At 70.7% G+C, this 461,373-nt stretch carries 364 protein-coding genes, 3 tRNA genes, 1 other RNA gene and 2 pseudogenes (2 of these 370 running past the window's edge); 173 read left to right on the top strand and 197 right to left on the bottom strand.

Annotation, left to right across the window (positions count from 1 at the left end):
• On the bottom strand, positions 1-1,071 hold the 5' portion of the coding sequence (locus WMF12_RS33245; RefSeq protein WP_437851881.1) for a hypothetical protein. 390 nt of this gene lie to the left of the window's left edge; the window shows 1,071 of its 1,461 coding nt (coding positions 1-1,071); it begins with the start codon at positions 1,069-1,071; the stop codon falls past the left edge of the window.
• 604 nt (positions 1,072-1,675) lie between these two features.
• On the bottom strand, positions 1,676-4,228 hold the full coding sequence (locus WMF12_RS33240) for an alpha/beta fold hydrolase (RefSeq protein ID WP_437851879.1): 2,553 nt from the start codon (positions 4,226-4,228) through the stop codon (positions 1,676-1,678).
• A 233-nt stretch (positions 4,229-4,461) separates the two neighbouring features.
• Between WMF12_RS33240 and WMF12_RS33235 the strand changes: the two genes are divergently transcribed.
• The gene (locus tag WMF12_RS33235; protein ID WP_437324296.1) at positions 4,462-4,794 is read left to right on the top strand and encodes a transcriptional regulator; all 333 of its coding nucleotides are present in this window, start codon (positions 4,462-4,464) and stop codon (positions 4,792-4,794) included.
• A gap of 22 nt (positions 4,795-4,816) precedes the next feature.
• Here WMF12_RS33235 and WMF12_RS33230 read toward each other — a convergent pair whose 3' ends face one another.
• On the bottom strand, positions 4,817-5,806 hold the full coding sequence (locus WMF12_RS33230; RefSeq protein ID WP_437851877.1) for a hypothetical protein: 990 nt from the start codon (positions 5,804-5,806) through the stop codon (positions 4,817-4,819).
• Positions 5,807-6,140: 334 nt separating this feature from the next.
• On the opposite strand from WMF12_RS33230, the gene WMF12_RS33225 reads away from it, so the two are divergent.
• The 3 genes from WMF12_RS33225 (at position 6,141) to WMF12_RS33215 (ending at position 8,502) form a co-directional block, all read left to right on the top strand.
• Complete coding sequence (locus WMF12_RS33225) at positions 6,141-6,752, top strand: hypothetical protein (protein ID WP_437851875.1); 612 nt, start codon at positions 6,141-6,143, stop codon at positions 6,750-6,752.
• Between the two features lie 4 nt (positions 6,753-6,756).
• Positions 6,757-6,888, top strand: coding sequence for a hypothetical protein (locus WMF12_RS33220; RefSeq protein ID WP_437851873.1), 132 nt, complete (start codon positions 6,757-6,759; stop codon positions 6,886-6,888).
• A 180-nt stretch (positions 6,889-7,068) separates the two neighbouring features.
• Positions 7,069-8,502: a cytochrome P450 gene (locus WMF12_RS33215; protein ID WP_437851870.1), complete on the top strand. Its 1,434-nt coding sequence runs from the start codon at positions 7,069-7,071 to the stop codon at positions 8,500-8,502.
• A 54-nt stretch (positions 8,503-8,556) separates the two neighbouring features.
• Here WMF12_RS33215 and WMF12_RS33210 read toward each other — a convergent pair whose 3' ends face one another.
• From WMF12_RS33210 to WMF12_RS33185, 6 genes are all read right to left on the bottom strand, one after another.
• Positions 8,557-9,888 (bottom strand): cytochrome P450, encoded by a 1,332-nt coding sequence (locus tag WMF12_RS33210; protein WP_437851868.1) that lies wholly within the window; start codon positions 9,886-9,888, stop codon positions 8,557-8,559.
• A 124-nt stretch (positions 9,889-10,012) separates the two neighbouring features.
• Entirely contained in the window at positions 10,013-10,327 is a 315-nt protein-coding gene (locus WMF12_RS33205; protein ID WP_437851866.1) for a Nif11-like leader peptide family RiPP precursor, read from the bottom strand.
• 462 nt (positions 10,328-10,789) lie between these two features.
• Entirely contained in the window at positions 10,790-12,289 is a 1,500-nt protein-coding gene (locus WMF12_RS33200; protein WP_437851864.1) for a phytase, read from the bottom strand.
• Between the two features lie 225 nt (positions 12,290-12,514).
• Positions 12,515-13,069: an SRPBCC family protein gene (locus WMF12_RS33195; protein WP_437851862.1), complete on the bottom strand. Its 555-nt coding sequence runs from the start codon at positions 13,067-13,069 to the stop codon at positions 12,515-12,517.
• Complete coding sequence (locus WMF12_RS33190; protein WP_437851860.1) at positions 13,066-13,416, bottom strand: ArsR/SmtB family transcription factor; 351 nt, start codon at positions 13,414-13,416, stop codon at positions 13,066-13,068. Before WMF12_RS33190 ends, WMF12_RS33195 begins: the two co-directional genes overlap by 4 nt.
• A 21-nt stretch (positions 13,417-13,437) precedes the next feature.
• Positions 13,438-13,917 carry a VOC family protein gene (locus tag WMF12_RS33185; RefSeq protein WP_437851858.1) on the bottom strand — a complete coding sequence of 160 codons (480 nt, stop codon included), beginning with the start codon at positions 13,915-13,917 and terminating at the stop codon, positions 13,438-13,440.
• 161 nt (positions 13,918-14,078) lie between these two features.
• Here WMF12_RS33185 and WMF12_RS33180 point away from each other — a divergent pair, with 161 nt between their 5' ends.
• The 3 genes from WMF12_RS33180 (at position 14,079) to WMF12_RS33170 (ending at position 16,897) form a co-directional block, all read left to right on the top strand.
• Positions 14,079-14,399 carry a hypothetical protein gene (locus WMF12_RS33180; protein ID WP_437851856.1) on the top strand — a complete coding sequence of 107 codons (321 nt, stop codon included), beginning with the start codon at positions 14,079-14,081 and terminating at the stop codon, positions 14,397-14,399.
• Between the two features lie 230 nt (positions 14,400-14,629).
• The gene (locus WMF12_RS33175; protein WP_012239035.1) at positions 14,630-15,961 is read left to right on the top strand and encodes an aminotransferase family protein; all 1,332 of its coding nucleotides are present in this window, start codon (positions 14,630-14,632) and stop codon (positions 15,959-15,961) included.
• Between the two features lie 108 nt (positions 15,962-16,069).
• Positions 16,070-16,897 carry a Uma2 family endonuclease gene (locus WMF12_RS33170; protein ID WP_437851854.1) on the top strand — a complete coding sequence of 276 codons (828 nt, stop codon included), beginning with the start codon at positions 16,070-16,072 and terminating at the stop codon, positions 16,895-16,897.
• A gap of 116 nt (positions 16,898-17,013) precedes the next feature.
• Here WMF12_RS33170 and WMF12_RS33165 read toward each other — a convergent pair whose 3' ends face one another.
• The 6 genes from WMF12_RS33165 to WMF12_RS33140 all read right to left on the bottom strand — a co-directional run bounded on the left by WMF12_RS33165 (position 17,014) and on the right by WMF12_RS33140 (position 24,144).
• On the bottom strand, positions 17,014-18,297 hold the full coding sequence (locus WMF12_RS33165) for an RNA polymerase sigma factor (protein ID WP_437851852.1): 1,284 nt from the start codon (positions 18,295-18,297) through the stop codon (positions 17,014-17,016).
• Positions 18,298-18,350: 53 nt separating this feature from the next.
• On the bottom strand, positions 18,351-18,776 hold the full coding sequence (locus WMF12_RS33160) for a YciI family protein (protein ID WP_437851850.1): 426 nt from the start codon (positions 18,774-18,776) through the stop codon (positions 18,351-18,353).
• A 199-nt stretch (positions 18,777-18,975) separates the two neighbouring features.
• Positions 18,976-19,914 (bottom strand): tetratricopeptide repeat protein, encoded by a 939-nt coding sequence (locus WMF12_RS33155; RefSeq protein WP_437851848.1) that lies wholly within the window; start codon positions 19,912-19,914, stop codon positions 18,976-18,978.
• Positions 19,915-19,973: 59 nt separating this feature from the next.
• Positions 19,974-21,566, bottom strand: a complete 1,593-nt coding sequence (locus WMF12_RS33150; RefSeq protein ID WP_437851845.1) for a serine/threonine-protein kinase — start codon at positions 21,564-21,566, stop codon at positions 19,974-19,976.
• A 143-nt stretch (positions 21,567-21,709) separates the two neighbouring features.
• Positions 21,710-22,402, bottom strand: a complete 693-nt coding sequence (locus WMF12_RS33145) for a VTT domain-containing protein (RefSeq protein ID WP_012239029.1) — start codon at positions 22,400-22,402, stop codon at positions 21,710-21,712.
• A gap of 215 nt (positions 22,403-22,617) precedes the next feature.
• Entirely contained in the window at positions 22,618-24,144 is a 1,527-nt protein-coding gene (locus WMF12_RS33140; protein ID WP_437740672.1) for a deoxyribodipyrimidine photolyase, read from the bottom strand.
• A 333-nt stretch (positions 24,145-24,477) separates the two neighbouring features.
• Here WMF12_RS33140 and WMF12_RS33135 point away from each other — a divergent pair, with 333 nt between their 5' ends.
• The 3 genes from WMF12_RS33135 (at position 24,478) to WMF12_RS33125 (ending at position 28,737) form a co-directional block, all read left to right on the top strand.
• Positions 24,478-25,677, top strand: coding sequence for a hypothetical protein (locus WMF12_RS33135; RefSeq protein WP_437740671.1), 1,200 nt, complete (start codon positions 24,478-24,480; stop codon positions 25,675-25,677).
• Positions 25,674-26,432: a ferritin-like domain-containing protein gene (locus WMF12_RS33130; RefSeq protein ID WP_437851843.1), complete on the top strand. Its 759-nt coding sequence runs from the start codon at positions 25,674-25,676 to the stop codon at positions 26,430-26,432. Before WMF12_RS33135 ends, WMF12_RS33130 begins: the two co-directional genes overlap by 4 nt.
• A 166-nt stretch (positions 26,433-26,598) precedes the next feature.
• A complete protein-coding gene (locus tag WMF12_RS33125; protein WP_437851841.1) occupies positions 26,599-28,737 on the top strand; it encodes a S9 family peptidase in 2,139 nt (712 codons plus the stop codon).
• Positions 28,738-28,858: 121 nt separating this feature from the next.
• Here the strand turns inward: WMF12_RS33125 and WMF12_RS33120 are convergent, their stop codons facing one another.
• Both WMF12_RS33120 and WMF12_RS33115 read right to left on the bottom strand, forming a co-directional pair.
• Positions 28,859-29,326 carry a response regulator gene (locus WMF12_RS33120; RefSeq protein ID WP_437740668.1) on the bottom strand — a complete coding sequence of 156 codons (468 nt, stop codon included), beginning with the start codon at positions 29,324-29,326 and terminating at the stop codon, positions 28,859-28,861.
• A gap of 170 nt (positions 29,327-29,496) precedes the next feature.
• A complete protein-coding gene (locus WMF12_RS33115) occupies positions 29,497-30,282 on the bottom strand; it encodes a TerC family protein (protein ID WP_437851839.1) in 786 nt (261 codons plus the stop codon).
• A 439-nt stretch (positions 30,283-30,721) separates the two neighbouring features.
• Between WMF12_RS33115 and WMF12_RS33110 the strand changes: the two genes are divergently transcribed.
• Both WMF12_RS33110 and WMF12_RS33105 read left to right on the top strand, forming a co-directional pair.
• Entirely contained in the window at positions 30,722-32,863 is a 2,142-nt protein-coding gene (locus tag WMF12_RS33110; RefSeq protein ID WP_437851837.1) for a hypothetical protein, read from the top strand.
• Between the two features lie 76 nt (positions 32,864-32,939).
• Positions 32,940-33,320, top strand: coding sequence for an STAS/SEC14 domain-containing protein (locus WMF12_RS33105; RefSeq protein ID WP_272095325.1), 381 nt, complete (start codon positions 32,940-32,942; stop codon positions 33,318-33,320).
• A gap of 57 nt (positions 33,321-33,377) precedes the next feature.
• Here the strand turns inward: WMF12_RS33105 and WMF12_RS33100 are convergent, their stop codons facing one another.
• Together WMF12_RS33100 and WMF12_RS33095 are read right to left on the bottom strand one after the other, a co-directional pair.
• Complete coding sequence (locus WMF12_RS33100) at positions 33,378-35,684, bottom strand: Rv1355c family protein (RefSeq protein WP_437851835.1); 2,307 nt, start codon at positions 35,682-35,684, stop codon at positions 33,378-33,380.
• Between the two features lie 84 nt (positions 35,685-35,768).
• Positions 35,769-36,197 (bottom strand): hypothetical protein, encoded by a 429-nt coding sequence (locus WMF12_RS33095; protein ID WP_437740664.1) that lies wholly within the window; start codon positions 36,195-36,197, stop codon positions 35,769-35,771.
• A 649-nt stretch (positions 36,198-36,846) separates the two neighbouring features.
• On the opposite strand from WMF12_RS33095, the gene WMF12_RS33090 reads away from it, so the two are divergent.
• The 5 genes from WMF12_RS33090 (at position 36,847) to preA (ending at position 43,605) form a co-directional block, all read left to right on the top strand.
• Positions 36,847-38,295, top strand: coding sequence for a CoA-acylating methylmalonate-semialdehyde dehydrogenase (locus WMF12_RS33090; protein ID WP_437851833.1), 1,449 nt, complete (start codon positions 36,847-36,849; stop codon positions 38,293-38,295).
• Positions 38,295-39,167: a nitrilase-related carbon-nitrogen hydrolase gene (locus tag WMF12_RS33085; RefSeq protein WP_437740662.1), complete on the top strand. Its 873-nt coding sequence runs from the start codon at positions 38,295-38,297 to the stop codon at positions 39,165-39,167. Before WMF12_RS33090 ends, WMF12_RS33085 begins: the two co-directional genes overlap by 1 nt.
• A 192-nt stretch (positions 39,168-39,359) precedes the next feature.
• Positions 39,360-40,763: a dihydropyrimidinase gene (hydA, locus tag WMF12_RS33080; protein WP_437851831.1), complete on the top strand. Its 1,404-nt coding sequence runs from the start codon at positions 39,360-39,362 to the stop codon at positions 40,761-40,763.
• 40 nt (positions 40,764-40,803) lie between these two features.
• Entirely contained in the window at positions 40,804-42,213 is a 1,410-nt protein-coding gene (locus WMF12_RS33075; RefSeq protein ID WP_437851829.1) for an FAD-dependent oxidoreductase, read from the top strand.
• Positions 42,214-42,216: 3 nt separating this feature from the next.
• A complete protein-coding gene (gene preA / locus WMF12_RS33070) occupies positions 42,217-43,605 on the top strand; it encodes an NAD-dependent dihydropyrimidine dehydrogenase subunit PreA (RefSeq protein ID WP_437740659.1) in 1,389 nt (462 codons plus the stop codon).
• Between the two features lie 67 nt (positions 43,606-43,672).
• Here preA and WMF12_RS33065 read toward each other — a convergent pair whose 3' ends face one another.
• A complete protein-coding gene (locus tag WMF12_RS33065; protein ID WP_437851827.1) occupies positions 43,673-46,636 on the bottom strand; it encodes a DNRLRE domain-containing protein in 2,964 nt (987 codons plus the stop codon).
• Positions 46,637-47,206: 570 nt separating this feature from the next.
• Between WMF12_RS33065 and WMF12_RS33060 the strand changes: the two genes are divergently transcribed.
• Positions 47,207-47,641 carry a hypothetical protein gene (locus WMF12_RS33060; RefSeq protein WP_437740658.1) on the top strand — a complete coding sequence of 145 codons (435 nt, stop codon included), beginning with the start codon at positions 47,207-47,209 and terminating at the stop codon, positions 47,639-47,641.
• 21 nt (positions 47,642-47,662) lie between these two features.
• On the opposite strand, the gene WMF12_RS33055 is transcribed toward WMF12_RS33060, so the two are convergent.
• Complete coding sequence (locus tag WMF12_RS33055; protein WP_437851825.1) at positions 47,663-48,886, bottom strand: hydroxymethylglutaryl-CoA synthase family protein; 1,224 nt, start codon at positions 48,884-48,886, stop codon at positions 47,663-47,665.
• A 394-nt stretch (positions 48,887-49,280) separates the two neighbouring features.
• Between WMF12_RS33055 and WMF12_RS33050 the strand changes: the two genes are divergently transcribed.
• On the top strand, positions 49,281-50,576 hold the full coding sequence (locus tag WMF12_RS33050; RefSeq protein WP_437851822.1) for a hypothetical protein: 1,296 nt from the start codon (positions 49,281-49,283) through the stop codon (positions 50,574-50,576).
• 136 nt (positions 50,577-50,712) lie between these two features.
• Here the strand turns inward: WMF12_RS33050 and WMF12_RS33045 are convergent, their stop codons facing one another.
• The 4 genes from WMF12_RS33045 to WMF12_RS33030 form a co-directional block, all read right to left on the bottom strand.
• Entirely contained in the window at positions 50,713-52,293 is a 1,581-nt protein-coding gene (locus tag WMF12_RS33045) for an SUMF1/EgtB/PvdO family nonheme iron enzyme (protein ID WP_437851819.1), read from the bottom strand.
• Positions 52,294-52,469: 176 nt separating this feature from the next.
• Positions 52,470-56,393, bottom strand: a complete 3,924-nt coding sequence (locus tag WMF12_RS33040; RefSeq protein ID WP_437851817.1) for a serine/threonine-protein kinase — start codon at positions 56,391-56,393, stop codon at positions 52,470-52,472.
• 227 nt (positions 56,394-56,620) lie between these two features.
• Positions 56,621-60,400, bottom strand: a complete 3,780-nt coding sequence (hrpA, locus tag WMF12_RS33035; protein WP_437851815.1) for an ATP-dependent RNA helicase HrpA — start codon at positions 60,398-60,400, stop codon at positions 56,621-56,623.
• 261 nt (positions 60,401-60,661) lie between these two features.
• Positions 60,662-62,470: a glycoside hydrolase family 28 protein gene (locus WMF12_RS33030; RefSeq protein WP_437851813.1), complete on the bottom strand. Its 1,809-nt coding sequence runs from the start codon at positions 62,468-62,470 to the stop codon at positions 60,662-60,664.
• A gap of 621 nt (positions 62,471-63,091) precedes the next feature.
• Here WMF12_RS33030 and WMF12_RS33025 point away from each other — a divergent pair.
• The 5 genes from WMF12_RS33025 to WMF12_RS33005 all read left to right on the top strand — a co-directional run bounded on the left by WMF12_RS33025 (position 63,092) and on the right by WMF12_RS33005 (position 69,355).
• The gene (locus WMF12_RS33025; RefSeq protein ID WP_437851811.1) at positions 63,092-63,913 is read left to right on the top strand and encodes an SDR family oxidoreductase; all 822 of its coding nucleotides are present in this window, start codon (positions 63,092-63,094) and stop codon (positions 63,911-63,913) included.
• Between the two features lie 56 nt (positions 63,914-63,969).
• Positions 63,970-64,959, top strand: coding sequence for an AraC family transcriptional regulator ligand-binding domain-containing protein (locus tag WMF12_RS33020; RefSeq protein ID WP_437873914.1), 990 nt, complete (start codon positions 63,970-63,972; stop codon positions 64,957-64,959).
• Positions 64,960-65,471: 512 nt separating this feature from the next.
• Positions 65,472-66,005, top strand: coding sequence for a hypothetical protein (locus tag WMF12_RS33015; RefSeq protein ID WP_437851809.1), 534 nt, complete (start codon positions 65,472-65,474; stop codon positions 66,003-66,005).
• A 1,071-nt stretch (positions 66,006-67,076) separates the two neighbouring features.
• Entirely contained in the window at positions 67,077-67,556 is a 480-nt protein-coding gene (locus WMF12_RS33010; protein WP_437851807.1) for a hypothetical protein, read from the top strand.
• A 446-nt stretch (positions 67,557-68,002) separates the two neighbouring features.
• On the top strand, positions 68,003-69,355 hold the full coding sequence (locus WMF12_RS33005; protein ID WP_437851805.1) for an ISNCY family transposase: 1,353 nt from the start codon (positions 68,003-68,005) through the stop codon (positions 69,353-69,355).
• A 198-nt stretch (positions 69,356-69,553) separates the two neighbouring features.
• On the opposite strand, the gene WMF12_RS33000 is transcribed toward WMF12_RS33005, so the two are convergent.
• From WMF12_RS33000 to WMF12_RS32960, 9 genes are all read right to left on the bottom strand, one after another.
• Complete coding sequence (locus WMF12_RS33000) at positions 69,554-69,832, bottom strand: hypothetical protein (protein ID WP_437851803.1); 279 nt, start codon at positions 69,830-69,832, stop codon at positions 69,554-69,556.
• Positions 69,833-70,154: 322 nt separating this feature from the next.
• Positions 70,155-70,472, bottom strand: coding sequence for an SRPBCC family protein (locus WMF12_RS32995; RefSeq protein ID WP_437851801.1), 318 nt, complete (start codon positions 70,470-70,472; stop codon positions 70,155-70,157).
• Between the two features lie 44 nt (positions 70,473-70,516).
• Positions 70,517-71,179 (bottom strand): alpha/beta hydrolase, encoded by a 663-nt coding sequence (locus WMF12_RS32990; protein ID WP_437851799.1) that lies wholly within the window; start codon positions 71,177-71,179, stop codon positions 70,517-70,519.
• Between the two features lie 327 nt (positions 71,180-71,506).
• Positions 71,507-73,327, bottom strand: coding sequence for a hydrogenase maturation protein (locus WMF12_RS32985; RefSeq protein ID WP_437851796.1), 1,821 nt, complete (start codon positions 73,325-73,327; stop codon positions 71,507-71,509).
• A gap of 103 nt (positions 73,328-73,430) precedes the next feature.
• The gene (locus tag WMF12_RS32980) at positions 73,431-74,447 is read right to left on the bottom strand and encodes a GlxA family transcriptional regulator (RefSeq protein WP_437851794.1); all 1,017 of its coding nucleotides are present in this window, start codon (positions 74,445-74,447) and stop codon (positions 73,431-73,433) included.
• Positions 74,448-74,952: 505 nt separating this feature from the next.
• Positions 74,953-77,154: a hypothetical protein gene (locus tag WMF12_RS32975; RefSeq protein ID WP_437851792.1), complete on the bottom strand. Its 2,202-nt coding sequence runs from the start codon at positions 77,152-77,154 to the stop codon at positions 74,953-74,955.
• A 386-nt stretch (positions 77,155-77,540) separates the two neighbouring features.
• A complete protein-coding gene (locus WMF12_RS32970; RefSeq protein ID WP_437851790.1) occupies positions 77,541-77,783 on the bottom strand; it encodes a type II toxin-antitoxin system RelE family toxin in 243 nt (80 codons plus the stop codon).
• On the bottom strand, positions 77,780-78,037 hold the full coding sequence (locus WMF12_RS32965; RefSeq protein WP_437851788.1) for a hypothetical protein: 258 nt from the start codon (positions 78,035-78,037) through the stop codon (positions 77,780-77,782). The genes WMF12_RS32970 and WMF12_RS32965 overlap by 4 nt, the downstream gene beginning before the upstream one ends.
• A gap of 421 nt (positions 78,038-78,458) precedes the next feature.
• Entirely contained in the window at positions 78,459-79,472 is a 1,014-nt protein-coding gene (locus WMF12_RS32960; protein ID WP_437851786.1) for an alpha/beta hydrolase family protein, read from the bottom strand.
• 1,048 nt (positions 79,473-80,520) lie between these two features.
• Between WMF12_RS32960 and WMF12_RS32955 the strand changes: the two genes are divergently transcribed.
• Positions 80,521-81,276 carry a hypothetical protein gene (locus WMF12_RS32955; protein WP_437851784.1) on the top strand — a complete coding sequence of 252 codons (756 nt, stop codon included), beginning with the start codon at positions 80,521-80,523 and terminating at the stop codon, positions 81,274-81,276.
• A 220-nt stretch (positions 81,277-81,496) separates the two neighbouring features.
• Here WMF12_RS32955 and WMF12_RS32950 read toward each other — a convergent pair whose 3' ends face one another.
• On the bottom strand, positions 81,497-81,670 hold the full coding sequence (locus WMF12_RS32950) for a hypothetical protein (protein WP_437851783.1): 174 nt from the start codon (positions 81,668-81,670) through the stop codon (positions 81,497-81,499).
• A gap of 122 nt (positions 81,671-81,792) precedes the next feature.
• On the opposite strand from WMF12_RS32950, the gene WMF12_RS32945 reads away from it, so the two are divergent.
• The 3 genes from WMF12_RS32945 to WMF12_RS32935 all read left to right on the top strand — a co-directional run bounded on the left by WMF12_RS32945 (position 81,793) and on the right by WMF12_RS32935 (position 84,167).
• Entirely contained in the window at positions 81,793-82,365 is a 573-nt protein-coding gene (locus WMF12_RS32945) for a CAP domain-containing protein (protein ID WP_437851781.1), read from the top strand.
• 705 nt (positions 82,366-83,070) lie between these two features.
• Positions 83,071-83,670, top strand: a complete 600-nt coding sequence (locus tag WMF12_RS32940; protein ID WP_437851780.1) for a hypothetical protein — start codon at positions 83,071-83,073, stop codon at positions 83,668-83,670.
• Between the two features lie 161 nt (positions 83,671-83,831).
• A complete protein-coding gene (locus tag WMF12_RS32935) occupies positions 83,832-84,167 on the top strand; it encodes a hypothetical protein (RefSeq protein ID WP_437851778.1) in 336 nt (111 codons plus the stop codon).
• Between the two features lie 270 nt (positions 84,168-84,437).
• Here the strand turns inward: WMF12_RS32935 and WMF12_RS32930 are convergent, their stop codons facing one another.
• From WMF12_RS32930 to WMF12_RS32910, 5 genes are all read right to left on the bottom strand, one after another.
• Positions 84,438-84,884, bottom strand: coding sequence for a hypothetical protein (locus tag WMF12_RS32930; RefSeq protein ID WP_437851776.1), 447 nt, complete (start codon positions 84,882-84,884; stop codon positions 84,438-84,440).
• A gap of 82 nt (positions 84,885-84,966) precedes the next feature.
• Positions 84,967-86,031 carry a DUF1835 domain-containing protein gene (locus WMF12_RS32925; RefSeq protein WP_437851775.1) on the bottom strand — a complete coding sequence of 355 codons (1,065 nt, stop codon included), beginning with the start codon at positions 86,029-86,031 and terminating at the stop codon, positions 84,967-84,969.
• Between the two features lie 977 nt (positions 86,032-87,008).
• A complete protein-coding gene (locus tag WMF12_RS32920) occupies positions 87,009-87,686 on the bottom strand; it encodes a hypothetical protein (RefSeq protein WP_437851772.1) in 678 nt (225 codons plus the stop codon).
• Positions 87,683-88,618: a PEGA domain-containing protein gene (locus tag WMF12_RS32915; protein WP_437851770.1), complete on the bottom strand. Its 936-nt coding sequence runs from the start codon at positions 88,616-88,618 to the stop codon at positions 87,683-87,685. The genes WMF12_RS32920 and WMF12_RS32915 overlap by 4 nt, the downstream gene beginning before the upstream one ends.
• A gap of 14 nt (positions 88,619-88,632) precedes the next feature.
• Entirely contained in the window at positions 88,633-90,168 is a 1,536-nt protein-coding gene (locus tag WMF12_RS32910) for a serine/threonine-protein kinase (protein WP_437851767.1), read from the bottom strand.
• Between the two features lie 341 nt (positions 90,169-90,509).
• Here WMF12_RS32910 and WMF12_RS32905 point away from each other — a divergent pair, with 341 nt between their 5' ends.
• From WMF12_RS32905 to WMF12_RS32880, 6 genes are all read left to right on the top strand, one after another.
• On the top strand, positions 90,510-91,160 hold the full coding sequence (locus WMF12_RS32905) for an Isoquinoline 1-oxidoreductase subunit (RefSeq protein ID WP_437740625.1): 651 nt from the start codon (positions 90,510-90,512) through the stop codon (positions 91,158-91,160).
• The gene (locus tag WMF12_RS32900; protein ID WP_437851765.1) at positions 91,157-91,615 is read left to right on the top strand and encodes a (2Fe-2S)-binding protein; all 459 of its coding nucleotides are present in this window, start codon (positions 91,157-91,159) and stop codon (positions 91,613-91,615) included. Before WMF12_RS32905 ends, WMF12_RS32900 begins: the two co-directional genes overlap by 4 nt.
• Before the next feature lie 2 nt (positions 91,616-91,617).
• Positions 91,618-93,888, top strand: a complete 2,271-nt coding sequence (locus tag WMF12_RS32895; RefSeq protein ID WP_437851763.1) for a molybdopterin cofactor-binding domain-containing protein — start codon at positions 91,618-91,620, stop codon at positions 93,886-93,888.
• 163 nt (positions 93,889-94,051) lie between these two features.
• Positions 94,052-94,744, top strand: a complete 693-nt coding sequence (locus tag WMF12_RS32890) for a DUF969 domain-containing protein (protein WP_437851761.1) — start codon at positions 94,052-94,054, stop codon at positions 94,742-94,744.
• Complete coding sequence (locus WMF12_RS32885) at positions 94,741-95,697, top strand: DUF979 domain-containing protein (protein WP_437851759.1); 957 nt, start codon at positions 94,741-94,743, stop codon at positions 95,695-95,697. Before WMF12_RS32890 ends, WMF12_RS32885 begins: the two co-directional genes overlap by 4 nt.
• 12 nt (positions 95,698-95,709) lie before the next feature.
• On the top strand, positions 95,710-96,729 hold the full coding sequence (locus tag WMF12_RS32880) for a DUF2891 domain-containing protein (RefSeq protein ID WP_437851757.1): 1,020 nt from the start codon (positions 95,710-95,712) through the stop codon (positions 96,727-96,729).
• 59 nt (positions 96,730-96,788) lie between these two features.
• Here WMF12_RS32880 and WMF12_RS32875 read toward each other — a convergent pair.
• Both WMF12_RS32875 and WMF12_RS32870 read right to left on the bottom strand, forming a co-directional pair.
• Positions 96,789-96,863, bottom strand: a tRNA-Gly gene (locus WMF12_RS32875).
• A 246-nt stretch (positions 96,864-97,109) separates the two neighbouring features.
• Positions 97,110-98,744 (bottom strand): sigma 54-interacting transcriptional regulator, encoded by a 1,635-nt coding sequence (locus WMF12_RS32870; protein ID WP_437851755.1) that lies wholly within the window; start codon positions 98,742-98,744, stop codon positions 97,110-97,112.
• 151 nt (positions 98,745-98,895) lie between these two features.
• Here WMF12_RS32870 and WMF12_RS32865 point away from each other — a divergent pair, with 151 nt between their 5' ends.
• From WMF12_RS32865 to WMF12_RS32850, 4 genes are all read left to right on the top strand, one after another.
• The gene (locus WMF12_RS32865) at positions 98,896-100,068 is read left to right on the top strand and encodes a cytochrome P450 (protein WP_437851753.1); all 1,173 of its coding nucleotides are present in this window, start codon (positions 98,896-98,898) and stop codon (positions 100,066-100,068) included.
• Positions 100,069-100,283: 215 nt separating this feature from the next.
• Complete coding sequence (locus tag WMF12_RS32860) at positions 100,284-101,528, top strand: hypothetical protein (RefSeq protein ID WP_437851751.1); 1,245 nt, start codon at positions 100,284-100,286, stop codon at positions 101,526-101,528.
• 368 nt (positions 101,529-101,896) lie between these two features.
• Positions 101,897-102,910 (top strand): STAS domain-containing protein, encoded by a 1,014-nt coding sequence (locus WMF12_RS32855; RefSeq protein ID WP_437851749.1) that lies wholly within the window; start codon positions 101,897-101,899, stop codon positions 102,908-102,910.
• Positions 102,911-102,985: 75 nt separating this feature from the next.
• Positions 102,986-103,774: an ATP-grasp domain-containing protein gene (locus WMF12_RS32850; RefSeq protein ID WP_437851747.1), complete on the top strand. Its 789-nt coding sequence runs from the start codon at positions 102,986-102,988 to the stop codon at positions 103,772-103,774.
• Positions 103,775-103,910: 136 nt separating this feature from the next.
• On the opposite strand, the gene WMF12_RS32845 is transcribed toward WMF12_RS32850, so the two are convergent.
• Both WMF12_RS32845 and WMF12_RS32840 read right to left on the bottom strand, forming a co-directional pair.
• Positions 103,911-104,822, bottom strand: a complete 912-nt coding sequence (locus WMF12_RS32845; RefSeq protein ID WP_437851745.1) for a peptidase dimerization domain-containing protein — start codon at positions 104,820-104,822, stop codon at positions 103,911-103,913.
• Between the two features lie 242 nt (positions 104,823-105,064).
• Positions 105,065-105,922, bottom strand: coding sequence for a TIR domain-containing protein (locus WMF12_RS32840; protein WP_437851743.1), 858 nt, complete (start codon positions 105,920-105,922; stop codon positions 105,065-105,067).
• An 891-nt stretch (positions 105,923-106,813) separates the two neighbouring features.
• Between WMF12_RS32840 and WMF12_RS32835 the strand changes: the two genes are divergently transcribed.
• On the top strand, positions 106,814-107,185 hold the full coding sequence (locus WMF12_RS32835; protein WP_437851742.1) for a 6-pyruvoyl trahydropterin synthase family protein: 372 nt from the start codon (positions 106,814-106,816) through the stop codon (positions 107,183-107,185).
• 218 nt (positions 107,186-107,403) lie between these two features.
• Here WMF12_RS32835 and WMF12_RS32830 read toward each other — a convergent pair whose 3' ends face one another.
• The 6 genes from WMF12_RS32830 to WMF12_RS32805 form a co-directional block, all read right to left on the bottom strand.
• Positions 107,404-109,821 (bottom strand): ATP-binding cassette domain-containing protein, encoded by a 2,418-nt coding sequence (locus WMF12_RS32830; protein WP_437851740.1) that lies wholly within the window; start codon positions 109,819-109,821, stop codon positions 107,404-107,406.
• Between the two features lie 8 nt (positions 109,822-109,829).
• Complete coding sequence (locus WMF12_RS32825; RefSeq protein ID WP_437851738.1) at positions 109,830-110,249, bottom strand: DoxX family protein; 420 nt, start codon at positions 110,247-110,249, stop codon at positions 109,830-109,832.
• Entirely contained in the window at positions 110,246-110,686 is a 441-nt protein-coding gene (locus WMF12_RS32820; RefSeq protein WP_437851736.1) for an SRPBCC family protein, read from the bottom strand. Before WMF12_RS32820 ends, WMF12_RS32825 begins: the two co-directional genes overlap by 4 nt.
• On the bottom strand, positions 110,683-111,012 hold the full coding sequence (locus WMF12_RS32815; RefSeq protein ID WP_437740608.1) for an ArsR/SmtB family transcription factor: 330 nt from the start codon (positions 111,010-111,012) through the stop codon (positions 110,683-110,685). The genes WMF12_RS32820 and WMF12_RS32815 overlap by 4 nt, the downstream gene beginning before the upstream one ends.
• A gap of 166 nt (positions 111,013-111,178) precedes the next feature.
• On the bottom strand, positions 111,179-111,580 hold the full coding sequence (locus tag WMF12_RS32810) for a VOC family protein (protein WP_437851734.1): 402 nt from the start codon (positions 111,578-111,580) through the stop codon (positions 111,179-111,181).
• 312 nt (positions 111,581-111,892) lie between these two features.
• Complete coding sequence (locus WMF12_RS32805) at positions 111,893-113,146, bottom strand: serine hydrolase domain-containing protein (RefSeq protein ID WP_437851732.1); 1,254 nt, start codon at positions 113,144-113,146, stop codon at positions 111,893-111,895.
• A gap of 232 nt (positions 113,147-113,378) precedes the next feature.
• Between WMF12_RS32805 and WMF12_RS32800 the strand changes: the two genes are divergently transcribed.
• The 4 genes from WMF12_RS32800 (at position 113,379) to WMF12_RS32785 (ending at position 116,671) form a co-directional block, all read left to right on the top strand.
• Positions 113,379-114,032 carry a glutathione S-transferase family protein gene (locus WMF12_RS32800; protein ID WP_437851730.1) on the top strand — a complete coding sequence of 218 codons (654 nt, stop codon included), beginning with the start codon at positions 113,379-113,381 and terminating at the stop codon, positions 114,030-114,032.
• 158 nt (positions 114,033-114,190) lie between these two features.
• A complete protein-coding gene (locus WMF12_RS32795; RefSeq protein ID WP_437851728.1) occupies positions 114,191-114,817 on the top strand; it encodes an acyl-CoA-like ligand-binding transcription factor in 627 nt (208 codons plus the stop codon).
• Positions 114,818-115,226: 409 nt separating this feature from the next.
• The gene (locus WMF12_RS32790) at positions 115,227-116,057 is read left to right on the top strand and encodes an SDR family oxidoreductase (RefSeq protein ID WP_437851726.1); all 831 of its coding nucleotides are present in this window, start codon (positions 115,227-115,229) and stop codon (positions 116,055-116,057) included.
• A gap of 209 nt (positions 116,058-116,266) precedes the next feature.
• Positions 116,267-116,671: a RidA family protein gene (locus WMF12_RS32785; protein ID WP_437851725.1), complete on the top strand. Its 405-nt coding sequence runs from the start codon at positions 116,267-116,269 to the stop codon at positions 116,669-116,671.
• Positions 116,672-116,888: 217 nt separating this feature from the next.
• Here WMF12_RS32785 and WMF12_RS32780 read toward each other — a convergent pair whose 3' ends face one another.
• The 3 genes from WMF12_RS32780 to WMF12_RS32770 form a co-directional block, all read right to left on the bottom strand.
• Positions 116,889-117,767, bottom strand: a complete 879-nt coding sequence (locus WMF12_RS32780) for a hypothetical protein (protein WP_437851723.1) — start codon at positions 117,765-117,767, stop codon at positions 116,889-116,891.
• Positions 117,768-118,025: 258 nt separating this feature from the next.
• A complete protein-coding gene (locus WMF12_RS32775; RefSeq protein WP_437851721.1) occupies positions 118,026-118,340 on the bottom strand; it encodes a DUF3817 domain-containing protein in 315 nt (104 codons plus the stop codon).
• Positions 118,337-118,705 carry a hypothetical protein gene (locus WMF12_RS32770; protein ID WP_272095241.1) on the bottom strand — a complete coding sequence of 123 codons (369 nt, stop codon included), beginning with the start codon at positions 118,703-118,705 and terminating at the stop codon, positions 118,337-118,339. Before WMF12_RS32770 ends, WMF12_RS32775 begins: the two co-directional genes overlap by 4 nt.
• A gap of 302 nt (positions 118,706-119,007) precedes the next feature.
• Between WMF12_RS32770 and WMF12_RS32765 the strand changes: the two genes are divergently transcribed.
• From WMF12_RS32765 to WMF12_RS32735, 7 genes are all read left to right on the top strand, one after another.
• Positions 119,008-120,000 carry a GlxA family transcriptional regulator gene (locus WMF12_RS32765; RefSeq protein ID WP_437851719.1) on the top strand — a complete coding sequence of 331 codons (993 nt, stop codon included), beginning with the start codon at positions 119,008-119,010 and terminating at the stop codon, positions 119,998-120,000.
• 53 nt (positions 120,001-120,053) lie between these two features.
• Positions 120,054-120,521: a hypothetical protein gene (locus WMF12_RS32760; RefSeq protein ID WP_437851717.1), complete on the top strand. Its 468-nt coding sequence runs from the start codon at positions 120,054-120,056 to the stop codon at positions 120,519-120,521.
• 2 nt (positions 120,522-120,523) lie between these two features.
• On the top strand, positions 120,524-121,579 hold the full coding sequence (locus tag WMF12_RS32755) for a DUF1835 domain-containing protein (protein WP_437851715.1): 1,056 nt from the start codon (positions 120,524-120,526) through the stop codon (positions 121,577-121,579).
• Between the two features lie 100 nt (positions 121,580-121,679).
• Entirely contained in the window at positions 121,680-122,192 is a 513-nt protein-coding gene (locus WMF12_RS32750) for a hypothetical protein (protein ID WP_437851713.1), read from the top strand.
• Positions 122,193-123,211: 1,019 nt separating this feature from the next.
• A complete protein-coding gene (ltrA, locus tag WMF12_RS32745; protein WP_437851711.1) occupies positions 123,212-124,519 on the top strand; it encodes a group II intron reverse transcriptase/maturase in 1,308 nt (435 codons plus the stop codon).
• Positions 124,520-124,899: 380 nt separating this feature from the next.
• On the top strand, positions 124,900-125,325 hold the full coding sequence (locus WMF12_RS32740; RefSeq protein ID WP_437851709.1) for a transposase: 426 nt from the start codon (positions 124,900-124,902) through the stop codon (positions 125,323-125,325).
• An 86-nt stretch (positions 125,326-125,411) separates the two neighbouring features.
• On the top strand, positions 125,412-125,993 hold the full coding sequence (locus WMF12_RS32735) for a hypothetical protein (RefSeq protein WP_437851707.1): 582 nt from the start codon (positions 125,412-125,414) through the stop codon (positions 125,991-125,993).
• A 1,572-nt stretch (positions 125,994-127,565) separates the two neighbouring features.
• Here the strand turns inward: WMF12_RS32735 and istB are convergent.
• Together istB and istA are read right to left on the bottom strand one after the other, a co-directional pair.
• Complete coding sequence (gene istB, locus WMF12_RS32730) at positions 127,566-128,309, bottom strand: IS21-like element helper ATPase IstB (RefSeq protein ID WP_437851705.1); 744 nt, start codon at positions 128,307-128,309, stop codon at positions 127,566-127,568.
• An 11-nt stretch (positions 128,310-128,320) separates the two neighbouring features.
• The gene (istA, locus tag WMF12_RS32725; protein ID WP_437851704.1) at positions 128,321-129,856 is read right to left on the bottom strand and encodes an IS21 family transposase; all 1,536 of its coding nucleotides are present in this window, start codon (positions 129,854-129,856) and stop codon (positions 128,321-128,323) included.
• A 234-nt stretch (positions 129,857-130,090) separates the two neighbouring features.
• Here istA and WMF12_RS32720 point away from each other — a divergent pair, with 234 nt between their 5' ends.
• The 4 genes and pseudogenes from WMF12_RS32720 to WMF12_RS32705 form a co-directional block, all read left to right on the top strand.
• Entirely contained in the window at positions 130,091-130,258 is a 168-nt protein-coding gene (locus WMF12_RS32720; protein WP_437873975.1) for a hypothetical protein, read from the top strand.
• A 2-nt stretch (positions 130,259-130,260) separates the two neighbouring features.
• Entirely contained in the window at positions 130,261-131,097 is an 837-nt protein-coding gene (locus WMF12_RS32715; RefSeq protein WP_437851702.1) for an ExeA family protein, read from the top strand.
• A 14-nt stretch (positions 131,098-131,111) separates the two neighbouring features.
• Complete coding sequence (locus WMF12_RS32710; protein WP_437851699.1) at positions 131,112-131,393, top strand: hypothetical protein; 282 nt, start codon at positions 131,112-131,114, stop codon at positions 131,391-131,393.
• Positions 131,394-131,583: 190 nt separating this feature from the next.
• Positions 131,584-132,339: pseudogene (locus WMF12_RS32705) on the top strand (IS3 family transposase); the annotation flags it as partial.
• A gap of 5 nt (positions 132,340-132,344) precedes the next feature.
• Here the strand turns inward: WMF12_RS32705 and WMF12_RS32700 are convergent.
• Positions 132,345-132,692, bottom strand: a complete 348-nt coding sequence (locus WMF12_RS32700) for a hypothetical protein (protein ID WP_437851697.1) — start codon at positions 132,690-132,692, stop codon at positions 132,345-132,347.
• 109 nt (positions 132,693-132,801) lie between these two features.
• Between WMF12_RS32700 and WMF12_RS32695 the strand changes: the two genes are divergently transcribed.
• Entirely contained in the window at positions 132,802-133,146 is a 345-nt protein-coding gene (locus tag WMF12_RS32695; RefSeq protein ID WP_437851696.1) for a hypothetical protein, read from the top strand.
• Positions 133,147-133,592: 446 nt separating this feature from the next.
• Positions 133,593-133,715, top strand: a complete 123-nt coding sequence (locus WMF12_RS32690; RefSeq protein ID WP_437851694.1) for a hypothetical protein — start codon at positions 133,593-133,595, stop codon at positions 133,713-133,715.
• A gap of 7 nt (positions 133,716-133,722) precedes the next feature.
• Here WMF12_RS32690 and WMF12_RS32685 read toward each other — a convergent pair whose 3' ends face one another.
• The 3 genes from WMF12_RS32685 to ssrA all read right to left on the bottom strand — a co-directional run bounded on the left by WMF12_RS32685 (position 133,723) and on the right by ssrA (position 137,561).
• Positions 133,723-134,907, bottom strand: a complete 1,185-nt coding sequence (locus WMF12_RS32685) for a hypothetical protein (RefSeq protein ID WP_437851692.1) — start codon at positions 134,905-134,907, stop codon at positions 133,723-133,725.
• A 232-nt stretch (positions 134,908-135,139) separates the two neighbouring features.
• Positions 135,140-136,780, bottom strand: a complete 1,641-nt coding sequence (locus WMF12_RS32680) for a hypothetical protein (RefSeq protein ID WP_437851690.1) — start codon at positions 136,778-136,780, stop codon at positions 135,140-135,142.
• 436 nt (positions 136,781-137,216) lie between these two features.
• Positions 137,217-137,561: a transfer-messenger RNA gene (gene ssrA / locus WMF12_RS32675) on the bottom strand.
• A gap of 426 nt (positions 137,562-137,987) precedes the next feature.
• On the opposite strand from ssrA, the gene WMF12_RS32670 reads away from it, so the two are divergent.
• Positions 137,988-138,278, top strand: coding sequence for an oxidative damage protection protein (locus WMF12_RS32670; protein ID WP_272095228.1), 291 nt, complete (start codon positions 137,988-137,990; stop codon positions 138,276-138,278).
• A 91-nt stretch (positions 138,279-138,369) separates the two neighbouring features.
• Here the strand turns inward: WMF12_RS32670 and WMF12_RS32665 are convergent, their stop codons facing one another.
• On the bottom strand, positions 138,370-139,050 hold the full coding sequence (locus WMF12_RS32665) for a hypothetical protein (protein ID WP_437851688.1): 681 nt from the start codon (positions 139,048-139,050) through the stop codon (positions 138,370-138,372).
• Between the two features lie 454 nt (positions 139,051-139,504).
• Between WMF12_RS32665 and WMF12_RS32660 the strand changes: the two genes are divergently transcribed.
• Together WMF12_RS32660 and WMF12_RS32655 are read left to right on the top strand one after the other, a co-directional pair.
• Positions 139,505-140,569 (top strand): esterase/lipase family protein, encoded by a 1,065-nt coding sequence (locus WMF12_RS32660; protein WP_437851685.1) that lies wholly within the window; start codon positions 139,505-139,507, stop codon positions 140,567-140,569.
• Positions 140,570-140,675: 106 nt separating this feature from the next.
• Entirely contained in the window at positions 140,676-142,451 is a 1,776-nt protein-coding gene (locus tag WMF12_RS32655; protein WP_437851683.1) for a hypothetical protein, read from the top strand.
• 31 nt (positions 142,452-142,482) lie between these two features.
• Here the strand turns inward: WMF12_RS32655 and WMF12_RS32650 are convergent, their stop codons facing one another.
• On the bottom strand, positions 142,483-143,724 hold the full coding sequence (locus tag WMF12_RS32650) for a BamA/TamA family outer membrane protein (protein WP_437851682.1): 1,242 nt from the start codon (positions 143,722-143,724) through the stop codon (positions 142,483-142,485).
• Positions 143,725-144,223: 499 nt separating this feature from the next.
• Here WMF12_RS32650 and WMF12_RS32645 point away from each other — a divergent pair, with 499 nt between their 5' ends.
• Positions 144,224-145,834 (top strand): NTP/NDP exchange transporter, encoded by a 1,611-nt coding sequence (locus tag WMF12_RS32645; RefSeq protein ID WP_437851680.1) that lies wholly within the window; start codon positions 144,224-144,226, stop codon positions 145,832-145,834.
• 2 nt (positions 145,835-145,836) lie between these two features.
• Here WMF12_RS32645 and WMF12_RS32640 read toward each other — a convergent pair whose 3' ends face one another.
• The 5 genes from WMF12_RS32640 to WMF12_RS32620 all read right to left on the bottom strand — a co-directional run bounded on the left by WMF12_RS32640 (position 145,837) and on the right by WMF12_RS32620 (position 151,357).
• Entirely contained in the window at positions 145,837-147,423 is a 1,587-nt protein-coding gene (locus WMF12_RS32640) for a GDSL-type esterase/lipase family protein (RefSeq protein ID WP_437851678.1), read from the bottom strand.
• A gap of 34 nt (positions 147,424-147,457) precedes the next feature.
• Positions 147,458-148,963 carry an FHA domain-containing protein gene (locus tag WMF12_RS32635; protein ID WP_437851675.1) on the bottom strand — a complete coding sequence of 502 codons (1,506 nt, stop codon included), beginning with the start codon at positions 148,961-148,963 and terminating at the stop codon, positions 147,458-147,460.
• A 307-nt stretch (positions 148,964-149,270) separates the two neighbouring features.
• Positions 149,271-149,957 carry a TIGR00266 family protein gene (locus WMF12_RS32630; protein WP_437543515.1) on the bottom strand — a complete coding sequence of 229 codons (687 nt, stop codon included), beginning with the start codon at positions 149,955-149,957 and terminating at the stop codon, positions 149,271-149,273.
• Positions 149,958-149,972: 15 nt separating this feature from the next.
• Positions 149,973-150,641 carry a TIGR00266 family protein gene (locus WMF12_RS32625; RefSeq protein WP_437740562.1) on the bottom strand — a complete coding sequence of 223 codons (669 nt, stop codon included), beginning with the start codon at positions 150,639-150,641 and terminating at the stop codon, positions 149,973-149,975.
• Positions 150,642-150,661: 20 nt separating this feature from the next.
• Positions 150,662-151,357 (bottom strand): TIGR00266 family protein, encoded by a 696-nt coding sequence (locus tag WMF12_RS32620; protein ID WP_437851673.1) that lies wholly within the window; start codon positions 151,355-151,357, stop codon positions 150,662-150,664.
• 159 nt (positions 151,358-151,516) lie between these two features.
• Here WMF12_RS32620 and WMF12_RS32615 point away from each other — a divergent pair, with 159 nt between their 5' ends.
• A complete protein-coding gene (locus WMF12_RS32615; RefSeq protein WP_437851671.1) occupies positions 151,517-154,084 on the top strand; it encodes a protein kinase domain-containing protein in 2,568 nt (855 codons plus the stop codon).
• A gap of 83 nt (positions 154,085-154,167) precedes the next feature.
• On the opposite strand, the gene WMF12_RS32610 is transcribed toward WMF12_RS32615, so the two are convergent.
• The 3 genes from WMF12_RS32610 to WMF12_RS32600 all read right to left on the bottom strand — a co-directional run bounded on the left by WMF12_RS32610 (position 154,168) and on the right by WMF12_RS32600 (position 157,796).
• Positions 154,168-154,689 carry a hypothetical protein gene (locus WMF12_RS32610; protein ID WP_437740559.1) on the bottom strand — a complete coding sequence of 174 codons (522 nt, stop codon included), beginning with the start codon at positions 154,687-154,689 and terminating at the stop codon, positions 154,168-154,170.
• Between the two features lie 9 nt (positions 154,690-154,698).
• Complete coding sequence (locus WMF12_RS32605; RefSeq protein WP_437851669.1) at positions 154,699-156,579, bottom strand: AarF/UbiB family protein; 1,881 nt, start codon at positions 156,577-156,579, stop codon at positions 154,699-154,701.
• A gap of 74 nt (positions 156,580-156,653) precedes the next feature.
• Positions 156,654-157,796: a serine hydrolase domain-containing protein gene (locus WMF12_RS32600; RefSeq protein ID WP_437851667.1), complete on the bottom strand. Its 1,143-nt coding sequence runs from the start codon at positions 157,794-157,796 to the stop codon at positions 156,654-156,656.
• 152 nt (positions 157,797-157,948) lie between these two features.
• Between WMF12_RS32600 and WMF12_RS32595 the strand changes: the two genes are divergently transcribed.
• The 6 genes from WMF12_RS32595 (at position 157,949) to WMF12_RS32570 (ending at position 167,127) form a co-directional block, all read left to right on the top strand.
• Positions 157,949-158,824 carry a protein-L-isoaspartate O-methyltransferase family protein gene (locus WMF12_RS32595; protein WP_437851665.1) on the top strand — a complete coding sequence of 292 codons (876 nt, stop codon included), beginning with the start codon at positions 157,949-157,951 and terminating at the stop codon, positions 158,822-158,824.
• A gap of 564 nt (positions 158,825-159,388) precedes the next feature.
• Positions 159,389-160,606, top strand: coding sequence for a type II secretion system F family protein (locus tag WMF12_RS32590; protein ID WP_437740555.1), 1,218 nt, complete (start codon positions 159,389-159,391; stop codon positions 160,604-160,606).
• Entirely contained in the window at positions 160,606-162,090 is a 1,485-nt protein-coding gene (locus tag WMF12_RS32585; protein ID WP_437851662.1) for a sensor histidine kinase, read from the top strand. The genes WMF12_RS32590 and WMF12_RS32585 overlap by 1 nt, the downstream gene beginning before the upstream one ends.
• A 353-nt stretch (positions 162,091-162,443) precedes the next feature.
• Positions 162,444-163,049, top strand: a complete 606-nt coding sequence (locus WMF12_RS32580) for an MlaC/ttg2D family ABC transporter substrate-binding protein (RefSeq protein ID WP_437851660.1) — start codon at positions 162,444-162,446, stop codon at positions 163,047-163,049.
• A 78-nt stretch (positions 163,050-163,127) separates the two neighbouring features.
• Positions 163,128-165,671 (top strand): tetratricopeptide repeat protein, encoded by a 2,544-nt coding sequence (locus WMF12_RS32575; protein WP_437851659.1) that lies wholly within the window; start codon positions 163,128-163,130, stop codon positions 165,669-165,671.
• Positions 165,672-165,846: 175 nt separating this feature from the next.
• Positions 165,847-167,127 (top strand): aspartate kinase, encoded by a 1,281-nt coding sequence (locus tag WMF12_RS32570; RefSeq protein WP_437740551.1) that lies wholly within the window; start codon positions 165,847-165,849, stop codon positions 167,125-167,127.
• 30 nt (positions 167,128-167,157) lie between these two features.
• Here the strand turns inward: WMF12_RS32570 and WMF12_RS32565 are convergent, their stop codons facing one another.
• A complete protein-coding gene (locus WMF12_RS32565) occupies positions 167,158-168,858 on the bottom strand; it encodes a hypothetical protein (protein WP_437851657.1) in 1,701 nt (566 codons plus the stop codon).
• A 369-nt stretch (positions 168,859-169,227) separates the two neighbouring features.
• Here WMF12_RS32565 and WMF12_RS32560 point away from each other — a divergent pair, with 369 nt between their 5' ends.
• The 4 genes from WMF12_RS32560 to WMF12_RS32545 all read left to right on the top strand — a co-directional run bounded on the left by WMF12_RS32560 (position 169,228) and on the right by WMF12_RS32545 (position 171,487).
• A complete protein-coding gene (locus tag WMF12_RS32560; protein WP_437740549.1) occupies positions 169,228-169,566 on the top strand; it encodes a DUF4911 domain-containing protein in 339 nt (112 codons plus the stop codon).
• Positions 169,567-169,573: 7 nt separating this feature from the next.
• Positions 169,574-170,296: a hypothetical protein gene (locus tag WMF12_RS32555; protein WP_437740548.1), complete on the top strand. Its 723-nt coding sequence runs from the start codon at positions 169,574-169,576 to the stop codon at positions 170,294-170,296.
• Positions 170,293-170,856, top strand: coding sequence for a TlpA family protein disulfide reductase (locus tag WMF12_RS32550; RefSeq protein WP_437851655.1), 564 nt, complete (start codon positions 170,293-170,295; stop codon positions 170,854-170,856). Before WMF12_RS32555 ends, WMF12_RS32550 begins: the two co-directional genes overlap by 4 nt.
• 244 nt (positions 170,857-171,100) lie before the next feature.
• The gene (locus tag WMF12_RS32545; RefSeq protein WP_437873913.1) at positions 171,101-171,487 is read left to right on the top strand and encodes a VOC family protein; all 387 of its coding nucleotides are present in this window, start codon (positions 171,101-171,103) and stop codon (positions 171,485-171,487) included.
• 85 nt (positions 171,488-171,572) lie between these two features.
• Here WMF12_RS32545 and WMF12_RS32540 read toward each other — a convergent pair whose 3' ends face one another.
• The 4 genes from WMF12_RS32540 to WMF12_RS32525 all read right to left on the bottom strand — a co-directional run bounded on the left by WMF12_RS32540 (position 171,573) and on the right by WMF12_RS32525 (position 179,580).
• On the bottom strand, positions 171,573-172,415 hold the full coding sequence (locus WMF12_RS32540; RefSeq protein WP_437851654.1) for an SHOCT domain-containing protein: 843 nt from the start codon (positions 172,413-172,415) through the stop codon (positions 171,573-171,575).
• Positions 172,416-172,514: 99 nt separating this feature from the next.
• Positions 172,515-173,792: an aminotransferase class I/II-fold pyridoxal phosphate-dependent enzyme gene (locus WMF12_RS32535; RefSeq protein WP_437740540.1), complete on the bottom strand. Its 1,278-nt coding sequence runs from the start codon at positions 173,790-173,792 to the stop codon at positions 172,515-172,517.
• A gap of 152 nt (positions 173,793-173,944) precedes the next feature.
• A complete protein-coding gene (locus WMF12_RS32530; RefSeq protein WP_437851651.1) occupies positions 173,945-175,900 on the bottom strand; it encodes a 2-hydroxyglutaryl-CoA dehydratase in 1,956 nt (651 codons plus the stop codon).
• 71 nt (positions 175,901-175,971) lie between these two features.
• A complete protein-coding gene (locus tag WMF12_RS32525) occupies positions 175,972-179,580 on the bottom strand; it encodes a BadF/BadG/BcrA/BcrD ATPase family protein (RefSeq protein ID WP_437851649.1) in 3,609 nt (1,202 codons plus the stop codon).
• A 364-nt stretch (positions 179,581-179,944) separates the two neighbouring features.
• Here WMF12_RS32525 and WMF12_RS32520 point away from each other — a divergent pair, with 364 nt between their 5' ends.
• Complete coding sequence (locus WMF12_RS32520) at positions 179,945-180,652, top strand: TetR/AcrR family transcriptional regulator (RefSeq protein ID WP_437851647.1); 708 nt, start codon at positions 179,945-179,947, stop codon at positions 180,650-180,652.
• A gap of 53 nt (positions 180,653-180,705) precedes the next feature.
• Here the strand turns inward: WMF12_RS32520 and WMF12_RS32515 are convergent, their stop codons facing one another.
• A complete protein-coding gene (locus WMF12_RS32515) occupies positions 180,706-181,434 on the bottom strand; it encodes a glutamine amidotransferase (protein ID WP_437851645.1) in 729 nt (242 codons plus the stop codon).
• Positions 181,435-181,514: 80 nt separating this feature from the next.
• Between WMF12_RS32515 and WMF12_RS32510 the strand changes: the two genes are divergently transcribed.
• Positions 181,515-182,162: a YkgJ family cysteine cluster protein gene (locus tag WMF12_RS32510; RefSeq protein WP_437851643.1), complete on the top strand. Its 648-nt coding sequence runs from the start codon at positions 181,515-181,517 to the stop codon at positions 182,160-182,162.
• A gap of 69 nt (positions 182,163-182,231) precedes the next feature.
• Here WMF12_RS32510 and WMF12_RS32505 read toward each other — a convergent pair whose 3' ends face one another.
• Together WMF12_RS32505 and WMF12_RS32500 are read right to left on the bottom strand one after the other, a co-directional pair.
• Positions 182,232-182,597 carry a hypothetical protein gene (locus WMF12_RS32505; protein ID WP_437851641.1) on the bottom strand — a complete coding sequence of 122 codons (366 nt, stop codon included), beginning with the start codon at positions 182,595-182,597 and terminating at the stop codon, positions 182,232-182,234.
• A gap of 128 nt (positions 182,598-182,725) precedes the next feature.
• Positions 182,726-183,571: a hypothetical protein gene (locus WMF12_RS32500; protein ID WP_437851639.1), complete on the bottom strand. Its 846-nt coding sequence runs from the start codon at positions 183,569-183,571 to the stop codon at positions 182,726-182,728.
• 93 nt (positions 183,572-183,664) lie between these two features.
• Between WMF12_RS32500 and WMF12_RS32495 the strand changes: the two genes are divergently transcribed.
• On the top strand, positions 183,665-183,922 hold the full coding sequence (locus WMF12_RS32495) for a hypothetical protein (RefSeq protein WP_437873912.1): 258 nt from the start codon (positions 183,665-183,667) through the stop codon (positions 183,920-183,922).
• Between the two features lie 462 nt (positions 183,923-184,384).
• Here the strand turns inward: WMF12_RS32495 and WMF12_RS32490 are convergent, their stop codons facing one another.
• Positions 184,385-184,717: a hypothetical protein gene (locus WMF12_RS32490; RefSeq protein WP_437851637.1), complete on the bottom strand. Its 333-nt coding sequence runs from the start codon at positions 184,715-184,717 to the stop codon at positions 184,385-184,387.
• An 84-nt stretch (positions 184,718-184,801) separates the two neighbouring features.
• Between WMF12_RS32490 and WMF12_RS32485 the strand changes: the two genes are divergently transcribed.
• Positions 184,802-185,467 carry a hypothetical protein gene (locus tag WMF12_RS32485; protein WP_437851635.1) on the top strand — a complete coding sequence of 222 codons (666 nt, stop codon included), beginning with the start codon at positions 184,802-184,804 and terminating at the stop codon, positions 185,465-185,467.
• 206 nt (positions 185,468-185,673) lie between these two features.
• Here the strand turns inward: WMF12_RS32485 and WMF12_RS32480 are convergent, their stop codons facing one another.
• The 3 genes from WMF12_RS32480 to WMF12_RS32470 all read right to left on the bottom strand — a co-directional run bounded on the left by WMF12_RS32480 (position 185,674) and on the right by WMF12_RS32470 (position 191,679).
• On the bottom strand, positions 185,674-186,111 hold the full coding sequence (locus WMF12_RS32480; RefSeq protein WP_437851633.1) for a hypothetical protein: 438 nt from the start codon (positions 186,109-186,111) through the stop codon (positions 185,674-185,676).
• Positions 186,111-187,748, bottom strand: a complete 1,638-nt coding sequence (locus tag WMF12_RS32475; RefSeq protein ID WP_437851631.1) for a S1C family serine protease — start codon at positions 187,746-187,748, stop codon at positions 186,111-186,113. The genes WMF12_RS32480 and WMF12_RS32475 overlap by 1 nt, the downstream gene beginning before the upstream one ends.
• Positions 187,749-188,253: 505 nt before the next feature.
• Positions 188,254-191,679: a Kelch repeat-containing protein gene (locus tag WMF12_RS32470; protein WP_437851629.1), complete on the bottom strand. Its 3,426-nt coding sequence runs from the start codon at positions 191,677-191,679 to the stop codon at positions 188,254-188,256.
• 722 nt (positions 191,680-192,401) lie between these two features.
• Between WMF12_RS32470 and WMF12_RS32465 the strand changes: the two genes are divergently transcribed.
• A complete protein-coding gene (locus WMF12_RS32465) occupies positions 192,402-193,841 on the top strand; it encodes a family 43 glycosylhydrolase (RefSeq protein ID WP_437851626.1) in 1,440 nt (479 codons plus the stop codon).
• Positions 193,842-193,874: 33 nt separating this feature from the next.
• Here the strand turns inward: WMF12_RS32465 and WMF12_RS32460 are convergent, their stop codons facing one another.
• Together WMF12_RS32460 and WMF12_RS32455 are read right to left on the bottom strand one after the other, a co-directional pair.
• On the bottom strand, positions 193,875-194,834 hold the full coding sequence (locus tag WMF12_RS32460; RefSeq protein WP_437851624.1) for a helix-turn-helix domain-containing protein: 960 nt from the start codon (positions 194,832-194,834) through the stop codon (positions 193,875-193,877).
• 13 nt (positions 194,835-194,847) lie between these two features.
• On the bottom strand, positions 194,848-195,816 hold the full coding sequence (locus tag WMF12_RS32455) for an NAD(P)-dependent alcohol dehydrogenase (protein ID WP_437748058.1): 969 nt from the start codon (positions 195,814-195,816) through the stop codon (positions 194,848-194,850).
• 620 nt (positions 195,817-196,436) lie between these two features.
• Between WMF12_RS32455 and ltrA (WMF12_RS32450) the strand changes: the two genes are divergently transcribed.
• Positions 196,437-198,128, top strand: a complete 1,692-nt coding sequence (gene ltrA / locus WMF12_RS32450) for a group II intron reverse transcriptase/maturase (protein WP_437851622.1) — start codon at positions 196,437-196,439, stop codon at positions 198,126-198,128.
• Between the two features lie 107 nt (positions 198,129-198,235).
• Here ltrA (WMF12_RS32450) and WMF12_RS32445 read toward each other — a convergent pair whose 3' ends face one another.
• Positions 198,236-199,318 (bottom strand): hypothetical protein, encoded by a 1,083-nt coding sequence (locus WMF12_RS32445; RefSeq protein WP_437851620.1) that lies wholly within the window; start codon positions 199,316-199,318, stop codon positions 198,236-198,238.
• A 513-nt stretch (positions 199,319-199,831) separates the two neighbouring features.
• Between WMF12_RS32445 and WMF12_RS32440 the strand changes: the two genes are divergently transcribed.
• The 4 genes from WMF12_RS32440 to WMF12_RS32425 all read left to right on the top strand — a co-directional run bounded on the left by WMF12_RS32440 (position 199,832) and on the right by WMF12_RS32425 (position 203,930).
• Positions 199,832-201,193, top strand: coding sequence for a thrombospondin type 3 repeat-containing protein (locus WMF12_RS32440; protein WP_437851618.1), 1,362 nt, complete (start codon positions 199,832-199,834; stop codon positions 201,191-201,193).
• 259 nt (positions 201,194-201,452) lie between these two features.
• Entirely contained in the window at positions 201,453-201,773 is a 321-nt protein-coding gene (locus WMF12_RS32435; RefSeq protein ID WP_437851616.1) for a hypothetical protein, read from the top strand.
• A gap of 165 nt (positions 201,774-201,938) precedes the next feature.
• The gene (locus WMF12_RS32430) at positions 201,939-202,358 is read left to right on the top strand and encodes a hypothetical protein (protein ID WP_437851615.1); all 420 of its coding nucleotides are present in this window, start codon (positions 201,939-201,941) and stop codon (positions 202,356-202,358) included.
• Positions 202,359-202,784: 426 nt separating this feature from the next.
• Positions 202,785-203,930 (top strand): hypothetical protein, encoded by a 1,146-nt coding sequence (locus WMF12_RS32425; protein ID WP_437851613.1) that lies wholly within the window; start codon positions 202,785-202,787, stop codon positions 203,928-203,930.
• 480 nt (positions 203,931-204,410) lie between these two features.
• On the opposite strand, the gene WMF12_RS32420 is transcribed toward WMF12_RS32425, so the two are convergent.
• Complete coding sequence (locus tag WMF12_RS32420) at positions 204,411-206,912, bottom strand: SUMF1/EgtB/PvdO family nonheme iron enzyme (RefSeq protein ID WP_437851610.1); 2,502 nt, start codon at positions 206,910-206,912, stop codon at positions 204,411-204,413.
• Positions 206,913-207,119: 207 nt separating this feature from the next.
• Between WMF12_RS32420 and WMF12_RS32415 the strand changes: the two genes are divergently transcribed.
• From WMF12_RS32415 to WMF12_RS32405, 3 genes are all read left to right on the top strand, one after another.
• Entirely contained in the window at positions 207,120-207,677 is a 558-nt protein-coding gene (locus tag WMF12_RS32415; RefSeq protein WP_437543413.1) for a DJ-1 family glyoxalase III, read from the top strand.
• Between the two features lie 82 nt (positions 207,678-207,759).
• On the top strand, positions 207,760-208,563 hold the full coding sequence (locus WMF12_RS32410) for an SDR family NAD(P)-dependent oxidoreductase (protein ID WP_437851608.1): 804 nt from the start codon (positions 207,760-207,762) through the stop codon (positions 208,561-208,563).
• Positions 208,564-208,795: 232 nt separating this feature from the next.
• Entirely contained in the window at positions 208,796-210,559 is a 1,764-nt protein-coding gene (locus WMF12_RS32405) for a carbon starvation CstA family protein (RefSeq protein ID WP_437851606.1), read from the top strand.
• A gap of 3 nt (positions 210,560-210,562) precedes the next feature.
• Here WMF12_RS32405 and WMF12_RS32400 read toward each other — a convergent pair whose 3' ends face one another.
• On the bottom strand, positions 210,563-211,612 hold the full coding sequence (locus tag WMF12_RS32400; protein WP_437851604.1) for a Glu/Leu/Phe/Val dehydrogenase dimerization domain-containing protein: 1,050 nt from the start codon (positions 211,610-211,612) through the stop codon (positions 210,563-210,565).
• A 172-nt stretch (positions 211,613-211,784) separates the two neighbouring features.
• On the opposite strand from WMF12_RS32400, the gene WMF12_RS32395 reads away from it, so the two are divergent.
• Both WMF12_RS32395 and WMF12_RS32390 read left to right on the top strand, forming a co-directional pair.
• The gene (locus tag WMF12_RS32395) at positions 211,785-213,314 is read left to right on the top strand and encodes an AlkA N-terminal domain-containing protein (RefSeq protein ID WP_437851602.1); all 1,530 of its coding nucleotides are present in this window, start codon (positions 211,785-211,787) and stop codon (positions 213,312-213,314) included.
• Entirely contained in the window at positions 213,295-213,822 is a 528-nt protein-coding gene (locus WMF12_RS32390; RefSeq protein ID WP_437851600.1) for a methylated-DNA--[protein]-cysteine S-methyltransferase, read from the top strand. Before WMF12_RS32395 ends, WMF12_RS32390 begins: the two co-directional genes overlap by 20 nt.
• On the opposite strand, the gene WMF12_RS32385 is transcribed toward WMF12_RS32390, so the two are convergent.
• The 4 genes from WMF12_RS32385 to WMF12_RS32370 form a co-directional block, all read right to left on the bottom strand.
• On the bottom strand, positions 213,787-215,103 hold the full coding sequence (locus WMF12_RS32385) for a hypothetical protein (RefSeq protein WP_437851598.1): 1,317 nt from the start codon (positions 215,101-215,103) through the stop codon (positions 213,787-213,789). The genes WMF12_RS32390 and WMF12_RS32385 overlap by 36 nt on opposite strands.
• A gap of 90 nt (positions 215,104-215,193) precedes the next feature.
• Positions 215,194-215,913, bottom strand: a complete 720-nt coding sequence (locus WMF12_RS32380; protein ID WP_437851596.1) for a TlpA family protein disulfide reductase — start codon at positions 215,911-215,913, stop codon at positions 215,194-215,196.
• Complete coding sequence (locus WMF12_RS32375; RefSeq protein WP_437740508.1) at positions 215,910-216,608, bottom strand: hypothetical protein; 699 nt, start codon at positions 216,606-216,608, stop codon at positions 215,910-215,912. Before WMF12_RS32375 ends, WMF12_RS32380 begins: the two co-directional genes overlap by 4 nt.
• A gap of 7 nt (positions 216,609-216,615) precedes the next feature.
• Positions 216,616-217,962, bottom strand: a complete 1,347-nt coding sequence (locus tag WMF12_RS32370; protein WP_437851594.1) for a vitamin K epoxide reductase family protein — start codon at positions 217,960-217,962, stop codon at positions 216,616-216,618.
• A gap of 274 nt (positions 217,963-218,236) precedes the next feature.
• On the opposite strand from WMF12_RS32370, the gene WMF12_RS32365 reads away from it, so the two are divergent.
• The 3 genes from WMF12_RS32365 to ygfZ all read left to right on the top strand — a co-directional run bounded on the left by WMF12_RS32365 (position 218,237) and on the right by ygfZ (position 220,538).
• Entirely contained in the window at positions 218,237-218,815 is a 579-nt protein-coding gene (locus WMF12_RS32365; RefSeq protein WP_437851592.1) for a hypothetical protein, read from the top strand.
• Between the two features lie 33 nt (positions 218,816-218,848).
• The gene (locus WMF12_RS32360; RefSeq protein ID WP_437740505.1) at positions 218,849-219,478 is read left to right on the top strand and encodes a hypothetical protein; all 630 of its coding nucleotides are present in this window, start codon (positions 218,849-218,851) and stop codon (positions 219,476-219,478) included.
• A gap of 61 nt (positions 219,479-219,539) precedes the next feature.
• A complete protein-coding gene (ygfZ, locus tag WMF12_RS32355) occupies positions 219,540-220,538 on the top strand; it encodes a CAF17-like 4Fe-4S cluster assembly/insertion protein YgfZ (RefSeq protein WP_437851590.1) in 999 nt (332 codons plus the stop codon).
• A 52-nt stretch (positions 220,539-220,590) separates the two neighbouring features.
• On the opposite strand, the gene WMF12_RS32350 is transcribed toward ygfZ, so the two are convergent.
• The 3 genes from WMF12_RS32350 to uppS form a co-directional block, all read right to left on the bottom strand.
• Positions 220,591-221,877, bottom strand: coding sequence for a Glu/Leu/Phe/Val family dehydrogenase (locus WMF12_RS32350; RefSeq protein WP_437851588.1), 1,287 nt, complete (start codon positions 221,875-221,877; stop codon positions 220,591-220,593).
• Positions 221,878-222,158: 281 nt separating this feature from the next.
• Positions 222,159-222,980: a phosphatidate cytidylyltransferase gene (locus WMF12_RS32345; protein WP_437851586.1), complete on the bottom strand. Its 822-nt coding sequence runs from the start codon at positions 222,978-222,980 to the stop codon at positions 222,159-222,161.
• A gap of 2 nt (positions 222,981-222,982) precedes the next feature.
• The gene (uppS, locus tag WMF12_RS32340; protein ID WP_437740501.1) at positions 222,983-223,834 is read right to left on the bottom strand and encodes a polyprenyl diphosphate synthase; all 852 of its coding nucleotides are present in this window, start codon (positions 223,832-223,834) and stop codon (positions 222,983-222,985) included.
• A gap of 58 nt (positions 223,835-223,892) precedes the next feature.
• Here uppS and WMF12_RS32335 point away from each other — a divergent pair, with 58 nt between their 5' ends.
• The gene (locus tag WMF12_RS32335; RefSeq protein ID WP_437851583.1) at positions 223,893-225,275 is read left to right on the top strand and encodes a 3-keto-5-aminohexanoate cleavage protein; all 1,383 of its coding nucleotides are present in this window, start codon (positions 223,893-223,895) and stop codon (positions 225,273-225,275) included.
• Entirely contained in the window at positions 225,272-228,010 is a 2,739-nt protein-coding gene (locus WMF12_RS32330; RefSeq protein WP_437851581.1) for a hypothetical protein, read from the top strand. The genes WMF12_RS32335 and WMF12_RS32330 overlap by 4 nt, the downstream gene beginning before the upstream one ends.
• A gap of 13 nt (positions 228,011-228,023) precedes the next feature.
• Here WMF12_RS32330 and WMF12_RS32325 read toward each other — a convergent pair whose 3' ends face one another.
• Together WMF12_RS32325 and WMF12_RS32320 are read right to left on the bottom strand one after the other, a co-directional pair.
• The gene (locus WMF12_RS32325; RefSeq protein WP_437851579.1) at positions 228,024-228,761 is read right to left on the bottom strand and encodes a sigma-70 family RNA polymerase sigma factor; all 738 of its coding nucleotides are present in this window, start codon (positions 228,759-228,761) and stop codon (positions 228,024-228,026) included.
• 380 nt (positions 228,762-229,141) lie between these two features.
• Entirely contained in the window at positions 229,142-230,314 is a 1,173-nt protein-coding gene (locus WMF12_RS32320) for a DUF882 domain-containing protein (protein ID WP_437851578.1), read from the bottom strand.
• A 294-nt stretch (positions 230,315-230,608) separates the two neighbouring features.
• Between WMF12_RS32320 and pilM the strand changes: the two genes are divergently transcribed.
• From pilM to WMF12_RS32295, 5 genes are all read left to right on the top strand, one after another.
• The gene (gene pilM, locus WMF12_RS32315) at positions 230,609-231,670 is read left to right on the top strand and encodes a type IV pilus assembly protein PilM (RefSeq protein WP_012238809.1); all 1,062 of its coding nucleotides are present in this window, start codon (positions 230,609-230,611) and stop codon (positions 231,668-231,670) included.
• Positions 231,667-232,311 carry a PilN domain-containing protein gene (locus tag WMF12_RS32310; protein ID WP_437709480.1) on the top strand — a complete coding sequence of 215 codons (645 nt, stop codon included), beginning with the start codon at positions 231,667-231,669 and terminating at the stop codon, positions 232,309-232,311. Before pilM ends, WMF12_RS32310 begins: the two co-directional genes overlap by 4 nt.
• The gene (locus tag WMF12_RS32305; RefSeq protein ID WP_437740496.1) at positions 232,311-232,949 is read left to right on the top strand and encodes a type 4a pilus biogenesis protein PilO; all 639 of its coding nucleotides are present in this window, start codon (positions 232,311-232,313) and stop codon (positions 232,947-232,949) included. The genes WMF12_RS32310 and WMF12_RS32305 overlap by 1 nt, the downstream gene beginning before the upstream one ends.
• Positions 232,946-233,599, top strand: coding sequence for a pilus assembly protein PilP (locus tag WMF12_RS32300; RefSeq protein ID WP_437851576.1), 654 nt, complete (start codon positions 232,946-232,948; stop codon positions 233,597-233,599). Before WMF12_RS32305 ends, WMF12_RS32300 begins: the two co-directional genes overlap by 4 nt.
• 154 nt (positions 233,600-233,753) lie before the next feature.
• Positions 233,754-236,012 (top strand): type IV pilus secretin PilQ, encoded by a 2,259-nt coding sequence (locus WMF12_RS32295; RefSeq protein ID WP_437851574.1) that lies wholly within the window; start codon positions 233,754-233,756, stop codon positions 236,010-236,012.
• A 39-nt stretch (positions 236,013-236,051) separates the two neighbouring features.
• On the opposite strand, the gene WMF12_RS32290 is transcribed toward WMF12_RS32295, so the two are convergent.
• Positions 236,052-236,990, bottom strand: coding sequence for a LysR family transcriptional regulator (locus tag WMF12_RS32290; RefSeq protein WP_437851572.1), 939 nt, complete (start codon positions 236,988-236,990; stop codon positions 236,052-236,054).
• Positions 236,991-237,170: 180 nt separating this feature from the next.
• On the opposite strand from WMF12_RS32290, the gene WMF12_RS32285 reads away from it, so the two are divergent.
• The 4 genes from WMF12_RS32285 to WMF12_RS32270 all read left to right on the top strand — a co-directional run bounded on the left by WMF12_RS32285 (position 237,171) and on the right by WMF12_RS32270 (position 243,164).
• On the top strand, positions 237,171-238,508 hold the full coding sequence (locus WMF12_RS32285; RefSeq protein ID WP_437740491.1) for a wax ester/triacylglycerol synthase domain-containing protein: 1,338 nt from the start codon (positions 237,171-237,173) through the stop codon (positions 238,506-238,508).
• A gap of 11 nt (positions 238,509-238,519) precedes the next feature.
• Complete coding sequence (locus WMF12_RS32280; protein ID WP_437851570.1) at positions 238,520-240,349, top strand: NAD(P)/FAD-dependent oxidoreductase; 1,830 nt, start codon at positions 238,520-238,522, stop codon at positions 240,347-240,349.
• 185 nt (positions 240,350-240,534) lie between these two features.
• Complete coding sequence (locus WMF12_RS32275) at positions 240,535-241,185, top strand: hypothetical protein (protein ID WP_437851568.1); 651 nt, start codon at positions 240,535-240,537, stop codon at positions 241,183-241,185.
• Between the two features lie 386 nt (positions 241,186-241,571).
• Entirely contained in the window at positions 241,572-243,164 is a 1,593-nt protein-coding gene (locus WMF12_RS32270) for a peptide chain release factor 3 (RefSeq protein WP_437740488.1), read from the top strand.
• A 42-nt stretch (positions 243,165-243,206) separates the two neighbouring features.
• Here the strand turns inward: WMF12_RS32270 and WMF12_RS32265 are convergent, their stop codons facing one another.
• The 5 genes from WMF12_RS32265 to WMF12_RS32245 form a co-directional block, all read right to left on the bottom strand.
• Positions 243,207-245,063, bottom strand: coding sequence for a DUF885 domain-containing protein (locus tag WMF12_RS32265; RefSeq protein WP_437851566.1), 1,857 nt, complete (start codon positions 245,061-245,063; stop codon positions 243,207-243,209).
• 58 nt (positions 245,064-245,121) lie between these two features.
• A complete protein-coding gene (locus WMF12_RS32260; RefSeq protein WP_437851565.1) occupies positions 245,122-246,315 on the bottom strand; it encodes a hypothetical protein in 1,194 nt (397 codons plus the stop codon).
• Positions 246,316-246,382: 67 nt separating this feature from the next.
• Positions 246,383-247,033, bottom strand: a complete 651-nt coding sequence (locus WMF12_RS32255; protein ID WP_437851562.1) for a DNA-3-methyladenine glycosylase — start codon at positions 247,031-247,033, stop codon at positions 246,383-246,385.
• A gap of 14 nt (positions 247,034-247,047) precedes the next feature.
• Positions 247,048-247,521: a peroxiredoxin gene (locus WMF12_RS32250; RefSeq protein WP_437543356.1), complete on the bottom strand. Its 474-nt coding sequence runs from the start codon at positions 247,519-247,521 to the stop codon at positions 247,048-247,050.
• A gap of 152 nt (positions 247,522-247,673) precedes the next feature.
• A complete protein-coding gene (locus WMF12_RS32245) occupies positions 247,674-249,158 on the bottom strand; it encodes a sigma-54-dependent transcriptional regulator (protein ID WP_437851560.1) in 1,485 nt (494 codons plus the stop codon).
• 398 nt (positions 249,159-249,556) lie between these two features.
• On the opposite strand from WMF12_RS32245, the gene frr reads away from it, so the two are divergent.
• Positions 249,557-250,114, top strand: coding sequence for a ribosome recycling factor (gene frr / locus WMF12_RS32240; protein ID WP_437543352.1), 558 nt, complete (start codon positions 249,557-249,559; stop codon positions 250,112-250,114).
• Positions 250,115-250,707: 593 nt separating this feature from the next.
• Positions 250,708-251,571: a Stp1/IreP family PP2C-type Ser/Thr phosphatase gene (locus tag WMF12_RS32235; RefSeq protein WP_275935412.1), complete on the top strand. Its 864-nt coding sequence runs from the start codon at positions 250,708-250,710 to the stop codon at positions 251,569-251,571.
• Between the two features lie 72 nt (positions 251,572-251,643).
• Here WMF12_RS32235 and WMF12_RS32230 read toward each other — a convergent pair whose 3' ends face one another.
• The 4 genes from WMF12_RS32230 to WMF12_RS32215 form a co-directional block, all read right to left on the bottom strand.
• Positions 251,644-252,204 (bottom strand): hypothetical protein, encoded by a 561-nt coding sequence (locus tag WMF12_RS32230; RefSeq protein WP_437851558.1) that lies wholly within the window; start codon positions 252,202-252,204, stop codon positions 251,644-251,646.
• 105 nt (positions 252,205-252,309) lie between these two features.
• Positions 252,310-253,500: a cystathionine gamma-synthase gene (locus tag WMF12_RS32225; RefSeq protein WP_437851556.1), complete on the bottom strand. Its 1,191-nt coding sequence runs from the start codon at positions 253,498-253,500 to the stop codon at positions 252,310-252,312.
• Positions 253,501-253,562: 62 nt separating this feature from the next.
• On the bottom strand, positions 253,563-254,447 hold the full coding sequence (locus tag WMF12_RS32220; protein ID WP_437851554.1) for a protein kinase domain-containing protein: 885 nt from the start codon (positions 254,445-254,447) through the stop codon (positions 253,563-253,565).
• Positions 254,448-254,466: 19 nt separating this feature from the next.
• The gene (locus WMF12_RS32215) at positions 254,467-255,378 is read right to left on the bottom strand and encodes a hypothetical protein (RefSeq protein ID WP_437851552.1); all 912 of its coding nucleotides are present in this window, start codon (positions 255,376-255,378) and stop codon (positions 254,467-254,469) included.
• A 165-nt stretch (positions 255,379-255,543) separates the two neighbouring features.
• On the opposite strand from WMF12_RS32215, the gene WMF12_RS32210 reads away from it, so the two are divergent.
• Positions 255,544-256,209, top strand: a complete 666-nt coding sequence (locus WMF12_RS32210; RefSeq protein ID WP_437740480.1) for a hypothetical protein — start codon at positions 255,544-255,546, stop codon at positions 256,207-256,209.
• Between the two features lie 17 nt (positions 256,210-256,226).
• Here WMF12_RS32210 and WMF12_RS32205 read toward each other — a convergent pair whose 3' ends face one another.
• Both WMF12_RS32205 and WMF12_RS32200 read right to left on the bottom strand, forming a co-directional pair.
• Complete coding sequence (locus WMF12_RS32205; protein WP_437851551.1) at positions 256,227-256,661, bottom strand: YqaA family protein; 435 nt, start codon at positions 256,659-256,661, stop codon at positions 256,227-256,229.
• 155 nt (positions 256,662-256,816) lie between these two features.
• Complete coding sequence (locus WMF12_RS32200) at positions 256,817-257,320, bottom strand: response regulator (protein ID WP_437851549.1); 504 nt, start codon at positions 257,318-257,320, stop codon at positions 256,817-256,819.
• A gap of 356 nt (positions 257,321-257,676) precedes the next feature.
• Here WMF12_RS32200 and WMF12_RS32195 point away from each other — a divergent pair, with 356 nt between their 5' ends.
• The gene (locus WMF12_RS32195) at positions 257,677-257,958 is read left to right on the top strand and encodes a hypothetical protein (protein ID WP_437709444.1); all 282 of its coding nucleotides are present in this window, start codon (positions 257,677-257,679) and stop codon (positions 257,956-257,958) included.
• A 78-nt stretch (positions 257,959-258,036) separates the two neighbouring features.
• Here WMF12_RS32195 and WMF12_RS32190 read toward each other — a convergent pair whose 3' ends face one another.
• From WMF12_RS32190 to WMF12_RS32180, 3 genes are all read right to left on the bottom strand, one after another.
• Positions 258,037-259,419, bottom strand: a complete 1,383-nt coding sequence (locus tag WMF12_RS32190; protein WP_437851547.1) for a hypothetical protein — start codon at positions 259,417-259,419, stop codon at positions 258,037-258,039.
• A gap of 660 nt (positions 259,420-260,079) precedes the next feature.
• Positions 260,080-260,155 (bottom strand) — tRNA-His (locus WMF12_RS32185).
• Between the two features lie 283 nt (positions 260,156-260,438).
• On the bottom strand, positions 260,439-261,539 hold the full coding sequence (locus WMF12_RS32180) for a histone deacetylase family protein (protein WP_437740476.1): 1,101 nt from the start codon (positions 261,537-261,539) through the stop codon (positions 260,439-260,441).
• Positions 261,540-261,620: 81 nt separating this feature from the next.
• Here WMF12_RS32180 and WMF12_RS32175 point away from each other — a divergent pair, with 81 nt between their 5' ends.
• Positions 261,621-263,069 (top strand): MXAN_5187 C-terminal domain-containing protein, encoded by a 1,449-nt coding sequence (locus WMF12_RS32175; RefSeq protein WP_437740475.1) that lies wholly within the window; start codon positions 261,621-261,623, stop codon positions 263,067-263,069.
• A gap of 86 nt (positions 263,070-263,155) precedes the next feature.
• On the opposite strand, the gene WMF12_RS32170 is transcribed toward WMF12_RS32175, so the two are convergent.
• Positions 263,156-264,256: a hypothetical protein gene (locus WMF12_RS32170; RefSeq protein WP_437851545.1), complete on the bottom strand. Its 1,101-nt coding sequence runs from the start codon at positions 264,254-264,256 to the stop codon at positions 263,156-263,158.
• Between the two features lie 129 nt (positions 264,257-264,385).
• On the opposite strand from WMF12_RS32170, the gene WMF12_RS32165 reads away from it, so the two are divergent.
• The 6 genes from WMF12_RS32165 to WMF12_RS32140 all read left to right on the top strand — a co-directional run bounded on the left by WMF12_RS32165 (position 264,386) and on the right by WMF12_RS32140 (position 272,565).
• The gene (locus tag WMF12_RS32165) at positions 264,386-265,369 is read left to right on the top strand and encodes a hypothetical protein (RefSeq protein ID WP_437851543.1); all 984 of its coding nucleotides are present in this window, start codon (positions 264,386-264,388) and stop codon (positions 265,367-265,369) included.
• Between the two features lie 121 nt (positions 265,370-265,490).
• Positions 265,491-267,821 carry a transglycosylase SLT domain-containing protein gene (locus tag WMF12_RS32160; protein ID WP_437851541.1) on the top strand — a complete coding sequence of 777 codons (2,331 nt, stop codon included), beginning with the start codon at positions 265,491-265,493 and terminating at the stop codon, positions 267,819-267,821.
• Between the two features lie 122 nt (positions 267,822-267,943).
• Positions 267,944-269,260, top strand: a complete 1,317-nt coding sequence (locus tag WMF12_RS32155) for a hypothetical protein (RefSeq protein WP_437851539.1) — start codon at positions 267,944-267,946, stop codon at positions 269,258-269,260.
• Positions 269,261-269,452: 192 nt separating this feature from the next.
• The gene (locus WMF12_RS32150; protein ID WP_437851537.1) at positions 269,453-270,151 is read left to right on the top strand and encodes a DUF4230 domain-containing protein; all 699 of its coding nucleotides are present in this window, start codon (positions 269,453-269,455) and stop codon (positions 270,149-270,151) included.
• Positions 270,152-270,496: 345 nt separating this feature from the next.
• The gene (locus WMF12_RS32145) at positions 270,497-270,682 is read left to right on the top strand and encodes a hypothetical protein (RefSeq protein ID WP_437851535.1); all 186 of its coding nucleotides are present in this window, start codon (positions 270,497-270,499) and stop codon (positions 270,680-270,682) included.
• Between the two features lie 330 nt (positions 270,683-271,012).
• Positions 271,013-272,565 (top strand): IS3 family transposase gene (locus tag WMF12_RS32140; protein ID WP_437851533.1). Its coding sequence is split into 2 segments (ribosomal slippage): positions 271,013-271,490 and positions 271,490-272,565, totalling 1,554 coding nucleotides; the frame shifts between segments, so codons are not numbered across the junction.
• A 418-nt stretch (positions 272,566-272,983) separates the two neighbouring features.
• Here the strand turns inward: WMF12_RS32140 and WMF12_RS32135 are convergent.
• On the bottom strand, positions 272,984-273,601 hold the full coding sequence (locus WMF12_RS32135) for an ImmA/IrrE family metallo-endopeptidase (RefSeq protein ID WP_437851531.1): 618 nt from the start codon (positions 273,599-273,601) through the stop codon (positions 272,984-272,986).
• On the bottom strand, positions 273,601-274,005 hold the full coding sequence (locus WMF12_RS32130) for a helix-turn-helix domain-containing protein (RefSeq protein ID WP_437851529.1): 405 nt from the start codon (positions 274,003-274,005) through the stop codon (positions 273,601-273,603). The genes WMF12_RS32135 and WMF12_RS32130 overlap by 1 nt, the downstream gene beginning before the upstream one ends.
• A 384-nt stretch (positions 274,006-274,389) precedes the next feature.
• Between WMF12_RS32130 and WMF12_RS32125 the strand changes: the two genes are divergently transcribed.
• The 3 genes from WMF12_RS32125 to WMF12_RS32115 are packed head-to-tail and all read left to right on the top strand — an operon-like array spanning position 274,390 to position 276,336.
• Positions 274,390-274,668, top strand: a complete 279-nt coding sequence (locus WMF12_RS32125) for a multiubiquitin domain-containing protein (protein ID WP_437851527.1) — start codon at positions 274,390-274,392, stop codon at positions 274,666-274,668.
• A complete protein-coding gene (locus WMF12_RS32120) occupies positions 274,643-275,821 on the top strand; it encodes a ThiF family adenylyltransferase (RefSeq protein WP_437851525.1) in 1,179 nt (392 codons plus the stop codon). Before WMF12_RS32125 ends, WMF12_RS32120 begins: the two co-directional genes overlap by 26 nt.
• On the top strand, positions 275,818-276,336 hold the full coding sequence (locus WMF12_RS32115; RefSeq protein ID WP_437851523.1) for a DUF6527 family protein: 519 nt from the start codon (positions 275,818-275,820) through the stop codon (positions 276,334-276,336). Before WMF12_RS32120 ends, WMF12_RS32115 begins: the two co-directional genes overlap by 4 nt.
• A gap of 93 nt (positions 276,337-276,429) precedes the next feature.
• Here WMF12_RS32115 and WMF12_RS32110 read toward each other — a convergent pair whose 3' ends face one another.
• The 4 genes from WMF12_RS32110 to WMF12_RS32095 all read right to left on the bottom strand — a co-directional run bounded on the left by WMF12_RS32110 (position 276,430) and on the right by WMF12_RS32095 (position 279,751).
• Positions 276,430-276,792 (bottom strand): hypothetical protein, encoded by a 363-nt coding sequence (locus WMF12_RS32110; protein ID WP_437851521.1) that lies wholly within the window; start codon positions 276,790-276,792, stop codon positions 276,430-276,432.
• 145 nt (positions 276,793-276,937) lie between these two features.
• Complete coding sequence (locus WMF12_RS32105; RefSeq protein ID WP_437873911.1) at positions 276,938-277,501, bottom strand: sigma-70 family RNA polymerase sigma factor; 564 nt, start codon at positions 277,499-277,501, stop codon at positions 276,938-276,940.
• Between the two features lie 156 nt (positions 277,502-277,657).
• Positions 277,658-278,560, bottom strand: a complete 903-nt coding sequence (locus tag WMF12_RS32100; protein WP_437851519.1) for a helix-turn-helix transcriptional regulator — start codon at positions 278,558-278,560, stop codon at positions 277,658-277,660.
• A 117-nt stretch (positions 278,561-278,677) separates the two neighbouring features.
• On the bottom strand, positions 278,678-279,751 hold the full coding sequence (locus WMF12_RS32095; RefSeq protein ID WP_437851517.1) for an RNA polymerase sigma factor: 1,074 nt from the start codon (positions 279,749-279,751) through the stop codon (positions 278,678-278,680).
• Between the two features lie 342 nt (positions 279,752-280,093).
• Between WMF12_RS32095 and WMF12_RS32090 the strand changes: the two genes are divergently transcribed.
• From WMF12_RS32090 to WMF12_RS32075, 4 genes are all read left to right on the top strand, one after another.
• On the top strand, positions 280,094-281,086 hold the full coding sequence (locus tag WMF12_RS32090; protein ID WP_437851515.1) for a tetratricopeptide repeat protein: 993 nt from the start codon (positions 280,094-280,096) through the stop codon (positions 281,084-281,086).
• Between the two features lie 59 nt (positions 281,087-281,145).
• The gene (locus tag WMF12_RS32085; protein ID WP_437851513.1) at positions 281,146-282,738 is read left to right on the top strand and encodes a hypothetical protein; all 1,593 of its coding nucleotides are present in this window, start codon (positions 281,146-281,148) and stop codon (positions 282,736-282,738) included.
• A gap of 225 nt (positions 282,739-282,963) precedes the next feature.
• Positions 282,964-284,322, top strand: a complete 1,359-nt coding sequence (locus tag WMF12_RS32080; RefSeq protein WP_437851511.1) for a hypothetical protein — start codon at positions 282,964-282,966, stop codon at positions 284,320-284,322.
• A 266-nt stretch (positions 284,323-284,588) separates the two neighbouring features.
• Complete coding sequence (locus tag WMF12_RS32075) at positions 284,589-285,572, top strand: hypothetical protein (protein ID WP_437851509.1); 984 nt, start codon at positions 284,589-284,591, stop codon at positions 285,570-285,572.
• Between the two features lie 158 nt (positions 285,573-285,730).
• Here the strand turns inward: WMF12_RS32075 and WMF12_RS32070 are convergent, their stop codons facing one another.
• From WMF12_RS32070 to WMF12_RS32040, 7 genes are all read right to left on the bottom strand, one after another.
• Positions 285,731-287,056 carry a PAAR domain-containing protein gene (locus WMF12_RS32070; RefSeq protein ID WP_437851508.1) on the bottom strand — a complete coding sequence of 442 codons (1,326 nt, stop codon included), beginning with the start codon at positions 287,054-287,056 and terminating at the stop codon, positions 285,731-285,733.
• Positions 287,057-287,101: 45 nt separating this feature from the next.
• The gene (locus tag WMF12_RS32065) at positions 287,102-288,694 is read right to left on the bottom strand and encodes a PGRS family protein (RefSeq protein WP_437851506.1); all 1,593 of its coding nucleotides are present in this window, start codon (positions 288,692-288,694) and stop codon (positions 287,102-287,104) included.
• A gap of 49 nt (positions 288,695-288,743) precedes the next feature.
• Positions 288,744-289,817: a PEGA domain-containing protein gene (locus WMF12_RS32060; RefSeq protein ID WP_437851504.1), complete on the bottom strand. Its 1,074-nt coding sequence runs from the start codon at positions 289,815-289,817 to the stop codon at positions 288,744-288,746.
• A gap of 3 nt (positions 289,818-289,820) precedes the next feature.
• Positions 289,821-290,498 (bottom strand): hypothetical protein, encoded by a 678-nt coding sequence (locus WMF12_RS32055; RefSeq protein WP_437851502.1) that lies wholly within the window; start codon positions 290,496-290,498, stop codon positions 289,821-289,823.
• A 15-nt stretch (positions 290,499-290,513) separates the two neighbouring features.
• Positions 290,514-292,586: a protein kinase domain-containing protein gene (locus WMF12_RS32050; RefSeq protein WP_437851500.1), complete on the bottom strand. Its 2,073-nt coding sequence runs from the start codon at positions 292,584-292,586 to the stop codon at positions 290,514-290,516.
• Positions 292,587-294,662: 2,076 nt separating this feature from the next.
• On the bottom strand, positions 294,663-296,204 hold the full coding sequence (locus WMF12_RS32045; protein ID WP_437851498.1) for an AAA family ATPase: 1,542 nt from the start codon (positions 296,202-296,204) through the stop codon (positions 294,663-294,665).
• A gap of 708 nt (positions 296,205-296,912) precedes the next feature.
• Positions 296,913-297,464, bottom strand: coding sequence for a sigma-70 family RNA polymerase sigma factor (locus WMF12_RS32040; protein WP_437851496.1), 552 nt, complete (start codon positions 297,462-297,464; stop codon positions 296,913-296,915).
• Positions 297,465-297,905: 441 nt separating this feature from the next.
• Here WMF12_RS32040 and WMF12_RS32035 point away from each other — a divergent pair, with 441 nt between their 5' ends.
• Positions 297,906-299,216 (top strand): hypothetical protein, encoded by a 1,311-nt coding sequence (locus WMF12_RS32035; RefSeq protein ID WP_437851494.1) that lies wholly within the window; start codon positions 297,906-297,908, stop codon positions 299,214-299,216.
• Between the two features lie 74 nt (positions 299,217-299,290).
• Here the strand turns inward: WMF12_RS32035 and WMF12_RS32030 are convergent, their stop codons facing one another.
• The gene (locus WMF12_RS32030; protein ID WP_437851493.1) at positions 299,291-299,734 is read right to left on the bottom strand and encodes a DcrB-related protein; all 444 of its coding nucleotides are present in this window, start codon (positions 299,732-299,734) and stop codon (positions 299,291-299,293) included.
• Positions 299,735-299,901: 167 nt separating this feature from the next.
• Here WMF12_RS32030 and tnpA point away from each other — a divergent pair, with 167 nt between their 5' ends.
• From tnpA to tnpC, 3 genes are read left to right on the top strand one after another with little or no spacing between them, the layout of a single operon-like run.
• A complete protein-coding gene (tnpA, locus tag WMF12_RS32025) occupies positions 299,902-300,213 on the top strand; it encodes an IS66 family insertion sequence element accessory protein TnpA (protein ID WP_437851491.1) in 312 nt (103 codons plus the stop codon).
• 11 nt (positions 300,214-300,224) lie between these two features.
• Complete coding sequence (gene tnpB, locus WMF12_RS32020; protein WP_437851489.1) at positions 300,225-300,566, top strand: IS66 family insertion sequence element accessory protein TnpB; 342 nt, start codon at positions 300,225-300,227, stop codon at positions 300,564-300,566.
• 50 nt (positions 300,567-300,616) lie between these two features.
• Positions 300,617-302,509 (top strand): IS66 family transposase, encoded by a 1,893-nt coding sequence (gene tnpC, locus WMF12_RS32015; RefSeq protein WP_437851487.1) that lies wholly within the window; start codon positions 300,617-300,619, stop codon positions 302,507-302,509.
• 132 nt (positions 302,510-302,641) lie between these two features.
• Here tnpC and WMF12_RS32010 read toward each other — a convergent pair whose 3' ends face one another.
• Positions 302,642-305,104, bottom strand: coding sequence for a type VI secretion system Vgr family protein (locus WMF12_RS32010; RefSeq protein WP_437851485.1), 2,463 nt, complete (start codon positions 305,102-305,104; stop codon positions 302,642-302,644).
• Positions 305,105-305,556: 452 nt separating this feature from the next.
• Between WMF12_RS32010 and WMF12_RS32005 the strand changes: the two genes are divergently transcribed.
• Positions 305,557-305,955: a hypothetical protein gene (locus WMF12_RS32005; protein ID WP_437851483.1), complete on the top strand. Its 399-nt coding sequence runs from the start codon at positions 305,557-305,559 to the stop codon at positions 305,953-305,955.
• Between the two features lie 203 nt (positions 305,956-306,158).
• Here the strand turns inward: WMF12_RS32005 and WMF12_RS32000 are convergent, their stop codons facing one another.
• Entirely contained in the window at positions 306,159-306,767 is a 609-nt protein-coding gene (locus tag WMF12_RS32000; RefSeq protein ID WP_437851481.1) for a hypothetical protein, read from the bottom strand.
• Between the two features lie 825 nt (positions 306,768-307,592).
• Between WMF12_RS32000 and WMF12_RS31995 the strand changes: the two genes are divergently transcribed.
• From WMF12_RS31995 to WMF12_RS31980, 4 genes and pseudogenes are all read left to right on the top strand, one after another.
• The gene (locus WMF12_RS31995) at positions 307,593-310,736 is read left to right on the top strand and encodes a metallophosphoesterase (RefSeq protein WP_437851479.1); all 3,144 of its coding nucleotides are present in this window, start codon (positions 307,593-307,595) and stop codon (positions 310,734-310,736) included.
• Between the two features lie 160 nt (positions 310,737-310,896).
• A pseudogene (locus WMF12_RS31990) lies at positions 310,897-312,426 on the top strand (tyrosine-type recombinase/integrase); the annotation flags it as partial.
• 205 nt (positions 312,427-312,631) lie between these two features.
• Positions 312,632-312,714, top strand: a tRNA-Leu gene (locus WMF12_RS31985).
• A gap of 431 nt (positions 312,715-313,145) precedes the next feature.
• A complete protein-coding gene (locus tag WMF12_RS31980) occupies positions 313,146-313,346 on the top strand; it encodes a hypothetical protein (RefSeq protein ID WP_044966207.1) in 201 nt (66 codons plus the stop codon).
• A 235-nt stretch (positions 313,347-313,581) separates the two neighbouring features.
• Here the strand turns inward: WMF12_RS31980 and WMF12_RS31975 are convergent, their stop codons facing one another.
• Complete coding sequence (locus tag WMF12_RS31975) at positions 313,582-313,929, bottom strand: hypothetical protein (protein WP_231864341.1); 348 nt, start codon at positions 313,927-313,929, stop codon at positions 313,582-313,584.
• A 107-nt stretch (positions 313,930-314,036) separates the two neighbouring features.
• Entirely contained in the window at positions 314,037-315,581 is a 1,545-nt protein-coding gene (gene hutH, locus WMF12_RS31970; protein WP_437851477.1) for a histidine ammonia-lyase, read from the bottom strand.
• Positions 315,582-315,809: 228 nt separating this feature from the next.
• Here hutH and WMF12_RS31965 point away from each other — a divergent pair, with 228 nt between their 5' ends.
• Both WMF12_RS31965 and WMF12_RS31960 read left to right on the top strand, forming a co-directional pair.
• Positions 315,810-317,525 (top strand): hypothetical protein, encoded by a 1,716-nt coding sequence (locus WMF12_RS31965; RefSeq protein WP_437851475.1) that lies wholly within the window; start codon positions 315,810-315,812, stop codon positions 317,523-317,525.
• 143 nt (positions 317,526-317,668) lie between these two features.
• Positions 317,669-318,658 (top strand): D-cysteine desulfhydrase family protein, encoded by a 990-nt coding sequence (locus WMF12_RS31960; protein ID WP_437851473.1) that lies wholly within the window; start codon positions 317,669-317,671, stop codon positions 318,656-318,658.
• Positions 318,659-318,673: 15 nt separating this feature from the next.
• On the opposite strand, the gene WMF12_RS31955 is transcribed toward WMF12_RS31960, so the two are convergent.
• Complete coding sequence (locus WMF12_RS31955; RefSeq protein WP_437851471.1) at positions 318,674-319,450, bottom strand: NTP transferase domain-containing protein; 777 nt, start codon at positions 319,448-319,450, stop codon at positions 318,674-318,676.
• A 170-nt stretch (positions 319,451-319,620) separates the two neighbouring features.
• Here WMF12_RS31955 and WMF12_RS31950 point away from each other — a divergent pair, with 170 nt between their 5' ends.
• The gene (locus tag WMF12_RS31950; RefSeq protein WP_437851469.1) at positions 319,621-320,394 is read left to right on the top strand and encodes an acyl-CoA desaturase; all 774 of its coding nucleotides are present in this window, start codon (positions 319,621-319,623) and stop codon (positions 320,392-320,394) included.
• 82 nt (positions 320,395-320,476) lie between these two features.
• On the opposite strand, the gene WMF12_RS31945 is transcribed toward WMF12_RS31950, so the two are convergent.
• Positions 320,477-321,571 (bottom strand): hypothetical protein, encoded by a 1,095-nt coding sequence (locus tag WMF12_RS31945; RefSeq protein ID WP_437851467.1) that lies wholly within the window; start codon positions 321,569-321,571, stop codon positions 320,477-320,479.
• A gap of 128 nt (positions 321,572-321,699) precedes the next feature.
• On the opposite strand from WMF12_RS31945, the gene WMF12_RS31940 reads away from it, so the two are divergent.
• Positions 321,700-322,617, top strand: coding sequence for a TIGR01777 family oxidoreductase (locus tag WMF12_RS31940; RefSeq protein WP_437740445.1), 918 nt, complete (start codon positions 321,700-321,702; stop codon positions 322,615-322,617).
• 591 nt (positions 322,618-323,208) lie between these two features.
• On the opposite strand, the gene WMF12_RS31935 is transcribed toward WMF12_RS31940, so the two are convergent.
• The gene (locus WMF12_RS31935) at positions 323,209-325,065 is read right to left on the bottom strand and encodes a HEAT repeat domain-containing protein (protein ID WP_437851465.1); all 1,857 of its coding nucleotides are present in this window, start codon (positions 325,063-325,065) and stop codon (positions 323,209-323,211) included.
• Between the two features lie 378 nt (positions 325,066-325,443).
• Here WMF12_RS31935 and WMF12_RS31930 point away from each other — a divergent pair, with 378 nt between their 5' ends.
• The gene (locus tag WMF12_RS31930) at positions 325,444-326,679 is read left to right on the top strand and encodes a glycosyl hydrolase family 18 protein (protein ID WP_437851463.1); all 1,236 of its coding nucleotides are present in this window, start codon (positions 325,444-325,446) and stop codon (positions 326,677-326,679) included.
• A gap of 208 nt (positions 326,680-326,887) precedes the next feature.
• Positions 326,888-327,475, top strand: coding sequence for a thioredoxin family protein (locus tag WMF12_RS31925; protein WP_437851461.1), 588 nt, complete (start codon positions 326,888-326,890; stop codon positions 327,473-327,475).
• 240 nt (positions 327,476-327,715) lie between these two features.
• Here WMF12_RS31925 and WMF12_RS31920 read toward each other — a convergent pair whose 3' ends face one another.
• Complete coding sequence (locus tag WMF12_RS31920; RefSeq protein WP_437851459.1) at positions 327,716-329,215, bottom strand: hypothetical protein; 1,500 nt, start codon at positions 329,213-329,215, stop codon at positions 327,716-327,718.
• Positions 329,216-329,217: 2 nt separating this feature from the next.
• The gene (locus WMF12_RS31915) at positions 329,218-331,419 is read right to left on the bottom strand and encodes an SUMF1/EgtB/PvdO family nonheme iron enzyme (protein ID WP_437851457.1); all 2,202 of its coding nucleotides are present in this window, start codon (positions 331,417-331,419) and stop codon (positions 329,218-329,220) included.
• Between the two features lie 488 nt (positions 331,420-331,907).
• On the opposite strand from WMF12_RS31915, the gene WMF12_RS31910 reads away from it, so the two are divergent.
• Complete coding sequence (locus tag WMF12_RS31910; RefSeq protein ID WP_437851455.1) at positions 331,908-333,332, top strand: porin; 1,425 nt, start codon at positions 331,908-331,910, stop codon at positions 333,330-333,332.
• A 189-nt stretch (positions 333,333-333,521) separates the two neighbouring features.
• Here WMF12_RS31910 and WMF12_RS31905 read toward each other — a convergent pair whose 3' ends face one another.
• A complete protein-coding gene (locus tag WMF12_RS31905) occupies positions 333,522-335,729 on the bottom strand; it encodes a metallophosphoesterase (RefSeq protein ID WP_437851453.1) in 2,208 nt (735 codons plus the stop codon).
• A 256-nt stretch (positions 335,730-335,985) separates the two neighbouring features.
• Between WMF12_RS31905 and WMF12_RS31900 the strand changes: the two genes are divergently transcribed.
• The 3 genes from WMF12_RS31900 to WMF12_RS31890 all read left to right on the top strand — a co-directional run bounded on the left by WMF12_RS31900 (position 335,986) and on the right by WMF12_RS31890 (position 339,052).
• Positions 335,986-336,885 carry a peptidyl-prolyl cis-trans isomerase gene (locus WMF12_RS31900; protein WP_437851451.1) on the top strand — a complete coding sequence of 300 codons (900 nt, stop codon included), beginning with the start codon at positions 335,986-335,988 and terminating at the stop codon, positions 336,883-336,885.
• Positions 336,882-337,880 (top strand): HupE/UreJ family protein, encoded by a 999-nt coding sequence (locus tag WMF12_RS31895; protein ID WP_437851449.1) that lies wholly within the window; start codon positions 336,882-336,884, stop codon positions 337,878-337,880. The genes WMF12_RS31900 and WMF12_RS31895 overlap by 4 nt, the downstream gene beginning before the upstream one ends.
• A 146-nt stretch (positions 337,881-338,026) precedes the next feature.
• Positions 338,027-339,052: an SMP-30/gluconolactonase/LRE family protein gene (locus WMF12_RS31890; protein ID WP_437851447.1), complete on the top strand. Its 1,026-nt coding sequence runs from the start codon at positions 338,027-338,029 to the stop codon at positions 339,050-339,052.
• 93 nt (positions 339,053-339,145) lie between these two features.
• On the opposite strand, the gene WMF12_RS31885 is transcribed toward WMF12_RS31890, so the two are convergent.
• The 5 genes from WMF12_RS31885 to WMF12_RS31865 all read right to left on the bottom strand — a co-directional run bounded on the left by WMF12_RS31885 (position 339,146) and on the right by WMF12_RS31865 (position 342,395).
• Positions 339,146-340,096 carry a DUF1731 domain-containing protein gene (locus WMF12_RS31885; protein WP_437851446.1) on the bottom strand — a complete coding sequence of 317 codons (951 nt, stop codon included), beginning with the start codon at positions 340,094-340,096 and terminating at the stop codon, positions 339,146-339,148.
• A gap of 181 nt (positions 340,097-340,277) precedes the next feature.
• Positions 340,278-341,039: a tRNA(His) guanylyltransferase Thg1 family protein gene (locus WMF12_RS31880; protein ID WP_437851444.1), complete on the bottom strand. Its 762-nt coding sequence runs from the start codon at positions 341,037-341,039 to the stop codon at positions 340,278-340,280.
• Complete coding sequence (locus WMF12_RS31875; protein ID WP_437851442.1) at positions 341,029-341,505, bottom strand: AAA family ATPase; 477 nt, start codon at positions 341,503-341,505, stop codon at positions 341,029-341,031. Before WMF12_RS31875 ends, WMF12_RS31880 begins: the two co-directional genes overlap by 11 nt.
• 12 nt (positions 341,506-341,517) lie before the next feature.
• Positions 341,518-342,021: an SRPBCC family protein gene (locus WMF12_RS31870; RefSeq protein WP_437851440.1), complete on the bottom strand. Its 504-nt coding sequence runs from the start codon at positions 342,019-342,021 to the stop codon at positions 341,518-341,520.
• Positions 342,018-342,395: an ArsR/SmtB family transcription factor gene (locus WMF12_RS31865; protein WP_437740430.1), complete on the bottom strand. Its 378-nt coding sequence runs from the start codon at positions 342,393-342,395 to the stop codon at positions 342,018-342,020. Before WMF12_RS31865 ends, WMF12_RS31870 begins: the two co-directional genes overlap by 4 nt.
• Before the next feature lie 259 nt (positions 342,396-342,654).
• On the opposite strand from WMF12_RS31865, the gene WMF12_RS31860 reads away from it, so the two are divergent.
• Positions 342,655-343,113, top strand: coding sequence for a VOC family protein (locus tag WMF12_RS31860; protein ID WP_437740429.1), 459 nt, complete (start codon positions 342,655-342,657; stop codon positions 343,111-343,113).
• Between the two features lie 98 nt (positions 343,114-343,211).
• Entirely contained in the window at positions 343,212-343,931 is a 720-nt protein-coding gene (gene rsmG / locus WMF12_RS31855) for a 16S rRNA (guanine(527)-N(7))-methyltransferase RsmG (RefSeq protein WP_437851438.1), read from the top strand.
• A gap of 521 nt (positions 343,932-344,452) precedes the next feature.
• Here the strand turns inward: rsmG and WMF12_RS31850 are convergent.
• Positions 344,453-344,584: a hypothetical protein gene (locus WMF12_RS31850; RefSeq protein ID WP_437851436.1), complete on the bottom strand. Its 132-nt coding sequence runs from the start codon at positions 344,582-344,584 to the stop codon at positions 344,453-344,455.
• Positions 344,585-345,048: 464 nt separating this feature from the next.
• Here WMF12_RS31850 and WMF12_RS31845 point away from each other — a divergent pair, with 464 nt between their 5' ends.
• Positions 345,049-346,224 (top strand): small-conductance mechanosensitive channel, encoded by a 1,176-nt coding sequence (locus WMF12_RS31845; RefSeq protein ID WP_437851434.1) that lies wholly within the window; start codon positions 345,049-345,051, stop codon positions 346,222-346,224.
• Here WMF12_RS31845 and WMF12_RS31840 read toward each other — a convergent pair.
• The 7 genes from WMF12_RS31840 to WMF12_RS31810 form a co-directional block, all read right to left on the bottom strand.
• Positions 346,191-347,477 (bottom strand): lactonase family protein, encoded by a 1,287-nt coding sequence (locus WMF12_RS31840; protein WP_437851432.1) that lies wholly within the window; start codon positions 347,475-347,477, stop codon positions 346,191-346,193. The genes WMF12_RS31845 and WMF12_RS31840 overlap by 34 nt on opposite strands.
• A 154-nt stretch (positions 347,478-347,631) precedes the next feature.
• Positions 347,632-348,312, bottom strand: a complete 681-nt coding sequence (locus WMF12_RS31835; protein ID WP_437851429.1) for an NrsF family protein — start codon at positions 348,310-348,312, stop codon at positions 347,632-347,634.
• Entirely contained in the window at positions 348,302-348,943 is a 642-nt protein-coding gene (locus WMF12_RS31830) for an RNA polymerase sigma factor (RefSeq protein WP_437851427.1), read from the bottom strand. Before WMF12_RS31830 ends, WMF12_RS31835 begins: the two co-directional genes overlap by 11 nt.
• A gap of 38 nt (positions 348,944-348,981) precedes the next feature.
• Positions 348,982-349,971 carry an HvfC/BufC N-terminal domain-containing protein gene (locus WMF12_RS31825; RefSeq protein WP_437851425.1) on the bottom strand — a complete coding sequence of 330 codons (990 nt, stop codon included), beginning with the start codon at positions 349,969-349,971 and terminating at the stop codon, positions 348,982-348,984.
• Positions 349,968-350,849: a DUF692 domain-containing protein gene (locus tag WMF12_RS31820; RefSeq protein ID WP_437851423.1), complete on the bottom strand. Its 882-nt coding sequence runs from the start codon at positions 350,847-350,849 to the stop codon at positions 349,968-349,970. The genes WMF12_RS31825 and WMF12_RS31820 overlap by 4 nt, the downstream gene beginning before the upstream one ends.
• A 31-nt stretch (positions 350,850-350,880) precedes the next feature.
• On the bottom strand, positions 350,881-351,300 hold the full coding sequence (locus WMF12_RS31815) for a hypothetical protein (protein WP_437851422.1): 420 nt from the start codon (positions 351,298-351,300) through the stop codon (positions 350,881-350,883).
• Between the two features lie 186 nt (positions 351,301-351,486).
• The gene (locus tag WMF12_RS31810) at positions 351,487-352,326 is read right to left on the bottom strand and encodes a hypothetical protein (RefSeq protein ID WP_437851420.1); all 840 of its coding nucleotides are present in this window, start codon (positions 352,324-352,326) and stop codon (positions 351,487-351,489) included.
• 364 nt (positions 352,327-352,690) lie between these two features.
• Between WMF12_RS31810 and WMF12_RS31805 the strand changes: the two genes are divergently transcribed.
• Together WMF12_RS31805 and WMF12_RS31800 are read left to right on the top strand one after the other, a co-directional pair.
• Positions 352,691-353,326, top strand: coding sequence for a hypothetical protein (locus tag WMF12_RS31805; RefSeq protein WP_437851419.1), 636 nt, complete (start codon positions 352,691-352,693; stop codon positions 353,324-353,326).
• Positions 353,327-353,490: 164 nt separating this feature from the next.
• On the top strand, positions 353,491-353,874 hold the full coding sequence (locus WMF12_RS31800; RefSeq protein WP_437851417.1) for a hypothetical protein: 384 nt from the start codon (positions 353,491-353,493) through the stop codon (positions 353,872-353,874).
• A 122-nt stretch (positions 353,875-353,996) separates the two neighbouring features.
• Here the strand turns inward: WMF12_RS31800 and WMF12_RS31795 are convergent, their stop codons facing one another.
• From WMF12_RS31795 to abc-f, 3 genes are all read right to left on the bottom strand, one after another.
• Positions 353,997-354,254: a hypothetical protein gene (locus tag WMF12_RS31795; protein ID WP_437740417.1), complete on the bottom strand. Its 258-nt coding sequence runs from the start codon at positions 354,252-354,254 to the stop codon at positions 353,997-353,999.
• A gap of 92 nt (positions 354,255-354,346) precedes the next feature.
• Positions 354,347-356,917 carry an ATP-binding protein gene (locus WMF12_RS31790; protein ID WP_437851415.1) on the bottom strand — a complete coding sequence of 857 codons (2,571 nt, stop codon included), beginning with the start codon at positions 356,915-356,917 and terminating at the stop codon, positions 354,347-354,349.
• Between the two features lie 135 nt (positions 356,918-357,052).
• Positions 357,053-358,675, bottom strand: coding sequence for a ribosomal protection-like ABC-F family protein (gene abc-f / locus WMF12_RS31785; protein WP_437740415.1), 1,623 nt, complete (start codon positions 358,673-358,675; stop codon positions 357,053-357,055).
• Between the two features lie 270 nt (positions 358,676-358,945).
• Between abc-f and WMF12_RS31780 the strand changes: the two genes are divergently transcribed.
• Entirely contained in the window at positions 358,946-359,302 is a 357-nt protein-coding gene (locus WMF12_RS31780) for a Spx/MgsR family RNA polymerase-binding regulatory protein (RefSeq protein WP_044966189.1), read from the top strand.
• Between the two features lie 3 nt (positions 359,303-359,305).
• Here the strand turns inward: WMF12_RS31780 and WMF12_RS31775 are convergent, their stop codons facing one another.
• From WMF12_RS31775 to WMF12_RS31760, 4 genes are all read right to left on the bottom strand, one after another.
• Positions 359,306-360,025, bottom strand: a complete 720-nt coding sequence (locus WMF12_RS31775) for a hypothetical protein (protein ID WP_437851413.1) — start codon at positions 360,023-360,025, stop codon at positions 359,306-359,308.
• Positions 360,026-360,253: 228 nt separating this feature from the next.
• Complete coding sequence (locus WMF12_RS31770; protein ID WP_437851411.1) at positions 360,254-361,333, bottom strand: hypothetical protein; 1,080 nt, start codon at positions 361,331-361,333, stop codon at positions 360,254-360,256.
• A 96-nt stretch (positions 361,334-361,429) separates the two neighbouring features.
• Positions 361,430-362,923, bottom strand: coding sequence for a serine/threonine protein kinase (locus WMF12_RS31765; RefSeq protein WP_437851408.1), 1,494 nt, complete (start codon positions 362,921-362,923; stop codon positions 361,430-361,432).
• A 390-nt stretch (positions 362,924-363,313) separates the two neighbouring features.
• Entirely contained in the window at positions 363,314-365,365 is a 2,052-nt protein-coding gene (locus WMF12_RS31760) for a hypothetical protein (protein ID WP_437851406.1), read from the bottom strand.
• A gap of 218 nt (positions 365,366-365,583) precedes the next feature.
• On the opposite strand from WMF12_RS31760, the gene gndA reads away from it, so the two are divergent.
• On the top strand, positions 365,584-367,116 hold the full coding sequence (gndA, locus tag WMF12_RS31755) for an NADP-dependent phosphogluconate dehydrogenase (RefSeq protein ID WP_012238664.1): 1,533 nt from the start codon (positions 365,584-365,586) through the stop codon (positions 367,114-367,116).
• A gap of 236 nt (positions 367,117-367,352) precedes the next feature.
• Here the strand turns inward: gndA and WMF12_RS31750 are convergent, their stop codons facing one another.
• Complete coding sequence (locus WMF12_RS31750; protein WP_437851404.1) at positions 367,353-372,620, bottom strand: AAA family ATPase; 5,268 nt, start codon at positions 372,618-372,620, stop codon at positions 367,353-367,355.
• Between the two features lie 162 nt (positions 372,621-372,782).
• Between WMF12_RS31750 and WMF12_RS31745 the strand changes: the two genes are divergently transcribed.
• Both WMF12_RS31745 and WMF12_RS31740 read left to right on the top strand, forming a co-directional pair.
• Positions 372,783-372,983 carry a hypothetical protein gene (locus WMF12_RS31745; protein WP_437851402.1) on the top strand — a complete coding sequence of 67 codons (201 nt, stop codon included), beginning with the start codon at positions 372,783-372,785 and terminating at the stop codon, positions 372,981-372,983.
• Between the two features lie 234 nt (positions 372,984-373,217).
• Complete coding sequence (locus WMF12_RS31740; protein WP_437851400.1) at positions 373,218-373,421, top strand: hypothetical protein; 204 nt, start codon at positions 373,218-373,220, stop codon at positions 373,419-373,421.
• 590 nt (positions 373,422-374,011) lie between these two features.
• Here the strand turns inward: WMF12_RS31740 and WMF12_RS31735 are convergent.
• The 3 genes from WMF12_RS31735 to WMF12_RS31725 form a co-directional block, all read right to left on the bottom strand.
• Positions 374,012-374,500 (bottom strand): hypothetical protein, encoded by a 489-nt coding sequence (locus WMF12_RS31735; RefSeq protein ID WP_437851398.1) that lies wholly within the window; start codon positions 374,498-374,500, stop codon positions 374,012-374,014.
• Positions 374,501-374,876: 376 nt separating this feature from the next.
• On the bottom strand, positions 374,877-376,019 hold the full coding sequence (locus tag WMF12_RS31730; protein WP_437851397.1) for a hypothetical protein: 1,143 nt from the start codon (positions 376,017-376,019) through the stop codon (positions 374,877-374,879).
• A 136-nt stretch (positions 376,020-376,155) separates the two neighbouring features.
• On the bottom strand, positions 376,156-377,334 hold the full coding sequence (locus WMF12_RS31725) for a hypothetical protein (RefSeq protein WP_437851395.1): 1,179 nt from the start codon (positions 377,332-377,334) through the stop codon (positions 376,156-376,158).
• Between the two features lie 126 nt (positions 377,335-377,460).
• Here WMF12_RS31725 and WMF12_RS31720 point away from each other — a divergent pair, with 126 nt between their 5' ends.
• Complete coding sequence (locus tag WMF12_RS31720) at positions 377,461-378,123, top strand: hypothetical protein (RefSeq protein ID WP_437851393.1); 663 nt, start codon at positions 377,461-377,463, stop codon at positions 378,121-378,123.
• 275 nt (positions 378,124-378,398) lie between these two features.
• Here WMF12_RS31720 and WMF12_RS31715 read toward each other — a convergent pair whose 3' ends face one another.
• Positions 378,399-379,013 (bottom strand): hypothetical protein, encoded by a 615-nt coding sequence (locus tag WMF12_RS31715; RefSeq protein WP_437740398.1) that lies wholly within the window; start codon positions 379,011-379,013, stop codon positions 378,399-378,401.
• A 100-nt stretch (positions 379,014-379,113) separates the two neighbouring features.
• The gene (locus tag WMF12_RS31710; protein ID WP_437851391.1) at positions 379,114-381,615 is read right to left on the bottom strand and encodes a M1 family aminopeptidase; all 2,502 of its coding nucleotides are present in this window, start codon (positions 381,613-381,615) and stop codon (positions 379,114-379,116) included.
• A 499-nt stretch (positions 381,616-382,114) separates the two neighbouring features.
• Here WMF12_RS31710 and WMF12_RS31705 point away from each other — a divergent pair, with 499 nt between their 5' ends.
• The gene (locus tag WMF12_RS31705) at positions 382,115-383,377 is read left to right on the top strand and encodes a hypothetical protein (RefSeq protein WP_437851389.1); all 1,263 of its coding nucleotides are present in this window, start codon (positions 382,115-382,117) and stop codon (positions 383,375-383,377) included.
• 20 nt (positions 383,378-383,397) lie between these two features.
• Positions 383,398-384,864 carry an OmpA family protein gene (locus tag WMF12_RS31700; RefSeq protein WP_437851387.1) on the top strand — a complete coding sequence of 489 codons (1,467 nt, stop codon included), beginning with the start codon at positions 383,398-383,400 and terminating at the stop codon, positions 384,862-384,864.
• Between the two features lie 109 nt (positions 384,865-384,973).
• On the opposite strand, the gene WMF12_RS31695 is transcribed toward WMF12_RS31700, so the two are convergent.
• The 5 genes from WMF12_RS31695 to WMF12_RS31675 form a co-directional block, all read right to left on the bottom strand.
• Positions 384,974-386,011 carry a hypothetical protein gene (locus tag WMF12_RS31695; protein ID WP_437851385.1) on the bottom strand — a complete coding sequence of 346 codons (1,038 nt, stop codon included), beginning with the start codon at positions 386,009-386,011 and terminating at the stop codon, positions 384,974-384,976.
• Complete coding sequence (locus WMF12_RS31690) at positions 385,989-387,509, bottom strand: protein kinase domain-containing protein (RefSeq protein WP_437851383.1); 1,521 nt, start codon at positions 387,507-387,509, stop codon at positions 385,989-385,991. Before WMF12_RS31690 ends, WMF12_RS31695 begins: the two co-directional genes overlap by 23 nt.
• Before the next feature lie 189 nt (positions 387,510-387,698).
• Positions 387,699-388,736 (bottom strand): TOMM precursor leader peptide-binding protein, encoded by a 1,038-nt coding sequence (locus WMF12_RS31685; RefSeq protein ID WP_437851381.1) that lies wholly within the window; start codon positions 388,734-388,736, stop codon positions 387,699-387,701.
• 31 nt (positions 388,737-388,767) lie between these two features.
• Positions 388,768-389,541, bottom strand: a complete 774-nt coding sequence (locus WMF12_RS31680; protein ID WP_437851379.1) for a SagB/ThcOx family dehydrogenase — start codon at positions 389,539-389,541, stop codon at positions 388,768-388,770.
• Between the two features lie 11 nt (positions 389,542-389,552).
• A complete protein-coding gene (locus WMF12_RS31675) occupies positions 389,553-391,700 on the bottom strand; it encodes a TOMM precursor leader peptide-binding protein (RefSeq protein WP_437851377.1) in 2,148 nt (715 codons plus the stop codon).
• Between the two features lie 1,218 nt (positions 391,701-392,918).
• Here WMF12_RS31675 and WMF12_RS31670 point away from each other — a divergent pair.
• Complete coding sequence (locus tag WMF12_RS31670) at positions 392,919-394,682, top strand: amidohydrolase family protein (protein ID WP_437851375.1); 1,764 nt, start codon at positions 392,919-392,921, stop codon at positions 394,680-394,682.
• Between the two features lie 42 nt (positions 394,683-394,724).
• Here WMF12_RS31670 and WMF12_RS31665 read toward each other — a convergent pair whose 3' ends face one another.
• Complete coding sequence (locus tag WMF12_RS31665) at positions 394,725-395,813, bottom strand: serine/threonine-protein kinase (RefSeq protein WP_437851373.1); 1,089 nt, start codon at positions 395,811-395,813, stop codon at positions 394,725-394,727.
• A gap of 847 nt (positions 395,814-396,660) precedes the next feature.
• Between WMF12_RS31665 and WMF12_RS31660 the strand changes: the two genes are divergently transcribed.
• The 3 genes from WMF12_RS31660 to WMF12_RS31650 all read left to right on the top strand — a co-directional run bounded on the left by WMF12_RS31660 (position 396,661) and on the right by WMF12_RS31650 (position 400,116).
• Positions 396,661-397,950, top strand: a complete 1,290-nt coding sequence (locus WMF12_RS31660; RefSeq protein WP_437851371.1) for a hypothetical protein — start codon at positions 396,661-396,663, stop codon at positions 397,948-397,950.
• A gap of 186 nt (positions 397,951-398,136) precedes the next feature.
• The gene (locus WMF12_RS31655; RefSeq protein ID WP_437324003.1) at positions 398,137-398,772 is read left to right on the top strand and encodes an MBL fold metallo-hydrolase; all 636 of its coding nucleotides are present in this window, start codon (positions 398,137-398,139) and stop codon (positions 398,770-398,772) included.
• 225 nt (positions 398,773-398,997) lie between these two features.
• The gene (locus WMF12_RS31650; RefSeq protein WP_437740386.1) at positions 398,998-400,116 is read left to right on the top strand and encodes a branched-chain amino acid aminotransferase; all 1,119 of its coding nucleotides are present in this window, start codon (positions 398,998-399,000) and stop codon (positions 400,114-400,116) included.
• 135 nt (positions 400,117-400,251) lie between these two features.
• Here WMF12_RS31650 and WMF12_RS31645 read toward each other — a convergent pair whose 3' ends face one another.
• The 7 genes from WMF12_RS31645 to WMF12_RS31615 all read right to left on the bottom strand — a co-directional run bounded on the left by WMF12_RS31645 (position 400,252) and on the right by WMF12_RS31615 (position 408,427).
• Positions 400,252-401,646 (bottom strand): sigma-54-dependent transcriptional regulator, encoded by a 1,395-nt coding sequence (locus WMF12_RS31645; RefSeq protein WP_437740385.1) that lies wholly within the window; start codon positions 401,644-401,646, stop codon positions 400,252-400,254.
• Between the two features lie 182 nt (positions 401,647-401,828).
• Positions 401,829-402,269 (bottom strand): response regulator, encoded by a 441-nt coding sequence (locus tag WMF12_RS31640; RefSeq protein WP_437851369.1) that lies wholly within the window; start codon positions 402,267-402,269, stop codon positions 401,829-401,831.
• Positions 402,270-402,340: 71 nt separating this feature from the next.
• Positions 402,341-403,942: a protoglobin domain-containing protein gene (locus tag WMF12_RS31635; RefSeq protein WP_437851367.1), complete on the bottom strand. Its 1,602-nt coding sequence runs from the start codon at positions 403,940-403,942 to the stop codon at positions 402,341-402,343.
• A 14-nt stretch (positions 403,943-403,956) separates the two neighbouring features.
• Positions 403,957-404,487: an adenylyl-sulfate kinase gene (locus tag WMF12_RS31630; RefSeq protein WP_437851365.1), complete on the bottom strand. Its 531-nt coding sequence runs from the start codon at positions 404,485-404,487 to the stop codon at positions 403,957-403,959.
• A complete protein-coding gene (locus WMF12_RS31625) occupies positions 404,484-405,599 on the bottom strand; it encodes a phosphotransferase family protein (protein ID WP_437851363.1) in 1,116 nt (371 codons plus the stop codon). The genes WMF12_RS31630 and WMF12_RS31625 overlap by 4 nt, the downstream gene beginning before the upstream one ends.
• Before the next feature lie 309 nt (positions 405,600-405,908).
• Positions 405,909-407,000: a D-xylose ABC transporter substrate-binding protein gene (gene xylF, locus WMF12_RS31620; RefSeq protein WP_437851361.1), complete on the bottom strand. Its 1,092-nt coding sequence runs from the start codon at positions 406,998-407,000 to the stop codon at positions 405,909-405,911.
• 77 nt (positions 407,001-407,077) lie between these two features.
• Positions 407,078-408,427: a glycoside hydrolase 5 family protein gene (locus WMF12_RS31615; RefSeq protein WP_437851359.1), complete on the bottom strand. Its 1,350-nt coding sequence runs from the start codon at positions 408,425-408,427 to the stop codon at positions 407,078-407,080.
• A 679-nt stretch (positions 408,428-409,106) separates the two neighbouring features.
• Here WMF12_RS31615 and WMF12_RS31610 point away from each other — a divergent pair.
• Positions 409,107-410,234, top strand: coding sequence for a sterol desaturase family protein (locus tag WMF12_RS31610; protein WP_437851357.1), 1,128 nt, complete (start codon positions 409,107-409,109; stop codon positions 410,232-410,234).
• On the opposite strand, the gene WMF12_RS31605 is transcribed toward WMF12_RS31610, so the two are convergent.
• Positions 410,181-414,125, bottom strand: a complete 3,945-nt coding sequence (locus WMF12_RS31605; RefSeq protein WP_437851355.1) for a serine/threonine-protein kinase — start codon at positions 414,123-414,125, stop codon at positions 410,181-410,183. The genes WMF12_RS31610 and WMF12_RS31605 overlap by 54 nt on opposite strands.
• A gap of 1,504 nt (positions 414,126-415,629) precedes the next feature.
• On the opposite strand from WMF12_RS31605, the gene WMF12_RS31600 reads away from it, so the two are divergent.
• The 6 genes from WMF12_RS31600 (at position 415,630) to WMF12_RS31575 (ending at position 422,856) form a co-directional block, all read left to right on the top strand.
• On the top strand, positions 415,630-417,126 hold the full coding sequence (locus tag WMF12_RS31600; protein WP_437851353.1) for an amidase: 1,497 nt from the start codon (positions 415,630-415,632) through the stop codon (positions 417,124-417,126).
• 198 nt (positions 417,127-417,324) lie between these two features.
• Positions 417,325-418,020, top strand: coding sequence for a hypothetical protein (locus tag WMF12_RS31595; RefSeq protein WP_437851351.1), 696 nt, complete (start codon positions 417,325-417,327; stop codon positions 418,018-418,020).
• 258 nt (positions 418,021-418,278) lie between these two features.
• Positions 418,279-419,940 (top strand): MYXO-CTERM sorting domain-containing protein, encoded by a 1,662-nt coding sequence (locus tag WMF12_RS31590; RefSeq protein WP_437851349.1) that lies wholly within the window; start codon positions 418,279-418,281, stop codon positions 419,938-419,940.
• A gap of 195 nt (positions 419,941-420,135) precedes the next feature.
• Positions 420,136-421,257, top strand: a complete 1,122-nt coding sequence (locus WMF12_RS31585) for an ADP-ribosylglycohydrolase family protein (protein WP_437851347.1) — start codon at positions 420,136-420,138, stop codon at positions 421,255-421,257.
• A gap of 156 nt (positions 421,258-421,413) precedes the next feature.
• Positions 421,414-422,265: a helix-turn-helix domain-containing protein gene (locus WMF12_RS31580; protein WP_437851345.1), complete on the top strand. Its 852-nt coding sequence runs from the start codon at positions 421,414-421,416 to the stop codon at positions 422,263-422,265.
• Positions 422,266-422,361: 96 nt separating this feature from the next.
• Complete coding sequence (locus tag WMF12_RS31575) at positions 422,362-422,856, top strand: VOC family protein (RefSeq protein ID WP_437851344.1); 495 nt, start codon at positions 422,362-422,364, stop codon at positions 422,854-422,856.
• A 51-nt stretch (positions 422,857-422,907) separates the two neighbouring features.
• Here WMF12_RS31575 and WMF12_RS31570 read toward each other — a convergent pair whose 3' ends face one another.
• Positions 422,908-423,450 (bottom strand): response regulator, encoded by a 543-nt coding sequence (locus tag WMF12_RS31570; protein ID WP_437873910.1) that lies wholly within the window; start codon positions 423,448-423,450, stop codon positions 422,908-422,910.
• 1,200 nt (positions 423,451-424,650) lie between these two features.
• Between WMF12_RS31570 and WMF12_RS31565 the strand changes: the two genes are divergently transcribed.
• The 3 genes from WMF12_RS31565 to WMF12_RS31555 all read left to right on the top strand — a co-directional run bounded on the left by WMF12_RS31565 (position 424,651) and on the right by WMF12_RS31555 (position 426,648).
• Positions 424,651-425,574 (top strand): undecaprenyl-diphosphate phosphatase, encoded by a 924-nt coding sequence (locus tag WMF12_RS31565; RefSeq protein ID WP_437851342.1) that lies wholly within the window; start codon positions 424,651-424,653, stop codon positions 425,572-425,574.
• A 370-nt stretch (positions 425,575-425,944) separates the two neighbouring features.
• Positions 425,945-426,352: an RNA recognition motif domain-containing protein gene (locus tag WMF12_RS31560; protein WP_437740369.1), complete on the top strand. Its 408-nt coding sequence runs from the start codon at positions 425,945-425,947 to the stop codon at positions 426,350-426,352.
• 110 nt (positions 426,353-426,462) lie between these two features.
• Positions 426,463-426,648, top strand: coding sequence for a hypothetical protein (locus WMF12_RS31555; protein ID WP_437851340.1), 186 nt, complete (start codon positions 426,463-426,465; stop codon positions 426,646-426,648).
• A gap of 82 nt (positions 426,649-426,730) precedes the next feature.
• On the opposite strand, the gene WMF12_RS31550 is transcribed toward WMF12_RS31555, so the two are convergent.
• On the bottom strand, positions 426,731-427,132 hold the full coding sequence (locus tag WMF12_RS31550; RefSeq protein WP_437851338.1) for a hypothetical protein: 402 nt from the start codon (positions 427,130-427,132) through the stop codon (positions 426,731-426,733).
• A gap of 337 nt (positions 427,133-427,469) precedes the next feature.
• On the opposite strand from WMF12_RS31550, the gene WMF12_RS31545 reads away from it, so the two are divergent.
• From WMF12_RS31545 to WMF12_RS31530, 4 genes are all read left to right on the top strand, one after another.
• The gene (locus WMF12_RS31545; RefSeq protein WP_437851336.1) at positions 427,470-428,543 is read left to right on the top strand and encodes a DUF72 domain-containing protein; all 1,074 of its coding nucleotides are present in this window, start codon (positions 427,470-427,472) and stop codon (positions 428,541-428,543) included.
• Positions 428,544-428,720: 177 nt separating this feature from the next.
• Positions 428,721-431,903 carry a hypothetical protein gene (locus WMF12_RS31540; RefSeq protein ID WP_437851334.1) on the top strand — a complete coding sequence of 1,061 codons (3,183 nt, stop codon included), beginning with the start codon at positions 428,721-428,723 and terminating at the stop codon, positions 431,901-431,903.
• 69 nt (positions 431,904-431,972) lie between these two features.
• Positions 431,973-433,076, top strand: coding sequence for a deoxyhypusine synthase family protein (locus WMF12_RS31535; RefSeq protein WP_437851332.1), 1,104 nt, complete (start codon positions 431,973-431,975; stop codon positions 433,074-433,076).
• Between the two features lie 25 nt (positions 433,077-433,101).
• On the top strand, positions 433,102-433,677 hold the full coding sequence (locus tag WMF12_RS31530; RefSeq protein WP_437851330.1) for a hypothetical protein: 576 nt from the start codon (positions 433,102-433,104) through the stop codon (positions 433,675-433,677).
• A 26-nt stretch (positions 433,678-433,703) separates the two neighbouring features.
• Here WMF12_RS31530 and WMF12_RS31525 read toward each other — a convergent pair whose 3' ends face one another.
• The 4 genes from WMF12_RS31525 to WMF12_RS31510 are packed head-to-tail and all read right to left on the bottom strand — an operon-like array spanning position 433,704 to position 437,690.
• Positions 433,704-434,864 (bottom strand): homogentisate 1,2-dioxygenase, encoded by a 1,161-nt coding sequence (locus tag WMF12_RS31525; RefSeq protein WP_437851328.1) that lies wholly within the window; start codon positions 434,862-434,864, stop codon positions 433,704-433,706.
• A complete protein-coding gene (locus WMF12_RS31520) occupies positions 434,864-436,012 on the bottom strand; it encodes a 4-hydroxyphenylpyruvate dioxygenase family protein (protein ID WP_437851326.1) in 1,149 nt (382 codons plus the stop codon). Before WMF12_RS31520 ends, WMF12_RS31525 begins: the two co-directional genes overlap by 1 nt.
• 38 nt (positions 436,013-436,050) lie before the next feature.
• The gene (maiA, locus tag WMF12_RS31515) at positions 436,051-436,716 is read right to left on the bottom strand and encodes a maleylacetoacetate isomerase (RefSeq protein WP_437851324.1); all 666 of its coding nucleotides are present in this window, start codon (positions 436,714-436,716) and stop codon (positions 436,051-436,053) included.
• A complete protein-coding gene (locus tag WMF12_RS31510) occupies positions 436,713-437,690 on the bottom strand; it encodes a fumarylacetoacetate hydrolase family protein (protein ID WP_437851322.1) in 978 nt (325 codons plus the stop codon). Before WMF12_RS31510 ends, maiA begins: the two co-directional genes overlap by 4 nt.
• Before the next feature lie 190 nt (positions 437,691-437,880).
• Between WMF12_RS31510 and WMF12_RS31505 the strand changes: the two genes are divergently transcribed.
• A complete protein-coding gene (locus tag WMF12_RS31505; protein ID WP_437851320.1) occupies positions 437,881-440,292 on the top strand; it encodes a substrate-binding domain-containing protein in 2,412 nt (803 codons plus the stop codon).
• A 42-nt stretch (positions 440,293-440,334) separates the two neighbouring features.
• On the opposite strand, the gene WMF12_RS31500 is transcribed toward WMF12_RS31505, so the two are convergent.
• The 3 genes from WMF12_RS31500 to WMF12_RS31490 form a co-directional block, all read right to left on the bottom strand.
• The gene (locus WMF12_RS31500) at positions 440,335-440,688 is read right to left on the bottom strand and encodes a DUF1801 domain-containing protein (RefSeq protein WP_437740357.1); all 354 of its coding nucleotides are present in this window, start codon (positions 440,686-440,688) and stop codon (positions 440,335-440,337) included.
• A 142-nt stretch (positions 440,689-440,830) separates the two neighbouring features.
• Positions 440,831-441,613 (bottom strand): dienelactone hydrolase family protein, encoded by a 783-nt coding sequence (locus tag WMF12_RS31495; RefSeq protein WP_437851318.1) that lies wholly within the window; start codon positions 441,611-441,613, stop codon positions 440,831-440,833.
• A gap of 123 nt (positions 441,614-441,736) precedes the next feature.
• On the bottom strand, positions 441,737-443,143 hold the full coding sequence (locus WMF12_RS31490) for an NAD-dependent succinate-semialdehyde dehydrogenase (RefSeq protein ID WP_437851315.1): 1,407 nt from the start codon (positions 443,141-443,143) through the stop codon (positions 441,737-441,739).
• A 256-nt stretch (positions 443,144-443,399) separates the two neighbouring features.
• On the opposite strand from WMF12_RS31490, the gene WMF12_RS31485 reads away from it, so the two are divergent.
• Both WMF12_RS31485 and WMF12_RS31480 read left to right on the top strand, forming a co-directional pair.
• Positions 443,400-444,404: a hypothetical protein gene (locus WMF12_RS31485; protein WP_437851313.1), complete on the top strand. Its 1,005-nt coding sequence runs from the start codon at positions 443,400-443,402 to the stop codon at positions 444,402-444,404.
• On the top strand, positions 444,401-445,150 hold the full coding sequence (locus WMF12_RS31480; protein ID WP_437851311.1) for a metallophosphoesterase family protein: 750 nt from the start codon (positions 444,401-444,403) through the stop codon (positions 445,148-445,150). The genes WMF12_RS31485 and WMF12_RS31480 overlap by 4 nt, the downstream gene beginning before the upstream one ends.
• Before the next feature lie 27 nt (positions 445,151-445,177).
• Here the strand turns inward: WMF12_RS31480 and WMF12_RS31475 are convergent, their stop codons facing one another.
• Entirely contained in the window at positions 445,178-445,999 is an 822-nt protein-coding gene (locus tag WMF12_RS31475; protein ID WP_437851309.1) for an alpha/beta hydrolase, read from the bottom strand.
• Between the two features lie 128 nt (positions 446,000-446,127).
• Positions 446,128-446,943, bottom strand: a complete 816-nt coding sequence (locus WMF12_RS31470) for a metallophosphoesterase family protein (protein ID WP_437851308.1) — start codon at positions 446,941-446,943, stop codon at positions 446,128-446,130.
• A 211-nt stretch (positions 446,944-447,154) separates the two neighbouring features.
• Between WMF12_RS31470 and WMF12_RS31465 the strand changes: the two genes are divergently transcribed.
• Positions 447,155-447,658: a hypothetical protein gene (locus WMF12_RS31465; RefSeq protein ID WP_437851306.1), complete on the top strand. Its 504-nt coding sequence runs from the start codon at positions 447,155-447,157 to the stop codon at positions 447,656-447,658.
• 143 nt (positions 447,659-447,801) lie between these two features.
• Here WMF12_RS31465 and WMF12_RS31460 read toward each other — a convergent pair whose 3' ends face one another.
• The 5 genes from WMF12_RS31460 to WMF12_RS31440 all read right to left on the bottom strand — a co-directional run bounded on the left by WMF12_RS31460 (position 447,802) and on the right by WMF12_RS31440 (position 452,224).
• Positions 447,802-448,173 (bottom strand): hypothetical protein, encoded by a 372-nt coding sequence (locus WMF12_RS31460; RefSeq protein ID WP_437851304.1) that lies wholly within the window; start codon positions 448,171-448,173, stop codon positions 447,802-447,804.
• A gap of 76 nt (positions 448,174-448,249) precedes the next feature.
• Positions 448,250-448,630: a hypothetical protein gene (locus WMF12_RS31455; protein ID WP_437740348.1), complete on the bottom strand. Its 381-nt coding sequence runs from the start codon at positions 448,628-448,630 to the stop codon at positions 448,250-448,252.
• 274 nt (positions 448,631-448,904) lie between these two features.
• Complete coding sequence (locus WMF12_RS31450) at positions 448,905-449,372, bottom strand: peroxiredoxin (RefSeq protein ID WP_012238595.1); 468 nt, start codon at positions 449,370-449,372, stop codon at positions 448,905-448,907.
• A 120-nt stretch (positions 449,373-449,492) separates the two neighbouring features.
• Positions 449,493-450,701 carry a serine/threonine protein kinase gene (locus tag WMF12_RS31445; RefSeq protein ID WP_437740346.1) on the bottom strand — a complete coding sequence of 403 codons (1,209 nt, stop codon included), beginning with the start codon at positions 450,699-450,701 and terminating at the stop codon, positions 449,493-449,495.
• Between the two features lie 101 nt (positions 450,702-450,802).
• Positions 450,803-452,224, bottom strand: a complete 1,422-nt coding sequence (locus WMF12_RS31440) for a hypothetical protein (RefSeq protein WP_437851302.1) — start codon at positions 452,222-452,224, stop codon at positions 450,803-450,805.
• A gap of 141 nt (positions 452,225-452,365) precedes the next feature.
• Between WMF12_RS31440 and WMF12_RS31435 the strand changes: the two genes are divergently transcribed.
• Positions 452,366-453,100 (top strand): hypothetical protein, encoded by a 735-nt coding sequence (locus WMF12_RS31435; protein WP_437851300.1) that lies wholly within the window; start codon positions 452,366-452,368, stop codon positions 453,098-453,100.
• A gap of 63 nt (positions 453,101-453,163) precedes the next feature.
• Here WMF12_RS31435 and WMF12_RS31430 read toward each other — a convergent pair whose 3' ends face one another.
• The 4 genes from WMF12_RS31430 to recA form a co-directional block, all read right to left on the bottom strand.
• On the bottom strand, positions 453,164-454,135 hold the full coding sequence (locus WMF12_RS31430; protein WP_437851298.1) for an HDIG domain-containing metalloprotein: 972 nt from the start codon (positions 454,133-454,135) through the stop codon (positions 453,164-453,166).
• A 176-nt stretch (positions 454,136-454,311) separates the two neighbouring features.
• Positions 454,312-455,052, bottom strand: a complete 741-nt coding sequence (locus WMF12_RS31425) for a hypothetical protein (RefSeq protein WP_437851296.1) — start codon at positions 455,050-455,052, stop codon at positions 454,312-454,314.
• Positions 455,053-455,468: 416 nt separating this feature from the next.
• The gene (locus WMF12_RS31420) at positions 455,469-455,978 is read right to left on the bottom strand and encodes a SixA phosphatase family protein (RefSeq protein ID WP_437851294.1); all 510 of its coding nucleotides are present in this window, start codon (positions 455,976-455,978) and stop codon (positions 455,469-455,471) included.
• Positions 455,979-455,998: 20 nt separating this feature from the next.
• Complete coding sequence (recA, locus tag WMF12_RS31415; RefSeq protein WP_437293867.1) at positions 455,999-457,174, bottom strand: recombinase RecA; 1,176 nt, start codon at positions 457,172-457,174, stop codon at positions 455,999-456,001.
• A gap of 293 nt (positions 457,175-457,467) precedes the next feature.
• On the opposite strand from recA, the gene WMF12_RS31410 reads away from it, so the two are divergent.
• A complete protein-coding gene (locus WMF12_RS31410; protein ID WP_437851292.1) occupies positions 457,468-458,790 on the top strand; it encodes a serine/threonine-protein kinase in 1,323 nt (440 codons plus the stop codon).
• Between the two features lie 16 nt (positions 458,791-458,806).
• On the opposite strand, the gene WMF12_RS31405 is transcribed toward WMF12_RS31410, so the two are convergent.
• Both WMF12_RS31405 and WMF12_RS31400 read right to left on the bottom strand, forming a co-directional pair.
• Positions 458,807-460,933 carry an ATP-binding domain-containing protein gene (locus WMF12_RS31405; RefSeq protein WP_437851290.1) on the bottom strand — a complete coding sequence of 709 codons (2,127 nt, stop codon included), beginning with the start codon at positions 460,931-460,933 and terminating at the stop codon, positions 458,807-458,809.
• A 90-nt stretch (positions 460,934-461,023) separates the two neighbouring features.
• Positions 461,024-461,373 carry the 3' portion of a TetR/AcrR family transcriptional regulator gene (locus WMF12_RS31400; RefSeq protein WP_437851289.1) on the bottom strand. Its footprint extends 265 nt past the window's final position, so 350 of the gene's 615 nt are visible here — the last part of the coding sequence; its start codon lies beyond the right edge, outside the window; its stop codon occupies positions 461,024-461,026.

The raw sequence follows: 461,373 nt of genomic DNA, 5'->3' as shown, positions 1-461,373 counted from the left end.
CCTGGCGCTGCCGCGCGCGGGGTCCTCCGCGTTGAGGACCCATGTCGGCGAGAGGCCCGCGTCGGCGCCGTCGTTCTCGAAGCCGGGGTCGAAGAGCGGCGCGTCCCCGGGGCAGCGATCGTCAGAGACGATGGCGAGGTCATCCACCGTGAAATCCCGCTTGTTCTCCTCCATGCACGGCTGGCTGTGCCGGTTCCGGAAGGCGAACGCGAGGCGGTGCGCCATGCCGAGCGCCCACCGGGGCAAGCAGGCATGCGAGACCTGCGCCTCGCCCGTGCCCGTCAGGGCCGTCAGCCGGTGCGTGCTCAGCATCACGTCGACGATCGCCCCCGGGCTGCCACGGCTCCAGATGCGGAGCGCCGGGCTCGGCAGCGCGGCGGACGGCAAGGGCGCCGAGAGCGTGCCCTCGAGCGAGGGGACCTGGCAGAACAGCGTGGTGGCGAGATGTCCGCCCTTGCCGCCGCCCTGGCCCAGGCCGCGCTCGATCTCGGAGACGCCGCCCTCGGGGGTCGCCTTCCAGCCGGCGGCGCCTGCTTCGAAGTCGCCGTTCAGCACCTGGCCAGGCGGCGGGCACTCGTTCATTTCATCAGGCTGAAGGGCGACGTCATCGAACGTCAGCGTGAAGTCCTGTCCGGTGTCCTCATCGCACAGGGGAGAACGCCGGGCGGGCGCGAGGAGCAGCTCGATCGGCCTGCCGTAGGCGCGCTCTCCCAGGCACACGCGTTGCGGGGCAAAGGACGAAGAGGGCATGAGATCGAGATCGGTGATCCCTCCGTCGATCCGGACCCCGACCCCCGGCGGGCCGAGGCAATCCATCGCGAGCTCGCAGCCGACGCGCGCGGCGAACGTGAGGAGGAGCGGTCCGGCGCACGCGAGGTCCGGCATCGAGAGGCGCTGATAGAAGCCGGCCATCTGGCACACCGCGTCTCTCCCGATGATGCCGGCCCCGGGGTTGCCGTTGCCCTCGACCTCGGGGGAGACGAGCGCTGCCCCCGTGGTGCCCCACGTATCCGAGCGCTGGAATGAGGGGTCCTCCGGGCCTCCCCGCCAGTCGCAGTCGCCGTCGACCATCGGGTCATCATCGGCGCTGGTACACTCCGAAATACATACGCTGTCTGCGCAGCGGAGCCCGTCGTCGCACTGGCCCAGAGGCCCACAGGGACAGCCTTCCTCACCAGGAGGGCAGTCGGCGCCCCCGCCCGCGCTCTCGGCGCTGCCGTCGCCTCCCGCCCCGCCTGCGCCCGCCGCGCCTGCCGTTGCGCCGGCAGAGCCCTGCTCCGTCCCGGAGCAAGCGCTCGCGAATGCGCCAAGCACGGCAGCGACATAGCAGGTCAGCGGGCGCGACCATCCCATCATCAATTCAAGCTAGCGGGGGAATCACGGGATCGCAAGGTAGACAGGATGTTTCCCTTTTCCTGGAGAGACATCGAGATAAGGAGAACTCTCAAGTCGTATCGGGCGAAGCCGGAGACGCGGACGTCCGCACGCTGAACTCGAGCTCATCCGCTCATCGTAGCGCGGGCAAACATCGGTTGAGGAAGCGGAGCGAGCGCGAGCGTCCGAGAGGCGGGCGCGCGTCCGGCGGCTCGTCGTGCGAGCCCACGAGTGTCCACGAGAGCTCCGCGGCGCGAGCCGGGCGACGACGCACCGCGTGCTTGGCCGCGCGCCGAGCGCGTCAGCCGCCGGAGGCGGCGCCGAGCGCCGCGGAGGGCACGAGGCTCGAGACGGGGTTCCCCCCGGCATCCGCGCCAAGGAAGGCCCGCAGCTCGGCGAGCAGCGGACCTGACTCGCCGACGAAGGGGAGGTGATCGTCGCCCGGCAGCTCGACGTGGCGCGCGCCGCGGATGCGGCCGGCGAGGTCGCGCCCGGCCGCCGCCGGGACGGCCCGATCGCCGGCCCGGTGCAGCACGAGCGTCGGGGCGCTCACCCGGCCCAGCGCGGACCGGACGTCGGCCGCCGCGTGTGCCCGGAGCATGCGCGCCGCCCCGCCAGGGCTCGCGCCGTGGCGCAGGTACGCGGCCCAGAAGCGCCGGAACGCGCCGTCATCCGCCGCGGACGGGGCCAGGCGATCGAGGAAGAGCGGCTCGCCCCAGCCGCTCCGCAGCGCGCGCTCGGCCTCCTCGGCGTCCTCGCCGGCGAGCCCGAAGAGGCACCCCGGCCAGGCAGACATCTGCGCCGCGCTCCCGAGCGCGATCAGGGCGCGCACCCGCGCCGGGTGCGCCGCCGCGAGCAGCGCGCACGGCGCGAACCCGGCGCCGACGCCGAGGAGCGCGGCGCGCGCCACGCCGGCCGCGTCCAGCACCGCCAGCAGATCCTCCGCCTGCTGCTCGGCGGGAGCGCCCGCGCCCTCGCGCTCGCTCATCCCGGTGCCGCGCTGGTCGAGCACGATGAGCCGCGCCCACGCGCCGAGCTCGGCGAAGAACCGGGAGATGAGCGCGCCCTCCCACGCGGCCTCCACGTGCGTCACCCACCCCTGGACCAGCACCAGATCGATCGGCCCGCCGCCCGCGGTCCTGTAGGCCAGGCTCGCGTCGGCGCTCGTGGCGAAGCGGGTCTCCGCGGCGTGCAGCCGCGCGGGCGCCCGCGCGGAGGAGACCACCCCCTCCCGCGCGGCCTCGAGCCCGCGCCGCATCGCCTCGGCGACCTGCGCGTACGCGCCCGCCCACGCCCGCGCGGTGACGGGCGACCACGCGTCCCCTTCGAGCTCCTCGAGCGCCTCGAGCAGCGCGCGGCCCACGGCGTCGAAATGCTCGGGCAACGCAGCGTACGCCGCGTGGCGGCGACCGAGCGCCTCGAGCATCTCGACCAGCTTGTCCGGCGCGCGCAGGTTGTCGACGACGAGCTGCAGCGCCGCGGCGAGCTTGAGCCGCTGCTCGCGCATGTCCGGCGGGAACAGCGCCCGGAGCGCCGGCTCGCGGGCGAAGAGCCGCTCGTAGAAGCGCGTCACGAGCGCCTCGGCGCGCGGGGCGAGGCGCTCGAACGAGGCGCGCACGACGTCCGCGCCCGCGTCCTGCGCGCTCGCGGGGGGCGACGCGGGGCGGACGATCTGGAACGCCCGGCAGAGCGCCTCGGTCTCCTCGAGCGCGGCCTGCACCTCCTCGGCCGACGCGAAGCGCGCCTCCGGCTCGCGCAGGACGCAGCGATCGATGACGGCCGCGAGCATCTCCGGGACGTCGGGGCAGATCGAGCGCAGCGGCGGGAGCGCCCGCGCCGTCACCCAGCTGGCGATCGCGTGCACGTCGAGCCCCGCGTGAGGCAGCCGGCCCGCGCACAGCTCGTAGAAGACCAGCCCGAGCGCGTAGACGTCGGAGCGGGGCGTGCCGGCGGTGCCCGCCCAGAGCTCCGGCGCGAGGTAGAGCGGCGTGCCCATCATCATGCCGCCGTCGGTGAGGCTCGCGGTCCCGAGCGCGGAGGCCGCGTCGAGCGCCACCGGGATCGCGGTCGTCAGGGCGGACATGTCCGCGAGCGCCCACGGCGCGGGCGCGACGGCGGAGTTCGGCGCGGCGCGATGGCCCGCGTCGAGGGCGGGGGCGCCGGGCCGGTCGGCGAGCTTGGCGAGGCCGAAGTCGAGCAGCTTCACCTCGCCGCTCGCGTCGAGCATCACGTTCGCCGGCTTGATGTCGCGGTGGAGGACGCCCCGCCGGTGCGCCGCGGCGAGCCCGCGCGCGAGGCCGAGCGCGAGGCGCAGCGCGGCGGGCCACGGGATCGGCTTCGGGAGCAGCTCGAGCGGCTCGCCCTCGACGAACTCGTAGGCGATGTACGGCCGCCCGCGGACCTCGCCGATCCGGTAGACGGCGACGACGTTGGGGTGCTGGAGGCGCGCGATCGCGCGGGCCTCGACGCGCAGCCGCTCGATGGTCCTGGGATCCGGGCTGTCCGCCGCGACGAACTTGAGCGCGACGGGCCGGTCGAGGACCTCGTCGTGGGCGAGGTACACCTGCCCCATGCCCCCGCGCCCGAGCGGCCGCACCACGCGGTAGTCGTCGAAGGCCAAGGGCGGCGCCCACGAGAGCGGGGGCGACGGCGGCGGCTCGCTCGCGCCGAAGCGCTGGCGCGTCGCGTTGAGGAAGAGCGGCGCCCCGAGGTCGCTCTCGCTCGGGCGCGTCGAGAGCCGCGCGCGGCAGACGTCGCAGCCGGCCACGTGCCCGCGGATGCTCGCCGCGTCGTCGTGCGGGAAGTTGCCCGCGAGCCAGGTGGCCAGGGCGTCGTCGGACGGGCACGGGATCATGCGCTGCTGTTCTCCGGAGCGGCATTCTCCGTGCGCGCTGTGGGCAGCGCAATGGCCGCGCGGTCGGTGCCGCGCTGCGCTGCTCCGCCGTCGTGAGAGGCAGCACCTGTGCGCCTGTCCTGGCCGTGCGGTGCTGGAGCGCGGCGCGAGCCCAGCGCGCGAGCGCGCTCGCGCGAGCCGCGAGCGATCGGCGCTGGACCGGCGCCGCCGCGGTGTCACGCTCGCGGAGAGCGATGAGCGACCCGAAGCCACCGCCGAGCCCAGCGCCCCGGTCGGAGACGGTGCGGCAGGCGCTCCTGGAGGAGCTCCGCAGGGGAGCGGCGACCGCGTGGGAGCTCTCCACCCGCCTCGGGATGCGGGAGCGCGACGTGGCGCCGCACCTCGAGCACCTCGCGCGCTCGCTGCGCGCGCGCGGCGAGCGGCTCTCGGTCGCGCCGGCGCGCTGCCTGCGCTGCGGCTACGCGTTCGACGAGCGGCGGTCGCTCGCGAAGCCGAGCCGCTGCCCGGCGTGCCGGGGGGAGCGCATCGAGGCGCCGCGGTTCCGGATCGACGCGGGCGAAGGGTGAGGCTCCCGGGCGGCGGCGCTCCTCACAGGGCCGGTCGATCGGGCGGCTCCGGGCGCCCGCGCCGCGCGGCGCGGGCCTCCACCTCGCCGAGCAGCCGCGGGCCCGCGCGCTCGCCCGCGCCCGCGAAGAAGGCGCGGGCCTGGGTGAGGTCGCCGTGCGCCGCGTAGAGCTCGACGAGCTCTCGCTCCGCGGCCTCGTCGATCGTCGCCTCCAGCGAGCCGGCGCGCGCGGGGCCGAGCTGCACGATGGCGCGCAGCGCCCTCATGGCCCCCTCGGTGGCGCTTCGGCCGCCGAGGCCCCGCAGGCTCCACGACTTCACGTAGAGCGCGCGCTTGCGGAGCGGCGCCCCCGCGGCGCCGCGGAGCGCGCCGTCGCAGGCGATCACCGCCTCGTCGAGGCGCCCCGCGGCGAACGCCAGGTCGGCCAGCGCGAGGTAGGCCTCGGCCGCCTCGCCGGACGCCGGGTGCTCGAGGGCGAGCTGACGCAGCCGCGCCTCGGCGCCGCGCGCGTCCCCGCCGTCCTGGAGCGCCCGCGCGAGCGCGAGGAGCGCTCGCGGCCGCTGCTCCGCTGCGCGCAGCGCCGGCGCGTCGACGAGCGCGGCGTAGGCCGCCGCGACGCCCGCCCGCAGCCGCGCGGCCTCTGCTTCGAGCGCCGCCCGCCGCGCCGCGCCGCGCCCGCCGGCCGCGCCCGCCTCCGCGGCCTGGTCGAGCACGAAGAGCTGCACGCCGATCACGCGGTAGCGCCCCGCGAGCGACTCCGCCTCATGGAAGATCGGCTCTGCCGCCGCGCTCGCGCCGGGGTCCGCGCCGCTGCGCGCGGCGGGCGCCGGCGCCCCCGCGCTCGCGCCGGGGTCTGCGCCGCCGCGCGCGGCGAGCGCCGGCGCTCCCTGCGCGGCGCACCCCGCCGAGGCGAGGGTGAGCGCCATGAACGCGGCGACCCGCCGCGCCGCGGCTCTGCGCCGCTCCGTGAGACAGCTGGCGGTCTTCGCTGCGCGCTCCACAACCCGTGACACTTCTTCTCCTCGTGACTCGCCGCCGGCAGAGAGGGCGAAACGCCGCGCGCTTCGTGCCGAACGGCGCGGGAAGATAACCGCGGGCGCCCCAGGGACCAGGGCAATCCACGGCGGACGCGCCGATTCTCTCCCTGAACCACGCGGAGAACAGCGCCTTTCGAGCGCCTTGCGCGGCGGCGCACACGCGGCGCGCGGGGCGGAGCGACGCGCCGCAGAGCACGCACCTCCAGCACGCTCCGCCTCGGCCCATGCATTGCGTCTCGGCCTTCATCGCTCCGCGCCCGGACCGGCGCTTCACACCGGGCGGGGGCGTGTCCGGATGGAGAGTCACGACATGGCGACAAAAGTGAACTGCCTCCCGTTCACGATCCCCACGATGCCGCGCCTCGGGCTCGCCGACCTGGAGGCGCGCTTCCGACGCCTCTCGCTCCTCATGTACGACACGAAGGTTCCGATCGCGACGCTCGAGAAGGAGGTCTATCCCTACCTTGCCCGTGGCATCGAGTTCGTCAATCCATGGCGGCGCGTGCGCGGGATCGAGACGTACCAGGTCGGCCTCTCTGGATCTCGCGTCGGCGGCCGTTTCGACCTCGACGTCTCTCAGCTGAGCGTCCGGCTCTCCGAGCCGCGTGACGCGGGCCGCGCCCTGGTCGACAGCACCTTGTACCTGCGGCTGTTCCCGCGCTGCGCGTACCCCGTGCGGGTGATCCTGACTTACGATTTCTGCATGATCGACGGCGGCGAGAGCTTCGAGATCACGCGCCACGAGGAGATGTGGCGCATCGGGGACATTCTTCGGAGCGCTCCGCTGCTGGGCCGCTCCTACGATGTCTTCCGTTCCTGCTCGGGTTACCTCTTCACCGGCGCGCTGCTCCTGTCCCGCGCGGTCGCTGTCCGTCCGCCTGGCGCCGAGGCCGCGCGGGGCGAGCCGGAGCCGTCACGCTGACGCCGTGCGCGCGGCCGCGCAGCCGTGGGGTCGCCACGAAGCCGAGCGCCGCTCCGTGGCGATCCGTGAGCGAGAGGGCGGGCAGCAGCGCGAGCTGCTGCTCGACGAGGCCGTCGTCGAGGTGGCGCAGCGGTGAGCGCCGCTCGCCTGAGCGCGGGCCGGCGATCTCTCGGAATCGACGGAACCGACGAGACCGACGAGACCGACGAGACCGAGGGAACCGAACGCCGGTCCGCGTGTCGGAATGTCCCTGGCGCCCTGGTCTTCTCCGGCCGGGGACACCCCGACAACCCTCGTTCCCTCACGGAGCAGCTCGATGGGAAATCTGCCGCCCGGGCCGAAGTCGCTCAGCCTCGTGGATACCATTCGCGCAGGATTCATTTCCTCCGAGCCCGTCTTCAGGCGCTACGCCGCCGAGTACGGCCCCACGTTTCGCCTGAGGTCGCCGAACGGGATACTGACCATCACGGGCGATCCGGAGGCGATCCGCGCGGTCTACACGGCCGACCCCGACGAGTTCGATGTCTGGGGTGTCCAGCTGACCGAGCCGGTCTTCGGGACTTCGTCGGTGGTCGTGACGGCGGGCGCGCGGCACCGGCGCGATCGGCGGCTGCTCGCCCCGCCGTTCAGCGCCGGCGCGATGCGGGGTTATGGCGGCGCGATCGCGGAGATCAGCCTGGACGTGGCGTCGCGGTGGCGGCCGGGCCGCTCGTTCTCGATGCTCGCGGCGACCCAGGCGATCGCGCTCGACGTGATCGTCCGCGTGGTCTTCGGCGTGAGGGGCGAGGCGCGCGTCGGCAGGACCCGCGAGGCCGTGCTCGGGCTCATCGAGTCGCTGAGCCCGAGCTTCATGATCATCCCTGCGCTCCGCCGCGACTTCGCCGGCTTCGGCCCCTACGCGCGCCACAAGCGCGCGGCCAGGGCGCTCGACGCGCTGCTCTTCGAGGAGATCCGGGCAAGGCGCGCGGAGGGGGACGCTTCTCAGGACATCCTGGGCCTGATGATGAGCGCCCGCCACGACGACGGCGCGGGCATGAGTGAGGTCGAGATCGCGGACCAGCTCCGAGCGCTCCTGTTCGCTGGCCACGAGACGACGGCCATGTCGCTCGGGTGGGCGATGTACTGGCTGCACCGCGAGCCGGCCGTGCTCGCGCGCCTCCTCGACGAGCTCGACGCGCTCGGTCCCGCGCCCGAGGCGGACGCGCTCGCGTCGCTGCCGTACCTGGAGGCGGTGTGCCTGGAGGCGCTCCGCCTCCACCCGCCGGTGGTGGACGTGGCCCGCGTCGTGAAGAGGCCGTTCCAGCTCAAGGGCTATACCATCCCGGCCGGCGAGGCGATCGCCGCCTCGCCGCTGCTCCTGCACGCCCGCGAGGATCTCTACCCGTCGCCTGAGCGATTCCGCCCTTCGCGGTTCCTCGATCGGAAATTCACACCCTTCGAGTTCATCGCCTTTGGCGGCGGCGCCCGCCGGTGCCTGGGCGCGGCGTTCGCGATGTACGAGATGAAGGTCGTCCTCGGCACGATCCTCGGGAGATACCGGCTCCGGCTCGAGAGCCAGGCGCCCATTCACCACGTGCGCCGCGGGCTCACCATGGGGCCGAGCGGGGATGTGGCGATGATCCTGGAAGGGGAGCGCGAGCGAGCGAGGGCGGAAGGCCGTCCGGCTGCGGTCCAGGGCAGCCCGGCGGAGCCGGCGCTCCGGCCCGCCGCGCCGCAGCCGGCAGGGCGGTGTCCCATGGGCTTCTCCTGAGCGTTGCTCACCGGGTCTCCTTGCGCGCGGCCGGCTGGCGGCGCGCTCTGGCCTTCATCCCGTCAGCTCGTGCTCGCGGGGGCGCCGATCCGGCCTCCGGCGGCGCTCCACGACGAGCGGCAGCCCATCCCGCGGCACGAGCGCCCGCCGGCCGCCTGCGCCCGCTTCGTACCCTGCGGGCAGGTCGAAGCGGAACTCCCGCACCAGCGCCGCCAGCATGAGCTTCATTTGCAGCACGGCGGTCCGCTCGCCGATGCACTTGCGCATCCCGAGCCCGAAGGGAAGGAACGCCGAAGGCGGGCGCTCCTCGTGCCATGGCGAGCCCGGCTCGAAACGCTCCGGGAGGAACGTCTCCGGGCGCTTCCAGTACCGCGGTAGCCGCTGCATGACATACGGGCTCACGAGCACCTCGTCTCCCGCGCTCACCGCGTGTGGCCCATGGCGGAACTCCCTCCGCGCCTCGCGCGCCAGCACCCATACGGGCGGGTGCAGCCGCAAGGTCTCCTGCACCACCGTCGACAGGATCGAGGCGCGCTCCACCTCCGCTCCCTGCCCGCCAATCCCCTGCGCGCCGATCGCGTCGAGCTCCTCCTCGAGGCGCCTCCGCACCTCCGGGCGCTGCGCGAGCTCGTAGAGCGCCCATGCCGACGCCGCGGCCGTCGGCACGTGCGTCACCAGCATCATCACGACCTCGTCGATCATGGCTTGTTCATCCATCTGGCCGGCGTCCACCGCGCGCAGGAGCGGATCCAGCAGATCGGTTGTCCCACGGTTCCCGGCCGCCTTGCGGTGCTCTGCCGCCGCCAGGATGGACGCCGCGAGCGCATCCCTCGCCTGGCCATAGGCCATCTCGTCGTCTGCGGCGTGCCCGAGCCACGCTTCCACCCGGGGCAGCTCGGTCGCGATGCGCTCCACGACCTGCTCTCCCGACTCCCCGAGCAGCAGCATCGACGCGCTCCGCAGGGCGACGTCCTCGAGCACCGGCAGCACCGCGCGCGCCTCGCCCGTGCGCAGCCGCGCGAGCGCCTCGCGCACCACGCGCGCGGCGCCCTCGGCGCGCGCGAGGAGCGCCTCCCGATGAAACGCCGGTGCGAGCGCCCTCCGGCGTTCCAGGTGTTCACCCCCCTCGAGGCGGGCGACGCTCCGCGGATAGGCGTCCTGCATCCGGTGCGGCGGCGTCTTGTCCGTGAAGCCCTCCCGATCCGCGAATATCCTGTGGATCGCGGCCGGATCCGCGACGGCAAAGCACTTCTTCAGCCCCAGCCGGAACTGGAAGAAATCGCCGTGCGCCAGCGTGCCGTCGAGCAGGAAGGCGAGGGGATCCGCACGGAACTCCGGCCAGGAGCCGTGCAAAGGGTGCCCTTTCGGACCGGGGGATCGGATCATGGCCAGTTCTCCTGGGAGCGCAGAGCCGTCGTTTGCATACGAGGTCGTGGCGGTGAGGACGGCGCCTCCGTCCGCGGCTGCGGCGGAGGTCGCCGTCCGGATCGCGCGGGTGCGCGCGTGTTGTTCAGGAAGGCAGCAGAGCGCCGGCGCCCGAAGGCGCGCGAAGGCTCAGGTACACGGCCGCATGGCTCAGGTCCGAGGGCGCGCGGAGGCTCAGGTAGACCACGGGATACCCGAAGTCATAGGCCGAGGCGAAAGGCTCCGCGCGCACGTGCTCCTCGTAAGCCCTCGCGAGCTCCTGCGCGGTGCACGAGCAGCCCGCCTCGGCGGCGAGCGCGAGGATGCACGTCATGTCCCCGTCGGCCTCCGCCATCTTCTCCGCGAGGCGCTCGTCCGCCTCGACCCGCGCCAGAAACGCGCGCGCTTCGCCTCTCTTCACGTCTCCTGCCCTCGTCCCCTGGTCCATGCTCGAAATACCGGTCGTAGCGAGTTGTCCGTTCATGTGCGCAAACCTCCTTCGGGGCCCATCGAGGCCACGGGATCGCGGCGTGCCGCACGGTCCGTCGTGTCCCGCCGCCTCGCTCCACCGCCAGAGCAGGTCTCGCGCCAGCGCCGAAAGCCCACGAAATGGTCGGCGATGGCGGGCACCACGGGGCCGGTTGCGCGCGCCGCTGCGCGGGTTGCGCGAGGGCTCGCGCAACTCGCGCAGCCGCTTCGCCCAGGACCGCCCCTCTGGTCCGCGGTACTGCCGGCGCTCGCTCACCGGAAACGAGAGGCGGTGCCGAAAGCCGAGAAGGAAAAGATGGTCGCGCCAGCTCGACCAGCCGGGTGCGTGAGCCGAGCGCCAGGACGCTGAGCCGGCGCCGCGGAGCTCGCGGCGCCGGGGGCCGAGCGGGGCGCGTCAGTCGTCGTGCGGGTCGCGGGGATCGAACTCGTCCTCCTCGACGTCGAGATCCAGCTCGTCCGCGATGTCCTCCCAGCCGAGGAGCTTGAACTGCGTCGAGCCGTCGTACTCGAAGCCGTTGATCGGATCCTCCGAGCCGGGCCCGCCCGCCTGCCCGTTCTGAACGACGAAGAGGCCGTACGGGAAGTCGCCGCCCGCTGGCACGTTCACGACGTCGTGACCATCGGTCTCCCCCGTCCCCTCGACCTGGAAAGCGGCGATATGGTCCGTCGGGTCTTCCCGATCGTACACGTGAAACGTATCGTCTCCCTGGCTCGATACGAGCAGATATCCCTCCTCGTCCTCGCCGTAATAGATCGCCAGCCCCTCGACGTCCTGCTCCAGATGCAGGCCTCCTGCCGAGGGGTTGCCGGGCGCCGCGATCGTCCCGGTGACAGGCGTCGCCGGCGCCGAGCCCTCGCAGGCGTATTCGCCGTCGTCGGGGACAGCCCACCACGGTTCCCCGAACGAGCGGGCCTTCTCGATCAGCCGGCTCGCGGGCACGGTGACGGTCGCGGGCAGCGCGTCGTTGAGCGGCACGCGCCAGACGCCGACCACCTCCTGGGCGGCGAAGAGGACGCCCTCTTGCTGATCGACGACCAGCCCCTCGAACTGCGGATCGTTCTCGGGCTCCTCGCGGCAGGGCGTCCACTGGAGCGACGGGCTCCCGGCGCCCGCTCCGGGGACGGTGAAGACCGGGTTGAACCGGAGCTCGCGCACCCTGGTGTAGGAGACCTCGCCGTTCCCGGCGGCGTACAGCTCGAGCTCGGCGATGGCGCTTCGATTGCGCTGCGTGACGAAGGCGCGGTATCCGTCGCCGTCCTCGAGCCGGTGGAGCGCGAGCCCATAGGCGGTGTTCTGGTCATCCAGGTCGTTGTCCTGGATCCCGGACGGCTCGCCGATCGGCTGGAGCGAGGACGGCTGAACGAACTGGCTCGGGAAGACGCGCGGCGCGTCGGGCGCGGTGATGTCGATGAGGGGCCCGCTCGAGCTCTGCGGCTTGATGGCATAAATCCGGAGGCGGTCGCAGCCCCGGTCGGTCACCGCGGCGATGTCGACCGTCTCTCGCGAGCCGTTCGCCTTGATCAGCTCGAAGCCGTACTGCACATCGACGTTGTTGAAGCGGCTGTAGGTCTCGCCCGACTCGCTCTCTGGACACGCGCTCGTCCCGCTCTCGGGCCTCGTGCCGGGCACAGGCGGGTCCTCTGCCGTGACGGCCGGCCGGTGCGGGGGGAGGATCGTCTGCACGACGTTTCCTTCGAGGTCGTAGACCTGGAGCCCGGCGTCCTTCAGTACGCCGATGACCAGGCCCTCGCCGGAGGCGCTGGCGTTCACCCAGATCGCCGGGTCGTCCGCGTCCGGCGTGCGAGGCGCGTCGTCATAGCTGTGCAGCGCCGCCGTCTCGACCCGCGCTCCGATCACCGGCGACCCGGAGGTCGCGTGACCCACTGCATTCACGTTCTCGTTCAGGTGCTGCGAGCACCCGAGAGTCAGGGACAGCGCCAAGACGGGTGATACGAGCAATCGAGCGGCTCTCATCGAGGATGGACTCCTTTCGGGCAGCCACGAGCGTGGTGGCTGTCGGCCGCACGGCTGTTACCGTGCGCACGACGAGCTCGCGCCACGGCTGCGTGAACTTTGGGTGCGCCTCCCGTGAACGGGCCGGCGTCGCCCCGACGTGGGCTATCCCCTGTCCGCGCGCTTCTGCGCCGTGCGCCGAATGATCGGCCCAAGGACCTGCGCGAGCACCCACCACAGGCCGCGCTCCTCGTGGCATCCGCGCCGCGCGTCCGTGGGCGAGCCTGCCCCGGAGCGCGCGAGCCGGTCGAGCACCGCGGGGAGTGTCCGGCCGTAGAGGGTGCGGTTGCCGGCGCCGAGGAGGAACGACACGAGGATCGCAGGCAGGCCCTCGAAGCCGGTGTGCTCCACGACGAGGCGCGTACCGCGGCCGCCGAGGACGAGCGCGTCCTCGAGCCGGAACGCCACGACCGTGTCGATCGGGCCTCCCCGCCACGACCATCGCATCGTCGTGGGCGGGTCGAGCTCCAGCACCTCACAGCGCACGATGCCATCGAAGCCGGGGGCCGGATCGGTCCGGAGCTTGAAGCGGTGGCCGAGCTCGGGGCGAAAGTCGTTCTGCATCAGCCACTCGGCGATGAGCGCCGGGTCGGTGAGGGCGCGCCAGACGAGCTCGGGCGGGTGAGGGTATTCGCGGGTGATGCGCAGGTCGCGTCTCATGATCTGCCTCCTCTGCGGGCGATGTCCGCCTCGCGATCGAGCAGCGCGCCGAGCGCGTTGAGCTTCTCCGCCCAGAATCGCTCGTAATGAGCGGCCCAGTCGTAGACCGCGCGCAGCGGCGCGGCCTCCACGTGGTAGAGCCGCGAGCGCCCCTCCCGGCGGGGCGCGACGAGCCCGGCATCCCGCAGCACCTTGAGGTGCTGCGAGATCGCGGACTGGGTCACGTCGAACATCGCGCACAGCTCGGTGACCGAGCGCTCCCCGCCGGCCAGCGCGTCGAGGATCGCGCGCCGCGTGGGGTCCGCGATCGCGCGGAACGTCTCGTCCGGGGAGCGCGCGCTCGTCATCTCACGTCACCTCGCGCCACCTCACGTCGCCGCGGGGAAGTGCTTCTGGGCGCCGGCGTCCAGCTCCTGCTGCGTGGCCGCCTTCTTCCGCGTCGCGAGCGACCAGCGGTGGCCGAACGGGTCGGTCACGATGCCGTAGCGGTCGCCCCAGAACATGTCCGCGAGCGGCATCTCGACGTTGGCGCCCGCCTCGACCGCGCGCTTCCACGTCGCGTCGACGTCGGGCAGATCGAGGTGGATCGTCACCGCGGTGCCGCCGAGCGACTTCGGCGTGCGGCTCACCCCGCCGCGCATTTCCGGGAAATCGTCGCTGAGCATCACGAGGCCGCCGTTCACCAGGAGGGCCGCGTGGATGAGCTTCTTGCCGTCCGGTGTCGGCTGTTCGGCCACCACCGTCGCGCCGAACGCGCGCTGGTAGAAGTCGATGGCCGCGCGGGCGTCGTGGACCGTCAGGTAGGGCGAAACGGGGGGAGGAGCGGGGGGCTCGTGGCTCGTGGTCATGCGCCGTAACATATTAGTAAACTCTAATATGTCAAGCAGCCTGCATGGCGGCGAGCTCGCCCGCTCTCGGCCCGGGATCCCGACCGGAGAGGCCGGGGCGGCTTGTTATCCGGGCGCGTGGTTCCAGGTTGTTCTCCCAGAACCACTCTACGAGGGGAGCCATGCTGCAAAAGCCCATCGAAGGTGCGTGTTTCCTGTGCGAGGCCAGGGCGGCACGCTGGAACGATCCGGCGGCCGCCGGGGATCCTGCTGAGGCAGGCCACGAAAAGGAGGGCCTCGCGCGGCGGCTCGACGAGCTGAGGAGCGGGCGGTGCACCCCCGAGGAGCTCCGGTCCCACCTCCTGCAGATGTGCGCGATGTGCCAGGAGGTGCTGATGGATGTGGGCGAGGGCGCAACGAAGGAGGTGGTCATCTCCCGGCTGGAGTACCGCGTCGCGCGCCTGCGGGACGTGGCGCGCGCCGTGGGCGGGGCCGCGGGCTGAAGCCGCGGCGCTTCCGCGGGCGCCGTACGCAAGGACGGATCACGACCGTCCTTGGTGACAAGATCGCGAACGCACTCGAGCGGTCCGGACATCGCGGCGGCGACCGCGATGCGGCGTACGGAATCGCGGGCGCGGCGCGCGGGAGCGGGCGAGCGGCGCCGGGGAATTCGCGTGCGAGGAGGTCTGATCACCCTCTACGCTGAGCGCCTCCTCGAACCGCGAAGGTTGCCATGAGCGATGACATCGTCGAGCTGACCACGAAGCACACGTACGGCACCTGGCGCGCCCAGCGCGGCTGGAAGCCGATCCATGTCACCCGCGCGGAGGGCTGCGCGTTCTGGGACGCGTCCGGCAAGCGCTACCTGGACCTGTCCTCGCAGCTCATCTGCTCGAACCTCGGCCACCAGAACGAGGCCGTGATCGAGGCCATCTGCGCGCAGGCGAGGCAGCTCGCCTACATCAGCCCGGCGCACACGTGCGAGGTGCGGGCCAGGGTGGCGCAGAAGCTGCTGGAGGTGATGCCGAAGGGGCTCGACAAGTTCTTCTTCGCGACGTCGGGCACGGAGGCGAACGAGGCGGCGTTCAAGATGGCCCGGCTCTACACGGGCAAGCACAAGATCATCGCGCGCTACACGTCGTACCACGGGTCCACCGCGGGCTCGGTCGCGGCGACCGGCGACTTTCGCCGCTGGTTCATCGAGCCGGCCGGCAAGATCCCGGGCGTGGTGTTCGGCCCGGAGGTGAACTGCTACCGCTGCCCGCTCGGCCGGAGCCACCCCGAGTGCGGCGTCGCGTGCGCCGACTACCTGGCTTACATGATCGATCACGAGGAGAACGTCGCGGCGGTGATCGTCGAGCCGGTCGTGGGCACGAACGGCGTCCTCATCCCGCCGGCCGACTACCTGCCGAAGATCGCCGAGGTCGCGCGGAAGCGCGGCGTGCTCCTCATCGCGGACGAGGTGATGAGCGGCTGGGGCAGGACCGGAAAGTGGTTTGCGGTCGATCACTGGGGCGTGGTGCCGGACATCCTGACGACGGCGAAGGGCGTGACGAACGCGGCCGCGCCGCTCGGGGTCGTCGCGACCTCCCGCGCGATCGCGGACTACTTCGACGACAACATGTTCGCGCACGGCCACACCTACGAGGCCCACCCCCTCACGCTGGCCCCGGTGATCGCCGCGATCGACGAGTATCGCCGGCTGGACCTCCTCGACCGCGCGACGAAGATGGGAGACGTGGTGGGCGCGAAGCTCCGCGCCCTCAAGGAGAAGCACCCCTCGATCGGCGACGTGCGCGGGATCGGCCTGTTCTGGGCGGTGGAGCTCGTGAAGGACCGCGCGACCAAGGAGCCGTTCAACGTGCCGCAGGACAAGGCGGCTCGGCGGCCCCTGGTGGTCGACGCGGTGGTCGCCGAGGCGGCGAAGCGCGGGGTGTCCCTCATGGGGTGGGTGAGCCACCTGCTCGTGGCGCCGCCGCTCATCATCAGCGAGGCGGAGATCGACGAGGGGATCGCGGCGCTCGACGCGGCGCTCGACGTGGCGGATCAGCGGCTCTCGGGCTGAGGACCTCGGGCGCGAGGCGGCCCTTCACGGGCCGCCGGAAGAGCACGTCTGTGGCTGCCGCGAGGCGCGCCCGGCAGGGGGGCGCGGCGACGTGCTAGGATCGTGGGCATGACTGCACGCACGAACGGCCTGCCGACCCGTCCGCCCCGGAACACGGGGCCGATCGAGCTGCGCGATTTCGGCCCGACCGGCCGCCGTCTGGGCACGCCCGACGATTGTTACGACGGCAGCCCGTGGGAGCTGCACCGCGGGGAGCTGATCGAGCAGATGGGGAGCAAGGAGTTCCATGGCATCGTGATGGCGCTCCTCGCCGCCCTCTTCCGCACGCACGCGCGCGAGGGCTTCACGGTGATGACCGACGTGTACTGCGATCTCAGCGACCCGGCAGGGCCGTCGCTGCGGGCGCCGGACGTGGTGGTGGTGGGCGATCTCTCGTCGCCGCGGAACGACGCCTACCGCGGCACGCCGGTGCTGGCCGTGGAGATCCGGGGCACGCAGTCGAGGCGCTACCTCGAGGAGAAGGTGAAGCTCTACCTGGAGCACGAGTGGCCGTGGGTGTGGATCGCGCACGCGGAGCGGCGGGAGCTCGAGGTCGTGCGGCCGGGGACGGCGTCGATCACCTACCGTCCGGGCGCGGAGGTGCCCCTCCTGCCGGAGCTGGGCAAGCACGGCCTCGGCGCCGTGCCGGTCGCGGCGCTGTTCGAGGAGCGCGACGCGGCGCGGTTCACGGACGAGTGGGTCGAGGCGCGCACCCAGGCGCGCACCCAGGCGCGCGCGATCCTCGCGGTGCTCTCGGCGCGGGGGCTCGCGGTGCCGGAGGCGGTGCAGGCGCGGGTGCTCGCGTGCGACGAGCCTGCAGCGCTGGAGCGATGGCTCGTCAGCGCGGCGACGGCGGCGAGCGGGGCGGTGTTCGCGGCGGCCGTGGATCGAGGGTGAGCCGGCGGCTGTCCGCCGCTCGGTAGGGGCGGCGGCCGAGGGCCGCGCCCTTCGGGGAGCGCTCCTCGGCGCGGAGCCAGTCCGTCACCGCGACGGCGGCGCCGACCCCGCCGCTGTCACCGCGACGGCGGCGCGGAGCCGCCTGCGCACGCGGCGGCGCGCGCGAGGAGCAGGTCGCGCTCGCGCGCGTTGCGCGTGAGCGACGCCGCGCGCTCGAGCTCCGCGCGCGCCTCGTCGAGGCGGCCGAGCTTCGCGAGGAGGTCGCCGCGCACGCTCGGCAAGAGGTGGTAGCTCTCGAGGGAGCGCTCCGAGGTCAGCGCGTCGACGACGGCGAGGCCCGCCGCCGGGCCGAACGCCATCGAGAGCGCGACGGCGCGGTTCAGCTCGACGACGGGCGACGGCGTGACCTGGGCGAGGGCCGTATAGAGCGCCGCGATGCGCGCCCAGTCCGTCTCCTCCGCGGTGCGCGCGCGCGCGTGGCAGGCGGCGATCGCGGCCTGGAGCGCGTAGGGACCGCGCGCGCCGCCGAGCGCCTCGGCGCGCTCGAGCGCCGCGAGGCCGCGGCGGATCAGCAGGTGATCCCAGCGCGCGCGGTTCTGAGCCAGGAGCAGGATGGGCTCTCCCGCCGGTCCGACCCGCGCCCTGGAGCGCGACGCCTGGATCTCCATCAGCGCGACGAGGCCGTGGACCTCCGGCTCCTTCGGCGCGAGCTCGGCCAGGATGCGGCCGAGGCGGAGCGCGTCCTCGCAGAGGGCAGGCCGCATCCAGTCGCCGCCGGCCGTCGCCGAGTAGCCCTCGTTGAAGACCAGGTAGATGACCTGGAGCACCGACGAGAGGCGGGGCGCGAGCTCGGCCCCGCGGGGGACCTCGAAGGGGACGCGCGCCTCGGCGAGGGTCCGCTTGGCGCGGACGATCCGCTGGGCGACGGTCGGCTCCGGGACGAGGAACGCGCGCGCGATCTCCTCGGTCGTCAGGCCTCCGAGCAGGCGGAGCGTGAGCGCGACCTGCGCCTCGGTCGAGAGGACTGGATGGCAGGCCGTGAACACGAGGCGCAGGAGGTCGTCGCCGACGTCATCGTCGAGCGCGGCGTCCAGATCCGGCGCGGCCAGCGCGTGCTGGGCCTCGATCGCGTGGCCGAGCTCCTCGTGCTTGCGCTCGAGCCGCTTGCTCCGGCGGAGCTCGTCGATCGCGCGGCGCTTCGCGGTGGCCATGAGCCAAGCGCCCGGCTTGTCCGGGACGCCCGACTCCGGCCACCGCTCGAGCGCGGTGACGAGCGCGTCCTGCGCGAGCTCCTCGGCGAGGCCGACGTCGCGCACCATCCGCGCGAGGCCGGCGATGAGCCTGGCCGACTCGATGTGGAAGACCGCGTGGATGGAGCGATGCACCTCGGGGGCCGTCACGGCGCCCGATCAGAACACCTTCCGCCGCCGGCGCAAGCCCGGGCGCGCCGTGGCTACTGCTTCGCGGCCGACTGCGCCCGCAGGCGCTCCTCCTGCTCCCTGAGCTCGGGCGTGAGCGCCGGGCCGAAGTCGTCCGCCGTGAACACCTGGCGGATCTCGATCTCGGAGTCCTCGAGCATGGGGTTGGGGCAGCGCTTCACCCACGCGATGGCCTCTTCCTTCGACTTCACGTCCCAGATCCAGAAGCCCGCGACAAGCTCCTTGGTCTCGGCGAAGGGCCCGTCGATCACGGTCCGCTTGTCGCCCGAGAACCTGACGCGCGCGCCCTTCGCGCTCGGGTGGAGCCCGTCGCCCGCGACCATGACGCCGGCCTTCACCAGCTCCTCGTTGAACTTCATCATCTCGGTGATGAGCTGCTCGCTCGGCATGACGCCCGCCTCGCTGTCCTTGGTGGCCTTGATCAGGATCATGAATCGCATGGTCGTGTCTCCTTGCTTCCTTGGTGGAGCTGGGCTCCGGAGGGTCTCTTGCCCGGGGGCGAACCGTGGCTTCATCGTCACGACGAACGGCGGGGCGCGGGATCGACACGCCGGGCGATCTTTTCTTGAGATACTTTCAAGTGCGCGTAATTGTTGATGATTGGAGCAACTGACCCGCCCGCCGCGCCGGCCCGGGCCCTCAGAAGCGGCTGCGCAGCAGCGCGCCGCCGCCGCCGGGCAGGATCGCGGGCGCGAGGGCGACCGAGCTGCGCTGCTCTGGCGCCGTCAGGACGAGCACAAGGCCAGCGCCGATCCCGACGAGGCCGACGGCGCCGAGCACGGTGCTCGTGGTGGTGAGCGTCTGGCCCCGCGAGCTGAGGGACATGCCGTCGTCGCTGCACCGCGAGGGATCTGGGCATTCCTTTTCGAGGTCGCCCTTCGTGCCGAGAGCGAGCCCACCCGTGATGAGGCTCCCGCCCACGGCCGCGGCGCCGACGCCGCCGATGACGAAGCCGAGCGTGCGCTTGAAGTTCGAGGGAGCGGCGGGGGTGGGGGGCGGGCCCGAGGAGATCGCGGGGGCCTGCGGCGCGTCGGGTACGGGGACCGGAGGCGGCGCGGCGGCCGGCGGCGGCTCGAGGCGCACGACGTTGCGCGCACCCTCCGCGAGGGTCACGGGCGCGTCGGTCTGCCGGCCGCCGGGCCATCGCGCGACGACGGCATGGTTCCCGGGGTCGAGCGGGAGCTCGCTGCCGATGCTGGCCTGCGGCAGCGGCGCTTGATCGAGGAGCAGCTCCGTCGGCGCCGGTGCGCCCTCCGGGAGCTCGATGACCAGCTTGGGCACGCGCGGCTCGAGCTCCCTGATGCGCTGCTGGGTGATGGCCAGACGGGGATCGCCGGGCGTCAGCTGGGTGAGCAGCTCCTTGAAGTGCTGCCATGCGCTCGCCACGCGCCCGAGGTCCGCTTCACACTGGGCCAGGTTGAGCAGCGTGCCGCGCGACGGATAGGTCGCCTGGCTCCGGCGGAAGAGCGGAATCGCGTGCGCACAATCTCGCGCTTCCACCGCTGCGCGGCCCTGCTCGAAGAGGTCCTGTGCCTGGGCCTTCGGATCCTTGGGCTGCGCGGAGGCCGGGTGGCTCATCGCGCAGAGGGCGGCGCAGAGGGCGGCGCAGCGGATCGCGCGAGTACCTCTTGTTCGTCTCAGTCCCATTTGTTCCAAGGATCCTCGGGCTTGTTCTGCGTCCTGACCTGTGAAGACGACGGCGGTTTGGCCGTGCTCACGGCGTTCGCGCTCGCCTTCACCGGCGGTGTCGCCGCTGTCGAAGATGCCGCTGCCTTCGCTCGTGCGTCCGGGGAGGCGCTCGCGACCGGCGCTGCGCTGGCCTCGAGCGCAGCGCTCGCGGTCTCGATCGCGGCAACGGGGGTCGCCGTCACCGCGCCGGCCGCGCCGGGGGCGCTGGCCGCGCCGGGGGCGCCGGGGGACGCAAGCCCGAGCTCGGGCGCAGAGCTCGATGAGGCCGCGGGCGAGTCGCTGTCCGGGGGCCCGCTCGGCGTCAGCCGCCACGCAAGGAAGATCCCGGTCAGGACGAGCGCGCCGGCGGCGCCTGCCAGCAGCGCCACGCGGCTGCGCGGCGCCCGGGTCCGCGTCGTGTTGCCCCAGGAAGCGTGCGGCAGCGTCGCGTGCGCCGTGCCCGCCGCCTCGCTCCCGGGCGACGACGGCACGTCCGGGCGGTCCGGCATGGGCGCCGTCGCGGCCTCGGCCGCGCCGGGCGCTCCACGCCACGCGGGCGAGGACGCGCCGAGCGCGCCGGGCGCCGCGGGGGGCGCGCCCACCGGCGGGTACCCGGCGCGGGAAGCACGCTCCGGCAGGATCCGGTCGATGCTCTCGAACGAGAGCCGCCCGCGCTGCGTCCCGAAAGGCGCGAGCACGCGGCCGATCTCGGCGACGCTCTGGACGCGGGCGCCCGGATCCTTCGCAAGGCACCGGCCCACGAGCTCCCCGACGGCGGGCGGCAGGTCCGGCCGCAGGGCCAGGACGGAGGTGGGCGCGTCCATGATGATGGCCGCCGTGACCGCGGTGATGCTGTCGCCCTCGAACGGGTGCCGCCCGGTGAGCATGCGATACAGGATCACGCCGAGAGCCCAGATGTCCGTGCGCACATCTGCGTATTTCAGGCTGCGAATCTGCTCCGGCGACATGTAATGGATGGAGCCCATGATGAGGCCCGTCGCGGTCAGGCTCGCCTCTTTGACAGAGTCGCCTGTGGCGGTGAACTTCGACAGGCCGAAGTCGAGGACCTTGAGGAGGGGAGTCCCGTCGGGGCGGCGGGTGAGGAAGAGGTTCTTCGGCTTGAGATCGCGGTGGATGATGCCGCGCGCGTGGGCCTCCGCGATCGCCTCGCAGGCCTGGAGCACGTAGTCGGCGGCGTCGGCGAGCGGGAGGATGCCGCGGGTCTGGAGCACCTGGCCGAGGTCGTCGCCGGTCAGGTACTCCAGCACCATGTAGGCGGCGCCGGTGCCCAGCGTGCCCATGTCGAGGACACGCGCGATGTGCTGTCCGTCGAGGGCCGCGGCGGCGCGGGCCTCGCGGAGGAATCGAGCGCCGGCGTCGGGGAGCGCGGCGGCCTCGGGGAGGAGGAGCTTGACGGCGACGCGGCGCTCCAGGACGACGTCCCAGCCCGCGAAGACCACGCCCATGCCCCCCGCGCCGAGGACGCGCTCGATGCGGTACTTGCCCGCGAGGACGTCGCCGGGAGCGGGGACGCCGGAGGGGACGGCGGGCTGCTGCGCCATGGTGAGAGGAGAGCGTAGCGGGGAGGTGGCGCGGAGTACAAGGGGCGGGCGGCCTCGGTGGCCGCTCGCGAGCGCCCAACCCGGGAGGGCTTGCGCGATGACGTACTCGACGCGATCCGCTCGCGACGTCCGCCGGAGAGCGCCTACGGCTCGGCCTCGATCCGCGCGGCGTCCTTCTTCTGCTGGAGCCTGTGCTTGATCGCCCCGAAGACGACCGGCGCCACGGAGACGAAGATGATCAGGTAGACGACCCGCTCGATCTGCTTGGCGTCGAAGACCTTGCCAAGGAAGTAGCCGAGGAAGGTCATCGAGAAGACCCAGAGCACGCCGCCCACCACGTTGAACATCGCGAAGCGCCGGTACTGCATCTGCCCCACGCCCGCCACGACCGGCGCGAACGTCCGGGCGAACGGCATGAAGCGCGCGAGGATGATCGTCTTGCCGCCGTGCTTCTCGTAGAACTTCTGCGTCGCGATCAGGTGATCCTTGCGGAACAGGAGCGACTGCTCGCGCGTGAAGATCTTCGGGCCGGCGCGCCGCCCGATCGAGAAGCCCACCGCGTCGCCGATGATCGCCATCGCCATCAGCGTGACGTTCATCAGGAGCAGGTTCTGGAAGTTCGGTAATCCGAGCGGGTTGATGAGCCCCGCGTTGACCAGCACCCCGGCGGTGACGAGCAGCGAGTCCCCGGGCAGGAAGAACCCGATGAGCAGCCCCGTCTCGGCAAAGATGATGATCATCAGGACGGGGTAGCCGCCCCACTGGAGCAGCGACTCGAGCTCCCTCAGCCTGCTGAAAAATTCACGGAGGAGATCCACGGCCGCTCGATAGCTCACCTCGGCGGCCGCGTCGAACCCCGCGTGCGCCCCGGCCGCCAGCGCGCCGCCGGCGTCCAGCGCCGCCGTTCACACGGGCGCCGCCGGCGGTGAGTCGCCCTGCATCGCTGGCTGCCCCCGCCGGGCTACTCCCGCGGGTGAGCCCCCAGCGCCTCCCGGAACCCGGAGGGCGAGCTCCCCGGGCGCGCCGCCCGCGCCGCCGGTGGCCGCGCGCGCTACGGCGTATAGCGCGCCAGGTACTCCTTGAGGTGCAGCTTCCGGGCCGTGTTCTCGGACGACATGTAACGTATCGTGCCGAAGATCTCCCGCTCTGGACCCCAGGCCCGATCGTAGCGGCCGAGCACCCAGAAGATGCCCGAGGTCGAGTTCGGGTCGCGGCCGTCGAGCGCATACCGGTCGTTGAGCTCGATCATGATCTCGAGCGCCTCGCGCGGCGTCCGCGACCACTCCAGGATCTTCTTGCCCCAGAGCATCCGGAGGTAATTGTGCATTCGCCCCTCGCGGAGGAGCTCGACCTGCGACGCGTTCCAGATCCGGTCGTAGGTCGCCCCCGCCGCGAGCGCCTCGATCGGGTAGACGCGCGGGCGCCTGTCGCGCGCGTGCTTCTCGAGCGTCGCGAGCGCCCAGTCCGGCAGAGACTCGTACTCGGTCGGATCGCGCTTCCACGAGGGGCGCGGCCCATCTCCCTCGCTCGCCCCGAGCGCGAAGGCGTTGAACCCGAGCTCCCGCCAGGTGACGAGCTGCTCGAGGAACGCCTCGGCGGAGGCGCTCATCCCCCAGAACCCCTCGCGGCTGCCGCTCGGCCGCTTCACGCCGTCACCGGGGCGGCCGAGCCGCTCGACGCGGAAGCCCTCGCGCCGGGCGACGGCCGCGAAGACCTCGTGCGCCGCGAGGTGGCCGAAGTGCAGGTACGGCGACAGGCCGCTCGTCGCGCCGGCGTCGGGGTGATCGCGCTCTTCCAGGTAGCGCGGCAGCCGGTCCGCGACGAAGCGCGCGAGCGCCTTGCCAGCCGCCTCCGGGCCGCCCCGGCAGGGCGCCGGCGGGACGGTGTGATCGATGGGGAGCGCGGAGAGCGCCGCAGGGTCGCCCCCGAGCAGCGCCGGCGAGGCCGCGGGCCACCTGCGCGCGATCGCGCGGGGGAGGGGCGCCGCAGGCCGGAGCTTCGCCCGCTTCAGCGGATCGGCCGCCGGCTGCGCGCCGAGGTGCTCGCCGATCACCCGCTGCCAGAAGATGCGGAACGAGCGCGCGGTCGTGAACACCCGATCGGCCGCGCGCATCGGCAAGAGGCCGTTCGAGTCCACCTGCTCGAGGCGGACCGGCGCCTGCCGCGCCGCCGAGGCGACCATGCGCGGGAGGAAAAAGCAGGGGTAGTCGTCCGTGACCACCACGCACGCCCGCGCCGCGAGCGCGCCGAGCAGGCCCTTGCCGGCCCCCTCGGCGGGCTCGACGTAGGGGTGATGCGCGACGCCGGCCGCCGCGAGGCGGCGCGCGTTGTCGGCCATGCCGTCGATCACGAAGCGATGGATCCTGTCGCTCGCCCAGCGGTAGCCGCACCGGAGCGCCTCGAGCACGACGAGCGGTCGATCGAGCGCCATCGACCAGGCGATCGCGCGCTCCAGACCGAAATTGTACCGTGTCCGGCGACTCGCGATCATCCAGTAAAGGACGTAGTCGCCGCCCTCGCGGACAGGCATGGCGTTGCGGGTGCGGAGCCGGAGCTCGGGGACGCTGCTGGAGATCACGACACCTCCTCCACGACCGGCCCGCCAGCGCGCCGCCGCGGGGCCGCGGCGGCGGGACCGCCAGGGCGCCAAGGACGCCAGAGAAGCGAGGTTCTCTCGCTCGGCCCCGGCGCCCTGCTCTCTCTTCAGGACGAGCGGTGCTCTAGCACAGCTCGGACACGGGCGCGCACATGCGTCTGGCGGATTCATGTGGGAAAGGCCGGCGCGCGGACCCGGCCTCTCGGGATATGCCCACGCTTGCGCCGTGGTGAAGGCGGCTTCAGGTACCGCCGCAGCGGTCGTTCATCGGCGCACCAGCACGGCGCACGAGCGCGACGCGCGAGGAGGGGCAACATGGCTCTTGATCTCCTGAGAGAGCGGGGGACACCGCTCGACCGCCAGTCGTTCAACTGGCGTGATCTCGTCCAGGTGCCGTTCAGCAAGCTCGACGACGACGCGTTCACCCGGGTGCGCGTCATCCTGATGAACGGCATCGAGCTCGAGAGCGTGCGGTTCCTGCACAGCTTCGCGCGCATGAACCGGGATCTGCGGCGCGTGCTCGCCCAGGTGCGGCGCGTCGATCACCACCAGGCCACGGTGGTGAACTGGCTCAACCCGCCGGATCAGTCGCCGCTGGAGACCACCATCGGATACGAGCAGGTCGCGATCGAGATCACCGCGCACGCGGCGCTCGCCGAGCCGGACCCGTACCTCGCGCAGGTCTATCGCTTCGGCATGCTCGAGGACTACGATCACCTGTATCGCTACGCGGCGCTCCTGGACCGCCTGGAAGGCAAGGACGCGAACAACATCCTGCAATCGTACACCGACGTGACGGCGGGGCGTCCGACCGCGGTGGAGCACCGCGCCCCAGAGGACGACGTGCGCGCGCCTTACGACCGGCGGATCGCGAGCGCGATCACGAAGCTCAACGCGCTCACCATCATGGCGGCCGAGCAGCAGACGCACAACTACTACGTCAACGTCGGGCCGTTCTTCACGGATCCGGTGGCGCGGCTGCTCTACGCCGAGATCGCCTCGATCGAGGAGCAGCACGTCACGCAATACGAGGCGATCATCGACCCCGAGGAGACCTGGCTCGAGAAGTGGGTCCTCCACGAGGCCAACGAGGTCTACAACTACTGGAGCTGCCTCCAGCAGGAGCAGAACGCCCGCGTGAAGCGGATCTGGGAGCGGTTCCTCGACTACGAGCTCGGGCAGCTCCACGTGGCCATCGACCACTTCAACCGGATCGAGCGGCGCGACGCGGCCGAGATCCTCCCCGCCTCGCTCCCGGACCCGGTCTCCCACAAGAGCCACCGCCAGTTCGTGCGCGACGTGCTGTCCACGGAGGTGCAGCTCCGCGCCGTGGGCGAGGACATCGTCGATCCGAGGGTCGTCCCGGAGAGCGCCGCGACGATCGCCTACCGGCAGCAGATGAACTCCGCCGGCTCGCCGTCCGAGATCGTGGCCGCGGGCTACCGGTACACGCCGGGCACCGAGCTCTCGCGGCGCGCCGAGAAGATCGACGGACAGAAGGAGGCGACGCCATGAAACAGATCAAGATGGGGACCAACACCACGGGCATCGCGACCTCTCCCATCGACAGCAAGGAGCTCATCGAGTTTGCGCAGGCGATCCCGCCGAGCTCCCCCGGGAGCGAGGCCGAGGCCGCGGCGGTCAGGAGCGAGTACGCGAGGGAGTCGGGCACGGTCGGGAGCGTGCCGCCGCCGGCGAGCCTCAAGGGGGTCGTCAAGGCAGCCGGAGAGCTCATCCAGGGCAGGCCCCCCGCGCTCCTCATCGACAAGCTCGGCGAGCGCCTCCAGTTCGAGCGCTCGGGCACGCGCCTCTACGAGGCGCTGATCGCCAAGCACGACGCGGAGGGGACCTTCGAGGGAGGCCCGACGCGCGCCGACCTCGAGGCGATCCGCGACGACGAGCTCCGGCACTTCGCGCTGCTGAAGCGCGCGATCGAGCGGCTCGGGGCCGATCCGACCGCGATGACGCCCGGCGCCGACGTCATCGGCCTTTCGTCGTCCGGCGTCCTCGCGGTCGCCGTCGAGCCGAGGATCAACCTCGGGCAGAGCCTGCAGGCATTGCTCGTCGCCGAGCTCACGGACAACGACAGCTGGCGGATGCTCATCGACCTGGCGATCGCCTACGGCCAGGACGAGATGGCCGCCGAGTTCCGCGTGGCCGAGCAGCACGAGGCGATCCATCTCGAGCGCGTGCGAGCGTGGCTGTCGAGCAAGCTCGCGCTCGACGCGCGCGGCGAGCCCACCAGCACGACACCGCAGCAAGCCGCCTGACGCGGAGCCGGCACACTCCCGCGGATCAGGCGATCCGGGCTGGGCGGATCGCGGGCGCTTCGGTGCGGCCCCGTAGACCGGCCTCCGGGATCTCGGTTATGACGCTCGGCGCGCGGGCCCGGCGCATGCGGGGTGCCGCCAGCGGCTCCGCGCCCCGGGTGAACCCATGGACTTGCCCCAGAAGCTCCGATCGCTGTTCCTGCTGCCCTTGATCGCGCCGCTCGCCTGCGGCGGCGCTCCGGCGTCCGCGCCGCCGCCCCCCCGACAGGCCGCCGCGCCGACCCCGGCAGCGCCTGCAACCCCGGCGGTCGCGGCCCCGGCGGTCGCAGCCCCGGCCGCGCCGACGAAGGCCGGGCCGCGCGCCGACGCGACGCTCATGCCGCGGCGCATGCTCTTCGGCAACCCGGATCGCATGTCCCCCCAGATCAGCCCGGACGGCAAGCGGCTCGGGTTCCTCGCCCCCTCCGAGGGCGTGCTCAACGTGTGGGTCGGCCCGGCCCAGGCGCCGGCGTCGGCCAAGCCGGTCACGAAGGAGCAGAGCCGCGGGGTGCGCACCTTCCTGTTCCCCTACGCGAGCGACTACGTCCTCTATCGCCAGGACAAGGCCGGCGACGAGAACTGGCACATCTACGCCGTCGAGCTCAAGACCGGGCAGATCAAGGACCTCACGCCCTTCGAGGGCATCGCCGCGATGTTCGAGGGGATGAGCCCCAAGATCCCGAACGAGATCCTGATCGGCATGAACGATCGGGACAAGAAGGTCCACGACCTCTACCGCGTCGACGTGCGCACCGGCGAGCGCAAGCTCGTGCGGCAGAACGAAGGGTTCGTGGGGTTCGTCACCGACCATGACTTCAAGGCGCGGCTCGCGTCGCGGATGACGCGCGACGGAGGCCAGGAGTACATCGATCTCACCGGCAAGGAGCCGAAGCCCTTCGTCGCGTTCGGGCCCGAGGACGCCGTGACGAGCGAGGCGATCGGCTTCGACGCGGCCGGCAAGACGCTCTATTTCCGGGACAGCCGCGGCCGCGACACCTCCGCGCTCGTCACCCTCGATCTGCGGAAGGCGAAGCCCGCCGTGCTCGCCGAGGACGCGAAGGCCGATGTCAGCGACGTGATCGTCCACCCGAAGACGGGCAAGGTCCAGGCGGCGGCCTCCGAGCGCGAGCGCAAGCGCTGGCAGGTGCTCGACAAGAGCATCCAGCCGGATCTCGACGCCCTCCGCGCGGTCGCCGACGGCGAGCTCGACGTGCTGAGCCGGTCGCTCGACGACAAACGCTGGACCGTCGGATACACCGTATCGGACGGCCCTGTCCGATACTACCTCTACGACCGTGACGCGAAGAAGGCGACGTTCCTCTTCACGAACCGCGCCGCGCTCGAGTCGCAGCCGCTCGTGAAGCTGCGGCCCGTCGTCATCAAGGCGCGCGACGGCCTCGAGCTCGTGAGCTACCTGTCGCTGCCGCGCGCCGCCGACCCCGACGGCGACGGCAAGCCGGACAGGCCGCTCTCGATGGTGCTCCTCGTCCACGGCGGCCCCTGGGCGCGCAGCTCCTTCCGCCTCGATCCGATGCACCAGTGGCTCGCGAACCGCGGCTACGCCGTGCTGAGCGTCAACTTCCGGGGCTCGACGGGCTTCGGGAAGAGGTTCGTCAACGCGGGCGACCTCGAGTGGGCGGGCAAGATGCACAACGACCTGCTCGACGCCGTGGAATGGTCCGTGGCGCAGGGCATCGCCGACAGGGCTCGCGTGGCGATCATGGGCGGCAGCTACGGCGGCTACGCGACGCTCGTCGGGCTGACCTTCACGCCGGAGACCTTCGCCTGCGGCGTCGACATCGTCGGCCCGTCGAACCTCGTGACCCTGCTCCAGTCCATCCCGCCCTACTGGGCGCCGATGCTCGAGCTCTTCGCGAAGCGGGTCGGCGACCCCCGCACCGAGGACGGCCGCGATCTCCTGCGCACGCGCTCGCCGCTCTACCGCGCCGACCAGATCAAGCGGCCCCTCCTCATCGGCCAGGGCGCCAACGATCCGCGCGTGAAGCAGGCCGAGAGCGATCAGATCGTCAAGGCGATGACGAGCAAGGGCATCCCGGTCACGTACGTGCTGTACCCCGACGAGGGCCACGGCTTCGCCCGCCCGGAGAACTCCATGTCGTTCAACGCGATCGCGGAGACGTTCCTCGCGCAGTGCCTCGGCGGCTCCTACGAGCCGGTCGGCGGCGACTTCAAGCGGTCGAGCGTCACCGTCCCCGTGGGCGCCGAGGTCGTCCACGGGCTCTCCGCGGCGCTCCCCCGGCCCTGAGCGCTCCGCTCCACCATCCACCACGGCGGGCCGGCGCGCCGCGGCGCCGCGGGAAGCCGCGCGGGTCATGCGTTGATGCGCCGTGGTCCGGGCGCCCCCAGCCCGCGGGCGTCCGGCTCCGCTACGTCCGCTGCGTCGACGCGGTCCGCGTGTGCCGCCGCGCCTCTGGCTCGCTCACCGGGGGCGCGCTCGTGAGGTCGTCGAGCGTCTCCAGCAGCTGCTCCAGGTCGAACGGCTTGTTGATGATCCTCGTCGCGTCCGGGTGGTTCGGATCGATGCAGAAGCCGGGATCGCTGAGCGCGGTCACGAGCACGACCGGCGCCGCTCTCCCCTCGGCCGCGAGCGTCTCGATGAGGCGCGGCCCGTCCAGGAACGGCATCACGCAGTCGATGACGATGGCGTCGGGCGGCGCCTGGGAGCGCAGCCGCTCCAGGGCTTCGAGGGGGTCGGTGTACCCCTCGACCTCATACCCTTCCGCCAGCAGCACCTCCGCCAGCGTCTCGACGATCGCGTCGTCGTCGTCGACGACGACGATGCGCCGCTGCCTTCCTCGCTCTGAGTCTCCTTGGTCGTCTCGCTCGTCGCTCACGCTCACCTCGGTGGAGAACCCCGGTGTCACTTCTGGGACCGGCCGCTCTCGCCGTCGACCCTCGTAGACCACCTCTGTGCGAATTGTTTACAGGCTCTCCCGGTGCTCGCTCCAAGCGCCCCGGCCTCCGCCGCCTCTCCGGCTCTTCCGCGGAGATCCCGGCGTGGGACTCAGCTCCCTGGCGGAGCCTGCTCGTGCGCCGGCGAGAGGTCCGGAGAGCTCCCCATCTTCGTGTGCAGCTGGACCGGCCGCTGGCGCAGCCGGAGGCGCATGTTGATGAGCTCGACGCCGAGCGAGAAGGCCATCGCGAAGTAGATATACCCCTTGCTGATGTGCTGGCCCATGCCGTCGGCCATGAGCACCACGCCGATGAGGAGCAGGAAGCTCAGCGCGAGGATCTTCATGCTCGGGTGGCGCTGGATGAACGCGCCGATGCTCCCGGCGAAGACGAGCATCACGCCCACCGCGATGAACATGGCCACCATCATGATCGAGATGTGCTGCGCCATGCCGACGGCGGTGATGACCGAGTCGAGCGAGAAGACGATGTCGAGCAGCACGATCTGCGCGATGACGGAGGGGAACGACGCCTTCGCCTTCGGCTGCTCTTCCTTGGGATCGTCGACCTCGAGTTTATCGAACATCTCGTGGGTCGCCTTGCCAATCAAGAACACACCGCCCGCGAGCAGGATCAAATCACGCCCGCTGAAGGCGTGTCCGAGCAGGCTGAACAGGGTAGCCTTGAGTCCCATCACCCATGAGATCGCGAGCAGGAGGAGCAGCCGCATCCCGAGGGCGAGCACGAGGCCGATGCGGCGGGCGAGCGGCTGCTGCTCCAGCGGCAGCTTCGCCGTCATGATGGAGAGGAAGACGATGTTGTCGATTCCAAGCACGATCTCCAGCGCGCTGAGGGTCGCCAGCGTGATCCAGCCGTCGGCGTGCAGAAAGGCGCTCATGTCAGGCATCGGGGTGGCGCTTTGTAGCATGGACAGCCGTGACCGCCCGCCACGTCCGGACCATCGCCCCGCTCTCCGGTGGATCCTGGGCGATCTTGCTCCCGTGTTCAGGGCGCGGGGCGACGGCGATTACGACGGATGCGTGAACGCAAAGTACGTCAACGGCGTTGACGGCGTCGACGGCGGCGGACCCTGCAGGGCGACACACGGCGGCGCGCGCGGCACGGGCGGCGCTTGACGCGGGATGTTGACATCCGGTACAGAGGATCTGGAAGTACGCGCAAGTGGATCTGCCTCCTTCCCGGCTTCCAGGTGAGCTCCTGCGGGGTGTTGGCGAGCTCGCCGAACAGCGCCGTGCTTCCTCGCCATGTTGGCGAAGCAGCCTCGTTGCCTGTTCCTCACCTGGAACGCGTGGCCTCACGACAGAGGGGGGGACCGCGTGACCGTGGTTCCGAAGGTCGGCTTCGGGCAGGACGCGCGCTGGGCCGCCGGCGGCAGCGCTGACGGGGGGCCTCTGGATCGGGCGCTCCTCGGGGGAGATCCGGCGGTCAGGGTGCCGGAGGCGTGCTGGCTGGACGGCGGCGCTGCCTGGCTGCGCATCGAGGGGCGCGACCTGAGCTACCCGATCGTCCTGCTCGGCTCGATGAGCGCCTGGATCGAGCCCGACTATCGGACCTCGTTCCCTTTCGGCAGCGTCGTCCGGGTGCGTCTGTACGCCGGCGACATCGAGATCGGTCCGCTCTCCGCCGTGCTGGTGCTCCAGTCGATGGGCCTGCGGGGGCCGCTCATCGGGCTGTCGTTCGAGGACGGAACCCCCTCCCGCGCGGTGGGGCAGATCCGCGACGTGCTGCGCGCCCTCGTCGACGCGGGCACGGCCAAGGCGGCCGCGGCGAGCCTGTTCAGGCCCTCGGCCACGGACGCGGGGCAAGTGCGCGAGATCATCGACGACCCCAGGAGGGTGCGCAACATCCTCGGCTTCCTGCTGCGGAGGAAGGGCGTCGTCTGCCGCGCCGCCGAGAGCGCGCCGCCCCTCTGCGTGATGCTCGGCGAGGTGGGGGCCGGGACGGTCACGTGGTTCGGCATCAAGGGCTGGAGCGAGGACGCCGCGGTCGAGATCGCCGGGCAGAACTCCGTCTTTCGCTTCAACGTCCGCGCGGACGAGGTGCGCCCGGGCGAGCTCGTCTCCCCGCTGCCGGCGCGCGTGGAGCGCCTCCGCAAGAGCCTGCTGCAGCGGGGCGTCGAGGCCGATCTCACCGCGCGCTTCCTGCACCCCCAGTGGCTTCACATCCCGCCGATCGAGGCCGATGTGGTCGACGTGTCCTTCTCGGGCCTGCGGATGGCGCTGACGAGGGGACACCCGCCGCTGCTCCCCAGGCACAAGCTCTCGCTGGAGCTCCCCGACGGCGACGACGGCGTCGTCCACCTGCGGGGCGAGGTGCGGTCGGTGTCGGCCGTGGAGGGCGCGGACACCCAGCTCTGCAGCGTGCACGTGACCGCCGCGCGGCGCGAGGACGAGCGGCGCTGGCTCAGGCTCGTGTCCCGCATCCTGCACGCGACGACCTACGGGGGGACCGCGTGGCAGGCGGAGCTCTGGGATCTCTTCGACTCGTCCGGCTATTTCAACCTCTCCGGGCGGCGGCCGGAGCACTTCGAGGCCATCAAGCCGAGCTTCCTGACCATGGCGCAGAAGGCCGCGGCGGTGCCGCACCTCCTGTACAACGTGGCGTGTCTGTCCGAGCACGGGATCGAGGGCAATTTCTCGATCATGAAGCCATACCACAGCACGTGGATGATTCATCAGCTCGCGAAGCGGCCAAAGTCCGCGTCGAACCTGAGCTCCCGGCAGGTGCTCCGCGACATGTTCACTCGCTGCTTCGAGCACGCGATGGCCGACCCGGAGTGCCGCTGGATCATCGCCTACGCGGAGGCGCACGTCGCGTGGAACGAGCGATCGCTGTTCGAGTTCGCCCGCGCGCGCCACGAGACGGGCCACGTCCTGTCGCTGCCTTTCCGCCTGATGGGGGTGGACGCGCGCGCCGCGCCGCGCGCGCCGCGCGAAGCCGGCGGGCCGATCGAGATCGGCGAGCCGACCCCCGGGGAGCAGGCGGCGCTGCTCGGCCTGCTGTGCGCGACGTCGCCGCGCATGTACGCGGAGGCGCTCGATCTCGTGCCCGGCAGGCTCGGGATGGGGCCCTGCGTCGAGCGCTGGCGCAGCGCGGGCCTGGAGCGGGAGCGCGTGCTCCTCGTGGCGCGCCAGCACGGCGAGCCGCTGGCGGTCGCGGTCCTCGAGCTCGGCGAGCTCGGCACGAACCTCTTCCGCCTCCTCGACTCGGTCCGCATCTTCCCGATGCGCCCTGGCGGAGACGCCGCGCTCGGCCCGCTGCTCGACGCGGCGTGCGGCTGGTTCCGCAGCCACGACAGGAAGTCGTTCATCTACTTCGGTGAGCGCGGCAAGCTGACGTTCGATGGTCCTGCCGGCCTGCACGACCTCGGCGAAGGACGGCTGTGGATCGTCGCCAGGGAGCTCGTCCCGGAGTTCGTGGAGCATGTCTACCGGCTCACCGAGCCGAAGCCGCGATAACGGCCTGGATCAGCGGCGGCGCGACGCTATGGTCTCTCGGTCTCAGTCTCGCTCTCGGTTCTCCAGGTGAGGCGGCATGTACCAGCTCAAGATCGACCTCATCAACGCGCTCATCGAGGTCACATTGCAAGGCGTCGTGCGCACGGAGGAGGCGCAGGCGTACGCCGCGGAGTACAAGAAGGCCCTCGGCTCGCTCTATGGCCGGAGGATCCGCGTCCTCGTGGACTTCCGTGGCTTTTCCATCGCCTCCGAGGAGGCGACGGAGCTCCTCCGCGACATCGCGGCGACCTCGACCGCGATGGGGGTGATCAGGGCCGCCGAGCTCGTGCAAAGCGATCTCGCGGCGCTGCAGGCGAGCCGGATCGCCCGTGAGGCGGGGACCGCGCAGCTCGTGCGGGTCTTCAAGGACGAGGGGGCCGCGCGCAGCTGGCTCCTCGGCGATCGCCCGACGCCGTGAGGGCCGGCTCTGCGCGGGCCGCTGCGGCGCGCCGCGCGGGCCGCCCGCGCCGCCCGCTCAGCGCACGACGAGCACGTCGTCGACGGGGCGGCGGAGGGAGCGCGCCGACACGGGGCCCGCGAGCGACAGGCGGAAGAGCAGGACCTCCGCGGTCGCGTCGTTGACGTCGAACAGCCGGAGATAGCGCTCCCGGAGCCCGGTCGCGGCCTCCGCGGTCTCCGCGTCGAGCCCCTCGCCGCGGCCCCGGATCAGCCGCGCGAACAGGTAAGGCAACGTCGTCATCGGGTAGACCGCGATGCCCAGCTGCGTCGCGGTCAGCCACGCGCGCTCGACCGCCCTGCCGCCCTGGAAATAGTCGGTGAGCCGGGCGCGCGGCAGGGTGATCAGCCCGACGGCCGTCGCGCAGCGGATCGCCTTCTGCGCCATCCTCTCGAGCCCCCGGCCGCCGCCCCAGCGCCGGACGAGCTCCAGGGCGCGGTAATCCCGGCAGATCTTGAACCCCGCGAGATCGGTCGGCGAGAGCTCGAGCGTGCCGACGAACAGCCCATCCCGGCGCGCCTCGGCCTCCGCCTCGGTCCAGCGGACCTCCCTCATCATGTCGGCGTGGGTGTGCCTCGCGAGCATCCGGAGCCGATCGCCGGCGCCGATGAGGGCGCCGATCTCGTCGAGCTCCGCCGGCGCCTCGAGCAGCCCGAGGCGCGCCCCGGGGATGGACTCGACCGCGGCGCGGAGCGCGGCGCGGTGCTCCTCCGCGAGCGGCGCCCGCTGGCCAGGGCGCCGGTTCGTGTGCCGGAGCCCGATGGCGCCCGCGAGGCCATCCATGGCGTGCTCCTCGGCGCCGGGGGTCGGCGCGCCGAAGAACGCGAACGTGGCGGCCAGGTCCTCGTCGCCCTCGCGCGGGAACGGCGAGACGCGCACGCTGAGCCCCTCGCGGTGCGCGGCGAGGACGACGTTCTCGGCGGCCGCGCCGAGCGCGACCACGCCGCCCGCGCCCTGGAAGTCGGCGAGCGACTCGGAGCGCGCGCGGTCGTGGAACAGCCCGAGGCGACGGTCCTCGTGGACCCAGAGCCAGGGCTGGCAGTTGCCGCCCGAGGGCGCCGCGACGCCCGCCGCGACGAGCCGCCGCAGCCGCGCCGGGTCGAGCGCGACGGCGCCGGCCTCGGCGGCCGGGAGCGGGCCCGCCGCCGCGGCGAGGGCAGGGCCCGGCGCGCGCGGCGCGTCCGCGGCGGCGGGCTCCCCCTCGGGGCCGCTGATGAGCTCCTCCAGGTCGACATAATACCGGCCCGACCGCACCGGCTCCCCGAGGGCGATCCGGCGCGCCGTGTCCGCGGCCGCCGCCCCGCCGTGGACGACCGCCGACCCGAGCTGAGGCCATGTGCTCACCGACTGCTGCACCTCGATGAGCGACGCGCGGAGCCGGAGCGAGATCGCGTCTTGGCCGATGATCTGCATGACATAAGGCACCTTGTCCTCGGTCGACAGGCCGCGGACGCGCTCGGGCGTGAGATCGCCGACGAGCCCGTGGAGGATCGGCCGATCGCCCTCCCGATCGAAGCGCTCGACGTCGATGAGCCCCCGGTCGCTCGTCTCCATCACGACCGGTATGCGGTGGGCGCGCGCGCTCGCGCGGAGCAGGAGCTTGATATCGAGGCTGTCGCACTCGTCCACGAGGACATCGAGCTTGCCCCCGTCGAGCAGGAAGCGCTCGATATTGTCCTCTGTGACCCCCTCGGGGAAGCACGTCACGTGGAGGAACGGATCGAGCTCGGCTATCTCGCGCGCCGTGGCGACGACCTTCGGCAGGTCGAGGTTGTGCGCGCCGGTCCGGATCCGGTTCAGGTTCGAGAGATCGAGGTGGTCGAAGTCCGCGAGGCGCAGCTCGCCAGCGCCCCGCTCGAGCGCGATGGTCATCGCCACGGACTGCCCCACCGAGAGGCCGACGACGCCGATGCGCCGGCGGGCGAGCGCCGCCTGCTCCTCGCCGCTGATCTTGTGCTTGTTCCGGTCGGTCCGCAGCTCGACGAACTCGGCCTCATCGAGCAGGTGCACGAGGCGGTGCGACCACGGATAGTAGACCCAGACTCCATAGGCCTCGATGGGGGCGCCGTTCAGGTGCTCTCCCACGAGCCGCGCGACGTCCCGCTCACCGAGGCGCTCCCGGGGGTGGCGGGTCTTCACGAGATCGGCGAGCTGCCGGTCGATCGTGTCGAAGATCTCGATCCGGGCGTCGTCGTGGAGCAGGCGGCCGAGCTCCTCCGCGTCGTCCTCGCGCGCCGGGCGGAAGAAGCGGGGCCGCCACGCGCCGTTCGGGGCCTCTCGCGCCCCTCGCGAGGAGATGAGCTGCTGCCAGCGGGTCGTGTTCATCGCGGTGGTCCGGTCCCCCTCCTGCCACCCTCCTACCACCCCCGCGCCCCAGGCGTCGCCACGATCTCCCCGGCGGCCCCCGGGTCAGCGCGGCGCGCGGGACGGCCGGCCCTCGATTTCGAGTCTCATCTTCGTGACCTTGTGTTGCACCAGGGCCGCCTCAGGCCCGGTGATCTCCAGATAGCGCAGCGCGGCCACGACGTCGCTGCCCCGGAACGCCTTGACCCGCGGGTTGAACCAGCTGAGCGCAGTCCCGATCTGCCGGACGAGGAGCGCGTCCGTGCAGATCGCCACGGTGAGCGCGGTCTTGCTCACGTAGTCGTTGATGGATGCCCGCTGCTTCGCGTTGGGTCCCCCCCCGGCGGTCACCACGAGAGTCTTCGTGCAGGCGGGCGGGAGACTGCCCGCCGCCTGCATATACCCTTCCCATTCCTCGTCGCTCGGCGGTTCCCTGCCGTGGACGGCGATGAGCACGTGCTCCGTCGTGTCGAACAGCATGCTGGGTTTCGTCATCGTCTCACCGAGCGCGCACCGATCTTACGTCTGCGCACCGCCGAGCCGCCAGCGCGCACAGCCATCCCCTGGGATAGTCGTGCGCCTGGCGACCGGGCAAGGATCCGCGAGGTCCATGGGGTGCACCTAGGACGGTTCGATCGACGGAGCAACGACCACGAGCGACTTTCGATGCGGTGCTCCGGTGGACGGGCCGCGCCGCGCTTCGGCACGACTCCTCCCTGGCCGCGCGCGACGCGTCGCGCGCGGCGCGACCGCGACCGCGACCGCGCCGGGCCGGCTCGACGTGGGGCATCGCGGCGGATGGAGTCGCTCGAGCGGCATGGTCCTCTCGTTCGCGTCGTTCGCGTCGTTCGCGCGGCCCACCCAGGGCATACCCGAGTTATTTCCAAAGTATTTCATGACGTGCTGCTGGGCAGTTGCACGGTGGGCCGCCAGCTGCTCTGTGGTCTATACTACGGGATGTGCGCTGGGGATCTTCCGTAGGCGGGTGCGGTGCGCGCCGCATCGCACCGAGGCTTGACGGATGGCCCCCACCGCATGTAGCGCTCGATCGGTGGGCTGTGATGCCCAGCAGCCAGGGGCGGCGCCCGGCCTGTTGGTCGGGGCTGCCGAGTGACGACCTCGCCGGGGGGAAAGGTTTTTCACGATGCGTGTGCTGGAAAACTTCGTCGGCGGAGCCTGGTCTCGAGCTTCGGGGGCGACGCGCCTCGAGGTGAAGAACCCGGCGACCGGGGAATCTCTTGCGGAGGTGCCCCTCTCGACGGCGGCCGACGTCGACGCGGCGGTGAAGGCCGCGCAGGCGGCGTTCCCCGGCTGGAGCGCGACGCCGCCGGTGCAGCGGGCGCGCTACCTCTTCAAGCTGCGCGAGATCTTCGACGCCCATCGCGACGAGATCGCGGCGATCTGCACCTCCGAGCACGGCAAGACGCTGGCCGAGGCCCGGAACGATTTCGGTCGCGGCATCGAGAACGTCGAGCACGCGGCCGGCATCCCGGCCCTCCTGATGGGGCAGGCCCTCGAGGACGTCGCGTCCCGGATCGACTGCCACACGATCCGCCAGCCGCTCGGCGTCTTCGCCGCGATCACGCCGTTCAACTTCCCCCCGATGGTGCCGCTCTGGTTCCTGCCGTACGCGATCGCGACGGGGAACACGTTCGTGCTCAAGCCGTCGGAGCAGGTCCCGCTCTCGCAGCAGCGCATCTTCGAGCTGATCGAGCAGGCCGGGCTGCCGCCGGGGGTGGTGAACCTGGTCCACGGCGGCCGCGACGTCGTGAACGCCTTCTGCGCGCACAGGGACATCGCGGGCGTCTCGTTCGTCGGCTCGTCGGCGGTCGCGCGCCACGTGTACAAGAGCGCCGCGGAGGCGGGCAAGCGGGTCCAGGCGCTCGGCGGGGCGAAGAACTTCCTCGTCGTGATGCCGGACGCCGAGCGGCAGATGACGGTCGCCAACGTGGCCGAGTCCATCTACGGCTGCTCCGGCCAGCGATGCCTGGCCGGCAGCGTCGTCGTGTGCGTCGGCGACACCTACGAGGCCGTGCGCGACGGGCTCGTGCGCCACGCGAAGGGGATCGTGCTCGGCGACGGATCGAAGCCGGGCGTGACCATGGGCCCGGTGATCTCGGCGGCGCACAGGGACCGGGTGCTCTCGTACATCAACCAGGGCGTGGCGGAGGGGGCCACGCTCCTCCTCGACGGCCGGGACGCCAGGGTCGAGGGGTATCCGAACGGCAACTGGGTGGGGCCCACGGTCTTCGACGACGTGCGGCCAGGGATGGTGATCGCGACCGAGGAGATCTTCGGGCCGGTCGCGTGCCTGATGCGCGCGAACGACCTCGACGAGGCGATCGCGATCGCGAACCGGAGCGAGTACGGCAATGCGGCGTCGATCTACACGTCGAGCGGCCGCGCGGCGCGCGAGTTCCAGCACCGCGCCGCTGCCGGGATGGTCGGCGTGAACATCGGCGTCGCGGCGCCCATGGCCTTCTTCCCCTTCGGCGGCCAGAAGGGCAGCTTCTTCGGCGATCTCAAGGCGCACGGCCCGACGGCCATCGACTTCTACACGGAGCGCAAGATCGTCATCACGAGGTGGTTCTGATGGCACGAAACGTACTTGGCGGGCTGATCCAGTGCTCCACCCCGATCGGCGACGACGGCGCCTCCGTCATGGCCATCCGGGACGCGATGTTCGAGAAGCACCTGCAGTTCATCGACGAGGCGGGGAAGAGGGGTGTGCAGATCCTCTGTTTGCAGGAGGTCTTCAATACACCTTACTTCTGTCCTTCGCAGGACGCGAAATGGTGCGATGTGGCCGAGCCCGTCCCCGGCCCGACGGTCGAGCGGCTCGCGGCGTACGCCAAGAAGTACAAGATGGTGATGATCATCCCGATCTACGAGCGGGAGATGGCGGGCGTCTACTACAACACGGCCGCCGTGGTCGACGCCGACGGCACGTACCTCGGCAAGTACCGGAAGACGCACATCCCGCACACGAACGGGTTCTGGGAGAAGTTCTTCTTCAAGCCGGGGAACCTCGGCTATCCCACGTTCCAGACGCGGTATGCGCGGATCGGCGTCTACATCTGCTATGATCGCCACTTCCCGGAGGGGGCGCGGCTGCTCGGCCTGAACGGCGCCGAGATCGTGTGGAACCCCTCGGCGACGGTCGCCGGGCTCTCCCAGTACCTCTGGAAGCTCGAGCAGCCCGCGCACGCCGTGGCCAACGGCTACTTCATCGCCGCCTCGAACCGCGTCGGCACCGAGGCGCCGTGGAACATCGGCAAGTTCTACGGGACGAGCTACTTCTGCGACCCGCGGGGCAGCTTCCTCGCGACGGGGAGCGAGGACAAGGACGAGCTCGTCGTCGCCGAGATGAACCTCGACCTGATCGAGGAGGTGCGGAGGACGTGGCAGTTCTACCGCGATCGCCGGCCCGAGACGTACGGCGAGCTCACGGAACAGCTGCCCTGAGGGCCCGGGGCGGCGGGAGGACGGCGAGGTCGGGCAACGAGCGCGACGAGCGATGCGAAGTCCACCGCGAAGACACCAGCAGCGCCGGGGCGCTGGTCGCGGCCGGCTCTCCCCCCCGGCGTTTCCCCCGCCATGGCGGCGCCGCCCCCCGGAGGGGACCCGCCGCCCGGCGCTCACCCGCGGAGGAGCAACATGGGCATCCTGATCAAGAACGGCGAGATCATCACAGCGAGCGACCGGTTCGTCGGCGACGTCTACTGCGAGGACGGGAAAATCGCCGCGGTCGGCGCGGGGCTGTCGAAGGAGCGCGCGGGGGACACCGTGATCGACGCCTCGGGGCAGCTCATCTTCCCCGGCGGGGTCGACGCCCACGTGCACATGGAGCTGCCGTTCATGGGGACGGAGAGCTCCGATGATTTCGAGACCGGCACGGCGGCGGGCGTCGCCGGGGGCACGACCTCGATCATCGATTTCGTGATCCCGGCCCGAGGGCAGGCGCTGCTGGACGGGCTCGCGATGTGGAACGAGAAGGCGAAGAAGGCGGTCTCCGATTACGCCTTCCACATGGCCGTCACCTGGTTCGGCGACGACACGCTCGAGGAGATGGCCGTCTGCACGCGCGAGCACGGCATCCCGTCGTTCAAGACCTTCATGGCCTACCGCGGGGCCATCGGCGTCGACGATCCGGAGCTCATCCAGGTGATGGAGGCCGCCAAGGGCCTCGGCGCGCTCGTGACCGTGCACGCCGAGCACGGCGACGCGGTCGTCGCGCTCCAGAAGAAGCTCCTGAAGGAGGGCAAGACCCACCCGCGGTACCACGCGCAGAGCCGCCCCGCGCCGATCGAGGGCGAGGCGACGGGGCGCGCGATCATGCTCGCCCGGATGATCGGCGAGCCGATCTACATCGTCCACCTCACCTGCAAGGAGGCGCTCGCCGCGGTCACCGAGGCGCGGAGCCGGGGCCAGGTGGTCATGGCCGAGACGTGCCCGCAGTACCTCCTGCTCGACGACTCGGTCTACGAGAAGCCCGGCTTCGAGGGGGCGGCCTACGTGATGAGCCCGCCGATCCGGCCGAAGGGCCACCAGGACGCGCTGTGGGCCGCGCTCTCGTCGGGGCTCATCCAGACCGTGGCGACCGACCACTGTCCCTTCAACCAGGTCGGCCAGAAGGACATGGGCAAGGACGATTTCTCGCGGATCCCGAACGGCGCCGCGGGCATCGAGAACCGCCTCGCCCTGCTCTGGACCTACGGGGTGCTCGCGGGGCGGATCGACGTCCACCGCTTCGTCGATCTCTTCTCGACGCAGCCGGCCAAGATCTTCGGGCTGTACCCGCGCAAAGGCTCGATCGTGCCGGGCGGCGACGCGGATCTCGTGGTCTTCGACCCGAAGGGGACGAGCACGATCTCCGCGAAGACCCACCATCACCGGTGCGATCGGAGCATCTTCGAGGGCTTCGAGGTGAAGGGGAAGCCGACGCACGTCATCGTCAACGGCCGGGTCCAGTGCACGGACGGCAAGCTCGACGTGCAGCGCGGCGCAGGGCGCTATCTACCCCGCCGGCTCGGCCCGACCCAGGGAGCCCAGGCCTTCTAGCCACCACGCACCATTCGAGAGGAGCCGCGCGAGCGCCAGCATGACCCGAGCCCCGATACGCCTCTCAGCCCTCCCGTCCGGCCGGATCGAAGAGCGATTCGAGGACAAGAGCCCGCGTTACACCGACGCCGAGGCGGTCGCCGAGGCGAACCGGTGCCTCTATTGCGTCGACGCGCCCTGCGTCAAGGCGTGCCCGACGGCGATCGATATCCCGAGCTTCATCCGGAAGATCGCGGCCGGCCAGGTGAAGGGCGCGGCCCGCACCATCCTCACGGCCAACCTGCTCGGCCAGTCGTGCGGGCAGGCCTGCCCCGTCGAGGTGCTCTGCGCGGGCGACTGCGTCTACAACGGGTGGGGGCGCGAGCCGATCGCGATCGGCCGCCTCCAGCGCTACGCGGTCGAGTCGGCCCTCGCGCGCGATCCGCGGATCTTCCGGGCGAAGCCGCCCACCGGCAAGAGCGTCGCGCTCGTGGGCGCGGGGCCCGCGTCGATCGCCGCGGCGGGCTACCTCGCCCTCGAGGGGCACCGCGCCGTGATCTTCGAGCGGAAGGCGATCCCCGGCGGCCTGAACACGCTCGGGATCGCGCCCTACAAGATGAAGGGGCACGAGGCGCTCCACGAGCTCGAGTGGGTCCTGTCGCTCGGGGACATCGAGCTCCGCGCCGGCGTCTCGGTCGTCGCGCAGGCGGCCGGGCCGGGGGAGGTCTCCGCGCGCGACCTGGTCGCGGAGTACGACGCGGTCTTCCTGGGGCTCGGCCTGGGCGCCGACGCGCGCCTCGGCCTCCGCGGGGAGGACGGCGACGGCGTGGTGGGCGCGACCGCGTTCATCGAGCGGCTCAAGGCCGACCCGGGCCTCGACCTCGCGGGCGTGCGGCGCGCGGTCGTCATCGGCGGCGGCAACACGGCGCTCGACGTCGCCCACGAGCTTTCGCTGCTCGGGGTCGACGTGGCCGTTGTGTACCGCCGCTCCGAGGCCGAGATGTCGGGGTACGCGCACGAGCTCGAGGGCGCGCGGGTCGCCGGCGCGCGCCTCGTCGAGAACCGGGTGCCGGTCGAGGTGGTGCGCGAGGGCGGGAAGGTCGTCGCGCTGCGGATCGCGCCCGCCGACGCGCCCGCCGACACCGGCGCGCGGGGCCCGGCGCCGGGGCCGGCCCAAGAGGAGCTCCTGCCCGCCGACCTCGTCGCGGTCGCGATCGGGCAGAGCCGGGCGACGCAGGTGGCGCTCGCGTTCGAGGGGGTGGTGCTCGACCCGAGGGGGCGCGTGGTGGTCGATCCGGCGACGCACCGCACGGGCAACCCGAAGGTCTACAGCGGCGGCGACTGCGTGAACGGCGGCAAGGAGGTCGTCAACGCGGTCGCCGAGGCGAAGATCGCCGCGCGCGCGATGCACGAAGCGATGACGACGCGGGCGGGCGGCGCGGCGCCCTTGCCCTCACCGCAAGGGAGCTGAGCGATGGCCGACCTCTCTATCGACTTCGCCGGGATCAAGAGCCCGAACCCGTTCTGGCTCGCCTCGGCGCCGCCGACCAACACCGGCGATCAGGTCCGGCGCGCCTTCGACGCCGGCTGGGGCGGCGCCGTCTGGAAGACGCTCGGGAACCCCATCGTCAACGTGTCGAGCCGGTTCGGCGGCATCGACTACGGCAACACGCGGCTCATGGGGCTCAACAACGTCGAGCTCATCACCGATCGCCCGCTCGACGTGAACCTCAAGGAGATGCGCGAGATCAAGCGGCGTTACCCGGGCCACGCGCTCATCGCCTCGCTGATGGTCGAGACGAAGGACGAGTGGCGCGAGATCATCCGCAAGGCCGAGGACACGGGCGCGGACGGGCTCGAGCTCAACTTCGGCTGTCCGCACGGGATGTGTGAGCGCGGCATGGGCTCGGCCGTCGGCAACGAGCCGGCGGTCCTCCAGGAGATCGCGCGCTGGGCCGTCGAGTTCGCGACGACGCCGGTCATCGTGAAGCTCACGCCCAACGTCGGCGACATCCTGGAGCCGGGCGAGGCCGTGCTCCGCTCCGGGGCGCACGGCGTCTCGCTGATCAACACGGTCAAGTCGCTCATGGGCGTCGATCTGGAGCGGATGGTCCCGCTCCCGCGGGTCGGCGGCGCGTCGACGAACGGCGGTTATTGCGGGCCCGCGGTCAAGCCGATCGCGCTCCACCTGCTGAGCCAGCTGGCGCGCCACCCCGGCGTCGGCCGGCTGCCCATCTCCGGCATCGGCGGCATCTCGAACTCCCGCGACGCCGCCGAGTTCATCGCGCTCGGCGCGACGAGCGTCCAGGTCTGCACCGCGGTGATGCATTACGGCTACCGCATCGTCGAGGAGATGATCGAGGGGCTCAGCGACTGGCTCGACGATCACGGGATGCGCTCGGTGAACGAGCTGCGCGGCAGGGCGATCCCGCAGGTCCAGGAGTGGGGCGAGCTCGACCTCTCGTACCGCGTGGTCGCGGACATCAGCGCCGACAAGTGCATCGGGTGCCAGCTCTGTTACGTCGCCTGCATGGACGGGGCGCACCAGTGCATCCACCTGCCGGGGAGGACGGAGGCGGAGGCGCGCGCGGCGGGCCACACCCACCTCCCGAAGGTCCTCCCGGATCGCGCGGTGACGGCGGATCCGAGCGGGGACGCGGCGCCGTCGCGGGTCCCGTTCGTCGACGAGGAGGAGTGCATCGGCTGCAATCTGTGCGCGCTGGTGTGCCCGGTGCCGGGGTGCATCACGATGAGGGAGGTGCCTTCAGGCAAACCCCCCGAGACGTGGAACGACCGTGTCCAGAAGGGGACGGACTTCGTGCCCGGCGGGCTGGAGACGACGGCGCGCGCGCGGAGCTCGTGATCGCGGGCTCCTGGCCAGGCGGCCAGGAGCCCGCGACGACCGCGAGCGCGCCGGGGCGCTGCCCGGGCTACGGGGCGAGCTTCACGACGATCGCGTCCGCGCGGTCGTACGTGCCCACGCCGATCACGTTGCCGGCGCTGTCCACGGCCAGATCGAAGATGTCCCCGTGCTCCGCGTCGCCGATCGGGTCGACCGACCACAGCACGGCGCCCGACGGCGAGAGCTTCGCGACAGCGCCGGGCGGGTTGATGAACACGTTGCCAGCGCCGTCGAGGGCGACGGCAGGGATGCCCCAGGTGTTGGAGAGCAGGCCGAGGCCCGTCGTATCGACGCTCCACAGCGGCGCGCCCGAGGCGGTGAGCTTGGTCACGGTCGTGCCCAGGGCGAGGATCAGCTCCCCGGACGGGGTCGCGGCGACGTCGGCGTCATCCGGCGTGCCGGAGACGACCTGGCTGAAGACGTGATTCCCGGCCGCGTCGAACTTCGCCAGGTACATGCCGTGAGCCGTCGGCGAGCTCGCCAGCGGTCCGCCACCGAGGTCGAGCGCGCCGGAGAAGCGGCCGAGGACGATGACATTGCCCGCGCCGTCCACGGCGACGCTCGCAGGGTCGCTGTCGTACGGGTCGCTCGCGAAGGTCCTGATCCAGATCGGCGCGCCCGCCGCGTCGAGCTTCGCGACCAGGAGATCGCTGCCCGGCCCGCCGGCGAGGGGGCCGGTGCCGAGATCGACCGTGTCCCACAGGACGCCGGCGAGCGCGGCGGCGCCCGCATTGGCGCGGGCGACCTTGACCTGGCCGAGGCCAACGACCTCCGTGAGGAGGTCGCCCGACGCGGTGAACCGCTGCAGGCCGAAGTTCGAGCCCGCGATCAGCTCGCCGGACCCCGACGCGGCGACGCTCAAGAAGGTGCCGCCGTGCTGCGGGCGCCTGTCCCACACGTGGTTCCCCGCGGCGTCGAGCTTCGCGAGGAACTTGGTGTCGAGCATCCCCTCGGGGAGCGGCCCGCCGTGCCCGGCGAAGTCGATCGGGCCATAGGCGTAGCCGCCGAAGATCACGTTGTCCGCGCCGTCGACCGCGACGGCGCGCGCGCGCATCGACTCGTACCAGCCGTTGACGAAGCGCCTGCTCCAGAGGACGCTGCCGGGGGCGCACGGCGCGCAGCTCGGGCCCCCGCAGTCCACGCCGGACTCGGCGCCGTTCTGGATGCCGTCCTCGCAGGTGTCGTGGTAGCAGACCGTGAGCGCCGGCCGCTCCGTGGCGCTCGCGCTCTCGCTGCTCCGCAGGGTGCTCCGGGTCACCGCGGCCTCCTCGATCAGCACGCCGTGGTTGGCGATCTCGCCGCTCACCCAGGCCTGCGCGAGCGCGGTCACGTCGACGTTCCGGAAGCCGGTGGTGCCGGAAGGACCGCCGGTGACGAAGGAGGCCTCGATCGCAGGATCGAAATGGCCGCCGCCGCCGGAGTTGCCCCACGTGACGCCCGACTCCGTCCACGCGGCGGTGGCCCGGTGGACGCGCACGGTGCTGCTCTCGAGCTTGTACGTCTGGTACAGCGACAGCGTCGCCGAGGCGATCTCCGCGCTCGCCGGGACGCCGGCGAGGTTGAACCGGAGGAGGCTCCGCCGGACGCCGCCCGTGCCGGTGCCCGTCGAGAGCGTGGTGCTGGCGCCGTCGTTCCACGTGGGCGATACCTGCCAGAGCGTCGCGTCGGCCACGTCACCGCCAAGGCCGCGCCGGAAGGTCACGCACCGCGGGTCGCACGCGTCGCCATGCCCGTCGGCGTCGCCGTCCACCTGCGATGGATTCGCGGCGTCAGGGCAGTTGTCGTCCGCGTCGATCACGCCGTCGGCGTCGCTGTCCTGCGCGAGCTCGAACGCGTACGCGGGGGAGCCCACGATGACCGAGCTCCCCGAGATCGCGACGGTCTTGCCGAACGCGCCGCCGGTCGGTCCGCTGCCGGCGAGCTTGGCCTGCGGGCCCTCGACCCACTCGCCCCCGCTCCGCACGAACACGTAGGCGGCGCCCGCGCCCTCGGTCCCCCAGGGCGCCCCGACCACGGCCGTGTCCGCCGAGATCGCGACCGAGGCGCCGAAGCCGTCGCCCGCGGCCCTGTCGCCCGGGACGAGCCTGGCTTGCTGCGTCCAGGCGCCGCCGCTCTTCACGAACACGTACGCCGCGCTCCCGGGCGCCCCGACGATCGCGGTGTCGCCCGACATGGCGATCGCGTCGCCGTTCAGGTGGATCGGGGTCGAGCCGTCGACCGCGATGAGCGCCGTCCGCTCCGAGGCGGCGAGCGGATCCACCGTCACCGGGTACGCGGCCCCGGCGGTGTCCACGCGCAGCGACAGCGTGCGCTCGTCGACGCCGAGCTCCATCCACGCGGGCAGCGTCCGCCCCGCGGCGTCGGTGGCGTGGAGATCCGTGTACCGCATCACCACCGCGCCGGACGCCTCGCGCAGCGCGACCCCCTCGCCGCCGGCGAGCGGCGTGGCGCGGAGATCGCCGCCCAGGGCGAGCTCGATGACGAGGTCCTGGTCCCCGGGGGCGAGGCAGGGAGGCGCCCCGGGCACCGTGAAGCCCTGCTCCAGCCCGAGCGGCCCGTTCACGTACCACTCCACGAGCCCCTCGCCCGGCGACGCGCCCTGCCGGCGGAGCTCCACGCGGTTCTTCGTGGCGGTCGGCGCCGCACGCGGCACCTCGCGCAGATCGCCCGCGCAGCCGTACCGGGCGGCGGCCATCGAGAAGCTCCACCGCGCCTCGCCCTCCGGGGCGATCCGCACGCCCGACGCGCTGAAATCGGCCGCGAGCCGGTGCGCCGGGTTCGGCGCGCGCAGGCTCGCCTCGTTCCCGCCCGGAGACGCCTCGATCATCCGGTAGCTCTCGGGCGCCGACGCCTGCACGGCCGCGATGTACGCCGCCCGCAGGCGCGCGGGGCCCAGCGCCGTGGGCGCCGCCGCCGCGCCGTCCACCGACGGCGCGGGGTCTCGCGGCGCCTCGGTGGAGGCGCAGCCCCCCACCATGGCGGCTGCGGCCATCACCTGTCCAATCCTCCCCATTCGATCTCGCATAGGCTGGCTCTCCCTCTGGCTGACGCTCGCTGACGCTCCTCCGCGCAGGCGCACCGGGCGCCGGAGCGCTCCGCGCCGGAGGGCAGCGAGCTCGCGGCGCCTCATCGCAAGGTCCGCGCCCTCGCCGCGGACGGGGGCCGCGCCCTCGCGATGGACGAGGAGCGCAGCCGTCGCCGGCGCCCTCTGCCGATCGAGGCGGGGTCCAGGGCGCCCTCGCGGCCCGCTCCTGGCTCCTGGCCGGTCATCGGCGGCACGAGGACGTGCCAACTCGGCCGACCGTGCGCGCCGGACGGTCCTCCGACGGGGCGCGCCGGGGCGATCTCGAAGCGCCCCGGTGCAGCGGCACGCGGCCCGCGTTTGCGAGCGACGCGCGGCCGCGTCCGATTTCGTGACACGCGCGGCGCGGTGACCGGAACAAACAACACGGAGGGCAAGAGCCCTCGCTGGAGGAACATGGTCCCGAAAGACGCAGCGACGATCACCCCGCGGAATCGCGGTCTCACGCCGAACGCCCAGGCGAAGCAGGGGCGGGCGGGCATGTCCGATCACGATGAGCGGGCCGAGCTGCTCGCCGATCACCGCCCGGAGCTCGCGCGCCTGCTGCAGAGCCTCCCGGCCCGCAGCAGCGCCCCCGCGCCGCTGACGGGTTATCTCCTCTCCTTGCGAGAACCGACGGGCTATCTCATCGCGATCGGCCTGCAGCAGCGCGACCCGGCTCTCGAACCCGAGCGCATGCTCCGCGCCGCCCTGGCCGCGGGCGAGCGCGCGCCGATGCTGGTCGGCGTGATGGCGCGCTCGGCGATGGCCGACATCATCGCGCCGCTCGCGCCGGTCACGCGCGCGGTCGCCGCGCGCCTGAAGCGACCGGCCCCCTCCGGCACGCTGCGGGTCGTCGTCGCTGCGGCCGGCGGGGCGGAGCTCTTCACCGTGAAGCTCTCGGAGCTCACGTCCCCCTCGTCCGGCTCCGGCTGAGCGAGCTGCCCGCTCCGGCGCTCACTCGCTCGCGTAGACGCGCCGCTCGCTCGAGTCGAGCCCCAGGTACACCACCCGGCTGTCGAGGCTCGCGCCCCCGCGCTCGGCGCCCTCGGGCGCCGGCCGGCGGTCGGCGGCCTCGTCGCCGTTGCGCAGCGCCTCGTACTCCGCGACGGAGGCGCGACGGCACCCGTCGAGCGGGGCGTCGATCTCGAGGGCGGCCACGAGCGCCCCGGCCTCCGGCCCGATCCTGCCCGCGAAGAACTCGGCGCAGCAGCCCGAGCCGTAGCTGAACAGCCCGACGCGCCGCCCCTCGAGCGCGCGGGCCTCCGTGTTGAGCAGGGACGCGAGCGCCAGGTAGAGCGAGCCCGTGTAGATGTTGCCGATGCGCGACGGCAGATCGAGCGACGGCTCCACCTCGACGGCGAAGCTCTCGTCGGCGGCCTGCTCGGTCAGGCCGTCCATCGCCAGCCGGTGGCGGTGGGCCTTGCGGGCCATCTTGCCGTAGGGGACGTGGTAGCAGGTGCGCGCGAGGGGATCGCCGTCGCCCGCCACGCGGCGCCAGTCGCCGTAGGCCCCGGCGAGGGCGTCGAGGTAGCACTGCACCGAGTAGTGACCGTCGACGAGCGCCTCCTTGTGGTGGAGCGGCCGCCAGAAATCGTAGACGTCGCGCGCATACGTGCCGGTCTGGCCGACCTCGATCTCGACGAGGCGCGGGCGCTCGCGCACGAGCAGCGCCACGGCGCCGGCGCCCTGGGTGGGCTCGCCCGCCGAGCCGAGCGCGTACCGCGCCACGTCCGAGCACACGACGAGCGCGGCGCGGCCGCGGGCCGAGCCCGAGGCGATCCAGTCCACCGCGTTGAGGAGGCCCGCGGTGCCCCCGAAGCAGGCGTGCTTGGCCTCGAAGACCCGGCACGCGCTCGGCAGCCCGAGCAGGCCGTGGAGGAAGGAGGCCGCCGGCTTCGCGTGGTCCACGGCGGTCTCGGTGCCCACGACGCAGAGCCCGATGTCCGCGGGGCTCGCGCCCGACCGCTGGAACAGCCGGCGGGCCGCGTTGGCTCCGAGGGTGATCGGATCCTCGTCGGGCGCAGCGATCGCCATCCGGCGGGTCCCCAGGCCGGTCAGGTACTTGGAGGGCGCGATGCCCCGCGCCTCGGCGAGCTCGGTGAGCTCGACGAAGCGGCGGGGGACGGCGAGCGCGATCGCATCGATGCCGATGCGAGGAAAGTCATGACGTAGGCTCATACCTGCATCCTAGGGGCGCATTGTGCAGAGACCATCCAGCCCATGCGGAGCGTCCGAGGAGCCGAGGCGCCCGACGCGCCGCGGCGCCGCGTTCCAGCTGGCGCCCTCGCTTCATGCAACCGGTGGCGCGTGGCGCGTGGCCACGTGGCCGTGCCCGCGCCTCCATCCACCGCGCCTCGCCGTGCGCACCAGGTGGAATGACAAAGACGCTTCCATGATACATGTCATGGAACAGCCTCCGAGAAAAATCGCGGTCAGGTCAAAATCGTCACCACATCTCGTTGCAATTGTGCAATCTGAAATAGCGCGTTCATGCGCCCTAGCGGTCGAGGTTCATGTGAAGCTCTCCCGGTCTACCATGTTGGTTCCGCTTCTTGGGTTGGGTGTTCTGGTGATGACCGGCGCCGCAGGGTGCTCCTGCAGCTCCGGGGCGGAGGGCGACGCGGACGCGACGGCTGGAGCGAACGTCGGTGGAGCCGGCGGCGCGGGTGGGGGCGGCGAGGGCGGCGCGGGAGGGGGCGGCGCGGGCGGTGACGACGGGGGGATGATCGGCAACGGCTCCAGCGGCGCCAACACGGGTGGCAGCGGCCCCGTGACGCCCGATACGGCCTGTGTCGCCACGGTCGCCGAGGCCACGCTCACGAAGCGGCCGGTCGACATCGTGTTCGTCATCGACAACTCGCCCAGCATGGCGAACGAGATCATCAGCGTACAGAACAACATCAATGAGAGCTTCGCCTCGATCATCGGCGAGAGCGGCATCGATTACCGCGTCATCATGATCTCCGCGCACGGCGCTGCGGAGGTCGACGATTCGATCTGCGTCGGCGCCCCGCTCAGCACCGAGAGCTGCGCCCCGGTGCCGGAGGCGCCGGGGAACAACCCGCCCGTCTTCTACCATTACAGCCACGAGATCAGGAGCAACGACGCGCTCTGCGTGCTCCTCGGGAGCTACAACGGCGGCCTGCCCGACGAGCACGGCGTGGCGCCGTCCGGGTGGTCGGAGTGGGTGCGCGAGGACTCGTTCAAGGTGATCACCGTGATCACCGACGACCACGTGGGCTGCCAGTCGACGCACCTCCCGCGCAACATCTATATCGACGACACGCGGCAGCCCTGGGAGGACGTCGCCACGGACTTCGAAGAGCTGCTGTTCGGCCTGGACCCGGCGGTCTTCGGCGACGCGACCGCGCCCAACTACGTCTTTCACAGCATCGTCGGGCTCCACGAGAACACGGTCCGCACGGACGCCTACGCGCCCGACGCGGACGTGGTCGAGGAGACGTGCGGCACCGCCGTGGCGCCGGGCACGGGCTACCAGACGCTCAGCAAGAGGACGGGTGGCCTCAGGTTCCCGCTCTGCCAGACGGACTCTTATGACGTGGTGTTCCAGGCGATCGCGGAGGGCGTCATCACGGGCGCGGTGGTCGCGTGCGAGTTCGAGGTGCCGGACTCGCCGCCGGGGGAGATCATCGACCTCTCGACCGTGGTCGTCCAGTACACGCCCGGCGACGGGAGCGAGCCGCAATCGTTCGACCAGGTGGCGAGCGCGGCAGCGTGCACCCCGGGCTCCTTCTACATCGAGAACGACATGATCACGCTCTGCCCCGACGCGTGCCGGCTGGTCCAGGACGACGCCATGGCGGCGGTCGACGTCCTCTACGGCTGCGATCCCGAACCGGCGCAGTGAGCTTGTCGGCCGCGCGGCGGCGCCGGTGAGCGCGGCCGCCGCCCGCTTTTGACCGGCGGGGCGCGTCGAGCGCCCTGCGCGCCCGCCGCACGCGCGGCGGCCGCGCGGCCGCCGGGCGCGCATCCGGCGCGGACGCTCAGAGACAGCAGCGGAAGCCGATGTCCGGAGACGGGGTGAGGCGATCCTGGTCCAGGAGCGCATCGCACCTGGCCGCCTTCAGCGTGTCGCGCGCGACGTCATCCCCGTCCTGCTGCGAGGCCCGCGAGCCGCCGCGGACGAGGCAGTTGCCCTGCGCGTCGCAGGAGTTCTCCCACTCCGCCACGTTGCCGCTCATATGAAAGAGGTCCGTGATTCCGCCTTCGCAGGGGGAGATCCGCGGGATCGGGTCGGGGGGCACGGGCTTCTTGACGAACTCGCCGCTCGGGTCGTTCACCTTGCAGGTCGCCTCACTATAGAGATCGCTGTACGGGTATTCGTTCACGCCCTGGCCGGAGCACGCGTTGAACCACTCGCTCCGCGTCGGGCTCGCGAAGTCGGAAGGCGAGTTCGCGCCTCCGCCGATCTTGCCGCAGAGGTGTTTGCCCATGTAGGAGCAGTACGCGTAGGCGTCGCACCAGTCGACGTGGGTGACGGGCACTCGCCCCTCCGTGTAGGGCCACCCGCTCGAGGGACGGTAGATGTTCCCCGCGCACTCCGCCGGCATGCCGGCGAGCACCGGGTTCGCCTGGAGGAAGACATCGTAATCCTGCTTCGTCACCTCGTATTGATCGATGCAGTAGCTCCCGCCGCCGCTCACGGGCGAGATCACCATCCACGCCGGGCACGCGCAGACGCGGTTCGTGGTGTTGCAGATCGACGTCGCGCAATCGGTGTTGGTGGTGCAACGCTGCCCCGCAGGGCACCGGGTGCTGCACCCCTCCGTCCCGCCGCAGTCGATGTCGGTCTCCTTGCCGTTCTTCACGCCGTCGCTGCAGGTCGCGGCCTGGCAGACCTGCTCGTAGCAGACGAGCTCGACACAGTCGGTCGATTTGGAGCACGCGTCGCCAGGCGGGCAGCCGGGGCAGATCCCGCCGCAATCGACGTCGGTCTCCTGGCCGTTCTTCACGCCGTCGCTGCAGGCCGGCGCCAGACACTGGTCGTTCACGCAGCTCAACGACTCGCAATCCGAGCCCGCCGCGCAGCCCTTGCTGGTCTTGCACGGCGGGCACGCCGGGTTGTCGTCGCGCGGCGCGGCGCCGCCGCCGCAGTCGGTGTCCGTCTCGTCGCCGTCCTTCACGCCGTTGTCGCACCGCGCCGCCACGCACGCGCGCCCGGCGCCGCCGCTGCCCCCGCCGCCCTCCTCGCACCGCCCTGAGAAGCAGTCCGCGGCCTCCGCGCACGCCTGATCGACCCGGCACGGCGTTGCGCAGGCGCCGCCGCAGTCGACGTCCGTCTCGTTGCTGTCCTTCGCGCCGTTGGAACAGCTCGGCATGTCGGCGCCGCCCTGGCCGCCGGCGCCGCCCTGGCCGCCGGCGCCGCCCTGTCCGCCGGCGCCGCCGCCCTGTCCGCCGGTGCCGCCGCCCTGTCCGCCGGTGCCGCCGCCCTGTCCGCTGCTGGTCGTGACGCCGGCGGAGGGCAGGTCCCCCGTCGTGGGAGGCCGGTATCTGTCTTCGCTGCTGCACGAGACAGACACGGCGAGGGCCACGAGGGGAATCAGAACGACGGACGACCTGAGCATGGATCTGCCTCCCTGTGTTCGAACACAAGGTTAGAGGTAGAGGCTCAGCTTACTTGCGACGTCTCCTGTTCCGGGCGACAAAAAGATGCTCCCGCCCGACGGCCGGAATCACCGCCATGTGGGCTCCCCCGGACGCCGTGATGGCCTCTCGCTCTCGCCCCAGCGCGGCTGACGCTTCAGGGCGCGTGTCCGTCGAGCCAGCCTTGCGCGAGCTCCAGGATCCGCGCGTTGTCGGGGACATCGCGCAAGAAGCGCTCGCGCCAGACAGGATCGCCGATCCTCCCGGCCCGCACGAGCAGCCCGTTGCGGGCCAGGGCGATGGCGCCCTTGGCCTCGGCCATCTGGCCCGTCGCGGCCAGCGCCTCGGCGTGGACCAGGCGCACAAGCGGGCCCTCCTCGTCACGGCGGCCCGACTCGAGCAGGGACAGGGCCTGCGTCGTGGCGGCGAGCGCCTCGCCGGCGCGCCCGAGATCGAGCAGCGCGCGCGCGCGCGCCGCGATGGCCGCGGGGAGCCGCTCCGGCACCCCCCGCGCGAGCGCCTCGGCCGCCTGCGCCTCCGCCTCGGCGAGCGCGGGCTCGCCCGCGAGGAGCAGGACGCGCGCGAGCTGGAGCCGGCTCTCGCACTCCCGCCGCCGGTCGCCGCGGCGCGTGAGCGCCTCGATCGAGCTCCGCAGGGCCGCCCTCGCCGCGTCGACCTCGCCCGCGTGGGCCAGCGCGAGGCCGAGGTTCTGCAGCGCGTTCGGGACCCGGTCGTCGAGCGCCATCCGCTCCGCCTCCTCGAGCCCGGCGCGGAGGACCCCCGCCGCCGCCTCGAAGTACCCGAACTGGACGTAGCAGAGGCCCATGTTGAGCCGCGCGCGGCACGCCTCGCGGCGATCGCCGATGTCCTCGAACGCGGCGAGCGCCGCGCCCATGCTCGCGATGCAGGCGCTCGGATCGCCGTTGTGCTGCCGGAGGAGCCCGTGCAGGTAGAGGAGCTTCGCCTCGATCATGAGATCCGCGGCCGACGCGTCCTCCGTCGCGCGCTCGACCGCGTCGATCAGCGCGTCGACGCACGCGTAGCGGCCGCCGAGCAGGAGCACGATCGCCCCCTCGAGCAGGCAGGCGTTCCTCGCGATGCGCGCGCCGTCGAGCGGCTCCGTGCCGAGGACGACCATCATCCAGCGCTCGACGCGCTCGTAGTGGCCCTGCTTGTGCCCCGCCCCCGCGAGCTGGGTGAACGCCGAGAACCACGCCACGGAGCCCGGCACGAGGTGCCGCGTCGCCTCGATCCCGCGCTGCTCCGCGAGGGCCGGCTCGCCGCGCCAGAGCAGCGCCTCGGCCTCGACCAGGCGGAGCGCGCCCACCGCGGCGGGATCCGGCCTGCAGGCGATGCCGCGCTCGGCGCAGGCGATCGCCTCGGCGAGGTCGTTGCCGCGGAGCGCGTTGTCGGCGGCGCGCAGGTACCACTCGGCGGCCTTCTCGGGCTCCTCGCCGCGCTCGAAGTGCTCGGCGAGCGCCCTCGGATCGCCCTCGCCGGCCGCCTCGAGGAAGCTGCCCGCGAGCGCGTGGCCGATGCGGAGGTCGCGCGCCGTCAGCATGCCGTAGGCCGCCTCGCGGACGAGCGCGTGGCGGAAGCAGTACTCCGCGTCGTCCCGCGGCCGCCCCTCGCCCCGCCGCACGATCACCTCGCGCCGGAGCAGCTCCGCGAGGACCTGCGCGATGTCGGCGCTCCCGAGGAGCGCGGCGACCGCGCTCGACCTGAACGTCTCGCCGAAGATGCTCGCCGCCCGGAGGAGCCGCCGCGCCTCGGCGTCGAGCGTCTCCAGCCGCGCCTGCACCATGGCCACCACCGTCTCCGGCTGGCCCTCGCTCTTGCCCTCGGCGGCCGCGCGGATCTGCTCCTCGAGGAAGAACGCGTTGCCGTCCGCGCGCTCGATGAGCCTCCCCACGAGGTCGTGCGTCGCGTGCGCGCCCAGCGCCTCGCGCACGAGCCGCTCGCTCGCGCGGCGCGGGAGCGGCGTGAGGTGGAGCTCGTGGGCCAGCCGGCCCTCCCAGAGCTTCGGGAAGAGCCGGCGCACGTCGGGCCGCCCCAGCGCCAGCACGAGCAGCGGCATGTCCTTGAGCTGGCGCAGCGCCTCGTCGACCATCGTGACGGTGGGGAGGTCGCCCCACTGGAGATCCTCGAGCACGAGGAGCACGGGCCCCGCGCGGCACGCCGCCCGGAGGAAGTCCTCCCAGGCGTGGCGGAGCTGGTCGCCCATCAGCACGGCGTCGCGCCGCGCGAGCCGGAGCTGCACGTCGTGCTCGTCGGGGAACGGCGTGCCGACGAGCTCGCCGAGGAAGGCCGCGACGCGGGGCGCGTCGACGCCCCCGTGCTGCTCCACGCGGCTCCGGACCTTGCGCTGCCGCGCCTCCAGGGGCTCGCCGTCGGCGACGCCGAGGGCGTCCCGGAGCGCGCTCGCGAGCAGGCCGAAGGCCGCGCCGGCGCCCATGGGGTCGCCCTGGCCGAGCCAGACCTCGATCCTGTCTCCCCGCTCGCGGAGCTTGCGGATGAGCTCCTTTCGCAGGCGCGACTTGCCCATCCCGGCCTCGGCCGTCACGAGCACCGCGCCCGCGGCGCCCTCGTCGATGCAGCGATCGACCTCGGCCACGAGCATCGCGAGCTCGCGCTCGCGGCCCACGTAGGTGGTCGGCTTGCCGAGCAGCTGCGCGGTCCGCTCGTCGCGCGCCCCGTGCAGGACGCGGCCCGCGGCGTCCTCGGTGACGTCGAACCGCGTGCCGATGAGGCCCGCGGTCACCTCGTCGATGCGGACGCCCGCGGCGGGGGAGCGGTCGTCGTGGGCCGCGAGCATCTGGAAGGCGCGGTCGATGAGCTCGCCGACGGGCACGCGCGCCGAGAGCTCTGCCCGGCCGGTGGCGAGCGCGACGGGCGCGCCGCCGAGCAGCTCCTGCAGCGCGAGCGCGCACCTGGCGGCCCGCGCCGCGAGGTCGGTCGGCGTGCCCGCGCCGGACAGCACGATGAGCGGCGAGCGGCCCTCGAGGAGCTCGAGCTCGCCGCGGTACTGCTCGGCCACGTCGTGCAGCTGCCAGAGCTCTGCCTGGCGCGGCTCCGCCGCGGCGCATGCGTCGTCCCAGCGCGGCTCGGCCGCGGCGCTCGCGTTGCCCAGGCGCGGCTCCGCCGCGGCGCTTGTGTTGACGGCGCGCTCGCGGGTGACCACGAGGCAGGTCACGCGTCGCTCGCCGGTCGTGAGCTCCACCGCGCGCGGCGGGAAGGAGCGGGGCCCGCCGACGCTGCTCTCGGGCGCGCCGATCGTGGCGAGCTCGGCCGCCACGGCGCCGCCGTCGGCCGGCCGGTCCAGCGGGGATTTCGCCAGCATACGGGCGACGAGATCGTCGAGCGCGGCCGGGGTGCCGGGCCGGAGGTCGCGCGCGCGGGGCGGCTCCTCGAGGAGGACCTTCATCAGCACGGCGAGCCCGGCGTTGCCCTGGAAGGCGGCGCGGCCGGTGAGGCAGCGGTAGAGGATGCAGCCGAGGGCGAACACGTCGGCGCGGGTGTCGACGCTGAGCTCGCCGCGCGCCTGCTCGGGGGCCATGTACCCGGGCGTGCCCAGGACGAGGCCCGCGGCCGTGAGCGGCTCGTCGGTGACGGCGCGGGCGAGGCCGAAGTCGATGAGGTGCACGCGCTCGAGCGAGCCGCCTTCGAGCAGCAGGTTGCTCGGCTTCAGGTCGCGGTGGACGAGGCCGAGCCTGTGGATGGCGCCGAGCGTCCTCGCGACGTGGAGGCCGAGCTCGAGGGTCTCCTCGAGGGTGAGGCCCTGGCGGGTGAGCCGGTCGGAGAGCGTCTCGCCGTCGAGCCACTGCATGGCGAGGAACGGCTGTCCCCACGTGGTGGCGCCGTGCGCGATGTAGCGCACGACGCCGGGCACCCGCGCCGCTGCGAGCGCCTGGGCCTCGCGCGCGAAGCGGACGAGGTGCTGGGCGCTCTCGGTGGTCAGGAGCTTGATCGCGACCGCCTCGCCGGTCTCCTGATCGCGGGCCCGGTAGACGGCCCCCATCCCGCCCGAGGCCGCGAGGTGCTCGATGCAGAACCGGCCGTCGATGATGTCACCTGCCTGCATCGCTCACCGAGGATCCGGACGGGGAGCCTCGCCGGCGGGCAGCCTGCCAGCGAGGTGAGCGCTGCGTCCAGTGCTCATTCGGGCGCGCGCCGCGGCCAAGCGGGCGTACGTCTTAAGGAAATACCCGATCGAGGAGGCCGGTGGCGGCCGTGCGTCGGACGGTGCGCGGCGCGCGGCGCGGTCCTTGGGCCCTGTCCGGGGCTGGGGTCGAGCGCGTCCCTGCGCCGCTATCCGAGCAGCCGCTTCCACTGCTCCGTGAGCCGCTGCGGCGAGACCGGGACCGCCGCCTTCAGCTCGGGCGCGAAGAGCGACACCCTGAGCTCCTCGATCAGCCAGCGGAACGACTCCAGCTCTTCCGCGGGCACCCCCTTGTCGCGCAGCCCCTGCTGGTGCTTGAGGTAGTCCTGCCAGAACGGCAGCACCTGCGCGGCCTTGCTCTGGTCCTTCTGCGGCCCGTTGGGCAGCCGCTCGAGCCGGATCTGCGCGGCGCGCAGGTACCGGGGCAGGTGCGCGAGCCGGTCGACCGGGGCGCGCGAGAAGAGCCCGACCGGCAGCAGGAAGTCGACCTGCGTGCGCACGTCGTCGAGCGCCGGCCTCGACGCGCCAGGCTTCCCCGTCATCGACCGGAGCATCGCCTGCACGCGGTCGAGCTCGACGCCGATCTCCCGCGCCAGCCCCGCGAGCTTCCCGAGCACGCCCTGCAGCGACGCGCGGCCCTTGTCCAGGCGCGCCTGGAACGCGGCCTTCGTCCTCGGAAAGGCGCCGGGATCGCCGAGCTGGAACGCCTCGTCGAGCGCGCGCAGCGCGATCTGCCGGGCGAGGCCTGGCTCGCCCGGGGCCACCTTGGCGCCGAGGCCGCTCACGGCCACGGCGCTCCGCAGCGGCTGCTCGAGCTGGCTCATCTTGCCCCCGAGCTGCAGCAAGAGGAGCCGCCGCAGCCCGGCGCGCGTCGCCTCGGCCGCCGCGGCCCTCGAGGCGAGCACGCGCACCGACACGGACGTCTCGCCGTCGACCAGCGCCGGGTAGCCGAACACCTTGTGGCGCCCGGCGTCGACCTGGACGCGCTCGGGCAGCGCCTCGACGCTGAACGACGTGAGCCCGTCCCGCTCCAGGCCCGCCTTGCCGACCCTCGCCCAGGCCTCGCGCGCCCGGCCCGACAGCCGCTCCTTGAGCTCCCGGAGCTCGCGCCCCTCGCCGATCACCCGGCCGTCCTCGTCGAGCACGCGGAAATAGAAGCGCAGGTACGGCGGCAGATCCTGGGGCCGGAACGCGTCGGCGGGCACGCGCTCGGCGGTGCGGTCCTCGATCGCGCGCGCAAGGACGGCCCGCAGCGGGCCCTGGAACGGCCGTAGCTCCGCCGCGATCTCCCGGGCGACCTCGCGGAGGGGGGCGAGCGGGACGAGCGCCTTGCGCAGCGACTTCGGCAGCGACTCGAGCAGCTGCGCGATCTTCTCGGCGTGCCAACCGGGGATCATCCACTCGAGCTCGTCGGGATCGGCCTGCGGCAGGAGCACGAGCGGCAGCGAGAGGGAGATGCCGTCGTCGTCCTCGCCCGGATCGAAGCGGTAGGAGAGCGGCACGGCGGCGCCGTAGAGGTCGAGCGAATCGGGGAAGCGCTCGGGCGTGAGCTCCGCCGCCTCGTCGAGCAGGACGTCGGCGAGCGACAGGTGGAGCGCCCGCGGGTCCTCCGCCTCGGCCTCTTTCCGCCACGCCTCGAACGTCTTGCCGTTATAGACGCCCTCGGGGACGCGCCGATCGAAGAAGAGCTCGAGCGCGTGCTCGTCGGCCAGCATCTCGCTCCTCCTCGCCTTGTCGCGAAGCCGGCTGACCTCCTCGAAGAGCCGCCGGTTCGCGTCCATGAACGGCGCGCGCGTCGCGTACTCCTGCCGGACCAGCGCGTGGAGGAGGAAGATCTGGCGCGCGGACTTCGGGTCGATCGCCCCGAAGTCGACCCGTCGATCCCGCGCGATCGGCAGCCCGTACAGCGTCACCTGCTCCCGGGCCATCACGGCCGCCGGCTTCGCGGCCCAGTGCGGGTCGCTGTGGCTGCGCTTGCAGAGCGGCCCGGCCGCGGCCTCGATCCACGCGGGATCGAGGGCCGCCGCCATCCGGGCGAAGAGCTGCGACGTCTCGACCAGCTCGGCGGCCATGATCCACGCGGGCGGCTTCTTCGCGAGGCCCGACGAGGGGTGGAGCTGGAAGCGCGTCTGCCGGGCGCCCAGGTACACCTTGTTCTCCTGGTTCCACATGCCGATCCGGCTGAGCAGGCCAGGCAGGAGCGCGCGGTGGATGGCGTCGCCCTTCGCGGGCGCGTCGCTCGGCGAGAACCCCATCTCCTTCGTGATCCGGCTGATCTGCCGGTGCACGTCGGCCCACTCGCGCATGCGGAGGTACGAGACGAAATGGTCGCGGCAGGCCTTCCTGAGCTGGTTCTGGGTCAGCCGGCCCTGCGCGTCCTGGTAGAAGCTCCACAGCTTCAGGAGCCCCACGAAATCGGAGGCCTCGTCCTTGAACTTCCGGTGCGCGTCGTCGGCCTGCTTCTGGGCGGCGAGCGGCCGCTCCCGCGGATCCTGCACGCCGAGCGCTGCGGCGATGATCAGCACCTCGGCGAGCGCCCCCTCGGCCTCGCCGCCCAGGACCATCCGGCCGAGCCGCGGGTCGAGCGGCAGCCGCGCGAGCTTCCTGCCGGTGTCCGTGAGCTCACCCGCGTCGTCGAGCGCGCCGAGCTCCTCGAGGACCCGGTAGCCCTCGTCCACGGCGCGCTTCGACGGCGCGTCGAGGAAGGGGAAATCCTCGATGGCGCCGAGCCCGAGCGCCTTCATCTGGAGGATGACGCCCGAGAGGCCGACGCGCAGGATCTCCGGATCGGTGTACGCGGGCCGCGACCGGTCGTCCTGCTCGTCGTAGAGCCGGAAGCACACGCCGCTCTGCACGCGGCCCGCGCGCCCCTTGCGCTGATCGGCGCTCGCGCGCGAGATGGGCTCGATCTGGAGCTGGGTGACGCCCGTGCGCGGGCTGTAGCGGTTGACGCGGGCGAGCCCGGAGTCGATGACGTACACGATGCCCGGGATGGTGAGCGACGTCTCCGCGACGTTGGTCGCGAGCACGATCCGCCGCCCCGGCAGGGACTGGAACACGCGCTGCTGGTCGCCCTGAGGGAGCCGCCCGTAGAGCGGCAGCAGCGTTGTGTGTGGCAGGCCGTGGCGCGTGAGCTCGGCCATGGTGTCGTGGATCTCCCGCTCTCCAGGCAGGAAGACGAGGATGTCCCCGCGCGGATCGATCGAGGTGATCTCCTCGACCGTGGCGGCGACGGCGTCGGCGACCTCGGCCTCTCCGCTCTCCGGGCGGCGGTGGATGACCTCCACGGGGTACGTGCGGCCGGAGACCTCGATGACCGGAGCGCCGCCGAAATAGGCCGCGAACCGGTCGGTCTCGAGCGTCGCGGAGCTGACGATGACGCGGAGATCCGGGCGCTTCGGCAGCAGGCGCTTGAGGTAGCCGAGCAGGAAATCGATGTTGAGGCTGCGCTCGTGGGCCTCGTCGATGATGAGCGTGTCGTAGCCCGAGAGCCGCGGATCGCCCTGGATCTCGGCGAGGACGATGCCGTCGGTCATGTACTTGACGTAGGTGGCCGGGCTCGTCCTGTCCGAGAAGCGGATCTTGTAGCCGACCTCCTTGCCGAGCTCGACGCCGAGCTCCTTGGCGACGCGGGCCGCGACGCTTGTGGCGGCGATGCGGCGCGGCTGCGTGACGCCGATCCGGGCGGAGAGGCCGCGGCCCATGGCCAGGCAGATCTTGGGGAGCTGCGTGGTCTTGCCCGAGCCGGTCTCGCCCGCGACGATCACGACCTGGTGCGCCTCGATGGCCCGGGCGATGTCGCGCACCCGCGCCGAGATGGGCAGCTCCTCGGGAAAGCGGACCGGGCCCCCCGACGCGGGCGGGGACGAGGTCCGGCCGCCGGGGGCGGGCGGAGCGGGGGGCTGCTCTTGCGGAACGCGGTGGCTCACGGTGCGCGAGGGGGTAGCACCTCCCGCCGCGGGATGCCGTCCGAAGCGGCGCGCTCGCCACCCCGCGCGCCCTATCGAGGGACCCCTGCGGATGACGATGGATGGATGCGCGCAGTACGACAGCGCGAGCGCGCGGCGCGCTGTCGTCGGCGTCGCGGCGGAGGGCGTCGTCGCGCCGGGAGGGAGCGCACCTTGTCTCCCAAGGCCAATCACGAGTGCCTGGAAAAGCCAGCTCCGGAGGAGCTGGCTTTCGGCGTTCTTTCACTTGAACGTGATGTTGGACACGTACTGGTTCACGTTCCAGCCGTTTCGGCTCGTGACCTTGTTGCCCTGGATGGTGAAATTGTCGAAGTGAATCCCATTGAAGTTCACGGTGCTCGACTTGCCGTGAATGTAGATCTCTTTGTTCACGGCAGAGGCAACATTGTTGATGAACACTTCCTTGACCGTGGCCCGGTTGGGAGCGTTGCGCCAGGTCGCCGTTGCATCTTCTTCGAAGTCGATGATCCTGCCATCGACCGTTTCAACCCTGACGTCCTGCCAGGTGATGTTCTGGATGACAGCGGTGTCGTCCGCATTGATCCCGAGGGCCCGGCCGGCCTTGACGACATCGATGTCTTTGAAGGTGATATCCTCGATCACCTGACCGTAGGTCTTGGTTCCGATCTTCGTCGCCGCTGAGTTGCTGTAGGCAACCACCTTCTCATAGGTGATGGCCTTGGTGTCCAGCTTGCCTTCTTGCTCGCGCTTCGGCGACATGCTGTCGTCACCGCTGTAGATGAAGGCATTGTAGAGCCTGCCGTTCGTGGAGCAGTCGAAGTCCACTCCGTCGGTTTGGTTGTAAGCTGTCGTGGTGGGGCGGCGATTGATCACCTTGAAGTTCTGGATGGTCACCTTGTCGCTGTCGAAGATCAGCGTGTTCCAGAAGACCGGATCGCGCACGACGATGCCGTCGACCAGCACGTCCGTGCTGTCGTCGATCCGGAGGGTGTTGATCTTGAAAGAGGGTGTATCGTTGTTGGTGCCACGGATCTTCGAACCGTTGCCGTCGATCACTCCCCGACCGAGGATCTTCGTGTTGCTCACCTTGTTCATGTGAACCACGCCGTGGGAAGTGTTTTCGACGGCCGGTGCGCCCGTGCCATTGTAGTCGCCCGTGCTGGTCGAACCGTCCAGGATGGCGCCGGCCGCCAGATACAGGGTCATGTTGCTCTTCAGCCACAATTCCCCGGTCTTGTAGCGCCCGGGAGGCACGTACAGGATGTTCTGCGCCGATCCGGAGGCGGCGTCGATGGCGGACTGCACCTTGGAGGTGACGAGCGCAGCGCCCGTGTTGTCCACGTCGTAGTCTGCGAGGTTCTTCACGTCGGCATCGCCCAATTTCGGCGGATCGACCTCTTGGTCGTCAATGAGGACGAACAGTAATTCCTTGGAGGCGATCTGCAGAATCAAGTAGTTGGGCCCGCTGTCGAAAGTGAGCGTGTCACCGTTCTTGGTTGCCGACAGCATTCGGCTCTTCGGGCTCAAGGTGTAGGAGTTGAAGCCGCCGTTCACCGTAACGGCGACGGTCGCCTTGCAGCCGCTTGCCACGCCGAAGTGGGCGTAGTGCACCTGCATCTCTTGGCCGAACTTGGTCATCTTTTCGACGAACTGCGCCGCCCCGTTGGCCGTCACCGTGTAGAGCGGGCTCTCGGAGGCGCCGGGAAGGGTAGGGTAGGTCATCACTGCCCCGTCGGAATCGCAATCGATGGGCGCGGCCCCGCCGGCGCCTTCACCCGCCTCACCGCCAGAACCCGAGGTAGCCCCACCCTCCGCGGCACTGCCGCCCGCGTTGGTTGCACTGCCGCTTCCGCCTGCGCCATTGCCGCCGACCTCACCTCCGCCGGTACCCGCTCCTCCGCCGGTGCCCTCTCCTCCGCCGGCTGTGACGCCGCCCGAACCTGGAGGAATGACCGTGCCGCCGCTGCTCGTTCCGCCTCCGCCGTCATCGCCGGTTCCGGAACAGGCTGCTCCGAAAGCCAACGAGACGCTCACTGCGAGGCCCATCACCCAAATGTTAGAAAGGTTCATCTTTGCTCCTCCAAACCGCAGCGGCCACCTTGGCGCTCGCGCGTCGATGTTGCGGTGACGCAAACGGATAGGACGCGCAAACGCGTTCCACAAAGTCAACGTTCACATGACTGTTCCTGGCTCGTGCAGTCCGACTGTATGAATTCATTGGCAGGACGGGCCTTATGCGATGAGGCAGGTCTTCCACGCCTGAAACGCCTGGGATCACCGCGACATAGCACCAAGCGGAAGGCATCCTACCGTATAGCTGTACCCTACTGAGCTCGTCCAGACGGCCGCCGTCGCGGTTCGCGGCGCGTCGTGGCGGCCGGCGTACGCGCCTCAGGGCAGACTTCCCCCCCGGCCACGTCGTCGAGCTGCGCCCCTCTCTGTCGGTTTCGTGTGGACACGCGAAGCCGAGTGGGCCTCCGAGCTTCTCGTTCGTGAAGCCGCCGAGCCATCGACCAAGCGGCGAAGAGCTACTGCGGCAACGATGAGGTTCACCGCGACGCCATCGCCGTCTGCCGTTGGGTGTCGGAGCGGCTCGGTGGGTCGGTGGCGCGAACGGATAGTCGATTGGCACCCGTTGCGAGTGTGGACACGGTCGGCGACGCCTACGTTGGGTCGCAGGAGATTCACCACATGACCAAGACGATTCTCATTACCGGAAGTTCGAGCGGTCTCGGCCGCGCCACGGCCAAGCATTTTAGCGCAAAGGGGTGGAACGTCGTCGCGACGATGCGCAACCCCGAGCGCGAGGAGGAGCTGATTCGGCTCGACCGGGTGCTCGTCACCCGTCTCGACGTGCAGGACCTTGCCTCCATCCACGCCGCCGTCGACGCGGGCATCTCCAGGTTCGGGCGCATCGACGCGCTCATGAACAACGCGGGCTACGGCGCGTACGGACCGCTCGAGGCGACCTCGCTCGACAAGGTACGTCGCCAGTTCGACGTGAACGTCCTCGGCGTCCTCGCGACGACGAAGGCGCTCTTGCCGCACTTTCGCGCGAACCGAAGCGGCGTCATCGTCAACATCTCCTCTGGGGGCGGCCGCGTCACGCTCCCGCTTGGCACGCTGTATCACGGGACGAAGTTCGCGGTCGAGGGGCTCTCCGAGTCGCTCCACTTCGAGCTCGCGCCGCTCGGGGTTCGCGTGAAGATCGTCGAGCCGGGCGCGATCAAGACGGATTTCATGAGCCGCTCGCTCGACTTCAGCAACGACCCGCAGCTCAGCGAGTACCAGCCGCTCGTGCAGAAGGTCCTCGCCGTGATAGGCCCCATGATGGAACAGGGTGCGCCGCCAGAGCGAGTCGCCGAGAGCGTGTACGCCGCGACCACCGACGACTCGAATCAGCTCCGGTACGAGGTCGGCGTTGACGTCGTAGAACTGCTCGGGAGCCGCCGCTCGATGGACGACGCCACCTTCCTTGGCGGTATGCGGACCCAGTTCGGGCTGGAGGGGTAGCGCCAGGCCATTGTGGCGCGATCGGATCGCGTGGCACACTCCGAGCGATGGTCGTCATGCGCGCGCAGTCCTACGCCCTCGACACGACCTGGCGCGCCTTGCTGAAGGATCTCGGCGTCTCGCCGGCGAACGTGCTGCGCCGTGCTGGCCTCGCGGAGGATCTCCTCCAGCAGCCTTCCGTGCGACTCGCGTCCGAGGACTACTACCGGCTCTGGGACGGCATCGAGGCCGAGCTGGGCGACGCGCTCCTCCCTCTCCGCTTGTGCGGGGCGATCCGCAGCGAGTCGTTCTCGCCGCCTCTGTTCGCCGCGCTGTGCAGCCCGAACCTCCTCTGCGCCGCGCGGCGTGTCGCGCAATACAAGCGCCTCATCGGGCCCATGCGCATCGATGTCACCGAGGAGCGCGACGTGGTGTCCTTCGAGCTGACCTGGCTCGACGCGCCGCTCACGCCGCCGCTCTCGTTGGTCGTGACCGAGCTCCTGTTCTCGGTCGCGATCGCGCGCATGGCGACCCGCGAACCCGTGCGGCCGATCGAGGTGACGACCACGGTGCTGCCGTCGCCGATCGCGGCCTACGAGCAGTTCCTCGGCGCGCGCATGAGGAGGGGCACCAGGAACCGCGTGTCGTTCACGGCTGCTGATGCGCTCCGGCATTTTCTGACCTCGGACGACAGCCGGTGGCGCACGTTCGAACCGACGTTGCGCCAGCGCCTCGCCGACCTCGAGTCGTCGGCGCCCACCTCGCAGCGCGTGAGCGCCGCGCTGCTCGAAGGGCTCCCGAGCGGCCTCGTTACGATGGAGACGATCGCGCGGCGCCTCGGGCTCAGCAAACGGACGCTGCAACGGCGGATCGAAGACGAGGGGACGAGCTTCCAGCAGATCTTGAAGGAGACGCGCGAAGCGCTCGCGCGCCACTACCTGGAGAATACTTCGCTGCCTGTCGCAGAGATCTCCTTCCTGCTCGGCTTCTCGGAGCCGAACTCGTTCTACCGCGCCTTCCGAGCATGGACTGGAACCACGCCAGACCAGGCCCGGCGCGCTGTTTGATCGGCGAGGCGCGTCAGTCCACGTCCTCGGCGAAGGCTCGCCGAAGATGTCTGCTATGCGCTGCCTCCCGGGTGGAAAGCCGTCTGGGGAGGCGCGTCGGGGTAAGGGCGCACAGGTAAAAGAAGCTGGAGCGCTGCGTGAAGAGGTGTGGCGCGGCGAACCGAAGTGGCGGGACCGCGAGGGTCGCGACGCGTCGTTCATGGGTCGAAAGAGTGGGCCCCGCGCGGCGCAGAGCGTGCAAAGGGGCGCATCGGCGTGCCGGCTGCATCTGGCTAGGAACAATGTCAACAATAATCGTGCAGCTCTCCGGGCCCGGTGTTCGTCGACCATTTGGTTGACGAACACTCCAGCCGCGTAGCCGCGTGCGCACCAAGCGCGCCCGGGACGGTCGAACGGCCTTCCGTCGACTAGCCCGAAGTTCTCCACTTTTCTTTGACGCCCGAACCGCACCCAGAAAAAATGTTCGCGCCCCCACACGGCGCCTGTCGGGGCTCGGCCAGGGGACCTCCACCATGTCGATGCGCTCACACGGCAATGTCTGCCTGCTCTGCGTATGTGCGCTCGTCCTTGTTCCGGCGTTGGCGCAGGCACTCGAATTCAGCGGTGGTGTGAGCGTGGGCGGGATCCAGGTCGGGACCGAACCCAAGCTGGCCGTGAGCCCCTTCGCCGGCTGGTTCTGGCGAAAAGAGAGGGACTTCCGGGTCGAAGTTCACAACATGCTCAGCATCATTCCGGGGGCACGCGTAGGGGTCTACGATCGAACGGCGGTTACCGTTGGATACGTCACGAAGACGGGCAACGTCAGCCTTGGTCCATCCCTGTCGCTCTACTCGATGCCGGTATGCGGTGCCGTGATCTGTGACCGCGTGATGGGGCTTGCTCCGGGCGGGCGCGCACAGTCCGACTGGTACTTCGCTGGGCGTCTGGGGGTGTCCACGAGCCTCAACGTGGACTGGGCTGGCGGGAGCAGTCGTGTTCTTCCTGGCAGCGTGGTTGTGATGGTAACTGCTGGGCCTATCTGGAGATTCGGGGGAGAGTCGAAATGAACAAGGTGTTGGCTGTTCTATGTATCGGTCTAGCGGGATGCAACTTCGATGTCGGGGATTGCTACCTCCGGAGTGAGGGCGAAAGCGGCGCCGGCGGCATCATCATCACCACGACAGGGGTCGGCGGCTACGGGTTCGGCCCGACAGGGTCGGGAGGCTTCGGGCCTGTGCTGGAGCCGCAGGGCATGGATCCACCTCCTCCAGAGTGCAATATCGCGACCCAGAGCCCATGTAACGAGAAGTGCGAGGCGGACTACGAGGCGGCTTCTATTGCATGCGGCAAATCTGAGAGCGAAGCGCAGCGAAATGCATGCGGTGATAGCGCCTACGCGAATTATCGTAGCTGTCGGGAAAGTTGCCAGAGCACGGAAAACAAGGATTGTGATGACAAGTACCAGGATTGCGTCGATAACGGCCCGACGTCGTGCCTAAAGAAGAGCGCCGGCAAGACGGTGTGTCAGCGCTGCTGGGAACGGTGTAACGCTGGAGATTCTCCATCGGGTGAATGTCGCAACTGCAAATTCTGAGGTTCCGAAGATGATCCACATTGCTACATCTGCGGAAATTGGGAGAGCGGTCCGGCGCGGGCTTCGCGTCCCCGTAGCGTTCGTGCCCGACAACTTGCTGGTAGGACCGTGCGCCTCGGATCCCGAGGTCCACTGTCAGCGGCGCTATGATTTCTGGGGATTTCGTGGGCGGGAAGGAACGCGATTTCGTGCATCGTTTCGTGAGATGCTCGGAGCGGTCCAGTCGCGCAAGCGGGTAGTCGCTTGGACGTCGCGGTTGTGGAGCGACGCGGTGGCGCTGTGGGGTCTCTGCGCGTGGAGACTCCACCAACGGCCCGAGCAACCGGATATAGAGATCGTCGTCCTGGGCGACGCGACGGAGGCCGGGTTTGGGTGTGGGAGCATCCGCGTGACGCCGGCCGACGCGCGCCGAAGTCAGGACGACGCGCGCGCTCTCTCTCTGACGCGCGTCCGGGAGTTGGCGCGCTGTTGGCGAAAGGTGTCTGGTCGATCTCCTGTTTCATCGGCCGAGGGGGGGCGCGCCGGTCGAGGAAGTAAGGAACTCGTGGAGCTGAGCACCTATCAGACGGGATTTTTCCCTCGGATGGACGGACGCGCGCTGGCTCTATCTCGGTTCGATGAGCTGCTGTTCTCGTGTCTCGACAAACAGTGGTCGACGCCCGTGAACGTGTTTGTTCGACGTTCATCGGCTGGAGACGAGTTGCGTAAGTGGTTGACCCACACCGGCGACGTCTTCCTTGCCATGCGGCTGCGCCAGTGGGCCGGGCACCATGGGGACAAGGCCGCCCTGGAGAGCGAACCCTATCAGCCTGAAAACTTCATGAAAGAGGCCCGCTACAGATTGTCGGACGCCGGCGACGAAATCCAGCGAACTGGTCTTTCAGAAATTGGCCAAGGAGCACCGCTGCCGGTTTGGGGTGTCACGGCGTACGATCCGCTGGCTCCTTGGGTCGCGGTGGACGACGACACAGATCACCAGCGCGTCCAGCTACTTGAAGAGCGCGCTACGCAGGGCGTGGAGTGATGCGCTGAGGCGTACGTCGGCCCAGACCCTGGCAAGCCCACTTTTCTCGTCAAGGCAGGCAAGCGGCGCCGGGCTCCAACCTGTTGGGGCCGTGGTCGAGCTCGGCCATGTCGCCGCCGAGGGGGGAGCGGCCGGCGTCGGCGGCACGGGCACGCCGCGAGGCGCTCCTAGGCTAGTTCCCGTCCCGAAAAGCGAAAACAGCTTGCTTTGTAGGTTCCACGTGGCGCTGGGGGCGCACCCGCAGCTCGATCGGCGGCGAGCGGACCGCTGCCCTCACTGACCGCGGGATGCCGACGCGCTCGGCCGCTGAAGGCGCCAGCATCGCCGGCCGGGTCCAGGTCGCATCGATTTGGTGAGAAAACTCGCGCCCCAAGCGGAATTTGTCCATCGGAGGGATCCTGTCCGCCGTGTGGTCCCCCAGCACCGTCAGGGAGGACGGCACTCCGATGCGCAAAGCCTTTTTTCAGCAACGACCGCTTGTTCCGCCTTCGATCGAGCATCCTCACGCCAGGGAGCTCCAGACAATCTCGGCAGTCCTGGAGCAAGTGCCTGCCGCAGCAGACGTCGTGCTCAAGGATTTGACCGGGGCAGGGATCGACGGCGACAGGGGACGGCAGGGGTTGAGCGCCGAGCAGGTACTGCGGGTGCTGCTCCTCAAGCAGATGCATGACCTCAGCTACGAGGAGCTGGAGTTCCACCTCGCTGATTCGGTTACGTACCGAGCCTTTTGCGGCTTCGGGATGGCCGATCGAGCTCCGAGCAAATCGACGCTACAGCGGAACATCAAGGCGGTCTCGGAGCAGACGCTCGAGGCGATTCATCGGATGATCGTGGCGTATGCGATTCGTGAGGGAGTTGATGATGGTAAGCGCACGCGCATCGACTCCACGGTAGTGCGTGCCGCGATCCACGAGCCGAGCGATTCCTCGCTCCTGAAGGACAGCGTTCGTGTCCTCACACGGCTGCTGCGCCGCGCTCGACGATGGGTGAAGGTCGAGTCGAAGGACCACCGCCGAGCAGCCAAGCGGCGCTCTCTGGAGATCAAGCGCGCAAGGTCTGCCGAAGAACGTCAGCCGCTGTATCGAGACCTGATCAGGCTCACAGAGAAAGTAACGAGGGCGGCGCTCCGCGCAGTGGAGGCGTTGCGGCAGGTACGCGTACAGACACCGCAACGCGACGAGATTGACCGTCTGAACAGGCAGATGCAGTACCATCTCGCGGCCGCCCGTCACGTGATCGAGCAGACCCGCCGTCGTGTGCTGGAGGGCGAGGTCGTTCCAGCGCAGCAGAAGATCGTGTCGATCTTCGAGCCGCATGTCGACGTGATTGTCAAGGACAACCGCGAGACCATGTACGGTCACAAAGTGTTCTTTTCCGCCGGCAAATCAGGCGTCGTGTTCGACGTCGTTGTGCCGCTGGGCAACCCCACGGACTCCTCGATGGCGGTGGGGATGGTTGAGCGGCACATCGAGATCTGTGGCAAGCCTCCGCACCAGGCGGCGTTCGATGGCGGCTTCACCTCGAGAGCAAATCTTGAACAGGTCAAGGGTCTCGGCGTCCGCGACGTCGCGTTCAGCAAGGGCAAAGGAATAGCCGTCGACGAGATGACCAAGAGCCCGCGGCTCTACCGAGCACTGCGCAATTTTAGAGCTGGGGTCGAGGCCACCATCTCATTCCTTAAGAGATCGTTCGGTCTCGACCGCTGCGACTGGCGCACGTTCACATCCTTCAAAGCGTATGTGTTGGGCTCGGTTCTCGCTGCCAACCTGCTGATCGTCGCACGCGCCTCCGCCGGGTAGCGCGCGCGTTCACGATCGCTGGCCGATCTTGGGCCCCGCGAGCGCGGGCCGTCAGGACTCGTGCGCCTGCTCCCCGGCCGTGGTGCGTCTGCGGCGCGCTCCGGCGCCGGGAAACGTTCCGCCCTGCCGTTCCTACTGTACGGATGCTCGTCTCCCCCACGCCGAGGCCACGCGGAGATGCGACTTTCGGGACGGGAACTAGGCTAGGGGATCATCTCCTCCAGGGAGAACCACGCCAGGCGAGCGATCGCCGTCCACCTGGTCGAGCTCGTCCACGCCGCCGGCGAGGACTTCGAGCGCGAGCTCGGGGCGGCCGCGCAGGTGAAGGGGGGCACGTCGGGCGCTGATGACGGGACACTGGTGCTCAGCGTCGGCGAGCTCGGGGCCGTCGCCGTCCACCTGGTCGAGCCCGTCCACGCCGCCGGCGAGGACCTCGAGCGCGAGCTCGGGGCGGCCGCGCAGGTGAAGGGGTGGCACGTCGGGCGCTGGTGAGCGCGTAGGTAAAAGAAGCCGGATCACTGCGCGAAGAAGTGTGGCGCGGCGAACCGAAGTGGCGGGACCGCGCGCGTCGCGACGCGTCGTTCATGGGTCGAAAGAGCGAGCCCCGCGCGGCGCAGAGCGCGCCAAGGGGCGCATCGGCGTGCCGCGGGCATACATCGCCCTCCGGGAGTTGGTCTGGCCCGGGATGTTCTGGCGGCTATGGGGCGTCCCCGAGCGCCTTGCGGCGCAGGACAGTGCTCTTCCAGTACGGCGGCCCTCGGTTGGGGCTTGGAGGTCGGGATCGTACAGAAAGCTGCTGTCAGGGAGCCGGTTTCGCATTGTTCATCGGGAAAGCGCGCTGCGCCGGGCGCGCGAGGTGCTCTGCCTCGATCAGCGTCTTCAGCCGCTCCATCTCGTCGCGCACGTCCCTCGCCAGCCATTCACGCAGGAACGGATCCATCACCCAGCGCCACGGCGCGAAGAAGCCGAAGCGCTCGGTATGCACCACGCGGGTGCCCACGGCGGTCTCGTCGAGATCGAAGCCGCCCTCGAAGGTGAGGAACAGGCAAGCGGGGAACGAGCGCAGGCTGCGATAGCGCACCGCGTGGCGGCCAAGGATCGTCATCTCGAGCGTCACCGGCGGCCCCGGGAGGCCCGCAGAAGTCGACGAGCGCGCCCGCTTCAAGGCGCCGGCGCCGCGTCCGCGAGGCCGTCGGCGGCCCGCCCGATCCGCTCCAGGATCTCGCCCACTTCCTCGTCGGAGGTGTCGTGCTCGACCCCGACGTACTCGCGCAGCTCCGCGGTGTACCCGGCGCGCCGCAGCTCGGCGATCGAGGCGCGCGCGCCTCGGGTCGGCACCGCCAGGTCGGAGGCGCCGTGGAAGGCCGTGACCGGCGGAAGCGTCGCCGGGCGCGGCTCCGAGCTTAGTGCCGCCGACGGGTAGAGCGACGGCGGGAGCAGACCGCTGATGGGGAAGGCGGCCGCCAGCGCCTCGGGGTGGGTGACCGCCAGGGCGAAGGTCATGATGCCGCCCTGCGAGAAGCCGGTGACGAGGGGCTCGCCGACAGTGGGGCGGGCGGCTACCAGGGCGGCGAGCGCGGCGGCGATCCGATCTGCTTCCCGCGTGACCAGGGGGGCGGCGACGTCGTCGCTGACGGAGTCGTACCAGATGTACATCCCGCCGCTCGGGTGGCCGTACGGGAGGATGAGCCGGGCGCGGCGGCGGTAGCGCCGGAGCAGCTGCAGGAAGTCCGCGGGGTCCCCGCCCATGGGGTGCAGCGCGACGATCATCGGCACCCGCTCGTCGGGTCGCGCCCCGCCCGTCATGTGCTCGAGGTAGCGCACGCCCGCGATCTCGCCCCGGGTGGTGCTCCCCGGCGCTCCCGCCGGCGGCGGAGGCGCGACCGGCCCCGCTGACGGCGTCTCCGACGACGGACGCGCGGCCGCCGACCCCGCTGGGGGCGCCGGCGCCGGCTCGCGGCTGCACCCAGGCCCGGCCAGGAGGACCACGCCGATGGAGAGGAGCAGGCGCAAGCGAAGGGGATCGGCCGGCGGGTGGCGCATCAGTACAACAGTACTCCGATCGCGGGAGCGACGCCGCGCGCGGATCGACGCGCGGCCTCTTGCGTTCGTCCGCAGTGCTGCAGTCCCGATCGCCGTGGTCGCACCCCATCACGGTGTCGCGGCGAGGGCAACGGCTTCCCAGCCGATGGACGCGAAGGAACGGCGGTTACGGCCCAGCCCGGGCGCATCGGCGCAATGGGCGTTGCCTCTGGCCGCATCCAGGTTCGTCACGCATTTCAGCAGGCCGACCTTGGGCACTTTCCGGACGAAAGCGCTGCGGGCCAGGTGGTAGGCCGGGGCCTCGCCCCAGATATTCCGGCGCATCTCCGCCAGTTCCTCTTCCCGGTAAGCCGCCAGCGGTTTCCGCTGCTCGTCGGCGGCCCGTTCGGCCCGCTTGCCCTCCAGCCAGGCGTGATGATGGCCGCTGCTGGCCAGCTGCTCGGCGATGCGGCCGATCTGCTCGCGGAACTGGGAGAAATGGCTGCCGCCCAGGTCGTCCTGCACGATGATGTCATCCACCAGGCCGATCGCCCTGGCCTCGCGGATGCCGAGCGGCAGGCAGCGCTCGGTGAGCTCCACGGCCTTGGCCAAACCCACCCGCTTCGGCAGGGAATAGGTCCAGTATTCGGAACCGTAGAGCCCCCCCATGCCTTTGTAATGCGGGTTGAGGACGATGCCGTCACGGGCGAGCACCCGGTCGGCGGCCAGGGCCATCATCACCCCGCCGGCCCCGGCGCTGCCGTACATGGCGGCGATCACGATCTGGTCGGATGCGGTCAGGATGGTCTTGCAGAGGTCATCCATGGCATTGATGTTGTTCCAGGACTCCTGGGCCGGGTCGGCGGCGGCCTCGATCAGGTTGAGGTGGATGCCGTTGGACCAGAAATCCCGCCCGCCCTGCAGGACGATGACCCGGGTGGGGCGGCGGCGGGCGAACAATACAGCCTGCTCCAGGCGCCGGCAGTGGTCGGTGCCCATGGCGCCGTTGTAGAAACGGAAATTCACGTAGCCGACGCTGTTCTTCTCCTCGTACCAGATGTCGCGGAAGGTCTTGCCCCGGGTGAGGGCGTCGATGAAGAGCGGCAGCTCCGGCACCTCCTGCATCACATCGGGACCCAGCACCATGGCCGCAGGCAGCTTGAACCGCCGCTCCTCCGGACCGTTCTTCGGCCTCAGGTGGGAAATCCACACGGCCCCGTCCACCGCTGCCCGACAGATGGCGCCATGGCGCTGGGCGATGATGTCCCCCGGCTTGCCCACCAGTGCGCTCTCCTCGTGGGCACCGAAGAGATAGACCTCTTGGCCGGCGATCTCGTCCAGCACCCCCGGTGCGCCGTCCCCGGTCCGCACCTTGCGGAGGATGTCCGCCACCCGGTCCGACTCCCAGTCGACGCGGCGCTGGGCCTGCTTCAGCACAGGCCGGAAATGGCCCAGGGGCTCGGCCCGCGAGTAGTCCAGGGGCGCCGGCACGAACATCCGGCTCTCGAAGCGCTGCACCGCCACCTCCATGGCCTTCACCGCGCAGCGGGTGATCTCGTCCCGATACAGGCTGCTCTTGCTGCCCTCGCGCATGGCGCAGCGGTAGGTGGCCCAGATGGGGCCGGAATCCATGTGCTCGACCGCCTCCACGACGGTCACGCCCCACGCGGTTTCCCCGTTGTAAATGGCCCAGTCCAGGGAACTGGGACCACGGTCGCCGACGATGCCCGGGTGGACGATCAGGCAGGGCGTTCGGCTCCAGATGTCACGCGGAATGACATGGGCCAGCATGGGGCAGAGAATCAGATCGGGCCTGAACTGCGCGACCACTTCGCGCATCGCTCCCGCGGTCGTCGCCGCGGCAACACCCACCTGATGGCGATCCTTGAAGAGCACGTACGCCTGCTGGGTCAGGCTGTTGAAGCTGCTGGATAGCAATAGTAGTCGCATGGTTGCTCCGGACGGTTGATGGGCTTCAACAGGATTTATTGCCATGGAAAGTACCGTCGGAATGACGGGAGTCTAACCGTTACCGCATGACCGGATGATCGGATTACAGAACACCCGCCCTTCTGAAACGCGACCGGTAGACCAGGGGGCTCACCTTGAAGTTCCTCTGAAAACAGCGACGCATCGCTTCTGCGCCACCAAATCCACACTTTTCCGCGATCATCTCCACCGGCGACAGACTATTTTCAAGCCATGCCCTGGCCTTCTCCAGGCGGCTCTGCTCGACGAACCTGGCGGGGGTCAGCCTCACTTCGCGCTCGAACAGGCGAGCGAAATTGCGGGGGCTCATGTGCATGCGCCGCGCCAGGGCGTCGACGCTCAGATTGGCCTCGGGATGGGCATCGATCCAGGTCTGCAGCTCCCGGAAATCCCGCCGGGCGCCGGAGCTGTTGTGCAGGACCACGTTGAACTGGGACTGCCCACCGGGTCGGTTGGGGAAGACCAGCAGCCAGCGCCCCACCATGGCGGTCGCCTCCGGCCCGAAATCCTCCTCGATCATGCAGAGGGCGAGGTCCATGCCCGCCGTGACGCCACCCGAGCTGTAGCGGGAACCGTCACGGATGGCGAGACGATCAGGTTCCACCCGGATGTCCGGGTATTCCTCTGCCAGTTGCTGGCACCAGTGCCAGTGGGTGGTGGCGCGGCAGCCGTTCAGCAGCCCGGCCTCGGCCAGCAGAAAGGCGCCGGTGCAGACCGAGCCGATCCGCCGCACCCGCTGGTCCATGCTCCGGACCCAATCCACCAGGACCGGATTGTTGCGGGCCCGGTCGACCCCGATGCCGCCCGTCACCAGCAAGGTGTCGATGTCGTCCCCCACATCGGCAAGGTCATGGTCCGCAATGATCTGGAGCCCTGACATGGTCCTGATGGGTCCCGCCCGCTCGGCGATCACCGAGAATCGGTACGCCGTCCAATCGGGATTGCAGGTGAGGTGGAGCCAGCAGTTGACGAAGGAGAACACTTCCAGTGGACCGCACACATCCAGGATCTGGCAGTCGGGGAAAGCCAGCATGGCAATGTGGCGGGTTCTCGATGAGGTTGTCGGGGTGATGTCGGTCACGGCCACCTCCTCGGACTGGGATTCCGCGCCGATCGGGGCCTGCGCTGGATGGTGCGGCGGCTTGAGCCTGTCGGCAATGTCAAAGATCCCACCTTACCTGCCAACGACCAGCGAATGACCGGTCCCAACAGGTGACGGCAACGGAGCTCGCTCGGGAGGTCAAGATCCCGCAGCCGACCTTGTCAAAGTGGCATGCTCTCTCTCAAGCAGTCATGCCGCAGGGAGGAACGCCCAACGACCTCAAGCAGCTCGCCGGACCGGTACGATCGGCCGGCGACAAGGTCCGCATCGTGCTGGCTGCCGAGCGGCTCTCCGACAACGAACTCGGCGTGTTGCTGAGGCGCGAAGGCGTGCACACGAGCGAGTTGGAGGCGTGGGGTAGTGGTCCTGCCGGCGCGCGCGTCCGGGATCTACGCCGCGGCGATGCTGGGTTCGCTGGCGACCGCGATCCTGCTGTGGCGGCGCGAGTCCGCGCCCCGCGCCGCCCAGGCGTCTCAGGATCGCGTCAAAGGGTCGTGATCGTCACGTCGTCGAAGCGCACGTTGCTCATCGCCCACGAGAAGAGGGCGACCGAACCCCACGCGTACGTCACCTCGCTCGGCACGGCCAGCACCACCTGATCATTGACCTTGATCCGGTGCGTCGTGCCCTCGCGCTCGACCCGCACCGTCATCCATGCGTTCTGCGGCGGCACATAGCTCGTGTTGACCGCGAGCTCGGTGAAGACGCCGTTGTCCACCCGGACCAGGCGCGCGACGCTCAAGCTCGCGTCGAACATCACCCGGTAGTAGCTCGAGCCGGTGTCGTTGATGGCGTACATGAGGCCGAAGCCGTCGGGGTCGCCCGCGTAGATCTTCGCCGAGAGCGCTCCCTGCCCGAAGGCCGTGTGGGGCGCGACGAGGTAGGTCCCGCGCATGTCGACAGCTCCGTCGGCCGCGGTCTGGGGGTAATCGAACGCGCTGCCCGTCTCGGTCGCCGCTCCGCCTACCCCGCTCCAGCTCGGCGAGCTGTCGGTGATGCCCTCGTTGATCACGGTCCAGACGCTCGGCGCGACGCCTTGATCGAACGTCTCTTTGAAGGGGATGGTGCCCAGCTTGGCCACGTTGACCGAGCTCAGGTCCACGGTGACGATGGAGCCGGCCGCCTTCCCGCATGAGGTGGTCTTGATCTCCTCCCAGAGGAGGTAATCGTGGGAGACCCAGGTGTGCCGCACCGACTGCAGGTTGACGTTCTCCACCGGGTAAAGCGACTGATCCTGGAGGCTCGCCGCGTAGATACCCTCGTATTCGTCCGTGAGCGTGCTCTTGGCGAGGTTGGGCAGGCCGTAGAGGCCGCCCCACGTGTCGTTGTGGAGGTCCTCCCATTTCTTGTAAGAATGCCCGCTCACCGAGGCCAGCTTGTATTGCCAGCCGAAGAGCGAACCCGAGGAGAAATCGATCACGTCGAAGTCGTTCAAGGACTGAGAGGCCTGCTCGCTCACATCGAAGCTGAAGCTCGTGGACGGCCCATCGACGCCCACGCCCGCGCCAACCGAGAACCCGTTCGACGTGGTGAACGTCGAGGACTCGTTGGCCGAGTGGGGCCTGTGGGCGTAGGGCGAGAGCCCCTCCCGCAGGGGACGAATCGAGTGCTGGAGGGTCTCCTGGAAGTAGCCGCGGTTGTTCCCCGAGTTCCACTTGAGCCCGCCGGGGTTGTACTGGGTGCCATTGCCCGCGAAGACGACGTATTTGCCCTCCGGCGCGTTGGAGGCGAGGAGCGTCACCGTGAAGTTGCGGTCGATGACGGAGCGCTGGCCGTCGTCGCCGCACTCCCAGTTGATGGAGGTGGGCGTCACGTTGTACGAGCGGTAGGTGCCCTCGGGCAGAGGCTCGGTCACGAGCTGGGCGAGCGCGTGGGCCTTGTGGTCCGCGAGCAGGCCCTTGATCTCGGCGAGGAGCTCGCCCCGGGCAGGTAACGCCGTCTGCGCGACCTCGGACCTCGAGGCGATCCGGGGCTTTGCGTCGATGGTGATGGGCTCGGCCTCGGGCGCCGCGTCGAACAGCGCGTCGAGCTCGGCCTCGCTCCTTTCGAGCTTCTTTCCGAGCTCGGCCCGCTCGTCCGTGGTCATCCGGGCGTACCTCGCCTTCGCGGAGGCCGGCAAGCGCACCGAGCTGTGCTCCTCGGTCTCCTCGCCGGTGACGTCGCCAAAGACGCGCACGTCGAAGCGCTGGCCGCCCGGGCTGGGCGCCGCGTAGACGACTTGCGCGGACATCCCGATGCCCAGCGCCAGCGCGACCTTCTCGGCGTCGCGCGCGTTCTCGAGGATCACAGGCACCCCCGCGAGGCGCGCTGCCCGGAGCAGGGACGCGTAGGAGCGGATGTCGTCGGCGCTCGCGGCCTCGGCGTCGATGAGCACGGCGGACGCCTCTGCCACGCGGCTCGCCGGGCTCGGATCCGCGATGAGGTCCGGCCGGAACCTCGAAGGGGCGCCGTCCATGAGCTCCGCGAGCAGAGGGGCCTTTTCGCGTTGAATGGACGTGAGAGCGACGACAGGGCCCGTCGTGACAGCGGCGGGCTTCGCGGCCGGGCCGCTGGGCTCCGCGGCGCCCGGCTCATGATCAGTGAAAGGATCCGCCTGGGTCTCTGGGGCAAGGCCCCCGCAGCCCGCGACGGCCAGGAGGGTGAGGGCCAGGGGAGAGAGGCGAGCCAGAAAGGTGAATTGTCGCATGGGGGTCCTCCCAGAACATTCGTTGCAGGGTGAGGTCGGACGCGCGGGCGGTGGGGGCGCCGATGCCCCTCGCTCCACGCGCCTCAAACCTTTTCCGTAAACGGAGAGGAAGACCCGACACGGGCTCGGTCGATTTCTGGATCGACCGAGCCCGCGCACTCCGAGCCCCGCGGCTCCTCGAACTCGGCCCGCTCAGCGCGGAGAAGAGGCGCCTCCTTCGCCTTCATCAGGGTGAGCGCCTCGCGGACGTCCAGCGCGGCTCGGTCCTTGGCTACGATGGGGTCGAGGAGCTCTCTGGCACGGCAGTAGGCGTGCTTCGCCTCACAGGATCCGGAAGCGACCGACTGCCGTTCTGGCGCTCGCTCCACCCCGTCGGTGCACGGACGCTACAGGCTGTGCACCCACCAGACGCGCATCACGCCGTCCCAGGGGTCGAGCGTGGTGAGGACGCGATACCGCCCGACGCGCAATCTCATGACACCGGCATGGTCAGCGGGGACGCGGCGGACGTCGCCCTCGCCGGTCGTGGCGAAGCGCTGCACGGCCGCGTCGATGCGTTCACCGTCACGCCAGTGGATCCGCTGAAGCGAGATGATGCCCGACGGCATCCACTCGACCTCCCAGCTCATCGACGCAGGCGCGCGCGCATCAGCTCGTCGAACTCCGCCCCAGCGCCTTCGGCTTCTGCCCGCCGCCGGAGCTCAGCCGTGACCACCTCGTGCGGGATCCCCTGGCCGTCCGCCCCAGCCTCCATCGCCGCGCGCTCCTCCTCCGTCAGCGGCTCGTCATCGATCGGCGCGCGCAGAACAGCCTGCCACACTGGGTCGTTCTCGGGGATGACCGGCAGCCGAGCAGGCGCGGCGCTGTCTCGTCGGGGGCTCATCCCCGAGATGCTACTACGGGCCCCTCGTCAGATCGACGGCGCAGGATGTGGAAATTGTAGACCGCTGACGGCAATGCGCGGCGTCAGCGGAGCCGATCCCGCTCCCAGCGCTCCTGCTCGGCGATGGACGCGTCGGCAGCACGGACGCCCATGACCCATGACGAAGAGCTCCGCGTCCGCCGTTTCGTCGAGGTCTAGGCCGGCGCGGAGGGCATCACATCTCGGACGGCAGTTCGCGCGCGGCCTCCGCTCATCGCCGCCCAGGACGACCAGCCCCGCGCCCGGCGCAGGTCGCCAGCAGCTTCCGAGCCTCCCGCGCCGAGGGGTCCACCGTCGAATCCACGCGCCCGCGCCGGGCGGTGTCAACGTCCGCCTTGCCCGCGCACGAGGCGCGCAGGGCGCGGACCGATCACGGCGGCGGTCACTGCTGCTCGCGAAAGAACTCGATGCTTTGCCTCATCGCCTCCGGGACGGAGGTGAAATGATCCCCTGCGACCGGCACCACCTTGACGTCGAGCCCGCTGCGCTGCGCCAGGAGGGCGAGCCGCTGGCTCGCGGGGCCGAAGAAGCGCTCCCCGCCGGACAGCCCGTGGTACAGCCGCACCGGGCACCGAAAGCTCGTCGCATAGGCAACCGGCGAGCGGATCTGGAACTCCCGTATGTCGTACGGGCTGAAAGGGATGAGCCTGGTTTGACCCGAGGACCAGTCGATCTGGTTGGGCGACCCGGAGAACGACGCGGCGGCGCGAAACCGGTCGGATCCCATCGCTGCGAGGAGGGTGAGTGTCCCTCCCACGCTATGGCCTGCGACATGGAGGCGATCGGGTTGCACATAGGGCAGCTTGGCCAGGGCGTCGGCGGCGGCGAGCACGTCGTCGACCTCGTGGAAGAACATCGAGAACCCGCCGGGGAGGCCGTTCTCTCCTCGGAGCATGGGCATGAGGACGACGAAGCCCGCGTCGCGATAGGGCTCTGCCATCTCCCAGTCATCGAGGGCGAAGGCGAACCCACCATGCAGGAACAGGACCGCGGGCAGGCGGCGTCCGTCGGCCGGGGGCTCACTGACCCATGCCTTGAGCTTGAGGCCGCCGGAGAGATACGATATCTCGCGCGCGCCCGGGGGCGGCGGGACGTTCTGGTAGCTCTGAGGTGCCGGATCCGCGGAGATGAGCTTGGTCTTGAACTTCGCGCGCGCCTCTGCATAAGGCTCGTCCTGCAGCTCGAGCCCTGGGGAGACCGGGGGCAGCGGCGCGGGCTCCGGCGCCGGCTCGGCGGTCTCCGCCGCGATCGGCGCGGCCGGCGCCGGCTCGGTGCCAGCTGGCGCGGTGAGCCCGCGAGCTCCTGGGGCAGCGCGCGGCACCTCCTGGCAGGCGAGCGCCGTGAGCGCCGCGAGCGCGATGATGGGTCGAAGCCGAGGGCGCGTGATGAGGGGCATGTCCAAGCCATGATCTATATCAACCATGGTAGTTCGTGGAAGCCCCTCAGATGAGGCGCCATGTGGACGCACCTGTGCCCACACGCGCGGCGCCGTGCCGGGCGCTCGAAGGCCTCGTGATGCCGAGTGGAAGACGAAAGAGGGAAGGTGAAAGTCGTCCCTCCCCGGTTTGAGCGAGGACGGCGCGTAGGTAAAAGAAGCCGGATCGCTGCGCGAAGAAGTGTGGCGCGGCGAACCGAAGTGGCGGGACCGCGCGCGTCGCGACGCCTCGTCCATGGGTCGAAAGAGCGGGCCCCGCGCGGCGCAGAGCGCGCCAAGGGGCGCATCGGCGTGCCGCGTGCACACATCGCCCTCCGGGAGTTGGTCTGGCCGGCGAGGTAATCGAGGCTGACGAGGAGCAGGATGAGGTGCGCCGCACCGAGGCGGGCCTTGATCTCGGCGTCCCGGTCGCTGCCGACCCCGATGCGCCCGGTATGCCAGGTGCGGACTTTTCCTTCGCGCTTCAGGGCCGACAGATGTCTTCTGAGCACGTCCTTCTGCTTCTCGTTCGCGGCTGCATACGATACGAGATGAATACGTCAATCGGGACAACCGCAGGAACCACGAGGATAGCGTAACAGGAAGGAGCCAGGCGGACGGGCGGGGCGGGCTTTCATCAAAGCCTTTCCTTGTCATCCAGATGCTGGCGAGTCTGTACATCGAAGAGGGCTGGCCCCGAGGTGCAAGGCTTGCCCTCTGGTATCCGTCCTGTACGAGGGCCGGCTGCATCCGCACCGGTCGAATGGCATGGAGCGCTGGAGACGCCACCGCGTCGTCCCAGACCGAACGCCTCGACGAGGCACCCGTCCCCGCCGGCCCTGGCCGGCCAGCGCGACCAATTTGCCGAGGGTGGGGAAGGAGACTTCAATCCTGTTCGTGGTAGGTTCACGCATTGCGCGCCCGCCCGATCGACGATGCAGCCCCGCTCGCATCCTTTGGCGGAGCCGTCCTCGAGCGCCGCGTGGACACGCAGGTGAACATTCTCGTTGATGGAGGCCCGATGATACGGATGAAGCTTCTTGGATTGTTGATGGCCGGCCTCTCGCTCTCGCTCTCGCTCGTGGCATGCGGCGATGGGGAGGGGAGCAATGGGGGCAAGGCCGGCAGCAACACCGGCGGCGGAAGCGACACCGGCGGCGGGACCGATACCGGCGGCGGGACCGATACCGGCGGCGGGACCGACACCGGCGGCGGGACCGATACCGGCGGCGGGACCGACACCGGCGGCGGGACCGACACCGGCGGCGGAAGCGACACCGGCGGCGGGACCGATACCGGCGGCGGGACCGACACCGGCGGCGGGACCGACACTGGCGGCGGGACCGACACCGGCGGCGGAAGCGACACCGGCGGCGGGACCGACACCGGCGGCGGGGATGCTCTCGACGGCGAGCAGCTCGGCGAGCTGACGGCCGCAGAGGCCCAGCAGGTGTGCGACGACGTCACCGGCTCACTCGATCTCTCGAAGGAGGACCTGTGCGACCTCGCCGGGGTGCTCGCCAGCGTCGTGGATGGCACGGACTGCGAGACCGCCAGGGCGGATTGCATCAGCGCTCCGGAGGCGCCCGAGCCGACCGGCTCGTGCGACACGGCCGGCTTCGCGGGGTGCACCGCCACGGTCGCGGAGCTCAAGGCCTGCATGATCGCCACGGGCGACGCCTTCGAGGCGATCACCTGTGCGTCGTCCATCGATGACTTCTCGCCGCAACCCGCGGCGTGCGCGGCCGTCAACGTGAAATGCCCGGGGCTCCTCGCAGGCAGCTGAGCGCTCGTGAGATCGCCCCTACGGGGACGGCGGTCCTTCGGCGTGCCGATGGACGAGCTGACCGGTCGCGTGATCTCGGCGCGCGCTCTGCTCCCCAGGGAGCACGCCCGGCTGGCGGAGCGCCTCGAGGAGCTCCCGACCTGGGACGCGCGCTTCGACCTCCCGCTCGCCCCGGTACCCCGGCGGGAGGCGAGGCGCTCCGAAGCAGCGCGAGCATAGCTCACAGTTCGTCGCCGCTGACAAGCGCCACGTCGCGGAATTGTTGCCGTTTTCGACCGGCCCCTAGGGTATAGCCTATCAGCAGGATGGTAATCCATCTGCGATGATGGCTGGATGGCTGGATGGCTGGATTTCCATCCGGCTGGATAACGGCTATCCCGACGTCCGGCGCCATGCCCGGACGTTGCCGTCCACACGGCTGTAGGGCTTATCGGTACAAGGTCTGTCGTGAGTTGACATAGCCCATCATCGAATTAATTGTTGCGGCGCGCGGCCGAGCTGTAGGACAATTGTTCCGTGAATACGCTCGGCTCACGTCTCCACGGGTTCGCGCTGCTCTCCCTGATGCTTGCCCTCGCTGCCGGGTGCGGCAGCTCGCCCGACGACGCCGACGCCCCGGCGAGCGGCCAGGGCGCCGACGAGCCGCCCCGGATGGTCGGGATGACGGCGGCCCACAACGCGGCGCGCGCCGCGGTCGACCCGCCCGCCGATCAGCCGCTGCCCCCGCTCTCGTGGTCGTCCGAGCTCGCCGCGGTGGCTCAGGCCCATGCCGATAAGTGTGTGTTCCGCCACAGCGCGAACGGCTACGGAGAGAACCTCTTCGCGACGTCGAGCGGCGCCTCACCCGCCCCCGAGGATGTCGTCGGCTCGTGGATCAGCGAGGCGGTCAGCTACGACCTCGCGAGCAACGCCTGCAGCGCCGCCACGTGCGGCCATTACACCCAGGTGGTCTGGGCCGACTCCCTGCGGATCGGCTGCGGGATCGCCAGCTGTGCGGACGGCTCACCGTTCGAAGGGGGCAGCGCCTGGCAGTTCTGGGTGTGCACTTACGATCCTCCCGGCAACTTCGTCGGCCAGCGCCCCTACTGAGCCGAGCGCGCAGCGCGCGCTGAGCCGTCCGCGCGTAGGTAAAAGAAGCCGGATCGCGCCCTCCGGGAGTTGGTCTGGCCCGGGATGTTCTTGCGGCTACGGGGCGTGCCCGAGCGCCTTGCGGCGCAGGACGGTGCTCTTCAACGCTCGGGGCTCCGGGTCGCCTACGGCGCCCTGCGCCCCGAACCCCAGTACGGCGGCCCTCGGTTAGGGGAGCGGCCTGGAACGTCGGTCGGTCACGGGGAACGTAAACGGGCCCAAAGAGATTCCGGGTGATCAACGGAGATCCATGGAGCTAACAGATAGAAGAGGCAGTGACGGCGGCGGGCGCCGAGGGCATGGTCATCACGCCCTTCGGCGGAGGCAACGTGGCATCTCTCGACAAGGGCGCAGGAAGACGTCGCGGCGGCACAGGAATCAAAGTATTGTTGCGCAGGACACGCGCGAGGGTGCGCAGGAGGACGCCGCCAGCGGCGCAGGACCCGTGCGACTGTCACAACGGACACCGAAGTAGCTGCGCAGGAGGGACGCCGGGGCTGCCCAGGAGGGCGCCACGGCCGTTGACGGGGCGTTTGCGTATCGACGGTTGTCCGATCGCTGGTTGATCACTCGAAGTGCGCCCCCTTGACCTGGCGTGCGCCGCCGCGTAACCATCGCCTTCGGTGGCTCCAGAGTGGAGCGTGGGTTCTCTAGGAGGAGATGGTCATGCAAATGTATTACTTGATCCCGCTCGTGTTCATGGCGGCCGCTTTCGCGTACTCGATGCACGTCCGTAAGAAAGCCATGGCCGAGGCCGCCAACATGACACCGGAGGAGATCGAGCAAAAATTCAGCGACTTCTACGCCCAGTATTACGAGCTCCAGCCCGGCGAGCGCATCATCGGTAACTGGAGCGGAGTCGAGTACCAGGCGCCCGCTGGCACGGCCCGCCGCATCGCCGGCGGAGTCCTCAACGCCGCATCTGCCGCCATGATCGGCGTCTCCACCTACGTTCCCAACGTTCACGTCGGCCTCACCAACCGCGGCCGCGTCCTCGTCTCTCGCGAGTACAGCGACTTCGGCAAACGCGGCAACTACAAGCACCTCGCCGCCCTCGATCAGGGCACCCGCGCCTTCAACCAAGACGCGGCGTATCCCGGCCAAGACATCGGCCCCCGCCCCGGCAACCCCTTCAACCCTCTCGTGAGCCTCGAGTTCATCCAGCTCCGTTCGCCGAGCGGCGACACATACGAAGCGTGGCTGTCCCCGCAGGGCAGCCGCCACGGCCAGCACGGATTCAGCTCGATCTTGCAGTCGCTCGGTTGAGCGCCGCGAGCGGGGCGACGCTGACCAAACCACTCATCCCTGCCAGTTTGCAGCCTCATGGAGCCACCTGACGGCGTTTCTTGCAGGGTCATGGGGCCACCCCAAACGCAGGAGGATGGGGCCACCCGCGCGGGGGGCGTGACCCAGTTTTTTGCAAGGTCATGGGGCCAGCTTCCGAAGCGACGTTGCCACTGCCGCGCGACCGCGAACCGACGGACGAAGAGATCCACGCGATCGCCCAGCGCGTGCAGGCGCGCCCGGTGCCCGACGCGAGCGAGGAGTGGAAAGAGATCGGCGCGCATCGCGCACGTATCGAGGCCTGGCTCGCCGAGACTCGGCCGCTGAAGCTGACGAAGATCCACCTGCTGCTCAAGCGCGACCACGGCGTCAGCGCGAGCTACGACACGCTCCGGCGCTTCGAACCCCCAGTACGGCGGCCGCCGCGTCGGCGCTGGGTGAGCGGCTTGGAACGCCGGTCGGCTCGCCGAGCGCGGTGAGGAGGCGGGCGATGTTGCTCGGCTCGGTGATCATGGCGAAGAGCTTCATCCTGCCCTTGCAGGCCAGGCACTCGAGGAGAAGCAACGATGGCTCCGTCACGGGAGCCAGGGCAACACCTCGCTCTCGTTCTAGGCGCGGCGCCCCGCTCCGAGGCGCCGCGCCGTGCCGCTCACCCGCACCGAGGGCAACCGCTTCGGCGAACGAGCTCCCCACGCTCGCAGACGCTGCGTGACCGTCTGTAAGTTCCGATACTTGGCGGACCGCCGAGCCTACGCGCCCCGCGGGCTGGGAGGCTGGAGATAGAACGGGCTTACCTCCTTATCGAGCGCCTCGTACTCCTCCGAACTCGACTTGTGATTCAGGTGCATGAGGACCGCCCGCGCGGCCTCCTGCAACGGCATAGGCGGCGCTGTGGTGCCGTCCCATGCTTCGCAGAGCGCCCGGAAGCTCTCGAGGCGCTCGAGCAGCGCTAGCCACCATGCCCGCGTCTCCGGCTCATTCTGGCGGACTGGCCGGAAGGTGGCGAGCAAGCTGTCGGTGTGGCCGAGCGCAGGGCGGCGCAGCTCCGCGGGGGGGATCTTCGCGACCATCTTGGGCGACGCGAGATAGCCGCACCACACGAGGGCTGCGGCGAAGGTGGCCGTATCCGGGATCGCTGCCAGCTCCGCCTCGGTAGGCGGCGGGCGCGGGTCCTGGTCTTCTGGCTCAGGGGGCATGGCGAGTCCCTCTATCACTTCGGTCTACAGGGCTGAATCCAAGTGGGCCAGCTGGCTTCCGAGCGCGGGTTTAGGCTAGCCCTCACAGGCGAGCGAGCCGTCCGTCTTCGAGCAGCACCCAGGGGGCCACAGGTGAGTACGCCTCGGTCCCCGCTACGGGAAGGCGCGGCGCGTCCGCAAGCTGATCGAGCCCCTTGTCTCGGAGTCGCGTACCACGTTCGGTGAGGCGGTACACCCACGACTTCATCGCAACGTCAGGCCTCACGTCGGATGCGCGCTCTACGAACTCGTTCGAAGCGTGCCTCGCCCATTGGGCCAGACGATCTTCTAGGAACAGGTCGCCTGTACAGGAGAGGAGCTCCCGCAGTTCCAATCCAGACTGCGACTTGTGGCAGAACACGGACACGTCAGTTTGGTACTCACCTACCGAGAGGATGGTCAGGATGAGTTCATCGAGTTGGCTGAGGCGCAGGGTACCTTCCGTGGTCTTCCTAGGAAAGAAAGATGACAGAAGTCCCCACAAGGGGGTAAGTTCCGGAAACCCTTCGACACCAGCCATACTGCTTTCGACGAAGGGCAAAGGATCCTCATCGGCGTAGCTTTCCCAGAGGCGAACGGCACGATCGTAGCGTTCCACTGGCCAAGGGCACGACTTGGCGAGACGATCCAGAAGAACGTTGTCGAGATGGTCGGCGACCGACGCGGAGCAGTTGAGCCGCGGCATGCTCGGTGGCTCGCGGAACCTATTCATTGTGCCGTAGACACGCTCGAGCTCGATGATGAGGACGTCACTGCACGCGATCCCGATGTGCCGCAGCCAGCTACAGACCCTCCATAGGTTCACTCGTTCATGGAGGCTCACTGATACCCACAAGACAACGGGCAGCTCCCAGCGAACATCCTGCGAATAGAGCTGATCCCACTTTTGGCCCGATTCGTCTGCACCCGAACGCTTCTCAGACAAAGAGCACCAGGCCTCACGCGTCCGCACATGTTCCAGGGCATCGAGGCGGCTCGGCCCGACAACAAGGCAATCTGACGAACGCACGACGTTGGCCGCGTCGAGTTGCACCAGGCGGTCTGCTGTTGGCGGGTCAAAGGCAACATGCGTCGCATCGAGAAGGGCAGGCAGGTCCGTCGTGTTCATTCGAATCCACAGCTGTAGCATTCACTGTGCTTGTACGGGCGCTTATCCTGACAATCCTCGCGACAGTAATCACAAAGGCTCCGATGGCCGATCGGACGCGTGCACTGCCTCCCCATGTCCCTGCACTTTTCGTGCATCTCGGTACATTGGTGAACTGGCGTGCAACCTGCCATTAACGCGGACGAGTCGCTGCCCACGTCTTCGTTTCCGCCTTCGTCTTCATCGCCGTTACTTGGAAAATCTCCTGCCCCTGCGGATTCGGTTGGGTATCCAGCACCCGCGCTTCCCGACTCCACTGTGTCGCAAGTGTAGGACAAGTCGCATGCCGACACGAGCATCGCTGCGAGCCCGCCGCACAATACGAGCGCGCTCACCTTCATCACCGACTCATGTTCCATACATTCCCCCCCGTTTCGGATGCGCGCATCGATCCCCTACCGGAAAGTCGGCGCCAACCGGTGATCTGCAATCCTGTCCTGCGGTTATGCGCCCGGGGGATGGGCTCGGCGGGTTGCGTCGAGCGTCGGCAAGCTCGGCACCGTCGCCATCCGTCCACTGGGCGGGTACGTCCAGCGCGGATCTTATGACGCCTCTAACCGGACCTTACGGGCGTCGCCCTGGGCTCGTCTGCCTCCGCGGATCGTTTGCGGACCGCGTCGTCCTTCCGAGAAGATCCCGACTAGTCAGGAAACCGGAACGTCTTGGCGGCGATGCCCTCCTCCCCCGTAACCTCGTCGCTGGACCAGATATCCCAGCTCACGCCGCCCTTGCCCGGCAGTCCGAGCTCATAGGAGACGCCCTCCAGCGTGAGCTGGTCCTCGTCGAGGTAGGCGATGCCGATCGAGTCGCCGCCACGCCCGGGGCCGCCGTAGCCGCCGGGACCCCCGTCGCCCCCATTGGCACCCTGACAGGACCACAGGCCGCCCCCCGAGGTGGTCCTCCCCCGCTTGCGGTGCCGTTCGCGAGGCGGGATCGAGCTAGTCGCCGTCCGCGCACGCCGGGGGAGGGCAGCGGCCTTCCAGGATGTCGCGGCACACCTTGTCGCGCGCCTTCTTGTCGACCGCGCCGAGCGCGGCGTAGATCTGCTGCGTGCCGCACCCGAGCGACCCCTCGACCGTGAGCGAGCCGCACGCGTTGAACACCTCCGGCGCCGGCAAGACCGCGCAGAGGGCCTCGCAGGCCGCGATGTCCGCGAGCTCGATCGGGCATACGGCCGCGTAGAGCACGCACACCGCCTCGCACCGCCCGACGCACCCGGCGCCGCCCTCCGGGCCGAGCGGCCCGGCCGCGGTACAACCGGCGGGATCGCCGGTCTCCGGCGCGCGGCACCCGGCATAACCGTCGGGCGAGGGCATCGCCTCGCAGACGGTGCAGCACGCCTCGACCGACGGGTACTGCGGCGTGAGCTCGCAGAGATCCATCGACCGGGCGCAGTGCGCCGAGCACGCGGCGATCTCGCACGGGCCGGCCTCCTGCGCGGGCGGAACCCAGCTCTCCGGGCTCCCATCGCCGGCGTCGCCCGCGGCGGCGCCGCTGTCGATGCCGTCGCCCCCGGCCGAGGTGGCGCCGTCCTCGCCGTCGGGCAGCGGGGCGACGACCTGACATCCGGCGACCCACGCGGCGAACGCGCAGGCGGCAGCGCGGCGCGCCCTCACAGCGTCCCTCGCATGCTGATGTAGCCCGGACCGACCGCCCAGGTGACGCTCGAGGCCGGGGTCTTCGAGCGCTCCAGGCCGAGGGTGATGCCGCCGACGGCCGCGCCCGCGATGGCGAGGCCGAACCCCACGTTCGAGATCCAACCCAGGGCGTTGGCGTCGCCTCGCGCATCTGCGGAGCAGCCCGAGGCGCCCTGCCGGCACGCCTCGGCGAGGTCGTTCCTCGCGCTCAGGTAGGCCGCGCCCACGCCGAGCCCCACCGCCAGCCCGGCGCCCGAGGCCACGAACCCGCCGATGGCCCACGGCGAGACGCCGTCCGGGCGGGGCTCCGGGGTGAGCGCGACGTCGATCGCCGTGATCTCCCGCTCCGGGACGTAGACCCGCTGCCGGGCGCCGACGTAGCCGTCGGCCTCGACCTCGACCCAGTGGTTGCCGGGATCGATCAGGGTCCCCTCCGAGGAGGCCTTCACCTCCTGGCCGTCGATCCGGAGCTTGGCCCCGGCGGGGCTCGGCACGAGCCGCACCTTCAGCCGGGGGATGCGGTCGTCGAGCTCGTCGCGCAGGGCGTCGGCGCGGCGCCGCGCCTGCATGAACGGCCAGGGCTCCCCGGGGAGCGCGCGCGACGAGGCGATCGTGGACGCGAGCTCGCGCGCCTCGCTGAGCCGGCCGATCGCGGCGAGCGCCTTCGCCACCTCGATGGAGGTCGAGGGCACGCGGACGAGCTGCTCGGCGCGCTCGTAGGCGCGGAGCGCCTCCGCGTACCTCCTCAGGATGAAGAGCTCGTCGCCCAGGTACACGAGCTCCCGGGCGTCGCGCCGCGCCTTCTCGTCCGCGGCGCCGCCGGCGGTGTCCGCCGCGTCGCCGGCGAGCGCCGGCGGCGACGCGAGGATCAGGCTGGTGATCATCAGCAGCGTGCTGGGCCGGGGGCGCATGGGTCTCCTCTCTGTCAGAAGCCGAGATCGCGGCGCCAGCGCGTGCGCGTCGCGACCGTCTTGCCTGGCGTCGCGGCAGGCGCGGCGAGCGCCGCCGGCAGGGCGTTCTGGGCGCCAGACACGGCCGGCACCCTGGCGTCGGCTGCCGCCCGGATCGCAGCCTGCGCCGTGGCCGCAGCCCGCGCCTCGGCCTGGTGCGGCCTGGCGTCGTCCTGCGCCGTGGCCGCGGCTTGCGCCTCGACCTGCGGCGCCGTGGCCGCGGCCCGCGCCTCGGGCAGCGGCCCGCTCGTCGCGCACTGGGCCGCGGGCTCGGCGGCGGGGGCGGCGCGCCCAGGCGCTCCGCCGGCAACCATCGCGAGCGACGCGGCCTGCGCTGCCGGCGCGGTCCGGGCGACGCCGGATGCCCCCGCCCACGCCAGGGTGCTGAGGCCCATGACGGCGCCCGCGGCCAGGGCCCAGGTGCGCGCCCGCGCCCGCTGCCGGGGCGAGCTCGCGCCCAGCGTGCCGAACGGCATGAGCGTGGTCACGAGGGACGAGTAGCCTTCGCCCGAGCCGAGGGCCTCGCGCGGGGGCATGAGCTCGGTCTGGGCGGGCCGCGCGACGCGCGGGGCAGCGAGGGCGGCGTCCAGCGCATCGAGGACGGCGCGCGCGCTCCGGGCGCGGCGCGCCGGGTCGGGCTCGAGCAGCGAGAGGACCCAGGCGTCGATCGCGGGCGGCACACCCGGGGCGAGCCGGGACGGCGGCGGGGGCGGCCCGCGGTCGATCGCCACGGCCACCGCGGCGACGGTGGCGCCGCCGAAGGGGATCTGCCCGGTCAAGCAGAAGTAGGCGACGACGCCGAGGGCCCAGAGATCGCTGTGCGGTCCGACCCGCGCGCCGCCCGCCATCTGCTCGGGCGACATGAAGTGCGGCGTCCCCAGGATGGCGCCCGTGACGGTGAGCCGCTCGGCCTCCTCGACGGTGTTCTTGGCGATGCCGAAGTCGAGCACCTTCACGAAGGGCTCCCCCTCGCCCTCCACGAGGAAGATGTTCTCGGGCTTGATGTCGCGGTGAACGATGCCCGCCTCGTGCGCCCTGGCCAGCGCGGCGCAGAGCTGGCGAAGGATGGAGACGGTCTCCTCGAGCGAGAGCCGCCGGCGGCGCTCGACCAGATCTTGCAGCGTCTGCCCTTCCAGGTGCTCCATCACGATGTAGGGGACCCCCTGGTCGGTGAAGCTCACATCGAACACGCGCACCACGTGCGGGCTCTGGATGCGGGCCGCGGCCTCGGCCTCCCGGTGGAGGCGCACGACGGCCAGCGGGTGGTCCATGTACATGTCGCGGAGGAACTTCACCGCGACATGGGTCCTGAGCGCGACGTGCTCGGCGAGCCAGACGCTCCCCATCCCTCCCTGGCCGAGCGCGCGGATGAGCCGGAGCTGGGAGCCCACGTGCATCCCCGGCAGCGGCCCGCGCTCGGAGCTCGACGCGGTGTGGCAGCCTGCCTCAGCTGGGGCGATCAGGCAGGGCGATGGCTGGGTGGCCTCGCCTATTCCTAACGTCTTGCTCATGCCGGAGCTGGCTTGCACGCCGCGAGCCATCGCTCTGGCAGAGGGGTTGAGGGGACATGCGCCGGCGTCGGGGTGTCCAGTCGTGGCGTGGAGCCGCGCTGCGTAGCGCCCTCGTGACAGTTCGCTACAGGCGCGCTAGCGGCTGCGCTGCGCGCTGTCGACACCGGCTCACGGACGGTTCACGGCCGCCGTCCTCGCGCGCTCCCCGCGGCGCCCTGTCGCCGGAAACCGCGACGTAACACGAACTGCGCTGTCGGTGGACGCGACGGGGGACGCGACGAAGGCGCAGGTCGAATCGGGGCTTGTCGTCCGCGCGGCGAGTCACCAGGGTAGGCCGGGCGATGCAGCCTCTCCTCCTCTGTTCCCTGCTGGCTGGCGTCGGCCTCCTCGCCGCGGCGTGCGACTCGCGTCCCGCGGAGGCGCCCAGTCCGGTCGTTCTTCCGCCCGTCGCTCCGGGCGAGCTCCGCAGTCCGGAGGCGTTCGCGGCGATCCGGGACGACGACGCGCGCGCGGCCTCTCTCTTCCTCGAGGCGAGCAAGGTGCTGCTCCACCCGCGCTGCGTGAACTGCCACCCTCACGATGGCGTCCCGCGCCAGGGCGACGCCGGCGAGCGCCACAGCCCGCTGGCCGAGCGCGGTCCGAACGATCGCGGGGTGGCGGCGATGGAGTGCACGTCGTGCCATCAGGCGCAGAACCTCGAGCTCGCCCGCGTCCCCGGGGCGCCGGGCTGGCACCTCGCGCCGGCGGAGATGGCGTGGCTCGGGCGGTCGCCGGCGGCGATCTGCGCGCAGATCAAGGATCCGGCGCGCAACGGCAAGAAGACGCTCGCGCAGATCGTCGAGCACTCCAACCGCGACGAGCTCGTGGCGTGGGGGTGGGCGCCCGGCCATGGCCGCACGAAGGCGCCCGGCTCGCAGGCGGCCTTCGGCGCGCTCGTCGACGCGTGGGTGAAGGCGGGCGCGGCGTGCCCGCCCGAGGAGTCCCGACCATGATCATCCTGAAGGTGAACGGCGCGGAGCAGAAGCTCGAGGTGGATCCGGACATGCCGCTCCTCTGGGTGCTGCGCGACGTGCTCGGCCTCACGGGGACGAAGTACGGCTGCGGCCAGGCGCTCTGCGGGGCGTGCGTGGTGCACCTCGACGGCGAGACGGTGCGCGCCTGCGTGACGCCGGTGAAGCGCGCGGCGGGCGGCTCGGTGACGACGATCGAGGGGCTCAGCCCCACCGGCGATCACCCGCTCCAGCGCGCGTGGGTGGAGCTCGGCGTCCCGCAGTGCGGCTTCTGCCAGGCGGGGCAGATCATGAGCGCGGCCGCGCTCCTGCGGAAGACCCCGCGGCCCTCGAACGACGACATCGACAGGTCGCTCGCCGGCAACATCTGCCGGTGCGGCACGTACACGCGCATCCGCGCGGCGGTCCGCAAGGCCGCCGGCCTTCCCACGGAGTGAAGATGGAACAGCAACGGGTCGTCCTCCTCCGCCGCTCCTTCCTCGCGGGGCTCGGGCTCGCGGTGGGCGGGCTCGCGCTCGGGGTCGCCGAGGCCGCGCCGCCCGCGCCGGCTGTGCCGCCTACGCCCAGCGGCGCGCAGGCGCAGCCGGGGCTCCGGACCGGGGTGTTCCTCCACATCGCGCCCGACGGGACGGTGTCGATCGTCTGCCACCGGTCGGAGATGGGGCAGGGGATCCGCAGCTCGCTGCCGGTCCTCGTCGCCGACGAGCTCGGCGCGGACATGGCGCGGGTGAAGATCGTGCAAGCCGACGGCGACAAGGCCTACGGCGATCAGAACACCGACGGCTCGCGCAGCGTGCGCGGCAGCTACGAGCCGATGCGGCGCGTGGGCGCGACCGCGCGCGCGATGCTCGTCGCGGCCGCGGCCAGGAAGTGGCGCGTCCCCGCCGCGGAGTGCGTCGCCCAGCAGCACGCTGTCCACCACGCGAAGTCGAAGCGCTCGCTGGACTTCCGCGAGCTCGTGGCCGACGCGGCGAAGCTCCCGGTGCCCGACGCGGAGGCGGTCGCGCTCCGCCCCGCCTCGGAGCTCAAGCGCGTCGGCGGCCTGCTCCCGCTGCTCGAGGGCCCGGCCATCGTCACGGGCGCGGCCCAGTTCGGCGCGGACGTGCGCCTGCCGGGCATGCTCACCGCGGTCATCGCGCACCCGCCGGTCGTGGGGGGCAAGGTCGTGCGGTACGACGGGGCCCGCGCGCTGGCGGTCCCGGGCGTGAAGAAGCTCGTGGAGCTGCCGGCGCCGAAGGGCGTCGGGGTGGGGTTCCAGCCGCTCGGGGGCGTGGCGGTCGTGGCGGACACGACGTGGGCCGCGATGCGCGGCCGCGCGGCGCTGCAGATCACATGGGATCACGGCGAGAACGCGTCGTACGACTCGGCGAGCTACCGCGAGGCGCTCTCGCGCGCGGTGCGCGCGCCGGGCAAGGTCGTGCGGAAGGTCGGCGATGTCGACGGGGCGCTCAAGGCGGCGGCGCGCACGGTCGAGGCCGAGTACTACGTGCCTCACCTCGCGCATGTGGCCATGGAGCCGCCCTCGGCGGTGGCGAAGGTCGACGCGGGCGGCTGCGTGGTCTGGGCGCCGACGCAGAACCCGCAGGCGGCGCGGACCGAGGTGGCGCGGGCGCTCGGCGTCGACGAGGCCAAGGTCACCGTGCACGTGACGTTCCTCGGCGGCGGCTTCGGCCGGAAGTCCAAGCCGGACTACGTCGCCGAGGCGGCGCTGCTCGCGCGCGAGCTGGGCGCGCCGGTGCGCGTGCAGTGGACCCGCGAGGACGACGTGCAGAGCGGCTACTTCCACAGCGTCAGCGCGCAGCACCTCACGGCGGGGCTCGACGCGAGCGGCAAGGTGACGGCGTGGCTGCACCGGACGGCGTTTCCGCCGATCCCGTCGACGTTCGACGCGAAGGTGAAGACCCCGAGCGAGAACGAGCTCGGCCTCGGCGTGCTCGATCTCGCGCTCGCGGCCCCGAACGTCCGCGCCGAGGCGTGCGACGCGCCGGCGCACGTCCGGATCGGGTGGCTCCGGTCGGTCTGCAACATCTTCCACGCCTTCGCGGTGCAGAGCTTCATCGACGAGATCGCGCACGCGCGGCAGGCGGATCCGCGCGAGGTGCTGCTCGAGGTGCTCGGCCCTGCCCGGAAGGCGACGCCCGCCGAGCTGGGGGTCGACAAGGTCCCGAACTACGGGGCCTCGATCGAGCAGCACCCGGTTGACGTGGGCCGCCTCCGGCACGTCATCGAGCGGGTGACGGAGATCTCGGGGTGGGACGCCGCGCGCAAGGCGGGCCGCGCGCTGGGCCTCGCCGCGCACCGGAGCTTCCTCACGTACGTGGCGGTCGTCGCCGCGGTCTCGAAGGACGCGCTCGGCAAGGTGAAGGTCGACGAGGTGTGGCTCGTCGCGGACCCCGGCACGGTCATCAACCTGGACCGCGTGCGCGCGCAGATGGAAGGCGCGGTGGTCTTCGGGATGAGCATCGCGCTCCACGGCGCCATCACGATGAAGGGCGGCGCGGTCGAGCAGACGAACTTCCGCGACTACCCGGTGGTGCGGAGCCCGGAGGTGCCGGCGCGGATCCACGTGGAGATCGTGAAGAGCGACGCCCCGCCCGGGGGTGTCGGGGAGCCCGGGGTGCCGCCGGTGGCGCCCGCGATCGCGAACGCGGTGTTCGCCTTGACGAAGACGCGCGCCCGGGAGCTCCCGCTGCGGCGCCTGGGGCTGTGATGAGGGCAGGGCGCGCGGAGGGGTGAGCGAGAGGACGCCGCCGCGAGCGGCCCGGATGGATTGAAAAGCTGAAATTGGCCGGGGGCCTCGGTCGCGCACGAGCGGCCGTGGACTGTGCCGTCGCCGGCTTGCGGCGTCGCCCGAGGACACGAGGGTAAGCAGCATGCTCACGTTCCTCGGGGTCGTGGTCGTGGTCGTCGGCTTCGTGGCCCGGATCCATCCGCTCCTGGTCGTCGCGGCGGCCGCCCTCGTGACCTGCCTCTCGGCGGGGATGGGCCTCATCGAGGGGATCTCCGTCCTGGGCAAGGCGTTCAACGACAACCGTTATGTGAGCCTGGTCTGGCTCGTCCTGCCGGTCATCGGCCTCCTCGAGCGATCGGGCCTCCAGGAGCGGGCGCGCGCGCTGATCTCGCGGGTGGAGACCGCCACGACCGGGCGCATCCTGCTCGTGTACTTCGCGGTGCGGCAGCTCAGCGCTGCGCTCGGCCTGACCTCGCTCGGCGGCCACGCGCAGATGGTCCGCCCGCTGATCGCGCCCATGGCCGAGGCGGTGGCGGAGAACCGGTACGGACCGCTTCCGGACAGGACCCGCTGGCTGATCCGCGCCTCGGCGGCGGCGGCCGACAACGTGGCGCTGTTCTTCGGAGAGGACATCTTCCTCGCCATCGCGTCGATCCTGCTGATCAAGGCGTTCCTCGAGCAAAATGGCATCTTCGTGGAGCCGCTCCAGCTGTCGGTCTGGGCCATCCCCACGGCGGTGCTGGCGCTCCTGATCCACGGGACTCGGCTCCTCCTGCTCGACCGGCGGCTCCACCGCGAGCTCGCCCGCGCGGACGCGGGGAAGGCGGCCGAATGATCACGCTCGATGTCGTCTACCTCGTGGCAGGGCTGTTCTTCGCGGCGTCGGCCGTCCTGAGCGCGGTCGACCGCGAGAACTCGAGGCGATGGAAGAACACCCTGTTCTGGGGTCTCCTGGCGATGAGCTTCCTCTTCGGCTCGCGCCTCGGGGATCTCGGCAACGGGGTGCTCGTGATCTCGCTCGTGCTCCTCGCGGGCGTCAGGGGCCTGGGCCAGGGGCGCCCCGCCACCTCGACACCCGAGGAGCGGCGCGCCAGCGCCGAGCGGCGCGGCGACCTCCTCTTCGTCCCGGCGCTGATCATCCCGGCGACCGCCCTCCTGGGCGCGCTGGTCCTCAAGCGGGTCGAGATCCACGGCGCGCACTTGCTCGACCCGAAGCAGGCGACGCTGATCTCGCTCGCCCTCGGCGTGGTGCTGGCGCTCGCCGTCTCCGTGGCGTGGCTGCGCCCGCCGCTGCTCGCGCCTCTGCAGGAAGGCCGGCGCCTGCTCGACATCGTGGGCTGGGCGGCGATCTTGCCCCAGCTGCTGGCCGCGCTCGGGGTCGTGTTCGCGGTCGCGGGCGTGGGGGACGTGGTCGGCGAGCTGGCCGGGAGCGCGCTCCCGAGCGGCGGCCGCCTCGCCGCGGTGGCCGCCTATACCGTGGGCATGGCGATGTTCACGGTGATCATGGGGAACGCCTTCGCGGCGTTTCCCGTCATGACGGCGGCCGTGGGGCTCCCCCTGATCGTGCGCCGGCTCGGCGGCGACCCGGCGATCATGAGCGCCATCGGCATGCTGTCCGGCTTCTGCGGGACGCTGATGACCCCCATGGCCGCGAACTTCAACATCGTCCCAGCGGCCCTGCTCGGGCTACCCGATCGCGACGGCGTGATCAAGGTCCAGCTCCCCACCGCGCTGCTCCTGCTGATCGGGAACACGCTCCTCATGTACCTGCTCGCCTTCCGGCGCTGAGGTCGCCATCGCATGACGCACGCCCTGACACCGGACATCGCCTCGCGTCTCGCCGCCATCGCGCTCGGGCACGTGACGCGGGAGTATCCGAACAAGCTCGATCACGTCATGGCCGGCCCCGAGGACGTGAAGGGCCCGCGCGACCTTCACCCCATCTTCTACGGCAGCTTCGACTGGCACTCGTGCGTTCACGGCCACTGGCTCCTCGCGCGGATCCACCGCCTCTTCCCTGGCGCGCCCGGCGCCGCGTCGATCCGCGGGCTGCTCGACGCGCAGCTCACGGGCGAGAAGGTCGCCGGCGAGCTCGCCTATCTGCAGCGGCCGTCGAGCCGCGGCTTCGAGAGGCCTTATGGGTGGGCGTGGCTGCTGATGCTGGCGGCCGAGCTCTCGCGGTACGAGACCGAGGAGGGGCGGCGCTGGTCGGCCGCGCTGGCCCCGCTCGGCGAGGCGTTCGCCGGGCGGCTCCTCGAGTACCTGCCCAGGGCCACCTACCCGGTCCGCGCCGGCGCGCACACGAACAGCGCCTTCGCGCTCGCGCTCGCGCAGGAGTACGCCGCCGTGAAGCGCGACGAGCGGCTGTCGCTGCGCTGCGCCGAGGCCGCCCGCGCCTGGTACGGCCGCGACGCGGACTGCCAGGCGTGGGAGCCCTCGCAGGACGATTTCCTCTCGCCCGCCCTCATGGAGGCCGAGTGCATGCGCCGGGCCCTGCCCGGACCGGAGTTCCGCGGCTGGTTCGCGCGGTTCCTGCCGCGGGCGGCGCGGGGCGAGCCCGCGACCCTGTTCGAGCCCGCGACGGTCAGCGACCGCAGCGATGGCAAGATCGCCCACCTCGACGGGCTCAACCTGAGCCGCGCCTGGTGCTGGCGCTCGCTCGCCGCGGCGCTGCCCGAAGGGGACGCGGTCCGCGCCCGCGCCCTCGACGCGGCGGAGCGGCACCTCGACGCCAGCCTGCCGCACGTCGCCGGCGACTACATGGGCGAGCACTGGCTGGCGAGCTTCGCCCTCCTCGCGCTGGGCGAGGGCGTCGATTGACGCGTCACGGGGCTGCGGAGCGGTGCTCTGCGGCGGCCGGTGTTGCAGCGTCTATGTCGTGGAGCGGGAGACGGGATTTGAACCCGCGACGTCAACCTTGGCAAGGTTGCACTCTACCACTGAGTTACTCCCGCAAACGGCGAGCCCAATGCTCAGGAAACCACTCTCGTGCGGCGTGGACAGCGATGAGGCCGAGCGCGCCGGGACCTCCGAGGAGGTCGTTTCCGTCGATGGGCGCGGAGGAGTACCAACCGACGTCGCCCTAGTCAAGCACCGATGTGCGTGGTCGTGGAGCTTCTCAGGAACGGAGAGCTGGGTCCCATGGTTTTCCGGGTTCCGGCACCGGCGGGGCCCGGCCGTCGCCGACACATTGCATCTCTCTACCCCGCGCCGCGGGCGTACCTCCTGAGCTTCCGGTAGAGCGTCGACGCCCCGATCCCGAGCTCCGCGGCGGCGCGGGCCTGGTTGCCGCCGTGCCGCTCGAGCGCCGCGAGGATCGCTCGCCGCTCGACGCCCTCCAGCGTCCGCGCGGCCGGCTCCTCGCCCCCGCCGCCGGTCGGCGCGGCGCCGCGGACGTCGTCCGGAAGGTCCTCCAGATCGGCGACGCCTCCCCGCGCCAGGGCGACCGCGTGCTCCACGGCGTTCTCGAGCTCGCGCACGTTGCCGGGCCACCCGTGGCGCTCCAGCGCGCCTTCGGCCTCCGGCGTGAAGCCCGCGACAGGCCGATCGAGCCGTCGCGACGCCGCCGCGAGCAGCGCCCGCGCGAGCGGCAGGACGTCCTCCCGGCGCTCGCGGAGCGGCGGAAGGCGTATCTCGATGACCCGCAGCCGGTAGTAGAGGTCCCGCCGGAAGCGGCCCGCCGCCGCGTCGGCCGCGAGATCGCGGTTCGTTGCCGCGAGGATCCGGGCGTCGACGTGGCGGCTCGTGTTCTCGCCGACGCGGCGCACCTGCCGCTCCTGGAGCGCGCGGAGGAGCTTCGCCTGCACCCCGGGCGGGGCCTCGCCGACCTCGTCGAGCAGCAGCGTGCCCCCGCGCGCCGCCTCGAACAGCCCGGCGCGGTCGTGGGTCGCGCCGGTGAACGAGCCGCGCGCGTGCCCGAAGAGCTCGCTCTCCAGCAGCGTCTCGGTGATCGCCGCGCAGTTGACCGCGACGAACGGGCCCGCGGCGCGCGCCGACGCGCCGTGGATGAGCCGCGCCACCCGCTCTTTCCCGGCGCCGCTCTCGCCCGTGAGCAGGATCGTCGAGTCCACCGGCGCGACCCGCCGCGCGCGGTCGAGGGCCCGCTGCATCGCCGGGCTCTCCGCGACGAGCGGGGTCGACGGCTCGCCCCGCGGCGCGGCGAGGGGCAGGGCGCTCGCCTTCGCGTCGAGGCCGCGCCCTGTCGCCCTCCGGGGCGGCGCGGGCTGCGCGGGCCGGCGGAGCGATAGGTCGAGCACGCTCTCGCGGAAGAACGGCAGGTGCTCCTCGAGCGCGGCGCCCCACGCGGCGCGCGTCCGGCCCTGGAAGTGGCAGACGTCGTCGCCCCGGCCGATGCACCGATCCTCGATGACGTAGACCGCCTCGCCCGTCGCCCGGGTCATGTAGCCGCTCGCGATGCCGGCGAGCATCCAGCAGACCGGCTCGTCCGCGCGGCCGAGGTGCAGGAGGTGCTGCTCGGCCTCGTACGACGAGAGCAGCGTGGCGCCGCGCGAGGCGAGGGGCGTCGTGTCCCCGGGCGCGAGCCGGATGAAGCCCTGCAGCGTGTGGAGCAGCGCCCCTGCGCCGTGCAGCTCGGCGTCGCTGTCCCAGGGGAGCCGGGACACCATCGCCTCCGCCATCCGGGCGCCGTGCTCGACGCCGAAGCGCGTGAGCACGGCGCGCGCCCCCGCGTACCCCGCGAGCCGGACGAGCTCCCCGCGCAGCGTCCCGAGCGCCCCGGCGTCGAGGATGACCGCGCGCTCCCCGGCGAAGCGGACGACGCCGCCGCGCGCGTCGACGTCGAGCAGCTTCCGGATGTCGAGATCGGCTGCGCGCATGGGACGACCTTTCAGGGCGACAGGCGTGACCGGTCACCCTGACCGGCGGGCTCGCGAAGCGCCACGGACGAGCCGCGGATCTCCCGTGGAAAGCGGCCTCTCCCGCGCGGGCCCGGCGTGTGCTCGGGGCCGTCGCGGGAGGTCTCTTCGCATGAGCGAGCGCGTGGACATCATGACACCCGCCTTCCGGGCGGATCCTTATACGCCGTATGCAGCGATGCGCCGCGAGGCGCCTGTCTGCCAGGTGGATCCTGGCGGGATGTGGGCGGTGAGCCGGTACGCCGATGTCGCGACGGTCCTGCGGAGCCCGGAGCGGTTCTCGTCCCAGGGGTTCCGGGCCGCCTGGCAGCCGGCGTGGGTGGGGCACAACCCGCTCGCGAGCTCGATCCTGGCCATGGATGGCCCGGATCACGCGCGGCTCCGCGGCCTGGTGAGCCGGGCGTTCGGGGCGCCGGCGATCGCGCGTATCGAGCAGCGGGCCCGGGATCTGTGCGAGCGGCTCGCGGGCCGCCTCGACGGCGAGGTCGACTTCATCGCCGCGGCCGCGGCGCCGCTGCCGGCGTTCGTGATCAGCGAGCTGCTCGGCCTGGATCACGCGCTCGAGCCGCACTTCAAGCGGTGGATGGACGACCTCCTGTCCGTGACGCCCGAGCCGGCGAGCGCCGAGCACGCCGCCCGCGTCCGCGCCACGATCGCGGAGCTCGACCGGTACATGGCCGACGTCATCGCGGCCCGCAGGCGATCGCCCTCCGACGACCTCGTGAGCGAGCTCGCCCGCGCCGGCGAGCTCCTCGGCGACCGCGAGATCATCGATCTGCTCGTCAGCATCCTTGGCGGCGGCCTCGAGACCACGACCCACTTCCTCGGCAGCTCGATGCTCCTGCTCGCGGAGCGCCCCGCGGAGCTCGAGCGGCTGCGCGCCTCGCCGCGGCTCATCCCGAGGTTCATCGAGGAGATGATGCGTTATGACGGCCCGACCCAGTCCGTCCCCCGGCTCACGACGTCGGACGTCGCGCTCGCCGGCGTGACGATCCCCGCGGGCTCGCTCGTGCTGGCCCTGGTCGGCTCGGCGAACCGCGACGAGCTGCGCTTCACGGATCCCGATCGGTTCGATCTGCACCGCGGGCAGCCGAGCCTGACCTTCGGGCACGGCGCGCACTTCTGCCTTGGCGCGGCGCTGGCCCGGATGGAAGCGAAGGTCGCGCTCGAGGTGCTGCTCCCGAGGATCGGCGAGGTGACCCGCGCGCCGGGCGAGATCCCCTACAACCGCACGCTCACCGTGCGTGGCCCCGTGTCGCTGCCGCTCCGCTTCAGGCCGGCCTGAGGGCGCGGATCGCCCGCATTCGACCGCACACGGCGAGGTCGAATGCGGGCGTCGTCCACGGCCTCGAATTTTTCGAGAAAATTCACGGGGAGTCGGGGAGTCGGCGAGAGAAATCCCATCCATCTCCCTGTCTCCCCGACTCCCTGTTCAATTTCGGCTAAAATGCCAGCGAAATGAGGGGATTTGTCAGGTCCTGTTCTGCACGATGGCTGTCCATGCGATATCGAGCGTTCATGCCGCTGGTCTTCGCTCTGCCGGCGTGCGGCCCGGCGCCCGCGCCTGCCGCGGGCGCTGCGCCCGCCGTGGCCAAGGCGGCCCCCGCGGCGCCGTCTCCGTCGGCGCCCGCGGTGGGCGTCGCACCTGCGCCTGCCGCGAGCGCCGCGCCGGCGCCGCAGAGCGCCTGTGCGCTGGAGCGCGGCTTCCACGGCACGATCGGGCCGAAGCTCGAGGTCTTCGCGCGGATCGAGCGCGACGGAGGGACCGTGCGGGGCCGCTACTTCTATGCCCACGTCGGCGTCGACATCCCGCTGGCCGGGACGGTCACCGACGCTGGCGACATCGCGCTTGTCGAGGGCAACCCGGCGCGCCCGACGGGTCAGTTCGCGGGCACCTGCCGGGCGGACGGCCACCTCGTCGGGACGTGGACGAGCCCGCGGGGCGCCTCGCTGCCGTTCGACCTCGCCTCGGTGGGCGGCCGCGATGTGCTGCTCGTGGCCACGAAGAAGAGGGCGCGCCGCTTCCCGCCGCAGCCGAACCCCGATGGCCCGTCCGACGGGATCGGGATCCCCTTCGAGCCTGGCGAGGCGTGCAGCGAGGATCTCGCCTGGCCCGAGATCTTCGGCGCCGCGACGGCGAAGAGCGAGGCGGCCCTCAACCGCGCGCTCGAGAGCGGCGCGTGGGTGTTCGGGCAGGGGGACGAGGCGAGTTTGCGCGCGTGCAAGACGGGCGAGCGAATGGCCGCCTCGCGCACCTTCGAGATCTCCCTCAACGAGAAGGGCCTGCTCGCGGTCCGCTCCCACGATGCGATGCGGTACGAGGGCGGCACGCACCCCTGGGATCCTGGGGCCGAGCGCTGGCAGGTGCTCGACGCGCGCACGGGCGCGCCCGTGACCCAGCTGCTCGACCGGTCCGCCGCGTCGAAGAAGGCGCTACGGCCCTTGCTGGAGCGCTGCCTCGCGCCGTTGGCCGGCGGCGACCCGACCGTGCTCGAGCTGCTGCGGGAGCGCGTGAGCCTCGACAACCCGGATCTGCTCCTCCTGCCGACGCCCGCCGGGCTGAAGCTCGCCGCGACCGGATATCCGCCGCCGCTGCGCGTGCTCGAGGGGGATGGCCCGATCCTGACGTGGGCGGCGCTCGCCGGCGCGGGCGCGGTCGGCCCGAGGAGCCCTCTCGCTCGCCTCTGGGAGGGCCGCAGCGCGGCCGCGGCGGCGGACCCGTGCGCGAAGCAGGGGTCGCCCTGAGCCGGACCCGATCGGGCCTGTGAACCCGACCCCGGTTGAGACGACAACCGACAATCCGACCCGGGTTGAGGCGATCATCGGCAATCCCATGGTGAGACGAGCCCGGGAACCTGGCCGGACCTCACCGAGCTGGACAGCTGGATCCGCCGCGCCGTCGTGATCAGCGATGCCAGTGAGCGCCTCATCCTTCTGACGTCCGCCGGGTTGAAGCTCGCCGCGACAGGAGATACAACGCTGTGCGCCCCTGGCGGCGCAGGCCGTCGTGTCGTCAATACGCCTGTACCGCGCTCGTCGGACGCGACCCAGCCCACATGAGTCCGTCTTTTCGTGGGAGGATGCCCGTCACGGAGCACGCGGACCGAAAGAACATGGAACAGAAGACAACTCCGACGATCACCGAGCTCGAGCGTGAGATCGATGCGCTGCGCCGACGCGTTGCCGAGCTGGAGATCCCCGCGCGCCGCTACAGGGCCCTGCTCGACGGGGGCATCGTGAGCATGATGATCTACGATGGCGAGAGCCGCGTGCTCGAGGTGAATCGTCGGTGGGAGCAGCTCTGGAGCTTGAGCCTCCGGGATGTCGCCGGGTGGCGGTTGCTGAAGGACGAGCAGGTATCCGCCAATGGGTCGATGCCCCTCGTCGAGCGGGCGTTCTGGCGGGGCGAGGCCACGGCGTTGCCCACCATTCGCTACGATCCGGTCCAGGCAGACACGCTCCAGAAGGGAATGGCCCGCTGGGTCGCCTCCTCGCTCCATCCCATCAACGACGCTGCGGGCAACGTGCGCGAGGTGCTGCAGATCCACGTGGACGTCGGCGAGCTCAAGCAGTCCGAGGACGAGCTGCGGGCTCAGACGGCGCAGCTCGAGGCCGCGATCGTCGAGCGGACCCAGCGGCTCGAGGAGCAGCTCCGCGTGAGCGAGGAGCAGCAGCGCGCCATTGCCGTGCTGTCCACGCCCGTGCTCAGGCTCTGGGACGGCATCCTCGCGCTGCCGCTCATCGGCCAGATCGACGCCGAGCGCGCCGCCCGCATCCTCGACGTGCTGCTGCAGGCCATCGTGGACACCCAGGCGGAGCATGTGATCATCGACGTCACCGGCGTGCCGTTCATGGACGCGGAAGGGGCACGCCACCTCCGCGACACGGTGCGCGCTTCCTCGTTGCTCGGGGCGCAGTGCGCCATCGCGGGCATCTCGCCGGTCATGGCGAGATTGCTGATCGACTGCGATCTGGGCTTCGATGGCGTCACGATTGTCGCGAGTCTCCAGGACGGGCTTCGGCGCTTGTTGTCCAGCCGCAACGGCGATCGAACGATAGGCGCTGCTGGCCCCGCCGGCGCCCAGAGGCGGGATCCCGCGCGCCGCGATGGCCCGCGAGAGCGCTGAAGCTCAGCCGGCCCGGAGGAGCGACAGCGGGCGTTCGATCCTCGTGCCGCCGCGGATCGTGCTACATCCGAGCGCGTGCCGACGCTCGTCCTCCCGCAGCGCTACAGTCCTGACTCGAACGCGCTGTTCGCAGCTGCCCTCGCGGTCGGCTGGGACATCGAGCGACTTCGCTCGTTCCGCTGCCCCGAGGGGCTCGCGGCGCGCGACCCCGTGCTCTACGGCGAGACCATTCTCGCCGACGCCATCATGGACGACCTCGAGGTCGCGCTGCTCGAGCCGACCGCCGACTGGCTGCCTCGTCTGCCCCAGCGCCACCGCCTTCGCAGCGTGCGCCTCACGACCCTCGAGGATGCGCTGGCGCTCCGTGAGCCTGCGTTCATCAAGCCAACGGATGAGAAGTTGTTCCCCGCGCGTGTGTACGCGGACGGCGCCGCGATGGATCCGGACCCGCGGCTGCCGCTGGATCTGCCCGTCCTCGTGAGCGAGCCCGTCGTGTTCGAGGTGGAGTTCCGGTGCTTCGTGCTGGAGCGCGAGGTGGCGGCGCTCTCGCCCTACATCCGCGGCGGGGAGATCGCGCGCACGGCGGCGGGCGACTGGGAGGCGGATTCAGAGGAGGTCGAGGCGGCATCCGCGTCGATCCGCGCGGTGCTCGCCGACGCCGACGTCGAGCTCCCGCCCGCGGTGGTCGTGGACGTCGGGCGCATGGCAGGGCGGGGCTGGGGCGTCGTCGAGGCGAATCCCGCCTGGGCCTCGGGGCTCTGCGGGTGCAACCCGGCAAGGGTGCTCCCCGTGCTGCAGCGGGCAACCGTGCCGCGCAGGATGGTCTCGGAGGCAGAGCAGCGCTGGCTGCGGCGTGTCGGGTGAGGGATCTGAATCATCCCCTCTAGTTTTTCGGAAAATTCACAGGGAGGCGAGGAGAAGGGGAGTGAAGTCCCATGAATCTCCCTGTCTCCCCGCCTCCCTGTTCGATCATTTTTTTTGCTGAAAATGCCAGCGAAATTCATGTCATCTTGGCGAACCAGCGGTCGAGGATGGTTTGCGCCCGCGCGAGCTCCGAAAGCTCCGTCACCTCGTTCAGAGCGTGCATCGTCCGCTCCGCGCCCGGTCCGAAATTCGCCGCCGGGATCCCGAGCGTCGTGAAGCTTGCCACTTCCGACCAGGTTTGCCGGGCCTCGACGCCTTGAACGCCGCTTTGTTCGAGAGCTGCGATGAGCGCGTGGTTCCGGTTCGGCGGCGCCGGACGGGAGAGCTCCTCGAACCGGACGGCCCCCACGCGGTCCACGAGCGCCATAAGCCGCTCTTGTGAGGCGTGGGAGCTCGTGCTGGGACCGTACGTATGGTGCACGTTCACTTCCAGGTGGTCTGGCACGACGCTGCCGGACCGGCCCCCGTGCGCCGAGGTGGCGTTCATCATCTCGTACCAGGTGAGGCCGTCGACGACGTCGGGTACGGGCTCGAACGCGGCCAGCTGAGAGAGCACGCGCGCGAACTTGTGAATCGCGTTCACGCCGGCACCGGGCAGCCCGCTGTGCCCCGTGCGGCCTGCAAACGCCAGCGTCGCGTGTGTCGAGCCTCCCGAGCCGAGCTGAAGCTTGTTGTCCGTGGGCCTGAGCACCAGCGCGAAGTCGGCCCCCCGGAGCTCGGTATCCTGCTTCATGACCAGCCTGAGCTCGCTCGCGTCGAAGCCGCACGCTCCGCGCGCGTGAAACACGAGGGTGACATCGGCGTGTACCTGCGGCCGGCGCTCGGCCAGATCGAGCATCAGGCAGAGGCCGCTCTTCTCGGCGGCTCCAGCGCCGAGCGCGCGGTTGTTCTCCGTCCGCGCTTCGCCTCGTTGCCCTGCGTTCGCCACGTCGAGCTGCCCGACGAGCAGAATCTTGGGGCCTCCCGACCCGCGCGTGACTGGCGCCACCAGAGAGTCCCCGTAGCGGCGTGGCGGTGAGGCCAAGGGCAGCGCTGCGAGCCGTTGAGCCAGCTCGTCGGCCAGGTTGCGTTCCTCACCGGTAGGCGAGGGGATCCTGCACAGCCACAACAAATTTTCGAGCAGCTCCACGTCGACCTCCGATCTGCAGAAACAATGCACGCTGGCTCGCCCCGCGGCAAGTCGCAGGTAGAGGGGGCGATTTGGCGATGGGGGCGTACATTGGTCAATGTTCAATGTAATCGAAGCAGTTCTTTGATCTTCAGTTCCAGGATAGGAGAGCTATTGGTTACGACAATTGCGCCATCATTCAATGCCTCGTCGTATCGGTAGTCTCCAGGGCCAATGCCCGAAAACACGATCGCCGGCGGCGGCGACGGTAGCTTTCTGAGCCACCGTAGCAGCTGGAGGCCGGCCTCCTTGTCCGACTCATGTTTCATGTCGGTGATCACCAGGTCGTAGTTGCTGGTCTGTAGTCGTTCTATGGCCTGGTCGTTGTCGATGACGAGATCGAAGTAGACGCCAAGGATGCGGTAGCTCTTTATGAGGCGCTCGTTGTTTGTCGGGTAGTCATCGACCCACAGAACCTTCTTCTTTGTATGGTCCTGGCTTCGGGTAGGTGGTGATTTCGCTGTGGACGACTCGAGGATAACGCGAATTTCCTTGGCGATCGCGAGGAGCTCGGTCTCCGCTTGCGGCTTCTTTCGGGTTGATATGGCTTTCCCGTTCTTGGGCCGCACGGCCATCCGGCGGAGCCAATCCACCGCATCGTAATCACACGGCTCGATGATGACTGGAAAAATTTGGAGTCCGTGTGTGGCGCGACGTTGCAAGAGCTGTGAAACTTCCTTGTTTCGACTAATTTTTGACGCGAGTAAATCGGCTGACACAAGGAGGACGGCCACCGAGGCCTTTTCAAGGGCCTCTTGCATCTCCTGAAGCCAATCGCTTCCCGCGTCGATTCGAGTGTCATCCCAGACTTCGCATAATCCCTCGTACTCGGAGACACGAAGGTGTGCGACGAGTCGATCCTTCCATTTGTTGTCCGCGTGACTGTAGCTGATAAAAATGCTCGGAATTCGACTGCTCATACAACACTTGTCCGGCCCATCGCGACCAGCGACGGTTCGACCAGATCAGGTCCCGGTGAGAGCCACGTGTCGCCCTGTGCTACCGGAGGCGAGCGGGGCTGTATATAGAGCTGGCGCTCGCGCACGGCATACGGTTCGACGAACCAAGGAAAGGAGTACGCCGCCGATGCGAAAGGGGTAGCGATGGCAGGGAGCGGGCTACGTGCCGCCCAGCGCACGACCGGGGGGATGGCTCCGGGCATCGCTGTCTGTCTAGCTATCCCCATGGCTACCCTCCTCTCGGAGGCGAGCGGAGATGCCGTCCCATGTCAAGGGGAGGTACCTCCCGTCCATCTACCACCGGCGCCTTCGGCAGGGCTGGGCGCCCGGCGGGCCATGGTTGCGGCGAGCGGCGTCTGCCTTGTTCCGTTGATACTGTACGTCGGGTCCCGAATGCCGCCCGCCGTGAGGCAGCGGGGGTAGGCGAGATCCAGCACGAGGCAGGGTTTCCTTCCGCGATCCGCTTCCTCCCTCAAAAATGACGCTGTATCAACAATTTATCCATGCAATGGGCCCGCATGAACTTCCCAGCGTGCGGGCGATTCTGCTCGCCATGGAGCGCGCGCCGGAACCGGCCGTTCCGGGCGGGTACCCCCGACATGGCACCGCCGGAGACGGATGATCTGATCACGCGGGCGGCTGCTCCGTTCGCGGAGGCGACTGCGGTCGCGAAGACGGCTGCTGCGAGGTTCGCCGGCGGAGGCTTCGGCCGGGCCAGCGGATCTCTTGCCCCGGCGCTATGATCGTCGCCGGCGAGGGGACGTGTACCTCGCGGTCGCGCGCGTGGCCGATGTGCTGGCGGGCGTCGGGAGCGGATCGCGCCCGGGGGGGCGCTCAACCGAGGAGACCGAGATGTACGAGCTCACGATCGAGCGCCTCCTGCATGTCGCCCACGCGCTGCGGCTGCACGACGGCAAGTACGAGCCGCTGCACTGCCACAGGTGGCAGGTCCACGCCCAGGTGTCGGCGGAACGGCTCGACGCGATCGGCGGGGTCATGGACTTCAACGAGCTCGATCGGTTGCTCGCCGACGCTATCAGGTCGTTCGATGGCAAGACGCTGAACCATCTGCCCGAGTTTGCGGACCTCAACAGCTCGAGTGAGCGCATGGCCGAGGTCCTTTATCGCAAGCTCGCGCCGCGGCTGCCGCCGGGCGTACGCCTCGACTGCGTGACCCTCCTGCGCGACGATGCGATCCGCGCCCGGTTTACGTACAAACCCTAGTCGGGCCCGTCTCAGGTCCTGGCAGGGATGGCCAACGAACACGCCGCCGATGAACCTGCCGCGGGCAGCCACTCTCTTCCCGCCTTCCCGCCTTCATGTGAGCTCTCTCCGGGCAAATACGACCACTACCCGCCGTCGTGGCCCGCGCCGGTCCAGCAGCCCGAGCAGCTGCTCGAGCATTGTAGCACGTCACGCGCCCACGGAAAACGCGGGCTCGCTCAGCGAGATTGGCGAGACGGAGCGGCCTTCGGCTGGCCTCCGACGAACGCCGCCAGGTGCTCGCCTGTCAGCGTCGACTTCGCCGCCACCAGGTCGGCCGGGGTGCCTTCGAACACGATCCGCCCGCCGTCGTGGCCCGCGCCCGGCCCGAGGTCGATGATCCAGTCGGCGTGCGCCATCACCGACTGGTGGTGCTCGATCACGATGACCGACTTGCCGGAGTCGACGAGCCGGTCCAGCAGCCCGAGCAGCTGCTCGAGGTCGGCCAGGTGCAGCCCGGTGGTCGGCTCGTCGAGCACGTAGACGCCGCCGTCGGCGCCCATGTGTGTCGCGAGCTTGAGCCGCTGCCGCTCGCCGCCCGACAGCGTGGTGAGCGGCTGGCCGAGCCGCAGGTAGCCGAGCCCCACGTCGGCCATGCGCTGCAGGATCGCGTGCGCGGCCGGCGTATGCCCCTTGCCAGCGCCGAAGAAGCCGACCGCCTCTGCGACCGACAGATCGAGCACCTCGGCGATGTTGAGCTTGCCGAGGCGGTACTCCAGCACAGACGCCTGGAACCGCCGGCCCTCGCAGTCCTCGCAGACCGTGGTGACGCCGGCCATCATCGCGAGGTCGGTGTAGATCACCCCCGCGCCGTTGCAGGTCGGACAGGCACCCTCGGAGTTGGCGCTGAACAGGGCGGGCTTCACGTTGTTGGCCTTCGCGAACGCCTTGCGGATCGGCTCCAGCAGGTCGGTGTACGTCGCCGGGTTGCTCCGCCGCGAGCCACGGATCGGGGTCTGGTCGACCGACACCACCCCGTCACGGCCGGACACCGAGCCATGGATCAGCGAGCTCTTGCCCGACCCCGCCACGCCGGTCACCACCACCAGCACGCCGAGCGGGATGTCGACGTCGACGTTCTTCAGGTTGTGCGCGCGGGCGCCGCGCACCTTCATCACCCCCGACGGTTTCCGCACCGACCGCTTCAGGGAGGCCCGGTCGCTCAGGTGACGCCCGGTGAGCGTGCCGCTCGCCCGCAGCCCGTCGACGGTGCCCGTGAAGACCACCTCGCCGCCGGCGGTGCCGGCGCCGGGGCCCAGGTCGACGACGTGGTCGGCGATCGCGATCGTCTCCGGCTTGTGCTCGACCACGAGGACGGTGTTCCCCTTGTCGCGCAGCCGCAGCAGCAGCTCGTTCATCCGCTGGATGTCGTGGGGGTGCAGCCCCACCGTCGGCTCGTCGAAGACGTAGGTGACGTCGGTGAGCGACGACCCGAGGTGGCCAATCATCTTGGTGCGCTGCGCCTCGCCGCCCGACAGCGTGCCCGACGGCCGGTCGAGGCTGAGGTAGCCCAGCCCGATCTCGACAAACGAGTCGAGCGTGTGCCGCAGCGTCGCCAGCAGCGGCTTGACGGACGGCTCGTTCAGATCGCGCACCCACTTGGCCAGGTCGTTGATCTGCATCGCGCAGGCGTCGGCGATGTTGATCCCCTTGATCTTCGAGGACCGGGCAGCCTCGCTGAGCCGCGTGCCGCCGCACTCGGGACAGGTGGAGAACTTGATCGCGCGCTCCACGAACGCCCGGATGTGGGGCTGCATCGCGTCGACGTCCTTGGACAGCATCGACTTCTGGATCTTCGGGATCAGCCCTTCGTAGGTCAGGTTGATGCCTTCGACCTTGATCTTGGTCGGCTCCTTGTGGAGCAGGTCGTGGAGCTCCTTCTTCGTGAACTTGCGGATCGGCTTGTTCGGGTCGAAGAAGCCGCACCCGTTGAAGATGCGCCCGTACCATCCATCCATCGAGTAACCGGGGATGGTGAGCGCACCCTCGTTGAGCGACTTGCTGTCATCGTAGAGCTGGGACAGGTCGAAGTCGGAGACGGATCCCATGCCCTCGCATTTCGGGCACATGCCTCCGTTGACCACGAACTCGCGCTTCTCGGTCTTCTTCCCGCCGGCCTTCTCGATCGAGATCGCCCCGACCCCGCGGACCGACGGGACGTTGAAGGAGAAGGCGTTGGACGAGCCGATGTGCGGCTTGCCGAGGCGGCTCCACAGCACCCGCAGCATCGCGTTGGCGTCGGTCGCGGTGCCGACCGTCGAGCGGGAGTTGGCACCCATCCGCTCCTGGTCGACGATGATCGCGGTCGTCAGCCCTTCCAGCACGTCGACCTCGGGCCGGGCCAGCGTCGGCATGAACCCCTGCACGAACGCGCTGTAGGTCTCGTTGATCAGCCGCTGCGACTCCGCCGCGATGGTGCCGAACACAAGCGACGACTTGCCCGATCCCGAGACGCCGGTGAACACGGTCAGCCGCCGCTTGGGGATCTCGACGCTGACGTCCTTGAGGTTGTTCTCCCGGGCGCCCTGGACCCGGATCAAATCGTGGCTGTCTGCGGCTTGCTGTCTGTCTGCGGCGTGCTGCTTGGAGGAGGCCATGTTCGCGATCATGTCATCAACACCGACGGTCTGTGAAGGGGTTCCGGCAACCTGCGCGAGTCCGGCCGCAGCGCCCACGACGTCACCGCCAGCGCGAGGACCACGAGCGGCGCGATGATGTGGCCAGCGTTGCTCGTGGAGTCGCTGGCGCCGACGGCGGCCCAGGCGAAGGCGGCGCCGGTGAGGTCGAACACGAGGCCCGCATACGCCCACTCCTTCAAGCGCGGGAATCTCGGCGCCAGCAGCGCGAGCGCGCCGAGGATCTTCCAGATACCGAGGAGCGTGACGAAGTGCAGCGGGTAGCCGAGGCGCACGAAGCCGTCGACGCTCGCTGGCGCGTGGAGGACGTGGGCCACGCCGCCCGAGACCATGGACGACACGACCAGGCCTGTGGTCACCCAGTAGGCCACGAGCCTCGCCCGGCTCATGAGACCCTCTCGAGCAGGTCGACGAGCTTCCCGCCCATCATCTTCCAGCCGTAGCGCGCGCCGGCGAAGTTCTGCTTCTGGTCCGGCTTGAAGCCCGACTGCACGAGGGACAGGCGCGTGCCCGACGCCGTGGGCGTGAGCGTGAAGGTCACGACGGTCTCCAGGAAGGGGACGCTCCACGTGTAGCTGAGCTTCCGATGCGCTTCGATCTCGACGAACCGGCAATTCACGGTGCCGTCCCAGCCCGGGTACGGCTGCGTCTTGAGCGTGAACGCCGCCCCTGGCTCGAGCTGGAGGCCGATGGTGGGCAGGAGCCACTCCGCGAGCAGCGCCGGTTCGGTGAGCGCGCGCCACACCTTCTCCGGCGAGTGCTTCAGATCGAACTCGAACGAAATGGATTCGGTTTGCGATTGGGCGGTCGTGTCGGTGGGGTTCATTCGTCCATTTTCTCCAGCAGTTGTTCGAGGCGATCGACGCGCTCCGTCCAGAAGGCACGGTAGTGCGTGATCCAGTCGACGAGCGGCTTCAGCCCGCGCGGCTCCACCCGGTAGTAGACACAGCGCCCCTCGCGCCGGCCGCTCACGAGGCCGGCGTCTTTCAACGTGGCGAGGTGCTGCGAGATCGCCGGCTGCGAGATGTCGAAGCGCGCCGTGAGGTCCTTCACGGCCGCTTCGCCACGCGTGAGCGACTCGAAGATCGCCCGGCGGCTGGGGTCCGCCAGCGCCTGGAAGATCTTGTCCTCGACCACGGCCGCGCTCTGCATCCACGACGTATAAGCCGTGGCTTATTGATTGTCAAGCGCGCGGATCGGGCTGCCTGGGCGCGTCGGAGCAGCGAGGCATGGTTCTGCGAAGCAGCCAGCTCTCCTGGTACGTGAAGGGGCGCACGAACGCGGGGAGTGTCTTCTCCTCCGCCGAGATCCGTGCGGCTTACTGCCCGGCCGTCGGATCCATCCACACCACCTCCCAGTGGTGCCCGTCGAGGTCCTCGAAGCTCCGGCTGTACATGAACCCGTGGTCCTCCGGCGGCCCCGCCTCCTTGCCGCCGCCGGCGAGCGCCTTCGCCACCATCGCGTCCACCTCGGCACGGCTCTCGCACGAGAGCCCGAAGGCCCCCTCCACGTGCGTCGCGGTGTCGCAGAGCTCCTTCTTGGTGAACGTCTTGAAGAACGGCTCGACGAGCAGCATCGCGTAGGCATGCTCGCCGATGAGCATGCAGGCGGCCTTCTCGCCCGTGACGTTCGGGTTGAACGTGAAGCCGAGGGCCTTGAAGAACGCCACGGTGCGATCGAGGTTCTTGATGGGCAGGCTGACGAAGAGCTTGTGGGACATGAAATTGTCCTCCTTTTCTTCCATGGACCCCCCGCCCGCGGAGAAATCATCGGTCGCTCGAAAAAAATCTTCGCGCCCTGCTCCGGCAGCTCCATGGGCGCGGCCGAGGAGCTCGCCGAGCTCCCGCTCGGAGAGCGCGGCCGCCTCCGTCACCGCGCGCAGCTTCTGATCCCCGCGAGATCATCGGGCGGCTGCTCGCTGCAGCACAGGCAAGGAGGTCGAGCACTCCGGCGCGTGAGCGGCCTGACGTCTGGCCGTTCGGCTGCGGGGATGCGTGCGTCAGCGCGCGTCCCCGTCAGCCGCGACGGATTGTTAGCCGGCTGCTGAGTGATGAGGTCGTCGGCGGTCGTCGGCCGACGCCAGGGCCTGGAACTGGGTGATGGCTTCGTAGACTCCCAAGCCGATGCCTCTGCTGAGCTGGTCGCGCTCGACCATGTTATGTGCCAGAAAGATCAGCACCGAGTCGTCGTTGGCGTCCGCGCGCCACCAGCCTCCGAAGCCGCCTGGCCAACCGACTGCGCCCTCGCGGCCCCCACACACCGTGGGCTCGGCCTTCTTCGGATCGAGCACCACGGCGACGCCCATCCCGAACCCGTGACCGCCCCGGAAGAGCGGCATGCCTCCCACTTCAGCCGTGGCGCGCTGCTGCTCCGTGAGGCGGTTGGAGGTCATCAAGACGAGAGTTTCGGGCCGCAGGATACGCACGCCATCCACGGCGCCTGCTCCCAGGAAGATGCGCGCGAACGCGAGATAGTCGTCCAGCGTCGACCACAGCCCCTGGCCGCCGGAGACATAGTCCATGTCATCGGGCCGTTCAGGAACCGTCGAGTCGCCTGGGCAGGTGAGGCGCGCGGAGAGGCGGCCCGAACCATCGAACCCGTAGTTCTTGACTCGCCGGTCCCGCTTCTCACGTGGCACGATGAAGCTGGTGTCGGCCATGCCAAGCGGATCGAAGATCCGGCGCTTGAGCACGTCGCCGAGCGGCGCGTCCTCGATGCGTGCGATGAGCAACCCGAGGAGATCGGTCGAGTGGCCATAGTGAAGGGTGGCCCCCGGCTGGTCGAGCAACGGCAAGGCAGCCAGCCGCGTGATCCAATCATCGGGCGCCACGTGGCTGTCGATGTCGCCTCCCAGCGCCTCCCCATAGGCCTCCGCGATGGGTCCACGATGGAAGGCCCCGTAGGTCAGTCCCGAGCGGTGCGTCAGCAGATCCTCGAAGGTGATCGGTCGTTCTGCCGGGTCGGTCTCGTCGAGCGGGCCCGTGGGAGAACGCAGGACGCGCATGTCTCTGAACTCCGGTGCCCAGCGAGCGATCGGATCGGTCAGCGCGAAGCGCCCCTCCTCGAACAGCATGAGCGCCGCCGTCGAGGTGATCGGCTTCGTCATCGACGCGATGCGGAACAGACTGTCATGCTCGAGGGGCAGCCTGGCCTCCAGGTCTCGCCACCCAAGAGACGCGCGCTGAACCACCTTGCCGTCGCGCCAAACCATCGTTGCTGCGTTGGCGAGCGCGCCAGAGTCTACGATCGCTCCGACGCCCCTCGCGATCTGGTCTCCTCCGTTCATTCGTTCCCTCGATTCATTCCATGTCCGGTCAACGTCGCGATCCGCTGCGTCGCAGGGCCTGGCGGCGGGTTATAGCATGTTCGGCGCCATCGTCGCCGTCCGTCAGGGCCGCGACCGGCCGGAACCCGGGCTGCATCCGAGGCGCGTCCTCACGTCTCATGGCAAGCGCTCGGCCATGGTTGCAAAGGTCTGCCTCCGCGGTCTATGATTTTCGCCAAGGAGGAGCCTCTCGATGACCATCACCATTACCGCCTTTGAACGCTCACCCGATGGTGGCAAGGGACTGGCGCGTGACACGCGTGTTCGCTGGGCGCTCGAGGAAGCGGGCCAACCCTACCAGGTTCGCCTTGTTTCGTTTCGTGCGATGAAGGAACCCGCGCATCTGGCGCTTCATCCTTTCGGCCAGATTCCGACCTATGAGGAAGGCGATCTCGCGCTGTTCGAGACAGGGGCGATCGTGTTTCACATCGCCCAGCGACATGCGGGCTTGCTGCCGGACGATGCCAATGCTCGGGCGCGCGCGATCACATGGATGTTCGCCGCGCTCAACACGGTAGAGCCACCGATTCTCGAGCTCGTAACCGCCAGGATCCTGGAGGGCGACAAGCCCTGGTATGCGGAGCGCCTGCCTCTGGTCGAGGACCGCATCCGCGCTCGGCTCGGCCAGCTTTCCGTTCGCCTGGGCGATGCCGGCTGGCTCGATGGTGCGTTCAGCGCTGGCGACTTGATGATGGTGTCGGTGCTGCTCAGGTTGAAATTATCGGGCATTCTGGACGAGTACCCAAACCTGGCCGCTTATGTCGCCCGCGGCGAAGCGCGGCCCGCCTACAGGCGAGCCTTCGACGCTCAATTGGCGGTCAACACCGGCAAGCCATCGACCGCCTGATCGCGGTCTTCTCTGACAGGGCTGAGAAGTCCGCGAGGAGCAGCCCGCGAGGCAGCCGCACCTCGACCCACGGCGGGGCACCGCGAAGAACAATGTGCACCTCAGTAGCGTTTGTCAGGGAGGAGCACCCGAAGCGTGTGCGTGGTACCTTGGCCCGCATGAAGGAGGCCGGCCCCTCGGGGCTCAGGGAACGCAAGAAGGAGCGCACGCGCGCGCAGATCATCGAGACCGCGATCGAGCTCTTCCTGAAGAACGGCTACGAGCAGACGACCCTCGATGACGTGCTCGGGGTGGTCGAGGTCTCGCGGAGGACGTTCTTCCGCTACTTCGAGTCGAAGGAAGACCTCGTGATCGCGTGGATGGACCAGTTCATCGAGGCGGCGCGCGAGGCGGTGCGGGCGCGCCCGCGGAGCGAGCCGCCCGTCGTGGCGCTGCGAAACGCCGTCAAGACGATCGTGAAGTTCCACGAGGGGGATCTGCCCCGCTTCGCCCTGATCCAGCAGTTCGTCGCGCGGACGCCGGCGATCCGCGCGAGGCAGCGCGAGCGGCTAGGACACTGCGGGGAGGAGATCTGCGAGCCGCTGGCCGAGCGCATGGGCCTGGACGCGCGGCACGATCTCGCGCCGCGCGTGCTGGCGAGCTGCGCGATGGCGGTCGTGCAATCCACGATGGACGCGTGGATCGCGCGCGGGGCCACCGAGGACCTGCCTGAGCTCGTGGACGAGGCCTTCAGGACGCTCGCGCGCGAGTTCGGCCGCGGTGGGAGCGGCACCTCGCCCCAATGAGCGCCGGCTCGGTCGTTTCCTCCTGAGGCGCGCCCCGGTTCGTCTGCCGGCGAGGAGCGCTCGCGAGAAAAAACGCGCCTTCTTGACAAATGCCACTGAGGGGCTATTGTCTCTGGGTAGCTGCTCCCCGCCGGGTTCCGGTGCTCGATCGCTCCACGATCCTGCGATCCGAGAGGTGCTCAGCGCGCCTCTACAGCTTCCGTTTGGATCGACCTTGCCGAACCGCTTGGCCAAGGCGGCCACGTCTGAAGTGGCGGCGGACGCTCACCATCGCGCGACGCCAGCGCATGAGACCCTCCATGGCACCTGGGCGCGCGGCGGCGCGGGCTTGCTTCTGATTCAGCTTCGAGGGGTGTCAGACCGTCGGCGGCTTGCTGGACAATGCCGGTCACGATGAGAAAGGAATTCCATGGCAAGGGTATTGATTACCGGGTGCAGCAGCGGGTTCGGTTTCGAGGCAGCCAAGACGTTCCGAGCTCGTGGGGACGAGGTGTTCGCCGGCGTGCGTGACTTGAGCGGAAGAACCGTCGGCATATTGAGAGAGCTCGGCGTGACGCCGGTCGTGATCGATGTCACCGACGACGTGGCCGTCGAGCGCGGTGTCACCCAGGTGCTGGCGGCAGGCCCGCTCGACGCGCTGGTCAACAACGCGGCGATCTTCCTGCGCGCCACGGTCGAGGAAACGTCGGACGCTCAGGCATACCGCATGTTCGAGACGAACTTCTTCGGTCCGCTGCGGATGAGCAGGGCGGTGCTGCCCTCGATGCGCGCCCGAAGACAGGGGGTGATCGTCAATGTGTCTTCAGTTGCCGGTTTCCTCGGATTGCCGGGGGATGGCATCTACGCCGCGACCAAATTTGCGCTCGTGGGCATGTCCGAAGCCCTCTACCATGAAACCAAGCCGTTCGGCGTCCGCGTGCGGGTCGTGGAGCCCGGCGCCTTTCCAACGACGGAGATCTTGCGCAAGGCTCTGGGATCGGCGCGTCACTTCGGATCTCCTTACCAGGCCCACATGGACGCCTTCGCGTCGGCGATGAGCTCGTTCCAGAAGGCCGCACCGGCGCCGGACGGAAGCCTCGTTGTCGAGGCGATCTGGCGCGCGGTGCACGAGCCGGAGACGCCGTTCCAGCAACCCGTTGGCGCCGACGCGCAGGCCGCGGCGGCCGCTCGCCGTGCGCAGCCGTTCGAGGCCATCGAAGCGATGATCCAGCAGACGCTCGGGCTCGGGTCAGCGTCGTAGGTCGCGCGAAATGCATCGCCTCCGAGACGCGCTGCCGCCGTCCTCGGCGGCCTTCTCCTCTTCTCCGCGGCCGCGTATGCCGCTCGGCGATCTGGGGCTCGACGTGGAACCTGCGTGATCGGTTATCCTGAGTTCGTCGTGCGCCTTCACAGCCAACAATGCGCACGGCCCTTGACATCTCGAATTGTTTTGCTTTTCCTTCCCCCTCAATGCGCTTGGTGAAGATCAACCCGCCCGACGTCCACCAAACTCCCGGTTATCACCACGTCACGATCGTCGAGGCAGGCCGGCTGGCCTTCCTCGCCGGCCAGTGCCCACTCGACCTCGACGGCAACGTGGTCGGCGCGGGCGACTACCTCGCGCAGGCCGACCAGGTGGCAGCGAACGCGCTGACCGTCCTGAACGCGGCCGGGGCGCAGCCCACCGACGTGGTGCGCTCGGTGATTTACGTGGTCAGCGACGACGACCAGGTGCTGGGCGCGGTGTGGCAGCGACTGAACGACTCGGCGCTCGGCGCGGCCTTCGGTACGGCCAGCACCCTGCTCGGGGTCGCTTCGCTCGGCTTCACCGGTCAGCTGGTCGAGCTGGATCTGACCGCCGCGCTCCCCGGTTGATCCAGCGGCGGCCGGCATCGACGGCCCCGGTGCGCGTCCTTGCCTTGCTTGAGGCCCGCAGCCTGGAACTCCCCGCCGACGTGCGGGAGCGCCTCCTCGCGAGCACCGACCCCGCCGAACTGGACTGCTGGACCGCTGGATCGGCCGAGCCGCGGTCGTCAGCGATGCCCGAGTACTCTGCTCGCCGGTATCGGCCTCGCAGACCGAGGACCCTCGTTCAGTGGAAGGCGAAGCGGTCGACCGTGATCTTGTAGCTGAGTTGTTCGCCGCGCTCGATGCGGCCACCGAGCGATATGTTGTGCTCCTCGCCGCTCGTCGTCACGTACTTCGCGTCGGCCGCCACGAACGTGCACGCACCCTCGATCGGCTGCGGGCGCTCGGAGAGGCAGCCGTAGCCGTCCTCGGCGACGGGGCGACAGATGCGGGTGTCGATCTTCAGCGCCTCGACCTCCTCGCGCGAGAACAGGCGCTCCTCGTAGGTGATCTTCATGGGCTGCTCGCAGCGAACGTAGATGGGCAGGTACTGGTGCTGCGCGTCCCGGTACACGACGCCGTCTTCGATCTCCTCGCGCGTGCCCGCGGCCACGTCCAGATAGCCCTTCAGGCGGACCGGCGCCTCGACCGCGGCGGGGAGCCCCTCGGCGGGCATCGCCTCGGCGTGCGGGTGATCGCCGGCGTAGACGAGGACGTTGAGGAAGCGGTGCCGCGCGGCGTCCCCGGCGGGGTCGAAGATCTCGCTGACCGCGTCGCATCGTGCGGCCTGCTCGGCGGAGTGGCTCTCCATGTTGTCCCCGCTCGACTCGAACCCGAGCTCGTAGACGCCGACGCTCGCTCCCCAGCCATTGTCGTCCTTGGACGCGGCCAGGCCGGCGGCGTCGTTGTCTGGGGCGATCCAGAGGTTGTTGGTGGTGAGCGCGGGGACGTGCGTCAGCGAGCGAACGAGGGAGCCGTTGTCGCCGCAGCCGCGCCCGATCTGTTCATAGGTGGTGTCTACCTCCGCCGGAGTCGACGGGGTTGCCGGCGCCTCGGTGGGCTCGGCGATCGTGTCGCCGTCCGATCCGCCGCAGCCCGCGACGAAGATGAAAGGAGCCCCCACGAGAACCAGCGAACGAAAGCAGTTACTCATGACGGCGGCGGGAGCAAAGCTCGTACCTCCCCGATCCATGCGGATTTTCCGTCCAAATCGCAGCGCGAGACGCGACGCGTGAACGGGGCGCCACACCTCGGCCGCTTACGACGCGGCCGGCGTCATCGACCTTGCCGCCGAGAGCACCCGGCGCGGCGGGTAGCCCCGGCTGGGCCCGCGCTCGCGGCGGGCGACGTGGCCATCGTCAAAAGGCCCGATGCCGTGGCGTCAGCCATGGGGCGCAGTCCCCGCGTCGCCCTCGATCTCGCGCTTCAACGTCCGATCCAGCGCGAAGGTCCCGCCCGGTACGAGCGACGCGAGGAGCGCCATGAGCGAACGGCGACGCGGCCAGTCGCGCTCGGTGGCCGCGCGAAACAGCGCGGAGACGAAGAGGAGAAAGAAGAGCCCGTGGCCGCTGCCGGCGATCCGGACCGCGATCGGCAGGCCGAAGATGTATTTGAGCGGCATCGCGACGGTGAGGAGGACCAGGAACGACAGCCCTTCCAGGAAGCCGACGACGCGCAGGGTGCGAAGCGCGCTCATGATCGGACGTCAGACCAGGTGGGCCGAAAGACCATCATCAGCAGCACCACGAAGAGAGGGGCAAAGGTCGAGACGAACGCGCCGAGCGTGCGCCGGTCGCGCGCGACGCTGCGAACGAGGGCGAGCTGCGAGACCAGCGACAGGACGAGCCCTGCGATGACCCAGAGCTCCATCAAAGGAATCTGCAGCTGCGTGGTCATCAGGTATCCCGCGATCCACGTGACGACCAGCCCTGGGGAGGCCACGGCGTGGACGGCGCGTTTGCGATCGGCGTGCACCGTGGCGACGAAGCTGCCAATGAGGCCGCCCGCGTACAGGATGACGCCCAAGAACTTGATCAACCGTAGAATCTGGTAGGCGGGCATGAGGGGGGCTCCATGGCGCGGCGCGAGGCGCTCTTCACGGTTCGCCTTCTCGGGATGACCACGACGGCTCCGAGACGTGAGACGGTCGGAGGGGCTCGCAAACGAGGGGATGCCCCGGATGCCAGTGGCATCAAGCCGTCATCGCTCGGCATATGGCACGGCCGGGATATGGCACAGCCGGTACGGTCCCGCGAGGGGCGTTCGTGCCAATCTTCGACGACTTCTGGCCAGTCCGACGTCCCGGATCCGCGCCGGATCATAAAACCGTTGGCATGAAGTGGATAATCAAGCATCTTTCAGCCATGCACGTCGTGGCTGTGGTCGTGATGGACGGGGTCGTCCCCTTCGACCTGTCGACGCCCTGCGAGGTGTTCGGGCGTGTCCGGCTGCCCGGGGGTCGGGCCGGGTATCAAGTCCGTGTTTGCGGGGTGACGCGCGAGGTGAGCGCCGGAGCGTTCGATCTCCGGGTGCGCTGCGGCCTCGACGAGCTGACGCGAGCGGACACCATCATCCTTCCGGGCGTCGCCGAGGCGAGCGTCCCGGTCCCGGAGGCGCTCTTGCACGCGGTCCGCGCCGCGGCGGCCTCGGGCGCCCGCGTCGCCTCCATCTGCACCGGAGCGTTCATCCTCGCCGCGACCGGGCTGCTCGACGGGCGCCGCGCCACGACCCACTGGCTCGCGACGGACGAGCTCGCGCGCCGCCACCCGGCCATTCGCGTCGACCCGAAGGTGCTCTACGTGGATGAGGGGCAGTTTCTGACGTCGGCGGGCGCCGCGGCGGCGCTCGATCTCTGCCTCCACATGGTGCGGCTCGACTACGGCTCGGCCGTGGCCGCGGACACGGCGCGGCTCTCGGTGATGCCGCTCGAGCGCGACGGGGGGCAGTCGCAGTTCATCCTCCACGAGCCGCCCGCGCCGGACGGCTCGTCGCTCGAGCCGCTGCTGCGGTGGATCGAGGAGAGCCTCGACAAGCCGCTCACGCTCGAGGACATCGCGCGGCGCGCGGCCCTCAGCGTGCGCACGCTCAACCGCCGCTTCCGCGAGCAGACCGGCACCACGCCGCTCCAATGGCTGCTCCGGGCCCGCGTGCGCCGCGCGCAGCAGCTGCTCGAAACGACGGGGCACTCGGTGGAGTCGATCGCGGCGAGGGTCGGGTTCGGCTCGCCGACCGCCTTTCGCGAGCACTTCCAGCGGCTCGTGACCACGAGCCCGCAGGCGTACCGCCGCGCCTTCCGCGCCGCGCCGATCAAGGCGAACGGACGCCGGGGGGCGAGCGTGAAGTCGAGCGCTTCCTGAGCGCTGGATCGGGCGAGGCGCCCCGCGCCCCCCGTCGCAGGCGCATTGACAGTGTGGACATAACTGCGGGTTGGATCACCGTTGACGTCGCCTTCCAGTGGAAGAACGGTGCGCGCATCCGGAAAGGGGAGGAAAACATGGGAGACGGCTTGAAGAAGGCGAGTGCGCTCGTGTTCTGCGGCGGGCTGGCAGCGATGCTCGTGTCGGCATGCGACTTGTCCTACACTTGTGACACAGTGGAGCCGGGAAGCGCGGGTGCTGGAAACCCGACAGAATCCGTAGGGGCGGGAGATTATCTCGGACCAGGCGACGAAGAGGTAGGCAGCGAATCGTTCGAGCTGATGGCGGGGTGCACGCCGCTCAACAAATGCACCTTGATGTACGAGGATTGCATCGCAAAGGGCTATCCATGTACGCGTCTGGTTGAAGGGAGAAAGACTATGTGTGCCATCTGTCAGGACAATTGCTTCAAAGGTGATCCGTACAAGTTTAGTCAATGTTATGAGTGTGGGTTCTATTGATCATGGCAGAAGCAACCCTCATCCGTGCGGCGACTCATGTTGCCTTCGATACGCCAACGATAGAGCGTCTGGTGCAACTGGGTGCGATTAACGTTGTGCGTGCATCTGACTGCCTAATTATCGGGCCGAGTCGCCGGGATCCGAGCGAGCATGCCCAGGCGCGTGAGGCGTGGTTTTCTGTGTCCGAGGAACGTTCGGATACCGATGATTCAGGCGAAAAATGGGATCGGCTCTATTCGTCGGACGTTCGCTGGGAGCCGCCCGTCGTCTTGTGGGTGTCGGCAAGTATCCACGAGCGGGTGAACCTCTGGAGGGCTTGTAGCTGGTTGCGTTATTTGGGGTTCGCGCATCACGACATCTTTATTCTCGATTTTGAACCAGCTCCACCATCGAGAGCAGCGAGCCGTGAGGTATTGACTCGTCCATTTACCTGTTCCGAGTCGGTGTCTGATCATGCTGACGAGGTTCTCCTGGACCGCCTTAGCAAGGCGCGCCCTTGGTCGGGGGATCGCTACGAACGTGCCATCCGACTCTGGGAGAGCTACGTCGACGAGAACCCCTTACCGTTCGTCGAGAGCTGCATCACGGGTGTCGAGGGCTTTGCAGAGCTCGCTCCCTCGTGGGCGCTTCTCTCGTGCTTCTTCCCAAGAAAGACCGCAGAAGGATGTCTGCGTCTCAGCCGATTTGACGAGATTGTCTTTGCCCTCCTATCGTCTGAGTGGCAGACCGCCTTGGCATTGGCCGTCCACAAATCGGAAACGCGAATGCACCTGTGGCATCTCCTCTCCTGTACAGGCGATCTGTTCCTGGAAGATCGTCTGGAGCAATGGGCAAATCACGATTTAGGCGCCGCCGTCGAGTGCGCTCCTGGCCCGAAGCCACTTGGCCACCCGATGCTCTCGAGGGTGTACCGCCTCACCGAACATGGGATGCAGCTCCGAGACAAAGGGCTCGACCAGCTCACGGATGCGCCGAGTCTGCCCATAGCCGGAACCGAGGCGTACTCGGCTTCAACCCCCTGGGTGTTGCGCGAAGATGGCCGGCTCGCTCGGCTGTGAGGGGTAGCCAGGCACGGTGAAAATACTTTGAGGCACTGTCCCCCCAACGGGTCATGAACCTTATAGTCCCGTCTGACGCTAGGAACGATGGAGTGGTCTAATGGCGGAAAATACTATCGTTCACGTGCTGCGGCGTGAGTGCGTAGTCGCTGAACGTCGAGGCGTTCTTTTGTCCGTTTTTGGGGAGGCATTCACCCTCGATACCGTGCGAGAGCTGCGCAAGATCATGGAGCTTGTCTGCAGTCAATATCCGCGTGGAGTCGGTAATCTGGGAGTCTATCGTTTGCGGCGCGGAACTTTAAGGGCGCTTGTTGACGATGCCGTGCGAAGAGAGCTCGTCTCGCTGTCGCGCGCGGCGGCTCTGATGTCTATCATTTCGGCGAATGTGGTTGAATCGCCCAGCTTCATCGCCGCGGCGTTCCTGGGCGCTGCGACGAATATCCATCTCATCTCACGCTCGACACATCCAGCGCGGCTCTTCAAGCGGCGCGAAGAAGCGGTCTCATGGCTGCGCGCCCAAGTGCCGACCAGCGGCGGAGTAGCCGCGTTGCCCGAGTTCTTGCGAACCTTGGACGGGCTCGAAGCTGAGCTGAGTGCTTTTCGTGAACGATAGCTGTCTGCGTACCTCGGTCCCGTCGCCGGGTGAGCGTGCGTCGCTGGGGATAGCGGGGAGCTGGCGACCTACTCGCCGACGTCCTCTGCCATCTTCGCCATCGTGGCGAGCTCGCCCGGCGCCTCGCCGGGCGAGCGCCTACCTGTCGTGCCGCATGAAGAGCTGGTCGATGGCGTCGAGCGCCTGAATGGTAGCCGCTCCGCAGAGCGCGTTCCGAAGCGTGCTTGTGGAGGGCGGCCCCGTGCGTAGAGTCGCGGTGCGATGACGGAGCGACGGAGCGGGGACGCAGGCGTCGAAGTCCCGAGCCTGACGACGGCGGTGCTGAAGCTGTCTGCGCCGCACGTCGCGTGTATGCGTTCTGTAGACCCCATCCTCGCGCGGTCCGCGCAGTCGCCGTAGATTCGCGGCGCGATGCGAGGTGTTGACGCTCAGGCTGGCTGATGGTCCGCCGAGCAAGCTGCTTGATGGCCATCGCGGGCGTGCACGGTTGCCCCCGTGTCAGAGAAGTTGTGTGATGCCTGGAGGTATCCATGGAACCATAGGGTGAAAGTCCCGAAGCGGCAGAAGGTCGAAGCCGCGTAGCTTGGGTGGCGCCCGACGGGGAGATCCCGCGGGCGAAGCCCACCGACAAAGCCCCGCACGGCGGGGTGAGCGAGCGCGCGGGCCGCAACGAGGCGTGAACGCCCGGTTGAGGCCCCGTCAACTGAAATCTCCGGGTGCCGAGCCGTCACAACTTCGGCGAAGGCAGCAGGGCTCCCCGAAACCGACCCGCGAGGAGCCCGCCCGGCGGGGTAGAGGGCGGCGGCACGCGCGCAAGGCCATGGATGGAAACAGGGAAGGGCGTCTCACCCCGCGGAGAAAAACCGCGGAAGCAAGGTAGCCGTGCGAGCCGACGAGGCGAAGCTCGGCGAAGGTGAGCGCCTGGCGGATGGGCTCGTAGTAGCGATGAAGCGGGGTAATGCCCGTGGAGCAAAGGGGCCCTGCCGGTGGCACTCCAAGGGAGGAGCGAGGCACGCGGGATGACAAAGCCCACGATCACACTGCAAGAGCTCCGATCGAGGATAGGCCTGCGGGCGAAGTCCGCGCCCGACCACCGCTTCTGGGGACTGTACGTGCACCTCGCGAAGCTCGAGACACTGGAGGCCGCCTACCGGGAGGCCCGCCGCAACGGCGGGGCGCCCGGGATCGACGGCGTCACGTTCGAGCAGATCGAGGCCGCCGGCCGCGGCGAGTTCCTTGAGGGACTCGCCGCGGAGCTGGGGGGCCGCACGTACCGTCCCGCACCGCTGCGACGCCGAGAGATCCCCAAGGAGGGCGAGAAAGTCCGCGTGATCTCGATTCCCACGATTCGAGACCGCGTGGTCCAGGCCGCCGTCAGGATGATCCTCGAGCCGATCTTCGAGGCCGACTTCTCGGACAGCTCCTACGGGGCACGTCCCGGCCGCTCCGCGCATCAGGCGCTCAAGGAGGTGCGCGAGGGGCTGCGGCGGCGACAGCACCGGGTCGTCGACGTCGACCTCTCCCGCTACTTCGACACGATCCGGCACGACCGGCTCCTGGCGAAGGTGGCGCGGAGGGTCTGCGATGGCGAGATGCTCGCGCTGATCAAGCAGTTCCTCGTGCGCACGGGAGAGCGCGGCGTTCCCCAGGGATCGCCGCTCTCACCACTCTTGGCGAATGTCGCGCTGAACGAGCTGGATCATGCCCTGAACCGAGGGAAGGCCCTGCTGACGTACGTACGGTATCTCGACGACATGGTCGTGCTTGCGCCCGACTCGCCCCGCGGGCGGGCATGGGCCGACCGCGCGCTGGAACGAATCCGCGAGGAGGCGGAGGCGATCGGCGTGTCGCTCAACACGGAGAAGTCGCGGGTGGTCACTTTGAGCGACCGCGACGCCGTGTTCACCTTCCTGGGCTTCGACTTCCGATGGACGCGGAGCCTGCGGACGGGGGCGAGATATCCACTGCTGACGCCCCGAGCGAAGAAGGTCACCCAGGTGCTCCGAGCCGTCGGCGAGGTGCTCCGCATCCGCCGGGCCTCGCCCGTACCGGTCGCGGTTGCGCACGTCAACAGCGTGGTCCGCGGCTGGGTGAACTACTTCCGCGTGGGCAACGCTCGGCAGGCGTTCGACAAGGTCCGCTACCTGGTCGAATGCAAGGTACGAAGATTCGTGTCGCGACGGCAGAAGCGAACGGGCTTCGGCTGGAAGCGGTGGAGCCGCGAGGTCATCTACGGAAGCTGGGGTCTGTTCTCGGACTATCGGCTCTCGTACGCCCTTGCAGGCAGCGCGCGCCAGTCGAGCGGACCCATAACCCCGCGAGGATGACGCCTCCGCGGCGAGCCGGATGCGGGAAATCCGCCTGTCCGGTTCGATGTGGCGGGGGCCGGAAACGGAGCCAAGGACGGATTGAGGCACCGGCACCATCGCGAAAGCCGCCGGACACAGCGACTCCCCGATCCTACAGCCACCGCGCCGGCCCCCGACCCGACCGCCCGGTCTGATCCGCTTACGGAGGATCAGGCCACCGTTGTCGGGGAGCGGAGACAGGCTTTGAGGTGAGAGAGTACTCAGAATCCTTCAAAAGAAAAATCGTCCAGCGGCTTCTCGCTCCAGGAGGACCGACGGCGGTGGCGCTGTCCGCCGAGACGGGGGTGCATCAGACGACGCTCTCGCGCTGGCTTCGCGATGCTCGTAGCGTGGCGCCCATGTCCGACGACGCTCGCCGCTCCGCGCCTCCGCCCCCTGCCGTCGCTCGCCGCCCCGAGGACTGGACCCCGGAGCAGAAGCTGCGCGCGATGACGGAGGCGGCGGCGCTCTCCGAGCGGGAGCTCGGCGAGTATCTCCGCCGCGAGGGATTGCATGAGGCGCAGCTCGCCGAGTGGCGCAAGGCCGCGCTGGAGGCGCTGGGCGGGCCGGCGAAGGCAGGTCACGGCCCGGCCCCGTCACGGCGCGTTCGGGAGCTGGAGAGGCAGCTGCGGCGCAAGGACAAGGCCCTCGCCGAGGCGGCGGCGCTGCTGGTATTGCAAAAAAAAGTCCAAGCCATTTGGGGGGACGGGGACGACGACACGGATCCGGTGAGCAGCGCCGGCAAGATGGAGGTCCCCGGGCGCCATCCTGAGCGCGTTCTTTGAGGGGCGAAAAACGAAGCCCCCTCAGAAAACTTGGTCGAAGTCCTCCGAGGGGGCTCGCCTCCGAGTTGCCAGAAACGGAGGAGCCCATGTTCGACCAATTCACGCTCAAGGGCGAGTTTTTCGCGACGTTGGAGGCCCTGGACCGGGCGATCGCTCGACGGGTGGCGGCGAGCCGGTGCCCGGCGTGCGGGGGCCCGCTGCACGTGGGCAACTTCGCCCGCAAGCCGCGGGGCGCGCTCATCGCGCCGGAGGGCGAGGCGTTCCTCGTCCGCTTCAGCTTCTGCTGCGGCCGCGAGGGGTGCCGGCGGCGCGCGACGCCCCCGTCGCTTCGATTCCTCGGCCGGCGCGTGTACCTCGGCGTCGTCGTGATCGTGGCGAGCCTTGCCGCGCAGGCGGTCGGCGCCGCCAGCGCGCAGCCGACCGGCGTCCCGCGAAGAACGACGCGCCGATGGCTCACCTGGTGGCGCGGCCCCTTCCTCGCGAAGGAGGTACTGCTCGCGATCCGCGTCCGTCTCGTTGGCGTCGATGTCGGCGGGATCCCAAGGTCAATCATCGAGCGGCTCACCGGCACGGCCGACGAGCAGATGCGCACGATGCTGCACCTGCTCGCGCCGCTCACGACGGGCTCGGTCCTCGATGGATCACGTTTTTTGAGGGACATCGCATGACCACGGCGCCACGCAGAAGATGTCATTCGGCGTGGATTCCGCGGTGAGATAGGGTTTCCCCGCCCGGTAGGTCCGTTCGCCGACCGCGCAGGAGACCTCATGAGCCACGAGCACCGGACGCGCGCGCGCCCGCCAAGGGCCCGTCTGCGCCTTTCGATCCGGAGGAGGAATCGATGAGCCACGACGACCAGGCGCCCATGCGCCTGCGCTGGGCGCGGATGCGCTTCTCCATCATCAGCCACCTGCTCGCCTCTCCGCCGGAGCCCGGCGAGCTCGCGAGTCGGATCGCCGAGCTCGCCGCGAAGTCCTGGCGACACCCGACCAAGGGCTCGGTGATCCGGCTCTCGCCCAAGACCATCGAGCGCATGTACTACGCGGCGCGCAGCGCGGATGACCCGATCAGCGTGCTCGCGCGCAAGGTCCCGAAGCACGCCGGCTCGCAGCCGAGAATCACGACAGCGGTCGCGTCCGCGATCGAGAGTCAGTATCGCGATCACCCGCGCTGGACCTGGCAGCTCCACCACGACAACCTCGTCGCGCTCGCAAAGACAACCCCCGCGCTCGACCCGGTGCCCAGCTACACCACAGTGCGCCGCTTCATGAAGGCCCACGGCATGTATCGCATCCAGAGGAAGCGCCAAGGCAGGGCGGTCGAATCGGAGATCGTGCCGCGCGAGACGCGCTCGTACGAGCTGGCCTATGTCAACGCGCTCTGGCACTACGACTTCCACGAGGGCAAGCGAAAGGTCATCACGGCCAGCGGGGAGCTGAAGACACCCTATCTCTTCGGCCTGCTCGACGACTGCTCGCGGGTGTGCTGCCACGCCCAGTGGTACCTCGACTGCGAGAGCACCGAGAACCTCGTGCACGGCTTCAGCCAGGGGATCCAGAAGCGAGGGCTGCCGCGCGGCGCCTACAGCGATCGTGGAGGTGCCATGAAGGCCGCCGAGATGCGAGAGGGGCTCGAGCGGCTCGGCATCGCGCAATATCTCACGCTGCCGAACAGCCCTCATCAGAACGGCAAGCAAGAGCACTTCTGGACGCTCGTCGAAGGGCGGCTCATGCCGATGCTCGAGGGCGAACCGAACCTCACGCTCGACTTGCTCAACACCGCGACCCAGGCGTGGGTCGAGCAGGAGTATCACCGCACCGTCCACGGCGAGCTCAAAAAGACTCCGCTCGATCGCTACCTCGAAGGCCCAGACGTGAGCCGCCCGAGCCCCGACTCCGAGGCGCTGCGGCGGGCCTTTCGCATGGAGATCTCGCGCCACCAGCGCCGGAGCGACGGGACGGTCACGATCGAGGGCGTGCGCTTCGAGGTTCCCTCGGCCTACCGAGTGCTCGAACGTCCCCGGCTTCGTGTCGCGCGCTGGGATCTCTCCAGCGCAGAGCTCGTCGACCCGCGCTCGGGCGCGCACCTCGCCACGCTCTTTCCGCTCGACAAGGAGCGGAACGCGGACCGTGCGGAGACCGCCCATCGTGATCACGCAGATCACGCCATCGTGATCACCGCGATCGCGCATCGTGATCGCCCTCGGAGCGAAGCGACGCTGGTCCGTCGGGGTCTGGGGTTCAGGTCTCCGTGGTCTCCTTGTCCTTGCGACGCGAGGGGCCCTTCAGCGCGACGCGGTGCGCGTTGTGGACGATGCGGTCCAGGACCGCGTCGGCGATTGTCGGGTCCCCGAGGTGATCGTGCCACTTTCCGACAGGAATCTGGCTGGTGATGACTGTCGACCGCAGGCCGTGACGGTCCTCGAAGACCTCGAGCAGGTCGCGGCGCTCCTGGTCCTTGAGCGGGGCGAGTCCCCAGTCATCGAGCACGAGCACGTCGATCTTCGCCAGCCGCCCCAGCAGGCGCGTGTACGTCCCGTCGGCGTGCGCGAGGGCAAGCTCCTCGAGCAGGCGCGGCACGCGCCGGTAGAGCGCACGGAAGCCAGCGCGGCACGCCTGGTGTGCCAAGGCGCAGGCCAGGTAGCTCTTGCCCACGCCGGTCATCCCGGTGATGAGCACGTTGGCGTGGTCGGCGATCCAGCGACCCGAGGAGAGCTGGCGGATCTGGGCCCGGTCGAGCTCCCGCTTCGGCGTGTAGTCGATGTCCTCCAGGCAAGCGCTCGGGATCCGCAGCTTCGCCTCGCGCAGCAGGCGCCCGATCCGCTTGTTGTCACGGGCGATGTGCTCGGCGTCGACGAGCAGCGCAAAGCGGCCATCGAAGTCGAGCTCGGCGATCGCGGGGTCAGTCCGCTGCCCCACCCAGGCGTTCGCCATCACGTACAGATGAAGGCTCTTCAGCTTCTCGAGCGTCGGTTCGGTCAACACGTCGTTCTCCGTCAGTTGAGGTAGTAGTCACGGCCACGGATGTTCTCGTGGTCGATGGGCTGAGGGGCGGCCGGGGCGCCGTCGTCATGAGCGAGCGGCATGCGATCGAGCCCGTTCTTCAGGATCGACTCGACGTGCCGGTAGGAGCGAGCGCGGACGTGCCCGGCGCGCACGCAGGCAGCCTCCAGCCGCTCCTGGCCGTAGCGCTTGCCGAGGCGCAGCAGGCCCAGGCAGGACCGGAAACCCTGCTCGGGGTGAGGCCGCTCGGCCAGGATCGCCGCGCAGAGCTGCCGGGTTGCCGGGCCGATCTTCTCGGCCCACGCGAGCAGGCGCGAGGGCGTCCACTCCGCATGCGCCCGGTGGGCGCTCGGCATGTGCTCACGCACGGTCGAGTGCTGCCCGCGCGCTCGCGAGCGGGGGTGCGATGCGATCCGGCGGCTGCGCAGCAGGACCTCGACCGTCGCGACCGTCGCCCTTATCCAGACCTCCTCGTGCACGTGCACGTGGGGGACCGAGTAGAAGTGGTCGTCGAAGACCACGTGGTAGTCGATGTTGACACGCGCCTTCTTCCACTCGGCGTACTCGAATGCCTCCGCAGGCAGGGCGGCGAGCGCTGCCTTCTCGAGCTTCTCGAAGAGCTCCTTTCGGCTCTCGCCGTAGCGCTTCATCACACGGCTGTTGATGTCGGCCAGCAGCTCGGCGATGCGCGCGTTGAGCGCTGCGAGCGAGTGAAACACCTCGTTGCGAATACGGGCAAGAATCCATCGCTCGACGACCTGCACGGCGACCTCGACCTTGGCCTTATCGCGTGGATGCTTCGGTCGCGCGGGCAGCACCGTCGTGCCGTAATGTTCGGCCATCTCCTCGTATGTCCGCTGCACCTGAGGCTCATACCGGCAGGCGCGCGTGACGCCGCTCTTGAGCTGGTCGCACACGACAGCGCGCGGCACACCGCCGAAGAACACGAAGGCGCGGCAGTGGCTTCCGATCCAGTCCGGTCCCCTCTGGCTGCGCGTCGCCTCAGCGTATGTGTAGCTGGAGGCGCCGAGCACCGCGACGAACAGCTCGACCTCGGCGACCGTGCCTGTAGCGGGGTCCACGAGGCTCGGCTTCTTGCCGGCGTAGTCGACGAACATCTTCTCGCCCGCAACGTGGACCTGGCGCATCACCAGGCCGCGCCGATCGAGCCACGTCCGGTAGCGGTTGCAGAAGGCAGTGTAGCGAAGACCGTTGGGATGCTGGCGCAGGTACTCCAGGTGCAGTAGCTCCAGCGTCACGTGGGGCCGGTGCCGCTCGCGGTGAATCCAGGCGCAGTCGGGCTCGACGGGCGCGACCCCCGGCTCGACGACGGACGTGCCGTAGAGCGCCCGCTCCAGGGCATCGTCGTCCAGCTGCGTGACCTGCTCCCAGGCCGTGAGGCCGGCGGCCTTGGCGCGTGCCAGGACGTTGCCCACCGCCCCCGGGCTCGTGCCGTTGCTCACCGCCGTCTGCCGGTGCGTGCGGCCCAGGAGCCACTTCTGCCGAAGAATCTCTCGTGTTTTGTGCATGGACAGTCGCTCCGTCGCCACCTGGGACCCTCCTCTGAGGCCCGGGTGGGTGGACCCGACGTCCAGCGCCGCTACGCCTCAGCCTCGTGGGCCGCGCAGGATGCACCAGCGCGATCACGAGCGGCGATCCGCGCGATCACGACCGTGATCCCGATGATCACGATGGTGATCCTGGTGATCACGATGCGGTGATCCGAGCGATCACGATGCGGTGATCTCGGTGATCACGATGGCGTGAAATCCGCGGACCGCGCGCGTCGCGCGCTCACAGAGATCACCGCGCCGCTGGCTCCGTCGAGGAAGCCTCCCGGTATCGCGCCGCTCCTGCGCCAGCTGATGGCCGAGTACGCGGCCACGGGCCTGCCGCCCGCCTACCTGCCCAAGAACACGGAGGAGGATTGACCATGATGAGTCGACTCCTGTCTCTCTACAGTTTGAAGTACATTCCCTTCCGCGCCGACGTGCCCGCAGAGGCCCTCTATGTCTCGCCGCCCGTCGACGCCTTCCTTCGTCGCGTCGAGCTCGGGTTGGCTCACGGCGGCTTCGCCATGCTCACCGGCGATCCCGGCACGGGCAAGAGCATCGCGTTACGCCTGCTCGCTGCGCGGCTCGGCGCCCTGACCGACGTGGTGGTCGGCACCATCGAGCATCCCCAGAGCAGGGCCGGCGACTTCTACCGCGAGCTCGGTGATCTCTTCGGAGTCCCGCTCTCGTCCAGCAACCGCTGGGCAGGCTTCAAGGCGCTTCGCGCGCGCTGGGCCGAGCACTTCGCCACGACGCTTCGCCGACCCGTGCTGATCCTCGATGAGGCGCAGGAGGCGAGCACGCCCGTGCTCAACGAGCTGCGCATCCTCTCCAGCAAGGACTTCGATTCGAGGCAACTGCTCTGCGTGATCTTCGCCGGCGACTCCCGTCTCCCCGAGCGTCTCCGCACCGCCGAGCTCTTGCCGCTCGGCTCGCGCATCCGCCGCCGGCTCGTCCTCGACTACGCCTCTCGCGACGAGCTGCTCGCTTGCCTCGACCACGTGCTCGCCGCCGCCGGCAACCCCTCCTTGATGACCGCGGAGCTCAAGGCCACGCTCGCCGACCACTCCGCCGGAAACTACCGCGTGCTCATGAACCTCGCCGACGAGCTGCTCGCCGCCGCCGCCGAGCGCGAGCTGCCGCGGCTCGACGAGAAGCTCTTTCTCGAGATCTTCGGCGCGGCCCCGAAGCCCAAGTCCGCGAACCGCAAACGGTGAACCTGGAGGCGCCCATGCCACGCACCGCCAACGTCACGCTGCCGATCCCCGAGCCCCTCGCGCTGCTCGACGCGACGCTGCTTTTCCTCATCCAGGTCCTGCTCGCGCAGCACCCCGATCTGCTCGCGCCCCCCGAGGAGCCCGCGCCCCGCACTCCGGGCCTGCGCGCGGCCCGCCGCATCTTCGAGGCCGTCCGCGAGCTCCACGCCGCGCTCGACGGCTACCGCGCCTTCCTCCCTGCGGATCACTCGCGGGTGCTCGGCGACGAGCGGCCCGGCGACGACATTCCGTTTTGAGGTAACCCCGCCCGCGCTCGGCTCATCACGCCGCGCGTCCCTCGATCTTCGCGCTCAAAGGCCCTCAAACTTCGTGCTCGTGTCCGTCCTGGCGTCGCGGCCCGGCCACGACCAAGGCCTCGCCGGCCATGACGCCGCGCGTCCCTCAATCTTCGTGCTCGGCACCCCCTCAAACTTCGCGAGCACGCTCATCGCTTCGGAGTCGAGCTTCTACCGTGTCCTGCGCGAGCAGGGGCTGCTCGCGCACCGCAATCCGGCTCGACCGGCACGCGCCCATCGTCCTCGCGAGTTCGTCGCCAAACGCCCCAATCAGGTGTGGTGCTGGGACATCACCTACCTGAAGAGCGCAGTGCGCGGAGCATTCTACTTCCTGTACCTGGTGGTGGACGTCTACAGCCGCAAGATTGTCGGCTGGTCGGTCGAGGCCGAGGAGTCGATGCTGGCTGCCGCTCGCCTCGTCGAGCAGACCTGCGGCCGCGAAAACGTGGGCTCCGGTTGCCTGGTGCTGCACGCCGACAACGGCGGCCCGATGAAGGGCTCGACCATGCTCGCCACCCTCCAGCGCCTGGGCGTCGTGCCCTCTTTCAGCCGTCCTCGCGTCAGCGATGACAACCCCTACGCCGAGGCCCTGTTCCGCACGCTCAAGTACCGGCCCGAGTACCCACGCCGCCCGTTCGCCACGGTCGAGCAGGCGCGCCAGTGGGTCGAGCATTTCGTCGCCTGGTACAACAGCGAGCACCTGCACAGCAGCATCCGCTTCGTCACGCCCGACGACCGCCACCGCGGTCGCGACGGCGCGTTGCTCGCCGCCCGCCACGCCCTCTACCAGCGGGCCCGCCGCAGGACGCCCCTGCGCTGGACCGGTCAGACTCGCAACTGGACACCGATCGGCCCCGTGACCCTCAACCCCCACACCCACGAGGCCAAAGCACTCATGAGGACCTGACCGAATTACTGGACAACTATCTTGACACCCACCGGGATGCGGCTCAGGACGTCGCGCTCGACGAGCTTGCGCTTCTTGCGCGCAGCGGCGCGGAGCGCGGCGGTGGCGAGTCGATCGGTGTCGCGCAGGCTGCCAGCGGCCGCCTCGTGCAGCATCGCGATCGCGTCCGAGGTGAAGAGCTCTTTCGTGCAGCCGACTCGGCCGAGACGTACACGCAGATAGTCGGCCGTATCGTCCGGCGTGAGCGGGTCGATGGTCAATCGATAATGGAGGCGCGAATACAGGGAGCGATTGCGGCGCACGCGGAGCCGCTCGCCAAGCTCGGGCAAGCCAAGCAACACGAGCGAGAGCAATGCGCGGCTATCCCAGGCGTAGTTCGGTGGGCGGCCGGAAACCGATCTGGCGCAAGCCAGACACGGCGCCGGCCGCCCACCGAACTACGAATGGGACAGCCGCGCCCTGTTGTCGCTGATCCTGGCAGGGCTCTCTGATCTCCAAGGCCGGCTTGAGCTGCGCAAAAACCGCTCGCTAAATTCCCGCATCGAGCGGCGTCTGTCCATTGGTGCGATGGTCCCCGACGATACCGGAGAGTACGTGCGGCTCCGGATGAGCCGTGCCGGCGCCGATCGCGACGTCTTCACCGCGGACGCTCTGACGCTGCTCCACGAGGCGGCTGGCTCGAGCCTGCGCGAGATCGACCGCATGGCCACCGCCGCGCTGCGCGAGGCGGCGCGACGGAAGAAGAAACTCGTCGAGCGTGACGTGATGGCGCGCATCGTCGGCGACCTGGGGACGGACGGCAGCTGACGCTGACCCACACGACGGGCGCCACCTCGGCGCTGGCGAAGGGACACCTCGCCGGCGCCGACGGCCACCAACCATGATGGCCATTGCGAGCTGCCCTGCGGCGCGCGTCCGAGCGATGGCCATCGCTCTCCTTGACCGCAACCGTGCACGCCCGCGATGGCCATCAAGCAGCTTGCTCGGCGGACCATCAGCCAGCCTGAGCGTCAACACCGCCGCCCATGCGGCCGGTGACCTCGCGACCGCGCAGATCGCCGCTCGCACGCTCTCGGAACTCCTCAGCGCCCCGCACGCGCCTGCGCACGTCGCGCCCGCGGTCGACCTCGCTAGCGCCCGGCTCGTGCGATCCTGAGCCCATCCTGAACGCCACTGCGGCCGCGCTGGACGCAGTCGCCGTCCACCAGGTCGGGAAGTACTACGAGAAAGCGTACCGCCGCCGGAAGGTTGCCGTGCCGCCCCCGAGGGCGCACATCGCCGGCTGGGTGCCGTCCCCCGGCGAGGAGGTCGAGGCGCGTACCCTCCTGGAGCTGCTCTGGAAGATGGAGCCCCGGGAGCTTGGGGCCGGCGGTTAGGTAGCGGTTACAGTTCCTCTTTCGACGAGAGCTTCTTCGGTAGGCTATCGAAAAAGAACATGGGATTTGCACGCGCTTTGTCCCGAGCAACAATATACGAATTGAACTCGTTTGCGGCAGCGCCTGCGGCGGCAAGTCCGCTCGAAATGAGCGTAAGCAGCATTTCGCTTATGGTAGTGGGGATTACGACTGTACTGAGCCCTCCCGCGACAACTCCACCGACCCCCAACGCCTTGCTAGCTCCCACGAGCTTGAGCTTACTCCACTCGGCTGCCACATTTTCTTTCTCTTTGGCGAAATCGGAGCGAAGCTTGTTGATTTCCTGTCGATAAGCAGCGATACCTGTATTCGAGGCCTGTTGCGCAATCCTGACGTTCCTTCGCAGAACTTCGCGCAGTTTGGAAACATGTGGCAAGATTTGCCTGCGGATCTTCAGAACATCATCCCATGGTACGTCCACGAGTACTCGTTCCAGTTCCGCTCCGTCGACCACATCTGTAGCAATGGCTAAATCTGCAACGTCGTCAGCCGAGAGTGGTGAGGTGGATGCTGATGCGCCTAATGTAAGTAGAATATTGGTTGTCGGCTCGTCGGAGGTGCATGGATGAGCATTCTCGGCGGTCGCTCTGCGAATATACTTTATGGTGCGACCGATGCGTGCGTAGCTAAGCCCAGTCCATCCGTTGTCTTCGATTCCCGCGACTTCCGCCGGCTGCTTCGTTTCAACATGATATTTTGACCTCTCGCCCGGAGGAGCCATCGAAAAACCATGATAAACCCCAGATGCCAGTCTTACCGGCGGTGGCCCCGGCCGGTAGTCAGGAATTGCAGCTCGAACGAGTGACTCATTCGTGATTGCTGTGGAGTAGGTGGTCCAATTTAATCCTAAGTCGAGCTTGGGTGTGCTCGGCATGAGAACGCGAATCTTTCCGTGTGCCTGAAGTGGTTTGGTTTCTCGCAGTAGCTCACGGAGGCTGTCTTCGTATTCGCTCGATCTTGGAAACGGAACTCGGAGTGTCCATTGGACCTCCATGCCGTTCCGGAATGTCTCCTTGACTTCGAAGTTGTTGATTAGCGCTGCGTCGGAAGGATCGCTCAGTAGAACAGAATCAAAAAACAGCAAGTGGCGCTTGATCGTGCTTCTTCGAGGAGGGTGATCAGAAGGTACAATCAACGCATTCAAGTTGGGCATGTTTCCTCGTGTCAGCGTGTTTTGAGGCGGTAAACGTGCTCCTCGTCGCAGGCGTCCGGAGTCACTTGTTTCGTTCTCGCCGCTATTATAGCTACCACCAGGACTACCTCGCACTACGAGGTCAGCGAGGCTCCGTCTCGTGTCGAGAGGACGTGCTTCTGGTGCCGCCGGAAGGGATGCCCCCGGAAGGAAAGGACGCCTGGCCGCCGTGCTGATGGCGAGAGATACGTGATTAGAACCCTGTGTAGTCGCCTTCTACTTGAGCGATCATTGCTGCTGCGCGCAGCGCAAGTACTTTCGGAAGCAGCTCCTGTGCAAGATCCTTTAATTGCCACGATGGGGCGAACCCTTCTGGTGCTCTGGGTTCGGGTGGAATTCCTGCAGGTAGTTCCTCCCAAGTGAGCATAGCGAATGTAATGATGTTCTCGGTCACCCCTGCATGGCGTAGAAGTTCAACTTTGTTATTTAATGCATTCCATGTTGCTGCACGTAGTTGATCAATTGAGAACCCCTGGTGCTCAAAGAAGAGTATGTCCGAATCATCGTCCGGGTATTGTGTCGCAGGAAGTTTATCGAGCTCGGCTTCTGCGGCCTGAAGGGTCCAGACGCCATCCCAGATTTCTTGGGGAGTTCGGGCCGAGCAGTATTTTCTCCAAAGAACCTCCTGGGCGTGTCCTACTGAGGAAACCATTAGTCTGGCGACTGACGGCTGCATGCCGACACGCTCTTCGGCGGTCATCGCTTTTTTTGCATCTTCGTTTAGAGCTGCATGAAATTGCATGCCAAGTCGAGTGCAGAATTTGTAAGCGGTTCGCATTGCGGCATTGTCGAGGTGACAGAGAGCATTGCTGAGGCTATGTGAAGACCAATAATTAATGTTGGCGCCTGCAAGTTCTTCAATGCAATTCTTGATGCTGTGAACGTAAGCGCTCTTCTCGACTGTCACTCCCTCCTCGAGGAGCCTAACCAAGATGTATACGGCAATGCCGCGGAAGATGTTGTGTGGTCGGGCACGGTACTGCATTGCTAGTTTGTTCATAAGTTCTTGCCGTTCCGCTGGCGTGCCGGCAAGTACGCGTCTGATAAACTCCTCGGCCGGGGGGCGTCTTCCGTCTTCGGGGAGATCCATGCTTATGAACAGGGAACTGAGACTAGCAGCCCGTAGCTCACTTTGCTCTGTGTTTATCCAGTCCTTGAAGTGCTTCGATTGTAGCTGACGCTCGTTTTCTCGAACACGGGCCTCGCCGCTCCTAAGAAGAGCGGACATTTCGTCTTTGAACTGGCGAAATCGCTCGATGTCTACTTCCACATCCAGCGTGTCGCGCGCTAGGCTCACGAGACGCTTGCGCTGAAACGAGAGCATGTGTTCCGAACCTAGAATGCCTTTTAGGTCGCCGAAGGTTTCCGTGCAGTCCTCTCGGCGACACACGTGAAGGGCATCGTCGAAGGTTCGGAGCGTGAGCGCGTCATATACGCGCACCTCCCATCCGTTGCACAGGACGATGAACCTAGCTTGAACCTCGGGATGGATCGCATATAGATGTGCTTGTAGGACATCTCCAAACTGCATCTCGCGAGGGCGCCCCGGTTTGGCTTCCACGATCCAGAAATATCTGAGCCGCAAAGAGGGTGCGTAGTCAATGGCAACCTTTTTTCGTCCGATGCGATGGTAGGGCTCGGCAAGGCGAAGCTCCTTCTCCATCTCTAGGTCATGAGTTGTTCCCTTTCGATATCCGAGAAGGTGCAAAAGACGGATTATGAATTCCTCTCGGATGGTTTGTTCATTCCATGTGGAGAAGTCAGTCGCTTTCCATCGCGTTAGGAACGCTAACTCTACGAGATTATGGGTGGAGTTGATGGTTGAAGTGTCCATGCTCTCTCCTGCGGGCTGGGTAGCCTTCCGCGCTGCCGTCCGGAGGTATCTCCTCGGTCCTCGCTGCCGGTCCGGCTACGCCATCGCCGCCATCCTCTGCGAGGCCAGCGGAGATGCCGTCTCGTGTCAAGAGGAGCCCGTCCGGCAGGGGGACCTACCCGCCGTCGCCATCGCCTCGCAGCAGCGTCCGCTCGCTCGGCCTGGTTGGCTTGCTCCGGGCTACGCAGCACGCAGGCTCGGAGCCGGGATCCGCCCCGCCGGCCTGCTGCCCGCCGTGGAGCTCTGTGGAGCCCCGTACCCTCGCGTCACCCGATGCGCCCGCACCCGGTGATCTCACTCACGCGGGACCCCGCACCAAATCCAGTGACGTCGAAATTTGTCAGGTCGCACGCAGGGCACACAAAAGAAAAAAGACACGGTTCTCACCGTGTCTTTTTAGTGGAGGCGCCGGGAATCGAACCCGGGTCCGCAAGGCATCCAGTCTACCTTCGTTCACGTGCGTAGTCGCCATGCGCCGGCGACGGCGTTCGTAGATTCGGCTACGACCTATCCCTCACTGAATCTCGGCAGCGTTATCGAGGGCGTCCTCACGCGACCCAGCCCTGTGGTTGACACCCTTAGAGTACTAGGACGACCTTCTCCTCGGATGGCTTAGCGGTTATTAGGCCGCGACAGCGTATGCGTTGTCGTTCGCACTTGTAACGTCCCGCTTGATAGGCGGAGCAGGAGCCGCCAGCACGCAGACAGACCTTCAGTCCCCACGTCGAAGCCGATCGCCCCCTCGTGGTTCGTTCAGACGGACCGAATATTGCTAGAAACCGTGCTGCCGTCAACCCCTCGGCGCCAGATCGTTCCGTCGCTGACGCCGTCGCGGACGGCGCTGTGCGCGGGTCGGGGTCCGCTTCGTCCGATTCTTCTGGCTTTCCCGCCTGCTGCTGCCCCCGCGCGCCTCCGTCGGCCTTGCCCGTTTCCCCGTGCCTCAACCTGGTGCCGCCCGCCCGCCCGCCCGCCTAGGCTGGTCGGGCCCCCTATCTGGTTGGCCACCCGCTGACCTCGCCGGCACGCCTCCCGCTCTCGACGGCTCCTCGCAGCTCAGCGACCTGGCCGGCCCCCACCCCGCTGACCTCGCCGGCACGCCTCCCGCTCTCGACGGCTCCTCGCGGCTCGGCTAAGAAGCCCGCGAAAAGGAAAAGGAGTCGGGCAACTTATGGCGAGGATGGTCCAGTGCGTGAAGCTCGGCCGTGAGGCGGAGGGGCTGGAGAAGCCGCCGCTGAAGGGCGAGCTGGGCAAGCGGATTTTCGACAACGTCTCGAAGGAGGCGTGGCGGATGTGGCTCGAGCACTCGAAGATGCTCATCAACGAGTACCGCCTCGACCTCATCTCCGAGGCCGGCCAGCGGATCTGGATGACCGAGCTCGACAAGTACTTCTTCACCGGCGGGAACGAGGCCGCGCAGCTCCCGCCCGACTACGTGGCGCCCAAGGACAAGCCGGAGTAGCCGACCGCGATCGCGGTCCCCCGTCCCTCATCGGCCCGGCGGCGCTCCTACCCACCCCATCCGGAAGCGCCCCGCCCCCGCCCGCCGCCCCTCAGGGCAGCGGACCCGGCGCCGGCAACGCCCCTCCGCCGCGCACGTACGCGATCAGCGCCGCCGCCATCTGCTTGTCGACCTTCTCGCACTTCGCGGTGACCGCCCCCATCGTCGCGCCCTTGCACTCTCTCTTCCGCTCGATGATGAGCTTGCCCGTCTTCTCGTCGGCCAGGAACGCGTCGCGCGTCTTCTGGTCGAGGCTCTTCCACGGGATCGCCGCGAACTTCGGCTTCGGCGGCACGTGCTGCCGGACCTCCTCCGCCATCAGCGTGGCGCACGTCCCGTCCCATCGCAGGACCTCGTATCCGCCCCCGGCGCCGCTCACGACCATGCCCCCGGTCTCCGGCTCCCGGTGATAGAGGATCAGCACCTCCTCATCGAAGACCAGCTTGTCGTTCGAGGACGACCCGCCAGAGGCGTTCACCGCGTCGGTGTCCCGCGTCAGGTACCCGCGCGTGAACGGCGACCCCTTCGCGAACAGGGTGAGCGCCACGTCCGGATGGAAGCCGCTGCAGAGCCGCTTCACGAACGCGACCGGCGGCAAACACTCGTTGCCCCGCTGCTCGCACGTCGTCGGGATCTGCCGTGACGCTTCCGCCGCCGCGTCCTCCTCCTTCTTCCCACCTTCACCCTCCGCCGCCTCGCCGCCCTCCTTCGCGGCCGGCGCCGCAGCAGCCACCTCGGCCTCCGCACGATCCGGCTCTGACGGAGGAGGCGCCGCGCCACCGCAAGCGGCCAGGGTACCCACCAGGACAAGCGCAAACGAGCTCTGGACAGATCGCATGGCCCACGAACCTACCGGAGCCAGCCCGCCCCTCCGCATGGAAAAATAACGCCGACCCGCGACGCAATGCGCCAACACGGCGTCAAAACACTTGGTGCATTGACAGGAGGCCCGCCGCCGCCCGCGACGCAATGCGCTGCACACCACGAATGGTTCAAATTTCCGACAGCGCTTGACATCAGCATCCCATCAGCAGAGTCTGAGCTGATTCCGGCAGGAGGTGGTCGTGCTGGATCTTTCTTCGTCGGCAGTCTCATCATCGTGTGTTGGCGGTTCGCGTAAGTGCAAGTCTCACACGGGTGCTCGTCGAAGGCGACGGCGGGTGTCCGCTGCTCTGGGAGGGTGGGTGATGGTCGCCTCCTGTGTTCTCCTCGCGGGCTGCAGCGCGGCCGGGGAGCAGTTCGATCCGCCGGCGAGCACCGGCGAAGTGCTCACGGGCGCGGGCGGCGGCTCCGCCTCGGGCGTCTGGGCGAGCTCGTCGGGCTCACCGGACGACCCGGGCGGCAATGGCGGCGGCTGGCCGTCAGGGAAGCTCGGCCCGCCGTATCCCATCGTGCTCGCTCACGGCTTCTTCGGATTCGAGGACTTCGCGGGCGCGGGATACGTCAGCTACTTCTACAACGTCAAAGAGACCCTCGCCGAGAGCGGCGAGACGATCTTCACGCCCGCCGTCGACCCGTTCAACAGCTCCGAGGTCCGCGGCGCGCAGCTGCTCGCGCGGATCGAGCAGATCCTGGACGCGACAGGCCACGAGAAGGTGAACATCATCGCCCACTCGCAGGGGGGGCTCGACGCACGCGTGGTGGCGCACGATCGGCCCGATCTCGTCGCCTCCATCGTCACCGTCGCCACACCCCACCTGGGCTCGAAGGTCGCCGACGTGGCGCTCGAGCTCGTCGCCCACGAGCGCCTGCAGGACATCCTGGACGATCTCATCAACGCCATCGGCGCGCCGCTCTACGATCAGATAGGCAACGAGACGAGCGTCTTCGCGGCGCTCGAGCAGTTCTCGACGCCCGGCATCGCGGAGTTCAACGCGAGGTTCACCGATTCTCCCGGGGTGTTCTATGCCTCCTTCGGCGGGCGGACGAACCGCGCGCGCGGCGGCAGGGACTGCACGACGCTCACCCCCGCGCCCTTCGTCGCTCAGTTCGACGACGGCCTCGATCCGGTCCACCCGCTGCTGTCGCTGACCGAGACCCTGCTCGACGGCGGCATCGGCGAGTCGTTCCCGAACGACGGCCTGGTGCGCGCGCGGGACGCGCGGTGGGGGGACTTCTGGGGCTGTATCCCGGCCGACCATTTCGACGAGATAGGCCAGCTCTTCGGACAGAGTCCGGGCGACGGGAACCCCTGGCTCTATATCGACTTCTACCGCTCCGTGATCGCGCGGCTCCGGCAAGAAGGCTTCTGACGAGCCCGCCATCGCCCGCGCGCACCCGTGCTCGCCCGCGCTCACCCGCGCTCGATTCGCCGAAAACCGCCCCGAGCGGCGCCCTCTCCACTACCATCACCCGCCGATGCCCAAGGCGCCGCTCACCCGCGCTCTCCCGCTGCTCGCCCTGCTCAGCGCGGCGTGCAGCGGCGACGTGCGCCGGTTCCCCCTGCGCGATCCGGTCTGGCGCGACGCCGACCTGAGCCCCGTCTCGCTGCCCTGCCGGCCCGATCCCGAGGCCCCCAGCGACGATCCGCAGCACCGCCTCTGCTCGCCCGCGCCCTACGAGTCCTCGTTCGCGTGGGACGCCGCCGACAACCTCGTCTTCCGCCCGGTGTCGCGGTTCTTCGCCGTGGATCCAGGGGGCGAGGCGGCCAACGTGAACAGCGTCGACGAGGTGCCGGACTCCAGCTGGTTCACGAACCGGCTCGGCAAGCGGCCGTTCTCCGCCGAGGAGCTGGTGCGCGGGCCGTGCGGCGACAAGGCGCTGGATCCCGAGGCGCCGGACGGGTCCTGGGTCATCGACATGGGCAAGCCGAACGGCGCGAACCCCGGCTTCCGGATCAAGGTCGAAGGCGTCGGCAAGTTCATGCTCAAGGCCGACCCCTCGGACCAGCCCGAGCGGGCCACCGGCGCGACCGCCATCGCGGCGCGCCTGTACCACGCCGCCGGCTTCTGGGCGCCGTGCGACAGCGTGGTCTACCTGAAGCCGTCGATCCTGAAGCTGTCGCCCGGGCTCACCGTGACCGACAACAGCGGTGTCGCCAGGCCCTTCGATCAGGCGGCGCTCGACGGCGTGCTCGCCAAGGCCTCGAAGCGCGGCGACCGGGTCCGCATGGTCGCCTCGCGCTGGCTCCCGGGCCGCGCCATCGGCCCGTTCAGGTACGAGGGGACCCGGGAGGACGATCCGAACGACGTCATCCCGCACGAGGACCGGCGCGACCTGCGCGGGGGGCGCCTGCTCGCGGCCTGGCTCAACCACTTCGACTCGCGCGAGCAGAACTCGATGGATGTCTGGCTCGCCGAGGACCCGAAGGACAAGGACGCGTCGCCGGGCCACGTGCGCCACTACACCATCGATCTCGGCGACTGCTTCGGCAGCGAGTGGGAGTGGGAGGAGATCTCGAAGCGCCTCGGCCACGCCTTCTACTTCGACGCCGAGTACGCGCTCCTCGACTTCGTGACGCTCGGCATCCCCGAGCGGCCCTGGGACCGGGCGAGCCACGATCCGCAGGGCGACATCTTCGGCTTCTTCAGCGATCGCGATTTCCGGCCGGAGGCCTGGCGCGGCGGCTACCCCAACCCGGCCTTCGGGCGGATGACCGAGCTCGACGGCGCCTGGGCCGCCCGGACGCTCGCGCGCTTCACGCCGGAGCTCATCGAGGCCGCCGTGAAGACCGGCGACTTCACGGCGCCGCGGCACACCGCGTTCCTGATCGGCAAGCTCCTCTCGCGACAGCGCGCGATCATGGCGCGGTACCTGACGCGCCTGTCGCCCATCGCCGACGTCGCTCTGGCCTCGCCGGCGGCGCTGTGCGGCGTCGATCTCGCGCGGCGCACGGGCGTCGCGCGCCCGCAAGACCTCCGCTACGAGGCCGCGATGTACGCCGGCGAGGCGCTCGCCCTGCGCGCCCGGCCGGTCGTGCGCCCCTCGCCGGACGGCCGCGTGTGCCTCTCGCTCCCCCACATCGCCGCGGACGGCGGCGCGCCCGACGACGCGCCCTCGCGCTACGCCATCATCGATGTCCTGAACGGGCAGGCCCCCGGTCCGCTGCGCGCCCATCTCTACGACCTCGGCCCGCGCCGCGGCTACAAGCTCGTCGGCATCGAGCGTCCCGACGACGCCGAGCCGCCCAACTGAGGTTCCCCTCGGGACACCCTCTGCCGCTCGATCAAAATCCGTGGGTCGCGCCGACCATGAACCGCAGCTCCTGCAGGCCGGCCCCCTGCTCGAAGGTCTCCGTCGCCGAGCCGATCAGGACATCGATGGAGTGGTCACGCTCGCCGCTCGTGCGCAGGCCGAGCACGAACGACATGCGGAGCAGGTCGAGATCGAAATCGCGGAGGTGCTCGCCGAACACGTTGCCCGCGGCGACCTGCACCGTGCCGTCGACGAACGCCCAGACCGGATAGCGGTACTCGAGCGTCGCCGCGGCGGCGCTCCGCCCGCGGAGGCGCCCTTCGCGGAAACCCCGCATCGGCGCGTCGCCGCCGAGCTCGGCGAGCTCGGTGAAGGGGACCTCCGCGGCGCCGAGCGGGTCGGCGAACGCCGCCGAGAGGACGAGGCTCACGATGCGATCGTGCCCGGTGAGGTCGACGAACCCGCCCAGCGAGCCGCCGTAGCGGATCCACCGGCTCTCCAGCGGCCGCTCCAGGTCGACGGCGTGCTCTCCGGACAGCTCCAGCCGGACGCCGTTGCCCCGCGCCGGGCGCGGCCGTCGCGAGTCGAGGCCTGCCCGGGCCCCGATCCGGTAGGAGGTGTATCCAGTGTCGTACGACGGCGGCATCGGATAACGGCCGCGCGCGACCCGGAAGCCGACCGTCGGCTTGCAGCAGATGTCGTGGAAGTCGACGGTCCTCGCGCCGGTGGTCGCCTCGACGAAGCTGAACGCGCCGAAATCGGCGTGGAGCGTCGCGGTCCCCTCGACGCTGCGGGCGTTGTAGCGGGCCCAGTCGCGCTCCAGCGAGCTCGGGCCGATCCCTGAAAACAGCCAGTCAGGCCGGGTGTCCGCCTCGCCGCGGAGCTTCAGGTGAGCGCGCCCGCCGAGGGGGATCCGGTCGGCGACCGTGAGCCTCCACCAGTCGACCCCGCCGGTCGCGGCGTGGACGCGGAGCTCGTTGCCGGCGACGAACAGGTCGTCATAGAAGAAGTAAACGCCGACGCTCGCGCGAAAGCCGAAGTCGAGGAGCGCCGTCGGGACGATGCCGATGTTGTTGTTCGGCCCGAAGGTGAAGATGTCCTTGAGCTCCTTGATCCACTCACCCTGCTCCGCCGCGACGGTGAGAGCGCCGAGCGGCCGCCGGACCAGGTACTCGCTGGCGAGGTAAGCGGGGAAGAACACGACGCGCGGCACCCAGAGCAGCGCGTCGCCGGCGCTCGTCGCCTCGTCCGGGCGACCGTCGTAGTCCGGCACAGGGCGCTTCGCGCCGGGCGAAAGCGGCGCCGCGGCGGGAGGCCGTGGCCGCGTAGCAGGCTCTGCCGGCGCGCGAGGCGCCGCCGGCGGCGCCCCCGGGACCACGGGCGGCGGCACGGCGCCCCCCGCCTGTGGCGCGGCCTGTGCCTCGGCGCACAGTGACAGCGACAGCGCGGCGCAGCTCGCGAGCGCGGCCGCGCGCCGCCGAAAGGCCGTGCCGAGCGCGCGCGTCGGTCCCTCCTCGTTGGTGCCCAATCCGCCTCGCCTCTCGCACGGAAACACGTCGCGGCGCGGGAGCATAGCGGAGTTCCCGACCCGGGAGACGCCTGTCTGCGCGGCGCGCGCCTGTCGAGCGTCCACGCGACGGCGCGGCGGGTGCGGCGGTTCACACGCGAGAGGGAGGTTGCCGGCCGGGACCAGGCTCGATAGCCTCCCGCGTTCGGCATCGGTCCTGTGCCGGTGCCGCCAGAACGGCGGTTTTCCGGGCATGGAGCGGCGGGTGGCGAGCACAGGCGAGAACGAGACACGGGCCCGGGGCGTGCTTCACAGGCTCCTTGCGATCTTCGCCGAGGTGAAGCCGCGCGAGGTCTTCAGCGTGCTCGTCCTCACGCTGAACGTATTCCTCCTGCTCACGGGCTATTATCTCCTCAAGGTGGTCCGCGAGCCGCTGATCCTCGCGGGCGGCGGGATCGAGATCGGCGGGCGGCGGCTCGACCTCGACGGCGCCGAGGTGAAGGCCTACGCGGCGGCGGGCCAGGCGCTCCTCCTCGTGGGCGTGGTCCGCGCCTATGGCTCCCTGGCCAGGCGCTTCGGGCGCATGCAGCTCACCACGGCGCTCACGCTCTTCTTCGCCGCGAACCTCGTCCTCTTCTTCCTCCTCGCGCGCCTCGGCGTCCCCCTCGGGGTGCCCTTCTATCTGTGGGTGGGCTGCTTCAACCTCACCGTGATCGCGCAGTTCTGGTCCTTCGCCAACGATGTTTACACGCCCGAGCAGGGCAAGCGGCTCTTCGCCATCGTCGGCATCGGGAGCTCGCTCGGCGCCATGTTCGGCGCGCAGATCGCGAAGCGCGTCTACGTGCCGATCGGCCCCTACAACATGATGCTCCTCGCGGCGGGCGTGCTGCTCGCCTGCCTGGGGCTCACCTACCTCGTCCACCGCGACGACCTCGCGGGCGCGAAGGGCGCCGCGGACAAGGCCGACGCGCCGCCCGGGGGCGCGGCGGGCGGCTTCAAGATCATCGCGGGCGACCGCTATCTGCTCCTCATCGCCGGCCTGACGCTCGTCCTCAACTGGGTGAACTCGACCGGCGAGTACATCCTCGATCGCACCCTGATCGAGTCCGCCACGAGCGCGCTCGACCCGGGGAGCGAGCAGCGCGGCGCGCCGGACGCGGCCCCCGCCGGCGCAGCTCCGGGCGCGCCGCTCGCGGCGGGCGCGCCGGTCTACCTCGTCGATCCGCAGGCGTCGCGCCTGCTCGAAGGGAAGATCGCCGCCGTCAAGGGCGGCGCGTTCGACGTCGAGGCAGGCGGCAAGATCGTCGAGGGCGCCGAGGCGGGGCTCGTCCACCCGCGCACCGAGAAGGGGAAAAAGGCGGCGCTCGGCGCGATCATCGGGACCTTCAAGGGGGATTTCTTTTACTGGGTCAACACGTTCGGCGTCGTCCTGCAGCTCTTCTTCGTCTCCCGCATCTTCAAGTACCTCGGCGTGCGATTCGCCCTGTTCATCCTCCCGGCCATCGCTCTGCTCGGCTACGCGTCACTCGCCGTCCTGCCGGCGCTCGCCGTCGTGCGCGTCGCGAAGATCGCGGAAAACAGCACCGATTACTCCATCCAGAACACCGCGCGGCAGGCGCTCTTCCTGCCGGTCGGCCGCGACGCCAAGTACAGCGCCAAGGCGGCCATCGACACCTTCGTCGTCCGCGCGGGCGACGTGCTCGCCGCCGGCGGGGTGATCGCCGGCCAGGTGCTCGCGCTCTCCACTCGCCACTTCGCGATGGTCAATATCGCCCTCGGGCTCGTGTGGCTCGGCGTCGTGGCCGGCATCGCCCGGGAGCACAGGCGGCGCGCCGCGGACGAGCCGGCGGCGTCCGATGATCTCAAGGCTGCGTAGCCTCAGGGCCGCGCGGCGTTCGCCTTCCAGCCCTCGTAGGCGTCCATCAAGGCGAGGTACAGCCAGCGGCCGATGACCTCGGCCCCCGCGCCCGACGGGTGCGCGAGATCGGCGCCGCCGAGCCCACGCTGGACCCAGATCCCCATCGAGCCGGAGCCGCCCATCGCGCCGAAGGTGTCGAAGTAGCCGCAGCCGACCTGCCCGGCCACCCTGCGCTGGATCGCCGCGAGCTTCGGGATCACCGGGCGGCTCCGGTACACCTCGCCCTTCTTGTCGGCGCGGTCCATCGGGCCCACGAGCAGGCACGACGACCCGGGCAGCGCCGCGGTCACCTGCTCGAGCACCGCCTTCATCGTCGACTCGTATTGATCGAGCGGGAACAGCTCGCCGTCCTCGCTCTCGTTCATGCCGTAGTGGAACACCGTCAAGGACGGGCTCCGCGCGCGCAGCTGCTCGGCGAAATGGGCGTCGTCGCTCTTGTCGAGGAAGCGGATGCGGCAGCCCTGGATGCCGATGGCGTCGAGCACCACCCCCGGCGTGTCCCGCTCCATCCAGACGCCGAACGCCCGGACCCCCGGGCCGTGCGCCCGCACCTCGATGGCGTGCGGCCCGTCCGGGACCTCGTAGGTCGCGATCGCCGAGCCGGCCGCGTCGGCCCGCGTGTCGATCATCTCGCGGCTCTCGCCGTCGATCTTGATCTCCATCCGCCCGCCCTCGGGGTGCTTCAGGTAATCGACGGCGAACCGCGAGACCGCGCGCCCGTAGGTCCCGGACTCCGCGGTGGCGAAGCGCGAGAACACCCCCGCGCCCTGCGAGCGGAACGACACGCCGCCGAGCCCGTAGAGCCCGTCCTTGGCGAACGGGCCCACCACGCGGCTCACCTGCCAGCCTGGGCCGGCGAAGCGGACAACGTCGTTGTGGAAATATCCCGGCCAGGCGTTCGCCATCAGCATGAACCCGTGGCCGGCGTCCCCGAACCGCTTCTGCAGCTTGCGCCGCAGCGTCGCCGTCACGAAGTCGCTCGCCACGATGGAGTCGCCGAAGTAGGTGATGCGCGCGATCGACTGCGGCGCCTTGCGCTCCACCGCCGCGAGCGCGCGGAAGAACGGCGTCATCGCCTTGCCGCTCGGGTCCTCGATCGGCCGCGGCGGCTTGCCCTCGGAGGCGACCGCTGCCGGCATGAGCTCGGCGGCCGCGGCCGGCAACGCGATTTCCTCGGGCTGGCGCAGCTCGGCCTGCTCGGTGGTCTCGGTGACGAGCGTCGTCTCGCCGACCGACGCCACCGGCGCCGGCGCCGGGACCACGACGAGCCCCTCCCCCTCGGGCAGCGGCGTGAGCACCCGCAGCCGCGACAGGCTCGGGTGCGCGTAGGGGACGAGCACGAGCAGGGCGAGCGTCGCCATCGCCCGGGCAGCCGGCGAGGCGAGCCCGTTCCGCGCCGGCGAGCCCACGGGCACGGAGCCTCCGTCGCGCGCAGCCGGAGGCACATCACGCCCGCCCGGCGGGGGCGCCTCGTGGACGTGGGCCTCGCGCGCATCCGGCGCGTGGACGGCCGGCTCGTGAGCCCTGGTGCTGCTCCTGGAGGTCATCGACGCACGTGGGAAAGAAGGATGGAAGCGGCGGCTACAGGCCCTTCTTCTCGAGCTTGTCCAGGGCCGCCGTCGCCTTGTCGCGGCAGACCGCGTCGCCCTGGTGGATGCAGATCGCGCGCAGCAGCTTGATCTCGCTGGCCGACGCCTTCCCGTTCCAGACCTTCGGCTCGAGCGCCCGCCGCTGCGCGGGGTACGAGCTAGAGTCGAGGCCAGAGCTCGCCGGCGCGGCGCCCGAGGCCGAGGGCGCCGGCGCCGAGGCAGAAGCCGAAGCCGATGGCGCAGGCGTGGGCGCGGGTTGCGGCAGCCAGGACGCCGGCGAGCCGACGTGCTGCGGCACCGGCTCCGGCTCGGGCGGCGCCTCCGGGTCGACCTGCCGCCGCATCTCGGCCACCCGCGCGCGGAGCGCCGTCGGGACGCCCGTCGTCTTCGCGATCTCGTTGAGCAGCGCGAGCTTCTCCGCCTTGGTCCCGGCCTGCTCGACCTGCCGGAACATCCCCTCCGCCCAGCGCTCCTCGATCTCCTTGAAGCGCGGCGTCTCCCGGACCGGCGACGTCTCGGCGATCTCCTGCAGCTTCCGGTGCGCGGCGTCGATGTTCCCCGAGCGGAAGTGCTCCTGCGCCGCGTCGAGGATCTGCGCGTCGTCGCCCGCCTGCGCCGCCACCACGGGCCTCACGTCCGGCTCGGGCGTCGTGGACCCGTGCGACCGGGCGCGCGTGGCCACGATCACGGCGATGACGACGATCAAGGCGACCGCGAGCAGGAGCCCCATCGCCTTGCTCGCCCCGCCGAGCGAGCGGGATGACTGCGCGGAGGGGGCCACGCTCCCGTAGGCGCCCGGCGCCACGCCAGGCCCGCCGTCCGGCCCCGCGCGAAAGATCTTGCCAGCAGCGACGAAGCGGAGGCGGACGTCGCCGAGCTCGAGCGCGTCGCCCGCCTCGAGCAGGCCCCGCTTGAGCTCGACGCCGTTGATGCGCACGCCGTTCGCGCTCTGCTTGTCGACGACCTCGTAGCGGCCGCTGCCGAGGCTGATGAGCTCGGCGTGCAGGCGGCTCACGGAGCTGTGGTTGATCGAGATGGTCGCGTCCTCGGAGCGCCCGATCGTGAAGCGCTCGCCGTCGAGCGGGAACTCCGCGCCGGGGGTCGGGCCGACGACCATGACGAGCCGGTTCGGGCGGGTGTGGAGCGGCAGGTGCGCCGTGCTGCGGCTGCCCGGCGGCGGCGTCGGGCTCGTCACGGCGGACGAGAGCGCCTCATCGACGATCTCGATGCGGTAGTCGCCGAGCTGCACGAGGTCGCCGTGGCGCAGGTGCTGCTCGCCGTTGACGCGCCCGCCGTTGACGTACGTGCCGTTGTAGCTGTCGAGATCCCGGATGACCCAGCCCTGGCCGTTCTTGGCCAGCGTGGCGTGGGTGCGCGAGACGTTGCGATCGGTCAGCCGGATCGAGTTCGACTCTCCGCGTCCGAGCGCGTACTCCTCATGGGCGAGGGGGAGCCCCGTCTGTTTCCCCTCGTCATCCTCGATCGTCAGCTTCCACATAGCGGGTTCGGGGTACTCGGGCGGGGCCAGGCTCGCCCCGCGAGCCCCGGTGGATCCGTGGCACCCCACCGCTCGCCGTACGAGCCTCCTCAGCGAGGCGGGACTACTTTAGCGAGTCCGCCTCCGGGAAGGCAATGACGGCGCGCCGGCCCATGGCGGACGACCGGGACCGCGCCGTCGCCAGCGCCGAAATCCACGAGCGCGTCTCGGATCGTCGCGCGCGCCGGGCAAGCACCGGGCGGGCCAGGCAGGCCGCCCGCCGGCGCGGCGATCCCGGAAGGCCTGGCCGGACCTCCGGCGGGCGGAGCTAGTGGCCGCCGCCCACGGGCCGGAACGGATGGAGGAACGCCGAGAGCGCTCCCGGGTTCCGGGTCTGCAGCCAGAGCCTCCCGTGCCCCTGGAACTCGCAGACGAGCCCCTCGCCGGACAGGAACAGGCCCTTCAGGCCCGACAGCTTGCGCACCTGGTACCTCAGGCCCTCGGTGAACGCGAGCAGATGGGTGTTGTCGCAGAGATAGCCCTCGTGCTGGCGACCGACGTCGATCGCGTGGATACCGCCGTAGCTCGAGAACCAGATCAGCCCCTCGCCATACGCCCGGAGCAGCGACAGGCCGCCGGCGAAGAAGCCCTTGGCCCCCTGCCACTTCGTGTCGAGCGTGATGCCGGGCGTGGAGGCGAGATAGGCGCCCGACTGGAGGAACACCTCCATGCCCGAGCGCAGCACGAGGCGCTCGATCGAGCCCTCGGGGGCCGGCGCGAGCCGCATCGACTGCATGGGCGCCGTCGCCGTGAAGGTGCTCTGGAAGAGGCTCTCTCCGGCCGTCATCCTGCGCTTGAGCGCGCTGGCGAGCCCGCCCTGCAGGCTGGTCTTCATGTCGATGGCCGCGTCGCGCGCGACCATCGCGCCGCTCTCCGCGACGATCTGCTCGCCGGCGTGCTCGAAGGTCACGTGGAGCACGCCGAACTCGGGGTTGCCTCGGATCTCGTCGCGCACGCCGTCCCCCGATCTCTAGGGCTGCCGCGGGGCGAGCCGCGCGCCGATCGCCGCGCCGTACCTGCCGGCGTTGCGCGACTGGACCCACAGGCTGCCGTTCCCCTCGACGTGGCAGACGAGGCCCTCGCCCGAGAGCCACGTGCCGAGCCACGTCGACGTGTTCTTGCCGATCCGGCAGGCGAGCGTCGACTCCCACGCTGCGATGTGCCCCGTGTCGATGACGACGTGGCCTCTCACCTCGAGCTCCTCGAGCGCGCCGAACGCGCCGATGATCATCTGCCCCTGCCCCGCCGTCTCCAGCGCGAAGAGCCCCGCCCCCGAGAAGAAGCCGCGCAGGCCGGACGAGCGCGTCCTCACCTCGACATCGGGGCTGGACGCGACATAGGCGCTGCTCTGGACGCACCATTGCCGGTCACCCACCTCCAGCACGGCCATGTCCCCGGACAGCGGCGTCGCGAACAGCACCTCTCCGCGCCCGCCCTCCGCGGCGAACGCGTTCCTGTAGAAGGACTCTCCGGCCAGCATCCGCTTCAAGCCCGACATGATGCCGCCCGACTGCGTCTCCACGCGCACGTTCGTCGACATGCCCACGAGCGCGCCGCTCTCGGCGAACACGCGCTCGCCCGGGTCGAGCCAGCACTGCGCGAGGGCCTGGGAGGGACGGTAGAGGAGATTCACCTGCATCGGACGTCTCCGCCGCTCCCTCAGGGCGGGAGCAGCGGCGCGAGCCACCCCACGAGCGCGCCGGTGCTGCGCGACTGGATCAGCACGCGGCCGCGGCCCGAGAGCTCGCACACCACGCCTTCGCCAGAGACCATGAGGCCCATGAGCCCGCCGCCAGGGCTCCTGATCTTGAGCGCGAGCGACGCGTCGAACCCGACGAGGTGCCCGCTGTCCACGACGAGCGAGCCGTCGCACGGGAGCTCCTCGATCGCCCCGTAGCTCGTGATCCAGAGATCCCCGACGCCGGAGGCCTCGATGAAGAAGGCGCACTCCCGGGCGAGGATGGCGCGCAGCCCACCCCAGCGCACCTTGACGTCGACGTCGCCCGCGCTCGCGAGGTACGAGCCCGCGCCGAAGAGCACCGTCTCTCCCTGGAGGCGGACGTGCTTGATGCCGCCGCTGAGCGGTGGGGCGAGCCACACCCACCCGCCCTCCGGCGCCTCGATCCGGTTCACGAAGAACGTCTCGCCCCCCGCGAGCTTCCGGAGCAGCGCGACGAAGAACGCCTTGAGCCGCCCGAGCAGCCCGGCCCCGCGGCCCGCGTTGAGCCGGACCTCCGTCCGCAGGCTCGGCGACCGCGCGACCATCGCGCCCGCCTCCGCGAGCAGCGCCTCGCCCGGATCGAGGCTCACCTCCAGCAGAGAGGACGACGGCTCATGCTTGGTGCGATGCTGCATTCGTCCACCCGCGGAGCGCGTACATATAACGGAGCGACGCCAGGAGCGGAAGCGGGAAGAAGGTATGTCGAGGTGAGCAGGATGCGGCGAATTTCATGTTTTCTGTCCAGCGGTTCGCTCGCGCTGACTTCTGCCCTTCAGCGTGGGTAGACTGACCGGGTGAGCGACAGGCGACTTACCGCCTCCGAGCCGACGCCGCGCAGCGAGCCGAGCCATGGGTCTGGCTTCGTCGCGGCGCCTCAGCGCATCGCCGGGCGCTACGAGATCCTCGGCCTGCTCGGCACCGGCGGCATGGGCAGCGTGTACCGCGTCCGCGACGTGGAGCTCGACGAGGTGGTCGCCCTCAAGATGCTCCGTCGTGATCTCGCTGACTCCGCCGGCATGCTCGAGCGCTTCCGGCAAGAGGTGAAGCTCGCGCGCCGCGTCACGCACAGGAACGTGGCGCGGACGTTCGACTTCGGCGACCACGACGGCGAGAAGTTCCTCACGATGGAGTGCGTCGAGGGCGAGTCGCTGCACGGCGTTCTCGCGCGGACGGGCCCGATGCCGTCGCAGCAGGCCATCGGCATCGGCTGCTCGCTCTGCGACGGGCTCGGCGCCGCGCACGCGGCGGGCATCGTGCACCGCGACCTCAAGCCCGAGAACGTCCTCATCGACAAGAACGGGCGCGTCGTCATCACCGATTTCGGCATCGCGCGCACCTCGTCCGGGCCGAGCGCCGGCGAGTCGCAGGGCTTCGTGCTCGGCTCCCCCGCGTACATGTCGCCGGAGCAGCTGACCGGCGAGCCCGACCTCGACGCCCGCACCGACATCTACGCGCTCGGCATGATCCTCTTCGAGTGCCTCACCCACCGGCGCGCGTGGCCGGGCGCCGGCGCGATCGCGGCCGCCATGTCCAGGCTCAAGTCCCCGCCGCCCGACCCGCGCTCCGTCCGTCCGGACGTGCCCCTCCCGGTCGCGGACGTCGTCCTGAGGTGCATGGCGATCCGCCGTGAGGACCGCTACGCCAGCGCGGCCGAGGCCCACCGCGCGCTCCTGCTCGCGCGCTCGCGCCTGTCGATCGCCCCGCAGCCGGCGCAGTCGCTCGTGTCCGCCATCGCCGCGTCCTCCGCCACGGCCGCGCCGACGGCGCCGCAGCCGATCGAGCAGAACCCGACCCGGGTCGCCGCGTCGTCGGTCGAGGCGGTCACGGCGCCGCAGCGGCGGCTCAACTCGCCCACGCTGGCGGCACCCGCGCCCACGCCCGCGCCGACGCCGACGTCGTCGCTGAAGACGGTCGCCGTGCTCCCGTTCCGCAACGTCGGCGCGCCGGACGACGAGTACCTCGCCGACGGCTTCACCGAGGACCTCACCGACACCCTGTCGATGACCGCCGGCCTCAAGGTCCGGCCGCGCGCAGCGGTCTCCCGGGTGCGGCTCGACGGCCGCGATCCCAGGGATGTCGGCCGCGAGCTCGGCGTGCAGGTCGTCGTCGAGGGGTCGATCCGCCGCACCGGCAGCGCCTACGCCCCGGAAGGGCCGCGCTCGCAGCCCCCGGCGCCGTACTCGCGGCCGGCGTCGCGCATGCCGCCTGGCGGCGTGCGCGTCACCGTGCGCGTCATCGGCGTCGAGGACGGGTTCCAGCTCTGGGCGAAGCGGTTCGACAGCTCGCCCGAGGCGCTGCTCACGGTGAGCGACGACGCGGCGAGCGCGATCGCCGCGGCGCTCACCGTCGACGCCGCCAGCCGCGAGCGCGAGTCGCCGAGCGACCCGCGCGCGATCGACCTGTACCTGCGCGCGCGCCACCAGATGCGGCGCCTCTGGTACGGGGACGCCGCGCCGGCCGTGGCGCTGTTCGAGGAGGCGCTGTCGTTCTCCCCGAACGATCCGAGCATCCTGTCCGGTTACGCGATCGCCTTCGCGCGGCTGATGGGCGCGCGGGGTGAAGGCGCGGCGCAGTTCGCGAAGGCGCAGCAGGCCGCCGAGCGGGCGATCGCGCTGGCCCCCGCGCTCGGCGAGCCGTGGGTGGCCCTCGCCACGGTCCGCTTCAGCGCGGGCGATCCGGTCGGCGCCGTCCCGGCGCTGCGCAAGGCGCTCCAGTGCGCGCCGAGCCTGGCCAAGGCGCACGAGCTGCTCGGCCGCATCCTCCTCGAGGCGGGGCTCGTCGACGAGGCGATGTTCCGGCTCGACACGGCGCTGGCGCTCGATCCGAGCGAGCCGTTCCCGCGCTGGGAGCTGGCGCGCGGCCGCGCGCTGCTCGGCGACTGGCCGGCGGCCGGCGTGCTGCTCGACCTGCCGGCGGAGGACCCGTCGAGCCGCTTTCACAAGGCGGTGATGCGCGCCCGCTTCGGGCTGTGGCGCGGCGCCGCGTTCCCCATCGACGATCTGCCGCTCGCGATGGAGACCATCCCGATCCAGTACGCGCGCATCTACCGCGACGTGCTCGCGACGTCGCGGCTCTCGGACGAGCAGCGGGCGTTCCTGAGCGCGAAGGCGGACAGCTCCGAGCCGGGCAGCCGGCTGCGCCCGCTCTTCTTCCAGATGTACGCCGAGATCCTCGCCTTCCTCGGCGACGACGACGCGCTCTTCCGCGTGCTCGCCGGCGCGGTGGACGCAGGGCTCTTCGACGCCTTCTGGATGCAGCGCTGCACGGTGCTCGATCGCGCGCGCGCGGACGCGCGCTTCGCCCCGCTCCGCGCGCGCGTCGAGGAGCGGGCCGCGGCGATCATCGCCGCGTTCCGGGGCTGAGCGCCGCGGCGTCGCGGCGTGCATCTCAGCGCGCGCGGCATGCGAGCGCCTCGCGCGCTGAGCTCGGGTCCTGCGCGCTGAGCTCAGCTCCTGCGCGCGTTCTTGGCCGCCTTGGAGACGGCGGGCATCAGCAGATCGCCCTCCACGTGCCCGGACACCTCCAGGATGGTGCGCCCCTCCGCGTCGCGCCCGGGGCGCTCCCGCGTGTAGCGCTCGGCGGGCGCGGCGAGCACCACGCCGAGGTCGCGCGCGGCGCCGGTGAGCTCGGCCGAGAGCGCCTCGTCGACGAGGCGGGCCCGCTCGACGCTCGACGAGCCGGCGGGGATGGCGACGGCCACCGAGCCCGCGACGACCCCGCCCTTCGCGAGCAGCCCGTGCGGCGAGCCGGTCGTCTGCGCGAGCTTCAGCGCGACGCGCGCCGCCTCGCAGCGGTCGCGCGCGGCGGCGAGCGACGCCGCGCCGCGGCGGAGGATCTCGCGCGCGTCCTCCGCGGGAACGCCGCGGTACTCCTCGGCGAGCGCCGCGTTCGCCTCCCTGATCCGCGTCACCTCGGCCTCGGCGGCCGCGACGTCGGCCTCGTACTGGGACAGATCGATCGAGCTCATGGCGTGTCGTCACCCTCGGTTCGTGAACAGGAGGCTCCCTGCGAGCAGCGCGCCGGCCGCAGCGGCGCCGTAGAGGCAATAGCGCGCGAGCGCCGCCTGGCCAGCCAGGTACAGCTGGAGCCCCGCGAAGCCGGCGGCGATCGCGAGCGCCGCGTAGATGAGCTGGCGCACCCCCGTGTAGACGAGCGACGCGGCCTGGGCGAGGCCGCGGATCTTCACCTCGGCCTCGCCGCGGTTGGCGCGCGTGAGGTACTTGCGCAGATCGTCCGGGATCGTCAGCGCCTTGATCCCCATGTCCTTCGCCGCCTCGAGGGCGATCTGGGCCCAGTCGCGGCTGCCGAGGACGAAGTCCTGCAGGTAGGGGCGCACGACATCCATCGGGTTCAGGTCCGGATCGAGCTGCGTGCAGACGCCGGTCAAGAGGAGGAGGGTGCGCTCGAGCAGCACGAAGTCGCGCGGCACGTGGAACGCGCCGGAGAGCTCCTTCAGCCCGATGTTCATGCGCCGGAGGTCGATCAGGCTCTCGATGCCCTTCTGCGGATCGAGCTTGATGTCCTTCAGGTTGAACGACTCGAGCTTCACCTCGTCCTGGAAGCGCTGGTGGAAGAACTCGACGACCTTCTCGCTGACGTCGACGGCGTCCCGCCGCGAGAAGAAGCGCATCTTGCGCAGCGCCTTGATGATCCCCTCCGTGTCGCGGCGGATCACGGCCTCGAGGAACTCGGGGATGCCCTCGCGCATCTCCTGGGAGAGCTCGGCGACTGCGCCGAAGTCGAGCAGGATGAGCTCCCCGCCCGGCCCGACCAGCATGTTCCCCGGGTGCGGATCCGCGTGGTAGACGCCGTCGATGAAGATCTGCTGGCAGAAGACCTGCACGATCTGCCGGGCGAGCGCCTTGCGATCGACGCCGTGCGCGTCGAGCGCCGCGACGTCGCCCACCTTGATGCCCTCGACGAACGTCGTCGTCATCACCCGGCGCGTGCAGTAGGCCTCGATGGGCCGGGGGAACCGGACCTGCGGCTGCTTCGCGAAGTTGTCGGCGATGCGCACGATGTTCCTGGCCTCGCGAACGAAGTCGAGCTCCTCCAGGATCATCGAGCGGATCTGGTGGTAGTAGGCGTCGAGCCCCTGCACGGGGACGAACTGCGCGACGATCGCCATGATGCGGCGGATGGTGAGCAGGTCGAGGCGGACGATCTCGTCGATGTCGCGGTGCTGCACCTTCACGGCCACGCGCGTGCCGTCCATGAGCCACGCCTCGTGCACCTGGCCGAGCGACGCGCTCGCGAGCGGCTCCCTGTGGAAGCGGGCGAAGACCTCGCCGATGGGGCGCCCGAGCTCCTCGGCGATGCGCGCCTCGATCTCCTCGTAGGGGCGCGGCGGCACCTGGTCCTGCAGCCCCTCGAGCCCCGCGCGCAGGGTCGCGGGGAGGAAGTTCGCCATGATGCTGAGCATCTGGCCGACCTTGATGAAGAGGCCCTGGAGCTCGACGATCGTGCGCTCGATGCGGCGGGCGTTCCTCGCATGGACCTCGTCCACGCGGTTGTTCGCCCACGTCTCTCCGAAGAGGCGGCGGAGGAAGAAGAACCAGAGGTAGCTCGCGAGGACGGTGAACGTCGTCAGGTACGCGCGGATGAAGCGGCCGCTCTGCGCGGCGTTCTGGCGGAGCGAGCTGGGCTTCGCGGCGGAGGGCTGCGCGCGCCGCAGCGCCCTGGCGGACCCGGGGGGCGGGGCATCGCCCGCGCCGGGGGGCCTCGGCGCGTCGCCCGCGTCGTGCTCGCGCTGGACCACGCCGGGGGGCAGCTCGCCGGGTGCGCGCGGCGGCTCTGCGGGCGAGCGAACCAGCCCGGAGGACGGGCCCAGCTCTTCGGGGACGGCGCCGTGTGACACCGCGGCAGCCTAGCATCGCTCCGCGCCGGCCCGCGAAAACGCGGGAGCGATGCGGCGCGCCATCCGCCCTCGCGTCATCGCGCCCGCGCCATGGCCTCCGCGATCGCGTCGTAGACGGCGGGCCGCGCGCGACGGATCGCGTCGGAGGCGCGCGTCGGGTGGACGCGGTTCGTGAGCAGCACGCCGACGAGCTCCGCTTCCGGATCGATCCAGAGGCTCGTCCCTGTGAAGCCGAGGTGGCCGAAGGTCTGCGGGCCGAAGCGCGCGCCGGAGCTCGACCTCTCGCCGCTCCTGCCGTCGAACCCGGCGCGCAGCGACCCGCCCGGGCGCGGCGCGATCAGCCGCTCTACGTCGTCGCGCGAGAGCCACTCCGGGCGCTCGCCCGCGAGCGCCTCGAGCAGCGCGACCCCGAGCCGCGCCACGGACATGGCGTCGCCGAAGAGGCCCGCGTGCCCGGCCATCCCGTCGCGCGCGATCGTCCAGGCGTTGTCGTCGTGCACCGCGCCGCGGATCACGCCCCCGCGAAACGCGACGTCCTCGGTGGGGACGACGCGCTCGTCGAACCGCGGCTCGCGCCGCCGGAGCGCGCGGACCGGCGCGACCGCGAGCCCGAGGGGGCCCGTCACCTCCCGCGCGACGACCTCGTCGAGCTCGGCCTCGCCGCGCCGCGCGACCGCGGCGCCGAGCAGCAGGTACCCGAGGTCGCTGTACACCGGCGGGAACCCGCCGGCGGGCGGATCGCCCTCGCACTCGGCGCGGCGCCCGTTCGCGCAGGCGAGCAGCGCGCCGAGGGGATCGATCGGCGCGTCGTCGCCGGGCGGATGGAGCGGGCGGTGCGCCTCGAGCCCGGCGCGGTGGGCGGCGAGGAGCTCGAGCGGCACGCGCGCCGATCGCGTGCCGGCGAGCTCCGGAAGCACCTGACCGAGCGGCTCGTCGAACCTCACCTTGCCTGCGCGGGCGAGCCGGGCGAACGCGAGCGCGGTGAACGGCTTCGTCACCGACGCCAGATCGAAGATCGCGTCGCCCGTCGCCGCGGCCGGCGCCGCGCCGCGGGCGCCGGCCGGCGGGCTGCCTTCCAGCCACAGGCGTCCAGCGGCGCCCGCTCCGTACCGGACGTTGTCTCGCGTGCGCGCGGCTGCGGCGACGCACGCGCACGGCGCAGCGCGGTGCGCTTCGATCGCGAGCGCTGCGATCGGCGTGAGATCGACGGGGGTCATGGCCGAGGATGAGGAGGGCAGGGTGCCCCTGTCAAACGAGCTCTGGCGGCAGGCTGGATGACTCGGCGGATGAGCCGGACGACGCGTGGACAATCGCGACGCGCTCCCCGAAAAATCGAGCCGCACGGGCGGTCCTGCTTCAGGATCTCCCCGTGGCTTCTCCCGTGGGCACCGAAATACGCGCCGCCGTTGCGCCGCTCGCCGCGCTTGCGGCGAGGTACGACGATCGCCGGCCCGATCGCTGGGAGCCGGTCCCCGAGCGGCTCGACGCGGCCATCGCGTGCGACGTCGAGCTCGCCGAGGCCGGGCGTGTCGCGCGGGCGCCGCTCGTTGCCGAGCTCGCGCGCCGCTTCGAGTTCCTCGCCCACTACCTGGACGCGATCCTGCTCGTGCCGCGCGAGCGCTTCGTTCTTCCGGAGGATCTCGCCGCGTCGGCGGACGACACGCCGTTGCCGCTCGACCGCGCGGGGCACGCGACCGTGAGCGCGCCGCACGCGTACCTGCTCACGTACAGCCTGCTCGATCTCGGGCCGGGTGACCGTCTGCTCGAGCTCGGCACGGGCACCGGCTACGGGGCGGCGCTCGCGCGGCGCATCGTCGGCCCGACCGGGCACGTCGCCTCGATCGAGATCGACCCCGTGCTTCACGCGCGCGCGGTTCGGCTGCTCGGCGCGCGGCCGGATCGCCAGGAGGGCGACGAGGCGCTCGCGGCCAGCGCCGCCGGGGCGTCCGACGAGGGCGCGGGCGTCACGCTGCTGTGCGGCGACGGGCGCTCGCTCGCCGAGCGCGTGCTCGCGGGCGAGCTGACGTCGCCGTCGGAGCGGCCCTGGAAGGTCGCGGTGACGTACGCGCTGACCGAGCCTCCCACGGCGCTCGAGGCGCGGCTGAGCGACGGGGGCGTCCTTGTCGCGCCGGTCGGCGCGTGGGAAGGCCACCAGGAGCTCGTGCGCGTCGAGCGCCGGCAGGGCGCGCTCCTCCGCGAGGTGCACGGCGCGGTCCGCTACGTGGCGGAGCGCGGGCGCGGGTAGCTCTCGCAGCGGCCACGTACCGACGCCTTCGCCGTCCGGTGTTGACCCATCCGGACCAGACGCCGCGTCCTCCGGATCGGGTAGGAGCTGTCGGGCTGGGATCGAGGTGAGCGCCGGCGGGGGTCTCCGCGCGGCGGGGGCGGGTGGGCGCGGCGAGCACCGACCGAGGTGCCATCCGGTGTCAGGGGGCGCGGCGTCTCAGGCGCGCCTTGTGTGGCGCGCGACGAAACGTTCCAGGTGGCATGGCCCGAAGGGAGACATGCCGGGCGGTGTTCTCAGCGCAAGCGCTTCGGTCCCCGTCTTGGCGGATGGCCGAGCGCCCGCCCGCCCCCGCCGCGCGGAGACCCCCGCCGGCGCGTGCTGCTCGGCGTGGCGCCCTCTCCCTTCCTTCCCCGTCCCCCGTCCCGTCGCACCGCCCCCCACCGCCCCCCCTGCCGGATCAGAGAACGCGCCACCGTCTTTGACCCTGGACCGCCTGGAACTTTATCCTGGCCTCCCCGAGGCGGGGCCGCCCCTGCGCGTCGGCTAGGCCCGTCGTGGACCAGGGAGAAGACCGGGAGCACTATGGCGGAGTTCGTTTGGGAGGCGCGCGGCCGCACCGGAGAGATCCGGAAGGGCACCATGGAGGCCGAGAACGAGGCGGCGGTGCAGAACCGCCTCCGCGCTCAGCAGCTCAACCCCACCCGCGTCAAGAAGAAGGGGGCGCAGCTCAGCCTCAGCCTGAGCTTCGGCTCGGGCGTCGAGCCGAAGGACCTCGTCAAGTTCATCCGCCAGTTCGCGACGATGATCGACGCGGGCCTCCCGCTGGTCCAGTGCCTCGAGATCCTGGCGAACCAGGAGCCGAACAAGATCTTCCAGGCGGCGCTGAAGGACATCAAGAACACGGTCGAGCAGGGCGCCACGTTCAGCGACGCGCTCCGGCGCCACCCGAAGATCTTCGACGACCTGTTCGTCAACCTCGTCCAGGCCGGCGAGGTGGGCGGCATCCTCGACAGCATCCTGAACCGGCTCGCGATCTACATCGAGAAGCGCGTGAAGCTCGCGCGCCAGGTGCGGGGCGCGCTCGCGTACCCGATCGCCGTCATCGTGATCATGGTCGTCGTCATGGTCGTGCTGATGTCGTTCGTCATCCCGTCCTTCGAGACGATGTTCGCGGAGTTCGGCGCGAAGGACGCGCTCCCGCAGCTCACGAAGATCGTCATCGCCGTCTCGAAGACGTTCGTCACCTACCTCCCGCTCATCGTGGTCGTGGCGGTGGGCGCGGTCGTCGGCGCGACCTACTTCTACCGCTCGCCGTCCGGCAAGCGGATGGTGCACCGCCTCATCCTCAGGCTCCCCATCATCGGCCCGGTCATGCAGAAGATCGCCGTCGCGCGGTTCTCGCGCACGCTCGGCACGCTGCTCGGCTCCGGCGTGCCGATCCTCGACGCGCTCGACATCGTCGCGAAGACGGCCGGCAACGTCGTCGTGGAGGAGGGCCTCATGTACTCCCGCCAGAAGATCTCCGAAGGGAAGAACATGGCCGAGCCGCTCGGTGAGATGCAGGTCTTCCCCGGCATGGTCGTGCAGATGGTCGCGGTCGGCGAGCAGACCGGCGCCCTCGACACGATGCTCAACAAGATCGCCGACTTCTATGAAGAGGAGGTCGACGTCGCCGTCGCCGCGCTGACGTCGCTGCTCGAGCCGCTCCTCATGGTCATCGTCGGCGGCATGGTGGGCGTCGTGCTCATCTCGATGTACCTGCCGATCTTCGATCTCGCCGGTAAGATCAAGGCGGAGTGATGTCGCCCGCGGCCTCCCCGGCGAGCCCGGGCGGCGAGGCCGGGGCGCCGCGAGATCACGCCGAGGCCGCGCCGCCGCGCGACGCCCGCGCCTCGACGCCGGCGGTGCTGCTCCCGTCCGGCGCTCCCGGCGGCGCCGAGGCGCCGCTCGCGAGCCGGCTCACCTGGCTCATCGCGCTGCGCCTCGCGGTGCTCACGGTCTTCCTCGTCGTGACCGCGGCGGTGTACCTCGGCGGCTTCACCCCCGGGAGCTTCTCCAGCAACGTCGCGCTGGTCACGGTCGCCGCCGCGTACGGCGTCTCCGGCATCTACGCCGTGTTCCTGCGCATGAACCGCGCCCTCCGGGCGATCGCGCGGGCGCAGCTCGTGACCGATCAGATCACCTGGACCGCGCTCGTGTACATCACCGGCGGGGCCTCGAGCGGCGCGACGTCGCTCTACGGCCTCACCTGCCTCACGGGGGCGATCCTCCTCGGGCTCCCCGGCGCCATCGTCGCCGCGGCGTCGGGGGCGGCGGCGTACCTCGTCCTGTGCGCGGCGCTCGGGCTGCACCTCGTCGGGGTGCCGCCGGACCAGCCCGCCGGGGCGTACGCGACGCAGTGGGGCGAGCTGCGGTACCCCATGTTCGTCAACCTGCTCGCGATCGTGGTGGTCACGCTGCTCGCGAGCTACCTGGCGGAGCGGCTGCGCGCGACGGGCGGCCGGCTCGTGCAGGCCACCGCGCGGGCGGAGCAGGCCACCGCGCGGGCGGAGCAGGCCGAGCGGCTCGCGGCGCTGGGCCGCCTCGCCGCGGGGCTGGCCCACGAGATCAGGAACCCGCTCGGCTCGATCGCGGGATCCATCGAGCTCCTCCGCACGGGCGGGACGCTCTCCGACGAGGACCGCAAGCTCTGCGAGATCATCGAGCGCGAGACCGCGCGCCTGAACGACCTCGTGGGCGACATGCTCGATCTGTCGCGCCCGCGGGTGCCCACGCCCGAGGGCATGGACCTCTCGGCGACGGCCCGCGACGTCGTCGTGCTCGCGGGGCGCTCGGGCCGCGGCAGCGACGTCGAGGTGCGCTTCGATGGGCCGTCGTCCGCGCCGGTGACCGCCGACGCGGCCCAGATGCGCCAGGTCGTCTGGAACCTCGTGCGGAACGCGATCCAGGCGAGCTCCGCGGGCGCCGTCGTGACCGTGCGCCTCTGGCGCGACCCGAGCGCCTGGCTCCTGGAGATCCGCGACAAGGGGCGAGGCATCCCCGCGGGCGCCCGCGATCGCCTCTTCGACGCGTTCTTCACGACCCGCACGCACGGCATGGGCATCGGCCTGGCCGTGGTGAAGCGGATCCTCGACGATCACGGCTTCGCGATCGAGGTGGACAGCCGCGAGGGCGAGGGCACCGCGTTCCGGGTGAGGGTCCCGGACCGGCCGCCGGAGTCCGGCGGCGCGGAGCGCCTCGCCGTCGCCGCGGAGCTCTCCCCACGATCGCGCCCGGCGGGCTGACGCGGAGCCCGCGCGGCCGCGGTCGATGCATCGTCACATCGGACGCGTGGCGCTCCGTTCACGTCCCGCTGCGCCGCGCACGAGCTTCTCCGGGCGCCCAGCCGGGAGATTGCGGCCGAGCCCGCCGCCGCGCGTGAATAGGCCGCCGAGGCCGTCGTCTGCCCCTGGGGAGCGGGCCAGTGCAGTCGGATTGCTGTCTCTTTTCGCGGTGTTCATGGAGAGCACGGGCGGGACGTCGCCGGGCCACCGGGCCCTGCGTCCGACCTGGCAGGCCGTTTGCGTAGGACCAAGGTGAGCAGTAGAAGCCTCCCGAGGCGCGCTCGCTGCCCGCAGGCACAGAAGGAGAACCATACGTGACACGCAGGATGAACCATCTCTTCGCGGCGGCGTTCTCGCTGCTCGCGCTCACGCTCGGCCCGGTGGGCCTCGCCAGCGCCGGGCCGGCGACGGACGTCGTCAAGGCCAAGCAGACGGCCCTGTTCGACCTCCTGAAGAAGGGGGGGGTCGAGAACCAGAAGAAGGTGGGCGCGGTCTTCGACGAGATGCTCGATTACTCGGCGCTGGCGGAGGCCTCGCTGGGCAGCGAGTGGGCCGCGCGGACCGACGCCGAGAAGCAGCAGTTCAGCGAGCTCCTCAAGCAGCTCGTGCGCAAGGCCTACGAGCGCAACCTGAAGAAGACGCTCGACTTCAACGTCGAGTACCTCAGCGAGACGGCGAGCGGCAGCGCCATCATCGTCAAGACCAAGGCCGCCTCCAGGAAGGACGCGCGCGAGGAGCCGGTCGAGATCGCCTTCAAGCTCTCCGAGAAGGGCGGCGTCTGGCGCGTGCAGGACATCGTCACCGAGGGCGTCAGCCTGGTGGGGAGCTACCGCGCCCAGTTCACGAAGATCATCAAGAAGGATGGGTTCCCGGCGCTCATCCAGAAAATGAAGGACAAGCTCGCCAAGGGCGACGTCTGACCCGCCCCGCCGCGCCTCGTCCGGCGCGATCGCCGTGAACTCGCCTGAAATGCCGCCGGGTTGATACCCTTGGCGGGTATGGCTGCTGGACAGAGGCGCGGCCGGCCGGCGCGCGCGCTGGGCCTTGCGCCGTCGATCCGCGCGCTTGCGCCCGGCGGCGGCGCGGCCCCGCGCCCGCCCGACGACCGTCCTGTCCTCCGGCTCGCCGTCAGCAAGGGCGCGCTCGCCATCGAGCTCGGGGAGCCGTTCGCGCTCGGTCCGCTCCGCGTCACCGAGCTCGTGGTGCGGCTCGCCGGGATCCGGTTCCCCGTCGACCTCTCCGGCGGCGTGGCGCGCTTCCGGCACCGGCGTGGCCAGCTCGTCCGGCTCTCCGTCGAGGCGCAGGGGACCGAGCTCGCCGGCTGGGCCGCGCCGCGGCTCCGCGGCCTCCTCGGCGACGGCGCGCCGCAGCTCATCATCGCGCCCATCGAGGACGGCGCGCTGGTCGCGCTGCGATCCGGCGAGACGGCGCTCGCGTTCGACGTCGCCGTGGCCCCGGGGGAGCGCGCGCTCAGGCTCCTGCCGGAGCGCGCCCGCGGCATCGGCCTCGCCGCCCCGCCGCACGCGCTCGCGCTCCAGGCGCTGTCGATGATGGCGGGCGCGCACGGGCGCCTCGTCGAGGGCGCGATCGTTCTGGACGCCGCGGTCGAGCGGATCGTCCGCCTGCTCCTGCCCGCGGCGGGCGCGAGGGCGCCCGCGGTGGAGGGGGTGCAGTGGGCCGTGGTCACCGCGGAGGCGGGCCGCTTCCGCGCCGAAGGCGCGCTCGGGGCGGCGCCTCCCGCGCTCGGCGACCGCGCGCTCAGGGCGCTCGAGGCGGCCGAGCTCGCGGGCGCCGCCGACGAGATCGCGTTCGCGGGCGGGCTCGACGAGGCGCGGCGCGCCTACCTCGCCGCGCTGGAGCGCGCCCCGCGGCACCCCGAGATCTCCTCGCGCCTCGCCTGGCTCGACCTCGTGATCGGCGAGCGCGCCGAGGGGGCGCTCTCGACCGTCGTCGACGCCATGCCCGCCGTGGACGCCGGCCTCCTCGGCGGCGCGCTCCTCGAGGCGGTCGGCGATCATGATGGCGCGTTCTCCGCGCTCGCGCGCGCCGCGCACGCGGAGCCCTACGGCCCGCTCGCCGCGCTCGCGTGGCTGCGCGCGGCGGCGCTCGCGGACGCCGTCGACGTGCGCCTCGACGCGCTGAACCTCGGCGTGGCGCGCGCGCCCGGGATCGAGGCGCTGCGGTGGGCGCGATTCCACGCGCGGCTCGACGTCGCCGACGTGCGCGGCGCGCTCGCGGACGCCGAGCACCTCGAGGCCTCCGCGCGCGGCGCCGAGGCGCGCCACGCCGTGTCTCGCAGGGCCGCGGAGGCGTTCCTCGCGCGGGGCGACGTCGCCGACGCGCGGGTGCTCTTCGAGCGGGCGCTCCGCTACGCGCCGGAGAGCCCCGACGTGGTCGCGGGCCTGGCGCGCTCGCTGCGGGCGGCGGGGGAGGGGAGGCGCGCGCTCGACCTCCTCGCCCGGGCGCGCGCCCTCGCCGCGCGCAGCGGCGCGCCCGCGTGCGCGCTCGATCTCGAGCTCGGCCGCGGCCTCGCGGAGATCGCGGGGGATCTCCCGGCGGCGATCGCGCGCGTGCGGAGCGTCCCGCCCGGCGTGCCGGAGGCGCTGGAGGCGCGGCTGCTCGAGGGCCGCTGGTGCGCCGGGCTCGGCGATCTCGGGGGAGCGTCGGTCGCGCTCGGGCGGCTGCGCGACGCGGTGGAGCTCGCCCTCCAGGGCCGCGCGGACGACGCCGGCCCCGCTCGCGCGAGAGGAGCGCCGTTCGGCGACGGCGCCGCCGCCGTCGCGGCCCTGCTCGCCGAGGCCGCCGAGATCGAGGAGCGAACCCGGGGGGATCTCCTCGCGGCGCAGCGACAGCTAGGCCTCGCGCTGCGCCTCCGGCCGCGCGATCCAGGCATCACCGCCGCGTTCCGCCGCGTCTCGGGCGAGATCGCGCCGCCGGTCGCGCCTGCCCCGGCGGCGCCGCCTGGCCCGGTCCAGCGGCCCCGCGCGGCCGAGCAGCGGATCGAGGTCCACGTCGCCGCCCCGCGCCGGCGCACGGTCCCGCCCGAGCCCGTGGTGATCGCTCCGGCGCCGAACAAGCCTCCCCCTGTCCCCCGCGCGCCGGCCTCCCCGCCCAAGGCCGCGCCGATCGACCCCGGGACCATCGACGAGATGCCCACGCTCGATGGTACCGACACGTCGACCGACCTCACGGCGCCCATCCCCAGCAGCGTCACGCTGGCGGAGGGGCAGGTGCCGCTGGCCCGCGTGTTCGGCGTCGACGACGAGCTCCTGGCCGAGCGGCTGGCCGATCGGCTCCGCGCCGATCCCGCCGACCAGGGGGTGGCGATGGCGCTCGCCGATGTGCTCGATCGGCTCGGTCGCGATCTCGATCTCCTCGCCCTGCTCTCGGCGCGGATGGAGGAGGGGGACGACGCCGTCCGCCTGGAGGTCGCGCCGCGGCGGCGCGACGTGCTCGCGCGGCTCGCTGCTCGGGCGCGGGCCGAGGGGCGCGACTCGGAGGCGGAGCTCTACGAGATGCTGCTCCAGAGCGAGCTCGCCTGAGCGCGCCCGCGCGGCCCGCGCCCTCGCGGCGGAGGCGCGCGCTTGGCCCGCGCCCTCGCGGCGGAGGCGCGCGCTTGGCCCGCGCCCTCGCGGCGGAGGCGCGCGCTTGGCCCACGCGCCGCGCCCGTGATAGCCCGAGCTCTTGCGCAGCGCGCGCAGCGCTTGGAGGTGCAGCATGGCCGAGCAGCCGTCGAACCGCGCCCAGCAGGAGGGCTCGCCGTGCGAGCCGGGCGCCTCGCCCGCGAAGGCGGGCCGTCCGATCATCGTGCAGAAGTATGGCGGCTCATCGGTCGCCGACGTCGACAGGATCGGCAAGGTCGCCGAGCGCGTCGTCGCCGCGAAGCGCGCCGGTAACGACGTCGTCGTCGTGGTCAGCGCGATGGGCAAGACCACCGACGGCCTGCTCGCGCTCGCCCGGCAGGCGGCGAGCGCGGCCGCGGATCCTCCCCGGCGCGAGCTCGACATGCTGCTCTCGACCGGCGAGCGCGTCTCGATGGCGCTCCTCTCGATCGCCATCCAGGCCCGGGGCTTCGAGGCGATCTCGTTCACGGGCTCCCAGTCCGGCATCCTCACGAACGATCGCCATTTCGACGCGCGCATCATCGAGGTCCGCCCGTTCCGCATCGAGGACGAGCTCGCCCGCGGCCGCATCGTGATCGTCGCCGGCTACCAGGGGATGAGCTACCGCCGCGAGATCACGACGCTCGGCCGCGGGGGCTCCGACACCACGGCCGTGGCGCTCGCGGCGGCGCTGGGCGCCGAGCGCTGCGAGATCTACAGCGACGTCGACGGCGTGTACTCGGCCGACCCTCGGGTCGTCCCGGACGCCCGTCACCTGCCCGAGCTCGACTGCGCGGTCCTCCAGGAGATGGCCGAGTGCGGCGCGAAGGTCGTCTGCGCTCAGGCGGTCGAGTGGGCGCGGCGCTCCGGCGTGGCCCTGGTCGCGCGGTCGACCTTCGACGCCGGCCCCGGCGCGCGGGAGACGGTGGTGCGCCGGTTCGCGCCGGGCTCGGCGCCTCCGGCGCTCGCGGCGCGCGCGATCGTCGCCGAGGGCAACGTCGTCCTCGCGCGGGCGCACGGCGGGCTCCGGCTCGACGAGGTCCTCCGCGTGGCGGGCGAGCTCGGGCTGGGCTTCCGGGATCTCTCCTTCGGTCACGGCGGCGGCGCGTTCGTGATCCCGCTCCTCAACGTGCCCGAGTGGCAGGGGGCCAGGCGAAAGCTCGCCGCGCTGCTGCCGTCGCTCGAGCTCGTCGAGGGGCTCGCGGCGGTCAGCGTCGTCGGCGACGGGCTCTCCGCGACGGCGGAGCCGCTCGCGCGCTTCGTGGAGGTCCTCGGGCGCGCCGGCATCGCGCCTCGGTTCATGGTCGCGGGCCCCCTGCGCCTCGGCGCCCTCGTCGACGCCGCGGACGTCGCGGCCGCGCAGCGCCTGCTGCACGCGTCGTTCGTCGGCGGCTGAGCGCGCCGCTCGCGAGGCGGAGGACGACCGTCAGTGCTTTCTCTGTCGCGTGAGCGCGACGAGCCCCGCCCAGCACGCGACCCACACGATCTCGCGCGACGCGTCCCAGGCGATCGCCGCCGGTCCGATCGACGCGGCCTCCTCCTCGGGGGCGCCGGGGCGCGTCGCCCCGAGCTCGGCGACGAGCGTCGGGGCGGCGTTCGACGGCACGTGGACCAGCTGCGCCCGGCGCTCGCCCTCGCGCGCGACGAGCGCGAGCAGCGGTGAGGTCTTGTGGTCGCCTGCGAAGGCGAGGGCGACGACCACCGCGAGCCCCTCCAGCACGCGGAAGGTCTCGCCGCCGTTGCGCGACACGCAGAGGAGCCCGGCGCCGGAGATCGCGATCGAGCGCCCGCCGGCCGCCGCTGCGAGCCTGCAGTCGTCGGCCTCGGCCGCGCGCCGCGCCGCTCCCGACAGCGGCACGACCGGCGAGCCTTCGTCGTCGCCGCGGAGCCGCTCGAGCTGTGGTCCTTCGGCCGCGCTCGTGAGCGCGACGATCACCCCCTCGCTCGCGCTCATCCGGAGCACGCCGTCCCGCAGCGCGGGCCCGGGCGACAGGGAGAGCGCGCCCTTCGATGGAGACGGCGCGCCGTCGCGGCGGGGCGAGCCCGCGGCCACGGCGGAGCCGGTCTCCGGCGGTGAAACGACCGCGCCGGCCGCGGGCGACCACAGCGTCTTGCCGGCCAGCACCCACAGGCGCCCCGGCGTCGTCGCGAGCGTCACCGGCGCGCCGCCCGAGCCCCACGCGCCGAGCGTGCTCGCGCTCTTCCCCCGGTCGTCGCTCAGCAGCAGGTTGCCGCGGCGCGTGGCGATGAGGATCGCGCTGTCCGACAGCGCGATCGAGGACGCCGACGTGTCGATGCCGGCGCGGCGCGCGGAGAGCGCCCCCGCGTCGACGACGAGCACGGTCCCGCGCTCGCCGCCCGCCCGCTCCGCGCGGCGCGGGCGACCTCCCGATCGCGCGGCGGGCTCGCTCGTCAGCCCGGGCTCTGCGCCGGCGCTGCCTGCGACGACGTAGCCGCCGGCCACCGCGAGCGTGCTGCACGGGACGGCGGCGCCTGCGTCCTCGACGACGACCCAGGGCAGCGCATCCCAGACGGGGGCCTGGTCGTCGGGGAGATCGGGCAATTCTGCGAGCAGATCTTCGCCCTCGTAGGCGCCCTCCTGGTCCGCGTCGAGCGCCGGCAGCTCCCCCTCGTCCACGTCGTCCGCCGGGTCCTCTCCCGTCCCTTCCGCGCCGCCGTCGTCGCCGTGCGCCCCGCCGTGATCGTCGAGATCGTCCTGCTCGGCGTCGCTCTGCTCGACGGCCTCCTCGGACAGCCACGTGCTCGCGTCGGCCTCCGCGATCCCCTCGTGGAGCGCCCCGACGTCGACGCCTTCTTCCGCGGGCTCGTCCTCCCCGGTCCCGCCGTCGTCCACGGCGAGCTCGACGCCGATCTCGAGGTCGCTCGCGTTCGCGTCGTCGAGCCCCTGCTCCGCGTCGTCGAGCGTCTGCAGGAGGTCGTCGAAGCCCTCGTCGCCCCCTTCTTCCTCGTCGTGCCCGAGCGGCGGCAGGTCGATCAGCTTGCCGTCGTTCTCGTCGTGCTCGTCGTGCTCGCGCTCGTCGTCATCGACGGCGGTCTTCGGCTGCGGCGCCGGGCACGTCTCGCGGCGCTCCTCCATTCGCTCGCTGCAGGCTCGTGAGGCTGACATCGGCGGGAGTGTAGCGCCCCTGGCGGCGCTTTCGCCCCGCGCGGCGATCCCCGAGCGCTCCGCGGGCCCCAGAGCCCGCCTGCCCCGGCTCGCGGCGGTGGCTCTCGTCGGCTCTCGTCGGCTCTCGTCTGGTTCGGGCCCGCGGCCCGTCGCCTCCCGACGACGCCGCCGGCGAGCCGCCGGTGCGAATCATGAAGGGTGAAGGTGAGCGGCCCGACGATCTCGCGCCGCTTTGGCGGGCGCGAGAACGCCACGGGGCCCGCGGATCGAGGGAGGGACGTGGCATCTTGACGCGGCGAGGGGGCTGGCCATCCCCGCCGGGTGTGCCCGCTGGATCCCTCCGGCGAGCGGTGCTTAGCTCCGCCGTCCATGGGCCGGAACGACAGCAATTCCAGGCGAGTCGCGTCCGCGTCTCCGGCCGGCGGGCAGCCCTCGGGGGCAGCGGGGCAGCTCGGGCCCGCGCGCGGCCCCCTCTCGATCGCGGATGCGAGCGCCGGGATGCTGGTGCAGCACGTGGTGGTCCATCCAGCGGACGTCGTGTTCGTGAAGAGCATCGTCGAGGCGAGCGACGGCGTCGCGCTCCTGCTCGCGGATCGCGGCGGAGAGATCACGCTCGCGGCGCCGCTCGGACGGGGCGACGAGTTCGCCGAGCTCCTGCGCGATCTGGAGTGCGACGTCGGGGCGCGTCGCCGCGACGCGCTGCGCTGAGGGTGGCATGACGGAGCGCCGCGACCCGAGCTCGGTCGATCTCGTCCAGGAGCCCTCGCTGGACGCCGCCGCGCCCGACGGCGCGGCGCAGGGCCTGCCCGCGTCGTCGGGCGCGCTGCTCGACCCGCGCATCCTCGCTGCCTGGCGGGAGTGGCTCGCCGCGCTCGCGACCGACGCCGAGGCGGCCATCGCCGCGGCCCACGTGTACGGGGAGCTCGGCCCCGAGGCGCGCGAGGCGTGGCTCGACGTCCTCGCGGAAGACGCGCCCAAGCTGCAGGTGCCTGCGGTGGCGATCTATGCCCCGCTCCTGTCGGTCGAGAGCGACGCCGGGCGCCGCGAGCGGATCGAGGTCGCGATCGAGGGGGGGGAGCACGCACCGCGCCCGACGGGCGGCTTCGCGCTGCGCGGCGTCGCCGCGGGGGGCGATCGCGTGGTGGCGCTGGTGACGCCGCTCTACCTGCGCTTCGTGCGGGTGCTCTGGTGCCGCTATCTCCCCGAGGATGGCATCGCCTGGGCGCGGCACGATCCCATCGTCCGCGCGGAGGACGCCCCGGGTCCGGGGATCCTGCTCGACGGCGCGCAGCTCGAGGCCACGCCGATCAAGCTGGTCATCGAGGAGCTGTGCCATGCCGTCCTGGCGCAGCGGCGCAAGGGCGCCGAGCTCCCGCCCTCGCTGCAGCTCTGCGCTGATCTCTTCGACGCCCACCTGGAGGGTGATCCGCTGCCATGAGGCCGCTCGCGCCGTTCTGCACGCCGCTCTTGCTGCTCGCGATCGGCTGCGGTGGGGGCGGCGACGCCGTCCGGGAGCCAGCGGCGGGGCCGCCGGTCGCCGCGTCGGCCCCGGCGCCCGGCCCGGTGCGGAGCTTCTCGTACGAGACCCTCGACGGCCGCGAGCTCTCGACCGGGTCGCTCTCGGGCAGGTTCAGCGTGATCGGCTTCGTCGCGACCTACGATGTGGCGTCTCAGGCGGAGGCGCGGTTCCTCGCGGGGCTGTTCCGCGATCACACGCCGCGCGTCAACGCGGCGCTCCTGGTCCTCGAGGCGAGCGAGAACCGGCCGCTCGTCGAGGCCTTCGTCGCGGCGCTCAAGCTCCCGTACCCGGTGGCGCTCGCGGACGCCCCGACGATCGCCGGAGAGGGGCCCTTCGCCGGGCTGCACCACGTGCCGAGCGTCGTCGTCCTCGACGCAGGGGGCCGGGAGGTCTTCCGGCACGTGGGTCTCATCACCCAGGAAGCGCTCGAGGAGGTCCTCCGCGGCCTCGAGCGCGCGAGCGCGCGGCCCGCGCGGTAGGCCAGGCAGCGCGCCGCCTGTCGGCCACCGCGGCGCCGGGCAGAAGCTCGCATGTGGACGGATGGTGCGGTTTGCGCGCGAGCGGCCGTGGCGCGCAGTGCCGAGTTCGTGCTGAAGATGGCAATCCCGTGTGGCCTATCGGAATGCCGTGCACAGCGGTGCCTGGTGCGCCTCGCTGGGAGCAGAGGTGCAGTCGCTTTTCTTCGGCTGGCGCGCGTCTGTCTGGGCGATGATGGCGCGCATGATGATCGACCACATCGGTTTTCCAGTCTCGGATTATGAGCGGAGCAAGGCCTTCTATCTGGCGGCCCTGGCCCCTCTTGGCTACGGGCTCGTGATGGAGATCACGCCGGAGATGACCGGGGGGGCGGGCACCCACGCCGGCCTGGGGCCCGAGGGGAAGCCGGACTTCTGGATCGGCACGGGAACCCCGCTGCAGGGAAGCTTGCATGTCGCCTTCGTCGCGAAGACGCGGGCCGACGTCGATGCGTTCTACCGGGCCGCGCTCGCCGCTGGAGGCGTCGACAACGGTCCGCCGGGGCTACGGCCGCAGTACCACCCGGGCTACTACGGCGCGTTCGTGCGTGATCCTGATGGGCACAACATCGAAGCGGTCTGTCATGGCGGGTGAGGGCTGACGGGAGTCCGGCGCGCGATCCTCTCCGGCGCTGGCCGCCCGCTCCTGGTCGCCCTCGGCGACCGTCCTCGCCTCGCGCTCAGAGCCTGCCGAGGAGCTCCGTCTTCTTCGCAGCGAACTCCTGCTCGGTGATGAACCCCTTTTGCCGCAGATCGGCGAGTCGCTCGATGGCGGCGAAGATATCCCCTTCCTGCGCCGGAGCAGGGCGGGGGAGGGCGGCGTCCGCCTGCGCCGGAGCGGCCGCTTGCGCCGGAGCGGGCGGGGCGATCGGCGCCTGCTTCACGGCAAGGTCGCCGGAGATGATTGGCAAGCTCAGCACGCTCACCACGCCGTACTGGCTGGTGAACGTCACGGACGCCCCCGACCCTTGCTGCTGCGACACACCGCCGATCTGATGATCGAGCGTGTCATAGACGCTGACGCGCCCGTTGACCTCGACGGCCAGGCGCCGCGCGCCGGGAAAGTAGGCATATCGGACGTTGTTCTGCGATCCGCTGGAGCTCGGCACGCCGAGCTCCCCGGGCCACCAGCTGCCCGAGCCCCCTCCCGACCCCGGGACGAACAGGCTGACCGGCGATCCCCCAAAACCTCCGCTGCCACCTTGCTGCTGCTGCTGACCGCCCTGCGATGGATAGCTCGGGGGCGCTGGAACGAAAGGCTGGCTGGCCAGCAGGCTGGACAGCTCGGAGCACAGGCCGTCCACCTTGGCCTTGAGACCGTTGTTGAACATGTCCCCGACCATGGTCATGCCGCCCTGCATCCACTGCCCACCGCCGCCCAGCTCGGGGTGGTAGAACTGCGCCATCGTTCCATGGCCGTTCACGAGCGCCTGCAACAACGTCATCACCGCGTCGGTGCTGACGAAATAGCGCTGTGACAGGTCGGAAACTCTCTGCTGACCTTCGAGGGTGAGTTGCTGCATGGTGAGGCGCTCCGAGAGGGAGCGCCCACCCTTGCACTGCGGTGCGTCGATCGCAATGCGGGCGAGCGACGATGACGGCGATGACGGCGATGACGGCGATCAGCCAGCGAGCTTGCGGACGCTCGCGAGCTGGACACAGACCGCGACGACGTCCATGGCGACGCGGATCTGATCCAGCGGCGGCATCGAGGGCGCGACCCGGATGTTGCGGTCGCGAGGATCGCGGCCGTACGGGTACGTCGCGCCGGCGCCCGTCAGCTTCACGCCCGCCTTGTTGGCCAGGCGCACCACCTCCTTCGCACAGCCGTCGAGGGTGTCGAGGCTGACGAAGTAGCCGCCGCGCGGCGAGGTCCAGGTGGCGATGCCCTTGCCGCCGAGCTCGCGCTCGAACGTGGTCGTCACCGCCTCGAACTTGGGCCGCATGAGCTCGGCGTGCCGCTGCATGTGGCTCAGCAAGCCCTTGTAATCCTTGTAGAAGCGCACGTGCCGCAGCTGGTTCACCTTGTCCGGACCGATGGTCTGGATGCCGAGGTGCTTCTTCGCGTCCGCCACGTTCGCGGGGCTTCCCGCCATGGCGGCGACGCCGCTGCCGGCGAACGAGATCTTCGACGTGGAGGCGAAGACGATCGGCCGGTTGGGGTGGCCCGCGGACTGGCACGCCGGCACGATGTTCGCGAGCGGGTCGCCCTCGGCGTAGAGGTCGTGGACCGCGTAGGCGTTGTCCCAGAAGAGGCGGAAGTCGGGGGCCGCCGTCTTCATGCTGGCGAGCCGGCGCACGACCTCGGGGCTGTACGTGGTGCCGGTGGGGTTGGAGTACTTCGGCACGCTCCACATGCCCTTGATGGCCGCGTCCTCGGCGACGAGCTTCTCGACCTGATCCATGTCCGGACCGTCGTCGCGCAGGTCGATCGTGATCATCTCGATGCCGTGGTGCTCGCAGATCGCGAAGTGACGATCGTAGCCGGGGCTCGGGCACAGGAACTTCACCTTGGGCTGCTTCACCCAGGGGCCGCTGCCGTCGGGCACGCCGTGGATGAGCGCGCGGACCACCGCGTCGTGCATCATCGTCAGGCTGCTGTTCCCGCCGACGATGACCTGCTCCGAGGGGACCTCGAGCATCTCGGCGAAGATGGCCTTCATCTCGGGCAGGCCGTCGAGGCCGCCGTAGTTGCGCGTATCCGAGCCGTCCGAGGCGACGAGGTCGCCCGCGCCGGGCAGCGCGAGCATGCCGTTCGCGAGGTCGAGCTGCTCGGACGACGGCTTGCCGCGCGTCATGTCGAGCTTGAGGCCGCGGGCTTCAAAGGCAGCAAAACGCGCCTCGAGCTCACGGGTGAGCGAGGCAAGAGCATCGGGAGACAACGAGCGCAGTTCGGTCATGGCGCGCGATATCTAGCAGAATTTCGCGCGTGCGTCGCGGCCGGACGGCGCGCGGCGGGCGGGGCGGCGCGGCGCGGCGCTCGCGGAGAGGCGCGGAGAGGTCGAGGGGGCCGCCGGGCGCAGCTCGCCCGGCGGCGTCCGCCTCGTCCGCCTCACTCCGCGGCGATGGGCTCCACGCTGTTCGCCGCGTGGCTCACGTGGCGCACCTCGGGGTTGTTCTCGAAGTACGCCTTGCCGGCCAGGCGCTTGACCAGCGGGCTGAAGCGCTCCGCGGCCTTGCCGCCGACGATGTCGCGAATCAGCGCGACGTCCTCGCGCGCCCGGGCGAGCGTCTCCGGATCCGTGAGGAACTCCGCTGCCGCCTTCGCCTTGGCCGGGGCGGCCATCACGGCGTCGCGGAGCGCGCCCGCCGCCGCCCTGGCCTTGCCCAGGGCGCGCTCGGCGGCCGTCTGCTTGATGAGCGGCGCCACCTCGTAGACGAGGTTGGCGGCCGAGCCGGCGACGCGGTGCGGCGCGTGGTGGAGCGGGCTCGCGTACTTCGGGTTCCTCGCGAGGAACGCGCGCACCTCGGCCTCCGTGACGCCGGCCTCCTCGTAGGCGCGGGTGAGCTCCTGCTCGGCCAGGATGCGCGCCTTGAACATGTACATCTGGATGCGCGAGTAGAAGTTCGTCGCGCCGTCGCCGCTCGTCTCCACCGCGCAGAAGATCGTCCCGGGGTAGCGCGACGTGATCAGCGACTGGACGCCGTCGGAGACGCCCGACGAGGGCATGCAGCCGAACGGCTTCACGCTCACCGTCACGTGCGCCTTCGACTTCACGGCGTTCACGATGAGCTTGCCGACCTCCATGTGCCCCTCGCCGCCGCGGAGGTCGTTCGAGTAGTAGTCCTTCGCCACCTCCGCCACGAGCTCCATGTCCGGAAGGTGGTAGTCGAGCAGGCCGAGCGGCAGCGCGAACGCCTGGAAGCCGACGCGCAGCGCGCCCTCGGCGAGGCGCATGGTCGCGAGGCGCTTCGCCACGCCGAACTCGTCCAGGCTGGCGAGGCCGTAATTGCCCTCGTCGGCGCCGCGCAGGTCGCGCCGCTCGCGGGTGTCTCGGGCGCACTCCCAGATGTTGTAGAGCAGCCACGCCGTCGTGAGCTGGATGTCGTTCTCGCCGCCCTCGCTCTCGAGGAACTTCTGCAGCGCGTAGTTGCCGTCTCCCTCGGTCGTCATCGCCCAGAACTCGCCGATGATCGACGTCTTCGCCTTGGGCCGGAGCTTGTCCACCCGGACGCCCTCGAACTCCTTGCGCGCCTCGTAGAGCGCCTTGAACACGTTCGTCTGCTCGTAAAGAGCCTTGTAGAGGATGCGCTTCGCGCTCTCCATCGCGCGGTTCGTCGCGCCCGGCTCGACCTCGTAAGGCCGGATCCGGTAGCCGAGCGCGTTCAGCGTGTCGCCGCAGACGATGGCCTTGATGATCGCGATGAAGAAGGCGGGGTTCATCTCGAGCCCGACGTCGTCGCCCGTCGCCTGCGAGAGGCCTCCCGTCTGCTGGAAGAGCATGACCCGGAAGCCGTCGAAGCCGGCGTCGCGGAGCGCCTTCCTGTACTCGGTCACGTACATGCCGAACCGACAGGGCCCGCACGCGCCCGCCGTCAGGAACACGTAGTTCTTGATGATGTCCTCGGTCGACATCCCCTGCTTGTCGCGCAGGTCGATGAGGTACTTCACGAGGCCGCCGACCGTGAAGTACGTCGGGTTGCACTGCCCGCGGTTGCCGAACTCCTTGCCCGTCTGCAGCCCCGCGTTGTCGCTCATCCCGAAGTAGTGGACGTTGTAGCCGAGGCCCTTCAGCGCGCCCTCGCACAGGAAGTCCTGCGCGGCGGTGAGGCCGCTGATGAGGAGCGTCACGTTCTCGCGCTCCTTCTTGGTCATCTTCGGCTTGAGCATGTTGTCGACCCACTGGCGCCGCTCGGATTTGAGCCCGAGCCGCTCCCGCTCGGCCTCCTCGAACGCCCTGAGCTCCGCCTCGATGTCGACGTCGGTCTTGTTGGATCGGGCCTCGCCCACCAGAGGAAGGCGCGTCTTCTGCGTGGTCGTCGTGCTCGTCGTGCTCGTATGTTGCATGGCGTGGCTTCCCTTCGCTTGGATGCTGGAAGGGGCGGCCCCGCCGTCCCCCCCTCGACCTTCGACGTGGTTCAGGCTTCCAAGGGGACGACGGTCCCGTCGGACTGCTTCTTCTTGAGCTGCACGAGGCCCGTCTTCGGCGCCTCGGGCGGCGAGACCGGCGCGACGTAGCTCCGGACCTTCTCGGCGAGCGCGGCGATCTCCCGCTCGAGCGCGGGATCCGTGATCTTGCGCGCCGCCTGCTGGTCGCGCTTCAGCTGGAGCAGCTCGAGCCGCTTCTCCTCGATGCGCTGGACCAGCTGCGCCTTCTTCTTCGCCGCGTCCTCGAGCGCCTCCTCGTGCAGCTTGAGGCTGTGCGCGTACGTCTTCACGCGGATCTTGATCGAGCCGCCCGGCTTGTTGGCGTCGATGTCGTGCAGCGCCGCGTACGGCGTGGCGCTCGAGCTCACGATGCTGTCGATGATCCCGTACGTCGGCGCGTCGTGGCCGCACTTGAAGCTCGAGAGATCGAGCAGGACGACGTTCGGGTGGCGGGCGGCGAACTTGGCCGCCCAGACCTTCTGCGCGCTGTTGGCCGAGTAGTTCTCCGGCCAGACGTCGTTGATGTCGAGCGGGTGCTGGCCGATCGCGATCTCGTCCTTGAAGTACCGCGCGAGGTACTCCATGTCGCGCGGGATGGACCGCACCGAGAGGATCGGATAACCGAGCACCTGGAACTCCTCCGGGATGCCGTGGTTCAAGCCCGGGTCGGAGTGGTACGGCCGCCCGATCATCAGGATGGCGACCCGGTTCTCGGACTCGACCGTCTCGAGGATCGCCCGCCCCTTGTCCTGGAGGTCGCGCTCGAACTGCGAGAGCGCCCGCATCCCCTCGCGGTGCGCGTGATCGCTCTCGTCCTCGGTGATGCCGAGCCGCGGGCCCCAGGTCTCGAACATCCGGCGCGCCGTCAGCGTCATCTCGGAGAACGTGAGCGCGGGATCGAGGTACTCGATCCCGCGCGTCTTGAAGAAGTCGACCTCCTTCGTGAAGGCCGCCTTCATGACGTCCGGCACGCCCGCGACGATCGGGCAGCTCGTCTTGTCCATCACCCCTTCGCCGAAGCTCGGCACATGGGTGAGGATGGGGAAGAAGATGTAATGGAGCTTCTTCTCGTCCGTGTGGTGGTGGAAGAGCAGGTTGTGGACGTGGGCCTGCGCCACCTTGGACGGGAAGCACGGATCGATGGAGCCGTACTTGCCGCCCTCGACCCACATCTCCTCGCTCGTCGCGTCGCTGAAGACGACGTTCTGCTTGGGGACGCCGAGCGCCTCGAAGTAGGCGCGGTAATACGGGCCGGTCGAGTAGATGTTGAGGACGCGCGGGATGCCGATGCGGACGCGGCGGAGGCGCTCCCGCACCTCGATGCCGCTCCGCCGGAACGGGCGCGTCGTCTCCACCCGGCGGATGCCGAGGAAGCCCTTCTTGACGACCGTGTCCTTCACCGGCGCGCCTTCCTCGGGGAGCGGCGCCGTGTCGTAGAAGTGCCGGAAGGCGAGCTTCGACTCGTAGTCGACGAGGTTCGGGAACTGCTTCGCGATCTTCTTCCGCTCGGCGACGAGCGCGAGCATCGCCTGCTCGCTCTCGACCGTGCCCTTCTCGCACGAGAAGCCCGAGATGTAGCGGCTCGTCGTCCCGTCAGGCCGCTTCGTGTCGATGAAGGTCCGCTTGCACTCGTTCGGGCAGAAGTGGCAGACCGTCTCCTCGTCGTTCTTCGTCGTGTATTCGAGGGCGATCGCCGCGTCGATCCCGATGAACGTCGACCGGCCCTTGCGCTTCACGACCCGGAGCGTCTCGAACGCGGCGCCGAGCGCGCCGGCCTCGCCGGTGTGCGGGTGGACGAACACCTCGGCGCCGGGGACGCGCTCCTTGATGTAATCGACCTGCGCCTTGACCGCCGCGAGGTTGTACTGCGTGCCGCCCTGCAGCACGTAGCGCGTGCCGAGCGCCGCGAGCCGCGGGATCTGCACGACGTACTGCCACACGTTCTTCGGCAGCACCTGGGCGAGCCCGGCGAGCAGCTCCTCCTTCGAGAAGCCCTCCTTCTGGAAGTTCACGCGATCCGTGTCGAGGAAGACGGCGCAGCCGTAGCTGAACTTCGGCGCGAGCTCGGCGCCGAACGCCGTGTCGGCGTACTCGGTCACCTTCAGGCCGAACTGGTCGGCCATCGCCTGGAGCAACATGCCGTTGCCCGCAGAGCACGAGTTGGAGAGGCGGAAGTTCGCGATATCGCCGTTCTTCATGAACAGGACCTTGATGTCCTGTCCGCCGATATCGCAGATGACGTCGACGTCGCCGAAGAACTTCACCGCGCTCATCATGTGGGCGACGGTCTCGACGATGTTGACGTCGGCGCGCATGCACTCCTGGAGCACGTCGGCCGCGTACCCGGTGCCGCCGAAGCCGAGCACCTCGAGCGTCGCGCCCTCATCGAGCACGTACTGCCGGAGCTGGGAGAGGAGCTCCTTCGCGTCCTGGATCGGGTTGCCCTTCGAGAGCTGGTAGGCCTTGCAGACGATGTTCCCGTCCTCGTCGATGAGCACCGCCTTCGACGAGGTGGAGCCGCCGTCGAGGCCGATGACCCCGCGCACCACCTGGCCGGGCGCGAGCTTCATCGGCGTGAACCTCGGGATGCTGTAGAGCTTCCGGAACTCGTCGACCTCGTTCCGGGTCTTCACGAGCGGCGGGCCCGCGCTCTCGCCGAGCCGGGCCTTCCTGCCGTTCGTCATGTACTCGATGAGCCCCGACTTGCCGGCGTAGAGGCCGACCTCCGGCGCCTCCTTGAGCCCGTAGACGCACGCGCCGAACGCCGCGTAGTACTGCGCGTTCTCCGGGACGAAGATCGTCTCCTCGACCGGCTGGTCCTTCGGCCAGCTGTAGCCGCGCTCGTCCCAGGTCTCGGGGATCCGCTTGCGCCAGCACTCCTGGAGGAAGGGGAGGTAGGTGTTGGGGCCGCCGAGCAGGATCACCTTGTGCTTCAGCGTCGAGCCGCGCGTCAGCACCGACAGGTTCTGGAGGACGATCGCGTCGGCGAGCGAGCAGAGGATCTCCGTCGAGGGGATACCGCTCTTCACGAGGTTCACGATGTCCGTCTCGGCGAAGACGCCGCACTTCGCGGCGACGTGGTGGAGCTTCGAGTCGTCGAAGTGGATCTTCACCACCTCCGTCGAAGGGAGGCCCACCTTGATCATGCACTTGTCGATGGTGGCGCCCGTGCCGGAGGCGCACTTGTCGTTCATCGACGGCGCGGCGGTCTTGTCGCCCGTCTTCTCGTCCCGCTGGAAGATGATGATCTTGGCGTCCTGCCCGCCGAGCTCGATGACGCTGCCCACGTCCGGGTGCAGGTTCTCGACCGCGAGCGTGACCGCGTTGACCTCCTGGACGAACTTGGCCCCCAGGCCGGGGCAGAGGGGCGCGGCGCCGGAGCCCGTCATGAACACCCGCCAGCTCTCCCTCGGCGACGCGGGGAACGACGCCTCGATGACCTCGAGGAGCTCGAGCACCTTCTCCGGCTGCTTCGTCTGATGCCGCTGGTAGTCGCTCCAGAGAATCTCGAGCGTCTGCGGATCGAGCACGACGGCCTTCACCGTCGTCGAGCCGACGTCGATGCCGACCACGACCGGTTCTTGGATCTGCCTTCCCATCGGGGCTCCTCCCACCGCCGTCGCCGGTCCCCAGCGTCCGACTGACTGGCTGGTCAGTCGTGATGGCTACAACGGGATGTCCGGGAAATCAAGCAATCCGGTGCGCCTTGGTCGCCTCGCGATGCCGTTTTCCGGCCATCTCGGGCCATCGCTGCGTCCAGGGTGCAAGGTTCCGACGCCGCGCTCGGTTGCGGCTGGTTGCGTTCGGTTGCGTCTGATTGCGCGCGGTGCCCCCCCCGGCGTCCGCGTGTCGTGCGCTGTGCCGCGAACTTTCCGGATCTTTTCAGCCGGCGGGCTCGCACGACGCCGGAGGGGAGACATCGGTCCCCAGATGGCGGGCCGGTGATGGTAAAGCGACCGGCTTATGGACAAGGCCGAGCGCCGCCAAGCGCTCCTCCGCGCCGCGCGTACCGTGTTTTCCGAGAAGGGGTATCACGAGGCGAAGGTCGACGACATCGTCGCGCTCGCGAAGGTCGCGAAGGGGACGTTCTACCTCTACTTCCCCGACAAGCGCTCGGTGTTCGGCGAGCTCGTGCGCGGCCTCTTCTCGCGGCTCGGCGGCGCCATCCTGCGCGTGGACCCGTCGGCGGACGTCGAGGCGCAGGTCAAGCACAACATCCGCGCGATCGTGGCCGTCCTGCTCGACGATCCGGCGCTGACGAGCATCCTCCTGTCGCACGCGGCCGGGCTCGACCCGGCGTTCGTCAAGGAGCTGCGGGCGTTCCGCCAGGAGGTGAAGCTCCTGCTGCAGCAGAGCCTCGCGGAGGGGCAGCGGCTCGGCGTCATCGAGCCGGGGGACACCGAGCTCTACGCGACGTTCACGATCGGCGCGCTGAAGGAGGTGCTGTTCGAGAACGCCCTCGAGGAGCAGGCCCGCCCGCGCGAGCGGATCGTGACGGCGCTCCACGATTTCCTGCGGCGCGGCTACCTCCGGATGGACCCCGCGGCCGGGCTCGCGGCGCAGGGCCCGGAGGGCGAGCGCGCCGCGCCCGCGACGGGGGACGCCCCCGGCGAGGCGCAGGAGCGGGTGAGCCCGTCGCGCGGTCGGCGGGCCAGGTCGAGAGGCGACTGACCGGCGCGTCAGTCAGGGCGGGGACTACCCAGGTCAGGTCGGCGGCGTAGGGATCAGGCGCCGCGCACGACCACGTGCCGGATGAAATTGTGCAGCGTCCGTGTGCCGAGCTGATCCGGCGCGATGGGGGCGAGGAGCGCCGGGACGTCGCGGCCCTCGGCCTGCAGGATCTCGCGCCGCCACGCGATATAGCCGGCGATGACGTCGTGGTCCATCTCGGGGTGGAACTGCACGCCGTAGCACGTGCTCGTGAAGCGGATGACCTGGTGGTCGTCGAGCTCGGTGAACGCGAGGCTCGTGGCGCCCTCGGGGAGCGTGCCGACCGTGTCGACGTGGGTCGCGTGCGTCTCGAAGCTCGACGGCAGGCCGTCGAAGAGGGGGTCGTCGGCGCGGCGCTGGACGCGGATCCTGCCGATCTCGCGGCCGCGCGGGTTCCGGACGACCTCGCCGCCGAGGGCCTGGGCGAGGATCTGGTGGCCGAAGCAGATGCCGAACGTCGGGGTGCCGGCGTGCACGACGCCGCGCAGCCACGCCTCGCAGCGGAGCATCCAGGGCTCGCGGTGGGGGACGTTGGCCGACGAGCCGGTGACGACGAAGGCGGCGGTCTCGGGGGCGCCGGGCGCGGGGAGCTCGTCCGTGCGGGCGTCGACGGTGGCGTATCCGCCGCTCCAGCTGGCGCCGATCGTGTGCTCGATCAGGTCTGCGAACTGGCCGCGTCGCTCGAGGACCGGGGGGACGGGCTCACCGGTCTTCACGATGACGATCTTCTTGCGATGTCGCACCCTTCCAACATAGCGCAGCGCCGCCGCCGGGCGAGGGCGGGGCTTGGCAGCGCGGGGCCGGGGCGCGAAGATGCGCCCCGATGTCCGCATACGTCGTGTCTCGCCCCGTCTGGCGCCGGTTTCGCCCGCGTTTCCTGAGCCGCGCAGCGGCGCACGTGAGGGCCGGCGGGCACGCGGCCATCGTGCTGCCGGACGAGCGGGTCGACCTCCTGCTCTCCATCGGCGAGGACGGGAAGCTCACGGAGCTCGGGCTGTGGTCGCTCCTGTCGATCGAGCAGCAGCGCTTTCGCCGCGTGGGCGAGGGGCCGGCCAAGGGGCTCGCGACGGCGCGGGTGAAGCGGCAGTACGAGGGCTCGGTCCTCGACTGGTGCGAGCGCGACAGCACGCACCCGGGGGCGATCCGCGAGGTGGCGCTCGACTGCCTGGCGTGCGGCGCCTGCTGCCACGACGCCAACGTGTTGCTCGACGAGGTGGACCTCGCGCGCTTCCGGGGCGCCGGGCGCGGCGACCTCACGGGGCGCGCCTACGTGCGGCGGGCGCGGGACGGGAAGATCACGCTGCGCTTCGCGGCGAGCGGGCGGTGCCAGCACCTCTGCGAGGACCGGCGCTGCGCCATCTACGAGATCAGGCCGGACAACTGCCGCGCGTTCGTCGTGGGGAGCGAGGCGTGCCTGTCGGCGCGCGAGGAGACGCTGGGAATACGGGACGGGGCGCCCGCGGAGCAGTGAGGGGCGGGCTCGCCGCGGGGCCCGCGGTCACGTGACGGCGGGGTGCGGCGGGGCGAGCGTCGCACGCCTTCAGAACAGGAGCCGGACGCTTCCGCCGAGCGGACCGAGCTGCAGCTCGGCCTGGGTCGTGGTGCGATCGAGCTTCATCTGACCCGTGATCCAGAGCGGTACACCCGTGAGGGTCATCGCGCCTCCGACGCTCATGAGCACGGTGGGAAAGACCCATGCGCGAGACGCGCAACCGCAGGAATCGTCGCCGCTCGGTCGGGTGAGGAAGAACATGCCTGCTCCGACGGAACCGAGGACCAGTCCGCCCACGGAGAGGCCGGTGCCCACGTCGCGCCGGGTGGTGTCGACGGCGGGCGCTGGCGCCGTCGACTCGGCGTGCGCGTTGCCCACGAGCAACAGGATCACCCCGAACGCGGCGAGACGCATGCCAGCGAGGATCCCTGGTCGCGGCGCGCCCGTCAAGACGAGGAGACGTTTCTCGATCGGTCGAGAATGTGGCGCCGCGGACGCGCGGGAACACGAGGCTCGAGGCCACGATGCCCTGGGCAGGGCGCTCACGTCCGAACGCTCGTGAGCTGGCCCGCGATCGCGGCCTCATGGAACGCCGAGAGGTCGTGATGGGCGGCCGCCCGGTCCGGCAGGCCGTGGGTGGCCAGCCAGGCAACGCCTTCCTCGAGGCTGGCGAAGACACGATGTGGAAACTGCTGGCGTCCCAGGGCGTTGAGCCCCGTGACGATGCTGCGCACGACGGACGCGCGAAAGCCCGACCCGATGTGAATCACCGCCGAGTGGGACACGATGCCATCCACCGAACACAACATCCCGGCGAGAGCGCTGCGGCTGCGCGTGTCGGGTACGATGGCTTCAGGGGTCACGATCTGCAGCAGCCACACCTTGCGGGACGGGGAGCTCGCCTGCGCCCCCACGATCGCCGCCTTCAGGGAGGCGGCGTGGTGCGGGTAAGTCGTCTTCATCCAGACCGCGGTGGCCAGGGAGCTCCAATAGCCTACCGCGACATCCGCCGTCGCCTCGACGACCTGACAGCTCGCGCGCAGCGGGCGCTGCTCACCCGCCTGGGTGAGCGACCGCTGCGGTACATCGATGAGAGGTCCCCGCGACGTCGACGATCTGTTCACTTCGCTCGATTCTACGCGAACCTGGCGAAGATCATGGCGAAGAGTGGCGTCGAGCAGGTCGATCGCAAGCTGGATAACTCCAGGATCGAACCGCTCGGATGCAGTTGATGAAAAGCCACATCCGACGGAGCCGAGGACCAGTCCGCCCACGGAGAGGCCGGTGCCCACGTCGCGCCGGGCGGTGTCGACGGCGGGAGCTGGCGCCGTTGACTCGGCGCGCGCGGTGACGGCCGCACGAGGGAGCCGCTCGACCGATGTGAACACACGGGGGCACCTGAACGAAAGATCATGTTGTGAGGTTCCGGAGGGTCGGTACGATGCCGGGTTATGCGGCTTGGGTACTGGCTCGTCGTTGGAATGGCGATGTTCGCGGCGCCTTCGGCCAGGGCAGATGCGCCGAAGACGGACGCCGCGATCCGGAAGGCGCTCATCGCCGAGTCACGAGCGGCGTACAGCGGGAGCTGCCCGTGTCCTTACGATACCGATCGAGCGGGCAGACAATGCGGCAAGCGCAGCGCTTACTCGCGGCCGGGAGGCACCGCGCCTCTCTGTTATGATCACGACGTGACGCAGGAGATGATCGCCGAGTACCGCGCGCGCGACGCCGGTCCTTAGAGCGACGGTCACCCGCTTCGGATACGGGCCCACCTCGGCGTCTTCGGTGCTCAGCGCACCGGAGTGCGCTTGCGCGCCGAAAACGCCGATCTGGGCCCGTCTCCTGTGCGGGAGACCGCCGCTCTGCTCTGCATGGTGCAGAGGTGGGCGGAAACCGGTCGAGCCAGGGGTCGCCGCGCCGTTGCCGTCGTATTTGCCGCCGGCGCCAGTCTCACCGCCGCTGGAATCATTGCTGCAACCAAGGTTGTTATTGGCCAGGACTGCGAGCCCGAGCGCGAGCAACGTGATCGACCTTGATCACATGGCCGTCTCCATGGCCGTCTCCGTGGGTTTCCTGGAACACCATCCGCTCGAGGTCGTGGCTTGTGCCATGGGAACAACGAGGCGAGCTCCAGGGAGTGCCGCCTTGCGCCGGGCGTGACATCGCCTATCTGCCCCCGCGACATCGCTCCTCCTCTTCAATCACAGCCACCCCACGAGGCGGAGGCTGCCGAGCAGCGCCGGGCGCGCGCCGCGCGCCGCCTCGGTCTCGACGAGGCGGACCACCGGATACGGGGGCGCGACGAGCGCGTGCGCCTCGAGGACGACGTCGCGTCGCCTCACGATCCCGAGCTCGACGCCGGCGCCGGCGTCCGCGGCGAACGCCCACCGCGCGCTGTGGACCCCCCGCAGAGCCGTTCTGTCGGTCGATCCGATCGTGGCGTAGCTCAGCGTCACCTCGCCGGCATCGAAGCCCCACTCGGGGTACCCGTGCTCGACGCGAGCGGAATCAGGGCTCTCCGGTCCCTGCTTCATCACGGTCCTTCCCTTTCATGATGGTCTTCGCCTGAATCGACGGCTTCCTCGCCGTCGCCCCGCGGAATCGTATACACTGCACGTATGAGCCACGTCGTGATGCAGGCAGCGGAGTTCTCGACGGTCGCCGCGGCGGAGCAGGCCGCGGCGGAGCTGCGGCGGCTCGTCGCGGACTACGTCACCTACGAGGAGACCGCCGACGCGCCGTGGAGCGAGGGCGCCGTGCCCCCGCCGCTGGTCGAGTTCGGCCGGCGGCACGGCGTGCCGTGGCCGGGCGACGCAACGTCGCGGTTCTTGCTCAAGGGCCTGTTCAACGATGAGGCGAACGTGCTCAGCGTCGATCGCCTGGTGTTCTTCTGGGGCGGCGGCTTCGATCTCGGCGGCGCGTGGCTACGTGCGGTGCTGCTGCGCGGGCTCGGCGCGGTGCACTGCACCGACCTGCCGCGGCTGGTGGTGCGCGTGGACGATCCGCAGGCTCGCGCGGCGGCGTCGGGCGAGTTCCTCGTCGAGGAGGACTACGAGGAGCAGTTCACGACGACGTCGGACGACGCCGTGCTCGACCGTGCGCTGTTCACCATCACGTTCGAGCGCGACGGCGACCGCGTTCACCTGACGTTCGACGACTCGGGCGTGCAGGAGTGGGCGTTCGTCGCGATGCTGCCCCAGCTCTCGGGCGACGATCCCGCGCTGCGCGCCCGCGCGCGGGGCCTGCACGCGAGCGTGGTCGATGGCGGAGGGGCGCTCGGCTGAGGGCTCGAGCTCGGCTCTCACGCGCGATCGCGCGGCCGCTCTGTCGCTGACGGGCGGCGGGCGAAAGGCCACGTTCCCGTGGCGCTGGCGATGCCGATCTACGCCCGCGAGGGCGCGCGGTGCGCGTGGCTGGTCGACCCGATCGCACGCACGCGCTCCCTCCCCCGTCGAACCTCGGCCCAAAACACGCGCGATTCGACGGCGCCTCAGAGGTACGCGCAGGCCTTGGAGCAGGTCATACGGTACGGGCAATCATCTAGCGTGCTGCAGTACGTGTCCTCGGGGCACTCCGAGGAGGATTCGCACAAGAACAAGCAGCTACCGCGGTAGCAGGTGGCGCCCTCCATACACGCCGTGTCGGAGATGCAGCCCGTGTTCGCTTGACACACGCCGAACGTGTCGATCGTGGAGCCCTGGCAGAGCTGACCCGCGGGGCAATCGCTGTCGGCGGTGCACGTACCGGGCGCGCCGCATTCCCCCGGGCTGTTCGTCCCATACGGGAAGACGCAGATCAGGCCTTCATTGCACCAGTCGTCGTCTTCGCACTCGCCGCCCAGCGGGCGCGTCGGCGGCGGCTCTTGCAAGAGCAGGCACCCTCCCGGCAGCAGAAAGAGCAGCGCAGCACACAGCGTGCGGAGCAACATCAGAACGTCCCCATGATGGAAAGTGAGGTGAGCCCGATGCCGGGCGCGCCGACACCGGCGGCGAAGGTGCGGCCGGGCGTCGAACGCCCCCCGGTCGCGGGCGGCTTCTTGTCCGGCGCAAAGACGTACGAGCTCAGCACCATGCCCGCGCCGAGCCCGGCGACGGCCCAACCTACGGTGTTCCAGGTGCGGAGCGTGCCGAAGCTGGAGGGCGTACTGCCGATGTTCAGGAGCGCGGTCGTACCGACCGTGGCGCCGCCGGCGACGATCGTCACCCAGCCCCAGCCGCGCGTCTGCCCGACCCAACCCGGCGTCTTGCCGGGCGCGTCCTTGCCCACATAAAACCAGGGCGGATCGGGCTTGTCGGCCGCGCCGCTGAGCGCGAGCCCGCCCGACGCCGTTTTACGCTCGACACGCTCGACTTTGAGCGCCCCGGTCTTCTCGCCGAAGCTCAGCCCGAGCGACGACAGCGCGGTGGCCGAAGGCACGCCGAAGCCCAGGCCCTCGATGCCCTGCCCGGTCGCCTTGAACGTCATGATAGCGACCACCTGACCCTCGTCGTCGACCAGCGGCCCGCCGCTGTTGCCTGGGCTGATGCTGGTGTCGGTCTGGATCAAGCTGTTGCCGTCGAACGTGCGCTGGCCGCTGACGATACCGCGCGTCACGGAGAACGACAGCCTTTCGCCGCCGGGCGCGCCGAGCGCAAACACGTCGTCGCCGGTGCTCGGGGGCGGCATGCGCAGCGTCAAGCAAGGCGTTTCGCGCGAGCCATCCTTCAGCTGCAAGAGCGCGACGTCCGACTGCTCGTTGACGCGCATCACGGTCGCCGGAAGCTCCTGGCCGTCGCGGAAGCTCACCACCACCTCGGGCGTCGTCGCCACGTGCGCCGCGGTGAGCAGCAAGCCATCCGGAGAGATCACGACCGCGCTGCCGACGCCGTCGTTGAGCTTGACCAGCGCCGTGGCGTTCAAGACATCCTCGCTCATCTTCGGCATCGCCAGGGTGCGGGCCGGGCAGCCGCGCATCTCTCCGGGCGGAAACTCGGGCGCGGCCGGCGCCTCCGCAGGGGCGCCCGAGCCCCGGAGGGCCTGCACGAACATCGGCCGGGCGAGCAGCGAGCGCAGGCTGCCGAGCAGCAGCGCGTTGCCGGCCGCCGCGCGGTCGAGCTCGCGCATCTCCATCTCCTCGTGGTTCGACGTCATCTGATAGACCACGGTCTTGGAGGAGCGATCGAGCAGCTCCCACTTGATGGTGATGCCGCAGGTGAGGCCTCGCTCGTCGGCGCAGTCCGCCGCCGTCATCGTCCCGGCCAGGATGAAAGCCGCCTCGCTCGAGCGATCCAGGTTCAGCGCCAGGTTCTCGCGGCCGAGCGCGCGGTAGCCGAGATCGCGCATCTCCTCCAGAAACATCACCAGGAACTTTTCCTTGACGATCAGCACGTCGTCCAGGTTCGGCGCCTTCAGAATGACGTTCGAGATCGTGATCGTCCCGAGCTCGCTGCCGTTCACCTTGATCGGCTCCACCGGCCGCACCGACTTCGCCTCCGCGAAGCGCGGCGCCAGCAACAACGCCGAAACGCCGAATCCGAACCGCAACGCGCAGCGCAACCAACCCCCGAGGGTTCGCAATTGGTTCATCCCGTGCTCACGAAATCCTGAAACCTAGCCTCTGAGCTGCCTCTCCGCGTTCGCAGCTCCGGCTGGAAGCCATTTCCAGCGACCAAGAAACCCTATGCTCCTCGGTAGCGCCCACGATATCTACCTCAGGCGCGGTGTCGAGCCCCATTGCTCAGTCCGCCGCCGCAATCGACGCGGAAGTTTTTGCTTTCAACGGACAGGCAATCCCGGATTGGACGCCCCCGTGCGCGCTCGCCGCGGCGCCTGAATGAAAACGTCGACACGGCGTAGCCGCGGGAAAGGAAGAGGGAAGGGGACGCCGAATCCCTGTGCGGCTCATCGTTTCTGGTGCCTGTTGATGTCGACTCGGCATCGGGTGACGCGAGGCGCTCTGCCTCGACGCCGATGTCTCCTGCCGCGCGATCTCCCTCGCCGCCGGCCGTCCGTCCAACGATGCGCTCGACGGATGGCCAACTCCGGTTGTGCCGTCCAGGGGAACAACCCGGATTGGATCGCCGGCCGCCACTCAGGTGGAGCGGCTGGACCTCGCGAGGCGCCGGCGCGGCCGCGCGGTGGCGAGCGCCCCGAGGGCGAGCAGCCAGGCCGGCGCGCCCTGGCTGCCTGGCGTCATGCGGCAGCCGCCGCCCCCTCCTGCGCTCGGGAGGTCGCCGCCGCCGCTGCTCTGCGCGCCGGTTGCGCCGGTGCCGGCGCTGCTGGCGTCATCGCCGCCGGCGGCGGTCGTGCTGGTCGTGGTGGATGTGGCGCCAACTTCACTGCTGGCACCTCCGCCGTCGCCGCCGGTGGCAGCGCCGCCTTCGCCACCGCCACCGGTTGCGCCGGTGCCGACGCCGCTGGTCGCATCGCCGCCGGCGCTACTGGTTGCATCTGCGCTGGCACTGCCGGTTGCGCTGCCGCCGCCACCGCTGTTCGCGCCGCCGCCACCACCGCTGTTCGGGTCGCCGCCACCACCGCTGTTCGGGTCGCCGCCACCACCGCTGTTCGCGCCGCCGCCACCGCTGTTCGCGCCGCCGCCACCACCGCTGTTCGGGTCGCCGCCACCGCTATTCAGGTCGCCGCCACCACCGCTGTTCGCGCCGCCGTCACCGCTTGTGGCCGTGCCTCCCGCCCCTCCGTCGCCGCCCGTGCCGCTGCTCGCACCGCCGCCCGCGCCGTCTCCGCTCGTGCCGCCTCCACCCGGCACGCAGGCGCCCGCCTGGCACGCCCCGCGCGACGCGGGTTGCGCCGGGACATAGAGCCACGCATGGTCGATCTTCTGATACGGCTCGGCCAGAGAGCCGGCGGTGCCGCCGGCGATCAGGACACGACCGTCGTTGAGCAGCGCCGTCGCGTGGCCGTGGACCATCACGGCCAGCGCCGGCCCGAGCGCCCAGGTGTCGCTCGCCGGATCGTAGAGCTCGACGGCGAGGGCCCCATCGTTCACGTCCTGCGAGCTGCCCGCGACCATGACCCTGCCGTCGGCGAAGAGCACCGCTCCATGAGCTCTCCGCGCCGTGGCCATCTCCGTCGCCGAGGCCCACGTGTCGGTCGCAGGATCGTAGATCTCGGCCGTCTTGCCGCTGTCAGCGCCCCAGCTTCCGGCCACGAGCACCCGGCCGTCTGGAAGCCGCGTCGCCGTGTGCCGCATGCGAGCCCAGCGCATCGAGGCGACGGGCGTCCACGCGTCGGTCGCCGGGTCGTACACCTCCGCGCTCGTCAGGTGGTGCTCCGGTCTCTCGGAGGGATACCCGTCAGCGCCGCCCGCGACGAGGACCCGGCCATCCTGAAGCAGCGTCGCCGAGTGGCCCTGTCGCGCAACGTTCATGGGCGCTCTCGCGGTCCACGTGTCGGCGACCGGATCGTAGATCTCGACCAGGACGCCGCCGGGACCGCCGGGCTGGTCGCCGCCGGCGACGAGCACCCGGCCGTCCTGGAGCAGCGTGGCCGTGTGACCGAAGCGCGGCGCGACCGTGGACGCGGCCGGCGTCCACACGCCCGTCGCCGGGTCGAAGCGCCTCGTCGGCGCGGGGCCATAATCGGGGTACACGAACGGGCTGTCGCCGATCACCAGGACCGTCCCGTCCGGAAGCAATGTGGGCGTCAGCAAGCTCCGCAAGCCGTCGATCGGTTCGGTCGGCGCCCACGCGCCCGTGCTCGGATCGTAGCGGGTCCAGACACGCCGAGTCTCGTTCCGGCCGGGCACCGGGGCCCCGCCGATGACGAGGACCGTCCCGTCCAGGAGCACCGTGGTCTGCAACCCGGAGAGGATGGAGCGGTCGATCCGCGCCGCCTCCTGCCACCGATCCTCGGTGCCTGGGAAAGCGCAGGGGGTGCCGTCCGGCAACGCGGGTCCGGGCGCCGCGCACCCGGCCGCGGGGTCGCACGCCGGCGCCTCGTGGCACTCGTCGGCGGGCAGGCACACCGCGAGGCTCGACCCCACGCAGGCCCCGGCCAGGCAGGCGCTCGCCGTCGAGCACACGTCGCCGTCGCCGCATGGCGTCCCGTCCGGCGCCGCCGCGCCCCCGACGCACGCGCCCGCCTCGCAGACCCCGCCCGCGAGGCACGCGTCCGCGTCGTCACAGGCGACGCCCGTGACCGGCGTGCAGGCGCCGTCCTGCGACGCGCCTGACGCGGCCGCGCAGGCGTCGCAGGAGCCGTCGCAGCGCGCGTCGCAGCACACCGAGCCCGCGCAGAAGCCGCTGCCACAGTCGCTGTCCGTCGCGCAGCCCGCGCCGAGCGGCGAGCGCTCGTGGAAGAGCACGGCCGACGCCGTCGGGGTCGTGGCGTCGACGTACCCGCCGGCGATGAGCACGCTGCCGTCCCTGAGGACCGTCGAGGAGTGGAGCGCGCGCGCCAGGGTGACCGGCGATTCCAGATCGAGGCTCGACCAGGCGAGGGTCGCCTCGTCGAAGAGCGCCTTCGTCCCGTACAACGGAACTCTGTAGGTGCTCGTACCGTACGTGCCGCAGGTCTCCAGGCCTCCGGTCAGCAGCACCTTCCCGCTCGGGAGCAGCGATGTGCGCGTCCCCCGGACGCTCGATCCCGGGGCCGTATCGCACGACGAGGCCGGAGCATAGGGCCCGGACGTCGCCGCCCAGCGGTCCTCTTCGGGGAAGTAGACCTGCGAGAAGGCGTGGACCGCCGGGTCGGGACCGAAGAGGGTGCCTCCCGTGACGAGGACACCGCCGCTCGCGAGCGTCATCGCGTCAGGGTACCTGTACGCCGACGTCGGCAGCACCGACCCGTGCTCGTAAGTCCAGAGCCGGGTCTCCAGGTCATAGATGCTGCAGCGGCTCCCGACCGACATCACCCGCCCGTCGTGGAGCAGCGTCGCGCTCACGGGGTTGATCGTCGAGTCGAGGCAGAAGGCCGTTTCCGTCCAGGAGCGCGACGCCGGGTCGTAGACGGCCGCGTTCATCTCGTCGATGAACAGCAAGTTGGACCAGGCCATGCCGACCAGCACGGGCCTGCCGTCGACGAGCACCATCGAGGGCACGGGGTGGGGCTTGGCCAGGTTCGCCACCTTGGTCCAGGTGTCGTTCGTCGGGTCATACAGCTCCGCCGAGCCGAGCTCTGTCCCGCTCTGCTCGCTTCTGAGCCGGCCGCCCGCCACGAGGACCTGGCCGTTCGGCAGGAGGACGGCCGCGTGACCGCGCCGGCCCTGGTAGAGCGGCGCCGCAGGCGCCCACGTCCTGGTCGCGGGGTCGTAGATCTCGACCGCCGTGAGGCCCACCGCCGTGCGCGCTGCGTACGGCGTCCCGTCGTCCACCTCCGTGAATCCACCCGCGACGAGCACGCGGCCGTCCTGGAGCACCGTGGCCGAGTGCTCGGCCCGCGGGGTGATCATCGAGGGCACGGCCTCCCACGACGGCGTGCTGGCCGCCCACGCGGCGCCCGCGGGCAGCGCCACGAGCCCGCAGGCGAGGGCGGCTCCGAACCTCCAACTCGATCGCATGGTCCTCTTGGCCTCCGCGGCCTCTGTTGCGCGGGGTCGCGTGAACATTCACCGCGCGCGGAATATCCCGTCCGTCGGCGGAGGGGGCGGCGCGCGGACAGGAGGTGTCGTGTTCGATCTCCTCCCTGCCGCGCGCCGCAATCGCGTCCGGGGCGAGGCCTCAGCGCCCCTCGACGCTGCGCCCCGTGCGCTCGCTATCGGATCGTCGGCGCCCCCCGGAGCAGGCGCACGCGGGATGCGGCGCCTGGACGACGAGGTCTACGCGTCTTTGGCAAGAGACTTTCCTTCTGCTTCGAGGGCAGCCTTGATGACCCCGATCGCCTTGGGGCCCACGCCATGAAGCGCCATGAGCTGGGCTTCCGTGAGCCGAGCGACCTGGTCCAGGCGAGAGGCGCCGGCCGAAGCGAGCGCCCGCAGCGCTGGCTTCCCGATGCCCTTCGGAAGTGGAGATTCCGGTCGTTCTTTCGTTCTGCTCGGCATGCGCCTCGTTCCATGTCGGTCGTCGCTTGGGTCGCTGGCGCTCAGCTTCGCCGGTGAGCCCCAGCGTCATGAACACGTACAGCATGTCGAGGACAGCGACCGTGGTACAACATCGCAGCGTTCCCGGGCCGGGGTAGCAGCGGCCGGGGCCGTGCCGCACCCGGCGAGCCTCCGGCGGACGGCGGCGCGACCGGACTCAGGTCCCTGTTGCCGAGCATGGCAGTCCTCGAGGAGCCCGTCGCATGAACGCCGACGCCATCGTCCTGCAGACGCCGCCTGGCGCACCGTTCACCTTCGGAGTCACCGTCGACGGCGGGGGGCCGCGCAGCTTCCAGGTGACCGAGCCGGGGCAGGACACGCGGCGTTATGAGCTCGCCCGGGTGGAGCAGACGGACTACCTCGACCTCTTCGAGGCGCTGGCGCGCGACCTCGGGACCCGCATGCCGCTCGCCCGCACCCCGCCGCCGCCGCGGAAGTGCGGGGCGCCGCTGCGGCCCCTGCTGACCGAGGCCATCGCGCCGGAGATCCTCTACGGCTATGGCGACCCGTGCGTGGTGCGGGTGGGCGAGCGCGCGTGGCGCTTGCTCGTGACCTCGAACGACGCGCCGAACGCCTTTCCCATCCTGGCCTCGAACGACCTGACGACCTGGCGGCTGACCGGCTTCGTCTTCCCGGAGGGGCGCGCGCCGGCCTGGACGCTGACCGGCCGCAACCAGGCGGATTTCTGGGCGCCGGAGATGCACCGGGTCGGGAACGAAACCTGGCTCTGCTTCACGGCCCGCATGCACGACCGCTCGCTCGCGATCGGCCTCGCCCGAGGCGCGAGCCCGGACGGCCCGTTCGAGGCGGAACACGCGCCGATCGTCACCGGGGACGTGATCGACGCCCACCTCCTCGTGGACGCCCACGGCGCGCCCTGGCTGGTCTGGAAAAAGGATGACAACGGCGTGTGGCCCCGCCAGCTGGCCGCCTTGCTTCACCGGGAGCCCGCCCTGGTGCGCGAGCTGTTCGTGGCCCGCAAAGACCAGCGCACCGCGGTCCTGGCGCTGACGCTGTGGCCGTGGGTGGCGACGCTCGATCCCATGGAGCAATTCTTCGTCCTGCAGCCGCTGATCGAGGCGGCGACCGCGGACTTCGCGGGGTTCGCGGGGCGGATGGAGGAGCTGCGGGCGCGGGCGTGCGGCGCGGCGGCGGGGGAGATCGCCGGGATATCGCGGGCGCTCAGGACCCGCATCTACGCTCAGCGGCTGTCGGCGGACGGCCGCAGGCTGGAGGGGGAGCCCGCCGTCATCCTCGAGAACGACCAGCCCTGGGAAGCGCACCTCATCGAGGGCGTCTGGATCACCCAGGAGGGCGGGCGCTATTATCTGCTTTACGCCGGCAACGACTTCTCGACCGCGTACTACGGCATCGGCGCGGCCGTGGCGGACGCCCCCACGGGCCCGTACCGCAAGTCGTCGGAGGTCTTCCTGAGCTCCAGCGAGGAATGGTGGGGGCCAGGGCACCCGTCCGTGGCCGTGGGCGCCGACGGGCGCCACCACGTGTTCCTGCACGCCTTCCGCCCGGGGGGGCTAGGGTACAAGGCGTTCCGGGCGCTGCTTGCCGCGCCGATCCGCTTCGAGGGCGGCGTCGTCTCGCTGGACACGTCGGTCTGGCCGGCGGCGCGACCCGACCCAGGTTGAGGTGACCGCCTGCTACGTGTGCGGCGCGTGAGATTACGCCGAGGTCTCGCGGCGCGTATTCGGCCCCGTCGCCGCACGTCTCCACTCGCCGGGCGACTGTCCGGTCTTCTGCCGGAAGAGCTTCGAGAAGTGCTGCGGGTGCTCGAATCCGAGCGCGTAGGCCACCGCGCTCGCGCTCGCGTCCGACGCGAGGAGCCGTGCCTTGGCGGCCTCGATGAGGGCTCGGTGGATGTGGTCGCGCGCGCTCGTTCCTGTCTCCGCGCGCAGGAGATCGCTCAGGTAGTCGGGCGAGTACCCGAGCGCGCGCGCGCAGGATCGAACCGTGGGGAGCCCGCCTTCGACCTGCGCGGCCGATGCGAAGCGCGCGTCGAGGTGACGGTCGAGTCGCTCCGCCACGCCGCCCGCCCGCGCTCGGATCTCGAGCTGGCGCGCGTACGCGCGCTGGCAGTACGTGAAGAGGAGCTGGAGCTGCGCCGAGAGCACGTCCGGCGCGAACGAGTCGGGAGGGACCGAGGACTCGCGCTCGAGCTGCCGGACGAGGCCCGTGAACGTCTCTCGCTCCGGCCGTGTGAGGTGGAGCGCCTCGTGCGTCGCGTAGCCGAAGAACCGGTACTGGTGCATCGCGTCCGAGAGCGGCGTGTCGCGTAGCACGTCGGGGTGGAAGACGACGGTCCAGCCCTCCCCCTCGTGGGCGAGCTCGCTCTCGCCGCCGATCGGCGTGATCACCTGGCCCGGTGACGCGAAGACGATGATGCCCTCCTGCCCGTCGTGCACCTGTCGCCCGAACTCGGCGTGGCATTCGTCCCCGCGCTTCAGGCTGATCACGTAGAGCCCGGACTCGATGGGGCGCCCGATGATCGGGATCTCGATGCGCAGCGGCTCCTGCCACGACGCGGCGATCACGGAGATCAGCGGATGCGCGGGCGGCGGGCGCCCGATGAGCCCGTGGATCTGCTCGATCGACCCGAGCCTCAGCGCGTCGCGTGTGCTCACGCGAATCGGGGTATCACGCGCCTACCTCGATCACAACGTTGCCCCGCTTGCGTCCCGTCTCGACGTACCTGTGCGCATCCGCGATGGCCTCGAGCGCGTAGCGCCGGTCGATGACCGGCCGGAGCGCTCCGCGCGCGACGAGCTCCGAGACCTCGGGGAGCGCGGTCTTCTTGTCGACGGACATTCCGAAGACGAGCTTCCTGCTCCCGAAGAGCCGGCTCCATGCATCGCGCAGGTAGAGCTCGGCGCCCCCGACCGTGATCAGGTATCGGCCTCCGCGCGAGAGGCAGCGCCGCGCGCGCGCGAACGAGCTCGCGCCGACCGTGTCGAACACGACGTCGAACGCGTCGGCGCGCGCCGCGTAGTCGTCTCGCGTGTAGTCGACGACGTGGTGCGCGCCGAGCGAACGCACGAGCTCGGCGTTTCGACCGCTGCAGACCGCCGTCACCTCCGCGCCGAGGTGCCGCGCGACCTGGACGGCCGCCGTGCCGATGCTCCCGGACGCGCCGACGATCGCGATCCGCTCGGCGGTCCGGAGCCGCGCCCGGTCGCGGAGGAAGTAGAGCGCGGTGGTCGGTCCGTCGACCAGCGAGCACGCTTCTTCGTGGCTCAGGCCGGCGGGGGCGTGCGCGATCGACGCGTCCTCGGACAGGCACACGTACTGCGCGTACCCGCCGGACCCGAACCCGGTGAAGCCGAACACGCGATCGCCGGGGCGGAACCGCGTGACGCGCCGGCCGACGCGCTCCACGGTGCCGGCGACCTCGATCCCGAGCACCCGGAAGCGTCGCCGCGGCCGGAAGAAGCCGAGCACGACCCGCGCCATGAGCGTGTCGCCTCGCCGCATCATCTGGCACGCCGCCGTCGCCGTGGTCGCATGCACTCGGATGCGCACCTGATCGTCCCGCGGCTCCGGCGCGGGCATCTCGCGCAGCTCGAGGACCGATGGAGAACCGTATCGCTCGTAGACGGCTGCCTTCATCTGCATGAGGAGCAGACTAAGGACGCGGCGGGTGTGCCCGAAAGCATCGGATCCGGGAAAGATGGATCTCTTTCCGGGATGTGCTCGGCGCCGGCGCGGGATCTCACGGGGCGATGCGCCACGCCCGAACCGCCGGGCGGGCCTGTCAGTCGGTCTCGGGGCGCACCGACGCGCGTCGGATACCGGCTCTGCGGCATCCGCATCCACGGAGAGCAACTCTGCTGCTTGTCGTTCCGCCATGACTCAGGTCCTCCTTGGGCAGCCCGTCGACGCCGCCGAGCGGAGGCCGTCACGACGTTCGCCGCTCACGATCGACGGATCCTAGGATACCGATCACGTTGATCGAGCGAGAAATGAGCCGCCAAGGCGGATGCGCCGGTCAAGACCGGCATGAGGGAGCAGGTGAGCAACGAGGAGCAGCACCAGCGAATCGAGCGAGTCCTGCCCCGGGAGGAGTCCACCCCCGGGAAGGCCAGCCCTTGCGCAGCGTGGAGCGACCCACGAGGCGAAGCGTAGGGGGACGAGTGAGCGGGCCGGGTGATACAGCCCCGAAACGGTTGAATTCGAGGGGGCCGACACGATCGTCTTGCGTGGAAGGCCATGGTGGAGGCCCGAACAAAGTGGACCTGGGCCAACCACCCCCTCCGGGGTCGAGGAGTTCGGCACGCGCACACACGCCTCATGCACGGGAACCGGGAGACCTCGAAGGAGCCGCGATGCCGGTGGTGGGCAGCGGACAGCCGCGGGAAGGCACAAAGCCGCACTCCGTGGTGTTGTACTTCGAGGAGTCGGACGGGGGCATGGTACCGGAGAAGCCGGCGAAGACGCGGGTAACGCCCGTCGAGTCGGTGGAGGGACGGCCCGCGGCCGAGGGGAAATCCGCAGCACGAAACGCGTCCCGGGCTCAGGACCGGCAAGGCGCGCCCACGCAAGTGGTGCGGATCGGACAGCGAGCGAAGGAGAAGAAAGGGGAGCGGTTCGACAACCTGCTGAGCGCGATCAAGGCGCCGCTGCTGAAGGAGGCGTACCAGCGCCTGCGTAAGCGCGCGGCGCCCGGAGTGGATGGGATCACGTGGGAAGAGTACGGCGAGCACCTCGACGCTCGGCTGCTCGACCTTCAGGATCGCATCCATCGCGGCAGCTACCACCCGCAGCCGGTGCGGCGCGTGCACATCCCGAAAGGCGATGGGCGCGTGAGGCCGCTCGGCATCCCGGCGCTGGAAGACAAGCTCGTCCAGCAGGCGGCGCGGATGGTGCTGGAGCCGATCTACGAGCGAGCGTTCCTGGGGTTCTCGTATGGCTTCCGGCCCGGCCGGGGGCCGCACGACGCCCTGAACGCACTCGCAGAGGCCATCAGCCGGAAGACGAGCTGGGTGCTCGATGCAGACATCCGATCGTTCTACGACACCATCGATCACGGATGGATGCAGAAGTTCCTCGAGCACCGGATCGGGGACAGGCGCATGGTGCGGCTGCTGATGAAGTGGCTGCACGCGGGCGTCATGGAGGAAGGCGAGCTACGCGAGGTGAAGGAAGGAGTGCCACAGGGCGGGAGCATCAGCCCGCTGCTTGCGAACGTCTACCTTCACTACGCGGTCGATCTGTGGGTCAACCAGTGGAGGAAGCGGCATGCACGCGGTGAGGTGTACATCGTGCGCTACGCCGACGATCTCGCGATGGCCTTTCAGTTCGAGCGGGACGCGCGCGCGATGCGGGAGGCCTTGGCCTCCCGCATCGCGAAGTTCGGCCTGGAGCTGCACCCGGAGAAGACCCGGGTGCTTCGGTTCGGGAGATTCGCCCGGCAGGACGCCGAGCGCGATGGGCGTGCACGCCCTGAGACGTTCGACTTCCTGGGGTTCACGCACATCGCCGGCGCAAGCCGGCGAGGCGAGTTCCAGCTGAAGCGCCGCACCTCGCGGAAGAAACGGAACGCCAAGCTGGCGAGCCTGCGCGAAGCGATGCACGAGCGCAGGCATGAGCCCGTGCCAACCCAGCACGCATGGCTCTCCAGCGTGCTCGAAGGGCACTTCCGGTACTACGGAGTGCCCACGAACTACCGGGCGTTGCAGCAGTTTCGGGAACGCGTGCGCGCAAGCTGGCACCGCCAGCTTCAGCGCAGGAGCCAGCGCGCGCACTGGTCCCGACGGCAACGAACGGGGTTCGACGAGCGGTTTCCCCTCCCGCCGCCCCGCATCCATCATCCCTGGCCGGCTCTACCGCGAGCCAGTCCGTTGACCCGAGGTGGGAGCCCGGTGCGGGAAATCCGCTCGCCGGGTTCTGTCCGGGGGGCGGCCCAGACTGACCGAAAGTAGGTCAGCGCGGGCCGTCCCTACCGGGACCCAAGGACGCCAAGAACAAAACACAATCTTGGCGTCCTTGGCGCGCTTGGCGGTTCAAATTCCTGCTCTTTTCTGGGGTTTCAACCCGTTTGTCGCTCTAGAACTTCTTCCGGTGTTTCATCGACGACATGCGAATGGGCGCTCGTTGTGATTGCTGTTCCATGGCCTCTCGCTTCCATGGTCAGAATAGATTCCGGACGATAGTAGGCCCACGGATGCTGGCTGTTGTAGTCTGATGGAACGTTCGTGCCGCGTCCGTCCGAATTGCGAGTCAGTCGAATGAATGACGTCAAATCAAGCTGAGCTATGAGTTTGTCGATCGGATCGACCGTGTCGAGACCTGAAAATGGGGTGCCGATATGGGTGTCCAGGCCTAACCCCGGATTTCTCGGGACAATCGCATGGATCGTGTCCCGATCCAGCACCCAATCGTATCTATATTCCGATCCGCCTTGTCCGGCGGCGCATTGCGCGAAGGACACCGGATGCGCGATCGGGCATGCTTTAAGCACAGCCTCGGCCGGTAGGCCTGCAAGCTTGACTGCGCCGTGTAATTCAATGGTTCCGCTTTGGTCCGTCCGGAAGCCTTTTATCCGGTTCGCCCGAAAAAATGCTCGACCGTCTTTGACCTGAGCGGCTGTCATGTTCATTGTCCAATTCGGCTCGAGCTGGTCGCTGTGCACGCTCTCCCGGCTGTCGAAGGTGTAAACGTAGGTGGACGAATCTTCGAGGGGAGACGCTCCGAGCAATCGCTCGCGACGAAAGTAAATGGCTTGTCCCTCGTTGCTGTGCATGCAATCGAATGTCTCGTCGGGAAACCTGGCCATGAGCTCGCTCGGCGGCTCTGCGGCCATGTAATCTCGGCCGCTTGACGTGTGGACCGTCGTTGTGTCGTTGATGCTCGTGATATACTCAATTGCGCTGAGGCGAAGATATCCCCATGCGTGTGTCGAGTTCTTTGAGAACGGAATTTTGACGAATGGGTCATCCCCTTGGATGGCGCTCAACAAGGATTCGATCGGGCGACTTTCCAGGTGGCGTCGTCCATGAAGTTCATTGAGGAGCGTCCCCTTCTCCTCTTGTAATAAAAATTCGATGGCGAGAGGTCGAATGTAAAGCGGCGGGCGGTTGCCCGAGGAATGTGCCAGCGTGATGAATGTCATTGATGGCCCTCCTGAAATTTCAGGGGCCAGGCATCATAGGAACCTGGCGTCCGCAAGGTCAATCCTGCTGCGGGTTGACGCTGGCTGAGCACCACGCCGGTGAGATCGGTTCGCTCGCTCGATCCGGCGGCGAGCGGGCCCGACGCCCGTCAGATCGCGCCGCCGTCCTCGAAGCGTTGGTCCGAGGACCGCGTCCACGGGTTTCCGTCCCCGACCGGTGAGGGCGCTCCCGGCGTTCGCGAGCCCGGGGGCGGCCGGCGTCGGCGATGCCCGGACGCCGGCGAGTTGGACTCTTGCGGTGTGGTGGACACGGACGGGATGCGCGCCGATCCTCGCGAGCCGTGGGAGCCGAGCCGCGACGACGATGGCTACCGCTTGCCCTCGCCGCCTGCACCAGCGACCACGGTGACGGCCCGGATGTCAGCGAATACCGGAGCCAGCTCGTCCTCGTGGCGGATCTCATGCGGCTGCCATCGAGTCCTTGAATCCAGGCATGGCTTGAGGAGATGGATGATGCGTTGGAACCACATCGCGACGTGTGTGCTGCTGTGCTCTTCGCTCGCGGCGTGCATCGGCCCCGTGCAGGGCGGGAGCGACGGCGGCGGTGACGGCGGAGCCGGCGGCAGCGGCGGTGCCGGTGCTCAGGGCGGCAGCGACGATGACGGAGATGGCGGCAGCGGCGGCGGCGCGCCCGACCCGAGCGACACGGACCGCGACGGCGACGGATACGACGACGACATCGACAACTGCCCCGAGGCCCCGAACCACGGCCAGAGCGACGTCGATCGGGACGGGCTCGGCGACGCCTGCGATGACGACCTCGACGACGACGGCGTGCCCAACGCGGTCGACAACTGCGTCGCGGTCGGCAACGCCGACCAGGCGGACTTCGACCTTGACCTGTACGGCGACGCCTGCGACGACGATGACGACGACGACGGCGCCGTGGATGCGTCGGACAGCTGCCTGTGGGTCTCCAACGCGGACCAGGCCGACACGGATGGAGACGGCAGGGGCGACGCCTGTGACGACGACGTCGACGGCGACGGGGTGTCCAACACGCTGGACAACTGCCCCCACGTGGCGAACGCGGACCTGGCGGACTTCGACGGCGATGCCTTCGGGGACGCGTGCGACGAGGATGACGACGGCGACGGTGTGGCCAACCTGGAGGACAACTGCCCGTTCGACGTGAACCCGGACCAGCTCGACATGAACGGCAATCGAATCGGCGACGCCTGCGACCTGGGCATCGACGAGCGCGGCGGGGCATGCCTGGCCGTCGGGGTCGTCGATCCCGACCACGACACGAGCTGGCCGAACCCTGCCAGCCCTCCGAGCCCCGAGACCATCGATAGGGCGAGCTTCGGCCGGTACTACGGCGGGGGCGCCTCGGGGACGTCGATGCCGATCATGGGCATCCACGCGGAGTACCAGCTGAGCGACGGCAGCGCGTGGGATGGCGGCGCCGGGAGCACCTCCCTGGGTCGGATGAGCCTCGGCTGGGTCGAGGTCGAGGGCTCGACGATCCGCTATCACATGGTGCCGGAGGGCTTCCTCATCATCGAGAAGACCGACTACAACAGCGGCGACCACTCCGCCCACTTCCGCTTCGAGACGCTGGGGCCGCTGGTGATGGTCGCCGAGCGCGGGTCGACCGTCGGCACCCTCGAGACGGAGGCGCTCCTCGTGATGGACCGGCCCGCGAACTACCGCGATGATCGCTTCAACTACCTCTCCGCCCCGCTCTGCTCCGCCGTGCCGCTCACCGTGACCTACGAGCTCCGCGGGACGACATTCGAGGAGACCACGATGTCGGGCTCCTTCGAGTTCTACTCGGAGGCGGTCTTCGACCTCAGCGGCCACCGGCCCTGAGGCGCTGCCGCGCCCGGCGCTCTGCCACCACGGGCGCTCGTGCTCGCGCGCGAGCGCCCGGAAGCCATCGTCCCTTGTTCGGCGGACTGTACCGCACACGGGATCGCGGCCTGATCTGGCACCGCATCAACGACATGGTCCGCGTCCGCCAGGCTTGCACGCAGGGGCTGGTGCCCTTGCCTCACCCATGGTATCGGTCTTTGCGCAGCGCTCCATCATGGTGTATCTCATCGAATTGTCGCTGCGCGAAGGATCGTAGATGCGAAGAATTCACATTGCTCTGGGCGTGCGTTCGCTGACGGATTCCATTGCGGATTACACGCAGCGCCTGGCGGCCCAGCCGCACGTGATCGTGCCTGACCAGTACGCGCTCTGGCGCACCGACACGGTGAACTTCTCCATCCGTCAGATCCCCGCCGGCGAAGCTCCGGCGTTGCGTCATCTGGGCTGGGAGGACGACGCCGCCAGCGCCTTCTCCGACACGCGGGATTGCAATGGGATCGTCTGGGAGGAGTTCGGTCCCGATCAGCAGTTGCAAGAGATCCTCGGGCTCTGGCCTGACGCCCAGATCAAGCGCTGACTCCGAGATGGCAACGAAGCTGCCGAAAGGACCTCGACGGCCGGCGTCCCGAAGGGCCCGCCTCGGCGGCGTGCGCAGCGGATCGGTCGCCGCGGGGACCGGGGGTGGGCTCGGCCGACGCTCGCGGACGCTCGTGAACCGGTCCATTGGCCTGGGCTCAGGTCGATGACGGACATCTCGGAAGCCGCCCGCCGCCTCGGTCTGCGGGGAGCCGTCGAGGCGCTCGAGGAGGTGGATGTGCCGGCGGGGAGCCGCTGCTACACCGGCCGACTGCGCCGGCTCCCCGACATCGCGGTGAGCCTCATCGAGGACGGGGCGTGGGGCTCATTCGACGTCGACTTCATCGACGCCGTCTGCGCGGACGTCGAGCCGCACCTGCGAGCCGCCGCCGTCTCCGTGGGGGATGCCGGGGGCGCGGCGGACTGGGTGGGCTGGGGTCCGGAGCTCACGTTCTTCAGCGGCAGAGAATGGACCGTCCGGTTCGCCCTCGCGCCCGGCGCGGGCGAGCTAGGCACTCTCGTCACGTTCGACGGCGTGCACGTCACCGGCGCGGACGACCTCGCCGACGCCGAGCTTGTGGACTGACCCCATCGCCCGCTTCTCACCGCGCTCGGCGAGTCGACCGACGTTCCAGGTCGCTCACCCAACGGCGCGATCGTGAGCCCGGCGCCCGGCGATCGCCTGGAGATCCCCTGAGCGGCGCGCTCCTCGCTGGCCCCCCCTCGCGCTGACACGCGGAGATGACGCCCGTCATGGGAGCGTGACAGCGAGGGTGTCATGAGCGCGTGACGGCGACGCGCGGCAACCCGCTCGCTGGTCGCGGCCGGCGTGTCGCGATCACGGCCTGATCGCGCCCGATCCGACGTCTCGCCCCCGGAACAGGAGGCAGAGCCATCGCTGGACGCGCCGGGTGGCCGCGCGCGGTATGCGCGTTGCAATCGCCTTGTCGCGGTCGCGCCGGGGCAGCGATGACCGTCATCCAACATCGAACTCGTGGAAAGGAAGCATGTCATGAGGAGCAAGGCACTGCTGCTGGGATCGCTTGTCGTCGGCATCACGGGCGCAGGTTGCGCCGTGGCGTACGAGGCCGAGGAGGGCGAGGTGGGCGACGCCCAGCAAGCGTTCGTGTCCCATGCGTGGGCGTATGCGTGGGCGCACCAGGCGACGGGCTCGTTCACCGCGAGCTCGAGCTACTCGCGGAACTCCTCCGGAGACGCATCTGGGCAGGGCGTGAACAACACCGTAACGCAGCTCGGCGCGGGCCAATATCGCGTGCGGTTTCCGGACGTGGGCGCGGCGCCGGGCGGTCATGTCCAGGTCACCGCCTACGGCGCGGGCGCCGAGCGCTGCAAGGTCAATTCCTGGGTCAGGAGCGGCGATGACGTGGATGTTCATGTCAACTGCTTCACCGCCGGCGGCGCGCCGGTCGACACCCAGTTCAGCGTCGCATATGTCCACAAGTCGGGCACCGGATCCTCGGACGAGGCGTACGTCTGGGCGAACAACCCGACGGCGTCGGCGTACACGCCCGCCGCGACGTACCAGTTCAACTCGAGCGGCGTGAACAACACGATCGCGCGCGAGGGGGTGGGCTACTATGCTGTAACCCTGCCGGGGCAGACCGCGGGCGGCGCGACGGTCGAGGTGACGGCCTACGGCCCGGGCAGCGATCACTGCAAGGTCGGCAGCTGGGGGCAGTCCGGAGACGACGCGGTGGTCCGCGTGCGCTGCTTCGACAGCTCGGGCGCCCCGTCAGATAGCCAGTTCACCCTCAACTTCGCGCGCTCGAGGCAGGTGAACGGCGGGCTCTCCTACAGCTACGCCTGGGCGAACAACGCCACGGCGGCGGCGTACACGCCGAGCCTCTCCTATCAGGAAGGCTACATCGCGGGGGACCTGGGCGAGGTGGAGACCGACATCACCGCGGGGCGCACGTCCGCAGGCCGCTACTCCGTCAGCCTGCCCGGCATGTCGGCGTCGGGCTCGAACGTGCAGATCACGGCGTACGGCACCGGACCGGAGTACTGCAAGGTCGTCGGCTGGTCCGGCAACGAGACGAACGCGAACGTCAACGTCGCCTGCTTCGATGCCAGCGGCGCGCCGGCGGACACGCGCTTCGTCCTCGTGTACACAGACGACAAGTTCATCGTCCTGTGAGCTGCTGGGCGGGGACCACATGTCGATCGACTTCAAGGACTGACGACGTGAGGTGATGCTGCGGGCTCACGCCGCGCCGCGGCGACACGCGCCGGTGCGCACCATGCCGCGGCGCGGTTTCGCCACTTCGCTTCGCCGCGCACCACGTTGCCCTGCCTTGCCCCGCCGCCCCGCCGCCCCGCCGCCCCGCCCCGGGCAGGCTTCGCCCATGGGCCAGCCCGCCGAGAAGCAGCGCCGCGCCACGTACGCCGACCTCGAGGCCGTCCCGCCGAACAAGGTGGCGGAGCTCGTTCGCGGCAGGCTGCATGTGTTCCCCCGTCCGGCGCCGCGGCACGCGCGCGCAAGCTCGGGCCTGATCCAGAGAAAACACTCAGGAATCGCGCGAAACGGCCCGCCCGGGCCCGCCGGCTCGATGATCCGTGGACGCGGGGCACCGGATCCGGGCACGGCGCGGGAGGACGAGGGGCTCAGCGCTTGAGCTCAGGGCGCCGCCGCTCCCTGCTCGGCCGGCGCAGCCTGCTGCTCGGGGGCGGGCGGCTGCGCGGCGGCGCCCTCCTGCGCCGGCGCATCCATGGCGCAGCGGAAGCCGATCCATGCGTGCGCGGTGACCGGCGCTGCGGCGGTACGGTACGTGGCGGAGAGCTTCTCGGGGCCGTCCAGGAAGCTGCCGCCGCGCACGACCTTGAGCGGGAAGGACGGGTCGCCCTGCGGGTTCTCGCCGCCGGGCGGCGGGAAGACGAGGCCGTCCGAGACCCACTCGGACACGTTGCCGGCGAGATCGTAGACGCCCTCCGGGGTGCGATCGCTCGGGTGGGCGCCGGACGCGCAGGTCGAGACGTCGGCGCCGCGCGCGAGGCAGCCCTCGTTGCGATCGTAGCAGGCGCGCTCGCAGGCCGGCGCCTCGTCGCCCCAGACGAACGCCCGGCCGGCAGCGCCGCGCGCGGCGACCTCCCACTCCGCCTCGGTGGGCAGCCGCCGGCCCCGGAAGCGGCAGTAGCTCTCGGCCTGGGAATAGTCGACGCAGTTGATCGGGTGCCCTGTCGCGTTGCGGGGCTCGTTGCAGCGCCGCGTCCAGAGCTCGACCTCCCGCTGCTCCTCGGGCGCAGCCGGCGCCTGCGCGCCGGGCAGGAGCTCGGGCGTCAGCGAGACGTGATCCGCCGTGGAGCACATGCGCTGCTGCATGCAGGCCCGGTAGGCGCGGACGGTCACCTCGTTGCGATCGATGTAGAACCCGCGGGTGAGCGTCACCTGGCGCGCCTCGCCCGCGGCGCCGATCGTGGTCGAGATGGGCCCGATGAAGACCATGTCCGCCGGCGGCGCCGCGGGCGCGGCGGGCTCGGCGGAAGGCGCCGCGCCCGAGGCGCTCGCGGTCGGCGCGGCGCTGGCGGGCGCCGGCACGCCCGCCGCGGTCTTCGCGGCGCGCCCGGCGGACGACGCCGCGGTGGCGCGCGCGGCCGGCGCCTTCGCCGGCTTCTTGTCGGGCGCCCGCGTCAGGACATACGCCGTGGCGCCGGCGCCGCCGAGCACGAGCGCCGCCACGAACCAGGGAAGCGCTGCGCGCGCGGCGCTGCGGCGCTGCGGCGGCGCTGCGACCGGCGGCGCGGCGTGCGGCGGTCCGCCCGCCGCGGCCTGGGGGTGCGGGGCCGCGCCGGGGTGCGGGGCCGCGCCGGGATGCGGGGCCGCGCCGGCCGCAGGGGGGCTGGCGGGCGCGACCGTCTCGATCATGGAGTCCTCGACCTGCGCGGTCCTGGAGCCCCCCGTCGCCAGCGCGCCGCCCCCGTCTCTCGCCCGAGGCGCCGCGCCGCCCGTCGCGCCGGCGGCCGGCAGCCCGCTCGCGCCGGCGGCCTGTGACCCGCTCGCGCCGTGGCTCACCTTGACGACGGCAGGCCGCGCCGGGGCGGGCGCGTGCGCGTCGGCGAGCATCGTCGGCTCGCTCGGCCCGACGGCCACGCCGAGCCCCTGCGCGGCCGCGTACTCCGCGGTCGACTGCCCCGCCGCGTGCTCCGCGGAGGGGCCGCCGCGACCCGCGAAGGACCCCGCGCGCTCGCCGTGCGCCGCGGCCGAGAGCGCGTCCCAGAACTCGCCTGCGCTCGTGAAGCGGTGCTTGGGCTCGATCGCGAGCGCCTTGTCGAGCACGCGCTCGATCGCCTCGGGCGCGTCCGGGAGCCCGCGCGCGCGCAGCGTCGGGCGCACCGCCGGATCGGCGGAGGCGACGTAGAGCTGCGTGGGGTCGTCCCCCTCGAGCGCGCGCCTGCCGCTCACGAGCTCGACGAAGATGAGCCCGAGCGCGAACACGTCGGTCCACGGGCCCGTCGCGCCGCGGGCCTTGTTGAACTGCTCGGGCGCGCCGTAGCGCGGCGTGAACGCGCTCGGCCCCTGCCGGGTCGCGGCGAGCGCCTCGGTGAACGTCGGGTGGTCGGACAGCACCTTGGCGATGCCGAAATCGAGCACCTTCAGCGTCCGCGCCCCGCCGACGTGGGTGAGGAACAGGTTCGCCGGCTTCACGTCCCGGTGCGCGACCTTGTGCGCGTGCGCGACGGCGAGCGCGCGCGCGGCCGGGGTGAGCAGCTGGATCGCCTCGGCGATCGACATGCCGGCCTCGCCCCGCTCGCGCCGCTCCCGGAGGTATTGCCCGAGCGTCTGGCCCTCCAGCCACTCCAGCACCAGGTAGGGCACCCACACGCCGGCCTGGGTGGTGAACGCGCCGACGTCGAGCGCCTGCACGATGCCCGAGGTGGCCCGCGACAGCCGGTGCAGGATCCGCCCCTCGCCCCGCAGCGTCTCGAGCAGCGCGTCGCGCTCCGCGGCGTCGAGCGAGGCCGGCAGCTTCAGGCACTTGATCGCGATGAGCTCGCCGAAGCCCTCGTGCATCCCCCGGTAGACGACGCCGAACCCGCCGTCGCCGATGACGGCGGCGACGCGGTACTTCCCCTCGATGGTCTGCCCCGAGAGGCCAAACGGATCGTCGGACGGCTCCGCCATGCCCCGCTCCTAGCGCGTCGCCGTGCCCAGGCAAAGGGGCTTCCGCGCCGCCCGCCACCGCAAGCTCGCGCGCGCTTGCATCGGCTCGCACCTGCTTGCATGCGCTCGCTCAGCCTGCGTCCGCGCAGCGCGCTCGGTTTGTACTTGGTCTGCGTCCGGCTTGCGTCCGGCTTGCATCCGGCGGCCCGCGGCCCCATGCCGACGCCGATGAAGACGCCGCGAGCGCTCGTGATCCTTGCCGAGGGAGCCGAGGAGATGGAAACGACGATCATCGTCGATGTCCTGCGCCGCGCCGAGGTCGAGGTCGTCCTCGCCGGGCTCGATGGCCCGGGCCCGGTGCGCTGCAGCCGAGGCGTGCGCCTCGTGCCGGACGCTGATCTCTCGGCGGTGACGGGCGACTTCGACGTGGTGGTCCTCCCGGGCGGCAAGGGCGGGGCCGACCGGCTCGCCAGCTCGCCGGCCGTCGGGGAGCGCCTTCATGCGCAGGCGCAGGCGGGCCGGGTCGTCGCGGCGATCTGCGCCGCGCCGATCGCGCTCGCGGCGCACGGGCTCTTCCAGGGCCGCAGGATGGCGTGCCACCCGTCCGTGAACGACGTGGTGTCGGCGCACGGCGAGCTCCTCGCGAGCCCGGTCGTCGAGGACGGGCTGCTCGTCACGAGCCAGGGGCCGGGCACCGCGATGGCGTTCGCGCTCGCGCTCGTCGCGCGGCTCCGGGGCGAGGAGATCGCCGCGAAGGTGCGCGCGCCGATGATGCTGACGGCCTGAGCGAGATCGGCGCTCGGCCGGCCGAAGTTCCTCTGGGCAATCAAGGACGTTGGATCTGCTTTCCGCAGTCACGGAGGTCGAGATGAAGCTTATTTCCAAGAGCGCAATTGTTACCGGGGGTGGTCAGGGGATCGGTCTCGAGATCGCGAAAGACCTCATGAGTCGCGGCAGCAACGTGCTGCTCTTCGGCCGGACGGCGGCGAAGGTCGAGGCGGCGGCCGAGGAGCTGAACCGCGCGGCCGACGGCCCGGCGCGCGCGCTGCCCTTCCTGGGCGACGCGTCCCGCGCCGAAGACGTGTCGCGCGCCGTCGAGGCGGCGACGTCGGCGTTCGGATTGCCGGGGATCCTCGTGAACAACGCGGGGATCGCCACGCTCGCGCTCCTGACGGACCTGCCGGAGGAGGATTTCGACAGCGTCCTCGGCACCAACCTGAAGGGCCCCTTCCTCTTCATGAAGGCGGTTGCCCGCGGCCTCATCGCCGCGAAACAGCCGGGCGCCTTCGTCAACATCAGCTCCATCAACCAGGTGCTGGCGACCGACGGCCTGTCGCATTACTGCGCCTCCAAGGCGGCCCTCGCGCAGCTCACCAAGGTGGCCGCGTCCGAGCTCGGCCGCCACGGCATCCGGGTGAACGTGGTGGCGCCGGGGCTCATCCGGACCCCGCTCGTCGACGACTTCGGGCTCACGGCGGGGCTCAGCGCCCAGAGGTTCCTCGAGCGCACGCCGCTCGGGCGGATCGGGGAGACGACCGACGTGGCGCCCGTTGTCTCGTTCCTCTGCAGCGAGGAGTCGCGCTGGATCACCGGCGATACGGTGTTCGTCGACGGCGGGAACAACCTCCGCGGGCTGCACAGCTACTGGGACACGCTGAACGCCAGCGTCTGAGGGCCGCGCGTCTCCGAGGGGGCTCCTCCGGACGGCACCATCGGGCTCTCTGGCGTCGTAGAGCCTTGCATCGACCCGGAGCCCCGAGGCGCCGCCGGTGCGGCCGAGCCCTCTTGCTCGCGGCCTTCGCGGGGCATGGGCGGGGGCCTGCGCCCGTCCGGCGACCCACCGCCGCCCTTCCCCTTCGTTTGCCGGATCACCGTCGCCCGCGGATGGCCTTATACTCCGCCGCGTGCTGCCGCTGCTCGCCCTGACCGTCATCGTCGTGCTGTGCCTTGGCTACCGCTTCTACGGGCGGATCGTCGCGCGCAACTACGCGCTCGACGACGGCGCCGTGACGCCCGCGGTGAAGGTGAACGACGGTGAGGACTACGTCCCCACGAAGCCGTTCTACCTCTTCGGGCAGCACTTCAGCGCCATCGCCGCCGCCGGGCCGATCGCCGGCCCCATCCTCGCCGGCCAGGCGTTCGGGTGGCTCCCGTGCATCCTCTGGATCGCCATCGGCGTCGTGTTCATCGGCGCGGTGCACGACTTCTCCGCGCTCATCGCGAGCGTCCGCCACGAGGCGGAGAGCGTCGCCGAGATCGCGAAGCGGCACATCGGCCGGCGCGCCTGGCTGTCGATGATGATCTTCATCTGGCTCGCGCTGTCCTACGTGATCGTCGCCTTCACGGACATCACGGCGAGCACCTTCGTCGGCAAGACCGAGGAGTTCGAGGGCGGCGCGTTCCAGTTCAACCCCGGCGGCGCCGTCGCCGCGGCGAGCGCCGCCTACCTCGGCCTCTCCATCGTCATGGGCGTGGTCGAGCGGTACCTCAAGCCGCCGCTCTGGCTCACCACGCTCCTCTTCGTGCCCGCGACGCTCGGCGTCGTCTGGCTCGGCACGAAGATCTCGACAGCGTTCGTCCTGCCGCTCGACAACCCGCAGCGCGCGTTCGGCCTCATCATCCTCGTCTACTGCCTCATCGCCTCGCTCCTGCCGGTCTGGCTGCTCCTCCAGCCGCGCGGCTACCTGGGCGGGTTCGTCCTCTACATCGCGCTCGCGGTCGGCGTGATCGGCATCTTCTTTGGAAACCTCCGTTACCCCGGGGAGTTCGAGCTGCGGCAGCCCGCGTTCACCACGTTCAACACCGGCGGCGCGACCGGCATGCTCTTCCCGTTCCTGTTCGTCACCATCGCCTGCGGCGCATGCTCCGGCTTCCACGGGCTCGTCTGCTCGGGGACGACGTCGAAGCAGATCTCGAAGGAGACGCACACCCACCCGGTGGGCTACGGCGCGATGCTGGCCGAGGCGTTCGTCGCGCTGATCGCGCTCGCGACGCTCGTCATCGTGGCGCAGGGGACGAAGCTGCCCGGGCCGGGCAAGATCTACGGCGACGGGATCGGCAAGTTCCTCACCGTCATCATCGGCAAGGAGCACTTCCTGTTCGCCGCGACGTTCGGCGCCATGGCGTTCTCCACCTTCGTGTTCGACACGCTCGACGTCTCGACGCGCCTCAGCCGCTACATCCTCCAGGAGCTCTTCAACTGGAAGGGGCGCGTGGTGTCCGCGGCCGCGACCGCGATCTCGCTGGCGCCGCCCACGCTGTTCATCATGACCGCGCGCCCGCCCGCGCCCGGCGTGCGGCCCGCGTACCTCGACTTCTGGACGCTGTTCGGCACGAGCAACCAGCTGCTCGCGGCGCTGACGCTCCTCGCGGTCACCGTCTGGCTGCACCGCGAGAAGCGGCGCATCTGGTACACGGCGATCCCGATGGTGTTCGTCATGACGATCACGGTGTGGGCCCTCATCCTCCAGGTGCGGACCGCGTTCGCCGCCGTGCGGACCGAGGGGCTCGCGCTGAACGCGACGACGATGAACGGCGTCGTGGGGCTCGCGCTGATCGGGCTCGCTGTGTCGCTGATGGTCGAGTCGGTGAAGGCGCTGAAGAACGGCCCGGCCACCGAGCCGGCGCTCTGCGACGCTCGTACCAGCGGCGGGGGGGAACCGCTCTAGCGATCACCCGGCGGCGGCGCGCTGCCGCAGGCGCGCCTCGGCCAGCCGCTCGGCGGCGAGCTGCGGCGAAACGCCGTCGCTCGCCGCGATCTCGAGGACCCTGAGGACCGTGTCGTAGATCGCCTGGACGCGCCGGTGGACCTCGGCGCGGGACCAGCCGAAGAGATCCGCGCCGCCGCTCAGCACGCCGCCTGCGTTGGCCACGACATCGGGGACGTAGAGGACGCCGCGGGCGGCGAGCGCGTCGCCGTGGCGCGGCTCGAGGAGCTGGTTGTTGGCCGCGCCCGCGACGATCTCGGCCCGCAGATCCTGCACGGCGCGGTCGTCGAGGACGCCGCCGAGCGCGCACGGGGCGAAGATGTCGGCCGGGGCCGAGGCGATCGCGTCCGGCGGCACGATCGTGGCGCCGAGCTCGGCGGCGACGTGGCGGGCGCGATCCGGGTCGACGTCCGCGACGAGCAGCCGCGCGCCCAGCCGGTGGAGCTCCGCCGCGAGCCGGGCGCCGACGCTGCCGCAGCCCTGGAGCGCGACGGTCCGGCCCGCGAGCTCGTCGCTGCCCCACCGGTGGCGGGCCCCGGCCTGGATCGCGCGGAGCACGCCCCGCGCGGTCCACGGCGACGGGTCGCCACCCTCGCCGGCGAGGCCCTTCACGTGGCGTGTCTCGCGCCGGATGAGCTCCATGTCCGCGGGGGTGGTGCCCACGTCCTCGCCCGTGATGAACCTGCCGCCGAGGCGCTCGATGAAGCGCCCGTGCGCGCGGAACAGCCGCTCCCGGTCGAGCGGCCCCGCGCCGCCGCGGAGGACGACCGCCTTGCCGCCGCCGACGTCCATCCCGGCGAGCGCGTTCTTGTAGGTCATCCCGCGCGACAGGCGCAGCGCGTCCACCAGCGCCTCCTCGTCGTTCGCGTACCCGAGGAGCCGCGTCCCGCCGAGCGCCGGGCCCAGCGCGGTGCTGTGGATCGCGATGATCGCGCGGTAGCCCGCGGGCTCGTCCGCGCAGAACAGCACCTGCTCGTGCCCCATGGCGGCAAGGGTGTCGAACACGCTCTTCATGCCGCGCCGAGCGTACCATTCCGCGGCGACCGCCAGGGCCGGCGCGCTCGGCGGGCGTCCCGCGCCGAAGCGGCCTGTCGGGGCGGGGCGGTCGGGGGCGGCGGGACCCGTCCGCCCTCACAGGTCCGAAAAGCGCCAGAGCCGCGGCGGCACCCGCGCTACGACGCCCTGCATGCGGATCGACGAGGACGCGTGCTACCGCGCGCTCGAGACCCGCGACCGTCGCTTCGACGGTCGCTTCTTCACGGGCGTGCGCTCGACGGGCATCTACTGCCGCCCCATCTGCCCCGCGCGCACGCCGAAGCGGGAGCGCTGCGTGTTCTTCCCCTCGGCGGCCGCCGCGCAGGAGGCCGGCTACCGCCCGTGCCTGCGCTGCCGCCCCGAGGCCTCGCCCGGGACGCCCGCGTGGCTGGGCACGTCCGCCCTCGTCTCGCGGGCGCTCCGGCTCATCGCGGAGGGCGCGCTCGACGACGCGGACGCCCCGGCGCTCGCGGCGCGGCTCGGCGTGGGCGAGCGCCACCTGAGGCGGCTCTTCCTGCGGCACGTCGGCGCCTCCCCGCTCGCGGTGGCGCAGACGCGGCGCCTGCTCTTCGCGAAGAAGCTCCTCGACGAGACAGCGCTCTCCATGACCGAGGTGGCGCTCTCGTCGGGCTTCTCCAGCGTCCGCCGCTTCAACGACGCGATCCGCGCCGCCTACGACCGCTCGCCGCGCGAGCTGCGAAAGGCCGTGTCGAAGCGGGGCGGGGGAGGGGAGGGTGGGGGCGGGGCGGGCGGCGCGCCGGACATCGCGCTCCGCCTCCCGTTCCGGCCGCCGCTCGACTGGGGCGCGCTCGCGGGCTTCCTCGGGGCGCGCGCGATCCCCGGCGTGGAGTCGGCGGGCCCCGGCGCGTACCGCCGCACGGTGCGCGTCGCCGGCGGCCACGGCGTCGTCGAGGTGCGCCCGGCGCCCGGCGAGCCGTACCTCCTCGCGCGGCTGCGGCTGCCCGGCACCGAGGGGCTCATCCACTGCGCGGAGCGGCTGCGGCGGCTCTTCGACCTCGGCGCCGATCCCGACGCGATCGCCGCGCACCTCGGGGCCGATCCGCGGCTCGCCCCGCGGGTCCTGGCGATGCCGGGCGTCCGCGTGCCGGGCGCGTGGGACGGCTTCGAGCTCGCGGTGCGGGCGATCCTGGGCCAGCAGGTGAGCGTCCGCGCCGCGACGCAGCTCGCGGGCCGCCTTGTCGAGCGGCACGGCGAGCCGCTCGCGGTCCGCGGCGGCCTGCCCGAGGGCGCCGAGGGGCTCCGCTTCGTCTTCCCGGCGCCCGAGGCGCTCGCCGCGGCCGATCTGGCGGACCTCGGCCTGCCGCGCGCGCGCGCCGCGACGATCACCGCGCTCGCGGCGCGCGTGGCCTCCGGCGAGGTCGCGCTCGACGCCTCGCGCGGCCTGGAGGAGACGGTGCGCGCGCTCTGCGCGGTCCCGGGCGTCGGCGCGTGGACCGCGCACTACATCGCGATGCGCGCGCTGCGCGAGCCGGACGCGTTCCCGGCCACGGATCTCGGCCTGCGGCGCGCGCTCGGCGGCGTCTCCGGCGCGGATCTCGCGGCGATGGCGGAGGCGTGGCGCCCGTGGCGCGCCTACGCCGCGGTGCTGTTGTGGACGGCGGACGCGCAGGGCGCGCGGCCCGCGGAGAGGGAGGTGTCGAATGGATCTCTTGCTGGATGAGGTCGAGTCGCCGGTCGGGGTCATGCTCCTCGCGGCCGGCGGCGGCGCGGTCCACGGGCTCGATTTCTCGGACTGCGCGCCCCGCCTTCGCACGTTGCTGGAGGCGCGCTACGGCGCGGTCACGCTGCGCAGCGCCGCGGATCCTTACGGCCTGTCCGGCCGACTGAGGGCCTACTGGCGCGGCGATCTCGGCGCGCTCTCAGGCATCCCGGTCGAGCCCGGCGGCACGCCGTTCCAGCGCCGCGTCTGGGCGGAGGTCCAGCGCATTCCTCCCGGCGCGACGCGCTCCTACGGCGAGGTCGCGGCGTCCCTCGGGCAGCCGTCGGCGTCCCGCGCGGTGGGCCTGGCGAACGGCCGGAACCCGGTCTGTCTGGTGATCCCGTGCCACCGGGTCGTCGGGGCTGGCGGAGACCTCACGGGCTACGCGGGCGGCATCGAGCGGAAGCGGTGGCTGCTCGCGCACGAGGGCGCCTCAGGGGAAGCAGGAGAGCGGCTGCTCCGCCTCTAGGATGTAGACGCAACCCATCGAGGTGAGGCAGCTCTGGTACTCGTCCAACTCCACCGAGCAGCGGGACTCGCACCTGCTGTCGAACGTCCCGCCGCAGCGCTCCTCAATGCAGCAGTACGTCGCCGCCTGGATCGTCCGGCACATCGTCTGCGCCCCGCAGGCCTCCATCTGGTGGTCGATGCAGTCGCGGCAGTTGAAGGACTGGCCGGCGAGCGAGCCGGGGGGTGTGGTGTCCGCTTCGAGGCAATCGGGAATGCACCCGTCCCCCTCGCACGTCTCGACGCACGCCCGCGTCTCGGCCGTGCACCGCGGCAGGTGCGTGGCCGGCAACGCTTCGAACGGCTCCGAGCACGCCTTCGCGACGCACGTGCCGCTCTGCCCGCACTCGGTGAAATCGTCCTCGCAGCGCACGCCACCGCAGCAAGGCTCATCGAGCCTGCCGCACGGCGCGCACTCGCCGTCGGTGCAGTTCTCCTCGTCGTCACAGGCGGCGCCGCAGGCGCCGCAGTGGTTCCGGTCCGTGGAGAGGTCCGCGCACGCGGACCCGCACAGCGCGAGGCCCCCCGGGCACGTGCACTGCCCGCCCTCGCAGGTCGTGCCCGCGGGGCACGACCGCCCGCAGGCGCCGCAGTTCTTCGGGTCGGACTGCACATCGATGCAGTGAAACCCCGAGGAGACCTCCAGCGGGCAGTAGCCCTGCCCGGCCGGGCACTCGCAGCGCCCCTTCACGCAGCTTGCGTTCTCGGCGCCGCAGAGGGCGCTGCCCTCGCCGTCGTCGACCGCGCCATTGCAGTTGTTGTCGGCGCCGTCGCACCACTCGTCGAGCGCGGAGGCGTTCCGCGGATCGTCGTCGTCGCAGTCCGTGCCGCCGCAGATCGTGGGCAGCTCGTCGTCGTTGTCGCCGTCCAGCCCATCGAAGACGCACTGCCGGAACGACTCGTCACAGCGCTCTTCCTGGGTGCACGGATCCGTGTCCACGCAGTCGAGCGTCGTCGCGCACGGCCTGTCGGTGACGCAGGCGCCCTTCGCCGGATCACAGCGCCCGCCCGGACAGCGGGTGTCGTCCGCCTCCGACGCGCACCGGCCGCCGACGCAGCGATCGACCGTACAGGGGACGCCGTCAGCGCAGTCCTGCGCGCTCTCGCAGGGATCGCCCGACCCTAGCTGCGGGGCGCTGCCGTTGCTGCCGTTGCAGCTCGCGAAGAGGAGCGCCGTCGACGCGACCAGCGAGGACAGACGAAAGAGAAAGGCGAACCGGCGTCTCAGCAGGGAGGTTTTCACGAGGGCGCTCCGTCGACGATAGGTTCGACCGCGACCACCACTCAAGCCGAGCGCCGCTTTGCGACGGCGCGCCTCGAAGAGCGCCCCCGCCTACTGCTTCTTCGCCCCCAGGAGCGCCGCGATCGTCGGATAGTCGCTGTCCTCGACGGCGCCCTGGATCACGCACGTCACCTGCCCGCTCGGCGCCGCGATCGCGTGGATCGGCAGCTCGGTCGTCTCCTTCACGCCGAGCGCCCGCAGCCACCCGGCCCGCTGGGGCCCGTCGGGCAGCCAGTACGAGGCGCGCACCCCCGTGCCCGGCTGCGCCTCCAGGAACCGCGACAGCTGCCGCTCGTCGTCGTCGATCGAGACGAACGCCAGGTCGACGAGCACGCCGGCCGCCCGCAGCTTCTGCTGCCACCCGAGCAGCCGCGGCATCTCCTCCAGGCACGGCTTGCACCACGCCGCCCAGAAGTTCACCCACACCCATTTGCCGACGCCGAACCCGATGTTCGCCGGCAGCTTCTCCGCGCCGCCGGCGGCGACCGCCGTGAGCCCGCCCGACGAGGGCGCAGGCCGCGGAGACTGCCCCGCGCACAGGAGCCGCGGCGCGGCCGGCGCCGCCTCCGCCGTGGCGCTCGCCGGCGCCTTGGCGCTCGCGGGCGCCGCGGCCCCCGGCGCCGTCACCGCGTTGCTCCGCCCCTGGCCGGGCGTCGGGGGCGGCGGCAGGTCGGCCTTCCTGTCCGCGTCGCACCCGCCCGCGAGCCCCGCGGCCACGGCGAGGGCCACGAAGGCGCCCCGGAGGGCGCCGCTCCTCCTCGCGGAGCTCACAGCTGACAGTCCACCCACGAGACGAACGCGCTCCGGTTGATGGCCTCCGCCGCACATGCCTTGTTCTTGCGCGAGACGTTCCATTGGCAGTATTCCGCGCCGAGCTGCGCGAACTCGTTCCCGAGCCACAGCATCCCGACCTTCTTGTCCAGGTCCTGCTCCTTGAACTTGTCGGAGATGTCGAAGAACGCGCTGTTCGCGCGCTTGTGCGACAGCGTCCGGTTGAACTCCGGCGTCCCCGTCTTCGACGCGCGAGCGACGATGAAGAAATAGCGGGCGCCCCGCCGGTCGAGCCACATCTCCTCGAGCATCTTCTTCCCGTCGTCGTCGAGCTTCTCCGAGCCGTCGTCGAACATCACGACCCCGCCGCGCTGCTTCAGCGGCGTGAAGAGCGCGTTGAAGTCGTCGTCGCTGATCGACGCGAGCGTCTTCACGTCGGCCGGCTGGCAGCCGCGCCGCGCCTCCGCCCCGACCAGGCCGCACGCGTTGAGCACCCGCTGCAGCACCGTCTTGAACGCGGGCGTGCAATACGGCGCCTCGGCGTCGTTGGCGATGGCCACGGCCGGCTTCACCGCCGCGGCCACACCCGTCTTCAGGCGCTGCGACGCGGCCTGCACCTCGCTGTGCACCGTCACCCCGGACGCGACCAGAAGCGCGCACCCGGCCACGATCCCGATGATCCCTGCGCCTCTCATGAACACCTCACTTCGTCCGGAGCGCCGGCGCGAGCTGCCTTATCGCATACGACATCCCGATGTCCGTATCTTCGTCGCAGAGCCGCGTCGTGCCCAGGAACATCTGTGGCGTCGAGACAGGGAGCTTGTTGTCCACGATGTAGCGGAGCATACGGTTCAGCCGCAGCGCCGTCTCCTTCGAGTCCATGCATGCGTCGAGCCCTGGCCAGCGCTGCCGGATCGCCGCCTGCACGTTGGCGGTGCCCGCGCCCGCCTTCGCGCCCTCGAGCAGCGTCTCCTGGTTCTCGTAGGCCCACTCGAGCACATCCATCGCCCGGTGATCGCTGCACAGGATGGCCTTCGAGAGGAGGCACGAGCCCGGGTGCACCGGCCGGTCGAGCATCCAGTTGCACTCGCTGTCCAGCGGGAAGAGCACCAGCGTCGCGTCGAGCTTGTCGAACACCCCCTCGGACACGAGCCGCTGGTGGAACGCCTTGCAGGTCGGGCAGAGCGGGTCGACGAAGAGGGTCGCCGGCTGCACCGCGCCCGGGCGCGTCACGTGGAGCAGCGCGCCGTTGGGCTCGGTCGGCTTCTCCAGCTTGCCGCAGCCGGTCATGTAGCTCGCGTAGCTCGGCAGCGCGCTCGCGTAGAGCAGCGCCGGCGTCACCGTGCACACGGCGAGCGCGACGAGCCACCCCGGCAGGAGCAGCAGCGAGCCCACGCGGCGCGGGGGGCCGGCGGGCGCTGCGGCGGCGCCGCCCGGCCCGTCGACCCCGAGGGGCGCCCCGGGGACGGTGGGCCCCACCCCGGCCGCGCCTGCCGACGAGGAGGCGCGCGGCGCCGCGCTGGACCAGGCCGCGGCGCGGGCCGCCCTGCGGTCCTCGAGGAACGCCCAGACGCCGCCGGCCGCGAGCAGCGCCGACGAGATGTACATGCCGACGCACGTCTTGCAGAACACCCCGAGGCGCATCGCCGAGATGGTCGCCATCAGGAGCGACACGGCGAGCGGCGTGAGGCCCGCGACGAACAGGAAGTGCGCCGCGCGCCGCGGCGCGTGCTGGGCCGAGAGCAGCACATAGAGCGCGAACGCCGCGAAGAACGCGAACGCCCCCAGGGCGAACAGCGAGATGGGGATACCGCCCCAGAAGCTCTCGCGGAACAGCGCGGAGTAGGGGCTGTACATGGCCACGCGGCACGCGGTGTCGGCGCCCGCCTGCGCGCCGAGCCCCGGGACGAAGCTGCAGTGCAGGTCGTGGACCTGCCGGTCGAGGTGCCGGATGTAATCGAACGTCGATGAGGCGCTGAACGCGAGTCCCAGGAGCGACCCGCTGAGCGCGAGCGCCGCAGGCCCGCGAGGTCCACGACTGCCTGACATGGCCGAGTGGATTACGCGACGTCGGGCAACGCGTCAAATAAGGACGTCTGTGCGCGCGGGCGTCGCCCGCGCCCGATGACGCACGCGCACGCGCGCCGCGCGGCCCAGGGGGCGATCGTCCCCGCGCCGCGCGCGCCGCGCTGAGCCCGCCGGCAGGCTTCGCCGAGCCCGCCGGCCCAGCGCCTCGCGGCGCGCGCCGCTGGTCGGCGTTGCCCACGCGATCGGCCGCTGCTAGGAGCCGGCCCGGGGGGATTCGGGATCCCAGAGCCAACCGATGACGACCCCTGCACCCGGCGCGGCGAGCGGCGCGCCCCTTCCTGTGAAGCTCGGTCCGTTCGATGCCGAGTTCCTCGCGGACCTCCCTTACGACCCCTCGGTGCTCTTCTTCGACGAGCTCCTCGAGGTGGACGCCGAGAAGGGCCTCGTGCGCTGTCGTATGCCGACCGACAGGCCGATGCCGCTCGTCGACGCGCAGCGGGCGCATCCGCTGCTGCACCCGCGCCACGTCGCCGGCGCCATCATGGTGCACGCGACGGGGATGCTCGGCTTCGTGCACGCCTACCACCTGCTCGGGTTGCGCCACCGCGAGGGCTGGATCGGTTATGGCACCAACATTCACCGGGTGGTCTTTCGCAAGCTGGTCCAGCCGGGCGCGCCCATCGAGGCGACGTGCGTGGCGACGCGCTCCCGGCTCGGCGTCAAGCGGCACATGATCCGCTATTCGTTCGAGTTCCGTCACGAAGGCAGCGTCTGCTACGAGGGCGATCAGACCGCCGTGTGGATGCGCGTGCACGACGTTCCAGCCACGGATTCCCGACCCGCGCTCGAGGACCCAGAGCGATCCCTCGCTTGACCCGCGCGTTCGTCTCGTCTACCCGCCCTCCCCATGCAGGATTTCGATGCAGGATCGATCGTCCCGTCCACACGCGATCTTCTCCAGGTGATCTCCACCCGCAGGAAGAACATGGCTCTTGTCGGGCTCGTCGGCTCGGAGGCGCCCGCGGAGGATGCGGCGCGGCTGCATGAGCTCAACATCTCCGCGCTCGCGTTCGCCGAGGCGGGGCCCGCCATGCAGGGGGCCGCGCTGGCGACGAGGACGGTGCCGTCGCTCTGCCTGTCGCGGGTGAGCGATCGCGACGGCGCCCTCGCGGCGCGCTACCACGGGGCGGACGGGGTCTGCATCGACGCGACGCTGCCGCTCGACGACTGGGACCGCCTCGCGAAGGGGGCGAGGACGATGCGTATGCTCCCGCTCGCGCTGGCGGAGAGCAAGGAGGGGGCCGAGGCCGCCGCGAAGGTCGGCGCGCGCGTGGTCCTTGTCCGGTGCGCGTCGGCGGACGCGGTGATCGAGGCCGTCGCGTCGCTCCCGAGGGCGCTCACCGTCGTCGCCGAGGTGCTCTCGGCCGACGTCGACGCGCTCCGCCGCCTCGTCGGCCACGTCGACGCGGCGATCGTCCCGCCGGGCGTCCACAAGTCGGCTCAGTTCCCGGCGCTCGTCGCCGAGGTCGATCCCTGAGCGCTGAAAGTTCGGGCCGCCCCTCGACGGCGCGGGCTCCCTCCTCCACGATCCAGCCTCGATGAGCAACGCTCACGGACTGGAAGAGCGGCGGCGCGCGCTTCGCGAAGGGGCGCTCGTGCAGGCCATGCCCGAGCTCGGGACGCTGATCGTCACCGGCTCGGACCGGCAGACCTGGTTGAACGGCCTGGTCACCTGCGATCTCGCGCCGCAGCAGCCGCTGCCTGCCGGGGCGAAGGCCGCGCCTCCCGCGGGCGGCGCGTACGGGCTCAACGTGGGGAAGACCGGGAGGATCTTCGCCGAGGTGTGGATCGTGATCGCGGCCGATCGCATCTACGTCGGCGCGCTGCGGGAGCGCGTCGAGCAGCTCCGGGAGATCTTCGAGCGCTACCTCATCATGGAGGACGCCGAGGTCCAGGACGCCTCCGGCGAGCACGCCTGGGCGTTCGTCCACGGCCCGCGGTCCGCCGAGCTCGCGGCGGCAGGGCGCGCGGCCGGCGCCGAGGCCGCGATCGTCGACTGGACCGGCCTCGGGGGCGCGCTGCTCGTGGCGCCCCGGCAGGCCGAGGGCGCCGTCGTCGAGGCGCTCCTCGCCGAGGGCGAGGCCCGCGCGGTCCTGCCGGTGACGGCGGCGGCGTGGGAGGTGCTCCGGGTCGAGAACAACGTCCCGCGGTTCGGGGTCGACTTCGACGACCAGAACTTCCCGCAGGAGGCCTCGATCGAGGAGCGCGCCGTGTCGTTCAACAAGGGGTGCTACCTGGGGCAGGAGACGGTGTTCATGCTCCAGGCGCGCGGCCACGCCAAGAAGCGGCTCGTGCAGCTCGCCGTGGAGGGGGAGGGCGGCGTGCCCGCGGGCGCGGAGATCGCGCTGCCCGACGGCGCGGCCGTCGGCACCGTCACGAGCCAGGTCGAGGATCCGCGCGGGACAGGGCTGCTCGCGCTCGGCTACGTCAAATACAAACACGCCGTCCAGGGCGCCGCGCTCCGGGTCGCCGGCCGGGCGGCCGAGATCACGCGCGCGCCGAGGGCGGGGGACGGGCCGGGTCGGGCCAAGGTCTAGCGCCCCGCCGTCGCGGACGGACGGTGGGCCGGAGGAGCGCGGACAAGCGATCTCAGGGGAAGATCTCGCGCTCTCCATACACCGCGGCGAGCCGCTGCAGCGCCACGGCATAGGCGGCGAGGCGCAGCGTGCACTTCTTCTGCCGCGCCAGCTCGGTCACCTCGCGGTAGGCCCGCTTCATCGCCTTCTCGAGCCGGGAGTCGACCTCCTCGAGCGTCCATGTCTCCGAGCGCTTGTTCTGCACCCACTCGTAGTAGCTCACCGTGACGCCGCCCGAGTTGGCGAGGACGTCGGGCAGGATATGGATCCCGCGCTCCAGGAGGATCTTCTCCCCCTCGGGCGTGCACGGCCCGTTCGCGCCCTCGGCCACGAGGCGGACCTGCAGCCAGCTCGCCTCCTCCACGCCGACCTGGTTCTCCAGGGCCGCCGGGATGAAGATGTCCGCCTTGAGCCGGAAGAACTCCTCGCGGCTGATCGGCTTGCCGGCAGGGTAGCCCGCGATCGAGCGGTTCTTCTTCACGTAGTCCTGCAGCTTGTGCGGATTGAACCCTTCCGGATTGTAGAGATACCCGGTGTGATCGCCGACAGCGACGGTCGAGGCGCCGAGCTTCGACAGGAGCACGGCCGTGTGCGAGCCGACGTTGCCGAAGCCCTGCACGAGCAGCGTTGAGCCGCCGAGGTTCACGTCGTTGTCCTCGGCCCACTCGGTGATGCAGTGGACGACGCCCTGGCCCGTCGCCTTCTCGCGACCGTACGTGCCGCCCGACGCCACCGGCTTGCCCGTCACGACGCCCTTCACCGCCTGCTTGAAGAGCTGGCCGACGGTGTTCATGTACGTGTCCATGGCCCAGGCCATGGTCTTTGCGTCGGTGCCCATGTCGGGAGCCGGGATGTCCGTCTCCGGGCCGATGTTTCCGCCGAGCGCATGGAAGAAGCGGCGGGTGATCCGCTGGAGCTCGGCGCGCGACACCTCGTTCGGGTTGAACTTGATCCCCCCTTTTCCGCCGCCGAGCGGCAGGTTCATGAGCGCGCACTTCCACGTCATCATCGCGGCCAGCGCCTTGAGATCATCGAGCGATACCGTCTCGTGATATCGAATGCCCCCCTTGAACGGCCCGAGGAGGTTGTTGTGCTGGATCCTGTAACCCTTGAAGAGCCGGATGCTGCCGTCATCCATCCGTACAGGGAAATTGACGATGATCTCGTTCTTCGGCTGGCTCAGGATCGTGGTGATGTAACCCGGCAGCTCGATCAGTCGGGCAGCCTCGTCGAGGTAACCCTGGACGACTTTGAAGAACTCGTATTTGTGCCTGTGGCTCGGAGCAGCAGGGACGCTCACTGGCGGAGTCGTGGTCTTGGTACTGAGCTGTTCTTCCATGGCTATGTAACTTTCTAGTGCGCTGAGCCCTTCCGTTCAACGTCGGGCGCAACCATGCGATGCGTCATCGCGGTTCCGGACGGGCGGAGCGATGCGTCAGGCTGCCAGTGTGCGAGGAGGCGCCGCGTTGACCGCGGGAAAGCCGCGTCGGGGGCGAGGCTGCGGCGCGTGCGATGTGGGTGTCGCGCATCGATGGATGCGCGGTGTTCGGACGGCGCACGGCGCACCGCGCGCGGCGCCGTTCAGGGCCTCGACCACAGGACATACAGATACGTGATGGTCCCGGTCACGAGCAGGGCATCGACGCGGTCGAGGATGCCGCCGTGGCCGGGCACGATCCCGCCAGAGTCCTTGATCCCGAAGGAGCGCTTGAACAGGGACTCCCCGAGGTCTCCCGCCTGACCGAGGCCGCCCGCGACGATCGCGAGCGCGAGCGCGTCCACGAGCGGCAGCGACCGGAGGAACCAGAAGTGAGCAAGGAGCGCGCCGATCACGGCGAAGAGCAGGCCGCCGAGCGCGCCCTCGACCGTCTTCTTCGGGCTCACGGCCTCGTAGAGCTTGCGCCGGCCGAGGAAGCGGCCGGCGAAATAGGCGCCGGTGTCGGAGAACCAGGAGAGCAGCATCGCCAGCACGACGAACGAGGGGCCGTCGGCGCCCCCGTCGCGGCGGAGGAGCGCCAGCGCGCCGAGACCGCCGCCCACGTAGAGCGGGCCGAAGGTCATCGCCAGCACGCGCAGCGCCGCGGTGCGCATCTCGCCGAGGCGCACCAGCGTGATGAGCATCGCGACGAACGGGAGCAGGAAGATCAGCGCGAGGAGCGCGCCCGGAGAGCCGCTGAATCGCCAGATCACGCCGAGGACGGCGAGGGTGAGCGCGACGCCGATGGCCCGCGCGACGCGGTCGTCCGCGTGCGTCATCGCGAAGAGCTCGAGCGCGCCGATGGCGGAGGCGACCGCGACGAGCGCCGCCCAGCCCCAGCTCGGGCCGAGGTAGAGCAGCGAGAGGAGCAGGGGAGCGGCCACGAGCGCGGTGAGGACCCGCATCGTGAGGTTGGAAGCAGCCAATCTCAGACCCCCGTCCGTGAGCCATCGTGGGAAGCATGCGAAGCGGGCGCGGCGATCTCGTGCGCGCGCCACGGCCGCTCCGCGTCGAGCGCGCCCCGCGCGCTGGCCGGCTCGCCCCCGGCGCCGCCCTCCGCGTCGTGCGCGGGCGAGTCGGCGCTGTCGCGCCGCTGGTAGGCCGCGATGGCGGCGAACAGGTCGTCCTCGGTGAAGTCGGGCCACAGCCGCTCGGTGAACGACAGCTCGGCGTACGCGGCCCCGTAGAGCAGGAAGTTGGAGAGCCGCTGCTCGCCGCCGGTGCGGATGATGAGATCCGGCTCGCCCACGCTCAGGCTCGGCAGCCGCGCGGCGAGCAGCGCCCCGTCGATCGACTCCGGATCGAGCCTGCCGGCGACCGCCTCCATCGCGAGCTCGCGCGCCGCGGCGGCGATCTCCTCGCGCGCGCCGTAGGACAGCGCCAGCGCGAGCGTCATCTGGCGGTTCGTCGCGGACGCCTTCCGGAGCGGGTCGAGCACGTCGCGCACGCCCTCGGGGAGCCGGCTGATGTCGCCGATCGCGACCAGGCGGATGTCGTTCTCGAGGATCTCGCAGCGCTCGCTCATCAGGTACTCGCGCAGCAGCCCCATCAGCGCGTCGACCTCGTTCCGAGGCCGCGCCCAGTTCTGCTCGCTGAACGCGTACAGCGTCAGCGCCTCGACGCCGAGCCTCCGGCAGACGCGCACGATCCGCCGCACGGCGGCGCTGCCGGCCTTGTGTCCGGCCTCGCGCGGCTCGCCGCGCAGCTCCGCCCAGCGACCGTTGCCATCCATGATGATTCCGACGTGGCGCGGGAGATTTCTGGCTTCTACGAGGTTCATCGGCGGGGGCAGTTTCCTCTGTTGACTACCGACTGTCGACTGTTGAGTCTTCACGCCCATGAGCACAGGGGTTGGTCTCACGGTCACGCTGCGCGTCAGGATGGGCGCGCACGACGCACATTACGCGGGCGAGCTGTGCGATGGAGCGCGTATTCTCGCGCTCTTCGGCGACGTCGCCACCGAGCTCCTGATCCGTCTCGACGGCGACGAGGGGCTCTTCCGCGCGTACGAGGCGGTCGAGTTCCTCGCCCCGGTCAGAGCAGGCGACTTCATCGAGGCGACCGGGGTGGTCACCAAGGTCGGCGCCACGTCGCGCGCGATGGCGTTCGAGGCGCGCAAGGTCGTCGCCAGCGTCCGCGAAGCCGGGGTGGCGCCCTCGGCGGCCGACGCGCTGGCCGAGCCGGTCATCGTCTGCCGGGCGCTCGGCACCTGTGTCGTCCCGAAGGAGCTCCAGCGTCGGCCGCGCCTCGTCCTGCCGGCGCTGTCGGCGCCGCCCCCGGACCACGCGCAGCTCCCGGAGCCGCGGCCCATCATCACGCCGCCCCCCCGGATCCTGGTCACGCCGCCGCAGAGCGCCCTCATCCTGACGGCCGCGATCGTCGGCGCGGAGACGACCCGGGCGCAGACGCCGCACCTCCCCATCACGGCGCGCGAGCTCGCCGACGAGGCCGCCCGCTGCCGCGACGCGGGCGCCTCGGTGGTCCACCTGCACGTCAGGAACCCGGACGGGTCGCCGAGCCAGTCGCGCGCGCTGTTCGCCGAGGCGATCGCCGCGATCAACGAGAAGACGGACGTCATCGTCCAGACGTCGACCGGGGGCGCCGTCGGGATGGGCGTCGACGAGCGCGCCCAACCGCTGCTCTGCAGCCCCGAGATGGCCACCCTGAACTGCGGCACGATCAACTTCGGCGACGGGATCTTCGACAACACCCGGCCCCTTATCCGGGACATGGCGGCCCGCATCCGCGCCGGGGGGAGCGTCGCCGAGCTCGAGTGCTATGAGGTCGGCCATATCCATGAGGCGCTCAGCCTTTTCGCCGAGGGGCTCCTTGCGGAGCCGCTCCACTTCCAGTTCGTCCTGGGGGTGCCCGGCGGCATCGCGGCGCGCGAGGACGTGCTCCGGTTCATGATCACCCAGATCCCCCAAGGCGCCACCTGGGGCGTCGCCGCCGTCGGCCGCCACCAGCGCCCGATGACCGAGCTCGCCATGCAGCTCGGCGGGCACGCGCGGGTCGGGCTGGAGGACAACATCTACCTGGACAAGGGCGTGCTCGCCGAGGGGAGCGCGCCGCTCGTCGCGCGCGCCGCCGCCTTCGCGCGGAGCGTCGGCCGCGAGGTGGTCGAGCCGGACCGCGCGCGCCAGCTCCTCGGGATCCGCCCGCGCACCGCGGCGGCCCAGGCCGGCGCGGCTTCCGGAGGGAGCGCGCGCGCGCAGGGATGACGGACCGACCGCTCTCGCCGTGGATCGATCACCTGCGCGGTCGGCTCCCGATCGCGCTCGGCGTCGCTCTTCTCGGGGCCGTCGCGCGGCTCTCGACCCCGCCCCCGCCAGCGCGGACCGCGGACGCCATCGCCGGGATGCTCGGGGAGGCGATCGGCGGCGCCGTCAATCCGGACGACTTCGTATGGGAGGAGCGCGGCGGGTTCTTCTCCGACGCGCTTCTGGGCCGCCGGGTGCTGTTCCTTGGCGTCCCGCGCGTCGCGCGTCCGGGCGCCGCGGAGCGCGGGCCCGAGGCGGAGCGCGGGCCCGAGGCGGAGCGCGCGCCTGACGGGCGCGGCGCCGCCGACCTGTACCGGGCGCGCGTGCGGCTCACCCGCTCCGGCCGGCCGGTGAGCCTGGACGGCGTGCGCAACCTGACCGGGACGCCCCTCGGCGACGATCGCGGCCTCGTCGCCCGCGGCAGCCGCGTCGCGGTGACCACCACCGCCTTCGGCGTCGTGCAGGGGATCACGCAGCTCGATCTGGGCGGCGATGGGCGCGCGGGAGCGCGGCCCGTCGGCGAGCGGCTCCGCGCGGCGATCGACGGCTGGCTCGAGACCGGGAGCGTGGACGGCGCGTCGCGCACCGAGATCTCGTTCGACAACCCGCCCGCGTCTGCGCGGCTCGACCTCGTGGACGAGGGCCTGGTGATGGCGCTCGGGCCGGAGGCGGTCCCGGCGGCGCTCAACGCCAGCACCGGCGAGGTCGACACGGGCGGACGTGATCCGTTCGTCGCCCGCGCGCACCACCTCCCGCGCCGCGTGCCCTCGCTCGGCGAGCTCGCCGGGCCGTCCGCCGAGCGCCTGCTCGGTCCGACGGCGGCGGCCGCGGTCGAGCGGCTCGCGCTCGCCGCGGATCGCGCGGCGGCGAAGCTGCGCGCCGCGCCGGCCGCCGCGTACGTGACCCGCGGCCCCGCGTCTGCCGAGCCCGCGCCGGAGGGGTGGCCTTCGCTCTGGCCGCCGCCGCCGGTCGCGCCGGCGGTCGATCCCCCGCTCCCGGGGGAGGGCGCCTGGGTGCTGGTGGCTCCCTCGCTCCCGCGCGCGCTCCCCGGCGTCGAGGAGGATCCGCAGCGCCCCTCCAGCCCGTTCGCCGCGACGACCCTCCGGCCCGATCCGCGGCGGCCAGAGCTGCGCGTCCACCTGCTCGCGATCGACACGCGGCACATCCGGTTCACCTTGCAGGCGGGATACGAGGCCCCCAGGCCGACCGTCGGCCCGCGCGGCACGGGGCAGCTCCCCCACGCGTCGACGCTCCGCGGCGCCATCGGCCTCGGCGCCTCCACGCGCGAGCCGGGCGCGCCCCACGCGGGGACGGAGGCGCTCGGCATGGTCGTCGGCGGCCGCGCGCTCGTGCCCCCGCGCGACGGCGCGGCGACGCTCGGGGTCGACCTCTCGGGCCGGCCGTACTTCGGCGCGTGGCCGTCCGGCGGGGACGTCGAGCGCGTCCCCTGGGCGCTATGGCAGCGTCCGGCGGCGGCGAGCCCCGGCGCGCCCCGCGCGGAGGGAGCCACGCGCTTCCCCTGGGCGCTCTGGCAGGGCCCTTCGCTCTTCGAGGCAGGGAGCGCCGCGGCCCCGCTCGCCATCCTCGCCGGCCTTCCCGCGGAGCGCGCCCCGGCCAGCGCGACGCTCTCTCCCGACGACGGCGACGACCTCGTCGTCGAGCGCGCGGCGCTGTGCATGACCGACCGCGGCTTCGTGGTCCACGCGTGGGGCAGCGCCCTCGACGCGGCCGCGCTCCGGGCGGCGCTCGAGCGCGCCGGGTGCCTCGCCGGCGTCTCGCTGGGCAGGGCGCCGGTCCCCCTCGGCGTCGCCTTCCTGAGCCCCCAGCAGGACGGCGTCTTGACCGCCGAGCGCCTCTCGCCCGCGATGTCGATCGCGCCGCCGGAGCACGCCGCGGCCGCGTCGCCGCGCCCTTTTCTCTTCTTCGAGTCGCGCTGGACGCACGGTCCCCCGGCGCCGGACCTGTCGCTGCCGGGCGAGAGCGTGGGCTGGGCCGAGGACGGCGGCGCGCAGCCGCCCCCGGCGTGGAGCCCGGCCGTGTACGCCGCCGACACCGTGCACCTAGGCGCGCAGGTCCGCGTCCACGCCTTCGCTCCGGGCCGGTTCCTGTTCCGACTCCGCGCCGGCTCGCGCGAGATCTCGCCGCGGAGCGCGCCGAAGCTCGACGCCGAGGTGCCGGCCGACGAGCGGCGGCAGGTCCTCGCGGCGATCGGCGTCGGCACCGGCCGGCGGCGGGGCCCGCGCGGTCTCGCCGTGGGCGGCACCGTCGGCCTTCGCTTCCGCGGCGAGGGAGGCTTGCTGCTGGTCCGCCAGGGCCGCGTCGAGATCCGCCCGGCGGGCGGCGCCCCGCTCGCGCCGGGCGCGGACGCGACCGAGCTGCCGCTCACCGCCGACGACGGCAGGCTGCGGCCGGAGGCGCGCGAGATCGGGACCATGCGCCGGCGCAGCGCTGCCTGCGTGCTCGACGACGGCACGCTGCTCGTGGCCACGACCACCTTCGACAGCGACGAGGCGACGACCGAGGCGCTGCTCGACCTCGGCTGCGCCCGCGTGGTCGCGCTCGATCGCGGCGCGCACCGCAACGCGTTCGTGCACCGGGCCTCCGGGGACCCCGCCCTCCAGCAGACCTACGAGGAAACCGCGCTCTTCGCGGTCGGCGTCGCGATGCCCGGCCGGGCGCGCCGGCTCGTCCCCTGAGCGCGGGCGGCGGTCAGGCGTGGGACAGCATGCCTCGCAGCATGCCGAGCGCGCGCGTGTGCAGCTGCGAGACGCGTGGCTCGCCGATCCCGAGCTCTGCGCCAATGTCCTTCAGCTTCGCCCCTTCGAAGTAGTACATGCCGATCACGCGCCGCTCCCGCTCCGGGAGCTGCGCGATCGCGAAGGACAGCGCCCGCCGGGTCGCCTGCGCCGAGATCGCCTCGATCGGGTCGTCTTCGCCGGACATGTGCACCGACTCCTCGGTCGGGGTCACCTCGCTCAGGCTCACGAAGACCGTCGCGCCGCCGACCCTGCTGGCGGCTTCCGCCTCGACCGCCTCGCGCGCTCGCCGCGAGAGCCAGTCCTGCGCGCGGAGCTCGTCGACGATCGCGCCGCGGATCCGGAGCTTCGCGTAGCCGGCGAACGTCTCGCCGTCGCTCCCGCCGTTCTTGCGGAGCGAGTCGACGAGCCCGAGCATCCCTGCGCTGAGCAGGTCGTCGCGCTGCACGTTGGGCGGCAGGTGGCGCGACACCTGCCGCACCAGCTTGCGGACGAGCGGGAAGTACCCCCGCAGCACCTCCGGGCGGAGCGGCGCGCACGTCGGCTCGTGGTCGCGCGGCCCGCCCGTGCAGGCCGCCTCGGGACAGCGCGGCAAGCTACACGGGCCGCCGTCCGGCTCGATGTCCGGCTCGCTGTCTGGCTCCAACAGCTGCCACGGACCCTCGTAGGTGCAGGCCGACGTGACCTCCACGGATTCCCAAATTTCGTGCGCGCATCTTGACGCGGCCTCCGCCGACTCCCAAAGCTCGCGGGAGAGCGACGCCCCCGGCTCCTGCACCGCGACGCTCGGCGCTCCATCGAGGCCGAGGGCAGAAGGCGCCTCGATCCGCGCGTGCTCACACGGAACGACCGGACACGTCGCGCCAAAGGCGACCGGCTGGACGAACCCGCCCGCGTCACAGCACGCGGGGAGCGACATGGGAGGAGCGAGCCCCTCCCGCTGCAGTCGGGTCGATTGCTGCACGTGAGGTGGATTGGTGCCACAACTCTCGCAGCGTGCAAGGCAGAGCCGTGCAATTGTGTCTGGTGCGGATGTTCAGTGTGTGGATTATAGCCAGCGGCCGGGACAGCTCACCTTTTTGCGGGCGAAGTTTCAGGAGCAGGGGTGGGTGAACCTGACCCCAGGACCTTCTCCGTCTCGCTGCCGCTGCGCACCGTATCCGAGTTTGTCCCTGTAGTATTCATGGGTTGCGGCTGAGGGACACGGGGCTCGCCTGACCCATATACCTCTTCTTCTGCGGACACGGGGACATCGCGCGCCGCTTCATCGGCCGCGACAGAACCCTTCGCGCCCCCATAGCGCGGCGCCTCTCCAGGTCCCGAGTAATCCACCCAGTACACTTTATCTGATCTGACGTCCAGGTGAACGAACGTAGAGTTGGGATAATATCCGACACCTGCGTTGCGGAAACCTCGGCAGAAATCGCGGACCACGGTGTTGGGCACGCCCTCGACCATGAAATCGACGGCGCGACCGTGGTTGTGGTTGGAGTGCGGGGTGTACTGGGTGGGTGAGTAGGGGCGATAACCGCTGACGACGCGGAGGGGCCTGCCGCCGAAGTGGTCGCTCACCATGCCAATCAGCGTGGCGAGCCGCGGATCGATGGGAATCGAGGCGGTGGGGGACGCGCGCATCAGCCGGCTGAGCTTGGGGAGGGCCTTGGGCACGAGCCGCCCCTTCGGCGTGAGCAGCTGGACGTCCAGCCGCTCGGCGCCTCGCACCAGGCGGACCCATCCGGGGCGCTTGGGTCGCTGCGCATAGCGCTTGTTGGGCGGCATCGCCCCGTCCCTCTTCGTCGACCCCTTCCCCGGGGGACGGCCCTCGGCGTCGCGCTCCTTCGCGCTGGCGCCGCGGCTCCGCTCCCGCTCGTCGCGCAGCGCGGCGGCCCGGCCGGGCGCGGCGCGCGTGGACCGCGCGCGCGCGCCGGGCTCACCCCGCTCCGGGATCACGAGGACGAGGCCCGGATGGATCCGCTGGCCAGGCTTGAGCCCGTTCGCCTCGCGGAGCGCGTCGACCGTGATGCGGTACCGCTTCGCGATCTTGCCGAGCGTCTGGCCGGCGTAGACCGTGTGCTGGCCGTCCTCGGCGAGCGCCGCGCCGGGCGCGGCGCTCAGGAGAAAGGCCGCCGCGAGGGCGGCGAGCGCACATCGCAGCCGCGACGGCGGCGATGACCAAGAGGTGGGCTCCATCGCGGCCCCGGCGCGGGGGCCGATGCCGCAGAAACGGGAGAACTCCGGATGCATGAGGGGACTCTGACCTGACGTCATCCGTGCCCGACGACCGAGCCCCGGACGGTGCTACCCTGGGCTGGCGCGCGCTCGCCGGCCCGAGCCGGCGGCGCCGCACCGCATATCGAACTTCGATAGGCGGGCGGGAGGCGAGCGTAAAGCGGTTTTTTGCCCAGCGATCGTCGGTGGTGCGAAGCTTCGCCAGAAGCGACCAGAGGCGATCACAGGGGATCGGGCGCCCGGGAGCCGGGCAACGCAGCCCGGGCTTCCCTTGCTTCACCACGGCGGGCGCGGAGCAGGACGGACGGGATGTCGGAAGGCAAGAACTTGATCGGGGTCGATATCGGATCGAGCGCGATCAAGATCGCTCAGATCAAGGAAGGCCGCAGGGGCTATGGCCTCGTGCGGCTCGGTTACGCGCCGCTCGCGCCGCAGGCCATCGTCGACGGCCACGTCATGAACGCGCAGGCCATCGTCGAGGCGCTCGGCCGGGCCTTCTCCGAGGCCAAGATCCGCCAGCGCGAGATCGCGCTCAGCATCAGCGGCCAGGCGGTCATCATCCGCAAGATCACGGTGCCGCTCATGACCGCCGCCGAGCTGGACGAGCAGATCCAGTGGGAGGCCGAGCAGCACATCCCCTTCGACATCAAGGACGTCCACGTCGACTACGAGGTGCTGCGCCGGCGCCCCGAGGCCGGGCAGATGGACCTCCTGCTCGTCGCCGCGAAGCGCGACGAGATCAACGACTACACCCAGATCGCCAGGACGGCGAAGCTCAAGCCCATGGTGGTCGACATCGACGCGTTCACCGTCCAGAACCTGTTCGAGGTGAACCGCGGCATCCCGCCGGACCAGACGTTCGCCATCATCAACGTCGGCGCGAGCCTCGCGTCGATCAACATCGTGTCGCGCGGCGCGAGCGCGTTCACCCGCGATATCGGCAACGGCGGCAACTACATCACCGAGCAGATCCAGCGGAAGCTCGGCATCAGCTTCGAGCAGGCCGAGGAGTTCAAGTGCGCCAGCGTGACCTCGGGGCCGGGCGGCGTGCCCGCGCAGGTCATCGAGACCATCGAGCAGGTGTGCGACTCGATCGCGGGGGAGATCCAGCGCTCGCTCGACTTCTTCCTGGCGACGAGCGGTGAGGGCGACATGCACCGCATCTACCTGACCGGCGGCTCGTCCAACCTGCCGGCGCTGCCCGCCGCGATCGGGCGGCGCGCCCGGGTGGCCGTCGAGCTGATCCAGCCGATGGAGCGCATCACCGTGGAAGCGAAGGAAGTCAACCAGGAGCTGCTCCGGCTCCGGGCGGCGCAGTTCTGCGTCTCGCTCGGGCTCGCGATGCGCAAGGACCGGGAGAAGCGCTCGTGATTCGCGTCAACCTTCTCCCGCAGCGGCGCGGCACGCGCGGGGCCGCGCCCCAGGCGAGCCAGCGGTGGCTGCTCGTCACGCTCGGCGTCGTGATCCTCGAGATCGTCGCGCTCTTCCTCTTCCACCAGACGAAGGTCGAGGAGCTCGACGAGCAGAACCGGAAGAACTCGCTGCTGCAGAGCCAGATCCAGGACATCCGGACGCTCGTGGCGAACCACGAGGAGATCAAGAAGGCGCTCGAGGTGCTGCGCGCGCGCGAGGACGCGATCGCGAAGCTCCAGGCCGCGCGCAGCGGGCCGACCGCGGTGCTCCTCGAGCTCGCGCAGCTGCTCACGAACGGCAAGGGGCCGACCGCCGACCCGGACAAGCTCGCGCAGCTCCGCAAGGAGAACCCGCTCGCCGTCTACAACCCGTCCTGGGACAGCCGCCGGCTGTGGCTCACGAGCTACGTCGAGTCCGAGCGGACCGTGCGCGTCGAGGGGCTCGCGCGCGACGGCACGGACGTCTACGAGCTCGCCCAGCGGCTGAAGCTGTCCTCGTACTTCTACGACGTGCAGCTGCTCCCGGGGAAGAAGGAGAACGAGAAGGAGTCGCGGCTCGAGCTCGTCTCGTTCGCGCTGCAGCTGAAGGTGAGGTACTGATGGCCACGAAGCCCATGCCCGTGCAGGCCGGCTCGGCGCTCGACCGGCTGCCGCCGCTCGCCAAGCTCGGCGTCGGCGCGCTCTTCGCGGCGCTCGTCGGCATCCTGTACTTCGTCGGCTTCTACGCCGACGTCGACTCGCAGATCGAGGGCGCCGCGCAGAAGCAGGGCGTGCTCCAGGCGGAGCTCACCAAGGCGCAGGCGTCGAAGGCCGCCTACCAGAAGGACCTCGACGAGAAGACCCGCCGCGAGCAGATGAGCCGCGAGCAGAAGAAGATCCTCCCGGACGAGTCCGAGACGCCGGCCTTCCTCTCCGCCATCCAGGGCGTCGCGACCGTCTCCGGCGTCAACCTGACGTCATGGAGCCCCACCGAGGAGATCCCGCAGGAGTTCTTCTCCAAGGTGCCGATGCAGCTCACGCTCTCCGGCAAGTTCCACCAGGTGGCGAAGTTCTTCCACGGCGTGGGTCAGCTCGATCGCATCATCAACCTCGAGGAGGTCGAGATCAAGGAGCCGAAGGTCGTGGGGAGCGACGTGGAGGTCAAGGTGGAGTGCCTCGCGACAGCGTTCCGCGCCGTGCGCGCCGGGGAGACCGCGACGAGCGGCGTGAAGCGTCGCAGCGGCGGAGGTGTGCGGTGAAGGCCGGCCGGATGATGCTGCTCGCCCTCGGGGCGACCACCGCCGTGGCCCTCGCGCTCGCGGGGTGCGAGGAGGAAGAGCCGATGACCTCCGCCACCCAGCCGCGCCCGCCCGGGGCGCCGGCCTCCGCCTCGCCGCCGCGCGCGCCCGCGGCCGGCGCCGCGTCCGCGGCCGCGGACGCCGGCGCGCCAGAGCTGCCGCCGCTGCCGCTCCGGGAGTTCCAGGAGGCCGACTTCTCCGAGAGCGACCGGAGCCGCGACCCGTTCCGGAGCTTCGAGTCGCTGTTCGCGACGCAGGCCCGGGGTCGGGTGACGATCCAGCGCCAGGTCCTCGTGGATCGCTTTGCGCTCGACGAGCTCAGGCTGGTCGGCGTCGTCTCGCGCGCGCCCGCCCGCGCGCTGCTCACCGATCCCACGGGGCTCGGGTGGGTGGTGAAGGTGGGCGATTTCGTCGGCAAGGCCGAGATCGTGCACGCGGGCGGCCCCACGGGCGTCGACGTGGCCGTCAACTGGCGCATCGATCGGATCCGCGACTCGGACGTCGTCTTCATCCGCGAGGACCCGTCGCACCCGGAGATCCCGCCGACCACGCGCGTGATCGCGCTGAGGCCGCTCGGCGAGGAGAACGAGGCGGCCCTCGGCGCCCCGTGACCGCCACGAATTGGGCCCGCGCCGGGCACCCGAAGTAGCCTCCCGGCAGCGTGACGCAGATCTCGCGTCACCGCGAAGCGGGAGTGCAATGAAGAGCAATCGAGACTATCGCCCGAGGCGGGGCGCGCTTCGCCGTGCTGCGGCACTCGGGGTGATGTTGATCCTCGGCGCTCCTGCGGGAGACGCAGACGCCGCCGCCCCGATCAAGGTCAGCGACGTCAGGCTCACGGCGCCGGACGAGGGCAAGGCCGAGATCGTGGTCGCGACGACCGGCGAGCCGCGCTTCTCGGCGCGGGTCGCGGACGGCGGCAAGCGGCTCCTCATCGACCTCGAGGGCGCCGAGGCGGGCGGGGCTTCCGGCGCGATCACGAGCGGCAACGCGATCGTGGCCGGGGTGATGACGCAGGGGTTCGGCAAGGCGACCCAGCGGACGACGCGGGTGCTCGTGCAGCTCGCGCGCCCGGCTGCCTACCGGATCCGCGCCGAGCAGGGCGCGCTCGTCATCGAGCTCGCCGCCGCCGACGCGACGGCGCCCATGGCGGCGCGGGCCCCGGCCGGCCCCGCGGCGGCGGCGCCGGAGCGCGAGCCGGCGACGATCACCGACGTGCGCTTCGAGCACCAGGCGACGCTCGATCGGGTCGTCATCGAGCTCTCGTCGATCCCGGGCTACCGCGAGTCGACCGGCAAGGGGGGGCGTCGCGTCATCGAGCTCAGCGGCGTCCGGCTCCCCGACGCCCTCCAGCGCAAGCTCGACGTCGGCGCGTTCGGCGGCCCGGTGCGGGCCATCTCGACGTTCCGGCGCAACAGCGACGGCTCCAGGGTCGTCGTCGAGGTCGAGCAGGTCGAGGGCGCCTCGGGCGTGGTCGCGCGCGAGGGCAACGCGCTCGTGCTGAGCGTCGCGAAGGGCGCGTTGCCCACGACGCTCTCGGGGATCGCCGCCGACGGCGGCGCGGCGAGGCGGACCCGCACGGTGGCGCGCGAGGCGCTCCTCGACGACGGGGCGCCGAAGGTGGAGACCTCGTTCGAGGGCGCGGCGAGCAGCCAGGAGTCGCTCGTCGAGCCCGACCAGGCCGGCGCCTTCATGCCCGCGATCGCCGGGCAGCAGCGGCGGTTCACGGGGCGGCGCATCGACCTCGACCTGAAGGACGCGGACATCCACAACGTCCTCCGGCTGATCTCCGACGTGGGGCGGGTCAACATCGTGACCGCCGACAACGTGACCGGCACGGTCACCATCCGGATGCGCAACGTCCCGTGGGACCAGGCGCTCGAGACGGTGCTCCAGGCCAAGGGCCTCGGCGTGGTCCGGCAGGGCAACATGATCCGCGTCGCCCCGATCGCCGATCTCAACAAAGAGCGGGAGCTCGCGATCGCGCGGCGCAAGAGCGAGCTCCAGCTCGCGCCGCTCGAGACGCGGCTCATCCCGATCAACTACGCGGAGGCGAAGGACCTCCAGGAGCGCTCGAAGGATATGCTCTCGCCGCGCGGCTCGCTGGCGGTCGACGAGCGGACCAACGTGCTCATCGCGCGCGACGTCGCGGGGAACCTGAACCAGATCGAGGAGCTGGTCCGCTCGCTCGACACGCAGACGCCGCAGGTGCTGATCGAGGCGCGCGTGGTGGAGGCGACGAGCCGCTACGTGCGCGACATCGGCATCCAGTGGGGCGGCGACGGGACGTTCAGCGCGGCGACCGGCAACCCGACGGGGCTCGTCTTCCCCTCGGCGATCGGCATCGCCGGCGGCGCGACCGACTCGAACAGCCCGACCGGCGGCCTCTCGCCGTTCGCGAGCCAGGTCTCGAACCCGAACTTCGCGGTGAACCTGCCGGCCATCGTCGGCGCCGGGCAGGGCGGCGCGCTCGGCTTCACGCTCGGCTCGATCAACAACACCGTCAACCTCGGCGTCCGGCTCTCCGCGGCCGAGGCGAGCGGCATGCTGCGGGTCGTCTCGAGCCCGCGCATCCTCACGCTCGACAACCGGGAGGCGCGGATCAGCCAGGGGACGCTGATCCCGTTCTCGCAGATCAGCGCCCAGGGCGTGCAGACGACCTTCCAGGAGGCCAAGCTCCAGCTGCTCGTCAAGCCGCACGTCACGTCGGACGGCAGCGTCGCGATGCACGTGAAGATCAACCGCGACGAGCCCGACTTCAACCAGACGTCGGCTCGCGGCGACCCGACCATCCTGAAGCGCGAGGCGGAGACCGACCTCCTGATCATGGACGGGCACACGGCGGTGATCGGCGGGATCTTCACCCGCAACACCGGCCGGAACCTCGATCAGGTGCCGTTCTTCGGGGACATCCCGGTCCTCGGCCTCCTCTTCCAGCGGCGCCGCGCGAGCGACGTACGGAACGAGCTCGTCATCTTCCTCACGCCGCGCATCGTGAACCGCGCCGAGGCGCTCGGCCGGTAGCCCCGGGGCGCGGCGCGCCTCGCCGCGCTCTGAACCCCCTCAGGCGCGCTTGCGCCGGGCCGCCTCCCGCGGGCTCGGGGCGGTGTCCGTCACGACGCCGCGCAGCCACGCCCGCGCGGGATCGCCCTCGGTCCGGCTGTTCCACGCCATCGCGATCTCGATGGGCGGCAGCTCGAACGGCAGGTCGAAGGTGCGGAGCGGCACCAGGCTGGAGAACGCCCTGCCGAGGCGTGTGGCCACGGTGGCCACGAGATCCGACGCGGTGATGGCGTGCGGCACGAGGAGCACGTGCGGCACCGTCATGGCCTCATGGCGCGCGATCCCGCGCGCCGTGATGAGATCGTCCGCGACCCCGTCGTGGGCGCCGCGCCTGGGGACGACGACGTGCGGGAGGGCCGCGTAGGTCTGGAGATCGACCTGCCCGCGCGCCGTGGGGTGGCTCATGCGCGCGAGCCCCGCGAAGCGATCGTCGAAGAGGGGCGCGCGGCGCAGGTCGGAGGGGAGGCTCTCCTGCGGGAAGACGCCGATCGCGAGATCGATCTCGCCGCTCCGGAGCGCGTCGACGGCGCGGCCGTCGAGCGGGAGCAGGTGGAGCGCGAGCCTCGGTCCGCCCTGCGCCAGCGCCGCGTTGAGCCGCGGCAGGAGGACGAGCTCCACGTACTCCGTGGCGGCGATCCGGAAGGTGCGATCGCTCGTCGCCGGGTCGAACGCCGGCGTCGTCTCGCCGAAGAGGCCCGCGAGATCGTGGACGATCGCGGCGACCTGCGGCGTCATCGCCTCGGCGCGCGAGGTGAGCGCCATCTGCCGGCCGACCCGGATGAGCAGCGGGTCGGAGAAGAGCTCACGCAGCCGCGTCAACGCGTGGCTCATGGCGGGCTGGCTGAGGCCCACCCGGCGGGCCGCGAGCGTCACGCTGCGCTCCTGCAGCAAGGCGTCGAGCGCGATCACCAGGTTGACGTCGATCGCCGAAAGATTCACTCCGAGAATATAGTATGAACCATGTATCCATGATGTGGATACTTTCGTTTTTCTTGCGCGGGCGCGCGGCGTGCGTGGCGAGGATGCGTGATCCCCCGCCTGCGGGCGCTGTCGTGCGGCCTGCGTGGCTGCTAGGGTCGCGCGCGGCTCCCCCCTGATCGGCGGTGCCTCGCGGAGACCATGACATCGCCCGTTTTGCTCGGGGGGATCGACTTCTTCCACCTCATGAACGATCGCGCCATGCGATCGCGCGGCCAGGCGGGCAACCACTGCCTGTTCGTGATCGAGCTCGACGGTCGCCTCGATCTGGCGCGGCTCGCGGTGCGGCTCGAGCGCGCGACCCGGGCGCTCCCCGAGCTCCGGTTCCGGCTGGACAACAGCGTGCTCGGGCGGGCGGGGCGGCCCCGCTGGGTCGTCGATCACCACCGGCGCGCCCCCGGGCTGCGCCTCCACGAGGTGGCGGGCGAGCGCGAGCGCGCGGCGCGCCTCGAGGCGCTGCTCGCGGACCGGACCTCCGCGGAGCGGCCGTGGGCGCTCGACGTCGTGCGCGAGGTGGGCGACGGCGATACGGTCGTGCTCCGCCACCACCATGCGCTGACGGATGGCAGGGGCGCGGATCGGCTCGCCGCCTGGCTGGGCTCCGGGAGCGGCGACGCGCCCGACGATCCGCCGCCGCCGCAGGAGCGGCACGACGCGCCGGAGCGCCTGCTGGCTGCCATGGACCGCGACGAGCGGGTCGCGCTGGCGCGCGCGTACAAGGCCCACGTGCTGTCGCTCGGCCGCGCGCCCATCCTGTCGCTCGCGCGCGCCTGTCCTGGGGTGCGCCCCTCGGCCTCCCGCGTCCTCCGGCTCACGCTCTCGGCGGAGGAGACCCGCGCCTTCGATCTCCGGGTGCGCCAGCGCGCGCGGCTCGCCGAGACGAGCCTCATGCTGATCGCGGCGACGCGGCTCGCCGACCGGGCGCTCGCGGGCCGCGGCTTCGCCCCGCCGCACCATGTGATCCCGCTGCCCCTCTCGCTCGACCCCAAGGGGGGGGCGCGGCGGCTCTTCGGCAATCACCTCACGATGGCCCTGCTCTCGCTCGGCCGCGACGAGCTCCACGACGACGCGCGCGCGGTGGCCCGCCTCGCCGAGCAGCAGCGCGCCGTGGTGCGCGACAGGCTCGATCTCGCCATGATCGCCGCGCTCGATCTGGCCCGCTGGCTCCCCGGCCCGATCTACCGCTGGCTGGGGGACCAGCCCTTCCAGGGTGAGCTCGCCTCGCTGATCGTCTCGAACCCCGGCGCGGTGACGGTGGAGCGGTTCGCGGGGCTCGCGGTGCGCTCGGCGTACCCGCTGCCCGCGGTCGTCGCGCCGCCCGGCTTCCAGGTGATCTTCAGCCGCTTCGGCGGTCGCCTCTCGGCGTCGATCATCCACGGCGACGGGCTGCTCCGCCCGGACGAGGCGGAGGCGATGCCGGGCGCGCTCCGCGCCGAGCTGCTCGGAGAGCCCGCGCCGCCGGGCGGGGGCGCGGTATAAGGGCTCTCGTCATGCGCACGTTCGATATCGTCATCATCGGCAGCGGCATCGCCGGCGGCTTCCTCGCGCGGCAGCTCCGCCTCGCGTGCCCCGACCTCGGGGTCCTCGTGCTCGAGGCCGCCGAGGCGATGGAGGATTACAAGGTCGGCGAGAGCACGGTGGAGGTCGCGGCGAACTACATGGTTCGCCGGCTGAACCTCGGCACGTACCTCTACCAGCACCAGCTGCCCAAGAACGGGCTCCGCTTCTTCTTCGACTCGCCGGACAAGGATCTCCCGCTGCCCCGGATGAGCGAGATCGGCTCCGACCACATGCCGTTCCACCCGAGCTTCCAGCTCGAGCGCGCGCGGCTGGAGCGCGATCTCGTGACCATGAACCGCGCCGCGGGCGCCGAGGTCGAGCTCGGCGCCAAGGTGGTCGACGTCGCGATCGACGGGCGCGGGCGGCACACGGTCGTCTACGAGCAGGGCGGCGAGCGGCGCGAGGTCGCCTGCCGCTGGGTGTGCGACGCCTCCGGGCGGCGGCACGTGCTCTTCCGCAAGCTCGGCGTGAAGGTGCACAAGGAGGCGCGGCTCAACACGGCGGCCGCGTGGGGGCGCTACCGCGGCGTCGCGGGGCTCGATGCGGTCACCGACGCGGCGTGGCGGTCGCGCGCGCGGTACACGTCGCGCCACCTGTCGACGAACCACTTCATGTACGACGGGTACTGGATCTGGTTCATCCCGCTCGCCGGCGATTTGATGAGCGTGGGCGTCGTGTTCGACAAGGATCGGATCGGCGCGGGGAACGCGCCTGCCGGGGCGCTGCCCGGGCCGCGCACGCGCGCGGAGTTCGAGCGCTTCCTGGGCGCCCACCGCGCCGCGCGCGAGCTGCTCGAGGGGGCGGAGCTCGAGGATTTCCAGAGCTATGCCCACCTGCCGTACCACGCGGAGCAGTACTTCTCGACCGACCGCTACGCCGTCACAGGCGAGGCCGGCGCGTTCACCGATCCCTTCTACAGCCCCGGATCCGATTTCATCGCGACCGCGAACGAGTTCATCACGCAAATGATCCTCTCCGACGTCCGCGGCGACCGCGCCGGGTTCGAGGAGAAGGTCGCGGCCTACGACGCGTACTACCGGTTCAAGTACGACAGCACGCTCCGGCTCTATGAGCGCATGTATCCGGTGTTCGGCAGCTTCGAGCTCTATCGGCTGAAGTATCTCCTCGACTTCAACAACTACTACAACCTCGTCGTCTGGCCGTTCATGGCCGACCGGGTGACGGACGTGGGTTGGATCCGGGAGGAGCTCAGGTTCACCGATCTCGTGCTGCGCGCCCTCTCGACGATGGGCGAGCACTTCGCGTCGCTGGCGAGCGACCTGCGCGCGCGGGGGGAGTACTTCGCGCAGAACGAGGGGCGCTTCGCCAACGGGCTGAACGGCGTCGCGCAGCTGGAGACGCGGCTCGGACCGGCCATCGACGAGCGGTTCCGGCGGGAGCAGGTCGACCGGGCGTACGGGAGCGTGTTCGCGGCGCTCGTCGAGAGGCGGCTCGGCGAGCAGGGCCTCTCCGACCGCGCTCGCCTCGTCTCGGAGCTCCCTCTCCCGCAGGTGCTCGTGTTCCGGGACATCACGCCTGAGCGTCTGGCGCGCCTCCTCCAGCGCATCGGCGAGCGCATGACGAAGGAGCTCCGAGACGAGCTCCCGGACGCAGGTATCGAGCGGATCGAGCTCGGGGCGAGCGGCGTGGTCTCCGTGACAGGGCCCGTCGAGGGGACCAAGGCGCATGCGGACGCCCTGTCCCGGGCGCGGGCGCTCTGGGACGCCTCGGCGGGATCGCTCGCTCACATCGCCCTCTGAGCCCGCTTTCGCGGGCTCCGGGACCGCGGTCGTCGCCGCCGTCGGCGAGCGCCTCGCGGCTGCCTCGACGGGCTGCCCGCGGTTTCTCCTGTACGCGCGCCCGTTCCGCAGTATCACAGCGGCCGATGCGGTGGAGAGCGGCAGGTGGGCGTCTGGGTCAGTGGGCGATCTCTGTGGCGCTGTCGATGGGCGCTGTCGGCGCTTGCGTCGGCGCGGTCGCCGAGGGCGGCGCGCCGCCGCGGCAGGAGCCGCCGGAGCAGGGGTGGATCACGGCGGCGGCGCCCGACGGGGGCGGCGCTCCGCGCTGTCCGCACGGCGCGCTGGAGGATCCGCACCGTGGCTTCGTGCGGTGCCTCGAGCCGGGCGAGGCGGATGCCGGCTGGCTCCCGCCGTCGCCGCAGCCCGAGCCGCCCCCTCCCGACGGCGGCGCCCCCCCGCCTGACGGCGGTGTTCCCGGCGACGCCGGCCCCATCGACGGCGGCGTGCCTGACGCCTCGATCGTGTCGGCCCCGCTCCCGCTCGTCGAGATCAAGGAGCCCGAGTTCATGAACGGCGACGTCCCGAACGTGGCCAAGCGGCTCGAAAAGGTCGCCCCCGACCTTGCGAAGTGTGTTGCCGACCATGGCGGCCTCTCTGGCGTGTCGGGCAGCATCAAGGTCCAGTTCCTTGTCCGGGTGCGCGGCCGCGCCGAGGGTGTCGAGATCCTCGACGCTCGGGGCGTCACCTCCGACGCGCAGCGCTGCATCCGTCAGCTCCTCAAGAACAAGCCCATCGGCACGCCCAGCGCCGACCCCGTAGGCGTCACCGTCTCCCTCTCCCTCCGCGCCCCGAAATAACGACCCCTTACCAAGGCCCAACCCGAGGCGTCCCACGCGCAACGCCGCTGGGACCACGACCCCCAGCGCCCGCCCCCACCTCTTCCGAAGACCCCCTTACAAAGAGCCAGGGCGGGCGGGGGTGGCGCGCGAGCGGGCGGCGGGGGTGGGCCCCACGAACCCGAGGGCCGGCCCGCCCCGCAGCGCCCCTCTCTCGGACCGAGTCCCCCCGTCCAGCGCGGCACCAGCCCCCCAAAAGGCCCGAGTTCGTGGGGGGACCCCCGCCGCCCGCTCGCGCGCCACCCCCGCCCGCCCTGGCTCCGTCCCCGCCCGCCCTGGCTCCGTCGCCCCTTGGGTTGACGCAGCCCCCACGGACTCTATCCTGCCGCGCCGCTGTGCCCGACCCGATGCTCACCCGCGAGATCGCCCGTCGAAAGACGTTCGCGATCATCTCCCACCCCGACGCTGGCAAAACCACCCTAACCGAGAAGCTCCTGCTTTACGGAGGCGCCATCCAGCTCGCCGGCGCCGTGAAGGCCAAGAAGGCGCGCGCCCACGCCGTCAGCGACTGGATGGAGATGGAGCGCGAGCGCGGCATCTCCATCTCCACCAGCGTTCTCCAGTTCCCGTACAAGGGCCGGCTCCTGAGCCTGGTCGACACCCCTGGCCACGCCGACTTCAGCGAGGACACCTACCGCGCGCTGATGGCGACCGACGCCGCCATCATGATCCTCGACTGCGCGAAGGGCGTCGAGACGCAGACGAAGAAGCTCTTCCGCGTCTGCAAGCTCCGGCAGATGCCCATCTTCACCTTCGTCAACAAGCTCGACCGCCCCGGGCGCGACCCGTTCGAGCTGATCGGCGAGGTCGAGGAGGTCCTCGGCATCGGCGTCTACCCGGTCACCTGGCCCATCTCGGCGGGCGGCAAGTTCCGCGGCGTCTATCACCGCGAGCGCAAGCAGGTCTTCCTCTTCGAGCTCGTCGCGCACGGCGCCGAGATCGCCCCGATGGAGGTCGTGTCGCTCGACGCGCCCGAGCTCGTCGAGGCGCTCGACGAGGAGGGCGCCCGCCAGCTGCGCGAGGACATCGAGCTCATCGACGCCGCCGGCGACGCGCTCGATCGCGACAAGCTCGCCCGCGGCGAGGTCACGCCCATGTTCTTCGGCAGCGCCATCACCAACTTCGGCCTGCCGCAGTTCCTGGACGCGTTCATCGAGCTCATGCCCCCGCCCGCGCCGCGGGGCAGCGACAAGGGCCCCATCGCCCCGGACGACGACCGCTTCACCGCGTTCGTCTTCAAGATCCAGGCGAACATGGACCGGGCCCACCGCGACAGGATCGCGTTCCTCCGCGTCTGCTCCGGCCGCTACGAGCGCGGGATGAAGGTGCACCACGTGCGCCTCGGCCGCGACATCCGGCTCACCAACCCGGTGCAGTTCATGGCCCAGGAGCGCACGCTCGTGGAGGACGGCTTCGCGGGCGACATCATCGGCGTCTTCGACCCGGGGCTCTTCCTCATCGGCGACTCGCTCTGCAGCGGCTCGCCCGTGAAGTACGCCGCGCTGCCGCAGTTCCCGCCGGAGCAGTTCGCCCGCGTCGTCATGATCGATCCCATGAAGCGCAAGCAGCTCAAGAAGGGGCTCGAGCAGCTCGCGCAGGAGGGCTCGGTCCAGCTCTTCCGGCCGCCCGAGGGGCGGGAGGGCGAGGCGATCCTGGGGGTCGTGGGCGAGCTCCAGTTCGACGTCGTGAAGCACCGCCTCGCGGCCGAGTACGGCGTCGACGCCCGGATCGAGCGGCTCTCGTTCAGCCTGGCCCGCTGGGTCGAGGGCGAGCCGGTGCCCCTCGCCGAGCTCGAGTCGAACCTCTACGGCTACGGCGCCCTCGACGTGCACGGGAACCCGGTCGTGCTCTTCAAGGGCGACTGGCAGCTCGATGCCTGCCAGAAGGCGTTCCCCAAGGCGCGCTTCGTCGAGCTCGGCGGCTCGATCTCCCCGGTGTGACCTTCCGCCGCGCGCGGCCCTCCCGCCGCGCGCGGCTCGCCGCTATTCCGAAAGAAGCGCCGGGAGGTGCCGCACGGACGGCGAGCCGTGGCTGAGCAGGCGGTCGTGGTAGGCGCGCTCGGTGAAGCCCGGCTTGCGCTCGTGCTCGGCGCGCAGGCGCATCATCTCGGTGAAGCCGTGGAAGTACGTGGTGAGCTGCGCGCTCGTGAGCCGGGCGCGCCGCCACTTGCCGACGGCCTCGCCTTCCTCCTGGAAGGCGTCCTTCGTCATGAGCGAGAGCGCCTCCTCCTCGCCCATCGCGCCCGCGTGCACCCCGTGGTCGAGGAGGGCGTTCACCGACATGCGCAGCACCATCTTCTGGCGCTGCATCCGCACCTTCGGACCGCCGAAGCCGTGGTGCGCCATCAGCCACTCGGTGTAGACCGCCCACCCCTCGACGAACGGGCCGCTCGAGAAGACCGCGCGGAGCTTCGAGGGGAACTTGTTGTTGTGCATGAGCTGCAGGAAGTGGCCCGGCATCGCCTCGTGGACGGTGAGGTCGGCGAGCATGCTCGAGTTGTACTCGCGGTAGAACGAGTCCACGCGTGCCTTCGGCCAGTCCTTCGGCGTCGGCGCGATCGCGAAGAACGTCTCTTGCTTCGCCTCGAGCGGGCCGGACGCGTCGCAGTAGGCGATCGCGACGCCGCGGCGGTACTCGGGCATCTCGATCACCCGGCAGGGCTCCTCCGGGATGCGCACGAGGTCGCGCGTGCGGACGAAGTCGGTCGCCTCCGCGAGGAGCTCCTCGGACGCCTTCACGATGGTCGCGTTCGTCGGGTGATCGGCCGCGAGCGCGTCGAGCACCTTCCTGATCGCGGCCATCTTCTCGTCCTGCGCCTCGACCCTCGGGAAAGGCTGCTTCCCGAAGAGCGTCGGCCAGAGCTCCCTCGAGGTCTCGAGCATCTCGGCGTGCGTCGCCGCGAGCAGGGCGCGGGCGCTCGCGACCACGCCGTCGACGTCGATGGTCGCGTCGTCCAGCGTGAACCGGAGCTTCTTCTCGAAGCGCGCGCGGCCCAGCCGGAAGTCGCCGTGGCTCCTCGGGAGCAGGTCCTTCTCGAGGAACGCCTGGAAGCCCTCGAGCGCCGCCGCCGCCGCCCTCGCGGCCGCGTCGAGCTCGGCCTGCTGCGCCGGGGCCGACGCGAACAGCGCCGGGAGCTCGGACTTGCAGAGCGCGATGAGCCCCTTGTTTTGCGCGATCGCCGTCTCGGTGTGGACGCGCGGCGGCGCCGCCGTGAGGCGCTGCTCCGCGGCACGCACGAGCGCAGGGATGCCCGAGAGGCGACCGCCGAGGCTCCGCAGGCGCTCCTCGAGCGGCGCGAAGCTCCTCGTGATCAGGGGATCGAGCCCGTCGCCGACGAGGCCCGTGTACACCATCGGGTTCCACGTCGCCTCGCGGAGCTCGTCGATCGCGAACAGCCAGGAGCGCAGCTGGTTCTCGATCATCGCCGCGTCGACGCGGCTCTGGACGCCGAGGCGCGCCGCGGGGAGCGCCCCGAGCTCGGCCAGCGCCGCCTCGATCGTGCGCCGGCGCGCGGCCTCGCCCTGCGCGGTGACGTCCGGCCATACGGCGTCGTACCGGTGGTCCCCTGCCTCGGTGGCGCGGACCGGCTCGTCGCGCAGGTACTCCTCGAGCACGCGCGCCGACAAGGCCGCGAGCGCCTGCTCGGCGCCGGCCTCCGCGCCCGCCGCGCCGGATCGAGCGTCGGCCGGGCTCACCACGGCCGCCTTCGTGAGGGGTTGCGCGGGCGCGGCGCGCTCGGCCGGCCCGCACGCGCAGAGCAGCGCGACGAGCAGGGAGAGGTGGCCGCGGAGCGATCTGCGGGAGAAAGAGAGCTCATGGGAGAGATCATGGTGTCGCACCTGCGCCTCCTAGCGCCAGCTCGCCGAGAAGGGAACGCGCCGAGCGGTGGCATCGGCCTCAGTGCGCGCTGCCGAGCGAGGCCTTCGCGAGGCGGGAGATGCCGTCCACGTCGCCGTGCACCGCGTCGAGCAGCGGGCCGAGCGCGAGGCGGAGCGGCTTCGAGTTCGGGTGCCGGAGGATGCGCGCCATGCTCTCGGCTGCCAGCTCGTTCAGATCCTGCTCCGCGTAGCGATCGATGTGGGCGCTCGACAGCGCGAGGCCCGGGAAGGCGGTGCGGCAGAGCGCGTCGATCAGCTCACCCGCGACGCCCGCCGCGATGTTCGCGGCGCCCAGCGCGGCCCGGGCCTTCTGCGCGCTGATCGCGCACGACTCCGTGCGCAGCTGGCTGATCACGGGCGAGCCGAGCACCGTGTGCCAGCGGGAGAGCTCGGCGGCTCGGCTCGCCTCGAACTCACCCGGCGGCGCCTCGGAGACCGGCAGCAGCGCGGCCAGCTGATCGGCGGCGCCAGGATCGATCGCGACGCGGCGCACGATGATCAGATCGTGCGCCCGCAGGCATCCGAGGAGCAGCCGCGTGGACGCGTCGCGAAGGAGCGGCGCGAGCGCGGCCGCGATCACGGTGGGGGGCGAGCCGATGAGCCCCGGGCTCGACGCCCGCGCGGCGCCCGCTCCGGCGGCGCGGGGGCGTTGCGCGCCGGAGCTCGGCGGCGAGCGCACGCTGATGGGCGGCGGAATGCTCGACGGCGTGCTGCGACCGACGGTCGGCGGCGCGCCGGGAGCCTGCGCCAAGACGCGGCTGCTGGCCGGCGGCACGCTGGTGGTCCGGATCACGCCGCCCGGCGAGGGCTTGTTCGATGGCGTGCGCGCGCCCGCGATCCGCGTGGGATCCTGGACGGACAGCGTCGGTTCGCCGCGCCGCGACTGCGTGGTGCGCTCGGTCACGACGTGCAGCGCCGCGAGCTCGATCGCGCGGAGCCCCGGGAGGCCGCGCGGCGCGCGGGCCGCGATGGCCGCGGCGAGCTCCGCCTCCTTGCCGAGGAGCGCCTCGTGCTCTGCGGTCTCGCGCAGCAGGTCGCCGGCGATCTGCGCGCACCGCTCCGCGGCCCTGTCCGCGGCGCTCCGCGTCTGCGGCTCCTTGAAATAGAGCGTTAACTTTCCCCGCAGGGTCTCCCGATGCGTGCCCGCCGTGACAACCTGCGACGCGCTCTCGACGTTGGCAGGTTCACGCCCCCCGAAAGGCCAGAATCCCATGAGCCCATTGTCGCGCGATCCTGGCCCCGGGCGCGAGCGCTTCGAGCGCTCGCGCCCTCACGCCCGCTCAATGGCGAGGCGGAACGGAGACATAGCGATTGCCGCGTTCGTAGAATCGCCACGGCTTCTTCGCCCACGCACCTGCATAGTCGACGTTGATGCGAGGCGACCTGCCGATGGGCCCAGCAGCGCCGGGCAGCAGCGAGAGCTGCGCTCCGCAGACATCCATCCCGTACGCGGAGCGGTCGAGCCCCAGCGCCTTGCACAGCTTCCCCGGCCCGTTGGTGAGCTCGATCCGCCCAGGCGCGACGCCCCGCCGGCGGCTCATGAGCGGGAGGCCGATCATCGGCTCGATGGCGCGGATGAGGACAGCGTGCGGCTCTCCCTCCGAGGCCACGACGAGGTTGAACGCCCAGTGCATGCCGTAGAGCTGGAACACATACGCATAGCCCGCCGGGCCAAACATGACCTCCGTCCGCACGGTCCGTCGCCCGCCCGCGCTGTGCGCGGCGAGGTCTTCCGGGCCGCGGTACGCCTCGGTCTCGACGATGCGTCCGGCGGCGGTGCCCTCGGGCGTCGTGTGGACGAGCACCTTGCCGATGCACGCCCGCGCGACGACGAGCGCGGGGCGAGCGTAGAAGTCACGCGGCAGCGGCGCCGCTCCTTCGAGGAGCGCGGCGCCTTCGCTGGGCGCGGGGGGCTCTGGGGCGGGACGCACGGCGGGCTCCGCGCTCACCCCGCGGGGGGGCGCGCCGCCCGGAAGCGCTTGTCGATGAACGAGAGCACGTCGTCGCGGTGCTTCCTGGCCTGGAACTCGTGGTGGAAGACCGCCGCGATCTCCAGGGCGGGCGTGACGACGTAGGTGATCCGCCGGGCGAGGCCGATGAGCGGCCAGAGGACGCCGTAGGCGCGGCACACGCTGCGATCGCGGTCGGCGATCATCGGGTAAGGGACCTTCTGCGCCTCGGCGAACCGGCACTGCGTCCTGTGGTCGTCGGTGCTGACGCCGACGATGCTGGCGCCCGCGAGCGCGATCTCGGCGTGGTTGTCGCGGAAGAGCTGGGCCTCGACGGTGCAGTCGGGCGTGAAGGCCTTCGGGAAGAAGTACACGACCGTGCAGAGCCCACCCTGCGCCGACAGCACGAAGCGCTGGCCGTCGATGGCCAGCGTGTCGATCTCCGGCGCGCGCTCGCCGACCTTCAGCATGCCGACGCAATCTGCCGCAAGTTGCCCCCGGCGTCGACCGTGGCCACGCGCCGCGGCGTCCCGGCGGGGCCGTCAGCGACCGTCGGGTGTCGTCAGGGAGCGCCGGCCCTCGTCGACCGTCGTCAACCGTCGTCAACCGTCGTCAACCGTCTTCAACCTTCGATTCCGAGCCGCTTCAGCCTGTAATAGAGGGTCGTGCGCTGCATGCCGAACTGCCGCGCGACCTCCGCCTTGTTCCCTCCGCAGCGTTCCAGGGCGGCGAGGAGCTCCCGCCGCTCGATGTCGTCGAGCTGGGAGCTCAGGTCGAGCCTTGGCCGCGCGCACGCCGGCGCGGCGGGCTCTCTTCCGGCCGGGTCCGCCTCCGGCTCCGCCGGCGCGGCGGCCCTCGGCGCGCGCGCGGGCGGTTCGGCCGGCTGCGCGCGCGCCGTGAACGCGAGGTGCTCGGGCAGGATCACGTCGCCGCGCGACAGGATGGCGGCGCGCTCGACCACGTTCTCCAGCTCCCGCGTGTTCCCCGGCCACGTGTACGCCGCGAGCTTCGCGAGCGCCTCCTCCGAGAGCGCGGTGGCCGCGCGGGCGTTGCGCCGCGCGACCTTGCGCAGGAAGTGCTCGGCGAGCGCGCGGATGTCCTCGCGCCGCTCCCGGAGCGGGGGCAGCCTGAGCGGGAACACCGAGAGCCGGGAGACGAGCTCGGGCAGCACGCCCGCGCGCGCCCAGGCCTCGTCGATGCCGGGCGTGAGCGACAGCACGACGCGCACGTCGACGCGCGTGGTCTCCGTCGACCCGAGCCGCTCGACCTCGCCGTCGGTGAGCACGCGGAGCAGCCTCGCCTGGAGCGAGGGCGTGAGCGGCGCCGGCTCGTCGAGGTAGATCGTCCCCCGGTGGGCGAGCTCGAGCCGGCCTGCGCGCTCGGCGAACGCGCCGTCGAAGGCGCCTCGCCGCCAGCCAAACAGCTCGCGCTCGAGCGTGTCGCCCCGGAACGCGGCGCAGGTCACCTTGACGAACGGCTGCTCTTCCCGCGGGGAGCCCACGTGGATCGCCCGGGCGACGACCTCCTTCTCCGCCCCTTCCTCGCCCTCGATCAGCACGTGCGTCGCCGCCTTCGCCACCTCGCCGATCCGGGCGGCGACCTCGCGCATGGCCTCGCTCTCGCCGGCGATCTCGCCGAAATCGATCGGGTCCCGCTGCTCGCGCTCGAGGTAGCCCGCGTACTGCGCGAGCTGCTCGCGCAGCCGCCGGTTCTCCCGCAGGGTGGCGACCCCGGCGATCGCCTGCCGGAGGATGACGGCGAGCTCCCTCGAGTTCCAGGGCTTCTGGACGTACCGGTCGACCGCGCCCGAGTTGACCGCGTCGATGAGCACCGTCATGTCCGCGTAGGCGGTGAGCAGCACGCCCGCCGCGTCAGGCCGCCGCTCCTTCGCCTGCTTGAGGAACTCGATACCGCTCATCCCCGGCATTCGCTGGTCCGCCACGATCACCGCAGGATCGAGGCGATCGAGGAGCGAGAGGGCCTCGGCGCCGCCCAGCGCATAATGGATCTTGAACGACTTCCTGAAGGCGAACCGGAACGCGTCGAGGTTGTCCTGCTCGTCGTCGACGACGAGGACGTCGAAGCTGTTCCAGTCCAGATCGCGCATCGGGTCGCCCTGCCTCCCAGAGTTACTACAGCTCGGCACGATCGCGACAGTGGGGGTGGCGCGCTCGGCGGCCTTCGCCGCCCTCCTGCCGCGCGCCGGAGCGCCGCCGCGCATGCTGCCATTCCGCCGCGTCGCGCCGCCCAGCCGCGCGTCTGCCTTCGGCGCTTCGGCGCTTCGGCGCTTCCGCGCCTTCCGCGCCTTCCGCGCTGGGCGGGGGGGCGGCGCTCGGGCGCGTGCGCGTCCGCCTGCGCCCAGGCGGAGGCGAGCGCTCTTCCGACCGCGACGCCGGCGAGGTCGGGCGGATCGATTTCTCCGCCGGCCCGGAAATACGCGGTAAGCTCCGCCCCCGCCCGCGAAGAGGGCGGGCTGGGCGAGCCCCACACGGAGGAAGCCGGATCATGCTCGAGGACGTCATCAAGGAGCTGCGCGAAGGGATCGAGAAGGCCATCGAAGCTCTCCGGCGAGACCTGGCGAAGGTGCGCACCGGGCGCGCGAACGCGGCCATGCTCGACGGCATCCGCGTCGACTACTACGGCGTGCCGACGCCGATCGTGCAGATGGCCACGGTGTCCGTGCCGGAGCCGCGGCTCATCAGCGTCAAGCCCTGGGAGAAGAACCAGGTGAAAGCGATCGAGAAGGCGATCCGGGAGAGCGATCTCGGCCTGAATCCCCAGGTGGACGCGGATCTCATCCGACTCCCGATCCCGCCGCTGACGGAGGAGCGGCGCAGGGAGATGGTGAAGCTGACGAAGAAGAACGGAGAGGACGCTAAAGTCGCCATCCGGAAGCACCGCCGGGACGCGAACGAGATGATCGACTCGCTCGAGAAGGACGGCGACGTCAGCGGCGACGAGGCCGATCGGGCCAAGAAGAAGGTCGACGACGTGGTGGCCGAGGGGACGAAGCAGGTCGACACGGTGATCGCCGGCAAGGAAAAGGACATCCTGGACGTGTGAGCGGGCCCTCGGCCGGGCGGGCGTCGGCGACCGAGCTTGGTCGACCGGAGCGCCGTGCGGCCGCCCCTCCCCGCGGCCGCGATGGGGCCGGGCTCTTCGAGGAGGGCGGCGCGGCGGCGTGCGATGCGCGACATCGCCTGCCGCGCAGCGTGTAGTGACGCCGTGCGCGCCGAGCCCGGCCCGGCCTGGCGACGCCTCGCAGCCTTGTTGTCCTGCCCGCGCGCGACCCGTGGCAGCCGCGCGCGACCCGTGGCAGCCGCCCGCGCCGGCGCTTGCGTCCGAGCGCCACGGGGCGAGGCGTGCCCGGGACCAGCCCAGCTCACAATGAACCGTCCCGTGAAGCGAAGAAGTGAAAAAGAGGCTTGCGGTCCCCCCGGTCGGAGTCGGTAGGATCAGGAAGGTCGGCGGTTGGGCGTGCGAAGGCGCGACGCGAGAAGACGCGAGAAGACGCGTGAAGGCTCTGAAGACGCCCATTAGGGGGCGAGAGGCCCTGCTTGACAGGTTTTCGCTAGCGTGAAATGGTTGGTGTTCGAAGCCGAAGGCCCGGAGCCGTCTCAAGGATTCCCGAGGTTATGCGAGCGATCGCTTCAGGAATGACGGACGTTGGTCTCCAACGCGACCACAACGAGGACAGCTACGCCGTCCTGTCGGAGTACGATCTGTTCATCGTCGCGGACGGCATGGGGGGCCACCGCGCGGGGGACGTAGCCAGCAAGCTGGCGACCGAGTCGATCGCGGACTTCTTCCGGTCCACGTCGCGGGAGGACGCCACCTGGCCATTCCACTTCGACACCAGCCTGTCGGAGGAGGAGAACCGGCTCCAGGCGGGCATCCGGGTCGCGAACCGCCAGATCTTCGAGCGCAGCATCCGGTCGCGCGACTGCGCCGGGATGGGCACGACGGTCGTGGGGGCGCTCTTCTCGAAGAAGAAGAACCGGATCTACGTCGGCCACGTCGGCGACAGCCGCGCGTACCGCGTCCGCAAGGGCTCGATCAGCCAGCTGACGCGCGATCACTCGCTGTTCAACGACTACATCATGGCGATGCCCGAGCTCACCGAGGAGCAGCGGGCCGAGCTTCCGCGCAACGTCATCACCCGCGCGCTCGGGATGCACGACAGCGTCTCCGTGGATCTGATCAGCGATGAGCCGCAGCCCGGCGATGTCTACCTGCTCTGCTCCGACGGCCTGAGCGGGATGCTCTCGGACGACCAGATCCTCCACATCGTGAGCTCGACCGAGGAGGTCCCGGAGATGTGCCGCCGCCTCATCGCCAAGGCGAACGAGAACGGCGGAGAGGACAACATCACGGCGCTCGTGATCCGGATCGACGAGCAGGACGACGCCGAGCTCCCGAACAGCGCGACGATCGGTCCGCCCGCCGACTCGCAGCAGGTCAGCATGGGCGATCGGTCGACGGTCCCGGCGGTGTCGGCCTCGCGCTCCGAGAAGAGCTGACGCGCGGGAAGAGCGGACGCGCGGGGCGCCCCCCGCGCGCCCGCCTGTCAGCAGCCAAGCTGCCAGCGCCGCTCAGCCTCCGCAGCTGTCGAAGGCCAGGACGCCCAGCCTGAGCTGGCATATCTCGCCTTCGTTCAGCATCGCCGGGCACTCGAAGCCGACCCAGATCTTGCCCGCGTCGACCCCCTGCTTGCCCTCGAACCAGAACTTACACGGGGTGGCCGTATCGGAGTAGAAGGTCTGACCCCCTGTCCTCGCCGAGGAGAAGCTGATGCTGCCGCTGGCCGGCGCGTCCTGGGTCGCCGCAGGGGAGATGGCGTCGATCTTGACGTGGATCTCCGCGGCTTCGGCGGGGTTCTTGGCCATCGCCGAGACGGAGAAGGTGCCCGAGCCGGACACGGAGCAGTCGACCGAGGCGCTGTCCTCGCCGTCGGTGACCAGCCGGACCTTCTGGATATCGGTCACGTCGCCAAGGGTCGCAATATGCCCCGGTGCGGAGCAGTCGATGCCCGGGTCGGCGAAGTTCATCTTGTATGCGCCGCGCGGGGTCGGCGGCTCCGCGCCGCTGCAGCCGAGGCCGAGGAGGGGGAGGAGGCCGAGCACGGGCACGAAGCTGAGGCGAGCGAGACGCATGGAAAGCTCCGGTGGTAGGTGGCGGCCCCGAGGCCGCTCCTCGCTTCTATCGTACTCGGGGGTCCGCGATCAAACGGCGGCAGCGCCGCGCGTGCCCGCGCGCGCTCACGTGCCCGCCGCGCGCGCCTGCGCGTCGTCCAGCGCCTGGGCGACGTCGTTCCAGAGGTCCTCGGTGGCCTCCAGGCCCACCGAGAGCCGGAGGAGGCCGTCGGCGATGCCGAGCGCCTCCCGCGCCGCCGCGGGCACGGAGGCGTGGGTCATGAGGGCGGGGTGCTCGGCGAGCGACTCGACGCCGCCGAGGCTCTCGGCGCAGGCGAAGATCGCGAGCCGCTCGAGGAACCTCGAGGCGACGGGGAGGCCGCCGCGCACGACGAACGAGATCATCGCCCCGGGCGCGCGCATCTGCCGCGCGGCGAGCGCGTGGCCGGCGTGCGTGGGGAGGCCGGGGTAGTGCACCGCCTGGACGGCGGGGTGCCCGGCGAGCCTCCCGGCGATGAGCGCGGCCGACGCGCACTGCTGGCGCACGCGCACGCCGAGCGTCTTGATCCCGCGGAGCACGAGGTAGCAGTCGAACGGGCTCGGGACGGCGCCGATCGCGTTCTGCAGGAACCCGACCCGCTCCGCGAGCGCGTCCTCGGACGTGACCAGCGCGCCGCTGACGACGTCCGAGTGCCCGTTCAGGTACTTCGTGCTCGAGTGCGCCACGACGTGAGCGCCGAGGTCGAGCGGCCGCTGGAGCACCGGCGTGGCGAAGGTGTTGTCGACGACGAGCAGCGCCCCGTGCGCGCGCGCGATCTCGGCGAGCCCTGCGATGTCGAAGATCTTGAGCATCGGGTTCGTCGGGGTCTCGATCCAGATCATCCGCGTGGTCGGGGTGAGGGCCTTGCGGACGACGTCGAGGTCGCTCATGTCGACCGAGGTCGAGGCGAGGCCCATCGGCCGCATGACCTTGTCGAAGAGCCGGAAGGTGCCGCCGTAGACGTCATCGCCCGAGAGCACGTGATCTCCCGGGCGGAGCGTGTGGAGCAGGGTGGCGGTCGCCGCGGAGCCGCTGCCGAAGGCGAAGCCATGGCGCCCCCCCTCGAGCGCGGCGATGCACTCCTCGAGCGCCTTGCGGGTGGGGTTGCCGCTGCGGGAGTACTCGAACCCCTTGTGGTGGCCCGGCCGCTCCTGGGCGAAGGTGCTCGAGAGGACGATCGGCGTCATGACCGCGCCGCTCGTCGGATCCGGCGGCTGTCCGGCGTGGATCGCGAGCGTGTCGAGGCCGAGCTTGTCGTGACCTAGGTGGGGCTTCATGCGGGCGAGACTTATCTCATGGGCCGCGTGCGTCCACGGTTTTGGCGCGCAGGAGAGCCGAGTCAGCGCGCTGACTCGGCGCCGCCCTCGGCCCGCGGAGCGGCCGCGTCGAGCGCGTCGAGCAGCGCCCGCGCCGTCCCGACGCGGCGCTGCGGATCGCGATCGAGCGCGCGAGCGAGCGCTCGGCGCTGCCCCGGCGAGAGCGCGTCCGTGACGGAGAGCGGGTCGAGGCAGAGGCCAGATTCGCTGATCTCGACGAGCGCCGCGGCCTGCTCGCGCGCGCGCGTGAGGGGCGCGCCGGTGGCGAAGGAGACGAGGGTCGCCGCCATGGAGTAGACGTCGCCGCGCTGGGTCGGTGGGGATTCGCCGCGGGCGATCTCGGGGGCAACGAAGGGAACCGTGCCCCGGTCGGCGGTCTCGAGGTCCGGATCCATGCCGCGGAACCGCGCGGCGCCGAGGTCGACGAGGCCGATGTCGCCGAGCGGACCCAGCAGCACGTGATCAGGGCCGAGATCGCCGTGAACGAAGCGGATCGGGCCTCCGGCGTCCTCGAGCTCCTGGAGCTCGGCGAGCGTCTCGATCGCGGTCCTGACGACGTGGGTGATGAGCGACGCGGGCGGCGGCCGGCCGAGGCCGCGCCATCCGTCGAGCACGTCGCGGAGGGAGGTGCCCTCGCGCCGGCTCTCGAGGAGGAATGGGCCGTGGCGATCGGCGCCGACGCGCGCGAGCGCGGGCAGGGCAGGGTGGCGAACGAGGGAGAGGACCTTCGCCTCGCGGACCATGGCGGCCCGCCCCGCGTGCTCGTGGAGGACGCCGGGGACGAGGCGCTTGCACACCAGCGTGGGGCCGGGCGGCGAGCCTCCGAGCCGCACCAGCGCGACGTCGAACGTGGCGCCGGCGCCGAGGTGCTCGATCAGCTGGGTGCCGTCGGGAGCGGGGTAGGGCATGCCGGCCGCCTGTGGCCTCTCACGCGTCCGCGCGCTGCGCAGCGACCAGCTCGTCGCACTCGCGAAGCCACGTCTGCGCCTCCTCTGCGCCGGCGCCGCCGCGCAGCGCGAGCGGCCACCGCGCGTCGCGCCAGCGCGCCGCAAACTCGGCCCAGCGCGCCGGTTCCTCGCGGCGCCCGGCCAGGGCGGCGACCCTGTCATCGATGCTCTGGAACGGAAACACCGGCTTGCCGAGCCCGAATCGCGCCTGCACCCAGTGGACCACGCCGATGAGGAGCCCGTACTGGCAGCGGCGGCGCTCCTCGTCGACGCCCACCACCGGCGACCTCCAGTCGAGGTGAATGTCGTCGAGCTCCGGCGGCCGCGGGTCGTGCTTGCCGACGCAGAGGTGAACCGCCTCCCGATCCGGCCGGTGCACCTCGCGCCAGCTGTCCGCGTCGAGCGGCTCGCCGCCCCGGAAGAGCTCCGCCATGCTCGCCGCGAGCGAGCCGAGCAGCGCGCCCCGCTGGTGCTCGATCCCCCCGAGGATCGTGTCGCGCGCCAGGCGGCGGCCGCCCGCTCCCGCGAAGTGGCGATCGAGGCGCTCGCGCATGGCCGCCGGCTCCACGTAGACCACTTTGAATCCGGCGCTCCCGCCGCACCAGACGTTGCGCAGATACCTGATCTGCATCCACAGGCCGAGCGTCGGGTCGATGCCGCGGATACGCTCGAAGATGCGCACAACGACGTTGACGCACGTCGGCCCGAACCGGGTGAGCGCCTCGCCGAGGTCGCGCGGCTCGGGGGCGCCCCAGAACGCGTTGTCCAGGTTGAGCTCCGCCCCGGGGCAGCGCGCGAGCCGGTCGGCGAGGCTCCTCTCCAGCGCCTCGCGCAGCGGGCCCGCGAGCCCTTCCAGGTGCGGGCCGGCCCCGGCGTCGAGTGAACCGGTCATGCGGACATCCTATCATGCCTGCCCGCGCGGCTCCGAGCGCGGCCCCGGCCGCCTGTGGGATGACGGCGCACCTGCACGGGAGGAGGGCGGCGGCCAACTTTTCTCCGCATCCTGCGGCAACTCACTGCGTTCAGCGCGAACGTGATAGAAGTCGTGGGCACCGGCATGGATCCCAAGATCTTGGAGATGCTCTTCATCGCCGTCAGCAACGGCGTCGCCCTCTTCATCGGCGCTTACCTGGCGCGGAGATCGGCGGATCTCAGCGCGGAGCGGCGGGCCGAGCACGAGGAGAAGGCGGAGCTCCAGAGACAGCGGCGAGAAGCGCTCTTGGAGCGACTGGCCCTCCAGCGGCGCGCGCTCGACGACTACGCGCGGATGATCGTCCGGTGGTCGTCGGTGCCCTCGTCCGGAGCGCCGCGAACGAAGGAGGAGGACCTCGCGGCGGACCAGGAGTCCATCGCGATGTACGCGCAGATGGCCAACGCGTACGGGAGTCGCCAGTTCGCCGAGCAGGCCGCCGCGACGCTGCACGCCGTGCGCGCCGGCCGGGGCAACGTCCAGGTGTTCCCGTTCGCCGTGCAGATCGCCTCCGCCTGCTACCAGGAGATGATCCGGGCGATCTCCGAGCTCGAGAAGGAGATCGGCCTGCCGGCGCCGCGGTCGCCCGCGCGGCCGTTCCTCCCGGACGAGGAGCTCGCGAAGGAGGCGACTCGGCTGTTCTCCAGGAACGTCGTGGAGCAGCGCTCCGGGATCGATCTCGGCATGGTCGACCAGATCCTGGAGCGCGTCAGGGTGAACCCGTCGCCCGAGGAGACGGACAGCCCCAGGTAGCGCTCACGCCGCCGGCTTCACTGGCTCCATCCCGCCCGGATGAGCGCGTAGAAGAGGAGGAGCCGGGGCACCCGGAACAGCACCATGGTCAAGAAGTAGCGCAGCGGGACCCGGTACAGCCCGGACAGGTAGCAGAGCATCGAGAAGGGGATCGGCGAGATGCTCCCGATCGCGATCGCCCAGTAGCCGTAGCGCTCGAAGAGCCGGTCTATCCTGGGTCGCGTCCGCTCGATGCGCGCCGCGAAGAGGCGGAGCCGCGCGAGGCGGCCGGCGAGGCGATACCCCGTGCAGCCGCCGACGAGCGAGGCGGCCGAGATGGCGATCAGGGGCGCGACCTGGGAGCCGCCCGAGGTGATCGCGGTCAGCATGTAGAACTGCGGCGGGATCGGGAACGAGAACGCGTCGGCGAGGAAGGTGCCGACGAACATCCCGGCGAGGCCGAAGCGGTCCACGAACCCGCGGCCGAGCGCGTCGAGCTGCTCGCGGGCGAGGTGCGCCGCGAGCGCGATCCCGGCGAAGAGCGCGGACAGGCTGAGCGCCAGCTGGACCAGCGTGCGCCACAGATCTCGCCGATCGCCGCGCGGGCGCGGCTCGCCCTGCCGGGGCGTCAGACCGCCTCCAGCCGGCGGCGCTGCAGCCGCTCGATGATCCGTCTGCTGCGGAGGGTGCTTTGAAATATCCGCGTCGCCTTCTCGAGGGCGTCGAGGAGCTTTTGCTCCGCGCCGTGCTTGTCGACATAGGCGAAGGGCCGGTGCGCGTTGATGACCTCGAACGAGTCCTTCTCGTCGTGATGAGCCGAATAGAAGATCACGGGCACTTCCGGCTGCACCTTGCGGATCTGGTCGCAGACCCAGAATCCCTCCAGCCCTGACATCCGCACATCGACGATCACCGCGCACGTGTCCTCGGTGAAGGCGGCGACCCCGTCCACGGCCGAGGAGCATACGACGAGGCGATATCGCTTCGAGAGGAGGGCGCCGAGCCGCTGCCAGATGCTCCTGTCCCCGTCGACCAGGAGCACGAGAGGGAGCCGCGTGGACTCGGGCTTCTCGCGATCCGGTCGCTCGGCTGGATCGGCTTCGAGCAGGGTGTCGGATTCCTTGGAGGGCATTCGTCGTCGATCGTGGAGAGCGCGTCAGGACGCGCGATGACGCAATGTACCACGCCCGGCGCATCGAGCCAGCGCCGGGGCGGCGCGGGGGCGGCAGCGGGAACCGAGATGACGTCGGCGCGGGGCCGAGGTCTTCGCGTTTCGCGTGCCGCCGCGCGGTGGGCGGGGGCCAGGGATTCGTCTATGCTCTGCGCGGAGGCGTGGCCTCATGGTGAGGCGCGCTGGCCTTCTGCAAAGCGCTGCTACCGTGCCGGGTCGCGCGCTCGCCTTCTTCTCGTGCGCTGACGCGGGCTGCCGGTCGGCAGCGGGTCGCTCGCCGGGGAGAGTCTCCGTTCCACAACCGAGGTGAGCTGCCCATGAAGAACGCAGAACTCCGATCGATCCCGCTCGTCATCGCCGCCGTTCTCGGCCTCTTTGCCGCGGGGGCCGCGGGGTGCAAAGACGAAGAGATCCTGAACGCATGCAGTGAGCTCTGCAAGCACCGCATCCTCTGCGCGGAGGAGAACGACGCTCCGCCGCCGAGCAAGACCAGCTGCGAGACCGCGTGCCTCGGCCTCGAGGGGAATGACCTCGTGGAGCGAACCGAGGAGTGCGTGAACGAGGCGTCCTGTGATTACGTCGCGTGCGCGGACCCTTGAGCGCGGCGCCCGAGCCCGCGCGCGGGAGGCGGGGGCGCCTCGCCTCCCGGACAGAGGGCGCGATGAGGGGCGGCGCGATCAGGGCTCCGCGTCGCACTCGGGCGCGTCGCGGAGCGGGCCCGAGGCGCGCGGTCCGTCGAAGCGCAGGAGCTCGAGATCGACGAGATCGAGGCGCTTGAGCGTCAGATCCAGCGGGCCGACCGACACGCCTGCCACCGCCTCGGCGTAAGCCCGCACGCCGCCGTCGACCCGCGCGTCGTACGAGCAGTAGGGCGGCGCGGTCTCCGCCGTGACGCGCGCGTACGCCTGGACTCCGACGTTCGGGCCGACGATGCCGTACAGGCGCGCCCGGAGCTCCGCGCCGGCGCTCACCTTGCCGGACGCCGTGATCGGGCCGGGCGCGCCGATGGAGGCCGAGCCCGAGGCCGAGCCGGAGGGCTCCCAGATCGTGCTCCACGTGCCGTTCCTGTAGTCGACCCCGGCCTCGATCTCGGCGGTCGCCTGCGCCACGGCCTCCACCTCGGCGGCCGTGAACGACAGCCCCAGATCCGCCTTCGCTCTCGGCACGACGTCCGTCGTGACGACGACGGGGACGGGGCCCACCCAGAAGGTCAGCGTCGGCAGCGGCAGGCTCGGGACGCCCCCGGCGAGCTCCAGGAGATCGACCGAGCAGCTCCCCGTGACCGTGCCGGTGCCCTGGAGCCTGGCGCTCACGTCGAGCTGGCCCGACGCGACGAGGCGGAGCTGCTTCAGCTCCGGCACCGGGTTGAGCTTGCCCCTCGGGCCGACGTGGACCTCGAGGTCGAGCGCCGGCGAGAGCTCGGCCGTGACGTCGAGCGCCGCCGTCCCGTGCGCGGTGACCCCGCACGACGCCGGGAGCGAGGCCGAGGAGAGATCGAGGAGCTTCATGGAGGCGCCGGACGAGATCTTCAGGGCCTCCGCCGCGCTCGCGATCTGCTCGCCGTCCTCCACGCCGAGCTCGCGGGTGCGCGCGACGTGATCGTCGATGGCGCGCGCGTACTCGCGCGCGTCGTAGTGGACATGGAAATGGCCCTCGGTGATGAACTCCGTCAGAGGAGCGGGCGTCGTCGCGAGCGCCACCCGCGTCGCGTCGATCGTGCGTACGCTCACGACGCGGGCGAGGTAGCCGCCTCCCTGCGTGCCGCCGAGCACGTCGCCCGCGGCGAAGGGCGTCATGCTGCCGTCATGGGTGATGACGAGCTCGTGGTCCCCGAGCGCCGCGGCGACGAACCCCGGCTCCTTCTCGGGCACACGAGCGCGGTCCGAGAGCGTGAGCGGGCGGACGACATCGACGGCGCCGGGGGCCGGCAACTCGGTAGGATCCGCGGCATCGCTCGAATCCGCGGCGCACGCCGCGAGCTGAGGTGCGCTGATCGCGATGAAAGCAGCGGAGATGAGGCGCGCCGTCGACGCGCGTCTCCCGGGGAGAGTGGTCTTCATGCGCGCGGACGCTACGCGGGGATTGTGGCGAGTCGGTTACAAAAATGAGACTTGCTGTCTCCGGGAGAATGGGTAACGGCTCACTGCGATGGATGGATATCCATGAATCGATAGCTCCGAGGCGCGCGAAGGGCGCTTATCGAAGCGAGCGATTCGCGACGCCGTGCGAGCTCGTCCATGATGGGGTGTCCGAGCGCGCTCGTGATGGCGTGCGAGCGTGCTCGTGGTGTGGCGCGCGGTCGCGCTCATGGAGGGGCTCGGGCGGCGCCGAGCCTCGGACCGGGGTCGGGACGCGCTCGCGCGGCGTCGGCCAAGGGGAACGCCGTTCGGCTCGTGGATGGATGGAGGAAGGAAGGAAGGTCGCGGAGAGCGCGTCGCTCTCCGCGGACAGGGCGCGGCGGCTCGGCACAGTCGAGCCGGGGCTCGGGGCCCGAGGCCACGGCGCGCGTCAGGTGTCAGCTGATCGCGCGTCAGCGTCGCGGTCTCTCGCGATGCGCCGGTCGTTGCTCGCTCTCTGTCGACGCGTCGCGGTCGAACTCGTGGAGCGCTAGCGAGGAGCCCGGCGGGCACGAATCAGCGTGCCTGCGGCTCCGCCTTCGTGCTCTCGCGCAGCCGAGACCCCGAGGCCACCGCTGCTGGGCGGCCTCGGCCTGTTCTACCTGGGGTGAGTAACGGGATTCGAACCCGCGACAACTGGAGCCACAATCCAGTGCTCTACCAACTGAGCTATACCCACCGTTCTTCACGGCCCGTGGGCTGCGAAGGCCTGGCAGAATACTCAGCTCCGCGCAGAGTGCAATCACGGAAACGCACCTCGTGTCGCTCTTCTAGCCGCACCCTGGATCCCCCACCTTTCGAGCTCCCCGCCCCGGCTTCCCGCCCTGACCCCCCTCCAAAGGAGGCGCCGACCTCCTCCAGGCAGAGGCTCCCCGCGGGACAGCGGCCCCCCGGCGGCCTCCGCCCCGGCCCCGTTCACGCCTCGGCCCCGGTTTCCCGGCGCGCGCCGCTGGTCGCCTCGCTCAGAGCGTCGTCCACCGGCGCAGCGCGGCCCGGCGCGCCCGGTCCAGGTCCGCGCGGTGGCGGGTCGAGATCGGCGCGCGCTGCGCGGGCTGCGCCGGCGGCACCGACGCTCCAGCCGGGTCGTCTGCTGCCTCGCAGCCGGACGCCGCGAGCAGCGCCGCCGTGAGCGAGCCCTCGAGCGCGGTCAGGTCGTAGCCGCCCTCCAGGAAGATGGCGAGCCGCCCCCCCGCCTTCGCGGTCGCCATCGCCGCGAGCCGGCGGCCCATCGCCGCGTACGCGGCGCGCGACAGCTTCATCGCCGCCATCGGATCGCGCTCGTGCGCGTCGAACCCCGCCGAGACCAGGATCAGCTCGGGCGCATACTCGTCGAGCACCGGAAGGAGGAGCTCGTCGAACGCAGCCTCGTAGACCGCGTCCGTCGCGCCGTCGGACAGCGGCACGTTCACCGTGTAACCGGCGCCGTCGCCTCCGCCGAGCTCGCTGGCGGCGCCGGTGCCGGGATAGAATGGCCACTGGTGCAGCGAGCAGAACAGCACCCGCGGATCGTCCCAGAAGATGTCCTGCGTGCCGTTGCCGTGGTGCACGTCGAAGTCGACCACCGCGACCCGCGAGAGCCCGCTGCTCAGCGCCGCCCGCGCCGCCACGGCGACGTTGTTCAGGAGACAGAAGCCCATGCCGGCGTCGCGCGTGGCGTGGTGGCCGGGCGGACGGAGCAGCGCGACCCCGAGCCGGCCGGGGCCGGCGAGCACCGCGTCGACCAGCGCCACCGCGGCGCCCGCGCCGCGCCTCGCCGCCTCGACCGAGCGCGGGACCACGTACGTGTCGGGGTCGAGCGCCGCATAGTGGCCGCTGAGCCGGCCGAGCGACTCCAGGTACCGCGGGGCGTGCACCCGGGCGAGCTCTTCCTCGGTGGCGTCGCGCGACGCCACGTGCTCCAGCGAGAGGCCGGCCGCGGCGCAGCGCTCGATGGCGCGGCGGGCGGCTTCGAGGCGCTCCGGGCGCTCAGGGTGCGCGCCTCGCGAGCGATGTTGCTCGAACAGCGCGTCGTCGACGACGTAGAGGCGCGGGGCTTCGGAGTGCGGCTGATTCAAGTGCACCATGAGCTGGGTGGAGAGTTGTAGCAGCGCCGCAGCGGATGGTAGCTTGCCCTGAGCCCCGGAAAGAAGGAGTGGAGACGCAGGATGCGCGGAAAGATCATCGCAGTCTTCGCCGTGATTGTCCTCATGGTCGGAGGGCTTTTTTACGCCCTCACGCGCGCCTCCCTCGCGGAGATCGGGCGCCCCGGCGAGGCGCCGCGCGCACTCGCGGCCGCCATGGCGCAGCTCCAGGTGGACGGCCTCGTGCTGGAGCGGTGGCTCGACTCCCACGCGAGCGACCCGAAGCTGCGCGAGCCGTTCAACGCCGGCACCGCCCCGGCCCGCGCCGAGGCGGCCACCAGCGCCGCCAACGCCATCCGGGAGGCGGTCGCCGCCTCGCCCGAGCTGGCCAGGACCCCGCCCTCCCTCGTGGTCCTGGTGGACACGAAGGGCGTGGTGCTCGGACGGAACGCCTCCGCGCTCATGCGCGGAGACAACCTCGGCGCTGTCTACCCGTCGCTGATGCTCGCCATCGAGCAGGGGGTGACCGGCTCGGACGTGTGGGTCAGCCGGGCGCGCAACGAGCAGCTGCTCGCGTCCTACGCGCCCATCCGCAGCGACGCCGGGCAGATCATCGGCGCCGTCGCGGTGGGCACCGCGCTGAACGACGAGCGGCTGACCAACGCGAGCGAGCGCACGAGCGGGCGTGTCCTCGTCGTCGCGATGCAGTCGGGCGACGGGCTCGACGTGGTGGCGAAATCGCGCGACGCTTCCCCGCAGCTGGTCGCGGCGCTCACGGCGTCGCCGGCGAAGGACGGCGCCCTGAAGGCGCTGCGCTCCGGCCAGACGGTCGACATCGGCGGGCTGTCCGGCGAGTACAGCGCCGTCGGGCACGCGCTCGACGGCTACGGCGACGGGCGGCGGGCGGTGCTGCTCAGCATCGCGCAGCTCCGGACGCCGGGGCTCGCGAGCGCGCTGTTCTGGCCGCTCCTCGGCGTCACCGCGCTCGGGCTCGTGCTCGTCGTGATCGCCGCGTATTTCCTGGACGCGTACATCTCGCAGCCGGTCTCCGAGATCGAGGACGGCCTGCTCGCGATCATGAACGGCCGGACCGACCTCCGGTTCCAGATCGAGCACGCCGAGCTCGGCGGGCTCGTGTTCCGCTTGAACTCGCTCCTGAACCAGCTGCTCGGGGTGCAGGAGGACGAGACCGACGCCGAGGGGCGCCCGTCGCGCGCGCCGACGTCGGCGTCCTTCCGGGACGCCCTCGAGGTCGACGAGCGGATGGCCGCGCTGTCCGCGGAGGAGATCCCGGCCGACGCCAAGGCGCTGCTCGAGGAGCCGGAGGACGCCTACTACGCCCGCATCTTCGCGGAGTACATCGCCGCGAAGAAGTCGCTCGGCGATCCGGTGGACCACATCACCCGCGACGCGTTCGTCGCCCGCCTCAAGGCGAGCGAGCAGGAGCTCGGGCGGAAGCACGGAAAGCCCATGCGCTACAAGATCGAGGTCCGCGGCAAGGAGGTCGTGCTCCTCGCCGTGCCGCTCGCCTGACGCGCGCGGCGCAGGAGCCGGGAGCGGAGGGAGGCGCGGCGCCGCCCGCCGCTCGGCGGCGCGCCGCGCGCGCCGCGCCGCGTGTTTCAGTGCAGCACGGCGTCCGGGCCCTCGTGCAGCTCGACGCGCCCCGACGAGGGCTCGCGGCGGAGCGCGATCACGTCGGAGAGCTCGCAGCCCAGCGCGATCGCCGGCGATGAGGTCGTGACGATCCACTGCACGTTGGGCAGCGCGGCGCGCAGGCGCGCGGCGAGCGATCGCTGGCGGTGCACCGGCTGCTGCGCCTCGATGTCGTCGATCAGCACGACGCCCTCGGCGAGGCGCGGATCGCCGCTCGGGTGCGCGGACGCGAGCGCGCGGAGCGCGAGCGCGCCGAACGCGACGGTGTGCCGCGCGCTCCGCCCGAGATCGTCGAAGTCGACGCGCTGGCCGTCCGCGCGCTCGAAGATCGGCTCGAGCCGGAGCGGGTCGACGCCGGCGTACGTCACGCCGTGGCCGTCGAGCAGCGCCTCGAGCACCTCCTTGAGCGCGCGATCGAGCGCGCCGAGCCGCTCTGCCTGGGCGCCCGGCCGAGCGTCCGGCTGCACGTCGGAGAGCACCTCCGGCCGGCTCTTCCGGCCGTCGCGCGCGAGCGCCGCCGCGATCGGGACGAACGAGAGCACCTGCTTCGTCTCGCGGGCGAGGTCGGTGCGCGTCGCGTCGTCGAAGCTCGCGGCCGCGCGCACGTCGTAGCGGAGGACGCTGCGCTCGGGCGTCGTCAGCACGATCGCGCTGCGGGAGAACCAGCGCGCTCCCGAGAGCGCGACCAGGACGAAGCCCCCCTCGGCCGCGCGCCGCTCGAACAGCGACTGCTCCCTCCGCCGCAAGATCGCCGCGTCCTCGGGCTCGTCGAGGCGCGCGTTCGGGCTCGTGACCCGCAGCGGGTGCGCGCGCGCCGGGTCGTCCGTGCCGAGCATCCAGTCGGCGACGACGAGCGGCTGCGAGCCGTCGTCTCCGCGCGGCCTCGGCTGCGCGACCGCGTACCCGGGCCGGGTCGACGCGATCGCCGACAGGATCGAGGTCTTGCCCACGCCGTCGCCGCCGAAGAGGACCACGAGCCGGCGCGGCGCGCCGGCGGCGTCCTCGAGCGAGAGCGAGAGGTCCTCGAACGGGCCGAGATGGACGAGGCGGACGCGGGAGAGCAGCACCGCCCGCGAAGCTACCACCGCGCAGCGCGCGTGGAACGCCGCGATCGGCGTGGTGCGCGCGGGCGCTCCGGCGCACCCGGTGGCGCGCGGTGGCGCGGCAGCCTAGATTTGTCGTCCGGGGTCGTCACCGTGCTGCGCAAGCTGCCTCCGCCGGATTTCCGCTACGTGTGGCTCCACCCGGAGCCCGGCTCGACCGGCGCGCTCGCCGCGGCCGGGACCGCGGGGCTCGCGGGCGCCTCCGCGGCCGTCTGGAGCGCCGGGAGCCACGCGCTCTCGCTGGGGCTCATCGCGATGGGGAGCGCGCTCGGCTTGCTCGCGCTGGTCCGCGCCGAGCACCGCCCCCCGATCCAGCGCGGCGCCCGCGAGGTGACGATGGCCGTCGTGCCCTGGGGGATCGTCGTCGACCCGGACACGGAGCCGCGGGTGCTGCGGTGGCCCGCCGTCCAGCGGGTGAGCGTGGACGTGTCGCACACGATGCGCGGCGGGACGCCCGCCATCGTGTCGAGCCTCGTGACGGTGCACACCGAGCGCGAGGTGCTGGCGGGCCGCGCCGCGGGCGCGGTGGACCTGGAGCGGCTCCTCGCCCATCTCGAGGGGTATGCGCAAGAGGCGTCGCGGCCTGTGGCCGCCGACATCGAGGGGCTGACGGTGCTCGGCGACGGCGTGACCGAGCCGATCGCCGCGGCGCTGCTGCAAGCGGCGGACGGCATCTGCGCGACGAGCCGCGGCGACGCGCAGCTCGCGCTGCCTGGGGGCGGCTACCGCACGGCGGCGGCGCGCGCGGCGGCGCCCGAGACGATCGCGGTGCTGCGCTCGGCGCTGTCGTGGAGCTACGACTGCCCCGCCGATCCGCGGCCGCTGGCGGCGATCCTCGCGGGCGCGTTCGGGGCGGTGGAGCTCGTACCCGAGCTCCTGCGGCTCGCGAGCTCGCCGCACCCGGTGGTCGCCGCGTTCGGCAAGGCCGCCGCGCTCCGTCTGGGTGCGCCGCCGAACCGCGCTGGCTCGCTCGACGAGGTCGCGGCCTTCCTGTTCGAGGAGGACGTGGAGATCGGGAAGCGGTGGATCGCGTCGGGCCCGACACTTTGTTTGCGACCTCGGGCCCAAGCTTGCTAGCTAAAGGGGTCGGCAGCGCGTGCGCTGCGGTTCGAGCGGCCTGCGCGCGGAGGCCGTCGTTCCGCGGCGCTCCGTCCTCACGGCGCGCTGCCGGCGGGTCGTCCAACGCGCCGGGTCGGCTATGAAACGGGCTCCGTCGCCACCGAAGCCGTCTTCAAGGGGAGCGCGCCGCCGGCTGGCTGTCGCGTGGGTCCTCGGCCTCTCGCTCGCCGCGTGCGCGGAGCACCACGCGGCCGGGCCGCCCCCGTCGCAGAGCACCGCGCGCGCCGCGCCGGCCGCCGCGCCGCCCGCGGCGCTCGCCCTCGTGCCGCCCGCGGGTCTCGCCCTCGCGCTGCCCGCGCCGCCCATGGTGGACGGCGCCTGGGTCGAGTCGGTGCGGCTCGAGCGATGGGCCGAGGCGGCGGAGCGGCTCGACGCCCTGCCCATGGAGCAGCGCGCGCTGCCGTCGATGAAGTACGCGCGGGCGCGCGTCGCGTTCGAGCTCGGGGATCACGGCAAGGCGGTGGAGCTGCTGCATGGCCTGGAGCAGGGGCTGCCGCTCCTCTCGCGCGAGGTGGCGCGCTACCGGGCGGAGGCGGCGTTCGTGGCGGGGCCGTTCCTCGAGGCGGCGGCGTACTTCGAGCGCTCGGGCAGCGCGCCCGGCCTCGCGCGCGCCGCGCTCGCCACCATGAAGGGCGGCGATCTCAAGCAGGCTCGCGCGCTCGCCGATCGGGCCGTGGCCGCGGCGCAGCGCGCGCGCAGGTCGCGCGACGAGGCCGCGGCGCGGATGGCGCGGGCGCGCGTCCAGCTCGGCGTGCGCGACGCCGCCGAGCGCCCCGGGGAGAAGGCCGCCGCGGCGGCCCTCGCGCACGCCGACCTCCGGTGGATCGTGAAGAGCGCGCCGTCGTCGCCCGACGGGCGCGAGGCCGCGGCGCTCCTCGCCGCCTTGCCGGGGCAGCTCTCGCAGGAGGAGCGGCTCCAGAAGGTCGACGCCATGGTCGCCGGGGGCAGCGCGGCGGAGGCGATCGCCGAGCTCGACAAGATGTCGGGCGTGCCGGCGTCGGAGCTCCACCACCGCAGGGCCACGGCGCTCTACCAGGCGCGCGACTACGAGGCCGCGGCCGCGGCGTTCCTCAAGGTCGCCGCCGCGCCGTCGGCGCGCCAGGCCGAGCAGCTGCACCTCGCGGCGCGCTCGCTCTCGCGGCTCCGGCGCGAGGCGGAGGCGATCGAGCGGCACCTCGCCGTCGCGCGCAGGTTCCGGAAGACCCGCTGGGGGGAGCTCTCGAGCCTGCTCGCCGCGCGGCTCCTCATGCAGGTCGGGCGCTACGCGGAGGCCGTCGCGCAGTACGGCCGGTTCCTCGACGCCTACCCGCGGAGCGATCGGCGCGACGACGCGGTCTACGAGCGGGCGCTCGCGACGCTGTCGACGGGCGGCGCCGCGCGCGTGCGGCGGCCGCTGGAGCAGCTCGCGCGCGACGCGAGGCCGGCCGACGCGGCGCGGCTGCGCGAGCTCGCCGGGCTCGCGGCGCTGCGCGGCGGCGATCGTGACGGCGCGGTGCGGCTCTGGACGCAGGTGATGCGGGAGCAGCCGCTCTCGTGGGGCGCGCTGCTCTCGCGCTCGCGCCTCGCGGCGGTGGGCGCGCCCATGCCGCCGCTGCTCGTCCCGGCGTCCCTCGGGGACGCCCGGGCGGTGGAGGTGAAGCTGCCGCCGGCCGCGGCGCTGCTCGCGTCGATGGGGCTCGACGGCGACGCAGAGAGCTACCTCGCCGAGAACGAGCGCGAGGCGACCGCGGCCTATGCCGGGCAGGAGAGCGAGGCGCTCTGCCGGATGTACGGCATGCTCTCGCCCGCGAAGCGCCGCTACCGCGTGGGCACGCAGGCGGTCTCCGCCGCGGCGCTCCAGCGCGCGCCCTCGCAGGCCGATCGCTGGACGTGGGAGTGCGTCTATCCGGAGCCGTACGCCGGCGAGGTGCGCGCGCTCGAGGCGCAGCACGGGCTGCCGAGGGGCCTCGTTCACGCGCTGATGCGCCAGGAGAGCGCGTTCGATCCTGTCGTGGTGAGCCCCGCGAGCGCGGTCGGGCTGATGCAGCTCATGCCGTCGACGGCCCAGAAGGCCGCAAGCGAGCTCTCGCTCGGCTTCGACCTCGGGCAGCTCAAGAGCGCGCCGCTCAACCTGCGCCTCGGCGGCTTCTACATCGGCAAGCTGCTCCGGACGTTCGAGGGCAGCCTCCCGCTCGCGACGGCGGCGTACAACGCCGGTCCGAAGGCCGTGTCGCACTGGCTCGGTGGGGGCATCGACCGGGACACCGACGTGTGGGTGGCGCGCATCCCGTACGACGAGACGCGCACCTATGTGGGTCGCGTCCTCTCGAACCTGGCGCGGTATCAGTGGCTGGCCGGCGGGGACGCGGCCGTGGAGATGCTCCCGCTCACGCTCCCCGCGGACGCGCGCGCGCCGGCGGACGCGTACTGAGCGCGGTCGCCGGGGACGGCAGCGCAGGGGTTCCTCCTGCGTTGAAATTGCGCTGTGCGCTTGAACTCGCAGGCGGGCGCCTTCACCGTGATGGGGTGGCAGGGACCGCTGGAAGCGACGGCGTGTTCAAGCGGTGTGGGGTCCTCATCCAGCCCTACGCCGACGCTCGATCCATCGGCCGGCTGCTCTCGTCGGCGCTGGCGTGGCTCCTCGTCGTCTTCTCCGTCGCGTCGCTCGTGGAGCCGATCGCGGGCCCGATCGTGGCGGCCGTCATGGTGCCTTTCGCGCTGCTCGGGTCGTTGCTCGCGCTGCTCTGCCTGGCGTGCCTGCTCTACACGCCGATCGCCTGGCTCTGGGCGGCGGTGGGCTCGTCCGGCGCGGCGGTCGTCCGGGTGAGCAACGCGCTGTGGATCGAGCGCCCTGGCGATCGGCGCGCGTTCCCGCTCCTCTCGCTCACGCGCGCGCGGCTCTCGAGCTCCGGCGGCGAGGTCGCCTTGAAGACCGACGACGGCGATGTCATCCGGGTGCGCGTCGACGATCCGGTCGACGCGGAGCGGCTGCTCGGCGTGATCGCCGCCGGGCGAGCGCGGGGCACGTGGAGCGCGCGGCTCTACGACGACGCGCCGTCGCTGCCGCGGCGCCGCCTGTTCGTCGGGGTCGCGGCGCTCATGTCGCTGCTCTGCTGGTCGGTGCTCGACTTCGACGTGGCGCTCTCGCTCGGCGTCGTCACGGGCGCCTCGGCGTGGGTGCTGGCGGCGCTGCTCAGGGAGGGCTCTGCGCGCCGCGTGCTGGTGGCGGGCAGCGACGGGCTCTCGCTCCGGGACGACGCCGGCGAGCGCTTCATCTCCTTCGGCAGCATCGAGCGGGTCGAGGAGACGGCGCTCGGGGTCGAGCTCGCGCTCGCGGGGGGCGAGGAGCTCTCGCTCACCCTCGTGCCGCCGCAGCTGCTGCGCGATCCCAGCGAGACGGGGCTCAGCATGGTGCTCGCGGAGCGGCGCCGCGAGCACCTGCTCGCGCTGCTGCGGGAGCGGAGCGGGCGAGGCGCCCACGAGGCGGGGCGCGCGGTGGCGCTCCTCGGGCGCCGCGGCCTGCCTGCGCCCGCCTGGCGGGCGGCGCTGCGCCGCCTCGTGGGCGAGGCCGGCGCCGACTACCGGACGGCGAAGCTCACGCGGGAGCAGGCGTTCACGGTGCTCGAGGACGGCGGGGCGCCGGCCGAGCTCCGCATCGGGGCCGCGCTCGCGCTCGCGGGCTCGCGCGACGGCCAGACCGAGGAGCGGCTGCGGATCGCGGCCGAGGGCTGCGCGAACCGAGACGTGCGGCTCGCCCTGGAGCATGCGGCCGAGGGCGACGTCGACGACTGGATGCTCGAGCAGGCGCTCTCGTCCTCAGGGGCGGAGCAGGCGGCGACGCCGCCGCGGTCTGCGGCGCGCGCGGCGTGAGGGGGGTCGCGGCGTCCTAGCCGACGGCGCGCCGGGCGGGTGGACGGGCGGGGCTGGTCGATTCTTCTCGCCCTCCGGCCTTCAAGTTCTGGGTACTCTCTGTGGAGGACGCGCGGCTCCTCGGGTCGGTGTCCAGCCGAGCCGCCGCGGGCGCCTGCTGCGCGCCCGTGATCCTCCAAGGTAGACACCCCGATGGAAGGCCCGCTCCAGGACCCCTACGCTTCGGTCGCAGTCCACGCGCCGCGTTCTCGCGCGCAGGCAGGCCGCGCCGCGCGGATCGCGCTGCTCGTCGTGGCGCTCTTCGCGTCGGTCGGGTTCGGCGCGCTCGTTGTGGCGCCGCGCCTCGGCGGTCCGGCGCCCTCGAGCGGCGTGGTCGCGCGGCCGTCTCCTGCGCTCGTCATCGCGATCCGCGACCTGTCACGGCTCGAGACCACGGAGGTGCATGTCGAGAAGGTCGTGGATCTGGCCGACCGGCAGAACCGCCTGTTCGGTCTGGTGCAGGCCACCGACGCCCTCCTGCTCGTCGCGGTCGGCCACGTCACGATCGGCGTCGATCTCGCGCGGATCGGCGAGGGCGACATCGCGATGGATCCGGAGACCGGGGTCGCGCGGCTCACGCTGCCCGCGCCCGAGGTCTTCTCGACCCGGCTCGACGAGGACGAGACGTACGTCTACACGCGGTCGACCAGCCTGCTCGCGCGGCGCAACGAGCAGCTCGAGGCGCGGGCCCGGAAGGAGGCGACGGCGGCGATCGAGAAGGCCGCGCTCGAGGGGAACGTGATGGCGCGCGCGAAGGCGCAGGCCGAGCGGCAGATCACGGCGCTCGCGACGCAGCTGGGCGCGAAGCGGGTGGAGATCCGCTGGCGCGAGGTCGGCGGCGGCGGGGGCTGACGCGGGGCGGGCGCACGGCTCGCGCCGTCACGCCGCGGGAGAGCCGTTTGCGCTTGTAGTGGTGGTGGTTGAGCGCGTGTCGCGGGCTTGGTCCGTGGCGCAGGCCTGGCGGAGGATGGGCCCCGCGGCGGAATGGCAGACGCGGTGGATTTAAAAGGCGCTCTGGGGCGGGGGAATGGGGGCGAAGAGGGGAAATTGCCGGGGAAATCGGAGGGGGGTGGCGACGGATCGACGCGGTTGGAGCGGGGGCGTGACGATTCGGAGGGGGCGCGTGCCGATTCGATCAGGGGGAGCGGGGCGGGGGGAGAGCATTGCGGGGAGGGGGAGGGGGCGAGGGCGGCGTCGGTGAGGGCGACGCTGCTGGTGCAGCTCGGGGAGGGGCTGCGGGCGGCTATCGTGGCGGGCGACGTCGAGACCGCGCGGGTGGTGCACGAGGCGATCGGGCGGCTGCTCGGAGCGCCGGCACCCGAAGGCGAGACCGCGGTCGACGTGGTCGATCTTGCCCGTGAGCGCGAGCGGAGGGCGCGATGAGGTCTGGCAGTGTTCATTTTGAGCAGCGCCCAGACCGCGTCGCGATCGCTCCACGCCCATGCTTAGTGTGTGCGTGCGCGAAGCGCCATAGAGGCATTCGGGAAAGCGGTGTCGGCAAGCGGCAGGCCTGTGCCGGGGAGGCCAGCGCCACGGCGTGGGCGGGGGTCAAGCGACAGTAATTTTGACTGTGGCGCTAAAGCGGGCGACGAACCTTCCGCCGCGGTGATGCCTGGTGACGCCATCCCCCCGTGTCAGAGAAGTTGTCGCCCGGTCTGATCCGCTTACGGAGGATCAGGCCACCGTTGTCGGGGAGCGGAGACAGGCTTTGAGGTGAGAGAGTACTCAGAATCCTTCAAAAGAAAAATCGTCCAGCGGCTTCTCGCTCCAGGAGGACCGACGGCGGTGGCGCTGTCCGCCGAGACGGGGGTGCATCAGACGACGCTCTCGCGCTGGCTTCGCGATGCTCGTAGCGTGGCGCCCATGTCCGACGACGCTCGCCGCTCCGCGCCTCCGCCCCCTGCCGTCGCTCGCCGCCCCGAGGACTGGACCCCGGAGCAGAAGCTGCGCGCGATGACGGAGGCGGCGGCGCTCTCCGAGCGGGAGCTCGGCGAGTATCTCCGCCGCGAGGGATTGCATGAGGCGCAGCTCGCCGAGTGGCGCAAGGCCGCGCTGGAGGCGCTGGGCGGGCCGGCGAAGGCAGGTCACGGCCCGGCCCCGTCACGGCGCGTTCGGGAGCTGGAGAGGCAGCTGCGGCGCAAGGACAAGGCCCTCGCCGAGGCGGCGGCGCTGCTGGTATTGCAAAAAAAAGTCCAAGCAATTTGGGGGGACGGGGACGACGACACGGATCCGGAGACCGACAGGTGACGCTCGAGCTCATCGACGAGGCCGTGCGGGGCGGCGCCAAGCTCGATGCGGCCTGCAGCGTGCTCGGGCTCAGCGCGCGGACCGTGGCCCGCTGGCGAGGGGAGGCCGGCGGCGAGGACGGCCGAGCCGGACCGCACCACGCCCCGGTGCACAAGCTGACCGAGGTGGAGCGCCGGCGCATCGTCGAGACGGCCAACAGCCCCGAGTTCCGCAACCTCTCGCCCAAGCAGATCGTCCCGCGCCTGGCCGATCGTGGCGTCTACATCGCTTCGGAGTCGAGCTTCTACCGCGTCCTGCGCGAACATGGGCTGCTCGCGCACCGCAATCCGGCTCGACCGGCAAGCGCCCATCGTCCTCGCGAGCTCGTTGCCAGAAGGCCCAATCAGGTGTGGTGCTGGGACATCACCTACCTGAGAAGCGCGGTGCGCGGCGCGTTCTACTTCCTGTACCTGATCGTGGACGTCTACAGCCGCAAGATCGTCGGCTGGTCGGTCGAGGCCGAGGAGTCGATGCTCGCTGCCGCTCGCTTGGTCGAGCAGACCTGCCGCCGCGAGGCCGTGGGCTCCGGCTGCCTCGTGCTGCACGCGGACAACGGCGGCCCGATGAAGGGCTCGACCATGCTCGCCACGCTGCAGCGCCTGGGCGTCGTGCCCTCCTTCAGCCGCCCTCGTGTCAGCGACGACAACCCCTACGCCGAGGCCCTTTTCCGAACCCTCAAGTACCGGCCCGAGTACCCCCGCCGCCCGTTTGCCACCGTGGAGCAGGCACGCCACTGGGTCGAGCGCTTCGTCGCCTGGTACAACGGCGAGCACCTGCACAGCAGCATCCGCTTCGTCACGCCCGACGACCGCCACCGCGGTCGCGACAGCGCGCTGCTCGCCGCCCGCCATGCCCTCTACCAGCGAGCCCGCCGCAGGACGCCCTTGCGCTGGACTGGCCAGACTCGCAACTGGACACCGATCGGCCCCGTGACCCTCAACCCCCACGCTCACGAGGCTCAAGCACTCATGAGGATGTGACCAGATCAACGGCCAACTATCTTGACACCCCCCGCCATGGCGGAACTGCGGACGACACGGGGAGAGGTGCGAAGTGGCGCCTGCATGCTGGCACAGAGGCCGCCGGGTTGCGGGGCCATGCTGGCTTCAAGCGGCGCCTCTGTTGCCTCCGCTGGAAGGGGTGCGGTGCCTCTTGCGCTGTGGGCCAAGGCGCCGGCGGGGTATGCGCTCCGTCGCCCGAGGAGACGGTGCTTCAGGGCTGGTAAGCGTGCCGTACAGAGGAGAGCTCCGCCTGCCGCGCACAGCGCGGGTCCAGGCTGCCGAAGGCGCCCACGTAGCGGGGTATAGCACCTAGAGGCGCGCGAGCAGCGTTCACGTGATGCCTCCTCCCCGCCGCCCGCGCCGATGGCACCTGCTACGTCGGACAGCGCCGTGTGAACTACCCCACCCGTCGACCGTTCAGCCGGACCTCATCCGCTGGCCCGCCGGTCTTTGCGACAGGCGGTGCCGCTGCGCGACGGCGGGCGCCCGTGATGTTCACCCGCCAGCGCACGAGTTGTTCGCTCACCCCGTACTGCGCTGCGGCATCCGCAAGGGACAGGCCAGCTCGGACAATATGCAGAGCCGCTTCGTCGGAGACGAGCAGGGCAGCACTGAGCCAGGTCGCCTCTTCCTCGAGCACGGGATCCCAATCCCGGCACCCGACGATGCTCAGTGCCGGCGCGGGTTCGTGCTGAAGCACGGCATGGCTGAGCTCGTGCGCGACGTTGTTCGCTTGCCGGCCGCTCGCATGCTGGTCGTTGTGAACGATCGTGCGTCGGCGACCTCGAAAGACGGTCACTGCTGAAAAAGCACCCGCCTCGACACGGAGGAGGTAGTCGACGTGCTCCGGCACGTCCTCCCTCAATTCGGAGAGTCGCATGACGGGGATGCCAAGCACGTCGGCCAGGCGCCACGGGTCGAGCGGCTCGTGGAGCTGCACACCCAGCTCCCGCCGCATCTCTCGCGCCAACTCGTTCGCCTCGCTCTTGAAGCCGCGACGGAGGACCGACGCCATCACGTGCCCCGCAGGCGCTCGTAGGTCGCCTTGATCACCGCGTCAAGCGCGAGCGCGGCTTGGGGAGACAGATGCCTGTCGCTCCGGAGGTACGTGCTGATCATCGCCAGCGGCTCCTGCGGCGCCTTGGGTACCTTTCCGCGAACGTAGTCGTCGACGCTGAGGCCCGACCACGCGGCGATCGCGGCGAGGCTGTCGACATCAGGGCGCTTGCCCTGCGCCATGCGCGTCAGCGTCGACGCGCTGATTCCGGCCTCTTGCGCGACCTGCTTCCAGTTTTTCCTGCGCGCGATCCGAACGGCATCGAGCGCCAAGAAGAAGGCGTCCGCGTCGAAGGCTCCTGCGCGCATGGCCGCAGGTACGTCCGGTTCGGGTGATTTTACTGTTGCAATTTTGTTCGACATGCGCAATTCTATTGTCGCAACCGAGGGGCAAGATCGCAAGCACCTCGAAGGAGTCTTTTCTCCGGGGATGACGACGAGGAAACGGACGACGTAAGGTGAACTACATTGGCGTCTGGCCGTACTGCGACGCCAGTGGGCGTGTCCTACTTTTCACCACGTTCGGCTCGCGGCGGTCAAGAAGCTCGGCTTGGAAGCACCCGCCGCCAGACGCGACGGCGAAGCTGATAAGGAGCTGATGCTGACGCCGTGCGACGAGTTCCTCTGTCGCCGAGACTGGAGTGCCGCCGAGGCGGCAACAGGGTGCATTGTCGCGCGAGTCCACGACGACGTGATCTACACACAACGTGTCAGATCCGCGTCCCAAGACACTAAAGGATGGAACGAATGAGCGAATCCGGGAACCATGCGAATCAGGGGCAGGGGCACGAGGCGTCGTTCAACATCATCGTGAACGGCCGGAGCAGAGTGGTCACGGGCAAGGAGCTGACCTTCGGGCAGGTCGTCGCGCTCGATCCCGATCTGCCGAAGGGCGCCAACGTGATCTACACCGTCACGTACAAGCGCGGCCAAGGGAACAAGCCCGAGGGCACCCTCACCGATGGCGAGAGTGTCAAGCTCAAGGAAGGGATGATCTTCAATGTCACTGCGACTGACAAGTCGTAGTCCGGACCTCGCGCGCCTGAGGGCCGAGGGGTACGAGATCGAGATCAAAGCTGGCCACCTGCTGGTGAAAAACGTGCCGTACGTCAATTCGAAGCGGGAGGTCCGACGTGGCACCCTCGTCTCAGAGTTGACGCTCGCCGGCGACACGACTGCGCGGCCGAGTACTCACGTGGCGCACTTCATCGGAGAGCATCCGTGTAACAAGGACGGCTCCGAGATCGAGCAGATCAAACACTCGAGCTCGGAGCAGTTGCTTGCGAATGAGGTGCGGATTCAACACACCTTCTCAAGCAAGCCGCGTGCCGGGTACGTCGACTACTTCGAGAAGATGACGACATATGTGGCGATCGTGAGCAGTCCTGCTCACTCGCTCGACCCTACGGTTACGGCGCGGACTCACATCGCCGTAGACTCTGACGATGAGGACTCGGTGTTCCACTACGTGGACACGGCATCGACTCGTGCGGGAATTTGGCAGGTGTCGCAGAAGCTCAACGGCCACAAGGTCGCCATCGTCGGCTTGGGCGGCACGGGATCGTATGTGCTGGATCTTGTCGCGAAGACGCCCGTGGCCGAAATCCACCTCTTCGACGGCGACGACTTGCTCCAGCACAACGCGTTTAGGTCCCCCGGCGCGCCGTCGATCGACGAACTGCGAGCGAAGCCGAGGAAGGTCGACCACTTCGGTCAGCTCTACTCGAAAATGCGGAAGGGGATCGTGTCGCACGCGCACCATCTGGAGCCATCGAACGTGCACGAACTTGACGGCATGTCCTTCGTCTTCATTTGCATCGACAAGGCAGGCGCGAAGCCTCCTCTCATTGAGAAGCTCGAGATCGCTGGAGTGCCCTTTATCGACGTCGGGATGGGCGTGCAGTTGGTCGACGACGGCCTGCTCGGGGTTCTTCGCGTCACCACGAGCACCCCCACGAAGCGAGAGCACGTCAGGGAGAGGCACCGCATCTCCTTCAGGGACGCCGCCGGCGACGACTACGCACGAAACATCCAGATCGCCGATCTGAACGCCTTGAACGCGGCGTTGGCTGTCGTGAAATGGAAGAAGCTTTGCGGCTTCTACCAGGATCGTGAACGAGAGCACTTCAGCACCTACACCATCGACGTGAACATGTTGACGAGCGACGACGGCGGATGACGCGCGTGACCACACTACGGCACGTCTTCGTTCCACACGTTCCCGAGCGATTGGAGGACGGCGTGCTGTATGTGGCGATGGAGTTTGGGACGGTCGTGCATCGCTGCTGTTGTGGCTGCGGCATGAAGGTCGTTACTCCGTTGTCGCCGACAGACTGGACGCTGATCTATGACGGCGATAGCGTCTCACTCGCCCCGTCGGTGGGGAACTGGTCGTTCCCCTGCCGGTCGCATTACTGGATCCGGAAGAACGCCGTCTTCTGGACGATACAGTGGTCGGACGAGCGAATCGAAGCGGGGCGACGACACGATCGAATTGCGAAACGGCGGCACTTCGGGGAGACCGAGAGGACGCCAACAAGCGATACGGCATACCGGCCCGCGCCGACCGTCATTCCCGAGGGAGCACCAGAGTCGCCGGCGGAGGGACGATTGATCTGCGAGCCATCCGCACCGCCTGCGAAGGAGGTCGCCTGTTCGCAACCGAAGTCGAAGAAGCGGGGGCGACGCCGTTGACGGCGCGGACGGCGGCGACGGGGTGTCGGGAGCTCGGGGCGCCGCCCCGACACGACAGAGCACGTGTTTCGATAAAGCTGACCACCCGGTGCCTCAACTATATTGACATATTCCGTTGCGGCTGAGGAAGGCCGGGATTCTGCTGGCCGCCAAGGAGCGCGCGCTCCCTGACCGGCTCGGTCCCGAGCTCGACGGATTACAGATGTTCGGGGTCCGCCTTGTCTCCGTTGTCCGCCAGTGAGCTAGGCCGAAGCCGCGGAGCCGCGCCGTCGTGGGGTCGATGCGCTCGATCACGAGCCGCGTCAGCGCCAGGACGGTTACCGCGTCGGACTGGCCGCGGATCGACATCATGGCGTCGACCGCCACGCCCCAGTTCCCCGCGCCGCTGCGCTCCTCATGCGGCCGCTGTGCAAGCGGCGCATGCGAGCATTCCGCGCGCCGCTTGAGCAGTGTCAACTACTCTGTTTTTCGCCTGGCCGTTGCTGCCGGTGGCGCCGAACCGGCCCGCGTGAAGCACCAGGCAACTGGGCGGTTGCTCGGCTCGCCGGCACCCAGGGGCGAGGTGGCGGCCGACGTTGTCGACGTTGTCCGCGGACAACGCTCATTGTAGCCCCACTCTCCGGGTGGAGCTCTCCCTGGCTTCTCGCAGCCTGATGACGTCGCGCAGCGCACCGATGGCCCTTGTGCGCCGCTTGTAGATCGTAGAGAGAGGTAGCCCTGCGTCTTGGGCTATCTGGGCCATCGAGAGTCCGTTCAGGTCGTGTGCCACGAGAACGAAGCGCAGATCAGGATCGAGTTCGTTCACCGCGTCGAGGGTGCCGGTCCTGATATTATCGGAATCCATAATAGCAGCAGCGTCCGGCGCTGGATCGAGCACCTCGATCACATCGACCAGCTCTTCCCTGCTTTGCCGCGCACGCTGGTGGTAGTGCGCGGCAACGTGTACGGTGATCGCGTTCAACCAGCGTTCAGGTCTGCCGCGCTTCGGGTCGAACCTGGGCCAGCTCTCGCAGGCGTTGACCCAGACTTGGCCTGCGACGTCGCCACGATGGCACCGTGGGACCCCCAGCCGCTCCAACCAGCCCAGTACGGCACGAACCAGCATCGGGCAAAACAAGCGCGCGTACGCGGCGGCGCGCTTGTTTTCGTTCGGAAGACAACACATGGCTTTCACCCCCTGGGAATCTGCCGCCCTATGATTGAGAGCTGCTCTTGTCGTGGAGTCGACTGCGACGGATTCAGACGAAGTCGACATGCGATGCCCCACCCAAGATCGCCTCGATAGCGAAGCCGCGCTCAGTAGCCCTGAGCGCGACTCAGGTTACGCATGTTCATGACTGCCTACGCCTGGAAGCGTCGTGTTCAATGGGGATCGCTCGACGTCCTCCCAATCGCAGCCTCCTGCCAGGCTGGATCCTCCGTCGTCGCGCTGTACCGGAAAGCTCGTCAGCACGGCAGCACGACACGCGAACTCAGCTCCCGACATCGCGCGAGCAGGGAGCGGTGAGCGAAGCCGCGACAGAGGAGGCGGCGGAAGCTTGGCCCGTGGGCTCTTGGCAGCTTGATCAGAAGACGGCACCACGGGCGGGGGAACATCAGGCGCCCGAGAAGGAATTGTGGCCGGACCCGTCGACGTCGGGCTTGACGCTGAGGGCGCCGCCGTACGCGCCGGGCGTTCGCGCTTGCTGATGGGCTCACCGAGTTGGAGCACCACCGTCTCCTCCCCGTCCGTCCGGTAGTCATCGTGCAGACGCCACAGGCGCTCCCAGTACCGCGCAGGCGTGCCTGTGAAGACTTCCAGCTGCCGCGCGAGGCCGGGCGTCATCGGGTGGTCGCTGCTCAGCAGCCGTTCCAGCTCCCGTCGCTCCAGCCCGGTGCTCTCGGCCAGCTTTCGCTGCCACGAGGGCATCGTTGCACAGAACGATTCGAGGACCCTGCCTGGCCATGGAACGGGGCGCGCGCAGATTCCTGTCGTCGCCGCGATGAGCGCATCCACATGGCAGTCCAGCAGGCGCCGGTATCGCTCCAGATCCCGCTCTGCCTTTTCCTTTGCTTCGGTGAGCGCCAGTTCCTCATCTTCGTGCGCCTGCTCGCGTGCCTCGCGGAGCCCTCGCTCGCGGCCCAGCGCTTCGCGCGCGGTCACCGCGAACCCGATCGCAACACAGGCCATCATCGCGAGAACGATCGGCGAGATGAGCCACATCGACTCTAGCACTTCCTTCATGGGTTCCTCCTCCCGGACGTGGGCATCCTTGCCCGATGCAGGACGGAACTCGGCCTTGTGCTGTCGAAGACATCACCGGAGTTGCCGCCTGTTAGCTGTGAGTGGACGGCCGACGGCTCAACGAATCTGCTTGAGTAGCGCTTCGCGCTCCGCAGCGAATTCCCCTCGCGGAAACTCCTGCGCGTGGGCCTCAAGCAGCCGGCGTGCCTCGAGGTAACCGAGAACGGTGTTGGCCTCGATGGCCCTCCGGGCCTGATTGACTAGGTTCCTCGCTCGCTCCCTGGCGGACGGGCGCACGGCGCTCCCCGACGAGGCGGGACGGGGAACGGTCGTCACCGCGGAGGCCGGCGCGCTGTTCACCACGACCGCGGCGCCCGCGTTGCCATGTCCCGCCGACCCTGAGATCGCATGCGCCGCGATGTCGGCGCCGTCTGGTACGGCGGGCGCCACGACGTCCTGGGCGGTGGGCGCTGTCTCAGGCGAGTGGACCGCCGCCAGCCGCAGCCACGATTCCGGGCTGGGCACGGGCGGTACCGCGGAAACGAGAGCGCCCGCCAGGACGACGAACGCACCCTGCATGAGGATTCTCACCCACAAGCGGCGCAGCGTGGCCGCCCACGACGCGCGATCGCGGCGCCCGACGGCGAGCGCCACCGGCACGCATGCCTCCTTGTCCCAGCCGTGAGAATCCTGCTGCGCGTCCCACCGTCGTTTCTGCGCGTCCAGTTCCTCGCGCGCGCGCCGGTGTTGCGTCTTCACCGTGTCGACGTTGAGCCCGAGCTCGGCCGCGATCTCGACAAGCGGCGTCTCCTCGAGATCGTGCCGGATGAGGAGGTCCCGGTACTTGGGGTCGACCTGCGCGATCAGGCGCCGCAGGATCTCTGCCCGCTGCCGCAGGCGGACCAGGTCTTCCGGCGTGGGGCACCCTCCATGGGGCTCCCGCTCGTCGAAGGACGTCAGGACCTCGCCCCGGCGGGCCGCGTCGCGCACGCGATTGCGCGCCTGGTTGAGGGCAATCGTGACGTGGTAGGGCGCCGGATCCTCTCCCGGTTCGATGCGCCGCTCTGCTTCCAGGCCCCGGAGCAGTGCCTCTTGCGCAACGTCCTCCGCGTCGCGCTCCGGGACACCGCGACGGATCGCCAGGCGCCGGAAGAGGTCGAAGCTGGCGGAGCGGTCCGATGGCTTGGCCACGGCGGTAGCACACCTGAGCTGGCCTGCAGGGTTCAGGAAAATGCACAGGCGGTTAAATTTTGTAGGACAATGTGCGGCTATGTATACATGCTGCGCCTTTGTGAACCGTCGCGACGGAACAGACCGATGCATTGCAGTCTTGTTCTTCTATTTCTCGGCCAAAGGCCGGCTGACGGAAATTCCTGAGGGTTGACGCGACGAAGCCGGCGTAAGTACCCTCGCCATATGCGTTGCGTTCCACTTTCACTGTCAATTGGCTTGCTTGGAGCCGCCACCGGCCTTGCGAGCCCGGCCAGCGCTCAGGGCATCCATGCGACGCCACGACGAAGCGATAGTTCGACAGTGAAGGACCTTGTACGCGCCGGGAAGAGAGCTCGTGCAGAGGGAAGGTGGACCGACGCCTATGACGCCTATAAGGCAGCCCTGGAGGCAATGGTGCCAGCGACGAACACGGAGCAAGAGCGCGCGGAGATCGCCGGGGAGCTCGGGCTCTGCGCGCTTGCGTTGAGCAAGCACCGCGATGCGGCCGAGCACCTCGCATGGAGCCTTGAGCAGCGCGAGGCGCTTTCTGTGGCGCTCCAGCTGCGCTTCGAGGAAGGGTTGCGGAAGGCAACGAAGCACGTCGCGACGCTCTTGCTCGCGGTCGATCCGCCGGACGCCGAGGTGGTCGTCGATGGCAAGCTCGTAGGCAGGACCGCGCGGACTCACAAGCTGTTCTTCGACTCCGGAGAACACATGGTGCGGGCGCAAGCGCCTGGACGCGAGGAGTCTTTCCAGGTGTTCACAGCCGTGCCGGGAAAGCAGCACCAAATGTCGATGCAGTTGTCGCGTTCCTCAAGCAGCACCAGGGAGGTGGCGGCCGCCGCACCGAAGGGAGCACCCCGGGTGCCGAGCGCTACGCCCGCTGTTCGGACGCAGGCCCGCAGCCCGTGGGCTTCGTGGCCTGGGACACTGCGTATCGCGGGGATCGTCGTCACGACGGCGACTGCTTCGGCAGGCAGCGTCCTGATGATCCGGGCCAGCAGGCTTGACGGCGACCTGAGCGAGCGGCGTGACGGGCTGAACAGAGACCCCTCGACGAGCTCGTCCATGTGCTGGCAAGCGCCACGACACTCTGCGTGCGCTGACCTGCTCCGCCTGAGAGACGAGCGCAACCTCTCCGGAGCCGTGGGCACAGCCTTGGTCATCGCGGGTGGCGTCATCGGGGCGGCAACCGCCGCGTCCTTCCTCACGGACTTCTCCTTCCTGGGACGCACGCCGGCTCAGGAGCAGATCCACGTCTCGCCCGCTGCGATTGGGCAAGGGATGGGCGTGAGGATCGAGGGGCTGTGGTGAGGAGACCGGGAGCCGTAGAGACGCGTTCACAGGAAGGCCGGAGCATCGGGACGTCCCTCGTGGTGCTCGCGCTCTGGGCGTTGAGCGCAAGCACGCTGACGGCGTGTACCTACACCGATGCCTGCTGGGAGGTGTATGCGTGCGCCGCCGATCCGGAGCCGCCGCCCGGACCGTGCGAGGGGCAGCCCCAGACCGGGCCGGCACTCGACCAGTGCGGGGTGTTCGTCAGCGAGAGCGGCGACGACAGCGATCTCGGCACGAAGGGCGCGCCGGTGAAGACCCTGCAGCACGCCGTCGGGCTCGCCGCGAGCGGGCGAGGCAACGGCGAGACGCCGACCCGGCGCGTGTACGCGTGCGGCGGGGAGTTCGAGGAAGCGATCACGCTGCCCTCGGGCGTCGATCTCTGGGGCGGGCGCCTCTGCGATGGCGGCGACTGGTCTTACCGGGGGGCGTTCGAAGGGCCCAATCAGTTGACCACCATCGCGCCGCCGGCAGGCATCCCGCTGCGCGTTCTCGCCGCAGAGGAGGACGCGTCGGACGCCACCTCGATGATCTTCGGCGTGCGCGTCGTGGCAGCTCATGCCTCCGCGAGGGATGGCAAGTCGTCGATCGCGGTGATCTTGAGCTCCGGCGCCAGGGCGATCGTGCGTTCGAGCCAGGTTCAGGCCGACGACGGCAAAGACGGGGAAGCGGGAGAGGACGCGCCCGCGTACCGTGCGAACAACGGTGCTCCGGGCAACGACGGCGCGGACGCCTGCACGGCGGGCGTCGTGGAGGGAGCCCTACCGGAAGTGACCGATTGTGGCGATGGCACCAAGTCGACGGGGGGAACTGGTGGCGATGGTAGGATTGATAGGGGTGGTGATGGCACTTCAGGATTGCCAGCACCTGCGGACAATCCCGAAGGCAAAGGCCTTGGAGGGGCCGGTGCGGCGAGTGAGAGATGCAAACCGGGCGAAGACGGAGCCAAGGGTGACGACGGTGGTCGTGCTGCCGGCGCGGTCGGCGTAGGTTACCTCGATTTCGACGGTTGGATCGGCGTTCGGGGTGACGACGGAAAGAAGGGTGGCGTCGGCCAGGGCGGGGGCGGCGGAGGCGGCAGCAAGGCGCGCGGTCCCATGATGGCTTGTCCCACAGGTCGGCCCCAGGGCGGCGCGGCCGGCGGTTCGGGGGGCGGTGGCGGCTGCGGTGGCCTGGGAGGCTGGGGGGGCGGCTACGGTGGCGCCAGCATCGGGATCGTTGCTTTGCAAGGGAGCGTTCTGACCATTGAGGACAGCAAGGTCCTCGCGGGCAGCGGTGGTCGCGGCGGGGTCGGCGGAACGGGCCAGCTGGGTGGCATCGGAACACATGGTGGCTTGTTCGGTAAGGGGCTTGCTCGAACCGAGATGTGGGACGCGTGCGGCGGTGGAGATGGAGGCGACGGGGGCCGTGGCGGCGATGCCGGTGGTGGCCTCGGCGGCCACTCGTTCGGCGTTGCGTCGGTAGGCGCCACTGTCACCCTTGCCTCGGATGCGGTCGTCACCCACCGAAGCGCCGGCGAAGGTGGGCTCGCAGGCAACGCAGCCTCGGGGGACGGCAGGAGCCAAGGAGCTCCAGGACGTGCCGAGTTTTGGTTTCGGTTCGATGCCCCCGACCCGGAACCGCCGCAATGAAGCGCCCTGTGCCGGCGACCACGACAGGAGACTCGGATGAGAAAGACGATCGCTGCAGCCCTCTCCCTCATGTTGTCGCCGTGGGCGATCGGCTGCGGGACTGCCCCCGGCCCAAGCGATGCTGGCGGACCGCCCTGCGATGGTGCCTCGTGCCAAGGCGATGAGCCGCCGGAATCGGTCTGCCTGGAGCATATCGCCTCCGACGTTCTCGACGACGGTTGCGGCGTGTTCGTCGCCAGGCTCTACGGGGGCGGCGATGACAGGAACCCCGGAACGAAGGCGAAGCCCGTGCTTACCGTTCAGCACGCCATCGACTTGGCGCGCACCCGACGAGGGCGCGTGTTCCTCTGCAACGGTCACTTCAGCGAGAACGTCCGGTTGCCGTCTGGCATCGATCTCCTGGGAGGCTTCAACTGCCTGCACTGGGGGCGCGACGACATGAAAAAGGTGTCAACGCTGTACAGCGGAGGCACAACCTACGCCGGTCCGCTGGTTTTCGTCGAGCCGGCGCGCCCGAGCGACACGGGGGCCGCGGACGGCGTATCGACGCTCGCGGACATGGTCCTGGACGGGGAAGGGCCGATCTCGATGATCATCGAGCCGAACACCGCCGTGGAGATCATCCGGAGCGAGATTCTGGCCGACTACGGACCGAGTGGCCCCGATGGCGAGGAGTGGCCCTGGCCGAACCGAGCTGCGACCGGCCCCGACGGGCTGTACGGCGGGGACGCGTGCACCGCCGCCACCGTCGCCGGGGGTCCGGCGGTGGTGAACCCCTGTGAGGGCGGCGCGCCGAGCACCGGCGGCAAGGGCGGCGATGGGCTGCCCGACGGCGCCGAGGATGGCGACGCCGGCGCCCCGGCCCCGACGCCGGACCCCACGAACTCAGGGCGCGGCGGTCATGCGGACCGGGAAAACATGGGCTGCCATGGCGGGTCTCCCGGGAGTTCCGGAGCCCTGGGCACGGTGGGGGCGGGCGGCGAGGGCATCGGGCGTATCAGCGAAACGGGGTGGGAGGGCGACACGGCAGGCGAGGGCGGCAGGGGCATGCCCGGTCAGGGTGGCGGCGGAGGCGGCGGCCGTCGCGGTGGGCTCGCCGTGTGCGGCGTGGCCTCGAAGGGGGGCGCCGGCGGCGGATCCGGAGGCGCCGGCGGCTGCGGCGGACGAGGCGGACGAGGGGGCGCGAACGGGCACCCGAGCATCGGGATCGTCGCGCTCCACGCGAAGCTCACCGTGCGAGACAGCTTGATCACAGCGCGCGGCGGGGGACCGGGTGGCGACGGGGGCCCGCCTGAGCGAGGTGGACCAGGTGGTCGAGGAGCGCCGGGGGGCGCCGTCGGTGACGGCACCTGGTCGTGCGGCGGAGGCGGGGGCGGCTTCGGAGGTGAGGGGGGGTTCGGTGGCCCAGGGCGCGGCGGCGACTCGATCGGCATCGCCTACCGCGACGAGGACCAGCTCACGCTGGAGGGGGTCACCTTCGAGATCGGGCCGCCGGGCAAGGGCGGCATCAGCTGGAACAATGACAGCAGTACGACATCGGGAGAAGATGGCATCGCCGTTAAAACGCTTCGCTTCCCTGAGTAGGAGCAGCGCGCATGAGAGAAGGTCCTCCTGTGGCAGATTCTCATGCCTGACGATCGATCTTGCGGATCCAACCGCGCTTGCGCCATCTGCGGTGAGCCCATGCAACTCGACATCGCAACGCTTCACGAATTCTGGCCCCGAAGGCAGCCGAGGCACACCCCTCGGAGACGGCCCGACAAGGGGTTGCTGACCGACGCGTGGGTGCGCGGAGCGCACCCGCGCGCGGCAGCAGCCCCAGCCGTTGGGCGGGCGGAGGAGCACCGACGATGAAGATCGAGCGCGTGCGAGCGCTGTCCTTCGAGGTAGATGCGGTGGACGTGGCGTTCTGGGACGAGGATACCCTTCTCGTGACCACGCCGTCGGCCGAGCTGTGGCGTGTCGCGTTGAAACCGCGGATGCAAAAGGCCGAGCTGGTGTTTGCTGCTGACCAGATTTTGGGCCCTGTAGCGCGTGCGCTCGGCAAGGCGATGGTGAGCCCGGCAAGCGGCGGGTATCCGCGGCTGGCGGTCTCGAGCAAGGCCGGGGTGGCCGCGGTCAACACGCACGACATGGTCCTCCTCGCATGCCCGCTGCACGGCGAGGGCGGCCCACGGCTATTGTCGTGGAGCTGGGGCCAGTATTACCCTCGCATCGCATTCTCTCCCGACGCATCTCGGCTCATGGTCTGTGCCGACGAGTTGGTCGTCTTCGATACGGGCTCGTGGCGCTGGTACCAAATGCACGGAGACGCGAACATCTGCGCATGGCATCCGCGGGAGCCATGGCTGCTTGGTCTTGAACCGACCACCGGGAAACTTCGCTGGTCGGACCTGCAAGACATGGACAATCCCCGAACTTGGTCCGCGGGCGCGCTCGAGCCCACGCAGTCGGATGATGACGTCGTGGGCATCGCCATCGACGCCACAGGGGAACGACTCGTCGCGGCATACCGCCATCCGAATCGGATCGAATGGTGGGAGCTCGATCCGCTTCATCGAGTCGACACCCGTCCCGTGCAGGCCGGAGAGATTTTTGCCTTGGAGCACGGCGGTGAAGCTGGCTTGTTCGCGGCGGTGGCCGAGTTCGGCGTTCAGCTCTGGGGCTTCAAGTCACGAGAGCCTATCTCCGACGTGATCCCAAACGTCTCCGAGGTCAGATTCAGTCCTTCCGGTCTTTGCTTTGCGACGCTGAGCCGAGCGTCGACCAATCCGTACCCGGTTGCGTCTAGCCGGGTGGGATGTGCATCGATTCTTTGGCGGGCTTCGATGTAACGAACGAGGAATCCGATTATCCATGACCGGACTCCTTTCAAGGTCGACAGAAGTGGATTCGTTGGTGCGATGGTCCAATGATGTATGATGGTATTGCTGGATCGAGTCTGCTGGTGCACTCGGTGGCACTGGTCATCTCGCTAGATGTCCGGTGGTGGTCAATGGCTCGTCGCCTCTGGGTTCTCTGTTGGGGCGGGCATCACGAGCGGCGGGGCGGTCGAAGGAGGCGCTGGCGCTGGTGCGGGTGGTCCATTGGCAACAATGTCTTCGTTGTATACGCAGCTCGGGCACGGATTCATATTACGGCTGCCAGGTTCGGCAGCATAACGATTTGTGGTCGGGTCGCCCCACCAACGCACAGTCATGCCATCTGTGCCCTTCTGCAGGGCCGGACTCAGTTTTGGCTCGACGCAATCGGCGCCGCCTAAGAACGTGTGTTCGTTCAGATCCAGTGCTTTGCCAAGCGGTGCCCGCGAATGGTCTGCATAGTTGTACTCAGGTGGCAGATTCGGGCGAATGCGGTCGTAGATCTTCTGTGTCTTCGGCGGCGAGCCAGAAACAGCAACGGTCACGTTCCCGTCGCGGTCGACGACCACCCCGACCGCCTTGCTCTTGCCTACGCCCGCCTGCTCCATGGCGCTGAACACCCTGTCCATCGCCGCATCGCTCCTCTCCGACGGTCCCGGGTAGCCACGCCGAGGCGGCGCTGGCTGCTGGCCCAGGCGCGAGCCTAGCAGCCCGCCGATCATGCCGCCGGCGACGCTCCCGAGGGTCCCGCCGATCACCTCGCCGATACGTGCGCCGAGCTCGCCGCCGTAGTGCCGGCCGACCTTGCCGCCGGCCCAGCCGAGCCCCGCGCCGCCCGCGACCGAGCCGCCGAACCCTGCGAGCGCAGCGCCCCAGCCCACCGCGGCGGCGGCGCCACCGGTGGCGACGATCGCGCCGCCCCACATCACCACGGTGAGCGTGGTCTTCACCCACGGCGGCACTTCATCCGCCACCGCCATGCCCGGCGCCAGCGCCGTGTCGCCGCCGATGATCACCGTCGCGATCCCCTCGCGCAGGATCGCGCCGCACTCGGTCTTCTCGGTGCTGCGCGCCAGCGGCTTGCCGTTGACGAACGTCGTGGCGCTGCCCTGCGCGATGCGCACCACGCCGTCGTCAGCGCACGCGACGATGTCGAGCCCGGCGCGTACCGCGCTGCGGCGCTCCTTGCCGAAGAACGTATCGGGCGAGCCCGTGGCCACCGTTCCCTTGACGTCGCCAGGAATGAGCTCGCCGATGTACGCGCCGGCGAGACCGCCGCCAGCGCCCGCCGCCGCGATGCCCGCCCCGATGAACACCGCGGCCACGCCGCCGGTGCCGACGACGGCCACGGCCGTCGCTGCCAGCGCGACGCCGACGACGGCGCCGGTCAACAGACCTGACCACGCGCTACTGTGCCCGATTGAATCTCCGAGCCGAGCCGCTTCGAGCGCCGTCACCGCGAGCCTCGCCCTCAGCTCCGCTCAGCCATCGGTCGCGCGTGCTCAGCGCTTCTCGCCCTGCGCGAATGCCATCGTGTCCGCCTCGACTCCTGGCGCTCCGCTGTGCTCCGCGTCGACGCCTACGCCGCCCGCGCCAGCCTTGCCCACCGCGAACGTTACGCCCTCCGCCGGCGGCGCCGCGCCCACGTGCGCGATGCCGATCGCGTGCCCGCCGAGTCCGCCGCCTCCAGTGCCGCCCCGTCCGCCGGTGCCGCCCGGCCCTCCGGTGCAACCTGGCCGAAGCGCCGTGGCGCCTTCCGGCACGCCGCCACCGGGTCCGCCCGCGCCTGCCGGGCCGCCGCCCTGGCCAGGACCGCCGGCTCCGCCGTCTCCGCCGCGTCCGGTGGCGGTCGTCACGTCCTGGAACAAGAACGTCGCGTCGAGGCTCACCAGCGCGATACTCGACCCGCCCGCGCCGCCGCCTCTTCCGCCTGCGCCCCCGCAGCCACCCGCGCCGCCGGAGCCGCCGCTGGCGCCTCCCGCCGAGCCGGCCGTGCACTGGCCCGCGGCGGTGCCGCCCTTGGCGCCACCGCCACCGCCGCCGCCCTGTGCAGTGGTCCCGGGTGCACCGTCGCTGCCTGCCACGCCCGCGTAGCCGCTCGCTGCGATCTCACCAACGCCACGCGCGCCGGCGCCGGGCTCGCCGTGGATGCCATTGTCGCCTGCGGTGCCGGCGGTGCACTCTGCAGCGACCTCGCCTGCGCCGCTGTTCATCGCGATGCCCGGACTACCGGGACTTCCTGCACCGCCGCTGCTTTGGAATCCCACGCCGCCACTGCCGCCGAACGAATCGTCGCTCGGATCCTCCGGCGCGCCGCACGCATTCACCGGAGCATTGGCCGGCACAACGATATCGGCCGAGCACGCCGCGTTTCCCGCGCTCCCATCGCCCCCTCGCTGCGCCGGCTCCGCGTGCGCCGCCCCCTCTTCACCCGGCGCCCCATCGCCCGCCTCCAGCGCGCAGCGCACTAGCTCCACCGCCACCGCCTCCGCCACCGCGGCGATCGACGAGAGCCCGCGCTTCTCCGGATTGCTCGCGTCGATGCTCCGCGCGACGATCGCCGCATCCTCGATCCGCGCCACGCCCTCGCCGCCCCGCAGCGCCAGCGGGATCACGCCCTCCGCCGCCGTCAGCGTCGTCCTCGCGCTGTCGCTCGCTCCCGCGTAGGCCCAGCCGCGCGCGCAGTCGAGCCCGCCGTAGAGCGTCACCCCCGCCGGCATCTCCAGCGCCGCCTCGACCTCGAACGTCTCGGCGCACGCATACACCCGCGCCGTCCCGTTCTCCCGCGCCCGAGCGATCGCCGCTCCCAACGTTCCCAGCGGCGCCGCCTTCGTCCCGTCCGCGCCGTCGTCGCCGCCCGCCGTCACGAACACCCCGCACGCGTCGTCGACCGGCGCTCCGCTCTCGTTCGGCACGCACCTCGACGGCGCTCCGCCGCCCTCGGTCGCGCCCGACGCCTCCGGCGGGCAGGTCTGCGACCGCTCGCAAGGCGAGCTGCATCCCCCCGCCAGGCTGCTCCCTGCCGCCGCCGCCATCGCGAGCGCCGCGCTCGCCACCGCGACCTGCCAGCCCCTCGCCTTCGGCCTGCTTCGCATCGGCTCCCTCACCGCCTCCAACGCTTCACCCTTACGTCGTTCCGCCACGTCAGAAGCGCCCCGCTACGCCGACCCCTCCGCCTCCGGGCGCAAGCCATGGCGCTGCCATCACCTGCGCCTCGCCATGGCTGTCCCCCGCGGACCTCGACCACAGCACGTACCCCGCCGTCGCCGCGATCGCCGCGCCCCCAACCACGTACCCGACAACCGCCGTGGTCGTGAACGCATCGAGCTCGTCCACCGCGTCGCCGAGCCGCACGCACGCCGCGCTCTGGCTCCGGTAGCAAGCCGACCGATCGCCGTCTCCAACGCGCAGCGGCCCGTCAACCTCGGCTGCCTTCGCGTTCGCTGCCAGCGTGAATCCCAAGCCCACGCCGAGGCCCACCACCCCGAGCGCTGCGCCGATCACCACCGGCACCACCGGCACCCGCGCACCGCCCGCCGGCCGCTCCGGCGCCGTGCTCGCCGGCGGCTTCGGCGCTGCGCTGGCCGGTGGCTCCGCACGCGGCGGCGTCGTCGACATGTTCAGGCTCCCTTCCTCGAGCACCACCTCCACCGACGCCGCGCCGCCCTTGTCGACTTGCACATCGCGCGTTGCGAAGCGTTGGCCGCGCCGCGCCGACACCGTGTGCATTCCGGGCTCCACGAACACCGGAGCCGAAAGCGGCGCGACCCCCACCACCTCGCCGTCGACCAGGATCTCGGCGCCGTTCTCGGAGGCCGCAATCGACAGCGTGCCTACCTGCGCGCTCGCCGCCGCAAACAGCGCCTCGGCCGCCTTCATCTCCGCCGCGGGCGGCGGAGGTTGCTCCTTCGGCGCCTCGCGCAGGTAGTGGGCAAGGTGCTGGGCCGCGTCGCGGAAGCGCCCGAGCTTCATCTCGGCCTCGGCGAGGTTGCCCGCGATCTGCAGGCGCTTCTGCAGCGCCCACGCCGCGAGGTACGCCACGCGCGCCCGCTCGTAGTCGCCGCGCGCGTAGTGCGCGTTCCCTTCTTTGTGCAGCTCGCGCACCTTCTCGGTCATCACGTCGTCCTGCGCGCTCCCCGGCGCTGCCAGCGCGACCGCCGGCGCGGCCGTGACGAGCGTGATGGCGACCGCGATCCGTGCGATGGACTCTCGAAGCATCGTTCAGTACCTCGGCGGCCCCGCGAAGGGCCCTGGCATCGATGTCGCCGGCGCCGCCGCGGACGCCCGCGGCGGCGGCATCCTCTGCCCTGGATCACTGGGTGCTGCAACGGTGTTCGCGCCGCGCGCCGGCGCGCGGCGCGCGATCGTCGACGCAGCGCCGCTCGGGGTTGGCGCAGCGGATGACAGCGCAGGCGGAACCGTCACCGCGGTGGCGCTGCTCGCGGCGCTGCTCTCGGCAGGCACGCCGGGAGTCTCCGCCACCGGCGTTGGTGCCGGCGCGCTCGGTGACACGAGCGGCGCCCCAGGTGCAGGCGCGCTCGACGACAGAAGCGGCACCGCGGGTGCCGGTGTGGCGGTGGCCTCGACGGGGCCGGACGGTGCGTCGTGCGGCACGAACAGCCAGTAGATGAGCAGCGCCGGCGCGGTGACCGCGGCGGCGGCGCCGGCGATCCACCCGAGCAGACGCCATCGACTCGGCCGCCTGGGCTCCTTCCGATGCACCGCGGGGCGCGCGAGCGCGGCGCGTGCGGTGGGCCCGAGCCGATCCGCGACGACCGGCGGCGCCTCCTTCACGCGCGCAAGCGCCCGCCTCATGTTCTCGTCCGAGGCGGCTCGATCCGCGACGCGGCGGAACGTCTCCTCGGTGGGCAGGTACTTCTTCAGATCCTCGTCGCTCATTCCGTCGGACCTTCTCTAAAACGGGCGGCGCGGCGTCGGCGTGCGGCGCGGCGCTGATGGCGCAGGGAGCGAGATGCGCGGCGCCGGCTTGAAATGAGGCTTCTCCTTCATGAGCTTCTCCTCTTCTTCCGCCCACGTATCGTTCGTCTGTGGCGCCCTCGCCGCGCTCGGCGCGTTCGTCGGCTTCACCTTCGATGCGGTGCTGCGCGGCGTTGTCCCCACCTGCGCCGCGGAGGGAGGGGCAGCAGCCGGACCGGCGCCGCGCAGCAGCGCCGGCACGGCCAGCGATGGCGTGGTGGCGCGAGGAGCCGTGTTGAGCGCTACCGGCCGTGGCGCGGCGGGCTCCGGAACCGCGGGAGCCGGCTGTGGCGCTGGGCGGTGCGCTCCGTCGACCGGCGCAGGTGAGCCCACCGACGACGGCGCGCCGCTCGGCGCATGCGAGCCTATCAGCAATGGCGGTGCATCCTCGATGCCTGAAGAGGAGAGCATGGCGCCATCGTGCGACGCCTCTACCGATGGTGTCCGTCGAGGGACGATCCACAACGCAGCGAGCGTGCAAGACAGCGCGCACGCGCCCGTCACGAGACCGATACGACGCTTACGCCGCATCTCGGCCGCTGCCTGGCCCGGCGCATCTCCTGCGCCGTACTCCTGTGGCGACGAACGCTTGGCTCTCGGCGCGGCCTCGCGCACGAGTTGCACAGGCAGCACGGCCGGCGTCGACTCGATCGCGGGCGCTGCGGCCTCCGACGACCTGCCCACTGCCTCACCTAGCGCGGTCTCGCTCCATCTCGCCGAGGCAGCGGTGATTATCTCGCTCGGCGCGATCTCGCTCTTCGCAGCAGGCAACGGCGATGTCGGCCCCGCCGAGGGGGGCACCGCAGACCGGTTGCGGAGCGGCTCGCACGGCGCCGTCCCCGGCAGTCTCGGCGGCGCGGACGGCATCCGCTCCGTCGTGAGCCAGCGCGAGCCCCCGGCCGCCCCGGCATCCGGCGCCGCTCCGCTCGCAGCCGCGCCCGCCGTGAGCGGCTCCGGCCCGGGCCGCTCCGCAGAGGACCGGGCTGGCGGCCGGAACGGGAGCACTGCCCCGGGCGGCCGGTACCCTGCGTCTAGCGGCGCCGTCGCGAGGTGGACGGCCTCTGCCGCCGGGATCAGGCGCAGCAACGGGATCGAGGCGCGCGCCTTCGGATCGAGCACGAGGTGTCCCTCGGCTTGCGGGGCCTGCGCGGAGGAGCCGTCGAACTCCCTCGTGAGCGCGTCGAATGTCTCGTTCGCGCTGGGCCGCTCGTCCGGGGACTTTGCCAGCATGCGCGCCACGAAATCGCTCAGGCGCCTCGGGGCGATCTCAGGGATCGCTTCGGCGAGCGGCGCCGGCACGGCGTGCACCTGGTTTGCCCAGACCTCGTTCCGCGGCGGCAGCTCGCCAGTTTTCTCGGCGAACGCGTGCTTGCCGGCGAGCATCTCGTACAGGATCAACCCAGCAGCGTAGATGTCCGCGGGACGCCCGACCGGCCGCCGGAGCGCCTGCTCGGGCGACATGTAGTGCACCGTGCCGAGGTCCGAGAACACGTCGCTCGACGCAGGGCCTCCGACTCGCCGCGCCAGACCGAAGTCGACGACCTTGACCAGGCCGCTCTGCATGACGAGAACGTTCTCGGGCTTGAGATCGCGATGCACGATGCCGCCCTCGTGCGCCACCCGGATCGCGTCCACCACCTGGATAACGATCGAGAGCGCGGTGCGTACATCGAATCGGCGCATCGCGTGGAGCATCTGGCGCAGCGAGACGCCGTCGACGTGCTCCATTGCGATATACATGACACCGTCATTGGTGACCCCCGCGTCGTAGAGGCGCACGATGTTCGGGTGGTTGAGGTCGGCGAGCACGCGCGCTTCCTTGCGGTGCCCGCGGAGGAAGTCGGCGTCGCTCATACGTTCTGGCCGGACGACCTTGAGCGCGACGGTCCGGTCGAGGTACTCGTCCACCGCCTCGTAGACGCGCCCCATTCCGCCCTCGGCAATGAGCTTCACCAGGCGGTATTTGTGGCAGCGGCCGCTCTCTTCGAGCCGATCGTCACGGCGCTCCATTCGGGTCCCCTGCCTGCTTGCAGCGCACGATGCCGGTCCAGGTCAGCACGGTCATCCGCCCCGCTGGGCCAGCGCACCGCGCCATGCCCACTGATGAGCATGCGCGTCAAGGGGAACCTGCCGGAGTCAGGGTGCGGAGCGCCGGCAGCGTTCCGCGAGCCCGCTGCGCAGCGGGCGAGAATAAACGCCGATAGGGCGAGCTGGTGTCACCACAAAAGCGCTGGCCCGAGCTCTCCCAGGCGCGCCCTCCTCGCCTCGTAGTCGGGCATCACCCTGCCGAGCGCTGCCCAGAACTCCCGCCCAGTTTCCGACGAGCGCGCGGCGAGTTCGGCGCCCCTGGGGTCGGCGGAGCGCTGGGAACGGGGGGCGGGGTCGCGGCGGAGCGCTCGCCGGCGTCGAGGTGCTCGGCGAGCGACACGGGGTGAGGGTGGCGGCGGGCCAGGCGTCGAGCGGGTGCGGGGTGGCGCGGAGCGGGGTCTTGATGGCGCGGAGGGCGCGGCGGCGCGCTCGAGGAGCTCGGCCGGACCGCGAGCACAAGAGCCCTGCGCGGCGCGTGCGCTGGCGCGTGGCGGGCCTGGTGCGCTCTGCCTCGACGAGGTGCGCCTCGGTGTCGAGGTCGCTCCGCGCGGCGGCAGCTCGACGGGCTCGCCAGCCCCCGACGAGCGCGCGGCGAGCTCGGCGCCCGTGGGGTCGGCGGCGCTTCAGTTTCACCTCCGCGCCACCGTCCGCCGGCGTCGCCTCGCGGCGAGCATCGCGCCGGACGATGATGTCCTTGGAGCACCCCGACGTCACCCCCGGCGCGACGTGCGATAACGCCCGGCGCTCGCCTTCCAGGGGCGCCGGACCTTGCGCCGGACATCCGGATTTCACGACGTCAGCGTGGGACAACCCCACGCGTAGAGCGCGGGACGGCACAGCATACAAGGCGAAGCTTCCTCTGAATCGTCGTCCTCGTTTAGGCCGGACGCTTGCGAAAGGCAATTCCCCACGCCACTAACTGGACGCAGAGCCGATCGAGCATCGGATCCCGGTCTACATTTACAATTCTTGCAACACGCTTTGGCGCTTGCTTTCGAGCCCAGCTGACCACTTTGTCCAGCGCACCCGCACCCAAGCCATCCACAACAACGCAACGACACTCGATTTCTGTGGTGCACGGTATAGACGCCGAGCAGCCGTCGCGCCTCGCAACTCGGCATATCTCAGATAGGAACTTGCATTCAGAACTATGCGAGTCCATTTTTTCGATCTGGAGCAACTTGATTCCGTGCTTCAATTCTGCGTACGACCGTAGAGGCACGGACACTGACTTTTCTAACCTCATCAGGCGCTCAGGTACAGATGGACTGATCTCGTGCGGACCTAACGCTTCTTCGTACAATGCAAACGGCAGCAAATTCTCCGCCGCCCTCACTTGCAGCACGACCACGCACTGGAACCCTGGCCTATTCGATCCGCTTTGCTGTAGCGCCTTTGCGGTAGGTCCAATTGAACCGCCGGGGCACCGTCGGTCGCTATCTGCTATCGCTATGATAATCCGACCTTCATCCGCTACCCGCTGATAGCTCGACGCGATCTGGCTCCCCCCTCCGCCACGTCGATCGTAGGACATGTCCACCCTCCATCCCTTGATGGCAGCGTAAGCGCGCCCAAGCTCTGCATACAGGTCGGCGTCAACGAGATTTTCGCCGAGCAGGATCGAGCGGCCGAGACGTTCATAATCCTCAAACTCGTGAAGATGTGCTCGCACGACCGTGCGCGCCCCATGAGTGATGGACCCGCCGCTGTCAAACAATGGCCCGACACCAAGCTCCAGCGACCATGCCATGTGCTTTCGAAGTGCCGCGATCTCCGCTTGATGTCCTCGGATCTTGAGAAGGGTACCTGCCGCATTCGAGGAACCCAAGGAACCGCCTGATAGACGAGCAATATCTTCGAGAGCAAACGAAACAATGTGCTTCCCTTGCTCGTGGGCCAGAAGTGCGTTGCGGATACACAAGAGCGACCGATCTCTCGACGCACTATTGCAATTCGTCGCATCCTCAATCGAGGAAGTGTCGATATGTATAAGCATGGTCAGTCATCCGCGACAGGCGCAAAGAAACCAAACGGCCAATTACGAAGCGCACCGTCTTCATCATACCCTGCTAAGCGCACGGATGTCTGCCGCGTCTCCTCACTATGCTCAAACAAGACGATCTGCACATCGTCTGGAGCGAGAATTTGGTTGTGCACAAGCTCGCCCGTACCATTCACGATAGCTTCACTATGCGTTTCGACCATCAGCCGAATCTCTCGGCCCGCTTTCCTGCTCTCGTGTAGTGCACCGACGAGCATGCGCGCGAGCTTTGCCTGGTGAGCTGGGTGGAGATGTAGCTCCGGCTGCTCAATAGCAAGCAGAGATGTCGCGTAGCGTCCAGGCTTGTTGTCGCGGCAGCAGGTCGACCATAGTATCGCAGCGAGCGGTAACACCTGTGAATAACCGAATCCTACATCCACCAAATTGGCATCTGTAGCACTTCCAGATTCCTTTATACGGATCTCCGCGTGAAGCCCATCGCCTTGCGTAGATGACTCGAACCCAAGGTATTCACGCGTAAACGCGGAAAAGCTGTTGATGTCTGTCTTTGACAAAGATCGTAGGAACATGGCCAGATTCTCGCCATGAGGAGCGACCTCACTCACCGATAGATCTTGGATCCGATAAGAACGCTCAGTGAGCGTTCGCTGCGGACCGAGATATGCAACGCGGGCCATAAAATCTGCGATCCGTTGATCGAAGGCGCCTAATATCTCGGGCACCATGGCAGCAATGGTCCAATCTACGATCCGGCGGAACTCATAACTGTCTAAGCTGAGTTGAGCAGCCCTCTGTTTATAAGACGGACCGGCATTGTGACCTTTTAGCTGCGCAAACATTGCTTCCCGAGAACCTACGCGAAGCTCTTCAGCTAGGAGCTCGACTGTGGACGGCGAAGTGTTGCCGTGGAAGAGTGAGTACAGTTGCTTCACCAGGGCAGAGTATTCCGGCGATTGACGCGGCCACCGTGCATGGAAACGAAGCGGAAGAGTAACAGGAAGATACTCAATATTAGTTGATGCTTGAGCTTGAGTCGACGGGATAATGAAGGCAGGACTGCGAAGATACAGGGATGGGCAATGCTCAAGCACATTTAGTTTGTTGACGGTGAATTTTTCAGCGCGCCCATTCGGTGTAAAGCGCAGACGCGCAACATGCTCCGCTACGCGGATCTCGTATGAGGATACGTATGCACCATGTGTTGTCGCGTCTTCTGCCAGCTCCATCGCAACTGTAAGCCGTTGTTCAGTGGCAGTGACGCCTGCACCTTTTAGCTTCAGCGAGAACTCAAATGTAACACTATTGGTCGCTGATTGGGTGCCGACTGCGGTCTGTATAGATCCTAAGTCAACGTAGCGCCCGTACCAAAGCAGCGGACTTTCCGTCGCGGTTTCAACGCTCTGCCGAAGCAGTGGAAAGATACGGAGGAATGTGCTCTTGCCGGAACTGTTGCGTCCAACGAGTAGAGTGATCGGCTTTATTGGAACGCTCTTAGTGTCACCCAAGCAACGCAGATTCTTAACGCGAAGCGCTTCCATGATCAACTCGCAACATTTTGTTATGTCTCGAAATGCTGTGCTGAACTACTCTGGACGCTGCTGACTCTAAGGTCGTGAGCGTTACGCTGGAGTCATGGTTGCCCTTGCCTACGAAGAAATTCACCAGATGTTGCATGTTCGTCGACGAGCATGAGTGCGCGAGAACCTTCAACATGGATCATACCTACGCCCATCAGCGAGCTATGTCTAGAGGCCATCGATTGGAACTCTCTCGCCCTCTGAGCGAAGGGTAAGCAACCCGGCCGGCGTTGGCGGGTCGATCGACGCGGGACGGGAGACCGCGCCCTCCCACGATCTGCAGAGCCGCGCACTGCTGGTGGTCGCGCATCCCCGTGCCTCGGCCATGCAGCCCGTGGCAGAGGCACGGGCGCAGAACGGCGACAGCAGGGGCGTCGGCCTCGCTGGTAACATCCGGATCCCGGGCCGGTGACGCCGCGATCGACTGAGAGCGATGACAGCTAGTGCCTCCCCGCGACGCTGTTGCTCCATCGTGCTGCTCGAAACGGCGACGGCCGGATTCTAGCAAGTCGATGGTTCATCAGAATCGTGCCGAAGCACTAGGAGGAGCGGGCGCGCCGGGAAAACGTAGCCGTCCGGCCAAGGGCATCGTGACGGCCCGTTCGGGGATTTAGGAGAGGTGCTCCTCGGTGAGGACGCAGCGCTTCCCAGCTCGGTGACTCATCGTCGTCACCTCCGGAGCTTGAGGGCGAGCGCCTCCCGGGCGATGCGCAAGCGGCTTGCCGCGGGGCTCTGGTTCATGCCGCGCCGCCGGGCGTATGCGGCCAGGCTCTCCGGATCGTCTACGGAGAGCAGCGCCTCGACCTGCCAGTCCGGCAGGCTGGCCAGCGCCTCCAGCACCTGGCGCGCAGCGATCTGCGCCTCCAAGCTCGGCCCGACCGGTTCGCGAAGCAGCCCAAGCGGGCTCGGATGGAGCACGGCGCGGCGCACGTACGCGCTGTGGATGTAGTGCGAGGCGATGCGCCAGGCGATGCCGTGGAACCGCTTCCTCAGCGCGTCGCGGGGCTTGTCCCGCGGGTCGGGCCGGTACATCCCCCGGCGCACAGCGTTCCAGGCGTTGAGCAACACCTCGGCTTCCACGTCGGCGCGGTCCCGCTTCGGGATGCCGGTGAGCGTCGCCAGGACGATCCCGCGCTCGGCCATGATCGCCTCCATCGTCGGCTTCTTCCTGGGATGTAGTGCGGCAGGCGGGCGGCGGGCCCCCTTCCGCGGGCGCTTCATCCGCTCCTCCCGCAGACTGTAGCGAGAGGTGCGCCGAGCAGGCGCGCCACGGGGGCGCGCCAGGCGGGGCGGGCGCGTAGCAGGAGCGCGGGCGAGCGACGGGCGACGCCGGCCAGCGTGCGCGGACGGCGGATCTCAGTCTCTATGAGGAGAGCGGGCGAGCGGCGGCGCGCGGGCGCGCCGCTCCCTTGGCCCGCGGACGGCGGGCGAACTACGGTCAGCATGTCGGACCTCGTGCGAGCGGGGTTCGGCCACGCGGCCCGGGGTGCTACCAACACCCGCGGGCCGCACTTCCTTGCGCCGAAACTAGCGCACGAGATCGTCAGACTGGCCGGATCCAGCCAGTTTCAGTCAAAACCGGCCACTACCAGTTCCCGCGCCCCCTGTCGGCACCTGACGCGCTCGTCTGCGAGGCAATCTTCCTGTTAGATCGTGCCGGTCATGCCCCCTGAGTCCGGTCATCGCGACCCCCCGGTCGCACAGGTCGCGCAGACGGAGGAGATCGAGCCGGTGGGCCATGCACTGCTCTCCGAGATTCCGGTACTGCCGTGGGCGGCGGCGGAGCGCGGGCCGGATGGCGCTCCGCGCGTGAGCCGGTCGACGCCAACGCTGGCGTTCCACAAGCCTGTCGCCCCTGAGATCCGCGCGGCACCGATCGCGCTCATGGCGCCGCTGCCTCTGCCGCTCGCGCTTCCGACGGCAAGCTTAGCGGCCTGCTTGACCGAGCCGCTGCCTCCATCTCCGCCGCCTGCAACGACGCGCGATGCCATCGCTCCGGCCGCGGAGCGCGCGAGCCCGTGGGCCAAGCGCGTCACGATGCCGGCGCTCACGGTCGGGCAGCTCGCGGAGCCTGTCGAGCGCGCGGGCCGCGACGCGACACCGGTCCTGGCGCGCCATGCGGGGATGGCCGCGCCCGGGCTGCGGTTGCCGCCGCCGACGCGGGAGCTCTCGACCGAGCCGCCCGCCGAGATCGTCGAGCTTCTCTGGTTCGAGGCGAAGGCGCTCCCGCGCATCCGCGCTTCGTGGAGCGACGTGATCCTCGATCTCGACTTCGGGGCGCTCGATCCGCGCCACGACCTGCCGGCTGGCGATGCGGGTTCTCCCAAAGATCACCACCACCTCGCCGGCCTGCTCACCAACGGCACACGGATCGAGCCGAGCGGCGTGCCGCAAGCCATCCTTGCGTCCATCAGCGAAAAGGGCCGCTTCACGCCGCCGCTCGTGCTCGTAGAGGGCGAGCTCCGGTTCGTCTTCGACGAGATCGAGGCGCTCAAGGCGACCCTCGCCGTGGTCGCCCCGCTCGCAGGCGCGGACAGGAGCCTGAAGGAGGCGGTGGACCTGGCCAGCGAGCTCCTGAGGTCGCCCTACCCCGAGGGAGCGACCGGCGCGGCCGTCAGCTTGACGCAGCAGATCAAGGAGCGACTTCCGCTGCCAAGCCGTCCGCTGGCCGCCGCGCGCATCGAGACACAGGCGGAGCGGCTCCTGCTCGAGCAGCGGCGGTACCAGACCCGCGCCGTGCTGGGCGACACCTGGATCCGCGCGCTGCTCGGGGCGGGCGGACAGGATGCGCTGCCGGTGTACCTGCCGAAGCGCCTCGCGCCGTGGCTGCCGATGCTGCCCAGGCTGCGCGTGCGCCTCGTCGCGGAGGCGCACCTCAGGCAGGACCAAGCCGAAAGCAGCCGGGTTGCCCTAAAGGCGCTCGCGCTCGGCAGGGTCGCGTCGTTGGAGGAGCTCCAGGGCGGCAGGCTGTGAGCTGGCCTCTGCTCAGCCAGGGGATCCTCGATGGCACTCGCTTCCGCAGGAACCTCGACGGGGAAGGCGAGACGTCAGCCCTCGGGCAAGCCCGCGATCCTGACGCTCGCGAAGATTCTATCGAACATCGGGTCGAGCCGTGCGACCTCGTCCCTCGGAATCGTCGCCGTGAAGCTCAGCACCGTCGGCCGACGCCCTGCCACGAACAGGAGCCGCTGCTCGAGCGGCCCGCTCTGGCCATGCCACGCGAAGCGCAGCTCCAGCCCTGGCCGGCCGCCAACCGCGCGCTCGTGCCGCGCCAGCAACTGAAACCCTTCGAGCCGCTTGGCCAGCTCCAAGAGCTGCCGGTCGCCGTACTTGCGGAGATCCTCGCCCGCCGCGAGCGCGTCGCGCGTCATCACCACGCTGGCGGTCGTGGCCTGGCCCGGCTCGGGCGAAGCCGCGAAGGCGACGATCGAGCGGTCCTCCCAGTCGCGCGGTACGTCGAAGGACACGTCGGAGTTCTCGTAACGCGGCATGTCTCGGGCTCCCCGCTGGCGTCGCTGGCGTGACGCGCCGCGCTGAGCGTGCGGCGCTCGCCTTGAAAGCACCACGCCCGCCCCGGCGTCAAGGCGCTACCTGCGCGTAAGCGTTGCGTGAAGCGCCGTCTCACCCCGGCCGCGCTGTCCAGTTCATGATGGCGTGCATGACAAGGACGAAGGCGACGGAAGCGATGTGGGCCGAGCGCGTTCGGGTGTGGCGCCAGAGCGGTGAAACGGCGGAGGAGTTCGCACGGAGGCGCGGATTTGCGGCCTCGACGCTGCACGGCTGGTCGAGCCGGCTGTCGCGGACCGAGCCCCCGCGCTTTCTGCGCCTTGTGCCGAAGGCGCCCGCCGTGACGAGCAGCGCTCCGGAGCTCGTCGTCGAGGTCGGCGGCGCGCGGGTGCGCGTCGCCGCGGGATTCGACCCCACGCTGCTGGCGGAGGTGGTCCGCGCCCTCGGCGGAGCGGCGCGATGATTCCGGCGGGCATGCAGGTGTTCATCGCGCTGGAGCCGGTGGACATGCGCTACGGCTTCGAGCGGCTTTCGGGTCTCATTCGTGAGCGCGTGGGGTACGAGGCGCGCTGCGGCGCGCTGTTCGCGTTCGTTGGCAAGCGGCGCACCACCATCAAGATTCTCTTCTTCGACGGCAGCGGACTCTGCGTGTTTTCAAAACGCCTCGATCGCGGGACATTCGCGCTTCCCGACCCGCCGGCCGAGGGCGCGACGCACGTCGAGGTGGACGATGCCACGCTCGAGACACTGCTCGACGGCATCGAGATCGCGCCCACGTCCCCGCCTCGAAGACGCGCGCAGCGCCGCGTTCACTGAGCCGCACGAATTCGCTCGACAAGGACGCCCGGCTTGCATAGAGCGGCCTCGTGCACGAGGCCGCCGACACGCCGACGCTGACGCCCGAGCAGCAGCGCATCGCGCAGCTCGAAGCGGAGCTCGCCGCGGCAAAGAGCGAGCTGTTGGGAGCGCGCGATGCGCTCGCGCAGCTTCGACGCGCCTACACCCGTGCGCTCGAGCAGCTCCAGCTCCTGCGACGTCGACTGTTCGTAGCGAAGGCGGAGCGCGCCGAGGTGAGCGCCGAGCAGCTCGCGTTCGACTCGATGTTCCTCGAGGTCCAGCGCCTCGAGAAGGCCCTGGAAGCCGCCGAGCGCAACCGTGGCGACGAGCGGCAGCACGACGACCCCAAGGGGCCGAAACGACGGCCTGGTGGCAAGGGCCGTCGCGACCTGTCCGAGTCCGATCTGCCCGTCGTCCGCATCGAGCTCTCCTGTCCCGAGCTCGATGCGACGGCGACGCGCATCGGGGTCGAGGAGACCTCGCGACTCGGCTACGAGCGCGGTGGAATGCGCCGCATCGTGCTCGCGCGCGTCGTGTACAAGGCCGAGAGGTCCGTCACGGATGCGAGCAGCTCCGGCGAGGGGGAAGCTGCACCGCTCAAGGTCGTCGCGACCGAAGTCCCGACGCCGACGCCGGCTGCAAGCATCAGCCCGGAGAGCACGGCAGCGGCCGGCGAGCCGGGGGCTTGCTCCACAGCGCTGGACACGCCGCCGCCGGCGCCGACGGGCGAGACATGCACGGTCTTTATCACGACGCCGCTGCCGAAGGAGCTGTTCCGGCGGTCGTTCCTCGCACCGTCGATCATTGCGCACATCCTCACCAGCAAGTACCTGCTCGGTGTCCCGTTCTATCGACTGGAGCAGCAGCTGGAGCTGCAGGGGGCGTCGCTCGATCGCGGCACGATGTGCCGTTATGCCGAAGACGCGGGCGCGACCCTGGGCGCCATCGTCGAGGCCGCGCGGAAAGAGGCATTCGAGACCGCCTTCTGCCTCTCCACCGACGCCACCGGGGTCTCCATCCAGCCTGGGCCCATCCAGGAGCGCAAGGACAAGAAGCCCGGACCGTGCCGCAAAGGACACTTCTTCGTCGTCCTCGCGGACAAGGATCACGTCTTCTTCGAGTACCAGCCCAAGCATACCAGCGCTGCGGTCTGCGAGATGTTCCGCGGCTTCTCGGGTTACATCCAGGCCGACGCTCACGCCATCTACGACGCCCTCTTCGGCGGCACGCCCCCGAGGGGCGCTTCTGCCAACGAGCAGCGTGCAGCGCCGCCGACCGAGGTCGGCTGCTGGTCGCATTGCCGCACCAACTTCTGGGAGGCGGCGGTCTGCAAACACGAGCTCGGCGTCGAGGGGCTGCGCCGCATCAACGCCCTCTTCGCCGCCGATCGCAGGCTTGCGGATCTGGCGCCCGCGCAGCGCAAGGTGCGCCGTGACGCCGTCGTCCGCCCCCTGGTCGATGCATTCTTTGCCTGGGCGAGGGCCGAGCACGCTCGTCCCCGCGAGCGCGGCCTGGTCTCCACTGCGCTCGGCTACGCGCTCAACCAAGAGCAGCCCTTGCGGCGCTTCCTCGATGATGGCCGGTTGCGCCTGGAGAACAATGCCAGCGAGCGAGCTCTGCGATCCATTGCTGTCGCGAGAAAGTCCTGGCTCTTCTTCGGCAGCGACGACCACGCCTCGGCCGCGGCCAACCTCTTCTCGCTCGTGGCGAGCTGCAAGCTCCACGGTCTCGACCCCGAGACCTACCTGGCCGACGTCATCCGTGCGATGCCCTACTGGCCGCGAGAGCGCTACCTCGAGCTCGCCCCCAGGTACTGGGCGCGCACCCGCGCCCGGCTCGTCGCCGACGAGATGAAGGTCCCCCTCGGGCCGATCACCGTGCCTCCTCCGCTTCCCGCGGAAGAGCAGCACGCGACGGGCTGACCGGGCCGGTTCCATCGCCCCCATCCTGCACCAGCTGATCGAGGTTGGGGCCGACGGCGCCTCGTGCAGCGCTTACACCTGCGCAGCCGCCGCGCCGCTGCACCGTGCCGGGCGAGGCGCGGCAAGGTGCGCTCATCCTCGCGGCCCCTGCGCCCCGCTGTTGCCTTCGCCCTTGCCGGCTGGTGCGCTGCTGCCGGGACGTCCCGGCGCCCTGGCCTCGCCGATTGTGGCCACCGAAGGCGCCTTCGCCCCCGTGCTGTTGATGAACACGTTCGGCGTGCCGTCGATCTGCACCTCCTTGCCGGAGAGCTTGAGCACGCCACCTGCCGAGATCTCGAGGTCACCCTGCGCATCGATGAAGATGCCGGAAGGCGTGATCCGGATCGACGCGACGCCGTTCGTGATGTGGACGGTTTGATCCTTGGTAATGGTGTACCCGACACCGCCGCCGACCGTGACGCTCTGGCTCTCGCCGGCATCGATCGCATCCGATGTCCCGACGATCGAGGTGCGGCCTTTGCCAACGGAGCTCGTCTGGTGTTCGCCGATCGTCTGGCTGTGGCTCTTCCCGATGCTCGTGCTCTGGCTGCCCCCGACGGTCACCACGTCGCCGTCAGTCACGCTGGCCGAGCGGTTCCCAAGCACGGTCGAGCGCTGATCGCGCCGGATCACCTCGGTGTAATCGCGCTGCGCGTGGAGGTGGAGGACCTCGCGCCCCTTGGCGTCATCGAACGAGAGCTCGTTGTACCCGTCGGGACCGGGGGATGAGGCGCTCTTCCAGCCGCTCTTGGTTCTCTCGGCGGGCAACGAATACGGTACGCGTATCGTGCTGTTATGGAGGCGGCCTACGATCACCGGCCGATCGGGATCGCCGTGGCAGAACTCGACCAGTACCTCCTGGCCAATGCGGGGGATCACCATCATCCCATACCCGCCGCCAGCCCATCCTTGGCTCACGCGTATCCAGCACGAGCTCGTGTCGTCGGAGCGACCCTCGCGGTCCCAGGGGAACTGCACACGCACACGACCGAACTCGTCGGTATGGATCTCTTCGCCCGGAGGACCGACCACGATCGCGCTCTGCACGCCGGCGACGCACGGCTTCGCCGTCTGCAGCGCGGGCCGGTAGGGCTCGCTCGTGAACACAGCGTCGCCTCGCGTGGTCCATTCGCCGTCGTGATCGCCCTCGAAGGTCGAGGCAACGACGAGTAACCCCCGGTCGCGCGCGAGATCTTCGCGCGGATGATGCGTTATCGAGAAGACGGTTCCGGGAGCGAGATCGAGCACGTTCGTGCGGAACCGGAGGGACCGTCGGCCGCTCCGCTCGCGCTCCAGGCTCCGCGCTGCCAGCGCCTTCGCCTCCGCGAGATCGACCCGTGCGATGCCCCGGTCGTCAGCGACCGGCGTTTCGCCGCCCTTGCCCCCCTCGACGACGAACGCCGCCGGATGGACAGGAAACCGCTCGTAGCGTAGCTCGTCGCTGGCGCCCATCTCGGCGTCGGCGACGAGCCGCACATCAGGCCGGGTCCGGAAGTCGACGTCGCGGAGGGTGACACGAGCGGGCCGAACCTCGTGGCGTACGACCACCTCGGTCACGAACTCGCGCCCGGCGGCCTCGTTCGGGTTGTCAGCGTAAGGGATCGGAGGCCCTCGGCGGGCTCCGTTGTTCTGAGGCGCATCGCTCAGGATGAGCCGGCTGAGCCCGGTTCCTTCGCCTGCACTGTCCTCGTCGCGCGCGAAGTAGTATGAGATGCCCGCCTCTTCGAGCAAGCGGCTCAGGAAGGCGAAGTCGGTCTCGCCGTACTGGACGCGGTACTCGTACACCGGGTATTTCGCACCGAGCAGGACCTCCGGCTGGATCTCCCACTCGCCCAGGATACGGAGCACGATCTCCGGGATCGTGAGATGCTGAAAGATGCGGCTGTTGCTCCGCAACGTCGTCCGAAACAGCCAGGGCACGATGCGCAGCCGGTAGGTGGACAGCCCCGTCCGCTCGGCCTTCACCTGCTCCATGTCGGCGCACAGGCCGGCCCAGACCCGCGCTGGCGAGAGGGGGTGCGTTGTACCCGACTCGACCTTGAAAGCGGCGGCCTTGCCGACGAGGCCGTCAAGATCGAGATCGTCACGCTCGGAGGCAGCCAGAACGGAGACCTCGAAGAGCGATGACATCCGCTCCTGGACCGAAAAGCGGCGCACGGAGAGCGACGCTTCCTTCGAGGCGAACGAGAGGGAGAGGTTCGGCATGATCTCTGCAACAAGGATAGAGCCCGCCCCACGAGCTCGGCAAATTGCCGGGATCTGCGGTGCCGGCGCGCCCTGAGAGGCGCGCCCGCGACCGTGCAGCGCGCCGCTCAGACGGCAGACGCAACCATGGAGCAGCGCCTCGGCAGTCGTGCTCCCGAGGAGCGGGTGAGCGAACGGCGGAAGGGGCCAAGCGCCCGCCTTTCGCTCGACGTCACCGGAAGCACGCGTCGGTAAGGTGCTGCGCGCGGCGAGGGTCCAGTGCGCCAGAGATCTGGAGGCCGTTTGATGGTCTTCCGTATTGAGGTGGTCAGGTGTCCTACGTGGGAGCCACGGACGCATCACGACGAGCACCGGCTGCTCGTGGCGTGGCTCGATGCAGGCGGGCGCTGGTCGTGTTTTACGGGACGCGCCTACCGTGGCGCACCGTCGCGTCGCTTCCAGGAGCGGCGGGGCGGGGGCGCTCAGAACTACCAAATCGCGCCCTTCGAAATCCCCGTTTTTCGGCCCCTCACCGGCGCTTCCCAGAACACCTAACCCCGCGACACGGCTTAATGTTTTTCTTCGGGCGCGTACACGGTAGTTCGCACCGAACTACCGTGCGCGCAGAACTACCGTTTCGGGCACCTTCCGGAAGCGTCGGTCACGGTTGCTCCCGAACCCAAAACGGACGGAGGTACGGGATGGCATCCGCGGCTCTCGCGCGTGTATCGGCACAACTTGTTCATCGTCAGGCTGACAACGGCATGCGCGCGATCGAGAGGACGATCCCGAAGGCGCCCGTCGGGGGATCGCGGAGCCCCAGGGTGAGCACCCCCACGGCCACAGCCACCGCGACGCTCGCGATCCCGCTGGACGGGCTCACCATCACGGCGCCGCCGCCGGAGACGCTCTCGCAGAAGAACGTCGAGTCGGTCACCGGGATCCCGGCACGCGTCTTCCTCGACACGATCCGCGCGCCGGGCTTCCCCCTGCCAGTCATGAAGCTCGGCAAGCTGCGCCTCGTCCAGCGCGCGGCGTTCGTCACCTACCTCCAGGCGCTGGCCGGTGACCCGGCACCGCGCCGAGCCGCGGCGGAGGACGAGCGGACGGGGGTTGCTGCGGTGCTGGCCGCCGTCGGCCTTGAACCGGTCCGGCAGCCGCGGGCCGGCCGAGCGAGCGCACCTTCCGGAGGCGCGAGGTATGGCAGGCTGCCGCCGAAATAGAGCGGGTCCGCTTGGTGCGGCCAACGCCCTCGCGCGGGCGCGTGTGGCTGACAGGGGGCAGCCACGACAGCGCCGGTCTCCTGGCTCCCGGTGCTGGGCGCTCCATGCAGGGCCGCCTGTGGCTCGCCAGCTTGCGCGCCAGCTGCGCGTGCGGTTCAGGCGGAGGTGGACCACCTCCCACGCTCGAGGTCTCCGGACGCTTCTCATGGCGTGGTTCCGTAAGATTGCCGGCCCTCTCTCGAGGGCGCCTCAGGTGTGGGTGCAATCGGCGACGCGGGGAGGCCGGCCTTCTCCCCGAGTGCTCCGGAATGGGTGACGAGCCGGTGGACGAGCGCGGCGAGCGCGGCTTGCACCGCGGCGTCGGCTTCGTGGAACTCGTCGAGACGGCGCACCCATGTCGAGAAGCGCACGCTCCGCGGTCGTTGCGGGATAGGCTCCCGCGGGCCCGGTCCAGCGCCGAGCGCGGCCCGTGCCCTCGTCCGGCGCGCGAGCGCCTGCTCGAGGACACGCTCCTCGGGACGTTGCCGTGTCGAAAGGTAGACGAGCCCAGCGCAGTGGCGGCAGCGCGGGCCCGGCGTATCGAGGTAGAGCACGGCCGCCCGCGCGGAGCACCCGGGGCAGCGCGCCGAGAGCCGGAGGCCGCCCGAGGCCACGCAGGTCGCCTCGAGCTGCAGGGCGATCGTCCCGGCCAGCACGAGGCACGTGCCGGCGATGTCGAGCTCGACATCGGTGTCGACCTCGTCGCGTCGTGCGGCGCTGGCAAGCGCAGCGACGTTCACGGAGGCGATCTGGGCGGTCGTGCGCCTGGGCACGCCGGCAGCGTAGCAGGGCTCGATGCCCGCAGGCGGCCGCTCATGTCAGGGGTCCGGTGCGGGACCGTGTGCCGACACGTCCTGCCCGCGCGCATGCATCGCGGGTCAGCAGATGGCCCACGGCCGGCCTACGTACCCTGGTCGCGTGGGGATCCCTGTGGATGCACTTGAGCAAGGCGGTCGCCGTAGGAGTTCAGTCGACTCTCCAGGTTATCGAGGCCGGCGCGTCGTTAGTCGGTGCCACGGAGCGCTTCCCGGCGGCCGAGCTGGCGCGACCTCGGAGTTCAGAGCGGCGGGCCGCGCCTGGCGACGGGCTGCGTCGCGACCATGGCGACGCCGAACGTGACGACCTGGTGATCTTGGCGCTAGCATCGCCCAACATGCCAGCGTCGAGCGCCACCTTCGCGAGCTACACGTGGATCGCGTTGCCGCGTGTCGCCAGGTGCACCGCAACCACGGCCGGCATCTTGACGGTGTACTGTCACCTCGCTGCGTTCGTCGACTCTGACTTGCCACATGAGCACGCGGTGAGGCCGTGCGAGCCTGGGGAGTTGGCACGGCGGCGCATCTTGACCGGACCAGCGTTCACGCTTCGGGAGGGTGAGTGAATTACGGGGCAGATGTCAACTTAGTTCGTTACGTCATCATTGGAGCATGTCATCACACACTGTCGTGCGGTGGCTGCCTGCGATGTGTCCACTTTACGGCAATGTTGATGTGCTCATCCCGCGCATCGCTGTCTGCTTCTGACGGTCCTCGTTGTCGCGACTTAGAAGTCTCCACTTGCCAAAACAACAATTGAATGATGGTGGCACAATAATGCGAATGGCCATACTGCACATCAGCGATATTCACTTCACAAACTCCAGCAATCGTGTTGCTGACCGCGCCCGAGCAGTTGCTGCCACGATAAATCCGTTTCTAGTATCAGGTCTTCGTCTTTTGCTAATTGTTGTTTCTGGCGACATCGCGTGGTCAGGAACAGTAGAGCAGTATAAGGTTGCAAAAAAGTTCTTGACTGAGATTGCTGATTCAATTTCGCAAGGTAGCAAGAGCTTGCGCATTGAGTTCTTTGTGGTTCCAGGCAATCACGATTGCGACTTTCAGCGAACGGACGAGCTGCGTCATGCAGCGATCGATCGAGTGCGAAAGAACCCGCACCAGCATCCGACGCTCGGCATTCTAAGACAGTGCGTCGAGCCACAGGAGCCGTTCTTTGAATTTGCGAAAGATATTAATGCAATTCCAGAGATTAAAAGTGAAGAAGAAAAGCTGTGTTATACAAAACGCGTTGACGTGGATGGTCACAAGATTGTTATAACTGGATACAACACGTCCTGGGTCTCAACCTTGAGCGAGCAGCAAGGGCAGCTATGCTACCCTACTATCGACTCAGAGCATTGCGAGCGTTGCGATCTGGCGGTAGCGGTCTTTCATCACCCTTACAACTGGTTAAGTGCCGACTGCGCTCGCATGCTTCGTCGCCATATTGAGAGGACGGCGGACATCATCCTAACCGGTCATGAGCACGAGGGCGACGCCTATGGCCGCAGGAACCACGGTGGCTTTACTAACGAATACTACGAGGGCGGTGCCCTACAGCCCCATGGCAAGTCCCGGGACAGTGACTTTAACGTCATAATCATAGATTTCGAACGAATGCAGCATTGTGCCTACCTGTTTACATGGCGGGATGGGGCGTATGCTCGGCGTCTAGATCCTATTTGGATTCCACTACATAGAAATAATGAAATATCCAGAAACGAATTTCCTCCGAACCAGCATTTTGCGCTGTTTCTTGACGATATAGCGCTCCCGCTGACACATCCAAGGAAGGAGCGGCTTTCACTCCCTGATCTGTATGTGGATCCAGACTTCCGTTTGAGTGTGACGGCAAGTTCCGTCGGGCGTTCCACTGAGGATGTTGTTGGAGGAAAGCAGCTGCTCCGAGACATCTTCGAAATAAAAAAGGTATTGATCCACGCTGGAGATTTCTCTGGACGTACATCGTTCGCAAAGGCGATCTGTCTTGAGGCGCTGCGTCGGGGTTACATTGCGATTTATGCCACACACGGCACACTGTCGGTGGCAGACGTCGATGGCTCACGTCGTCAAATCGAGGCGATTTACGCTAACCATTACTCATCGAGACCCTCAGAGGTTGAGAAGTTCAGGCAACTCCCGCGCGAGCGTCGCCTGCTAGTTTTTGACGATTTGCATCGCCTGCGGCTTCCTCTCCATGGGAAGGATGCACTTCTGCGTTCGCTGTCGGACCTGTTCGATGTGATTGTTGTTCTTGGCGATGACATCCTCCATGTCGAAGAAGCGACGGTCCGTGATGAGAGGAGCACTGGCGAATTGCTCTCGTACAAGTCATACGAGATTTTGGAATTTGGCCTTCGGCTCCGTGAGCAGCTGATTCGAAAGTGGCGCTCGCTGGGTCAGGAGTTGCTCGATGTCGATCCTATCGAAGAGATTCGCGAGATTGCGCGTGCGCGAAGAACGATAGACACAGTCCTAGGCAAGCACCTGGTTCCAGTACGCCCACTCTTCGTGCTTACAATTCTACAACAGATCGAGGCGAATAGCCCGGCGGAGCTCGGAAACGGAACCTATGGTTATTATTATGAGGCTTTGATAACTGCGCGACTCCGTGGAACAGGGAGCAGCGAAGATGTTGACACGAAATATAGGTATCTGTCCGAGCTTGCGTACCATATGTACGCAAATAAAAAGACGTATCTTGTTGAGGACGAACTTCGCGCGCATCACGATCGCTACAATCGAGAATATGCGCTGTCCCTGTCTTATGAAAAGACGCGAGATCAGCTTGCTGAGAGTGGGATTATTCGACTTCATCGAAGTCGGGGTTATTACCATTTTGCGCATCATTATATCTATTACTATTTCGTTGCGCGATATCTTGGCGACTGCGGTCCGGTTGAGCGCAGGGTTGCCATAGATGCGGCTGTTGCGACATTGCATCTTGAAGAGAGTGCGAACATTATGATGCTACTTTCTTATGTGTGTAAAGATGATTATGTCGTCGACTCGATGTTAAACAAGGCAAGGTTGCTTTATGTCGATGCTCGAGTGTGCGATATGGATCGGCAGCTTTCGTTTCTTATGGACTTCACATTGACGGAGCCGGATGCGCTTGTTCTTTCCTCGGAGTCCATTGTCGACAGCCGCTCGAAGGCGCTAGCGGAGATGGATGTCGATGACCGTGAGGGTGAGGGCGGAGGGGGGCAGGCTTTGGTCGGGCATGATGTTGATGACTACGATCAAGAGATCGCGCAGCAGGGGCAAGTGGCGTCGACGCTTGGAGTCAATGTGGCGTTTAAAACGCTTCAGATTCTTGGTCAGATACTTCGGAATTATGCCGGCTCTCTTAGGGCCGAGAGAAAAGTGGAGATTGCCAGGGAGTGCTACCTGTTGGGGCTTCGAGCGCTAGGCTCGTCCATGGACAACTTTGCCGATAATCGCCAGCATCTGCTCGCGATCTTTCGTGGCGCCATTAAAAGGCAGAGTGCTAGCATGCTGAAGAGGCAGAGTTCTGATGCGCTCAAGAGGCAGGCTGCTACGGTTTATGTTAACGACGAGAAGGCGGTTCGGCTTATTTGGGGACTTATTGACTCAATGGCGCTTTCGTACGTCAAGCGAATTGCGAGTGCGGTCGGGCGCGATACGCTTGCGCAGACTTATGCGGAAGTGTTGAAGGAGAACGATCTTGTTAGTGTGGCTCTTGTAGATGTTGCCATTAAGCTTGAGCACTTTGCGGGTTTTCCGGAAGATGAGATTAGGTCTCTCGCGAAGAGGACGCACAAAAAGCCTGTTCCGTTCGGGGTTCTTCGGCGTCTTGTTTATGAGCACATGCGCATGTTTGGTCTTCATCATCGACTGCGGCAGCGAACCGCGGAGTTGCTGCAGATTCAAGCGCAGCGTAAGGCGTCTGGTGAGCGTCAGTAAGTCCGTGGGTGACCACAGGTAATTGGTCCACTCGCTCGAAGGTGCTCCCTGGCTCAAATTCACCATGATCCGGATGAGGGAAGTCTTCGCGGTCTTCGGGGGTGGCGACTACAGGCGAGCATAACCGCCAGAATTGAGGGACCCCCCGCACACGGAGGAGATGGAGGCGTGCAGCGTCGAGCAGGTAGCTCGTGTTTCAGAAGGGGATGCCGTCGTCGTCGGGCTCTGCGAGCGCGCGGCGGACGGCCGTGCGGAGCGGTCGGCGCCACGGAGCAAGCGTAACCGCCCGCCCATCGCCATGGGCGTGGTCCGTTGCGGCTCCCGCTGGGGTCGACGGTGCTGGACGCGGGGCGGCGCCGGCCCGCGGCCCGCGTGGGCACGGGAGGACGCTCGGCGAGGGGGTCATCGCCCGCCGAGGCCCGCTTCGTTCTGGGCGCGTCGGCAGAGGTCGGAGCGGCGGTGCTTCAAGAGGTCGGGTTCGTGCTGGCCTCCACGCCGGCGGGCCGCCGCAGGCGTGAGCGCGACCGCAAAACGCGGTAGAAGAGGGGGCGCCATGCCCCGCTCGCCTACCGGCACGCTGTTCCGCAACGCCTGGGGAAGACTCTACGTTCGCGTCCTCGTCGGCGACAAGGATCGCGAGAGCTTCCCGCTCGATCCCAAGCTGACCGAGGAGCAAGCCGAGCAGCGCAAGGAGCTCGTCGCCGACCTGGCCGGACGGCTGCGCGCCTCGCGCAACGTCACCCGCGATGCGATCGTCGCGCTGCTGGAGCGTGCGGCGGTACGCGAGGGCAGGGCACTCCGGGACGTGGTCGAGGCGGTCGAGGTTGTCTGCAAGGGCGGCGCACAAGCGAAGGTGGTCCCCGGCGGCGACTCGGTGCCGAAGCAGGTCACCGTCCAGCAGTTCGGTGAGCTCTGGACCTCCGGCGAGCTCGCGCGCATGTACCCTGACCACGTGAAGGCAAAGCGCAGTGTGGAGCAAGATGTCTATCGCTTCGACCGGCACATCTACCCGATTGCCGGCCGCATCCCCGTCGCTGCCTTCACGCTCGACGACGCCGAGCGCGTCATGCGCGCACTCCCGGCGATGTCGCCCGCGTCTCGCCGTCACATCGCGCAGCTCTTGCACCGGCTCATGGCGATGGCCGTCTTCCCCTGCCGTCTCCTCGCGACGAACCCGCTCCCCCGCGGCTTCCTCCCGAAGCTCGGACCCGCGAAGGCGAAGGCGTGCCTCTATCCCGACGAGGACGCGCGCCTGATGGCCTGTACCGAGATCCCGCTCTGCTGGCGCGTCCTGTGGGGGTTCTTGAACCGAGAGGGACCACGCATCAGCGAGGCGGCGCGCCTGCAGGTGCAGGACGTCGACCTTGACCGCGGCGCGCTGCGCCTCGAGAAGAACAAAACGAACGACCCGCGCGCGTGGGCGCTGTCGCCCGGCGTCGCTCCAGCGCTACACGCATGGCTCGCGCTGCGCGGCAACCCCGCTCCCTCCGCGCCGCTATTCGTCAACGAGGACGGCGAACGCTTCAGCGTCGAGCACGCGGCCGAGCGGTTTCGCGCGCACCTCCAGCTTGCTGGCATCGATCGCCCGGAGCTCTTCGAGGACTCCGACGAGCGTCAGCAGGTGCGCGCCCATGACACGCGCTCAACCTTCATCACTGTCGCCCTCGCGAATGGCCGGAGCGAGACCTGGGTCGCCGACCGAACCGGGCACCGGAGCTCCGTCATGATCCAGAGGTATCGCCGGGCGGCCAGGACGTTTGCAGAGCTGGGCCTCGGCGAGCTAGCTTCCCTCGCCGAGGCGATCCCCGAGCTCGGGGAAAAAGGCACGGGAAACGGCACGGGGAAGGGTGGGGGTGGGACGACTAGACGAAAAATAGACGTAATATCAACATCTTGGCCCCGTGGCGAAATGGCAGACGCGGTGGATTTAAAATCCGCGGCCCTCGCGGGCGTCCCGGTTCGAGTCCGGGCGGGGCTACCTCGTAAGTGCGGCGCGCCGAGCTGGCGGGCGATGACGCGATCTGGAGCCGCGGTACCCCCATCGACCAGGAGCCGCCTGCTCGATTGAGCTTCAACCCGCACCGGCACCCCGGCACCTCACACCCTCCGAAGTTGCCCGACGTTGCGCAGCGCGCTTCGTGGTGTGGGGAACCGGGCGGGAGCGTCGGGTCGACCTCGCGCCCGGCGGCGGCTCACCTGAGCTGCTGGCTGCCTCGAACGGGACCAGGTCGCGCAGGGCGCGCGCCGCGCCTTGTGGCGCCGATGTGCCCGGGACGCCGCATGCCCGTCACGGTCTGATGGGAGCCTGCGATGGTCCGGCCTCAACCCGATGGGAAACGGCGCGCGGCCACGCTCGTGTCCTCTGGGCTCGACAAGCCGAGTGGATTCGAGTAATGGGAGCGCCACTCCATGGATCTGGACATCGACTGTCTGCGTGAGGCGAAGGTAGAGAACGTAGAACGTCTCGCACACGCTCTGGGCGTCAAGCTGCCCGAGCACAAGCGCCACGACAAGCGCGCTTACAACCGCGAGCTCATTCGCGTGGTGATGCAGGGCATCCGGCGCGACGCCGAGCGGTCGCGTGGCCGCAGGTTCTTCGGTCGCAGCTGACGATTCCAGCCCCACAGTAGGCCACGGAAGGACGCTGGCCGACACTGTCCCTCTCCCGCTCCTGCCCTCTCCCGCTCCTGGCAAGACGGCAGTTCTCCGCACCGATCCGAGAATCGCGCTCCGAGGGTTGATCCTCCAGGAAAGCCGCCCCCCAGCGGCCTATCACCCTCCAGCGGCCTCCCGTCGGCCCCCCACCCCGTGGCCACTGCCCCGCGGCCACCGCCTCCCCAGCCGCCTACCGCCCCTGCGGCTTGCTCCTCAGCGTCAGCCGGCTCCCCGTGACCCGGCTCCGGGCCGCCATCAGGAGCGGCGCTGCCGGTGTGAGCGGATCCACCAGGTCGTTCACCTGGAGCATCGCCCTGTCCGCCACCTTCCACGCCGCCGACAGACCCGACGCCCCCTGCTGGGGCGACCCGGCCAGATCCAGCGCCCGGCTCAGCTCCTTGCCCACCTGCGCGATGCGAGCGAGCTCCTCCCGCGACGACCCCCCCTCCTTCGCCGCCGCGTAGATCGTCCGCACCACCCCGAGCAGATCCCGCACGGCATCGAAGGGAAACGGCGGGACGCTGACCGGAATCGGCACTGAGCCAATGTACAGCAACTCGCCCCGCAATGGACCGATCGCATTCCCTTATCTCGCGTAAGATTTCCTCTAAATCGTATCAGATGTAACTTTAGTAACAGAAATAATCAGTTGAGCGGCCCCACCGCCTCCTCCACCGCGGCGATGAGCGCACCGCTCTGGATGAGCTCCGCGGCCGCCGCGATGTCGCGGTAGAGGGGGCGGTCCTCGGTGAGCCCGGGCACCACGCGGCGGATGGCGGCGTGGGCGGCGGCGACGCCCGCGCTGGGGCGGAGCGGGAGCCGCTGGTCCACGCCCTGGGCCGCCGTGATGAGCTCGATCGCCAGCGAGCTCCGGACGTTCTCGATCACCTGCGCGAGCTTTCGGGCGCTGATGCTGCCCATGCTCACGTGGTCCTCGCGGCCGGCGCTCGAGGGGATCGAGTCGACGCTCGCCGGGTGGCAGAGCACCTTGTTCTCGCTCACCAGCGAGGCGCTCGCCACCTGGGCGATCATGAACCCCGAGTGCAGCCCGCTGTGCGGCGCCAGGAACGGCGTGAGCCCGGTCGAGAGCGCGGGGTTGACCAGCTGCTCGACCCGCCGCTCGCTGATGTTCGCGAGCTCCGCCGCCGCCATCGCGGCGAGATCCAGGGCGAGCGCGACCGGCTGCCCGTGGAAGTTGCCGCCCGAGATCAGCTCGGCGCCGCCATCCGGCCCCTCCCCGAGGAACACCGTGGGGTTGTCCGTGACGCTGTTGACCTCGCGGGTCAGCACCTCGGCGGCCCAGGCGACCGCGTCGCGCGTCGCGCCGTGGACCTGGGGCATGCAGCGGAGCGAGTAGGCGTCCTGCACCCTGGGGCAGTCCGCGTGGCTCTGCATGATCTCGCTGCCCCCGAGCAGCGCGCGCAGGTTGCCGGCCGTGCCGGCCTGACCCGGGTGCGGGCGGACGCGCATCAGCCGCTCGTCGAACGGGCGCTTCGAGCCCATCAGCGCCTCGAGGCTCACCGCGCCGGCGATGTCCGCGACCGTGCACAGCGCGGCCGCGTCCCGCAGCGCCAGCGCGCCGAGCGCGGTCATGTACTGGGTCCCGTTGATCAGCGCGAGCCCCTCCTTCGCCGCGAGCTCGATCGGCGCGAGGCCGGCCTTCGCGAGCGCCACCGCGCTCGGCATGAGCTGCCCCTCGAAGCGCGCCTCCCCCTCGCCGATGAGCGTCAGCGCGAGGTGCGCGAGCGGCGCCAGATCGCCCGACGCGCCGACCGACCCCTGCGCTGGGATGCGCGGGCTCACGCGGCGCTCGAGCAGGGCGGCGAGCAGATCGAGCACCTCCGTGCGCACCCCCGAGTGCCCCAGCGCGATCACCTGCGCGCGCAGGACGATCATGGCGCGCACCTCGGCCTCGCCGAGCTCCGGCCCGACCCCGCAGGCGTGGCTCCGCACGAGGTTGCGCTGGAGCGCCCGGATGTCGTGATCCGCGATGCGCGTCTCCGCGAGCGCGCCGAAGCCGGTGTTGATCCCGTACACCGCCGGGGCAGCGTCGCCCGCCGCCGCGATCGCGTCGATCGCCCGGCGCGAGGCCGCCGCCCGCTCGCGCGCCTCGGCGCAGATCGCCACCGGACGACCGCGCCGCGCGACCTCCTCGAGATCCGCGAGCGAGAGCGATCGGCCGAGGAGCAACGGACGTGACGGATCTGACGGAGGTGACGAAGGCGGCGAAGAAGGAGAACCAGCGGCGGCGCTCGGCGTGGAAAGGGTCACGAAGGCGCACGCTAGAGCGGCGGATGCCCCGCGAAAAGCCAGCTGCGCGCCGTTGGCGGAAGAATCCAGTGCCCCGCGGGGATCGATCCGCCTATCCTTCGGGCGCGCGTTCCCGGCCGGGCGCTGGTGAGCGGCTGCTTGCTTCCGATGCGCTTCGCCTTTGTCACCCTCGCCCCCCTTGCGTTTGCTGTCGCGCTCGCCTCGCCGAGCGCCGCTCAGCCCGTCGAAGGAGCGAGCTCCGGGCAAGGCTCGCCGCCGGCCGCTCCGGCCATCGACGACTTCGAGGAGCGGCTCGTGCTCGACTCCGGCCGCAAGCCGCCGCCCCCGCCGGATCCCACCCGGTCGACGTTCTCGCTGCAGGGCGAGTACCAGCTCCGCTACCGCGCCATGAGCGATCTGCCGCTCCGGGCGCCGCCCCTGTCGGCGCCGGGCGCGGCGACGCTCGGGCAGAGCCAGTACATCGCCCACTGGCTGCGCCTCTCGCCGCGCTTCCACTTCAAGGACAAGGCCTCGATCGTGGCGCAGATCGACGTCGTCCGGGGGCTCATCGCCGGGGACACCACGCGTGACGTCGAGCAGGTGCGCGACGCGCGCGCCGCCCTCGCGTGGTACGAGGTGCACCCGCGCACCCTCTACCTGGAGCTGCCGTGGGCGCTCGGCGTCGTCCGGGTGGGCCAGCAGAGCGCGCACTGGGGGATGGGGCTCGTCGTCAACGACGGCGAGCGCGCGAGCGTCTTCGGCGACCACGAGCGCGGATCGCTCATGGAACGCGTCCTCTTCGCGGCCACGCCGATGGGGAAGGGCGGGCCGCTCCACGTGACCGTCGCGGCCGACCTCGTGTTCGAGGACAACGCGGCCGACCTGCTCGGAAACGACGTCGAGGGGCAGGACGAAGGCGAGGGCGATCGCGCCGTCCAGGCGGTCGTGTCCGCGCTCTGGCGAGAGCGGTACGGCGAGATCGGGATCTACGGCGCCATGCGGCGGCAGGCGCGCGAGCGCCGCGCGAAGACGAGCTCGGCCCGGTTCAACGAGGTGCTCACGGCCGGCATCCTCGACGTGGCAGGCAAATTCAACGCGCCCGTGCCGGGGGGCGGCGCCCACATCTACGGCGAGCTCGAGGCCGCGGTGATCCTCGGGTCGGCGTCGTTCGCCCCGAGCGGGCCCCCGCCGCCTTCCGGCCACGGGTTCGGGCGCTCGCCCGTGGCGGTGCGCTCGGTCGGCGGCGCGGCGACGCTCGGCGCGGTGCACGTCGCGGGCCGCGGGGGGCGGCCAGGCGGGCGGTGGGGGCGCGTCGTCACGGAGATCGAGGCCGGCTACGCATCGGGCGACGACGACCCGACGGACGGCGTCTCGCGGCGCTTCACCTTCGACCCGAGCCACAACGTCGGGCTCCTCCTGTTCGACGAGGTGCTCGCCTGGAAGACCGCGCGCGCCGCCACGATCGCCGAGCGGGAGCTCTTCGCCGCGTCCCCCGAGCCAGGCATCAGGTCGCTGCCGTCCAAGGGAGGCGTGCCCGGCGCCGCCTACGTGAACCCGCGCATCCTCGTGCGGCCGGCGCGCTGGCTCGACCTCAAGGCGGGCGCGGTCATCGCCGAGGCGACCTCGGATCTGGTCGATCCTTACGGCGCCCCGCGGGCGGGCGGCAGCCTGGCCAACTACGACGGCGGCGACAGCCGCCGCCGCGATCTCGGCGTCGAGCTGGACCTCGGCGTCGACGCGCGCATCGCGATGGGCAGGCTCGTCACCCTCCAGTTCGGCACCGAGGCCGGGGTCCTGTTCCCGGGCGGCGCCTTCGACGACGCCGCGGGCGCCGAGCTCCCCGATCAGTACCTGCTCACGCTCAAGCTGGGCGTGATCCACTGAGCTGGCCAGGGCGCGCCGGGCCCTCGGTCGAGCTCGCGCGGGACACAGCAGACGAGGGCCGCCCAGGGTGCTAGAGGGCGGTTGCGAGGGCCGCCCGCCCGCGCGCAGCAGCGGGCGCCCCTGGCAGACAGCAGGGAGAAACGATGCGCAAACGACTCGCGCTGAGCCACCTTCCGACACCGATCCAGCGCCCGCAGCGGCTCGCCGAGGCGCTCGGCGTCGACCTCTACGTGAAGCGCGACGACATGACGGCGGGCGCGGAGGCCGGCAACAAGATCCGCAAGCTCGAGTACCTGCTCGCCGCCGCGCGGGAGGAGGGCGCAGGCTGCGTGATCACCTGCGGCGGCCTCCAGTCGAACCACGCGCGCGCGACCGCGCTGGTGAGCGCCTCGCTCGGCCTGCGCTCGGTGCTGTTCCTGCGCACGAGCGATCCGTCGGCGGCCGCGCCGCTCGAGGGCAACGTGCTGCTCGACCGGCTCGCCGGCGCGGAGATCCGGCTGATCTCGCCCGAGGCGTACAAAGACCGCGGCGCCCTGATGGCCGAGGCGGCCGCCGAGATCCGCGCGGCGGGCGGCCGGCCGTACGTGATCCCCGAGGGCGGCTCGAACGGCCTCGGCGCGCTCGGCTACGTGCGCGCGATGGAGGAGATCCGGAAGCAGCTCGATCTCGGCCTCGCGGGGGGCAAGCCGTTCGACGTCATCGTGCACGCGTGCGGCTCCGGCGGGACGGCGGCGGGCACGGCGCTCGGCGCGGCCCGCTACGAGGTCGCCGGCGAGGTGCGCTCGATGGCGGTCTGCGAGGACAGGGCGACGTTCGCGCGGATCGTGGTCGGGATCATGGACGACGCGCGCGCGCTCGAGCCGCGCCTCGGCTCGCCCGCCCACCTCGTGATCGACGACTCGGCGAAGGGCCCTGCCTACGGGGTGTCCACGCCGGAGCAGCGAGCGCGGATCCTCCAGGTGGCGCGGCTGTCGGGTCTCGTCCTCGACCCCGTGTACACGGGCAAGGCGTTCTCCGGGCTCTGGGACCTGGCCGAGCGAGGCGAGCTCTCGGGCAAGCGGGTGCTGTTCCTGCACACCGGCGGTCTCCCCGGCCTCCTCGCCCAAGGGGCGACCTTCGCCGACGCGTTCTAGAACAGATCAGAGCCCTCAGGGCGCGCCGCGCCACCACGCGTCGGCCATCGACGCGTCTTCCAGGGTGTCGATCTCCATGTAGCCGCCGTGGGTGTCGAGCTTGTGGAGGTCGGCGCCGGACTCGATCATGTGCTGGAGCAGATCGATGAGGTAGGCCCGCTGGAACGTGCGGCCCTCGCGGAACTCCGGCCGCTCCGAGAAGGCGTCGCGCGCGGCGTCGAAGGCGGCCAGGAACTGCCCGGCGCCCCGCGCCGAGAGCTTCATCACCCCGATGAACTCGCCGGTCGCGGACTCCGGAGGGATGCGGCGCGAGATCTGAAGGACGCGATCCCCCCCGGCGCCGCCGGCGCGGAGCTTCTCGGCGTCGGTCTCGGGGTGCTGCGAGCGGCCCACGTAGCGGCGCCGCCAGTCCGTGTCGCAGGCGAGCGCGATGTCGTGCGGAGAGCGGACCAGCCCCGCCACGATCTCGGGCCGGTAGACGATGTCGGCGTACGTCGAGACGAAGCCGCCCTCGAGGTGCTCGCGCGCGCAGAGGAGCGAGAGAAGGATGTTGTTCTGCTCCCAGTCGCGGTTCTCGACGTACGTCAGATCCGGGTAGGCGGCCCGGATGACGTCGGCCTTGTAGCCGCAGACGAACACGATATCCGACCGCCGGAAGCCGCCCGCGGCGAGCGCCTCGAGGATGCCGTCGAGCATCGGGCGCCCAAGGATCGGGACCAGCGTCTTCGGCAGCTCTTCGGTCAGGTGACGCAGCCGGCTGCCCCGGCCCGCCCCGATGATCACGGCCTTCACGACACCGCTGTTACCATGAACGGACTCGATCAATCACGGACAATCACAGAGAATCACGGGGAATCCCGCGGACATAGAAGCGACCCGAGGCCGCGCGGACCCGGCGCCCGTTACGGAATCGTGACCGTGAGCTGACCCCCTGCCGCGCGTCACCGGGTTAGGACGCGAACATGGAGATCGCGATCGTCCTCATCGCCCACTCTACGCTCTCGGTCTTTTTCCAGACCTTCTTCCTGCACCGGTACGCCTCGCATCGGATGTTCACGATGTCGAAGCCATGGGAGCGGATTTTCCACTTCCTCACGTACCTCACGCAGGGCTCGTCGTACCTCGTGCCCTGGGTTTACGCGATCTTGCACCGCATGCACCACGCGTACAGCGACACGCCGAAGGATCCTCACTCGCCGCGGTACTACTCGAATGTTGTCCGGATGATGCTGGACACCGCGCACCGCTACGACGCGATCTACGACCGCACGGCCGACGTGGAGCCGCGCTTCCTCGGCGGCTACCCCGAGTGGCCCACGCTCGACCGCATCGGCAACGCGTGGATCGGCCGGCTCGCGTGGGGCACCGGCTACGTGCTCTTCTACGTGGCCTTCGCCTCGCACTGGTGGCAGTTCCTGTTCCTCCCGCTCCACTGGACCATGGGCCCGCTGCACGGGGCGATCGTGAACTGGTGCGGCCACCGCTACGGCTACCGCAACTTCAACAGCGACGACGACTCCCGCAACACGCTGGTCCTCGACTTCGTGACGCTCGGCGAGCTCTTCCAGAACAACCACCACAAGTACGCGATGAGCCCGAACTTCGCGGTGCGATGGTTCGAGATCGACCCCGCGTATCAGGTCATCCGCGTGCTTGCCTGGGTGGGGATCATCCGGATGTCCGACAAGGTCCAAGTCGCCCGGCTGGAGCCCGAGGTCGCGCAGGCCGAAGGGTAGGGATGACTGGCCGCCGGCCGCGCGCGCAGCGCGGCCGGCCGTGAAGCGCGGCGCGCGGAGCCGAGGCCCCGCGCGCTAGGGCTCACTCGAACAGCTGCCGGAACGCGCCAGGGACGTCCTTCGGACCGATCTGCTCCTTGCGCTTGTTGAACTCCGGCAGACACGCCTGGTAGGCCGCGTCCACCCGCAGATCGCTCCCGTCCCAGCTCGGACGCCAGATCTCCATCGTCTCGCCCGCGAGATCGATGACGTCCTTGAACTGCCCGCGCTCCTTCAAGATCTGCGTGCTGAGCCCGTACATCAGCAGCCCGCCGGGGATCGCCCCGAGCGCCGTCGTGGCCAGGGCCGGATAGCAGATGCGCGCCGTCTTCGCCCCGAACCGCTCCCGGATCTCCGCCATCGTCTTGCGCTGGAGGATCTTCGCGCCGGCGAGCGGGCCCATCGCGTAGACCGGATCGTCGCTCGGGTAGTCGTAGTCGCAGAAGGACACCACGCTCTCGCCCTTCGCGATGAGCCCCGCCGCGGCGAGCGGCTCGACCCACAAGAGCGACGACGTGCCCATGAACTTGTTGGTCCGCTCGATGTCCGCCTCGTTCGCGACGTCCACCTCGACGAGGCCGAGCTTGCGGATGTTCTCCGGGCGCGAGAAATCAGGGATCTGGAGCACCGGATCGAACGCGACGTCGAGGTCCTTCACCTTCGTCGGCCCGTGCTCCGCGTACCGCTTCATCGCGCCGGCCGCGATGCCGTTCACGAGGTGCACCGCCCGATACCGCTCCTTCAGCGCGGCGACGACCTCGTCGATCACCTGCGGCCTCGTGGCGTCGTTGTTCCAGAAGCGCGCGGTGAGCCCCTCGGCCTCCGCCGCGTCCGAGATCGCCTTCACGTGGTGCGGGCCGATCTGCATCTTCTCGCTGTCGAAGTGCACGGCGAAGACCGCGGCCCGCTCCCCGAAGAGCAGCTGCAGGGCGAGCGCCCGGGTCATGCCGTTCGAGCCGCCCAGGATCAGCACCGCCGTGTCCGGCGCGATGCGCGCGCCCGCCGGGCTGATACGGGCGCGGTGCGCCGCGAGCTGCTCGGTCGCCACGCGCGCGCCGTGCTCGGCCAGCGAGCCCACGAGCGCGCGGCGATCGAGGCCGCCGAGAGGAAGCTTCTTGAAGGTCTCTAGGTCATCCATCACGTCCGGGGTCTTACCGTCTCCAGCGCTCGGCGTCACGACTGGACAGCTGCAGGCCGTCCGAGCGCTCCCTGGGCGGCGCTCGAAGGGAAGCCCCGCCTCCGTCCGAGCCGTGATAGATAGATCGCGTGAAGACGGTTCTTGTCACTGGCGGCAGCGGGTTTATCGGGCGCGGTCTCGTGAAGGATCTGCTCGCGCGGGGTGATCGGGTGACGGTGCTGACGCGCGACGTGGCGCGGACGCAGGCGGCGCTGCCCGGGGCGCGCGTCGTGTCGTGGAGCTCGGACGCCCCGGGGCCGTGGTTCGAGGAGGTCGACGGCGTGGACGCGGTCGTTCACCTCGCGGGCGAGACCATCGTCAAGCGGTGGACCGAGGAGGCGCGGCGCGAGATCCTGAGGAGCCGCGTCGACACGACCCGCCTCATGGGCGAGGCGATCGGCAAGGCCAAGCGCAAGCCCAGCGCGTTCCTCTGCGCGTCCGCCGTGGGCTACTACGGCCCGCAGCCGGGCGACAAGGTGCTCGACGAGGACGCGGCGCCCGGCGAGGGCTTCCTTGCCGACGTCGTCGTCCGCTGGGAAGAGGCGGCCCGCGCCGTCGAGGAGCAGCACGGCGTCCGCTCGGTGCAGCTGCGCATCGGCGTCGTGATCGGCGAGGGCGGCGGCGCGCTCGACAAGATGATCGCCCCCTTCCGGTTCTTCCTGGGCGGGCCCGTCGGTGACGGCAAGCAGGTCATCTCGTGGATCCACCGCGACGACGTCGTGGGGATGACCCTGCTCGCCCTGGACAACGACGCGGTGCGCGGCCCCTTCAACATGACCGCGCCGCACGCGCAGACCGGCGACGAGGTCGCGCAGGCGATCGGCGCGGTGCTCCACCGGCCGTCGTGGCTCCGCGTGCCCGAGGCCGTGGTGAAGCTGGGGATGGGCGACGCGGCCGAGATCGTCACCACCGGGCAGCGCGTCTACCCCAGGCGGGCGGAAGAGCTCGGATACCAGTTCCGCTACGCCCGCATCGTGCCCGCGCTCGAGTCGATCCTCCGCAGCTGAGCGCCCGCGCGCGGGCCGAGCGCTGGCCGCCCTGCGCCAGGGCGCGGCCGTGCCTCCGGCCGCCGTCGGAGCGGCCCGCTCGAGGCGGGCAGCTGGGCGCCGCGGTACGGCGCCCAGCTGCTGCTCACACGAGACAAGAGCCGCCGGTGGCGCGCTGAGAAGTCGACCTCTGTCGAGCAGCGCACCATCGGGAGCCCGGACGGCGGTTTCCCAGCGCTCCCCCAAGCGCTCCGTCCGCTTCCATGCTTACGTCATCGCGCTCCGAGAATCTCTCGGGATGAGTTGGATTGGCGCGTGCAGGGTATCCCGACTGGATGTCGACGTGCACCCTCCAGAAGCGCCGCGAGAACCAAACTCGTTAGGGGAATCCCTTTGCCGCAGCGCACAATCGCGGGGTTGCTCGTCCTCCTCGTCTGAGGCTCGTCCGAGGCGCGGTTTCTGGTGCGTGAGAGAGGGGAGGAGCCAGGCGCAGTCTGCGCTCGCTGCCCGCACAGCGGATCACCCCCGCGCTGTGCCGTTGTGGTTCGTCGTGGAGCCCCGGCGCGGCCGGCGGGCGCGCGGTCGTGCAGGCGCGTGGTCGTGCAGGCGCGCTCAGGGGCTGAGGCCACGACTCTGGAGGATCTCTCGCACCACCGCCTGCGCGGAGCCTGTCAGCTCGGAGAGCGAGCCGCGGGCGAGCTCCACGAACTTCATGCCGCGCACGCGCTTGAGCGCCTCGACGGCCACGGCGCGCTCCTCGGCGCCCTCGTGCTGGAGGATGCCGAGGAGCATCTCGCCGGCCTCGAGGGTGTCGATCTTCGCGATCGCCCGCACGGCGCTGGCGCGCACGGCGGCGGCCTGCGACTCGCGGTAGATGCGGGCGAGCGGATCGAAGGCGTGGGCGAAGCGGAGCTCTTCCAGCGCGCGGGCGGCCTCGTGGACCACGGTGGGGTCGGGATCCACGAGCGCGTCGCGGATGGTGATGAACGTGCGCTTGTAGAGGAAGTGGGAGAGCGCGCGGACGACGGCCACCCGGATCTTCGGCTCGGCGCGGCGGAACAGGCGCTCGAGCGGCGAGAGGATCGTGTAGAGCTCGACCGTCGCGAGCTGCTCCGCGAGGCTGATGAGCTGCTGCGCGGGGGTGGCCTCGGGCGTCGCGCCCTCGACGGCGAGCGCGGTGAGCCGGGCGAGCATGGCGCGGCGGCGGGTGACCTCGGACCACTGCGCCGGGTCGAGCACGATGTCGCCGCACGCCTGGGCGGCGCTGCCGGCTTGCTCCCACTCGACGAGGTCGATGTGCCAGACGTCGGGGAAGCCGAGCTCGTGGCGGAGGTGCGCCGGCAGCGGAGCGGCGTCGATCGGCAGGTCCTGCGCGTTCACGTAGCGGCGGCCGGCGCGGGCGTAGTGCTTCTTCCGGGTCTCCTCGAGCGGCAGCTGCGTGAGCGCGCGGTAGACGCCGCCCACCTTGCTGTACTGCCCCGCCTCGCCGAGCGCGATCACGGCGGCGAGCAGCGCGTTCTCGGCGATCTCGGGGGGGGCGGCGCGCTTCTGCGAGACGGCGGACACCTCTTGCCACAGCCGGGCCTGCGCGAGCACGGCGAAGTTGGCGACGGCGGCGAGCCCCTCTTTCCGGGCGTACGCGGCCATCTCGCGGGCGAGCGTGGCGGCGGCGGAGATCTCGCCCTGCTTCTCGGCCGCGGCGACGGCCTCCTCGTAGGACTGGAGCGCGTAGTAGCGCAGGTGGTCCTCGCGCAGGATGCGGATGACGTTCACGTAGCCCTCGAGGACGTGCTCGAAGGCGCGGCTCTCGCGCCCGACGGCGATGAGGACCTGGTAGCAGTCGAAGGCGCGCTCGCGCTGGCCGATGGTCTCGTACCTGTCGGCGGCCTCCTCGAGCAGGTGGACGGAGGCGAAGACGGCCTCGCGCGCCGCCGCGGCGTCGCCCGTGCGGAGCGAGGTGCGGGCGAGGTTGAAGCGGGCGAGGCCGGCGGCGTAGAGGTCGCTGCCCGACGAGGAGAGCAGCTGGGCGAGGCGCGACCAGAGGGCGCGGGCGCGGGCGAAGTCCTGGCCGCGCTCGCGGGCGATGGCGGCCTGCGCGACGAGGCCTGCGGCCTCGTACTCGTCGGCGGCGCGGCCGTAGAGCCGCTTCTGCCGCTCGGGGTCCTGCTCGCGCTCGGCCCAGGCGAGCACGGTGCGCGCGCGGTCGATGGGCGGGACCTTGGCGATGAGCGGGCGCTGGCTCTGCTCGTTGCCGCCGTACCAGGAGACGGTGAGCGCGCTCCGCGCGTCGCCCAGCCGGACCAGCACGTCGCGGAGCTCGTCCGTCATGGCGACGTACTCCTCCTCGCGCGCGATGGTGTGCTGGAGGGCGCTGAAGAGCGCGTCGCGCGCGCGCGTGAGATCGCTCCTGGCCAGCGCGGAGCGGGCCTCGTCGCGGAGCTCGTGCAGGGGGCGGACGCCTTGGGTCATGCCGGGAGCGAGCGTAGTACACCGGCCCTGGCCGAGGGAGCGGCCGGCGCGTGCGCGGGCGACGTCGCCGGCCCGGCCGTCGGCGGAGCGGGGCGCGAGGGCGCGGCGAGTGGGGCGAGGGCTGAGGCATCCCCTCAAATTCTTCGGAAAATTCACAAGGAGACGGGGAGGCGGGGAGGGAATTTCAAAATACTCCCTGTCTCCCCGCCTCCTTGTTCAATTTCCCGCTGAAAAGGGCTGCAAAATAAGGGGATTCCTCAGGGGCGCGGGGATGGAGTAGCCGTCAAATGGTGCATCGCGGGCTCGGCGTGAGGCGGCCCGCGGAAGCGTCAGAACCGGGCTGTCGATGCGGCGGCGGGCTGCTAGAGCGCGGCCGATATGAAGCTGTTTCACCAGACTCTGATGCTCGCCTGCTCCGCCGCGTTCTCCATCTCTTGCGGTGGCGCGGCCGAGCGCGCGCCGTCGCTCGACGAGGTGGGGAGCGCCGAGCTTTCCGCGTCGGCGGCGCCCGGTGCGCAGCGCGCGAGCCAGGCGACGCGCGCGCCGGGCGATCACCGCTTCTGCGGGTGGCTGCACGAGTTCCTTGGAGATCCCGAGTCGACGGAGCTCGGATATGACACCTTCGCGGCCCACGCCGGGGCGTTCGACGCCGTGCACCCGAAGTGGTGGCGCGTCGCCTCGCCGACCACGTTCGAGAACCACCCGCGCGGCCGGGAGGCGCCGTTCGCCGGCTTTCACGACCGGCGCGTCCTCGACCGCACGACGGCCGGCGGCGCGCGGACCCGGCTCATCCCCCTCATCGCCGCCATCGACCGGCCCGATGTCGTCGCGGTGCACGCCATGCTCCACGACCCTGTGCTCCGCGCGAGGCACGTGGAGGGCGTCGTCGCGCTCGTGATGGAGAACGGTTACGACGGGATCGACATCGATTACGAGCACCTCTCGTCCGTCCTCGGGCCGGGCGAGACCGTCCGGGCCGAGCGGGCCGCCTTCTCGGCGTTCATCGACGAGCTCGCGCGCGCCCTCCACGCGCGTGGAAAGGAGCTCTCGCTCGCGGTGCCGGCGGTCGCGTCCGCGAACGGCGTATTCGACTACGAGGCGCTCAGCGCCTCGGCGGATCACGTGCACGTGATGAGCTACGATTACCACTGGCACGGCGGAGCGCACGTGGGCCCGGTCGCGCCGCTCGGTTGGCTGAAGGAGACCGTCTCGTACATCGGGTCGCTCGACGGCGGCGCGCGCCGCGAGAAGTTCATCTTCGGGCTGCCGAACTACGGTCTTCTCGGGCCGGAGGCGCCGGGGAGCGGGGGCGCCGTGGTGGGGTGCGAGCCGCTCAGCAAGTGCCTGGATCTTGCGGGTGACGGCTACGAGACGAGCACCGAGCACATGAGCCGGTGCCCGGACGACGAGGGCGGGCGGCTCGCGGCGGGGAGATCGCCGAACCGGCTTCTCTCGAGCGGGGAGCGCCTCTTCTTCGAGGACCTGGCGTCGCTCGAGGAGAAGGTCGCCGTTGCCGAGCAGGGTGGGCTCGGCGGGGTGACGTACTGGAGCATCGGCGGCGAGCCGGGCGGGGCGGCGTTCTTCTCGATGATCGAGCGCCACTTCCCGAGGTGATCGCCGCGCCCCGCGGCCGCCTCGGCCCCCTGCTGGGACAGGCGTTCAGACCTCGAGGGAGGTGCCTCGGCGGTGGAGAGGGCAGGGGAGCGCGAGCCGCGCGAGCCAGAGGACGGCCGCCGCGGGCGCGAAGGCGGGGGAGGTGTTCAGCGGCGAGGGCCGCGGCGTGGTAGGGTGCGCGCCGTCACAGCGAGAGGAGAATCCTGTCATGGCACGCACCCCGTCCACGATGCTTGAGCTGGGCACCCCGGCGCCCGACTTCAGGCTGCCCGACTTCACAGGAAAGCAGGTCGCGCTGTCGGATTTCAAAAGGCAGCGGGCGCTCCTCGTGATGTTCATCTGCAATCATTGTCCGTTCGTCAAGCACATCCGCCACGAGCTCGCCCGGCTGAGGCGCGATTATGGTGCTGACGACGTGGCCATCGTGGCCATCAACTCGAACGATATCGTCGCGTATCCAGCGGACAACGCCGAGGCGATGGCGAGGGAGGCGCGCGAGGTCGGCTACACGTTCCCTTACCTCCTCGACGAGGCGCAGCAGGTCGCCAGGGCCTACCGGGCCGCGTGCACGCCGGACTTCTACCTCTTCGGCCCCGATCGTCGGCTGGTCTATCGTGGTCAGCTCGACGACAGCCGCCCTGGCAACGACGTCCCCGTGACGGGCCGTGATCTCCGCGCCGCCATCGACGCGGTGCTCTCCTCGGCGCCTATCTCCCCGGACCAGCGCCCGAGCATCGGTTGCAACATCAAGTGGAAGCCCGGCAATGAGCCGGCGTATCACGGTCGTAGCTCATAACATCTCACCGCCACGCGCCGCGTCGCCCCAGCGCCCGTCGATTCCGCCCCGTAGGCCCGAGGAGGGAGGTTCCGCCGCACGGCGCCCGGGGGATGGGCCGCTCCCCATCTCCCCATCTCCCCATCTCCCCATCTCCCCATCAATTCCCGTAGGCCCGAGGAGGGAGGTTCTGCCGCACGGCGCCTGGGGGATGGGCCGATGTCTGAGCACGTGGCCTGAGCCTTGCCCAGCGGGCAAGGCTCAGGCCACGTGCGAGTTCGGCGGGGCCCCCAGGCGCCGTGCGGCAGAACCTCCCTCCTCGGGCCGGTCCTGCCGGTCTTTCTCTCCAAGGATCGCCTTGGCCGCGCTAGCCCGAGCCGCCCCGCTCGCCACCGTCGCGTGGTCGACAACCCAGTGCGCATCCAGCAGATCCAGGTAGTCGAGGTCCAGCTCCCCCCCCGACGGCAGCATGAACACCGCCGAGATGTGCGCGTGGCTCTGCACCGCCTGCACCATCTCCCGCGGGATGTAGAGCGCCGCGTGCGTGAAGAGGTGCACCACCGGCGTGCGCGGGTCGTGGTGCCGTGTCAGGTCGAGATCCGTCGCGAGCTCCGCGAACACGCGCGCCGGGTTCCTGCCCCGCTCCCCCTTGAACGACAAGAGGTGCGCCGTCGGCAGCTGCCCGTTCTTCGCCCGGTAGAGCTCGTACAGCCGCGCGTCGAAGAAGCGGAACGCCACGTCCTCGCCCTCCAGCAACAGCCGCTTGCCCGTCGCGATCGCCATCCCCCGGGCGAACGTCTGGCGATCGCCGCGCATCGACGCCGACGCGTCGATGAGCAGGTAGTGGATGCGCCGCTGCTCGTCCCGGCTCTGCTCGCGCGCGAAATACAGCACCTCGTTGTCCGCGATGCGGCGCGCCAGCTCCATGTCGTCCCACGCGAGCTCCGTCAGCACCATGCTGTCGATCGAGCCGCGCGTGCCCAGCCCCGAGTAGCCGTGCGCCGCCGTCGTGCCCGCGGCCGGGCGCGTCTTCGTCTCGAGCACGCTCGGCAGGATCTCCAGCGAGAAATTCACGATGTCGTTCGCCTCCGGCGACGAGAGCGCAGCGAGCAGATCGACCTGGGCGAGCGCCCCGGCCGACGCCTCCGAGCCCAGCATGCCGAACAGGCGCAGCGTCTCGATGTCGAGCGCGTCCGACATCGTGAGCACGTACAGCCGGGAGACGTCGAGCGCCTCCAGCGCCCGCTGCTCGAACTCGCGCCGCGCCGACAGGAACAGCCCGCGGAGCTGCGGCTCGATCCTCTCGAAGAGCGCCGCGTCCGCGGGCAGCATCGCGCGGTAGGCCGGCGGCGTGTGGGTCCGCGCCGCGACCGCGCCGAAGAGGCGCGACAGCACGACCGTGACCAGGTCGTCGCTCATCCGGAGCTGCGCCGCGCATCGCGCGGCCTCGCTCTCGGCGAGCTCCCGGAGCACCGCCCGGTACCCCTCCACGATGCGCTCCGCGTCCCGGAGCCGGCCCGCGAGCTCCCTCGGGTCGCAGCGCGGGCCGAGCTCCAGCTGCTCGCGTGGCGTCGAGAAGAGCAGGCCCGCGTCGTGCACCAGCGCGAAGGGCAGGACCACCCCGAGCCGCTCCAGGCTCTGGTGCCACCGGATCGCGCGCAGCGCGAGCGACGAGCTCAGCGGGCGCACCTGCGAGAACGCCAGCGTGCCGAGCGGGCCGGCGATGGAGGGGTTCGCGAGCTGCGACGTGGGGACCGGCACGGCTACAGGCGCGCGGCGCAGCGGAAGCCGATGCCCGGCGCGCTCGCCGTCGCGAGCTGGTGGTAGCGGAACGCCGGGTTGAGCCAGAGCGCGAAGCCGCCGTTGTAGGCGCCGCCCCGGATCGCCTTGCGATCGCCGGCCGGCGCCCCCTTCGGGTTCACCTGCTCCTCGTCCTTGTAGGTCTCGAACCAGTCCGCGGTCCACTCCCACACGTTGCCGACCACGTCGTCGGCCCCGAACCTCGTCTTGCCGTTCGGGAACGAGCCGACCGGCGACGTGCCGGAGAAGCCGTCGTCGGCCTCGTACATGCGCTCGCTCGGCGTGAGCCCGCGCGCCTTCTCCCACGCCGTGCACTCGGTGCCGCACGCGTTCATGAAGGTCTGGTCGCCGGGCTTGTCGCCCCAGGGGAACTTGCGCCCGTCGGAGCCGCGCGCCGCGTACTCCCACTCCGCCTCGGTCGGCAGGCGCTTGCCGTGGACCTCGCAGTAGGCGTTCGCGAGGCTCCACGGCAAGCAGTTGATCGGGTGCTTCGCGAGCTCGGGCTTGCCGAAGGTGCACTGCTCGGCGAGGGCCGTCAGCGTCTTCTGGTGCGCGGCGGCGGGCGCGCCGCTCGCGTTCGGGAAGTCGGGCGCGGCCGGGGGCCGCTTGCACTCTCCCTTGTCCGAGCACGCCTTGTAGTCGCCCGCGGTCACCTCGTGGACGTCGATGCAGAACGTGTCGATCGTCACCTTGTGCGCGGGCTGCCACAGCTTGAACTCCGGCTCGTCGGAGCCCATGAAGAACTTGCCGCCCGGGACGAGCACCATGCCTGCAGGGCACTCGGTCCGCCGCTCGGGGAGCGCGGCCGCCGCGGCCGTGGCGCTCGCCGTCGGCGCCGCCGCGGTGGCGGACGCGGTGGCGACCGGCGCGCTCCGCGACGCGTCTTCCGCAGGCGGCGCGCCGCGCAGCAGGCTCCAGGTGATCGCGCCGCCGGCCGCGAGCGCGAGCGCGACGCCGCCGAAGAGCAGCGGGCCCTTCGACCTCGGCGCCGCCGCGTCGCTCGCGGCGCTCGATCCGGCCACGGCGACCGGCTGCGACGTCAGCGCGGGCAGCGGCCCCGGGGCCGTGGAGGGCGCCGCCATCGTCGGCGCGGTCTGCGCCTGCAGCGAGATCCGCGGCGAGGACGGGAGCCGCGGCGCGGACGCGCGGGGCGACGGCGCGCCGGACGGGGGCGCGAGCGAGCTGCCGCCCGTGGAGAGCGCCCAGGCCGGGGCCTCGGGGAAGACCGCCCGGTGCAGCGCCGACCAGAAGCGGCCCATGGTGGGGAAGCGGTCCGCCGGCGCGACGGCGAGCGCCTTCGCGAAGACCGCCTCGACCTCGTCGCTGACCGTGAGGCCGAGCGTCCGCGGGGTCGGCCGGCGCGACGGATCGCGGCTCGCGACCGCGAGCTGGAGGTAGTCGTCGCCTTGCAGCGCCGGCGCTCCGCCGAGCATCACCTCGATCATGATGAGCGCCATCGCGAAGACGTCGGTCCAGGGCCCGGTCGCGCCGTGGGTGCGGCTGAACTGCTCGGGGGCGCCGTAGCTCGGCGTGAACGCGGTGATGTCCTTGCCCGTGTGGGCGAGCGCCGTCGCGGCCGCCGCGTGATCGGCCATCACCTTGGCGATGCCGAAATCGAGCACCTTCACGAACGTCGAGGCGTCGCGCGGCTGGCCGATGACGAACAGGTTCGCCGGCTTGATGTCGCGGTGCGCGATGTTCCGCGAGTGCACGAGATCGAGCGCGATCGCGGCCGACTCGAGCAGCTCCATCGTCGCGCGCAGGTCGCGCGGCGGCGCGCCCTCGCTCGTCTCGTCGAAGAGGGCCCGATCGAGCGGCCTGCCGTCGAGCCACTCGAGGACCATGTAGGGCAGCCACTGCCCGTCCGGCGCGTTGAACGTGCCGATGTCGCGGGCCTGGACGATCGCGGCCGAGCGGCTGGACAGCTCGGTCATGAGCTTGCCCTCCTGGATGAACGCCTGGAGCAGCTGCTCCCGCTGCTCGGCCGGCGCGCCCCCGAGGAGGGTGAAGCACTTGACGGCGACGGGCTGCTTCCAGATGACGTGCTCGGCCCTGTAGACGACGCTGAAGCCGCCTTCTCCCACGGCGTGATCGATCCTGTACTTGTCGGCGATCAGGCTGCCGGCGATGTTGAGCGGATCGCTGCGGTCCGGGTTCTGGCTCATGAGATCCCTACGCACCGCGGCGGGGCCCCGATCGGAGCGCCTCGTGCGTGCGTCGGGGCCATCTTAGTTGCCTCGCGGTCGGTTGGAACCCTTTCGCGCGATCCGGCGCCCTCGCCGATCCGGAGGCGCTGCCCGCTCCGGGTGTCCGATATGGCGGATGTTCCAAGGCCCGTTGGATGGTGAGTGAGCCCGCATTCAGGGATTCTTGTGGGCACGATCCATCTCTTGACAGAGATCTTCGTCCGTTATATTGGATGACACATTCGGTGGTTCCCTGCTGGCGTCGCTGCTGCCCAGCCGGGTGCTCCTGACGGCGGCCTCTCGCCTGCGCGTCGTGCGTGGGACGCGGAGCGCAGGCCGGGGAGCGATGGTCCGCCGCCTGCGAGGGCGCGGTGCGCGTTCGCGCCGGCGGCTGGTGCCGGCCGTGCGCGCCGCGCGTCGTGCGCCGTGCGTCGTCAGCAGCTGGTTTGATCCGAGGAACAACGCGCTTGAAATCGATCAACGGAAAGAAGTCGCACACGGTCCGCGCGGCAGCGGCGCTCTCGCTCGTCGCCGCCGCGCTCCCCTCCCAGGCGTCCGCTCAGCAGCCCGCGGCGCCGCCCCAGGCCCCGGCGCCGCTTCCGGTCCCGGCGCCGCTTCCGGCCCCGGCGCCGCAGGAGACCGGGGCGGCGGCCGGCGTCGAGCCGCTGAACCGCCGGGTCGCGGAGCTCGAGCAGCAGCAGCGCGCGCTGATCGAGCGCCTCGAGGCCGAGCGCAAGGCCGCCGCCGAGGAGCGGGCCAGCGCGGCGAAGGACAAGGGAAGCGGCGTCAAGGTGACGGCGGCTGCTGGAAAGGGCTTCACCGTCAAGACGGCGGACGACAGCTTCTCGTCCACGATCCGGGCCCGCGTGCAGGTCCGCGAGACCATCACGCACACGGCAGAGGACGACACGCACGAGATCAACGTGAGGACGGTGCGCCTCACGACGAGCGGGCATGTCCTCTCGCCCGATCTCAAGTACAACGTGCAGCTCGCCTTCGGCGGCAACGACTTCGAGAAGGACAGCCCTTCTCCCATCTTCGACGCCTTCGTCGAGTACACAGGGATCCGCGATCTCAACGTGCGTGTTGGCCAGTTCCTGACCCCGTTCAACCGGGCGCGGACCCTGCGCGAGGTCTCCCTCCAGCAGACCGATCGCCCGATCGCCGTCCGCGAGTTCAACCTCGATCGCGACGTCGGCCTGATGTTCTCGTCGCCCGATCTCTTCGGCCTCGGAGGCAAGCTGTCGTACAACCTCTTCGTCGGTGGCGGCGAGGGGCGCAATCGCTTCGGCGGCCAGAAGCACGGTCCGCTCGCGGTGGCGCGGCTCGCCGTCCGCCCGTTCGGCGCGTTCGACGACGACCAGGACGGCGATCTCCCTCGCGAGGCGAAGCCCCGGCTCGCGGTGGGCGTCACGGGCGCCTACAACCATCAGACCAACCGCCAGAACAGCACCTTTGGCACGACGCTCACGCTCGGGGCGGCCGACTACCTGCACGGCGCGGCCGATCTCATCTTCAAATATGCCGGCTTCTCGCTCTCGGCCGAGGCCGTCGTGCGCCACGCGAAGCGGGACTCCTTCGAGGGCGAGGTCGACGGCGCGGCCGTGCGGGAGTGGACCCGGTCGGGTTACGGCTACTTCGCCCAGGCGGGCTACCTGCTGACCGACCGGGTCGAGGTCGCCGCGCGCTGGGACCAGATCTTCGCGGAGCGCGGCACCGATCCGAAGCTCGTCGATCTCGTCGACGCGCAGGGCAAGCAGGTCGGCGGCGGGCTCAATGTGTATCTGAACGGATATGCGCTGAAGATCCAGGGCGATTATTTCTACATCTTCGGCAAGGAAGGCTCGGACGCGCGCCACGTCGGCCGGTTCCAGCTGGATGCGTCGTTCTGAAGGGCAGGGGGTGCGTCCGGGGAACGCGCTCTCCAGACAGATGCGGCTAGGCTAGGGCTTTCTGCGAGCTGGTGGGAGCAAGCATCGAGATCGGCGCGATAGCGGCGCGCCTGTTCGCGGCCCGGCGACGCGCGCTGCAAGGCGGTGAAGTCGTCGGGGCCCCGCATTGCCAGGCCGCTGCGTCAAAGTTCAATAATTGAAATTGCGAACGAGGATGAGCGCCTTCTCATTCCCGTCCATGTCGTCCTCCCAAGCCACCACGAAGCGGCCCTGATCATCCATGGCAGTTACAGGCAACCGTTGCTGGCCGCTCGAGTCGCTGTTGACGGTGAAATCCGCCCGATGCTGCGCGCCGCCGGCGGTGAAATCGCGCCCCAGGATCTGATACACGCCGTTGTCGTCCTGGTCGTCCTGCCAAGCCACCGCAAAAGCACCGTCGCCGCGCATCCCCACGCTAGGCGCAAGCTGTTGACCATCGGCCACGCTGTTCACGGCCATCACCCCGAACCGCTCCGCGCCGGTGATCGTGAACCCGCGTGCATAGATCTGGTAGTAGCCGTTGTCGTCCTGATCGTCCTCCCAGGCCACCACGAAGTTCCCGTCATTCGCCATGCCGATCGACGGCATGGTGTGCTGCCCCGCCGTGTTCGTATTGACCGCTCTCTGCGCGAAGCGGTTGCCGCCCGTGGCGGTGAAACCTCGATGATAGATCTGGAAGTTGGCGTCGTCGTCCTGGTCGTCTTCCCAAGCGACGACGAAGTCACCATCCGCATCCATGGCGATGGCCGGATTGAACTGCTCACCCGCGGCGACGCTGTTGACGGTGAAGGTCGCGATGCGCTGAACGCCGGCCGCAGTGAAGCCGCGCGCCAAGATCTGATAGTACCCGTTCCCGTCCTGATCGTCTTCCCAGGCGACGACGAAATTGCCGCTTCCGTCGCAGGCCACCGCGGGCCTCGACTGCTGACCGCCCGACACGGTGTTCACCGTAAGATCGTGGAAGCGCTCACTGCCATTGGCATTGAAGCCGCGCGCCAGGATCTGATAGGCGCCGTTCCCGTCCTGATCGTCTTCCCACACCACCACGAATCTCCCCGAGTCGTCGATGGCGACGTTCGGGTGCCTCTGTTGGCCTGAATCCACGCTGTTCACGGCGATCTGCGAGAACCGCGCGTTGCCGTCCGGGTCGAAGCCGCGCGCGTAGATCTGACCGACGCCGTTGTCATCGTGGTCATCTTCCCAGACCACCACGAAGTTGCCGTTCGGCGCCGTCGCAATCTTGGGATCGAAGTGCTTGCCCGTCAGCTGCACGTTGGCCATGCGATCCTTGAACAAGATATCGTTGGCTGTGTAAGCGTACGCGGGCAACGCAGCCTGCATGTCGTAGCTGATGGCGTAGTTCTGTTGGTTGTGCTTGGTCGCAGTCGGGCTCTGCGCCTGGTTGTAGTTCAGGTACAGCGTCGCCTGGCAGTTCGCGAAAATCGCGCAGTTCCCGTCCTCGACGCTCAGCGTCTCCACCGTGATCTGATTCTGCGCCGGCTCGAACGTGAGGACGCGCAGCCAGCCGTTGCCCAGCGCATGGCCGTTGCCCAGGACCGGCTCACTCTGAAAGTCGTTCAGGATCTCGTGCACGATGTTGCCGTTGTTGCCGGTGCGGCGGCGATACGACACCCCCTGGATGTGTCCGCTCACGGACATGAACACGTTGCTGTGGCGCTGGATCAGCTCTTCCCAGAGGTCCACGCCGTCGCGTCCCTCGAGGTTGTAGCTGTCGGCGCAGCCGCTCGCGTGCTCAGCGTTGTTGTTCATGTGGCAGTGCGTGGCCACGATGACGCGGCGGTCCGGGTGGTTCGCGATGACCTGATTCGCCCACGTCACGACGTCCTTGCGCGGCGCGAACTCGAGGCTCACCACCATGAACTTGAGCCCGCCGGCCTCGAAGTACGTGTAGTTGTTGATGTTCGATGCGTCGTAAGCACCGCCGTAGAACGGCTCGCCCTCGTAGCGCGGCCGACCGAAGTAATCCGCATACAGCGAGTCGCGCTTGTAGGCTTGGTTGCTCGGGTAGATGTCATGGTTGCCGATCGTCATGCTGTACGGCACGCCGGCGTTGTCCAGCAGCGTGTGCGCGGCGCTCGCCACGTCGTACTCGATTGCGGTGTCGTGATTGGTGATGTCGCCGAGGTGCACCGCGAACTTGATGTTGCGCGCGGCGCGGTTGTCGACGAGCCACTGCATCTGGTGTTCGTAGACTTCGTACGAGGAGAACTCGCTGTAGTTTTGGGTGTCGGGGATCAACACGACCGAAAAGGCGGCTTGCGCGCTCGCGGAGCGTGTCGCTACACACCACAACGCGAAGGCGGCTACAGTGAGCATCAAACGGTAGGTTTTTGTCATGTACGGGTGCTCCCCTGGCCAAGACGGACGAGCCTGGCTCTGTTCGCTGCCGCACTTGTATGCGGTGCAGGTTGCAACTCCGTGCGGCTCCAGTTACCTCTCGTTGCCGCTCGGCATACGCTGCGCGGCGAGGTCTCGTCGTCCGCCGTCAAGTCGCGACGCCGTCGCGCTGGTGAAACAGAGACGCCACGGAGCACGGGTAGCCTCCGCCGGGCTCGCCAGTCCGTGAGCCGGATACGCTGCACTCTCGAGAGCCATGACTCGAACCGCCGCCCCTAGAGCCGCCGACCCGACCGCGTTCGAGGGGGCATCGGGCCGCACGGCCAAAGATGCCAAGACCCTCATCGCTTTGTCGCGGCGCATCGCTTCCGAGCCCTTCGTTCACTTCACGCTGCTCGGGGCGCTCGTGTTCGCCGGACATCTCCTGGTGACCCGCGTGTCCGACGTGCCCACGCTCGACGTGTCGGCGTCCAAGCAGCGAGAGCTCGTCAAGCTGTTCGAGCAACGCCAGGGCAGGGCCCCGAACGACACGGAGCGCGAGCAGCTGATCCGACGCTACGTCGAAGATGAAGCGCTGTTTCGCGAGGGCCTGCGCCTGTCCCTCGTGCACACGGACCCGATGCTGCGTGCGCAGGTCATCGCCCGCGTGCGCGGCATGCTGCAAGCCGAGCTCAGCCAAAAGCCGCCCACGGACATCGAGCTACAAACCTACCATGAAGCGCATCTCTCGGACTACGCCGTCCCTGAGACCATCAGCTATCGCGAGTACCTGATTCGCAGCGGGCCGGACGCCGACGGCGACGCGCGGCGGCTCTTGTCGTTGTTGGAACGACAAGAGCCGGCCGACGGGCCGGGGCTGCCCATTCCGACCGACTATTCGCAACGCTCCGAAGCTCAGCTGGCCTCATTGTACGGCCCCGAGCTCGCACACGAGCTCTGGATTCTGCCGAGCGGCAGCTGGCGAGAGCTGCGGTCCAGTCGCGGAGTTCACATCGTGCGCGTCGCTGAGCGCACCGCGGCGTCGGAGCCCTCGTTCGAGACCATCCGCGAGCAGGTGAGCGCGGACTATCGCAAGGATCGGACTGCACGCGCGTTTCAAGCGGAGCTCAGCCGCATCACATCGCAGTGGCGCGTCCAGATCGCGGAGCGGCCATGACGAGCGGGAAGTGGCTGCGTGCGGCGGCGGTGCTGTGGATCACCCTGTGTTCCCTGTGCGCAGGGGCCGCGCACGCCCACACGCTCTCGCTGAGCGTGCTGGCGCTCGACGAGCGCTCCCCGGGCGAGTTCATCGCCAGCTGGGAGCGCACGCAGGGCATCCAGGACGTCAGCGCGGCGTACGACTTGCTCAAGCCCGTGTTCCCTGAGCACTGCCGGTTCGAGGCGCCGCGCCTCGATTGCGGCGCGCGCGGGCTGTCAGGTCGCGTCGGGTTCGACGGCTTGGGCGATCTCTCTACCTCCGGCATGATCAAGATCCGGCGGGTAGATGGCGGTGAACAGATACTGAGCCTGACTGCCGCGCAGCCGCACGTCCGAGTGTCAGAGTCCAGGCTCGATACCAGGGCGTTGCGCGGGGTGTCCAATTTCATCTGGATCGGGATTACGCACATCTGGCTCGGCCTGGATCACTTGCTGTTCGTGGTAGGGCTGCTCTGGCTGCTCGACTCGTGGCGCGTGCTGATCAAGACCGTCACGGCGTTCACGGTCGCGCATAGCTTGACGCTGGGAGCGGCGACCTTCGGGCTGCACGGCCTGCCTGCCGCCCCCGTCGAAGCCGTCATCGCGCTCAGCATCGCATTCGTCGCCGTGGAGATAGCTGGCGAGGCACGCACGAAGCGGCCGAGCTTGACGCGAAAGCGGCCCTGGTTCGTGGCGTTCTCGTTCGGCCTCTTGCACGGCTTTGGTTTCGCCAATGCGCTCGCTGAGCTGCAGCTCACCAACGCGGATCGCCCGATCGCGCTGCTCTGCTTCAACGTCGGCGTGGAGATCGGGCAGCTGGTGTTCATCGCAGGCTTGTTGGCGCTCCGCGCGGCGTTGCGTAGGCTCGGGCGCGCGTCGGGCGTCCGCCTCGCGACCGCCGGTTACTACGCGATGGGCACGCTGGCGATGTACTGGTTCTTTGAGCGGATCGCCGCTTTCGTACCCGACGTCTGACCGTCTCGCTGTAGCGGCTGAGCGCGGCGCGCGCCGCAGCACGGTCCTCCTCGGAAGGCCACGCGGCGGCCAGCTTGCGTTCGACCTCCGGCTCCAGAACCAGAGCTCTCGGCATTGTGGTAGATTCGCCGCCCGGAGGTCTTCTCGTGGCACGATCCCGCGACATTTTCGTGTCCATCGCCGCTGCGGTCGCGATGTTTTCCTGCGGAGGGGAGACCCCGCCGCCCGCGCTGGCACCGGCGGCTTCGGCTTCCGCCGCGCCCATCGCGACGAACAGCGTCGAGCCCCCGCCTGCGGCTCCGGCTGCCCCCGCGGCGTCCACGGCGGCGCCCGAGCCGCCCAGGCTCCCCGCGCCGAGCCCAGTCGCCAGGTACACCGGCTTCGCCAAGCCGGAGAGCGTGCTCTACGACGCGGACAACGACCGATACCTCGTTTCGAACATCAACGGCAATCCGGACGACAAGGACAACAACGGCTTCATCTCCGTCCTCTCGCCCGACGGTCAGGTGACGAACCTGAAGTGGATCGAGGGCGGCAAGGCCAAGGTCAAGCTCGACGCGCCGACAGGATCGGCGATCGCGAAGGGCGTGCTCTACGTCGCCGACCTCACGACCGTCCGGATGTTCGACCTCAAGACCGGGGCGCCGAAGGGGGAGATCGCCATCCCCGGTACGACGTTGCTGAACGACGTCGCGGCGGCTCCGGACGGCAAGGTCTACGTGTCCGACTCCGGCTTCACGATCGGCGCGACCGGCAACCTCGAGGCCACGTCGAGCGACGCCATGTACGTCATCGAGAAGGGCAAGGCCAAGGCGCTGGTGAAGACAACCGACCTGCACATGCCGAACGGCCTCGCATGGTCCGACAAGGGGCTCGTGGTCTGCTCGAGCGGCGCTCCCGAGGTCTTCCGCCTCGACGAGAAGGGCGCCAGGCAGGACGTGACCACCACGGCGCCCGGCGGCCGCCTCGACGGCCTGATCTCCCTCGGGGACTCGCTCCTCGTGACCAGCCACGACGCGTCGGCGGTGCTTCGTGGGAAGCTCGGCGGAACCTTCGAGGTCGCGATTCCCGAGCAGAAGACGCCCGCGGACATCGGTTACGACACGAAGCGTGGACGCGTCCTCGTGCCCCATGTGATGGTGGACACGGTCGACGTCTACGAGCTGAGGTAGTCTGCGGACGAAAGACCCTTCGCGATGGAGGAAGACCTCCTCTAGGCGACGATGGAATGCTGACGCCTCACGGGCGTCGAGCTGTTCACCTCCTCAGCTCTCGGCGCGCCATCGCGCCACGAGGTCGCGCGCCGCCGCCGACCACTCGGTGAAGGCGAACGTGAAGCCGGCCTCGCGCAGGCGTCCGGGGACGACGCGCCGGCTCTTCAGCACGAGCTCGGTGTCCGTGCGCATCACGAGCGCGCCGACCTCTAGCATCCATTTCGTCGCAGGCAAGCCGAAGCCGATACCCCAGGCCTCGCGCAGCGCGCGCATGAAATCGCCGTAGGGGAGCGGCCCCGGCGAGGCGAGGTTGACCGGCCCGGAGATGTCGTCCCGCTCGATCAAGAACCTCGTCGCTCGCACGAAGTCGCGATCGTGGATCCACGACACGAACTGCTGCCCTCCGCCGGCCGGACCGCCAAGGCCCCGCCGGGTGAGCCCGAGCAGCACGTCGAAGATGCCGCCGCGATCAGGGCTCATCACCATGGAAGCGCGGATCGCGATCTTGCGCGTGCGCGGCGTCCTGGCCTCGTCCAGCGCCTGCTCCCACGCTCGGGCGATCTCGACGCTGTTGCGCCAATACGAGGGGACGTCCGGCTCGTCGCCGCCCAGGAGCCCGGTCGCCTCGTCGTTGGGCGAGTCGTGGCGGTGCGCGTAGATCGTGGCCGTGCTCATCTGCAGCCATACGCGCGGCGGTCGCGCCGCGGCGGCGATCGCCTCGCCGACGGCGCGCGTCGAGTCCACACGAGAGCTCCTCATCGCGAGGAGGTTCTCGTCCGTGTAACGGCAGTTCACGCTCCGGCCGGCGAGGTTGAACACCACGTCGGCGCCGTCGAGCTCGCTCGCCCAGGGGCCGAGCGTGCGTCCATCCCACGGCACGACCCGCCCCGCGGGCACGCTCGCGCTGCGGCAAAGGACGATCACCTCATGTCCGTCGGCCGCGAAGGCGCGCGCAAGGATCTGACCTACCTGTCCGCTGCCGCCCGGAAGGATGATCTTCATGCCGCGAGCCTACCTCGGGCCGCCGCGAATGCACAGCCCGGCGCGACCACGAGAGCTCGCCGCGCCAGCGCCTGGCGAGGGCGCACCAATCCCGGGCGCGCTGCCGGAGCGACCGCGCCCGGGAGCCCATGGTGGCCTGTTCGTCCAGCCCCTCAGGTGGCGACGCGCGGGCGGGCGCTCGTCATGCTTCGGCCTGCTCCTTGAGGAATTGCCGCACGAACTTCCCGTAAGCCTCTTTCATGGGCAGATCGTCGTCGACGCGAAGCCTGCGACGGGTGGCCGGGACGCTCTCGCCGGTCCTGGGGTTCTTCCCTACCTTGGCTATCGTCTCCCAATAAACGCCCGACCCCCGGCGCTGCCACGCGGGCACGTCGTTGAAGTTGATCCCACGAGAGAAGAGCAGCTCGTTCTTTCCAGCGACGGAGAGGCCGAGCATCGCATGGGTGGCTTCCTTGACGCTCTTGCCCTCCTTTCGAAGGGTCCAATAGCACCAGTTGTTGAGAGCGGATCGCGTCGCGTCCGCCTGCCGCCAGCGAAAGTAGTCGACCACGTCTCCGCGCCGGGCGCCGAGCCACAGGCGTGCGTCGAACTCCACCGGCGCGCTGAGCGAGAGCGAGAGGCTGGCGGTGGCAGAGCTGGCGGCGATGGAGACCAGCTTCTCTACCTGGCGATCGAAGACGTTGGTCTCGTGGGGGAGCAGGATGGAGATCTCGTCGCTTTGCGTATGGGCGTAAGAGCCGTGGAGAGAGGTGAGCACGGCCTTCGCGGCGTCCGTCATCTTGTGATGGAACCCCGTGTCGAATGGTTTCTCGCAGGTGCGCTCCGTCAGCCGCGAAAACGATCGGCCGTCCACCCGAATGACGATGTACGCGCCCTGCAGCGCGCGCAGCTCGTGAAAGCACTCGCCCAGTCGCATCTTCGCATCCATCTCGTCACTCTTCATTCGACTGCTCCTGCCAGACCTCCTGCGTGAACCCATCGTTCGTCATCGTCACGTCGTAGAGCTCGTCGAAGCCTTCGCTCGGATGCGGGCGTCGAAGCCTCTTCGCCACGTCCAGCACCCCCACGTCGGGGACGCGCGCCCGCCCCTCGCGCAGCGCGTTGCGGGCGATCGAGTCTGCCACGCGCGACGAGAAATAATACCCGACGACGCGCGCTCCATGGGCGCGGGCGATGGTGATGAGGGGCGCCCGTTCGGCCGGGGAAGGGTTGGTGTTGTCGACGACGACAGAGAGCCCTCGCGAGAGGGCCTCGGTCACCAGGCGGGCCTGGCGCACGTCGCGCTTCTTCGCGTTGGGAAAATTGTCCTTGCTGACATGCACGTGCGTCCCGGAGAAGTGGGTCCGGAAGAACGTGGTCTTGCCCGATGCCGGCAGGCCAACGAAGAGGATCACTGCCGGCGAGCCCATCGATTGGCGACCTCAGCGGGGCGTGCGCGCGTCGCCGAGGTAATAGTCGCGCTGCGCCGGATAGTAGTCGGCGAAGCTGGGCAGCGGCTTGCCGAGCCTGGAGGCGACGAGCATGTCGAGGTAATACTCCCAGCCCGGCCCGACATCGCCGGCGAGCGCTGGATCGGCGAGGCGCTGGATGAAGGTGAGCTCGGTGATCTCACCCTTCGCCGCGAGCGACAGCTCGAGCCGCCACTCGCCGTGATCGTCCTTGGCCGAGAGCGCGAGGCGATGCGGCGGCTCGCATGTATCGATCGACATATCGCACCACGGTGCCCCCTGCTCGAACGCCATCTGAAGGCGCACCGTCTTGCCGGGCCCCGCTTCGCCCTCCCACGGGCCGATCCAGCGCGCCGTGCTCTCGGAGGCGGTGATGCTCTGCCAGACATCCTCGATGGGGGCGCGAAAGCTGCGCGTGATGATGAGATCGGCGCCTGTCGCCGTGCTCCGGACGCGGCCTGTGGGTCGGGGGCTCATGCGGTCTCCTTCCTTCGTTTCGCTTCGTTGCGGGACGGGGGGGCGGTCGCCATGCGCCGCTCCCGGCCGACGCGGTGCACCTCGGTCTCGAGGGCGTCGAACCGGCGGTGCCACGGGCTCGCCGCGTGCAACTCGCGCAGGAACGCCTCGAGCTCGGCGAGCGCACCGAGCTCGAGGCGGTACTCGCGCTCGCGACCGCACTGGACGTCGCGCACCAGGCCCGCCTCGCGCAGCACGCGCAGGTGCCGGCTGACCGCCGGGCGGCTGACCGGAAACGCGCCGGCGATGGCGCCCGCCGTGGCGGTGCGATCGCGCAGCATCCGCAGGATCTCCCGCCGGATCGGATCCGCCAGCGCCTGGGCAACGGCGTCCATCAGCATGATATGTAACGGATGTGTTACGCGTTCGTCAAGCCGCACGGCCGAGCGCGCAGGTGAATTTCTTCCAATACGCGGTCGGCGCGATGCTCCAGGATGAGCGCCAACCCGGATCGCCGAGGCGACGAGCGCCAGGAGAGGCTCGCCTTCCTCCTGGCGCATGGGCGCGCGAGGCGCGCCGCTCGACCGTCAAGGCAACTCCCGCCGTTCCCCCGGGAAAGGCCATGATCCGATACGAGCACGAAGGAGCGCGACGATGACGAAGAGCAAGATCCACCCCGTCCCGGATGGTCAGACGTGCTTCCCCTACCTGAGCGCGCGGAGCGCCGCGGAAGCCATCGAGTTCTACAAGCGCGCGTTCGGCGCGCGCGAGGACTCGCGCATCCCGATGCCCGACGGGCGGATCGGCCACGCCGAGCTGTCCATCGGCCGAGCCCGGTTCTTCCTGTCGGACGAGTATCCCGAGCTCGGCGCCATCAGCCCCGAGACGCTGGGAGGCAGCAGCCCGGCCGTCGTCGTCTACGTGGAGGACGTGGACGCGCTCGTCGCGCAGGCCGCGGCGGCAGGCGCGACCATCGATCGCCCGCCGCAGGACAAGCCGTTCGGAGACCGGACGGCCTGGCTCCGCGATCCGTTCGGCCATCGCTGGTCCTTCGCGAGCCGGATCGAGGACGTCTCTCCCGAAGAGCTGCAGAGGCGCCTCTCGGCGATGTAGCGAGCCGTCACAAGGGCGGCCCCGGAGCGGGCGGGGAGGGCGAGCGCGAGAATTGCGGCGCTTCACGAGGGGGAGCTTGCTAGGGTGTGCGGACGTCCATGCTCCCTGACGAACGCGCTCCTCTCCCGCTGCCGGCTCCCGCTCCGCTCACGCCTCCGGAGGGCTTCGCGGAGCGCCTCGCGGCGATCGGTGTCCCCCTCGACGCCGGGGTGATCGCCAAGCTCGGCGATTACCTCGCGCGCCTGCTCGCGATGAACGAGCTGATGAACCTCACCTCGATCACGGATCCGGTCGAGGTCTGGGAGAAACACGTCCTCGATTCGCTCACGCTCGTGCCGCTTCTGGAGGAGCTGAGCGCGGGGGCGCGCCTCGCCGACATCGGCTCGGGCGGGGGCCTCCCCGGCCTTCCGCTCGCCATCGCTCGGCCCGATCTGAAGGTGACTCTGGTGGAGGCGACGCAGAAGAAGGCTTCGTTCCTCGTCGCGGTGGCCGCGGGCCTCGGGCTCACCAACGTGTCGGTGCGCGCCGAGCGCGCCGAGCAGCTCGGCAAGGGCGATCTCCGCGGCGCGTTCGACGCGGTGACGGCGCGCGCGGTGGGGCGCCTGGTCATGCTGATCCCCCTGACCGTGCCCTTCGTGCGGCCCAACGGGCTCGTGCTGCTGGTGAAGGGCCAGCGCGCCGAGGAGGAGCTCGCCGAGGCGAGCTGGGTCCTCGGGCGACAGCGGGCCACCTTCGTGAAGACCGTGGGGACGCCGACGGGGAAGATCGTGATGCTGCGGAAGTCGGGGGAGGAGCCGAAGCGCCATCTCGGGCGGTGATCCGCGGCGGGGTTCCTTCCAAGCCCCCGAGGTGACTGGCCGGGGCGGCGCGAGCACACGCCAACTACCCTCCTGACCGGACCATGCCACATGGTAGTTCGCGCCGTCGAATGCGACCCGCGGGCCCGACGGTGTCCAGGGAAACACCGGAACCGTGTCGACGAGGAAGCCGCCCGGATCGAGGACCTCGCCGGTCACGCTGACGCGGGCCGCGCGGATCTCGCCGTCTTCACGGCCCTCACCCTGCTGCCAGACCACGAGGTAGCCCGCGCCGCCGAACGCGACGTCGGCTGAGCCGCCTCGGGAGAAGCTGGCGACGACGGCGCTTCCGGGCGGATTCGCCTCGCCGGTCGGGGCGAAGCGCGAAGCGTGGAGCTCGCGAACGCTGCCGCCCGGCTCGTAGAATGTCTCCCCGACGATCAAAAAAGCGTCGCCGTCCGAGGCGAGCGCGATCTCGCCCAGGGGCTTCGGGCCCAGCGGGACGACGAACCCTCCCGGATCGAGGACCTCGCCGGCGCTGGTCACCCGCAGGCCGGCGACTCCAGGGGCGCCGCTGCGGCAGGCGCAGCCGCCGGGAGGAGCGCGAGCACCGCGGCCCAGGCGCCGGAGAGCCATACCGTGCCGGCAGGCGCGAAGATTCGAGATCCGCGCATACACCTTCCTCGCTCGACCGCTCGCCGCGACCGAGGCAGTCGGAGACAAGATAGGTTCGCGCAACAGCAGATCGCCCGTGGGGCTTTCGTTCTCGGGCGCGACTATCTCCCTCATTTTTGTCGGAGATGGTGAGCCTCGTGAGCGCTGTGCGCACAGGCATCCGCAGCGCAGAGCTCGCCTGGCTGCAATGCGCGTAAGTAAAAGAGGCCGAGCCGGATCGAGGACGTCTCTCCCGAAGCGCTGCAGAGGCGCCTCTCGGCGGTGTAGCGACCCGGACGCGCCCCGAGCCGGCCGTGTGCCGACGCCGTGCGCAGCATCGTCGACCCCGGCGAGAGCCGCAGTTGGCCATGCCCATGACGATGGCTGAGGGGTTACGCCGGTGCGGCGCTCGTGATACACGTTATGACTGACGATGCGTGCGAAGGTCAGCAAGCTTCCGCTCGTCCTCGGCCTGCTCGCCTTGGTGGCGACGCCGCTCGCCACCCGCCTGCTGGTCCACGGCGACATGCCCGACACGTGGGGCGTGTTCCCACCGCCGAAGAGCCCGGATGTACCGGGCTTCAGCTGGTTCGTGTTCGGCCTCGGCGTCGCCCTGGCGCTGCTGACCCTCGGCTTCTTGTGGGCGCCGCAGCGGTTCGGGTTCGCCGCGCCGGCGGCGACCCGGCCCGCGGGCGTCCGGCCGGTCCCGTTCCCGCCGTGGTGCGTGCCGGGCGCGCTGCTGGCGGTGGCCTCGTGGGCGCTGATGTGGGGCAAGCCGCTGGAGGCGGCGGCGCTGGTGCCGTTCAGCTTCGTGCCGCAGTGGTGGGGCTTCATCCTCGCGCTCGACGGCGTGGTCTATCGCCGCACCGGTGGGGTCTCGCTGGTATCGCGGCGGCCGGCGGCGGTGCTGGCGATCGCGGCGACCTCGTGCGTGTCCTGGTACTTCTTCGAGTACCTCAATTACTTCACGCGCTCGAACTGGTATTACCCCAACGACGCGATCTTCTCGCGGTGCGGCTACCTGGCGTGGTTCGGCCTGGCCTTCACCACGGTGTTGCCGTCGACCTTCGTGGTCTACCAATTGCTGACGACGATCGCGCCGCTGCGGGCTCGCTTCGAGCGTGGGCCGCAGATCGCGCTGTCGCGCGCGGCGGTCCGGCGGTTGTTGTGGCTCGGCCTCTTGTCGCTGGCCGCGCTGGTGCTGTGGCCCGCGCCGCTGTTCCCGCTGCTGTGGTTGAGCCCGCTGCTGGTGCTGACCGCGGCGGTGTCGCTCGCCGGCGCGTGGACGCCGTTCTCGGCGATCCGCAGCGGCAACTGGGCGCCGGTGGTGTTGATGGGCCTGGCGTGCGCGCTCAACTACCTGGTCGGCGAGATGTGGAACTTCTACAGCACGCCACAGAACCCCAACTTCTGGAAGTACGACGTGCCCTACGTGAACGTGCTGCACGTGTTCGAGATGCCGTTGCTCGGGTACTTCGGCTATCTGCCGTTCGGCATGCTGTGCTGGGTGTGGTGGATCCACCACGCGCATCTGTGCGGCGTCGATCCGGCGATCGACGTCGTCGCAGGGGCCGGGCCAACGCTCGCTCGTCCCCCAGCGCCAGGGCCCGAGAGAGGGCGCCCCGCTCAGCGGTCCGGCAGGGCCACGATCCCGACATAGGTGGGCTCGGGGACCTCGGTGACACGGCCTGTCGGCTCGAGGGCGCCCGTCGCCTCGTCCACGCGAAACGCGACGATGTTCCCCGAATCCTGGTTCGCGACGAGCATCAGCTTGCCTGTTGGCGAGATCTGGAAATGGCGCGGCGTCATGCCCTGCGTCGAGGCATGGCCGGCGGGCGTGAGCGTGCCCCGCTCGGGATCGACCGCGAAGATGGCGATGCTGTCGTGGCCGCGGTTCGACCCGTACACGAACTTGCCCGACGGGGAGACCTGGACCTCGGCGGAGAAGTTTCCCTCGGCGCTCACGCCGTTGGGCAAGATCGAGACGGTGGCCATGGCGGTGAACGTCCCGCGCGATGCATCGTAGCTCAGGGTGGTGATCGAGCCGGCAGACTCGTTGATCACATAGGCGAACCGGCCGTTCGGGTGGAACTCGAGGTGTCGAGGCGTCGTGTCCGCGGGGAGCGAGAGGGCTGGCGGATCGTTCGGCTCCATCTGGCCCGTGTCCGCGTCGAAGGTGAGCTGCGCTATCTCGTCGAGCCCGAGGTTGGTGACGAACGCAAACCGGTTCGCCGGATCGGTCATGGCGTGGTGCGGCCTCGTCCGGCGACCGAAGGACACGTCGTCGACCGCCTGGCCGAGCGCGCCGTCCTGGCCCACGGGGAGCACCGCCGCCGTCCCGCCGCCGTAGTTGGCGACGAGGACGAAGCGCCCGGAGCGATCCGTGGACAGGTGGGCGGGGCCCGCGCCCTTCGAAGAAGCCCTGTTGATGAGCTCGAGCGTCCCGCCCTGAGGATCGATCCGGAACGCGCTGACCGCTCCCGACAGCTCCCCGTCCACCTCGTTCAGCTCGTTCGCCGCGAAGAGGCGCTGGTGCGCGGGGTCGACGGCGAGGAAGGTCGGGTTCATCTCGGCGTCGAGCGGGCCCTGCACGGCCGAGAGCGCGCCGTCGGCGTCGTCCAGGCGGAAGACGAAGAGCCCCTCGTGACCACCGACATAGACCGCGAACGCGCGTTCGGCCGGCGAGCCGCCGCCGCCCGCGCCGTTGCCGCCTGCTCCACCGCTGCCGCCCGCGCCGCCGCCGCTCGTGCTGCTGGCGCTCGTGCTGCCGACGCTCGCGCCGTCGCCCTGGCTCGCGCCGTCACCGCCGCCGGCGGTCACGCCCGTCGTGGCGCCGTTGTTCGCGGCTCCGGCGCCGGAGCTGCCGCATCCGAGCCACAGTCCCGCCGCCAGAAAGAGGAGCGCGCGCCGCATCGACCTGGTTTCTCCTGCCTCCTGCGTTAGTCCTGGCCAGCGCCGCGGCGCAAGCGCCACGGCGCGATCCTTCGCGGCGCACGGCGGCAGGTCCGCGGCGGTCGCGCCGCCTCGCAGTGATGGCCGGGGAGGATGCGCGACGCCGCGCGGCGCCTCAGGCTCGCCCGCGCAGCGCCCCGGCGGCGGCACCGAGGAGCGCGCCGGCCGCGATGGGCACGCCGTGGGCGAAGGCGACGTGGACGACCTCGTCGAGCGAGCAGTGCGCGTGGATGCCGAGCGCCGCCCCGAGCCCGCACAGGGCCCCGATCGCCGCGCCCCGCCACGCCGGGGCCGAGAGGAACGAGCGGCGCAGCACGAGCGCCGCCAGCGCGAACGGCACGAGCGCCATGCTGAGCGCGACCGCGCTGCACTCGAGGTGCACGATCAGGGGCGCCAGCACGTCGTCCACACGCGACGTGACGACCGCCGCGGCCAGGAACCCGACCGCCACCGCGGCGACGAGCACCTGGAGCGCCCGCACGCCGGCCGGCAGGCCCCGGGCGCGCGGCAAGAGCGCGAGCAGCAGGCCGAGGCCGGAGAGCGCCGCCAAGAGGACGAGCGGGAGGGCGACCCGGGGCGACCCGAGGTCGTCGCGGAAGCCCTCCCACCACGTCAGGAGCAGGATCCACGCGAGCCCCGCAAGGATCGCGCCCACGACGCGGCGCTCGCGCGCCGGGCGTGTCGGCGACGGCTCGGCCGGCGCCTCGATCTGGGCCGGCGGCGGGCCGGCGGCGAGGTGGGCCGCGGGATCGGGGATGTCCTTCAGCCCGCTCAGCAAGTCGCGCTCATTCGACATTGGCACCTCCCCGGACGCGCCCCTGGCTCTTGCCCCGGCGGCGCTCTTCCGCGCCTCCTGGTTCCGCCTCGGGCCGCCGCTTGAGATCATCGAGCGCCGCCCGCAGCGCCTCGTAGGCGCGGAACGCGCGGAGCTTCACCGCGCTCGCGGTCGTCCCCAGGACGGCCGCGGCGTCCTGCACGCTGAGCCCCTCGTACCGGATCAGGATGAACGCCTCGCGCTGCGAGGCCGGCAGGCCCGCCAGCGTCCGCTCCACCGCCCGCGCCGTCTCGGAGGCGATCGCGACCGCCTCGGCGTCCGCGCCGCGCGCGTCCGGCGGCTCCGCGCCCGGATCGCTCGGGAGGCGCTCGGTGCCGCGGTGCTTCTGGGCGCGCGCGTGATCCAGGTAGACGTTGCGCGCGATGGCGTAGGCCCACGGCGCGACGGCGCCGCCGCGGGCGAAGCTCGATCGGGCGCGGTGCATCCGCAGGAACGTCTCCTGCGTCAGGTCGCCCGCGAGCGTCTCCGAGCCGCTCATGCGGGTGAGGTACGCGAGGAGGCGCGCCGCGAGCGCGCGGTGCAGCTCCGGAAACGCGCGCGCGTCGCCGCACGCGTACCGGTCCATCGCTTCGTTCAGGGCGAGCTCATCCATGGCGGTCCTGACGGCATACACCGTCTGCGCCCCGGCGATCATCGCGACGGCCCGAGGAGCGCCCCGCGCTCGGCGAGGTCGCTCAGCAGGGCCGCGGTGCTCTCCAGCACCGGCCCGTCGACCGGGTGTCCCAGCGCGGCGCAGCCCGCGACCACGGCCTCCCCGAGCGCGGCGCCCGCGAGGAGGCGGCCCAGGATCTCGGCCGCGAGCGGCGTGAGCTCGAGGAAGCGCACGTCGTGCGCGGCGTCGCGGTACACGAGCAGGCGGGTGGGCTCGCGGGCCGGCACGTCGCGCGCAGACGCGTCGCCCTGCAGCCTGTGGACCGCGTGCTCGTAGCGCACGAGCGCCGCGGCCCGCTGGAAGCGCGCCCCCCGGTCGAGCGACAGCGCTTCGCCCAGGGGCCCCGGCGCCTCGTCGCCCGGTGTCGCTGGCGCCTCGTCGCCCGGTGTCGCTGGCGCCTCGTTGCCCGGTGTCGCTGGTGCCTCGTCGCCGAGCGGCCCTGACGCCCCGCCCGCGCCGGCCTCCTCGTCCTGCTCGGCGCACGCCGCCGCGAACGCGGCCAGCTCGTGGCGCGCGAGATCCGCGAGGTACGCGGGGACCTCCGGATCCCCGGCCCAGCGCGGCGCGGCGAACCCCACGAACTCGAACGCGATGTCGCGGAGGTAGCGCGACCGGGGCGGCTCCGCTTCGATGAAGCGCGCCACGTCCGCCTCGAACCGCGCGCCGAGCCGCGCCGCGGTCCGCGGGATCCCGGCGCGGATCGCGCCCGTCAGCCCGCGGCGGATGAGGCTCCGGTAGAGCAGCAGCCGCTTCGGCGGGAGCGCCGCCATCGCCTCGAGGTCCGGCCCCTCGAGCCCGGCGCGGGCGAGCCACGCGCGCGGATCGGCCGCGATCGCCTCGCCGTCCGGCGCGGTCACGCTCCGCTGGAGCGCCCGCTCCAGCGCCGCGAGCTCCGGCGGCGGCGTGTTCGACGTCTCGCGTGTCTCGCGCGTCTGGCGCGTCTCGCCCACCCCGCGCGCCCCGCTCACGCTCGCGCCTCCCGCGCGGCGAGCCCGCGCCGGTACGCCGCGTCGACCTCGGCGAGCTCGGCGAGCAACGTGCCGAGCGGCGGCACGTCGTTGTCCCGCTCGAGCACGACCGGCACCGGCCCGGTCCGCGCGACCGCGCGGGCGAGCAGGTCGAGCACCGGGGCGATCGCCGGCGCGCCGTGCGTGTCGACGAGGACCTCCGCGTCGTCGCGCCACGCGTGCCCCGCGACGTGCATCGCGGCCACGCGCTCGGGAGGGATCTTCTCCAGGAACGCGACCGGGTCGAAGCCGTGGTTCCGGGCGTTGACGTAGACGTTGTTCACGTCGAGCAGGAGCCGGCAGCCGGCGCGCTCGAGCACCTCGACGAGGAAGTCGGCCTCGTCGAGCGAGGCGCGGCCCGGGACCAGGTAGTAGGTGATGTTCTCGATCGCCATCGGGCGCTCGAGCCGCTCCTCCGCCTCGCGGATGCGGGCCGCGGCGTGGGCGGCGGCCGCGGACGTGTGCGGGAGCGGCAGGAGGTCGTGGAGGAACGCGCCGTCGACCCCGGAGAAGCAGAGGTGGTCGCTGTGGAAGGGGGGATCGAGCCGCTCCAGGAACCCCCCGAGCGCGCGCAGGTAGCCGGCGTCGAACGGATCGAGCCCGCCGACGGACAGGGTGAGCCCGTGCGTCAGGATCGGGCGGTGCTCCCGGACGCGCTCGATCGCGGCGGGGAAGTAGCCGCCGCGCCGCATGTAGTTCTCGGGGGAGAGCTCGAAGAAGGGGACGGGCAGCGCCGCGTCGCGCGCGCCGTGATCGGGCGCGTCGAGCGCCGCGAGCACCTCGTCGAGGAACTCCCATCGGAGCCCGAGGCCGACGCCGGTGAGCGCGCTGCCGGTCATGGGGGTACGCGAAGGGCGCGGGAGGCCGCGATCAGCCGCAGGTGCCCTGGCCGCAGCCCGCGTGGCCGGGCTTCTTCGCGGCGGCGCCCGTCTTCTTGGCGGCGGGCTTCGCCGGGGCGCCGGTGGGCGGCGTGGGCGGCGCGGCCGTGGCCGCCGGGGTGGCCGTGGGGGCGACCTTCGGCGAGGTCGCGGCGGACTGCGCGTCGCTCGGCGGCGCGGGTTCGGCCGGGGCGGCGGGGACGTTCGCGCCCGCGGCGGCGTCGCCGGTGGCGGTCTCGGCCGGCGCGGGCGCGGGCGCCGGCGCGGGCTCGGCCGGGGCGGCGGGGGCGGCCTGCTCTGCGGGGACCTCGCTCGCGTTGACCGGCGCCTGCGCGCCGGCGCAGCCGCTCATCACCATGGCGCCGGCGCTCAGCGCGGCGAGGGTCTCGTAAATGCTCTTCTTCGACAGCATCGTGTGGCTCCTCTGGTTCTCGTCTCGACGGGCCTGCGCCCACCGTTGTCGTCTCGACGGGCCTGCGCCCTCCGGCGGGCGAGGCGTGATCCGGCTTCCGGCGGCTTCCGGCGGCTTCCGGACCGCCGTGTCATCTCAGAGCCGCTGCGTCGCCGCAACGGCCCACTTTCGGGCGGCGCGCCGCGCTCACCGCGCGCCGCCGTCCGCTGCCGCCGCCGGCGCCATGGGGGCCGCGCCGGCGGTCGCGGTCAGCTCGAGCGTCACCATCGCCTCCTTGGCGACCTTGGGCGAGAGCACCTCGAGCGTCTTCTGGGCGAGCTTGCCGAACGCCTCCCGCGGGCGGACGTCGTGCTCGGCGAGCCCCACCGGGAACGGCTTCGCCGTCTTCACGGTGACGCTCGCGGGCCTTTCGCCCTCGTACCTGAACGTGGCGATGAGCTCCACGGTCCTCGGGGACTGCCGCTGGTGCAGCAGCAGGTCGCCCGACGCCGTGACGGTCACCGTCCGCTCCGCGCCGGACAGCTTCGAGAGGTCCTTCTCGCCGGAGGTCGAGATCGACCGGATCGCGAACTGGGCCTTCTCGTTCTTCGCGCGGACGTCGTCGGGCGTGTCCTTCGAGATCTCGAGCCAGGTGCGCGCGTGCTGGTTCTGCAGGTCGCTCTTCTTCTCCTCGCCGGGCTTGCCGTCGTCGCCCACGGCGGTCTGGAAGAGCTCGATCGTGGAGAGGTCGACCGTGATGAGGCCCGTCGTCCTCGTGACGTCGGCGGGGTCGACCTGGAGCGTCCCCGCGGCGGCGCCCGCGATCCGCCCGCGGATCTTCTCCTGCGGCGCATCCATCACGAGCTCGACCTTGCTGCCCGCGCGGTCGATCGCGAAGGTCGCCGCGGCGGGCGCCTTCGGCTCCGGCGCCTTGAGCTCGGTCGCGGCGGGCGCGAGGCTCGGCTGCTCCCCCTGGCACGCGGCCGCGCCCAGGCCGGCGGCCGCGAGCGCGAGGAGGAGCAAGGTCCTTGTCCGGATCGTCTTCACGCTCGCCTCCTGGATCTCTCGGGTTGTTGCGCGCCCGCGCACGAGGGCGCGCGGCGGTCTCCACTTGAACAGGAAGGCCGGCGCCCGGAAAGGGAGATCGGGGTCATCGCCATCGCTCGCCCGCCCGCTCTGCGCCTCGGTTCCATGAGTTCCATGTCCGAGATACGCGCGAGCGGCGCCGCGGTTTCGGTGGTGCCGCGGTTTCGGCGGCGCCCGGCTGCGCGGCGCAAGGCGGAGCCCGCCGGGCCTGGGCTGCGCGGCGCAAGGCGGAGCCCGCCGGGCCTGGGCTGCACAGCCGCGTGTGGCCTGCGGTGTGCACGAGGCGGTCGTCGAAGACGGAACGAGCCAACCGGAGACAACTGCAATGAGCACGCGACGACTCGCGGCGGCCGCCATGACCGCCGCCGGAATGATGGCGCTCGCCGGCGCGGCGGAGGCGCAGGGCGCGGCGGGCCGGGATCAGCAGGTCCGGCCGACAGGCAACCTCCCTCCGGCGGATCAACCGCTCATCCGGCGCATCCCGGAGCCCACTGTCGCGGTGGAGGGCGGCCTCGGCGTGCTGGGCTTCCTGGGCGGCGCCGCGGGCGTCGGGCCGAGCTGGAACGTTCGGGTGACCGGGAGCATGTCGCCGCGCGTGGCCGTCGAGGCCAACTACACCGGCTCGGTGAACGAGCGCGCGCTCGTGGGGAAATCGCTGGTGATGACCTCGCTCGACGCGGGTCTGCGCTACAACATCCTGCGCGCTGACGAGGCGATCGTGCAGCCGTTCGTTGTCGCGGGCGTGGGCTACGTGGGCTGGGCGGGCCGCGGCGGCGACGCGTTCGCGCTGTCGGTGCCGCTCACCGCGGGCGTGGAGCGGCTCGTCACGCGCAACGTCAAGCTGGGCGCTCGGTTCAACTTCCGTCCTGCGTTCTTCGACGACCTGAGCCTCGGCGGCGCGACGACCCAGACGGGCGGCGACACGTGGGCGCTGCTCGCGCACGGCGGCGGCGCGTTTTGACCTGGCCATCGGGTCTTGACCTGGGCCGCGCCTGCGGGGCGAGGCGAGCGTGGGCCGGGACCCTGTCGTCCCGTGGACGTGGAGTGGAGTACGCTGCCGCCCGCTCGGGCGGCGACCCGCCTTCGGGGTCCCGCGGCCGGGCTTGATCCACGGAGAACGACGGTATGAACACGCGCAGCGACTCGCCCCGTCGGGGCCTGAGCCTCTTCTTCACGGGGCTCTTCTTCACGGGGCTCGCGCTCGTCTCGAGCGCGGCTTGCTCCAGCAAGCAGCCGGCGACCCAGGGGACGTCGACGGTTGCGGCGGGCGAGCAGCGGGAGAACGGCTGTTCGACTGGGCCGCTCCTCGAGTGCCCCGAGGGCCAGCTCGACGGCTGCGCCAACGGGACCACCACGGAGCATCGATGTGTGGACGCGGGGCGGGGGAGGTGCCTCGACATCCGGGCGGCGCTCGTGAAGTGCCTGGACGGCGAGATCCTGACGCACGACGGCTGCCCCGAGCCGGCCTACATGCAGCGGTGCGCGCCCAGGTCCGCGCAGCTGCCGTGAGGTGGCGCGGTCGTCGTCTGAAATGTTCAGGGGTCGACTTGATTTCTTCTCGCTGTCTCCAGCGCTCACCGGTCGCCCTTGTGTCGCGCCCGCCGGCCGGGCGGATCAACCCTACTTCCCCGCTACCCCGACGCGCGGGGCGACCTCGGCGCGGAGATCTTCGTATTCGAGATGATCGGCCCCCCCGCGTACGAGCCGGCGCCGCCTTCGCTGCCCCAGCTATCGACCTCGTCGGGCGGAGTGTCCTCGAGCTCGCCAGACGGCGTGATCGGCCCGCGGACGCCCGGGACATCCGCCTGCGGGAGAGGCCGCTTCTCCTCGCTGACCTCGTGCGCGAGGCGCGGGTCGCCCGGCGGATCGTGCGTGGTATCGACTCCCATGTCTCCTCCTTCCCGAGGGCTCCTGGGACCGGCGCGCTCGATCGTCCACTCCTCCCCTGCGGCGGCTGTCCCGTCTGCCCGTCGCCCCCGGCTCACCCCTCGTCCATGACGGGGATCGTAAACCTGAACGTCGTCCCCACGCCCACGCGGCTCTCCACGTGGATCGTCCCCCCGTGGGCCGCCACGAGCTCCCGGGCGATGGCCAGCCCGAGCCCGGTGCCCTTGTAGCCGTTCCGCTGGCCGCGCCAGAACCGCTCGAAGAGGTGGGGCAGCTCGTCCTCCGGGATCCCGGGCCCCGTGTCGGCCACCGAGAAGACGACGTGCTCCTCCCCGCGCTCGCACCGCAGCGTGATCGCCCCCTGGGCGCCCGTCACCTGGAGCGCGTTGCTCAGGAGGTTGGTGAGCACCTGGAGCACCCGATCGCGATCACACGTGACGAGCGGGACGTCGTCGGCCGCCACGACCCCTAGCTGGACCCCCTTCTCCTGGGCCTGCGACTCGAACGTCTCCACCGCCTCCCTGCCGATCTCCCGCGGATCCTGCGGCTGCCGGCGCAGCGCCAGCCGGCCGGCGCGCAGGCTCGCGAAGTCGAGCAGGTCGTGGAGCAGCCGATCCATCCGGTGCGCCGAGCGCTGGATCGCCTGGATCGCCTTCGTGTCGCCCTTCTCTCCCCGCGTCGCCGCGCGCTTCGTCATCACGGCGGCCGCCGTGAGGATCGCGCTCAGGGGGTTCCTGAGGTCGTGGGACACCGTGGCGAGCACGTTGTCCCGGAGCTCGATTGCGCGCTGCGCCGCCTCGTACAGGCGGGCGTTGTCCGCCGCGAGCGCCGCCCGCTGCGCCAGGTCGTGCGCCACCGCGAGGTCCGCCTCGTCGTAGACCCGGCCGGACCCCGCCGTCGCCAGCGTGATGCAGCCGAAGGTGCGGCCCCGCGCGACCATCGGGACCACCATGGCCGACGTGATCCCGAGCGCCCGGGCGAACCGGCGGAAGGCGCCGTTCTCGTCGAGCGAGGCGACCAGCGGGTGCGACAGATCCCCGATGAGCTCCGGGCGCTCGCTGCAGAGGGCCCGCTCCAGCAGCGCCATCAGCGGCGGCGGGGGATCCAGCTCGCGGAAGAGCGCCCGCGCCCGCTGGAGCTCCTCCGGGCGCGTGTGGGTCACCGTGATCCCGCGCGCCTGCTCGAGGTCCGGGAGCGTCTGGATGACGCACCAGTCTGCCAGCTCGGGGACCGTCAGGTGCCCCACCCGGTCGAGCGTGCCCTGGAAGTCGAGGGTGTCGCTGAGGGCGGCGCTCGCGGCGGCCAGGAAGCGCTCCCCCCGCTCGGCGCGCGTCCGCTCCGTGATGTCGAAGAAGGTCACGACGGCCGCCATCACGCGCCCGCCCGGATCCCGGACCGGCGCCGAGCGCACGAGGATCCGCCCTGGCGTCCCGTCGCCGCGGACGATGTCGATCTCCTCGTCGATCACGACCTCCCCGGTCGTGATCGTCCGCGCGAGAGGCCAATCCTGGGCCTTGTACGGTCTGCCTGACCGAGGGTCGGAGCCCCGGCAGACGGCGTAGCCCTCGATGTTGCGGATCTCCAGGAGCGGCAGCCCGAAGATCGCCCCGGCCTGGGGGTTCGAGAGGAGGACGCGCCCCGTCGGCGGCTCGGCGATGACGAGCCCCGCCGGCATCTGCTCGACCACGGTCGCGAGCAGGGCGCGGGCGTCGTCCGCCTGGCGCCGCGCAGCGCGCTCCTTCGCGACGAGCTGCGCCTGCACGATGATGCCGGTCGCCCGGCTGGTCATCGTGCGCAGCATCAGCGCGTCGTCCTCGGAGAACTCCTCGGCGTTGCGGGAGCCGAGGATCGCGACGCCGATGGAGTGCCCCTCGTGGATCAGCGGCACGCCGTAGACGGCGCGCAGCCCCCTCGCCCGGATTTCCCGCGCGGTGACGGGCAAGCCGCCGGCCGCGGCGTCGAGCGACGTGGGCCCGCGCAGCGCGAGGACCGCGCGGGCGAACTCCCGCGCCGCCTCGAGCGGGGGCCCGGGCAGCGGCCCGTCGTCGATGCCCGCGGTCGCGTGGACCTCGAGGGCGTCCCCGTCCCCGAGCAGGACGATCGCCACGTCCACGGCGGCCGCCGCCTCCCGGGTGGCACGGAGGAGCGCCTTTAGGAAGGTGTCCAGATCGCTGCTTCCGAGCGCGGCCGTCGAGATGGCGTCGAGCGCCTGGAGCAGGCGCACACGCGCCGCCTGGTAACGGGACACCGCGTCGGCGATCGCCTCGTCGATCGTCCCGTTCAGCTGGATGACCTCACGCCCCCCGTCCCCGCCGCCGTCCCGCTCCCAGAGCTCCAGGATCACGACGCGGAGCGCCGCGTACTCCATCACGACGTCGGCGAGATCGTACCCGTGGGCGAGCCGGCTCAACGCGTGGAGCCCAGGGAGCCCCCGGTGCTTCCGGTCGGCCGTCGCCGCCGTGCCCGCGCTGCGCGTGCCCTCGGCGATGTAGGCGAGGATGTCCGGGAGGTGATCGGTCGGTCTCGGCGCCGGCAGCCGCCGCGCCGGGCTGAGCGCCTGGACTCGGTACTTCCAGGCATCCAGGAGCGCGTCGTGGTGGCGCTGGATGAAGTCGGAGAGCCGCTTTGGGTTCGGTCTACCGAGCAGATCCATCGGGGACCTCACGATAGCGCGAATCCTTGAGCGCGTGTTCACCTAGCACCGACTCGAATCGACGAAATCGACGAGAGAGCGCCGCTCCCAGGCGGAGCTTGCTCGCCGCGCGCGCCGCACGCCGCGCGAGCGCCACGTCGGCGCGGGTCAGCTCCGGATGCCTGGCGCCTCGTGTCCGCTCTGGGCGACATACTCCAGGTATCCCCCGCCATACACGCGCGGCCCGTCGGGCAGGAGCTCCAGGACGCGGTTGGACAGCGCGGCGAGGAAGCGGCGATCGTGCGAGACGAACAGCATGGTGCCCTCGAACGAGGAGAGCGCCGCGACGAGCATCTCCTTGGTCGCCATGTCGAGGTGGTTCGTCGGCTCGTCGAGCACGAGGAAGTTGGGCGGATCATAGAGCATGATCGCGAGCACGAGGCGCGCCTTCTCGCCGCCGGACAGGATGCGACAGGGCTTGTCGATGTCGTCGCCCGAGAAGCCGAACGCGCCGGCGAGCGTGCGAAGCGAGCCGATCGAGGCCTGCGGGAAGCTCGCCACGATAGACTCCCAGACGGAGCGGGTCGGGTCGAGGAGCTCCATCGCGTGCTGCGCGAAATACCCCAGCTTCACACTCGCGCCGACGTTCACCCCGCCTGCGTCCGGGGCGGATGCCCCCGCGACGAGCTTGAGAAGGGTGGATTTGCCGGCGCCGTTTACGCCCATCACACACCAGCGCTCGCGGCGGCGGATCAGGAGGTCGAATCCGTCGTAGATGGAGCGCCCGCCGAAGGACTTCTTCACCCCGCTGAGCCGCGCCACGTCGTCACCCGAGCGCGGCGCGGGCTTGAACTCGAAGCGGATCGTCCTCCTGCGCTTCGGCGGCTCGACCTTGTCGATCTTCTCCAGCTTCTTCACGCGCGACTGGACCTGCGCCGCCTTGGCGGCCTGGGCCTTGAAGCGCTCGATGAAGCGCATCTCCTTCGCGAGCATCGCCTGCTGGCGCTCGTACTGCGCCTCGGCCTGCTGCTCGTTGATGGCGCGCTGCTGCTCGTAGAACTCGTAGTTGCCGGAGTAGCTGGTGAGCTCGCCGCCGTCGATCTCGATGATCTTGGTGACGATGCGGTTCATGAACTCTCGGTCGTGCGAGGTCATGACGAGCGCCCCGGCATACTGCTTCAGGTACCCTTCGAGCCAGATGATCGACTCGATGTCGAGGTGGTTCGTCGGCTCATCGAGCAGGAGCGCGTCGGGCCTCATGAGGAGGATGCGGGCGAGCGCGACGCGCATCTTCCACCCGCCCGAGAGGGCGCCCACGTCGCCGTCCATCACGGCCTGGCTGAAGCCGAGCCCGGCGAGGATCTCGCGCGCCTTGGCGTCGAGCGCGTAGCCGCCGAGCTCTTCGTAGCGGGCCTGGGCCTGCCCGAAGCGCTCGATCAAGCTCTCCATTTCATCCATCCGCTCGGGGTCGGCGAGCGCGGCCTCGAGCTCGCGGAGCTCCGCGGCGACGTCGGAGACCGGGCCGGCGCCGTCCATGGTCTCGGCGACGGCGCTCCTGCCCTTCATCTCGCCGACGTCCTGGCTGAAGTAGCCGACGGTGACGCCGCGATCGATGGCGACCTGGCCGCCGTCGGGCGCCTCCTCCTTGGTGATCATCCGGAAGATGGTCGTCTTGCCCGAGCCGTTGGGCCCCACCAGGCCGACCTTCTCGCCGCGGTTCACCGCCGCGGAGGCCTCGAGGAAGAGGATCTGCTTGCCGTGCTGCTTGCTGATGGAATCGAGACGGATCACGAGGGGCGCTGCCGCTGGGGGCGGCTCCTTTCCGCGCCCCCTATACCAGACGGCCCGTCGCGCGATGCGGCATTTCGTCCGCCGCCGTCGGCGCCGGCGCGCGCCATGAACCGCCCGCGGTCAATCGGTGCATTGCTCGTCTTCGGGCGCATTCCGGGCGCATTGCACAGGAGCCCTTTTTTTCTCTCCTGCTATGCGCGCGCTTTCCATCTCCTTGTTCGCGCTCATCCGCGCTTGATGTCGCGCGGTCGAGGGGGCAGAAGGCCCGGCATGAGCAAGGTCCAGATCCTCTCTTATGCCGGCTGCAGCACCTGCAAGCGAGCGCTGAAGTGGCTCGGCGAGCGCGGCGTCGACGTCGCCGTGCGCCCCATCGTCGATGAGCCGCCGACGGCCGCAGAGCTCGCCCGGTGGGTCCCAGCGAGCGGGCTCTCGGTGCGCCGGTGGCTCAACACGAGCGGGCAGAGCTACCGCGCGCTCGGCAAGGCGCGGGTGGACGCCGCGAGCGACGACGACGTCACGCGGTGGCTCACCGAGGACGGGAAGCTCGTGAAGCGGCCTGTGCTGGTGAAGGGAAACCGGGTGCTCGTGGGCTTCCGCGAGGACGACTACGCCGCGCTGTTCGGCTGAGCCTCAGGGGGCCGAGGTGAAGCGGCCTCCCCGGACCTGGCTCAGCTCGAACGAGCTCTCCGGGTCCAGGTTGTTGTCCGTCGTGCCGTTGCGCGAGCGGCGGATCACGACGTCCACGTCGCAGCTCTCGGGCTCCTGTGAGCTGGTCTCCTCCAGCTTGCCCGCGTCGATGGTGTACGTCCCCGGGTCGCCCCCCACATCGAACGTCTTGGAGAAGATGCAGTCGCCCTTCACGTCGATCACCATGTCGTCCCCGGACGCGCTCGGCGACCAGGTGATCGTGAGGTCCTCGCCGCGCGGGACTGGCTCTCTGGGCAGCGCCTCGAGGTCGAACGGATCGGGGAGCGTCCCCACGTTGTTCGTCGCGTCGTCGTCGTCCTCGTCGTCGCGGTCCAGCAGCACCTTGATCTCGGTGCCTCCTGCGCCGACGTCGACGCCAGCCTCGTAGACCCCATCGCTCTCGGCGGACATCGCGACCGCCTCGCCGTCCACGGTCGCCGAGATCCGATCTCCCGCGCTCAGGATGACGTACGTGTTGCTCTCGTCGCCGCCGGCCTTGAGGGTGGCCCGCAGGGTCGTCGACGACGCGCTCTCGGCGATCGCCTCCAGGGTCGCCGAGATCCCTCCGGTCTTGATCTGCTGCGAATCGAGCGTCTCCGTGCAGCCTGCGAGCAGACCGGCGGCTGCGACCCCGAACATGGCCATCGTGGTCTTCGTGATCATGAGTTGCCCTTTCCTCACCGCCTCACCCGCCAGGGCGCGTCGGCCTGTAGTTTTCCACGGGATACTACGCTCGGCCGCGCCCCAGGACGAGGCGCAAGGTTCCGACGGTGCGCGGCGAGGCGGTCGTGGATTTCCCTTGGACGTCGCATCGCAACGCGGCTTCGAGGCGGCGTGAGCGTGGGCCGCGCTACCGTGCGCGCGCGAAGGCGGCGACAGGCGCGGGCTGTTTCACCACTGGCTGCGCACCACGACGCCGCCGCCGGTCGGTCCCGCGAGCAGCGACCAGCTCATCGCGCCTGCTGGGTGGTAGGGCGCGGCGCCGGCCTGCGCGCCGGTAGTCGCGCTGGCCTGCGAACCGGACGAGGAGGGCTCCGTCAGGAAGAGCACGAGCGCCGTGCCAGCCAGCGCCGCCCCGGCGCCGAAGCCGATCGTGCTCACCAGCCCCAGGTCCTTCGCGCGCTTTCCAGCGTCCTTCCCTTCGGCGGTCTTGCATACCGCCCTGCCGGAGCCGACGTCGTCGCAGTCCTCCTCCGCGTGGCGGCCCTCGCTGAGCGCCATGGCTCCCGTCACTCCCCCGGCGATCAGCCCGCCCAAGGCGAGCCCGCCCGTCACGTACGTCAGCACGCGCCGGCCGCTGGTCCCGGTCGGCGCCGGCGTCCGCGACGCGCCCTCGTCGTGCTGCGACGGCGGCGGGGCGGACTGCTGGGGCGGCTGATCCGCCGGCGTCGCCGGGGGCGGCGCCTCCGGGAGCTTCACCTCGAGCTCGATCGTCTTCTCCTCCGACTTCTCGATCGTGAACCGCACCTCGTGGGTGGGCCCGCCCGGCGCCTTCGTCGTCACGACGTGCTCGCCCGGGTTGACGGGGAGCGCGATCCCGAGCGAAGGCCCCTCCAGCGTGATGCCGTCGCGCTGGACCATCGTCCCGGCGGGCGCGTCGGCCGGCAGCGACAGCGTGAGCTGTGGCACGAGCGGCACGAGCGCGTCGCGCTGCTCGAGCACGAGCTTGTAGCGATCATACTGCTTGAGCTGCTCGGACTCGGATAGGCGGGAGTAGAGCGAAAGGAAGTCGTTGTAGCGCGCGACCGCGGTCGCGGTGCGCCCCCACTTGGCCTCGCACTCGGCGAGCGTGAACAGCCGCCCTGCGCGAGGATCGAGCCGGTAGCTCTCGGTGAGGGCAGGGCAGCCGGTCTGGAACTTCCCCGCCAGCATGTCCGCGAGGCCGCGGTTGAAGAGCGACTCGGCCACGGCCACGGCGTCAGGCTGCGCGTTCGCCGGCGCGGTGACAGCAATGCACAGTAGTCCGCTCAAGACGGACCCGGGCCAGAAGGTTCGCATCGGAGGTAACATGAGATACCTCCTTTGGGACCGCCCCAGGCAAAAAATCAGCGGGTTGTGGGGCCGCGCTCAGTCTGCGCCGTAGAGCGACTCCCGGGGCTTCGCCGCGGGGGCGGGGGAGGCGGTCGGCGCGATCTTGCGCCAGGCGCCGGGCGGCGGCGCCGGGGTGCGCGGCGCCGGCGAGGCCTTCGCGCTCGCCAACACTTCGGGAGCGATCGCCAGGCTGCTGTTCGCGGGCGGCGCGGCGGCGGGGCTCGCCGGCGCCGCGAGGTCGGTCGACCTGGGCGTGCCGGCCTCCTTGCCGGCCTCCTCGGGGCGGGCTGCGCCCGGGGCGGCATCGGGCGGCGTGGAGGGCGGCGCGACGGCCGCAGCCTGCGCCGCCTGCGCCGCCTGCGCGTGCTCGGTGGGGCCGGGGGCCGGGGACCTGCCCTTGCTGAACGCGGCGAGGGCGAGGGCGCTGCCGCCGACCAGGGCGATGGCCGCGACGACGAGCGCGGATCGGCTCCGCGGCGCCGCGGTGGTGCCGGTGCCGGTGCCGGTGCCGACCCGGGTCTCCACGCCCGTGCTGGACGACTGGGCGGCCACCGGCATCGACGACCCGGGCCCCTGGCTGACATGGCTATACCGCGGGATCGGCGTCTCCAGCGCGGCCAGGCGCGACGACCTGACCGTCATGGGGGCGATGTCGAAGACCTCGGCGAGCGCCTCCACCGTGGACGAAGCGGTCGGGAAGCGCGCCCCGGGCTCGCGCGCCGTCGCCTTCGCGAACCACGCGTCGAAGCCCGGGGGCAGCTTCACCCCCTCCTTCTCCGCGCGCACGGACGGGGGCTCCTGCGGGCCGTGCATCGCGATCACCGCGAACGCCAGCGAGTTGCTGTACTCGCGCATGTCGTTCAGCCAGTAGGCCTTGCCGACGAGGGTCGTGTACGCGATCATGCCGAGCGCGAAGAGATCGACCGCCCGCGTGATCGTCTCGCCGCTGAACTGCTCGGGCGCCATGTAGAGCGGCGTCCCGAGGGCGGCGGTGTTCGCCCCTTCGACCGCCGTCTCGGCGACCAGCTTTGCGATGCCGAAGTCAAGCACCTTGATCCGGATCTCGTCGTCGTCGTCGCTCGCCGCGAGGAAGAGGTTCGCGGGCTTCAGATCGCGGTGGACCACGCCGGCCGCGTGCGTTTTGTCCAGGGCGTGCGCGGTCTGGCGCAGGTAGGCGATGGCGTTCTCCGGCGGCAGGCGCCCGCCGCGGCGGATGCGCTTGCTGAGCTCCTCGCCGCGGAGCAGCTCCATCACGAGGAACGGCATGCCGGTGTCCAGGTCGATCCCGGCGTCGAACACCTCGACGATGTGCTCGGTCGCTATACGCGCGGCGATGCGCGCCTCGAGCTTGAACCGCGCGTGGAACTCGGGGTTCTCGGCGAGGTGTGGGTGCATGACCTTGAGCGCTCGCCGCCGGTCCGTCTCGACGTGGACGACCTCGTAGACCGCCCCCATCGCACCCGTCGCGATGCTGCGCACGACGCGGTACCTACCAGCGAACAGCATCCCCTCGTTGAAGTTCAGCGACATAGTCTCACCCGCGTCGAACGAGGTTACACCACCTGGTCGGACGACCGCACTCGTTAACTTGCAGACCTTACAAACTTGTGGGCCGTAAGACTCCCCACATGGAACTCCCCAATGTAGGCGCGTTCGTTAGATCTGCGCGCACCAGGTAACAGGTAAGCGCCCTGCGCTGATTGGCGCCGCTTGCGCCGCTCGCCCGGAGCCCCGACCGTCGTCGCTCGTCGTCGCTCGTCGTCGCTCGTCGGCGCTCGTCGGCGCGAGAAGATCCCGTGATTCCGTGGCTTACGGGGCTCTCCAGCGATGATGTGGTGCCCGTCCGTTCTGATCGTTTTTCACGACAGACACATCGACATCGTCAGATGCACGGGCGGAGCGTGGGCGCCGCCTGTCCCGTCAGAGCACGAGCACCGCCAGCAGCCGGGGCCCGTGGAACACGTCGAACCCACCGAGTTCGAGCTTGCGACCGATCGTGTAGATCGTCTCGTCTCCGCGTCTGGTCGCGTGGATGCTCGATATGATACCCTGGCCGATCGCCTCCACGTTGTAGGACAGCTCGGTGAGCAGGCGGAGCCGGCTGAGGTACGAAGTCAAGCGGAGCCGGAGCCCCACCGACACATTGCCGGAGAGCGCGATCATCGTCGCCTCGTCGACCTCGCGCGGGGCGCCGGGGACCGCGGGATCCGTGGAGAAGGCGTAGCGCACCGGGCCGGCGCCGCCGTAGAGGCCGAGATCGCCGAACGGCGCGAGCCGCGGCCACTCGCCGTTGCCCATCCGCACGCTGAAGCCGCCCTGGTAAGACCGCGACGTCACGCTCTGGGCGGGGCTTTGCCGCTCGAAGACGTAGACGTCGCCCTCGCCCGGGTCCCGCTCGCGGAGCGCATAGAAGATGCGCGGGAGCTTGTAGTCGATGTACCTGAAGCCCGCGAGCAGCTCCTCGAGGTAGAGGTCGTCCGCGGCCTCCGGGAAGAGCTTCGTCAGGTCGAAGCCGACGTCGATCTGGCGGAGCAAGAGCTGGAAGGGTGCGCTGGCGACGGCGCCGGCGTCGCGGTCGGTCGCCGGATCGACGGCGAGCTCGGTCACGTTCCCGGCGGTGAAGCGCGCGATCTTGAGGCTCGTGCTCACGCCGGCGAGGTCGGCGCCGATGTCGAAGACGTCGCTCGCGAAGCCGTTCAGCCCGAGGAGCCTGCCGAGCGAGCCGTCGTACTGGATGTCGCCGCCCGACGAGAACAGCCGGTCGGTCTTGAAGCCGGCGTTGAGGCGCGCGGCGTCGCGCGCGTGGTCGAAGTCGTACGTGAGCAGCGCCCGGCCGCCGACCATGAACACAGGATCGACGTCGTAGGCGAGCCGCCGCGTCCTGCCCCGGTAATCGTTGACGCCGCCGGAGGAGCCCGCGCTCGCGAGCTGGTGGAAGAACAGGAGCTCGACGTCGCCCTTCAGCTTCAGGTGGACGGCGTCGAGGCTGATCGCCCGGCCCTGCTCGAGCAGGCCCTCCTGCGCCTCGAAGCCCGCCGTGTCCTCGAGCGGCGTCTGCGCCGGCGCGGAGAGCGCCTCGGCGCAGGCGGAGAGCGCCGCGCGCTGCTCCTCGAGCACCCTGGAGATCGCCTCCGCGCGCGCCACGGCGGCCCTGTAGCCGGGCTCGTCCCGCGCCACCCGCCGGGCCTGCTTCACGACGTACGGCGCCACGGCGAGCGCCTCGATGTGCATTCGCAGGACGAACGACAGCACATGGAGGGCGTCGCGCGCGATCGTCCGGGCGGGCTCCTGCCCTGCGCTCGCCGCGCGGAGCGCGGCGGCGGCGAAAGCGACGTCCCGGTGCGCTCCGGCGAGCGCCCGCCGCCGCGCGCCGGCCCTCGCCTTCGCGGCGGCGATCTCGGGCGTGTCGGGGGCGCCGAGGGGCCTCCCGGCCGAGAGCCGCTCGACGCTCCGCTCCTCGGCGGCGAGCGCCCGCGCGTGCTCGGCGAGCGCCTGCCACGCGGCCGGCAGGCGGCTCGCGGCGCTCGCCTCGCGCGACGGCGCCGCGAGCGCAGCGAGCGCGTCGAAGAGGCGCGCGAACGCGGGCGGCGCGCCGCGCTCACCGCGCGCCGCCGCGCGGGCGAGCGCCTCGTCGAGCTTCGCGCGGTAGAGCTTGGCGAGCGGGACCTCGTGCTCTCCGTCGTAGGGGGGCGTCTTCTCGAGGCGCGCGCGGAGCCGCTCGCCCTCGTCGTCGTCGAGGCGGAGCGCCGCGATCCACGCGTCACCCGGGGAGTACGGGGTGCTCGAGAGGACCTCGTCGGCAAGCCAGGCCGCTCGCTCCAGATCCGCGGCGCGATCGTCGATGATGGCGCGGCGGGCGTCCTCGTTCGCGAAGGCGCGGGCGGCGCGGGCGTTGTACGTGGTTGGCCCGCAGGCCGAGGCTGCCGTGGAGGCGAGGAGCAGGAGGCCTGCGAGCGCCGGGCCCGGTCGCATCGGCGAGAGCCTACCATGGCGTGCGAGCGCACTGGACGCCGCGCCGCCGGCCTGCTCAGAATGCGCGGCCGTGGCTCCCAGCCGACCCAGCGAGATCGACGGCGCGCGGGCCTGCGGCCTGCGATTCGCGGCTCGCGGCTTGCTGACCCGTCGTCCTGGCCGCGCAGCACTGCGGTCGCTGGCGGCGAAAGAGCCACGTGTGAAGGAGAAGAACCGGGATGAATGATGCCACATCCAGCTGCGACATCGGCATGATCGGGCTGGCCGTCATGGGCGAGAACGTCGCGCTCAACATGGCCGACCACGGGTTCAAGGTGGCCGTGTACAACCGCACGGTGCAGGTCGCGAAGGACTTCGTCGCGAGGAACCCGAGCACGCCCGGCGGCCTGGTCTGCTGCGAGACGCTGAAGGACTTCGTCCGCGCGCTGAAGAAGCCGCGCAAGGCGGTGATCCTGGTCAAGGCCGGTCCGCCGGTGGACATGGTGGTCAAGCAGCTCATCGAGGCGGGCGTCGAGCCGGACGATATCGTCGTCGATCTGGGCAACTCGCTCTGGACCGACACGATCCGCCGGGAGCAGGAGTACGCGAAGCAGTGCAAGTTCTTCGGCTCGGGCGTCTCCGGCGGCGAGGTGGGGGCGCGCTTCGGCCCCTCGCTGATGCCCGGCGGCGATCCGGCGTCCTGGCAGCACCTGGAGCCGATCTGGCGCGCGATCGCCGCCAAGGTCGATCCGGCGACCGGCAAGCCGATCGAGGGCGCGTCCCCCGGCAAGCCGGTGGAGGGCGGGGTCCCCTGCACGGCGTACATCGGGCCGAACGGCGCGGGCCATTACGTGAAGATGGTCCACAACGGCATCGAGTACATCGACATGCAGCTCATCTGCGAGGCGTACACGCTTCTCGACGGGCTGCTCGGGATGTCGAAGGACGAGATGTCCCGGGTCTTCTCCGAGTGGAACAGCGGAGATCTCGACTCGTACCTCATCCAGATCACCGCCGATATCCTCCAGCAGAAGGACCCTGTCCAGAAGGACAAGCCGTTCGTCGATTTCGTCCTCGACACGGCGGGGCAGAAGGGCACGGGCAAGTGGACGAGCAGCAACGCGCTCGACATGGGCATCCCCGCGAACGCCATTGCGGAGGCGGTGTTCGCCCGTTGCCTCTCTGCGCTGAAGGACGAGCGCGTCGAGGCCTCGAAGCACCTCTCTGGCCCGACCCCGACCCCGGTCGCGGACCGGCAGGGGACGATCACGGCGATCCGCGACGCGCTGTATTGCTCGAAGATCTGCGCCTACGCGCAGGGCTTCCAGCTCATGGCGGCGGCGCAGGCGGAGTACAAGTGGACGCTTGATTTCGGCACGATCGCGAGCATCTGGCGCGGCGGCTGCATCATCCGCGCCCGCTTCCTCCAGAAGATCACGGAGGCATACACGCGCAATCCGGGCCTGACGAACCTGCTGCTCGATCCGTACTTCAACGATCAGATCAAGCAGGGGCAGGCGAACTGGCGCAAGGTGGTGTCGATCGCAGCGCAGAACGGCGTCTGGGCGCCTGCGTTCATGTCGGCCCTGTCGTATTACGACGGGTACCGTGCGGCCCATCTGCCTGCGAACCTCCTGCAGGCGCAGCGAGACTACTTCGGGGCGCACACCTACGAGCGCACGGATCAGCCGCGTGGCAAGTTCTTCCACCTCGACTGGCCGCACCCCTCCCGTCCTCAGCTGGACATCAAGGGCACCGGCGGCGGGCACTGACGACCAGCCGGATCCCCGTCCTCATCGCCGCTCCGCCGGCGTCGTCCCGCCTCCCTCGTCCCTCTTCTATCTTCCGTCTTCGAACTCACGCCCTCGTCCGGCGTGCGCGTGCGTGTGCTCGCCCTGGGTCGAACGAAATTGGATGGATCGCCACGGAAGACGGCGAATCAGGGGCCCAGTTCCCCGCCCGTCTCGCTGCCAGGTCGCGGTGCGCAGGGCCGCGACGGCGGGAGACATCACCCCGTCCCTCCGGCGCGGCTGTGAAGCGCGCCCGACGGCGCCTGTCGGTTCGTCCGCGCGTTCGGGCTCGGCCGGCTGCTCTCCCGTACGGGCTCGCGCGGCAGCTCCACGATGAACGTGGCGCCCGCGCCGGGCTCGCTCTCGATCCGGATGCTCCCGCCCAGCGCGTCGACGACGCGCCGCACGATCCACAGCCCGAGGCCGAGCCCGCCGAAATGGCGCTCCGACACGCCGCGCTCGAACCGCCCGAAGAGCCGCGCCTGCGTCGCGTGGGGGATGCCGGCGCCGCGGTCGCGCACGACGAGCCGGGCCCAACCGCCGTCGCCCTCGGCCCGGACATCGATGGGCTTCCCCTCCCCGAACTTGACGGCGTTCGACAGCAGCTTGTCCACCACCTGCCGGAGACGCGCACGGTCCCAGACGCCCACGACCCCCGGCTCCGCCGCGACGGACAGCGTCGAGCCTGCGTGCTCGAGCGCCACCGCGTGGCTCGCGGCGACGTCGCGGACCACCTGTGACAGATCCACCGGCTCCATCTGCATCTCCGGCTGGCCCGCAGAGAGGCGCGCGACGTCGAGGAGATCGTTCGCGAGCCGCTCGAGGCGCGCGATCTGGCGTGCGGCGCGCTCCAGCTTCGTGGCCGCGCGCTCCGGCCCCACGGCCCTCGTCCCGCCGGCGCGCGCGTCCCGGAGCAGGACCTGGACTTCCATCAGGAGCGGCGTGAGCGGCGTCCTCAGCTCGTGCGCGGCGAGCGTGAGGAACGTGTCGCGCGCCCGAACCCCCTCTTCGGCCAGCGCGAGCAGGCGCGTCCGCTCCTCCAGCAGGCGCGCGAGGTCGTCGTAGAGGAACGCGTTCTCGAGCGCGACGGCGGCCTGGGCCGACAGGATACCGACCACCTCCACGCGCTCGGCCGTGAACGCGCCCGTCGCGAGGTCGTTCTCGATGTACAGCACGCCGCGCAGCGCGCCCCCCGAGAGGACCGGGGCGCACAGCATGGAGCGGGTCTGTCGCGACACCACGTAGGGATCGTCGCGCGTCGCCGGAGACGTGCGCGCGTCCTCGAGGACCATCGGGGCCCGGGTCCGCGCCACCGTGCGCACGACGGATAGGCACGCGCGATCGCCGGCGCGCTCGACGGGTACGCCCCCCGCGCGGACGGCCCCGCGGGACGGGTCGCCGGCCGCCTCGAGGACGAGCGCGCCCTCCCGCTCGACGAAGAGCGCCCCCCGCTGCGCGCCGGCGTTCTCCATGACCGTGGAGAGGAGGCGCGTCGGGAGCTCGTGGAGCGTCAGGCTGCTCGTGATGGCGTGCAGCGCCTTGAAGAGCGACGCCGCGTCGAGCAGGACGGCCGGCGCCTGCGAGGTCGTGATCAGCGCGCCCATGGGGGCGTGCACCGGCAGGAGGCTCGCGTACTGCTGCTCGAGCTGCGCGACCTTGGCCACGGCGCCCCACCGGGCGTAGAGCCGCCGCGCGCGCTCCAGGTAGGCGCGCGCCAGGAAGGCCTTGCCGGACGCCAACCAGAAGCGGCCGGCGAGCTCGCACGCGAACGCGGCGTCCTGCACGTAGCCCTCCGCCTCCGCCCCGGCGACGGCCTCGTCGTAGAGCCTGGCCGTGGCCCATGGATCGTCGTTTCGGAGCGCAGACCCGATAGCATCGAGCAGCGCGACATGGTGCCGGAGGTTCGCCGCGCCGGACCGCGTCGCCGCCCGCACCTCGTCAAGGATGGCCTCGGCGCGCAGGATCCGCGCGGCGCGACCGTCCCCGACCTCGTCCGCGGCCAGCATGAGACACGAGAGCGCCACCGCGACCTGTAGCCGCGGATAGTGGGCAGGCAGCCCGCGCCCGGCCAGAAGCCACGGCTCGGCTCGCTCGAGCTCCTCGAGCACGCCCCGGAAGTCGCCGAAGAGACAGAGCAGCAGGATCCGCACCATGGCGACCACGAACAAGCTCATGTGCTCGCCGTTCGCCTCCATGACGGGGCGCATCGTCCGCTCGTCAAAGGCCTCGCCCTGGAGCACCGTCGGCTGTCCACCCTCCCCGAGCAGGTTCATCGTGGCCTGCTCGAGGGCCGCGGCTTCGCGCGCGGTCGGCTCCTGGTGGAGCTTGTAGAAGGCGCGGGCCATCCCAATGATCTCGTGCGAGAGCCCGCGGAGCGGCGCGCCGGCCAGGTAGGCGTACATGCAATACGCGAAGCCGCAGTAGGCCGCCCACTCGAAATCTCCGTACGCGACGCCCTCCTGGTACCCCAGGCGCAGCGGCTCGAGCGTGTCGCGGAAGTGCGCCGTGCGCGCGTGGACCACGCCCTCGATGAGGATCGTGAGCTTGGCCAGGAGCTCGCGGGACCCGAGCCGCGGCATCACCTGCATGACGAGCCGGCCAAAGCGCCCCGCGCCCTCGACGTCCCCGTGGAGGTCGAGGAGCGCGGCGAAGTACGCGTACCACAGCGGGGTGGATGGAGCGGTGCCGTGATCGATGGAGAGCCGCACGAGCTGCGTGACGAGGAACGGGTGGCGCTCCGGCGCGTACTGGAACACCAGGGCCATGATCTGGCTGGCGATCTCTAGGGCGAGCAGGATCCTGGGGTCGCGCATCGGGGGCAGCGCCGCGAGCTCCTCCACCTCCCTGCCCGAGAGCCGCTCGCGAATGACCGTGATGGCGCGTTGCACGTCCTCGGTCGTGGGCTTGTCGGGGAACGTGAGCCCGAGCCGCTCGAGCGCGCGGAAGCCCAGGCGCAGGGCGTCCATGTTCCGGTCCTGGGCCTGCGCGCTCCGGATGCGGAGCCCGTCGGCCTGGACCTCGTCGAGGACCGATGTCGCGTGGGAGGAGAGCACGGAGGCGAGCCGCTCGACGCCGTCGAAATCACCAACGAGGCAGGCCGAGAGCCCCGCTGCCCGGTACAGCGAGACGGCGAGCTCGCGCGCCCGCGCGAAGCCCTGCTCGCCCAGCGCCCGGGCGCCGGCGCCGAGCAGGCTCGCGGCCACCTCGAACGACGCCGCGCCGAGCGCCCGCTGGCCACCGCGCAGGAACAGCCGGGCCACCTCGATCCGCTCCCCCTCCTCCGCGAGCAGCGCCTCCCCCGCCTTGAGCTGGTCCAGGATCACGAACAGGCGCTCGTCCAGGCGCTCGGCCGGCGTCATCGCGAGGAGCCGCCGTCCGAGATCGAGGTGCACAGCGGGCCGATCCCGCTCCTCGATGAGCGCATAGGCCGCCTCCCGGATCCGATCGTGCGCGAACGCGAACGTCGCGCCCGAGGAGTGGCCGGCGGGCGCCCGGAGGCGGAGCGGGATCAGCATCCCAGCCTCCACCGGCTCCCGCAGGTCCGAGAGCGTGTCCTCCATAGCGGCGCGGCGGAGGGCCGCGAGCGTGCCGAGGTCGAACGTGTCGCCGAGGCACGCGCCCACACACAGCGCCTCCCTCGCGGCCGGCGAGAGCTCGCCGAGCCGCGTGCGGAGCAGCTCGGCGGCGTTCTCCGCCATCGGCGCGGCCTCGGCGCGGGCCTCGTCCCACGTGAAGGAGCCGGAGGCCGGGTCGAACGTGATGACGCCGTCGAGGTGCAGCCGCTGCAAGAGCTGGCCGATGACGAACGGGTTGCCCCCCGTCTTCCGCTCCACGATCCGCGCGAGGCTCGCCGCGCGCGGGGCCGGGGCCCGCAGCGCGCCGGCGATGAGCTCCACGACGGCGCGCTCGGGGAGCGGCGAGAGCGCGAGCGAGGTGTCCCGCGCGGCACCGTTGTGCATGCGCTCCATCGCTGCGCGCAGGGGGTGCCCCTCGGAGAGGTCGTTGTCGCGGTATGCGAGGATCATGCAACAGAAGCGCAGGTCCGGATCGGCGGCGAGCTCGCAGAGCAGGTCGAGCGTCGCGGCGTCCGCCCACTGGAGGTCGTCGAGGAACAGGACCAGCGGCTGGCTGTCCCGGCACAGCGCGCGCACGAACCCGCGGAGCACCAGCGTCGAGCGGTTGCGCGCCGCCACGGGATCGAGCTCCCGCACAGGCGGTTGCGGCCCGATCAGCAGCGAGAGCTCCGGCACGAGCGCGGCGACCAGGGCGCCGTTCTCGCCCAGCGCGGAGAGGAGCGCCTGCCGCCATGACGCGACGGCGTCGGGCTCGGCACCGAGAAGGTGCCGCACGACGTCCTGCAGGGCCCTGGCGAGGACGTCGTACGGCGTCGCGCGCTGGAGCCTGTCGCATTTGCCCGTGGCGAACAGCCCGTGCTTGCCCGTCAGGGAGCGCAGCAGCTCATGGGCCAGCGCCGATTTGCCGATCCCTGGCGGTCCGCCGACGAGCACGAGCTCCGCGCACCCCTCGGCGGAGGAGCGCTCCAGGGCGAGCGCGACGGCCTCGATCTCCTCGTCGCGACCGTACAGCCGGCGGGGGATCGCCAGCCGATCGGGGACGTCGCGCCGGCCGAGCGGGAAGGGCTCGATCCGGCGCGCACGGCGCCATGATTCGACGCACGAGCAGAGGTCCGCCTCGACGCCCCAGGCCGTCTGGTAGCGATCCTGCGGCTCCTTGGCCATCAGGCGGAGCACGATGTCGGACACGACCTCGGGAATACCGGGGTCGACCTCGCGCGGCGGGGCGGCGACGCGCGCGAGGTGGCAATACACCAGATCAAGCGGGTCGCTCGTCTCAAAAGGCCGGCGGCCCGTGAGCATCTCGTACAGCGTCACGCCCAGCGCATAGAGGTCGGCGCGGGCGTCGAGCGGCCTGTTCATGCGGCCCGTCTGCTCGGGCGCCATGTATGCGAGCGTCCCCTCGATCTGGGACGGCGGCGCGAGCTCCGCTTGCTCCAGCGCCAGCTCGCTCGCGACACCGAAATCGATCAGCTGAACAGCGCCCGTGCGCTCGTTCCACACGACGTTCGAAGGATTGACATCCTTGTGGATGACATGGGCGCGGTGCACCTTGGACAGCTCGCCCGCGACCCTGGCGCCGATCGCGAGCGCCTCGTCGATCGCGAGTCGCCGCCGGGCGCAGACACTGGTGACGGAGACACCACCGATGTCCGGCGTCTCCAGGCACCTTGTGCCGCCGAGGGTGAGGAGCTGAAAGGTGCGCCTCAGGCGGCGGAGCACCGCTGCCTCTCGGTCAGGGCCGTCGCTCTCGTCGGTGTAGATCTTGAGAATCACGGAGCGGACGGCGCTATCGTCCGACGGCGCGACCGCGCGGAACACCGCACCCGATCTCGTGCGGGCGACCGCCTCGAACTGCTCATAGCCGGCAGAACTCAAGGCTTTGACGAGCTGAGCTGTGACGTCGTCCATGGGCCTCGTGCTGACCGCCCCCGTTCACGCGCGAGCGGCCGGATGCGCGGTCTGCGCTCGGTGCGAGGGGGAGAGCATAGCGACATCTCGGCGCCGCGCTGGGCACCGGCGCCCGAAACCCGCAGCGCGGGAGCCCCGATCGCCGGGCCGTCGCGACGGACGATGGACGAACAGGATGGCCCAGGCATCGTCCTCGCCGTCGTCCCGGCCGCGGTATGCGCACCCGCGACGATGGCGAACGGCCTGCCCGATCCGAGCACGACCTACCGCCTCGTGGAGCTGGAGCACGCCACCCTGAGGCCTTGCGGAAGCGGGCAGCGGAGCGGGTCTCAGAAGCCGAACCTCCGCGAGCTCGAGCGCTGACGTCGGACGGTCGTGTGAGGACGGCAGGGGCTGATAGCCTGTCTCATGTGCGGATATGCCCCGGTCGAAGATCAGCTTCAAGTTGGCGCAGTACCCGGAGACAGCACGGTTCGAGGGCGAGCATCTGTTGGTTTTCTGGCACCGGAGCATGTGTCGCGCCGGAGAGCGGCGCCGAGGTCGCGCAAGAGGACGCGAGCGCCGATGGTGCCGCCCACCGCGAGGCCGAGCAGCCCCATGAAAGAGCAGGACGCGCTCATCGTCGGCAGCCCGGATACATGCCAGGAGGAGATGAACGCTTACAAGAAGCTTGGTATCGATCGCCTGCTGTGCTTCCAGCAGGTCGGGCGCCTGCCGCACGGACCGGGGGGCATCGATCGTTCTGTTGCTGTTCCTTCTGGTTTCCGGAGTCCATCGACAGGCGAGCGCCGCAAGCAGTGAAAAGAAATCATCTGTTGCCGTGACAGTTTCAGACAGTCAAACGTAAGTTATCGTTTTCGCGGACGATCCAGGCGAGAGAACCCTTGGCGAGCAGCGTTGTTGACGGCAGAATGGGTGACCGCAGCTCGGGAGGAGCGCCCGCCCATGTCCAACCACCGACGGAACAACACCAGCGTCATGCCCCGCTCGGGGAACATGAATCCACTGAGCGCGAGGGAGAGGTGGGAGCTCGCGTGGGTGCGGAGGCTGGGCCTCGAGGACGTCAGCTGGGACGCTGAGCGCTACTGCGAGCACTGCAGAGCGGAGCGAGCCGCCCGAGAGGAGGCCGCGGAGGACATCGCAAAAGCCCCCGGGAGTCGATCCGAACAACCCAATTGACCACGTTGAAGGGCGCCTCGCGGCGATTGACAGCCACGGCGGCGAGAGCGCATGTCGTGCCGCCATCGAGACGGTACAGCCGTGTATCGATGGCCACGGTCAAGGCGAGATCCGACCCGACGAGGGATCGACCTCGCAACTCCGCCTCGGCGTGCCCCCGAGGGGCCACGCCGAGGCGAGCGCGCCGAGGGCCTCACCTCTCCGACCCGACCTCAGGTGAGGCTGATCCGCGGCCGCAGGTTCTGCTCGCGCAGGAACGGCTCGATGTCGTCCACGATGTCGAGCTGCACCCCCGCCAGGCTCATCGCCGCCGCGATCGTCTGGATCCCCATGCGCCCGAGCTTGTTCATCTCCGGGGGCGGGCGGACGACGATGTGCTCGATCTTGTCGCGCACGTTGAGCCCCCACTGGGTCAGGATCATGCGCGCCTCGCTCTCGTACCGCACCATGAGCGCCATGTCGTAGATGAAGAACGCCCGCTCCCCCGGGCGCATGACGCCCACGAGCTTCTGGTACGCGTCGACCGAGATGAACCGCGCGGCCTCACCGGTCGCCACCGTCTCCCGCAAGAGCTGAACGACCATGCCCGCCGGCTGCGTGATCCACACGCCGACGCTCCCGGTGTCGTCGAGCAGGTGCGGCTGCCTGCGGAACGCGAGTCTGCGGTTCGACGGGAGCATCTCTCTAAAGACAATAGCCATTCCGGCTACCGGGGCCCGCCCGCGACGACCGGAAGCGCCCCACCCGCCCGACCGGTACGGTCGAGCCGAAGCGCGCTGTTGTTTCACACATCACCGGCCGAGCTCCTCCCAGGGGGTCAACGCTGCGTCATGGTGGTCGCAAAAAACGGATTCGGCCAGAAATGTGTGATCCTGCCGCCTCGGACCCCCCACGGCGACGCCGCACAGCCAGGCGGACGCGGGCGCGGCCGCGCTCGACCGGTCCCGCGAAGGCAGGCCATGGCGAAGATCCCCGGGCATCCCTGTGCTCCCCCCTGGCCGAGCAGCTTGCGCGCCGAAAGGCCCGGCGCCTCTCGCGCGGCGCAGCGAGCGGCGCAGGGAAGCGGCGCGCAGCCGTTCAGGCGAACAGCGCGGCGCAGGCCGACCCGATGAGGTTGACGTGCTCGAGCCGGGCGATCCGGGGCTCGACCTGGGAGCCGACGAGGGCGCGCAGCGTCTCCTGCACCCGCGGCGCATAGCGGGGATCGCCCCAGAAGAGGCTGCCCTCCGCCAGGATGCCGACCCCAGGAGGGCTGTCGAGCACGTCGGTGACGGCCGCGAGCCCCGCGGCCACGAGGTCGGCCGAGCGCTGGAGCAGGTCGCCAGCCACCCGCCGCGCCTCGTCAGCGCCCTCGTCGCGGAGCCGCACGAGATCCGCGGAGCTCGTCAGCGGGGCATGGTCCGGACACAGCCGCCCGAAGAGCCGGGGCAGGTAGGCCCCGGACACCGCCTTCTCGAACCGCTGCGCGCCGGGGTTCTCGGAGCTCGCGTCGAGCTCCGCGTCGAGCGGCTGGAGGTGCGGAGGGTTGAAGTTTCCGTTCTCGAGGTTGACCGCCATCGGCGCGACGAAGTGACCCGTCTTGAGCTTCGGGATCCGGCCGGCGGGGAGGAACGTGGCCATGTTGGTCCCCGTCCCCACGATGAGCCCGATGAACGCCGCGGGCTGCGACCCGCCGTGCGCGAAGGCACCCCCGAGCAGGCTCGCCACCGTGTCGTTCAGCACCCGGACCGGACCGGGCCGGAGCCTCCGCGCGCCGAGCGCCCGGCCGAGCCGCTCGCCCACGCTGGTGCCCTCGACCCCGGCGACCTGGACGCCCTTGGTCCAGCGGAGCAGCCGCGCGTCGAGCGACGGCAGCGTCTCCGACGGATACGAGAAGCAGTACCCCACCGGCAAGCCGTGCACGGCGCCCAGGCGCTCGACCAGCTCCGCCTGCACGTCGAAGAAGGCGTCGCCCGTGATCTCCGGCCCGCCCGGGAACTTCGCAGGCACGGGCCCGGCGACGATGCGCGACTCGCCGCCCGGCAAGAGCTCCACGATGGCGGCGCGCAGGTTCGTGCCGCCAGCGTCGACCACCACGGCGCGGCCCATCATCCCTCCCGGCGGCGGCGCGAGATAGGCAGGGAGCGCGGCGATCTCGGTGCCGGGCGTGGAGAGGCCGAAGACGATGCGCGCCGCGAGCGTGCGGCGGATGTCCTGGAGCTCGGTGAGCGAGAGCTTCATCGGCGGAATGCTTACCCTTAGGCCCCTGAGAAGGAAATAACTTTGCAAGTGGCGCAAGTGAGGCTGAGCGTGCTTGGCGTCGGCCTCGCCCGGACGGCAAGGGGCCAGCGCCTCGCTGCCGCGATTGCGCTCTGCGTCACCTGGAGGAGGTCGCTGGAGAGCGGTTGTCGTCCACACCGAAGACGACGGGATAGACCACCGTGGCAACGCTCTTGCGGTCTGCGGCGGAGGGGAATCGGAGGCCCCGGAAGACGTCGAGCACGCAGCCGACGACCTTGGCGTCGCGGAGCGGGGGAGCGGGCGACGACGGCGGCGTCGCGCCGGGCGAGGGCAGCGCAATGAGGAGCGGCGCGTCCTCGGGCGGGCGGTCGGCGTCACCCGCGTAGGTGACCTTCCCTTCGCCATCGACGACGAGGTGTACGGGCAGGCGCCCTTGGAGCTTGGGGTTCTGGCGAAGGCCCTTTTCAAAGCAAGCGCGCATCTCGCCGAAGCGCTCCTGGACGACGCTCCGCACGACGTGAGGCGGGATGTGGGCTTTGCCCTTGATCGGGTCATAGGGGTTGCTCTTGCAACGGGCGGCAATGCCCCTCACGGCCTTGGCGTCCTGGTCGAGCTCCCTCTCCAGGCCGGCGCGGGCGACACCGGCCTTCTTGCGGTCGTGAGCGCCGAGCGACGCCTGGAGCTTGCGGGCCGCGGCGCCGGTCCGGGCGAAGCTCTCCCGGATGTCCTTGGCGCCCTGGGCGAGCTCCGGATCGGAGGCCTGGACCGCGGCCGCGCGGGCCCAGAGGTCGAGCCGATCCGCGATCCTCCCGAGCACGTCGGGCGGCGTGTTCAGGTCGGATTGCCGGAGCACCTCGATCATCCTCGAGGCTTTCTGGACCTCCGGGCCGAGCGCCTTGCAGTCGGCCTCGATCGAGCGCGCGGCGCTGCCTTTCCCGGGGAGGGGGATGGGGGTGGGGCGGGAGATCGGGGCGCGCTCCTTCACGGGCGAGCGGGCGGGCGGACGGTTGTTTCCGGCGGAGCGGACAGGCGTGCTCGCCTTGTCGGACAGCGGGATCGGGGCGCGCGGCTTGGGGGCCTCGGGCGCGGTGTCGCGGGCGCGCGTGCTCCTGGGCGGGCGCAGGGCGGCGCGCTCCTTCTCCTCGGGCGAGCGCAGGGCGGCGCGCGCCTCGCGGGTCGAGCCCTCCGGGACAGCGCTCGGGGCGGCGACCCCGGCGTGCGTGGGGTCGGCGTCGGCGGCCGGCTCTCTCCGCGGCGCAGCCCCGCAGCCCAGCAGGGCATGAACTCCGACGAGGACGAGCCACGCGCTTCGCATCCGTTCCTCCGAGGTGCGTTCGACGTACGAGCCGCCGTTTTGATACAGTACACCGGTCCGAACATCGCTTGCAGGCGAAACGGCGGGGCCTCCCAGGAGGTGGACAGGCAGCGCAGGGAGTGTGACGTGAACAAGCGCGAGAAGAACGGCCGCGGGGGCGGGAAGGACGATCACGGCAAGGGCGGGGGCGAGCTCGCGGAAGCGGCGTGCGCGCTCGAGCGCGAGCTCGTGCGCTTCGAGGAGCTCGCGGAGTCGGCGCGGCGGCTTTCCCTCGACACACGCAAGGGGATCGAGCGCGCGGCGAAGTCGACGACCGAGGCGGCCGAGGCGCAGCAGCGCGTGAGCATGGCGCTCGGGTCGCTCATCGCGGCGATCGCGGCGGCGCGGGATCGCCACGAGGCGACCGCCACGGCGCTCGCGGCGCGCGGCGAGGAGATCAAGCGGCGGGCGGAGCAGCTCGGGGAGCTGTTCCAGCGCTTCGCGGCGCTCGGGGAGGAGGGGCGGAGCATCAACCAGCTGGTGCAGGAGACCGCGGCGCGCCAGCGGGAGGCGACGACGCCGGAGCAGATCCACGAGGTGGTGGCAGCGATGGACGAGGTGGAAGGGCGCATGGGGCGCCTCGCCGACGAGGCGCGCGCCCTCGCCCAGGCGGCGACGGCCGCGGGGATCGTCGACCTCGCGGAGCAGGCGGACGGGATGCGGCAACAGGTGACCGCGATGCGGAACAAGGTGGGGCTCCTGCGAAAGGGGATGCTGGCGCGGCTGGGCGGGGGGCCCCAGCCAAACTAGGGGGCATAGGCGTTCACCAAGCTTCGCGCCGCGTTCTCCTACATCCGAACGTTTACGTGGTCGTGGTCGTGGTCGTTTACGTGGTCGTGGTCGTTCACGACCTATCGTTGACGACCACGACCACGTAAACGTTCACGTTCACGTTGGTGACCGGTGGAGGAGGGCCGGCTTCGCGCCCTTAGCGTGACCGAACGAGCTTGGTTAACGCCTGGGAGGGGGAGGGGCCTATCGCCGTGTCGATGGGGGACGGGGGAATACGATCCGACAGGGATCGGCTAGGCGGACGGCGAGCGGCAGAGCGTGAAGTAATGGTCGAGCGAACGCTCGCCCTTGAACGCCGCGCCGATGGACACGTCCTTCGAGACCCGACGCATGAAATCACGGGTTCCGTTGTAGACGAAGAACTGGAGTCCTTTGGTGTTGGGGACGACCCGGGGCCAACCGTCAGGTACGGGGCCGTCAGGGACCTGGAAGTAGTCGATCACGATGGCGCCACGCTCCTGCCACGCAGGATTGCCGGCCGTCGGGACCGCGACGAAGAAACCCGGGCCAATCCAGGGACGCGTGAGCCCCTCGTTGTAACCGAAGAGCCGCGCGCTGCCGTCCTCGGGCAAGGCAAAACGCTTCTCGAAGAAGCGGAATGTGGACGGGAGAGGAAGGCTGTTCCTGCCCTCGTGATGAACCGCCACGCGGCGCGGAGTGCCGTCCGGGACGAAGAAGTCGAGCGTGAGCGGGGGGGCGTGGCTCGCGGCGGCATAGAGCGCCCGCTGATCCGCGCGCGTCGTGGTCGACAGGGCGCTGCGGCGCTCCTCGTGCGTCAGGCCATCGAGGTGCTCGGCGATGCGAGCAATCGGGGCGTTCTGGCGAAGAAGTTGGACGAGCTCCGACATGGGCAGCGGAGCATAGCAGCGTTCGGTTGCCGCGTAGAGGGCCGGCCTCGCCATGGAGCGAGGCCGGCGGGGGGAGAGGCGATGTCGTGGCGAGCGAGCGTCAGAGGCAATGGACGGGAGAGCGCAGCAGCTCGGCGGTGGTGTCCGTCACGTCGGCGCCCTCGACCCCCGCGGCGAAGCGGCGGAAAGCCTGCTCGTCACCGCTCGTCAACGCGAACGCCGCGCAGACGGCGGCGGGGTGGGCCGAGCGGGCCGCGGGCGAGCGGAGCACCCGGGCGAGGCCGTCCAGCGCTCCCTGGTTGCCGGCCGCCGTGGGCGCGGCGGAGGCCACCACGGCGCGGAGATCCGCGGCGAGGACGTCGGAGACATCGGTCGCGCCGAGCACGCCGGCGAAGAAGGCACGAAAGACCGACAGGGCAGCCGGGTCGAGCCCGTCCACGTACGTCGCGAGGTGCCGGATCGCGAGCACGCGCGCGCGCACCGAGCTCGCCATCTGCGCGACCCTGCCCCACGTGCGGAGCGCCGCCTCGGGCGGCAGCTTGAACTTGGACAGGTACTGGAGCCGCACGTCGGAGACGCCGCCCGAGGCGAGCCCGGTCTCGAGCGCGGACCAGTCCTCGGCGAACAGCGCTTCGGGGGACACGACGGCGCTGCACGACGCGTAGCTTCCGACGTAGTCGAGGCCGTAGCTGTAAGGCGCTCCAGCGAAGAGGCCGGTGAGCACGCTCGACCACGCGCCGCGGACGTCGGCGTCGAGGCCCGGCGCGCACGCGACGTCGCACGCCGCGGCGAGCGATACCGCCCGGGCCGCCTCGCCGTCGAGGCCCTCGACGAACGCCTCGAACTCCTCGGGCGCGAGCCCCTCGGGCAGGCCGTCCTGGAGCGCGGCGAGCTGGTGCGCGCCGCCCACGTCGAGGAAGCACGAGACGCCCTCGGGGTCCGCGGGGACACGGCGCGGGGCGAGCGTCGCGGCGTAGGCCTCGAGATCGCGGTCGGTGGTCAGGAAGGCCCACTCGGGGTGGCGGTCCTGCGGATCGACGACGAGGAGCTCGCCCGGGCGCGCGGGCACGACCTCGACGCGCTCGCCGGGCGTGAGCGTCTGCACGCGGGTCGGGCCGTCGCTGGCCACCCACGCGAGCTCCAGGGGCGCGACGAGCGCGCCCTCCGGATCGTGCACCGTCACGAACGCCCCGCCGGAGGGCGCGGGGTCGACCGTGAGCCACGGGAGCGCCTTGGCCACGACCGCTCGCCGCGCGCGCGCAGCCGCCTCCGGGCCGAGCGCCGGCGCGAAGGCGTCGAGGAAATCGTCCGTGCCGATGGTCCCGAACCGGCGCTCCTCGAGCACCCCGCGGAGCGCCGACCAGAACGCCTCCTCGCCGGCGAGGCTGCGGATCTGGGTGAGCAGCCAGGCGGCGCGGCCGTAGGGGCCGCTCGTGTACTTCTCGCCCGGCGCGAGCGACGGATCGCGGACGGCGTCGCCGTCCCGGGGGCCGAGCTCGTCGCCGTTCAGCGTCCCCGCGCCGCTCTCGTCCGTGTAGACGCGGACGCCCTCCTGCTCGAGCAACGTCGCCATGCCCTCCTTGATCCAGAGATCGTCCCAGGTCTCCACCGTCACGAGGTCGCCGAACCACTGGTGCGAGAGCTCGTGCGTCGTGAGCAAGAGATCCGAGGCGAGCGCGGGCTGCGTGCTCCGCTCCTCGCGCTGGAAGCTGATGCTCGCGTGCTCGATCCCGCCCACGGAGAAGTCCGGCAGGAGCACGAGCGCGTACTTCTCGAAGGGGTACGGCACGAGCAGCTCCTCGAAGCGGCCGATGGCGCGCGCGAGCTCGTCCACCATCCTGCCGTGATCGCCCGGCAACCCGCGGCGGTGCCAGACCGCGACGGGGAGATCGCCCTTCGTCCCGCGCTCGACCTCGAAGTCGCCGATCGCGAACGCCATGAGGTAGGGCGGCAGCGTGTAGGCGGTCTCGTACCGGACGAGGTGGCCCGACGCCCCGAGATCCTCGTCGCCGACGAGATCGCCGTTGGCGATCAGCGCCTCGCCGCCGTCGACGCGCATGGCGATCGAGAAGATGGCCCGGTCCGAGGGCGCGTTGTGGCACGGCATCCACCGCGACGCGCCGAGCGGCTCCGACACCGTGTAGACGGCGCGCACGGCGACCGGATCGCCCATGCGCGCCGGCACCGCGCGGAGGGCGTCGCCGGAGAGCGCCTCGTAGTCGATCTCGAGCGCGATCGGCGCGCCGCTCATCGCCTCGGGCTCGCTCGAGAGGTCGATCGCGAGCGCCTGGCGCTGCGGATCGAGCGCGTGCGGGAGCGCCCCGCCGCCCTTCCGCCGGACCTCCTTCACCTCGGCGACGGCGCTGTCGAGGACCACCGTCCTCGGGCCGTCTCCGGTGAGCGACAGCGTGAGGCCCAGCGTCGCCACGAGGCGGCTCCGCTCCCAGTCGAACTCGCCCCGGAGGTCGTAACGCTCGACGTCGAACGCGCTCCCCTCGAGCGGCGCCGGGCCCTCGCCCGAGCACGCGGCGGCGAGCGACCCAAGCAGCAGGCAAGCCACACGGAGCGCTCCGGGGCGGTGTTTCTGGAGTGTGCAGTGCATCGCGGTTCCTTCGATCGGAAGAGGGATTCATCTCGCGAGGCCAGGCGCCAGCGCTCGGACCCCCCGAGCCCACGGCGGCGCAGCGACGCGTAACTGACCGCGGGACAGTTACAGAACCCGGGCGCGTGGCCAAGCCAGGTGATCGCGCCGGAGGCCCCGGCGAGCCGCTCGGTGATGAAAAGAAGGGGCGCTCGGTCGCCCGCGTCACGGTCGCTCGGCGCTCGGGCCGCCGCGCCTCCGGCGCGCGCGATCGCCCTCTACCGTGCTCTCCGCGCCTCGTGCGCGCGGGGAGGGAGGAGCGATGATCAGCTGCCCAATCGGCACGGAGGGTGAGCGCATCGACATCGCACCGACGGTGAGCGCTTCTCCCGCTTCCCGCTCGCGCGCGAACGAAGGTGTGGATGCATGGTATTGCAGGCGCGCACCCTTGCGCACTCTGGGCGCGAATCGCCTTTCATTTGTAAGGGTTGCAGCGACCTGTGCGAGGATGCTCCCCGCCATGGCACAACACAAAGATGGGTGCGCGCGGGGGCGCTCGTGGGCCGCGCCGCTGGCTGTAGGCGCGGCGCTCGGCGTCGCGCTCCTTCCGAGGAGCTCGTCCGCTCAGACGTGGACGGGCGGGCGGACGACGCCGGTGCTCGACGAGATCGTCGCGATCGACAGGACCGGGGAGCCGCGGTGGCCCTACGGCGAAGAGGACGTCGCGGGCGACGGCGAGACCTTCGACGCGCCGGAGCGATCGATCGACTTCCGCTCCGCGTACGCGGTCGCCGCCGACGGGCGGTTCTGGGTGCGCGGGTACGTGTCGGAGACGGCCGCGATCAGCGGGGAGGCGACGCTCTTCGTGTTCATCGACACCGACAGGAACCGGCAGACCGGCGGCACCGCCGCGACGGCGGGGATCGACGACCGGTTCACGAACGACGGGTCGCCGGGCGGCTACGAGGTCGTGCTCGGCGTGAAGGGCGACGGCACGCTCGTGAGGGTCTGGTCCTTCTCCGGGGCGTCGGGGCGGTACGAGCCCCTCGACGTGACGGACGCGCAGGTCGCGACCGAGGCAGGGACGGACCTCGACCCCCTGCTGATCAACGACGCGACGCGGGGGTACGCGCAGGCATCCATCGCGCTCGACATCGTGGGCGTCGGCGTGTCGTGCGAGGCGAACCTGTACTTCCGGTCGGTGAACGACGCGGCGGCGCTCGGGCCGGGCGATCTCGACATCGGCTTCTCCGCGCCGTGCGTGGCCGGCGATGCGGACGGCGATCGCGTGCCCGACGTGATCGTCCCGCCCTCCGGCTGCACGCGCGACGCGGACTGCGCCGGCAGGGGCATCTGCGTGGACGGCGACTGCATCCTGCCGGTGTCGTGCGTCGACGATGTCGACTGCGACGCGGACGAGGACTGCTCCGCGGACCACCGGTGCGTCCCCACGCCCGGGGACACCTGCACGTCGAACGCCCAGTGCGGCGACCTCGTGTGTGTCAGCGGGCAGTGCGGCCCGTGCTCGCCGGGCTCGTCCGAGTGCGGCGCGGACCTGCGCTGCGCGCCGACCGGGCGCTGCGTCGACGGCGGGGCGTCGAGCGGCGCGGGCGGCCCGGGCGAGCCGGATCTCCTGCCGGGTGATGCGGTCCAGGGCGGCGCCTGCGCCTGCGCGGCGGGGCCCGCGCCGTACGGAGGGGGAGCCCTGTCGCTGCTCGCCGCCGGCGGGCTCGCGCTCCGGTTGCGGAGGCGCCCGCGCCGCGGACCCGGAGCCGGCCGATGAAGCCGATGAAGAGGAGAACCATGCGCGCACCGATCCTCGCCGCCATCACCTGCGCTGCCTGCGCGGTCCTCGCCGCCGCGACGCCCGCGTCGGCGCAGAGCACGGACATCGACGTCGAGCGCTTCAAGCCGGCCGTCACCCACGACGCCTTCGTCGTCACGGAGGGCTCCGGCGTCCGCGAGCCCGGCGATCCATGGGCGTTCGGGCTGTTCCTGAACTACGCGCGCAACCCGCTGATCGTCGCGACGGGCGACGGCGAGGTGCGCAGCCAGATCGTGAGCGGCCGTCTGGGCGCCGATCTCATGGCGTCGGTCACGATCGCCGAGCCGTTCGCGCTCGGCCTCGACATCCCGTTCTTCCTCGCGCAGTCGGGCGAGGGCTCTCCGTCGTTCGCGGGCCTCGGCGACATCCGGCTCGTGCCGAAGCTGCGCCTGCTCGACGACCGCGACTCCATCGGCCTCGGTCTCGTGGCCGAGCTGCGCGTCCCGACGCACACAGGAGATTTCGCGGGCGGCGCGCGCAACGTCGTGTTCTGGCCGCGCATCGTGCTCGATCACCGGTTCGCGCCCGGCCTCAGGTTCGGCGTCAACGCGGGCGTCGCGATCCGCGAGGGGACGACGTACGCGAACGTCGAGGCGGCGAGCGAGCTGACGTACGCCGCGGCGCTCGGCTACCGCTTCGGCGGCATCGACGGCAAGGTCGAGATCGGCGCCGAGGCGAACGGCGGCATTGGCATCGCCGCGGACAACCTCAACGAGGAGGAGACGCCGCTCGAGGCGCTCGGCTACGTGAAGATCAACCCGAGCGAGGAGTGGGAGATCACCGCGGGCCCAGGGATCGGCGCGCTGGCCGGCTACGGCGTGCCGATCTTCCGCGTGTTCGCGGGCGTGAAGTACACGCCGACCTCGCACGACAGGGACCACGACGGCGTCGATGACGAGCGCGACCAGTGCCCCGACGTCCCGGAGGATCGTGACGCCGATTACGACAGCGACGGCTGCCCCGAGGAGGACGCCGACGACGATAAGGACGGCGTGCCGAACGCGGACGACGAGTGCCCGGACGAGAAGGAGACGATCAACGGCGTCGAGGATGACGACGGCTGCCCAGACAAGGGCGAGCCGCGGGTCGCGTACGAGCAGGGTGAATTTGTGATCCGGGACACCATTCGCTTCCGGACCGGTTCGGCCGAGCTCGAGCCGGACTCGTACAGGACCCTGGATCAGGTGGCGCTCGTCATGAAGGCGAACCCCGAGATCGAGCGGCTGCGGGTGGAGGGGCACACCGACGAGACCGGCACGCCCGAGCTGAACCAGGAGCTGAGCGAGCAGCGCGCCGAGGCGGTCCGGAAGTACCTGATCCAGAAGGGCGTCAGCCCGGGCCGGCTCACCGCCGAGGGCTTCGGGTCGGACAGGCCGGTGGCCGAGGGCACCGACCCGGCGAGCCTCGCGAAGAACCGCCGCGTGGAGTTCGTGATCGACGAGTGAGGCGCGCTCGCCCGGGAGCGGCGCGTCGCGCCCTCCCGGGCACGGCGGCTGGCCCGCGGCGGGCCCGGCCGCTGCGGCGGCGCGCCGTGGCGCTGGGCGCTGCCGGGCGTCAGAAGCGGCCGTGGATCGCCAGCCCGCCGCCGGTCGTGCCGACGGCAGGCGTGACCACGATCCGCGCCGCTGCGGGCTCCGTGTCGCCGAGCGACGTCACGAACAGCGCGACGCCGGCCGCGAGCCCGACCCCGCCGACGATGAAGCCGGCGGTGGACAGCTTCGCGGCGCTCTTGGCGTCCTCGACCAGCGCCACGCCGCGGGCGTCGCAGAGCGTCTCGGTCCGGCAGTGATCGTCCTGGGCCCGGTTCCACCGCGAGCTGGCGAGCAGCCCGAAGATCGAGCCGGTCACGACGCCGACGACGCCGACGCCGCCTGCCACGAAGGCGAGGGTGCGGCGGGTGCCCGCGCCGCTGTCCCCGTCGCCGCCCGCGGCCGGCTGGAGCGGCGCAGCGAGCGGCCCGGGCTGCGCGCCGGGCGGCGGGGTCGCCGCGGTCGCCGCGGGGTCGTCCTCGAGCGGCGGGACCTCCACGGTGACGACTAGGCCGGGGCCGGCGGTCTGCGCCTCGACCGAGAACGGCTTCTTGCCGGGCGCGGTCGCCTCGACGCGGTGCTTGCCCGGATCGACGGGGAGCGGCGCGCCCCACGCGCCGGCGTCGAGGACCGCGCCGTTGCGCCTCACGACGAGGCCGTCCGCCGGCGTGGTCACCGTGATCGCGAGGCGCTCGAGCTTCTTCTCCAGATCGGCCGCGCGGCGGGTCGCCTTCGCCTCGCGGTCCGCCTGGCCGGCCCGGCTCGCCATGTCCGCCGCCTCGCGGAACGCCGCCCAGGCGCTCGCGGTGCGGCCGAGCCGCTCGAGGCAGTCCGCCAGGTTCCACTGGGTGCCATAGCCCGGGTCCAGCCGCTGGCTCGCCGCGAACTTGGGGCACGCCTCGGCGAGCTTGCCCTGCGCGACGAGATCGCGCCCCTCGCGGAAGAGCGCCTCGGCCGCGGCCGCCTGATCCGCGGACGGCTCCGCGCGGGCGACACCCGCGGAGAGCGACAGGAGCGCGGCGACACACCACGCGACGCGGCTATTTCCTCGATGTCTCGTCATCGTCATTCCTCGGGGGCCTTTGGGGCGGCGGCCTGGCCGCAGACGGCCTCGGCGCGGGCGGGCGAGCGACGGCGCTCGCCGGCGCCGACGCGGCGGCGCGCGCGGTCGTCGCAGCGGAGGGCAGCGCCGCGGGCGTCGACGAGGCCGCGGCCGGCGGATCCACGGGCGTGTCGGCGCGCGGCGGCTCGGCGCTGGCGGGCGGCGTCGGCCTGGCCTCGACGCCGGCGGACGGAGGCGGCGGCTCAGTCTCGGCGCGCGCAGGCGGGGCCGGCTCGGCCGAGGGCGCGGGCGCGACTGGCGGCGCGCTGCGCACCGCGAGGTAGACGCCCGCCCCGCCCGCGAGCGCGGCGGCCAGCACGCCGCCGGCGATCAGGGCGACGGGCGGGCGCGACGCCGGACGCTCGGGGCGGTTCGACAGCCGCACGCTCGTGGCGGGCGCCGTGGCCGACAGCGCATACGGCCCGGATTGCCCGCCTGACGGGCGCCCCGCGGCCTCGAATGGCGCGGCCGACGCGCGCGGCGGGGTCAGCGCAGCGCCGAACGGCGCGCTCGAGGCGTGCGGGGGGGCCGAGATGGCGCCGAACGACGCGCGCGACGCGCGCGTGGCGGCGTCGAGCGGTACGAGCATCGCCTCGACGATCGCCTCGCCGCCCGGCAGGAACGCGCGCAGCGCCGCCGCGAGCTCACCGGCGCTCGCGGTGCGGCCCGCCGGATCGATCACCAGCGCCCGGTGCACCACGTGCGCGACCTCCGGCGGCACCCAGGGCGCGATCTCCTGGATCCAGCGCACCGGGGTCGTGCAGATGGCCAGGACGAGCTCTCCGAGGCCGGTCAGGTGCTCGTTGGGCCGATGGCCCGAGAGGGCGTGGTACAGGCTGATGCCGAGCGACCAGACGTCCGAGCGCGCGTCGATGGCGCCGCTGCCGCGCGCCTGCTCGGGCGACATGTAGAGGGGAGAGCCGAGGAGCGCGCCGCTCTTCGTCATCCCCCCGTTGCCGAGGCTGTTGTCCGTCACCTTGGCGACGCCGAAGTCGAGCACCTTGATCACGCGCTGGCCGCCCTGCTTCCTGGCGAGGAACAGGTTGGCCGGCTTGATGTCGCGGTGGACGATGCCGGCCTCGTGCGCGCGCTCGAGCCCCAGGCACGCCTGCAGCCCGATGCGGAGCGCGAGATCGACCGGGAGCGGGCCGAGCCGCTCGATGAGGGCCTGCACGTCCTCGCCCTCGAGGAACTCCATCGCGATGTACGGCGCGCCGGTCTCGCGGTCGCGCCCGGTGTCGAACACCTGCGCGATGTGCTCCGACTCGACCGCGCCGACCGCGCGCGCCTCGCGCTGGAAGCGGCGGACGAGCTCGTCGTCCGCGGCCTGGCCGAGGATGACCTTCACCGCGACGCGGCGGCCGGTGCCCGCGTGCCGGGCCTCGTAGACGGCGCCCATCCCGCCCTGGCCGAGCAGCCGGAGCATCGTGTAGCGGTCGTCGAGGGTTCGACCGATCATGGCGCGAGGCCCGGGCCATGGGCGCGCGGCGTCGACCGCGACCGCGCGCGCGAGACGTCCGTCCGGTCGAGGACCGACCGGCGGTCCGGCTGCCGGGGGGCGCCGGCGGCGGGCGCGTCGGCGATGCGGGAAGCGGCTGGAAGGGGAGGCCTCTTCACGGCCGCAGGCTAGAGCACCTCCAGCCCCGCGTCATCCCTCGCCGCAGATCTTGCACCAGGGCAACCTCACGAGCGTGTGGTGCGATGTCTCGAGCGTCGCGAGGTCCTGGATCAGGAACCTGCCCCCGAGCCTGGAGGGCGTGTACGCCGAGAGCACCTTGAGGGCCTCCATCGCCACGAGGTGGCCGAGCAGCTGACCCATCGTGCCGGCGTGCGGCGCGGGCTCGGCCAGGGAGCGCGCCGCGGGCGAGGGGCTCAGCGCCTCGGTCGTCGCGCAGATCCGGCACGCCGTCTTCCCCGGGAAGACGAGGGGGCCGAGGACGGCCGTCGTCCCCGCCAGGTGCGAGAAGAGCGAGGCGATCCCTGCGCGATGGCCGAACCGCGCGACGCGCTCCAGGAGCTCCGCGTCGTCGCCGCGCACCGCCGCGACGAGGAGGTGAGGGCGCCCCTCCGGCGAGAGGAGGTCGTCCCCCTCCAGCGCGGCGGAGGAGCTCTCGTCCACCCGGCAGAGCGGCGCGTGCTCGCGGATCAGCGCGGCCACCGCGCCGCGGCGGGGCGCGCCGAGCGCCGCCTCCCCCCGCGCGCGGACCACCGCGACGTCGCGCGTGCCGACGGCGCCGCCGTCGATCAGGCGGAGCGCGGAGACGCCCGCCCCCGCGAGCGCCAGGGCGGCCGAGGCCCCCCAGGGCTCGAGGCCCACCACGAGCACGCGCGTGTTCGCGATCCGCTGCGCCGCCTGCTCCGGGGCCGACGACCACTTGCGGAGGAACTCGCGCTGCCCGCGGAGCCGCTCGCCGTCGGCGGACGGCGCCTCTGCGGGCACCGGCTCGACCAGCCCGCGCGCCTCGAGCAGGTCGAGGAACGCCGTCACGCTCTGCCGCGAGTAGTCCGCGAGCGCCTCGACGAGCGCCTCCCGGTCGCGCGACCCGTCGAGCAGCGGCACCATCCGCTCGACGAACGCGCTCACGTCCAGGCCGGTGAGCTGGAAGGTGCCGAGATCGGAGCGGAGGATGACGCCCACGTCGGTGGGCGTGATGCTGGCCGAGCGGCTGAGTCGAATGCTGGGCATGGTGCTCTCCGACGCTTCTGGTTCAGGCACGCTAAGGGCCGTTCCGGCCCTCGGCCGGCGCGGGCTGACCGATGCAGACGATGTACAGGGTGTCTTCCTCCGCCGGCAGCGCCAGGAAGGTCTTGAGCTCCTCGTCGTAAAATCCGCCGATCGCCACCGGGCCGAGGCCCATGGCCGTCGCGACGAGATAGAGGTTCTGGCCCAGGTGCCCGGCGTCCAGCCACAAGAAGCGATATCCGCGCTGGCCGTATTTCCACATCGTGCGGAACGGCACCGCCGTGATGATGACCACGACATTGGTGTTCAGGATCATGTCCTGACCCGCCGTGAGATCCACGAGCGCGGCGTGCGCGAGGCCTTCCCGGCGGAGCTCGAGCTCGTGCGCACGGGGGTCGTAGTGGTACAGGCCGTCCGGGACCCCGTCGACGGCCTGCGTCGCGACATAGATCTCGAGCGGATACCGGCCGCCGGCCGAGGGCGCCGGGCGATCGCAGGTCCACGCCCCTTCGACGTTTCGCGTGCCACGGACGCCGTAGCTCGCGTGGAGGAGCCGCCCGAGCGCCTCGATGGACATCGGCCTGAGGGCGAACTCGCGATGCGACCGCCGCTGCTCCATCACCGCGCCGAGCGGGGCGTCGATCGCGAAATCGTGCCCGGGCAGCGGCGTGCGCGCCGAGCCGACGTAGGTGCGGAAGTTGAGCGGCTGGAGATCCCCGTCGAACGGCGGCTCCAGCGGTCGCGACCTCACGTGGGAGGACTGGAGATGATAGAGCCGCGCAATGTCCGCCTCTTTGCTCCTTGCCATGGTGTCCTCTCTCAGGCCATCGGGTGAGGGTCAGGGTTGATGCCGTGGGGGGTCATCGAACGGAGACGCGGATTACCGAGCTGAGCGAGCTGGTGGCCGAAGTGGATCTGCTGGAAAGCGGGCCCGAGGGCCCGGGCGACACGGAACGGGGTCACCGCGAGGTCGGGCGACGTCACGTCCACGATCGCGATGCGCAGCCCCGCGGCCTGCACGCGCCGGGTGAGCTCGGACAGCGATACCTCCTCGGGCTCCTCGAGCTCGGCGGCGGTCACCGTGCTTCCCCCGCGGAGGAAGGCGAAGGCCGCGGCGCGGCTCGGGGGGAGGTAGTAGACCGCGTGATCCTCGAGCGTGAGCACGTCCTCCGGCCGCTCGGGGATGGCGACGTGTTCGCCCGTCATCAGGCGGAAGGCGTAATTGCCTATCTGGCCCTGCTCGAGGATGGCTTTCCGGATCGCGGTGAGGGGGCTCAGGTGGGCGGAGATCGAGACCACCGCGCCGGGCCACCGCTTGCCGTCGCCGTAACCGACGCACATCACCACGGGGACCGAGACGCCCGCGTCGAGCAGATACAGCTCGATCCGGGCGCCGTGCTCCTCGAGCTGCCGGGCGATCTCGTGCAGCTCGGGGTCGAGCGAGTCGTCGGGCAAGATGCGCCGCCCGGGCCGGCGAGCGAGCCACGAGATCATGAACGCGTCGCGCTCGATGAGCTCGAGCGCGGCCCCCATCGACGCGCCCTCGAGCGTCGCGCCCGCGGCGAGCCCGTTCGAGGTCACCTGGCAGAAGTGGGCGTGGTGTCCTGCGCAGTAGCCGAAGTAGGTCGGGAGCGCCGGAACGTACACGGGCGCGCCGGTGTCCATCCAGCGCCCGAGGGCCCAGTCGATGGGCGCGGCCGGATCGACCCGCGCGTAGGGGAATCCGGGCTTTGCATACTGCTCCTCGCTATAGAGACAGAGCTGCTCCGGTGCGATGAAGTCGCCCTTCATGCCGGCGACCGAGGAGCGAAGGAGCTGCTTTCGGTCGACGAGCTCGGCAGAGTAGCGCTCGACCGCCTCGCCGGTCGCTCCGATCAGGGCCTCGACGGCTGTGACGCCCTTTCCGATGCCGGCCTGCGGCTCGCGCGAGCGGCGGGCGTGCGGCGAGCCGTCGGTGTACTCGCCGAGGAACGCCGTGGCCGTGACGCACGCCTCAGGGGCGAGCGCCGGGCTCGCCGCGTCCAGCGTGAGGCGGTGGACGATGCCCGCCCGCGCGTCGACGACGCCGGCGAGCATCCGCCGGAGCGCCGCGGCGTCGGGTGCGTCGCGTAGGTGTGCGCTCGCGCCCCGACGTGCGCTTCCGGTGCGGAGGGCCTCGGCGGCGCCGCCGCAGACCGCGCACCAGGGCATCTGCAGGACGGCGTGGAGCGACGCCTCCGGGTCGACCAGGCCCTGGACCATGAACCGTCCCGCGAGCCGCGACGCGGCTCGGTTCACCAGCAGATCGACGGCCGCGAGCGCAACGGCGTGGCCCAGGAACGCCGGCATCGGGGCGAGGTAGGTGCGCCCGCGGCGCTCCGGGCGCGCGGCGAGGAGCGACGCGTGGAGCGCGTGATCCGCCTCTGGCTGATTGCTGAGAGCGAGCCTCCGCAGGCGGCAGCAGTCCCAGCATGCGGTCTCGCCCGGCACGACGGCCGGTCCGATCACCGCCTCGAGCCCCTCGAGGTGCGCGCTGAGCGACAGGACGGACGCCGCGTGAGCGAAGCGGGCGACGCCCTGAAGGACGAGGAGATCATCGCCGGAGACGCAGGCGAGGATCAGGTCCCAGCCGGTGTCCTCCTGGACGATCGGGCGCTCCGCGGCGGCGAGCAGCGTCCCGGGCGTGACCGCGCAGCCGGGGGCGAGCCGCGACAGCGCCGTGGAGAGCGAGCGCGCTCGATCCTTTCCGAGATCCGCCTCGGCGAAGGGGCCGAGATCGTCGGCCGTGACCTCCCTGTCGTCGAGGACGTGGAGCGCGCCGACGCCCAGACACGCGAGCTCGGTGGCCGCGATTACGCCCCACGGTTCGAGCCCGACCATGAGGACGCGTGATCGCGCGAGCTTCTCGCGCGCCTCGGCCGGCGCAGGCGGGGCGGTCCCCTCGAGCGAGGGAGCGGTGGTCGCTGAGCTGGGCAGTTGAGTGGCCACGCGAGATCTCCAGGAAAGCGCAGCGCGGCGGCGCTTCGACGAGCGGCCGTCCTGCACCTTCGGTAAAAGAGGTCCAATCCTGGTGCTCGGGGAGCTGTGCCCCGACAAGCGAAGGAGAGAAGAAACTCGCGATCTCACCAGACCGCGCACCGTCGCGCGATCGTGGTGAGCCGGGGGAGACGGGAAGGTGTTTTTTTTGATCTTTCGCGCTCCTCGTCTCCCTCCAGGGCTCTATCGCTCGGCCTCGCCGGCCTCAGGGCTAGCTACAGTGGCAACGACAACCGCCGCAACCGCCGCAGCCGCCGCAACGACAACCGCCGCAACGACACCCACCGCAACGACAACCGCCGCAACCGCCGCAGCCGCCGCAGCCGCCGCAATGGCAGTTATAACTGGCCGGAGCCGCTGTTGCCATGTCGTCCAGCCTGGCCGACAAATCGTCGATGGCGTTGCGCAGCTCCTTCACAGTCACGTCCAGATCTTTCGGAGAATTGGTTTCGATTTTTGAATCACTCATCGCAGAGCCTCCCACGAGTAGGTGAGGCACGCAAAGGGTCTTCGTCAATACGGTGGCTCGTCGCCGGGCGACGGAAGTTCGGTTAAACTCCCTATCATTCCAGGGCGCCCCGATCCGTGGACAGTACGAGAGATGCCGCCGCCAAAGAAGGGCGTTCGCGGGCTCTTTTCTCTCGCTCGCCCCACACCGGCGGCTCTTCCGGGTAACCCGGATCGCCGCCGGAGCAGCAGAGAAGGCCGGAACAACATCGAGCGTGACTCCCTGCGTTCCCTCCGTGTGCCCGGGCGGCTGGACTTCCGGGATAGGCCCATCTGTCAAGCTCGCCTCCGATCTGGAGCCGTCCTCCGCTCGGGCCGGAGATGCCCAAGGGCCGTCGGGGACAAAGCGCCTCCCTCGAGCCGCCCGCCTCGATACGAACAATCCTGGATAACGCGGCACGCTGCAGGCGCGCGTGCACCGCGCCGTGCGCGCCGCTTCATTCGATTGCTTTTGTGCGCTGTGTCCGGTACGCGGTCTGCCACTTCTCGGGTGCTCCTGGCGCCCATCGATAACGGAGTGTCATGCGTCGTACTTCGCTCGGACTGGCGATGGGTCGTCTCGCTTTGTGTATCGTCGCTGCGTCAACTTGGCTCGTAGGCTGCGGCGTCGCGGAGAGCCCCTCGACGCCCAGCGCGGCCGAGGTGGGGTGTGCGGGCTGCACCGTGCTGAAGGGAGGCATGGTGTTCGACGGCACGCGCGCGGCCAGGGCAACGGTGGTGATCGAGGGCGACAGGGTGAAGCAGGTCGTCTTCGGCGACGCCGAGCCCCGCGTCGAGGCCGGGGGCGGCGAGGTCGTGGACGTCGCTGGCAAGACGGTCCTCCCCGGGCTCATCGATCTCCACGTCCACTCGCTGAGCGTCGCCGGGCCCTATGCTTATTATGACGGCGACCTCCACCTCGAGGACCACACGAAGGCGATGCTCCGGGCGGGCGTGACCTCGTACCTCGACCTCGGCTCATCCCAGCACGTCATCTTCGAGCAGCGATCGCGCATCGACGCCGGCGACCTCCTCGCGCCGCAGCTCTTCGCCGCCGGGCCCCTGCTCACGCCGACCGGAGGGCACCCCTGCTATCAAGGCAGCCCGCCCGGCGACTACTGCGTCTTCATCGACTCGCCCGCCGACGTCGACAAGGCCTTCGAGGCGCTCCTCCCGAGGGCACCCGATTTCATCAAAATCGTGCTCGAGGGGGGCGGATCGCTGCCGCTGCCGCGCCTGACGCGCCCGTCCGTGGCGGCGATCCAGGAGGCCGCCGCGGCCGCGGGCGTCCGGGTGATCGCCCACGCGACGGCGGCCCCGGACATCGAGGCCGCGCTCGACGGCGGCGTGACGCTCTTCGCGCACGTCCCGGACGAGGACCGAATCTCACCAGACCTTGCGCGGAGGATGGCCGCTGCCGGGGCGGTCGTCGTCCCCACGCTCGCGGTGGCGGACGGCCTGTACCGCACGGCCCACGGAGCGCTGACCGAGCTCGACGACCCCGCCCTCGTCGATGACGTGCCGGTCGGCGTGATCGCGGCCCTGCGTGATCCCTCGTTGCTCGCGGAGCTCAGGACGGCGCATTTCCTGGAGCTCGTGAAGCGGCGGCGCGACCATGCGATCGCGAACCTCGTCACCTGCTACCAGGCCGGGGTTACGATCGCCGCCGGCACCGACGCCGGCAACCCGGGCGTCTTTCACGGGTTGAGCCTGCGCCGCGAGGTCGCGCTCCTCGTCGAGGTCGGGATGCCGCCCCTCGAGGCGCTCGCCGCCGCCACGCGCCGCGCCGCGGACGTGCTCGGGCGGCCCGATCTCGGGCGCCTCGAGCGAGGGGCGCTCGCGGACGTGCTCGTGGTCGACGGCGATCCGCTCGCCGACGTCCGCGCGCTCGAGCGCGTGTCGCGCGTCTACAAGTCGGGCGTCCTCCTCGATCGCGAGGCGCTCGCGTTGCCGCGCAAGACGAGCCTCGCGCGGGAGCCCAGGACGGGCGCCGGCCCCGGCGAGACGTGCCTCGCCGCGTCGGAGTGCGCGCCCGCGCAGTCGTGCAACCCGGCCCAGGTCTGCGCCGCGACCTGCAGAGCCGCCTCGGACTGCGCGCCGGGGAGCGCGTGTTTCCTCGATGGCGGCTCGTTCACAAGGGGGGCCTGCATCGACGGCGACGGCTGCGATCTCTTCGCGCAGGACTGCGACAACGGCGCTGCCTGCGTGTTCTGGGGCAACGGCTCGACGTCGTGCTGGAACGCGGGCGCGGGCTCGGACGGGCAGCCGTGCGACGCGTCGTTCGCGTGCGCGCCCGGCAGCATCTGCGACCCCTCGAACACCTGCAGAGCGCTCTGCGATCCGCGCGGTGAGCGCGCCGCGCCGTGCCCGAGCGGCGAGCGGTGCGTGGATCACACCGCGCTCGCAGGGCTCCCCGTGGGAACCTGCGAGCCGGCCGGGCGCCGCTGAGCGCGCGACGACGCCGGACGCGCGCGACGACGCCGCGCGCGCTCAGCGCGACGCGAGCAGCCAGGCGATCACGCTCCCGATCGTGAAGAACACGATGCCCGCGCCGGCGATCACGGCCCGCGAGGTCCGCCGCTCGATGAAGCTGGCCGCGGCCCGGAGGCTGGACGGGGCGGCGAGGGCGATGCCGCTGTCCGGCGCGCTCATCTTCTGGACGGCGGCGTCGAGCGCCACGAGCACGGCGCGCGCGTGGGGGAAGCGGTCGTCCGGGTCCTTGGCGAGAAGGCGCATCACGACCGCCTCCAGCGCGGGCGGGACGACGACGCCGGGGGAGCGCTCGGCGATCGGCGGCGGCACGGCCGACCGGTGCTGCGCGAACAGCGCCGACGGCTCGACCGCCGTGAAGGGGTGCTTGCCCGCGAGCATCTCGTAGAGGATGACCCCGAGCGCGTAGAGGTCGGCCCGCCGGTCGACAGAGCGCATGCCGAGCGCCGCCTCGGGCGCCATGTACGCCACCGTGCCGAGCAGCACGCCGGCGTTCGTCAGCGAGCGGCGCGAGCCGTCGTCGGTGATGGAGAACTGCTCGATCGGCACCTTGGCGAGGCCAAAGTCGATGAGCAGGATGCGCTCCTCCGGCCCGTCGAGGACCATGACGTTGAGCGGCTTCACGTCCCTGTGCACGATCCCGAAGTCGTGCGCCGCGTTGAGCGCGCTCGCGAGCTGGCGCGCGATGTTCGCCGCGCGCAGCGGGGGGACGGGGCCCTGGTCGATGAGCTTCCGCAGCGTGATGCCGCGGATGAACTCCATCACCATGAACCACGCGCCGTCGTCGAGCTGGTTGATCTCGTAGACCGCCGCGACGTTCGGGTGGAAGATGTGGCGACCGGCGAGCGCCTCGCGCTCGAAGCGCTCGATGAGCTCCGGCAGCTCCTCGGCGTCCGGGTGGAGCACCTTGACGGCCACGTCCTCGCCGGTCGCGAGCTTCTTCGCCCTGAAGACGGCGGCGATGCCGCCCATCGCGACGAGCTCCTCGAGGCGATAGCGGTGGACGAGCGTGCGCCCGACGAACGTCATCGCGCGCTCTCGCGCCGCGGAGCTCGCCTGGCCTCCCGCGATGAACACGGACCCGCTCATGCGTTCGCGCCTCCAGGCCGAGCCTCGCGCGCGGCGTCGACGAGGCCGCAGCGCAGGGCACGCACAGCCGCGCCGCGCGCTCCCCCGTGACCGCGCGCCACGCGGCGGAACAGCGGATCCACCCTGGATGACATCGTACGTTCACACACGCGGCGTCCGGAGGGTAGCGCCCCTGCGCGCCCAGCGCCATCTTCCCGGTTGGGCGCGGGGGCGAGGCGCTCGCGAGGGAGCGGGCGGGCGGCGCCGAGGCTGGAGCTCACGAAGCGCGCGTGAGCCGAGCCTCCCGAGCGGCCTTCGAGAGATCGCACCCACCGCCGCGGCCGCGCGCGCTCTCTCGAGATTCCACCGCTCCGCCGTGATCGTGAGTCGCCAGGCTGCGCCGTCTCCTGCGCTGATGGCGCTGCCTCATCGTGTCTCCGGCCGGGGCGTGCGGAGACCCCTCATCGCCTGTGCCTCACGGCCGCGCGACGGGGAGCGCCGGCCGCACGAGGTGCAGAGTCGCGCCCGCGGCCCCGACGTGGCGAGAGCCCGTTGCGCGCTGGGCGGCGCTCGCCCGTCGCCGGCGGAGCGCGACCACTTGTCGGTAGATCCAGCGACATTGCCGGAGCTCCAGCCGCGTGCGCCTGCGCGGGGCGGCCGAACCAGCGCGCCCGCACGCCCGCGCGCGCCGGGGTCGAGCCTGCTGTCCTGCCACGAGCGCCCTCGCCCGCCGCATCGGCGTCATCCTCCTCCGGATCCGCACGAGGCGTGCCCGGTCGTGCGCGGACGAATTAGGTTTGAAAACACATCAAGTTCACAGATGCGTTTCTTCGACAGGCTCGTGTAGCCTGTATGGGTGGAGGTTTCCATGCACAGCACAATGCGTCGCACCGTTCTCCTCGGGCTCGTTTCCGGACTCGCCGTAGCAGCTTGCTCCACGTCTGAGGCGTCGAACCTCTTCGCTACCGGCGGGTCCGGTCCCGGGACCACGGCTTCCGCGGGAGGAGGCGAGGGCGGCGCGCCGGGCACGGGGGGCGCGGCGGGCGTGGGCGGCCAGGGCACCGGGGGCGAGCCGGGCGTGGGCGGAGCGACCGCGGGGAGCGGGGGGAGCGGGGGCGTGGGGCCCATCATCGACGAGCCGCCGGTCTGCGGGGACGTTTACGTCGATTGCGACGCGGATGCCGAGAACAGCTGTGAGGTCAACGTGACGAACGACGCCCTCCATTGCGGCACTTGCCCCGTCGACTGCGATGGCACCTGCCGGGACGGCACGTGCGTCCGCACCTCGATCCACATCTCGGGCCAGCAGGATCCGCTGTACCTCGCTGTTGCCAACGGCGTCGTGTTCTGGACCAACGGGGAGCAGGGCGTGGTCAGGCAGTGGACGCAGGGCGAAGCTGTCGCGATCAACATCGCCACCGCGCAGGTCCAGCCGGCCGATATCAAGGCCGACGCCACCCACGTCTTCTGGGCCAACCAGGGCGTGGCCGGCGAGAGCGACGGTCAGGTGATGAGGGCGCGGGTCGGCGGCCAGGAGGCGCCGGTGGCGATCGCCGAAGGGCAGCCCGATCCGTTCGGCGTGGCGATCGACGAGGAGTTCGTCTACTGGACGAACCGCGAGGACGGCGGCTCCGTGGTCCGCGCGCGGAAGGACTCGGACGGCAACGGGCCGTTCACCGTCATCTCGGACGGGGGCGGGACGACCCACGCCCTCGCGGTCGACGAGACGCACGTCTACTGGACCGTGCGCGACGAGCGCGGCATGGTGATGTCCGCGCCCAAGGACTCCACGGGCGAAGGCCCGTTCACCACGCTGGCGGCCGATCAAGGCCAGGTGCGCGAGATCGCCGTCGACGCGACGCACGTCTACTGGACGACCAGCAGGACCGGCAACGTGATGCGGGTGGCCAAGACCGGCGGAGAGCCGACGGTGATCGCGAGCGGCCGGGAGAACCCGAGGGGCATCGCCGCCGACGCGACGGGCGTTTACTGGACGGACCCCACCTCACCGAACGTCATGAGGATGCTGCCGAACGGCATCATCGGGGCCGTGGCGGCCGGCGAGCCGTCGCCCTACGGCATCGCCCTCGACGCGACCCGCGTCTACTGGACCAACGGACTCGGAACGAACGGCACCATCGTGAGCGCCCCGAAGTAGCGGTCTCGGGCGGCCAGCGCGCGCGGGATCGAGCACCCGAGGTCCGCGAGGATCCGAGGTCTCCGCGCGTCCTTCAGCGCCGCAGCGCCGCGCGCTCCGGGCGGTGGTCGATCGGAGCTCGCGGCGCCGCCTCGGCGACGATGTCGCGCGTGGAGGTCGGGGCTCCGCGTGCTACAAGCTCGCCCTGTGCTGCTCGAGACGTTCTCCGTCGGTCCGCTGGGGTGCAACTGCTCGATCCTCGTCGACCCTGTGAGCAAGGGCGCCGTGGTCATCGACCCCGGGGGCGATTTCGACAAGATCCGCGCGCGCGTCGAGCAGGCCGGGGCGAAGGTCGCGGCCATCGTGCACACGCACACCCATATCGATCACGTGGGCGCCACGGCGCCACTCCAGCGCTGGTCCGGCGCCGCGGCCCGCATTCACGAGGCCGACCGCTTCCTCTACGACATGCTCCCCGTCCAGGCGGCGATGCTCGGCATTGCGCTGCCGGAGCGGTGCGAGGTCGACGGCGACCTGAACGACGGCGCGGTCGTGAAGGCGGGCGGGCTCGATCTGCACGTGCTCCACACGCCGGGGCACACGCCGGGCAGCGTCTCGTTCCTGGTGCTCGCGGAGACGGGCGCCGTCGCGTTCACGGGGGACACCCTGTTCCGGCGTAGCATCGGCCGGACCGATCTGTGGGGTGGCGACTCGCGGGCGATCGTCTCATCCATCCGGGGCAAGCTGCTCACGCTCGATCCGTCGACCCGGGTCGTTACCGGACACGGCCCCTCCACGACGATCGGCGAGGAGCGCGACAGAAATCCCTTTTTGCGGTCGTGACGCGCCGCCCGCCTGCTCGCGCGCTCGCGCACTCGCTTGCGCGCCCGCTTGCGCGCTCGCTTGCGCGCTCGCTTGCGCGCCCGCTTATCCACGTCGCCGCGGTGCTTTCTCGCGAGAAAGTGCTTGCATCCCGCCAGGATTCTTTCGAAAAATGCCGCGCGACGATGACGCGCGTCGGCCCACTCGAGCCGGGTCGACCGCTGTCCGCCGCAGAAGTCGAGCACGATGAGCACCGAAAGCGCGCCTGCCACGAAGGTCGATCTCGAGATCCTAGCCACGCCGCATCCCCTCGGCGACGCGGAGCGCGCGCAGCGCATGCAGAACCCTGGCTTCGGGCGCGTGTTCACGGAGCACATGGTCGTGATCCCGTACGCGGCGGACAGGGGCTGGCTCCGGGGGCAGATCCGGCCGTACGCGCCGATCACGCTCGATCCTGCGGCGATGGTGCTGCATTACGGTCAGGCGATCTTCGAGGGCTTCAAGGCCTATCGGCAGCCGGACGGGCGCATCAAGACGTTCCGGCCGGAGGCGAACGCGCGCCGCTTCAATAGCTCTGCCCGCCGATTGGCGATGCCGGAGATGCCGGTTGATCTGTTCGTCGGCGCTGTCGACGCCCTGATCCGCCAGGATCGCGCATGGGTCCCCTCGCCCGTGGGCGAGAGCCTGTATATCCGACCGTTGATGTTCGCCACCGAGGTGGCGCTCGGGGTGAGGGCGTCCCGCGACTACGATTTCCTGGTGATCGCGTCGCCTGCGGCCGCGTATTTCCCTCAGGGCGTCAAGCCGGTGACGGTCTGGATCTCGGAGGATTTCGTCCGGGCGGCGCCGGGCGGCACGGGCGCAGCCAAGTTTGCGGGCAACTACGCCGCGAGCCTGCTCGCGCAGATGAACGCCGCGGCCGAGGGCTGCGCGCAGGTGGTCTGGCTCGATGCCGTCCAGCGCAGCGTCGTCGAGGAGATGGGGGGAATGAACATCTTCTTCGTCTACGAGGAGCGGGGGCGCCCCGTGATCGTGACCCCCGAGCTGACAGGCACGCTCCTGCCGGGCATCACCCGCGACAGCATCATCCAGCTCGCCCGGGATTTCGGCTATGCCGCGGAGGAGCGCAGGGTCACCTTCGACGAGTGGCGCGCGGCGGTGCGCGAGGGCCGCATGACCGAGGCGTTCGCGTGCGGGACGGCCGCGGTCATCACGCCCATCGGCGCCGTGAAGTCCCGCGAGGGGACCTTCTCCATCCACGACAACGAGACGGGCCCCGTGGCGGCGCGCTTCCGCGAGGCGCTGCTCGACATCCAGCACGGCCTCGCGCCCGATCGCCACGGCTGGATGCACGACGTGGTCTGACCGGGCGCTAGAGCGGGGCGCATCTTCGTGCGCTACGGGCTCATCCGCGTCGTTCGGCTCGCTGCGGCGTACTTTCGTACGCCTCACTCGCCTGCCTAGCGGCTGAGCCCGTATCACACGAAGCTGCGCCCCGCTCTACTGCGCCGCCGGCGGGCGCTTGGACTTCGCCGTCAGCCCATATTCGTGCAGGCGGTACTGGATGGTGCGTATGCTGATGTCCAGGAGCTCGGCCGCGCGCGTCGTCGAGCCGTTCGTCGCCTCGAGCGTCGACAGGATGGCATAGCGCTCTATCTCCGCCATGGTGGCGCCCGGGATCCGCAGGGCCCCCTTGGCGACCGGCGCCGCGTCGATGGGGAGGTGCTCCGCGTCGATGCGCGCGTCGTCGCACAGGACGACCGCCCGCTCGATCGCGTTCTCGAGCTCCCGCACGTTCCCCGGCCACCGGTGCGCGATGAGCTTCGCCCGGGCCTCGTCGGTGAACCCCTCGATCTTGCGGTGGTTCTCCGCCGCGAACCGGCGCAGGAAGTGATTCGCCAGGAGCAGCACGTCGGTGTCGCGGATGCGCAGCGGCGGCATGTCGATGTGGACGACGTTGAGCCGGTAATAGAGGTCCTCCCGGAAGTGGCCCTCCTGCACCGCCGCCGCGAGATCGCGGTTCGTCGCCGCGACCAGCCGCACGTCGATCGTCACGGCGTCGTTCCCGCCGACGCGCTCGAACGTCCTCTCCTGGAGGACGCGGAGCAGCTTCACCTGCGTCGAGGGGGCGATCTCGCCGACCTCGTCGAGGAAGAGCGTCCCGCCGTGCGCCTGCTCGAACCGCCCGATGCGCCGCTTGTCGGCGCCGGTGAACGCGCCGCGCTCGTGGCCGAACAGCTCGCTCTCCAGCAGGGACTCCGCGAGCGCCGCGCAGTGCAGCGTCACGAAGGGCCCTTTGGCGCGCGAGCCCTTCGCGTGGATCGCGCGCGCGAGCTCGCCCTTGCCCGTGCCGCTCTCGCCGGTGATGAGCACCGTCGCCCGCGCGCCCGCCACCTGCCGGGCCATCCGGTAGACCTTCTGCATCGCCGGGCTCGTCCCGATGAGCCCCTCCACGCCCTCGCCCTGGCGCTCTCGCAGCTGCCGGCGGAGGTTCTCCGCCTCGACCCGGAGCGCGCTCCGCTCGAGGGCGCGCTCCAGCGTGAGGAGGAGCGCGTCGAAGTCGACCGGCTTCGTCAGGTAATCCTCGGCCCCCGCCCGCATCGCCAGCACCGCCGAGGTCACGTCCCCGAACGCGGTGACGACGATCACCGGCAGCGCCGGATCCTGCTCGCGCAGCTTCCCGAGCAGCGCCACCCCATCCATCCTCGGCATCTTCAGATCCGTGATGACGACGTCCGGCGGCCGCTCCGCCGCGACCTCGACCGCCTCGACGCCGTCCGCCGCCGCGTCGACGGTATAACCCTCCTGGCGCAACAGCTTCTCCAGCCCCGAGCGCGCGCTCGCCTCGTCGTCCACGACGAGCACCCTCGAGCTCTGCCTCTTCTCAGCGTTCATATCGTTCCTTCCGAACATACCGTGTCCGCGAGGCGCTGCGACACTCGTTCGGCGGCCGCGCGGCGGCGCGGCCGCGCGCGGCTCGAGGATGCCGGCCGGAGGGCCGCGCCGGGGCAGGCGACGGGCGCCGCAGCCGTTGCACGCGGGCGCAAGCCGTTCGCCGGGCCTGGCGCGCCCCCTGCTCAGGCCGGGGGAGGGAAGGGGGAGCTCGGCCGCGTGGCGCGCGAGGCGTCGGAGAGCGCCGCGTCCGCGGTGGCGCGGAGCTCGTCGCTCAGGGCGATGTAGTCGATCGGCTTCGTGTGCACAACCGCCGCGGGCTCCAGCCCTCGCCCGAGGCGCGCCACGAGGTCGGGATACCCGGTGAAGAAGAACAGCGGGAGATCCGGCCGGAGCGATCTCGCGTAGCGCGCGACCGCGATTCCATCGGCGTGGGGCATCCGGAAATCGGTCACCAGGATGTCCGGGATCGGACGGCGGGCCAGCCGCGCGATGGCGAGCGCGCCGTTCGTGGCCAGCTCCACCCGGAAGCCGTCCTCTTCGAGCAGGCGCTCGAGGAGGCGAGCGCTCTGCACGTCGTCGTCCACGAGCAGGATCAGCGGTTGTTCGGTGCTGCGCGGTTCCACGCCCGGATCTCTACCAAGTTGCGTGCCAGCCCTGGAGCCGCAGTCGCGCGCGGCCAGGAGAGCGGCGGAGGTCAGCCGGAGCGGCGCAGCGGGAGCGTCACGCGGAAGAGCGTCTTCCCCGGGCGGCTCTGGAACTCGATGGTCCCCTCGTGATCGGTGACGATGCGGTGAGCGATCGCCAGCCCGAGCCCGGTGCCGTTCGGCTTCGTCGAGAAGAACGGATCGAAGATCGGCGCGTCCGGGCTCGCGATCCCGGGGCCGTCGTCCTCCACCTCGACGACGGCGTGGCGCGGCTGCCGCCGCGCGCGGAGGGTGACCGTGCCGCCTCCGGCCGCGTCCACCGCCTCGACCGCGTTGCGGAGCAGGTTCAGCAGGACCTGCTCGATCTTCGCGGGATCGAGGTCGAGCACGATGTCGGTCGAGGGCAAGTCGACCTTCACCGCGGCCTGCGCGCCGGCGCCGTCCGACGACGCCGCGACGCGCGCCGCCCGCTCGCAGAGCGGGACGACGGGCGTCGGCCGGAGGTACAGCGGCTGCGGCCGGGCGAAGTCCAGGAACTCGCTGACGAGCGCCGAGAGGCGGCGGATCTCGTCGCGGACGACCTGGATCGCCTCCAGCGTGTCCGGGTCCTTCAGGCCGGCGCGCGCGAGCCCCCGCTCGAGGAAGGTCACGTGGAGCTGCGCGCCGTTCAGCGGGTTCCTGATCTCGTGCGCGAGGCCCGCCGCGAGGGTCCCCACCGCGGCGAGCTTCTCGCTCTGGCGCACGCGCGCGGCGAGCGCGTTCTCGTCGGTCGTGTCCTGCCCGATCGCGAACAGCACCACCTCGTCGTCGGCCGCGGAAGGGGCGTACGCGAGCTGCCAGCGCAGATCGCGGATCTTGCCGGCGCGCGTGCGCACGATGCTCTCCAGCAGATCGACGCTGGGGCGGCGGCCCGCGGCGACGTCCTCCACGAGCGCGCCGTGATCCGCGCGGATCTCCTCGGGGAGGAGCGCCTCGACGAACGGCACCCCGAGCACGTCCTCGCGGGCGAGCCCCGTGATCCGCTCCGCTTCCCGGTTGAAGAGCCGCACGATCGCCTGCGCGTCGAGGCCCACGACGAGGACGCGGGCCAGCTCGACCGCGCTCTTGTACCGGTGCTCCGTGCGCGCGAGCGTGCGGCCGACCTCCTCGCGGTCCAGGCGCTCGGCGCGCTGCGCGCGCGCGAGGAAGTCGTCGCGGTACGTCTCGAGCATGATGGCGAGCTCGAGATCGAGCACCTTGCTCACCGCCGCCCTGACCGGGATCACCTCCGCGCCGAGCGCGCCCTGGGCGATCTCGTGGAACGCGAGCCGGATGAGCGTCATCGCCGTGAACATGTACCGCTGGGGGAGGCCCACCCGGACGTGGATCCGCCCGATCTTCGCGCTCTCGTCGAAGTACGCGCCGTCGTAGGGCCCCGTGCAGATGCGCGTCATCCAGCGGACGAGCGATCGCTTGAGCCGCTCCACCTGCTCCTCGCCGGTGAAGACGTCGTGCGCGCCCTCGTGCTCGCGGATGCGATCGTAGAACTCGTCGGCGATGCGGGGGAAGTGCGGCTCCGCGTGTGCGCGGAGCACGGCGAGCCAGCGCTCGTCCTGCTCGCTGAAGCGGACGTACCGCTTGATCTCGTCGAAGAGCGTCTCCTGCGCGGGCACGGTCACCGTGTCTATCACGGCCCCGCCCCCGCCGAGGCGGACCAGGATCTCGCGCGCTCGAGCAGCGCCGCGAGCGCCGCCTCGTCCTCGCCGCCGCGCGCGACGAGCTCCGGCGCGAGCGGCGCCTCGTAGTCGGCGCCCGCGCCCGGGAGCGCGCCGATCTCCCCGGCGCCGGCCGCGTGGTAGAGGCCCTTCGGGTCGCGCTCCCTGCAGGTCGCCGGCGCGACGTCCACGTAGACCTCGATGATCCGCGGCGCGAGCGCGCGGGCGCGCTCCCGGTAGGCGCGGCGGTGCGCCGTCGCCGCCACGATCACGATCGGCCCCTGGCGCGCGAGCAGCGCCGCGAGGCGCGCGAGCGTCTCGTAGAAATCGTCGCGAGCGCGCGGGTCGTAGCCGGGCCGCGGGACCAGGGCGTCGCGCACCTCGTCCCCGTCGAGGAGGCAGCTCGCCCGCCCTTCGCCGAGCAGCGCCCGGTGCGCCCGCGCGGCCAGCGTGGATTTGCCCGACGACGGGAGCCCCGTGATCCAGACGACCCCGCCGCTCACGCGAAGAGCCCCTCGGCATCGTCCGGATCGAAGCGCGGGGCGTCGAGGGCGCGCTCCACGAAGGAGAGCAGCGCGTCCCTCGCCCGCGCCGTGACCGCGGGGTACCACCCGGGGTTGGCCAGCACGAGCGCGCGCCACGCGAGGAACGGCGCCGCCACGTCGAGCAGCCCCGCGGAGCCGCTCCAGCCGAGGTAGACCTCCCAGAGCCGCCGCCACAGCGCGCGGAAGCCGCCCTCCCACGCACCAGGCGCGTCCAGCGCGAAGAAGACGTAATTGATGGCGAGGCAGGTGACGTCGTCCGCGGGATCGCCCTGGGACCCGCGGCTCGTGTCGAGCAGCGCGAGCCGCGACGACCCGTCGAACACGATGTTGAACGGGTGGAAATCGCCGTGCGTGCGGGCCAGCCGATGATCCCGGCCGCGGAGCTTCCATCGCCACGCCACGCAGCGCCGCTCGATGGCCTGGAGCCGCTCGGGCGGCGCGCCGGGCACGTCGTCCGGATAGCCGTCGATGATGCCGAAGATGCCTTCACCGTGGCCCACGAGATCGCGCACCGCGCGGCGGTAGCTGCCCGGCTGGGCGCCGGGCGCCGCGTGGAGCGCGATCAGGTACCTGGCGAGCGCCTCGCAGCGCGCCAGATCCTCGGGGCCCGCGCGGCGCTCGCTGGCGATCCGGCGCAGATCCGTCGCGTAGACCTGCCCTTCCGCGTACGTGGTGAGGAGATAGAACTCGCCGGCGTCGCGCAGCGACACGAGGCGATGGTCGTGGGTCAGCGCGCCGACGTCGACGACCTCGACGTGCGCCGGGATCGATCCCGCGGTGTCGAAGGCGAGCAGCGCCTCCGCCGCCCGATCCGATCGCCGGTCGTGTCCGAACGGGTCCGCCGTCGACGTGTGCAGGACCAGCCGCTGCTTCGAGCCATCCGGCCTCATCACCGTGATCCGGCGGGGGACGCCGTAGCCGGCGGACTTCTCGGTCCGATCGTGGTTCGAGCCGGCATCCGGCCCCAGCGTGGCGATCTCGACGACCTGCGCGCCCGGCACGACGGCCTCGACGAGCTGGCGTATCGGGCGCGAGAGATCGGTCTCGGACAGGGCTGCCTGCGCGCGCATGGTCTCCTCGAGGGGGCGGGGTGAGATCCCGACGGGGTCGTCGGATCCGCGAGAGCGGCAAGAAGCAGGCCGCCCCGCCGATGCGCCGGGCCCTACCGCGCGGGGGCCATGGCCGGCGCACTTCGCCGGCCGGGGCCGGCGGCGGTGGGCGCGGGCAGCGCCGGGCGGGCTCGCAGGACCTGCGTCACCGCGCGAGGCGTGCGCCGTCCCGTGTCGATCGTCGATGTGTGGAGCGGCGTAGTCTCTCGGCGAGCGACGTGTTCCTGGTGGGGTCGCTCGCCGGGCCCTGAATGTCCAGCTAGTAGGGGCCTACTTGGCCGGCCACTGGTCCTTGGGGAGGTCCTTGTAGACGTCCTCGACCTTGTGGAAGCCGTCCGCGATCACCGTCGCGGCGAGGTTGTCCTTGTCCACGGCGACCGGCGTGATGAGCACGCTCTGGACGTCCTTCTTGCCGTTGTTGACCGTCTGCGTCTTCTCGCCGACGGGCTCCTTCTTCGCCAGCTTGACGGCGAGCTCGGCGGCCTTCTCGGCGAGCAGCTTGAGGGGCTTGTAGACGGTCATGCTCTGGGTGCCGGCCGCGATCCGCTGGCAGGCGGCGAGCTCGGCGTCCTGGCCCGAGACGCCGACCTTGCCGGCGAGCTTCTGCTCGCCGAGGGCCTGGACGGCCGCGCCCGCGAGCCCGTCGTTCGACGCGACGACCGCCGTGACGTTGTTGTTGTTCTTGGTGAGGGCGTTCTCGGTGATCTTGAGCCCCTCGACCGGCTGCCAGTCCTTGGCCCACTGGTCCGCCACCGTCTTGACGTCGCCCTTGTCGATGAGCGGCTTCAGGATGTTCATCTGCCCTTCGCGGAAGAGCTTCGCGTTGTTGTCGGTCGGGGAGCCGCCGATGAGGATGTAGTTCCCCTTCGGGAACTTCTTCACGAGGGCCTCGGCCTGGAGCTCGCCCACCTTGACGTTGTCGAAGGACACGTAAAGGTCCACGTCGGAGTCGAGGATCAGCCTGTCGTACGCGATGACGGGCACGCCCTGCTTGTGCGCCGACTCGACGATGGTGGCCGTCGTCTTGGCGTTGTGGGGCACGACCACGAGCACGTCGACGCCCTGCGTGAGCAGGTTCTCCGCCTGCGAGTTCTGGAGGGCGTCGTCGCTGTTCGCGGACTGCACGAGCACCTGGGCGCCGAGCGTCTCGGCCTTCGCCTTGAACAGGTCGCGGTCGCGCTGCCACCGCTCCTCCTTGAGGGTATCCATGGAGAAGCCGATCGTGATCTTGTCTTTCTTCTTCTCCGGACCCTTGGTTTCCGCACCCTTGGCGGCTGTTGCCTCGGGCTTGTTCGCGCTCGCGCCGCCTTCAGACTCCGGCTTCGAGCAGCCGGCCGAGAACGCGAGAGAGAACAACGCCATGAGAAAGGTGGAGCGACGAATCAAGGTGACCTCCGCGTGAGATGAATGGGATAGGGGCTCTGTTATGGCCGCCGGCGCTACTGTGTCGAGTTGAGCTGGTCGGCGTAGCTCATGATAAGATTCAAGGTTTCCGTGTCGTCATCGTACACCGAGTACCACCCCTGGAGCTCATGGGGCGGATCGCCGATGTAGTCGTTCCCGAGGAGCCAGTAGTCGTTGCCGTCGTCCGACGGCCTCCCGATCCCGGCCCAGGCCCAGAAGTTGACGCCGGCGAGCTCCGGGTTCTCGACGACGGCGTCGAACATGGAAGCGTAATACTCGTTCCGCTTGGCGACGGGCGACGAGACCGGCTCGGACTTGTCGTCCCGGGCGAGCCCGAACTCCTCCACGACGATCGGCTTGTCCAGCGCCCTGGCGTGCGCGAGCTGCGCGTCGATGTACCCGTTGCTCTTGGTGATGGCGGCCAGGAGCCCCTTGTCGGCGGCGCTGTCCATCGGCAGCGACGGGTCGTACCACTCCCAGTTCTCGGGCCACACGTGGAAGGTGAGGTAATCGATGCCGGGCACGTCGTGGAACGCCCTGTAATCGCTGTTGGCGTAGTCGCCCCAGTTATAGGACAGGTCGCCCTCCGAGCCGATGGAGACGAGGTGGTTCGGGTCGATGTCCTTGATGAACTTCGCGTTCCTCTCGACCCAGAGCTTGAAGAGCGGGCCCCAGCCCTTGAACGATCGCGGCTCGTTCCCGAGCTGCCACGCCATGATCCCCGGATGGTCCTTGAGCTTCTCGATCAGGACCTTGGCCCGGCTGAAGTAGAACTCCTGGGCCTTCTTGTTGCAGAAGAACAGCGACGAGAGATCCATCTGGTCGGGCCACGGGTTCGTGTTCGGATCGAGCGTGCCCGAGTGAGGGATGGCCCACTCGCCGATGGCCACGGCCTGGCAGTCCTGGCCTGTGCCCTCCTGGAACCGGATCGAGCCGGCGAACGGCACGTGGTGGTCCGCCGCGAGCAGGGCAGCGCCCGTCGTGGGGTGGGTCAGGCCGACCTGGTACGCGCTGAAGTCCTCTCCGCAGGAGAGGGTCGGCTGCTCGTGAGCCCACTTCATGTACTGGGGCATACCGCCGGACCAGTGCCAGAAGTCGTTCAGGGTCATCACCGCCTTCATCCCGCGGCTGTGCATCTCGTCGAGCACCGTCACCAGGTTGTCGGCGAACGCCTCGAGCTGCGCATCGGCGCACGGTTTGTCGGACGATGCCGGAAAGATCCGTTGTGGGCCGTACTGCTGATCGTTCTGCTGCGCCGCGGGGATGTCGCCCTCGCTGAGCGCCATGATCCTGAGGTTCAGGGCGCCGTGGGCCTCGAGGATGTCGAGCTCGGTGCGCAGGCGCTCGCGGCTGATGTAGGGAGCCGACCAGAAGTTCGTGCCCATATACCTGTACGGTTTCCCGTCGAGCGTGAGCTTACTACCTTCGGCGCGGACGTAGCACTTTTCCGGTTGCTGGGCGCAGTCGAGCTCCTGGCCGCCGCCGGTTCCGTCCCCGCCGCCGCCGGTGGCGTCGCTTCCGCCGGTGGCGCCGCTTCCGCCGCCGCCGGTGGCGTCGCTCCCGCCGGTGGCGCCGCTTCCGCCGCCGCCGGTGTTGCCGGACCCGCCCGTGCCGCCGGAGGGCGCGGGGTCCGCCGGGTCGGAGGAGGAGCACGCGGCGAGGGAGAGCAAACCCAAAGCGAGCAAGAAGGTCTTCTTCATGGTCGGTTCCTTATGTGGTTCGAGTGTCGTTCCTCACGGATCGCTGAGCCCTGCCGCCCGGAGCGCTCGTCCGGTTCGCAGGGATCTGCCGAGCTGCTGCGCCACCGTCGCGGGGTGGCATCGCCGGCGGCACCGGTGAGCTCCCCCTGATTCCGCGACGATACAAATCTCCGCTCCGGGTGGTCGCTCGCGCGCCGGCGTGGCTCGTGGCAGACCACTTAAACGGTTCAGCGTCAACAGGGAAGAGGTCGGCTGGTGTGGCGCCTTTCGCGTGGTGCGTGTCCGGGCGCGCCGGTGGGGTTCCAGGCTAGACTGGGCGGGCGTGAGCCGATCCGCCGCGCGGCGGATCCATGGAGGACGGGGGATGTCGCCGAGCTTGATCCTGTTCGCGGTGCCGGCCTTCTTCGCGCTCATCGGCGTCGAGCTCTGGCTCTGTCGCCGCCGCGGGCGCCGCGACTACCGCTTCTCCGACGCGCTCGCCAACCTCTCGTGCGGGGTCGGGCAGCAGGTCATCGTCTCCGTCGTGAGCGGCGGAGTCCTCGTCTATCTCTTCCTGTTCGAGCGCGCCGCGCTCGCGCGGCTGCCGGAGGGCGCCTTGTGGAGCTGGGCGGCCTGCTTCGTCGCGGTCGACTTCTGCTACTACTGGGCGCACCGCGCGAGCCATCGGGTGAACTTCATGTGGGCCGCGCACGCGGTCCACCACCAGAGCGAGGACTACAACCTCTCGGTCGCGCTGCGCCAGAGCTGGCTCCAGCGGGCCTTGTACTGGCCGTTCTTCTGGCCGCTCGCCGTGCTCGGCTTCCCCACGGGGATGGTCGTCACGACGTATACGCTGAACATCCTCTATCAGTTCTGGATTCACACGCAGCTCGTCGGCCGCCTCGGTCCGCTGGAGTGGGTGCTGAACACGCCATCTCATCACCGCGTGCACCACGGCGTCGACTCCGCGTATCTCGACAGGAACCACGGCGGCGTGCTCATCGTCTGGGATCGGCTGTTCGGCACCTTCTGCGCCGAGGGGGCGCCCCCGCGGTACGGCGTGGTCCAGCCGCTGGCCAGCTTCAGCGCGCTTCGCGCCAACGTCGACCCGTGGCGGAGGCTCGCGCGCATGGCGGCGGCGGAGCCGCGCCTCTCCGGCAAGCTGCTTGTCTGGTTCCGGCCGCCGGAGTGGCGGTCCACCGCGGCTTCGCCCGACGGCGGCCCGCTGCGCACCGACCCGGATTACGCCCTTCACGACGTGGCGCGCCCCCGCCGGGCGCGCGCGCTCGCCGCGGCGCTCTTCCTCGCGGCGCTGCTCGGCGCGATCGCGTACCTCCACGCGTCGCCGGGCATGGCCGCGGGCCCCCTGTGGGCGGGGGCGGCCGTCCTCCTCGCGGCGCTCGCGGCGGTCGGAGCGCTGCTCGACGGGCCGAGCCTGCCGGCGCCGGGCGCGGCGGCGCTAGAGCCCTCGTCGTCCTGCGGAGCTCCCCTCGTCGACCCACGCGCGCGCTAGCTCGAGCGTGCGTGCGTTCTCCTCGACGCGCTGGAGGAACTGCTCGCGCCGCGCGGCATCGTCGAGCTGGGCGGCGACGTCGAGGAGCCTCGTCCGGGCGTGCGCGATGGCGGTCCGGGCCGCCGGGAGATCGCCCGCCGCGAACAGCGCCTCGGCGTGGACCAGGCGGGCGAACGCCGAGCCCTCCTCGACCATGCCCAGCCGATCGAGCAACGCGACCGCCGCGCGCGCCTCGGCGAGCGCCTCGGAGGTCTCGCCGCGCGCGAGCAGGACGGCCGCCAGCGTCGCCCGCGCCAGCACGACGAGCGGACCTATCCTCTCCAGCTGCGCCACGGCGCGCCGGGCCTCCGCCTCGGCGCCGGCGAGATCGCCCGCGCGCATCAGGCACCCGGCGAGGTAGGTGCGCGACGCGCCCGCGAGCCGGCGATCCCCCTGCGCCTCCAGGAACGCGATGGCCTTCCTCAGGGCCTCGCGCGCCTCGTCGAGCGCGCCCAGGCGGCAGAGGGGCGCGCCGAGGGTGCTCCACGCGACCGCCATGCAGCCGTCGAGGCCCATGCGCTCGGCGTCCGCGAGCGCGGCGCGGAGGATGGTCTCCGCCTCGGCGTACGCGCCGAGCTGGTGCTCCTGGAAGCCGAGATCGAGCCGGCAGAAGCAGGCCAGGCGCAGGTTCCCCGCGCGCTCGTGGGAGGCGACCGAGCGCGCGAACAGCGCCCGGCCCGAGCCGTGTCGGCCCGCGTACAGCTCGCGCCAGGCGCGCTCGCGGAGGACGACCCCGCTCACGGCCGGGTCGTCGCAGAAGCGCTCGGCCGCGGCGTCGATGAGCGCCTGGAGCGGCGTGGCGTGCGCGTAGAGGCCGCTGATCGTCAGGTAGAGCGCCGTCCCAGCGGACGCCGCCAGGAGCGGGCCCGTCGCGCCCTCTCCGGTCCAGGCGTCCGCGAGATCGCCGCTGAGGCTGGCGAGGCGATCGTGCTGCCCCAGCCGGGCCAGCACGACCGCGGCCTCGCGCACGGCGGCGTACCAGGGCGCGCTGCGCCGGGGCAGCTCCTCCACCGCCATCGTCGCCCAGCGCGCGGCCTCGACGAGCTCGCCGCGCCAGTGGTGCGCCTCGGCCCGGTGCAGGAGGACCTCGCCGCGCGCCTCGCCGCTGATGCCGAGCTCGATGGCGCGCCCGGTCCACGAGAGCACCACGACGAGGTCGTTCGCGGCGAGCGCCTGCGCCGCGGCCTGATGATAGAACGCGGCGGCGCGCAGCGGCTCGCCGCCCCGATCGAAGTGCTCCGCGATCACCGCGGCCGAGGGCTCGGCCGCGCGCTGGAGCCACTCGCCGGCGAGCCGGTGGCCGAGCGCGCGATCCTGGTCGGTGAGCATCCCGTAAGCCGCCTCGCGCACGAGCGCGTGGCGGAAGACGAGCTCCCGCTCTCCCTCGAACCTCGCCTCGTCGCGCGCGCCGATCCATTCCAGCCGCTCGAGGCGATCGAGGTGATCCGCGAGCCCGGAGACGCCGCCGGGGCCGCCGAGCAGCGCCTCTACCGCGCCCCGCCAGAACACCCGCCCGAAGATGCTCGCCGCGCGCAGCACCTGCCGCGCCGCGCTGTCGAGGCGCTCCAGCCGGGATTGCACCATCGCCAGCACGGTCTCCGGGAGCGCGCCCTGGTTCCCCTCGGACGTCGCCCGGATGAGCTCCTCCAGATAAAACGCGTTGCCGTCGGCCTGCGCCACGAGCTGCGCCACGGTCTCGGCGCTCACCCCATCGCCGAGGACGTGCCGCACGAGCCGCGCGCCCGCCCGGGAGCTCAGCTCCTTGAGCCGGAGCTCCTGGAGATCCCTGTGGGCCCAGAGCCCTGGGAACAGCGTGTACACCTCGGGTCGCGCCAGGGCGAGCACCAGGAGGGGCTGGTCCGCGAGCCGGCGCAGGGCGTCGTTGATGAACTGGACGGTGGGCAGGTCGCCCCAGTGCAGGTCCTCCAGCACGAGGAGGAGCGGCTGCGCGGCGCACGCGGCCGAGGCGAAATCGAGCCAGGCCCTGCGCATCTGATCGCCCATCAGCGGGGCGTCCTTGCGGGCGGCGCGGAGGGGCGCGCTGTCCTCGTCGGGGAACGGCGTGCCCAGGAGCTCGCCGAGGAACTCCGCCACGCGCTGCGCGTCGGCCGCGCGGACGCGCTCGGTCACCCGCGCGAGCAGCTTCTCCCGGCGCGCCTCGATCGGCTCTCGGTCGCGGATCCCGAACGCGCCCTGGAGGGCCTGCCGCAGCATCCCGAACGGGGCGCCCTTGCGGAGCGGGTCGCCGCGGCCGATCCAGACCGCGACGGGCTCGTCGCGCTGCCGGACGCGGCGGATGATCTCGTAGGCGAGGCGCGACTTGCCGAGCCCCGCGGGCGCGGTGACGAGCACGGCGCGCGCCCGCGACTCCTCGATGCACCCGGCGAGGAGGGCCTCGAGGGTGGCCACCTCCCAGTCCCGCCCCACGCAGGCCGTGGGCTTGCCGAGGAGCATGCGCGCGCCGCGGGCGAGCGGCTCCTCTCCCCGGAGCCACAGGCCCGCCTCGGTCTCGACGACCTCGAAGCGGGCGTCGAGCAGCGCGGCGGTCACCTCGTCGATGGCGATGGGCGTCCCGCGCCCTGCCGCCGGCGCGCCCGGAAGCGCCGCCGTGGGCTGCGCCAGCATCCGGACGGCGCGGTCGATCACGTCGCCGACGGGCCGGCCGCCCGTGACCTCCACGCGGCCGGTCGTGAGGACCACCGGCCGGTCCCCGCCGGCGGCGCGGAGCAGGAGCGCGCAGCGGGCCGCCTGCGCGGCCTGATCCGTCGCCACGCCTGCCCCCAGGAGGATCACCAGGAGCGACCCGTCCGCCAGGAGCTCCAGGCACGCGCCGAGCGCCTCGATCTCCCGGCGCAGCTCCGGCGACACGACAGCGACCACCGTCTCGGAGTCGGCCCGCCCCGGGGAAGCGGCGAGCCGCGGCCCGGGCCCCATCAGCGCCACCGAGAGCACCCGCCGCTCCTTGTGGGTCAGCGAGGACTGGCGGCGCCGGTTCGAACGCGGCGGCTCCGACGGCGCGCGCGCCAGCGGCGAGACGCCCATGGCCTCGAGCGCCGCGGCGATCTCCGCGCCGTCGCGGGGGCGGTCGTCCGGGTTCTTGGCGAGCATCCGGGCGCAGAGCGCGTCGAGGGCGGGGGGGACGCCGGGGCAGAGGGAGCTTATCCGCGGCACCTCGTCGAGGAGGATCTTCGCGAGGACGGCCATCAGGTGAGCCCCGCAGAAGGCCGGCTGGCCGGTGAGGCACTCGAACAGCACGCAGCCGAGCGCGAAGACGTCGGCGCGCGTGTCGACGTCCTGCCCGCTCCGGGCCTGCTCTGGCGCCATGTACGCCGGGGTCCCGACGAAGGCGCCCGTCCGCGTGAGCCGCGTGGCGTCGGGGATCCCGGCGATGCCGAAGTCGAGCAGCTTCACGCGCGCGGCGTCGCCGTTCACCAGGAACAGGTTGCTCGGCTTGAGATCGCGGTGAACGATGCCGCGCGCGTGGACCGCCGCGAGCGCGGCGGCGGCGCCTACCGTGAGCGCGATCGCCTCGTCCACGGTGAGCACCCGGCGCTGGAGCCGCTGCTCGAGATCCTCGCCATCGAGCCACTCCATGGCGAGCCACGGCGCGCCCGAGGCGCCGAGCCCGTGCGCGACGTAGCGCACGATACCTGGGCAGGAGAGCTCTGCGAGCACCCTGGACTCGCGAGAGAGGCGCGATTCGTCGCCGGATTTCTGTTCGTCGAGGCACACTTTCACGGCCACGACCTCGCCCGAGCGCCGATCGACCGCCTGGAAGACCGCCCCCATGCCGCCGGCGCACGCCCGGCCCACGATCTCGAAGCGGCCTCCGAGCACTTCCCCTGGTTGCATCCCCTCGAGTATCGGCGTCCTCGGCCGTGAAAGTCCACGGCGAGCGCCGGGGCTGGCCGCCGAGGCCGACATTGGGGCAGGTGCGGATCGTCGCCCCCGTGTCCGTGGCCAGCCTCACCGCAGTCCGTCCAGCAGGGGCGAGGAGCCACTGGACGATTTCTTGTGAAGGATCCTGAGTCCTCTCTCCCCTCAAGGCCTGTCTCTGTTCCCCGAGACCGGTCTTCTGATCCTCCGTAAGCGGCTCAGATCAAGTGACGACTTCTCTGACATGGGGGGGACGACGTGTGCCAGCGTGCGCCGGCGCGCCGCGCGGCGCTTGGCTCTGCAGCATCGCCCCGCCGGGGGCGAAGCCGGGCCGACGTGGACGAGCGTCCGCAGGCTGCGGAGTATGTATAAGGAGGCCCCTTCGATGGGTGCTTGAGTTGTTGATTGGGTGTCACTTTTCAAGGAGAGCGGAACACATGGTTCCAAAGAATGCTCTCCCACCCCGGGGGCAGGCCTCCGCTGACCGTCGGTTGGCCGAAGCGCCTTGAACGACGCGGGCCCGCCCCGGGCAGCGGCCACCTCGACGAGCGTGCCCGCCGCGTATCGCTGGGCCGCTGGGCAACGGGCAACGCCCCGTGTCAGATGGACAGGACCGACGCCGCCCCGCCCCCGGCGGTACCAGCTCGCGCCCCGAGCGGTTTGCGCCATGCCGATGACAACCGGTCACAAGGCTGCTCCGTCGCAGCCGGCGAGGCGCCGCCCCGTCGGCTGCACGGTGCACGGTGCGTGCCAGCAAGCCGCGCTGCAGCGGCCCGAGGGGGCCAGAGGGGGCTAGAGGGGGCCAGCGCGGCTAGGGCTAGACGTGGAGCACAAGGGAGGCAGCGAGAATCCCAAGCTATTCAAAAAATCCGAACATCAACTTGCCACCGAACCCCGACTTGCTATATCTTACATGAAGTATGATGCGCCTAGCTCTCGCATATTCTTCATCTTTGTAGCAGAGCAACCGCATTCGAGGCGCGCTTCTTCTGTCTCTGTGTCACCTGCTTGGCTGGTAAAAAGCCACGAAGAATCTCCTGCTCAAGGCCGCTGTACATCCTAGCTAAAATTGCTCTCGACGAACCGTCGAGATGGCGCGAGCCAATGGGTTCGCGGAAGTGGTTGGTATTGTCATTGTCACGCTATGGCGATTCGTCCGGAGCGATGGGCGCCATCACATGGCCTTGAACGAGCGGAGCGCGACGATTCCATGCCTCGTCGAGCTCTGGTCCGCTGTACTCGTGTGATTCGAGCTCGAGGTTCCGAATCGGCACCCGACGGCGGAGGTTCATTCGGCATAGGGTCGATGTTCTGAAGTGAGAGGGAGCAGTCCATCGTGAACAAGAACATTCTATCTGGCGCTGCCTTGGTAGCAGCCATTTTCGTTGGTATTGCCGCAGGGGCTCCCAGCACCACCTATGGTGCGACCGCCTCCGTTGGCGTTCCCGTTATCGACGTATCTGAGCTCACGATCTCGAAGGTGCAGTGGGCGTACCTGATGCGCCGTTACACGGCGGAGGCGCTGACGAACGCCTATCTCTCGAGGATCGCGCAGTACGAGTCGTCCTACAACGCGTTCACCTCGTTGAACCCGGACGCCGTCGCGCAGGCGCGCGAGATCGACAGGAAGCGGAGGAACGGCGTGGCCCTCGGCCCCCTGGCCGGGATCCCCGTTGTCATCAAGGAGTCGATGGATCACGTCGGCTTGCCGTCGACGGCGGGCTGGGCTCCGCTCAGCTCGCAGGTCGCCGGCGGTGTCGATCTGCTCCCCATCAAGAACTCCGTCGTCGTCGATCGGTTGATAGCCGCCGGGGCCATCATCCTCGGGAAGACGAACATCCCGGCCTTCAGCGACGACGGCACCCGGGCGAACAGCAGCTGGGCGGGGCCCACCTACAACGCCGTGGACCCGACCCTGGTGCCCGGGGCGAGCAGCAGCGGCACAGCCACTGCGGTGGCCGGCAACTTCGCCGTGCTTGGCCTCGCGGAGGAGACGGGGGGATCCATCCAGAACCCTGCGGCCGCGCAGAGCCTCGTCGGCATCAAGCCGACGTTCGCCCTCGTCCCCACGGCCGGCGTCGTGCCCCTGGCCGCCAGCACGAGAGACGTGGTGGGCCCCATCGCGCGGACTGTCCGCGACGCCGCCATGGTGATGGATATCCTCGCGGGCTACTCCCCGGAGGACCCCAAGACGAGCCTGTCCAATGGACACCTGCCCGTGGGGGGCTACACGAGCCAGCTGAGCAAGACCGCCCTCTGCGGAAAGCGAATCGGCCTGTACGGCTCAGGGTGGCGCAACGGCGGCCTGTCTCCCGAGACGCAAGCGCTGTACGAGCAAACGATCGAGGAGCTGGAGGAGCAAGGCGCGATCGTCGTCGAAGATCCCTTCGCCGGGAGCGGCTTCGCCGATCTGGCCTTGCCCGATGAGCCCTATGACATGCGAGGGACGGAGTCTGTGGCCTACGACTTCCAGCGCTACCTCAAGGGGGTCAAGGTCGGCGGGACTATCGTCGGCTCGATCGACGGACTGGCGGCCTTCACGGGGATATCTCCGTTCGATCCCGTCGGCGGGCCGCTGTCCTGGTACGTCGACAAGCTCCCCGTGCTGGCCGCCTCGCTGCTCTTCCCCGAGGACGCGCCCGATCTGTCTGGCTTCTGGGCCCTGCGGGACCAGTACGTGAACGTCTTCGATTCCGTGATGGCGGCGCACGATCTGGACGGCCTCGCGTTTCCGCAGACCTATGACACGCTGCCGGAGCTCTCTGGCTCGGACACCTATCCCGCGACGACGGAGTCCGCGATCAACATCGCGGGCTTGCCCGGGGTGGTCGTGCCCGCTGGTCAATACAGCGACGGGGCTCCCTTCAGCCTGATCTTCGTCGGCCCTCGCTGGAGCGAGGCTGAGCTGCTGGGGTTCGCCTACGATTACGAGCAGGCGACTCAACACAGGATCGAAGCTCAGCTGACCTCGTGGTGAGCTCGCGCCTCGCACCTCCGGCGCTGTCGGGGGTGCGAGGGACGAGCGTGGGCGGCGCGGCCCTCACGGGCCGCGGCCGGCCAAGGGCGCCAAGGCGCACGCTGGCACACCCGCGGCACAGGTTGCGTGTTGCACCGTCGTTTGGCCGTGGTTTTGGTCTGCCGTCAGGTTGGCGCTGGTCGTGCAATGGTGGACGCCATGACGACGAAGAACGCTTCCATGCTGTTGATCCTGGCGCCCCTCCTGCTGGCCGCCTGTGACGTGAGCTTCATCGAGGGCGCGATGAACGACGGCGGGGCGAACGACCCCGCCGATCCGCCGGGCGAGAGCGGCTCGAACGACCCCGCCGATCCGCCGGGCCAGAGCGGCTCGATCGACACTGCGGGCAGCGGCAGCTCCGGGGGCGACGCTGAGCCAGGTGATGCGTTGCCGGCTGTCGCCTTGACGCGCGCTCAGATGGAGGTGCTCTGGGACCGGTACTGGGAGAGCCAGGGTGACGTCGGCGGCAGCAGCGGGTCGGGCGGCGGCCCCGCGCTCGATCCCAACGATCTCTTCCTTCGTGCATCGGATCTCGGTGTCTCGTGCGGCTCCCCGACCACGCATCTCACCTGCGGCGGGCACTGGGCGCTGAGCATCGTGCTGCCCAGCGCCTACCAGCAGGTCGGCGTCTACGATCTCGAGGATCCCGCGCTCGTCAGCTATAGCCACATGAGCGAGACGGGCGAGCCCCACTCTCCGCAGCCGGACGACTGCCCGTGGGGCGGTGGGTCGTTTGGACCGGGCACGCTCGAGATCCTCTCCATCGACGAGGCCGAAGTGCGCTTCCGTCTCAGCGTGGGCTCGCTCTGGGAAACCGATCCCAGCGGCGAGTACACAGCTCCGCGCTGCCCCTGAGGCGCAGGCGTCCTGGGGGGCGGGCTCGGCGATGGCCGCTTCGCTGAGCTCGCCGTCGGTGCTCGGAGCACATTGGAGCTGGCAGGCTCGAGCGCTTGAGTGACCGGGGTGATCCGATGACAGCGTGCGAGCGGGGGCGAAGTCGCTTCCGTTCGCGCTCGCGTTGCTCCAAGGAGCCGCGCGCGCTGCCCCTGGCGAGGGATGCCGTGAACACGGCGCCACGGGGCAGCATCCAAGTGTTCATCAACTGGAGGTCCCATGCGCGATTCTCGTACGCTGATCAGCATCGCCGCCGCATCGCTCCTGTCGCTCACGGCCGCGGCTGCGCTGGCCCAGGAGACGCCGCTTCTTTACCTCTCGAGCCCGCGCCCGCACAGCGTCATCTCGGGGAACGTGCCGCTCGACGTGAGGTGTTTCGCGACATCGACCCAGGCGTGCCAGCGCCTTTGCGTGGAGGTTCGAGGCCGGACGCAGACGGCGAGCGCTTGCATCGACCGCACCTCGAGCTCGCCTCCGGGGACGCTGATGCTCCTCACTCGCCCCTTCCCGGCGTTCGAATCGGGGGAAGAGCTCACCGTCACGCTCTCGGGCAATGCGGGCGCCGGCTCCGAGGCCACGGCGACCTTCGGGCCCCTCCTTATCGAGCGGAGCCCGAAGCTCGTCGCGGTGCATCGCGCCCCGGGGGCGATCCTCGACTTCGACGCTGCCCGTGTCTTGTTCCTGAATCAGTTCCAGTCGCTCGGCGTCCTCGACCGCGCCTCGCAGCAGGTGAGCTGGCTCGCGACGCTGCCGCAGGATCCGCCCGGGAGCACCCCCACCTACGGCGCGCTCACGCCATCGGGCGCCGCCATCCAGTCAGGGTACGGCCGCATCTTCACGGCGGTCGACGGCGTGTGGACCAGGATCACGACGGGCCGGCTGGACGCGGTGAACGGCGACTCGCTGGTGTGGGTCACGGAGGACGGGGGCAGGGCCTACGCGCACACGCTGTCGACGGGGCACAGCCGGGGCATCTGGAGCCGGACGGGCAGCGACTCGCCGTTCCAGTCCGACATCGCGGCCACCGGTGACATCTATTACGCGACGCACGAAGAGCCGTTCATCCGCCACCTGCTCGTGGGCACCCTCGGAGACCACCCGGGCAACCTGGAGCGGCCCATCACCGACGGGACGAACGTCGCTGGCCGGTGGTCGGACGGGAGCACGAGCTCGAGCTTCCTGTACACGGCGGATGGCGCAGAGGTCGCTCTCGGCGACTCGATCGCGGGCGACCCCGCGGGGTTGCTCCTGCACGCGGGGCACGCCGGGTTCCTGAGGAGCGACGGGGACGTGAACCAGGTGTGGCTGCGGACCCCGGACGGCGAGCTGCACCAGCTCAGCTCCTTCGCGACCTCGAGCCAGCTCGATCAGCAGAAGCTCCGTGTCGGCCACGACGGCATCAGCGATTCTGGCGAGGTGGTGTTCCTCAACGAGGGCAAGCGTTACATCGGCCGCCCGGGCGCCGCGCCCGAGGAGATCAGCAGCGCGCTCGGCCACGCGCGCTGGTTCGACGGGGGCTGGTATGTGACGCTCGGCAACACGCTGTTCCGGGTCGAGGCGGCCGGCGCCGCAGCGCCGCCGGTCGCGGCGCTGCGAGCCGGCTCGAAGGGCCTGGAGGGCTACTACGAGGAGGTCGTCGTCCGGCCGATCGCTGACAACGCGCTGGAAAACGAGCCGGCGCTGCTGAGGACCCACGAGTCCGACGCTTTGCCGGATCTGTCGGACCTCGAAGAGGCGACCGATCTCGCCGGCGACGCGCCCGACGGTGCGCGGGCGGCGGCCGGGTGCAGCGCTGGCGGTTCGGCGGGCCCGGGCGGAGGCGCCGCTGCGTTCGCCGCGCTCGCGGGCCTCGCGCTCGCGCGGCGGCGCCGGCGGGCGTAGCCAGCCACGCGCGCGGAGCGCCGAAGGCGCCGAGAAGGGCCTGTTCCGGAGCGGGTTACCGCGGCTCTCGCGACACGGTGTCGATCAGCCTGTCGACGGACTGCCATCCTGGCAAGCCGCCGCCCTGGCCAGGGCGGGTGAAAGCGCGGCTCTCCGCCGCGCTCTCCGGGCACGGAACGTGAAGCGCGTGCTCGCATGGCCATCGAGACGATACCCATCGATCGCGAGGACCGCCTCGCCGGCGTCCTCCTTGGGACGGCGGTCGGCGACGCGCTCGGCCTGCCCAGAGAGGGCCTGTCGCGCCGCCGCGCCGCTCGCCTCTTCGGCGCGTCGCCGATCGAGCACCGCTTCGTGCTCGGCCGCGGGATGATCAGCGACGACGCCGAGCACGCGTGCATGACGGCCCAGGCGCTCCTGGCCGCCCCGTGGGACGCGGCGCGGTTCGCGCGCGCGCTCGCGTGGCAGCTCCGCGGCTGGCTCGCCTCGCTGCCGGCGGGCGTCGGTTACGCCACCTTGCGGGCGATCCTCAAGCTGTGGCTCGGGTTCTCTCCGGAGCGGAGCGGCGTCTTCTCCGCGGGCAACGGCGCCGCGATGCGCGCGCCGATCCTGGGCGCGGCCCTCGCGCTCACGCCGTCGCGCATCGATTCCATGGTGCGCGCGTCCACGCGCCTCACGCACACCGATCCACGCGCCGAGGAGGGCGCGCGGATCATCGCGCTCGCGGCCGCGTATGCCGCGGTGCGCACGCCCGAGCAGGTGAGTCCGGCCGAGCTGCTCGCGCTGCTCCGCGAGCGCGTCGCGGACGAGGAGCTCCGCCGCAGGCTCGACCGCGCGGCGGAGCTGCTCGGCCGGCGCGCCTCGGCGGAGGACTTCGCCGCGGCGATAGGCCTCCATCAGGGCGTGAGCGGCTTCATCGTGGACACCGTTCCAGCGGCCCTGTTCTGCTGGCTCGCGCACCCGGGCGATTTCCGCCGCGCGGTGGAGGACGTGATCCTGCTCGGCGGCGACGCCGACAGCACGGGCGCGATCGTCGGCGGCCTCGCGGGCGCGACGCTGGGGGCGCGCGGGATCCCGGGAGCGTGGCTCGACGGGATCGCCGATTTCCCGCGGTCGGTCGCGTGGATGCGGCGGCTCGGCGCGCGCCTCGCGCGGGTGTTCCGGGGCGAACAAGGGGAGGGCGCCGCGGCGGGGGAGGAGCGAACCGCCCTAGCGGAAGGGCCTCTCGGCCTCTTCTGGCCGGTATTGCCGTTGCGCAACCTGGTCTTCCTGGTGCTGGCGCTGGGCCACGGATTCCGGAGGATGCTGCCGCCTTACTGAGCTCCGAGCGCCCCTCCACGGGACCGCTCCCGAAGCCGTTCGCGCGCTGGCTCGATGGAGCGGGGCGTCTGCTCGACCGCGGTACGGCTCGATCGGAGCGGCCTTTGCGCGCCGCGCGTCCTCGGCCATGGCATGCTGCCTCTCCCGGGCCGCCCCATGCTCTTCGTCACCTACACCCCGCCTCCCCCGCTCGGCCGCTTCGTCCGCCTGCTCTGGTACTACGCCGCCCCCGAGCTCCCCGACCTGCTCGAGCGCGTGCTCCCCAGCGGCGCCATGAGCCTGCTCATCAACCTCGCCGAGGACGAGCTGCGCTGGTACGACGGCGCTGCCGAGCACGGCGCTGCCGAGGGCGGCGCCGCCCGCTGCCACCGCCTCTCCGGCATCGCCGTCTGCGGCGCCCACGCCGAGCACTTCGCGATCGACACGGCGGAGCAGCGCGCGATCGTGGGCGCGGAGCTCTCCCCGGGCGGCGCGGCCCCGTTCTTCGGCCCGGACGCCGCGGCGCTCGGCGGCGCCCACGTCTCGCTCGACGCGCTGTGGGGGCGCGAGGCCGCCCTCGTCCGCGAGCGCGTGCTCGAGGCGAAGACCCCCGAGGAAAGGCTCCGCGCGCTCGAGTCCGCCCTCGCGTCGCGGCTCCTCCGCCCGCGAGCGCCGCTCGAGCGCGATCCCTCGGTCGATTTCGCGCTCGCCGCGTTCGCGGACCCGTCCCGCGCGTGGACCGTGGCTGACGTGACAGGGCAGCTCGGGATGAGCTCGAAGCGGTTCATCCGGAGCTTCACCGAGCGGGTCGGCCTCACCCCGAAGCGTTATTGCCGTGTGCAGCGCTTCCAGCAGGCGGTCTCCGCGATCGAGCGCGGCGAGCGCGTCTCCTGGGCGGGCGTCGCGGCCGCGTGTGGCTATTACGACCAGGCGCACTTCATCCACGACTTCCGCGCGTTCGCCGGCCTCACGCCCACCGAGTACGTGACCAGGCGCCGCGAGCGGAACCATGTCCCGCTCGACGGCTGACCACCGGCGCTGGCCGAGCCGGCGCTGGACGAGCCGGCTCGGCAGGCCGGCATGTTTTTACAATACCCGCTCCGGCCGCGTGGGCATCCTTCGCCCATGACCCAGCGACCACACCCCATCGCCCCGCCCCCGTACCACGCCGTCGTGCCGCACGTCGTCGTTGCCGGCGCGACCGACGCCATCGCGTTCTACAAGAAGGCGTTCGGCGCGACCGAGAAGCTGCGCCTCGCCGACCCGAAGCTCGGCGGCGCCATCGTCTGCGCCGAGCTCGTGATCGGCGACTCCGTCATCAGCATCGCCGACGAGGCCCCCCAGTGGAACGCGCGCGGCCCGAAGGCGCTCGGCGGCTCGCCGATCGTCCTCACGCTGAACGTCGAGGACCCCGACGCGGTCGCCGCGCGCGCCGTCGAGGCGGGGGCCAAGATCATCTACCCGATCGCGGACCAGTTCTACGGCCGGCGAGAGGGCAGGATCGAGGACCCGTTCGGGCACCAGTGGATCCTGTCGGCCGTCATCGAGGACGTCTCGGTCGAGGAGATGCAGGTGCGCATGGCGAGGTGGTGGGAAGAGCAGGGCCCGAGCGGCGCCTGACCCGCGCCGCGACGGCCGCGCCGCCGCCCGCGGGGCGGCGCGGCCGCAGGCTCACCGGGCCCATCGCTTCCGGGCGCGAAGCGCGGACGCGGCGGCCCTCGCCGGCTCCGGCTCGTGCGGCAGATCGTGCGGCGTGGCGCCGCACGTCACGCAGGCCTCCAGCCTCGTGGATCTCGGCGCGTGCGACGAGTCCGGCGCCATGCCGGCGTCGGGCCAGCCGCACGACACGAGCTCGCTCCCGGCGTCCGTCGGCGTGAGCGAGTCCGCCATCGAGTGGACCGAGCGCTTCATCTCGGTGAGGCGCGCCAGCTGAAGGACGAGCGCCGTGAGCCGGGCCGGATTGAACGGCTTGAGCAGCACGTGGTGATACACGGCCTCCTTCGAGCGCGTGTACTCCTCGGCGCCGGTGATGAGGAGACAGCTCGTGTACACGGGCATGTTCGCCACCCTCCGGAGCAGCTCGTCCCCTTTCATCCCAGGCATCACCACGTCGGAGCAGACCAGGTGAAACTCCCTGGTCTCGAGCAATACGAGCGCCTGCTCCGCCGACGTACATTCCACGACGTCGACGTCCCCGGAGAGGACCGCGGAAATGGACCTCAGGGCCCTTTCGTCGTCGTCGACGACGAGGACGCAATACTTTCGTCGGGAAGACGAGATCGTGGCGTCCCTGTGCTGACCCTGCGAAGAGGTGCGATGGGCTCTTACGATCGATGACACAGTGCTGCCTCCCTGCGACGATCGCGGGCCCGCATCTCCTGCCGCTGTGCCGCGGAAGTGCGCGAGCGCGCTTGCGTGGTGTCGATGGCCTGCACGGCGGCACCCCCGGCGCCGACGGCCTCTTCTATCGAGGTGTACACGACGATGTTTGTTCGAGTCAACCGCGCAACATGCTCTCTCGACAGACCAGCACGAAGATCTCGAGTTCCGTTCGACCTGCTTGGACGGTGTCGTGGAGGCACTCGGGACGTGGAAGATGCAACGCGAACGGCCCAGTTCAGCGCGGCTGCGGGCGCCCGCCTTGGTTCACGGTCGCGATGCGCGGCGGAAACAACTGCGACTTGTTCGAATCTTCACATGGTCAGCGTGTGAGCTGCGGTACTCGCGGTGTCCTTCTTCTCTTCTTCGCACGGCTTCGCGCGGCGGGCACTTACGGGCTGTTCGGGACTTCCCTGTTTCTGTCGGGACTTCCCCCTGTCCCAGGTGCCCTGTTCGCGGGGAGCTGGCGTTTTCGTGCTCTGCAGCTTGCGTCAGCCCGTGCGATCGCCCGCGTCGAGCCGTGGGGCGAACTGCGGTAGCGACGGGCAGGTGCCTCGATCACTCCTGTTGAGTCCGCCAAGCGATGGCTCGTGAAACGGCTCGTGATCGAGGCGGACGGGGGCTGCGGCGATTACCGCTGTGCTGCTGGCGCCCTCTCCGCTCGTTGGCCCAGGTGAGCGCCGACTACGACGCTTTCTTCCGCGTCCTCCATGCGCGGCCGCGAACACCGCGGCGCGCGGCTCCGGGACGCGCGGCTCTTCGCGCCTTGCGCGGCCATCGCCGGCGAGATCGTCCCCGCGAGGGCGACGCGCGCGTCGCGGTCGAGCGCGCCCCCGCTGGCGCGCCCTGCCGCCGGCGCCGATCGCCCGCGTGGCTGGCGGCGCGGCGCTCGGAGGCCCAGCCTCCACGGGATCTCGCGTCGACGGCCGGCGCTCTCCGTCGCGCCGCCGCGGCCGCGCCGCGATCCCGCCACGCAGCCCGATCCCGTGCGCGCTCTCGAGCACCTCTCGCCCGCGTGAGGGTAGACTCGGCGCAATGTTCTGGTTCGATGCCGTCCTGCTCGGGGTCCTCGAGGGCCTGACCGAGTTCCTTCCCGTCTCATCCACCGGTCATCTCATCCTGCTCGGCGCGTGGCTCGGTCACCAGAGCGAGGCGGCGAAGACGCTCGATATCGTGATCCAGCTCGGCGCGGTGCTCGCCGTCGTCGTCTATTTCCGCGAGCGCCTCTCGACCACCGTGCGCGGCATGGTCCGGCGGGATCCGGACAGCCTCCGCCTCGCGCTCGCCCTCGCGTTCGCGTTTCTCCCCGCCGCCGTGGTCGGCCTGCTCTTCCACAAGGCCATCAAGGCGCACCTGTTCGGCCCGGGGCCCGTCGCGGCGGCGCTCATCGTCGGCGGCTTCCTGATGATCGGCGTCGAGTCGGTCCGCCGCCGCCGGCCGGATCAGGGCGCCCCGCGCGTCGAGGACGTCACGCTCCAGCGCGCGCTCGCGATCGGCTTCGCGCAGTGCTTCTCGCTCTGGCCCGGCGCGTCGCGCTCGATGACCACCATCGTCGGCGGGCAGCTCTCCGGCCTCAGCACCGCCGCGGCCGCCGAGTTCTCGTTCCTCCTCGCCATCCCCACGCTCGGCGCCGCGACGGTCTTCGATCTCGTCAAGAACGGCCGCGCCTTGCTCGACGCCCCCGGCGGGATCGTGGCGCTCGTGGTCGGGCTCGCCGTCTCGTTCGCCGTCGCCCTGCTCGTGATCGCGGTCTTCCTGCGTTACCTGAAGCGTTATGGCCTCGCGCCGTTCGGCTGGTACCGCGTCGCGCTCGGCGCCCTCGTCCTCTGGCTCTGGATCGCCAGCCGCTCCGCCCCCGCCGAGGCCGGCGCCGCCGCGGCCTCACCCACGCCGCGGGGGGACGTCGCGGCCGCAGCGGACGGCCTCGCCCGTACCGGCGATCACCCGAGCCGTCCGTAAGCATACAGCCCGCTGGCGCGGCGGGGCGCGCAGGAGGCCGCGTGGAGCTGGCGCGCCCGCGCGAGGCGCGAGTGCGAGGCGCGAACACAGACGCGCGGTGGCCTGGACCACGGACGGCCCGCTTGCGAAAGACGGCGCATCGGGCTAGGATGCTTCTCCTCACGAACGTCCCTGGCCCTCGATACGACGCTTTCCTGTTTCCCTCTCGTGAGGGAGCCTGCAGCTCGCTCGGACGACTGGACGACGCACCGTGTGACCGCGCGGGAGTTCCGCGCGGCACGTCTCCGTTCGATCCGTTACGGCTTCGTCGGATGGCAGGCCGAGAGCGCCTCAGCGGCGCACCAGAAAGCCGTAAAAAAAGCAGGATGGCATGGGAAATCGTCTCTACGTAGGAAACCTTTCGTTCAGCACCACCCGCGAGACCCTCGAGTCCGCGTTCGCCGCAGCCGGCGAGGTCCGTGAGGTCGCGATGCCGACCGACCGCGAGACGGGGCAGCCTCGCGGCTTCGCGTTCGTGACCATGGGCTCGGCCCAGGCGGCGAACAGCGCGATCTCGCAGCTGAACGGCGCGGTCCTCGATGGCCGCGCGCTCAAGGTCAACGAAGCGCAGGAGCGCCCGGCGCGCGGCTTCGGCGGCGGTGGTGGCGGCGGTGGCTTCGGCGGCGGCGGTGGTGGTGGTGGCTTCGGCGGCGGCGGTGGCGGCTTCGGCGGCGGCGGTGGTGGCCGCGGCGGTCGCGGTGGCTCCGGCGGCCGCGGCGGCCGCGGCGACCGGTACTGATCGCGGGCGAGGCGCGGCGCCGCTCGTGCGCCGCGCCTGCGCCTTCTCAGGACGCACCGCGAGGTGCTGAAGAACGCGCCGTCCGGAGGCGCTGAAAGGCCTGGCTCCCTATGCAGCAGAAACAGGCAGCAATGAAGCGGCAAAAAGAACGCGCCCGGCAGGAAAAGCAGCGCGAGAAAGACGCGAACCGTCTCGCGCGCCGCAAGGAAAAGGGCCTCGGTGATGGCGGGTCACCGGGGGAGGATCCGGACATCGCAGGGATCGTCCCGGGGCCACAGCCTCCCATCACCGAGTGAAGCACGGAGCGCGAGCCGAGGCGCGGACAGCGCCCCGGCCGCCCCTCGCGGCGTACGCCGTCCCGGGCGATAAGCGCCCGCCCTACGCCTCGGGGCCACGGTACGTGGCCGTGGCGACGTAGCGGAGGACCCGGGAGCAGCACTCGCCACCACAGCTCCCTCGACAGGCGCATTCCCCCTCGAACCGCGCCGTGCGCGAAGCGAGGCCGCTCAGGATCTCCTGCGTCACGTCGTAGCCGCCGTTGTCACACGAAGAGTACGAGCACGGCATTTCGAACAGCGCATGCGCATGCTCGACAACGACGCGGCGGATGTACTGCGTCTCATTCATGGCCGAATTGGGCCGGGTCTCGCGAATTTCCAGGTTCAAGCTCGTGAGCTGCGGCACCTTCTGAAGGAGCTTGCCGGCCGCCTGCTCCCGCTTCTCGCGGAGCAGCATGCGCTCCTCCCGCTCGATATTCCGGCGACGATTCGCTGAATACATCGATCACCTCTGTCCTGCCGGGCAGGAATATATCAATCTCCCTGGCCCCTGTTCAGTATAGCGCAGGCGACCGGTCGGCGCATGCACAATCTGGGCTCTCCACGCTGTCGGCGCTCTGCATTCGCGGCCTCATCCACGGCGAAAGAGCGTGACGGAAAACCGCCTGGATCAGGATCTGGCAATCCGGGAGCTCGTCGAGCGAGCGGGAGGGTACGCGCACGACCAGCGCATGCGCACGACGGGAGAGAGGACCTTCATGAGAGGCAATGAGCACCTGCCGCCGTATCTCCGGGCGAGCGGTTCCATCACCGCAAAGAGGCCTTAGGTTGCTCCCGATATGCACGAAGAAGCCCTGCGCGACCCGCCGCGGTCGCCTTCAGAGGAGGCTCCTCACCAGCAGGAGCAGCGGCTCGCGCGCGCCGCGGCGCTCGCGGTGTGCGCGCCTGTGCCCGCCCGCATCGGCAACGCCCTCGCCGGGACCGCCGGGTGGACGGACCCGACCCTGGTGAAGAGCCATCGATTCTACCCGAAGGGCGTGTCGAGCCCGGCACAACGGCTGAAGTTCTACGCGTCCCAGTTCCCCGTGGTCGAGGTCAACTCGAGCTATTACGCCCTGCCGGGGCCGGGGATGGTGGCGCAGTGGGTCGAGCGGACTCCGCCTGATTTCGTGTTCAACATGAAGGCGTTCGCGCCGCTCACCCAGCACCCCGTGGAGCCCGTCCGCCTCCCCCCGGACGTCCAGGGCGCGCTGCCAGCCTCGCTCTTCGACAGGCGGCGCCTCTACCCGGCAGACCTGCCGGCCGAGGTCAGAGACGCGCTCTGGGAGCGCTTCCGGCTGGCGCTCGATCCGCTGCGCCAGGCGGGCAAGCTGGGGTATGTGCTCTTCCAGTTCCCTCCGTGGTTCACGGCGACGCGCGGCAACGTGCGTGTCATCGAGGATTGCCGGAGGCGCATGGACGGGCTCCCGTTCGCCGTCGAGCTCCGGCACGGGTCATGGGGCATGCCTGGACGCATCGAGCGCGTCGCGGATCTCCTCCGAGATCTCGGCGCATTCTACGTCATCGTCGATGAGCCGCAGGGCAAGGACAACAGCATGCCTCCCACCGCCCTCGTCGGCGATCCTCGCCTCGCCGTGGTGCGCTTCCACGGCCGGCGCGAGGAGACCTGGGACGCGCCCGTCGGCGTGAACGAGAAGTTCAGGTACATCTACGACCCCGTGGAGCTCGCTCCCTGGGCGGAGACCGTCGCGCGGCTCTCCCAGGAGGCAGATCAGGTGCACGCGATCTTCAACAACTGCGTGTCCGACCATGCCGTGGTTGGCGCCAGGGGGCTCATGGCCCTCCTCGCCCGCAGGGCAGCCGCGCTGGCAGACGAGACCGCCCCGGTCCCGGCAGGCTCGGCCGTCCACTGAGCCTCGCTGTCGCGGTCGCTGCGTCCCTGTCGCGGGCGCTGCCTCCGTGTGCCGCTGCGGCCTCCGTGTACCGCCATGGACACCGCACCTCTGGCGTGCGCACGCCGGCCGCAAGGCGCTGCCTGCGGCCCGTCACGGCGCCGCGGCGGCCAGCGAATCACGGTAGTCTCAGCCCTGATGATGCAGTCCAGAGCGGCGGGCGCTCCCCGCCTCGCAGCGCCACCGCGCAGGTCGCGGCGCGCGGCCGCGCTCCTCGCTGCGCTCGCGCTCGCCCGCTGCGGCGGCGCGCCGCCCCGATCTGCGCCGCAAGAGCGCGGCGCGCCCGCGGCGGCGCGCCTTCCGCCGCCCGCGCCCGTGCCTGCCCGCTGGGTCGACGCGAGCGGCGCGACCGCGATCGGGCCCCGGGTCGCCGGCGGCACGCTCGCGCTCGTCGGCGGCCAGCGCGTCCTCGTCGGTGCCGACGGCGCGGCACGGCCGGAAACCGCGGCGTGCCCCGAGCCCCTGATCGAGCTCGTGCTGGTTCCGTCCGCAACCGGCCCGCGGCTCGTCGGGCGCGGAGTCCACGGTGTCTACCGGTTCGATGACCCGCTCGGCGCGCCCGCGGTCCTCGCCCGGTCCGAGACGGACCTCCAGCGCATCGGCGGCGGGCCCGCCGTCGTCGCGGTCTGGGACGCCATCGCCGACTCCCCGATCTTCCTCGACATCGAGACGGGACAGCCGCGCACGCTGCCGGGCTTGCCCGCCCTGCCGCTGCGCGCCCTCGCGTTTCGCGACGCGCGGCAGGGCGCCGGGCTCTTCGAGGCGGCAGGGCTCGCGGTCACGGCCGACGGCGGCGCGTCGTGGCGCCCTGTCGCGCCGTCGCCGGGTGGGAACGGAGAGGACGGCGACCCCGCCGCGCTGCTCCGCGTCGCCGACGTCCGTCTGCGCGACGGCGCGCTGATCGCCGTGACGCAGGGCAGGGCCTCGTCGTCCGGGCAGCGCGAGGCGCGGATCCTGGTCGCCGAGGCGCGGCTCGGGCCCGCGCCCGCCGACGATGCGCCCGAGCCCGGCCCAGGCGCGCCCCTGCTCCGCTGGATCCGCGCGACGGGGCGCCACCCGCTCGAGGCGGCGATCTCTAGCGGCGCGGTGTGGACGTCCGCCGTGATCACGGCGAGCCACGGCGTCCTCACCCGCGTGGATCTCGCCACCGGCGCGCTCCACGAGGTCGCCCCCTTCGGCCGCGGCGACTGGCTGAACGTCTGCGGCGTCGGCCGCGCGGGGCGAGCGGCGTGGGTGGCCTGCGCGCTCGGCGAGGGCGGGACGGACGGCCGCCACGATCCGTTCGGCGTGCTCCAGGTCAAGCCCGACCGCCCTCTCGGCAGCGAGCCCCCCGTCCTCGTGCGGAGCGGCGAGGCCGAGCTCCGCGTGTCCCCGAGCGGCGGCGCCCTGCTGCTCGCGCCGTGCGACGCGGATGACGAGGGCAGCGTGTGCGTGCGACAGCCGAGCGGCCGGTGGAGCACGGTCCGCCCGGGCACGGACGTCCGCTGGCGCGGCGCCGGCGCGCTCGCCGACGGCCGGATCGCGATCCTGCGCGGGCTCTGGGACAGCGACGTCGCGCCCCGCGACGAGCCCGCGCCGCGCGGCGACGGCCGCGAGGGCGCCTCGCCCGGCGCCCATGTCGCGGTGATCGACGCCGGCGGCAGGGAGGCTCCGCTGCTCCCGCTCGGCTGGCTGCGCGGCGGGGGCGACGACGTCAACGTGGTCAGCCCGATCGAGGAGGGGCAGGACGGCGCGCTGTCGTTCGTGGTGGCCGACGAGGCCGGAGAGCTCACCGCCGTCGTCCTTTCCCCCGGCGGTGAGGCCTCGCGGGCTCGCCTCGCCGGGGCCGCGCACGCCGTGGTCCACGCCGGCCGCGGGATCGCCGTCGGGGAAGGGAAGGTGCTCGCGTCGGATGACGCCGGCCGCACGTGGTCGCCCATCGAGATCCCACCCCAGGCCGCGGCGGAGATCGCCCGGAGTGGCGACCTGCTCGCCGAGCCCGGGATGCTGGCCGTGAACGAGGCCGGCCTGAGGATCTCGACCCACCTCCGCGTCGGCTGGGGGCCGCCGCTGCCCGCGCAGGGAGCGCCGCTCCGCGGTCCTGCGCTCGGGGCCGCGCCGCTCCTGCCGCTCCGCTCGCCGCCGTCCCCGGCGCTGCCGGAGCGCGCGCTCGCCTGCACGACACAGCCGGGGCCGCCGCTCTCGCCGGCGGGCCTGCCGCCGCCGCGCAGCACCCAGGAGGCGCTCGCGCTGCTCGCCCGCGACGTGAAGCCCGGACCGGACGGCCAGCGGCGCGTCTCGTCGGTGAGCGACAGGCGCTGGGGCCAGCTCTCCACCGTCGCCGCGCTCGAGGTGCGCTCGCCCGACGGCGCTGCTGTCAGAGGCGCCGGCGCCGATCTCCAGGCGCGCGGCGCCTCCGCTGCGCCGCGGGCGACGTGGACGCTGCGCTGGCTCGACCCGACCGAGCTCCAGGCCAGGGTCCGCTCGTGGACGGGCCCGGCGCCCGAGGGCGTCGGCCGGGACGCGATCCTCGCCCGGTTCGCGGCGTCCGGGGGCCGGATCCTGTTCGGGGTGCGCGCCTCGGGCCGCGACGTGCTGATCCAGGTGAGGCCGGGCCGCGGCGCCGAGGTCGCCGAGGTGCCGCTGGAGCTGATGCCCGAGGCGGAGGTCGCCTTCAGCGAGGCGCCGGATGGCCCCGTCGCGTGGCTCCGCGGGGCGTCGCTCGTCGCGTGGTCCTCCGGCGAGGCCCCGCGGCCGATCGCCTCGCTCGCGAACCTCGGCGAGCCCGCGCTTGGGCAGCCGACGAGCGCCGGCGTGCCGCTCTTGCTCAGCTTCCACGGCCTGACGCTCGGCCGAACGGTGCCGATCCCGCCTGCCGCGACGACGGCGCAAGGTGCGACCGCGAAGGCCCCGCCGCTCCTGCCGCTCGACGGCTGGGAGATCGTCCCGAATGTCCGCACCGAGCTCACCCGCATGCCGGCGTGCGCCGCGCGCCCGCCCGGCGCGCGCTTCCTGCTCGATCGGGCGAGCGCGTTCGCGACGGTCGATGGCCGCCGCGCGCCCGCGAGCACGGCTGTCTATGACGTCCGTGTGTCAGGTCGTGACGTTTGCGTGGCGAAGATCGCCGCGCTGATGGATCTGGAGCGGCGGACCGACGGCCAGCTCAGCGCGGGCCCGCTCGCGTTCGTTCGCGCCGATCTCGCGGCCCGGCGCGCCGAAGGCGGCGATCGCGGGATCGGTCAAGGCGCCGGGAAATTCGGCGGAACGGAGGGCACGGCAGCGGCCAGAGCAGCGGCGAGATCCGCGCGCCGCCTCGCGTGCTCGCTGCCCGTCCGGCCTTGAGTTTGCCCTTCTCGCGGGGAGCTTCGCGCTCGACGGCCTACCCCCCGCGCGGGTATATGTTCGCGCCCTATGTCCTCTCCGGAGCATCCTCGTTCCTCGCACCGCCAGCTCGGCGACGGCGTCGAAGACCAGCTCGTCCCGCTCGCGGCGCTCGACCCGCTGAAGATTGACTCGTTCGACGATCTGCTCCGCGCGATGAGCAGGACCGCGTTCAGCGGCCGCGCGCTCGGCGAGGCGTGCGACGTGCTCGAGGCGATGGTGCGCGACGAGGACTGCCTCGTCGTGGCGACGTTCTCCGGCGCGATGACGGTCGCCAAGATGGGCGTCGTCATCGTCCGGATGATCGAGGCCGGCATGATCGACTGCATCATCAGCACGGGGGCGCTCATGGCGCACGGGCTGAGCGAGGCGGTCGGCCTGACCCATTACAAGGCGAACCCGGGCATCTCCGACGAGACGTACTTCGAGAAGGGGTACAACCGCGTCTACGACACGCTCGAGATGGAGAAGAACCTCAACGCGATCGAGGTCTTCGTCCGGAAGGAGCTCGACAAGCTGGACCCCGGCTCTCCCTGGTCGAGCGAGATCATCTGCCGCCAGCTCGGCAAGGCGCTGGCGGAGATGGGCGACTCGCCGGGCGTGCTCCGGAGCGCGTACCTCCGCGACGTGCCCGTCTATGTGCCGGCCTTCACCGACAGCGAGATGGGCCTCGACGTGGCGACGTGGATGCTGCGCAAGGTGAAGGCGCAGCACGGCGACAAGCCGGGCTTCGACGTGTGGCGCGAGGCCGTGCCGCCGCCGTACAATCCGTTCCTCGATCTGCTGAGCTACGCCCGCCTGGTCCGCAAGAAGAAGCGCCTCGGCATCTTCACCATCGGCGGCGGCGTGCCGCGCAACTGGGCCCAGCAGGTCGCGCCGTTCTACGACATCGTCGGCGATCGCCTGGACATCGAGGTCGATCACCCGCGGTTCCAGTACGGCGTCCGCATCTGCCCCGAGCCTGTCCACTGGGGCGGCCTGTCCGGCTGCACGTACTCCGAGGGCGTGAGCTGGGGCAAGTTCACCCCGCCGCAGGAGGGCGGGCGCTTCGCCGAGGTGTACGCAGACGCCACGGTCGCGTGGCCGCTCCTTGTGCGCGCGTTGCTCGAGCGGCTCGGCAAGATGCCGAAATGAAATAGAGTAGGGGGAGGAGGTCACCGTGCTCGCCCCCAAGCGCCGCCCGCCGCGCACCCACTGGGTGCTCCTCTCCCTGGCCGCCGTCGGCGGCGCGCTCGTTTCCGCTGGCTGCCCCTCGCCCGAGGAGCGCGCCTGCGACCGCATCTGCGACTGCTCCGGCTGCAGCGAGGCGAGGTACCTCGAGTGCGTCGACAAGGCGGAGACCGCGCGGGCGGCCGCGGTGAAGGCGAGCTGCACCGGCTCCTTCGACGACTACGTGACCTGCGTCGAGGAGGAGCTCGAATGCAAGGACGAGAAGTACCTGTTCGACGGCTGCGACAGCCAGCGAGATAGCCTCCGTGGCTGCGGCATCTCCATCTTCCGCACCGTCTGCGAGGACGCCAACGACGTCTTCATGGCGTGCGGGCTGGGATTCCCGTTCTCGACCAACCCCGACGACTGCGTCGGGTCGATCGTGTGCAACGCCCGCTGCATCATCGGCATGTCCTGCAATGGGCTGAACGGGATCGATTTCGAGGAGTCGCAGCGCTTCAACGAGTGCACGAGCGCCTGCTTCAACAAGCCCCAGGGCCCTGAGCCCCCGCGCGGAGGGCCCTGAGGGAAGTCTCCTGTCACCCGACCCCGCTAGGGGCCCGCGATGAAGCTGTCCTGGTAGCCCGGGTCCTCCACCGCGAGCGCGGCCGCGGTGGCCGAGAGCGGGCGGATCGTGTCGAGCATGACCGCGAGCTCGCTCGTCTCGCGGGCCCCGAGGCTCGCCTCGTACGCGCCTGGGTGCGGCCCGTGCGGGACGCCGGCCGGATGGTGCGAGATGCTGCCGGGGCCGACGCCGCGGCGCGAGGTGAAGTTGCCGCGGCAATAGAACAGGAACTCGTCGCAATCGACCGACGCGTGGGGGTACGGGCAGGGGATCGCCTCCGGGTGGAAGTCGGTCGGGCGCGGCACGAAGCTGCAGACGAGGGCGCCGCGCGCGGCGAACGTCCCGTGCCAGTCCGGAGGCAGGTGCACGAGCCCGACGCGCGCCTGGAAGCGCTGGATCGGGAACGCGAACGGGTACACCGCCCCGTCCCAGCCGACGACGTCGAGCGGCGAGCGCTCGAGGGCGAAGCCGTGGAAGGCGCCGCCGCGCTTCACGACGAGCGCGCGGATGCCCTCGTCGAGGGGGCCGACGAACGTGGGCCGCCGGAAATCACGGTGCGAGTACGGCGCGTCCATCCGCAGCTGGCCGACCTCGTTGCGCCACTTGCGCGGGAGGTGGATGTCCGCGGCCTCGATCGAGAGCCACCGCTGGGGCGCGGCGTCCGGGAGGAAGCGGTAAAAGAGCCCCTTCGGGATGACGACGTAGTCGTCCTGCTCGAAGCGGAGATCGCCGAGCATCGTGCGCAGGACGCCGCCCCCGTGGAAGATGAAGAACAGCTCGTCGGCGTCCGCGTTCGCGAAGTACACCGGATCGGCCGCGTCCGGCTGGACGAGCCCGATCACCACGTCGTCGTTGAAGAGCAGCGGCACGCGGCAGTCGACGGCGGGCCCGCCCCGCCGCGGCAGATCCTGCGACCGGTAGTGCCGCTTCGCCAGCGGGCGCGCCGGCGCGGCGACCGGCAGCGTGAAGCCGTGCGCGGCCTCCGCGATCCGGTGCTCGTGCGGCCGGCGCTCGTGGTAGGCGATCGTGTAGGGGCCGTCGAAGCCCGCCCGCGTCAGGCACTCCTCGTAGCGGAGATCCCCCGCCTCGCTGCGCAGGGCGATGTGGTGCTTGGGCGGGACGATCCCGGCGACGACGCGATCGAGCATCAGCCGTGCCCCGCCTTCTGCTGCCGCTCGATGCTCTCGAACAGCGCCCGGAAATTGCCGGCGCCGAAGCCGCGATCCCCCTTGCGCTGGATGAGCTCGAAGAAGAACGGCCCGGCGTCGGGATCGCGGTGCGTACCCGACGACTCCTTGAGGAAGATCTGGAGGAGGTACGACCTCGCGCCGTCGCCGTCGACGAGCACCTCGAGCTCGCGCAGCGCCGCCGCGTCCTCGTCGATCTGCCCGATGCCGAGCCGCTGCAGGCGCTCGGGCAGCATGTCGTAATAGGCGGCCGGGGTCGGCATGAACTCCACGCCCCGGCCGCGCATCGCGCGCACCGCGGCGAGGATGTCCTCCACGGCGAGCGCCACGTGCTGCACCCCGTCGCCGCGGTGCTCCTCGTTGAAGACGTTGATCTGCGAGCTCTTGAAGTGCGGCCGGTAAGGCTCGTTGTTCGCGAACTTCACGCCCGAGGCCGGGTCCCACATCACGGCCGAGCGCAGGCCCGAGCCGTGATTGGCGTCCTTCGCGACGTCGTTCGTGTGGAACGCGATCTGCCAGAACGGCTCGAGCCCGAGCACGTGCTCCATCCAGAGCAGGGCGGGCGCCATCGTCTGGAAGTTCGAGGTGATGTGATCGAACCGGGCGATCCCGAAGCGGTTCTCGCCGCCGCACGGCGCGTCGTAGGCCACGCAGCCGGGGAACAGCGCGGGGTAGCCGCGCCGCTCCACGAAGCGAAAGGTGGTGTCGCCGAACGGCGTCGTGATCGAGAACGAGGCGAAGGTGCCGCCTGCCTCCGTCACCCGATGGACCTCGTCGATCGGCGTGCCCCCGCGGCCGTCGAGCAGCCGGAAGGCGCGGTCGATGTCCTCCACCTCGAAGATGACCGTGCCCACCCCGTCGGGGTGCTTGCGCAGGTAGCGCCACGCCCGCCCCCCCTCGCCGGAGGGCTGCGAGCAGACGACGACGCACTCGCCGGCCTGGAAAACGATCGAGCGCTGCGCTGCCGCCGCGGTGAGCTCCGGCGAGCTCGCGGCGATCTCCTGGAAATCGAGCTTCTCCGTGTAGAACCTGCGGCTCCGCTCCAGGTCGCGCACGTAGTAGTGCAGCGCCTCCACGCGCTTGATGCCGATCGACTCCACCTTGGCCATCCGGGTCCTCCGTCGCGAGGGGGTAACGCAGGGGCGAGCTAGGCGACCGCGTCGACCTGGCGGTCGGCGTGGGCGGCCTGGAACGCGGGCAGATCCATGCACGCGGCCTCGATGCGCGTGAGGGTCGAGAGCGGCGCGAGGTCGACCTCGTAGCGCCGCGCGTTGTAGAGCTGGGGCACGAGGAACACGTCCGCCACGGTGACCTGGTCGCCGACGCAGAACCGCCCGGAGAGCTCGCTCGCCGCCGCCTGGAACGCGGCGAGGCCCGAGGCGATGAAGCGTCGGCCGAAGGCCTTCTCGTCGCCGCCGAGCTCGTCCCTCACGTACTTCAGCGTGGCGGTGTTCTGCATCGGCTGCGTGCCGGAGTTGATCATCTCCACGAGCTGCCGCGCCCTGGCGCGCAGGTACGGATCCGCGGGCAGGAGCGGCGGCGCGGGGAAGAGGTCCTCGAGCAGCTCGATGATGGCCACCGACTGGGACACACGCCGGACGGCGCCGCCCTGCTCGAACTCGAGCAGGGGCACCTGCGCCATCGGGTTCTTGGCCCGGTACTCGTCGCGGAGCTGCTCGCCGCCGTCCCGGACGAGGTTCACCGGCCGGTACGCGTGCTCGATGCCCTTGTGGGCCAGGGCGATGCGCACGCGCCAGCTGCACGAGCTGCGCCAGTAGCCGTAGAGCGCGAGCCCCTTCACGGCGGCGCTCATCTGGCCACCACCCGCTGCGCGATGCGCCCGAACAGGCTCTCTCCCGCGCGATTCAGCATCTCGATCATGATCGTGTCTCCTGGCTTCATGAACGGCGTCCTGGCCGCTCCGTCCGAGAGGATCTCGAGCATGCGCCGCTCGGCGAGGCAAGACACGCCGCGCGCCGGGTCCTCGTTGGAGACGGTGCCGCTGCCGAGGAGGGTCCCCGCCGTGAAGCCGCGCGTCCTCGCGATGTGCGCGATGAGATCGAAGAACGAGAAGTGCATCTCCGGGCCGGCCTCGGGATCGCCGATGAGCGCGCCGTTGTAGGTCGAGCGGAGCCGCAGGTGGACGCGCCCGTCGCGGAGCGAATCGCCGAGCTCGTCGGGCGTGATCGCGAACGGCGAGAACGCGGTGGCGGGCTTGGAGCAGAAGAACCCGAAGCCCTTCGCGAGCTCGGCGGGCACGAGGTTGCGCAGCGTCACGTCGTTGGCCAGCAGGAAGAGGCGGATGTGCCGGTGGGCCTCTTCGCGGCGCGTGCCCTGCGGGGTGTCGCCGAGGACGACGCAGACCTCGGCCTCGAAATCGAGGCCCCAGGCCTCGTCGTGCAGGACGATGTCGTCGGTCGGGCCGAGGAGGACGCCGGAGCCGCCCTGGTACACAAGCGGATCGGTCGTCAGCGTCTCGGGAGGCTCGGCGCCGCGCGCCTTGCGCACCAGCACGATGTGGTGGATGTACGCCGAGCCGTCGATCCACTCGTAGGCGCGCGGAAGCGGCGCAGCGAGCTCTTCCGCGACCAGCGGCGTCACGGCCGCCTCGCCGAGCTCGACGTCGGCCGCGATGCGGCGGAGCGCGGGCTCGGCGCGCTCCCAGTCGTCCAGCGCGGCCTGGAGCGTGGGGAAGGCCTCGCCTGCAGGCGTGTAGGCGAGGCCGTCGCGGCGGACGACGACGAGCGTGCCATCGCGGCCGGGGCCGCGGAGAGAGGCGAGCTTCATGCGGGGGCGAGCTCCTCGTGGTCGTACGGTGGTCCCATCGTCTCTGCTTGACAAGCACGAGCCCGCTCACGCCTGCTACGGGATGCGCCCGCACGCGCGCTGCGCAGCGAGCGAGCGAGCGGCTGAACGGATCTGCATGACTACCGGACTGGACGTTTTCTCGACTCTCCACGACCTTGTGCGACGAGCCATGGAGGGCCTCCCCGGCGCGCGTCGCGGGAGCCTGCTGATTCGCACCGGCCGGCGCCTCGCCTGCAAAGCGATTGTCGGGCTCGACGGCCTCCTGCCGGGCCGGGTGAACATGCCGTCCGACGGCGGGGTGCTCAGCGCGTCGCCTCCGTTCGGCCCCGCCGCGGCGCCCGAGGCGGCGCACGGCCCGTGCCTCGTCCCCGCGGCCGCGTGGTACCAGGCGCACCTGCCCGAGCTCGCGGAAGCGCCTGGCTGGCCGCTCGACGGCGTCCACGTCCACGTCGTACCGGTGCCCATGTTCGGCGCGCCGGGCGCCTACCTCGCCCTGGAGCAGCCGGACGCGGAGCCGCTCTCGGGCCCGTGGCGCGCGCTCGTGGAGTCGATCGCGGTGAGCGTCGGCGTCGTGCTCGAGCGGCGCGGCCTCTTCGAGGAGAAGGCGCAGAGCGCCCAGGAGCTGCGCCTGCTCGAGGAGGTGCTGAGCTCCGTCGCCGAGTCGGTCGATCTCCTCGAGCTCATCGAGACGCTCGCGGACGGGATCCGGAGCGTGCAGACCGGCCCGCGCTGGAGTGCGATCGACCTAGCCATCCTGGAGGATGCTGGGGGCGAGGGGAGCGTCGCCGATGGATGGCGGGGATCCCACGACGCGAGCGGCGCGCGAGGCAGGCCGATGATCCGCGTCTACAAGGCTCCCCGCCGGCCGTTGACGGCGTACTGGCACAACCTGCGGGACGGCGCGCTGGCGGCGGGGCGCGATCTCCGGGTCGGGGTCGAGTTCAGGAGCGTCATGTCCGCCGGCGCCGCGGCTCAGGAGGCGCTCCTCGAGGAAGGGATCCGCCGGCGGGTGGACGGGATCGCGATCGCGCCCATCGACCCCGTGGCGCTCGAGCCGGCCATCGACCGCGCGATGGCGGCGGGTATCCCGGTCATCACGATCGACACGCCGGCCGCCCCAGGCAGCCGGTCGTTGCTCTACGTCGGGACCGACAACCGGGCTGCCGGGAGGATCGCGGGCGAGGCGATGCTGCGGCTCATGCCGCAGGGAGGCGAGATCACCGTCCAGGCGGAGTCCTTCGCCGTGCCGAACGCCCAGGGGCGCATCGAGGGGTTCCGCGAGGCGATCGCCGGCTCGTCGGTCCGCGTGGCCTCGCTCTCGGAGAACCTGTTCGATGTGGAGAGCGCGATCGCGCTCGCCGTCGACGCGGTGCGGTCGAACGCCGGCCTCGCCGGCGCCCTGGGTGTGTGCAGCGAGAACGGCCCCAGCTTGGGGCTTGCCTCGATGAGGCTCGGGCGATCCGGCGATCTCAAGGTGGTCGCCTTCGATCTCGTCACCTCGACGATCGCGATGCTCCAGGACGGCGTGATCCACGCGGCGATCGTGCAGCGCGAGTACGACATGGGGTACCGCGGCGTGCAGGCGCTCTACGAGATGGCCACGCGCGGCGTCCCGGAGGCCCTCGCGGATCTGCCGGCGTCGCGCTGCATCGACACGGGGGTCGACCTCGTGACCCTCGAGCGCACGCCGTTCTCGAGCGCCCTCTCGGATCACCTCGCCTTGAGCTCCGCCCGCAGGATCGCGAGCCGCAGGCTGGGCGCGGGGGGGCACGAGCGCGCGCTCGATTTCCTGGTGATCGGCATGGCCCAGCGCGAGAGCCTCGTCGACGACGAGCGCGCGCCCGTCACGGACGACTCGCTGGTGAGCCGGGTGATGCGCTCGTGCAGCTCGCTCGTCATCGACACCGCGTCGAGCGAGCACGAGCACCTCCGCGACGTCGCCGAGGCGCGCCGGAGCGGCGCGCGCACGCTGGTCGGCGTGCCGCTGCTCTCCCGGGAGGCGGTCCTCGGGGTCCTCGTCCTGGCCAGCCCGCAGCCCGACGCGTGCTCGGCGACCGACCTGGCGCTCGTCGAGCGCGTGGCCGCGGTGGCCGCCGTCGTGATCGAGAACGCGCGGCTCCTGTCGCGGATCAAGGAGCGGACGAGGGCGCTCGAGTCGCTGAGCAGCCGCCAGGAGGCGCTCCTCGAGACGATCGCCGCGATGTCGAGCCCGGTGGTGCCGATCGCGCGCGGCGTCCTCGTCATGCCGATCGTGGGCGCGCTGGACACGCACCGCTCCGGCCGCTTCATCGAGGCGATGCTGAAGGAGATCTCCGAGCACCAGGCGCGCGTCGTGATCATCGACGTCACCGGCATGGCGGTGGTCGACGCGAGCGCGGCGAACCACCTCGCGCAGGCGGCGCGCGCCGCCGGGCTGCTCGGGGCCGAGGTGGTGCTCGTCGGGATCGCGCCCCAGGCCGCGCGGCTCATGGTGGAGCAGGGGCTCGATCTCGGGGCGATCGTCACCCGCTCCACGCTGGAGCTCGGGTTCTCGTACGCGCTCGGCAAGACGGGCGGGCGGGTCGTCCACGGGCGCCGCTGAGCCGCGGGCGCGGCCGTCGCGCAGCGGCGCTCCGCGTGATCCTCACCGGTCCCGGTGGAGCGCGACGGCGGCCGCGACCAGCGCGGCGATCGCGGCGACGTCCACGTCCTTGGCAGAGCGGATATGGAGGTTCCTGGCCTGCTTGGCTTCGCCGGTGAGCATGCCGTTCGGATCCGGCAGCTCGGCGCCGCGCTCGAAGCCGAGGGTCACGCCGAAGCGCTGCGGGGCGAGCCAGCAGATCTTGTGTTGGTCGCCGCTGCCCATCCGGAAGCTGACGAGCCGCCAGCCTGGATAGACGTGCTCGTGGACGTCGGGAATGATGCGGAGGAGCAGCTTGCGCACGCGCAAGGTCAGCTGTTGCGCTGCAGGGGGGTACTCGCTCAGCAGAGCGGCCACGGCCGGATCGTCCGACACAATCAATGACGGTAAGTCGACGTTCACGGAGACGCAACCGGCTGTGCCTCGTCGCGTGACGTCGCGTGACGTCGCGTGACGTCGCGTGACGTTCTGGCTCGGGCGCGGCTTCCGTTGCGGGCGGTCAGGGGTGGAGTCGCTCGCGGAAGAAGGCGAGGACGCGCGAGAGCGCCTCGCGCGTCGGGTGGCCCTCGCGGTCGACCAGATCGCGCGTCAGGACCGAATGGGCGGTGCGCGGGATCCCATGGGGGTTGCCTGGGGACGAGTCGATCTCGATCCTCTCGAAGCCGTCGCCGAGCTCGGCCCGGAGGCGGTCGAACCGCTCCTTCGGGCACATCGGATCGTGGGTGAAGCGGAGCCCGAGCACCGGGGTACCGGCGGCGACGCGCTCCTTGACGGCACGGAGGCCGTCGTCGGAGAGGTGGAGCCCGGCGCGGCGCTCGCGCGAGAGCGGGAAGGGCAGCGACGGCTGGCTCAGCACGGGCGCCGCGATGGCGGGGTCGACCATCAGCGCCAGCGCGAAGTTGCCCGTCAGGCACATGCCGATCGCGCCGACGCCCTTGCCCCCGAGCTCCGCGTGGACGTCGCGGCAGAGCGCGCGCAACCAGTCGGTGATCGGGCTCGCCTGCCTGGACGCGAGCACGTGGAACTCGCGGCTGATGCAGGCGCGGCCCAGCTGCTCGACGATGTAGAGGGGCGTGTCCAGCTTGCCTGGCGTCCCGAAGAGGTGGGGCACGAAGACGGTGAAGCCGGCGTCCGCCACGCGCTCGGCGAACGCCGCGACCGACGGGGTGATGCCCGGGATCTCGTGCATGACGACGACGCCCGGGCCCGCGCCGCGGCGGTAGACCACCCGCGCCACGCCGTCGTGTGAGAACTGCGTCTCGGTGAAGCCGGGGAGCGACATGGCCGCCATCATCGCCCGTCGCACGACGCCGGGGAAGCGGCGGCCGGACGGCTGGCGAGCGGCTCCCCCGGCGATCGCTCGGCCGCTCGATCTCGCCGTCCTTCGGTCGCTCCGCTCCTCGAATTACTCGGATGCAGGCAGGCCCCTCGGCCGTTCGTCCTTGGCGATCCAGACGGTCTTGACGTTCACGAACTCGCGCAGGCCGTACGAGGAGAGCTCGCGGCCGTAGCCGGACATCTTGATGCCGCCGAACGGCAGCCGGGGATCGGACACGACCATGCCGTTGATGAACACCTGGCCGGCGTCGAGCTCGTTGATGAGGCGCTCGCGCTCGTCGGCGTCGCGGGTCCAGGCGCTCGCCCCGAGGCCGAACCGGGTGGAGTTCGCCATCTGGATGGCCTCGTCGAGGTCGGTGACGCGGAAGACCGCCGCGACCGGGCCGAAGAGCTCGTCGTCGGCGGCGGGGGAGGGGCGCTGGACGTCGGTGAGCACGGTCGGCGGGAAGTAGTTGCCCGGCCCCCTCAGCCGCTTGCCTCCGGTGAGGAGGAGCGCGCCCGCGGCCACCGACGCCCGCACCTGCTCCTCGAGCTCCGCGGCGATCTGCGGCGTGGCGAGCGGCCCGACGTCGACCGACGGATCCATCGGATCACCGACCCGCAGGCGCCGCATGGTCGCGACGAAGCGCTGCTCGAACTCAGGCGCGATCGACTCGTGCACGATGAAGCGCTTCGCCGCGATGCAGGACTGGCCGTTGTTGATGATGCGCGCGCGGATCGCGGTCCCCACGGCGGCGTTGAGGTCGGCGCTCGGCAGGACGATGAACGGATCGCTGCCGCCGAGCTCGAGCACCACCTTCTTGAGGTGCTTCCCGGCGTGGGCGCCGACGCTGCGCCCCGCGTTCTCGCTGCCGGTGAGCGTCGCGGCCGCGATGCGCGGGTCGGCGAGGAGGCGCGGCACGACGTCGGTCCCGGTGAGCAGCGCCTGGAAGACCCCTTCCGGGAAGCCGGCCCGGCGGAGGATGTCCTCGATCGCGAGCGCGCAGCGGGGGACGTTCGAGGCGTGCTTGAGGAGGCCGACGTTGCCGGCGACGAGCGCCGGCGCGGCGAAGCGGAAGACCTGCCAGAACGGGAAGTTCCACGGCATGATGGCGAGCACCACGCCGAGCGGGTGGAAGGCCACGTAGCTCCTGCCCGCGTCGGTGGCGACCTCTTCGGGGGCGAGCAGGCGCTCGGCGTTGTCGGCGTAGTAGCGGCACGCGGTCGCGCACTTCTGGGCCTCGGCGATGGCGGAGCCGATGGTCTTCCCCATCTCGAACGTCATGAGCTGCCCGAGCTGCTCCTTCTCGCCGTCCAGGATGTCGGCTGCCCGGCGCAGCTTCTGGGCCCGCTCGGCGATCGGGGTCTGCCGGAAGCTGCGGAACGCGGCGTGCGCGCGCGCCACCTTCTGCTCCAGCGCCGCTGACGAGAGGGGTTCGAACGTCTCGATCGTCTCTCCGGTCGCTGGATTGATCGTCGCGATGGCGGTGTTCACGGATGTGCCTCCTCTTCGAGCGTCGCGGGCCGCGGCTCGTCGCCAGCCAGCTCGGGGCGCGCCGAGCGGTCCCGGCAGGCGAGCTTGAGCCAGACCCGCCACGTCGTGCAATGGTCAGCGACGACGAGCCCGCTTCTCTTCCTTCGTTCGCGTCGTTCCGGCGTGGTCCGCGCGGTCCACGGGGCCACGCATGTTCCGGGCGCGTGAGGGGGGAGGGGGGTCGCCATCGCACGTCCTGTTCATTACGCAGAGGGGGATGGTCCGCAGCGGATCCCCTGTCGCAGGCGACGCGGAGCACGCGCTTTCAGCCCGGGCGACGCGCGCCGGCGAGCGCGCGGCGCTCGCTCCTCCGGCCTTCGACGACCCCGCCGGCCAGCTCTCCCGCGCGGGCGAGCTGGAGGTGAGGGTGAGGGCGATGGACGCGCTCCTCTGCGCCGGCGTGCCGTTCATGGTGGCGGGGGCGTATGCCTTCTTCGCGTACACGGGCATTTTCCGGGACACGAAGGATCTCGACGTGATGCTGGACGAGCGGGAGGTGCCGGCGGCGTTCAGGGCGCTGGAGCGGGCTGGCTTCGAGACGGAGCTCATCGATCCGCGGTGGATCGGGAAGGCCTACGCGGGCGACCGTTTCATCGATCTCATCTTCTCGTCGAGCAACGGCCTGGCCGTGGTGGATGGCGGCTGGTTCGAGCACGCGCGTCCGGCCACGATCCTGGGGCACTCCTGCCTGATCGCGCCGGTCGAGGAGATCATCTTCACGAAGGCGTTCGTGGACGAGCGGGAGCGGTACGACGGCGCCGACGTGAACCACCTGATCTACGCGTGTGGCGACGAGATGGACTGGGAGAGGCTCCTCGCCCGGTTCGGTCCCTACTGGGAGGTCCTGTTCGCGCACCTGACGCTGTACCGCTTCGTCTATCCGGGCGCGCGGAGCCGGGTGCCCGGGTGGATCATCGACGAGCTCTGCCGGCGTACGCTGGCGCAGACGCGGGCCGGCGACGCGCCGCTCCGGGTATGCCGGGGCAACCTGATCAGCAGGCAGCAGTACGTGCACGACTACGAGAAGCTCGGGCTCGTCATGGGGTCCGCTGCGTCCGCGCCCGAGGCGGCGCGGGGGGCGCTGTGCAGGAAGCGCCAGCGGTCTGCGGCGGGGCGGCCTCGCCTCGGCAAGGGGAAGCCGGGCCGTGACGGGGCTCCGGGCGGCGCGGAGGGGCCGGGGGTGGAGGTCGAGGCGGCGCGGGTCCGCAAGCCGGGATCATGAGCGCCGCCGTCGCCGGAGGGAACGGGGAGCCGGGCAAGCGCCGCATCGCGGCGTCCTCGGATCTGCACTGCCGGCCGGAGCACGGCGCCAGGATGCGCGAGCTCGTGAAGGCGGTGAACGCGGAGGCGGAGCTGCTCGTGCTGTGCGGCGATCTCACCGATCGCGGCCATCCCGAGGAGGCGAAGGTGCTGGCCGACGCGCTCGCCGGGCTCTCGATGCCGTGCGCCGCTGTGCTCGGCAATCACGATCTCGACCGGGGGGCGGGCGCCGAGATCGCGAAGCTCCTGGGCGACGCGGGCGTCGAGGTGCTCGACGGAGATCACCTGATCTTGCGCGACGACATCGGGGTTGCCGGCGTGAAGGGCTTCATGGGCGGGTTCGGGAGCGCGACGCTCCAGGCGTTCGGCGAGGGCCCGCTCAAGGCGTTCGTCCAGGAGGCCGTGACCGAGGCGCTGAAGCTAGAGGCGGCGCTGTCCCAGCTCGACAGCGAGAAGAAGATCGTGATCATGCATTACACGCCGATCCTCGAGACGACCGTCGGCGAGAACGTGGAGATAAGGCCGTTCCTTGGGACGAGCCGCCTTGCCGCGCCGATCGATCTGTACGGCGCCGACGTGGTCTTCCACGGCCACGCGCACCACGGGGCGCTCGAGGGGCACATGTCGAACGGGACTCCGGTCTACAACGTGGCGATGCCGCTGCTCAGGAAGCTCACCGGCAAGCCGTTTCTGCTGTTCGAGGTGTAGCGGGCGAGCGCCGCTCGGTGCTTTCGCTCAGTGCTTCTGCAGGAAGGCCCGTATCGCTCCGAAATAGGCGGACGCGAAGAGGAGGATATCGTTGTGCCCGGCGCCGTCGATGAGGTGCAGGGCTTTCCTCTGGTGGGGGACGGCCGCGTGGTTCTCGCGGGCGTGGTCCGGCGGGAGCAGCGTGTCGCGCGCGCCGTGCAGGACGAGGACCGGGATCTCGACGTTCCTCAGGAGCTCCGGGTTCGAGAAGCTGCGGTGCGCCTCGTCGCGCAGATCGCCGAGGTCGATCTCGAAGAGGGCGAGAAGGTGCCGCACGTCGCTGAACCCGCTCTCGAGGAGGAGCGCGCGGTACGCGTCGCCGCGGAGCGCTGCGATGCGCGACGCCGGGGAGCTGCCGAGCGAGCGGCCGAAGAGCAGCGGCTTCGGCGGCTGTTCAAGGCCTGCGGCGCGGCTCGTCTCGGCGAGCTCGCGCTGGAAGAAATCGGAGACCTTCACGGGATCTTCTCGGAGCGAGCGCAGCGTCGGCTGCCCGCCGCTCCAGCCATAGCCGCGGTAATCGACCATGAAGAGGTTGAGCCCGATGTCATGCCAGCCCTCGGCGATGTCGTCGTAGTCGGGGACGGTCTCGCCATTGCCGTGGAACGCGAGCACGGTCGGATTGCCGGGGTCGGACAGGTGCCAGCGCGCGCCGAGCGTCACCCCGGGGGCGACGGGGATGTCGTAGTCCGTCGCGCCGGCGGGTGGGCTCGTGTTCACCTGCCTGGGATAGAAGACGTCGGCGGCGCGAGGGTTCGCGTCGAGCGCGCGAAGGAGCTCGTCGAGCTGGCTGTCGGGATCGTTCGTCGGCATGGCTCACCGTTCTGCCGAGGTCGGCGGGGGAGTGGGCGCGCAGGATACGTCGTGCCGGGATAGGATGGTACCTGGGATGGACGCCCGCGAGGGCGGCGGGGAGGCGGGGTGCGCGGCGCGATGGTGGCCTACGTGGTCGTGATGACGCCTTGCACCGCGGGCTCGCCGTATTCGGCGCCGCCGGTGCGCACAACGAGGTTCGGGAGGATCTCCGCCACGCCGGCGCCGTGGGTATGGCCGCAGAGCACCTCGATCTGCCGCTCCGGGTACCGCACGGCGGCCTCGCGGATCACCTCGCCTGTGGCCTTGCAGGTGAAATGGGGAAGCCAATCGTCGTTGGAGATCTGGCCTTCGTGCCAGCATGCCTCCTTGAACGGGGGGACGTGCGTGGCGACGATGACGCGCCGGTACCGCTCGAGGGCCGCGGGCAGGACGCGGCGCAGGTACGCCGCGGCCTCGTCGCCGAGGCGGTGCAAGGCCTCTCTCCGGCGGCGCCGGCCGAGGGAGGCGAGCTCCTGGATGAGCACGTAATCGTTGAGCATGACGGGCGATCTCTCGTAATTGCCGAGGCGGGCGTCGGCCCAGCCGTCGTGGCCGACGAGGGCGGTGTCCGGGCCGAGCTCGACGTGGGGGATCGACGGGAGCCACCTGAGCCAGGGGGAGGTGGCCGAGAGCTCGGCGGCCATCGTGCGCACGGCGGCGATGCTCCCGCGGTAGAAATCGTGGTTGCCGAGGACGAAGTAGAGCGGGCGCTCGATGGCCCGGGCGACGGTCTCGAGGAGAGGGCGGAGGCTCGTGGCTTCCGCGATGTCGCCGGTGAAGAGGACGGCATCGGAGGCGGTGGCCGCGAGGGTGGAGCAGAAGGCGGTGAGTTCCTCGCGGGAGAGGAAGTTGAGGTGGACGTCGGTCGCCCAGGCGAGGCGGAGCGGGGTCGGCGCGGCCATGAGGGCAGGATAGGCGGGGAGGGGAGGGGGAGCCAGCGAGGTGGCGCGAGAGCGGGAGGCGCTCGCCGCGTGGCGAAGTGAGGGCGCTTCTTGTCGGCTGCGGCGAGAGCGGTGGGGGCGATGGGGCCGCCGCGGTTCAGGGGCGGTCGGGGCGACGAGGCCGCCGCGATTCGTCGACCTCGGCCTGGGGCTGGGCCACGTCGAGCCGCTGGTGCTCGGTCCAGCCGTAGTCCCCGAGATCACCGACCCTACCGAAGCCGAGCAAGAGATCGAGCTCGCTGTGCTCTCCGCCGTGGTGCACGGCAACGGGCCGAACGGGCTCACCGTGGTCCAGGCCGCGCTCGCCGCCCTCGGTAGGCTCGACCAGGAGCACGCGGCGGTCTATTTTCAGGTCATCTGGAACGGGTTGCGTGAGCCCATGCGGCGGGCTCTGGAGGCGTTGGTCATGGAACGGCAGATCGAAGGCGAGGCAACTTTTCCCCCGTTCGTGCAGAAGCTCATCGATCGCGGCAAGCTCGAGGGCCTGCGTGAGGGCTTGCGTGAGGGCGAGCTCAAGGCCAAGCGGGGCACGCTGCTCCGGCTGCTCGCGCGCGCAGGGATCGTGCTCGCCGAGTGCGAGAGCGCGCGCATCCAGGCATGCACGGACATCACGACCCTCGACCGCTGGATCGATAACGTTCTCGGGGCGAAGGATGCCTCGGAAGTGCTCTCCTGACGGTGGACGAAAGCGGCCCGACGAGGCGATGAATCACGGTCTCCAGATGTCTTCGTGAGAGCGTGAGCAGCCAGCGGCGGAGAGCTGGAGCAGTGCATCAAAGCCTTGATCACGTCCGGAGGTGCTTCAATGGGACCGCCGCCTCATGGCGATAGCCCGCCGGTCCCGTCCGCCTCCAGCGAGTCCGCCAGCGCGCAGCGCGCGAGTCCTGTCTTCTTGGCCTCCTCGCGCAGCATCGCGCCCTGCTCAGCGGCCCCTTTCACGCTGAGCATCGTGCGGAGCTCGATTCCATCGGGGCTCTCCACGTGCTCTCCGATCCACGCCGACCGCATCTGCCCGACGCTGATCGGATCGGCCTCCGGGTCGAGCCCGGCTCTCCTGTCGACATCGCACATCATCGCGACCGCCTCGGGGAAGGTCTGCCCGCCCGGGGCCGGGACCTTCGCCTCGGGAGCTGAGCTGCAGGCGGAGAGGAAGGCGGAAAGGAGCAGCGGTGAGAGAGGATTGGGGCGCATGCTGCCTTCGACAGGAGAGGGCGCCTGGGCTTGGCAGCGATCACCTCGCCCCGGTGCGCCGCCCTCCGGCTACCGGCTACTCGCCCGTGCCCCCGTCCACCGCCGGGACGAGCTCGATATCGACGTTCTGAGGCAGGAAGCTCTCGCACTCGTCGTTCATGACGGGCGCGAGCGTCTGCTCGAAGTCGTCGTAGCCTGTCCCCGAGATCTTCACCCACGTCACCCCGGCCGTCCACAGCTCGCAGACGAGCGTCTCCAGCGCTTCGGGAGGAGGCTGCGCGCGATCGACGGCGCACACCAGGTTGGCCTCGTCGAGCGTCTTCCAGGTGGTCGGATCACTCAGGACGAAGATCGGCTCGTCCGCGGCGCTCCACGCGATGTGAACGGTGGTGTCCGGCGGGACGGTGGCGCCTCTCGCGCGCACGGTGATGGTGAACAGCGCCTGTCTTGGCCCCATCGGACAGCCGCTGGCGTCGCCCGTACTCGAGCCGACGGACCCGCCGCCCCCCGCGCCTTTACAGGCGCCCACCACGGAAGCGCTCGCGATCGCCGCCGCGGCGATCGCCGCGAAGACCGTGAGCGATACGATTCGACCAGGAGCGAAAGGAGGGCGTGGTGCCACAAGGGCGACAGGGTAGGGGCGACATGCCAGCAAATCCAGCGTGAGCAAGTTTTTGCGCAGGTGGAGCGCCCTTCTCCGTGCGCCCTGCTCTCGCAGGCGGTCGCGGCGTTCAGGCCTGGGCCTTGAGCTCCGCGATGTCCTTGAGGAGGGCCTGCTCGTGCCCGTCGGGCTTCACCTTCAGGTAGGTCCTTCGCAGCACACCCGACGGATCGATGACGAATGTCGTCCGGTCCCAGTACAGGGTGCCTTTCCACTCGCTCTGCCCGACGCCCGCGGCCTTGAGCAGCTCGTGGCGCGTGTCGGCGAGCAGGTCGATGGTGAACGAGAACTTGTCGCAGAAGCTCTTGTGCGACGTGACGTCGTCCTCGCTGACGCCGACCACGGCGATGTTGGCGTCGTCGAAATCGGCCTTGGAGGCCGTGAACGACTTGCCCTGGATCGTGCATCCCGGCGTGTCGTCCTTCGGGTAGACGTAGAGGACGAGCCATTTGCCCGCGAAATCCTCGAGCTTCACGGTCTTGCCGTCCTGGTTTGGCAGGGCGAAGCGCGGAAACGGCTTTCCAATCTCGACGCTCATCTTCTCTTTGCCTTTGCTGTGGGCCGGAGGAGGGCTCCTCCTGGCCGGTGACGGGTCATGGGATGGGACGGATGGGACAGCGCGGCGGCGCGGACGTCACGTCGCTGCCCGCGCAGGGATCTAGCGCGGAATGAGCCCCCGGAACCAGGCCGTCACCGAGGACGAGGACTCGTCCTGGTGGAGCGAGTCCGGGCCTTCCAGCTCGTCGGCGAGCCCCCCGAGCGGCCCCTCGCTGCGCGGGGGTGGCGAGCTCGGGTGCTCCTCCCCGTGCGTCAGGATCGTGGCGCCCTCCAGGGTGGGCAGCAGGCTCAGGCCGCTGCCGCCGGCGGTCGGCTCCTTCGTGAGCGACTTGAACTCGAGGAGCATCATGTCGATGAGCTCGGCGATCTTCTGCGTCCCGTCGACCGCCCGCGCCGGCCCGCCCTTGGCGCGCTCCACGAGCGAGGCGACGTCGTCCTCGCTCACCGGGCGGCCGTAGCGGTAGAGGAAGCGGGTCAGGTCGCGCCCGAGCTCGCGCGCCGACAGGTAGCGAGCCCCCGGGTCGCGGGCGAGCGCGCGGCGGATGATCTGCTCCAGCTCGCGCGGCACATCGCTGTTGATCTGCTGGAGCGAGGGGATCACCGCGTCGCGCACCAGCCGCACCGTGATGTAGTCGGAGTCGCCGAGGAACAACCGGCGCCCGGCGAGCATCTCCCAGAGGATGATCCCGAGCGCGAAGATGTCGACGCGCTGGTCGACGCCCTGCTCGAGCACCGTCTCGGGCGCCAGGTAGCCGAACTTCCCCTTGATGATTCCCGCGTCGCTCTCGGCGAGCTGGCTCGACGCCTTCGCGAGCCCGAAGTCCACGATCTTCACCTCGCCGTAGCGGGTGATGAGCACGTTGGCCGGGGTGATGTCCCGGTGCACGATCTGGAGCGGCTTTCCGTCCCCGGTCGCGAGCTCGTGCGCGTAGGCGAGGCCCTGGCACATCTTCGCGGCCATGAAGGCGGCGACCTCGACGGTCATCGGCCGGCCGACCTTCTTCTGGTGATCGAGGAGGGCCCTCAGATCGGCGCCGTCCACGTACTCCATGACGATGAAGTAGGTGCCGTCGCCGACGCCGATGTCGAACACCGACACGACGTTCGAGTGCGAGAGGTGCGCCGAGAGGCGCGCCTCGTCGAGGAACATCGCGATGAACTGCTCCTTCTTGCTGAGCTGCGGCAGGACGCGCTTGATCGCGACCTGCTTCTTGAACCCTTCGATCCCCGCGCTCTCGGCGACGAAGACCTCCGCCATGCCTCCGGAGGCGAGGCGCTTGATGACCCGGTACCGCTGCTGCTCGGACATGCCCTGTCTGTCGTCCTCCCGCCCCGTGCCGCCTGGCCCTCCAGTCTAGCGGCTCGGGGCCCGCCGCGGATCAAATCCCAAAGGCGGCACGCCCCCTCGGGTCATCGGAAGGTGGCGAGCGCCGCCACCGCCGCGAAGGAGAGCCCGACGAGCGCGGCGAGGGCGAGCGCCGACAGCAGCGGCTCCGCCCGCACGGCGGCGAGCAGCCGGTCGCGATCCTCCCTGGACAGCGGCGCGCCATGGGTCCCGTCCTTGCTCTCGCCGCCCGAGGCGGCGGCGACGTGCGCCTCCAGGCGGCGCCGCGCGGTCCTGGATCGCAGCGCGAGCAGCAGCACCTGCGCCACCGCGGAGGCGGCGAGGACCACGAGGCCAGCGCGCCGCGCATGCGAGGCGCGGGCCCGCTCGCGCGCCTCGGCCGCCGGCATCCCGTCCGCGAGCAGCTCCACGCGCCGCGGCGAGGCGGACGCCGCCGCGGACGTGATCGGCCAGGCCACCGTGCCTGCGCCCTGCTCGTAGGGGTCACTCGCGACCACGGCCCAGTCCGCCTCCCCGGGCGCGGCGCTGTCCGGGAGCGTCACCCTCCCCGAGAAGAAGCCCGCCCCGTCCGCCGCGAGCGGGACGATCGTCCCGAGCGCACGGCCGCGCGCACCTCCGATCGAGACGTAGGCGCGTGGCCTCGGCGTCGGGGAGATCAACCGGAGCTCGGGCCGTTCGCCATCGAGACCGCCCGGATCGAGCCAGATGGCTCCTGGGATCACGGGCAGCTTCCCTTCCCACGTGCCGCTCGCGATCCGTGTCCCTGGCGGTGCGCTCCCCGGGTGGGTCGCGCGGAGCGTGAGCTCGACCGTGTGCGCCAGCGGCTTGAGCGTGAGCTCCGCGGCGCCGCGCGCATCGGCCGTGATCTGCGCCGGACCGCTGCCGCGCCCCTCGAGCTCCGCCCCGACGGCGCTCGCCTCAAGGCGAGCCCCTGCCGCGGGCGTTCCGTCCTGCGTCTCGATCGCGACCCGCACCCGCTCCGGGAACGGAGCTGCAAGGGCTCCCCGCGCCGCCGTGGTCTGCAGGCGGAGCTCCCCGTGCGCCGCGCCTGGCAGCGCGGTCGCGTGCGCCGCGCCTGGCAGCGCGCTCGTGTCCGCCGATGCGAGCGGCGGCAGCAGCGGGAGCTGCCGCTCCAGGAGCGTGCCGCTGCCCAGCGCGATCCGCACGGTCACCGGCTCCCGCAGCCCCGCTGGCGCGCGCAGCAGCGCCTCGCCGATGCCGTCCTTGTCGAGCGAGCCGGTCCATCGTTCGAGCGGCGCCCCTGCCGACACGGCGCTCACCTCGATCTGCGGGATCGCCGCCGCATCGTCGGCGCCGTGGAGGCGGCGCACCCCTTCGACGCGGAGCGCCAGCGCCTCGCTTCCGGCGACGGGCGCCCCCCACACCCGCACGCCGGTGGCCATGCGTGGCGAGCCTGGCCCCAGGATCGCGAGGGCTGCGAGCCCGATACCCAGCGCGGGCATGACGTACGTCGCTGCGTTGGGCATCGAGAGCATCGCTGCCCCCAGCATACCTCTCCGTCCTTGCCGCGCGGGCGGAGGGCGGCTCCCGTCTGGCTGCTCGCGCGGAGCGCTGGCCTGGGCTGAGCCCCTTTGCGTCCGGGCGCCTCCTCCGATAGGAAGCCGCCGATGGCAGCCGACAGACCGGTGAAGCGCAAGCGCAAGGGTTCGGGGACCACGGGGCAGGGCGGTGAGGTCGTGTTGCGGCAGCGGACCGATCCGCGGAGCGAGCGACGCTTCGAGCCAAAGGCGTCGCTCGAGCTCGGCCTCACGATGCTCGGCATGTCCGTCGCGGCGCTGCTGGCCGGGGCGGGTGTTTACGGCCAGTGGTTCCGGGGCGAAGACGCTGGCGCGCACCCGGCAGCCACGTACCTGCTCCTCGGCGCCTTGCTCCTCGGGGCGGCGGTGGGGCTCTTCGGTCAGTGGTCGATGAAGGCGCTTCGTGTCGGTGATGCCGGGGTGGGGCTGGAGAGCGGACCTGGCGAGATCGAGCGCATCGGCTGGCACGATGTCACGGGCCTGTTGCTCACGGAGACCGCGCTCACGGTCCAGGGCAGCGGCACGGCGATCTCCATCCCGCTGCGAGCACACCTCGCGGCGGCCGCGCGCGTGCTGGCCGAGGCGAGGGCGCGTATCCCCACGCGTGCGGCTGACATCAAGGAAGGCGCGCTGCCTCCGCCCGACGATGCCGCCGGCGAGGTGCGCCCGCTGGAGCCGCCGCAGGTCGCCGGCCTCCGCTGCAAGGCGACCGACAAGCTGATCGCCTTCGAGGCCGACGCTCGTCTCTGCGGCCGTTGCGGCGAGCACTACCACAAGGAAGGCGTCCCCCCTCGCTGCATCACCTGCACCGCCCCCCTTCGCTGAGCGCCCTGATTTCATGGGGGCCGGGCAGCCGGCACCCCCTTTCGGGCCCTCTGCGCTACGCCCTCAGATCCCGAATCGCCCCGCGTGCTCCCGGAGGAACGCGATGTAGACGTCCGCCTCCTGGTGCGACGCCACCTCGCCCGCCTCGACCGCCTCCTCCAGCGCGCGCTTGATCTCGCCGATCCGCCGCGACGGCGGCAGCCCGAACGCATGCATGAGGGCGTCGCCGATGCCGCTCGGCAGCGGCGGCACCACCGCGTCCTCCGCCTGGACCTGGAGCACCCGCTCGGCGAGCTCGCTGATCTGCTTCAGCCCCTTCCGCTTCTTCTCGGGCCGCTTCGTGGTGATGTCCGCCCGCGACAGGTCGAGCACGTCCTTCAGGCAGCCGCCCATCTCCTTGGCGAACCGGCGCACCGCGCTGTCGGTCCACGACGCGTCGTACTGGCTCGCCCGGAGGTGGTGCAGGATCAGGAAGCGGATGCTGTTCTTCAGCGCATCCTCCTTCGTGAAGAGCGGCAGCCGCCGGTCGATCTTGTCGAACATCCGCGCGCCGACCTCGGCGTGACCGAAGAAGTGGACCTCGCCCGTCGGCGAGATGGAGCGCGTCCTCGTCTTGCCGATGTCGTGGAGCAGGGCCGCCCAGCGGACCTCGAGCCGCGGGACGGCCTGACGTACCACCTGCTTCGTGTGCTTCCAGACGTCCTTGTGGCGCCACTCCCCGTCGCCGAAGCCCACCATCGCCTCGACCTCGGGCAGCATCGCGGCGAGGGCGCCCGACTCGAGCAGGGCGTCGAGCCCGGCCTCGGCGTCGTCGCTCATCATGACCCGGTCGAGCAGCTTGCGGACATCGGGCAGGTAGGCGGCGGCCGCGGCCTTGAAGTCGGCGGGCCGCCCGGAGATCACCCTGGACGAGGCGCGTGGCTCGGCGCCCGCTTCGGGCTGCTCGACCTCCGCCTTCTCTGCTCGCTGGACGGCCCACTCGAGGGCCTCCATCGCCCGCTTCGGGCTCGCTTCCTGGGTGAGAATCTCCTGCACGCTGGCCTTCCACACTTTCGAGGTTACGGGGTCGCCCACGGGGCGCCGGCTGGCGCGGCCCGAACGGGGGTTCGCCGGTTTAGAGCCAGCCGCACCTTCGCGCAATGGTTCGTCGCGTTCGTCGCGTTCGTCGCTCGACGCCGCCGGATGACGTGCGTCCGCAGGCGATGGATGCGTCAGGTGCGGAGGAGCCGCCCCACGTGGTCCGTCTCCCAGGCGAGGGCCCGCTCGTAGTCGCGGAAGAGCCGCTCGCGGGCGAGGAACTGGGGCGGATGGAGCATCCGGCGCCCGTTGCCGTGGCTCGCCGGCATCACGTGATGGATCATCTCGTGGTAGATGACGTAACAGATGAAGTAGCGGGGGACCCAGGGCCGGTCGAGCACCGGGTGGATGCGGATCAGCCGCTCGACCGCCGAGTAGCTCCCGAGCTTGATGGTGCGCCGCGGCTTCCGCGCCTTGGTCCGCTTGCCCCAGGTGATCAGCGCGTCGACCCCGCCGCCGAAGTACGCGTGGTTCAGCTTCTGGAACAGGATCAGCAGGTCGTGCGTCCGCCCCTGCGTCGAGAGCGGCGTGCTCACCGGCCGGCTCGCCCGGATGCGATGGCCGTTCTCGTCGATGTACTGGCCGACAACGAGCGAAGCGGCCCGGTCCTGGGTCACCACGTACCGGACGAGCGCCTCCTGGACGAGCGCCGGCGCGTCCAGGAACATGTGGTGGACGCGCGCCTGCAGGATGCCCTCCCGGAGCGAGGAGGAGATCATCTGCCGGTAGTTGTCGGTCACCGAGAGGAGGACCGGGCGCTTCTGGGCCAGCTCCAGCCGCCGGATGAGCGCCTGGCGCGCCCCCTCGTGCACGTAGATGTGCGGCTGGCCCGGCGGCAGATCGATGTCGATCGGATGATGACGGGGGTCCGGCACCCGGACGACCGCCCGGGAGACACGCGGCAGCAGGGAAGTACGCGCCGCGCCCTTCCCACCGCTGCGCGACAGACGGCCTGGAGGGGGTTGAGCGAAGGGGAAGGCCATCTGTCCCGCCATCTCAATCCTCCTTATTTGGGCGTATTCTCGGGTGGGATCCTTGTCAAGCGAGCGGCCGAGAACATCGAAATCATTCGGATTTGTGACTATGTAAGCGGGTGGCCGGACCCTCCGGAGGGAGAGGGAGGGCGCCCCGGCCGCCGCTCGCCGGTGATCTGGATTTCCTCTGCAAATTCATGTGCTTGTAGTGAAAGCCACGAGCGCCTGCGCCGGTCGGGCCGCCTTCCGCCTCGGACGCGCGCCTTCTGCTCCTGCTCTCTCTCCCGCCATGACACGGCGCGCACGCAGCGCCTCGCTCATCGCGAGGCGAGCGCCCGGGGATCGAGGATCTGCGTCATGCGCCAGCGGCCCTGCGCGCGCTGGGAAGGCTCCGGCTCGAGGGCGACGACCAGGGCAGTACAGAAGCCGGCGGGGAGCAGCGCTGTCGCGCCCCGGCCGGGCGTGTCGACGAGCGTACGGACGAGGTGCTCCACGTTCGGCTGGTGCCCGACGAGCAGCGCGTCGGCGCCGCCTTGGGCGAGCGCGGCGACCAGCGAACTCGGGAGCCCGGCGTCGAGCGCGAGCTCGTCCCGGAGCTCGACCTCCGGCGCGCCGCAGATCGGCGCCGCGATCTCGGCGGTCTCTCTCGCGCGCGCGAGGGGGCTCGCGAGCACCAGCGGCAGCGGGGCGCCGCCCCGGAGGCGGTGGAGCTCGCGCGAGACCCGCGCCACGCGCTCGCGGCCCTCGGGGGTGAGCCTCCGGTCCGCGTCGCGCCCGCTGGTCGCCCGCTCCTCCGCCGGGCCGTGCCGCATCACGTAGAGGTGCATGGCGTCGATGGCAGCCGGCGTCAGTTCGTCTTGCCCGGGGGACGGCGGGCGTCCTGGCCGGACGAGGCTGCCTCGCCGCGACCCTTCGCCTGCGCGGGGGCCTCGGCCGCGGCGCCGCCCTTCGGGCCGGGGCTCGCGGCGCCGTTCGTCGGGGCGGCCCCGCCGACGCGCGAGATGCCGTGCTTCGCGAGGACCATCGACTCGATCTTGTCGAGCACCGCCGGGTGCTGCTCGAGGTAGGTGCGGGCGTTCTCCCGGCCCTGACCGATGCGCTCGCCCTGGAACGAGAACCAGGAGCCGCTCTTCTCGATGATGCTCGCCTCGGTCGCGAGGTCGATGACGTCGCCGCTGTGGCTGATGCCCTGGCCGTACAGGATGTCGAACTCCACCTCGCGGAACGGGGGAGCCATCTTGTTCTTCACGACCTTGACGCGGGTCCGGTTGCCGACGACCGCCGGCTCCTTGCCGCCCGCGGCGGCCTCCTTGATGGCGCCGATGCGGCGGATGTCGAGCCGGACCGAGGCGTAGAACTTGAGGGCGTTGCCGCCGCTCGTCGTCTCGGGGCTGCCGAACATGACGCCGATCTTCATCCGGATCTGGTTGATGAACATCAGCAGGCACTGCGAGCGCGAGGTCGTGCCGGTCAGCTTGCGGAGCGCCTGGCTCATCAGCCGGGCCTGGAGGCCGACGTGGCTGTCGCCCATGTCGCCCTCGATCTCGGCCTTGGGGACGAGCGCGGCGACCGAGTCGACGACGATGATGTCAACGGCGTTCGAGCGGACCAGCATGTCGGCGATCTCGAGCGCCTGCTCGCCGTAGTCGGGCTGGGAGATGAGCAGCTCGTCGGTCTTCACGCCGAGCTTCTTGGCGTAGTTCACGTCGAGGGCGTGCTCGGCGTCGATGAACGCCGCCGTCCCGCCCGCCCGCTGGACGGCCGCGATGGCGTGGAGGGTGAGGGTCGTCTTGCCGCTCGACTCCGGTCCGTAGACCTCGACGATGCGGCCGCGCGGGTAGCCGCCGATGCCGAGGGCGATGTCCAGGCCGAGCGAGCCGGTCGCCACGGCCGCGACCTCGTCGTGCAGCGTCTGCCCGTCCTTGAGGCGCATGATCGCCCCCTTGCCGTACTCCTTCTCGACGCTGGCGATCGCGAGCTCGAGGGCGGCAGACTTCTGCTTGGTGTTCTTCTCGTCACTCATGAGTACCTCGGGAGGGAGCGATAGGAGGGGGGGCGACGGCGGGGGACCGCGGAGGTGGACCCACGACGCGCAGGGCAACAGTTTCCGGCAGCTTTACTGTCCGGTTGTTCAGGAAGCAAGACCCCCGCATCCCGGATAGGACCGAAAACGTCCGAGCAGCGGGCTGGCCCGGCAGGCGCTCCGGAGGGCGGTGATGTCGCGGTCGGAAGCGGTTCCTGGTTGAGGTCGAGTCTCACAACCAGGGCAACAATCGTGATCGTCGTACACCGGGAGCACTGGCGGGCTCTTCAACTGTGGGCCACATCTTCCGCGTGGGGGGCGGGGGGCGCTTTTTCCCGGGGTTTTCCCTGGGCCGGTACGAACTCGTCCTGCGGGTGGCCGCAGGCGATGTGGGCGAGGTCTGGGCGGCGCGGCTGAGGCGGGAGCACGGGTTTCAGCGGCTCTTCGCGATCAAGGTGCTTCGCCCGGAGCTCTCGCCCGATCCCGACGCCGTGCGGACATTCCTCGACGAAGCCGCGCTGGCCGCGCGCATCAGGCACCCGAACGTGGTGCCCGTCGTGGATCTGGGCGAGACGGACGGCACGTTCTTCTACGTCATGGAGTGGGTGAGCGGGGAGCCGCTCTCGTCGGTGCTGCGCGCCGCGCGCAGGCGCCCGGCGCCGGTGCTCGTCGCGGCGAGGCTCGCCTACCAGATCTGCGCGGCCCTCGACGCCGCGCACGAGCTGCGAGACGAGGGCGGCAACCCCCGGGAGCTCCTCCACTACGACGTCTCGCCGGACAACGTCCTCATCACGTCCGAGGGGCTCGTCCGCATGGTCGATTTCGGCATCGCGAAGCTCGAGGAAGGGCGGATGTCCGAGCGACGACCGCAGGCGCTGCGCGGCGACGGCGGGCGCGCTTTATCGGTGGGCGCAGCGGGCGCGGCGGGCGCGGCGGGCGGCGAGGGGGGCGCGTTCCTGTTCCGGAGCAGCGCGCCGTACATGGCGCCGGAGCACATCCGGGGGCAGCCGTGCGATCGGCGGTCCGATCTCTTCGGGGTCGGGGTGCTCCTCTACGAGCTCCTGTCGGGCGCTCATCCCTTCCAGGCCGACGACAGCGAGAGCACGATGACCCACATCGCGAGCGAGCGGCCTGCCGCGCCGCTGTCGTCGCGGGCGGTCCCGTCCCGGCGCGGGTTCGCGGAGCGCCTGAGCGCGCCGCCTCCGCCCGAGCCGATCCCGCCTGCGCTCGATCGCCTCGTCTCCGAGGCGCTCGCCAAGTCGCCCACCGCGCGCACGGCGACGGCCGCGAAGCTCATGCGCGCGCTCGAGGAGGCGATCCCGGGCGCCGCGAACCCGGGCAACGACGCGCTCGTCGCCAGCTGGCTCGGACAGATCCTGGGCGACGCATCCCACCTCCGCACGCAGCAGCTGCGCGCCGCGCTCGAGTCGCTCGATCCCGGGGACCGCTCGGCCGACGACGAGGTGGAGCCTCCGCCCGCCCCGCGGCGCTGGTTGCAGGCGCTGCTGGTGTTCGGGGCCGCCGTCCTCGGGGTCGCGCTCGCCGGGACCGCGGCGGTGAGGGACAGCCCGCTCCCTCCCGCCGCCGTCTCCGCGCCGGCCGGGCCGCGCCCATAGGGCGCCGCGGCGAGCGTCAGCTCGCCCCCACGTCGCCGAGGAGCGGCGACCACGCCGCTCCGGAGATGAGCCAGAGCTGGTGCGACGTCCGCGTCGCAGCGACGTGGAGCCGCCGGCGGGCCTCGTGGTTCATCGGGTACGCCGCCGCGGTCGCGTCGGGCACGACGACGTAGTCGAACTCGAGCCCCTTCGCGCTGTCCACGTCGGTGACGTCGATGCCCGGCTCGAACGAGAACGCTCCCTCCAGCACGAGCCTCGCCTCCGGCAGCTCCTCGATCAGCGCGTGGAGCTCCCGCGCGGCGCCTGCGTCCCGCGCGATGACGGCCACCGAGGCGCGGGGCTCCCGCCCGACGAGATCGCGGAGCGCGCCGGCGAGGAACAGGTGCGCCTGCGCCTCGCTCGGGAAGCGGAAGAGCCCGACCGGCGCGCCGTCCCGGGCCGCGCGCGCGGGCGTCTCGGGCGCGAGCTCGCCGAGGAGCCGCCGCGCGAGCTCCGCCACCGGCTGCGGGCACCGGTACGACACCGCGAGGCGGCAGGTCGCCGCGTCGCCCACGCCGAGCGCCGCTCGCGCCGCGTCCCACCCGGCGAAGCTCGAGGAGGTCTGCTGCGCCTCGTCGCCGGCGAGCGTGACGCTGCGCGTCTCGCCAAGGAGCTTCCCCAGGACGAACAGCTCGAACAGCGAGAAGTCCTCGGCCTCGTCGAGCACGAGGTGCGACCACCCCGCCCCGTCCAGGCCGCGGCGAGCGGCGCGAAGGAAGAGCAGGATCGGCAGATCGTCGATGTCGAGCGTCCCCGCGAGCTCGTCCGGCGTCCCTTCCGCGATGGCGCGGCCGTCGAGCGCCCGCTTCATCGAGGCCACGGTGATCGAGGCGAGCTGCCGATCGAGCGGCTCGGCGATCTGCAGCAGGGTGTGCCGGACGGTCTCTTCGACCGCGCTCCTGGGGAGGTCCCCGCCCGAGGCGGCGACGACGCCCTCGAGGAACCCTCGATCCGTGAAGACGTCGGCGAGGCGGCGGCGCAGCCGCGGGAGCGTCGTGTTCGCCGGGGCGAGCCTGGCGAACCGCTCGCGCAACGCGCGGTAGAGCGCCGGGTGGCGCTTGAGGCTGGAGACGAGCGCCGGGGGATCGTCGCACAGGGCGATCGGCTTGCCGAAGACCTCGCGCGCGGTCGCCGACGACCAGGCGTCGAGCGTCTTCACCTGGGCTTCCCCCGCGCCGAGCGGCGAGAGCAGGCGGCGCGACAGGCGCGCGAGGCCCTCCTCGGGGACGACGACGTTCATGGCCGAGAGCGGGCAACGCGCCGGATCGAGCGCGGCGATCCGGGCGAGGCGGTGCAGCGCCACGGTCGTCTTTCCGCTCCCGGCGCTGCCGAGCACGAGGAGCGGCTGCTCGGGAGGCGCGCACACGGCGGCGTACTGGTCGGCGTCGAGCAGGGCGGTGACGTCCGCGACCTTCGCGTGGTCCGGGGCGCCGGCGCCGACGCCGAGGCTCCCGGGGCGGGCGGCCGTGCCCGCGCCGCCCGGCTGCATGGCGAGCGCCGCGCGCTCCGCGAGGGTCCATCGCCCGTCGCCTCGCCGCGTCAGGACGAGGCCGTCGCCCACGATCCGGGTGAGGGCGCCGCGCTCCACGACGACGATGCGGCGCGCCTTCACCACGCCCTCGGCCACGCGCCCCGGGAAGGCCTCCTCGTACTCGTCGCCCTCGCGGTACCGGTAGAAGATCTGCGCCACCGGCGCGACGCGCCAGTCGAGGATGCGCACGTCGGCCGACGGATCCAGGAACGTCGCGTGGCCGAGCAGGTAGTCCTTCGCCCCTTTGCCCTCGTCGACCCGGAGGTGGGCGAGGTACGGGCAGAGCGGGTCGGGCAGCGCCTCCCTGGGCTCCTGCTCGATGAGGCGCTGCCGCACGCTCATCTCGAGGAGCACCGCCGGCAGATCGTCGGCCGAGGCCGCGGCGGCCTCGTCGCGGAGCTCCCGGAGCGCCGCGACGGACCTGAGCTCGCGCGGCGCGCGCCCGCCGACGCGCGCGGCGCGCTCCTGGGCCCTGTCCAGCGCGGCGCGCACGCGCTCGAGGAGCGTGGCCTCTTCCTCGAGGACGGCGCGCGCCTCGACGGGCAGATCAAGCTCAAGCGTGCTCTCCAGCATGATGGGCCTCCTTGCGCCCCTCGCCTCCGCGAGGGGTCGAGCTCGATGGGTGAATGGTTCGTTCACTTTTGAGGCGAGGCGAAGCGAAGATTACACGAAGAAGCTCCTGAGTCCGGCAAGGTGGTATTTCGAGTAACCGTGGACCGCTTCTCGGATGGCGTCCTCGTCCTCGAAGCGGGCGAGGGCGTTCACCATCGCCCTGACGAAGCCCTGGTAAATCTGGTCCAGGTTGAACCGCATCACCTCGGTCACCGAGAGGCATGGGTCGAGGGCGCGGAAGTGCTCGATCGCCAGCGCGATGAGGCGTTCGACGGTCTCCTCGGAGAACCGCTCGTACCTGGAGCCGCCGGCACGCCCCAGGAGGATCACGACGCGCAGCCTGTTCTCGATGCAGAAGCGGAGGAGCTCCTCGGAGATCAGGTGGTAGGCGGCCGTCGGCG

The organism is Sorangium sp. So ce363 (genome assembly GCF_051520435.1).
GTDB classification, from domain to species: Bacteria; Myxococcota_A; Polyangia; order Polyangiales; family Polyangiaceae; genus Sorangium; species Sorangium cellulosum_B.
This window is presented reverse-complemented; position numbering and strand designations above follow the sequence as displayed.

Excerpts from the sequence above, each read along its gene's own strand:
- WMF12_RS32190 (WP_437851547.1), bottom strand. The coding sequence starts at position 259,419 with ATGAAGACCACTCTCCCCGGGAGACGCGCGTCGACGGCGCGCCTCATC.
- WMF12_RS33185 (WP_437851858.1), bottom strand. The coding sequence starts at position 13,917 with ATGACCACGAGCCACGAGCCCCCCGCTCCTCCCCCCGTTTCGCCCTAC.
- WMF12_RS31680 (WP_437851379.1), bottom strand. The coding sequence starts at position 389,541 with ATGGCAAGGAGCAAAGAGGCGGACATTGCGCGGCTCTATCATCTCCAG.
- WMF12_RS31445 (WP_437740346.1), bottom strand. The coding sequence starts at position 450,701 with ATGTCCGAGCAGCAGCGGTACCGGGTCATCAAGCGCCTCGCCTCCGGA.
- WMF12_RS33040 (WP_437851817.1), bottom strand. The coding sequence starts at position 56,393 with ATGCAGGCAGGTGACATCATCGACGGCCGGTTCTGCATCGAGCACCTC.
- WMF12_RS32765 (WP_437851719.1), top strand. The coding sequence starts at position 119,008 with ATGCACGTCGTGGCTGTGGTCGTGATGGACGGGGTCGTCCCCTTCGAC.
- WMF12_RS33065 (WP_437851827.1), bottom strand. The coding sequence starts at position 46,636 with ATGGCCGCAGCCGCCATGGTGGGGGGCTGCGCCTCCACCGAGGCGCCG.
- WMF12_RS33020 (WP_437873914.1), top strand. The coding sequence starts at position 63,970 with ATGCGCGCGCAGTCCTACGCCCTCGACACGACCTGGCGCGCCTTGCTG.
- WMF12_RS33025 (WP_437851811.1), top strand. The coding sequence starts at position 63,092 with ATGACCAAGACGATTCTCATTACCGGAAGTTCGAGCGGTCTCGGCCGC.
- WMF12_RS31715 (WP_437740398.1), bottom strand. The coding sequence starts at position 379,013 with ATGTCGGAGCTCGTCCAACTTCTTCGCCAGAACGCCCCGATTGCTCGC.
- WMF12_RS31520 (WP_437851326.1), bottom strand. The coding sequence starts at position 436,012 with ATGGCCAAGGTGGAGTCGATCGGCATCAAGCGCGTGGAGGCGCTGCAC.
- WMF12_RS32520 (WP_437851647.1), top strand. The coding sequence starts at position 179,945 with ATGGACAAGGCCGAGCGCCGCCAAGCGCTCCTCCGCGCCGCGCGTACC.
- WMF12_RS31550 (WP_437851338.1), bottom strand. The coding sequence starts at position 427,132 with ATGTATTCAGCGAATCGTCGCCGGAATATCGAGCGGGAGGAGCGCATG.
- WMF12_RS31485 (WP_437851313.1), top strand. The coding sequence starts at position 443,400 with ATGGTCCGCAGCGGATCCCCTGTCGCAGGCGACGCGGAGCACGCGCTT.
- WMF12_RS32445 (WP_437851620.1), bottom strand. The coding sequence starts at position 199,318 with ATGACATTCATCACGCTGGCACATTCCTCGGGCAACCGCCCGCCGCTT.
- WMF12_RS32490 (WP_437851637.1), bottom strand. The coding sequence starts at position 184,717 with ATGAAGCAGGGACCGGAGAGCCCTGATTCCGCTCGCGTCGAGCACGGG.
- ygfZ (WP_437851590.1), top strand. The coding sequence starts at position 219,540 with ATGAGCAACGCTCACGGACTGGAAGAGCGGCGGCGCGCGCTTCGCGAA.
- WMF12_RS31730 (WP_437851397.1), bottom strand. The coding sequence starts at position 376,019 with ATGAAGCTCTCGCTCACCGAGCTCCAGGACATCCGCCGCACGCTCGCG.
- WMF12_RS31820 (WP_437851423.1), bottom strand. The coding sequence starts at position 350,849 with ATGACCGGCAGCGCGCTCACCGGCGTCGGCCTCGGGCTCCGATGGGAG.
- WMF12_RS31905 (WP_437851453.1), bottom strand. The coding sequence starts at position 335,729 with ATGACAAAAACCTACCGTTTGATGCTCACTGTAGCCGCCTTCGCGTTG.
- WMF12_RS31960 (WP_437851473.1), top strand. The coding sequence starts at position 317,669 with ATGCGCAAACGACTCGCGCTGAGCCACCTTCCGACACCGATCCAGCGC.
- WMF12_RS32040 (WP_437851496.1), bottom strand. The coding sequence starts at position 297,464 with ATGAAGCGCCCGCGGAAGGGGGCCCGCCGCCCGCCTGCCGCACTACAT.
- WMF12_RS31495 (WP_437851318.1), bottom strand. The coding sequence starts at position 441,613 with ATGTCGCTCCCCGGCTTCACCGAGACGCAGTTCTCACACGACGGCGTG.
- WMF12_RS32220 (WP_437851554.1), bottom strand. The coding sequence starts at position 254,447 with ATGCCCTACCCCGCTCCCGACGGCACCCAGCTGATCGAGCACCTCGGC.
- recA (WP_437293867.1), bottom strand. The coding sequence starts at position 457,174 with ATGAGTGACGAGAAGAACACCAAGCAGAAGTCTGCCGCCCTCGAGCTC.
- WMF12_RS31805 (WP_437851419.1), top strand. The coding sequence starts at position 352,691 with ATGAGCACGCGACGACTCGCGGCGGCCGCCATGACCGCCGCCGGAATG.
- WMF12_RS32075 (WP_437851509.1), top strand. The coding sequence starts at position 284,589 with ATGAAGATCGAGCGCGTGCGAGCGCTGTCCTTCGAGGTAGATGCGGTG.
- WMF12_RS31645 (WP_437740385.1), bottom strand. The coding sequence starts at position 401,646 with ATGAACGCTGAGAAGAGGCAGAGCTCGAGGGTGCTCGTCGTGGACGAC.
- WMF12_RS32840 (WP_437851743.1), bottom strand. The coding sequence starts at position 105,922 with ATGAGCAGTCGAATTCCGAGCATTTTTATCAGCTACAGTCACGCGGAC.
- WMF12_RS31950 (WP_437851469.1), top strand. The coding sequence starts at position 319,621 with ATGGAGATCGCGATCGTCCTCATCGCCCACTCTACGCTCTCGGTCTTT.
- WMF12_RS32160 (WP_437851541.1), top strand. The coding sequence starts at position 265,491 with ATGAAACGGGCTCCGTCGCCACCGAAGCCGTCTTCAAGGGGAGCGCGC.
- WMF12_RS31435 (WP_437851300.1), top strand. The coding sequence starts at position 452,366 with ATGGCAGCCGACAGACCGGTGAAGCGCAAGCGCAAGGGTTCGGGGACC.
- WMF12_RS32275 (WP_437851568.1), top strand. The coding sequence starts at position 240,535 with ATGGGCGCTGTCGGCGCTTGCGTCGGCGCGGTCGCCGAGGGCGGCGCG.
- WMF12_RS33090 (WP_437851833.1), top strand. The coding sequence starts at position 36,847 with ATGCGTGTGCTGGAAAACTTCGTCGGCGGAGCCTGGTCTCGAGCTTCG.
- WMF12_RS33240 (WP_437851879.1), bottom strand. The coding sequence starts at position 4,228 with ATGATCCCGTGCCCGTCCGACGACGCCCTGGCCACCTGGCTCGCGGGC.
- WMF12_RS32790 (WP_437851726.1), top strand. The coding sequence starts at position 115,227 with ATGGCAAGGGTATTGATTACCGGGTGCAGCAGCGGGTTCGGTTTCGAG.
- WMF12_RS32715 (WP_437851702.1), top strand. The coding sequence starts at position 130,261 with ATGATGAGTCGACTCCTGTCTCTCTACAGTTTGAAGTACATTCCCTTC.
- WMF12_RS31575 (WP_437851344.1), top strand. The coding sequence starts at position 422,362 with ATGACCCAGCGACCACACCCCATCGCCCCGCCCCCGTACCACGCCGTC.
- WMF12_RS32175 (WP_437740475.1), top strand. The coding sequence starts at position 261,621 with ATGCGCGGAAAGATCATCGCAGTCTTCGCCGTGATTGTCCTCATGGTC.
- WMF12_RS33130 (WP_437851843.1), top strand. The coding sequence starts at position 25,674 with ATGAAACAGATCAAGATGGGGACCAACACCACGGGCATCGCGACCTCT.
- WMF12_RS31450 (WP_012238595.1), bottom strand. The coding sequence starts at position 449,372 with ATGAGCGTCGAGATTGGAAAGCCGTTTCCGCGCTTCGCCCTGCCAAAC.
- WMF12_RS32210 (WP_437740480.1), top strand. The coding sequence starts at position 255,544 with ATGGATCCCAAGATCTTGGAGATGCTCTTCATCGCCGTCAGCAACGGC.
- WMF12_RS32535 (WP_437740540.1), bottom strand. The coding sequence starts at position 173,792 with ATGACCGAACTGCGCTCGTTGTCTCCCGATGCTCTTGCCTCGCTCACC.
- WMF12_RS31565 (WP_437851342.1), top strand. The coding sequence starts at position 424,651 with ATGTTCTGGTTCGATGCCGTCCTGCTCGGGGTCCTCGAGGGCCTGACC.
- WMF12_RS31925 (WP_437851461.1), top strand. The coding sequence starts at position 326,888 with ATGGCACGCACCCCGTCCACGATGCTTGAGCTGGGCACCCCGGCGCCC.
- WMF12_RS32755 (WP_437851715.1), top strand. The coding sequence starts at position 120,524 with ATGGCAGAAGCAACCCTCATCCGTGCGGCGACTCATGTTGCCTTCGAT.
- WMF12_RS31705 (WP_437851389.1), top strand. The coding sequence starts at position 382,115 with ATGGCACAACACAAAGATGGGTGCGCGCGGGGGCGCTCGTGGGCCGCG.
- WMF12_RS31650 (WP_437740386.1), top strand. The coding sequence starts at position 398,998 with ATGAGCACCGAAAGCGCGCCTGCCACGAAGGTCGATCTCGAGATCCTA.
- WMF12_RS31560 (WP_437740369.1), top strand. The coding sequence starts at position 425,945 with ATGGGAAATCGTCTCTACGTAGGAAACCTTTCGTTCAGCACCACCCGC.
- WMF12_RS32655 (WP_437851683.1), top strand. The coding sequence starts at position 140,676 with ATGCCCAAGGCGCCGCTCACCCGCGCTCTCCCGCTGCTCGCCCTGCTC.
- WMF12_RS31545 (WP_437851336.1), top strand. The coding sequence starts at position 427,470 with ATGCACGAAGAAGCCCTGCGCGACCCGCCGCGGTCGCCTTCAGAGGAG.
- WMF12_RS32590 (WP_437740555.1), top strand. The coding sequence starts at position 159,389 with ATGGCGGAGTTCGTTTGGGAGGCGCGCGGCCGCACCGGAGAGATCCGG.
- WMF12_RS33215 (WP_437851870.1), top strand. The coding sequence starts at position 7,069 with ATGGGAAATCTGCCGCCCGGGCCGAAGTCGCTCAGCCTCGTGGATACC.
- WMF12_RS31615 (WP_437851359.1), bottom strand. The coding sequence starts at position 408,427 with ATGGGCACGAACTTCTGGTCGGCTCCCTACATCAGCCGCGAGCGCCTG.
- WMF12_RS32635 (WP_437851675.1), bottom strand. The coding sequence starts at position 148,963 with ATGTGGAAGCTGACGATCGAGGATGACGAGGGGAAACAGACGGGGCTC.
- WMF12_RS32225 (WP_437851556.1), bottom strand. The coding sequence starts at position 253,500 with ATGAAGCCCCACCTAGGTCACGACAAGCTCGGCCTCGACACGCTCGCG.
- WMF12_RS33050 (WP_437851822.1), top strand. The coding sequence starts at position 49,281 with ATGACCGGCGCCGCAGGGTGCTCCTGCAGCTCCGGGGCGGAGGGCGAC.
- WMF12_RS33210 (WP_437851868.1), bottom strand. The coding sequence starts at position 9,888 with ATGATCCGATCCCCCGGTCCGAAAGGGCACCCTTTGCACGGCTCCTGG.
- WMF12_RS32970 (WP_437851790.1), bottom strand. The coding sequence starts at position 77,783 with ATGAGCTGGGAGGTCGAGTGGATGCCGTCGGGCATCATCTCGCTTCAG.
- WMF12_RS31660 (WP_437851371.1), top strand. The coding sequence starts at position 396,661 with ATGCACAGCACAATGCGTCGCACCGTTCTCCTCGGGCTCGTTTCCGGA.
- WMF12_RS32285 (WP_437740491.1), top strand. The coding sequence starts at position 237,171 with ATGACATCGCCCGTTTTGCTCGGGGGGATCGACTTCTTCCACCTCATG.
- frr (WP_437543352.1), top strand. The coding sequence starts at position 249,557 with ATGCTCGAGGACGTCATCAAGGAGCTGCGCGAAGGGATCGAGAAGGCC.
- WMF12_RS31765 (WP_437851408.1), bottom strand. The coding sequence starts at position 362,923 with ATGTCGCTGAACTTCAACGAGGGGATGCTGTTCGCTGGTAGGTACCGC.
- WMF12_RS31610 (WP_437851357.1), top strand. The coding sequence starts at position 409,107 with ATGTCGCCGAGCTTGATCCTGTTCGCGGTGCCGGCCTTCTTCGCGCTC.
- WMF12_RS32230 (WP_437851558.1), bottom strand. The coding sequence starts at position 252,204 with ATGCGTCTCGCTCGCCTCAGCTTCGTGCCCGTGCTCGGCCTCCTCCCC.
- preA (WP_437740659.1), top strand. The coding sequence starts at position 42,217 with ATGGCCGACCTCTCTATCGACTTCGCCGGGATCAAGAGCCCGAACCCG.
- WMF12_RS32830 (WP_437851740.1), bottom strand. The coding sequence starts at position 109,821 with ATGGCCTCCTCCAAGCAGCACGCCGCAGACAGACAGCAAGCCGCAGAC.
- WMF12_RS31440 (WP_437851302.1), bottom strand. The coding sequence starts at position 452,224 with ATGCCCAACGCAGCGACGTACGTCATGCCCGCGCTGGGTATCGGGCTC.
- WMF12_RS32975 (WP_437851792.1), bottom strand. The coding sequence starts at position 77,154 with ATGCGACAATTCACCTTTCTGGCTCGCCTCTCTCCCCTGGCCCTCACC.
- WMF12_RS32260 (WP_437851565.1), bottom strand. The coding sequence starts at position 246,315 with ATGGGATTCTGGCCTTTCGGGGGGCGTGAACCTGCCAACGTCGAGAGC.
- WMF12_RS31725 (WP_437851395.1), bottom strand. The coding sequence starts at position 377,334 with ATGCGAAGCGCGTGGCTCGTCCTCGTCGGAGTTCATGCCCTGCTGGGC.
- WMF12_RS31700 (WP_437851387.1), top strand. The coding sequence starts at position 383,398 with ATGCGCGCACCGATCCTCGCCGCCATCACCTGCGCTGCCTGCGCGGTC.
- WMF12_RS31665 (WP_437851373.1), bottom strand. The coding sequence starts at position 395,813 with ATGAGCGGGTCCGTGTTCATCGCGGGAGGCCAGGCGAGCTCCGCGGCG.
- WMF12_RS32180 (WP_437740476.1), bottom strand. The coding sequence starts at position 261,539 with ATGGTGCACTTGAATCAGCCGCACTCCGAAGCCCCGCGCCTCTACGTC.
- WMF12_RS32530 (WP_437851651.1), bottom strand. The coding sequence starts at position 175,900 with ATGCAACATACGAGCACGACGAGCACGACGACCACGCAGAAGACGCGC.
- uppS (WP_437740501.1), bottom strand. The coding sequence starts at position 223,834 with ATGAACCTCGTAGAAGCCAGAAATCTCCCGCGCCACGTCGGAATCATC.
- WMF12_RS33015 (WP_437851809.1), top strand. The coding sequence starts at position 65,472 with ATGTCGATGCGCTCACACGGCAATGTCTGCCTGCTCTGCGTATGTGCG.
- WMF12_RS32115 (WP_437851523.1), top strand. The coding sequence starts at position 275,818 with ATGACGCGCGTGACCACACTACGGCACGTCTTCGTTCCACACGTTCCC.
- xylF (WP_437851361.1), bottom strand. The coding sequence starts at position 407,000 with ATGGCGTTGTTCTCTCTCGCGTTCTCGGCCGGCTGCTCGAAGCCGGAG.
- WMF12_RS31750 (WP_437851404.1), bottom strand. The coding sequence starts at position 372,620 with ATGGACGACGTCACAGCTCAGCTCGTCAAAGCCTTGAGTTCTGCCGGC.
- WMF12_RS33060 (WP_437740658.1), top strand. The coding sequence starts at position 47,207 with ATGTCCGATCACGATGAGCGGGCCGAGCTGCTCGCCGATCACCGCCCG.
- ltrA (WP_437851711.1), top strand. The coding sequence starts at position 123,212 with ATGACAAAGCCCACGATCACACTGCAAGAGCTCCGATCGAGGATAGGC.
- WMF12_RS31605 (WP_437851355.1), bottom strand. The coding sequence starts at position 414,125 with ATGCAACCAGGGGAAGTGCTCGGAGGCCGCTTCGAGATCGTGGGCCGG.
- WMF12_RS32365 (WP_437851592.1), top strand. The coding sequence starts at position 218,237 with ATGACGACCCCTGCACCCGGCGCGGCGAGCGGCGCGCCCCTTCCTGTG.
- WMF12_RS31850 (WP_437851436.1), bottom strand. The coding sequence starts at position 344,584 with ATGCGCGGATCTCGAATCTTCGCGCCTGCCGGCACGGTATGGCTCTCC.
- WMF12_RS32455 (WP_437748058.1), bottom strand. The coding sequence starts at position 195,816 with ATGAAGGCAGCCGTCTACGAGCGATACGGTTCTCCATCGGTCCTCGAG.
- WMF12_RS31475 (WP_437851309.1), bottom strand. The coding sequence starts at position 445,999 with ATGCCGACGAACGATCCCGACAGCCAGCTCGACGAGCTCCTTCGCGCG.
- WMF12_RS31895 (WP_437851449.1), top strand. The coding sequence starts at position 336,882 with ATGACGAGCGGGAAGTGGCTGCGTGCGGCGGCGGTGCTGTGGATCACC.
- WMF12_RS32540 (WP_437851654.1), bottom strand. The coding sequence starts at position 172,415 with ATGCAGCAACTCACCCTCGAAGGTCAGCAGAGAGTTTCCGACCTGTCA.
- WMF12_RS32420 (WP_437851610.1), bottom strand. The coding sequence starts at position 206,912 with ATGGCGGAGCCGTCCGACGATCCGTTTGGCCTCTCGGGGCAGACCATC.
- WMF12_RS32710 (WP_437851699.1), top strand. The coding sequence starts at position 131,112 with ATGCCACGCACCGCCAACGTCACGCTGCCGATCCCCGAGCCCCTCGCG.
- WMF12_RS33085 (WP_437740662.1), top strand. The coding sequence starts at position 38,295 with ATGGCACGAAACGTACTTGGCGGGCTGATCCAGTGCTCCACCCCGATC.
- WMF12_RS31535 (WP_437851332.1), top strand. The coding sequence starts at position 431,973 with ATGTCCTCTCCGGAGCATCCTCGTTCCTCGCACCGCCAGCTCGGCGAC.
- WMF12_RS31735 (WP_437851398.1), bottom strand. The coding sequence starts at position 374,500 with ATGGCTATTGTCTTTAGAGAGATGCTCCCGTCGAACCGCAGACTCGCG.
- WMF12_RS32885 (WP_437851759.1), top strand. The coding sequence starts at position 94,741 with ATGATCACGCTCGATGTCGTCTACCTCGTGGCAGGGCTGTTCTTCGCG.
- WMF12_RS32415 (WP_437543413.1), top strand. The coding sequence starts at position 207,120 with ATGAAGACGCCGCGAGCGCTCGTGATCCTTGCCGAGGGAGCCGAGGAG.
- WMF12_RS32440 (WP_437851618.1), top strand. The coding sequence starts at position 199,832 with ATGCGTTGGAACCACATCGCGACGTGTGTGCTGCTGTGCTCTTCGCTC.
- WMF12_RS32865 (WP_437851753.1), top strand. The coding sequence starts at position 98,896 with ATGAGCGAGCGCGTGGACATCATGACACCCGCCTTCCGGGCGGATCCT.
- rsmG (WP_437851438.1), top strand. The coding sequence starts at position 343,212 with ATGCTCCCTGACGAACGCGCTCCTCTCCCGCTGCCGGCTCCCGCTCCG.
- WMF12_RS33075 (WP_437851829.1), top strand. The coding sequence starts at position 40,804 with ATGACCCGAGCCCCGATACGCCTCTCAGCCCTCCCGTCCGGCCGGATC.
- WMF12_RS31525 (WP_437851328.1), bottom strand. The coding sequence starts at position 434,864 with ATGCTCGATCGCGTCGTCGCCGGGATCGTCCCGCCCAAGCACCACATC.
- WMF12_RS31685 (WP_437851381.1), bottom strand. The coding sequence starts at position 388,736 with ATGCCCAGCATTCGACTCAGCCGCTCGGCCAGCATCACGCCCACCGAC.
- WMF12_RS32965 (WP_437851788.1), bottom strand. The coding sequence starts at position 78,037 with ATGAGCCCCCGACGAGACAGCGCCGCGCCTGCTCGGCTGCCGGTCATC.
- WMF12_RS31505 (WP_437851320.1), top strand. The coding sequence starts at position 437,881 with ATGGAGGGCCTCCCCGGCGCGCGTCGCGGGAGCCTGCTGATTCGCACC.
- WMF12_RS31780 (WP_044966189.1), top strand. The coding sequence starts at position 358,946 with ATGAGCAAGGTCCAGATCCTCTCTTATGCCGGCTGCAGCACCTGCAAG.
- WMF12_RS31590 (WP_437851349.1), top strand. The coding sequence starts at position 418,279 with ATGCGCGATTCTCGTACGCTGATCAGCATCGCCGCCGCATCGCTCCTG.
- WMF12_RS32200 (WP_437851549.1), bottom strand. The coding sequence starts at position 257,320 with ATGCCCTCCAAGGAATCCGACACCCTGCTCGAAGCCGATCCAGCCGAG.
- WMF12_RS32610 (WP_437740559.1), bottom strand. The coding sequence starts at position 154,689 with ATGAGCTCGATCGATCTGTCCCAGTACGAGGCCGACGTCGCGGCCGCC.
- WMF12_RS31875 (WP_437851442.1), bottom strand. The coding sequence starts at position 341,505 with ATGGGCTCGCCGGCAGTGATCCTCTTCGTTGGCCTGCCGGCATCGGGC.
- WMF12_RS32065 (WP_437851506.1), bottom strand. The coding sequence starts at position 288,694 with ATGCGAAGCAGGCCGAAGGCGAGGGGCTGGCAGGTCGCGGTGGCGAGC.
- WMF12_RS31995 (WP_437851479.1), top strand. The coding sequence starts at position 307,593 with ATGGCCATACTGCACATCAGCGATATTCACTTCACAAACTCCAGCAAT.
- WMF12_RS31835 (WP_437851429.1), bottom strand. The coding sequence starts at position 348,312 with ATGTCGAATGAGCGCGACTTGCTGAGCGGGCTGAAGGACATCCCCGAT.
- WMF12_RS32395 (WP_437851602.1), top strand. The coding sequence starts at position 211,785 with ATGCGGATCGACGAGGACGCGTGCTACCGCGCGCTCGAGACCCGCGAC.
- WMF12_RS32930 (WP_437851776.1), bottom strand. The coding sequence starts at position 84,884 with ATGCCCCCTGAGCCAGAAGACCAGGACCCGCGCCCGCCGCCTACCGAG.
- tnpB (WP_437851489.1), top strand. The coding sequence starts at position 300,225 with ATGCAGGTGTTCATCGCGCTGGAGCCGGTGGACATGCGCTACGGCTTC.
- WMF12_RS31870 (WP_437851440.1), bottom strand. The coding sequence starts at position 342,021 with ATGAGCCCCCGACCCACAGGCCGCGTCCGGAGCACGGCGACAGGCGCC.
- WMF12_RS32955 (WP_437851784.1), top strand. The coding sequence starts at position 80,521 with ATGAAGCTTCTTGGATTGTTGATGGCCGGCCTCTCGCTCTCGCTCTCG.
- WMF12_RS32660 (WP_437851685.1), top strand. The coding sequence starts at position 139,505 with ATGGTCGCCTCCTGTGTTCTCCTCGCGGGCTGCAGCGCGGCCGGGGAG.
- WMF12_RS32370 (WP_437851594.1), bottom strand. The coding sequence starts at position 217,962 with ATGTCAGGCAGTCGTGGACCTCGCGGGCCTGCGGCGCTCGCGCTCAGC.
- WMF12_RS32560 (WP_437740549.1), top strand. The coding sequence starts at position 169,228 with ATGGGCCGGAACGACAGCAATTCCAGGCGAGTCGCGTCCGCGTCTCCG.
- WMF12_RS31795 (WP_437740417.1), bottom strand. The coding sequence starts at position 354,254 with ATGGGAGTCGATACCACGCACGATCCGCCGGGCGACCCGCGCCTCGCG.
- WMF12_RS32775 (WP_437851721.1), bottom strand. The coding sequence starts at position 118,340 with ATGAGCGCGCTTCGCACCCTGCGCGTCGTCGGCTTCCTGGAAGGGCTG.
- WMF12_RS31540 (WP_437851334.1), top strand. The coding sequence starts at position 428,721 with ATGATGCAGTCCAGAGCGGCGGGCGCTCCCCGCCTCGCAGCGCCACCG.
- WMF12_RS31880 (WP_437851444.1), bottom strand. The coding sequence starts at position 341,039 with ATGAAGAGTGACGAGATGGATGCGAAGATGCGACTGGGCGAGTGCTTT.
- WMF12_RS32680 (WP_437851690.1), bottom strand. The coding sequence starts at position 136,780 with ATGGACACTTCAACCATCAACTCCACCCATAATCTCGTAGAGTTAGCG.
- WMF12_RS32030 (WP_437851493.1), bottom strand. The coding sequence starts at position 299,734 with ATGCCGCGTTACGAGAACTCCGACGTGTCCTTCGACGTACCGCGCGAC.
- WMF12_RS32435 (WP_437851616.1), top strand. The coding sequence starts at position 201,453 with ATGCGAAGAATTCACATTGCTCTGGGCGTGCGTTCGCTGACGGATTCC.
- WMF12_RS32890 (WP_437851761.1), top strand. The coding sequence starts at position 94,052 with ATGCTCACGTTCCTCGGGGTCGTGGTCGTGGTCGTCGGCTTCGTGGCC.
- WMF12_RS32565 (WP_437851657.1), bottom strand. The coding sequence starts at position 168,858 with ATGTCAGCCTCACGAGCCTGCAGCGAGCGAATGGAGGAGCGCCGCGAG.
- WMF12_RS32215 (WP_437851552.1), bottom strand. The coding sequence starts at position 255,378 with ATGACCGGTTCACTCGACGCCGGGGCCGGCCCGCACCTGGAAGGGCTC.
- WMF12_RS32525 (WP_437851649.1), bottom strand. The coding sequence starts at position 179,580 with ATGGGAAGGCAGATCCAAGAACCGGTCGTGGTCGGCATCGACGTCGGC.
- WMF12_RS32055 (WP_437851502.1), bottom strand. The coding sequence starts at position 290,498 with ATGAGCGACGAGGATCTGAAGAAGTACCTGCCCACCGAGGAGACGTTC.
- WMF12_RS33055 (WP_437851825.1), bottom strand. The coding sequence starts at position 48,886 with ATGAGCCTACGTCATGACTTTCCTCGCATCGGCATCGATGCGATCGCG.
- hydA (WP_437851831.1), top strand. The coding sequence starts at position 39,360 with ATGGGCATCCTGATCAAGAACGGCGAGATCATCACAGCGAGCGACCGG.
- WMF12_RS33160 (WP_437851850.1), bottom strand. The coding sequence starts at position 18,776 with ATGCGATTCATGATCCTGATCAAGGCCACCAAGGACAGCGAGGCGGGC.
- WMF12_RS31555 (WP_437851340.1), top strand. The coding sequence starts at position 426,463 with ATGCAGCAGAAACAGGCAGCAATGAAGCGGCAAAAAGAACGCGCCCGG.
- WMF12_RS33030 (WP_437851813.1), bottom strand. The coding sequence starts at position 62,470 with ATGAACCTTTCTAACATTTGGGTGATGGGCCTCGCAGTGAGCGTCTCG.
- WMF12_RS31860 (WP_437740429.1), top strand. The coding sequence starts at position 342,655 with ATGACGAAGAGCAAGATCCACCCCGTCCCGGATGGTCAGACGTGCTTC.
- WMF12_RS32320 (WP_437851578.1), bottom strand. The coding sequence starts at position 230,314 with ATGCATCCGGAGTTCTCCCGTTTCTGCGGCATCGGCCCCCGCGCCGGG.
- WMF12_RS32245 (WP_437851560.1), bottom strand. The coding sequence starts at position 249,158 with ATGCGCGATCTGGACTGGAACAGCTTCGACGTCCTCGTCGTCGACGAC.
- WMF12_RS32670 (WP_272095228.1), top strand. The coding sequence starts at position 137,988 with ATGGCGAGGATGGTCCAGTGCGTGAAGCTCGGCCGTGAGGCGGAGGGG.
- WMF12_RS31745 (WP_437851402.1), top strand. The coding sequence starts at position 372,783 with ATGGACGAACAGGATGGCCCAGGCATCGTCCTCGCCGTCGTCCCGGCC.
- WMF12_RS32640 (WP_437851678.1), bottom strand. The coding sequence starts at position 147,423 with ATGACCTCCAGGAGCAGCACCAGGGCTCACGAGCCGGCCGTCCACGCG.
- WMF12_RS32740 (WP_437851709.1), top strand. The coding sequence starts at position 124,900 with ATGTCCGACGACGCTCGCCGCTCCGCGCCTCCGCCCCCTGCCGTCGCT.
- WMF12_RS31800 (WP_437851417.1), top strand. The coding sequence starts at position 353,491 with ATGAACACGCGCAGCGACTCGCCCCGTCGGGGCCTGAGCCTCTTCTTC.
- WMF12_RS33225 (WP_437851875.1), top strand. The coding sequence starts at position 6,141 with ATGGCGACAAAAGTGAACTGCCTCCCGTTCACGATCCCCACGATGCCG.
- WMF12_RS32465 (WP_437851626.1), top strand. The coding sequence starts at position 192,402 with ATGAACGCCGACGCCATCGTCCTGCAGACGCCGCCTGGCGCACCGTTC.
- WMF12_RS32550 (WP_437851655.1), top strand. The coding sequence starts at position 170,293 with ATGAGGCCGCTCGCGCCGTTCTGCACGCCGCTCTTGCTGCTCGCGATC.
- WMF12_RS33125 (WP_437851841.1), top strand. The coding sequence starts at position 26,599 with ATGGACTTGCCCCAGAAGCTCCGATCGCTGTTCCTGCTGCCCTTGATC.
- WMF12_RS33155 (WP_437851848.1), bottom strand. The coding sequence starts at position 19,914 with ATGAGCCACCCGGCCTCCGCGCAGCCCAAGGATCCGAAGGCCCAGGCA.
- WMF12_RS33005 (WP_437851805.1), top strand. The coding sequence starts at position 68,003 with ATGCGCAAAGCCTTTTTTCAGCAACGACCGCTTGTTCCGCCTTCGATC.
- WMF12_RS32150 (WP_437851537.1), top strand. The coding sequence starts at position 269,453 with ATGGAAGGCCCGCTCCAGGACCCCTACGCTTCGGTCGCAGTCCACGCG.
- WMF12_RS31470 (WP_437851308.1), bottom strand. The coding sequence starts at position 446,943 with ATGGCCGCGCCGACCCCGCTCCGCCTCGCCTGGGCGACCGACGTCCAC.
- WMF12_RS32815 (WP_437740608.1), bottom strand. The coding sequence starts at position 111,012 with ATGCAGAGCGCGGCCGTGGTCGAGGACAAGATCTTCCAGGCGCTGGCG.
- WMF12_RS31980 (WP_044966207.1), top strand. The coding sequence starts at position 313,146 with ATGGATCTGGACATCGACTGTCTGCGTGAGGCGAAGGTAGAGAACGTA.
- WMF12_RS32480 (WP_437851633.1), bottom strand. The coding sequence starts at position 186,111 with ATGTTGCTCCGCACGCTGTGTGCTGCGCTGCTCTTTCTGCTGCCGGGA.
- WMF12_RS32785 (WP_437851725.1), top strand. The coding sequence starts at position 116,267 with ATGCGCTTGGTGAAGATCAACCCGCCCGACGTCCACCAAACTCCCGGT.
- WMF12_RS32035 (WP_437851494.1), top strand. The coding sequence starts at position 297,906 with ATGCCCCCTGAGTCCGGTCATCGCGACCCCCCGGTCGCACAGGTCGCG.
- WMF12_RS32430 (WP_437851615.1), top strand. The coding sequence starts at position 201,939 with ATGACGGACATCTCGGAAGCCGCCCGCCGCCTCGGTCTGCGGGGAGCC.
- WMF12_RS32900 (WP_437851765.1), top strand. The coding sequence starts at position 91,157 with ATGATCATCCTGAAGGTGAACGGCGCGGAGCAGAAGCTCGAGGTGGAT.
- WMF12_RS32820 (WP_437851736.1), bottom strand. The coding sequence starts at position 110,686 with ATGAACCCCACCGACACGACCGCCCAATCGCAAACCGAATCCATTTCG.
- WMF12_RS31460 (WP_437851304.1), bottom strand. The coding sequence starts at position 448,173 with ATGCGCCCCAATCCTCTCTCACCGCTGCTCCTTTCCGCCTTCCTCTCC.
- WMF12_RS33235 (WP_437324296.1), top strand. The coding sequence starts at position 4,462 with ATGAGCGACCCGAAGCCACCGCCGAGCCCAGCGCCCCGGTCGGAGACG.
- WMF12_RS32750 (WP_437851713.1), top strand. The coding sequence starts at position 121,680 with ATGGCGGAAAATACTATCGTTCACGTGCTGCGGCGTGAGTGCGTAGTC.
- WMF12_RS33095 (WP_437740664.1), bottom strand. The coding sequence starts at position 36,197 with ATGACGAAACCCAGCATGCTGTTCGACACGACGGAGCACGTGCTCATC.
- WMF12_RS32770 (WP_272095241.1), bottom strand. The coding sequence starts at position 118,705 with ATGCCCGCCTACCAGATTCTACGGTTGATCAAGTTCTTGGGCGTCATC.
- WMF12_RS31740 (WP_437851400.1), top strand. The coding sequence starts at position 373,218 with ATGAAAGAGCAGGACGCGCTCATCGTCGGCAGCCCGGATACATGCCAG.
- WMF12_RS32400 (WP_437851604.1), bottom strand. The coding sequence starts at position 211,612 with ATGAAGAGCGTGTTCGACACCCTTGCCGCCATGGGGCACGAGCAGGTG.
- WMF12_RS32045 (WP_437851498.1), bottom strand. The coding sequence starts at position 296,204 with ATGGAAGCGCTTCGCGTTAAGAATCTGCGTTGCTTGGGTGACACTAAG.
- WMF12_RS31710 (WP_437851391.1), bottom strand. The coding sequence starts at position 381,615 with ATGCACTGCACACTCCAGAAACACCGCCCCGGAGCGCTCCGTGTGGCT.
- WMF12_RS32795 (WP_437851728.1), top strand. The coding sequence starts at position 114,191 with ATGAAGGAGGCCGGCCCCTCGGGGCTCAGGGAACGCAAGAAGGAGCGC.
- WMF12_RS32060 (WP_437851504.1), bottom strand. The coding sequence starts at position 289,817 with ATGCTTCGAGAGTCCATCGCACGGATCGCGGTCGCCATCACGCTCGTC.
- WMF12_RS32135 (WP_437851531.1), bottom strand. The coding sequence starts at position 273,601 with ATGGCGTCGGTCCTCCGTCGCGGCTTCAAGAGCGAGGCGAACGAGTTG.
- WMF12_RS31690 (WP_437851383.1), bottom strand. The coding sequence starts at position 387,509 with ATGATCGGTCGAACCCTCGACGACCGCTACACGATGCTCCGGCTGCTC.
- WMF12_RS32575 (WP_437851659.1), top strand. The coding sequence starts at position 163,128 with ATGGCTGCTGGACAGAGGCGCGGCCGGCCGGCGCGCGCGCTGGGCCTT.
- WMF12_RS32120 (WP_437851525.1), top strand. The coding sequence starts at position 274,643 with ATGTCACTGCGACTGACAAGTCGTAGTCCGGACCTCGCGCGCCTGAGG.
- WMF12_RS31510 (WP_437851322.1), bottom strand. The coding sequence starts at position 437,690 with ATGAAGCTCGCCTCTCTCCGCGGCCCCGGCCGCGATGGCACGCTCGTC.
- WMF12_RS32915 (WP_437851770.1), bottom strand. The coding sequence starts at position 88,618 with ATGCGCCCCCGGCCCAGCACGCTGCTGATGATCACCAGCCTGATCCTC.
- WMF12_RS31840 (WP_437851432.1), bottom strand. The coding sequence starts at position 347,477 with ATGCGGCGCGCGCTCCTCTTTCTGGCGGCGGGACTGTGGCTCGGATGC.
- WMF12_RS32305 (WP_437740496.1), top strand. The coding sequence starts at position 232,311 with ATGGCCACGAAGCCCATGCCCGTGCAGGCCGGCTCGGCGCTCGACCGG.
- WMF12_RS31830 (WP_437851427.1), bottom strand. The coding sequence starts at position 348,943 with ATGGATGAGCTCGCCCTGAACGAAGCGATGGACCGGTACGCGTGCGGC.
- WMF12_RS32950 (WP_437851783.1), bottom strand. The coding sequence starts at position 81,670 with ATGGCGCCGGACGTCGGGATAGCCGTTATCCAGCCGGATGGAAATCCA.
- WMF12_RS32835 (WP_437851742.1), top strand. The coding sequence starts at position 106,814 with ATGTACGAGCTCACGATCGAGCGCCTCCTGCATGTCGCCCACGCGCTG.
- WMF12_RS32375 (WP_437740508.1), bottom strand. The coding sequence starts at position 216,608 with ATGAGAGGCGCAGGGATCATCGGGATCGTGGCCGGGTGCGCGCTTCTG.
- WMF12_RS32130 (WP_437851529.1), bottom strand. The coding sequence starts at position 274,005 with ATGTCGAACAAAATTGCAACAGTAAAATCACCCGAACCGGACGTACCT.
- maiA (WP_437851324.1), bottom strand. The coding sequence starts at position 436,716 with ATGAGCGCCGCCGTGAAGGGGCTCGCGCTCTACGGCTACTGGCGCAGC.
- WMF12_RS32390 (WP_437851600.1), top strand. The coding sequence starts at position 213,295 with ATGGATCTCTTGCTGGATGAGGTCGAGTCGCCGGTCGGGGTCATGCTC.
- WMF12_RS31595 (WP_437851351.1), top strand. The coding sequence starts at position 417,325 with ATGACGACGAAGAACGCTTCCATGCTGTTGATCCTGGCGCCCCTCCTG.
- WMF12_RS32935 (WP_437851778.1), top strand. The coding sequence starts at position 83,832 with ATGGGGCCAGCTTCCGAAGCGACGTTGCCACTGCCGCGCGACCGCGAA.
- WMF12_RS32800 (WP_437851730.1), top strand. The coding sequence starts at position 113,379 with ATGACCATCACCATTACCGCCTTTGAACGCTCACCCGATGGTGGCAAG.
- WMF12_RS31885 (WP_437851446.1), bottom strand. The coding sequence starts at position 340,096 with ATGAAGATCATCCTTCCGGGCGGCAGCGGACAGGTAGGTCAGATCCTT.
- WMF12_RS32600 (WP_437851667.1), bottom strand. The coding sequence starts at position 157,796 with ATGACCCCCGTCGATCTCACGCCGATCGCAGCGCTCGCGATCGAAGCG.
- WMF12_RS32495 (WP_437873912.1), top strand. The coding sequence starts at position 183,665 with ATGGCGATGTTCGCGGCGCCTTCGGCCAGGGCAGATGCGCCGAAGACG.
- WMF12_RS31815 (WP_437851422.1), bottom strand. The coding sequence starts at position 351,300 with ATGCTGTCGAAGAAGAGCATTTACGAGACCCTCGCCGCGCTGAGCGCC.
- WMF12_RS32870 (WP_437851755.1), bottom strand. The coding sequence starts at position 98,744 with ATGCGCGCAGCCGATCTCGACATCCGGAAGCTGCTCGACGTCGACGCG.
- WMF12_RS33195 (WP_437851862.1), bottom strand. The coding sequence starts at position 13,069 with ATGAGACGCGACCTGCGCATCACCCGCGAATACCCTCACCCGCCCGAG.
- WMF12_RS33135 (WP_437740671.1), top strand. The coding sequence starts at position 24,478 with ATGGCTCTTGATCTCCTGAGAGAGCGGGGGACACCGCTCGACCGCCAG.
- WMF12_RS33150 (WP_437851845.1), bottom strand. The coding sequence starts at position 21,566 with ATGGCGCAGCAGCCCGCCGTCCCCTCCGGCGTCCCCGCTCCCGGCGAC.
- WMF12_RS32905 (WP_437740625.1), top strand. The coding sequence starts at position 90,510 with ATGCAGCCTCTCCTCCTCTGTTCCCTGCTGGCTGGCGTCGGCCTCCTC.
- WMF12_RS32585 (WP_437851662.1), top strand. The coding sequence starts at position 160,606 with ATGTCGCCCGCGGCCTCCCCGGCGAGCCCGGGCGGCGAGGCCGGGGCG.
- WMF12_RS31625 (WP_437851363.1), bottom strand. The coding sequence starts at position 405,599 with ATGCGCGCGCAGGCAGCCCTGTCCGAGACCGATCTCTCGCGCCCGATA.
- WMF12_RS32810 (WP_437851734.1), bottom strand. The coding sequence starts at position 111,580 with ATGTCCCACAAGCTCTTCGTCAGCCTGCCCATCAAGAACCTCGATCGC.
- WMF12_RS32295 (WP_437851574.1), top strand. The coding sequence starts at position 233,754 with ATGTTGATCCTCGGCGCTCCTGCGGGAGACGCAGACGCCGCCGCCCCG.
- tnpA (WP_437851491.1), top strand. The coding sequence starts at position 299,902 with ATGACAAGGACGAAGGCGACGGAAGCGATGTGGGCCGAGCGCGTTCGG.
- WMF12_RS31900 (WP_437851451.1), top strand. The coding sequence starts at position 335,986 with ATGACTCGAACCGCCGCCCCTAGAGCCGCCGACCCGACCGCGTTCGAG.
- WMF12_RS31930 (WP_437851463.1), top strand. The coding sequence starts at position 325,444 with ATGAAGCTGTTTCACCAGACTCTGATGCTCGCCTGCTCCGCCGCGTTC.
- WMF12_RS33100 (WP_437851835.1), bottom strand. The coding sequence starts at position 35,684 with ATGAACACGACCCGCTGGCAGCAGCTCATCTCCTCGCGAGGGGCGCGA.
- WMF12_RS32860 (WP_437851751.1), top strand. The coding sequence starts at position 100,284 with ATGCGATATCGAGCGTTCATGCCGCTGGTCTTCGCTCTGCCGGCGTGC.
- WMF12_RS32105 (WP_437873911.1), bottom strand. The coding sequence starts at position 277,501 with ATGTGTTGTCTTCCGAACGAAAACAAGCGCGCCGCCGCGTACGCGCGC.
- WMF12_RS32940 (WP_437851780.1), top strand. The coding sequence starts at position 83,071 with ATGCAAATGTATTACTTGATCCCGCTCGTGTTCATGGCGGCCGCTTTC.
- WMF12_RS32880 (WP_437851757.1), top strand. The coding sequence starts at position 95,710 with ATGACGCACGCCCTGACACCGGACATCGCCTCGCGTCTCGCCGCCATC.
- WMF12_RS32100 (WP_437851519.1), bottom strand. The coding sequence starts at position 278,560 with ATGAAGGAAGTGCTAGAGTCGATGTGGCTCATCTCGCCGATCGTTCTC.
- gndA (WP_012238664.1), top strand. The coding sequence starts at position 365,584 with ATGAATGATGCCACATCCAGCTGCGACATCGGCATGATCGGGCTGGCC.
- WMF12_RS32620 (WP_437851673.1), bottom strand. The coding sequence starts at position 151,357 with ATGCAGCATCGCACCAAGCATGAGCCGTCGTCCTCTCTGCTGGAGGTG.
- pilM (WP_012238809.1), top strand. The coding sequence starts at position 230,609 with ATGTCGGAAGGCAAGAACTTGATCGGGGTCGATATCGGATCGAGCGCG.
- WMF12_RS32555 (WP_437740548.1), top strand. The coding sequence starts at position 169,574 with ATGACGGAGCGCCGCGACCCGAGCTCGGTCGATCTCGTCCAGGAGCCC.
- WMF12_RS32485 (WP_437851635.1), top strand. The coding sequence starts at position 184,802 with ATGAGCCACGTCGTGATGCAGGCAGCGGAGTTCTCGACGGTCGCCGCG.
- WMF12_RS33115 (WP_437851839.1), bottom strand. The coding sequence starts at position 30,282 with ATGAGCGCCTTTCTGCACGCCGACGGCTGGATCACGCTGGCGACCCTC.
- WMF12_RS31585 (WP_437851347.1), top strand. The coding sequence starts at position 420,136 with ATGGCCATCGAGACGATACCCATCGATCGCGAGGACCGCCTCGCCGGC.
- WMF12_RS31915 (WP_437851457.1), bottom strand. The coding sequence starts at position 331,419 with ATGAGCCAGAACCCGGACCGCAGCGATCCGCTCAACATCGCCGGCAGC.
- WMF12_RS32360 (WP_437740505.1), top strand. The coding sequence starts at position 218,849 with ATGCAGGATTTCGATGCAGGATCGATCGTCCCGTCCACACGCGATCTT.
- WMF12_RS33170 (WP_437851854.1), top strand. The coding sequence starts at position 16,070 with ATGACTGCACGCACGAACGGCCTGCCGACCCGTCCGCCCCGGAACACG.
- WMF12_RS31965 (WP_437851475.1), top strand. The coding sequence starts at position 315,810 with ATGCGCTTCGCCTTTGTCACCCTCGCCCCCCTTGCGTTTGCTGTCGCG.
- WMF12_RS31775 (WP_437851413.1), bottom strand. The coding sequence starts at position 360,025 with ATGATCACGAAGACCACGATGGCCATGTTCGGGGTCGCAGCCGCCGGT.
- WMF12_RS33180 (WP_437851856.1), top strand. The coding sequence starts at position 14,079 with ATGCTGCAAAAGCCCATCGAAGGTGCGTGTTTCCTGTGCGAGGCCAGG.
- WMF12_RS32735 (WP_437851707.1), top strand. The coding sequence starts at position 125,412 with ATGTTCGACCAATTCACGCTCAAGGGCGAGTTTTTCGCGACGTTGGAG.
- WMF12_RS33045 (WP_437851819.1), bottom strand. The coding sequence starts at position 52,293 with ATGCTCAGGTCGTCCGTCGTTCTGATTCCCCTCGTGGCCCTCGCCGTG.
- WMF12_RS31935 (WP_437851465.1), bottom strand. The coding sequence starts at position 325,065 with ATGACCCAAGGCGTCCGCCCCCTGCACGAGCTCCGCGACGAGGCCCGC.
- WMF12_RS32895 (WP_437851763.1), top strand. The coding sequence starts at position 91,618 with ATGGAACAGCAACGGGTCGTCCTCCTCCGCCGCTCCTTCCTCGCGGGG.
- WMF12_RS32280 (WP_437851570.1), top strand. The coding sequence starts at position 238,520 with ATGCGCACGTTCGATATCGTCATCATCGGCAGCGGCATCGCCGGCGGC.
- WMF12_RS33175 (WP_012239035.1), top strand. The coding sequence starts at position 14,630 with ATGAGCGATGACATCGTCGAGCTGACCACGAAGCACACGTACGGCACC.
- WMF12_RS32685 (WP_437851692.1), bottom strand. The coding sequence starts at position 134,907 with ATGCCCAACTTGAATGCGTTGATTGTACCTTCTGATCACCCTCCTCGA.
- WMF12_RS31695 (WP_437851385.1), bottom strand. The coding sequence starts at position 386,011 with ATGACGAGACATCGAGGAAATAGCCGCGTCGCGTGGTGTGTCGCCGCG.
- WMF12_RS32050 (WP_437851500.1), bottom strand. The coding sequence starts at position 292,586 with ATGGAGCGCCGTGACGATCGGCTCGAAGAGAGCGGCCGCTGCCACAAA.
- WMF12_RS32625 (WP_437740562.1), bottom strand. The coding sequence starts at position 150,641 with ATGCAGGTGAATCTCCTCTACCGTCCCTCCCAGGCCCTCGCGCAGTGC.
- WMF12_RS32235 (WP_275935412.1), top strand. The coding sequence starts at position 250,708 with ATGACGGACGTTGGTCTCCAACGCGACCACAACGAGGACAGCTACGCC.
- WMF12_RS32855 (WP_437851749.1), top strand. The coding sequence starts at position 101,897 with ATGGAACAGAAGACAACTCCGACGATCACCGAGCTCGAGCGTGAGATC.
- WMF12_RS31420 (WP_437851294.1), bottom strand. The coding sequence starts at position 455,978 with ATGCACCTCTACGTGATGCGGCACGGCCCGGCGGAGGAGCGGGCGACC.
- WMF12_RS32825 (WP_437851738.1), bottom strand. The coding sequence starts at position 110,249 with ATGAGCCGGGCGAGGCTCGTGGCCTACTGGGTGACCACAGGCCTGGTC.
- WMF12_RS31945 (WP_437851467.1), bottom strand. The coding sequence starts at position 321,571 with ATGGATGACCTAGAGACCTTCAAGAAGCTTCCTCTCGGCGGCCTCGAT.
- WMF12_RS32250 (WP_437543356.1), bottom strand. The coding sequence starts at position 247,521 with ATGCTGAAGGTCGGCGAGCGCGCGCCGGAGATCGACACGCTGGCCATC.
- WMF12_RS32335 (WP_437851583.1), top strand. The coding sequence starts at position 223,893 with ATGAGCACAGGGGTTGGTCTCACGGTCACGCTGCGCGTCAGGATGGGC.
- WMF12_RS32475 (WP_437851631.1), bottom strand. The coding sequence starts at position 187,748 with ATGAACCAATTGCGAACCCTCGGGGGTTGGTTGCGCTGCGCGTTGCGG.
- WMF12_RS32425 (WP_437851613.1), top strand. The coding sequence starts at position 202,785 with ATGAGGAGCAAGGCACTGCTGCTGGGATCGCTTGTCGTCGGCATCACG.
- WMF12_RS32195 (WP_437709444.1), top strand. The coding sequence starts at position 257,677 with ATGAAGAACGCAGAACTCCGATCGATCCCGCTCGTCATCGCCGCCGTT.
- WMF12_RS32545 (WP_437873913.1), top strand. The coding sequence starts at position 171,101 with ATGATCGACCACATCGGTTTTCCAGTCTCGGATTATGAGCGGAGCAAG.
- WMF12_RS31405 (WP_437851290.1), bottom strand. The coding sequence starts at position 460,933 with ATGCTGGAGAGCACGCTTGAGCTTGATCTGCCCGTCGAGGCGCGCGCC.
- WMF12_RS32985 (WP_437851796.1), bottom strand. The coding sequence starts at position 73,327 with ATGCGACTACTATTGCTATCCAGCAGCTTCAACAGCCTGACCCAGCAG.
- WMF12_RS31480 (WP_437851311.1), top strand. The coding sequence starts at position 444,401 with ATGAGCGCCGCCGTCGCCGGAGGGAACGGGGAGCCGGGCAAGCGCCGC.
- WMF12_RS31760 (WP_437851406.1), bottom strand. The coding sequence starts at position 365,365 with ATGCGACCGGGCCCGGCGCTCGCAGGCCTCCTGCTCCTCGCCTCCACG.
- WMF12_RS32805 (WP_437851732.1), bottom strand. The coding sequence starts at position 113,146 with ATGAACGGAGGAGACCAGATCGCGAGGGGCGTCGGAGCGATCGTAGAC.
- WMF12_RS31455 (WP_437740348.1), bottom strand. The coding sequence starts at position 448,630 with ATGGGGCCAAGACAGGCGCTGTTCACCATCACCGTGCGCGCGAGAGGC.
- WMF12_RS33190 (WP_437851860.1), bottom strand. The coding sequence starts at position 13,416 with ATGACGAGCGCGCGCTCCCCGGACGAGACGTTCCGCGCGATCGCGGAC.
- WMF12_RS32510 (WP_437851643.1), top strand. The coding sequence starts at position 181,515 with ATGTCCGCATACGTCGTGTCTCGCCCCGTCTGGCGCCGGTTTCGCCCG.
- WMF12_RS32410 (WP_437851608.1), top strand. The coding sequence starts at position 207,760 with ATGAAGCTTATTTCCAAGAGCGCAATTGTTACCGGGGGTGGTCAGGGG.
- WMF12_RS32505 (WP_437851641.1), bottom strand. The coding sequence starts at position 182,597 with ATGCGTCTCGCCGCGTTCGGGGTGATCCTGTTGCTCGTGGGCAACGCG.
- istA (WP_437851704.1), bottom strand. The coding sequence starts at position 129,856 with ATGCACAAAACACGAGAGATTCTTCGGCAGAAGTGGCTCCTGGGCCGC.
- WMF12_RS32330 (WP_437851581.1), top strand. The coding sequence starts at position 225,272 with ATGACGGACCGACCGCTCTCGCCGTGGATCGATCACCTGCGCGGTCGG.
- WMF12_RS32960 (WP_437851786.1), bottom strand. The coding sequence starts at position 79,472 with ATGCCCCTCATCACGCGCCCTCGGCTTCGACCCATCATCGCGCTCGCG.
- WMF12_RS32270 (WP_437740488.1), top strand. The coding sequence starts at position 241,572 with ATGCTCACCCGCGAGATCGCCCGTCGAAAGACGTTCGCGATCATCTCC.
- WMF12_RS33105 (WP_272095325.1), top strand. The coding sequence starts at position 32,940 with ATGTACCAGCTCAAGATCGACCTCATCAACGCGCTCATCGAGGTCACA.
- WMF12_RS31865 (WP_437740430.1), bottom strand. The coding sequence starts at position 342,395 with ATGGACGCCGTTGCCCAGGCGCTGGCGGATCCGATCCGGCGGGAGATC.
- WMF12_RS32125 (WP_437851527.1), top strand. The coding sequence starts at position 274,390 with ATGAGCGAATCCGGGAACCATGCGAATCAGGGGCAGGGGCACGAGGCG.
- WMF12_RS32570 (WP_437740551.1), top strand. The coding sequence starts at position 165,847 with ATGGCCGAGCAGCCGTCGAACCGCGCCCAGCAGGAGGGCTCGCCGTGC.
- WMF12_RS31580 (WP_437851345.1), top strand. The coding sequence starts at position 421,414 with ATGCTCTTCGTCACCTACACCCCGCCTCCCCCGCTCGGCCGCTTCGTC.
- WMF12_RS32910 (WP_437851767.1), bottom strand. The coding sequence starts at position 90,168 with ATGAGCAAGACGTTAGGAATAGGCGAGGCCACCCAGCCATCGCCCTGC.
- WMF12_RS32925 (WP_437851775.1), bottom strand. The coding sequence starts at position 86,031 with ATGAACACGACGGACCTGCCTGCCCTTCTCGATGCGACGCATGTTGCC.
- WMF12_RS32470 (WP_437851629.1), bottom strand. The coding sequence starts at position 191,679 with ATGCGATCGAGTTGGAGGTTCGGAGCCGCCCTCGCCTGCGGGCTCGTG.